The 458,219-nt window shown below is 61.2% G+C and carries 420 protein-coding genes, 3 tRNA genes, 2 pseudogenes and 2 riboswitches (2 of these 427 cut by a window edge); of the genes and pseudogenes, 209 read left to right on the top strand and 216 right to left on the bottom strand.

Features of this window, described 5'->3' with window-relative positions; all coding sequences use genetic code 11:
• Nucleotides 1-693: the 3' portion of a glycerophosphodiester phosphodiesterase family protein gene (locus ACP15P_RS02705; protein ID WP_424927294.1), read on the top strand. The gene continues 447 nt to the left of window position 1, outside the view; the window shows 693 of its 1,140 coding nt (coding positions 448-1,140); its start codon lies off the left edge, out of view; its stop codon occupies nt 691-693.
• 45 nt (nt 694-738) lie between these two features.
• Here ACP15P_RS02705 and ACP15P_RS02700 read toward each other — a convergent pair whose 3' ends face one another.
• The 8 genes from ACP15P_RS02700 to ACP15P_RS02665 all read right to left on the bottom strand — a co-directional run bounded on the left by ACP15P_RS02700 (nt 739) and on the right by ACP15P_RS02665 (nt 7,986).
• Nucleotides 739-1,485 (bottom strand): ATP-binding cassette domain-containing protein, encoded by a 747-nt coding sequence (locus tag ACP15P_RS02700; protein WP_424926950.1) that lies wholly within the window; start codon nt 1,483-1,485, stop codon nt 739-741.
• Nucleotides 1,482-2,504 (bottom strand): ABC transporter permease, encoded by a 1,023-nt coding sequence (locus ACP15P_RS02695; protein WP_424926949.1) that lies wholly within the window; start codon nt 2,502-2,504, stop codon nt 1,482-1,484. The genes ACP15P_RS02700 and ACP15P_RS02695 overlap by 4 nt, the downstream gene beginning before the upstream one ends.
• Before the next feature lie 67 nt (nt 2,505-2,571).
• A complete protein-coding gene (locus ACP15P_RS02690) occupies nt 2,572-3,513 on the bottom strand; it encodes a substrate-binding domain-containing protein (protein ID WP_424926948.1) in 942 nt (313 codons plus the stop codon).
• A gap of 162 nt (nt 3,514-3,675) precedes the next feature.
• Nucleotides 3,676-4,497: a sulfite exporter TauE/SafE family protein gene (locus ACP15P_RS02685; protein WP_424926947.1), complete on the bottom strand. Its 822-nt coding sequence runs from the start codon at nt 4,495-4,497 to the stop codon at nt 3,676-3,678.
• A 25-nt stretch (nt 4,498-4,522) separates the two neighbouring features.
• Nucleotides 4,523-5,233, bottom strand: coding sequence for a GntR family transcriptional regulator (locus ACP15P_RS02680; RefSeq protein WP_424926946.1), 711 nt, complete (start codon nt 5,231-5,233; stop codon nt 4,523-4,525).
• A 33-nt stretch (nt 5,234-5,266) separates the two neighbouring features.
• The gene (locus tag ACP15P_RS02675) at nt 5,267-6,160 is read right to left on the bottom strand and encodes an ABC transporter permease (protein WP_424926945.1); all 894 of its coding nucleotides are present in this window, start codon (nt 6,158-6,160) and stop codon (nt 5,267-5,269) included.
• Entirely contained in the window at nt 6,157-6,972 is an 816-nt protein-coding gene (locus ACP15P_RS02670) for an ABC transporter ATP-binding protein (protein ID WP_424926944.1), read from the bottom strand. The genes ACP15P_RS02675 and ACP15P_RS02670 overlap by 4 nt, the downstream gene beginning before the upstream one ends.
• Nucleotides 6,973-7,986, bottom strand: coding sequence for an ABC transporter substrate-binding protein (locus ACP15P_RS02665; protein ID WP_424926943.1), 1,014 nt, complete (start codon nt 7,984-7,986; stop codon nt 6,973-6,975).
• A 207-nt stretch (nt 7,987-8,193) separates the two neighbouring features.
• On the opposite strand from ACP15P_RS02665, the gene ACP15P_RS02660 reads away from it, so the two are divergent.
• Nucleotides 8,194-8,871: a fumarylacetoacetate hydrolase family protein gene (locus ACP15P_RS02660; protein ID WP_424926942.1), complete on the top strand. Its 678-nt coding sequence runs from the start codon at nt 8,194-8,196 to the stop codon at nt 8,869-8,871.
• 42 nt (nt 8,872-8,913) lie between these two features.
• On the opposite strand, the gene ACP15P_RS02655 is transcribed toward ACP15P_RS02660, so the two are convergent.
• From ACP15P_RS02655 to ACP15P_RS02540, 24 genes are all read right to left on the bottom strand, one after another.
• Nucleotides 8,914-9,663 carry an ABC transporter permease gene (locus ACP15P_RS02655; protein ID WP_424926941.1) on the bottom strand — a complete coding sequence of 250 codons (750 nt, stop codon included), beginning with the start codon at nt 9,661-9,663 and terminating at the stop codon, nt 8,914-8,916.
• Nucleotides 9,660-10,385 (bottom strand): ABC transporter ATP-binding protein, encoded by a 726-nt coding sequence (locus ACP15P_RS02650; protein ID WP_424926940.1) that lies wholly within the window; start codon nt 10,383-10,385, stop codon nt 9,660-9,662. The genes ACP15P_RS02655 and ACP15P_RS02650 overlap by 4 nt, the downstream gene beginning before the upstream one ends.
• Nucleotides 10,382-11,062, bottom strand: a complete 681-nt coding sequence (gene tenA, locus ACP15P_RS02645) for a thiaminase II (RefSeq protein ID WP_424926939.1) — start codon at nt 11,060-11,062, stop codon at nt 10,382-10,384. Before tenA ends, ACP15P_RS02650 begins: the two co-directional genes overlap by 4 nt.
• Complete coding sequence (locus ACP15P_RS02640; RefSeq protein ID WP_424926938.1) at nt 11,059-11,997, bottom strand: ABC transporter substrate-binding protein; 939 nt, start codon at nt 11,995-11,997, stop codon at nt 11,059-11,061. The genes tenA and ACP15P_RS02640 overlap by 4 nt, the downstream gene beginning before the upstream one ends.
• Before the next feature lie 43 nt (nt 11,998-12,040).
• Nucleotides 12,041-12,607, bottom strand: a complete 567-nt coding sequence (locus ACP15P_RS02635) for a thiamine phosphate synthase (protein ID WP_424927293.1) — start codon at nt 12,605-12,607, stop codon at nt 12,041-12,043.
• Nucleotides 12,608-12,749: 142 nt separating this feature from the next.
• Nucleotides 12,750-12,854, bottom strand: a riboswitch (TPP riboswitch).
• 51 nt (nt 12,855-12,905) lie between these two features.
• The gene (locus tag ACP15P_RS02630) at nt 12,906-13,658 is read right to left on the bottom strand and encodes a rhomboid family intramembrane serine protease (RefSeq protein ID WP_424926937.1); all 753 of its coding nucleotides are present in this window, start codon (nt 13,656-13,658) and stop codon (nt 12,906-12,908) included.
• 13 nt (nt 13,659-13,671) lie between these two features.
• The gene (gene metG / locus ACP15P_RS02625) at nt 13,672-15,387 is read right to left on the bottom strand and encodes a methionine--tRNA ligase (RefSeq protein ID WP_424926936.1); all 1,716 of its coding nucleotides are present in this window, start codon (nt 15,385-15,387) and stop codon (nt 13,672-13,674) included.
• A gap of 90 nt (nt 15,388-15,477) precedes the next feature.
• On the bottom strand, nt 15,478-16,209 hold the full coding sequence (locus ACP15P_RS02620) for a DsbA family protein (protein ID WP_424926935.1): 732 nt from the start codon (nt 16,207-16,209) through the stop codon (nt 15,478-15,480).
• A gap of 194 nt (nt 16,210-16,403) precedes the next feature.
• Entirely contained in the window at nt 16,404-20,636 is a 4,233-nt protein-coding gene (rpoC, locus tag ACP15P_RS02615) for a DNA-directed RNA polymerase subunit beta' (protein WP_424926934.1), read from the bottom strand.
• 51 nt (nt 20,637-20,687) lie between these two features.
• Complete coding sequence (gene rpoB / locus ACP15P_RS02610; protein ID WP_424926933.1) at nt 20,688-24,821, bottom strand: DNA-directed RNA polymerase subunit beta; 4,134 nt, start codon at nt 24,819-24,821, stop codon at nt 20,688-20,690.
• Between the two features lie 229 nt (nt 24,822-25,050).
• Nucleotides 25,051-25,431 (bottom strand): 50S ribosomal protein L7/L12, encoded by a 381-nt coding sequence (gene rplL / locus ACP15P_RS02605; RefSeq protein ID WP_424926932.1) that lies wholly within the window; start codon nt 25,429-25,431, stop codon nt 25,051-25,053.
• Nucleotides 25,432-25,513: 82 nt separating this feature from the next.
• Nucleotides 25,514-26,029, bottom strand: coding sequence for a 50S ribosomal protein L10 (gene rplJ / locus ACP15P_RS02600; RefSeq protein WP_424926931.1), 516 nt, complete (start codon nt 26,027-26,029; stop codon nt 25,514-25,516).
• Between the two features lie 253 nt (nt 26,030-26,282).
• Nucleotides 26,283-26,981, bottom strand: coding sequence for a 50S ribosomal protein L1 (gene rplA, locus ACP15P_RS02595; RefSeq protein WP_424926930.1), 699 nt, complete (start codon nt 26,979-26,981; stop codon nt 26,283-26,285).
• A gap of 5 nt (nt 26,982-26,986) precedes the next feature.
• Nucleotides 26,987-27,415 carry a 50S ribosomal protein L11 gene (gene rplK, locus ACP15P_RS02590; protein WP_424926929.1) on the bottom strand — a complete coding sequence of 143 codons (429 nt, stop codon included), beginning with the start codon at nt 27,413-27,415 and terminating at the stop codon, nt 26,987-26,989.
• Nucleotides 27,416-27,520: 105 nt separating this feature from the next.
• Complete coding sequence (gene nusG, locus ACP15P_RS02585; RefSeq protein WP_424927292.1) at nt 27,521-28,054, bottom strand: transcription termination/antitermination protein NusG; 534 nt, start codon at nt 28,052-28,054, stop codon at nt 27,521-27,523.
• A gap of 151 nt (nt 28,055-28,205) precedes the next feature.
• Nucleotides 28,206-28,403 (bottom strand): preprotein translocase subunit SecE, encoded by a 198-nt coding sequence (secE, locus tag ACP15P_RS02580; protein ID WP_424926928.1) that lies wholly within the window; start codon nt 28,401-28,403, stop codon nt 28,206-28,208.
• 105 nt (nt 28,404-28,508) lie between these two features.
• A tRNA-Trp gene (locus ACP15P_RS02575) sits at nt 28,509-28,584 on the bottom strand.
• A gap of 97 nt (nt 28,585-28,681) precedes the next feature.
• The gene (locus tag ACP15P_RS02570; protein WP_424926927.1) at nt 28,682-29,464 is read right to left on the bottom strand and encodes a metallophosphoesterase; all 783 of its coding nucleotides are present in this window, start codon (nt 29,462-29,464) and stop codon (nt 28,682-28,684) included.
• Between the two features lie 91 nt (nt 29,465-29,555).
• Nucleotides 29,556-30,512: a dipeptide ABC transporter ATP-binding protein gene (locus ACP15P_RS02565; RefSeq protein ID WP_424926926.1), complete on the bottom strand. Its 957-nt coding sequence runs from the start codon at nt 30,510-30,512 to the stop codon at nt 29,556-29,558.
• Nucleotides 30,509-31,489 carry an ABC transporter ATP-binding protein gene (locus ACP15P_RS02560; protein ID WP_424926925.1) on the bottom strand — a complete coding sequence of 327 codons (981 nt, stop codon included), beginning with the start codon at nt 31,487-31,489 and terminating at the stop codon, nt 30,509-30,511. The genes ACP15P_RS02565 and ACP15P_RS02560 overlap by 4 nt, the downstream gene beginning before the upstream one ends.
• A 4-nt stretch (nt 31,490-31,493) precedes the next feature.
• On the bottom strand, nt 31,494-32,375 hold the full coding sequence (locus ACP15P_RS02555) for an ABC transporter permease subunit (RefSeq protein WP_424926924.1): 882 nt from the start codon (nt 32,373-32,375) through the stop codon (nt 31,494-31,496).
• Nucleotides 32,375-33,382, bottom strand: a complete 1,008-nt coding sequence (locus tag ACP15P_RS02550) for an ABC transporter permease subunit (protein WP_424926923.1) — start codon at nt 33,380-33,382, stop codon at nt 32,375-32,377. The genes ACP15P_RS02555 and ACP15P_RS02550 overlap by 1 nt, the downstream gene beginning before the upstream one ends.
• Entirely contained in the window at nt 33,379-34,476 is a 1,098-nt protein-coding gene (locus tag ACP15P_RS02545) for a M24 family metallopeptidase (RefSeq protein ID WP_424926922.1), read from the bottom strand. The genes ACP15P_RS02550 and ACP15P_RS02545 overlap by 4 nt, the downstream gene beginning before the upstream one ends.
• A 56-nt stretch (nt 34,477-34,532) precedes the next feature.
• Nucleotides 34,533-36,122, bottom strand: a complete 1,590-nt coding sequence (locus tag ACP15P_RS02540) for an ABC transporter substrate-binding protein (RefSeq protein ID WP_424926921.1) — start codon at nt 36,120-36,122, stop codon at nt 34,533-34,535.
• Between the two features lie 309 nt (nt 36,123-36,431).
• On the opposite strand from ACP15P_RS02540, the gene ACP15P_RS02535 reads away from it, so the two are divergent.
• The 6 genes from ACP15P_RS02535 to ACP15P_RS02510 all read left to right on the top strand — a co-directional run bounded on the left by ACP15P_RS02535 (nt 36,432) and on the right by ACP15P_RS02510 (nt 47,457).
• Nucleotides 36,432-38,018 (top strand): peptide ABC transporter substrate-binding protein, encoded by a 1,587-nt coding sequence (locus ACP15P_RS02535; protein ID WP_424926920.1) that lies wholly within the window; start codon nt 36,432-36,434, stop codon nt 38,016-38,018.
• Nucleotides 38,019-38,071: 53 nt separating this feature from the next.
• Nucleotides 38,072-39,010 carry an ABC transporter permease subunit gene (locus ACP15P_RS02530; RefSeq protein WP_424926919.1) on the top strand — a complete coding sequence of 313 codons (939 nt, stop codon included), beginning with the start codon at nt 38,072-38,074 and terminating at the stop codon, nt 39,008-39,010.
• Nucleotides 39,003-40,139, top strand: coding sequence for an ABC transporter permease (locus tag ACP15P_RS02525; RefSeq protein WP_424926918.1), 1,137 nt, complete (start codon nt 39,003-39,005; stop codon nt 40,137-40,139). Before ACP15P_RS02530 ends, ACP15P_RS02525 begins: the two co-directional genes overlap by 8 nt.
• Nucleotide 40,140: 1 nt before the next feature.
• Entirely contained in the window at nt 40,141-41,757 is a 1,617-nt protein-coding gene (locus ACP15P_RS02520) for an ABC transporter ATP-binding protein (protein ID WP_424926917.1), read from the top strand.
• A 141-nt stretch (nt 41,758-41,898) separates the two neighbouring features.
• Nucleotides 41,899-43,851 (top strand): monovalent cation:proton antiporter-2 (CPA2) family protein, encoded by a 1,953-nt coding sequence (locus ACP15P_RS02515; RefSeq protein ID WP_424926916.1) that lies wholly within the window; start codon nt 41,899-41,901, stop codon nt 43,849-43,851.
• Between the two features lie 156 nt (nt 43,852-44,007).
• Entirely contained in the window at nt 44,008-47,457 is a 3,450-nt protein-coding gene (locus tag ACP15P_RS02510; protein ID WP_424926915.1) for a pyruvate carboxylase, read from the top strand.
• A gap of 37 nt (nt 47,458-47,494) precedes the next feature.
• Here the strand turns inward: ACP15P_RS02510 and ACP15P_RS02505 are convergent, their stop codons facing one another.
• Nucleotides 47,495-48,049: a cupin domain-containing protein gene (locus ACP15P_RS02505; protein ID WP_424926914.1), complete on the bottom strand. Its 555-nt coding sequence runs from the start codon at nt 48,047-48,049 to the stop codon at nt 47,495-47,497.
• Nucleotides 48,050-48,216: 167 nt separating this feature from the next.
• Between ACP15P_RS02505 and gabT the strand changes: the two genes are divergently transcribed.
• From gabT to ACP15P_RS02480, 5 genes are all read left to right on the top strand, one after another.
• Nucleotides 48,217-49,602 carry a 4-aminobutyrate--2-oxoglutarate transaminase gene (gene gabT, locus ACP15P_RS02500; RefSeq protein WP_424926913.1) on the top strand — a complete coding sequence of 462 codons (1,386 nt, stop codon included), beginning with the start codon at nt 48,217-48,219 and terminating at the stop codon, nt 49,600-49,602.
• 183 nt (nt 49,603-49,785) lie between these two features.
• Complete coding sequence (locus ACP15P_RS02495; protein WP_424926912.1) at nt 49,786-50,646, top strand: FAD binding domain-containing protein; 861 nt, start codon at nt 49,786-49,788, stop codon at nt 50,644-50,646.
• Nucleotides 50,643-51,122 (top strand): (2Fe-2S)-binding protein, encoded by a 480-nt coding sequence (locus ACP15P_RS02490; RefSeq protein ID WP_424926911.1) that lies wholly within the window; start codon nt 50,643-50,645, stop codon nt 51,120-51,122. The genes ACP15P_RS02495 and ACP15P_RS02490 overlap by 4 nt, the downstream gene beginning before the upstream one ends.
• Entirely contained in the window at nt 51,122-53,374 is a 2,253-nt protein-coding gene (locus tag ACP15P_RS02485; RefSeq protein ID WP_424926910.1) for a xanthine dehydrogenase family protein molybdopterin-binding subunit, read from the top strand. Before ACP15P_RS02490 ends, ACP15P_RS02485 begins: the two co-directional genes overlap by 1 nt.
• Nucleotides 53,364-53,612 (top strand): MoaD/ThiS family protein, encoded by a 249-nt coding sequence (locus tag ACP15P_RS02480; protein WP_424926909.1) that lies wholly within the window; start codon nt 53,364-53,366, stop codon nt 53,610-53,612. The genes ACP15P_RS02485 and ACP15P_RS02480 overlap by 11 nt, the downstream gene beginning before the upstream one ends.
• Before the next feature lie 33 nt (nt 53,613-53,645).
• Here the strand turns inward: ACP15P_RS02480 and ACP15P_RS02475 are convergent, their stop codons facing one another.
• The 5 genes from ACP15P_RS02475 to ACP15P_RS02455 all read right to left on the bottom strand — a co-directional run bounded on the left by ACP15P_RS02475 (nt 53,646) and on the right by ACP15P_RS02455 (nt 60,381).
• Complete coding sequence (locus ACP15P_RS02475; protein ID WP_424926908.1) at nt 53,646-54,158, bottom strand: hypothetical protein; 513 nt, start codon at nt 54,156-54,158, stop codon at nt 53,646-53,648.
• 21 nt (nt 54,159-54,179) lie between these two features.
• Nucleotides 54,180-55,409, bottom strand: a complete 1,230-nt coding sequence (locus tag ACP15P_RS02470; RefSeq protein WP_424926907.1) for a gluzincin family metallopeptidase — start codon at nt 55,407-55,409, stop codon at nt 54,180-54,182.
• Between the two features lie 88 nt (nt 55,410-55,497).
• Nucleotides 55,498-56,220 (bottom strand): TfuA-like protein, encoded by a 723-nt coding sequence (locus ACP15P_RS02465; RefSeq protein ID WP_424926906.1) that lies wholly within the window; start codon nt 56,218-56,220, stop codon nt 55,498-55,500.
• Nucleotides 56,217-57,332: a YcaO-like family protein gene (locus tag ACP15P_RS02460; protein ID WP_424926905.1), complete on the bottom strand. Its 1,116-nt coding sequence runs from the start codon at nt 57,330-57,332 to the stop codon at nt 56,217-56,219. Before ACP15P_RS02460 ends, ACP15P_RS02465 begins: the two co-directional genes overlap by 4 nt.
• On the bottom strand, nt 57,325-60,381 hold the full coding sequence (locus ACP15P_RS02455; protein WP_424926904.1) for an ATP-binding protein: 3,057 nt from the start codon (nt 60,379-60,381) through the stop codon (nt 57,325-57,327). Before ACP15P_RS02455 ends, ACP15P_RS02460 begins: the two co-directional genes overlap by 8 nt.
• 264 nt (nt 60,382-60,645) lie before the next feature.
• Here ACP15P_RS02455 and ACP15P_RS02450 point away from each other — a divergent pair, with 264 nt between their 5' ends.
• Together ACP15P_RS02450 and ACP15P_RS02445 are read left to right on the top strand one after the other, a co-directional pair.
• Entirely contained in the window at nt 60,646-62,214 is a 1,569-nt protein-coding gene (locus ACP15P_RS02450; RefSeq protein WP_424926903.1) for an AMP-binding protein, read from the top strand.
• A 204-nt stretch (nt 62,215-62,418) separates the two neighbouring features.
• Nucleotides 62,419-63,633: pseudogene (locus ACP15P_RS02445) on the top strand (GTP-binding protein).
• A gap of 14 nt (nt 63,634-63,647) precedes the next feature.
• Here ACP15P_RS02445 and ACP15P_RS02440 read toward each other — a convergent pair.
• Nucleotides 63,648-64,982 (bottom strand): ATP-binding protein, encoded by a 1,335-nt coding sequence (locus tag ACP15P_RS02440; RefSeq protein WP_424926902.1) that lies wholly within the window; start codon nt 64,980-64,982, stop codon nt 63,648-63,650.
• A gap of 42 nt (nt 64,983-65,024) precedes the next feature.
• On the opposite strand from ACP15P_RS02440, the gene ACP15P_RS02435 reads away from it, so the two are divergent.
• The 7 genes from ACP15P_RS02435 to ACP15P_RS02405 all read left to right on the top strand — a co-directional run bounded on the left by ACP15P_RS02435 (nt 65,025) and on the right by ACP15P_RS02405 (nt 73,548).
• Nucleotides 65,025-65,945, top strand: coding sequence for an MBL fold metallo-hydrolase (locus ACP15P_RS02435; protein WP_424926901.1), 921 nt, complete (start codon nt 65,025-65,027; stop codon nt 65,943-65,945).
• 139 nt (nt 65,946-66,084) lie between these two features.
• Entirely contained in the window at nt 66,085-67,308 is a 1,224-nt protein-coding gene (gene acmB, locus ACP15P_RS02430) for a methyl acetate hydrolase AcmB (protein WP_424926900.1), read from the top strand.
• A gap of 309 nt (nt 67,309-67,617) precedes the next feature.
• Complete coding sequence (locus ACP15P_RS02425) at nt 67,618-68,424, top strand: flagellar motor protein MotB (protein WP_424926899.1); 807 nt, start codon at nt 67,618-67,620, stop codon at nt 68,422-68,424.
• A 111-nt stretch (nt 68,425-68,535) separates the two neighbouring features.
• Nucleotides 68,536-69,885: a flagellar hook protein FlgE gene (locus ACP15P_RS02420; RefSeq protein WP_424926898.1), complete on the top strand. Its 1,350-nt coding sequence runs from the start codon at nt 68,536-68,538 to the stop codon at nt 69,883-69,885.
• A gap of 44 nt (nt 69,886-69,929) precedes the next feature.
• The gene (flgK, locus tag ACP15P_RS02415) at nt 69,930-71,399 is read left to right on the top strand and encodes a flagellar hook-associated protein FlgK (protein WP_424926897.1); all 1,470 of its coding nucleotides are present in this window, start codon (nt 69,930-69,932) and stop codon (nt 71,397-71,399) included.
• Between the two features lie 4 nt (nt 71,400-71,403).
• Entirely contained in the window at nt 71,404-72,414 is a 1,011-nt protein-coding gene (locus ACP15P_RS02410; RefSeq protein WP_424926896.1) for a hypothetical protein, read from the top strand.
• Nucleotides 72,415-72,423: 9 nt separating this feature from the next.
• Entirely contained in the window at nt 72,424-73,548 is a 1,125-nt protein-coding gene (locus ACP15P_RS02405) for a flagellar basal body P-ring protein FlgI (protein WP_424926895.1), read from the top strand.
• A 9-nt stretch (nt 73,549-73,557) separates the two neighbouring features.
• Here ACP15P_RS02405 and ACP15P_RS02400 read toward each other — a convergent pair whose 3' ends face one another.
• Both ACP15P_RS02400 and ACP15P_RS02395 read right to left on the bottom strand, forming a co-directional pair.
• Nucleotides 73,558-75,396, bottom strand: coding sequence for a glycerophosphodiester phosphodiesterase (locus ACP15P_RS02400; RefSeq protein WP_424926894.1), 1,839 nt, complete (start codon nt 75,394-75,396; stop codon nt 73,558-73,560).
• A gap of 54 nt (nt 75,397-75,450) precedes the next feature.
• On the bottom strand, nt 75,451-76,050 hold the full coding sequence (locus tag ACP15P_RS02395) for an ImuA family protein (RefSeq protein ID WP_424926893.1): 600 nt from the start codon (nt 76,048-76,050) through the stop codon (nt 75,451-75,453).
• Nucleotides 76,051-76,182: 132 nt separating this feature from the next.
• Between ACP15P_RS02395 and ACP15P_RS02390 the strand changes: the two genes are divergently transcribed.
• The 3 genes from ACP15P_RS02390 to ACP15P_RS02380 all read left to right on the top strand — a co-directional run bounded on the left by ACP15P_RS02390 (nt 76,183) and on the right by ACP15P_RS02380 (nt 80,215).
• Nucleotides 76,183-77,055: a DMT family transporter gene (locus ACP15P_RS02390; RefSeq protein WP_424926892.1), complete on the top strand. Its 873-nt coding sequence runs from the start codon at nt 76,183-76,185 to the stop codon at nt 77,053-77,055.
• A 250-nt stretch (nt 77,056-77,305) separates the two neighbouring features.
• Nucleotides 77,306-78,871: a calcium-binding protein gene (locus ACP15P_RS02385; RefSeq protein ID WP_424926891.1), complete on the top strand. Its 1,566-nt coding sequence runs from the start codon at nt 77,306-77,308 to the stop codon at nt 78,869-78,871.
• 132 nt (nt 78,872-79,003) lie between these two features.
• Entirely contained in the window at nt 79,004-80,215 is a 1,212-nt protein-coding gene (locus ACP15P_RS02380) for a cytochrome P450 (RefSeq protein ID WP_424926890.1), read from the top strand.
• A gap of 9 nt (nt 80,216-80,224) precedes the next feature.
• On the opposite strand, the gene ACP15P_RS02375 is transcribed toward ACP15P_RS02380, so the two are convergent.
• Both ACP15P_RS02375 and ACP15P_RS02370 read right to left on the bottom strand, forming a co-directional pair.
• Nucleotides 80,225-80,575 carry a DUF1801 domain-containing protein gene (locus ACP15P_RS02375; protein ID WP_424926889.1) on the bottom strand — a complete coding sequence of 117 codons (351 nt, stop codon included), beginning with the start codon at nt 80,573-80,575 and terminating at the stop codon, nt 80,225-80,227.
• Nucleotides 80,576-80,820: 245 nt separating this feature from the next.
• Nucleotides 80,821-81,900 carry an A/G-specific adenine glycosylase gene (locus ACP15P_RS02370; protein WP_424926888.1) on the bottom strand — a complete coding sequence of 360 codons (1,080 nt, stop codon included), beginning with the start codon at nt 81,898-81,900 and terminating at the stop codon, nt 80,821-80,823.
• A 72-nt stretch (nt 81,901-81,972) separates the two neighbouring features.
• Here ACP15P_RS02370 and ACP15P_RS02365 point away from each other — a divergent pair, with 72 nt between their 5' ends.
• On the top strand, nt 81,973-82,497 hold the full coding sequence (locus tag ACP15P_RS02365) for a DUF721 domain-containing protein (RefSeq protein WP_424926887.1): 525 nt from the start codon (nt 81,973-81,975) through the stop codon (nt 82,495-82,497).
• A gap of 32 nt (nt 82,498-82,529) precedes the next feature.
• Nucleotides 82,530-83,180, top strand: coding sequence for a DsbA family protein (locus ACP15P_RS02360; RefSeq protein ID WP_424926886.1), 651 nt, complete (start codon nt 82,530-82,532; stop codon nt 83,178-83,180).
• A 355-nt stretch (nt 83,181-83,535) separates the two neighbouring features.
• On the opposite strand, the gene lpxK is transcribed toward ACP15P_RS02360, so the two are convergent.
• The 5 genes from lpxK to ACP15P_RS02335 all read right to left on the bottom strand — a co-directional run bounded on the left by lpxK (nt 83,536) and on the right by ACP15P_RS02335 (nt 91,340).
• A complete protein-coding gene (gene lpxK / locus ACP15P_RS02355) occupies nt 83,536-84,537 on the bottom strand; it encodes a tetraacyldisaccharide 4'-kinase (RefSeq protein ID WP_424926885.1) in 1,002 nt (333 codons plus the stop codon).
• Nucleotides 84,537-85,835 carry a 3-deoxy-D-manno-octulosonic acid transferase gene (locus tag ACP15P_RS02350; protein WP_424926884.1) on the bottom strand — a complete coding sequence of 433 codons (1,299 nt, stop codon included), beginning with the start codon at nt 85,833-85,835 and terminating at the stop codon, nt 84,537-84,539. The genes lpxK and ACP15P_RS02350 overlap by 1 nt, the downstream gene beginning before the upstream one ends.
• A gap of 220 nt (nt 85,836-86,055) precedes the next feature.
• On the bottom strand, nt 86,056-86,925 hold the full coding sequence (locus ACP15P_RS02345) for an MBL fold metallo-hydrolase (RefSeq protein WP_424926883.1): 870 nt from the start codon (nt 86,923-86,925) through the stop codon (nt 86,056-86,058).
• A 348-nt stretch (nt 86,926-87,273) separates the two neighbouring features.
• Nucleotides 87,274-90,513: a carbamoyl-phosphate synthase large subunit gene (carB, locus tag ACP15P_RS02340; protein WP_424926882.1), complete on the bottom strand. Its 3,240-nt coding sequence runs from the start codon at nt 90,511-90,513 to the stop codon at nt 87,274-87,276.
• A gap of 164 nt (nt 90,514-90,677) precedes the next feature.
• Nucleotides 90,678-91,340, bottom strand: a complete 663-nt coding sequence (locus ACP15P_RS02335; protein WP_424926881.1) for a TetR/AcrR family transcriptional regulator — start codon at nt 91,338-91,340, stop codon at nt 90,678-90,680.
• Nucleotides 91,341-91,780: 440 nt separating this feature from the next.
• On the opposite strand from ACP15P_RS02335, the gene aspS reads away from it, so the two are divergent.
• The 4 genes from aspS (at nt 91,781) to ACP15P_RS02315 (ending at nt 97,348) form a co-directional block, all read left to right on the top strand.
• Nucleotides 91,781-93,559 (top strand): aspartate--tRNA ligase, encoded by a 1,779-nt coding sequence (gene aspS / locus ACP15P_RS02330; protein ID WP_424926880.1) that lies wholly within the window; start codon nt 91,781-91,783, stop codon nt 93,557-93,559.
• Nucleotides 93,560-93,770: 211 nt separating this feature from the next.
• On the top strand, nt 93,771-95,726 hold the full coding sequence (locus ACP15P_RS02325; RefSeq protein ID WP_424926879.1) for a putative bifunctional diguanylate cyclase/phosphodiesterase: 1,956 nt from the start codon (nt 93,771-93,773) through the stop codon (nt 95,724-95,726).
• Between the two features lie 106 nt (nt 95,727-95,832).
• A complete protein-coding gene (locus ACP15P_RS02320) occupies nt 95,833-96,423 on the top strand; it encodes a TetR/AcrR family transcriptional regulator (protein ID WP_424926878.1) in 591 nt (196 codons plus the stop codon).
• A gap of 1 nt (nt 96,424) precedes the next feature.
• Nucleotides 96,425-97,348 (top strand): DMT family transporter, encoded by a 924-nt coding sequence (locus ACP15P_RS02315; RefSeq protein WP_424926877.1) that lies wholly within the window; start codon nt 96,425-96,427, stop codon nt 97,346-97,348.
• A gap of 262 nt (nt 97,349-97,610) precedes the next feature.
• On the opposite strand, the gene ACP15P_RS02310 is transcribed toward ACP15P_RS02315, so the two are convergent.
• Entirely contained in the window at nt 97,611-98,780 is a 1,170-nt protein-coding gene (locus tag ACP15P_RS02310) for an acetyl-CoA acetyltransferase (protein WP_424926876.1), read from the bottom strand.
• 317 nt (nt 98,781-99,097) lie between these two features.
• Between ACP15P_RS02310 and ACP15P_RS02305 the strand changes: the two genes are divergently transcribed.
• The 8 genes from ACP15P_RS02305 to ACP15P_RS02270 all read left to right on the top strand — a co-directional run bounded on the left by ACP15P_RS02305 (nt 99,098) and on the right by ACP15P_RS02270 (nt 107,544).
• Nucleotides 99,098-99,424, top strand: a complete 327-nt coding sequence (locus ACP15P_RS02305; RefSeq protein WP_424926875.1) for a Flp family type IVb pilin — start codon at nt 99,098-99,100, stop codon at nt 99,422-99,424.
• A 193-nt stretch (nt 99,425-99,617) separates the two neighbouring features.
• Nucleotides 99,618-100,553, top strand: a complete 936-nt coding sequence (cpaB, locus tag ACP15P_RS02300; protein ID WP_424926874.1) for a Flp pilus assembly protein CpaB — start codon at nt 99,618-99,620, stop codon at nt 100,551-100,553.
• 120 nt (nt 100,554-100,673) lie between these two features.
• Nucleotides 100,674-102,029, top strand: a complete 1,356-nt coding sequence (locus ACP15P_RS02295; RefSeq protein WP_424926873.1) for a type II and III secretion system protein family protein — start codon at nt 100,674-100,676, stop codon at nt 102,027-102,029.
• A 14-nt stretch (nt 102,030-102,043) separates the two neighbouring features.
• Entirely contained in the window at nt 102,044-102,718 is a 675-nt protein-coding gene (locus ACP15P_RS02290; RefSeq protein ID WP_424926872.1) for a CpaD family pilus assembly lipoprotein, read from the top strand.
• Nucleotides 102,719-102,721: 3 nt separating this feature from the next.
• The gene (locus tag ACP15P_RS02285; protein WP_424926871.1) at nt 102,722-103,939 is read left to right on the top strand and encodes a CpaE/TadZ family protein; all 1,218 of its coding nucleotides are present in this window, start codon (nt 102,722-102,724) and stop codon (nt 103,937-103,939) included.
• A 6-nt stretch (nt 103,940-103,945) separates the two neighbouring features.
• Nucleotides 103,946-105,577 carry a TadA family conjugal transfer-associated ATPase gene (locus ACP15P_RS02280; protein WP_424926870.1) on the top strand — a complete coding sequence of 544 codons (1,632 nt, stop codon included), beginning with the start codon at nt 103,946-103,948 and terminating at the stop codon, nt 105,575-105,577.
• A complete protein-coding gene (locus ACP15P_RS02275) occupies nt 105,562-106,566 on the top strand; it encodes a type II secretion system F family protein (protein ID WP_424926869.1) in 1,005 nt (334 codons plus the stop codon). Before ACP15P_RS02280 ends, ACP15P_RS02275 begins: the two co-directional genes overlap by 16 nt.
• 15 nt (nt 106,567-106,581) lie before the next feature.
• Nucleotides 106,582-107,544: a type II secretion system F family protein gene (locus ACP15P_RS02270; RefSeq protein ID WP_424926868.1), complete on the top strand. Its 963-nt coding sequence runs from the start codon at nt 106,582-106,584 to the stop codon at nt 107,542-107,544.
• A 27-nt stretch (nt 107,545-107,571) separates the two neighbouring features.
• Here the strand turns inward: ACP15P_RS02270 and ACP15P_RS02265 are convergent, their stop codons facing one another.
• Nucleotides 107,572-108,339: a tetratricopeptide repeat protein gene (locus tag ACP15P_RS02265; RefSeq protein WP_424926867.1), complete on the bottom strand. Its 768-nt coding sequence runs from the start codon at nt 108,337-108,339 to the stop codon at nt 107,572-107,574.
• Between the two features lie 204 nt (nt 108,340-108,543).
• On the opposite strand from ACP15P_RS02265, the gene ACP15P_RS02260 reads away from it, so the two are divergent.
• The 7 genes from ACP15P_RS02260 (at nt 108,544) to ACP15P_RS02230 (ending at nt 114,492) form a co-directional block, all read left to right on the top strand.
• Nucleotides 108,544-109,020: an A24 family peptidase gene (locus tag ACP15P_RS02260; RefSeq protein WP_424926866.1), complete on the top strand. Its 477-nt coding sequence runs from the start codon at nt 108,544-108,546 to the stop codon at nt 109,018-109,020.
• 122 nt (nt 109,021-109,142) lie between these two features.
• Nucleotides 109,143-110,609, top strand: a complete 1,467-nt coding sequence (locus ACP15P_RS02255; protein WP_424926865.1) for a TadE/TadG family type IV pilus assembly protein — start codon at nt 109,143-109,145, stop codon at nt 110,607-110,609.
• Nucleotides 110,609-111,193 carry a TadE/TadG family type IV pilus assembly protein gene (locus ACP15P_RS02250; protein ID WP_424926864.1) on the top strand — a complete coding sequence of 195 codons (585 nt, stop codon included), beginning with the start codon at nt 110,609-110,611 and terminating at the stop codon, nt 111,191-111,193. Before ACP15P_RS02255 ends, ACP15P_RS02250 begins: the two co-directional genes overlap by 1 nt.
• Nucleotides 111,193-111,777, top strand: a complete 585-nt coding sequence (locus ACP15P_RS02245; RefSeq protein ID WP_424926863.1) for a TadE/TadG family type IV pilus assembly protein — start codon at nt 111,193-111,195, stop codon at nt 111,775-111,777. The genes ACP15P_RS02250 and ACP15P_RS02245 overlap by 1 nt, the downstream gene beginning before the upstream one ends.
• 114 nt (nt 111,778-111,891) lie before the next feature.
• The gene (locus ACP15P_RS02240; protein WP_424926862.1) at nt 111,892-112,545 is read left to right on the top strand and encodes a protein-L-isoaspartate O-methyltransferase family protein; all 654 of its coding nucleotides are present in this window, start codon (nt 111,892-111,894) and stop codon (nt 112,543-112,545) included.
• A 76-nt stretch (nt 112,546-112,621) separates the two neighbouring features.
• Nucleotides 112,622-114,022 (top strand): TolC family outer membrane protein, encoded by a 1,401-nt coding sequence (locus ACP15P_RS02235; RefSeq protein ID WP_424926861.1) that lies wholly within the window; start codon nt 112,622-112,624, stop codon nt 114,020-114,022.
• A gap of 8 nt (nt 114,023-114,030) precedes the next feature.
• Nucleotides 114,031-114,492: a hypothetical protein gene (locus ACP15P_RS02230; protein WP_424926860.1), complete on the top strand. Its 462-nt coding sequence runs from the start codon at nt 114,031-114,033 to the stop codon at nt 114,490-114,492.
• 73 nt (nt 114,493-114,565) lie between these two features.
• On the opposite strand, the gene ACP15P_RS02225 is transcribed toward ACP15P_RS02230, so the two are convergent.
• Nucleotides 114,566-116,869, bottom strand: coding sequence for a xanthine dehydrogenase family protein molybdopterin-binding subunit (locus ACP15P_RS02225; RefSeq protein ID WP_424926859.1), 2,304 nt, complete (start codon nt 116,867-116,869; stop codon nt 114,566-114,568).
• Between the two features lie 123 nt (nt 116,870-116,992).
• On the opposite strand from ACP15P_RS02225, the gene ACP15P_RS02220 reads away from it, so the two are divergent.
• Both ACP15P_RS02220 and ACP15P_RS02215 read left to right on the top strand, forming a co-directional pair.
• Nucleotides 116,993-119,728: a valine--tRNA ligase gene (locus tag ACP15P_RS02220; protein WP_424926858.1), complete on the top strand. Its 2,736-nt coding sequence runs from the start codon at nt 116,993-116,995 to the stop codon at nt 119,726-119,728.
• Nucleotides 119,729-119,746: 18 nt separating this feature from the next.
• Nucleotides 119,747-120,856, top strand: a complete 1,110-nt coding sequence (locus ACP15P_RS02215) for a pyridoxal phosphate-dependent aminotransferase (RefSeq protein ID WP_424926857.1) — start codon at nt 119,747-119,749, stop codon at nt 120,854-120,856.
• Nucleotides 120,857-120,914: 58 nt separating this feature from the next.
• On the opposite strand, the gene ACP15P_RS02210 is transcribed toward ACP15P_RS02215, so the two are convergent.
• The 3 genes from ACP15P_RS02210 to ACP15P_RS02200 form a co-directional block, all read right to left on the bottom strand.
• Nucleotides 120,915-121,133, bottom strand: a complete 219-nt coding sequence (locus tag ACP15P_RS02210; protein ID WP_424926856.1) for a glycine zipper 2TM domain-containing protein — start codon at nt 121,131-121,133, stop codon at nt 120,915-120,917.
• Nucleotides 121,134-121,276: 143 nt separating this feature from the next.
• Complete coding sequence (locus tag ACP15P_RS02205; RefSeq protein WP_424926855.1) at nt 121,277-121,495, bottom strand: glycine zipper 2TM domain-containing protein; 219 nt, start codon at nt 121,493-121,495, stop codon at nt 121,277-121,279.
• Between the two features lie 30 nt (nt 121,496-121,525).
• The gene (locus ACP15P_RS02200) at nt 121,526-122,713 is read right to left on the bottom strand and encodes a pyridoxal-phosphate-dependent aminotransferase family protein (RefSeq protein WP_424926854.1); all 1,188 of its coding nucleotides are present in this window, start codon (nt 122,711-122,713) and stop codon (nt 121,526-121,528) included.
• A gap of 136 nt (nt 122,714-122,849) precedes the next feature.
• On the opposite strand from ACP15P_RS02200, the gene ACP15P_RS02195 reads away from it, so the two are divergent.
• Complete coding sequence (locus ACP15P_RS02195) at nt 122,850-124,598, top strand: ABC transporter ATP-binding protein (RefSeq protein WP_424926853.1); 1,749 nt, start codon at nt 122,850-122,852, stop codon at nt 124,596-124,598.
• 53 nt (nt 124,599-124,651) lie between these two features.
• Entirely contained in the window at nt 124,652-125,437 is a 786-nt protein-coding gene (gene ygfZ / locus ACP15P_RS02190) for a CAF17-like 4Fe-4S cluster assembly/insertion protein YgfZ (protein WP_424926852.1), read from the top strand.
• A 22-nt stretch (nt 125,438-125,459) separates the two neighbouring features.
• Here the strand turns inward: ygfZ and ACP15P_RS02185 are convergent, their stop codons facing one another.
• From ACP15P_RS02185 to ACP15P_RS02175, 3 genes are all read right to left on the bottom strand, one after another.
• Nucleotides 125,460-126,242 (bottom strand): inositol monophosphatase family protein, encoded by a 783-nt coding sequence (locus tag ACP15P_RS02185; protein ID WP_424926851.1) that lies wholly within the window; start codon nt 126,240-126,242, stop codon nt 125,460-125,462.
• 81 nt (nt 126,243-126,323) lie between these two features.
• Complete coding sequence (locus ACP15P_RS02180; protein ID WP_424926850.1) at nt 126,324-126,575, bottom strand: EF-hand domain-containing protein; 252 nt, start codon at nt 126,573-126,575, stop codon at nt 126,324-126,326.
• A gap of 21 nt (nt 126,576-126,596) precedes the next feature.
• A complete protein-coding gene (locus ACP15P_RS02175; protein WP_424926849.1) occupies nt 126,597-126,857 on the bottom strand; it encodes an EF-hand domain-containing protein in 261 nt (86 codons plus the stop codon).
• Nucleotides 126,858-127,129: 272 nt separating this feature from the next.
• Here ACP15P_RS02175 and ACP15P_RS02170 point away from each other — a divergent pair, with 272 nt between their 5' ends.
• Entirely contained in the window at nt 127,130-127,675 is a 546-nt protein-coding gene (locus ACP15P_RS02170; RefSeq protein ID WP_424926848.1) for a YaeQ family protein, read from the top strand.
• A 31-nt stretch (nt 127,676-127,706) separates the two neighbouring features.
• Here ACP15P_RS02170 and htpX read toward each other — a convergent pair whose 3' ends face one another.
• The 3 genes from htpX to meaB form a co-directional block, all read right to left on the bottom strand.
• Complete coding sequence (gene htpX, locus ACP15P_RS02165; protein ID WP_424926847.1) at nt 127,707-128,630, bottom strand: zinc metalloprotease HtpX; 924 nt, start codon at nt 128,628-128,630, stop codon at nt 127,707-127,709.
• A 180-nt stretch (nt 128,631-128,810) separates the two neighbouring features.
• A complete protein-coding gene (gene rpmB / locus ACP15P_RS02160; RefSeq protein WP_424926846.1) occupies nt 128,811-129,098 on the bottom strand; it encodes a 50S ribosomal protein L28 in 288 nt (95 codons plus the stop codon).
• A 133-nt stretch (nt 129,099-129,231) separates the two neighbouring features.
• Nucleotides 129,232-130,215, bottom strand: a complete 984-nt coding sequence (gene meaB, locus ACP15P_RS02155; RefSeq protein ID WP_424926845.1) for a methylmalonyl Co-A mutase-associated GTPase MeaB — start codon at nt 130,213-130,215, stop codon at nt 129,232-129,234.
• Between the two features lie 121 nt (nt 130,216-130,336).
• Here meaB and ACP15P_RS02150 point away from each other — a divergent pair, with 121 nt between their 5' ends.
• The 4 genes from ACP15P_RS02150 to ACP15P_RS02135 all read left to right on the top strand — a co-directional run bounded on the left by ACP15P_RS02150 (nt 130,337) and on the right by ACP15P_RS02135 (nt 136,305).
• Nucleotides 130,337-131,044, top strand: a complete 708-nt coding sequence (locus ACP15P_RS02150) for a DUF3108 domain-containing protein (protein ID WP_424926844.1) — start codon at nt 130,337-130,339, stop codon at nt 131,042-131,044.
• 26 nt (nt 131,045-131,070) lie between these two features.
• Entirely contained in the window at nt 131,071-133,557 is a 2,487-nt protein-coding gene (gene hrpB / locus ACP15P_RS02145; RefSeq protein WP_424926843.1) for an ATP-dependent helicase HrpB, read from the top strand.
• 94 nt (nt 133,558-133,651) lie between these two features.
• Nucleotides 133,652-135,085 (top strand): Glu/Leu/Phe/Val family dehydrogenase, encoded by a 1,434-nt coding sequence (locus tag ACP15P_RS02140; RefSeq protein WP_424926842.1) that lies wholly within the window; start codon nt 133,652-133,654, stop codon nt 135,083-135,085.
• A 221-nt stretch (nt 135,086-135,306) separates the two neighbouring features.
• Nucleotides 135,307-136,305, top strand: a complete 999-nt coding sequence (locus ACP15P_RS02135; protein WP_424926841.1) for a PAS domain-containing protein — start codon at nt 135,307-135,309, stop codon at nt 136,303-136,305.
• 24 nt (nt 136,306-136,329) lie between these two features.
• Here ACP15P_RS02135 and ACP15P_RS02130 read toward each other — a convergent pair whose 3' ends face one another.
• Nucleotides 136,330-136,560: a sulfurtransferase TusA family protein gene (locus ACP15P_RS02130; RefSeq protein ID WP_424926840.1), complete on the bottom strand. Its 231-nt coding sequence runs from the start codon at nt 136,558-136,560 to the stop codon at nt 136,330-136,332.
• A 119-nt stretch (nt 136,561-136,679) separates the two neighbouring features.
• Here ACP15P_RS02130 and ACP15P_RS02125 point away from each other — a divergent pair, with 119 nt between their 5' ends.
• Nucleotides 136,680-137,432, top strand: coding sequence for a cytochrome c biogenesis CcdA family protein (locus ACP15P_RS02125; RefSeq protein WP_424926839.1), 753 nt, complete (start codon nt 136,680-136,682; stop codon nt 137,430-137,432).
• Nucleotide 137,433: 1 nt separating this feature from the next.
• On the top strand, nt 137,434-137,919 hold the full coding sequence (locus ACP15P_RS02120) for a dihydrofolate reductase (protein ID WP_424926838.1): 486 nt from the start codon (nt 137,434-137,436) through the stop codon (nt 137,917-137,919).
• A 62-nt stretch (nt 137,920-137,981) separates the two neighbouring features.
• Here ACP15P_RS02120 and ACP15P_RS02115 read toward each other — a convergent pair whose 3' ends face one another.
• Nucleotides 137,982-139,454, bottom strand: a complete 1,473-nt coding sequence (locus tag ACP15P_RS02115) for a hypothetical protein (RefSeq protein WP_424926837.1) — start codon at nt 139,452-139,454, stop codon at nt 137,982-137,984.
• 433 nt (nt 139,455-139,887) lie between these two features.
• Between ACP15P_RS02115 and ACP15P_RS02110 the strand changes: the two genes are divergently transcribed.
• Nucleotides 139,888-140,994, top strand: coding sequence for an OmpA family protein (locus tag ACP15P_RS02110; protein WP_424926836.1), 1,107 nt, complete (start codon nt 139,888-139,890; stop codon nt 140,992-140,994).
• Between the two features lie 130 nt (nt 140,995-141,124).
• Here the strand turns inward: ACP15P_RS02110 and ccoS are convergent, their stop codons facing one another.
• The 16 genes from ccoS to ACP15P_RS02030 form a co-directional block, all read right to left on the bottom strand.
• The gene (gene ccoS / locus ACP15P_RS02105) at nt 141,125-141,283 is read right to left on the bottom strand and encodes a cbb3-type cytochrome oxidase assembly protein CcoS (RefSeq protein ID WP_424926835.1); all 159 of its coding nucleotides are present in this window, start codon (nt 141,281-141,283) and stop codon (nt 141,125-141,127) included.
• Complete coding sequence (locus ACP15P_RS02100; RefSeq protein WP_424926834.1) at nt 141,280-143,442, bottom strand: heavy metal translocating P-type ATPase; 2,163 nt, start codon at nt 143,440-143,442, stop codon at nt 141,280-141,282. Before ACP15P_RS02100 ends, ccoS begins: the two co-directional genes overlap by 4 nt.
• 44 nt (nt 143,443-143,486) lie before the next feature.
• On the bottom strand, nt 143,487-143,957 hold the full coding sequence (locus tag ACP15P_RS02095) for a FixH family protein (protein WP_424926833.1): 471 nt from the start codon (nt 143,955-143,957) through the stop codon (nt 143,487-143,489).
• Complete coding sequence (gene ccoG / locus ACP15P_RS02090; protein ID WP_424926832.1) at nt 143,954-145,387, bottom strand: cytochrome c oxidase accessory protein CcoG; 1,434 nt, start codon at nt 145,385-145,387, stop codon at nt 143,954-143,956. Before ccoG ends, ACP15P_RS02095 begins: the two co-directional genes overlap by 4 nt.
• An 85-nt stretch (nt 145,388-145,472) precedes the next feature.
• A complete protein-coding gene (gene ccoP, locus ACP15P_RS02085; RefSeq protein ID WP_424926831.1) occupies nt 145,473-146,345 on the bottom strand; it encodes a cytochrome-c oxidase, cbb3-type subunit III in 873 nt (290 codons plus the stop codon).
• Nucleotides 146,335-146,538 (bottom strand): cbb3-type cytochrome c oxidase subunit 3, encoded by a 204-nt coding sequence (locus ACP15P_RS02080; RefSeq protein WP_424926830.1) that lies wholly within the window; start codon nt 146,536-146,538, stop codon nt 146,335-146,337. The genes ccoP and ACP15P_RS02080 overlap by 11 nt, the downstream gene beginning before the upstream one ends.
• A gap of 9 nt (nt 146,539-146,547) precedes the next feature.
• A complete protein-coding gene (gene ccoO, locus ACP15P_RS02075) occupies nt 146,548-147,279 on the bottom strand; it encodes a cytochrome-c oxidase, cbb3-type subunit II (RefSeq protein WP_424926829.1) in 732 nt (243 codons plus the stop codon).
• Nucleotides 147,280-147,291: 12 nt separating this feature from the next.
• Nucleotides 147,292-148,893 carry a cytochrome-c oxidase, cbb3-type subunit I gene (gene ccoN, locus ACP15P_RS02070; protein WP_424926828.1) on the bottom strand — a complete coding sequence of 534 codons (1,602 nt, stop codon included), beginning with the start codon at nt 148,891-148,893 and terminating at the stop codon, nt 147,292-147,294.
• A gap of 172 nt (nt 148,894-149,065) precedes the next feature.
• Complete coding sequence (gene fnrL / locus ACP15P_RS02065) at nt 149,066-149,851, bottom strand: transcriptional regulator FnrL (protein WP_424926827.1); 786 nt, start codon at nt 149,849-149,851, stop codon at nt 149,066-149,068.
• 113 nt (nt 149,852-149,964) lie between these two features.
• Nucleotides 149,965-151,023 (bottom strand): ribonuclease E/G, encoded by a 1,059-nt coding sequence (locus tag ACP15P_RS02060; protein WP_424926826.1) that lies wholly within the window; start codon nt 151,021-151,023, stop codon nt 149,965-149,967.
• Entirely contained in the window at nt 151,020-151,598 is a 579-nt protein-coding gene (locus ACP15P_RS02055) for a Maf family protein (RefSeq protein ID WP_424926825.1), read from the bottom strand. The genes ACP15P_RS02060 and ACP15P_RS02055 overlap by 4 nt, the downstream gene beginning before the upstream one ends.
• Nucleotides 151,599-151,613: 15 nt before the next feature.
• Nucleotides 151,614-151,832, bottom strand: coding sequence for a translation initiation factor IF-1 (gene infA, locus ACP15P_RS02050; protein ID WP_111428650.1), 219 nt, complete (start codon nt 151,830-151,832; stop codon nt 151,614-151,616).
• A 200-nt stretch (nt 151,833-152,032) separates the two neighbouring features.
• Nucleotides 152,033-152,521 (bottom strand): UPF0262 family protein, encoded by a 489-nt coding sequence (locus ACP15P_RS02045; protein WP_424926824.1) that lies wholly within the window; start codon nt 152,519-152,521, stop codon nt 152,033-152,035.
• Nucleotides 152,511-153,827: a histidinol dehydrogenase gene (hisD, locus tag ACP15P_RS02040; protein WP_424926823.1), complete on the bottom strand. Its 1,317-nt coding sequence runs from the start codon at nt 153,825-153,827 to the stop codon at nt 152,511-152,513. Before hisD ends, ACP15P_RS02045 begins: the two co-directional genes overlap by 11 nt.
• A 16-nt stretch (nt 153,828-153,843) precedes the next feature.
• Nucleotides 153,844-154,326 carry a DUF2948 family protein gene (locus tag ACP15P_RS02035; RefSeq protein ID WP_424926822.1) on the bottom strand — a complete coding sequence of 161 codons (483 nt, stop codon included), beginning with the start codon at nt 154,324-154,326 and terminating at the stop codon, nt 153,844-153,846.
• A gap of 93 nt (nt 154,327-154,419) precedes the next feature.
• The gene (locus ACP15P_RS02030) at nt 154,420-154,590 is read right to left on the bottom strand and encodes a hypothetical protein (RefSeq protein WP_424926821.1); all 171 of its coding nucleotides are present in this window, start codon (nt 154,588-154,590) and stop codon (nt 154,420-154,422) included.
• Between the two features lie 80 nt (nt 154,591-154,670).
• Here ACP15P_RS02030 and ACP15P_RS02025 point away from each other — a divergent pair.
• Nucleotides 154,671-154,745: transfer RNA gene (locus ACP15P_RS02025), tRNA-Thr, on the top strand.
• Nucleotides 154,746-154,943: 198 nt separating this feature from the next.
• Here ACP15P_RS02025 and ACP15P_RS02020 read toward each other — a convergent pair.
• Together ACP15P_RS02020 and ACP15P_RS02015 are read right to left on the bottom strand one after the other, a co-directional pair.
• Nucleotides 154,944-155,876, bottom strand: a complete 933-nt coding sequence (locus ACP15P_RS02020) for a formylglycine-generating enzyme family protein (RefSeq protein ID WP_424926820.1) — start codon at nt 155,874-155,876, stop codon at nt 154,944-154,946.
• A 9-nt stretch (nt 155,877-155,885) separates the two neighbouring features.
• The gene (locus ACP15P_RS02015) at nt 155,886-156,581 is read right to left on the bottom strand and encodes a GntR family transcriptional regulator (protein WP_424926819.1); all 696 of its coding nucleotides are present in this window, start codon (nt 156,579-156,581) and stop codon (nt 155,886-155,888) included.
• 190 nt (nt 156,582-156,771) lie between these two features.
• Here ACP15P_RS02015 and ACP15P_RS02010 point away from each other — a divergent pair, with 190 nt between their 5' ends.
• The 7 genes from ACP15P_RS02010 (at nt 156,772) to ACP15P_RS01980 (ending at nt 164,083) form a co-directional block, all read left to right on the top strand.
• A complete protein-coding gene (locus ACP15P_RS02010) occupies nt 156,772-158,298 on the top strand; it encodes a sulfatase-like hydrolase/transferase (RefSeq protein WP_424926818.1) in 1,527 nt (508 codons plus the stop codon).
• A gap of 4 nt (nt 158,299-158,302) precedes the next feature.
• Nucleotides 158,303-159,115 carry an aldose epimerase family protein gene (locus tag ACP15P_RS02005; protein WP_424926817.1) on the top strand — a complete coding sequence of 271 codons (813 nt, stop codon included), beginning with the start codon at nt 158,303-158,305 and terminating at the stop codon, nt 159,113-159,115.
• A gap of 96 nt (nt 159,116-159,211) precedes the next feature.
• Nucleotides 159,212-160,444 (top strand): ABC transporter substrate-binding protein, encoded by a 1,233-nt coding sequence (locus ACP15P_RS02000; RefSeq protein WP_424926816.1) that lies wholly within the window; start codon nt 159,212-159,214, stop codon nt 160,442-160,444.
• Between the two features lie 52 nt (nt 160,445-160,496).
• Nucleotides 160,497-161,363 (top strand): carbohydrate ABC transporter permease, encoded by an 867-nt coding sequence (locus ACP15P_RS01995; protein ID WP_424926815.1) that lies wholly within the window; start codon nt 160,497-160,499, stop codon nt 161,361-161,363.
• Nucleotides 161,363-162,241, top strand: coding sequence for a carbohydrate ABC transporter permease (locus ACP15P_RS01990; RefSeq protein WP_424926814.1), 879 nt, complete (start codon nt 161,363-161,365; stop codon nt 162,239-162,241). The genes ACP15P_RS01995 and ACP15P_RS01990 overlap by 1 nt, the downstream gene beginning before the upstream one ends.
• Nucleotides 162,238-162,996: an SDR family NAD(P)-dependent oxidoreductase gene (locus tag ACP15P_RS01985; RefSeq protein WP_424926813.1), complete on the top strand. Its 759-nt coding sequence runs from the start codon at nt 162,238-162,240 to the stop codon at nt 162,994-162,996. The genes ACP15P_RS01990 and ACP15P_RS01985 overlap by 4 nt, the downstream gene beginning before the upstream one ends.
• Before the next feature lies 1 nt (nt 162,997).
• Nucleotides 162,998-164,083: an ABC transporter ATP-binding protein gene (locus tag ACP15P_RS01980; protein WP_424926812.1), complete on the top strand. Its 1,086-nt coding sequence runs from the start codon at nt 162,998-163,000 to the stop codon at nt 164,081-164,083.
• A gap of 41 nt (nt 164,084-164,124) precedes the next feature.
• Here the strand turns inward: ACP15P_RS01980 and ACP15P_RS01975 are convergent, their stop codons facing one another.
• Together ACP15P_RS01975 and ACP15P_RS01970 are read right to left on the bottom strand one after the other, a co-directional pair.
• On the bottom strand, nt 164,125-165,000 hold the full coding sequence (locus ACP15P_RS01975) for an SMP-30/gluconolactonase/LRE family protein (RefSeq protein ID WP_424926811.1): 876 nt from the start codon (nt 164,998-165,000) through the stop codon (nt 164,125-164,127).
• Between the two features lie 57 nt (nt 165,001-165,057).
• Complete coding sequence (locus ACP15P_RS01970) at nt 165,058-165,819, bottom strand: FadR/GntR family transcriptional regulator (protein WP_424926810.1); 762 nt, start codon at nt 165,817-165,819, stop codon at nt 165,058-165,060.
• Nucleotides 165,820-166,141: 322 nt separating this feature from the next.
• Here ACP15P_RS01970 and ACP15P_RS01965 point away from each other — a divergent pair, with 322 nt between their 5' ends.
• The 5 genes from ACP15P_RS01965 to ACP15P_RS01945 all read left to right on the top strand — a co-directional run bounded on the left by ACP15P_RS01965 (nt 166,142) and on the right by ACP15P_RS01945 (nt 171,912).
• Nucleotides 166,142-167,569: a sulfatase-like hydrolase/transferase gene (locus ACP15P_RS01965; protein ID WP_424926809.1), complete on the top strand. Its 1,428-nt coding sequence runs from the start codon at nt 166,142-166,144 to the stop codon at nt 167,567-167,569.
• A 141-nt stretch (nt 167,570-167,710) separates the two neighbouring features.
• Nucleotides 167,711-169,144, top strand: coding sequence for an NAD-dependent succinate-semialdehyde dehydrogenase (locus ACP15P_RS01960; RefSeq protein ID WP_424926808.1), 1,434 nt, complete (start codon nt 167,711-167,713; stop codon nt 169,142-169,144).
• A gap of 38 nt (nt 169,145-169,182) precedes the next feature.
• Nucleotides 169,183-170,352, top strand: coding sequence for a mandelate racemase/muconate lactonizing enzyme family protein (locus tag ACP15P_RS01955; protein WP_424927291.1), 1,170 nt, complete (start codon nt 169,183-169,185; stop codon nt 170,350-170,352).
• A 16-nt stretch (nt 170,353-170,368) separates the two neighbouring features.
• On the top strand, nt 170,369-171,283 hold the full coding sequence (locus ACP15P_RS01950) for a 2-dehydro-3-deoxygalactonokinase (RefSeq protein ID WP_424926807.1): 915 nt from the start codon (nt 170,369-170,371) through the stop codon (nt 171,281-171,283).
• Nucleotides 171,280-171,912: a 2-dehydro-3-deoxy-6-phosphogalactonate aldolase gene (locus tag ACP15P_RS01945; RefSeq protein ID WP_424926806.1), complete on the top strand. Its 633-nt coding sequence runs from the start codon at nt 171,280-171,282 to the stop codon at nt 171,910-171,912. The genes ACP15P_RS01950 and ACP15P_RS01945 overlap by 4 nt, the downstream gene beginning before the upstream one ends.
• A 44-nt stretch (nt 171,913-171,956) precedes the next feature.
• Here the strand turns inward: ACP15P_RS01945 and nrdF are convergent, their stop codons facing one another.
• From nrdF to nrdH, 4 genes are all read right to left on the bottom strand, one after another.
• The gene (nrdF, locus tag ACP15P_RS01940; protein WP_424926805.1) at nt 171,957-172,934 is read right to left on the bottom strand and encodes a class 1b ribonucleoside-diphosphate reductase subunit beta; all 978 of its coding nucleotides are present in this window, start codon (nt 172,932-172,934) and stop codon (nt 171,957-171,959) included.
• Between the two features lie 52 nt (nt 172,935-172,986).
• Nucleotides 172,987-175,119: a class 1b ribonucleoside-diphosphate reductase subunit alpha gene (gene nrdE / locus ACP15P_RS01935; RefSeq protein ID WP_424926804.1), complete on the bottom strand. Its 2,133-nt coding sequence runs from the start codon at nt 175,117-175,119 to the stop codon at nt 172,987-172,989.
• A gap of 116 nt (nt 175,120-175,235) precedes the next feature.
• Nucleotides 175,236-175,646, bottom strand: coding sequence for a class Ib ribonucleoside-diphosphate reductase assembly flavoprotein NrdI (gene nrdI / locus ACP15P_RS01930; protein ID WP_424926803.1), 411 nt, complete (start codon nt 175,644-175,646; stop codon nt 175,236-175,238).
• Between the two features lie 4 nt (nt 175,647-175,650).
• Complete coding sequence (nrdH, locus tag ACP15P_RS01925; protein WP_424926802.1) at nt 175,651-175,872, bottom strand: glutaredoxin-like protein NrdH; 222 nt, start codon at nt 175,870-175,872, stop codon at nt 175,651-175,653.
• Between the two features lie 104 nt (nt 175,873-175,976).
• A riboswitch (cobalamin riboswitch) is annotated at nt 175,977-176,175 on the bottom strand.
• Between the two features lie 451 nt (nt 176,176-176,626).
• Between nrdH and ACP15P_RS01920 the strand changes: the two genes are divergently transcribed.
• From ACP15P_RS01920 to ACP15P_RS01860, 13 genes are read left to right on the top strand one after another with little or no spacing between them, the layout of a single operon-like run.
• Nucleotides 176,627-176,752 (top strand): hypothetical protein, encoded by a 126-nt coding sequence (locus ACP15P_RS01920; protein WP_424926801.1) that lies wholly within the window; start codon nt 176,627-176,629, stop codon nt 176,750-176,752.
• Nucleotides 176,749-177,363: a DUF1826 domain-containing protein gene (locus ACP15P_RS01915; RefSeq protein WP_424926800.1), complete on the top strand. Its 615-nt coding sequence runs from the start codon at nt 176,749-176,751 to the stop codon at nt 177,361-177,363. Before ACP15P_RS01920 ends, ACP15P_RS01915 begins: the two co-directional genes overlap by 4 nt.
• Nucleotides 177,363-177,644, top strand: a complete 282-nt coding sequence (locus ACP15P_RS01910) for a DUF6525 family protein (protein ID WP_424926799.1) — start codon at nt 177,363-177,365, stop codon at nt 177,642-177,644. The genes ACP15P_RS01915 and ACP15P_RS01910 overlap by 1 nt, the downstream gene beginning before the upstream one ends.
• Before the next feature lie 16 nt (nt 177,645-177,660).
• Nucleotides 177,661-179,166 carry an ABC transporter substrate-binding protein gene (locus ACP15P_RS01905; protein WP_424926798.1) on the top strand — a complete coding sequence of 502 codons (1,506 nt, stop codon included), beginning with the start codon at nt 177,661-177,663 and terminating at the stop codon, nt 179,164-179,166.
• Nucleotides 179,154-180,092 (top strand): ABC transporter permease, encoded by a 939-nt coding sequence (locus ACP15P_RS01900; RefSeq protein ID WP_424926797.1) that lies wholly within the window; start codon nt 179,154-179,156, stop codon nt 180,090-180,092. Before ACP15P_RS01905 ends, ACP15P_RS01900 begins: the two co-directional genes overlap by 13 nt.
• Nucleotides 180,089-180,565, top strand: a complete 477-nt coding sequence (locus tag ACP15P_RS01895) for a hypothetical protein (RefSeq protein WP_424926796.1) — start codon at nt 180,089-180,091, stop codon at nt 180,563-180,565. Before ACP15P_RS01900 ends, ACP15P_RS01895 begins: the two co-directional genes overlap by 4 nt.
• Nucleotides 180,544-180,906, top strand: a complete 363-nt coding sequence (locus tag ACP15P_RS01890) for an ABC transporter permease subunit (protein ID WP_424926795.1) — start codon at nt 180,544-180,546, stop codon at nt 180,904-180,906. Before ACP15P_RS01895 ends, ACP15P_RS01890 begins: the two co-directional genes overlap by 22 nt.
• Complete coding sequence (locus ACP15P_RS01885; protein WP_424926794.1) at nt 180,903-182,351, top strand: ABC transporter ATP-binding protein; 1,449 nt, start codon at nt 180,903-180,905, stop codon at nt 182,349-182,351. The genes ACP15P_RS01890 and ACP15P_RS01885 overlap by 4 nt, the downstream gene beginning before the upstream one ends.
• Nucleotides 182,352-182,391: 40 nt before the next feature.
• The gene (gene zrgA, locus ACP15P_RS01880) at nt 182,392-183,060 is read left to right on the top strand and encodes a zinc uptake protein ZrgA (RefSeq protein ID WP_424926793.1); all 669 of its coding nucleotides are present in this window, start codon (nt 182,392-182,394) and stop codon (nt 183,058-183,060) included.
• Nucleotides 183,061-183,062: 2 nt separating this feature from the next.
• Nucleotides 183,063-183,758, top strand: a complete 696-nt coding sequence (locus ACP15P_RS01875; RefSeq protein WP_424926792.1) for an ABC transporter ATP-binding protein — start codon at nt 183,063-183,065, stop codon at nt 183,756-183,758.
• A complete protein-coding gene (locus ACP15P_RS01870) occupies nt 183,755-185,005 on the top strand; it encodes an ABC transporter permease (protein WP_424926791.1) in 1,251 nt (416 codons plus the stop codon). Before ACP15P_RS01875 ends, ACP15P_RS01870 begins: the two co-directional genes overlap by 4 nt.
• The gene (locus tag ACP15P_RS01865) at nt 185,002-185,517 is read left to right on the top strand and encodes a DUF3299 domain-containing protein (RefSeq protein ID WP_424926790.1); all 516 of its coding nucleotides are present in this window, start codon (nt 185,002-185,004) and stop codon (nt 185,515-185,517) included. The genes ACP15P_RS01870 and ACP15P_RS01865 overlap by 4 nt, the downstream gene beginning before the upstream one ends.
• Complete coding sequence (locus ACP15P_RS01860; RefSeq protein ID WP_424926789.1) at nt 185,511-186,023, top strand: DUF3299 domain-containing protein; 513 nt, start codon at nt 185,511-185,513, stop codon at nt 186,021-186,023. Before ACP15P_RS01865 ends, ACP15P_RS01860 begins: the two co-directional genes overlap by 7 nt.
• Before the next feature lie 10 nt (nt 186,024-186,033).
• On the opposite strand, the gene ACP15P_RS01855 is transcribed toward ACP15P_RS01860, so the two are convergent.
• Nucleotides 186,034-186,348, bottom strand: a complete 315-nt coding sequence (locus tag ACP15P_RS01855; protein WP_424926788.1) for a DMT family transporter — start codon at nt 186,346-186,348, stop codon at nt 186,034-186,036.
• A 188-nt stretch (nt 186,349-186,536) separates the two neighbouring features.
• A complete protein-coding gene (locus ACP15P_RS01850) occupies nt 186,537-186,746 on the bottom strand; it encodes a cold-shock protein (RefSeq protein ID WP_424926787.1) in 210 nt (69 codons plus the stop codon).
• A gap of 895 nt (nt 186,747-187,641) precedes the next feature.
• Here ACP15P_RS01850 and ACP15P_RS01845 point away from each other — a divergent pair.
• Complete coding sequence (locus ACP15P_RS01845; RefSeq protein ID WP_424926786.1) at nt 187,642-187,884, top strand: DUF6868 family protein; 243 nt, start codon at nt 187,642-187,644, stop codon at nt 187,882-187,884.
• Nucleotides 187,885-187,887: 3 nt separating this feature from the next.
• On the opposite strand, the gene ACP15P_RS01840 is transcribed toward ACP15P_RS01845, so the two are convergent.
• Nucleotides 187,888-188,490 carry a lipocalin family protein gene (locus tag ACP15P_RS01840; protein ID WP_424926785.1) on the bottom strand — a complete coding sequence of 201 codons (603 nt, stop codon included), beginning with the start codon at nt 188,488-188,490 and terminating at the stop codon, nt 187,888-187,890.
• A 39-nt stretch (nt 188,491-188,529) separates the two neighbouring features.
• On the opposite strand from ACP15P_RS01840, the gene ACP15P_RS01835 reads away from it, so the two are divergent.
• Nucleotides 188,530-188,841 carry a hypothetical protein gene (locus ACP15P_RS01835; protein ID WP_424926784.1) on the top strand — a complete coding sequence of 104 codons (312 nt, stop codon included), beginning with the start codon at nt 188,530-188,532 and terminating at the stop codon, nt 188,839-188,841.
• A gap of 188 nt (nt 188,842-189,029) precedes the next feature.
• Here the strand turns inward: ACP15P_RS01835 and ACP15P_RS01830 are convergent, their stop codons facing one another.
• From ACP15P_RS01830 to ACP15P_RS01820, 3 genes are all read right to left on the bottom strand, one after another.
• Entirely contained in the window at nt 189,030-189,839 is an 810-nt protein-coding gene (locus ACP15P_RS01830; protein WP_424926783.1) for a hypothetical protein, read from the bottom strand.
• 4 nt (nt 189,840-189,843) lie between these two features.
• The gene (ettA, locus tag ACP15P_RS01825; RefSeq protein WP_424926782.1) at nt 189,844-191,511 is read right to left on the bottom strand and encodes an energy-dependent translational throttle protein EttA; all 1,668 of its coding nucleotides are present in this window, start codon (nt 191,509-191,511) and stop codon (nt 189,844-189,846) included.
• Between the two features lie 123 nt (nt 191,512-191,634).
• Entirely contained in the window at nt 191,635-192,837 is a 1,203-nt protein-coding gene (locus ACP15P_RS01820) for an OmpA family protein (RefSeq protein WP_424926781.1), read from the bottom strand.
• Nucleotides 192,838-193,163: 326 nt separating this feature from the next.
• On the opposite strand from ACP15P_RS01820, the gene ACP15P_RS01815 reads away from it, so the two are divergent.
• Nucleotides 193,164-193,958, top strand: coding sequence for a M48 family metalloprotease (locus tag ACP15P_RS01815; RefSeq protein WP_424926780.1), 795 nt, complete (start codon nt 193,164-193,166; stop codon nt 193,956-193,958).
• Nucleotides 193,959-193,963: 5 nt separating this feature from the next.
• On the opposite strand, the gene ACP15P_RS01810 is transcribed toward ACP15P_RS01815, so the two are convergent.
• The 3 genes from ACP15P_RS01810 to ACP15P_RS01800 form a co-directional block, all read right to left on the bottom strand.
• Nucleotides 193,964-195,127 carry a mandelate racemase/muconate lactonizing enzyme family protein gene (locus ACP15P_RS01810; protein ID WP_424926779.1) on the bottom strand — a complete coding sequence of 388 codons (1,164 nt, stop codon included), beginning with the start codon at nt 195,125-195,127 and terminating at the stop codon, nt 193,964-193,966.
• A 98-nt stretch (nt 195,128-195,225) separates the two neighbouring features.
• Nucleotides 195,226-196,134 carry a LysR family transcriptional regulator gene (locus ACP15P_RS01805; RefSeq protein ID WP_424926778.1) on the bottom strand — a complete coding sequence of 303 codons (909 nt, stop codon included), beginning with the start codon at nt 196,132-196,134 and terminating at the stop codon, nt 195,226-195,228.
• A gap of 50 nt (nt 196,135-196,184) precedes the next feature.
• The gene (locus tag ACP15P_RS01800; RefSeq protein ID WP_424926777.1) at nt 196,185-197,132 is read right to left on the bottom strand and encodes a LysR family transcriptional regulator; all 948 of its coding nucleotides are present in this window, start codon (nt 197,130-197,132) and stop codon (nt 196,185-196,187) included.
• A gap of 235 nt (nt 197,133-197,367) precedes the next feature.
• Between ACP15P_RS01800 and ACP15P_RS01795 the strand changes: the two genes are divergently transcribed.
• The 5 genes from ACP15P_RS01795 to ACP15P_RS01775 all read left to right on the top strand — a co-directional run bounded on the left by ACP15P_RS01795 (nt 197,368) and on the right by ACP15P_RS01775 (nt 203,716).
• Nucleotides 197,368-198,321, top strand: coding sequence for a tripartite tricarboxylate transporter substrate binding protein (locus tag ACP15P_RS01795; RefSeq protein ID WP_424926776.1), 954 nt, complete (start codon nt 197,368-197,370; stop codon nt 198,319-198,321).
• A 12-nt stretch (nt 198,322-198,333) separates the two neighbouring features.
• Nucleotides 198,334-200,337: a tripartite tricarboxylate transporter permease gene (locus ACP15P_RS01790; protein WP_424926775.1), complete on the top strand. Its 2,004-nt coding sequence runs from the start codon at nt 198,334-198,336 to the stop codon at nt 200,335-200,337.
• Between the two features lie 13 nt (nt 200,338-200,350).
• A complete protein-coding gene (locus ACP15P_RS01785; protein WP_424926774.1) occupies nt 200,351-201,433 on the top strand; it encodes a tartrate dehydrogenase in 1,083 nt (360 codons plus the stop codon).
• A 9-nt stretch (nt 201,434-201,442) separates the two neighbouring features.
• Entirely contained in the window at nt 201,443-202,513 is a 1,071-nt protein-coding gene (locus tag ACP15P_RS01780; RefSeq protein ID WP_424926773.1) for a tartrate dehydrogenase, read from the top strand.
• A gap of 78 nt (nt 202,514-202,591) precedes the next feature.
• Nucleotides 202,592-203,716 carry a DSD1 family PLP-dependent enzyme gene (locus ACP15P_RS01775; RefSeq protein WP_424926772.1) on the top strand — a complete coding sequence of 375 codons (1,125 nt, stop codon included), beginning with the start codon at nt 202,592-202,594 and terminating at the stop codon, nt 203,714-203,716.
• A gap of 12 nt (nt 203,717-203,728) precedes the next feature.
• Here ACP15P_RS01775 and ACP15P_RS01770 read toward each other — a convergent pair whose 3' ends face one another.
• Nucleotides 203,729-204,766 carry a LacI family DNA-binding transcriptional regulator gene (locus ACP15P_RS01770; RefSeq protein ID WP_424926771.1) on the bottom strand — a complete coding sequence of 346 codons (1,038 nt, stop codon included), beginning with the start codon at nt 204,764-204,766 and terminating at the stop codon, nt 203,729-203,731.
• Nucleotides 204,767-204,928: 162 nt separating this feature from the next.
• Here ACP15P_RS01770 and ACP15P_RS01765 point away from each other — a divergent pair, with 162 nt between their 5' ends.
• The 5 genes from ACP15P_RS01765 (at nt 204,929) to ACP15P_RS01745 (ending at nt 209,594) form a co-directional block, all read left to right on the top strand.
• Entirely contained in the window at nt 204,929-205,951 is a 1,023-nt protein-coding gene (locus ACP15P_RS01765; protein WP_424926770.1) for a TRAP transporter substrate-binding protein, read from the top strand.
• A gap of 84 nt (nt 205,952-206,035) precedes the next feature.
• Nucleotides 206,036-206,614, top strand: coding sequence for a TRAP transporter small permease subunit (locus tag ACP15P_RS01760; protein ID WP_424926769.1), 579 nt, complete (start codon nt 206,036-206,038; stop codon nt 206,612-206,614).
• Complete coding sequence (locus ACP15P_RS01755) at nt 206,607-207,929, top strand: TRAP transporter large permease (RefSeq protein WP_424926768.1); 1,323 nt, start codon at nt 206,607-206,609, stop codon at nt 207,927-207,929. The genes ACP15P_RS01760 and ACP15P_RS01755 overlap by 8 nt, the downstream gene beginning before the upstream one ends.
• A gap of 112 nt (nt 207,930-208,041) precedes the next feature.
• Complete coding sequence (locus tag ACP15P_RS01750; RefSeq protein WP_424926767.1) at nt 208,042-208,953, top strand: PfkB family carbohydrate kinase; 912 nt, start codon at nt 208,042-208,044, stop codon at nt 208,951-208,953.
• Nucleotides 208,950-209,594 carry a bifunctional 4-hydroxy-2-oxoglutarate aldolase/2-dehydro-3-deoxy-phosphogluconate aldolase gene (locus tag ACP15P_RS01745; protein ID WP_424926766.1) on the top strand — a complete coding sequence of 215 codons (645 nt, stop codon included), beginning with the start codon at nt 208,950-208,952 and terminating at the stop codon, nt 209,592-209,594. Before ACP15P_RS01750 ends, ACP15P_RS01745 begins: the two co-directional genes overlap by 4 nt.
• Before the next feature lie 13 nt (nt 209,595-209,607).
• Here ACP15P_RS01745 and rnk read toward each other — a convergent pair whose 3' ends face one another.
• The 3 genes from rnk to ACP15P_RS01730 all read right to left on the bottom strand — a co-directional run bounded on the left by rnk (nt 209,608) and on the right by ACP15P_RS01730 (nt 212,539).
• Entirely contained in the window at nt 209,608-210,048 is a 441-nt protein-coding gene (rnk, locus tag ACP15P_RS01740) for a nucleoside diphosphate kinase regulator (protein ID WP_424926765.1), read from the bottom strand.
• Nucleotides 210,049-210,438: 390 nt separating this feature from the next.
• Nucleotides 210,439-211,794, bottom strand: coding sequence for an oxygen-independent coproporphyrinogen III oxidase (gene hemN / locus ACP15P_RS01735; RefSeq protein WP_424927290.1), 1,356 nt, complete (start codon nt 211,792-211,794; stop codon nt 210,439-210,441).
• A gap of 52 nt (nt 211,795-211,846) precedes the next feature.
• The gene (locus ACP15P_RS01730) at nt 211,847-212,539 is read right to left on the bottom strand and encodes an NnrU family protein (RefSeq protein ID WP_424926764.1); all 693 of its coding nucleotides are present in this window, start codon (nt 212,537-212,539) and stop codon (nt 211,847-211,849) included.
• Nucleotides 212,540-212,743: 204 nt separating this feature from the next.
• Here ACP15P_RS01730 and ACP15P_RS01725 point away from each other — a divergent pair, with 204 nt between their 5' ends.
• The 4 genes from ACP15P_RS01725 to ACP15P_RS01710 all read left to right on the top strand — a co-directional run bounded on the left by ACP15P_RS01725 (nt 212,744) and on the right by ACP15P_RS01710 (nt 216,336).
• Nucleotides 212,744-213,649, top strand: a complete 906-nt coding sequence (locus tag ACP15P_RS01725) for a metal ABC transporter substrate-binding protein (RefSeq protein ID WP_424926763.1) — start codon at nt 212,744-212,746, stop codon at nt 213,647-213,649.
• 85 nt (nt 213,650-213,734) lie between these two features.
• Nucleotides 213,735-214,637 carry a manganese/iron ABC transporter ATP-binding protein gene (locus ACP15P_RS01720; protein WP_424926762.1) on the top strand — a complete coding sequence of 301 codons (903 nt, stop codon included), beginning with the start codon at nt 213,735-213,737 and terminating at the stop codon, nt 214,635-214,637.
• A complete protein-coding gene (locus ACP15P_RS01715) occupies nt 214,634-215,497 on the top strand; it encodes a metal ABC transporter permease (RefSeq protein WP_424926761.1) in 864 nt (287 codons plus the stop codon). Before ACP15P_RS01720 ends, ACP15P_RS01715 begins: the two co-directional genes overlap by 4 nt.
• Nucleotides 215,494-216,336 carry a metal ABC transporter permease gene (locus tag ACP15P_RS01710; protein WP_424926760.1) on the top strand — a complete coding sequence of 281 codons (843 nt, stop codon included), beginning with the start codon at nt 215,494-215,496 and terminating at the stop codon, nt 216,334-216,336. The genes ACP15P_RS01715 and ACP15P_RS01710 overlap by 4 nt, the downstream gene beginning before the upstream one ends.
• 309 nt (nt 216,337-216,645) lie before the next feature.
• Here ACP15P_RS01710 and ACP15P_RS01705 read toward each other — a convergent pair whose 3' ends face one another.
• The 6 genes from ACP15P_RS01705 to cyoA all read right to left on the bottom strand — a co-directional run bounded on the left by ACP15P_RS01705 (nt 216,646) and on the right by cyoA (nt 224,588).
• Nucleotides 216,646-219,435, bottom strand: coding sequence for a bifunctional aconitate hydratase 2/2-methylisocitrate dehydratase (locus ACP15P_RS01705; protein ID WP_424926759.1), 2,790 nt, complete (start codon nt 219,433-219,435; stop codon nt 216,646-216,648).
• A gap of 321 nt (nt 219,436-219,756) precedes the next feature.
• A complete protein-coding gene (locus ACP15P_RS01700; protein ID WP_424926758.1) occupies nt 219,757-220,479 on the bottom strand; it encodes an SURF1 family protein in 723 nt (240 codons plus the stop codon).
• The gene (gene cyoD, locus ACP15P_RS01695; RefSeq protein WP_424926757.1) at nt 220,476-220,823 is read right to left on the bottom strand and encodes a cytochrome o ubiquinol oxidase subunit IV; all 348 of its coding nucleotides are present in this window, start codon (nt 220,821-220,823) and stop codon (nt 220,476-220,478) included. The genes ACP15P_RS01700 and cyoD overlap by 4 nt, the downstream gene beginning before the upstream one ends.
• Nucleotides 220,820-221,461, bottom strand: a complete 642-nt coding sequence (gene cyoC / locus ACP15P_RS01690) for a cytochrome o ubiquinol oxidase subunit III (RefSeq protein WP_424926756.1) — start codon at nt 221,459-221,461, stop codon at nt 220,820-220,822. The genes cyoD and cyoC overlap by 4 nt, the downstream gene beginning before the upstream one ends.
• A gap of 6 nt (nt 221,462-221,467) precedes the next feature.
• Nucleotides 221,468-223,501, bottom strand: a complete 2,034-nt coding sequence (gene cyoB / locus ACP15P_RS01685; RefSeq protein ID WP_424926755.1) for a cytochrome o ubiquinol oxidase subunit I — start codon at nt 223,499-223,501, stop codon at nt 221,468-221,470.
• Between the two features lies 1 nt (nt 223,502).
• The gene (gene cyoA / locus ACP15P_RS01680; protein ID WP_424926754.1) at nt 223,503-224,588 is read right to left on the bottom strand and encodes a ubiquinol oxidase subunit II; all 1,086 of its coding nucleotides are present in this window, start codon (nt 224,586-224,588) and stop codon (nt 223,503-223,505) included.
• Between the two features lie 202 nt (nt 224,589-224,790).
• On the opposite strand from cyoA, the gene ACP15P_RS01675 reads away from it, so the two are divergent.
• Nucleotides 224,791-226,062 (top strand): MFS transporter, encoded by a 1,272-nt coding sequence (locus ACP15P_RS01675; protein ID WP_424926753.1) that lies wholly within the window; start codon nt 224,791-224,793, stop codon nt 226,060-226,062.
• Between the two features lie 57 nt (nt 226,063-226,119).
• Here ACP15P_RS01675 and ACP15P_RS01670 read toward each other — a convergent pair whose 3' ends face one another.
• The gene (locus ACP15P_RS01670; protein ID WP_424926752.1) at nt 226,120-226,545 is read right to left on the bottom strand and encodes an Lrp/AsnC family transcriptional regulator; all 426 of its coding nucleotides are present in this window, start codon (nt 226,543-226,545) and stop codon (nt 226,120-226,122) included.
• Between the two features lie 128 nt (nt 226,546-226,673).
• Here ACP15P_RS01670 and ctlX point away from each other — a divergent pair, with 128 nt between their 5' ends.
• On the top strand, nt 226,674-227,612 hold the full coding sequence (gene ctlX / locus ACP15P_RS01665) for a citrulline utilization hydrolase CtlX (RefSeq protein ID WP_424926751.1): 939 nt from the start codon (nt 226,674-226,676) through the stop codon (nt 227,610-227,612).
• A gap of 9 nt (nt 227,613-227,621) precedes the next feature.
• Nucleotides 227,622-228,680 (top strand): ornithine cyclodeaminase, encoded by a 1,059-nt coding sequence (locus tag ACP15P_RS01660; RefSeq protein WP_424926750.1) that lies wholly within the window; start codon nt 227,622-227,624, stop codon nt 228,678-228,680.
• A 78-nt stretch (nt 228,681-228,758) separates the two neighbouring features.
• Here the strand turns inward: ACP15P_RS01660 and ACP15P_RS01655 are convergent, their stop codons facing one another.
• The 4 genes from ACP15P_RS01655 to ACP15P_RS01640 all read right to left on the bottom strand — a co-directional run bounded on the left by ACP15P_RS01655 (nt 228,759) and on the right by ACP15P_RS01640 (nt 233,190).
• Nucleotides 228,759-229,505, bottom strand: coding sequence for a phosphoadenylyl-sulfate reductase (locus tag ACP15P_RS01655; RefSeq protein WP_424926749.1), 747 nt, complete (start codon nt 229,503-229,505; stop codon nt 228,759-228,761).
• Nucleotides 229,506-229,536: 31 nt separating this feature from the next.
• A complete protein-coding gene (locus tag ACP15P_RS01650) occupies nt 229,537-230,190 on the bottom strand; it encodes a peroxiredoxin (RefSeq protein WP_424926748.1) in 654 nt (217 codons plus the stop codon).
• Between the two features lie 438 nt (nt 230,191-230,628).
• Nucleotides 230,629-232,131: a BCCT family transporter gene (locus tag ACP15P_RS01645; RefSeq protein WP_424926747.1), complete on the bottom strand. Its 1,503-nt coding sequence runs from the start codon at nt 232,129-232,131 to the stop codon at nt 230,629-230,631.
• 582 nt (nt 232,132-232,713) lie between these two features.
• Complete coding sequence (locus ACP15P_RS01640; protein ID WP_424926746.1) at nt 232,714-233,190, bottom strand: Lrp/AsnC family transcriptional regulator; 477 nt, start codon at nt 233,188-233,190, stop codon at nt 232,714-232,716.
• 140 nt (nt 233,191-233,330) lie between these two features.
• Between ACP15P_RS01640 and ACP15P_RS01635 the strand changes: the two genes are divergently transcribed.
• Together ACP15P_RS01635 and proC are read left to right on the top strand one after the other, a co-directional pair.
• On the top strand, nt 233,331-234,365 hold the full coding sequence (locus ACP15P_RS01635; RefSeq protein WP_424926745.1) for a zinc-dependent alcohol dehydrogenase family protein: 1,035 nt from the start codon (nt 233,331-233,333) through the stop codon (nt 234,363-234,365).
• A gap of 3 nt (nt 234,366-234,368) precedes the next feature.
• A complete protein-coding gene (gene proC, locus ACP15P_RS01630; protein ID WP_424926744.1) occupies nt 234,369-235,163 on the top strand; it encodes a pyrroline-5-carboxylate reductase in 795 nt (264 codons plus the stop codon).
• Nucleotides 235,164-235,505: 342 nt separating this feature from the next.
• On the opposite strand, the gene nqrF is transcribed toward proC, so the two are convergent.
• The 6 genes from nqrF to ACP15P_RS01600 are packed head-to-tail and all read right to left on the bottom strand — an operon-like array spanning nt 235,506 to nt 241,470.
• On the bottom strand, nt 235,506-236,726 hold the full coding sequence (nqrF, locus tag ACP15P_RS01625) for an NADH:ubiquinone reductase (Na(+)-transporting) subunit F (protein WP_424926743.1): 1,221 nt from the start codon (nt 236,724-236,726) through the stop codon (nt 235,506-235,508).
• Between the two features lie 13 nt (nt 236,727-236,739).
• The gene (gene nqrE, locus ACP15P_RS01620; protein ID WP_424926742.1) at nt 236,740-237,348 is read right to left on the bottom strand and encodes an NADH:ubiquinone reductase (Na(+)-transporting) subunit E; all 609 of its coding nucleotides are present in this window, start codon (nt 237,346-237,348) and stop codon (nt 236,740-236,742) included.
• Nucleotides 237,348-238,001, bottom strand: coding sequence for an NADH:ubiquinone reductase (Na(+)-transporting) subunit D (locus ACP15P_RS01615; protein WP_424926741.1), 654 nt, complete (start codon nt 237,999-238,001; stop codon nt 237,348-237,350). Before ACP15P_RS01615 ends, nqrE begins: the two co-directional genes overlap by 1 nt.
• Nucleotides 238,001-238,867 carry a Na(+)-translocating NADH-quinone reductase subunit C gene (locus ACP15P_RS01610; RefSeq protein WP_424927289.1) on the bottom strand — a complete coding sequence of 289 codons (867 nt, stop codon included), beginning with the start codon at nt 238,865-238,867 and terminating at the stop codon, nt 238,001-238,003. The genes ACP15P_RS01615 and ACP15P_RS01610 overlap by 1 nt, the downstream gene beginning before the upstream one ends.
• A gap of 55 nt (nt 238,868-238,922) precedes the next feature.
• Nucleotides 238,923-240,122, bottom strand: coding sequence for an NADH:ubiquinone reductase (Na(+)-transporting) subunit B (locus ACP15P_RS01605; protein ID WP_424926740.1), 1,200 nt, complete (start codon nt 240,120-240,122; stop codon nt 238,923-238,925).
• Between the two features lie 4 nt (nt 240,123-240,126).
• Nucleotides 240,127-241,470, bottom strand: coding sequence for a Na(+)-translocating NADH-quinone reductase subunit A (locus ACP15P_RS01600; protein WP_424926739.1), 1,344 nt, complete (start codon nt 241,468-241,470; stop codon nt 240,127-240,129).
• A 161-nt stretch (nt 241,471-241,631) separates the two neighbouring features.
• Here ACP15P_RS01600 and ACP15P_RS01595 point away from each other — a divergent pair, with 161 nt between their 5' ends.
• The 3 genes from ACP15P_RS01595 to ACP15P_RS01585 are packed head-to-tail and all read left to right on the top strand — an operon-like array spanning nt 241,632 to nt 243,477.
• Nucleotides 241,632-242,678: an FAD:protein FMN transferase gene (locus ACP15P_RS01595; protein ID WP_424926738.1), complete on the top strand. Its 1,047-nt coding sequence runs from the start codon at nt 241,632-241,634 to the stop codon at nt 242,676-242,678.
• Nucleotides 242,679-242,698: 20 nt separating this feature from the next.
• Entirely contained in the window at nt 242,699-242,935 is a 237-nt protein-coding gene (nqrM, locus tag ACP15P_RS01590; protein ID WP_424926737.1) for a (Na+)-NQR maturation NqrM, read from the top strand.
• A 26-nt stretch (nt 242,936-242,961) separates the two neighbouring features.
• Entirely contained in the window at nt 242,962-243,477 is a 516-nt protein-coding gene (locus ACP15P_RS01585) for a CBS domain-containing protein (protein WP_424926736.1), read from the top strand.
• On the opposite strand, the gene ACP15P_RS01580 is transcribed toward ACP15P_RS01585, so the two are convergent.
• Complete coding sequence (locus ACP15P_RS01580) at nt 243,467-243,670, bottom strand: hypothetical protein (protein ID WP_424926735.1); 204 nt, start codon at nt 243,668-243,670, stop codon at nt 243,467-243,469. The genes ACP15P_RS01585 and ACP15P_RS01580 overlap by 11 nt on opposite strands.
• Before the next feature lie 267 nt (nt 243,671-243,937).
• Nucleotides 243,938-244,984, bottom strand: coding sequence for a 3-carboxy-cis,cis-muconate cycloisomerase (locus ACP15P_RS01575; RefSeq protein ID WP_424927288.1), 1,047 nt, complete (start codon nt 244,982-244,984; stop codon nt 243,938-243,940).
• A 414-nt stretch (nt 244,985-245,398) separates the two neighbouring features.
• On the opposite strand from ACP15P_RS01575, the gene ACP15P_RS01570 reads away from it, so the two are divergent.
• Nucleotides 245,399-246,547 carry an aspartate aminotransferase family protein gene (locus ACP15P_RS01570; protein WP_424926734.1) on the top strand — a complete coding sequence of 383 codons (1,149 nt, stop codon included), beginning with the start codon at nt 245,399-245,401 and terminating at the stop codon, nt 246,545-246,547.
• Between the two features lie 394 nt (nt 246,548-246,941).
• A complete protein-coding gene (gene dusA, locus ACP15P_RS01565) occupies nt 246,942-247,967 on the top strand; it encodes a tRNA dihydrouridine(20/20a) synthase DusA (protein WP_424926733.1) in 1,026 nt (341 codons plus the stop codon).
• 15 nt (nt 247,968-247,982) lie between these two features.
• Here dusA and ACP15P_RS01560 read toward each other — a convergent pair whose 3' ends face one another.
• From ACP15P_RS01560 to ccmI, 4 genes are all read right to left on the bottom strand, one after another.
• Complete coding sequence (locus ACP15P_RS01560) at nt 247,983-248,645, bottom strand: glutathione S-transferase family protein (RefSeq protein WP_424926732.1); 663 nt, start codon at nt 248,643-248,645, stop codon at nt 247,983-247,985.
• Between the two features lie 105 nt (nt 248,646-248,750).
• On the bottom strand, nt 248,751-248,993 hold the full coding sequence (locus ACP15P_RS01555) for a DUF1289 domain-containing protein (protein ID WP_424926731.1): 243 nt from the start codon (nt 248,991-248,993) through the stop codon (nt 248,751-248,753).
• Nucleotides 248,990-249,478: a Holliday junction resolvase RuvX gene (gene ruvX, locus ACP15P_RS01550; protein ID WP_424926730.1), complete on the bottom strand. Its 489-nt coding sequence runs from the start codon at nt 249,476-249,478 to the stop codon at nt 248,990-248,992. Before ruvX ends, ACP15P_RS01555 begins: the two co-directional genes overlap by 4 nt.
• Nucleotides 249,475-250,716, bottom strand: coding sequence for a c-type cytochrome biogenesis protein CcmI (gene ccmI, locus ACP15P_RS01545; protein WP_424926729.1), 1,242 nt, complete (start codon nt 250,714-250,716; stop codon nt 249,475-249,477). Before ccmI ends, ruvX begins: the two co-directional genes overlap by 4 nt.
• A 159-nt stretch (nt 250,717-250,875) precedes the next feature.
• On the opposite strand from ccmI, the gene ACP15P_RS01540 reads away from it, so the two are divergent.
• Nucleotides 250,876-251,436 (top strand): RSP_2648 family PIN domain-containing protein, encoded by a 561-nt coding sequence (locus ACP15P_RS01540; RefSeq protein ID WP_424926728.1) that lies wholly within the window; start codon nt 250,876-250,878, stop codon nt 251,434-251,436.
• Between the two features lie 12 nt (nt 251,437-251,448).
• On the opposite strand, the gene ACP15P_RS01535 is transcribed toward ACP15P_RS01540, so the two are convergent.
• Nucleotides 251,449-251,919 carry an Rrf2 family transcriptional regulator gene (locus ACP15P_RS01535; RefSeq protein WP_424926727.1) on the bottom strand — a complete coding sequence of 157 codons (471 nt, stop codon included), beginning with the start codon at nt 251,917-251,919 and terminating at the stop codon, nt 251,449-251,451.
• A 364-nt stretch (nt 251,920-252,283) separates the two neighbouring features.
• A complete protein-coding gene (locus ACP15P_RS01530) occupies nt 252,284-252,946 on the bottom strand; it encodes a calcium-binding protein (RefSeq protein WP_424926726.1) in 663 nt (220 codons plus the stop codon).
• Between the two features lie 207 nt (nt 252,947-253,153).
• Between ACP15P_RS01530 and ACP15P_RS01525 the strand changes: the two genes are divergently transcribed.
• From ACP15P_RS01525 to ACP15P_RS01510, 4 genes are all read left to right on the top strand, one after another.
• A complete protein-coding gene (locus tag ACP15P_RS01525; RefSeq protein WP_424926725.1) occupies nt 253,154-253,483 on the top strand; it encodes a PepSY domain-containing protein in 330 nt (109 codons plus the stop codon).
• Nucleotides 253,483-254,145, top strand: a complete 663-nt coding sequence (locus tag ACP15P_RS01520) for a response regulator transcription factor (RefSeq protein ID WP_424926724.1) — start codon at nt 253,483-253,485, stop codon at nt 254,143-254,145. Before ACP15P_RS01525 ends, ACP15P_RS01520 begins: the two co-directional genes overlap by 1 nt.
• Nucleotides 254,142-255,512 (top strand): sensor histidine kinase, encoded by a 1,371-nt coding sequence (locus tag ACP15P_RS01515; protein WP_424926723.1) that lies wholly within the window; start codon nt 254,142-254,144, stop codon nt 255,510-255,512. The genes ACP15P_RS01520 and ACP15P_RS01515 overlap by 4 nt, the downstream gene beginning before the upstream one ends.
• A gap of 72 nt (nt 255,513-255,584) precedes the next feature.
• Nucleotides 255,585-255,896, top strand: coding sequence for a cupin domain-containing protein (locus ACP15P_RS01510; RefSeq protein ID WP_424926722.1), 312 nt, complete (start codon nt 255,585-255,587; stop codon nt 255,894-255,896).
• Nucleotides 255,897-255,917: 21 nt separating this feature from the next.
• Here the strand turns inward: ACP15P_RS01510 and ACP15P_RS01505 are convergent, their stop codons facing one another.
• Nucleotides 255,918-256,967, bottom strand: coding sequence for a patatin-like phospholipase family protein (locus ACP15P_RS01505; protein WP_424926721.1), 1,050 nt, complete (start codon nt 256,965-256,967; stop codon nt 255,918-255,920).
• Nucleotides 256,964-257,749 carry a 3-hydroxybutyrate dehydrogenase gene (locus tag ACP15P_RS01500; RefSeq protein WP_424926720.1) on the bottom strand — a complete coding sequence of 262 codons (786 nt, stop codon included), beginning with the start codon at nt 257,747-257,749 and terminating at the stop codon, nt 256,964-256,966. Before ACP15P_RS01500 ends, ACP15P_RS01505 begins: the two co-directional genes overlap by 4 nt.
• A gap of 268 nt (nt 257,750-258,017) precedes the next feature.
• Between ACP15P_RS01500 and ACP15P_RS01495 the strand changes: the two genes are divergently transcribed.
• A complete protein-coding gene (locus ACP15P_RS01495; protein WP_424926719.1) occupies nt 258,018-259,838 on the top strand; it encodes an extracellular solute-binding protein in 1,821 nt (606 codons plus the stop codon).
• A gap of 6 nt (nt 259,839-259,844) precedes the next feature.
• Here the strand turns inward: ACP15P_RS01495 and ACP15P_RS01490 are convergent, their stop codons facing one another.
• The 3 genes from ACP15P_RS01490 to ACP15P_RS01480 form a co-directional block, all read right to left on the bottom strand.
• Nucleotides 259,845-260,573: a DUF502 domain-containing protein gene (locus tag ACP15P_RS01490; protein ID WP_424926718.1), complete on the bottom strand. Its 729-nt coding sequence runs from the start codon at nt 260,571-260,573 to the stop codon at nt 259,845-259,847.
• Between the two features lie 67 nt (nt 260,574-260,640).
• Entirely contained in the window at nt 260,641-261,558 is a 918-nt protein-coding gene (locus ACP15P_RS01485) for a pseudouridine-5'-phosphate glycosidase (protein WP_424926717.1), read from the bottom strand.
• Nucleotides 261,555-262,421 carry a PfkB family carbohydrate kinase gene (locus tag ACP15P_RS01480; RefSeq protein WP_424926716.1) on the bottom strand — a complete coding sequence of 289 codons (867 nt, stop codon included), beginning with the start codon at nt 262,419-262,421 and terminating at the stop codon, nt 261,555-261,557. The genes ACP15P_RS01485 and ACP15P_RS01480 overlap by 4 nt, the downstream gene beginning before the upstream one ends.
• Nucleotides 262,422-262,768: 347 nt before the next feature.
• On the opposite strand from ACP15P_RS01480, the gene rpsB reads away from it, so the two are divergent.
• The 14 genes from rpsB (at nt 262,769) to lpxB (ending at nt 276,449) form a co-directional block, all read left to right on the top strand.
• Nucleotides 262,769-263,584, top strand: coding sequence for a 30S ribosomal protein S2 (rpsB, locus tag ACP15P_RS01475; protein ID WP_424926715.1), 816 nt, complete (start codon nt 262,769-262,771; stop codon nt 263,582-263,584).
• A gap of 79 nt (nt 263,585-263,663) precedes the next feature.
• Entirely contained in the window at nt 263,664-264,539 is an 876-nt protein-coding gene (gene tsf, locus ACP15P_RS01470) for a translation elongation factor Ts (protein ID WP_424926714.1), read from the top strand.
• Between the two features lie 132 nt (nt 264,540-264,671).
• Complete coding sequence (gene pyrH / locus ACP15P_RS01465; protein ID WP_424926713.1) at nt 264,672-265,424, top strand: UMP kinase; 753 nt, start codon at nt 264,672-264,674, stop codon at nt 265,422-265,424.
• A gap of 24 nt (nt 265,425-265,448) precedes the next feature.
• The gene (frr, locus tag ACP15P_RS01460) at nt 265,449-266,009 is read left to right on the top strand and encodes a ribosome recycling factor (protein WP_424926712.1); all 561 of its coding nucleotides are present in this window, start codon (nt 265,449-265,451) and stop codon (nt 266,007-266,009) included.
• 47 nt (nt 266,010-266,056) lie between these two features.
• A complete protein-coding gene (gene uppS / locus ACP15P_RS01455) occupies nt 266,057-266,788 on the top strand; it encodes a polyprenyl diphosphate synthase (protein WP_424926711.1) in 732 nt (243 codons plus the stop codon).
• Complete coding sequence (locus tag ACP15P_RS01450) at nt 266,785-267,603, top strand: phosphatidate cytidylyltransferase (RefSeq protein ID WP_424926710.1); 819 nt, start codon at nt 266,785-266,787, stop codon at nt 267,601-267,603. Before uppS ends, ACP15P_RS01450 begins: the two co-directional genes overlap by 4 nt.
• Before the next feature lie 7 nt (nt 267,604-267,610).
• Nucleotides 267,611-268,795, top strand: a complete 1,185-nt coding sequence (gene dxr, locus ACP15P_RS01445; protein WP_424926709.1) for a 1-deoxy-D-xylulose-5-phosphate reductoisomerase — start codon at nt 267,611-267,613, stop codon at nt 268,793-268,795.
• Between the two features lie 3 nt (nt 268,796-268,798).
• Nucleotides 268,799-270,145, top strand: a complete 1,347-nt coding sequence (gene rseP / locus ACP15P_RS01440) for an RIP metalloprotease RseP (protein WP_424926708.1) — start codon at nt 268,799-268,801, stop codon at nt 270,143-270,145.
• 41 nt (nt 270,146-270,186) lie between these two features.
• Nucleotides 270,187-272,529 (top strand): outer membrane protein assembly factor BamA, encoded by a 2,343-nt coding sequence (gene bamA, locus ACP15P_RS01435; protein ID WP_424926707.1) that lies wholly within the window; start codon nt 270,187-270,189, stop codon nt 272,527-272,529.
• A gap of 8 nt (nt 272,530-272,537) precedes the next feature.
• Nucleotides 272,538-273,098 (top strand): OmpH/Skp family outer membrane protein, encoded by a 561-nt coding sequence (locus ACP15P_RS01430; protein ID WP_424926706.1) that lies wholly within the window; start codon nt 272,538-272,540, stop codon nt 273,096-273,098.
• A 16-nt stretch (nt 273,099-273,114) separates the two neighbouring features.
• Nucleotides 273,115-273,600, top strand: coding sequence for a 3-hydroxyacyl-ACP dehydratase FabZ (gene fabZ, locus ACP15P_RS01425; RefSeq protein ID WP_424926705.1), 486 nt, complete (start codon nt 273,115-273,117; stop codon nt 273,598-273,600).
• 2 nt (nt 273,601-273,602) lie between these two features.
• Nucleotides 273,603-274,406 carry an acyl-ACP--UDP-N-acetylglucosamine O-acyltransferase gene (gene lpxA / locus ACP15P_RS01420; protein ID WP_424926704.1) on the top strand — a complete coding sequence of 268 codons (804 nt, stop codon included), beginning with the start codon at nt 273,603-273,605 and terminating at the stop codon, nt 274,404-274,406.
• 3 nt (nt 274,407-274,409) lie between these two features.
• Complete coding sequence (locus ACP15P_RS01415; protein WP_424926703.1) at nt 274,410-275,246, top strand: LpxI family protein; 837 nt, start codon at nt 274,410-274,412, stop codon at nt 275,244-275,246.
• Nucleotides 275,247-276,449 carry a lipid-A-disaccharide synthase gene (gene lpxB / locus ACP15P_RS01410; RefSeq protein ID WP_424926702.1) on the top strand — a complete coding sequence of 401 codons (1,203 nt, stop codon included), beginning with the start codon at nt 275,247-275,249 and terminating at the stop codon, nt 276,447-276,449.
• A gap of 62 nt (nt 276,450-276,511) precedes the next feature.
• On the opposite strand, the gene ACP15P_RS01405 is transcribed toward lpxB, so the two are convergent.
• Nucleotides 276,512-277,810 (bottom strand): citrate synthase, encoded by a 1,299-nt coding sequence (locus tag ACP15P_RS01405; protein WP_424926701.1) that lies wholly within the window; start codon nt 277,808-277,810, stop codon nt 276,512-276,514.
• 94 nt (nt 277,811-277,904) lie between these two features.
• Nucleotides 277,905-279,329, bottom strand: coding sequence for a glutamate--tRNA ligase (gltX, locus tag ACP15P_RS01400; protein ID WP_424926700.1), 1,425 nt, complete (start codon nt 279,327-279,329; stop codon nt 277,905-277,907).
• A 74-nt stretch (nt 279,330-279,403) separates the two neighbouring features.
• Between gltX and ACP15P_RS01395 the strand changes: the two genes are divergently transcribed.
• Nucleotides 279,404-281,485 (top strand): ComEC/Rec2 family competence protein, encoded by a 2,082-nt coding sequence (locus ACP15P_RS01395; protein ID WP_424926699.1) that lies wholly within the window; start codon nt 279,404-279,406, stop codon nt 281,483-281,485.
• Between the two features lie 22 nt (nt 281,486-281,507).
• On the opposite strand, the gene lexA is transcribed toward ACP15P_RS01395, so the two are convergent.
• The 6 genes from lexA to ACP15P_RS01365 all read right to left on the bottom strand — a co-directional run bounded on the left by lexA (nt 281,508) and on the right by ACP15P_RS01365 (nt 286,372).
• On the bottom strand, nt 281,508-282,203 hold the full coding sequence (gene lexA, locus ACP15P_RS01390; protein ID WP_424926698.1) for a transcriptional repressor LexA: 696 nt from the start codon (nt 282,201-282,203) through the stop codon (nt 281,508-281,510).
• Nucleotides 282,204-282,290: 87 nt separating this feature from the next.
• Nucleotides 282,291-283,475: a molybdopterin molybdotransferase MoeA gene (locus ACP15P_RS01385; protein WP_424926697.1), complete on the bottom strand. Its 1,185-nt coding sequence runs from the start codon at nt 283,473-283,475 to the stop codon at nt 282,291-282,293.
• Nucleotides 283,476-283,477: 2 nt separating this feature from the next.
• Nucleotides 283,478-283,954 (bottom strand): cyclic pyranopterin monophosphate synthase MoaC, encoded by a 477-nt coding sequence (gene moaC / locus ACP15P_RS01380; RefSeq protein ID WP_424926696.1) that lies wholly within the window; start codon nt 283,952-283,954, stop codon nt 283,478-283,480.
• Entirely contained in the window at nt 283,954-284,763 is an 810-nt protein-coding gene (trpC, locus tag ACP15P_RS01375; protein WP_424926695.1) for an indole-3-glycerol phosphate synthase TrpC, read from the bottom strand. The genes moaC and trpC overlap by 1 nt, the downstream gene beginning before the upstream one ends.
• Complete coding sequence (trpD, locus tag ACP15P_RS01370) at nt 284,760-285,794, bottom strand: anthranilate phosphoribosyltransferase (RefSeq protein ID WP_424926694.1); 1,035 nt, start codon at nt 285,792-285,794, stop codon at nt 284,760-284,762. The genes trpC and trpD overlap by 4 nt, the downstream gene beginning before the upstream one ends.
• The gene (locus tag ACP15P_RS01365; RefSeq protein ID WP_424926693.1) at nt 285,791-286,372 is read right to left on the bottom strand and encodes an anthranilate synthase component II; all 582 of its coding nucleotides are present in this window, start codon (nt 286,370-286,372) and stop codon (nt 285,791-285,793) included. Before ACP15P_RS01365 ends, trpD begins: the two co-directional genes overlap by 4 nt.
• A 125-nt stretch (nt 286,373-286,497) precedes the next feature.
• Between ACP15P_RS01365 and ACP15P_RS01360 the strand changes: the two genes are divergently transcribed.
• Nucleotides 286,498-286,860, top strand: coding sequence for a hypothetical protein (locus ACP15P_RS01360; RefSeq protein WP_424926692.1), 363 nt, complete (start codon nt 286,498-286,500; stop codon nt 286,858-286,860).
• Nucleotides 286,861-286,929: 69 nt separating this feature from the next.
• Here the strand turns inward: ACP15P_RS01360 and ACP15P_RS01355 are convergent, their stop codons facing one another.
• On the bottom strand, nt 286,930-287,514 hold the full coding sequence (locus ACP15P_RS01355) for a hypothetical protein (RefSeq protein WP_424926691.1): 585 nt from the start codon (nt 287,512-287,514) through the stop codon (nt 286,930-286,932).
• A gap of 59 nt (nt 287,515-287,573) precedes the next feature.
• Between ACP15P_RS01355 and ACP15P_RS01350 the strand changes: the two genes are divergently transcribed.
• Nucleotides 287,574-288,781, top strand: a protein-coding gene (locus ACP15P_RS01350; protein ID WP_424926690.1) for an IS3 family transposase whose coding sequence is annotated in 2 segments (ribosomal slippage) — nt 287,574-287,898 and nt 287,898-288,781 — 1,209 coding nt in all. Because the reading frame shifts where the segments join, the coding sequence is not laid out codon by codon here.
• On the opposite strand, the gene ACP15P_RS01345 is transcribed toward ACP15P_RS01350, so the two are convergent.
• The 4 genes from ACP15P_RS01345 to ACP15P_RS01330 all read right to left on the bottom strand — a co-directional run bounded on the left by ACP15P_RS01345 (nt 288,778) and on the right by ACP15P_RS01330 (nt 293,894).
• Entirely contained in the window at nt 288,778-289,212 is a 435-nt protein-coding gene (locus tag ACP15P_RS01345; RefSeq protein ID WP_424926689.1) for a WD40/YVTN/BNR-like repeat-containing protein, read from the bottom strand. The two genes, ACP15P_RS01350 and ACP15P_RS01345, sit on opposite strands and share 4 nt — an antisense overlap.
• A gap of 33 nt (nt 289,213-289,245) precedes the next feature.
• On the bottom strand, nt 289,246-290,319 hold the full coding sequence (locus ACP15P_RS01340; protein ID WP_424926688.1) for a WD40/YVTN/BNR-like repeat-containing protein: 1,074 nt from the start codon (nt 290,317-290,319) through the stop codon (nt 289,246-289,248).
• A 183-nt stretch (nt 290,320-290,502) separates the two neighbouring features.
• Nucleotides 290,503-292,020, bottom strand: coding sequence for an anthranilate synthase component I (gene trpE / locus ACP15P_RS01335; RefSeq protein WP_424926687.1), 1,518 nt, complete (start codon nt 292,018-292,020; stop codon nt 290,503-290,505).
• An 11-nt stretch (nt 292,021-292,031) separates the two neighbouring features.
• Complete coding sequence (locus ACP15P_RS01330; protein ID WP_424926686.1) at nt 292,032-293,894, bottom strand: peptidylprolyl isomerase; 1,863 nt, start codon at nt 293,892-293,894, stop codon at nt 292,032-292,034.
• Nucleotides 293,895-294,019: 125 nt separating this feature from the next.
• Here ACP15P_RS01330 and ACP15P_RS01325 point away from each other — a divergent pair, with 125 nt between their 5' ends.
• A complete protein-coding gene (locus ACP15P_RS01325; RefSeq protein ID WP_424926685.1) occupies nt 294,020-295,849 on the top strand; it encodes an ABC-F family ATP-binding cassette domain-containing protein in 1,830 nt (609 codons plus the stop codon).
• A gap of 4 nt (nt 295,850-295,853) precedes the next feature.
• Here ACP15P_RS01325 and glgX read toward each other — a convergent pair whose 3' ends face one another.
• From glgX to ACP15P_RS01250, 15 genes are all read right to left on the bottom strand, one after another.
• Complete coding sequence (gene glgX / locus ACP15P_RS01320) at nt 295,854-297,806, bottom strand: glycogen debranching protein GlgX (protein WP_424926684.1); 1,953 nt, start codon at nt 297,804-297,806, stop codon at nt 295,854-295,856.
• A 2-nt stretch (nt 297,807-297,808) separates the two neighbouring features.
• Nucleotides 297,809-299,437, bottom strand: a complete 1,629-nt coding sequence (locus ACP15P_RS01315; RefSeq protein WP_424926683.1) for an alpha-D-glucose phosphate-specific phosphoglucomutase — start codon at nt 299,435-299,437, stop codon at nt 297,809-297,811.
• A gap of 20 nt (nt 299,438-299,457) precedes the next feature.
• Entirely contained in the window at nt 299,458-300,888 is a 1,431-nt protein-coding gene (gene glgA, locus ACP15P_RS01310; RefSeq protein ID WP_424926682.1) for a glycogen synthase GlgA, read from the bottom strand.
• 4 nt (nt 300,889-300,892) lie between these two features.
• Nucleotides 300,893-302,152 carry a glucose-1-phosphate adenylyltransferase gene (gene glgC, locus ACP15P_RS01305; protein WP_481736469.1) on the bottom strand — a complete coding sequence of 420 codons (1,260 nt, stop codon included), beginning with the start codon at nt 302,150-302,152 and terminating at the stop codon, nt 300,893-300,895.
• Between the two features lie 23 nt (nt 302,153-302,175).
• The gene (gene glgB / locus ACP15P_RS01300; RefSeq protein WP_424926681.1) at nt 302,176-304,386 is read right to left on the bottom strand and encodes a 1,4-alpha-glucan branching protein GlgB; all 2,211 of its coding nucleotides are present in this window, start codon (nt 304,384-304,386) and stop codon (nt 302,176-302,178) included.
• A gap of 33 nt (nt 304,387-304,419) precedes the next feature.
• Complete coding sequence (locus ACP15P_RS01295; RefSeq protein ID WP_424926680.1) at nt 304,420-306,876, bottom strand: glycogen/starch/alpha-glucan phosphorylase; 2,457 nt, start codon at nt 306,874-306,876, stop codon at nt 304,420-304,422.
• Nucleotides 306,877-307,055: 179 nt separating this feature from the next.
• Nucleotides 307,056-307,751, bottom strand: a complete 696-nt coding sequence (locus ACP15P_RS01290) for an orotate phosphoribosyltransferase (protein WP_424926679.1) — start codon at nt 307,749-307,751, stop codon at nt 307,056-307,058.
• Between the two features lie 12 nt (nt 307,752-307,763).
• Nucleotides 307,764-308,804 (bottom strand): dihydroorotase, encoded by a 1,041-nt coding sequence (gene pyrC, locus ACP15P_RS01285; RefSeq protein ID WP_424927286.1) that lies wholly within the window; start codon nt 308,802-308,804, stop codon nt 307,764-307,766.
• Between the two features lie 82 nt (nt 308,805-308,886).
• On the bottom strand, nt 308,887-309,597 hold the full coding sequence (locus tag ACP15P_RS01280; RefSeq protein WP_424926678.1) for a glutathione S-transferase N-terminal domain-containing protein: 711 nt from the start codon (nt 309,595-309,597) through the stop codon (nt 308,887-308,889).
• Between the two features lie 57 nt (nt 309,598-309,654).
• A complete protein-coding gene (locus ACP15P_RS01275) occupies nt 309,655-310,665 on the bottom strand; it encodes an alpha/beta hydrolase (protein WP_424926677.1) in 1,011 nt (336 codons plus the stop codon).
• A 183-nt stretch (nt 310,666-310,848) separates the two neighbouring features.
• Nucleotides 310,849-311,268, bottom strand: a complete 420-nt coding sequence (locus ACP15P_RS01270) for a VanZ family protein (RefSeq protein ID WP_424926676.1) — start codon at nt 311,266-311,268, stop codon at nt 310,849-310,851.
• An 8-nt stretch (nt 311,269-311,276) separates the two neighbouring features.
• Complete coding sequence (gene rlmJ, locus ACP15P_RS01265) at nt 311,277-312,062, bottom strand: 23S rRNA (adenine(2030)-N(6))-methyltransferase RlmJ (RefSeq protein WP_424926675.1); 786 nt, start codon at nt 312,060-312,062, stop codon at nt 311,277-311,279.
• A gap of 75 nt (nt 312,063-312,137) precedes the next feature.
• Nucleotides 312,138-312,446, bottom strand: coding sequence for a hypothetical protein (locus ACP15P_RS01260; RefSeq protein ID WP_424926674.1), 309 nt, complete (start codon nt 312,444-312,446; stop codon nt 312,138-312,140).
• A gap of 98 nt (nt 312,447-312,544) precedes the next feature.
• Complete coding sequence (locus ACP15P_RS01255) at nt 312,545-313,180, bottom strand: NrsF family protein (protein ID WP_424926673.1); 636 nt, start codon at nt 313,178-313,180, stop codon at nt 312,545-312,547.
• A complete protein-coding gene (locus ACP15P_RS01250) occupies nt 313,177-313,725 on the bottom strand; it encodes a sigma-70 family RNA polymerase sigma factor (protein WP_424926672.1) in 549 nt (182 codons plus the stop codon). The genes ACP15P_RS01255 and ACP15P_RS01250 overlap by 4 nt, the downstream gene beginning before the upstream one ends.
• Nucleotides 313,726-314,003: 278 nt before the next feature.
• Between ACP15P_RS01250 and ACP15P_RS01245 the strand changes: the two genes are divergently transcribed.
• Both ACP15P_RS01245 and ACP15P_RS01240 read left to right on the top strand, forming a co-directional pair.
• Nucleotides 314,004-314,831 carry a YiiX/YebB-like N1pC/P60 family cysteine hydrolase gene (locus ACP15P_RS01245; protein ID WP_424926671.1) on the top strand — a complete coding sequence of 276 codons (828 nt, stop codon included), beginning with the start codon at nt 314,004-314,006 and terminating at the stop codon, nt 314,829-314,831.
• A 157-nt stretch (nt 314,832-314,988) separates the two neighbouring features.
• Nucleotides 314,989-315,303 (top strand): DUF6280 family protein, encoded by a 315-nt coding sequence (locus tag ACP15P_RS01240; protein WP_424926670.1) that lies wholly within the window; start codon nt 314,989-314,991, stop codon nt 315,301-315,303.
• Between the two features lie 101 nt (nt 315,304-315,404).
• Here the strand turns inward: ACP15P_RS01240 and dnaE are convergent, their stop codons facing one another.
• Nucleotides 315,405-318,857 (bottom strand): DNA polymerase III subunit alpha, encoded by a 3,453-nt coding sequence (dnaE, locus tag ACP15P_RS01235; protein WP_424926669.1) that lies wholly within the window; start codon nt 318,855-318,857, stop codon nt 315,405-315,407.
• 287 nt (nt 318,858-319,144) lie between these two features.
• Here dnaE and ACP15P_RS01230 point away from each other — a divergent pair, with 287 nt between their 5' ends.
• From ACP15P_RS01230 to ACP15P_RS01205, 6 genes are all read left to right on the top strand, one after another.
• The gene (locus tag ACP15P_RS01230) at nt 319,145-320,677 is read left to right on the top strand and encodes an ABC transporter ATP-binding protein (RefSeq protein WP_424926668.1); all 1,533 of its coding nucleotides are present in this window, start codon (nt 319,145-319,147) and stop codon (nt 320,675-320,677) included.
• Complete coding sequence (locus ACP15P_RS01225) at nt 320,664-321,731, top strand: ABC transporter permease (protein ID WP_424927285.1); 1,068 nt, start codon at nt 320,664-320,666, stop codon at nt 321,729-321,731. Before ACP15P_RS01230 ends, ACP15P_RS01225 begins: the two co-directional genes overlap by 14 nt.
• A complete protein-coding gene (locus ACP15P_RS01220; RefSeq protein ID WP_424926667.1) occupies nt 321,731-322,690 on the top strand; it encodes an ABC transporter permease in 960 nt (319 codons plus the stop codon). The genes ACP15P_RS01225 and ACP15P_RS01220 overlap by 1 nt, the downstream gene beginning before the upstream one ends.
• 55 nt (nt 322,691-322,745) lie before the next feature.
• On the top strand, nt 322,746-323,816 hold the full coding sequence (locus tag ACP15P_RS01215; protein ID WP_424926666.1) for a BMP family ABC transporter substrate-binding protein: 1,071 nt from the start codon (nt 322,746-322,748) through the stop codon (nt 323,814-323,816).
• Nucleotides 323,817-323,945: 129 nt separating this feature from the next.
• The gene (locus tag ACP15P_RS01210) at nt 323,946-325,034 is read left to right on the top strand and encodes a zinc-binding dehydrogenase (RefSeq protein WP_424926665.1); all 1,089 of its coding nucleotides are present in this window, start codon (nt 323,946-323,948) and stop codon (nt 325,032-325,034) included.
• A complete protein-coding gene (locus tag ACP15P_RS01205) occupies nt 325,031-326,251 on the top strand; it encodes a mandelate racemase/muconate lactonizing enzyme family protein (protein WP_424926664.1) in 1,221 nt (406 codons plus the stop codon). The genes ACP15P_RS01210 and ACP15P_RS01205 overlap by 4 nt, the downstream gene beginning before the upstream one ends.
• A gap of 7 nt (nt 326,252-326,258) precedes the next feature.
• Here the strand turns inward: ACP15P_RS01205 and galE are convergent, their stop codons facing one another.
• On the bottom strand, nt 326,259-327,281 hold the full coding sequence (galE, locus tag ACP15P_RS01200; RefSeq protein WP_424926663.1) for a UDP-glucose 4-epimerase GalE: 1,023 nt from the start codon (nt 327,279-327,281) through the stop codon (nt 326,259-326,261).
• A gap of 345 nt (nt 327,282-327,626) precedes the next feature.
• Between galE and ACP15P_RS01195 the strand changes: the two genes are divergently transcribed.
• On the top strand, nt 327,627-328,628 hold the full coding sequence (locus ACP15P_RS01195) for a diguanylate cyclase domain-containing protein (RefSeq protein ID WP_424926662.1): 1,002 nt from the start codon (nt 327,627-327,629) through the stop codon (nt 328,626-328,628).
• Between the two features lie 82 nt (nt 328,629-328,710).
• Here ACP15P_RS01195 and ACP15P_RS01190 read toward each other — a convergent pair whose 3' ends face one another.
• From ACP15P_RS01190 to ACP15P_RS01175, 4 genes are read right to left on the bottom strand one after another with little or no spacing between them, the layout of a single operon-like run.
• Nucleotides 328,711-329,400: a TerB family tellurite resistance protein gene (locus tag ACP15P_RS01190; protein ID WP_424926661.1), complete on the bottom strand. Its 690-nt coding sequence runs from the start codon at nt 329,398-329,400 to the stop codon at nt 328,711-328,713.
• A gap of 50 nt (nt 329,401-329,450) precedes the next feature.
• Complete coding sequence (locus ACP15P_RS01185) at nt 329,451-329,924, bottom strand: GNAT family N-acetyltransferase (protein ID WP_424926660.1); 474 nt, start codon at nt 329,922-329,924, stop codon at nt 329,451-329,453.
• Between the two features lie 4 nt (nt 329,925-329,928).
• Entirely contained in the window at nt 329,929-334,431 is a 4,503-nt protein-coding gene (locus ACP15P_RS01180) for an nSTAND1 domain-containing NTPase (protein ID WP_424926659.1), read from the bottom strand.
• Nucleotides 334,432-334,440: 9 nt separating this feature from the next.
• Nucleotides 334,441-334,896, bottom strand: a complete 456-nt coding sequence (locus ACP15P_RS01175; protein ID WP_424926658.1) for a hypothetical protein — start codon at nt 334,894-334,896, stop codon at nt 334,441-334,443.
• 124 nt (nt 334,897-335,020) lie between these two features.
• Between ACP15P_RS01175 and ACP15P_RS01170 the strand changes: the two genes are divergently transcribed.
• From ACP15P_RS01170 to ACP15P_RS01155, 4 genes are all read left to right on the top strand, one after another.
• Nucleotides 335,021-335,932 carry an adenylate/guanylate cyclase domain-containing protein gene (locus ACP15P_RS01170; protein WP_424926657.1) on the top strand — a complete coding sequence of 304 codons (912 nt, stop codon included), beginning with the start codon at nt 335,021-335,023 and terminating at the stop codon, nt 335,930-335,932.
• Between the two features lie 195 nt (nt 335,933-336,127).
• Nucleotides 336,128-336,616, top strand: a complete 489-nt coding sequence (locus ACP15P_RS01165; protein WP_424926656.1) for a (2Fe-2S)-binding protein — start codon at nt 336,128-336,130, stop codon at nt 336,614-336,616.
• 58 nt (nt 336,617-336,674) lie between these two features.
• Nucleotides 336,675-339,050 (top strand): xanthine dehydrogenase family protein molybdopterin-binding subunit, encoded by a 2,376-nt coding sequence (locus ACP15P_RS01160; RefSeq protein ID WP_424926655.1) that lies wholly within the window; start codon nt 336,675-336,677, stop codon nt 339,048-339,050.
• An 18-nt stretch (nt 339,051-339,068) separates the two neighbouring features.
• A complete protein-coding gene (locus ACP15P_RS01155; protein WP_424926654.1) occupies nt 339,069-339,854 on the top strand; it encodes an FAD binding domain-containing protein in 786 nt (261 codons plus the stop codon).
• Between the two features lie 45 nt (nt 339,855-339,899).
• On the opposite strand, the gene ACP15P_RS01150 is transcribed toward ACP15P_RS01155, so the two are convergent.
• Complete coding sequence (locus ACP15P_RS01150) at nt 339,900-340,391, bottom strand: hypothetical protein (protein ID WP_424926653.1); 492 nt, start codon at nt 340,389-340,391, stop codon at nt 339,900-339,902.
• A 157-nt stretch (nt 340,392-340,548) separates the two neighbouring features.
• Here ACP15P_RS01150 and ACP15P_RS01145 point away from each other — a divergent pair, with 157 nt between their 5' ends.
• The 3 genes from ACP15P_RS01145 to preA all read left to right on the top strand — a co-directional run bounded on the left by ACP15P_RS01145 (nt 340,549) and on the right by preA (nt 344,997).
• The gene (locus ACP15P_RS01145; RefSeq protein WP_424926652.1) at nt 340,549-342,141 is read left to right on the top strand and encodes a sulfatase-like hydrolase/transferase; all 1,593 of its coding nucleotides are present in this window, start codon (nt 340,549-340,551) and stop codon (nt 342,139-342,141) included.
• Between the two features lie 213 nt (nt 342,142-342,354).
• Nucleotides 342,355-343,692, top strand: coding sequence for an NAD(P)-dependent oxidoreductase (locus ACP15P_RS01140; protein ID WP_424926651.1), 1,338 nt, complete (start codon nt 342,355-342,357; stop codon nt 343,690-343,692).
• Between the two features lie 3 nt (nt 343,693-343,695).
• A complete protein-coding gene (gene preA, locus ACP15P_RS01135; RefSeq protein WP_424926650.1) occupies nt 343,696-344,997 on the top strand; it encodes an NAD-dependent dihydropyrimidine dehydrogenase subunit PreA in 1,302 nt (433 codons plus the stop codon).
• A gap of 6 nt (nt 344,998-345,003) precedes the next feature.
• On the opposite strand, the gene ACP15P_RS01130 is transcribed toward preA, so the two are convergent.
• From ACP15P_RS01130 to ACP15P_RS01115, 4 genes are all read right to left on the bottom strand, one after another.
• On the bottom strand, nt 345,004-345,369 hold the full coding sequence (locus ACP15P_RS01130; RefSeq protein WP_424926649.1) for a VOC family protein: 366 nt from the start codon (nt 345,367-345,369) through the stop codon (nt 345,004-345,006).
• Between the two features lie 67 nt (nt 345,370-345,436).
• Nucleotides 345,437-345,676 carry a hypothetical protein gene (locus tag ACP15P_RS01125; protein ID WP_424926648.1) on the bottom strand — a complete coding sequence of 80 codons (240 nt, stop codon included), beginning with the start codon at nt 345,674-345,676 and terminating at the stop codon, nt 345,437-345,439.
• A gap of 86 nt (nt 345,677-345,762) precedes the next feature.
• Nucleotides 345,763-346,059 (bottom strand): hypothetical protein, encoded by a 297-nt coding sequence (locus ACP15P_RS01120; RefSeq protein WP_424926647.1) that lies wholly within the window; start codon nt 346,057-346,059, stop codon nt 345,763-345,765.
• 172 nt (nt 346,060-346,231) lie between these two features.
• A complete protein-coding gene (locus ACP15P_RS01115; protein ID WP_424926646.1) occupies nt 346,232-346,861 on the bottom strand; it encodes a TetR family transcriptional regulator C-terminal domain-containing protein in 630 nt (209 codons plus the stop codon).
• A 339-nt stretch (nt 346,862-347,200) separates the two neighbouring features.
• On the opposite strand from ACP15P_RS01115, the gene ACP15P_RS01110 reads away from it, so the two are divergent.
• The 12 genes from ACP15P_RS01110 to dxs all read left to right on the top strand — a co-directional run bounded on the left by ACP15P_RS01110 (nt 347,201) and on the right by dxs (nt 359,520).
• Nucleotides 347,201-348,451: a Zn-dependent hydrolase gene (locus ACP15P_RS01110; RefSeq protein WP_424926645.1), complete on the top strand. Its 1,251-nt coding sequence runs from the start codon at nt 347,201-347,203 to the stop codon at nt 348,449-348,451.
• Between the two features lie 165 nt (nt 348,452-348,616).
• Nucleotides 348,617-349,375, top strand: a complete 759-nt coding sequence (locus tag ACP15P_RS01105; protein WP_424926644.1) for a class II aldolase/adducin family protein — start codon at nt 348,617-348,619, stop codon at nt 349,373-349,375.
• Between the two features lie 13 nt (nt 349,376-349,388).
• Nucleotides 349,389-350,849, top strand: a complete 1,461-nt coding sequence (gene hydA, locus ACP15P_RS01100) for a dihydropyrimidinase (RefSeq protein WP_424926643.1) — start codon at nt 349,389-349,391, stop codon at nt 350,847-350,849.
• Nucleotides 350,850-350,886: 37 nt separating this feature from the next.
• A complete protein-coding gene (locus ACP15P_RS01095) occupies nt 350,887-351,672 on the top strand; it encodes an ABC transporter ATP-binding protein (protein ID WP_424926642.1) in 786 nt (261 codons plus the stop codon).
• A complete protein-coding gene (locus ACP15P_RS01090) occupies nt 351,665-352,564 on the top strand; it encodes an ABC transporter permease (RefSeq protein WP_424926641.1) in 900 nt (299 codons plus the stop codon). Before ACP15P_RS01095 ends, ACP15P_RS01090 begins: the two co-directional genes overlap by 8 nt.
• A gap of 4 nt (nt 352,565-352,568) precedes the next feature.
• Entirely contained in the window at nt 352,569-353,405 is an 837-nt protein-coding gene (locus tag ACP15P_RS01085; RefSeq protein WP_424926640.1) for an ABC transporter permease, read from the top strand.
• A 44-nt stretch (nt 353,406-353,449) separates the two neighbouring features.
• On the top strand, nt 353,450-354,424 hold the full coding sequence (locus tag ACP15P_RS01080) for an ABC transporter substrate-binding protein (protein WP_424927284.1): 975 nt from the start codon (nt 353,450-353,452) through the stop codon (nt 354,422-354,424).
• Between the two features lie 361 nt (nt 354,425-354,785).
• Nucleotides 354,786-355,361 carry a GNAT family N-acetyltransferase gene (locus ACP15P_RS01075; protein ID WP_424926639.1) on the top strand — a complete coding sequence of 192 codons (576 nt, stop codon included), beginning with the start codon at nt 354,786-354,788 and terminating at the stop codon, nt 355,359-355,361.
• A 106-nt stretch (nt 355,362-355,467) separates the two neighbouring features.
• The gene (locus tag ACP15P_RS01070) at nt 355,468-356,406 is read left to right on the top strand and encodes a histone deacetylase family protein (RefSeq protein ID WP_424926638.1); all 939 of its coding nucleotides are present in this window, start codon (nt 355,468-355,470) and stop codon (nt 356,404-356,406) included.
• Nucleotides 356,399-356,647, top strand: coding sequence for an exodeoxyribonuclease VII small subunit (locus tag ACP15P_RS01065; RefSeq protein ID WP_424926637.1), 249 nt, complete (start codon nt 356,399-356,401; stop codon nt 356,645-356,647). Before ACP15P_RS01070 ends, ACP15P_RS01065 begins: the two co-directional genes overlap by 8 nt.
• A 4-nt stretch (nt 356,648-356,651) precedes the next feature.
• The gene (locus ACP15P_RS01060; protein WP_424926636.1) at nt 356,652-357,539 is read left to right on the top strand and encodes a polyprenyl synthetase family protein; all 888 of its coding nucleotides are present in this window, start codon (nt 356,652-356,654) and stop codon (nt 357,537-357,539) included.
• Between the two features lie 34 nt (nt 357,540-357,573).
• Nucleotides 357,574-359,520: a 1-deoxy-D-xylulose-5-phosphate synthase gene (gene dxs / locus ACP15P_RS01055; RefSeq protein ID WP_424926635.1), complete on the top strand. Its 1,947-nt coding sequence runs from the start codon at nt 357,574-357,576 to the stop codon at nt 359,518-359,520.
• Between the two features lie 40 nt (nt 359,521-359,560).
• Here dxs and ACP15P_RS01050 read toward each other — a convergent pair whose 3' ends face one another.
• The 8 genes from ACP15P_RS01050 to ACP15P_RS01015 all read right to left on the bottom strand — a co-directional run bounded on the left by ACP15P_RS01050 (nt 359,561) and on the right by ACP15P_RS01015 (nt 367,296).
• Nucleotides 359,561-360,073, bottom strand: a complete 513-nt coding sequence (locus ACP15P_RS01050) for a pyridoxamine 5'-phosphate oxidase family protein (protein WP_424926634.1) — start codon at nt 360,071-360,073, stop codon at nt 359,561-359,563.
• 159 nt (nt 360,074-360,232) lie between these two features.
• Nucleotides 360,233-361,744, bottom strand: a complete 1,512-nt coding sequence (locus ACP15P_RS01045; protein WP_424926633.1) for an alkaline phosphatase — start codon at nt 361,742-361,744, stop codon at nt 360,233-360,235.
• Between the two features lie 66 nt (nt 361,745-361,810).
• A complete protein-coding gene (locus ACP15P_RS01040) occupies nt 361,811-361,999 on the bottom strand; it encodes a hypothetical protein (protein ID WP_424926632.1) in 189 nt (62 codons plus the stop codon).
• A 148-nt stretch (nt 362,000-362,147) separates the two neighbouring features.
• Nucleotides 362,148-362,573 (bottom strand): hypothetical protein, encoded by a 426-nt coding sequence (locus tag ACP15P_RS01035; protein WP_424926631.1) that lies wholly within the window; start codon nt 362,571-362,573, stop codon nt 362,148-362,150.
• 219 nt (nt 362,574-362,792) lie between these two features.
• Entirely contained in the window at nt 362,793-363,629 is an 837-nt protein-coding gene (gene pstB / locus ACP15P_RS01030; RefSeq protein WP_424926630.1) for a phosphate ABC transporter ATP-binding protein PstB, read from the bottom strand.
• Between the two features lie 20 nt (nt 363,630-363,649).
• On the bottom strand, nt 363,650-364,984 hold the full coding sequence (pstA, locus tag ACP15P_RS01025) for a phosphate ABC transporter permease PstA (RefSeq protein ID WP_424926629.1): 1,335 nt from the start codon (nt 364,982-364,984) through the stop codon (nt 363,650-363,652).
• A complete protein-coding gene (pstC, locus tag ACP15P_RS01020) occupies nt 364,981-366,183 on the bottom strand; it encodes a phosphate ABC transporter permease subunit PstC (RefSeq protein ID WP_424926628.1) in 1,203 nt (400 codons plus the stop codon). The genes pstA and pstC overlap by 4 nt, the downstream gene beginning before the upstream one ends.
• Nucleotides 366,184-366,258: 75 nt before the next feature.
• Complete coding sequence (locus ACP15P_RS01015; protein ID WP_424926627.1) at nt 366,259-367,296, bottom strand: substrate-binding domain-containing protein; 1,038 nt, start codon at nt 367,294-367,296, stop codon at nt 366,259-366,261.
• Nucleotides 367,297-367,768: 472 nt separating this feature from the next.
• On the opposite strand from ACP15P_RS01015, the gene ACP15P_RS01010 reads away from it, so the two are divergent.
• The 6 genes from ACP15P_RS01010 (at nt 367,769) to ACP15P_RS00985 (ending at nt 374,601) form a co-directional block, all read left to right on the top strand.
• A complete protein-coding gene (locus tag ACP15P_RS01010; RefSeq protein ID WP_424926626.1) occupies nt 367,769-368,521 on the top strand; it encodes a lysozyme family protein in 753 nt (250 codons plus the stop codon).
• Nucleotides 368,522-368,646: 125 nt separating this feature from the next.
• Nucleotides 368,647-369,216: a nicotinate-nucleotide adenylyltransferase gene (locus ACP15P_RS01005; protein WP_424927283.1), complete on the top strand. Its 570-nt coding sequence runs from the start codon at nt 368,647-368,649 to the stop codon at nt 369,214-369,216.
• Nucleotides 369,217-369,313: 97 nt separating this feature from the next.
• Nucleotides 369,314-370,783, top strand: a complete 1,470-nt coding sequence (dacB, locus tag ACP15P_RS01000; RefSeq protein ID WP_424926625.1) for a D-alanyl-D-alanine carboxypeptidase/D-alanyl-D-alanine endopeptidase — start codon at nt 369,314-369,316, stop codon at nt 370,781-370,783.
• Between the two features lie 152 nt (nt 370,784-370,935).
• Entirely contained in the window at nt 370,936-371,400 is a 465-nt protein-coding gene (locus ACP15P_RS00995; protein WP_424926624.1) for an SRPBCC family protein, read from the top strand.
• A 185-nt stretch (nt 371,401-371,585) separates the two neighbouring features.
• Nucleotides 371,586-372,617, top strand: a complete 1,032-nt coding sequence (locus tag ACP15P_RS00990; protein WP_424926623.1) for a fatty acid desaturase — start codon at nt 371,586-371,588, stop codon at nt 372,615-372,617.
• 112 nt (nt 372,618-372,729) lie between these two features.
• A complete protein-coding gene (locus tag ACP15P_RS00985; RefSeq protein ID WP_424926622.1) occupies nt 372,730-374,601 on the top strand; it encodes an NAD(P)/FAD-dependent oxidoreductase in 1,872 nt (623 codons plus the stop codon).
• A gap of 51 nt (nt 374,602-374,652) precedes the next feature.
• On the opposite strand, the gene ACP15P_RS00980 is transcribed toward ACP15P_RS00985, so the two are convergent.
• Nucleotides 374,653-375,093, bottom strand: coding sequence for a tellurite resistance TerB family protein (locus ACP15P_RS00980; protein WP_424926621.1), 441 nt, complete (start codon nt 375,091-375,093; stop codon nt 374,653-374,655).
• A gap of 118 nt (nt 375,094-375,211) precedes the next feature.
• Between ACP15P_RS00980 and ACP15P_RS00975 the strand changes: the two genes are divergently transcribed.
• A complete protein-coding gene (locus tag ACP15P_RS00975; protein WP_424926620.1) occupies nt 375,212-376,792 on the top strand; it encodes a lysine--tRNA ligase in 1,581 nt (526 codons plus the stop codon).
• A 280-nt stretch (nt 376,793-377,072) separates the two neighbouring features.
• Nucleotides 377,073-377,666 (top strand): hypothetical protein, encoded by a 594-nt coding sequence (locus ACP15P_RS00970; RefSeq protein ID WP_424926619.1) that lies wholly within the window; start codon nt 377,073-377,075, stop codon nt 377,664-377,666.
• Nucleotides 377,667-377,738: 72 nt separating this feature from the next.
• Here the strand turns inward: ACP15P_RS00970 and ssb are convergent, their stop codons facing one another.
• Entirely contained in the window at nt 377,739-378,236 is a 498-nt protein-coding gene (gene ssb, locus ACP15P_RS00965; protein WP_424926618.1) for a single-stranded DNA-binding protein, read from the bottom strand.
• A gap of 174 nt (nt 378,237-378,410) precedes the next feature.
• Here ssb and ACP15P_RS00960 point away from each other — a divergent pair, with 174 nt between their 5' ends.
• Nucleotides 378,411-379,031 (top strand): lytic transglycosylase domain-containing protein, encoded by a 621-nt coding sequence (locus ACP15P_RS00960; RefSeq protein WP_424926617.1) that lies wholly within the window; start codon nt 378,411-378,413, stop codon nt 379,029-379,031.
• 219 nt (nt 379,032-379,250) lie between these two features.
• Nucleotides 379,251-382,109 carry an excinuclease ABC subunit UvrA gene (gene uvrA / locus ACP15P_RS00955; RefSeq protein WP_424926616.1) on the top strand — a complete coding sequence of 953 codons (2,859 nt, stop codon included), beginning with the start codon at nt 379,251-379,253 and terminating at the stop codon, nt 382,107-382,109.
• A 17-nt stretch (nt 382,110-382,126) separates the two neighbouring features.
• Here the strand turns inward: uvrA and ACP15P_RS00950 are convergent, their stop codons facing one another.
• The 5 genes from ACP15P_RS00950 to ACP15P_RS00930 form a co-directional block, all read right to left on the bottom strand.
• Nucleotides 382,127-382,471 carry a DMT family transporter gene (locus ACP15P_RS00950; protein ID WP_424926615.1) on the bottom strand — a complete coding sequence of 115 codons (345 nt, stop codon included), beginning with the start codon at nt 382,469-382,471 and terminating at the stop codon, nt 382,127-382,129.
• Nucleotides 382,472-382,584: 113 nt separating this feature from the next.
• Entirely contained in the window at nt 382,585-383,445 is an 861-nt protein-coding gene (gene mmsB, locus ACP15P_RS00945; RefSeq protein WP_424926614.1) for a 3-hydroxyisobutyrate dehydrogenase, read from the bottom strand.
• 17 nt (nt 383,446-383,462) lie between these two features.
• On the bottom strand, nt 383,463-384,512 hold the full coding sequence (locus tag ACP15P_RS00940) for an enoyl-CoA hydratase/isomerase family protein (RefSeq protein ID WP_424926613.1): 1,050 nt from the start codon (nt 384,510-384,512) through the stop codon (nt 383,463-383,465).
• Nucleotides 384,509-385,654, bottom strand: a complete 1,146-nt coding sequence (locus ACP15P_RS00935; protein WP_424926612.1) for an acyl-CoA dehydrogenase family protein — start codon at nt 385,652-385,654, stop codon at nt 384,509-384,511. Before ACP15P_RS00935 ends, ACP15P_RS00940 begins: the two co-directional genes overlap by 4 nt.
• Nucleotides 385,655-385,689: 35 nt before the next feature.
• The gene (locus tag ACP15P_RS00930; RefSeq protein WP_424926611.1) at nt 385,690-387,189 is read right to left on the bottom strand and encodes a CoA-acylating methylmalonate-semialdehyde dehydrogenase; all 1,500 of its coding nucleotides are present in this window, start codon (nt 387,187-387,189) and stop codon (nt 385,690-385,692) included.
• A 146-nt stretch (nt 387,190-387,335) separates the two neighbouring features.
• On the opposite strand from ACP15P_RS00930, the gene ACP15P_RS00925 reads away from it, so the two are divergent.
• The 4 genes from ACP15P_RS00925 (at nt 387,336) to ACP15P_RS00910 (ending at nt 389,810) form a co-directional block, all read left to right on the top strand.
• Nucleotides 387,336-388,238, top strand: coding sequence for a LysR family transcriptional regulator (locus ACP15P_RS00925; RefSeq protein WP_424926610.1), 903 nt, complete (start codon nt 387,336-387,338; stop codon nt 388,236-388,238).
• Between the two features lie 67 nt (nt 388,239-388,305).
• Complete coding sequence (locus tag ACP15P_RS00920; RefSeq protein ID WP_424926609.1) at nt 388,306-388,743, top strand: CBS domain-containing protein; 438 nt, start codon at nt 388,306-388,308, stop codon at nt 388,741-388,743.
• Nucleotides 388,744-388,812: 69 nt separating this feature from the next.
• Nucleotides 388,813-389,313: a pantetheine-phosphate adenylyltransferase gene (coaD, locus tag ACP15P_RS00915; RefSeq protein WP_424926608.1), complete on the top strand. Its 501-nt coding sequence runs from the start codon at nt 388,813-388,815 to the stop codon at nt 389,311-389,313.
• Between the two features lie 32 nt (nt 389,314-389,345).
• Nucleotides 389,346-389,810, top strand: coding sequence for a GFA family protein (locus ACP15P_RS00910; RefSeq protein ID WP_424926607.1), 465 nt, complete (start codon nt 389,346-389,348; stop codon nt 389,808-389,810).
• Here ACP15P_RS00910 and ACP15P_RS00905 read toward each other — a convergent pair.
• Nucleotides 389,788-389,892, bottom strand: a complete 105-nt coding sequence (locus tag ACP15P_RS00905) for a hypothetical protein (protein ID WP_424926606.1) — start codon at nt 389,890-389,892, stop codon at nt 389,788-389,790. The genes ACP15P_RS00910 and ACP15P_RS00905 overlap by 23 nt on opposite strands.
• 52 nt (nt 389,893-389,944) lie before the next feature.
• Nucleotides 389,945-390,646: pseudogene (locus ACP15P_RS00900) on the bottom strand (DMT family transporter); the annotation flags it as partial.
• Nucleotides 390,647-390,920: 274 nt separating this feature from the next.
• Between ACP15P_RS00900 and ACP15P_RS00895 the strand changes: the two are divergent.
• On the top strand, nt 390,921-391,439 hold the full coding sequence (locus ACP15P_RS00895) for a peptidylprolyl isomerase (protein ID WP_424926605.1): 519 nt from the start codon (nt 390,921-390,923) through the stop codon (nt 391,437-391,439).
• Nucleotides 391,439-392,020 (top strand): peptidylprolyl isomerase, encoded by a 582-nt coding sequence (locus tag ACP15P_RS00890; RefSeq protein WP_424927282.1) that lies wholly within the window; start codon nt 391,439-391,441, stop codon nt 392,018-392,020. The genes ACP15P_RS00895 and ACP15P_RS00890 overlap by 1 nt, the downstream gene beginning before the upstream one ends.
• Before the next feature lie 59 nt (nt 392,021-392,079).
• On the opposite strand, the gene tyrS is transcribed toward ACP15P_RS00890, so the two are convergent.
• A complete protein-coding gene (gene tyrS, locus ACP15P_RS00885; protein WP_424926604.1) occupies nt 392,080-393,336 on the bottom strand; it encodes a tyrosine--tRNA ligase in 1,257 nt (418 codons plus the stop codon).
• Between the two features lie 84 nt (nt 393,337-393,420).
• On the opposite strand from tyrS, the gene ACP15P_RS00880 reads away from it, so the two are divergent.
• Nucleotides 393,421-394,503: an anhydro-N-acetylmuramic acid kinase gene (locus tag ACP15P_RS00880; RefSeq protein ID WP_424926603.1), complete on the top strand. Its 1,083-nt coding sequence runs from the start codon at nt 393,421-393,423 to the stop codon at nt 394,501-394,503.
• A 47-nt stretch (nt 394,504-394,550) separates the two neighbouring features.
• Here the strand turns inward: ACP15P_RS00880 and ACP15P_RS00875 are convergent, their stop codons facing one another.
• Complete coding sequence (locus ACP15P_RS00875) at nt 394,551-395,201, bottom strand: alpha/beta hydrolase (protein WP_424926602.1); 651 nt, start codon at nt 395,199-395,201, stop codon at nt 394,551-394,553.
• Between the two features lie 162 nt (nt 395,202-395,363).
• On the opposite strand from ACP15P_RS00875, the gene ACP15P_RS00870 reads away from it, so the two are divergent.
• Genes ACP15P_RS00870 through ACP15P_RS00830 form a run of 9 tightly spaced genes read left to right on the top strand, consistent with a single transcriptional unit; the run spans nt 395,364 to nt 403,298 of the window.
• Nucleotides 395,364-395,828 (top strand): Rrf2 family transcriptional regulator, encoded by a 465-nt coding sequence (locus tag ACP15P_RS00870; RefSeq protein ID WP_424926601.1) that lies wholly within the window; start codon nt 395,364-395,366, stop codon nt 395,826-395,828.
• Nucleotides 395,825-396,871, top strand: coding sequence for a cysteine desulfurase family protein (locus ACP15P_RS00865; RefSeq protein WP_424926600.1), 1,047 nt, complete (start codon nt 395,825-395,827; stop codon nt 396,869-396,871). The genes ACP15P_RS00870 and ACP15P_RS00865 overlap by 4 nt, the downstream gene beginning before the upstream one ends.
• 14 nt (nt 396,872-396,885) lie before the next feature.
• A complete protein-coding gene (sufB, locus tag ACP15P_RS00860; RefSeq protein ID WP_424926599.1) occupies nt 396,886-398,418 on the top strand; it encodes a Fe-S cluster assembly protein SufB in 1,533 nt (510 codons plus the stop codon).
• A gap of 39 nt (nt 398,419-398,457) precedes the next feature.
• Nucleotides 398,458-398,769: a heavy metal-binding domain-containing protein gene (locus tag ACP15P_RS00855; RefSeq protein ID WP_424926598.1), complete on the top strand. Its 312-nt coding sequence runs from the start codon at nt 398,458-398,460 to the stop codon at nt 398,767-398,769.
• Between the two features lie 51 nt (nt 398,770-398,820).
• Nucleotides 398,821-399,576 carry a Fe-S cluster assembly ATPase SufC gene (gene sufC / locus ACP15P_RS00850; protein ID WP_424926597.1) on the top strand — a complete coding sequence of 252 codons (756 nt, stop codon included), beginning with the start codon at nt 398,821-398,823 and terminating at the stop codon, nt 399,574-399,576.
• Nucleotides 399,577-400,866 carry a Fe-S cluster assembly protein SufD gene (gene sufD, locus ACP15P_RS00845; protein WP_424926596.1) on the top strand — a complete coding sequence of 430 codons (1,290 nt, stop codon included), beginning with the start codon at nt 399,577-399,579 and terminating at the stop codon, nt 400,864-400,866.
• A gap of 4 nt (nt 400,867-400,870) precedes the next feature.
• Nucleotides 400,871-401,455 carry a YIP1 family protein gene (locus ACP15P_RS00840; RefSeq protein WP_424926595.1) on the top strand — a complete coding sequence of 195 codons (585 nt, stop codon included), beginning with the start codon at nt 400,871-400,873 and terminating at the stop codon, nt 401,453-401,455.
• A 12-nt stretch (nt 401,456-401,467) separates the two neighbouring features.
• The gene (locus tag ACP15P_RS00835; RefSeq protein ID WP_424926594.1) at nt 401,468-402,085 is read left to right on the top strand and encodes a Yip1 family protein; all 618 of its coding nucleotides are present in this window, start codon (nt 401,468-401,470) and stop codon (nt 402,083-402,085) included.
• Nucleotides 402,078-403,298: a cysteine desulfurase gene (locus tag ACP15P_RS00830; protein WP_424926593.1), complete on the top strand. Its 1,221-nt coding sequence runs from the start codon at nt 402,078-402,080 to the stop codon at nt 403,296-403,298. Before ACP15P_RS00835 ends, ACP15P_RS00830 begins: the two co-directional genes overlap by 8 nt.
• 26 nt (nt 403,299-403,324) lie before the next feature.
• On the opposite strand, the gene ACP15P_RS00825 is transcribed toward ACP15P_RS00830, so the two are convergent.
• From ACP15P_RS00825 to ACP15P_RS00805, 5 genes are all read right to left on the bottom strand, one after another.
• A complete protein-coding gene (locus ACP15P_RS00825) occupies nt 403,325-404,176 on the bottom strand; it encodes a universal stress protein (protein ID WP_424926592.1) in 852 nt (283 codons plus the stop codon).
• Nucleotides 404,177-404,188: 12 nt separating this feature from the next.
• The gene (locus tag ACP15P_RS00820) at nt 404,189-405,670 is read right to left on the bottom strand and encodes a SulP family inorganic anion transporter (RefSeq protein ID WP_424926591.1); all 1,482 of its coding nucleotides are present in this window, start codon (nt 405,668-405,670) and stop codon (nt 404,189-404,191) included.
• A 230-nt stretch (nt 405,671-405,900) separates the two neighbouring features.
• The gene (locus ACP15P_RS00815) at nt 405,901-406,899 is read right to left on the bottom strand and encodes a diguanylate cyclase domain-containing protein (RefSeq protein WP_424926590.1); all 999 of its coding nucleotides are present in this window, start codon (nt 406,897-406,899) and stop codon (nt 405,901-405,903) included.
• Between the two features lie 333 nt (nt 406,900-407,232).
• Nucleotides 407,233-407,904: a ribulose-phosphate 3-epimerase gene (gene rpe, locus ACP15P_RS00810; protein ID WP_424926589.1), complete on the bottom strand. Its 672-nt coding sequence runs from the start codon at nt 407,902-407,904 to the stop codon at nt 407,233-407,235.
• A 5-nt stretch (nt 407,905-407,909) separates the two neighbouring features.
• Nucleotides 407,910-408,773 (bottom strand): NAD(P)-dependent oxidoreductase, encoded by an 864-nt coding sequence (locus ACP15P_RS00805; protein WP_424926588.1) that lies wholly within the window; start codon nt 408,771-408,773, stop codon nt 407,910-407,912.
• A 96-nt stretch (nt 408,774-408,869) separates the two neighbouring features.
• Between ACP15P_RS00805 and ACP15P_RS00800 the strand changes: the two genes are divergently transcribed.
• Nucleotides 408,870-411,374: a penicillin acylase family protein gene (locus ACP15P_RS00800; protein ID WP_424926587.1), complete on the top strand. Its 2,505-nt coding sequence runs from the start codon at nt 408,870-408,872 to the stop codon at nt 411,372-411,374.
• Here ACP15P_RS00800 and ACP15P_RS00795 read toward each other — a convergent pair.
• A complete protein-coding gene (locus tag ACP15P_RS00795; RefSeq protein WP_424926586.1) occupies nt 411,364-411,924 on the bottom strand; it encodes a lipid-binding SYLF domain-containing protein in 561 nt (186 codons plus the stop codon). The two genes, ACP15P_RS00800 and ACP15P_RS00795, sit on opposite strands and share 11 nt — an antisense overlap.
• Before the next feature lie 128 nt (nt 411,925-412,052).
• The gene (gene hemB, locus ACP15P_RS00790) at nt 412,053-413,060 is read right to left on the bottom strand and encodes a porphobilinogen synthase (RefSeq protein WP_424926585.1); all 1,008 of its coding nucleotides are present in this window, start codon (nt 413,058-413,060) and stop codon (nt 412,053-412,055) included.
• A 216-nt stretch (nt 413,061-413,276) separates the two neighbouring features.
• Here hemB and ACP15P_RS00785 point away from each other — a divergent pair, with 216 nt between their 5' ends.
• Together ACP15P_RS00785 and mfd are read left to right on the top strand one after the other, a co-directional pair.
• Nucleotides 413,277-413,765 carry a hypothetical protein gene (locus ACP15P_RS00785; RefSeq protein WP_424926584.1) on the top strand — a complete coding sequence of 163 codons (489 nt, stop codon included), beginning with the start codon at nt 413,277-413,279 and terminating at the stop codon, nt 413,763-413,765.
• Nucleotides 413,766-413,812: 47 nt separating this feature from the next.
• Nucleotides 413,813-417,301, top strand: coding sequence for a transcription-repair coupling factor (gene mfd / locus ACP15P_RS00780; protein ID WP_424926583.1), 3,489 nt, complete (start codon nt 413,813-413,815; stop codon nt 417,299-417,301).
• Between the two features lie 23 nt (nt 417,302-417,324).
• Here mfd and ACP15P_RS00775 read toward each other — a convergent pair whose 3' ends face one another.
• From ACP15P_RS00775 to ACP15P_RS00735, 9 genes are all read right to left on the bottom strand, one after another.
• Nucleotides 417,325-417,966 (bottom strand): DsbA family oxidoreductase, encoded by a 642-nt coding sequence (locus ACP15P_RS00775; RefSeq protein WP_424926582.1) that lies wholly within the window; start codon nt 417,964-417,966, stop codon nt 417,325-417,327.
• The gene (locus ACP15P_RS00770; protein ID WP_424926581.1) at nt 417,963-419,501 is read right to left on the bottom strand and encodes a class I adenylate-forming enzyme family protein; all 1,539 of its coding nucleotides are present in this window, start codon (nt 419,499-419,501) and stop codon (nt 417,963-417,965) included. The genes ACP15P_RS00775 and ACP15P_RS00770 overlap by 4 nt, the downstream gene beginning before the upstream one ends.
• Nucleotides 419,502-419,551: 50 nt before the next feature.
• The gene (locus tag ACP15P_RS00765) at nt 419,552-420,238 is read right to left on the bottom strand and encodes a M48 family metalloprotease (RefSeq protein WP_424926580.1); all 687 of its coding nucleotides are present in this window, start codon (nt 420,236-420,238) and stop codon (nt 419,552-419,554) included.
• A gap of 10 nt (nt 420,239-420,248) precedes the next feature.
• Nucleotides 420,249-420,758 carry a DUF6653 family protein gene (locus ACP15P_RS00760; protein ID WP_424926579.1) on the bottom strand — a complete coding sequence of 170 codons (510 nt, stop codon included), beginning with the start codon at nt 420,756-420,758 and terminating at the stop codon, nt 420,249-420,251.
• Nucleotides 420,755-421,942, bottom strand: a complete 1,188-nt coding sequence (locus ACP15P_RS00755; RefSeq protein ID WP_424926578.1) for a vWA domain-containing protein — start codon at nt 421,940-421,942, stop codon at nt 420,755-420,757. Before ACP15P_RS00755 ends, ACP15P_RS00760 begins: the two co-directional genes overlap by 4 nt.
• Before the next feature lie 6 nt (nt 421,943-421,948).
• The gene (locus tag ACP15P_RS00750) at nt 421,949-422,119 is read right to left on the bottom strand and encodes a hypothetical protein (RefSeq protein WP_424926577.1); all 171 of its coding nucleotides are present in this window, start codon (nt 422,117-422,119) and stop codon (nt 421,949-421,951) included.
• 7 nt (nt 422,120-422,126) lie between these two features.
• Nucleotides 422,127-423,470, bottom strand: a complete 1,344-nt coding sequence (locus ACP15P_RS00745; RefSeq protein ID WP_424926576.1) for a DUF2927 domain-containing protein — start codon at nt 423,468-423,470, stop codon at nt 422,127-422,129.
• An 82-nt stretch (nt 423,471-423,552) separates the two neighbouring features.
• A complete protein-coding gene (locus tag ACP15P_RS00740; RefSeq protein WP_424926575.1) occupies nt 423,553-423,855 on the bottom strand; it encodes a hypothetical protein in 303 nt (100 codons plus the stop codon).
• Nucleotides 423,856-423,936: 81 nt separating this feature from the next.
• Nucleotides 423,937-424,779, bottom strand: a complete 843-nt coding sequence (locus tag ACP15P_RS00735) for an AAA family ATPase (protein ID WP_424926574.1) — start codon at nt 424,777-424,779, stop codon at nt 423,937-423,939.
• Between the two features lie 197 nt (nt 424,780-424,976).
• On the opposite strand from ACP15P_RS00735, the gene dksA reads away from it, so the two are divergent.
• Both dksA and ACP15P_RS00725 read left to right on the top strand, forming a co-directional pair.
• Entirely contained in the window at nt 424,977-425,399 is a 423-nt protein-coding gene (dksA, locus tag ACP15P_RS00730; RefSeq protein WP_424926573.1) for an RNA polymerase-binding protein DksA, read from the top strand.
• Nucleotides 425,400-425,634: 235 nt separating this feature from the next.
• Nucleotides 425,635-427,005, top strand: coding sequence for an acetamidase/formamidase family protein (locus ACP15P_RS00725; RefSeq protein ID WP_424926572.1), 1,371 nt, complete (start codon nt 425,635-425,637; stop codon nt 427,003-427,005).
• 22 nt (nt 427,006-427,027) lie between these two features.
• Here the strand turns inward: ACP15P_RS00725 and ACP15P_RS00720 are convergent, their stop codons facing one another.
• On the bottom strand, nt 427,028-427,450 hold the full coding sequence (locus ACP15P_RS00720; protein ID WP_424926571.1) for a hypothetical protein: 423 nt from the start codon (nt 427,448-427,450) through the stop codon (nt 427,028-427,030).
• A 175-nt stretch (nt 427,451-427,625) separates the two neighbouring features.
• Here ACP15P_RS00720 and ACP15P_RS00715 point away from each other — a divergent pair, with 175 nt between their 5' ends.
• The gene (locus ACP15P_RS00715) at nt 427,626-428,309 is read left to right on the top strand and encodes a thermonuclease family protein (protein ID WP_424926570.1); all 684 of its coding nucleotides are present in this window, start codon (nt 427,626-427,628) and stop codon (nt 428,307-428,309) included.
• 110 nt (nt 428,310-428,419) lie between these two features.
• The gene (locus tag ACP15P_RS00710) at nt 428,420-430,582 is read left to right on the top strand and encodes a putative bifunctional diguanylate cyclase/phosphodiesterase (protein WP_424926569.1); all 2,163 of its coding nucleotides are present in this window, start codon (nt 428,420-428,422) and stop codon (nt 430,580-430,582) included.
• A gap of 36 nt (nt 430,583-430,618) precedes the next feature.
• Here the strand turns inward: ACP15P_RS00710 and parE are convergent, their stop codons facing one another.
• The 3 genes from parE to ACP15P_RS00695 form a co-directional block, all read right to left on the bottom strand.
• Nucleotides 430,619-432,604: a DNA topoisomerase IV subunit B gene (gene parE, locus ACP15P_RS00705; RefSeq protein WP_424926568.1), complete on the bottom strand. Its 1,986-nt coding sequence runs from the start codon at nt 432,602-432,604 to the stop codon at nt 430,619-430,621.
• A gap of 245 nt (nt 432,605-432,849) precedes the next feature.
• Nucleotides 432,850-434,259, bottom strand: coding sequence for a type I glutamate--ammonia ligase (gene glnA / locus ACP15P_RS00700; protein ID WP_424926567.1), 1,410 nt, complete (start codon nt 434,257-434,259; stop codon nt 432,850-432,852).
• A gap of 94 nt (nt 434,260-434,353) precedes the next feature.
• The gene (locus ACP15P_RS00695) at nt 434,354-434,692 is read right to left on the bottom strand and encodes a P-II family nitrogen regulator (protein WP_424926566.1); all 339 of its coding nucleotides are present in this window, start codon (nt 434,690-434,692) and stop codon (nt 434,354-434,356) included.
• Nucleotides 434,693-434,967: 275 nt separating this feature from the next.
• Between ACP15P_RS00695 and ACP15P_RS00690 the strand changes: the two genes are divergently transcribed.
• The 7 genes from ACP15P_RS00690 to ACP15P_RS00660 all read left to right on the top strand — a co-directional run bounded on the left by ACP15P_RS00690 (nt 434,968) and on the right by ACP15P_RS00660 (nt 440,044).
• A tRNA-Leu gene (locus tag ACP15P_RS00690) sits at nt 434,968-435,052 on the top strand.
• Between the two features lie 25 nt (nt 435,053-435,077).
• Entirely contained in the window at nt 435,078-436,436 is a 1,359-nt protein-coding gene (gene tig, locus ACP15P_RS00685; protein WP_424926565.1) for a trigger factor, read from the top strand.
• Nucleotides 436,437-436,724: 288 nt separating this feature from the next.
• The gene (locus tag ACP15P_RS00680; RefSeq protein ID WP_424926564.1) at nt 436,725-437,351 is read left to right on the top strand and encodes an ATP-dependent Clp protease proteolytic subunit; all 627 of its coding nucleotides are present in this window, start codon (nt 436,725-436,727) and stop codon (nt 437,349-437,351) included.
• Nucleotides 437,352-437,494: 143 nt separating this feature from the next.
• Nucleotides 437,495-438,760, top strand: a complete 1,266-nt coding sequence (gene clpX, locus ACP15P_RS00675) for an ATP-dependent Clp protease ATP-binding subunit ClpX (RefSeq protein ID WP_424926563.1) — start codon at nt 437,495-437,497, stop codon at nt 438,758-438,760.
• Between the two features lie 64 nt (nt 438,761-438,824).
• Nucleotides 438,825-439,202, top strand: a complete 378-nt coding sequence (locus ACP15P_RS00670; RefSeq protein WP_424926562.1) for an NADH:ubiquinone oxidoreductase subunit NDUFA12 — start codon at nt 438,825-438,827, stop codon at nt 439,200-439,202.
• A 12-nt stretch (nt 439,203-439,214) separates the two neighbouring features.
• A complete protein-coding gene (mlaD, locus tag ACP15P_RS00665) occupies nt 439,215-439,655 on the top strand; it encodes an outer membrane lipid asymmetry maintenance protein MlaD (RefSeq protein WP_424926561.1) in 441 nt (146 codons plus the stop codon).
• The gene (locus ACP15P_RS00660) at nt 439,652-440,044 is read left to right on the top strand and encodes a DUF2155 domain-containing protein (protein ID WP_424926560.1); all 393 of its coding nucleotides are present in this window, start codon (nt 439,652-439,654) and stop codon (nt 440,042-440,044) included. Before mlaD ends, ACP15P_RS00660 begins: the two co-directional genes overlap by 4 nt.
• Here ACP15P_RS00660 and aat read toward each other — a convergent pair.
• The 4 genes from aat to ACP15P_RS00640 form a co-directional block, all read right to left on the bottom strand.
• Nucleotides 440,008-440,637, bottom strand: coding sequence for a leucyl/phenylalanyl-tRNA--protein transferase (aat, locus tag ACP15P_RS00655; RefSeq protein ID WP_424927281.1), 630 nt, complete (start codon nt 440,635-440,637; stop codon nt 440,008-440,010). The genes ACP15P_RS00660 and aat overlap by 37 nt on opposite strands.
• 38 nt (nt 440,638-440,675) lie before the next feature.
• Nucleotides 440,676-442,019 (bottom strand): acetyl-CoA carboxylase biotin carboxylase subunit, encoded by a 1,344-nt coding sequence (gene accC / locus ACP15P_RS00650; RefSeq protein ID WP_424926559.1) that lies wholly within the window; start codon nt 442,017-442,019, stop codon nt 440,676-440,678.
• 23 nt (nt 442,020-442,042) lie between these two features.
• Nucleotides 442,043-442,546 carry an acetyl-CoA carboxylase biotin carboxyl carrier protein gene (accB, locus tag ACP15P_RS00645; RefSeq protein WP_424926558.1) on the bottom strand — a complete coding sequence of 168 codons (504 nt, stop codon included), beginning with the start codon at nt 442,544-442,546 and terminating at the stop codon, nt 442,043-442,045.
• Between the two features lie 164 nt (nt 442,547-442,710).
• The gene (locus ACP15P_RS00640; RefSeq protein ID WP_424926557.1) at nt 442,711-444,075 is read right to left on the bottom strand and encodes a M48 family metalloprotease; all 1,365 of its coding nucleotides are present in this window, start codon (nt 444,073-444,075) and stop codon (nt 442,711-442,713) included.
• Nucleotides 444,076-444,127: 52 nt separating this feature from the next.
• Here ACP15P_RS00640 and ACP15P_RS00635 point away from each other — a divergent pair, with 52 nt between their 5' ends.
• Nucleotides 444,128-445,264 (top strand): pyridoxal phosphate-dependent aminotransferase, encoded by a 1,137-nt coding sequence (locus tag ACP15P_RS00635; protein WP_424926556.1) that lies wholly within the window; start codon nt 444,128-444,130, stop codon nt 445,262-445,264.
• 32 nt (nt 445,265-445,296) lie between these two features.
• On the opposite strand, the gene ACP15P_RS00630 is transcribed toward ACP15P_RS00635, so the two are convergent.
• A complete protein-coding gene (locus ACP15P_RS00630; protein WP_424926555.1) occupies nt 445,297-448,251 on the bottom strand; it encodes an Rne/Rng family ribonuclease in 2,955 nt (984 codons plus the stop codon).
• A gap of 706 nt (nt 448,252-448,957) precedes the next feature.
• On the opposite strand from ACP15P_RS00630, the gene ACP15P_RS00625 reads away from it, so the two are divergent.
• The 3 genes from ACP15P_RS00625 (at nt 448,958) to ACP15P_RS00615 (ending at nt 453,615) form a co-directional block, all read left to right on the top strand.
• On the top strand, nt 448,958-451,504 hold the full coding sequence (locus ACP15P_RS00625) for a penicillin-binding protein 1A (protein ID WP_424926554.1): 2,547 nt from the start codon (nt 448,958-448,960) through the stop codon (nt 451,502-451,504).
• A 100-nt stretch (nt 451,505-451,604) separates the two neighbouring features.
• Entirely contained in the window at nt 451,605-452,732 is a 1,128-nt protein-coding gene (prfB, locus tag ACP15P_RS00620) for a peptide chain release factor 2 (protein WP_424926553.1), read from the top strand.
• A gap of 106 nt (nt 452,733-452,838) precedes the next feature.
• The gene (locus tag ACP15P_RS00615; RefSeq protein WP_424926552.1) at nt 452,839-453,615 is read left to right on the top strand and encodes a DUF2189 domain-containing protein; all 777 of its coding nucleotides are present in this window, start codon (nt 452,839-452,841) and stop codon (nt 453,613-453,615) included.
• A gap of 71 nt (nt 453,616-453,686) precedes the next feature.
• Here the strand turns inward: ACP15P_RS00615 and ACP15P_RS00610 are convergent, their stop codons facing one another.
• Both ACP15P_RS00610 and ACP15P_RS00605 read right to left on the bottom strand, forming a co-directional pair.
• Nucleotides 453,687-454,373: a flagellar hook capping FlgD N-terminal domain-containing protein gene (locus tag ACP15P_RS00610; protein ID WP_424926551.1), complete on the bottom strand. Its 687-nt coding sequence runs from the start codon at nt 454,371-454,373 to the stop codon at nt 453,687-453,689.
• Nucleotides 454,374-454,408: 35 nt separating this feature from the next.
• Entirely contained in the window at nt 454,409-456,043 is a 1,635-nt protein-coding gene (locus tag ACP15P_RS00605) for a flagellar hook-length control protein FliK (RefSeq protein WP_424926550.1), read from the bottom strand.
• Nucleotides 456,044-456,155: 112 nt separating this feature from the next.
• Between ACP15P_RS00605 and ACP15P_RS00600 the strand changes: the two genes are divergently transcribed.
• Both ACP15P_RS00600 and ACP15P_RS00595 read left to right on the top strand, forming a co-directional pair.
• Nucleotides 456,156-456,449, top strand: a complete 294-nt coding sequence (locus tag ACP15P_RS00600) for a rod-binding protein (protein WP_424926549.1) — start codon at nt 456,156-456,158, stop codon at nt 456,447-456,449.
• A complete protein-coding gene (locus tag ACP15P_RS00595; RefSeq protein WP_424926548.1) occupies nt 456,446-456,808 on the top strand; it encodes a hypothetical protein in 363 nt (120 codons plus the stop codon). The genes ACP15P_RS00600 and ACP15P_RS00595 overlap by 4 nt, the downstream gene beginning before the upstream one ends.
• A gap of 55 nt (nt 456,809-456,863) precedes the next feature.
• Here ACP15P_RS00595 and ACP15P_RS00590 read toward each other — a convergent pair whose 3' ends face one another.
• The gene (locus ACP15P_RS00590; protein WP_424926547.1) at nt 456,864-457,436 is read right to left on the bottom strand and encodes a DUF924 family protein; all 573 of its coding nucleotides are present in this window, start codon (nt 457,434-457,436) and stop codon (nt 456,864-456,866) included.
• 105 nt (nt 457,437-457,541) lie between these two features.
• Nucleotides 457,542-458,219: the 3' portion of an MFS transporter gene (locus ACP15P_RS00585; protein ID WP_424926546.1), read on the bottom strand. The gene runs 618 nt beyond the window's last position; the window shows 678 of its 1,296 coding nt (coding positions 619-1,296); its start codon lies off the right edge, out of view; its stop codon occupies nt 457,542-457,544.

The raw sequence follows: 458,219 nt of genomic DNA, 5'->3' as shown, positions 1-458,219 counted from the left end.
CAGGGCGGTGTCGCGCCGTGGCGCACGACGCTCTATGCCGATGGGGCGGAGTTGATGACACATGCGGAGTCAATCGCGCTGTTCGACAGTCTCGGCGCGGACTTCACGCCGGAGTTGAAGACACCCGAGGTGGAGATGCCCTTCGAGGGGTATTCGCGTGAGGATTACGCGCAGGCTTTGATTGATGAGTACCGGGCGGCGGGGATCGATCCGTCGCGTGTATGGGCGCAAAGTTTTGACCTCGATGACGTGCTCTACTGGATCGAAAACGAGCCCGGGTTCGGCAAGCAGGCGGTGTACCTGATGGATGAGTATGCCGACCCTCGCTACGATCCCAACGACCCGGGCACCTGGCCGCATTCAATGGAAGAGCTGAAAACTATGGGAGTGAACTACATCGCGCCGCCCATGTGGATGCTGGTCACGCTTGACGATGCGGGCGAGATGGTTCCGAACGCGCTGGCCATGGCGGCGCAGGAGGCCGGCATGAGTGTCATCACCTGGACGCTGGAACGCTCCGGACCGCTGGCGAATGGGGGCGGGTGGTATTTCCGCACGGTCGCGGACGCGATTGACAGTGACGGGGACTACTACGAACTGCTGCACGTTCTGGCGCAGGATGTGGGCGTTGTCGGAGTGTTTTCCGACTGGCCCGCGACGGTGACGTATTACGCGAACTGCATGGGGCTTTAGTCCCTGGGAGGTTTTGCCCGGCGGTGACGCCGGGCAAGGGCCTTTTTATGCGGTTTCGATGGCTCCCGTAATCAGGCCGGTGGCTTCTTCGGGGGACGAATCCACGATCTTCTTGTCCGCGACCTTGGTCCCGCGCCGCAGGACGACGAGACGGTCCGCGACGGTGAAGACGTCCGGCATGCGGTGGCTGATGAGGACGACGGTGATCCCCTGGTCCTTCAGTCGGCGGATGAGTTCGAGGACCTCCGCCACCTGGCGCACGGAAATGGCGGCGGTGGGCTCGTCCATCAGGACAATGCGCGACTCTGAAAGCCTTGTGCGGGCAATGGCGACAGCCTGGCGCTGACCGCCGGACATTTGCCGCACCTCGTCACGGGGGCGGGTCTCGGATTTCAGTTCTGCAAACAACTCGCCGGCGCGTTTGGCCATGGTGCCGTAGTCGAGCCACTGAAACGGCCAGATACCGCGTTTGATCTCGCGTCCGAGAAACACGTTGTCGGCAGCGGTCAGGTTGTCGCAAAGCGCGAGGTCCTGGTAGACAACTTCGATGCCCTGGTCACGGGCGTCGGTGCTGTGCGTGAAACTGACGTCCTTGCCATCGATCAACAACTGGCCGGTGGAGGGCTGAAAGTTGCCGGCGATAATGCGGACCATGGTGGACTTGCCCGCACCGTTGTCACCCATCAGGCCGATGGTTTCACCGGCATAAAGCGACAGGTCGATATGTTCCAGGGCGTGGATGCCGCCGAAGCGTTTGGACACGCCGCGCAGTTCGAGAAGTGGCGTGGTCATGAGGCGTTCCTCCGCCCGAGCGCGAACTGGTCGAGCGCGACGGCCGCCACCAGAATCAGGCCAATCAGGATCTGCTGAATGAAGGAGGAAACGTTCAGGAGGACCAGACCGTTGGTCAGCACGCCGATCAGGAGCGCGCCGATGACAGTGCCAAAGATCGAGCCTATACCGCCGAAGAGGGATGTGCCACCGATGACAACTGAGGCAATGACGGTGAGTTCAAGCCCCGATCCCGCCACGGCTTCCGCGGAGTTGAGGCGGGCGGAAAGCAGGAACGCGGCGAGACCGCAGAAAAATCCGCTGATCATGTAGACACTGACCATGATCCAGCCGGTGTTCACCCCGTTGAGCTGCGCAGCGCGGGCGTTGCCGCCGGTGGCGTAGACGTGTTTTCCGTAAGGTGTGTAGCGCAGGACCAGATGTGCGGCGATGGCCGCGATAAAGAAGATGATGACCGGTACGGGAACGGAACCGATGCGGCCCTGGCCCCACCATGTGAAATCGGGTTCAAACCCGGAGATCGGTCCGCCGCCGGAAAACAGCAAAGCGGCACCCCGAAATGCGGTCAGTCCGCCCAGTGTTACCACGAAGGGCGGCACCCTGAGCCTTGTAATGGCGAGGCCCTGAAGGGCGCCGCCGACGAGACCCACGGCAATGGCGGCAAGGGCCGCGACAAACACGGGCGAGCCCACGGTTTCGGCCGCCCCGAGCGCGAAGCGGTCGCCGGTTCCGCCCTTGGAGACATAGGCGCAGACAAGACCCGCAAGTGCCAGCAGGGATCCCACGGAGAGGTCAATACCCGCGGTCAGGATCACAAAGGTCATGCCGATGGCGATAAGGCCGGATATCGAGACTTGGCGCAGCACGTTGAGCACGTTAAGCGGATGAAGGAAGCGCGGCTCAAGCAGGGCAAAAACGAGAATAAGGAGCAGCAGAAACAGCGGTGCCGCGTATTTCGCGACGAACTGAAACATGTCGAACCGTGTGGCCGGATCGGGCGGACGGAGTGATGATGTCATGGGTTCTGGAATCCGGGTTCGGACGTTTCCGGGCCACGCGCATGGCGGCCCGGAAACCGGGGAATGATTACTGTACCTCGCCGATACGCTCGGACTGGTCGAGGTTCTCGGATGTAATCATGATCGGATTGAGCAGAATGAGTGGCTCAACGCTTTCGCCCTGCAGGTGGGCGAGCAGAACCTCAAGGGCCTTTTCGGTCTGGCCACCGGGGAACTGTTCGGTGGTCGCGGTCAGGCCGCCGTCGCGCACGGAGCCAAGCGCCTCGGGCAGGGCGTCAAAGCCGAGAATGGCGATGTCGAGACCCTGTTCCTGGACCACCTGAAGCGCACCAAGCGCCATGTCGTCATTGGCGGCAACAATCACGTCCGGGGGTGAGTCGAGACCGGCAAGAATGGCCTCGGTCACCGATGCGCCCTGTTCGCGCGCGAAGTTGGCGGTCTGTTCGGCCACGAACTCGTATTTGTCGGACATGCTGTCGAGGATGTTGTGAACCCCCTGGTTGCGGTCAATGGCCGGGCTGGCGCCGGGCTGTCCCTGCAGGTTCACAATGCGCGCGCCATCGGGGAACATGTCTATAATCAGGTTTGCCTGGGCCTCGCCGCCCTTGACGTTATCGGCGCCCACATGGCTGATGATGCCGTCCACGCCTTCCACGCGACGGTCGATGGTCACGACAGGAATGCCGGCTTCAACCGCCTGTTGCAGAGCCGGGGCCATTGCGACCGCGTCAATCGGGCTGATGATGATGCCGTCGACGCCCTGGATGATAGCGGCCTCCACGTCACCGGTCTGTTTGGTTGAGGAGTTCTGGCCGTCCGTTTCAATGAGGGCAATGCCGCCGGTCGCCTCGGCTGCAGCCGCGAGGGATTTTTGCATATGGACGAAGAACGGGAACTCGAGTGCGGGCATGGATGACGCGATGGTCAGGTCCTGTGCCTTGGCCACGCCGGTCAGCATGGATGCGGCCAGAATGCCGGACACGAGTGTTCGTTTTGTGAAGTGCTTCATTATTTCCTCCCTGGAAATCCTATGTACCGGTTCATTGGCCGGCGGATCGTCGCGTTAATTGCGACCTCAACAGATTACACGCATCAGTACGGGTTTTGGCAATGCTTTATTTTAGTTGGATGGCGTACCTCCGAAATTGCGGGCGCTGAGGTATGGACACGGTCAGAATCCAGCCAGTTCGAATGCAAAACGCAGGGACACGAGCAGGAGAAATCCGCCAAACAGCATTTCGAGCCTTCGTTTTGACAGGCTGTGGGCAAAGCGTACGCCGATGCGGGCGGTGAGCAGGGATGTTGGTACCAGAAAGATGAAACCGAGCAGTGATATGAACCCGAGTGCGTCGGGCGGAAGGCCAGGCTTGCCCCATCCGGCGATCATATAGCCGATGGTCCCGGGTATCGAAATCAGGACGCCGACGCCCGCGGAGGTGGCGATGGCGCGGTGAATGGGATAGCCGTGCAGGCTCAGGATAAGATTGGACAGGGCACCGCCCCCGATGCCCATGAGGGACGACAAAAAACCGACAATTGCGCCGTAGACGCTCAAAACCGATCTGGCGGGCAGGCTTTCCGCGACCCTCCAGTTTTTGCCGCCGAGAAGAAGTCTGGTCGCGGTGGTGGTGGCCACGAGCACGAAGGCCAGCTGGAACACCCAGGGGTTGGCGAATTTGGCAATGACCGCACCGATGAGTACACCGGCGAGAACGGGGAACGCCCAGGTGCGCAGGAGGTTCATGTCGACCGCACCGTGCAAAAAATGGCCGCGGGCGGATTGGATCGAGGTCGGAATGATGATGCAAAGCGACGTGCCCACCGCCATGGGCATGGCGATGTCCTCGGATACACCCATGATGCCAAATGTCTCGTAGAGGACGGGAACTGAAATTGCTCCGCCGCCAACACCAAAAAGCCCCGCAAGCACGCCAACAACGGCGCCGGCGGCGAGAAGGACAGCCGCAAGCGCAAGGATGACCTGTATTTCCAAGTTGAGATGCTCCTGAAATCGACCGTCAGTCGGTCTCGTCGATGGCCGTGACCTTCTCGAAAATTGCGAGGGTCAGTTTGTACTGATCGGTGAGACGTTTGACTGCGAGGTCAATGTCGCCGTCAAGTGTGGCGTCCACAATGCCCTGGTGTTCGTTTCCGCTTTGACGGCGGGGATAGCTGTTCGACATGGAAATAAAACGGTAGCGTTCGATCTGTGTCATCAGTTCATCGCAGAACCGAAGAAGCGAAGCTGATCCGCAGTTCGAAATCAGCGTGACGTGAAAGGCACGGTGCAGGTCTTCCCACTCACTGTTGTCCGGTGGATTGCTGCCCTCCGGCAGATCGTCAGCAAACACGAGACTGGTCCGTTTCAGACGGTGGTTGGCGAGGATTACGTTTTCCTCCCACTCGACGGTCCTGTTACGAATGGATTCTTCCAGCGCCTTTCCTTCCAGCCAGCAGCGGGTTTTCACCAGTTCGCGGAAATGCTCGCGCGAAATGGGAGGCACGAAAAAACCACGCAGATCCTCGCGGTCGACCATGCGTTCGGAGGAGAGCCGGTTCAGCGCCTCGCGCACCGGGTTGGTGCCCACCTGGTACCGTGCCGCGATCTGGTCGATCCTCAGCTTGTGCCCCGGCGAGAGCGTGCCACGGATGATGTCCGTCTTGATGGCATGATAGACGGAAGTGGCCGCAGTCAGTTTCTCGTCGCGCGTTTTAGCCGGGTTTTGCATTTATATGGTTCGCTGTCCTGTTATGGCAGTGGCCTAGCGGTCACCAATACCCGTGACGCTCGACTGGTGCCAGAAGACGAGGCGTCTTTCGACCCACACGACAGTCCAAAACAGGGCAAAACCGAGCAGACTTAGGTAAATTATGAGCGAAAAAACGCGCGGGGTCTGCAACTGTGAGGCCGCCACGCGGATAAGTTCGCCAAATCCCTTGCCACCGCCCAGAAACTCCGCCGTAATCGCACCGGCCATGACACCTACCGCACCAATTTTCAGACCGGTGAAGATGTGGGGCAAGCCGGCGGGGATCTTCATGCGAAAGAGCGTCTGCCAGCGACTGGCGCCGAGGGACCGGAACAGCATGCGCGCATTTTCATCCGCCGCGTAGAGACCGGCGGCAGTGCCGACCACAATCGGGAAGGTGGCGATGAAAGCGGCGAGAGCAACTTTTGAGGCGATGCCAAAACCGAGCCATGCAAGGAACAGCGGTGCGAAGGCTACCTTGGGCATCGTGTCGATGGCCACCAGATAGGGCAGGACAGCCCGTTCCCCGAAGGTGGTTTCCCCCACCAGGACGCCGAGGGAAAAACCAATGGCGATGGCGAAGAAAAAGCCGATCAGGACTTCTTTGGTAGTGATCCAAAAGGCATCCAGCATGTAACCGCCGCTCATAAGGTTCTTGCCAACCTTGACTATGTCAGCGCCCACTTCGTCGGGTGAGGGCAGGATGATGGGGGACACAATCGCGAACGCGTGGACCATCTGCCAGATGAAGAGAAAGATCGCGAAGAGCCCGATCATGGCAATGGATCGCGGGATGCGGTCGATGAATGTGACCTCCTCCGTCCAGACCGTTTCGTCAAAAGTCTCATCGGTAATCTCGACAGGTTGGCCGAGGCGTTGCGGTATTGATGAGGTGGCGTCGGTCATACCTGGGCTCCTTCGTCCAGTTTCGAACGGATGTAACGGACGTAGAGGGCGAATTCCGGCGAGGTCATCATGTCGAGGTTGCGTGGTCTCGGAAGGTCGATCCGAATTTCCTCGGTCAGCCGACCGGGACGGGGAGACATGATGTAGACCGTGTCGGACAGGAACACCGCTTCGGGGATGGAGTGGGTGATAAGCATCGCCGTGGCGTTGCGGGCGGTGCAGATACGCTGGAGCTCCATGTTCATAAAATCGCGCACGAGTTCATCAAGTGCGCTAAAAGGCTCATCGAGCAGCAATACCTCCGGCCGGGTGATCAGCATGCGACAGATCGCTGCGCGCTGGGCCATTCCGCCGGAAAGCTGCCGGGGGTAGACGTTCTCGAAGCCGCTCAGTCCCACAAGGTCCAGAAGTTCGCGCGCGTCGTCCTGTTGAGATTTTGCCGCGTGTTTTCCGTCCCGGATTGTGATGGGCAGCATGACGTTTTCAAGCGCCGTCAGCCACGGGAACAGGGTAGCCTGCTGAAACATCATGCCAATCTCGCGGCGTGGTCCCATGACCGGGTCGCCCTCGAGCACGACGCTGCCTGAAGTGGGAGGCGTGAGCCCGGCCATCACCTTCAGCAGGGTGGATTTTCCGCAGCCGGAAGGCCCGATTACGGATGAAAAGCTGCCTTCGCGAAGATCGACGCTAACCGGGTCAAGCGCCTTGATCTTGCCGAGGCCGTAGGATTTTGTGACGTTACGAAGCTGGTAGACAGGCCGCCCGCGTTGGGCGACCTGTTGACGTATTTCGGTTGCGGCGGTTCCGGTCAATTATTCAACCGCGTTCCAGGTGTCGACGAACTCGTTAGTGTAGGCGCTTTCGAGATCATCCATGGGGGCCTCAAGCTCTCCGCTTGAAACCAGCACGTCATGCCAGTCTTCCCACGCCTGTGGCGGTTGATAGCCATATGGATCGTCGAGGTCCACGGGAATCACCCGGCTCTGGATTGCGGCGAACAGGGCTTTGGCAAATTCCTGATCCTCGCCTTCCTGTGGGTTGGCCGTGGTTGTGTGGGCGAGCGTGGCTTCAAGGTTATCCGGGTTTAGACCGAAGATCGTGCCCTTGACCATTGCACGTCCAAAGCCCTCGATGGCTTCGCGGTTATTTTCGAGAAATTCGCGGGTCACGGCCCAGCCATTCCCAAAATAACCAAGATACTCCTCCGGGGTGATTTCGCGCAGTGGCACTCCACGTGAGGAGATGATCGCGGCATCCGACACTGCGGCTGAGTAGGCCTCCACCTCTTTATTGAGAAATGCGGCTACGGCGGTGCCGCCGTCGCCAATGGCGAGGAATTCGTAATCGTCGCCCTCTTTAAGACCCGCGTCGCCAAGGATGCCCCTTGCAAAGCCGACTTCGGCTCCGTCGGCGGTCCCCACACCTACGACGGTTCCGGCCAGATCGGCGGGAGCCTGGGCCTCCGACTCTTCGGGTACAACAAGGCCAAAGATCGAACGGGAGAAGTGGTTGTAAATGAATACCACATCCTCACCCCGCGCACGTGCGCCGAGTAGAGGTGCGGGCCCGGGCTGGCCGATGTCGGCCTGACCGGAGGCCATAAGTTGCAGCACTGAGGCCGAGCCGTTTACCGCCTCGACGTTGACGGAAAGACCTTCTTCGGCCAGGTAGCCCTCACCCTCCGCAACGTGTAGTGGAAAATTGTTGATCGCTGACGGATTTGGCAAAACGATCGTCAACTCTGTCGTCTGTGCCGAGGCTGCGCCGGTCCATGTGGCCGAAGCCATCAGCGCCGCCATCAGCGTAAATTTGGTTTTCCCTTTCATAGGTTCCCTCCCTTTTTGAGACGCTGTGCGCCCGATTTTTGGCCCGTGCCGTCGCGGGTGAACGACGCGGATGGGGGTACCCTTGTGTATGCACGATGGTTAGTCAAATACAAAATAATATATTATCTGTATTGAGGGAGCTATAATCTGTGATAAGGCTGTGCTCGCCCGCTTCAGGGCCAAATCATTCCAACAGGAGGATCGCCCGTGAGCGAGTATGTCATAAGTCCCCAAAAACAGGCGGAAATTCCGGTCAAAGGCTCGGACAAGGCATTTCCGGTCCGCAGGGTTTACTGCATCGGACGCAACTATGTGGCTCACGTGGAGGAAATGGGTGGGAGCGCGGACCGCGATCCGCCGTTGTTCTTCCAGAAGCCGGCGGATGCGGTGGTTTCGTCCGGTTCGATCATTCCCTATCCGGGAAAAACGAAGGATTTTCATTACGAGGTTGAACTGGTGATGGCGCTGGGCAGTGGCGGCAGCAATATTCCCGAATCTGAGGCTTTGGATCACGTTTGGGGATATGCCGTTGGTCTCGACATGACCCGTCGCGACATTCAGGGCGGGGGCTTCCCTTGGGAGATTGCCAAAGCGTTTGACCGCTCATTCCCGGTGGGGCCGATTACGCCGGTGTCCGAGACCGGTAAAATCGAGAAAGGCAAGATCAAGCTGAAGGTCAATGGTGAAACGCAGCAGGATTCGGATGTGTCCCTGCTGATATGGCGGATGCCGGAGATCATTTCGCGCCTGTCCGAGTATTTTGAGCTTTGCCCAGGCGATGTGATCCTGACCGGCACGCCGTCCGGCGTTGGACCTGTGGTACCCGGCGACAAGCTGGTCGCAACTTTTGAGGGTCTTGAGCCGCTGGAAGTTTCCATCAACTGAGGAATGCCAAACGGCGTGGGGTTTTTTGGTCCGCGCCGTTTTTTAATTTTGATCCGGGGCGTAGTGTCGGGTCAGGCGTTCGGCCATGCGGTCGACGGTCCAGTGCAGCAGGACCGTGAATCCCGCCAGCACGATCAGGGCCGCGAACATCACGTCCGTTTGGGCGCGGCCGTTTGACAGGAGCATCAGGTAGCCGAGACCTTTTGAGGCACCGACCCATTCGCCGATGACGGCGCCGATGGGCGCGTAGACGGCTGCGAGGCGGAGGCCGGATGCCAGCGACGGGAGCGCGTTTGGTATGCGGATGCGCAGCATGACCTGGGTCGGGGTGACCCGCATGACCTGGGCGAGGTCGAGGAACCCCTGGGGTGTACGGGTCAGACCGTCATAGAACGCGGATGTCACCGGGAAGAAAATGATAATGAGCGTCATCACCAGTTTCGACAGAATACCGTAACCGAGCCAGAGCGTCAGAATCGGTGCGAGCGCGAAGACGGGGACGGCCTGGAAAAACACGAGGATCGGGCGAACAAGGGTGCGGGCGAGTGGAAATGTCGCCAGCATGATGGCTGTCAGCGCGCCGAGCACCGCCCCGAGGACGAGACCGATCAGAACCTCTGCAATTGTGACGACCGCGTTTTCGGCGATTGTCACGCGGGAGGTCCAGAGAGCGGTGGCCACCCGCTCCGGTGATGGCAGAATGAATGGTGGCAGGCCGGTCAGGGCCACCAGCAGCCACCAGAGGAATATGGCCAGTGCGGTGGAAATGAGGCCGTTGCGCAGTGTGGTCATGGCCGGGCCATCAGAAGTTCATGGAGTTCAGATTGAAGCGACAGGGTCTCCGCACCGGTAATTGCACGGACGGGGTCGCTTTTGGGTCCAGAAGTCGATTGCAGGCCCGTTTCGTTCATCACGACTATTTTGTGGCCCAGACGTGCTGCCTCGCCCGGTTCGTGAGTAACGAGCAGAACGGTGCGACCGGCGAGAAGCCTAGCGGCAAGATCCTGCATTTCGGCGCGGGTACGCGCGTCCAGTGCCGAGAAAGGCTCGTCCAGCAGGGCGATGGGCCGGTCTTCTATCAGGGTGCGGGCAAGTGCCACGCGCTGTTTTTGACCGCCGGACAGCTGGGCGGGGCGTTTTGACGCGTGGTCGGACAGGCCCACCCGCTCAAGCATGTTCATCGCGCGGGCCGGATCCGGCGTCTCGCGGCGCAGTCGGGCGCCAAGCTGGGTATTTTCGAGGACCGTCAGCCAGGGGAAGAGCAGATCATCCTGGGCCATGTAGGAAATTCGGCCCTCAAGCGGTTCACCGTCATTGGCCGCGAGGGTGCCGACGAAATCAATTCCCGAGCCCAGGCCCGCAACGAGGCGGAGCAGGCTTGATTTGCCCACTCCGGAGGGGCCGAGCAGACAGGTCCACGATCCGGCGGCCATCTCAAGGCGCAGGGGGCCGAACAGAGGCTGCCCGGATATCCGCGCCGAACCTTCGACCGTGACTGCGGGTGCTTCCGTCACGGGGCGCGCAGGCCCATGTCCCAGAAACCCACCTCCAACCGGGTTGCACTGGCGAACGTGTCGGCAAGTGCGCTGGCGCAGGGAAGGCTGGGCCAGTCGGGTCCGAGGCGGTTGGCCAAAGCCGTGTCGATCAGCTGACCCGCCTCAACACAGACCGCCTGGTAGTCGTCTCCGGCATAGGTGTCGATCCATTCCGCATAGCGGTCGGAGGTCCTCGTGGATTTCAGGTGCAGGCCGATATCTCCGTATCCGTGAACACAGGGCGCAAGCGCGGCAAGCAGGTTGAGAAAATCACCCGAAAAACCGGCTTCCAGAACGAACCTCGTGTAGGCCATGTTCTCCGGAGCCTCGGTCGTCGCTTCCAGGTCGGCCTGCGATATGCCGGCGGCGGCGCAGATTTCCACGTGCAGGCGCATTTCCTCGTTGATTAGGGCATTGAGCGTCGCGGTGGCCGCGCGGATTTCCGCGATGGTGTCGGCCTTGACGGCTGCGAGCGCCCAGGCCCGGGAGAAATGTTTCAGGAATATCCAGTCCTGGCGCAGGTAATGCAAAAAGCACGTCTCCGGCATGGTGCCGTCGCCCAGTCCTGCCACAAAGGCGTGGCGGGTATAGTCGGTCCAGGCCTGCCCGGCGGCGTCGCGCCACCGGGAGACCGCAACGCCGTAATCGGGCGTCATTGTGCGGTGATGTCGACGCTGATGGCGTCTACCGGGTTGATGCCGGGGATGAGTTCGTATTCGTGCAGGAACGCCTCAAACGCCTCATACCGGCCTGCATCCATTGCAGCGGGTCGTGTGGCAAACCGGGGATAGGTGTCGACCCAGGCCTTTTCGTTCAGTTCGTTCTGAAGTTCGGCCGATGTGGCGGCGAAGGTCTCCCAGGAGTCTTTCGGGTGGTTCAGAATGTACTGTGTGGCACGTTCCGTGGCGGCGAGGAAACGGCCGATCATGTCGGCATCCATCGTGTCGGGATTAGCCACGTAGATCAGTTCCTCATAGGTCGGCAGACCCTCCTCCTCAACGAAGTGGCAGGTGCCGGGAACGCCTTCGATTTCCATCTGGTTCAGCTCGAAATTCCGGAAGGCGCCGATGACCGCATCGACCTGTCCGGACATGAGCGCAGGCGAAAGGGACCAGTTGACGTTGATCAGTTCAACATCATCCAGCGTCAGGCCATTATTGGCGAGCATGGCGCCCAGAAGAGCCTCCTCAACACCGGCGACGGAATAGCCGACCTTCCGGCCCTTGAGGTCCGCGAGGGTTTCGATCGGGCCGTCCTCCAGGGTCAGCAGGCAGTTCAGTGGCGTGCTGATCAGGGTGCCCACGCGTTTCAGGGGCAGGCCCTCGTGGATCTGCATGTGGAGCTGCGGCTGATAGGACACGGCCAGTTCGGCCTGGTTGGCGGCCGCCATTTTCGGCGGGTCGGCGGGGTCGGCCGGGGCGATTACCTCGACTTCAAGGCCGGCTTCCTCGAAATAGCCGTTCTCCTCCGCAATGATGATCGGCCCGTGATCGGGATTTACAAACCAGTCGAGGATGACGGTCATTTTGTCCTGGGCGGCGGCGGGCGTCGCAAGGCCAAGGGCCAGCAGTGTCACGAGGGTTTTGTTCATGTCTTAATCCTGGGATGTGAGGTGGGCCGCCGGGAGGACCCGGTTATTCGGTTTTTTCGAGCCATTCCTGGACCCGCAGTTCGGGGTCGTCATGGCCGGTGATGTCCGTTGTGACCGCGACCATGTCCGCACCCGCGTCGAACACGGCGGCGGCGCGTTTGAGGGTGATGCCGCCCACGGCGCAAAGAGGTACGTGGCCGATCAGTTCCTTCCACTCGGCAATCGGCTCGAGCCCAAGCGGGTAGCCGTGCCGGGTTTTGGACTGATGGATCGGTCCGAGCGTAATGTAGTCGGGTTCCAGCATCAGGGCCCGGTCGAGATCGAGATGGTCGCGGGTGCTGATCCCGAGGCGGATGCCGGCGGAGCGGATCGCGTGGATGTCGGCGTCGTCGAGATCCTCCTGTCCGAGATGCACGAAGGGGGCCTCCTCCTCAATGGCAAGCTCCCAGTGGTCATTGACGACGAGGGTGGCGTTGTAGCTGTCGCAGAGGTCTACGCTGCGACGGATTTCCTCGCGCATGTCCTCCTCGGGCATGTCCCTCAGACGCAGTTGCACCATTTTGATGCCCACGGGCAAAAGGTATTCCAGCCACTCGGAGGCGGGGAAGATGGGGTAGAAGCGCGCGGGAAAACCGCTTTCGCCGTCGTTATTTTCGGACGGTTCGTCGCTGTCTTCGGCTTCGTCAAACACGGGTCCCGGTGTCCTTCCTTTCGGATGTCCGGACAAAACCGTGTTGGGAGGGACTGCGGGCGTGAGCCCAACATCCGTTCCCTACGCCGGTATTGGCCGGATCAGGTTCGATGGGTCGGTGTCTGACACCTCTCAGCCTTCAGAAAAGGCCCCCCAACGGATTGGACCTTGGGTAGCACGGGCCGGAACCGCTCCGCAAGACAGCGCGGTATCAGTGTTATCTTTTCCGGCGCGGCACCTGGGGGATGGTGCTTTTCCGCCAGGGGTATTCGGCTTCGGGGTGTGGTGGGGTGCCGTGTGTGCAGCTCCAGTAAGCCGGGCCGCCCTGGCGAAGCCACCATGGAATGGTCAGAACCAGCCCCGCGACGAAACCGCCAATATGGGCAAGGTAAGCCACGCCGCCGCCCGCCGCACCAAAAGTGGACAGGCCCGAGAATGTCTGCATACCGATCCAGACGCCAAGAACGATCCAAGCGGGAAGTGTAAAGGTGCGGAAAAAAATGATCAGGATGATGATGATATCAACGCGTGCCTTGGGAAACAGCAGAAGGTATCCGCCCATGACCCCGGCGATCGCGCCGGAGGCCCCGACCATCGGGACCAAGGATGTCGGGTCGGGAAGGTACTGTGCCAGCGCAGCACCGATGCCCGACGCAATGTAGAAACCAAGGAACGGCAGGTGGCCGAACTGGTCCTCCATGTTATCCCCGAAGATCCACAGGAACAGCATGTTGCCCACCAGGTGCATTAGACCCCCATGCATGAACATCGAGGTCAGGAAGGTTGCCGGGCTGCCGCCCTCGCTAACGATGCCGGGCACGAGGGCCCAGTTGGCGAGGATCCGGGATATTTCCGGACCGTTCGAGTAGCTGGGCCACATGATCACGAAGACCAGAATGTTCACCGCGATCAGTCCCCAGGTCACGTAGGGGGTGCGGCCGGACGGGTTGTGGTCGCGGATCGGGAACATCGGGTCTGCGCGGTCAGGCCGTTCCGGCGAAGCGGGTGGAAAACTCCTCGCGGGCGTCGTCGGTGATTTTGGCGAAGAGCACTTCCGGAGTGGTAAACGCCGATCCCGGTGTCAGCGACGACAGCGCTGCACTCACGTCTTCCGGCCAGGCAAAGTCCTCGCCATCAAACGCGTCGAGCATCGCGCGGGAGGCGTCGGGGATGAAGGGCTGCGAGAGTACGGCGTAGAAGCGCACGAGGTTCAGCGAGAAGCGCACAATCGCGCCCGCCCGGTCCGGGTCGGTTTTGAACAGCGCCCAGGGAGCCGCTGCCTGAAGGTATTCGTTTCCTGCGGCCCAGATGCCGCGCAACTCCTGCGCGCCCTTGCGCAGGTCGATGGCTTCCATGTGGGTCTCATAGGCCTTGAGACGGCGGGTCAGGTCTTCGATCAGGGCCTGTTCGTCTGGTCCGTACTCGCCTGTGTCTGGGACTTTTTCCTCAAACCGAGAGCGTGCGAATTTGGTGACGCGGCTCACGAAATTGCCCAGCACGTCCGCCAGATCCTTGTTCACGCCCGCCTGGAAGGCTTCCCAGGTAAAGTTGCTGTCAGAGCTTTCCGGCACGTTGGCCATCAGCCACCAGCGCCAGTAGTCGGATGGCAGGATGTCGAGCGCCTGGTCCATAAAGACGCCACGACCCTCGGAGGTCGAGAATTTGCCGCCGTCATAGTTCAGGTAGTTGAACGACTTGATGTAATCGACAAGCTTCCAGTCCTCACCGGAGCCGAGGACGGTCGCCGGGAAGCTCAGCGTGTGGAAGGGGACGTTGTCCTTTCCCATGAACTGGACGTAACGCACGTCGTCCGCGCCTTTATCGGTACGCCACCAGCGTTCCCAGGCCGCGTCACCCTGGCCTGTTGCGTCGGCCCATTCGGCAGAGGCGGCGATGTACTCAATCGGCGCGTCGAACCAGACGTAGAAGACTTTGCCTTCCATGCCGGGCCAGTCGGCGTCGCCTTTTTTCACCGGGATGCCCCAGTCGAGGTCTCGGGTGATGCCTCGATCCTGGAGCCCATCGCCGTCATCGAGCCACTTCTTTGCAATGGAGGTGGTCAGGATGGGCCAGTCTGTTTTGCTGTCGATCCATTCCCGCAGGCGGTCGCGGAGCTGGGACTGGCGCAGATAAAGGTGGCCGGTCTCGCGTACTTCCAGATCGGTGGAGCCGGAGATGGCGGAGCGCGGATTGATCAGATCCGTGGGATCGAGCTGCTTGGTGCAGTTCTCGCACTGGTCGCCGCGGGCGCGCTCGTAACCGCAGTTGGGGCAGGTGCCCTCGATGTAGCGGTCGGGCAGGAAGCGGCCGTCGGCTTTGGAATAGACCTGCTTTTCGGAAACCTCCTCAATCAGCCCGGCATCCGCCAGGCGACCGGCGAAATGCTGCGTCAGGTGATGGTTGCGGGATGAGGACGAACGTCCAAAATGGTCGAAGGAAAGGCGAAATCCGTCCGCGATATCCTTCTGGACCTGCCACATGCGCGCGCAGTAGTCGGCGACGGCCTCACCGGCCTTTGCCGCGGCAAGCTCGGCCGGGGTGCCGTGCTCGTCCGTGGCACAGATGAACAGCACCTCGTGACCGCGTGCTCTGGCAAAACGGGCATAGACATCCGACGGCAGCTGGCTGCCCACCAGATTGCCCAGATGCTTGATGCCATTAATGTACGGCAGCGCCGACGTGATCAGTATGCGACCCATGAGTAATCCCGGAATTATTTTGTTCCGAATAGGCGATTCCGACGGCCATGGCCAGAGAGGTGTCGGCGCAAATGCCGAAGGCGTACCGGTTCAGCCGGAGGTTCGGGAGGCTTCGACCAGTTCCTCAAGCACGCCAAGCTCAACAAATCCGGGCACCAGTTCATCGCCGATGACGAAGGACGGCGTCCCCGAGAACCCAAGCGCGCGGGCCAGTGCGGCGGACTGGTTGAAATGTTCGTCTATTTCCGGCGCTTCCATGTCGGTGCGAAGCTGTTCCGTGTCGAGCCCGGCGCGTTCGGCGGCTTCCATGATGGTGGTCTCTGTGGCGCGACCATTGAGCGCCATAAGCTCGTTGTGCATTTCCTCATATTTGCCCTGTTCCCGGGCGGCGAGGGCGGCGCGGGAGGCCAAAACGGATTCCGCTCCCAGGATGGGCCATTCCCGCAGAACGAGGCGCACGTTGCTGTCATTGTTCAGCAGTTCCGTCACGGTCGGCACGGAGCGTTTGCAGTAGGGGCAGTTGTAATCGAAGAACTCCACTACGGTGACATCGCCCTCCGGGTTGCCAAGAACCGGGGCGTTTGGATCGTTTTCGAGCTCGTCGCGGCGGCTGGTCAGGACCTCTTCAGCCTCAAGTTGCTGCGCCTCGTTTTCGCGGCTTTGCAGGATTTCAACCGCCTGCATGATGATTTCCGGGTTTTCCAGAATGGCTTCCAGCGCCAGCTGTTTGACCTCTTCCGGCGTCAACTCCTGCGCCGTGGCGGGTGCGGCGGCAAGCCCGAGGGAGAACACAAGGCCAAGGGCGCTCAGGGTCTGTTTCATTGGCATATTCTCCTGAAATCGTGCTGCGGTCGGCGGCTGCCGCTAGAGTGTTTTGCCAGACCCTACAGGCCGGGCAGGGGTAATGCCAGTGTCAGTCCAGTCACGAGCGGTCACTTGCGAAATTGTGACGGCAAAGAAAAAGCCGCCCGAAGGTCAGGCGGCTTTTCCGTTTTCATTTGATCAGCGCGGATCGATCAGTCGTCGGAGAACCCAACCGGTTCCGAGACCTGATCGGCCGGAGCGTCAAACGCGGCATCGGGGTTGTGCTCGATGGCGGCAACAGCCTCCTCCTTGCGCTCCTCGATGATCTTGTTGTCACGCTCCGCCGCGATCCGCTTGACGGACTGGGTCGCGCCACCGGTACCCGCCGGGATAAGACGGCCCACGATTACGTTTTCCTTCAGACCAATCAGGCGGTCACGTTTGCCCTGGGTGGACGCCTCGGTGAGAACACGCGTGGTTTCCTGGAAGGAGGCCGCCGAGATGAAGCTCCGGGTCTGCAGCGACGCCTTGGTGATACCAAGAAGGATCGGGCCACCTTTGGCGGGCTGACGCCCGGCCGCAATGGCCTTTTCGTTCTCTTCCTCGAACTCAAGCTTGTCGACCTGTTCGCCCTTCAGCAGGGTGGTGCCACCAGACTCTGAGACCTCCCACTTCTGCAGCATCTGGCGCACGATCACCTCGATGTGCTTGTCGTTGATCTTCACGCCCTGCAGACGGTAGACCTCCTGCACCTCGTCGATCATGTAGTCGGCCAGAGCCTCCACACCCATAATTGCGAGAATGTCATGCGGGGCAGGGTTGCCGTCCATGATGTACTCGCCCTTCTGCACGAAGTCGCCTTCCTGCACGGGGATGTGTTTGCCCTTGGGAACCATGTACTCAATGGTTTCCAGACCTTCCTCGACCGGGTCGATCGCGATGCGGCGCTTGTTCTTGAAGTCCTTGCCGAAGCGCACATGACCATCGATTTCGGCGATGATCGCGTGATCTTTTGGACGGCGGGCCTCAAAGAGTTCGGCCACACGCGGCAGACCACCGGTGATGTCCTTGGTTTTGGCGCCTTCACGCGGGATACGTGCAACCACGTCACCCGGTTTCAGTTCCTGACCGTCCTCCACGGAGAGAATGGCGTCCACGGACATGGCGTGGGTTTCCGGGTTGCCGTTGTCGAGGCGTACCGGTTCACCCGTTGCCGGATCCATGACGATGATCGCGGGTTTGAGTTCGTTGCCCTTGGGCGCGGCACGCCAGTCAGACACGATCTTCTGGCTGATGCCGGTTGCGTCGTCGGTTTCCTCACGGACCGAGATGCCGGCCGTGAGGTCAACGAACTTCGCCACACCGGCTTTCTCCGCGATGATCGGCAGGGTGTAGGGGTCCCACTCGGCGAGTTTGTCACCGTGTTTGATCTCCTGACCCTCGGACGCCAGCAGCTTGGTACCGTAGCCCAGCTTGTGCACCGCGCGCTCAACGCCGTTCTCGTCGATGATGACGATCTCGGTGTTACGCGACATAACAATGCGCTCACCCACGTCGTTGGTGAGGATGTTCGCATTGCGGACGGTGAGTTTACCGGCCTGGGTTGCCTCAAGGAACGACTGGCTGCCGCCCTGCGCGATGCCGCCGATGTGGAAGGTCCGCATCGTCAGCTGCGTGCCGGGCTCACCGATGGACTGTGCCGCGATGATACCAACGGCCTCGCCTGGGTTTACACGGGTACCGCGGGCCAGGTCGCGACCGTAGCACTGCGCACAGATACCGTCATCGGCCTCACAGGTCAGCGGGGAGCGGATCTGCATTTCGATGACACCGGCATCCTCGATCATGTCGGCGGCGCGCTCGTCGATAAGGTCACCCTCACGGAAGATCGGCTCTTTCGTCTTCGGATCGAGAACGTCCTCGGCCGCAACACGGCCCAGGATGCGCTCGGAAAGCGACGAAACCACCTCACCATCGGCAATTGCCGCACGGGCGGTGATCGACTTGTCCGTACCACAGTCGTTGATCTTCACGATGCAGTCCTGAGCCACGTCGACCAGGCGACGCGTCAGGTACCCGGAGTTCGCCGTTTTCAGAGCCGTATCGGCCAGACCCTTACGGGCACCGTGGGTGGAGTTGAAGTACTCCAGAACGGTCAGGCCTTCCTTAAAGTTCGACACAATCGGCGTCTCGATGATCTCACCGGACGGTTTGGCCATGAGGCCGCGCATACCGCCAAGCTGTTTCATCTGTGCGGGCGAACCACGGGCACCGGAATGGGCCATCATGTAGACCGAGTTCGGTTCCTGCTCGACACCGGCATCGTCAACGCGCACGGCGCTGATTTCGCCCATCATGGCGTCAGCCACATTGTCCGAACATTTCGACCAGGCGTCGACAACCTTGTTGTACTTTTCGCCCTGGGTGATCAGGCCGTCCATGTACTGCTGTTCGAACTCTTTCACCTGTGCCCGGGTGCCATCCACGATCGGCCATTTGCTGTCGGGGATGACCATGTCATCCTTACCGAAGGAAATGCCGGCCTTGAACGCCTCGGTGAAGCCGAGCGTCATGATCTGGTCACAGAAGATCACGCTCTCCTTCTGGCCGCAGTGGCGGTACACCGTGTCGATGACCTCACCAACCTCTTTCTTGCGGAGGAGGCGGTTCACGATGTCGAACGGCGTCTTGTAGTTCATCGGCAGAAGGGAGCCGAGGCGCAGACGGCCCGGTGTGGTCTCGAACCGCCTGGAGACGATGTTGCCTTCCTCATCAACCTGCTGAACGCGGGCGTTGATTTTGGAGTGCAGGTTCACAAGACCGGTATGCAGGGCGTGATCGACCTCCTCGATTGAGGAAAAGGTCATGCCCTCACCAATCTGTCCCTCACGCATGATCGACAGGTAGTAGAGACCCAGAATCATGTCCTGCGACGGCACGATGATCGGTTTACCGTTTGCCGGCGACAGAACGTTGTTCGTCGACATCATCAGCACGCGGGCCTCAAGCTGGGCTTCCAGCGAAAGGGGAACGTGCACGGCCATCTGGTCGCCGTCGAAGTCAGCGTTAAAGGCCGAGCACACCAGCGGATGAAGCTGGATGGCTTTACCCTCAATCAGAACGGGCTCAAACGCCTGAATGCCGAGACGGTGCAGCGTCGGAGCGCGGTTCAGAAGAACCGGATGCTCGCGGATCACCTCGTCCAGGATGTCCCAGACCTCGGGGCGTTCCTTCTCAACCAGTTTCTTGGCCTGTTTCACGGTGGAGGACAGACCCTTCGCGTCGAGACGCGAATAGATGAACGGTTTGAACAGCTCGAGCGCCATTTTCTTCGGCAGGCCGCACTGATGCAGTTTCAGTTCAGGACCTGTCACGATCACCGAACGGCCGGAGAAGTCGACGCGCTTACCCAGAAGGTTCTGACGGAAACGGCCCTGCTTACCCTTGAGCATGTCGCTCAGGGATTTCAGCGGACGCTTGTTGGTGCCGGTGATGACACGGCCACGACGGCCGTTGTCGAACAGGGCGTCAACGGATTCCTGGAGCATACGCTTTTCGTTCCGGATAATGATGTCCGGAGCGCGCAGCTCAATCAGCCGTTTCAGACGGTTGTTCCGGTTAATCACACGACGGTATAGGTCGTTGAGGTCCGAGGTCGCGAAGCGACCACCGTCGAGCGGCACCAGCGGGCGCAGCTCGGGCGGGATGACCGGGATCACGGTCAGGATCATCCATTCCGGGCGGTTGCCGCTTTCGCGAAAGTTTTCAACCAGCTTCAGACGTTTGATGATCTTCTTCGGCTTCAGTTCACCGGTGGCCTCGGCCAGATCGGCGCGAAGCTGTTCGGCTTCGGCGTCAAGGTCGATGGCCTGGAGCATCTCGCGGATGGCCTCGGCACCAATACCGGCGCGGAAACTGTCCTCGCCGTACTGGTCCTGGGCATCGAGGAACTCCTCCTCTGTCAGAAGCTGACCGGCGGTGAGGTCCGTGAGGCCGGGCTCAATCACCGTGTACTGCTCAAAGTACAGGATGCGTTCCAGATCCCGAAGCGTCATGTCCAGCATCAGGCCGATGCGGGAGGGCAGGGACTTCAGGAACCAGATGTGTGCAACGGGCGACGCCAGCTCAATGTGGCCCATACGCTCGCGGCGCACTTTCTGGAGGGTAACCTCAACACCACATTTTTCGCAGACAACGCCGCGGTACTTCATCCGCTTGTATTTGCCGCACAGGCATTCGTAGTCCTTGATCGGTCCAAAAATGCGAGCGCAGAACAAGCCGTCACGCTCGGGTTTGAACGTGCGGTAGTTGATGGTTTCCGGCTTTTTGATCTCTCCGTACGACCACGACAGGATGCGCTCGGGCGAGGCCAGAGCGATTTTGATCTCGTCGAAGGAGCGGACGGGCTGGACCGGGTTAAACGGGTTCGTGATTTCCTGGTTCATTCTAACAACCTTAATCTCGTTTCAGGGAAGGGGGCGCGATTTCCAGCGCCCTCAGTCCACTTCCGAGTCCAACAACTCGATGTTGAGCCCAAGCGACCGGATTTCCTTGACCAGAACGTTGAACGATTCCGGCACACCGGCCTCGAAATTGTCCTCGCCCTTGACGATGCTCTCGTAGACCTTGGTACGGCCGGCCACGTCGTCCGATTTCACCGTCAGCATCTCCTGCAGGGTGAAGGCGGCACCATAGGCTTCCAGAGCCCAGACCTCCATCTCCCCGAAACGCTGGCCGCCAAACTGCGCCTTACCACCCAATGGCTGCTGGGTAACGAGGCTGTAGGGTCCGGTGGAACGCGCGTGGATCTTGTCGTCAACCAGGTGGTGCAGTTTCAGCAGGTATTTCACACCCACCGTCACCTTGCGGGAGAACTGCTCACCGGTCCGTCCATCATAGACGACCGACTGTCCGGAGGTGTCGAAACCGGCCCGTTCCAGAGCGTCGTTTACGTCCACTTCCTTCGCACCGTCGAAGACCGGGGTCGCGATGGGAACACCATTCGTTACGTTTTCCGCAGCTTCCAGGAAACTGTCCTGGCTCATCTCGGAAATGACATTGTTGTAGATGTCCTCACCGTACGCCACCTTCATGGCCTCGCGGAGCGGGGTCATGTCTCCAGAGCGACGGTATTCCTGGAGACTGGACTCGATGGTCCGGCCCAGACCGCGCGCAGCCCAGCCCATGTGCGTCTCGAGGATCTGACCGACGTTCATGCGCGAGGGCACACCCAGCGGGTTCAGAACGAAGTCGACCGGGGTTCCATCGGCCATGAACGGCATGTCCTCCTCCGGCACAACGCGGGAGATAACACCCTTGTTGCCGTGCCGACCGGCCATTTTGTCGCCGGACTGGAGTTTGCGTTTCACGGCGATGAAGACCTTGACCATCTTCATCACGCCCGGGGGAAGGTCGTCGCCACGGCGGACTTTTTCCACCTTGTCGTCGAACCGGCGGTCGAGAGCCTTCTTCTGAAGCTCGAACTGCGCCTGAAGCGCTTCCTGTGCGGCTGCATCCTGGTCGTCGCCGAGGGCAAGCTGCCACCACTGGCCACGGCTCATCGAGGACAGTAGTTCCTCGGTGATTTCCGTACCGGCGCTGACGCCTTTCGGACCCTTGATCGCGGTTTTGCCGAGGATCAGGCTCTTCAGACGGGCATAGATGTTGCGCTCAAGGATCGCGAACTCGTCGTCCCGGTCGCGGGAAAGCCGTTCGACTTCCTCACGCTCGATCTGAAGCGCACGCTCGTCCTTCTCAACACCGTGCCGGTTGAAGACACGAACCTCAACGACCGTACCGTAGTCACCCGGCGGCAGGCGCATGGAGGTGTCACGAACATCCGAGGCCTTCTCACCGAAAATCGCGCGGAGGAGTTTTTCCTCCGGCGTCATCGGGCTTTCGCCCTTCGGAGTGATCTTGCCCACCAGAATGTCCCCCGGTCCAACCTCGGCACCGATATAGACGATACCGGCCTCGTCGAGGTTGCGCAGGGCTTCCTCACCGACGTTCGGGATGTCGCGGGTGATTTCCTCAGGTCCAAGCTTCGTATCGCGGGCGGCGACCTCAAACTCCTCGATGTGGACCGACGTGAAGACGTCGTCCTTCACGATACGCTCTGAGATCAGGATCGAGTCCTCGTAGTTGTAGCCGTTCCAGGGCATGAACGCGACGAGCACGTTTTTTCCCAGAGCCAGTTCGCCCAGATCCGTGGACGGACCGTCGGCGATGAACTCGCCCTTGCCAACCTCGTCACCCACCTTCACCAGCGGGCGCTGGTTGATGCAGGTGTTCTGGTTCGACCGCTGGAACTTGCGCAGGCGGTAGATGTCAACGCCGGGATCGCCCGGTTCAACATCGTCCGTCGCACGTACAACGATACGCATGGCGTCAACCTGGTCGACGACACCCGCGCGACGCGCCGTGATTGCCGCACCGGAGTCGCGTGCCACGATGCTCTCGATACCGGTTCCCACGAAGGGTGCTTCGGCACGGAGCAGGGGCACGGCCTGCCGCTGCATGTTCGAGCCCATAAGGGCGCGGTTGGCGTCGTCGTTTTCGAGGAACGGAATGAGCGAAGCCGCAACGGACACCAGCTGTTTCGGGCTGACGTCGATCAGGTCAACGTTTTCGGGCGGATTGAGCTGGTAGTCGCCCGATTTACGGGTGGAAACCAGATCATTGATGAACCGTCCGTTCTCGTCGAGCTGCGCGTTGGCCTGTGCAACCGTGTGACGCATTTCCTCAGTGGCCGACATGTAGTGGACCTCGTCGGTCACCTGACGGTCCACAACCTTGCGGTAGGGCGTTTCAATGAATCCGTACTTGTTCACCCGGGCGAAAGAAGCCAGCGAGTTGATCAGACCAATGTTCGGACCTTCCGGCGTCTCAATCGGACACATGCGACCATAGTGGGTCGGGTGAACGTCGCGCACCTCAAAGCCCGCACGTTCGCGGGTCAGACCGCCCGGACCAAGTGCCGAGAGACGGCGTTTGTGGGTAACCTCGGAGAGGGGGTTGGTCTGGTCCATGAACTGCGACAGCTGCGAGGAGCCGAAGAACTCACGTACGGCGGCCGCCGCCGGTTTCGCGTTGATGAGATCCTGCGGCATGACCGTGTCGATCTCAACGGAGGACATGCGCTCGCGAATGGCGCGCTCCATGCGGAGAAGGCCAACGCGGTACTGGTTTTCCATGAGTTCGCCAACGGAGCGCACACGACGGTTTCCGAGGTGGTCGATATCGTCAACCTCACCGCGACCGTCGCGCAGATCCACCAGCGCCTTGATGACGGCGATGATGTCCTCATTGCGCAGGGTGCGCTGGGTGTCTTCCGCGTCGAGGGCGAGGCGCATGTTCATTTTCACGCGGCCAACTGCGGACAGGTCATACCGTTCCGAGTCGAAGAACAGCGACTGGAACATTGTATCCGCGGCCTCGACGGTGGGCGGCTCGCCAGGGCGCATGACGCGATAGATGTCCATGAGCGCGCTTTCGCGGTTCATGTTCTTGTCCACGGCCATGGTGTTGCGGATGTAGGCACCAACAGTCACGTTGTCGATGTCGAGCGTGGGGATCTCGGTGATGCCCTGGTCCAGAAGGGTTTTCAGCGTGCCGCCAACGGTGTCGCCGGTTTTCGCATCGATTTCCCAGGTCAGCTCGTCACCGGCCTCGATCCAGATTTCGCCGGTTTCCTCGTTGATGATGTCCTTCGCGGCGTAACGGCCGACGATGCTGTCGAAGGGCACGAGGATTTCGGAGACCTCACCGCTGTCGATCCATTTCTTGACCATGCGCGGCGTGATCTTTTTACCTGCGGGCGCGATAACCTCGCCGTCCGCCGCATTGACCAGGTCATATGCGGGTTTGGTGCCGCGAACGCGCTCGGGGAAGAATTTCGTCGCCCAGCCGCCGGTTTCCTTGCGGTAGTTCACGGTGTCGTAATACGCATCACAGATGCCTTCCTGGTCGAGACCAAGCGCGTAGAGCAGGGTCGTCACGGGAAGTTTGCGGCGACGGTCGATGCGGGCGTGCACGATGTCCTTGGCGTCAAACTCGAAGTCCAGCCAGGAACCGCGGTAGGGAATAACGCGGCTGGTGAACAGCAGTTTGCCGGAAGAGTGGGTTTTGCCACGGTCGTGGTCGTAGAACACACCTGGGGACCGGTGCATCTGGCTGACGATCACACGCTCGGTGCCGTTTACAACGAAGGTACCGTTGGGCGTCATCAGGGGCATGTCGCCCATGAACACGTCCTGCTCCTTGATGTCCTTCACGGACCGGGCACCGGTTTCCTCGTCGACCTCAAATACGATCAGGCGCAGTGTGACCTTCAGCGGTGCCGAATAGGTCATGTCGCGCTGCATGCACTCCTCAACGTCGTATTTCGGAGCCTCAAGCTCGTACTTTACGAATTCAAGGATCGCGGTCTCATTGAAGTCCTTGATCGGAAAAACCGACTGAAAGACGCCCTTGATCCCTTCACCATCCAGCGGCAGTTCCTGGTCACCGGAGCGCAAAAACAGGTCATAGCTTGATTTCTGAACCTCGATAAGGTTCGGCATTTCCGCAACCTCGCGGATTTTGCCATAGAACTTGCGGATACGCTTGTGACCTGAATGTGTCTGAGCCATGCTCAACCTCTTCCTTGCATGCGAACCTTCCGGTGGGGAATTCGGACGGATCGTCTTTGCTGCCGTAGCTGTCCAATGCTTGTGTGATTTCCCACATCACACACCCGGACCGATGCGGCTTTCAAAAGGTCCACGCGTGGGCCCTCCGAGAGACGCATCGAACTGGACCCACATTTCTGCGGATCCAGCCCAAATATTCGGTTCCGGCCCCGAAAAGGGCCGGAGGGTATTACTTCACTTCGGCTTCCGCGCCAGCGTCGGTAAGCTTTTTCAGGATTTCGTCAGCCTCTTCTTTGGTGACGCCTTCCTTAACGGGCTTGCCGCCTGCTTCCACGAGGTCCTTGGCTTCTTTCAGGCCAAGACCGGTGATTGCACGGACTTCCTTGATGACGTTGATTTTCTTGTCGCCAGCGGACTTCAGGATCACGTCAAATTCGGTTTTTTCCTCAGCAGCTTCGCCACCGGCGTCTGCGGGACCGGCAGCCATCATGACGGCGCCACCGGCAGCCGGCTCGATGCCGTACTCGTCCTTGAGGATGTTTTTCAGTTCAGCCGCTTCCAGCAGGGTCAGCCCTACGATTTCTTCGGCGAGTTTTTTAAGATCAGCCATTGTTCAGGTTCCAATCAGGTTTTCGTTGTGTAGTCCGGTATCGATGCGGTTTTGCACGGTCCGGCCAATTCGTTGCTTAGAGTTACGCCGCCTCACGCTCTTCGAGCGTCGAGAGAATGCCTGCGATATTCGAGGCAGGCGCGCCAATTGCCGAAGCGAGGTTTCCGGCCGGAGCCCCGATGCAGCCCACAACGGAAGCGATAAGCTCCTCGCGGGACGGCATTGCGGCAACGGCGTTAACGCCGGCTTCGTCGAGTGCTGTGCCACCCATGGCCCCGCCCAGAACAACAAGTTTCTTGTTGTCCTTGGCATAGTCCTTAACGACTTTCGCCGCTGCGACAGGGTCCTCGGAATAGGCAAGCACCGTCATACCCGTCAGCAGATCGCCGATGCTTTCGCTGGGCGTATCCTTCAGGGCAATTTTGGCGAGCTTGTTTTTGGCGACACGAACCGATCCACCGGCTTCGCTCATGCGAAGACGGAAATCGGTCATCTCTGCAACGGAAAGGCCTTCGTAGTGCGCGACCACGACGACACCAGAGTCCGTGAAGATTTGGCCGAGTTCAGCGACCACAGCTTCTTTTTGGGCTCTATCCACAGTGTTGCTCCAACTTTGGCAGTCCGGGTTTCCCCTTTCCGCCGGCTCATTTTCGCGAGGCGAATGCCCCACGTCTCGGGTCCTTAATTACGGGTCCCGCCAAAATCGCCCGGGACGGTAGTGTCCCACTTGATCCTGATCGTTCCCCATCTCAGGCAGGATTTATCAGACCTGCGTCTGACCCACCGTCTCGGACAGTCGGGCGGTTTTTGAGGCCGCCCGGAACACCCCGGCTTTGATGCCGGGGATCTCCTTACTCGCCTACGGCGCTGGCGATATCCAGCGTCACGCCCGGACCCATGGTCGAGGAGATGGCGATTTTCTTCAGATACGTACCTTTCGCACCGGACGGTTTGGCCCGGTTAACGGCGGATACGAATGCTTTTACGTTTTCAGCCAGTTTGTCGGCGTCGAAAGATGCCTTGCCGATACCAGCGTGAACCACACCGGCTTTCTCGGCCTTGAACTGAACCTCACCGCCCTTGGCGTTCTGAACGGCCTGGGCGACATCCATTGTCACCGTACCAACCTTCGGGTTCGGCATCAGGTTGCGCGGACCAAGGATCTTACCCAGACGGCCAACAATCGGCATCATGTCGGGGGTGGCGATGCAGCGGTCAAAGTCGAGCTTGCCGCCCTGAATGGATTCCATCAGGTCCTCGGCACCAACAACGTCCGCACCGGCGGCGGTTGCCTCCTCAGCCTTGGCACCACGGGCGAACACGGCAACACGTACCGATTTGCCTGTGCCGTTGGGCAGGGCGACAACACCACGGACCATCTGGTCGGCGTGACGGGGGTCAACACCGAGGCACATTGCGATCTCAAGGGTCTCGTCGAACTTGGCCGTTGCGTTGTCCTTGACCAGCTTAACGGCCTCATCCACGGGCAGGTTTACCTTGCCCTCGAATGCGGCACGTGCAGCCGATACGCGCTTTGCGAGTTTAGCCATCGTGATTACCCCTTGACCTCGAGGCCCATCGAACGGGCGGAGCCGGCAATGATCTGGATGGCGGCGTCAACGTCGTTCGCGTTGAGGTCCTTCATCTTGATCTCGGCAATTTCACGGAGCTGCTTCACGGAAACGCTACCAGCGGTGGATTTACCGGGTTCTTTGGAGCCGGATTTCAGCTTGGCAGCTTTTTTCAGCAGGTAGGACGCGGGCGGCGTCTTGGTTTCCATGCTGAAGGACTTGTCCGTGTAGTAGGTAATGATGACCGGGATCGGGCTTCCGGCTTCCATCTCCTGCGTACGGGCGTTGAACGCCTTACAGAATTCCATGATGTTGATGCCGCGCTGACCGAGAGCCGGTCCAACGGGGGGCGAGGGGTTAGCCTTGCCTGCGGGCACCTGCAGCTTGAGCTGCCCGGCGACTTTCTTGGCCATGGTGGCCTCCTTTACTCTCCAGCCCCGCGGACGCGTCCAGCGGGGATTTCATATGGATGTGGTCCGGCATTGACGGCGCGCCGCCCCTGCCTCCCACGGGGATACTCACGAGGCCTTGGCGACCTGAGTGAATTCGAGTTCGACCGGGGTTGCCCGGCCAAAAATGGATACGGTTACCTTCAGGCGGCTGTTGGCCTGATCGACATCCTCGACCATGCCGGAGAAGCCCTCGAAGGGTCCGTCTGTAACGTTGACAGTCTCGCCGGTCTCAAAGCTGATGACCGAGCGCGGGCTTTCCATGCCATCCTCGACCTGGCTCTGGATGCGGGCAACCTCCGCGTCGCGCATCGGCGTCGGACGGCCCTGCGGACCCAGGAAGCCGGACACGCGGTTGATGGAGTTAACCAGATGGTAGGCCTTGTCGGTCATTTCCATACGGACCAGAACATAGCCTGGCATGAAGCGCTTTTCGGTCTGGACCTTCTTGCCGCGACGGATCTCGATCACTTCCTCGGTCGGCACGAGAACCTCGGCGATCTGGTCCTGGAGTCCTTCCTGCTCAATCGCCTCGCGAATCGCTTCGGCAACCTTCTTCTCGAAGTTGGAAAGGACGCTCACTGAATACCAGCGCAATGCCATCTGATCGTTACCCCAGTAGAGTGCGGTCATGCCGCATGCATTATTGTAGTTAGTCCGTCACGCATCGCGCTAAACATAAACGGCGCGCAACCGAATCGATGCACGCCAAAAATATCGAGAGGCGCCCCTTTACTCCCGACGGACCGTGAATTCAAGAGGCCATCCCAAGAATTGCTTCGAGACCAAGGCGCACGATCATGTCCACGGTAAAAAAGAAAATCGCAAATACGGTCGCCATGAGCAGAACCATCACGGTGGTCAGTCCAACCTCACGCCGGGTGGGCCATACTACTTTGGCTACTTCCGAGCGTACCTGCTGGGCAAACTGAAACGGGTTTGTTCTGGCCATCTTACTTTCCAATTCCGGGGATTGGCAGCATGTAAGCCGTATGGGCATCCATTGCAAGGCGGGATTTCGCAGCCCGTCCAGGTGTTTTGGGAAGGATTTGCATGCTGGCAGGGGCGATAGGACTCGAACCTACGACATTCGGTTTTGGAGACCGACGCTCTACCAACTGAGCTACACCCCTGTGGCAGCATGCCCGCGTCAGATACGGCGGTTCCGGAACCGATGCAAGGGGTTCCGTTGGGATAAAGCTCCGGCAGGCCGTCTCCCGGGCACTTAAATCAGGAAAAGGCCCATTTTTTCGCGATGCCGAGCCCGGAGCCTTTCGGCCACGGCTTCAGGCTATCCTTATCGAGCAGGGAGACGTCCTCATCCTCAAGCACCACGCAGGACAGGCGCCCGGTTCGGAACGCACCGGTATCAATGCCGATTCGGTTGGAGTGGTGCTCCACGTTCTCCGAGATCGTATGGCCGTGAACGACCTTGAAACCATGATCCAGCGTGGAGTTGAGGAACGGATCCCGGATCATGATGAGATCGCGCAGGCTCTGTTTCTCCAGGGGCACCCCCGGACGAATGCCCGCATGTACGAACACGTAATCGCCAATCTTCAGGTACTGTTCGCAGTTGGCGATAAACAAACGGTGCCGTTCGGGGAAGGCGGCCTCAAACGCGGCGTGACTGTCGGCCGGGTAATCCTCGGTCGCGCCATGCACGCCATAGGAGGCCAGCGTCTTGTCGCCGCCAAGTCTAGGGTTCATCCAGTGCATGGCATGTTCAACCCAGATCGGATCATCAAGATAGGTCAGAATATAGCTGTCATGGTTGCCCAGCAGACAGGTGACCGGAAAACTGCTGTCCTGCAGCCCGATGAGAAACTCGTAAACGGCTCTCGAATTGGGACCGCGGTCATTGTAATCGCCAATGAACACCACCCTCGGATTGCGGTGGGGACGCCTCAGCATGTCATCCGTGATACGTGAGGTCATCTCCATGAGCAGGTCAATCTCACCGTGGATGTCACCTACCGCATAAATGCGCTGTCCATCAGTAGATACCGTCATAAACTTCCCTCACACACGCCAACTCAACCTAAACTGGACATGTCGGAAGGATTTAACAAGTCCTGGCAGGTTCCCGCTGCCACGGGGCGTGTCACCCCTCAGGATGATAACACGCCACCCGATGTCGTCCCTCATCGAGTACGGGCCGTTTGGCGCGGCATTCCTCCGTCGCCTTCCAGCAGCGCGGTGAAAAGGCGCAGCCTTTGGGGACGTTGATGGGGGAGGGCAGTTCGCCTTCCAGTTTGATGCGTTTTTTCTCAATTGTCGGGTCGGCGATTGGCGTCGCGGACAAAAGCGCCTTGGTATAGGGATGGCGCGGATTGGCGACCACATCCTCGATGGGACCGGTTTCCACCGGGCGGCCGAGATACATGACAACAATGTCGTCGGCCATATGTTTGACCACGGACAGATCGTGGGAAATGAACAGGTAGGCAAGCCCCAGCTTTTCCTGCAGTTCGACCAGCAGGTTCAGCACCTGGCTTTGAATGGACAGGTCCAGGGCCGAGACCGGCTCATCGAGGACCAAAACCCTTGGGTTCAGCATCAGCGCACGGGCCACTGCGATCCTCTGGCGCTGTCCGCCGGAGAACATGTGCGGATAGCGGTCGAAATGCTCGCGGCGCAGGCCCACCATGGCCAGCATGTCCCGCGCCTGGGCCTCGCGGTCCTTCGCCGACATGTCCTTGCGGTTGATGACAAGTGGCTCCATCAGAATGTCGCCAATCCGCTGGCGTGGGTTAAGGGAGCCGTAGGGGTCCTGGAACACGATCTGAACCGATGACCGCAGTGACGCCCATTTGTCCGGGGACACGGCCTCGTCATCGATCATCAGCGTGCCTGAGGTCGGTGGCTCGATCATCGTGACAACCCGGGCAAGGGTCGATTTCCCGCAGCCGGACTCCCCGACAACCGCCAGCGTTTTGCCAGGCTGAAGCGTGAACGACGCCCCGGACAGAGCCTCGACCGTTTGGGTGGATGAAAAGATGCCGCCGCCAACCTCATAGTGCCGGGTCAGGTCGTGGGCGACTACAACGGGTTTGTTCATTGCGCCATCTCCGGTTCATTCACGCCCAGGGGGTAGTGGCATTTCGCCCGGCCAAGCTCCTCCGGCTGGTTTTCGGGTTCAATTTCCCGGCAGCGGTCATCCGCCTTGGAACACCGTGGGCTGAAAAGACAGCCTTTCGGCCGGTCGAACTGCCCCGGTACCACGCCTGGAATACTTGGGAGGATTTTGCTTGTTGCCCGCTCCGGCAATGCCGCGAGCAGCGCCGCTGTGTAGGGGTGGTGCGGTGTCGAGAAGAGAGGGCGTACAGGCTGTTCCTCAACCTTCTGGCCCGCGTACTGAACGCTGACCCGCTGGGCCGTCTCGGCAACAACTCCCATGTCATGGGTGATCAGGATTAGGGCCATGCCCGTGTCCCGCTGCAGGCCCGTCAGCAGTTCAAGGATCTGCGCCTGAATGGTCACGTCGAGCGCGGTGGTCGGTTCATCCGCGATCAGAAGCCGTGGGCGGCAAGCAATGGCCATGGCGATCATGACGCGCTGGTTCATCCCTCCGGACATCTGATGCGGGAATACGCCTAGACGTTTTTCCGGTTCCGGAATGCCCACCTGTTCGAAAAGCTCAATCGCGCGCTGATGCCGTTCCCTCCGGCTCATGTTCATATGTTTGCGCAGGGATTCCCGTATCTGGAAGCCAACCGTGAAACATGGATTGAGCGAGGACATCGGTTCCTGAAAAATCATGGCCATGTCGCGGCCAATGATCTTGCGACGCTGGGCGGCTGTTACCGATCTGAGGTCGATACCATCAAAGCTCATCTCGTCAGCGGTGATGGTCGCGGTCCAGGGCAGCAGACCCATCATGGCCAGCATGGAGACGGATTTTCCCGAGCCACTTTCACCGACGATGGCGAGGATATCGCCGCGGTCGACGGTGACGTCCATTGAGTCCACGGCGCGAAACTTGCCGGACGCGGTGGCGAAATCGACGCTGAGGTTTCGGATGCGAAGCAGTGCCATGGCGCTAGCTCCTTTTCAGTTTCGGGTCGAGCGCGTCACGCAGTCCGTCGCCCATCAGGTTGATGGCCAAAACGGTGATCAGGATTGCGATGCCGGGGAAGGTCACCACCCACCAGGCGCGCAGGATGAACTCCCGTGCTTCCGCCAGCATTGTGCCCCATTCAGGCGTGGGCGGCTGCGCGCCCATGCCGAGGAAGCCAAGCGCTGCGGCATCGAGGATGGCGGTGGAAAAACTCAGCGCCCCCTGCACAATAATCGGAGCCAGACAGTTGGGCAGAACGGTTTTGAACATCAGCCGCCAGATACCGGCCCCGGCCACACGTGCCGAGGTCACGTAATCTCGCGTGCGCTCATTGATGACCGACGCCCGGGTCAGGCGCACGTAATGCGGCTGCTGGACAATGGCGATGGCGATCATGGCATTAGTGAGGCTCGGCCCCAAAATTGCCACCAGCACCAGCGCCAGAAGCAGTGACGGGAAGGCCAGGATAATGTCCATGATCCGCATTATGATCGTGTCACCCCAGCGCGGCGCGAAGCCTGAGAGCAGCCCGATCAGAATACCCACCGAGGCGGCCACGGTGACCACGACGACGCCCACAAATGCCGAATACCGCGCGCCATGTATCAGGCGCGACAGAAGATCGCGGCCCAGCGGATCGGTACCCAAAGGGAAGGACCAGTCGCCACCCTCCGACCATGCGGGTGGGCGAAGCAGGTGATCACGGTACTGCTGCGTCGGGTCGTGTGGCGCCAGTAGATCGGCAAAAATGGCGACAAGAACGAAGACAACGAAGACGGAAAGGCCGATCACGGCTCCACGGTTTTCGCGGAAGTAGTACCAGAATTCGCGCAGTCTGCCGGGACGTTCCATTGTGGTTTCCATCAGCGCTTCCTGATCTTGGGGTTGATGAAACCGTAGAGCACGTCAACGGTGAGGTTCACGATCATTACGAATACCGCAATGAGCAGCAGCCCGCCCTGAACCACCGGGTAGTCACGGCGGAAAATGGAATCCAACATCCATTTGCCGATGCCAGGCCAGCTGAAAATGGTCTCCGTCAGGATGGCACCACCCATCAATGTGCCGACTGACAGGCCAATGACCGTAATCACCGGTATGAGCGCGTTGCGCAGGGCGTGCAGGCCGTTGACCTCAACCGGGGCGAGCCCCTTGGCCCGCGCGGTGCGGATGTAGTCCTCGCTCAACACCTCCAGCATGGCCGAGCGCGTCTGGCGGGCAATGACCGCGAGAGGAATGGTGCCCAGAACGATGGCTGGAAGGACGAGGTGATTTACAGCCGACATAAAGGCACCGTCCTGCCCGGACAGCAGCGAGTCGATCAGCATGAACCCGGTTACCGTGTCGAAATAGTAGAGCAGGCTGATCCGCCCCGATACCGGCGTCCATCCCAGGTTGCCGGAGAACACGATGATCAGCAGCAGCGCCCACCAGAAGATGGGCATGGAGTATCCCACCAGCGCCGTTGACATAAGCGTCCGGTCAAACAGCTTGCCGCGGTTGACGGCAGCGATCACACCGGCGGGCAGCCCCAGCACAACCGCAAAAACCATGGCACAGAGCGCAAGCTCCAGGGTGGCGGGGAAGAGCGCGAAAAACTCGTCCCAAACCGGCTTTTTGGTCACAAAACTCTCGCCGAGATCCCCCTGCAAAACACCGGTCAGGTAATCCCAGTACTGGACGAGGATGGGCCGGTCGAAACCGTATTCCGCTGACAGTTCCGCGTAACGCTCGTCGGACAGGCCGCGTTCGCCTGCCATGACGATGATCGGGTCTCCAGGCAGCACACGGATGAATGCGAAGGAAATCAGGGTCACGCCAAAAAACGTCGGCACAAAGGTCAGCAGCTTGGACAGAAAGTACTTTATCATGTGCCAATCACCGTCAGTTCTTTGGGAAATTGGGTGAGCGAGCGGCACCCGGTATCCGTGACCAAAATATCATCCTCGATCCGGACGCCGAACTCACCGATCTGGTAGAGCCCAGGTTCATTCGTGAATACCATTCCCGCCTCGAGGACCTGGTGATTGCCGCGCATGATGTAAGGGGCTTCATGGACGTCGCGGCCGAGACCATGCCCGGTTTTGGTGCGGATACGGTCCGCGAAGGGCGAGGCCTCCAGGACGCCGATCACGGCGTCATCCACCTCGTGGCAGGTCACGCCGGCTTTCGTCACTTCATGGCCGCGCAGATTGGCGCGGTAGACCGCATCGTAGACCTCCGCCGAGGCGTCATCCACATGGCCCACGAAAAACGTCCTTGTGATGTCGGCACAAAACCCGTCTTTCCGCGCCCCAAAATCTAGAAGCAGCGCATCGCCCGCCTGCACCCGGTAGTCTGACCGGGCATGGGCATGGGGCATGGCCGAGTTGTCGCCGGCTGCCACAATGGGCCCAAACGCATGGGCATCCGCACCATTGGCGAACAGCGCCTGCGTCAACAGCCCCTGAATTTCGGTCTCGGTCATACCGACGCGGACTTTGGAAATCGTGTGGTCCAGCGCCCGTTCGGAAATATGGATCGCGTCAGAGAGCAGGGACACCTCCGACTCGCTTTTGATGATGCGCAGACCCGAAATCTGCTTTTCGGCATCGACGATCCTCAGACCGGGCCAGGCCGCGGCGATGGCGTGGTGGACAAACACCCGCATGATCTGCCCCTCAACGGCGAGGGAAGAATGCGGAAGCTGGGATGCCAGCGCCTTAAACGCGTGGTCATAACCGTCCTGGTCGCGCCAGTCGAACACCTCGCCCTCAAACCCGATCAGGTCAAAGGAGCGCAGCTCCAGATTGGGCACGATAGCCGCCGCGTCGCCTTCGGCGGGGATAAAAACGACCAGCGGGCGTTCATTGCTGTGAAATTCGGCGCCGAACAGTCTGGTGAAGTTCGGACCGGGCACAATTGCGACCGCATCGACGTTTAGGTCGCGCGCAACGGCGCGGTACTGGCTCAGGAGTTTACACATGGCTGGCGTTCCGTGCTGGCGTGACCGGGGCGCAAACGCCCCGATCGGTGGCGTGATTACTGAGCGAGTTCAACACCGTAGAAGATGTGACCACCCAGCGGATGAACCTTGTAGCCGGACACTTCGGGACGAACGGGCATGTAGACGACCGAATGCGCGATCGTGGCCCACGGTGCCTGCTCCTTGAAGACAACCTGGGCCTCCTCATAAAGCGCGGTCCGCTCCTCAACATCCGTGGTCACCTTGGCCTTCTGGATCAGTTCCTCGAACGGCTCGTGGCACCACTGCGCCCGGTTCGAGTTGCCGATACCGTCACAGCCAAGCAGAACGGCAAGGAAGTTGTCCGGATCACCGTTGTCGCCGGTCCAGCCGAGAAGGATCGCGCCGTCGCGGTCAAGCTCGCGCGAGCGGCTCAGGTACTCACCCCACTCATAGGAGACGATCTCAACATCAACGCCGATCTCTGAGAAATCCTCCTGGATCAGTTCCGCCATACGGCGGGCGTTGGGGTTGTAGGGACGCTGCACCGGCATCGCCCAGATCTTCATGGACAGGTCCGTTACACCTTCGGCCTCAAGCATGGATTTTGCGGCTTCCGGATCGTAGGGGTCATCCTCGATCGCGTCGTTATAGGACCACATGGTCGGCGGGATCGGGTTTTTCGCGATCTGACCGGAGCCCTGGAAGACAACGTCGATGATGGCCTGCTTGTCGATGGCCATGTTCAGCGCCTTGCGGACGTTGATGTTGTCAAACGGTTCCTGTTGCGTGTTGTAGCCAAGGTAGCCCACGTTCAGGCCTTCCTGCTCCAGCACGTTGATGTCGGGATCCGACTTCATCGCCTCGATATCCGCAGGGTTTGGATAGGGCATGACGTGGCACTCGCCAGCCTTCAGCTTCTGGTAGCGCACGGAGGCATCCGGCGTGATCGCAAAGATCAGGCCCTCAAGGGAGGACGCGCCTTCCCAGTAATCCGGGTTGGTGGCGTAACGGATCACCGCGTCTTTCTGATAGGCGACGAACGAGAACGGACCGGTGCCGATGGGTGCCTGGTTGAGCTGCTCGGGAGTGCCGGCTTCCATCATCGCGTCGGCGTATTCGGCGCTGAGGATGGAGGCAAAATCCATGGCCAGGTTGGCGATGAACGGCGCTTCCGGACGGTTCAGGACAAATTTGACGGTGTAGTCGTCGATTTTCTCAACCGAGGCGACCAGATCGGGCATCGACATGCCCTCAAAATATTCCCAGGTACCGCCGGACACTTCGTGATAGGGATGATCCTCCAGACGCTGGCGCTCAAAGCTGAAGATCACGTCATCGGCGTTGAAGTCCCGGGTCGGCGTGAACGCGTCGTTGGAGTGGAATTTTACACCCTGACGCAGGTTGAAAGTGTACTCAAGACCATCCTCGGATACTTCCCAGCTTTCGGCCAGTCCGGGGACCACTTCGGTCGTTCCGGTCACGAATTCGGTCAGGTGATTGTAGATCGGATGGGACGATGCATCAAAAGTGGTCCCTGACGTGAACAGGGCCGGGTCAAAGCCCTCCGGCGAGCCCTCAGAGCAGTACACTAGCGGTGCCGCAATAGCGCTTGACGCCAGAACCGACAGCACGGCGCCGGTTGCAAGTGTCTGTTTTAGTTTCATGATTTTCCCTTCCGTTGGACTCTTGGAATTGTTGCGGGAATGTGCCGTCGAAGGGTCGGTTCCATGCAGTGTCGCACAGTCGAATATCTCCCCTCCGGACTGTCGGCCGCCACCCGAGATCGCCTATTCTTGCAGCAGTATTTCAGGAAGGTCCATATGGGCGGCAAAAGTTTCTTTCCCTGCCGTTAGGTTGACGTCACGTCGCCCCGTATTCAGCCGGACCAGGTCACTCCATACGGCAGTTTACTTTGCGTGAAACGTGGCCTTACACTCATTGCGACAGTGTTTGACTGGAGGAGGATACAGGTCATGAAGACGCGAATGATGGCAGGCGCCGCCCTGGCACTCGCCCTGACGGTCACGGGCGCGGGGAGCCCATGGGCCGCAACCTACATGCGGGGCAACAACGGAAATCCCGAAACACTTGACCAGCACAAGACGTCGACGGTGGTGGAGGCGCATATTCTACGCGACCTCTATGAGGGGCTGGTTGTCTACGATGCCGCCGCCCAGGTCGTGCCGGGGGTGGCTGAAAGCTGGGAGGTGTCGGAGGACGGCACGGAGTATACTTTCACGCTGCGCAACAATGCCAAATGGTCGAACGGTGATCCCGTCACCGCCGGCGATTTCGTTTTCTCCCTTCGGCGTATCATGACCCCGGCCACCGGAGCCAAATACGCAAACATTCTTTATCCCATTAAAAACGCCGAGGCCGTCAACACCGGCGACATGGAGCCCGACAGCCTTGCGGTGGAGGCCGTTGACGACCACACGCTGAAAATTACCCTCGAAAATCCAACGCCGTTTTTCATTGAGTTGCTGACTCACCAGACCGGTCTGCCGATGCATCCGCCCACCGTGGAAGCCAATGGCGCCGATTTCGTTCAGCCGGGCATCATGGTCTCCAACGGTGCCTATGTTCTCGAAACCAACATTCTGAATGACAAGATCGTTTTGCAGAAGAACGAGAATTATCATGACGCTGACAACGTCGCCATCGAGACGGTCAACTTTATTCCGATCGAGGATCGCGCAACCTGCGTAAGAGCGTGGGAGGCGGGCGAAATCCATTCCTGCGCCGACCTTCCCGCCGAAGATCTTGAGCGGCTTCAGTCCGAACACGGCGACGCCACCCGCGTCACGCCATATCTCGGCACGTACTATTACGCGCTCAACCACGAGGATGAGTTCCTGTCCGACCCCGAGGTGCGCCGGGCGCTGTCAATGGTCATCGACCGGGAATTCCTGGCCGAGAATATCTTCCAGGGCATGATCCCCGCTACAAGCTTCATTCCGCCAGGGATCGGCAACTACGAGACCGGCTCTCCCGAGACGGATTACTTCAGCATGTCCATGCTCGATCGCGAGGACATGGCGATCGAAATTCTTGAGGCAAAGGGCGTCACGCCGGACACACCGCACAAACTGGAAATCATGTATAATTCCAGTGAGAACCACAAAAACGTTGCCACGGCGATTGCGGACATGTGGGCAAATGTGGGTGTGAACGTCACCTATAACGTGCGGGACATTTCGGCGCATTACGCCCACCTCCGCGACCGGGGTGATTTCGACGTCGCACGTGCGGGATGGATTGGCGACTACTCCGATCCGCAGAACTTTCTCTTCATGGTCGAATCCGACAATGACGGCTTCAACTATTCCCGGTACGAGAACCCGGAATATGACGCCCTGATGGATGCCGCGGCGGCGGAGACGGATCTGACGAAACGGTCGGAACTGCTGAGCCAGGCGGAGGCCATGTTCATGCGTGACCTGCCGTTCCTGCCGCTCCTGTACTACTCCTCGCTCGCGCTGGTATCGCCCAACCTTCAGGGGTGGGAGGACAACATCCAGCATGTGCATCTGAGCCGCTACATGAGTATCACCGAGTAACCTGTTGATACGGCTGGGCGGCCCCGGTCGCCCGGCCATTTTGCCGACCGAAGTTGCACCGGGAGGAGATCGACATTTTAAGATACGCCCTCAGACGGCTTCTGGGTGCCGTACCGACCCTGTTCCTGATCATCACCGCTGCCTTCTTCATGATGCGGATCGCCCCCGGGGGGCCATTCGATCAGGAACGCACGCTGGAAGCCACGGTGCTGGAAAACCTCAACCGGACATTCGGCCTTGATAAACCGCTCTGGCAGCAATACGCGATGTATCTCAACAACCTGCTGCACGGCGACATGGGGCCATCCTTCGTGTTCCGTGACAAACGGGTCCATGAGATCCTCGGTGAGGGGCTTCCGGTCTCGATGCAGCTTGGCTTCCTCGCGCTGCTGCTCGCACTTTTCATCGGGGTGTGCATGGGAACCGTCGCTGCCCTGCGGCAGAATTCCAAAGCGGACTATTTCGTCGTCGCTCTCGCCACTTTCGGCATAACGGTGCCGCCATTCGTGGTCGCACCCGTTCTCGCCCTTGTCTTCGCCGTGTTTCTTGGCTGGCTGCCCGCACAAGGTTGGGGACGAGCGGACCAGATGGTGCTGCCCGTAATTGCCCTCGCTCTGCCCCAGGTCGCGGTTATCGCGCGTCTGACGCGAGGCGCCATGATCGAGGCCCTGCGGTCGGACCATGTACGCACGGCGAAGGCCTACGGGCTTCCAGCGAGTATGGTTGTCATCAAACACGCCCTGCGCGCTGCGGTCTTGCCGGCCATAAGCTATCTTGGGCCCGCTGCCGCCGCTCTACTGACCGGTTCAATCGTGGTGGAGCAGGTATTCAATCTGCCCGGTATCGGCCGGTATTTTGTGCAGGGCGCTCTCAACCGGGACTATACGATGGTCATGGGAACCGTTGTGATCGTTGCAGTTTTTGTGATCCTTTTCAACTTGATGGTCGATCTTCTTTTCGCCGTGTTTGATCCAAGGGTGCGCTATGACTGACGCTGCCATCGCAGAGGAGACCCCACCCCAGGGCTCCGTGCAGAACCGCTCGCTCTGGGCCACGGCGCTGTTGCGGCTGAAACGAAACCGTGCGGCGGTGGCATCGTTCTTCGTGCTGATTTTCCTCATCATCGCAGGCGGGCTGGGCCCCATGGTTTCGCCGCACAGCTATTCCGAGGTCTATCCGGAGTTCGTCAAAACCAGGCCCAGTCTTTCCCCATACCCCCAGGCCGAGCAGATCATTCCCGCTGCTGAAAGCGCCCTGCGCCGCGCCCGGGTGGAGGTCGGAGAGATTGTGATCGAGGACGGCACCGTCCGGATTGCGGTCAGTTCGGAATCCGAAATTGACCCTCGCATTTCCCGTTACGTCGACCGGTCCGACGTGTTTTCCAACGCGGAGGTCGTGGACATTTCCGGCGATGGGCTCTCCGGCGCCATCACCGCCGACGTGCAGCAGCTATACTTTCTGATGGGAACCGATGCGAATGGTCGTGACCTGTTTTCCCGCACCCTGATCGCCCTGCGGATCTCCCTGATGATCGGTGCCCTTGCGACGGCGGTGGCACTGGTGATCGGCGTGATTTACGGCGCGACATCGGGTTTCGTGGGCGGACGTGTCGACAACCTCATGATGCGCTTCGTCGATATCATGGATTCACTCCCCTTCGTGTTCTTCGTGATCCTGTTGGTGGTCTTCTTCGGCAGCAACCTCGTGCTGATGTTCATCGCCATCGGCGCGACCCAGTGGCTCGACATGTCCCGCATTGTACGTGGCCAGACCTTAAGCCTGCGCAGACGGGAGTTCGTGCAGGCGGCGGAAAGCCTTGGCGTCTCGTCCTGGGACATCGTCAAACGCCATATCATCCCAAATACCCTTGGCAACGTCATGGTCTACATGACCCTCCTCATCCCGAAGGTGATCCTGCTGGAAAGCTTCCTGTCATTTCTCGGCCTAGGCGTGCAGGAGCCGCTCACGTCCCTGGGCGTGTTGATTGCGGAAGGGGCCAAAAACATGCGCAACGCGCCCTCCATGCTGTTTTATCCGGCCGCGACCATGACGGTCCTGCTCTTTGCGCTCAACTTCCTGGGCGATGGACTGCGCGACGCACTTGATCCGAAGGACCGCTGACATGACCGATACTCGGGAAATGGTGCTTGAGGTCGAGGACCTCCACGTCAGTTTCGAAACACCCGACGGTCCGGTGGATGCCGTCCGGGGCGTGTCGCTAAACGTCCGCGCCGGGGAAACCGTCGCAATTGTTGGCGAAAGTGGTTCCGGAAAAAGCCAGGTCATGATGTCTGCCATGGGGTTGCTGGCCTCCAATGGCAGGGCCAGCGGTCGCATCCGCTACCGGGGGCGCGACATCCTGAACATGCCACCCTCCGAACTGAACCGGTTGCGCGGTGCGAAGATCACCATGATCTTCCAGGAACCCATGACATCGCTCGATCCGCTTTTTACCATCGAGAGCCAAATGTCGGAGCCGCTGCGCGTCCATGGTGGTTTGAACCGAAAGCAGGCCTCACAACGGGTCCTCGAACTCCTGAAACTGGTGCAGATCCCAAACCCGGAGAAACGCCTGCGGGCCTATCCCCACGAACTGTCCGGGGGGCAGAGGCAGCGCGTGATGATCGCAATGGCGCTCGCCAATGACCCGGATCTGTTGATTGCTGACGAGCCGACCACCGCGCTCGACGTCACAATCCAGGCGGAAATCCTGCAACTGCTCTCCGATCTCCAGGCCCGGCTCGGCATGTCGATCCTGTTCATCACCCACGATCTCGGCATCGTGGAGGCCTTCGCCGACCGGACCTACGTCATGTGCAGGGGGCGGGTCGAAGAGCAGGGGCCGACCGCGGATGTCTTCCACGCCCCCAAAACCGACTACACGAAGATGCTGCTTGCGGCCGAACCCGAAGGCCACAAGAAACCACCCCGCGAAACCGCCCCCGTGCTGCTGGAGGGTGAGGACATACAGGTCACCTTCGGTCTGCCGGCCGGTTTTCTGCGGAAAAGCACCGAGCTTCACGCCGTGCGCGGCATCGACATCGCCCTGCGCGAGGGTCAGACCATTGGTGTGGTGGGCGAGAGCGGTTCTGGCAAATCCACCCTCGGCCGTGCCCTGCTTCAAATGATCCCCAGCACCGGCCGCGTGGTCTGCATGGGCTCTGAAATCGGAGGTCTCGACCGCAAGGCCATGCGCCCCCACCGCAAGGGCCTGCAAATGGTCTTCCAGGACCCTTACGGCTCGCTTTCGCCACGCATGACCGTTCGGGAAATCGTGACGGAAGGGCTTCTCGTTCACGAGCCGGGCCTCGGTGCCGCCGAGCGCGACCGGCGGGCGGAGGAAACCCTGCGCGATGTGGGGCTCGACCCGTCCGTGAAGAACCGATTCCCCCACGAGTTCTCCGGCGGTCAGCGCCAGCGCATCGCCATCGCCCGTGCGGTTATCCTGCGCCCAAGGATCATTATCCTGGATGAGCCCACATCCGCACTCGACCGCTCGGTTCAGAAACAGGTCATCGACCTTCTGCGTCGGTTGCAGATCGAAAACAGCCTGTCCTACATTTTCATCAGCCATGACCTCGCCGTGGTCCGTGCCCTCTCGGATTACGTGATGGTGATGAGGAACGGAGCCGTGGTGGAGCAGGGGCCGGTGGACCAGCTTTTCGATGCTCCAAAGACGGACTACACCCGCGAACTCATGCGCGCGGCATTCGACCTGCGATCGCTTCTGACCGGGTAATCCGACCGAATTTTCGGCTTTTGCCTGCGCGCGCCGCAAATCCCTCAATCAACGCGAATTTTTGTCGCGAATGTTTCTGGCGTTGATTGAATTTTATCAACAGCCATTTAGGATAAAACCGACGATGGAGGGCTCCCCCGAGTGCAGTTGGTTTTAATCGAGATACTCATTTACCTGATGGCCGCAGTGGTCGCGGTCCCGATCAGTCAAAAATTCGGCCTTGGCTCGGTTTTGGGGTATCTCGCCGCCGGAGTTTTGATCGGCCCGGTGATCGGCCTTGTGGGCTCGGAGACCGAAAACCTCCAGCACTATGCCGAGTTTGGCGTCGTCCTTATGCTGTTCCTGATCGGTCTGGAGATGGAACCCAAAACGCTCTGGCAGATGCGCAAACGCCTGCTCGGGCTTGGCGGACTACAGGTGGCGCTGACGCTGATCGCCGTTGCGGTGTTCTGTATCGCCATCGGCATCGACTGGAACGAGTCCGTGGCGATTGGCATCATCCTCTGCCTGTCCTCCACCGCCATCGTAATGCAAACCCTGAACGAAAAACACCTCAACCGCACCGACGGGGGCAGGGCGAGTTTTTCGGTGCTCCTGTTTCAGGATATTGCGGCCATTCCCTTCCTGGCGCTCATTCCGCTCCTGGCCATCAGCAGCGTCCAGACCGGCGTCCCCGAAACCGATGCCGGTGAGGTCAGCGGCTGGTTGCGGGCTGCCATGGTTGTGGGAGCCGTTGTCCTGGTGGTTCTGGCCGGAAAGTACCTGACCCGCCCGTTTTTCAAGTTTCTCAACATGTCGGGTCTGCACGAGATCCACATCGCGGCAACGCTCAGTTTCATCATCCTGATCGCGGTGGTCATGGAACTGCTGCACCTGCCGCCGGCGCTGGGCACGTTCCTGGCCGGCGTTGCCCTGGCCAACAGTGAATACCGCCATCAGATCAAGAGCGACATTTCACCCTTCAAGGGGCTGCTGCTCGGGCTGTTCTTCATTACCGTCGGCGCAAGCATCGACTTCGCGCTGCTGTTCTCCGAACCCGTCAAGACGTTCGGCTTGGTGCTTGCCCTGATGGTCGTAAAATACTTCATTCTACTCGGCCTGGCGGTCCTTTTCAAAATCGAGGGCAGGGACCGGGTGCTGTTTACGCTTTCCCTCGCCCAGGCCGGTGAGTTTGGATTTTTTCTATCAAGCTTCGCCCGCCAGAACTTTGTGATCCCGTCCGACCGGGCGGATCAGCTTCTTCTGATCATTACGCTGTCCATGTTCCTCACCCCCGCGCTCTTCATGATCCACGATCATGTCACCCGGCGTCTCGTGGCCGGACCGGCCAAGCCGGATGACGAGATTGACGAACATGGTACCGTGATTATTGCCGGAATGGGCCGCTTCGGTCAGGTCGTGAACCGGCTCCTGATGGGGCTCGGCCACAAAACCGTGGTCATCGACAGCCGCGCCTCCACCATTGAGCGCATGCGTCGCTTCGGCATCCAGGGCTATTACGGCGAGGTCGACCGGCCCGCGCTGCTCGAGGCTGCGGGCCTGTCGGAAGCCAAGGCGATTGTCATTGCGGTGGATGATCCCGGCGTGGCGGCGCGCACCGCATCCTATGTCAGCCGCAACCATCCCAAGGTTGAAATCATCGCCCGCGCCCATGACCGCCACCACGTCTATGCGCTCTACGCCGCCGGGGCCAAGGCCAGCGTACGCGAGGTGTTTGACAGTGGCGTTCGGGCCGGAAAATACGCCCTCTCCGCCCTTGGATATTCCGAGGATGAGGTCGAGCGTCTGGCCACCGCTTTCTTCGAACATGATCGGCAGATGCTTGCCGAACTGGCTGAACTCTGGCGTCCCGATGTCCCGACGGAGCAGAACGGACCCTACATGGAAAAGGCCCGTGAACAGCACCAAAAGATCGCCGCAGTCCTGAGAACCCAGCTTGATCAGAAGGAGAAAGCCCTTGAAAAAGCGCGGGAAAAGGAGCGTCGCTCCAAGGAGCGGGAGGAGGCCCGTCAACGGCGCCTGAAGCAGGAGGCCGGGGAAGCCGAGGGCGGCGGCAAAAACTCCGGCGGCAAAATTGAAACCGCCGCCGAATAGGCGCTTGCGTCCCGTCAAAAAACCGAATTAGGTTGCAGTGCAGCATCCCTGCGGCTTTGGGCAGTTCCCATCCATATCAATGGAATACGGAACCGGAGCCGCCAAAAGGCATCCCGGGTGCCCTGCTGCGGGCGACGGTGGGACGGAGTAACGACAATGAAAAAATTCAAAAAAATTCTGATTGCAAACCGGGGTGAGATCGCCATACGCGTCATGCGCGCCGCGAACGAACTCGGAAAAAGCACCGTTGCCGTTTATGCCGAGGAGGACAAACTTGGCCTGCACCGCTTCAAGGCGGATGAGGCCTACCGCATCGGTGAGGGGCTCGGTCCGGTCGCCGCCTATCTCAGCATCGAGGAGATCATCCGCGTCGCGAAAATGTCCGGAGCGGACGCGGTCCACCCGGGCTATGGCCTGCTGAGTGAAAACCCCGATCTGGTCGACGCCTGTACCGAGGCCGGTCTCACCTTCATCGGCCCGACCTCCGCAACCATGCGCATGCTCGGAGACAAGGCCAGCGCCCGTAAGGTCGCCATTTCCGCCGACGTTCCCGTTGTGCCCGCAACCGAGGTTCTGCCTGATGACATGGCCGAAGTTGCCCGCATGGCCGAGGAGGTGGGCTATCCGTTCATGCTCAAGGCCTCCTGGGGCGGCGGCGGTCGCGGCATGCGGCCCGTCATGTCCCCCGACGAGCTTGAGGAAAAGGTCCTTGAGGGCCGTCGCGAGGCGCTGAACGCATTTGGCAACAGCGAGGGTTACCTCGAAAAACTCATTCTCAATGCCCGGCACGTTGAGGTTCAGATCCTCGGCGACAAACATGGCGGCATGTACCACCTCTGGGAGCGCGATTGCTCGGTCCAGCGTCGTAACCAGAAGGTCGTTGAACGCGCGCCCGCGCCGTATCTGACGGAGGAGCAGCGCCAGGAGGTCTGCGAGCTCGGCCTGCGGATCTGTAAAGCGGCCAACTACGAATGCGCCGGTACCGTCGAATTCCTGATGGACCGCGACAGCGGCAAATTCTACTTCATCGAGGTCAACCCCCGCGTTCAGGTGGAACACACCGTGACCGAGGAGGTGACGGGCATCGACATCGTTCAGGCCCAGATCCGTATTGCCGAGGGCGAAACCATCGCCGAGGCCACCGGCACGCCCGACCAGGCCGGCGTGAAACTTAATGGTCACGCCCTTCAGTGCCGCATCACCACCGAGGACCCCCAGAACAACTTTATTCCCGACTACGGCCGTATCACCGCCTATCGCGGCGCGACGGGCATGGGCATCCGTCTTGACGGCGGCACGGCCTATTCCGGCGCCGTCATTACCCGGTACTACGACAGTCTTCTGGAAAAGGTCACCGCCTGGGCACCCACGCCTGAGGCCGCCATAGCCCGCATGGACCGCGCGCTCCGTGAATTCCGTATCCGTGGCGTGTCCACCAACATCGCCTTCGTGGAAAATCTGCTGAAACATCAGACATTTCTGGACAACAGTTACACCACAAAGTTCATTGACAACACACCTGAACTGTATGAGTTCGCAGCCCGTCGCGACCGCGCTACCAAGATCCTGACCTACATCGCGGACATCACCGTGAACGGTCACCCGGAAACCGCCGGACGCGCAGAGCCTTCGGAGGACCTGCGCCTTCCCAAAGCACCCAAAACCAGCAACGACGCGCCCGTGGATGGAACGCGCCAGCTGCTCGACCGGGACGGGCCGAAAGCCGTCGCGGACTGGATGCTGGAGCAGAAACGCGTCCTGATCACCGACACCACCATGCGCGACGGGCACCAGAGCCTTCTGGCCACTCGCATGCGGTCCTTTGACATGATCCAGGTCGCACCGGCCTATGCGGAAAAACTGCCGCAGCTGTTCAGTGTCGAATGCTGGGGTGGCGCGACCTTCGACGTGGCCTACCGCTTCCTCCAGGAATGTCCGTGGCAACGCCTCCGCGACCTGCGCCAGCGTATGCCCAACCTGATGACGCAGATGCTTCTGCGCGCATCGAACGGGGTGGGCTACACAAACTATCCCGACAATGTGGTTGAGGCATTTGTGGCTCAGGCCGCCGAGTCCGGTGTGGACGTATTCCGCGTCTTCGACAGCCTCAACTGGGTCGAAAACATGCGTGTCTCCATGGACGCGGTACAGGAAGCGAACAAGATCTGTGAAGGCACCATCTGTTACACCGGTGACCTGTTCGATCCGGACCGTACCAAATACGACCTGAAATACTACGTCAACATGGGTAAGGAACTGCGCGACGCCGGTGCGCATGTCCTGGGTCTCAAGGACATGGCCGGGCTGCTCAAGCCTGCCGCCGCCCGCGTTCTTGTCAAAACCCTCAAGGAGGAAATCGGCCTGCCGATCCACCTCCACACCCACGATACCAGCGGCATTGCCGGCGCCACGCTGCTCGCCGCCGCCGAGGCTGGCGTGGACGCAATGGATGCCGCGATGGACAGCCTCTCGGGCAACACCTCGCAGCCGACGCTCGGCTCCATCGTTGAGGCGCTGCGGTTCGACGAGCGCGACACCGGCCTCGACATCGCAGCCGTCCGCGAGATTTCCGATTACTGGGAAGCCGTCCGCGGACAGTACGCCGCGTTCGAGGCGGGCATGCAGGCTCCGGCCTCCGAGGTCTACCTTCACGAGATGCCCGGCGGTCAGTTCACCAACCTCAAGGCCCAGGCCCGTTCGCTCGGGTTGGAGGAACGTTGGCATGAGGTTGCGCGGACCTATTCCGACGTGAACCGCATGTTCGGGGACATCGTCAAGGTGACCCCATCCTCCAAAGTCGTGGGCGACATGGCCCTGATGATGGTAGCCCAGGGTCTGACCCGCGAGGATGTGGAAAGCCCCGACACCGATGTGGCCTTCCCCGACAGTGTCGTGGACATGATGAAGGGCAACCTTGGCCAGCCCCCAGGCGGATGGCCCAAAGCTCTTCAGAAAAAAGTCCTCAAGGGTGCCGAACCCATGGAGGTCCGTCCCGGCTCCGTCATGGAACCCGCCGATCTCGACGCCCTGCGCAAGGAACTGGAAGAGAAATTTCCATCGGTCGCCATCGATAACGAGGATTTCTGCGGCTACCTGATGTATCCCAAGGTCTTCTCCGACTACATGATCCGCCATGCGGAATACGGCCCCGTCCGCACCCTGCCGACGCCCGCGTTCTTCTACGGAATGCAGCCGGGGCAGCAGGTCTCCGTCGATATCGACCCGGGCAAGACCATCGAAATCCGGCTCTCCGCCGTTGGCGAAACCAATGAGGAGGGCGACGCCCGCGTCTTTTTCGAACTCAACGGTCAGCCCCGCACGGTCCGTGTGCCCGACCGCAGCGCTCAGGCCGCTTCACCGAAACGCACCAAGGCCGATCCGGGCAACCCCGGCCACGTCGCCGCACCAATGCCCGGTGTGATCGCAACCATTGCGGTCGAAGCGGGCCAGAAGGTCTCGTCCGGCGATCTCATCATGACCATCGAGGCGATGAAGATGGAAACCGGCCTCTATGCGGAGAAAGGCGGCACGGTCAAAACCATCAGCGTCCAGCCGGGCAGCCAGGTCGACGCCAAGGACCTGCTCGCGGAACTCGATATCGGCTGAACCAAATCCCGTTCGACCCGACAAGGGCCGGACGGGCTTAAAACGTTGGCGGTGTGCAGGCGCTTATTATTCTGCACACCGTATCGCCTGTGTTGCGAAACCGATGGGGCAGGCGACTCTCAAACAGATATCCCTCCCCAGGCCCCAGTTCCCTGATCTGATCCGAGACGGTAATCTCGATCCGGCCCTCCGTCACAATCCCGGCTTCCTCCCCCTCATGGGTCAACAGCTCAGGGCCGGTATCGGAGCCCGGCGGATAGGTCTCATCCAAAATCTGAAGGGTATGTGTGCTGGCATTGCCAAGCTGGCGCAGGGACACGGATGGACCGCCGGATTGTGGCGATATTTCAATGAATTCGTTGCGCCCGTAAAAGTATTTTGCAGGCTGAGCCTCTTCCAGTGTCGCGAAAAACTCCGCAATGCTGATCGGGATGGCGTCTAGAAGGCATTTTAAAGAGGCAACTGAAGGGCTTGTCTTGTTTTGTTCGATCAGGGAAACGGTACCGTTCGTCAGTCCCGCGCGATTCGCCAACTCCCTTTGCGACAGGCCGCGTTCCGTCCGGATTTCCTGCAAACGCCTACCAATATCCAACCGCCATACTCCGTGGTTTCAGGGCGGAACGGTAATCGGATCCACCCGCGTCGTCTCTGGTTATAACTTCAATGAAATTCTGTTGACAGAAAAATTAAACACCCTATGAGGATTTTAAACACCCGGCCTTTGTGGGTGTGGCATAGCTCCGAAGGGAAATCGTTGCCATGACAAATGTTGTAAAACGGAAACCGCGCCGCACAAGCGCAAAATCCAAACCCGCAATTGCCGTCGTACCGGATGCGGTTGAAACCCCGAAAACCAATGCCGACCTGCTCGCCCGTCGCGAGGCCGCCGTGCCGCGCGGGGTGGCATCCGCCGCGCCGGTCTTTGCCGACCGCGCCGAGAATGCCGAACTGTGGGACGTTGAAGGCAAACGCTACATCGACTTCGCAGGCGGTATCGCCGTGCTCAACACCGGCCACCGTCATCCGAAGGTCGTCGAGGCCGCCAAGGCTCAGGAAGACCGCTTCACCCATACCAGCTTCCAGGTCGTGCCCTACGAGCCCTATGTCGCTCTGGCTGAAAAACTGAATGCGCTGGCTCCGGGCGACGCGCCGAAGAAATCGCTGCTCGTGACGACGGGAGCCGAGGCGGTGGAAAACGCCGTGAAGATCGCCCGCGCCGCAACCGGCCGTTCCGGCATCATCGCCTTCACCGGCGGTTACCACGGCCGTACGCTCCTGACGCTCGGCATGACCGGGAAGGTCTCCCCCTACAAAAAAGACATCGGCCCGTTCCCGTCCGACGTGTACCGCGCGCCGTTCCCGAACGTGCGTGACGGCATCACCGTTGAGGATGCCCTCACCGGGCTGCGCAACCTCTTCCTGACGGACGCACAGCCCGAGCGCGTCGCGGCCATCATCATCGAGCCGGTACTGGGCGAGGGCGGCTACACGCCGGTTCCCTTCGAGATGATGCAGGAACTACGCCGCATCTGTGACGAGCACGGCATCCTTCTGATCGCCGATGAGATCCAGGCGGGCTTCGGCCGTACCGGCACCTGGTTTGCCGTGGAGCATTCCGGCGTCGTGCCCGACCTGATCACCGTCGCCAAATCCATGGCCGGTGGATACCCGATTGCCGGTGTCATCGGTCGCGCCGACATCATGGACGCCATGATCCCCGGTGGGCTCGGCGGAACCTATGGCGGTAACCCGGTGGCCTGCGCCGCGGCTCTCGCAGCGATTGAGGCTATTGAGAGCGAAGGTCTGCTGGCCCGCTCCACCGAGCTCGGCAACCGCTTCACCACGCGTTTTGCTGAAATCGGCGCCCGGGTTGCACCGTACCGGATGTGGGATATTCGTGGTCTTGGCGCCATGCTGGCCGTCGAGTTCGTCACCGATTTCGAGACCGCGACACCTGACGCGGCCCTGACCAAATCGGTGGTGGCCCATGCCCTGAAGCGTGGCCTGATCCTGCTGGCCTGTGGCATGCATGGCAACGTGCTGCGCATCATGGTGCCGCTCACGGCGTCGGATGAAATCATCGAAGAGGCAATGACCATCTTCGAAGCCGCTCTGGCTGACGCGGTGGCGGAACAGACAGCCTGATCCACCCAAACAAACGAATTCAAATGGCGGGGCAGGGCTCCGCCATTTTTCGTTTGAGTTGAAGCCTTCCCGGAATTTACCTCTTGAAGCCGGGGCCGCTTCGCAGCATTGATCCATCTCGGATGGTTCAGGCGCGGCCTGAACGGGCGGAGCATCCGCCATCAAACGTCAGGGGGACATTACATGCGGTATCACAGTCCGGAAAGTTTTGACGATGCGGTGGCGCTCGCGCGTGACGCGGACGGCATCACCCGGTTTTTGGCCGGCGGTACGGATGTCCTGGTCCAGCTGCGGACCGAGACCGTTATCCCCGATGTCATGATCGACATTAAACGTATAACCGGGGTCCACGACATCACACGCGAGGATGGCGGTTGGCGCATCGGTGTCGCCGTCACCGGCGCGGAAATGTCGGAACATGCCGAGTTGAAGAACGAATGGCCGGGTCTTGTCGAGGCAATGGACCTCATCGGCTCCACCCAGGTTCAGGGACGCGCCACGCTCGTTGGCAATCTCTGCAACGGCTCCCCGGCGGCGGACAGTGTCCCTGCAATGATTGCGGCCGGCATTGAGCTGAGCATCACCGGTCCCAAAGGCACGCGCCGGGAAAAAGCGGAAAACATCCCGACCGGCCCCGGAAGGACCAGCCTTGAAAAGGGCGAACTGGTGAGCGCGGTTCACGTCCCGGCGCGTGGCGACAATGCGGGCGACGCCTATCTGCGCTTCATTCCGCGGACTGAAATGGACATCGCCGTTGTCGGCTGTGCCGTCAGCCTGCGCCGTGAGGGCAACAAAATCACCGAGGCCCGCGTGTCCTTGGGCGCCGTGGCACCCACGGCTCTGTTGGTCGAGGACGCGGCCCAGGCCATCATCGGCACTGAGCTCGATGACGCGGCTCTCGACGCGCTTGGTGCAGCCGCATCCGCGGCCTGCAACCCCATTGATGACAAGCGTGGAACCATTAAATTCAGAACACATGTCGCAGCGGTGCTCGCCAAGCGCGCCGCGAAAATCGCATACGACCGCGCGGGGGCAGACAAATGAGCAGCATTCACGTATCCACCACCGTAAACGGCGATGAGGTCGAGTTTCTCTGCGACCCACGCGAAACCCTGCTGGACGTTCTGCGCGACCGGCTCGGCCTGACCGGCGCCAAGGAAGGCTGCGGCACGGGCGACTGCGGTGCCTGTTCCGTCACTGTTGATGACCGTCTGGTCTGCTCCTGCCTCATGCTGGGCGCCGAGGCCGAAGGCAAAACCATCAATACGGTTGAGGGCATCGCCGACGGCGAAAAGCTGCACCCGCTTCAGGAAAAATTCATTGAATACGCGGCGCTCCAGTGTGGTATCTGTACTCCAGGCATCCTGGTTGCGACGAAGTCCCTGCTGGAAAAGCACCCGGATCCGACCGAGTCCCAGGTGCGCTACTGGCTCGCAGGAAACCTGTGCCGTTGCACGGGCTATGACAAAATTATCCGCGCCGTGATGGACACGGCCGCCGACATGAGGAAGGCATCCTGATGGCGTTTGATGGACCGAAGAGAACCGACTTTAAATATGTGGGCACCCGCCCGAACCGTCCCGACGGTTTCGACAAGGTAACCGGCCGCGCCAAATTCGGGGCGGACGCAACGGCGCCCGGCATGCTGCACGCCGCAATCGTGCGCTCGCCCCATGCCCACGCCAAAATCCTGAGCATCGACACCTCGAAGGCCGAGGCGCTCAAGGGCGTGAAGGCTGTCGTCACCCGCGCGGATTTCTCCACCTCGCAGACCGGCGAGAACTGGAACATCCTTGAGAACATCATGGCCGGTGAGAAGGCGCTCTACGATGGCCACGCCATCTGCGCCATCGCCGCAACAACCGCTCTTGCCGCACGGGACGCCGTCCGTCTTGTTGAGGTTGAATACGAGGTGCTGCCTCACGTTACCGACGTCGACAAGGCCATGGCCGATGACGCGCCCGTCATTCGCGCCGGTGCCGCCGACGCCTCCGTCCCCGAGGGCCTGCACCCCAACGTCGTTCGCTACCACGAAAGCGGACATGGCGATGTTGAGAAAGGCTTTGCCGAGGCCGATCTGATCGTCGAGGACAGCTTCCTGACCGAAGCCACCCACCAGGGTTACATCGAGCCCCACGCCTGTCTGGCCCAGCTTGGCTCGGACGGGAAGGGCGAGGTCTGGTGCTGCACCCAGGGTCACTTCAACGTGCAGAAGGTCTGCGCCGCACTTCTCGACCTTGAAACCAGCCAGTTGCGCGTCACCGCATCCGAAATCGGTGGCGGTTTCGGCGGCAAAACCGCTGTATTCATTGAGCCGGTGGCACTGGCCCTGTCCCGCAAGGCCAACCGCCCGGTCAAACTCGTCATGAGCCGTGCCGAGGTTTTCCGGGCCACCGGCCCGACCTCATCGACCTCGATGAATGTCAAAATCGGTATGCGCCGGGACGGAAAAATCACTGCGGCCCAGGGCACCTTCCGCCTTCAGGGTGGTGCGTTTCCTGGCGCGCCTGCCGAGATGACCGCGATGTGCGCCTTCGCACCCTATGCGCTCGAAAACGTGCATCAGGTCGGTTACGACGTCATGTCCAACCGCCCCAAACAGGCGGCCTACCGCGCGCCAGGCTCACCCATGGCGGCTTTTGCCGTTGAGTCCGTGATCGACGAGCTGTGTAAGAAACTCGAGCTCGACCCGATCGACGTGCGCCTCATGAACGCCTCGAAGGAGGGCACCAAAGCCTCCTACGGTCCGAAATTCGACCGCATCGGTCTGGTGGAAACCCTTGAGGCCGCCAAGGCGCATCCCCACTATTCAGCACCTTTGAAAGAGGGTCAGGGCCGGGGCATCTCCTGTGGATTCTGGTTTAACCATGGCGGTGAAACCGCTGTATCCCTTGCACTTTCCGAGGACGGGACGGCGGCCATTTCCGTCGGCACCCCCGACATTGGCGGCTCCCGCGCCTCCATGGCTCTCATGGCGGCCGAGGAGCTTGGCATCCCGTATGAAAACATCCGCACCACCATCGCGGACACCGCAACGCTCGGTTACAACGAGATCAGCCACGGCTCCCGCGTGACCTACGCCAGCGGTCTTGCCACCATCAAGGCCGCCCGCGACGCGGTGGACAAGCTTTGCACCCGGGCCGCTGCCAAATGGGGCATCGACCGTGACGCGGTGGTTTGGGAAGACGGCTGTGCCAAGCCGTCCGGCCACAATGCGGGCGACTTCGATCCGCTTCCGCTGGCCGAAATCACCAAAGACATGGGGGCTACCGGTGGTCCCATCGTGGGTCATTTCGAGGCAACCCCGGAAGGTGCGGGCGTCAGCTTCGCAACACACATCGTGGACAGCGAGGTTGATCCCGAAACCGGTCAGACCAAGGTCATCCGCTACACTGTGGTTCAGGACGCCGGCAAGGCGATCCACCCGACCTATGTGGAAGGCCAGTACCAGGGCGGTGCCGCCCAGGGCATCGGATGGGCGCTGAACGAGGAATACATCTATGGCGAGGACGGCCGGCTTCAGAACCCGCTTTTCCTCGACTATCGTATCCCCGTGGCCTCCGACCTGCCGATGATCGACACGGTCATCGTCGAGGTGCCGAACCCCGGACACCCCCATGGCGTGCGCGGTGTTGGCGAGACGTCCATTTGTCCGCCGCTTGCCGCAATCGCCAACTCGGTGTCGAATGCCGCGGGTGTGCGTCTGCGGCAGCTGCCCATGTCGCCGCCGCGCATTCTTGAGGCTCTCGAACGTCAGGCCAATGGCGGTTGAGGTTCATCTCTGGTCCGGCCTTCGGCGTTTCGTCGATGGCCGGGAAAGCGTGGAGGTCGAGGCCTCCAACGTAGGTGAGCTCCTGCGCGGGCTCGCCAAAATCGACCCCGGCCTGGAGGCCGCCATCGACGCGGGCGTATCCGTGTCCATAGACGGACGCATCTACGGCTACACGCTCACCGAGCCCGTAAGCCCGGAAAACGAGATCTATCTGCTTCAGAGGATCAAGGGCGGGTAGGGCGCCCAGGCGGCGCCCATCCCGGCACCAAAATTACGACAGCCGCCCGCCGCGATGGGACAGCTGCATGTTCGACGCATAGCTTTTGGTCGACTGGTTGCCCGGCGTATTCGCATCCAGGATCAGCGATTCCACCGTTCCGGTTTCAATCTCGATCGCCACGGTCTTGGTATGCTTGCTCATGCGCCAAAGGTACAGCTTTGCGGTCCCGTCCGCCTCGCCAACGGCATTTGACGCCGTCGAATTGATGTAGGCCTCGCCGTCACCCTCTACGATAACGATGCGCGGCTTCGGCAAACGGTAGGTATGGCCCTCGTAGGCATAGGCGTAGACCACCGCGACGTTGGGCTCGCCCGCACCACCATCGGTTTTCGGCGTACAGGAAAGGGTGAGCTGCGTGACGAGGTCACTGTTGACCTTAATCGTGCCCTCTGTTGCCTCGTCATCGGGGCCAAGCTTGGCTCCGATCAGCACAACCTCGCTCGGATCAAATTCACGTCCCGCTGCCAAAATGGCTGCCAAATTATCCATGTTACAATCACTCATGTTATGGTTACCTCCTGTTAATCACACCCAGACCCTGTTCCGGCCCCGACCCTGACCGATCGTAAACGTATCGAAGGGATTGAGAATTTCGCGCCAGTGCAGGCACTCCATCACGGTCTCCGCGACCCGGCCCTCGTTCATCTCCTGCAACATGTCACACACGGCATACCCCGCCGTCACATAGTCGAGGTTCTGGTTGTCGAGCGTCGCCCAGGACCGGGCCAGCGCCGTCCCCATGATGTCCCGCGCATCAGACAGCGCCGCCTTGAACCGGAAATGGTTCAGGTCATAGCTCTCCGCAAAAGCCCGCCCGTAGCGGTCGGCCAGATCCACATTCAGGTCTCGCGCATCCGCAATTCCGTGCCGGGGCAAATCCACCAGCCCCTGGTCAACGACCATGTTGTGATAGGTCTCGACCACCGCATCAAAAAACGCCCCCGTAAACGGCCGCGACCGATCATGCGGTTCCTCGCCAACCTCACTCATTTTCCGCGCGTTGCCCGCGATCCGGACCTGCCGTTCGTCGGCCAGTTCCGCAAACGCGTTCAGCTCATTCATCGCGAGCAGATTCCCCGACCCGCGCCGCAGCAGCCGGTCCATCGCCGTATCGAAATGCAGCATCCCGATCAGCGAACAAAGGTCCGATATTCCCTCGTGATAGGCCACAAAATCCGGCCCCGGCGTAAACCCGTCCGGCGGCAGGCCAATCTCCGCAAACAGCAGCGAATGACCAATCTCATGGGCAATCACATCGAAGTTCAGCGCGTAGGGATGCGCCGAACCTGACTCCGACACGTCATAGCCAAACTCCAGGTAGCCAAACCCCGACTGCGCATTGTCCCACTCGATCAGAGGCAGAATCTCCAGGCGCTGGTAATGACCTGCAAAATGCCAGTCAATCCGGTGTCCGATATAGCTTTCCCAGATATCCAAAACCCGCGCCACGCAGCCAAACACATGTGCGCCCAGGAACTCCCGGCTGTCCGGGTCGAGGTGATCGAAATGCCCGTCCGGACCGGGCTCCGCCATCGGAAATGACGGACCGTTATATGGAGGCAGGAACGGGAACTCGTAAGGCGTTTTCTCAATGGCCGGATCGACCACATACATCCGGTCATTGGATGGGCCAGCCCCGACCGTTCCCAAAGGGTCGGAGATCCATACCAGTTCCGGTTTTTCGTAACCCCGCGTCGTCGGGGCCTGCGGGTAGAGCAAAAACCGTGTACCCGCGCCTGAATTGTTTTCCGCCAAAATAAATCCGCCTGGCTCACAACGTATTGGTAAATATACTACCTTTTTTGTCGCGTTTTCACCAGTTTTAATTGGCAGCGTACGGTGATCAGCCGAAATCCGCACCAAGCCCTGATGCGGCAAGGTCGTCGAGCCATGCATGAACCACCGCAGGTGGAGGGCGATCCACCACGGGCCACGTGCCGCTATGATCGTATTCCGACATTCTTTTCAGGAGCGTCGTGGCATCCGCAGCCTTCTGTGACCGGTGCCGAGACTTCACAAACCCGATCAACTTCGCATCTCCGGAGTCCACCACAAGTTGCATGAGCTTCCGTTTCGGAAACATCTGAGCCTCCGCTGTTTCGACCAGCTTCCTTTCGTGCTCACGGTCAATCACGCCCTGTCGTCGGGCTTTTCGCAGCGTTACCCGAATATCAAACAGCGCATCAGACACCGGCCGGGACCCCAGTTCATGGGGCGCATGGGTCACCGCCACCGCATCATCCGGCGTCATCGCATAGCGCCGGTACCAGCGGTAAATCACCCCCACACCTTCCATCCCGTAGTCATGCAGTTCGGCCGCCCGCAGCGCGCCCATGCTCGACGCGCCAAAGACCGGTATGCCCTTCGACAGGACCCACATGATCTCCCGGTGCCGCACGGTCGGCACCTCGGTGAACACCCCGTCGATAATTCCAATTGCTGGCGGTCGAAACGGCAGGACCCGCATGAGATCACCCTGCTGCACCGGCGGCAGGTATTCCGCACCCAGAATTCCCTCGGCCTCATTCCGGGGCAGGGAGGGTCCTAAAAACACCACCGGCTTCATGACGTTCCTTCCATGCGCATCGGGTCCGCCATCAACTCCGGCACCAACACCCTGACCACATGCAGCGGAATTTCCCCATCCGCCAGCAGCGGAACAGCAACCACCGGACCCGGCACCACATCCAACAACGCATTCAGTCCAACCCGCTCCGCCGGCCGCGCGTCATCTGAACCGCTCGCAGGCGACCCGAATTCAGGCGCATCCCAAAGCTCAACCAGGTCACTCATCTTCGCACCGTGCCGGTACAGCGCCCGGGTCATGTCCTCCCGCGCACCGGATATCACCGCCAGCCGCGCCTGCACCGCCTCAAGCAGCGCCGCCAGTAGAGCCGCTCCCTGGTCCTTCCGCGCCGCAAACCCTTCCGCCGGCAAAGCCAGCCCCGGATTGCCGTGCGGATCCTCCATCACCCGCACCATCACACAAACCGGCCCCGGCCGCTGCGTCATGTCCCACGCATGTATCCGCAATCCACAGGCTCTCACACGCCCGAAAGTCCTGGCCAAAGCCTCGGGATGCCGGGGACACTCAGTAATGCGTCGACTCTCATCCAGCGGCCAGGCCGCAAACAACCGTATCCGCGCATCATTCTCAACGCATTCCAGCAACCCGTGCCGGATTGCCGTCCCCTCATCCGCCCCGGCACCAAGCCCAATGGAACTGCGCAGAACCGGATCGTTTTCAAATGGTCCGCCTGACGAGAAATCCGTGGAACACAGCGCCATGGGCACCGGCATCGCCGCACCCGTCCGCAGGCACCGCCCCGTCGCCCACCGGGTCGCCGCGTTCGGCCAGCCCTCAAACCCCGGCGCCAGCGGGCGCCACGCGTCAGGCACATCCTCCGGAACCTCACCGGACCACGCGGGCACACCATCGAAGTTTTCACCGGACCTCATCTCGATGCATTCCACCGCGGCACTGATCGCCGCCGACGCCTTGCTCAAACCCTTGCCCTGGGTCACCGCATTCGACAGCGCCGAGGGCCGCACCGCCTGCACAACGGGAATGCCGAGCCGGTCAAGCCCCGTCACATCCGCGATGCGCGTGATGCCATATCGTTTCAGATGTGGACAAAGAGCCTGCCAGTACCGGACGTCACTCCCGGTTTCAGACATTGAGCCGTTTCAGAAATTTCAGGGCCTGGGCTTTCTTCGGACCATCGGACACCAGATCAATCCGGTCGAGTAGCGTGCTGCTCACCTCACCGGGGACATCCAGGCCAAGCTGCACCCGCATCGAGTGGTTGCGCAGAAGCAGCATGTTGGCGTTCTGGTGCTTCGCCATCTCAAAGCCCTCATCGAGGAACCCTGCGGCCCGCTCATCCTCGCCGATCATCGTGCTGAGCCACGCCCGCCGCCGCAGCAGCTCCGGCACCCAGAACACCAGGTTTGTCTGCCGGGCCTCCTCGATTTCCCGGTCAAGATCGGCCACCGCTTCCCGCGCCTTGCCACAGAGCGTCATGGTCTCCGCGACAATATCCGCATAGATCGGCGTGTCCTCCAGCGCCCCAAGATCCCGCAGCGACTGAAGCCCGTTGCGTACCCGGTCCGCATCATAGGCCAGGTTCGAACGCGCGGCGAACCAGCCCCCGAATATCTCCCGTTTGGCGGCAATCACCGGCAACTCCCGCGAGCCGGTCAGATCGGTAATTTTCCCAAGCGTGCGGCCAATCTCGTCAAAATCCCGACGGTAAAACGCCGCGAGTGTCGCCATGTCGAGAGCGTGCAGCGTGCTTGGCGTGTGGCCGGTCTCATCGGCCCAGTCCTCCGCCTTTTTGATGGCCGCCAGAGATCCCTCAACATCGCCTTTCATCCAGAGCGACTGCGCCCGTTCGCCGAGACCGCAGACCCGCGCGTCATGCCCGTAATGATGCCGCGAGGTCTCGGCCACACTCGTGTCGTAAAGCTCCAGCCCCTCATCAATGGCCGCCAGACACCGGTCATGGGCACCCGTGGCAAACTGCGTCGCCCAGCCGCAATGTAGCGCCTGAAGCCGCGCCTCCCGGCTCTCGCTCTCCGAGATGCCCTTGATGATCACGTCCGCCCGCCGAAGCTGTTCCTTCTGGTCCGAGGCCGTAAACCACCAGCCCCACAACACCGGAAACCACTCGCCGCGCTGTCCTTCTTCCAGATCAAAGACCAGTTCCTGTCCCGACCGGTAAATTCCGGCGGCCCCGCGGGGCCCAGCCACCTGGCTGATCAGCGGCCCCAGCAGCGTGATGATCCGTAGACGCGTCTCCCGCCGCCGTTCCGCGTCCCTGATCTTCGCGGTGAGTTTCAGCGCCCGCTGCAGCGACGCCTCCGGTGCCGTTACGGCCGAACGACGGATGGCGGTCTCCGCCGTCTCGATCAGCAGATCGACGCCCTTCTCAATCCGCCCCGACCCCAGACAGTGCTCCGCCAGCGCCTCGCGCGTGACCCGCGCCCGCACGGCCGGGTCGTTTTCCACGAGGTCGACGATCTTGCCGTGGAGCATTTTGCGTGTGGAGCGCAGCTGCGTCTGATAGGCCGCCTCGCGGATCAGGGCGTGCTTGAAAACATATGTCCCGCCATTGTCCGGCGTCTCCAGGATCGCCTGCCGCAGCAGTTGATGCAGATCGACCTCAAGTTCCGGCTCCGGGAACCGCGTCTGGGCCAGTTTACTCAGCACCAGGTAGTTCGCGTCCCGCCCGATGACACTGGTGATCCGCGCGGAGCGCTTTGCCCGCCCGGCATTCTCGATCCTAACCGCGAGCAGATCCTGAAGGCTCGACACCCCGGTCTCGTTCAGCAGATCGATCTCACTCTCACCGCTCTCCCGCGCCTGTTTGGCGAAGGCCGACAGCTCAATGAGAAACAGCGGATTGCCGTCACATTTCGACACGATCCAGTCCCGTGTCCGCGCCGACAGAGCGTCCTCCGTCACCGCCCGCACGAGCGCATGGGAGTCCCCCTCCGAAAGGGGGCCGAGCGTCATGTCCTCGAACACCGCACGCGTATCCGCCGTCACACCCTCGTTGCGAGACGTGACCAGGATGAACAGGGGATGCTGCCGCACCGTCCGCGCCAGTTCCTCGAGCAGCGCGAGCGTCACCTCGTCAACCCAGTGCAGGTCCTCCACCGCCAGCAGACAGGGCCGCTCCCAGGACAGCCTGCGGATCTCCTCCGCACAGCCCTGAACGATCCTCCGGCGCCGTTCCTCGCTGGAAATGTTCGGGTCCTTCTCCAGACCGCGCAGCAGATCCGCCGTCGCCACCGCCGCATTGGCGATGCCCTGGTCCTGTTCCCTGTTCTCCCAGGCCCGCTCATACATGGTGATCAGCGGGTAAAGCGCCGAACCGGTCGTGGAGGGCTGGTTCTGCAGCGTCAGAATACGTCCGCTCTTGCCGACCTCGTCCTTTAGCGCGACGGACAGCCGCGACTTCCCGATCCCGGCCTCACCCAGAACCATTATGGCCCGCCCGGACCCGTCCTGGGTTTTGTCCCAGGCATTTCGCAGCCGCGCCAGTTCCTCCGTACGAGAGGTCAAGGGCGTTCCGGAATCCCGCGCCATTTCAAACCGCGACTGCACGTCCTTCTGCCGTTTCAGCGAAAACGCCACGCTGACATCCGGAAAGCCCTTGAGCGACAGCCCCTCGACCTGGTCGAACTCAAAAGCCCGCCGGGTCAGTTCATGGGTCGCCCGGTCCACCAGAACCGTGTTCTGTTCGGCAACCGACTGCAGCCGCGCCGCCAGGTTGGGTGCAACACCAACCGCCCCGAGCGCCCCCTGGCGCACCGCCGCGGCATTGCCGGGCAGAATTACGATACTCGTGGAAATCCCGATCCGCACATCCGGCATCGACTGCCCGTTGCGTTCCAGCTTCGCCCGCGCGTCCAGAATACCGTGCGCGGCACGCACGGCCTGGAACACCGCGTCCTCCATGGGGTCGGGAAACCCGAAATAGGCCATCCCGCCATCGCCCAGCACCTGCTCCAGCGAACCGTGGTTCGCCTGAATGCCGGACCGTGCGATCGAGTGGACACGCAGAAGCGTCTCCCGGATTTCCTCGGGATCGAGCGATGCCAGCATGTCGGTTGACCCGACTATGTCGTAGAACAGAACCGTCAGCTGTCGGCGCTCATCCGGCTGTGCCGGTTCACCAAGGAAGCCGTCCGTCTGTTCGGAACCGAAGAGTGAGCCCATGTATTTTTATCTCCCAGGGGAAACTGACAGAAAACGGCCCCCTGCGCACCAGGAAAACGTACCGTTTGGACAATATTTCAGGTAATTATCCAATGCATTCAGCAACGATGCCCGCGGCCTGTTCATGTGCTATAGTGTCCGGACGGGCGGGCTGGCCGCATTCTGATTTCATGTGCGCCGAATCGTTACGGATGGGATCCGGTCATCGTTCCAGCCCGCAAAATAAACCGGCCAGGGTGCCGATAAACAAAAAGGGGAGGAGTGATGAGGGTCTACAAAAGCCACCATCCCGACGTGCATATCCCGGACACGACCGTGTCCCAACTGGTCATGGATGGAATTTCGACGCGCCTCTCCGAGCCGGTCCTCGTCGACGGTCACAGCGGGCGCAGCGTCACGGGTGCCGAACTCGCCGATGGCATACGCCGCTTCGCCGGCGGGCTCCTTTCGCGCGGCCTTGGCAGCGGTGCGGTCACGGCGATCCTTCTGCCCAACATTCCCGAATTCGCCACCGTTTTCCACGGCATTGCCTGGGCCGGCGGCACGGCCACGCCGATGAACGCGGCCTACACCGCGCCGGAAATCCGCCACCAGCTTCAGGCCTCCGGCGCGCGCCTCGCGGTCACAATCCCGCCTCTGCTCGAACAGCTGGAAGAAGCCATCCCCGGCACCGGCGTCGAGGAAATCGTCGTCATCGGCGACTCCGGCGACCATACCTCGCTTGAGGATTTTTTCGGTGAACCGGTCGAGGCGCAAATGCCGGTCGATCCCGCCACGCATCTTGTGTCCCTGCCGTATTCCTCCGGCACGACGGGTCTGCCCAAGGGCGTCATGCTCACCCATCGCAACCTCGTCTCCAACATCTGCCAGGCCGATGCGTTTCTGAAGGTGCAGCCCGGCGAGGTCACACTTGGGGTTCTGCCGTATTTCCACATTTACGGCAAAATGATCCTGAACCTTTACCTCGCCCGTGGCGGCGCGCACGTCACGATGATGCGGTTCGATCTCGAACAGGCGCTTCAGCTGATCCAGGACCACCGCATGAAAATGCTCTACGTGGTGCCCCCCATTGTGCTCGGCCTCGCCAAGCATCCCATGGTCGACAAATTCGACCTGTCGAGCGTCGAGGGCGTGCTGTCCGGTGCGGCTCCGCTCGGTGCCGATCTCGGCCGCGCCTGCGCCGGGCGCATCGGATGCCGCGCGTTGCAGGGCTACGGCATGACCGAGGCCAGCCCCGTGACCCATCTCATCCCGCGCGATGATGAACATCACGGGTCCGCCGGTCTGGTTGTCCCCAACGTGGAATGCCGCATCATCAGCGCCCAAACCGGTGCCGATGTCGAACCGGGAGAGGAGGGGGAACTGCTCGTGCGCGGCCCCAATGTGATGACCGGCTATCTCAACAATCCCGACGCCACCGCCAAAACCCTCGACGCCGACGGCTGGCTTCATACCGGCGACGTGGCCCGGGTGGATGACGAGGGGTATTTCTTCGTCGTCGACCGCGTGAAGGAGCTGATCAAGTACAAGGGCTTCCAGGTGGCCCCAGCCGAGATCGAAGCGCTGCTCGTGACCCATCCCGCCGTCGCCGACGTGGCCGTTATCGGCAGACCGGATGACGAGTCGGGCGAGGTGCCGATGGCCGTGATCCAGCCCACGCCCGACATGGACAAGGTCACGCTCGCCGAGCTGCAGGATTTTCTTTCCACCCGAACGGCGAAGTACAAGCAGATCCAGGATCTGCGCTATGTCGAGGCGATCCCCAAATCCGCCTCCGGAAAAATCCTGCGCCGCGTCCTGCGCGACGAACTGCTCGAACCGGAACCGGCCTGAGCCTGGGCTGGACCAAGCAAAAATTCCGTCACGGGTCACTGTCAGGTGCGCGCTCCAATAGGTGTGCCGCATCGCTTTGCGGCTGGGTAAGGGTGGGGTTGTTCTCATTAATGTAATGTTATAACATAGCAATTGTAGCGACAACCCCAACCTAAGCCAACGCCTCGGCTGCGCCACGCATCCGGGCTGGAAAGACCTGCGTCCATGACAACCGACAATCGACTCCCCGTAACCGTTCTCTCCGGCTTCCTCGGGGCCGGAAAAACCACCCTGCTGAACCGCGTTCTTAACAACCGTGAGGGCCGCCGCGTCGCGGTCATCGTCAATGACATGTCCGAGGTGAACATCGACGCCGACCTCGTGCGCGCCGATACGGAGCTGTCCCGCACCGATGAGACCCTCGTGGAAATGTCCAACGGCTGCATCTGCTGCACCCTGCGCGACGACCTGCTCCACGAGGTCCGCCGCCTCGCGGCCGAGAAACGCTTCGATTACCTGTTGATCGAATCCACCGGCATCTCCTAACCGCTGCCCGTTGCCGCCACCTTCGAGTTCCAGGATGAGTACGGCGCGAGCCTCTCCGACATCTCCCGGCTCGACACAATGGTCACCGTCGTCGATGCGGTGAACCTGCTGAACGACTTTGCCAGCCACGATTTCCTCAGCGACCGCGGCGAAACCCTTGGTGAGGAGGACGAACGCACGCTCGTTCACCTGCTCACCGACCAGATCGAATTTGCCGACGTGGTGATCCTCAACAAGGTTGCCGATGCCGGTCCCGAGCGTACCGACGCCGCCCGCAAAATCATCCGCAGCCTCAACGCCGATGCCAAAATCATCGAGGCCAATCACTCAAACGTTCCCGCCGATGCCATCCTCGACACCGGCCTTTTCGATTTCGAAAAAGCCCATGAGCACCCGATGTGGGCCAAGGAGCTTTATGGTTTCGCCAACCACGTGCCCGAAACCGAGGAATACGGCGTGACCAGCTACGTCTACCGCGTCCGCCGCCCGTTCATCCCCGAGAAGATCATGGAGGTCCTGAACGGCGACATGCCCGGTGTGATCCGCGCCAAGGGCCATTTCTGGATTGCCACGCGACCGAAATGGGTCGTCGAATTCTCCCTCGCCGGAGCCCTGTCCTCCGTCACGCCGCTCGGCACCTGGTGGGCCTCCGTTCCGGAAAGCAGTTGGCCCGACCATGACGGCCTGCAAAGCTACATGAAGCAGCACTGGCAGGAACCCTGGGGTGACCGCCGTCATGAGATCGTCTTCATCGGGAGCGGCATCGACTGGCCCGCACTGAAGTTCCGCCTCGACGCCCGCCTCCTGCCGGAGGTGATGGCCAGCGGCCCGGCCTCTCTGCCCGATCTTCCCGACCCGTTCCCGGAATGGCAGCAGCCCGGACAGGCGGCGTAAAACCCCGCAACGACCTATCGCGGAATGCGGAATTCAATCCGCAATCCGCCCAGATCGGCACTCTCGGACAGTTCCAGCGCGCCGCCATGGCTGCGCGCAATATCCGCCGCAATTGACAGCCCGAGGCCCACATTACTACCACTGTCGAGGTTCCGCGAGGGATCGAGCCGTGTGAAAGGCTGGATCGCCTCCGCCCGCTGCTCCTCCGGAATGCCCGGCCCGTTATCCTCCACCACAAACACCAGCGCATTGGCATTGAGCCGCACGGTCAGCCGAACGCGCGTCCCGAACCGCGCCGCATTGCCGGTCAGGTTCTGAAGCGCCCGCGACACCGCCACCGGCCGCAGTGACACCAGCTCGCTCTCCGTGCTCTCATTGCGCTTGACCAGATCAATCCGGACGCCACTGCGCATCTGCTTGCCCACAATATCGGAAGCCAGGCCAAACGGGTTGGTTGGCACCGTTTCCTCGGTGGCATCACCGCGTGCGAAGTCGAGAAACCCTTCCAGCATCAGGCTCATCTGATCCACATCGTCGCGCAGCGCGCGCGTGTCCTCGTCATCCTCCATCATCGCAAGCGTCAGCTTCATCCGCGTCAATGGTGTGCGCAGGTCATGGCTCACGCCCGAGAGCATCTGCGTCCGCTGCTCAATCTGCCGCTCAATGCGCGAACGCATGTTGATGAAGGCACCACCCGCCCGGCGCACCTCTTCCGCACCACTGGGCCGAAACTCGTGCGTCCGGCCCTTGCCGAAGGCCTCCGACGCCTCCGCCAGCCGCCGGATCGGCCGCACCTGATTGCGCAAAAACAAAACCGCCGTCGTGGCCAGCAGCAGCGACACCATGACCATCAGAACCAGCAATTGATGCGGGTTCGACACCGACAGCCGCCCGCGCGGCACCATCATGCGCAGAACCCCAAACTCGGTCCGGGTTTTGATCAGCGCAATGTCGTCATCCGCGCTCAGGTCAATCATCAGGTCATGGGGAATACGCTCGATCAGCGTGTTCACAACCGTCCGCCCGGTGATGTCGAGAACGTCCCGTTCCACGCCCGGCGAAATCTGCTCTCCGCCATCAAGCACCGCATCAATCGCCAGTGCCTGCGCAATCCCGTTGAGCCGGTCCGCCGCCTGCGAAGAATCCGCCGAGGAATTGACGTTGTCTATCGCGAAATTCAGCCCCTGCGCCACCGAGGCCGTCATCTGCTGGGTCACACGCTGGTAGTGGCGCTGGAAGAAAACAAAGCCAACAACCAGTTGCAGAACAATGATCGGAACAAGCAATATGGCCAGCGAGCGGCCAAACAGGCTGCGGGGAAGAAATGATTTGATACCGGATGCGGCCATGATCCCGAGGATTAAGCACCGGCAAGGCAGGGCGCAAGCACGATGACGGACGACCCCTTCAACCGCGACCACGCGCCAACGCCGGGCGAGGTCGAAACGCTTGCCCCCGGCATCCGTGTCGTCACCGCTCCCAATCCGGGCCCCATGACCTTCACCGGCACGCGCAGCTTCATCGTAGGGCAGGGCGAGGTTGCCCTGATCGACCCCGGTCCAAACGACCCCGCACATCTCACGGCCCTGCAAAACGCCACCGAGGGCGAACGCGTCACCGCCATCCTCATCACCCACGCCCATATCGATCACAGCGCCGCCGCCCGCGAGGCAGCGCGGATCTTCGACGCCCCTGTCATGGCCCATGGCGACCCCGTCGCCGCCCGCTCGCCGCTCATGTCCGACTTGGCCGAACGTTTCGACCTCGGGGGAGGTGAGGGCATCGACGCCACCTTCACCCCCGACCGCACCCTGCGCGACGGCGACACCATTGACGGCCCCGGCTGGTCCCTCCGCGCCATTCACACCCCTGGTCACCTGGCCGATCACCTCAGCTTCGCGCTGGGCGACACCATTTTCTCCGGCGACGTCGCCATGGGCTGGGCGCCCGCGCTGATCTCACCCCCCGACGGCGACCTCGCCTCCTGGCGGAACAGCATTCGCACACTGCTGGCCTTGAAGCCTACAACCCTCCACCCCGGTCACGGCGCCCCTGTCGACAGTCCGGCCCTGATCCTGGACCACCTGCTTTCACACCGCCAAAGCCGTGAGGCCCAGGTCCTCGACGCACTGTCCTCCGGCCCCACCACCATCCCGGCCATGGTCACGCGCATCTACGCCGACGTGGATCCACGCCTGCATCCCGCCGCCGCCCGCAACGTCGTTGCCCACCTCATCGACTTAGTCGAGAGGGGAGAGGTCACCTGCCTCGGGCAACTCGGCCCGGATGCGCAGTTTTCGCTTATTGGTTGAAAAGAGACCTGCCTCCAAACAACCCGACCGGAACTTCTCCGCCGATACCGAATGCGCACGACCGCCACCCTTGATCGTGAGGCGATCAACGCGCAACATGGGGCAACCGGTGACAAACCGGAACCTGGGAGGACGGAAAATGACGGAACAACTGAAACAGGCGTGCGACCGCGTCCTGACTGACATAACGACAGGCGACAGCCGCGTGCCAGGCGTTGTCGCAATGCTCACCGACCGCGACGCCAATATCTACGAGGGCGCGGCGGGCGCGCGAAACCTCGATACCGGCGCTGAAATGACCACCGACACGGTCTTCGCCATGTTCTCAACCACCAAGGCCATCGCCGCCACCGCCGCCATGCAGTGCGTGGAGGATGGCCTGCTCGATCTCGACGCACCAGCGCGGGAATACAGGCCGGAGATCGGAGAGCTTCAGGTTCTCGACGGCTTCCACGCCGATGGCAGCCCACGTCTGCGCGCACCAAATCGCGAGATCACAACCCGGATGCTCCTGCTGCACACGGCGGGCTTTGGATACGACTTCTTCAACGAAAACTACCGCCGGCTTGCGGACGAACACGGCCAGCCGTCCATCGTGTCGGCTACACGTGATGCGATCAACACACCGCTTCTCTTCGATCCCGGTGAGCGCTGGGAATACGGCTCCAACATCGACTGGGTCGGCCAGATCATCGAGGCGATCCGCGGCAGACCGCTGGGCGACGTCCTGGCAGAGCGGATTTACGCCCCGCTCAACATCACCGACATGGCCTTCACCCGCACCGACGACATGAAGGCCCGCAGCGCATCCATCCACGCCCGCAACCCCGACGGAAGCCTTAAGGCCACAGGCATGGCCCTCCCGGACAACCCGGAAATCCAAATGGCCGGGCACGGGCTCTACGGATCGGTTGGCGAGTACATGAAGTTCATCCGCATGTGGCTCAATGACGGCGAGGGGGAGGCGGGCCAGGTCCTCTATCCCGAAACCGTGCAGGCCGCGGTCCGCAACGGGCTTGAACCGCACCAGAGTGTCGTCAAGCTGCCCGGCGTCATCCCGTCCCTCTCCAACGACGCCGAGTTCTTCCCAGGCCTGCGCAAGGGCTGGTCCTGCGCCTTCATGCGCAACGAGGAACCCGCCCCAACCGGTCGGCCCGCTGGCGCGCTGGGCTGGGCCGGGCTTGCAAACCTGTTCTACTGGATCGACCGCGAAACCGGCATCGGTGGCTTTTGGGCCACGCAGATTCTGCCCTTCGCGGACGCGGTCTCGTTCACCGGTTACATGGATTTCGAGACCACAACCTATCAAACCCTCTCCGGATCCACCCCGCCGGTCCGTGAGGTCGAAGCGGCGGTAGGCTGACAAAAACCAACCCAGGCCCCGACCGGCCAAATCCGGACGGGGCCCGCACCCAAAGCAACAAAATCGCAGGATTTTGCAGCTACACATGCGTTCCCGTAAAATCTCAGGATTTTGCGGCTACACATGCGTCCCCGTGGCTACCGGGACGCCACGGACCGGAACAATTCATGGTTATCCGAACCTGAATTTCTTCCGGCCAATTGTCAGGAAAATCGCTTTAAAACAGCGTGTTCCGGCGCGTTCCTGGTAACCTTAACTTCAGACCTTCCAGGTTAACTGCCCCACGGGAAAGCTTTGGGGGCTGGGGATATGGCTAAAGACGCCGCAACGAATATTACTATTATCAGACGTAAGAAGGTCGTCGCTGGCGGCCATCACGGTGGTGCATGGAAAGTTGCCTATGCGGACTTCGTGACGGCCATGATGGCCTTCTTTCTGCTCATGTGGCTGCTGAACGTGTCGAACGAGGAAACCAAGGAAGGTCTCGCCGACTATTTCAGCCCAACCGTGAAAATCTTCGACACCAGCGGTGGCGGCGACGGCCCCTTTGAGGGCTCGAGCATGTATGCCCAGGAAGTACTGGCCAAGGACCTGACGGGGCAGGAGGGTGACCCGGAGGTTCTGACCGAACTTGGCAATCCGGACGACACCCAGTGGCAGAAGATCGAGGAGGAACTCCTCGGTGGCAGCGGCGATGCGATCGACGCGGATCCCATGATGGACCATGTCGCAACCCGTCTGACCGACGAGGGGCTGATTATTGAGATCTTCGATATCGAGGGTTCGCCACTTTTCGAGGGCACAACCGCCCGTCGCAACGAGATCCTTGACCGTCTTGTCGGGATGGTAGGTGGCGTTCTCTCCCACACATCCAATCCGGTCGCAATCTCAGGTCATCTGGCGGCGGGCGACGTGGCCGGGGCCGAACTCGACCCGTGGATGCTGTCCTCCGACCGCGCCCAGATCGCACGCCAGATCCTTGTTGGAAATGGTGTTGCCGACGCCCGGATCAGGCGCGTAACCGGCAAGGCCGACCGGGCTCCGGTGGACGCGGATGAGCGCAGCGACCGCAACCGCAGACTGGAAATCATCCTGCTTCGGAGCTTCGAAGAATGATTAAAAGTTTCCGGGAATTCCATCTGTTAGCGGGATATTAAGTACCCTGCCTCAGTGACTGTGTCCGTAAAGAGTCTCCAACGACCGCTCCACACGGACAAAGGACTGAGTATGAGTATCGGATCTTCAATGAACGCCGGCGTATCCGGCCTTCAGGCCAATGGCAACAAGCTGGCCACAATCGCTGACAACATCGCAAACTCCGAGACCTATGGATACAAACGGTCGGACGTTGAGTTCTCGTCGATGACAATCAGCCAGGATGGCGCTTCTGCTGCGGCCGGCGGTGGCAAACTTGTCTCCGCCGGTGGCGTGACCACCAACGCGATCTGGGATGTTGACGCAAAAGGGGCCCTCGAGAGCACCGCCAACTCCACGGATATCGCCATTTCCGGCCGTGGCATGCTTCCCGTGATGAACCTCACGGACGTGGATGATACGGATCCGGCAATCATGCTCACCACAACCGGTGGCTTTGCACTCAATGCGGATGGTTACCTCACAACATCCACCGGCCTCGTTCTGACCGGCTGGTCTGCCGACAAGGATGGCAACATCCCGCCCCAGGCCCGCTATTCCACTGAGGGTCTTGATCCCGTCTACGTCAACATTGCCGACGTATCCGCTGTTCCCACGGATGAGATCACCCTGGGTGTGAACCTGCCCGCAACGGAAACGGGATTTGGTGAGTCCGGCGATCCGCTTCCGGTGACGATGGAATACTTCGACAACATCGGCGCGTCGCAGAACCTGACCATCACCTACACTCCGGTTCTGCCTGCACTCGCCACCGACCCGGACACCAACCAGTGGACCATGGAAATCACCGATCAGGAATCGGGTCTGTCCGCAGGTATCTGGGACATTGAGTTCAGCGACGCCGCCGCAACGCCGGGACAGCTTTCGTCCGTGGTACTCAACACCCCAGGTGCCGCACCGCTGTCCACTGCATATGACGGCAACACCGGCATTATGACCCTGGACCTCGGCGACCAGACAATCGAGATGAACATGGGCTCCACACTGCCCGACGGTGTGCAGTACATGAGCCAGCTGTCGAGTTCCTTCTCTCCGCAGGGTGCAACGGCCAACGGTAACGCGGCCGGAACCTTTGCCGCACTCGAAGTTGACCAGGCCGGCATGCTCTCCGCCATCTACTCCAGCGGATTCACTCAGGTTCTCTACCAGATCCCGCTTGCCGACGTTCCCAACGTTGACGGCCTGAACGTCCTGTCAAACCAGACGTTCTCGGTTACCAACGCCAGTGGTGCCGTCTACCTTTGGGATGCGGGCGCAGGGCCCACCGGCACCGTTGAGGGCTATGCCCGTGAGCAGTCCACCACGGACATCGCAAACGAGCTGACCCAGATGATCCGGACCCAGCGCGCGTACTCCTCCAACGCGAAAATCATCCAGACCGTGGATGAGATGCTTCAGGAAACCACAAACCTGAAACGCTAATCCCCTCAACCCTTCCGTGACCCCCGGCGAAAGGACCAAAACCCATGAGTCTTAATACAGCGCTGTTGAACGCATCGTCCGGCCTTCGGGCCAATGCCCGTCTCGTGGACGGCATTTCGGACAATGTTGCCAATGCCCTGACTGAGGGTTTTGCCCGCCGGGAGGTGGACCTGACATCCACCGTGATCAACGGATACGGGGCAGGGGTCGGCATCAACGGCACCAACCGTGCCGAACATGTCCGCATGACAGCCGAGCGGCGCGCCGTAGAGGCGCCGCTCGGTGCAAGCCACACGATCTCGGAAGCCTGGGAACGGATGCTCAACGTGGTCGGCGAGCCCGGAGCCGAAGGCTCGCTCGGCGAAATGGTCAACGCTCTTGAGAGCAACCTCATCACGCTCGCCAGCACCCCCCAGTCCGCGACCGAACAGGCCGCCACCGTCCAGGCGGCCCAGAACCTCGTGAACAGCCTGAACGCCATTTCGGCAGAGAACGATTCGATCCGGACCGACGCGGAACTTGAGATCGCCCGCCAGGTCGACACGGTGAACGCCGCCCTCCATGACATCGACGATCTGAACAACCGGATCGTCCACATGACCAACACCGGGGGCGACTACAATGCCCTTATGGATGAGCGCGACCGTAAAATTGATGAAATCGCTACAATTATTCCGGTTAGCGTAGTAAGGCAGGACCGAAATCAGGTCGCCGTCTACTCCTCCAACGGCGGTGTTCTGCTAAACGGTAAAGTATATGAGCTCAATTTTGAGCCTAAAGCCGGTGGTGTCACCACGGAAATGCAGGTCGGGGTCGCCCTCAATTATCTGCAGCAGGACCGTGGCGCAAATATTGGTTTTGAGGACATCGCCGCCGGAACCGGCAGCGGCCTGCTTGATGGCGGCTCGCTCGGCGCACTGTTTGAGCTGCGCGATTCGGTTGTTCCCGAATACCAGGGCGAGATCGACGCCTATGCGGTCGACCTCATTGAGCGCTTCCGCGACCTCATGCCCGCCGGTTTCCTTGATGGAAGCGGCGAGGGCCTCTTCGTCGACAGCGCCGGCACCGGTGTCGCTGTTGGCATGTCCAACCGCATCGAAATCAACGCGGCCGTTGACCCCGCCCAGGGCGGAGAGGTCTGGCGCATCCGCGATGGCCTTGGCGCCGCCGTTGAGGGCGAGACCGGCTTCGGTGACTACATCGAGGCCATGTCCGACGCCCTTGCCGTGGCCCGCACGCCGACCGGCTTCGCGCTTCAGACCAACGCGGCCAGCTCCTCCGCCTTCGCCGGGGAAATCGCCTCATATTTCGCCGGTGAGGCCTACCGCGCGGATTCCGATCTCGCCTATCTCAACGGTCTTTCCGAGACCCTTGCCGAGAACGAGATCAACATCATTGGCGTCGATACCGACCATGAGTTGCAGAGACTAATGGTTGTTGAGGAAGCCTACGCGGCCAACGCCAAGGTTCTGTCGGTTCTCGACGAGTTAATGCAGCTTCTACTGGGAGTATAACGGGATGTTTATCAGCGGATCCACCGAACTGGCGCGCATGAACGCGATGCAGTCCCGCACCAACGCGATCCAGAATGACCTGGTCCGCGTCGGCAAGGAGCTCTCCAGCGGCCTGAAAACCGACCTCTACGAGGCATCCGGCGGCAACAAGGCAAAACTCTACGCGATCGAACGCGCGCTCGACCGCAACGACGCGTTTTCGCGCAACATCACCGTGTCCGAGCAGCGCCTGACCATCGCGCAGAACTCGCTCGAGGTCATCCAGCTCGCCGCCGAGGACCTCTCGGTCGACATGCTCGCCGCAGCGGGCAGCGCCCCGGTCGCGCAGCTTGAGCTTCACGCCGACGAGGCCCGTATCGACTTCGCCAATGCCGTCAGCATGCTGAACTCTCAGGCCAACGGCGCCACGATCTTCGGCGGCATGGCCGTGTCGAGTGTCGCGATGGAGAAGGGTGAGACTATCCTCGCCGAGCTTGACACGCTGGTTGCCGGCGCACCCGACGCCGCAACGGCCATCGGCCTCATCGAGACCTATTTCGACGCGGCAGGCCCGGGCGACTACTACACCAACGCCTATCTCGGCTCCGACCAGAACATGGCCGAGATCGAGCTTGCCGAAGGCGACCGCCTTGATTTTGGAATTCGCGGTGACACGCCAGAGGTCGTCGCAATGCTACAGGCCTATGCCATCTCCGCGGTGGTGGCCGGCGGCCTCTTCGCGGGTGATTCCGCCAACATCAAGGCGATGATGGGCGAATCCGGCGAACAGATGCTCTCCGCCAAGCAGGGGGTACTGAACCTCCGCGCCCAGGTCGGCACCCAGCAGGAGCAGATCGAGGACGCGAAATCCCGCAACACCGCCGAACGCACCACACTGGAACTGACCCGCCTGGGCCACATCGGCAAGGATGAAACCGAATCCGCTGCCGAGTTCAAGGCACTGGAAGCCCAGCTGGATGCGGCCTTCATCGTTACCGCGCGTCTCGCCTCAATCAGCTTCACCAACTACATGTAATGGACGGTCATGCGCCTTAATCCCCTTCCTGGACTGCTCGTACTGATCGCCGTGACCTTCCTGTCCGGCGTGACGACGCCTGCCGCCGCTTCGCCCGCCCGTATCAAGGACCTGGTCGAAATGGACGGGGTCAGGGGCAACGACCTGCTCGGTTACGGCCTTGTCGTCGGTCTGAACAACACCGGCGACAGCCTGCGCAACTCGCCCTTCACTGAAGACGCGATCATGAACCTGCTGGAACGGCTGGGCGTGAACGTGACAGGTGAACAGATCCGCGCCCAGAACGTGGCTGCGGTTCTCGTGACCGCTACCCTGCCGCCCTTTGCCCGCGCGGGCTCCCAGATCGACGTGACCGTGTCAGCCATCGGTGACGCGGAAAGCCTCATGGGCGGTACGCTCGTTATGACCCCGCTCAATGCGGCGGATGGCCAGATCTACGCCGTGGCCCAGGGGTCGATCATCGCCGGTGGCGTGACCGCGGGCGGTGAGGCCGAAACCGTGACCCAGGGTGTGCCCACCGCCGGTCTTATCCCGGCCGGGGCCCGCATTGAGCGTGAGGTGGAGTTCGACTTCACCCAGATGCGCAATATCCGTCTGGCCCTGCGCAACCCGGACTTCACCACCGCCGCCCGCATGGAGGCCGCGATCAACCAGGATCTCGGCGTCCGCATCGCCCGCATGCTCGACTCCGGCACGGTGGAACTGGATTTGGGCGCGGCCGGCGTGAACGAACCCGCACAGCTGATGGCCCAGATCGAAAACATCGAGGTCCTGACCTCCACCCGCGCCCGCGTCGTGGTGGATCAGCGCTCCGGCACCATCATTCTCGGCTCCGACGTCCGCATATCCCGCGTGGCCGTCACCCAGGGTTCCCTGACATTGAGGGTCGAGGAAGCACCGCTTGTGGTTCAGCCCAACCCGTTTGCCGACGGCGAAACCGTTGTGATCCCGCGCACCAATGCCGAGATCGAGGAGGATCCGGGCAACGGCCTCGCCATCGTCGAGGACAGCGTCTCACTGCCTGACGTGGTCGCGGGCCTCAACGCGCTCGGTGTCTCCGCCCGCGACATGATCGACATCCTGAAATCGATCAAGGCCGCCGGCGCGCTCCACGCGGAATTCATCGTACAGTAAAACCGGGCGTCAGTCCGTCACACCCAACCGGTCGCCCACAATCAGGGCGACCTTTTGCATGATGTCGAGCTGCTCCCGCTCCTCCAGCACCTGCCGCGCCAGCGCGGGCCGGTCGGTGATCAGCCCGTCCACCCCAAGCGACAGCATCCGCGACATGGCCGCCCGGTCATTGATCGTCCAGACGTAAACCGGCTTGCCCGCCGAATGCGCCCGGTTGATGAAGGACCGGTTCGCCATCCCCGCATTCACCGCCAGAAAATCCAGGTCCACCCGCGTCAGGTCGCCAATCGCCTGCGCGGTCAGAAGCCCCACCTGCCACTCCGGTCGCAGCTCCTTCATTTTCAGTGCGCCAGCCCGGTCCAGGGACATCGCGGCAACACTGTCCGTCATCCCCGTGGCTTCCACGATCTCTGCAACACTCTCCTCCAGCCGCACCGCATGACCGTAGTATTTCAGCTCGATGAGGACCTTCGCCCGGCCTTTGGCGGCAAGCAGGACATCCTCCAGCGTCCGCACCCGCTCGCCTGCGAATTCCGGCCCGAACCAGCTTCCGATATCGAACCCCTCAATATCCTCCGGCGTCGCCTGCCAGACCTCCACCGGCTCTCCGGCCTGGCGCATGAAATCCCGGTCGTGGATAACCACCACGGTCCCGTCCGCGAGTTCCTGCACGTCGATTTCCAGCCAGTCCGCCCCATCGGCAATCCCGCCCTCAATCGCCGCCATCGTGTTCTCCGGCGCGTTCGCCGCACCACCGCGATGGGCGATCACCTCAACACTGTCCGGCGTGGTAATCCGCTCCAGGAACAGCGGAAATCCCGCAATAGCCCCAAGCCCCGCCGATCCCGCCAGTACGGCAATCACGGCCCAGCTCAGCTTCGACTGCACACTTCCATGCGCGCTTTTCGGCGCCTCCGCCTCCGCCACCAGCTCCGGACTGCCCCGCGCCATCAGGACATTGAGGCTCAGCGCAAGCGTGGCGTTGTTAAACGCCTGCAACAGCGTATTGATCACAATCCAGATCAACGACCCGCAAATCAGCGCAAGCGCCTGATGATCCATTGAGCCGTCAATCTCGGGGATGATCAGTTTCGCCACAAAATAGAGCAGGGCGGAGGTCACCGACGCCATCAGAAACGACACCACCCCCCAGGCAATCATCGCCGGGGCCACCCCCGGTCTGCGCGTGGCAATGATGTACTCGCTGCGCCCAAATGCCGCCCGCGCGCCCATCCGCGCAAACAGCGTCAGCGGCAGGGCCAGCGCCCAGGTGATCAGCCTGCGAATGATAAATACCGCCGCCACAACCGCCGTGAGCCCAATAATCGCCCCCGCAACCCAAAACTCCGGAGGTTGCACGGTCAGGTAATAGTTGATGTCATGCCCGGTCAGCAGAAACCACCCGGCCGCCCCCATCACCAGGAGCGCGGGCAGACACATCAGCAAAACCCGCACCGACAGATAAATGCCAAATCGTAAAATCACCGGAATGCGCCGCAGGATAAACCGCACCGCCGGCATCGGCCCGGCCCGCTGCCCCTTCCGGTCGGCCATGTCGATGGCCATCATCGTCGCGGTCTCGAACACCGTCACCGTGATCAGTGCGGTTCCAATCGCCAGCATCACCGCAAGCCCCAGTGGCGAGACAAAAAATCGCGCGATCTGAAGATCGGTCAGCGTACTGCTCCCCGACAGGCGCACCAGATGCCCCGACACCATCGCAAAAACCGGCCAGAGCGCAAGGGCCGCCAGCGCCGTGGCCGCCACATGGGTGGTTAGATAGCGCAGCCACTGGTCCCAAACCCGTCGGGCGGCCTCAACATATATGGAAATGCCCGTCCGTATCATGCCCCGTCACCTTATCCCGCGCTCCTTTGTTGGATACGGGTTTTGACCTGGCAATCAAGTCCAGCCTTTTTCAAACCGCATCTGCCCGTCCTCCAGCCACATCTCACGCGACTGTTCGGGGGCCATGCGCGCCCGGGTGCGCGACAGCTTCCACCTCGGTTTGCCATCCCGCGCCCAGCCGGGCCGGGGAGCCATGTGCCAGCGCGTCTCGATCCCCGGCGCGCCACCCCAGCCAGGCGTCAGGAGCAGCATCATCGGCGCGTTCCCCCTGGCCTCATGCCCCGTCGCCGCCGCCAGATGCAGCCGCCGCACCGGCGTCAGCCCCGGCGGCCCGGGCAGATCCGCCACCACCAGCGGCATCAGCCCGCTGCGCAGCGCCTCCTCAGCGGCCCAGAGGATCTCCATCGGCGTCCTGGCCTCCCCAAACACCACCCGCCCAGGGTCGAGAAAGGGACGTATCCCGTCCCCCATCAGCCGGTCGACATTCCACATCATCCGCAGCCACAACACCGGCCCCGTCATCTTCCCCGCTGTCAGAACCGCAAACAGCCGCCGCGACGGACCACAGACCTCATGGGTCCGCGCCAAGGCAAGATCTACACCAGGAGCATGTGACAGGGCTTTGGCCTTCGGCGTGTGACGTGTGTGGAACATGGAGGATCAACCGGTTTTGTTCCTGTTATGTTCACATCTTTTTCACTCAATGGCAAGCGCGCCTCCGTCCTTTACGCCACCCGGCATATATGCGACCAACACTGATATATTAGATCGGAGTAACCTTCTCCCGTGTCGGACAATACCAGGGGCCTGCTCTGGGCGCTTCTGGCCGTGGCCCTTTTTGCCACGGCGGTGGCGCTCGCCAAGGTGGCGGCGGTCCACTATCACGTGCTGCAAATTCTGTTCTTTCGACAGGTCACCGTCCTGCTGTCCTCCCTTCCGGAGGTTGCGAAGTTCTACCCGCAGGGTCTGCGGACCAAACGCCCGGGCGCGCATTTTATCCGACTTGCCGGCGCGTTTGTGGCCATGTCCTGCGGCATCTGGGCGGTCACCGTTCTGCCGCTCACCACGGCCGTCACACTTGGTTTCACCCAGGTGTTCTTCACCACGCTGCTGGCTTTCCTGCTGCTCCGGGAACCGGTGGGGCCATACCGCCTTTCCGCCGTGATCGTAGGCTTTATTGGCGTGCTCGTCGTCATGCGCCCGGGCGTCAACGGTCTGCTCGACTGGCACGTTCTCATTCCGGTGGTGGGAGCAATGGGCGGCGGGGTCGCCGTCACGTCCGTACGCAGGCTTGCAGGCACCGAAACAACCGCCACGCTCCTGTTCTACCAGTCCCTGTTTGTGGGCCTGCTTTCCGGCGTTCCACTCCTGTGGTTGTGGACCACGCCGGACCTTGAGGGCTGGATACTCCTCCTGTCCATGGGCGTAATCGCCACGGCAGGCCAGTGGTTCGGCGTCCGCTCACTCCGTCTCGGCGAAGCCAGCGTCATCGGTAACATGGAATACACCCGTTTGATCCACGCAACCATTCTTGGCTATTTCCTGTTCGCGGAGGTGCCCGACATCTGGACCATTGCCGGTGCCACCCTGATCGTCGGTTCGTCCGCTTTCGTCTTCCACCGCGAAAACGCCGCCCGTAAACGGTCGCTCAAAACCTGAGCCGGCATACGCGATGCGCCGGGACCTGAAATCAGCATACGAACGTCAAATGAGTCACTCATGGCAGGTCGCGGACCTAAACAATCGTGTATTTCTATAAAATACCTCACATTGAAAAAACTCCTGGCCTGATAAAACAACGGCAGTAAACCTTATTCCGCACCGTGTATTCCGGTCGCGGGAAATTAAGAGTTACTGGAGTTCGGGTTTATTTTGAAATCCAATTTTATTACTGTGAAGGAGTAAATAAATGGGTGTTTATAACGGAGACAATTCCGGAAATACAATTGCACCAGGTTTTGTAACGGATGACGTAAGCAGCAACCCCCCGGGATCCACTCCCGGCAACGGATCGGACACCATCCGCGGCAACGGCGGCAACGACTATCTCGACGGAGCCGGCGGCAATGATACCGTCCTCGGCGGTTCCGGACATGACGAGGTCTTCGCAGGCTCGGGCCATGACCTCGCGCGCGGCGGTTCCGGCAATGATGACATCTGGACCGGCGGCGGCAACGACCGCGCCTATGGCGACAGCGGCAACGACTACATCACCAGCGCCGGTGGCAATGACACGCTCCGCGGCGGGGGCGGCAACGACACCATCGTCGGTCATAACGGCACCAAGGACGTCAACGGCGGCGGCGGACGCGACGAGATCCATTCCAGCGGCGCGGGCCTCTACCGCGGTGGCAGCGGTGACGACATCATGTTCGTCGGCAACGGCGTCAACGAGACGCTCGACGGCGGCGATGGTATCGACCTGATCGACATTGGTGTCGGCGGCTGGAACTACAGCCTCAACCTCTTCACCGGCCAGACCAACTGGGCGGGCGAGAGCTTCGTCAACTTCGAGAATGTCCACGGCGGCACCGGTAATGACACGGTGACCGGCAACAACGACGCCAACATCATCCTCGGCAAGGACGGCGAGGACGACATCTTCGGCGCCCAGGGGAATGACAAAATCTATGGCGGCGGGGACAACGACCTCGTGCGCGGCGGTGCCGGAAATGACCTTGTCGCCGGCGGCAGCGGTGATGACACCGTGAAGGGCGGCGACGGCAACGATCTGCTGCGCGGCAATACCGGTGACGACCTCATGTATGGCGGTGCCGACCATGACACCATGGAAGGCGGCGACGGCAATGACGTCATCTACGGCGATGATGGCGACGATGTCATCCTCGGTCAGGACGGCGACGACTGGATGTATGGCGGCGAAGGTTTCGACGACATTTCCGGCGGTGCGGGCAACGACACCGGCTGGGGCGGCACCGGCAGCGACGAGATTGACCTCGGCGACGGTGACAACCGGGCCTATGGCCAGGACGGCAGTGACATCATCAGGACCGGCGACGGTGACGACTACATCTCCGGCGGTTCCGGCAATGACACCATTTATGGCGGCTTCGGCGCCGATGACCTGCGCGGCGGCAGTGGCGCTGACGTGTTCGATTTCGACAGCGAACACGAATCCACCGGCCACTACTACAATTTCAGCTCCCCCGACACGATCCTCGATTTTGAGGGAGCGGGCTGGTGGGGCGGCGACGTCATCGACCTGTCCGGCATCGACGCAATTTACGGTGGCACCGATGACGAATTCACCTTCCGTGGCGACATGACCACGGCCCAGGGCGCCACCTACGGCGCGGGCACGCTCTTTGCCACCAACAACGTCTCCTATCCCGGTGACGACCGCACCGTGATCTGGGGCAACGTGGATGGGGACAACATCATGGAACTTGCCATCATCATCGACGACGGTGCCGTCGACGCCAGTGCCTACCAAAGCTGGGACTTCATCCTCTAGACCAGGCGACTGCCCCGCCCTGACAGGGGCGGGGACACACACGCCAGGGCGACCACAGGGCGACGCGCGGCCCAATCCGTGCTATGCTCACCGTGCTACCCAACATCTTCCGGGGCTTTGAGGACAGCGCACATGCCCACGACCGCACAGCCGCAGGCCGGAATATTGGATGCCGAGGTCGCGGATTTTCGCCCCGACCCCCATGCCGGTTTCGCCAAATACCGCGCCCGCACGGCCCTCATCAACCTTGGTGGAGACCTGCCGCTGGCAACGCGCCATGCCGATGTCTGCACCCTCATGACCGACGCCCGCACCCGTCAGATGGAGACCGAACCCCTGACCATGCGCGGCATCACAAATGGCGACCTCTACGGCTTCTTCGCGGCCTCCATGCTTCAGTCCAATCCGCCATTTCACAGCCGCAGACGACGCCCGGCGGCCAAATCCTTCTTCCCCAGCCTGATCGAGGCATGGCGCCCCCGCATTCGTGCACTTGTCACCGAAATCCTTCAGGGGCTCGACGACGAACCGCAATTCGACTTCCTGCAACAGGTCGCAGCACCGCTGCCCTCCCGCCTGATTGGTGAAATTCTCGGCGCCCCGCCGGACGACGCCCCTTGGTTTTCCGAACGGGTTCAGGTCATGTCCCGTGGGCTTACCGCCTTTCGTGAAGCGGACTTCCCAAATATCGAAGCAGCCGCCCACGATCTCACGCTCTACGTGCAAAACCTTCTGGAGGACCGCCGCGCCAGGCCCCGCGACGATTTCCTGACCGACTACATCGCGCGGGCAGGCGAGGACCCTGACCTGACCGATGCCGAAACCGTCATCCAGATCGTGACGCTCATCCTCGCTGGCAGCGACACCACCCGCTTCGGCGTCACTTCCACCCTGTCATTGCTCCTGCAGCACCCGTCCCAGTGGGATGCCCTTTGCGCCAACCCAGGTCTCGCAAAAGGTGCCGTGCTCGAATCCCTGCGGTTCGAACCTCCGGTGGGCTCCATCGGTCGCGTAGTTGTCGACCCAATGGAAATCGGCGGCATCCCCCTTCCATCCGGCACCTTCGTCGCGCTTTCCATCCTCTCCGCCCAGCGGGATCCGGCGGTCTATGACGCGCCCGACCGCTTCGACATCCAGCGCACCGACCAGCCAAAACTATCGCTGAATTTCGGCCTCGGTGCCCACCGCTGTCTCGGTGAGCACCTGGCCCGCGCGGAAATGGAGGAACTTCTGATCGCCGTGACCAGCCGCTGGCCCGGCCTGCGCTTCGCCGCGCCGCCGCCAAATACGCTCGGCTTCACCGGCATTCGCGGCATTGAACCGCTGATCCTCACCGCCGCCTGACCCGCGTGCTCAGTCCTGGTTGTCCAGTTCCAGGGCCCGGCTCACCAGCCGCCCCACCGCCACGCCGTTGGGGCGCTTGCCAAGAGGCACCTTGACATACCGCATCCGGCTCCCGTCACCCTCAAGCAGCCCCTCCGGATCGCCAAGCTCCGCACCCTTGCCAAACCCGAGCGCCACATGGCGTTTCGATTTCTGCAGACAGCAGACCATCGAATTTCCGTGGTAATAACAGGGCTGGTTCCACCTGAAATCCTCGCGCATGCCCTGACCCTTCGTCAGCACCAGGTGCCTCAGATCAGCGGCAATCTCACGCTGCTTGTTCGTCAGTCCGGAAAACCAACCCGCGACTTCATTCTTCATGTTTCGACCTCCCCCCTGGAAGCGGCCGCGACCTGTGCGGCCAAAATCACCGTACCATTTTTCAGGCTAATTTTGAAGCGTGAGCCCCGTCAATAATCCCGCCCCCGGAACGGGCCAATCCCGACCGCTCTGCAAAATCAATATGCAGCGGGCAAATTTTCAACGCTTTCCGCGCGTGAGAAACCGCATCCCATGCCCACAAATTTGGCACCGCGATCGGTATCCCGCCCCAGACCCGATTCTCGTCAGGCCCGTTCGACGAAGCCGTCCTCCACCGCCGACAACCCCAGCCGCAGCGCCTTGCGCATCACCGTCGGCAGCCGCTCCGGCAGGTCATCATCGCCGGGATAAAACCGCAGCCGGTCGCCGGGCAGGGCGTCCAACCGCCCGACCAAAACCTTCAGCCGCAAATGAAAATGCGTGAATGTGTGCCGCACCTCGCCCGGCACCTCCCGCCAATCCGCCTCCAACGGATGCACATCCTCCGGCACATCCTCGCGCCATTCCGTTCCCGGCAGGCCCAGCATCCCGCCCAAAAGCCCGCTCTCCGGCCGTGTCTCCAGCGCCACCGCACCCTCCGGCCCAATGCCCAGATACGCGACCCCGAACCGCACCGGCTTCACCGCCTTGGGCGATTTGCGGGGCAGGGTCTCCGCCACACCGGCCAGCCGCCCTTCGCAGCTCTCCATCCACGGGCAGATGCCACAGGCCGGACTGCGCGGCGTGCAGATCGTGGCCCCCAGATCCATCACCGCCTGCGCATAATCCCCCGCACGCTCAACCGGGGTCAGCCCCCGCGCCAGCCCGCGCAACTCCTCCTTCGAGCCGGGCAGGGGTGCCTCCACCCGGAAGACCCGCGCCATGACCCGCTCAATGTTGCCGTCGAGCACCACCGCCTGCCGCCCAAAGGCAATCGCCGCAATCGCCGCCGCCGTGTAGGGACCGATCCCCGGCAGCTTCAGAAGCTCCGCTTCCGTGTCCGGAAACCGCCCGTCCAGGTCCCGGCTGACAATCCTTGCGCATTTCAGCAGGTTCCGCGCCCGCGCATAATACCCCAGCCCCGCCCAGGCCCCCATCACGGCCTCATCCTCCGCAGCCGCCAGGTCCTGCACCCGCGGCCAGCGACCGGTGAAATCCAGGAAATACCGCGTCACCGCCGCCACGGTCGTCTGCTGCAGCATCACCTCCGACAGCCAGACGTGATACGGGTCCGGCAAAACGCCCGCGCGGCTGTCATGGGGCGGCACCCGCCACGGCAGATCGCGGGCGTTGCGGTCATACCATGTCAGGATCGCATCGGCGCTGGGGGAGGAAATATTTGCCATCTGGCTCCTGTTTGGCCCTGACATTTCGCCATCGAAAGTCTAGTCTGCGCGGCAGTTCCGGAGGCACCCTGCATGGCCAAACCCACAGGAAATTACAAGCGCAACAGCGGCTGGCGTCGTCAGTCCCGCGGCTTCCTCGCCGCCGGCGGCCTCATTGGGTCGCAAATGCGCACCAATGCCGCCAAACGCGCCTTTGTCACCGAAAAACTCCGCGTCAGCTGGCCTGAGATCGTGGGCGCCGAGATCGCGGCCATCTGTGTTCCCGTACAGCTTACGCTTACGCGCGGCCCCGCCGGCGGCATTTTGCGCCTCGCGGTCGTGGGCGCCATGGCCCCGCAGATCCAGATGATGGTGCCGACCATCCGCGAACGCGTGAACACCTCTCTGGGCTCCAACACCGTTGGCCGCATCCAGCTCGTCCACGCCACCGCCGCCGATCTGGCACACATGCCGAAGCCCGAAACCGACGGGCCAAAACCCGTCCCGGACGTGGAAATTCCCAATGATTTCGACGAAACCCTCTCAAGTATAAGTGATGGCGATCTGCGGGAGGCGCTGCTGACATTGACAAGGAATGTGTTATCCCGCAGCAACTGACCCGACGGAAAACAGACGGAATTTTACAAATCATGCCCATTGAACTGACCCGCCGCGAAACCCTTGCACTCACCGCGGCCGCGGCCGCGGCCCTTTTCCCGGGCGCAGCACTCGCCCAGTCCGATGACGCCCCGGTGCGCGAGGTGCGGGAAATGACCATGGGCGATCCCGACGCCCCCATCACCGTCGTTGAATACGCCTCCTTCACCTGTCCGCACTGCGCCACCTTCCACCGGGATGTCATGCCGCAGCTGCGCGAGAATTTCATCGACACGGGCAAGGTGCATTTCATCTTCCGCGAAGTGTATTTCGACCTCTATGGCCTCTGGGCCGGTGTTGTCGCCCGCTGCGCCCCCGAGGACCGGTATTTCGGTATCGTGGACCTCATTTTCAAAACCCAGTCCGACTGGACCAGATCCACGGCATCGGACGAGGAGGGCGCGAAAGCCGAGGTTACGCAGAACCTCTTCGGCATCGGCCGCCAGGCCGGTCTCACCGACGACCAGATGCGCGAATGCATGCAGGACCGCGAATTCATGGAAGCCCTCGTGGCCGAGTTCCAGAAAAACATGGAAGCCGACCAGGTCACCGGCACCCCGTCCTTCATCATCAACGGCGAAAAAGCCTCCAACATGAGCTACGCCGATTTCGAGGCACGGCTCAATGAGGAACTGGAGGGGTAAAAAAGGCTTCCGCTTTTTTCCAAGCCCGGCCGGGCCCTGGACAAAGGTCCCGCAACCCTTCCGGCGTGTCGGCACGACACGCCATGCCCGACTTTCCCCCCGGGAGGGCATCCACGACGTCGGCAACCGCTCAATGGTTTCGCCATTTTACGCGACCAGCGCTGAAATAACCGGGGCGAAGCCCTCCCAAAGTCGATCATGGCGCATCGTGCCTCGGGTCAGGCCAGTGGGTGGAGAAGTGTGAATCTCATAGCCCATGGGGGAGGTCGGCGCTGCCCGGCGTCTCCGCCGGGCGAAACAGTTGAACTGTCAGCGAAATTTCCCAGACTTTGGGGTTGGCTGAGGCCCAAACCTCTCAGCCCACATCCCCCAAAATCCGCCCCAGCGCCGCTTCCAAAACACCCTCATCCACAAACCCCAGCCGCACCGGCAGGGCCAGAACCTTCGGCCGGAACTCCTTCGGCAGACGCGCCGCGTCCTTCTCGGTGGTCACGAGTTGCGCCCCCAGCTGCTGCGCCTCCCGCTCCAGCCGCGCCAGAATACGCCCGTCATAGGGCGCGTGATCCGCAAAACCGTGGCGGCTCACGATATGCGCGCCAAGCCCGTCCAGCGTGGCGAAAAACTTCTCCGGCCGCCCGATCCCGGCAAAGGCCAGCACCCGCTGCCCCTCCCAGTCCATCCCGGTCTGCAAAGGCCGCAACTCGCCGCCCAGTACCGGCACCGTCACCCGCGACCCCCAGGCATGGGCAAAACCGGCCCGCGACGCCGCATCGCCAATCGCCAGCACCAGATCCGCCCGCGCCAGACCCACATCCACAGGTTCGCGCAGTGGCCCGGCCGGAATGACCCGCCCGTTGCCAAACCCGGTCGCCGCATCCACCACAACAATCGACAGATCCTTGGAAAGCGACGGGTTCTGATGCCCGTCATCCATCACGATCACCTGCGCGCCCGCGTCCCGCGCGGCCCGTCCCGCCGCCGCCCGGTCGCGTGCGATCCACACCGGCGCAAAGGGCGAGATCAGCAGCGGCTCATCCCCCACCTCCGCCGCCGTGTGCCGCATCTCATCGACCCGCACCGGCCCGGTCAGACTGCCGCCATGCCCGCGCGAGACCACATGCACCGCCACGCTCCGCGCCACCAGCCGCTCCACAAGCGCAATCACCGTGGGCGTCTTGCCCGTGCCACCGGCGGTCAGGTTCCCGACACAGATCACCGGGATGCCAAGGTCCAGCGGCTCCGCCCTCGCAATCCGCCGTGCCGTCAGCCAGCGGTAAATCCACGACAGTGGCGTCAACACCCACGCGGCAAGCCCAGGCCGCTCCGGCGGCCGCAACCAGAAACGCGGGGCTTGCATCACTCCGGACCGGCGTCGAGCCGGGACGTAATCGCGGCCATGACCGTCTCCGTCACCTCCGCCCCGTCGCTGCAGGTCTCCCAGGCCGCCGCCGCCATCTCCGCCGCCCGGTCGGGATGCAAGGTGTCCGCCAGAGCCGAGACCAGCTCCTCCTCATCGGTGACCTCCACCGCCGCACCCGCGTCCGTCAGCTTTTCATAGGCATCGACAAAATTCCGCACATGCGGCCCGTGGATCACCGCGCTGCCAAGCAGCGCCGGCTCAAACGGGTTGTGCCCACCAATATTAATGAGCGATCCGCCCACAAAGCTGACCGGCGCAATCCGGTACCAGATGCCCATCTCGCCCAGCGTATCGGCCAGATAGACATCCACATCGCCATCAATCGGCTCATCCCTTGAGCGCTGCGCCACCCGCAGCCCCTTGCTCCGCGCCAGCTCCGCCACCGCATCGCCCCGGTTCGGGTGGCGCGGCACGAGGATCAGGGCCAGCTTCGGGAAACTCCGGTGCACCGCCACATGCGCGGCCAGAACCACCTCCTCCTCGCCCTCATGGGTCGAGGCCGCCAGCCAGATCTGCCGCCCCACCAGATCCATGGAAATCTGCCGCCGCACATCCTCATTGCCGGGCAGGGGGGCGGCCCCCTCCTTCAGTGTGCCCGAGACCGAAATCCGCTCCGGATCGGCACCAAGCGAAATCAACTGTTCCCGCGCCAGCCGGTCCTGCGCCAGGATCTCGTCAAACCGCCGCAGCAGCGACCGCGCCATGCCCTTCATGCCCGACCAGCGCCGGTAGGTTTTCTCCGATATGCGCGCATTGATCAGCAGCATCGGAATGTCCCGGCGGTGAACCTCATAGAGCGTCCCGGGCCAGATCTCGCTTTCGGTCCATACCGCCAGGTCCGGCTTCCAGTGCTCCAAAAACCGCCGCATCCACGGCAGTACATCCAGGGGCACAAACTGATGGATGCAGTTCTTCGGCATCCGCTCCTCGAGCAGTTCCGCCGAGGTCACGGTGCCCGAGGTCACCAGACAGGTCACGTCCGGCCGCGACTCCCCAAGCCTGCGAAACAACTCCAGCAGCGACACGGATTCCCCCACACTCGCCGCATGAAACCAGATTATCGGTCCTTCGGGGCGCAGCATGCCCGGCTGGCCCATGCGTTCCAGGAACCGGTCCGGATCCTCCCGGCCTTCCTTCAGCCGCTTTCTGAGCAGATACCGTCCAAGGCTGCCCGCACGGTTGGAAAGCGTCAGATAAAAGCGCAGGCCAAATGATCCGATCCGTCCTGGTTCCACGTCCCTAACACCTTCCCACTCCATCCGGCTGTCAGACCGGCACATGGCGCAGGGACCCTATACAGCCCTTCAATTTGGCTGAATCATTCCCCCGCCGTCACCCGGCCATTCTGGGCAGCGGCGCGGTGCAACGCAATATCAGATCAGCACGTGCGGCAATCCACCGCCCATGGTGTTGTTCCGGTGCAATTTTTCGCGCCAGCCCGGCGGTGTTACCGGCTCAGCGCCCCTCCATCCCCAGAAACCGCGGTGGCAGAGCGACCACGGTGGGCGTGCGCGGCAAATCCCTCAGGGATACTTCAATGAACGGCTCATCACGCACATCAATCTCGAACTGATCCTGCATCCCCACCAAAAACCGGTCCAGCGACCCGGTTGAGAACCAGTGCATGGGGATCACCACCGCCGAGCGCACATGCTTCAGCAGCGCAATCATCTCCGGCAGGGGCAGTGTCAGCCCCCCGTCCACCGGCGCCATCACCACATCGAGCCGCCCGATCGCGGCATACTGTTCCGGCGTCGGCGTGTGATGCAGATGCCCCAGATGCCCGATGCACAGCCCCTCGGCCTCGAAGACGAAAATCGAGTTGCCATGGGCCTCAACCCCGCCATAGGCACTGCGGATATCCGTGGGCACGTTGCGGATCAGCATTTCGCCCAAATCAAGATGGTGATGCACCGCGTTCTCCCCGTCCTGGCTCCAGCCCGGCAGGACGTTCGGGATGCGCGTGTCAGGGCTGGCGGTCCAGTGCGAGCCGTGGGCGTGGTTCATGGTCACCACATCCGGCACCACGTCATCCGGCCCAATATAGCCGTTGTAATCCGTGACCACCGACAGCCCGCCGCGCGTCTGGATCAGGAACATGGAATGATCGATATAGTTCAGCCGCACATGCTCGTCCGGCACCTGACTTTTGTAATCGACCGTCTGCGGCTCCAGCGCCGCCGCCGCCCGGATCACCTGAAATCCCGGCACGTTCTCCACATAGGCCCGGCAATGCGAGGGTTTGCGCTCCACCACCTCCTGAGCCAGCGCCGGTCCCAGGGCCAGCGTCAAAACGGCAGTCAACGACCCAAGCAAACGTCCCATAGGCGACCCTCTTCATTGCGTCCGCCTGAAACGTTACCCCGAACCCCGCGCCTGTCAAAGTAACCTGATTGTCATCTGCCGCGTTTCGGTCCCCGACCGGGCAATTGCCGAAATACAGGGCAGATTTTTTTCCAAAACCCGAGGCAGGACGCGGAGGGAAATCCGCCACGCTAAGGCGCCAAACACGTCGACGGCACAGTCTGGCATCTACCAGTTCAACCGTCCCGCCCGGCGGTAACGCCGGGCAGCGCCGACTTCCCCCCAGGGAGGCGCTACAGCGCCACCCGAAGTCTGCGATGCCCTCCGGCATTCACCGGCCCGCAGGAAGCCGCTCAAACCGCCGAAAAATCAGAACCCCTGGATCGGAGCCACCTCAAGCGCGCCCTCAAGACGGTTGCGCATGGCGAGTGCCGCGGCCCGTGACCCGGCGGCGGTGGTGAAATAGGGGATCTTCATCGACAGGGCGAGCGACCGGATCTCCCGGCTGTCCGCCACCGACTGCGCCCCCTCGGTCGTGTTGAACACAACCTGAATGCCACCATCCTTGATCTGGTCCACAATATGCGGACGCCCCTCATAGACCTTGTTCACCTTCTTCGCATCAATGCCATTGGCCGACAGGTAATCCAGCGTGCCACCGGTCGCCACAATCTCGAAGCCCAACTCACTGACCACCCGCGCAGCCTCAAGCGTCAGGGCGTTCTTGTCGCTGTCCTTGACCGAGAGGAACACACGACCCTTGTCGGGCAGGGTGGTTCCGGCCCCGATCAGCGCTTTCAAAAACGCCCGGTCAAAGCTGCGGTCCACACCCATGACCTCACCGGTCGAGCGCATTTCCGGCCCAAGAATGGTGTCAACGCCCGGGAACCGGTTAAAGGGCAAAACCGCCTCCTTCACCGCCACATGCTTCGTCTTCGGACTCTTCAGCTCAAAATTCGACAGTTTCTCACCGGCCATCACACGTGACGCAATTCCGGCAATGGGCGAGCCCACGGCCTTCGCCACGAACGGCACGGTCCGCGAGGCACGCGGGTTGACCTCCAGAACGAAGATCTCCCCGTCCTTGATCGCAAACTGCACGTTCATCAGACCGACAACATTGAGCCCAATGGCCAGCGCCTTCGCCTGCGCCATCAACTCCTCAACCACCGCATCGTCGAGCGAGTAGGGCGGCAGGGCACAGGCACTGTCACCGGAATGCACGCCCGCTTCCTCAATATGCTCCATCACGCCCGCGATATGCACATCCGTGCCGTCGCTGATCGCATCCACATCGACCTCAACCGCACCGACCAGATAGCTGTCGAGCAGGATCGGATTGTCGCCAAACAGATCCACGGCCTCGCCCACATATCGGCGCAGACCCGCATCATCGCGCACGATCTCCATACCCCGGCCACCGAGCACGAAGGACGGACGCACAACCAGCGGAAATCCAATTTCGGAGGCCACGGCCTCGGCTTCCTCAACCGACCGCGCAAGACCGTTCGCGGGCTGCTTCAGCCCCAGCTTGTGCAAAAGCTGCTGGAACCGCTCCCGGTCCTCGGCCAGATCAATCGCATCGGGCGAGGTGCCCAGAATGGGAATGCCCGCCTCGTCCAGCGCATTGGCCAGCTTCAGCGGCGTCTGCCCGCCGAACTGCACGATCACGCCCTTCAGCGTTCCCTTCTGCCGTTCCACATCCAGGATGTTCAGCACGTTCTCAAGCGACAGCGGCTCGAAATACAGCCGGTCCGACGTGTCATAGTCCGTCGACACCGTCTCCGGGTTGCAGTTGACCATAATGGTCTCGTACCCGGCATCGGACAGCGCAAAACATGCGTGACAGCAGCAGTAGTCGAACTCGATGCCCTGACCGATCCGGTTCGGACCGCCGCCCAGAATGACAACCTTTTCCCGCTCCGAGGGCCGGGCCTCACACTCGCTCAGCGCCATCGCGTACTGCTCGTATGTCGAGTACATATACGGTGTCTGCGCCTCAAACTCGGCGGCACAGGTGTCAATCCGCTTGAACACCGGCGTCACACCCAGCCTCTGCCGCTCAGCACGCACGTTCATCTCATTGCGCGCCGTCAGCGTCGCCAGCCGCGCGTCGGAGAAGCCATACATCTTCAGACGGCGCATCGCTTCGGGATCATCGGGCAGGCCGTTTTTCCGAACGACCTCCTCCATATCCACGATCTCACGAATGCGCGCCAGGAACCACGGATCGAACTTCGTCACCGCATGGATTTCGTCATCGGTCAGTCCGTGGCGCATCGCCTGGGCGGTCAGCCGCATCCGGTCCGGCGTCTGATGCGACAGCGCATTGATGACGGCGGCCTTCACATCGTCGCCATCGGCGCCCTCAATCTCAATCTCGTCAAACCCGGTCAGCCCGGTCTCCAACGAGCACAGCGCCTTCTGCACGCTCTCATGGAACGACCGCCCGATGGCCATCGCCTCACCGACCGACTTCATCGCGGTGGTCAGCAGGGGCTCGGAACCCGGGAACTTCTCAAACGCAAAACGCGGAATTTTCGTCACGACATAGTCAATCGTCGGCTCAAAGCTCGCGGGCGTCACCTGGGTGATGTCATTGTCCAACTCATCGAGCGTATAGCCCACGGCCAGCTTCGCCGCGATCTTCGCAATCGGGAACCCTGTCGCCTTGGACGCCAGCGCCGAGGACCGTGACACACGCGGGTTCATCTCAATCACGATCAGACGGCCCGTTTCGGGATGCACCGCGAACTGCACGTTCGACCCGCCCGTTTCCACACCGATCTCGCGCAGCACCGCAATGGATGCGTTGCGCATCATCTGGTACTCCTTGTCGGTCAGCGTCAGGGCAGGGGCCACGGTAATACTGTCACCGGTGTGAACGCCCATCGGGTCCACGTTCTCGATGGAACAGATGATGATGCAGTTGTCCGCCCGGTCGCGAACCACCTCCATCTCATACTCTTTCCAGCCCAGCAGGCTCTCGTCGATCAGGATCTGGTTCACCGGCGAGGCATCGAGCCCCGTGGCGCAGATCCGCATGTAATCCTCGCGGTTATAGGCCACACCACCGCCCGTACCGCCAAGCGTAAACGCGGGACGAATAATTGCGGGCAGACCCACATGGTCAATCGCCGCAATCGCGTCCTCCATCGATTCCGCAATCGTAGCCCGCGGGTTTTCCAGCCCGATCCGGTCCATCGCATCCCTGAACAGCGCGCGGTCCTCGGCCATTTCAATGGCTTCCCGCTTCGCCCCGATCAGCTCGACATTGAATTTCTCCAGCACACCCATGTCCGCCAGCGCCAAAGCGGTGTTCAGACCCGTCTGTCCCCCCATGGTCGGCAGCAGCGCATCGGGCCGCTCCTTCTCAATGACCTTGGCCACCACCTCGGGCGTGATCGGCTCCACATAGGTCGCGTCCGCCATGCCCGGATCCGTCATGATCGTGGCCGGGTTGGAGTTAACCAGAATCACCCGGTATCCCTCCTCGCGCAGCGCCTTGCAGGCCTGGGCGCCGGAATAGTCAAACTCGCAGGCCTGTCCGATGACAATGGGCCCGGCTCCGATGATCAGGATCGAGTTGATGTCGGTTCTTTTTGGCATGTGGCCCCGCAGTGAACTGTCCGAAACCGAGAGATCCGGTCCGGGTTTAGGATGGAGTGCTGGTTAGCAAATTGCCGTGGTTATAGTCAGCGCACGACGCTGCGCAAGGGCTCAAACAGCCCCCGCGGCCAAACCACTCTCACCATGTTGCGAAGGGCCGGTTTTCAGGCGGCGTGCGCCGCCATGAACATGCGAATGCAGTAGGCCACATGTTTGCGGATTTCCTGCTCGGACATCGCGGGCATGTCCGGCCGGAACAGCCGCGCCCAAAGATGATTGGCCCGGACCGCTCCGATCAGCGCCGCTGCCGCCATGTCCGGATCACTGACCTTCAGAACCCCGCGTTTGTCAGCGCCCGCAAGGTATTTGGCGATCCGGGACTGGGACCGGCCGGGACCGTTTTCGAAGAAATCCATGCCCAGATTCGGAAAGGACGACTGTGACGAGGCACAAAGCACGTTGAACCTGCTGAATTCCGGCGTCGTCGTCGCCCGCAAAAGCCCTTCCAGAAACTCCGTCAGCGTCGCTTCCACGGAACCGCTGTCATCATCCATGCAGGTGATGTCCCGCAGGGCCTGCTCATTCTTCTCAAGCGCCAGTTCCGAAAACCGGGTCACGGCGGCCCGGTACAGGCCCTCCTTGTCCCCGAAGTAACTGTATATGGTGCTTTTCGATCCGCCCACGCGCTCCACAAGGGCGTCGATACTCATGCCCTGGTAGCCCATCTCGCAAAACAGTTCGATCGCCGCGTCGAGAATATCCCTGCGTTTGCCCTGTTGCCTCAGGGTCCAGCCGCGTTTGGCCGGTTTGGTCATTGGTTCGCTCATCAGTTTGTACTTTCTCTTCCTCTGCGGGGAAGGGTCAGCCAAACGGGAAGCGGATCCGTTGCATCTTTTCCATATGCCTCTATCGAATCACGATGCGTTTTCCTCCCGTCATCAATGCTTCACATATAGCATACCAAAGTACCGATAGTATTAAATTTCGTATTGTGATCAGTTATTTGATTGAGATCAATTGCATTAACGCTAATACACATGTCGGATGTAAACCTTTCAATTGTTTACATGATAAACATTGCGTGAATACGGCAGACAGTACTAAGAACGTTCCAATTTTAGTCCACGCCTGACCATCGTGACAGGTCATCCGTCTAACCTGCCGAAACCCCGATAATGCGCCTTTCCCCGCCGGTCTTGCGCCACCCCCATGCCTCGTTATAAGTCCCCACGCTAAAGTTGCGCTTTTTTCCAGGGATGATCCTTTCATGCACGCCTATCGCACGCACACATGCGCCGACCTGACCGCCGCCAATGTTGGCGAAAACATCCGCCTGTCCGGCTGGGTAAACCGGGTCCGCGACCATGGTGGCGTGCTCTTTATCGACCTGCGGGACCATTACGGTGTCACCCAGGTTCTCGCCGACGCCGACAGCCCGGCCTTCTCCGAGATCGAAAAAGTCCGCGCCGAATGGGTGATCCGCATCGACGGCACCGTAAAGGCCCGCGCCCCGGAACTGGTGAACCCCAAAATCCCCACCGGTGAGATCGAGGTGTTCATCCGCGACATGGAAGTGCTGGGCGCGGCCGAGGAACTGCCCCTGCCGGTGTTTGGCGACGTGGAATACCCCGAGGAAACCCGCCTCAAATACCGCTTCCTCGACCTGCGCCGCGAGAGCCTGCACGAGAACATCGTTCTGCGCTCGAAAGTCATCTCGACCCTGCGCGAGGAAATGGTGGGGCAGGGCTTCACCGAATACCAGACCCCGATCCTGACGGCCTCCTCGCCAGAGGGCGCCCGCGACTTCCTCGTGCCGTCGCGTCTGCACCCCGGCAAGTTCTACGCGCTGCCCCAGGCCCCGCAGCAGTTCAAACAGCTGATCATGGTCGCCGGTTTCGACCGCTACTTCCAGATCGCCCCCTGCTTCCGCGACGAGGACCCCCGCGCCGACCGCTCCCCCGGTGAGTTCTACCAGCTCGACATGGAAATGAGCTTTGCCACCCAGGAGGACGTCTTCCAGGTGATCGAACCGGTCATGCGTGGCGTCTTCGAGAAATACGGCAAGGGCCGCCCGGTGACGCAGGACTTCCCGCGCATCGCCTACCGTGATTCCATGCTCTGGTACGGCTCCGACAAGCCCGACCTGCGCAACCCGATCAAGATGCAGATCGTCTCCGAGCACTTCGCGGGCTCCGGCTTCAAGATCTTCGCAAGCCTTCTGGAGAAGGAAGGCACTGAAGTGCGCGCCATTCCCGCCCCCGGCGGCGGCTCCCGCAAATTCTGCGACCGCATGAATTCCTTCGCGCAGGGCGAAGGCCTGCCGGGCATGGGCTACATCTTCTGGCGCGAGGCCGATGGCGGCATGGAAGCCGCAGGCCCGCTGGCCAAAAACATCGGCCCCGAGCGCACCGAAGCGATCCGTCAGCAGCTTGGCCTTGGCGCAGGCGACGCCGCCTTCTTCCTCGCGGGCAAACCCCACGAGTTCGAGGCGGTGGCCGGCAAGGCCCGCGTCCATATCGGCCAGGAACTCGGCATCTCCAAAACCGACACCTTCGAGTTCTGCTGGATCGTCGACTTCCCCATGTACGAGAAGGACGAGGAAACCGGCGCGCTCGATTTCAGCCACAACCCGTTCTCCATGCCCCAGGGCGGCTTGGAAGCCCTCGAAACCCAGGACCCGCTGGATATTCTGGGCTACCAGTACGACATCGTCTGCAACGGCATCGAGCTGTCCTCCGGCGCCGTGCGAAATCACAAGCCTGAGATCATGTACAAGGCCTTCGAGGTGGTCGGCCACAGCCGCGAATTCGTCGATGAAAACTTCGGCGGCATGCTCTCCGCCTTCAAATTCGGCGCCCCCCCGCACGCCGGCATCGCGCCGGGCGTCGACCGCATGGTCATGCTGCTCGCGGACGCCGAAAACATCCGCGAGGTCATCATGTTCCCCATGAACCAGCGCGCCGAAGACCTCATGATGCAGGCCCCCTCCGAGGCCACCAACGAACAGCTCCGCGAGCTGGGCCTCCGCCTCATCCCAAAAGAGTAGGGGCCACCCCCAACCCTCCCGCCCGGCACCACCGCCGGGCGGGAAACAAATTGCCGCGTGGATCCAGCCACTCAACTGCGGGGACCCACGCACTTAAATAAACTTGTCCCCATAAAAGCCCCGCGCAATTACGTACCATTAATTCCGATCCGCTAGTCCTCCCCCGGTATTTTTCATCACTGTAGGTTTGCGGGCGGGGGGCCTGGGGTCAGTGTTTCTTGGTAGACTTGCATCGGTATTTTCCGTGCCGAAGGACAATCCCAGTCTGGTGATTGCCCAGGCCCGCACGTTCTCGCGCCAGATCCCGATGATGTACGCGATGGTCATCGTGAACTCGATCGCCCTCGCCTGGCTGCACCAGGACATCGCCCCCGACCATCTGAGCATCTACATACCCGCCGCACTCGTGGCCCTGTCCATTTACCGTACGATCAACCACTGGCGCTTCGGGCAACGGGAGATCAGCGGCGAAATCGCCCGCAAACAGCTTCGCGCGACAATGGTTCTCGCGGGCGTGCTCGGCGCTGTCTTTGCCGGCCGGGCGCTGTCTCTGTTCAAATACGGCGACGCCTATACCAAGGGGCAGGCGGTGTTTTTCATCGGCGTGACCTGCATGGGTATTCTGGTCTGTCTCATGCACCTGCGCGCGGCGGCCCTGCTTCTCACCGTGGCCGTCGTCGGCCTGACGGTGCCGTATCTGCTCATGACGGGCCAGACGACCTATATCGTTGTCGCCATCAACCTGCTGATCGTCACCGTGGCGGTTCTGTTTGTGCTCTCGCGCTATTCCAGTTCCTTCGTGGAGCTGATCGCCAACCAGGACGCGCTGAAGGCCGCGGCGGAGGCGTCGCGCGAACTCAGCGACCGCAACGAGCGGCTGGCCAATCTCGACGCCCTGACCGGGCTGCCAAACCGCCGCAGCTTCATGGCCGAACTCGACCGCCGCATCTCGGAAGGCGAGGCCGAAAACGTGGCCTTTGCGGTGGGGACCATTGACCTCGACGGCTTCAAACCGATCAACGACATCTACGGCCATGTCGCCGGTGACCGCCTGCTCCGGGCCGTGGGCGAACGCATCGCCCAGGTGGAACGGAGGGTGTTTGTCGCACGCCTCGGTGGTGACGAGTTCGGCCTTATCATCCCCGGAGATCACGGCAGCGGCGCGCTAAAAGCCCTCGGTGACCGGTACTGCAACACGCTGCGGGCACCGTTTGAGCTTGAGGATTTCACCGCCACGATTGGCGGTTCGATTGGTTTTGCGAAATACCCCGATGCGGCCTCCACGGCTGAACAGCTCTTTGAATACGCAGACTTCGCGCTTTACTCCGCCAAGGACACCGCCCGCGGCACCACAACCGTCTTCAGCCCCGAACACCGGTCCAGCATCGACCGCTCCAACCGCATCCGGCGCGAGCTTCAGGTCGCAGATCTGGAGGAGGAACTGGCCGTCCATTTCCAGTTCATTGTCGACGCCTGGAGCGGCGTGCCATGCGGGGCGGAGGCGCTCGCGCGCTGGAACAGCCCGGTGCTCGGTCGCGTCCCGCCCGGCGAGTTTATCTCCGCCGCCGAGCAGACCGGGCTCATCAACCGTCTGACCCGTATCATGCTCGCCAAAACCCTTGAGGCGGCAAAGGACTGGCCCGGCAATCTGACCGTGTCCTTCAACCTCTCGGCCAGGGATATCGGCTACCGCAACCACATCCTTCAGCTGATGGACATTGTGAAAGCCTCCGGTTTCCCGACCGAACGTCTGATGTTCGAGGTCACGGAATCCGCCGTGGTTCACGACCTGGAGCGCGCCAGCGAAACGCTTCTGCTGCTCAAAAGTCTCGGTGTCCGGATCGCGCTGGATGATTTCGGCGTCGGCTATTCCAGCCTCAGCTACGTCCAGGCCCTGCCGCTCGACCGGCTAAAAATTGACCGCAGCTTCGTGATGCAGATTGAGCAGAGCCGCAAATCCCACGCCGTGGTCCAGACCGTCGTGGATCTCTGCAACAACCTGCGTCTCGACTGCGTGGTGGAGGGCGTGGAAACCGAAGGCCAGCGCGACCTGCTGCGCCAGATCGGCTGCACCAAAATCCAGGGCTATCTCTATCACCGCCCTATGGCGTCGGAGGACGCCGTTAAATTCCTGCGCGACATTCCCGAACTCTCAAGGGTCGCCTGACCCCGTTTGAACGAGGCTGACGGCCCCAACGCGCGGGCGTGTCAAATGACCTCTTGCACGCCCAACAAAATAGGTATACCGGTCTGGCTACTTTTGGGGAACCGCCATGCCGACATCGGAAAAACCGCGCCGAAAATCCGCCCATGACCGTCTGATGCAGGCGGCCATGTCCCTGTTCTATGACCACGGCATCACCGGCACCGGTATTGATGCCATCGTTGAACGCGCCGGTGTGGCGAAAAAAAGCCTCTACAACAACTTCTCCTCCAAGGCCGATCTCGTGAACCAGTATCTCGAGGCCCGCCACGCGGAATGGCTCGGGCTCTACGACAAACGGGTTGCCACGGCGAACAACCCCAGGGAGCGCATCCTCGCGGTGTTCGACGCCTATCAGGATCACGCCGAATTCGCTTACGAGCGCGGCTTTCGCGGCTGCGGGCTTCTAAATGCCGCGGCCGAGCTTGAGGCCGGTGATAGCGGGCGCGTCGCCGTCCGCCGTCACAAGGAACAGGTTGAAAGCATCCTCGCGCAGCATCTCGGCGACCTGCTGCCCAATGATCCCGACCGCGCGAAATCCCTCGCGGAACACATCGCTTTTCTGCTGGAGGGCGCCATGGCCCGGGCCGGTCTGGAGGGCAACAGCAAACGGCTCCTCGCGGCCCGCGCCGTGGTCCGGAACATGCTGGAAGGTCTCTGACATGATGCAGGCACACGCGCTGGGCGTCATAGCCATCCTGTTTTCCGCCGTGGTCTGGGGCACCACCGGCACCGCCGCCACCTTCGCCCCGGATGTCAGCGCCGCCGCAATCGGGGCCGCCGCCATGGGAGTAGGCGGTCTTGCCCAGGCCCTGCTGGCCGCACGGGGCATCTACCGCTCCCGCGTCACCCTCTGGGACCAGCGCCGCCTCCTCGTGACCGGCGGCCTGGCGGTGGCGATTTATCCGCTCGCGTTCTACGGCTCGATGCGCCTGGCTGGAGTGACCGTGGGCACAGTCATCACCATCGGTTCCGCCCCGCTGCTCTCCGCCCTGATCGAATACCTTCTCGAGGGCCGCCGACTGACCCTGCGCTGGTCCATCGGCGCTTTGGTCGGTCTGATCGGCATGGCCCTCATCTGCGTGGCCGAGAACTCAGCCCATGCCGCCACCATCGGCGCCCAGTCCGTCCCGCTCGGCGTGGTCCTCGGCCTCATCGGCGGTCTGACCTATGCGCTCTATTCGTGGAGTGCTCGCAAAATGATGTTGCAGGGTGCGGCATCCTCTGTCGCGATGGGCGCAACATTCGGCCTCGGCGGTCTGATGCTGATGCCGGTTCTGTTTCTCACCGGCGGTCCGTTTCTGGCTTCCTGGACCAACGCGGCCGTCGGCCTCTACATGGCCGCCGTTCCCATGTTCCTGGGCTACATCGCTTTCGGCTATGGCCTCGCCCGGGTTCAGGCGAGCACGGCCACCGTCATCACCCTGTTTGAGCCGGTGGTGGCCGCGGTCCTCGCCGTCCTGATCGTGGGCGAACGGCTGCCCGCCATGGGCTGGCTCGGCGTTGTCATGGTGGTCGGGTGCCTCGCCATTATCACCCTGCCATCCTCAATCCGAAGACGGCCGGGACTCACCCCGGCGACCTGAACCAAAGGGCGCGGGATGCGTGCAAGTGTTGCCGGGTCCCGCCGCCCCGCGTCCGCACCGTCACGGGATCTCAACCGCGCGTCATGATGCGCGGGCAGGGGGCTGGTCGGCGATTCCCGGACGCGAAAACCGCTCCCGAAACTACAAACCCCGTGCAGAAACTACCACTTTTCGGGCAAACCCCGTGCAATCTGTGCCATTTGACTCACAATCTGTGCCACTTTCCTGCAGATCTGTGCCACTTCAGCACCCAAAAGAGCACTCAGCGGACCCGTTCGAGGATCGAAACATAGTTGGCAACCGACAGCCCACCCATGTTGAAAATCCCCGCCATCTCCGCATCCTTCACCTGCATCGCGCCCGCGTCCCCGGCCAGCTGCATCGCGGCCATCACATGCATGGAAACACCCGTGGCCCCAATGGGGTGCCCCTTGGATTTCAGCCCCCCCGACGGGTTGACCGGCAGCCTGCCGTCCATCTCCGTAAGTCCTTCATCCACAACGCGAAATCCCTGTCCCGGCTCGGCCAGACCCATGGCCTCATACTCGATCAGCTCCGCAATCGTGAAGCAGTCATGGGTCTCCACCAGCGACAGGTCATCGAGCGTCACCCCCGCATCCTCCAACGCCTTTCTCCAGGCCAGCGCCGCCCCGTCAAACGAGATCTTCGACCGCCTGCTGACCGGCAAAAAGTCATTGACCTGCGCGGTGGACCTGAACCCGATCACCGGCCGCCCCGTCTCCTCCGCAATCTCCGGCGTGGTCAGGACGAGAGCCGCAGAACCATCTGAAATCATTGAGCAATCCGTGCGCCTCAGCGGCCCGGCCACAATCGGATTTTTGTCCGACACCGTATTGCAGAACTCAAACCCAAAGTCCTTTTGCATATGCGCCAGCGGGTTGTTCACCCCGTTCCTGTGGTTCTTCGCCGCAATCCGCGCAAGGCTCGCGCTCCTGTCGCCCCAGGCCTGAAAATAGGCGTCCGTGACCTGCCCAAACACCCCGGCAAACCCGCCCTCAACATCCGCTTCCTCACGCACGTAGCACGCGCCCAGCAGCACCTCACCGGCGGCTTTGGTCGGAATTTCCGTCATCTTTTCAACGCCTACGACCAGAACCCGCTTCGCCTGACCGGCCCGGATCGCGTTGATGCCTGCATGGATCGCGGCTGATCCCGTAGCACACGCGTTTTCCAGCCGCGTCGCCGGCACATGCCGCAGCGCGGGTTCCGCCAGAGCCACCAGCGAGGCTTGAAAATCCTGCTTCTGAAACCCGTTGTTGAAGGCGCCCAGATAGATCGCATCGATCTCCTCAGCCCCACAGCCCGCATGGTCCAGAGCCGCCGGCACCACCTCCGCCACCAGCTCCTCCGCCCCCTCGGCCTCCGACCGCCCAAACCGCGAATGGGCCCAGCCCGCAATGCAAACGTCCATGTTGTCCTCCCGACCCGCGCACGGCTGAAACGCCGCTGCGGCAACGAATTCCCGTCGATTCAACAGTAGTATGCACGCCACGCCACGATCACAAAAGCGAATCCGGGCGGGATTCGCGCCGCGGACGGGCAGGGGAAGCGTGCGGAACGAAGGAGGAACTGCAAACCGGCCGGTACGGTGCGTCTTAACAAAGAATAATTTTCAGTAAACGCTAAATATAAATTTTGAGATAAAGGCTGCGGATCAGTCCAAAAAATCGGGGTTTTTTGCCGTTATTTCAGAAATTTAACCGCTTATAAACGCCTCAGGAAGTTAAATTGGAAAAATATATACAAAACAAAAGTACTGTTTTGTTGAAAAGTGAAAACGTCTGTGTAGACAGGCAGCGTGTCGAGGCACGCAGTAAATCGGAAGTATCAGGAGTGTTTCCAATGAGTAAACTGGCGAAATTTTCTTCGCGTTTCCTCCGTGACGAGGAAGGCGCAACAGCAATTGAATACGGTCTTTTGGCAGCCCTTATCGCTGTCGCAATCATCACGACTGCCGGATTCCTTGGCGATGAGATCGACCAGACTTTCAAAAACGTTGAAAGTGAACTGGCGGCCGCGAACAAGGACAACGGCGGCGAAGCCAAGAACGAGTAATCGGCTTACCCGTCGGGCAGGCCCTTTCCCAAGGTTCTTTCGATTTTCACGCCGGCCCCGCGCCGGCGGACCGGCCTGATCCGGCACAAAGCGTGCCGGGTCGAGCAGGCTGAATTTCCGAAACAATTCAGGGCAGGCAGCCACGACAGCGATCCGCACGGCGGATTCCGTCACACCAGAAGGTTTGAGGTATATGAGAGTACTCCTGTTCATTGTTGCGGCACTTATGGCGGCGGGTGGAACCGGGTTTTACCTCTTCCAACAGATGACCAGGCAGCCCGTTGAGGTGGCCCAGGTGCCGGAGCCGGTTACAACGACATCCGTTTATGTGCCGAGGTTCGACCTTCCGGCCGGTACCCTGATCGGCAGGGAAATGCTTGCCGAACTTGAGCTTGAAAACGAAACCGTCAGCCCGGAAATGATCGTTCCGGACGGCGACGGTGACGCGGAGATCCTTGGCAGTGTGGCCCGTCAGAGTCTCGCCAAAGGCGTCCCAATTGCCAGATCCACACTTGTGCAGCCGGGAGAGCGGGGCTTCCTCGCAGCGGTTCTGCCCAAGGGCAAACGGGCAATTTCCTTCGAGATATCAGAGACTGCGGGCCTTTTCGGCCTGATGCAGCCCGGGGACCGGGTCGACATGATCCTGACCTATTCCTTCCAGACCGAGGGTACATCCGGTCGCAGCGTCCACGCCAGCGAAACCGTGATGAAAAACCTGCGTGTTCTGGCACTGGACCAGAGGCTTCATTCCGGCGGTTCCTACCTTGATGAGGAGGGCAACCCGATTGAACGTCCCGTCGCGCGCATTGCCACGCTGGAGGTTACGCCGGCCCAGGCTGAAAAGGTGACGCTCGCCGCGTCCCTGGGAAGCCTGTCGCTGGTGCTGAACTCGGTCCAGGACGGCGGCGAGCCCGAGGTTGCGGAAGTCGACGGCGGCTTCGACGGGCTTCTGGGGCCGATCATGCGCCAGAACCCAGGCGACGGCGTGACCATGGACGCGCGCCTGTCCCAAAGCCAGCCCGGCCCACCCGAACGCAACGAGGCCGGACTGACCATGGACACGGATGTAACGACGCTTCTCCCCCGCGGCGGAGCGATCGAGGTCCAGATCGTCCGGGGCGCAAAATAGCGCCCACCTGGAGTGAATACCGATGGCAGAACCCGCCATGACCAAAACCAATGGGTGTCCCAAAACGGGCGCCGCCATTGCCGGAAACGAACCAGCACGGATCGTATGAGAGGCCAAGTGATGAAAAAACTTCTGGTTGGACTGACAGTTCTCGTGTCAGTGCTTGTAATGAACCCCCTCATGTTCCGCGCTCCGGCCACGGCCTTTGAGCTGGTAAAACCGGCCGTAGAGAGGGATGTCTCCATCGTGGTTGGCACGGGTCAGCTGATCCGGGTGGAGGAGGAGTTTTCCAGCCTTTTCGTCGCCAATCCGGAAGTGGCTGATATTGAGGTGAAATCCCCCCGGCTGCTTTACCTGACCGGCGTCGGCGTGGGCGAAACAACCCTGTTTGCCGTGGACGCGGACGACAATATCCTGATGTCCGCGGTCATTCGTGTGACCCATAACGTGGGCGCGCTTCAGCGGGGCATTGCCAGGATCGCACCCAACCGGAATATTTCGGCAACGACCGTGGATCAGTCCCTGGTGATCTCCGGCACTGTGGACTCGCCCGATCAGGCTGCTGATATCATCCAGGTCGCGAAACACTTCGTGGACAGCGACTTCCAGGTGGTCAACCATCTCGCGGTTGACTCGCCAACCCAGGTGAACCTCCAGGTGCGAATTGCCGAGGTGAACCGCAACGTGGACCGCCAGCTTGGCATCAACTGGAGTGCCGTGCATGTGAGCGCGGGTGGCTCGACCATTGGTTTCAGCGGTGGAACCGTGCCGCCCAACGGCTATTCCGGCGGTTTCAGCCGCACGACCAACAGCTTCAGCATCGACGTTCTGCTGCGCGCGCTGTCGGAGGAGGGGCTGGTGTCCATTCTGGCGGAACCCAACCTGACCGCGCGGTCTGGTGAAGCCGCGAGTTTTCTGGCCGGGGGTGAGTATCCCTATTCGGTCCGCACGGATGACGGCTATTCGATTGAGTTCAAGGATTATGGTATCGGCCTTGCCTTCACGCCCACGGTGCTGAGTGACAAACGGATCAGCCTGAAGGTGTCCACGGCGGTGAGTGACCTGAACTACGGTGACAACTCCTCGATCCCGACGCTGGATACGCGCCGCGCCGAGACCTCCGTTGATCTTGCCAGCGGGCAGAGTTTCGCGATTGCCGGACTGATCCAGAACGGCACGTCCCAGGACGAGTCCCGCGTGCCGGGGCTGGGCAGCCTGCCGATCCTTGGGGCGCTTTTCAAATCCTCCGGTTTCCAGCGTGAGCAGACCGAACTCGTGATCATCGTGACACCGGTCATCGTCGAGCCAACAGATCCGGGTGAGATCAGGACACCGGTCGACAACTACGTGCCGCCCAACGATTTCGAGCGCATTCTGCTCGGCCGTTTCCAGGGCAATGCGGCGGGGACGGATGCGGTTCGCAACCGGATGAACGACCGCCGCCTCTACGGATCTTCCGGGTTTGTGTTCGAGTAAGGATGGAGCCGAAAATGAGTAATGATATGAACGGCTTTCCCTCTTTGAAAAGCATGATCCTGCCCGCCCTTCTGGTCGCCGCCACGGGACTTTCGGGCTGCTCGGCACCCCTGCGCCCCGGTGGCAACTACAACAGTGCCGAATACAATATCGGCACCTCGCGGGCTCAGCAGGGGCTCTACTTTGAGCCGGGCAGTGCCGCGCTTGCCCGTGGCGAGAAAGCCCGCCTGGACGCGGTGATGCGCTCGCTCGAACTGCGGGCGGGGGATGACATTGTGGTCTATGTACCTGGTTCCGGTTCCGAGGTGCTGGATGAGCGTCGTGTCGAACAGGCCCGTGTGGCTGTTGAGGGACATGGCGCCCGGATCAGGGTGGTGCCAAACGCGGTGCCAGGTGATCTCAATCCCGGCCCGGATGCGGCGGTGGTACATGTCTTCCGCTACAACCGTTTCAACGTGGTCTGCCCGCGGCAGGGCGTGGATTTTGCCGATGACCGCAACGGCACACGCGAGATCCTGATCGGCTGCACCAACGCGGCCAACCGCGCCGCGATGGCCCACGAACGTGCTGATCTGATCGATCCCGGTGAGCTTGGCGGATCGTCGGTGACGACCGATCTCAAGGCCGTGGATGCCTATCGCGACTGGGCCGAGCGGGTCACAACCATCGAAATTGCCGGCGGAGAATAAGGCATGGCCAACGTTGCGAGAAAGCCCGGAGCCGGGATGGATTTCTCCGAGGACGACCTCGCGAGGGAGCCGTTTGGAGCCTATCTGCTCGATGACAGCTGTGTTGAGCCCATCCAGGAAACCATTGAGGTGCGCGGATGGTCGGCCACCCATATCCGCAAGGGTGGGCTTTCCGGGGCGCTGCGCCTGCTTGGGATCGCTCCGCCGCCCAAATTCATGATTGTCGATATCGAGGGCGAGTCCAAAGAGGACATCGAGAGCGGCATTCGCGAACTCGCCCGGCTTGGTTCGTCGGTCATTGCGCTGGGATCGGTCAATGACGTGGACTATTTCCGGACCATCATGCGGTCGGGTGCCAAGGATTACCTGATGAAGCCTGTCACGGCCGATGCGCTTGGTGAGGTGTTCGTACGTCTTGAGCAACCCAGTGACGGTGTTGCGCATCTGGGGCGTGTGATCGGCATTCTGGGCGCGCGCGGCGGCGTGGGTGTGACCACGCTCGCGATCAACACGGCCTGGACCATGGCGGAGAAGCTGAACCGCCGCACGTCGCTTGTCGATATGGACCTTTACGCGGGCAACATCGCCCTGTCGCTCGATATCGACCCGACGCGCGGTCTGCGTGAGGCTTTTGACGACCCCGAGCGTGTGGATGAGGTTTTTCTTCAGAACGCGATGGCGAAGCTCGGCAAGAGCCTGCACATCCTGGCGACCGAGGAGGCGTTCGACGACACCGTTCGCATGAACGATGCGACGGTTCTGTCCATCGCGGACACGATGCGCACGAACTTTGACATGACGGTTCTGGACCTGCCGCGGCACTTCGTCATGCGCGAGCCGCAGCTTTTCACCCGCTGCGACGATCTCGTGATCGTGGCGGAACTGACGCTGCAGTCGCTGCGCGATACGAACCGTCTGATCAAGCTGCTCAAGACCCGGAATCGCAATGCCAAGATGCATGTGGTTGTGAACCGGGTGACGTCGAAACCTGACGTGTCGAAAGCTGATTTCGAGGCGGGGATGGAGGGCAAGCTGCGCTGTTCCTTCCCGCTCGACACCAAGGCCACGACGCAGGCGACGCTGAAGGGCGAGCCGCTCGCGCAGGCGGAGCCGCGGCACAAGATGATTCAGGATCTGCAAAAACTCTGCGTGGAACTGGCCGGTGTGCCGGAGGAGTCCAAAAAGAAGGGCTTCCTGAGCCGCGCCTTCGGAAGGAAGTAACAAACCATGGATGACGGAGCCGATTTTCCGCTGGATCAGGGCGCGGGTGCGTCCGGAGGCATTTCCCTGCTTCAGTCCGCCGCTCTGACCCGTGTGCGCGAGGCTTTTGGCGAGGACGGCCTCAAAACCGTCAATCAGATGCAGATTGCGGAAAAAGCCAATGAGGTTCTGGAAGCGCTTGTGCTGAACGAGGCGGAAAAACCGGGCCTTGTTGAGCAGCGCACCATCCTCAAACACATCGTCGACGTCCTGATGGCCGAGAAGATCGCGATGGAGGTCAAAAGCGACGCCAAAAAGCAGAAGGGCTTTGACGACGGGCTGGACCCCCTGGCGGATGTCGCCGTTCAGGCGAAACCTGAGAACAAGAACGCGCGGTCCATTGAGGTTAAGACGAAGGTCATGCCGCTGCTGATGCAGCGCATTGACGTGTCGGTTGCCTCGGTTTTGACGCCTGACCAGCTGCGTGCCCAGATTTCCGGCATCGTCGAGGAGGTCATTCAGGAACTGCGCATCCAGCTCAACGCGACCGAGCTTCGGAATATCGTGCACCTGCTCGTTGACGACATGATCGGTCTCGGCCCGCTCGAGCCACTGCTCGCGGATCCGGCGGTGACGGATATTATGGTCAACGGGCCGAACCAGATCTACGTGGAGAAGGGCGGCAAGCTGGTCCTGACGGACACGACCTTCCGCGATGATGCCCATGTGATCCAGGTGGCAACACGTATCGTGACGGACGTGGGCCGGCGCGTGGACGAATCCACGCCGCTGGTGGACGCGCGTCTCAAGGATGGCAGCCGCGTCAACATCATCATTCCGCCCCTCGCGATTGACGGCCCCTCCATGTCCATTCGTAAGTTTTCGGACAAGGAGATCACGCTCGATACGATGGCCCGCCAGCGCAACATCTCCCACGAGATGGCCACGGTTCTGAAAATCGCGGCGCGGTGCCGTCTCAACATTCTGATCTCCGGCGGTACGGGTTCGGGTAAAACGACGCTTTTGAACGCCGCCTCGCGGATGATTGACAATGGCGAACGCACCCTGACCATTGAGGACGCGGCTGAGCTTCAGCTGCAGCAGCCCCATGTTGTCCGTCTGGAAACCCGCCCCGCGAACGTGGAGGGGGAGGGCGAGATCGGCATGCGCGACCTTGTCAAAAACGCCCTGCGTATGCGCCCGGACCGGATCATCCTCGGCGAGATCCGTGGCGAGGAAGCCATCGACATGCTTCAGGCCATGAATACCGGCCATGACGGATCCATGTGTACGATCCACTCCAACACGCCCCGCGACGCGCTGACGCGTCTGGAAAACATGGTTGCGATGTCGGGCTTCAAACTGCCCGCAGAAGCCGTGCGTGAGCAGATCCAGAGCGCCGTGGATCTGATCGTCCAGGTCAGCCGTATGCGCGACGGGATGCGCCGTGTGACGTACGTGACGGAAGTGACGGGCATGGAGGGCTCGGTGGTCACCACCCAGGACCTGTTCCGGTACGTCTATGACGGAGAGGATTCCGACGGGAACCTGCTGGGTGATTTCGAGTGTTCCAACCTGCGGCCGCATTTCATGCCGCGGGCGGATTATTTTGGCCTTGGCCCGAGACTTATGGAGGCGATGGGATGCAAGGCGAACTAGATCTTGCCTTCGTCGTCGGCATTTTTACCCTCTCCCTGGTGATGTTCATCTGCCTCGGGCTTTTCTTCATCACGGTCGCCATGAAGGCCCGCAAGAAGGAACGCAAACGCATTGCGCGTGTCAGCGGTCGCGGGTTCTCCGGCAAGCTGGCCTTTGAGGAGGCGCGGCTTAACCTCGCCAAGAAGCGCAGTGAAAACAATGGTGTCATCGACATTCTTGCCCGGGTCTTCCCGGTGCTCGACAGCGTTCAGCTGCAACAGAACATCGTGCGCGCCAACCTGAACCTCAACATGACCCGGTTCATTGCCTGGTGTCTTGGGGTTGCGGCGGTTTTGATGGTGCTCGGCCTTCTGTCGGGCGGAATCCAGCCGGTAATTCTCATTCCGGGGTCGCTGGTTCTGGGAATGCTGATCACCGATGGCGTGATCAAATACCTCGGCAAACGCATGACCGACCGGTTCATGCGCGAACTTCCCCTGGCGCTGGATACCATCATTCGCGGCGTGCGCTCCGGTATCCCGGTGGGGGAGTGTATTGCCACCATTGGCCGCGAGTATGACGAGCCGATTGGCGGTCATTTTCGCGCAATCAGTGAACGCGTTCAGTTGGGCGAGACGCTTGATTCCGCCATCTGGGGCGTTGCGTCCATCATCCGTCGTCCGGAGATGGATTTCATGGCGGTCTGCATCTCCATCCAGATGGAAACCGGCGGAAGCCTGGCGGAGGCGCTTGGCAACCTCGCGGACCTGCTGCGCAAGCGGCAGCAGATGAAGCTGAAGGTCAAGGCGATTTCGTCGGAAGCCAAGGCCAGCGCCATGATCATCGGGGCCTTGCCCTTTGTCATGCTCACGATGCTGTCTGTCACGGCACCGGATTATGTGGCGCCACTTTTTAACGACCCACGCGGCAACATGGCGTTGATGGGCGGTGGTTTCAGTATCGCCGTGGGCGCTTTTGTCATGTGGCGCATGACACAGTTCGAGATCTGACGGAGACGACCGACCATGGATTCCAACCTGTTCGTTGTATTTGCCCTCAGTGCCGGTCTGTCGGTTGTGTTCATCCTCTCCGGCGTTGTGATGTGGTATCTCAACTGGCGGGCGCGCCATCATCGCGTGATGGTTGCCGCGGGACTGGCCGTGCGCAACAGCGGCTCCGGCGGGAAAGCCGGCATGAGCCGTGACAAACGGATGATCAATGCCGGGCTGCTCGACTTCATGCGGCGCACGACCTCGGGTGTGACGATCCTGAAGGACAAGCAGATCAAGGACGTCAAAACAAAACTGGTTTCGGCCGGGTACCGGTCGAGTGACGCCCTTGTTGTGTACTCCTTCTTCAAGCTGGTCGCACCATTTGCGCTCACCGTCGGTGCGGCGATCTATGTTTACGGATTTGACGCCATTGGTCGTGGTCCGGCCATTGATGCGGGCGCAGTTTTGCTCGCGGCGCTTTTGGGGACCCGACTGCCGGACATGGTGCTCGACAATTCGCGCAAAAAACGTCTGGAGGAGGTCGAAAAATCTCTTCCCGATGCGCTCGACATGCTGGTGATCTGTGCCGAGGCGGGGCTTGGCTCCGACATGGCGCTCAAGCGCGTGGTGGCCGAAAGCGGACGCACGGCCACCGTACTGGGCGAGGAACTGGAGCTGACCGCGATGGAACTCGGCTTTTCTCCGGACCGGAAGAGGGCGATCGACAACCTCGCCGCGCGCGTGCCTCTGCCGTCCGTGCAGGCGTTTGCCAACTCGATGGTTCAGGCCGAAAAATACGGCACGCCTCTGGCACGGGCCTTCAAGGTTCTGTCCCAGGAGCAGCGGAATGAGCGCATGATGCGGGCCGAGGAAAAGGCCAGCAGGCTGCCCGCAACAATGACCGTGCCAATGATGGTGTTTATACTGCCGGCGCTCATGATCGTTCTGATCGGTCCGGCCGTCATCAGTGTGATGGATAATTTCGTAGGCCGCTGAACGGGCTTAAATGCGAAGGCCGCAGGCTTATTCCGCGCTTGCGACATTTTCGCCTTTTTGCAGCATCGCACGCATTTCGCGGTAATAGGCGATATTGCTGTCGATCTGACCTTCGCTGAGATCTTTCGCGAGGACCTGGCGGGCCTCCTTTTCGCGACCGGCCATACCGTAGGCGATTGCCAGGTTGCCCCGCGTGCGCGGCGAGGCCTCATGGTCATTGACCAGTTCCCGCAGTATGCGGATCGCCTCGTCGGTTTGCCCGGTAAGCGCGAGCGACAGGCCAAGGTTGCTCAGCAGGGCGAAATCCGTCGGGTCGCGGTCAAGTCCCTTTCGGTAAAGCGCCTGGGCCTCGGTGTGCCGACTGACCCGGTCGAGCGCGATGCCGCGGGCCGTGATAATCCGCAGATCTTTCGGTTTCTTCTTATAGGCCCGGTCCAGGTTGTTCAGGGCGTCGGTGTTTTTGCCCGCCGCGAGCTGCGTGCGTGCCAGTTCCAGCATGATGTCCGTGTCACGCGGTTTGCGTTCCTGGGCTGCAAGCAGAGCGCTTTCGGCGCGGTTGTACTGGCCGAGGCCGGTATAGCTGCGCCCCAGTCCAACGAGCGCCTCGACGGAGGAGGGGTTGGCCTCAAACGCCTGGCGGTACAGGGCCTCGGACGTCTCGTAGTCGCCCGAATCCGCCGCGGTTTCCGCGAGTTTCTGGGTGGATCCATCCGATCCCCCAAACGAAAGCGGATTGCCGGAGCAGGCCGAAAGGAGTGTGAGAGCTGTGAGGCAGGAAGCCATCCTGGTCTGCATGTTCCATTCCTCGTGCTGGATCGCATTTCGGCGACCGGGGTATCTGTTGACCTGCGGAAGCTGAAACAATGTAATTAAATTCCTGTTAAATTGCCTGCCAAATGCCGTCCGGTCCCGTCGGACCGGTGGTTACGGTTTGGAAAGGTTCGGTTGGGAAAATGCCGCCCACAGGTTTCGGGCAGCGACGGATCGGACACTCCACCAATGACAGTACTTCTACCGGTTTTGGCGGCCGCCTGCATGCTGGTCGCGGCCATCACGGATATACGCTCCCGCCGCATCCCCAATCTTATCTGCCTGGCCATTGCCATCCTCGCCTGCGCCCGCATGATTGTGGAGATCACCGGTCCGGGTGATCTGTCCTTTGCCGTGACGGGCATGGTTCTGGACCTTGCCGTTGGTTGTGGCGTTTTGATCGTCACGGCCGTTTTGTTTGGCCTGGGAGTGATCGGGGGCGGGGATGCGAAGCTCTTTACCGCGGGCACGCTGTTTGTCGGGGCGGCGCGCTCGGTGGATTTCTTTTTTGCCGTGGCGGTGTTCGGCCTGATCCTCGCGCTGCTGTTCATGGTCTCGAAAATGACCGTGCGCATGGAAGGGGAGGTTGTGGCGGCGTTTGAGAAACTGCCCTACGGCGTCGCGATTGCGGCCGGATGCGTCTATGTCCTTGCGGCCGGGGTTTGAGCCTCCAAGCCCCCTGAATACAACATTTTTTACGATTTGTTGAGACGGATTGCCTATGTCGAAGGCGGCCTTCGGCGCGTGGGCGGCGGCGGCCACATACGGGTAGAGGATTGGAACCGGCCATGTGGCGATCACCGTTGGCACTGCTGAAAAAACGCTTTCCACGTTCGTTGATCCGGGACGAGCGCGGCGCGATTGCCATCATGTTCGCCCTGATGTTGGTGCCGACCTTCGGGGCGGTTGGCCTGGCCGTTGATCTTACCAACGGCTATATCCTCAAAAGCCGTCTGTCGAAATCGATCGACTCCGCGGCCCTTGCGGCAGGGCGCGCCATGGCAAACGGCAATGCCGAAACCGTCGCCCGCCAGTTTTTTGAGGCCAATTTCGGACAGAGCATCGATTCCCTCGATCTGACCAGTTTTGAGTTCAAGGTCTCCGACGACGAAAAACTCATCACCATGGAGGTCTCCGCCAAGAAGGACACGTTCTTCATGCGTGTATTTAACCGCGATACGATGAATGTCAGCGCGCGAACGGTGGTGGAGCGTGAGGCAACCGGGCTCGAGTTGGCCATGGTGCTTGATGTTACCGGCTCGATGGCCTCGGGCAAGAAATTCAAAACGATGCAGTCGTCGGCCCTGAGTCTGATCGACACGCTTTTTGGTGACGATGAGGAACTGGAAAACGTCTGGGTCAGCATCGTTCCGTTCGTGGCATCGCTGAACATTGGCACGCACAACAGTGACTGGCTGAACCCGCTCGACCGGGCCATCGTCAGTGTCGAAGACTATCTGACCGAAGGGTGGCGCGGTTGTGTAGAGGCCCGGCCAAGTCCCTATGACGAGGACGACGCGCCGCCATCGGTTCAGGATTTCACGTCCTATTTCTATCCGTCGACCCGCGATACCCAGGAAGAGCCGTCGAGTGACAAGGACAATCCCTGGCCGCCCATCCGCTCCGAATGGACTTACGGGTCGACCGGTTATGGACCCAACCACGCCTGTGGCCCTGAGATCATTCCCCTGACCAAGTCCCGCACGACGCTGGAAACCGGTCTGAAAAACCTTGTGGCCTGGCACCGCGGTGGCACAACAGCCAACCTCGGATTGTCCTGGGGCTGGCGCACCCTTTCACCGCGCTGGAGAGGGGTGTGGAAGGGCGATGAGCGCAAGGACCTGCCGCTTGATTATGACACGCCGGGCATGGTGAAGTCGGTCATCATCCTGACTGACGGTGAAAACAACCTTCACGATCAGGACAGCAAGGGTAACACCCGTGTTTCCGACTACACCGCCTATGGTCGTCTCAATGAGGGACGTCTTTGGGACGCCGGGGCCTACAACCGAAGCCAGGGGCGCGCTTTGCTGGACAAGAAACTGGCTGCTACCTGCGAGGCGATGAAGGACGAGGGCATCAACATCTACACCATTACCTACGGTAGTGGCGCGAGTTCCGGCACCATCAAGAATCTGTTCCGCAACTGCGCCTCCGTCCCCGCGATGTACTACCACGCGCCCGCGAACCAGGATCTTGCCGGGATTTTTGACCAGATTGCGGGCGAGCTTGCCAGCCTGAGAATTGTTGAGTGATGGGTGCTTTTCTGAAAACGGCGGCGCGTCTGCGGCGTGCCCGTTTGCGGCGGGATGAGGAGGGTGCAACCCTTCTGGAGTTTGCCATTGTCCTGCCGGTGTTTCTGACCATGCTGTTTGGGCTGTTTGAGTTTGCTTTCATCATTTTCATCAGTTCAAGCGTGGACGCCGCCATCCTCAATGCATCCCGTCTTGGGGCAACAGGTCTGAAATACGAAGACGAAACCCGGTCCGAGATGGTCCTGAGAATTGTTCAGGAACAGACCTGGGGTCTGATCAAGCCCACCGCCTCCGATCTCGATATCCTGATCTATGACAGCTTCAGCGACATCGGTAAGCCGGAGCCCTTCGACGATGACAATGGCAATGGTGATTACGACGAGGGCGAAAGCTTCACGGACATCAACGGCAACGCCCAGTGGGACGATGACATGGGTAAGGCCGGTCTTGGCGGCTCTGATTCCATCGTGCTGTACCGGGTGCGCTATGCCTGGGGCTACGTGACCCCGTTCATCCGCAACCTGCTGGGCGATGAGTTTCAGTATTCCTCCAGCGTTGCCGTCAGAAACGAGCCGTTTAACTGATGCGCGTCCGGGTTCCCAAAATTCTCAGGCGCCTGCGTCGCAATACGGATGGTGCCTCAGCGATTGAGTTCGCGCTCATCCTGCCGGTTTTGTCCGGGCTGCTCTGCGGCTCAATGGATATGGGGCATCTGATGCTGCTGACGCAGCGGGTACAGAACGGGGCGTTCATCCTGGCGGACCTGTCGGGTCGCGATCAGACCCTGTGTGAGGACCAGATTACCGACATTTTTCACGCTATGGACGATCTGCTCAAGCCGTTCAGTTTCGATGAGGACGGCATGGCGATCATTACGAGCGTGAGTGGCATCACGCCGACGGCCGGTGGTGTCGAGTCCCAAATCAACTGGCAACGGACCGGCGGCAAGTCGCTGGCCGCGGAAAGTAATGTGGGCACCAAGGTTGGCGGGGAGGCGACCCTGCCGGCAAGTTTGCCGCTGGCCCCTGGTGATCCGCTGATGGTCGCGGAGATGTTCTACAGTTATGAGCCGTTGATCGGGATGTTCACTTCCCCAACCATCATTCACAAGATCGCCTATATCAAACCACGGCTTGGATCCCTGACAACACTTCCCCCATGCCCCTGACCAAGGTGGTCTTTTCACGTAAAAACCATGATGTGAGCGGTTGCAGCGCGTTGCCAGGGCCTGGGATATGTGCGAATAACCGGAGGTTCGCGAAAGCACTGTGAGGTTGCCAACATGAATGATTTCGCCTCGGCCCGTGAGGCCATGGTAGACTGTCAGGTGCGTCCGTCCGATGTGACGCGCTATCCGATCATTGATGCAATGCTGCGCGTGCCGCGTGAGGAATATGTTCCGTCCAACCTGCGATCCGTTGCCTATCTGGGCGATCACGTGCCGCTGGGTGGGAACCGTGTGGTTCTGGACCCGCGCGTGTTCGGCAAGATGCTCGACGCGATCAATGTGGGCCCCAAAGACCTGGTGCTGGATATCGGCTGTGGCTACGGATATTCCGCCGCGGTCCTCTCGCACATGGTCGAGGCGGTCATTGCGCTGGAGGAGGATCCCGAGCTGGCCGAGGCCGCCGAGGAAATTCTGGCCGCGCAGGGCGCTGACAACACCGTGGTCGAAAATGGCCCCCTGGTTGAGGGAAAGGCGCAGCACGGACCGTTCGACGCCATCATCATTGAGGGCGCCATTGAGGAACTCCCCGACGCGATTGCGGATCAGCTCAAGCTCGGCGGGCGCATCATTGCCATTTTTGTTTCGGGCAATGACGGTAAGGCCATGCTTGGTCTGAAGACGGAAAATGGTATAGCGTGGCGACGTAGCTTCGATGCCACAGCGCCGCTTCTGCCCGGCTTTGCCGCGACAAAACAGTTTGAGTTCTGAGACGTAAGGATCGATAGTGCCGGGCAAAGCCTGAATACAGGCGGCTTTGGTGTGAGCAGTACCCATAAGGATCGTCATGAAAACGGCACGCATACGAAATTTACTCCTGACGACAGGTGCGGTAGCCCTCCTGTCGCTGCAGCCGGTCGCGGGTTTTGCGGAATCGCTGACCGACGCGCTGATCAAGGCCTACCAGACCAGCCCGGTGCTCGCCTCCGGACGCGCGGGACTGCGCAGCCTCGATGAGAGCGTGCCGATTGCCCGCTCGACGAAACGTCCGCAGGTTGATGCCAATATCGGGGCGGGAACGTCCGCCGATTACGGTGATTTTGACGACAGCCGCAGCGATTATCTTCAGGCCACGCTCGATGCCAGCCTGATCGTTTTTGACAGCGGTCAGACCCAGGCGGCTATTGAATCGGCCCGGAATGATGTGGCCGCGGGCCGTGCCGACCTCAAGGGCATTGAACAGACGGTGCTTTATGATGCGGTGCAGGCCTATGTTGACGTGCGCCGCGATGAGGAATTCGTGAAGCTCGCCAGGGCCGATGTCGACCGGCTCGAGGAGACCCTGCGTGCGACCCGCAACCGCTTCGAGGTGGGTGAGGTGACACGCACGGACGTAAGTCAAAGTGAGGCCCGTCTGGCGGAATCGCGGGCAACGCTTGCGGTCACGAGCGGTCAGCTTCAGATTTCCCGCGAAGCCTATCGCGCCGCGATCGGCAACGCACCCAACAACCTCGAAAATCTGCCGCCCAAGCCCGATCTCCCGGCGACCTTATCAGAGGCCGAGGCCGTGGCGATGCAGAACAACCCGGACCTGATTTCGGCGCAGTTCAGTGAGCGTGTCGCGGTCTACGACTTCGACCGCGCCCTTGCCGCGAAACGACCGACCGTGCAGGTGGGGGCCTCGACCGGTCTGAGCCGCAGCACGAATTCCCTTGGCAGCTTCGGGGGTGATCCGTTTGCGGAGCTGTCGGTCTCGGGCAACATGCCGCTTTATACGGGCGGCCGGAATGACAGTCTGATCCGTCAGGCTCAGGCCCTGATCGACCAGCGCAGGTTCCAGGTTCAGGAAACCGGACGTCTGGTGCGTGAGAACGTGGCGGCCGCCTGGGCGCAGTATGAGGCGGCCGGTGTGACCATCATCGCGACCCGGGAACAGGCCGAAGCCAGCCGCATCGCGGCGGAAGGTGTAGCCGAGGAAGCCCGCCTGGGTGCGCGTTCGACCCTTGAGGTTCTCGATGCCGACCAGGACCGTCTGGAAGCCGAGGCACAGATCGTTGAGGCGATCCGCACCGAATACCTCGCGGCCTATGCGCTGTTGCAGGCGATGGGACTTCTGACGGTTGAGCATCTGAACCTTGGCATCGAAACCTACGATCCGGACATAAATTTCGCGCGGGTTCAGGACGGACCAATTGGGGGCTACGACACCTCGGTGGTTGACCGTATCCGGTCCCGCTGGGAGCAGTAGCGGCAGGCGTGACAGCGGACAATACCAGTAACGGCACGGAAGACGAACGGAGCGGCAAACACAACCCGAACGCTCTGGCTGAAGTGCTGTCCTCCATCCGGGAACTCGTAACTGCGGAAGCCGACGCGCGCATGGAAAGCGGCGGGTCGTCGTCCCGTTACGAGGGCGCCTCAACTGAAATGCAGGGGGTTTTGATCCTCACGCCGGAAATGCGTGTGGACACGGACCGCGACGATGCCCGCGATGGCGAAGTGCTGTCCGAGGGGATTGGCACGAACCCGCGGCACTCGACAGGGGCTCCGATCCTCGACGAGGAGGCTTTGCGCGGTGTGGTCAACTCCATCGTGCGGGAGGAACTTCAGGCGGAGCTTGGCGACCGTATCAGCCGCAACCTGCGCAAGCTGATCCGTCGCGAACTGGCCCAGATGCTCGACGAGCGCGAGGCCGCCAAAAAATCCGAAAACAACTGAGGCTTTTGGGCTGAGCCGCTGACACGCGCAAGGTCTGCGCGTGTTGGCTTTTGCAATGATTGCAGCCGACCGGTCAGGCGGACTTTTTCAAAGTGGCGTCAGCAGAATTGAGGATGTTCCACACACGGCTGGGCGTCAGCGGCATGTCCACGTGCCGGACACCACTGTCCCACAGCGCGTCGAGGACGGCATTGGTCACGGACGCCAGGGAACCAACCGTCCCGGCCTCGCCGCAGCCTTTCATGCCAATCTCGTTGGCGGTGGAGAGAACGGGCTGGGTGAAAAAATTGATCATGGGCATGTCGGCGGCGCGTGGCATTGCGTAATCCATGAAAGAGCCGCTCAGAAGCTGTCCATCCTCGGAATAGACCACTTCCTCGGTTACGGCCTGACCAACGCCCTGAACGACACCGCCATGCACCTGACCCTCGGCGAGCATCGGGTTCACGAGGTAGCCGAAATCATCCACCACGGTATATTTCTGCACGCTGACCTGGCCGGTGTCCGGATCGACCTCGACCTCCGCGAAGTGTGCGCCATTGGGGTAGGAGCGGGCGGGCAGGTCGTATTTGACCCGTGTGCTCAACAGGTCGGTGAGACCACGTTCCCGCGCCACTCCAGCCAGGTGCATCAGATCGACGCTGCGGTCGGTTCCGGCGACGCTGAACGAGCCGTCCTCCCAGACGAGATCCGCATCGGCGATTTCCAACTCTTCGGCTGCCAGTTCCCGGAATTTGCGGATGGCCTCGTCTGCGGTTTTGTTAATGGAGTTACCCTGGAGCGTGACCGAGCGCGACCCGCCGGTGCCGCCGCCCATCGCAATCCGGTCGGAATCGCCCTGGATGAACCGGATTTTGTCGAAGGGTATCCCGGCGCGTTCGGTCAGAAACTGCGCGAACACTGTCTCGTGTCCCTGGCCGTTGGACTGGGTGCCGACATAAAGATCCACGAAGCCATCCTCGGCAAAATCGATCTGGGTATGCTCAACCGGATCGCCCAGAATGGATTCGATGTAGTAGCAGAGACCAAGCCCTCGCAGTTTACCGGCCGCCGCACTTTTGGCCTTGCGGGTTTTGAACCCGGCGACGTTCGCTTCCTTCAGCGCCCTGTCGAGCACCATGTTGAAATCGCCGACATCATACAGCTCACCGGACACCGTCCGGTAGGGAAATTTCTCCTTGGGGATGAAGTTCTTACGTCGGAATTCGATGGGATCCTTGCCCAGTTCGCGGGCAGAGACGTCCATCAGACGCTCGATCACGTATATCGCCTCCGGACGTCCGGCGCCGCGATAGGCATCCACCGGCGTTGTGTTGGTGAACACGCCCTTCACATTGAAAAGCGCGGTCTGGAAATCATACACGCCCGGCAAAACCTTCAGCGCCAGTTCCGAGGCAATGTATTGCGCGAAGAACGAGTTATAGGCACCGAGGTTCGAGATGCAGTTGATCCGCACCGCCTTAAGCCGGAAATCCGCATCGAACGCGGCCTCCGCGGTTGTGACGTGGTCGCGACCGCCCACATCGGTCAGCATCGCCTCGCCGCGGCCACTCATCCAGCGCACGGGTGTATTCAGTTTCCGTGCGGCGAAGGCCACCGCGAAATATTCCGGATAGTTGAAGCCTTTGGTGCCAAACCCTCCACCAACATCTCCGGTGGTGACCTGAACCGCTTCCGGTTCCAGGCCGAGGTTTTCCGCGAGTTCGTTCTTGAGGTTCCAGACACCCTGGCCGGTAAACTCCATATGCAGACGGCTGCCATCCCAGACCGCGTGACAGCCGCGCCCCTCCATGGCGGAGTTGTGGATGCGGTTGTCGATCAGATCGAGGCTGGTCGTGTGCGCGGCAGTGGCAAAAGCCCGGTCGGTCGCCTCCGCATCGCCATAGGACCAGTCATAGGCGAGGTTGTCCGGAGCTTCCTTATGGATCGTCGGACCTCCGACCGCGGTTGCGACATGGACGGGAAGATCGTGATAATCGACCATAATCAGGTCCATGGCATCGAGCGCGGCTTCCTTCGTTTCCGCCACAACCAGGGCTACGGCCTCGCCCACATACCGCACGGTGCCGTCGGCCAGAACGGGGCGCACAGGGGCGGCGCCGTTCGATCCGTCGCGGTTTTTCACCGTATGAAATGCCACCTGATTTTTGAGTTCGCCCTCCAGGTCGGCGGCCGTGTAGATCGCGTGAACGCCCGCCACCGCGCGGGCCTCTTCCAGATCGGGTTGTTCGAACGTGGCGTGGGCCACCGGGCTGCGCAGGAACATGGCATGGAGCGCACCCTCGGCGGCCGTGTCGTCGCAGTATTTGCCCTGCCCGGTGAGCAGGCGGAGATCCTCCTTGCGGGTAACGCTTTGGCTGGTTCCAAACTTGATCATGGGTCTCTCCTCCTGAAGGTGGCCGGGGGCAGATTAACAACTGCTGCGTCAGCGTCCATAGGGCTTTCCCTCCTGGTGACCGGACGTTATGAAACGGGCCAGACCAGATTGGATTGCAGAACCATGCCGATGGAAAAGAACTTCGACGCCGCCACGGCGGAACCGGAAATCAGTGCAAAATGGGAAGCGGCCAACGCTTTTGCCATGGGTGCCAACGCGAAAGAGGGGGGTGAGCCGTTCTCCATCCTTTTGCCGCCGCCCAATGTGACCGGCAGCCTGCATATGGGCCACGCGTTCAACCATACGCTGATGGACATTTTGACCCGCTGGCACCGGATGAAAGGGGATTACGTTCTCTGGCAGCCGGGTCTCGACCATGCGGGTATTGCGACGCAGATGGTTGTTGAGCGCAAGCTGGCGGCTGATGGCAGCCCCGGGCGTCGCGAGCTGGGCCGTGAGAAATTCGTTGAGAAGGTCTGGGAGTGGAAGGAGGAGTCCGGCGGGACAATTCTGGAACAGTGCCGTCGCCTTGGTGACAGCTTCGATCTGGACCGCAACCGGTTCACGATGGATCCGGGCTTCCACGATGCGGTTCTGAAAACCTTCGTTGAGTTCTACAACAAGGGTCTGATTTTCCGCGGGAAACGCCTCGTGAACTGGGACCCGAAATTCGAGACCGCGATCTCGGATCTTGAGGTCGAGCAGGTCGAGACCAACGGGCACCTCTGGCGTTTGCGCTATCCGTTGGAAAATGGCGAGACCTATCAGCATCCAGTTGCATGGGATGACGAGGGCAAGCCGACCGAATTCGAGACGCGCGACTACCTGGTCGTTGCGACCACGCGGCCCGAAACCATGCTGGGCGATACGGGCGTCGCGGTACACCCCGATGATGAGCGCTACAAACATCTGGTTGGCAAAACCGTGCGTCTGCCGCTGGTTGGGCGGTCAATTCCGATTGTGGCGGATGATTACGCTGATCCGGAAAAAGGCACCGGTGCGGTGAAGATCACCCCGGCCCATGACTTCAACGACTGGGAGGTTGGCAAGCGCCAAAACCTGCGCGTTATCAATGTTATGGATCGGCAGGCGAATATTTCGCTGGAGATCGATCCGGGCTTCCTCAAAGGCGTTGAAGTTTCTGATGCCCTCAAGGCATTCGACGGTCTCGAACGCTATGAGGCCCGCAAAAAACTGATCGCTCTGTCCGAGGCTGAAGGCTGGCTTGATGGCATCGACAGCGAGGTCCATATGGTGCCCCACGGGGACCGGTCCAAGGTCGCCATTGAGCCCTACCTGACCGACCAGTGGTTTGTTGACGCGGCCAAACTGGCCGGTCCGGCCATGGACGTCGTCAAAACCGGAAAGACCCGTATCCTGCCGGAAAGTCAGGAGAATACCTATTACCGCTGGATGGAGGAGATCGAACCTTGGTGTATTTCCCGCCAGTTGTGGTGGGGTCATCAGATTCCGGTGTGGTATGATGAGGATGGCAATCCCTACTGTGCCATGACCGAGGATGAGGCCATTGTTCAGGCCGGCGGCAGGACGCTGACCCGCGACCCCGACGTACTCGACACGTGGTTCTCCTCAGGGATTTGGCCCCTTGGAACAATGGGTTGGCCGGATAAAACGCCAGAGGTGGAAAGGTTCATTCCGACAAGCGTGCTCGTGACCGGGTTCGACATCCTGTTTTTCTGGGTTGCGCGCATGATGATGATGCAGATCGAACTGTCCGGCGAGGTGCCGTTCCGCGACGTCTATATTCATGCCCTGGTTCGGGACGAGAAGGGCAAGAAGATGTCCAAGTCCCTGGGCAATATTCTCGATCCTATTGAGCTTATTGATGAATTTGGCGCGGACGCGGTGCGGTTTACCCTGTCGTCCATGGCGGCGATGGGGCGCGATGTGAAATTGAGCCGGGACCGGATTGCGGGGTACCGGAATTTCGGGACCAAGCTGTGGAATGCCGCGCGGTTTGCGGAAATGAATGGCTGCAAGCCCGATCCGGACTTTGATCCGACCTCCGTGAAGCTGACGGCGAACCGCTGGATCGTTGGTGAGACCGGTAAGGTCCGCGAGGAACTGGACGCCGCGCTGACCGCGTATCGGTTCAATGACGCCTCCAACGCGCTCTATTCCCATGTCTGGGGGCGGGTGTGTGATTGGTATGTGGAACTCGCCAAGCCGTTGTTCCAGGACGAAAATTCAGCGCCTGAGACCCGTGCTACGATGGCTTGGGTTCTTGATCAGTGTATTGTCATGATGCATCCGTTCATGCCGTTTATTACCGAAAGCCTGTGGGGTGGTATTGCCGAGCGGGCGGAAATACTGGCGCACCGGGAATGGCCGGACTACGGCACGGGACTGGTTGACGCGGATGCGGATGACCGGATGAACTGGATCATCGATCTGATCGAACAGATCCGGTCGCTGCGGGCGGAGATGCGGGTTCCGGCAGGGGCGAAAATCACGCTGCTGAAACTGGATCTCGATGCGGATCGCGCCGAGGTTCTTGCGGAAAATCAGGCGCTTGTGGCGCGGCTTGCCCGTATTGAGACCTTTGGTGAGGCGGAAGAGGCGCCGGTTGGGTCGATCACTTTCACCTGCCGTGGTGGCACGTTCTGCCTGCCTTTGGCGGATGTGATTGACATTTCGGCCGAGAAGGCGCGGCTGGAGAAGGCGGTTGGCAAACTTGAGAAGGATGTCAAAGGCTTGCGCGGTAATCTTGCCAATGAGAAGTTCCTGGCCAATGCCAAACCTGAGGTGATTGCGGACAAGCGCAGTAAGCTCGTGGAGGCGGAGGAGGAACTGGTGGTTCTGAATGCCGCGCGTGAGCGCCTCGCGACGCTGGGATAAATCCACACTATCCAGGGGGTGAGGATGCCAAAATATACGGATGTTGTGTCCTCACTTCCCGTGACCGTCCCGTTCGTGGGGCCGGAGGCGCAGGAACGGGCGTTGGGGCGGCCGTTTCGGGCGCGGATCGGTGCCAATGAGAACCTGTTTGGACCGTCGCCCAAAGCGGTTGAGGCGATGGGCAAGGCGGCGGCAGAATGCTGGAAATATGGCGACTCCACCAGCCATGAATTGCGGGAGGTACTTGCCGAACATCACGGTGTCGCTCCGGAAAATATTCTTGTAGGTGAAGGGGTTGACGGACTTTTAGGATACCTCGCCCGCCTCGTTGTGCAGCCGGGAACGCCGGTTGTGACGTCGCTGGGCGCGTATCCGACGCTGAATTATCACGTCAATGGATTTGGCGGGATTTTGCATACGGTTCCTTTCCGGAATGATGCTGAGGATCCGGAGGGCCTGGCGGCGAAGGCGCGGGAGGTTGGTGCCTCGCTCGTTTACCTGAGTAATCCGGATAACCCTATGGGAACATGGGTGAAATCCGAGCGGATTGCCGCGATGGCCGCTGCGATGCCGGAGGGGTGTCTGCTCTGTCTGGATGAAGCCTATGTGGAGTTTGCGCCGGCGGAGGCCGTTCCGGCGATTGATGTTTCGGATGAGCGCGTCATCAGAATGCGTACATTTTCCAAGGCTTATGGGATGGCTGGGGCCCGGATCGGTTATGCCATCGGGCATGTGGATCTGATTGCGATGTTTGACCGGGTGCGAAACCACTTTGGAGTGAACAAAATTGCGCAGGCCGGGGCGCTCGCGGCGTTACGGGATGGTGCGTATTTGGCACAGATTGTGAGTCAGGTGGCACAGATTGTGAGTCAAATGGCACAGATTGCTGAGGTTAATGGCCTTTCGAGCCTTCCGAGCGGTACAAATTTCGTCGCAATCGACTGTGGACGCGACGGGGCGTTCGCCCGCCGGGTTCTGGAGGCATTGGTGGCCGATGGGGTGTTCGTGCGGATGCCGTTCGTCGCGCCGCAGGACCGGTGCATCCGGGTGACGGCCGGACCGAAAGCGGAGATGGAGATTTTCGCGGAGGCGTTGCCCCGGGCGTTGAAGGTCGCGGAGCGGGGGTAGCTCACAAGTGTGCTACCCGGCGATTTCGCCGGGCAGTGTAGTTTGGGTCTGCCTAAAATCAGTTGCAGGTTTTGCGGCTGGCGTAGACGCCGCCGGCGGTGGCGCCTGCTGCGGTGGCGATTTTGTTGCCGGAGCCGCCGCCGATCTGGTCTCCGATGATGCCGCCGATTGCCGCGCCGCCCGCGGTGCCGATGGCGCAGTCGGCGTCCGGGTCGCCGGTGGAGCAGGCGGACAGGCCGATGGAGGCGATGGCCGCAATGCCGAGATACTTGATCATGTTGGGAGCCTTTCCCCTTCTGGTTTCATTCGTGCGTCTCCGGACCGTGCCGGGACGGGTGTAGCGGCTCAACTTTGAGGGGGAAAAAGGGGCGCGGCAAGTGCCATTTCGGCTGTGGCGGAATGCCGCGGCCCCGGGGTCTGTTAGCGGCAGGCGGCCTGGCTGCCCGCTACGGCACCGGCACCTGCGCCGATGGCCGTGGTGGCGCGGTTGCCGTCGCCGCCGCCGAATTGGTCACCGATCACGCCGCCAAGTGCGGCCCCACCGATGGTGCCCGCGGCACAGTCCACATCCGGGTTGCCGGTTGAGCAGGCGGACAGGCCGATGGAGGCCACCGCCGCGATGCTGAGAATGCGTATCATCAGGATTTTCCTTCCCTTACAGAGTGTCTTTCAGTCCGCCGCGCTACCGGCGAGAACGGCGGCCGCCGCGGAGACGCCGCCACTGTGATGTGGAATGTGTAGGGCCGCAAGGCCGGTTTCAATGGTCGCGAGTGCGCCGAGTACCATCGGCGGATCAAGGTGGCCCATATGTCCGATGCGGAACACGGAGTTCGGATCACCCTCGGGACCGACGATGCCGACACCGAGTGAGAGGCCCGCATTGGCCTCGCACCATTCGCGCAGGCGCTGACCGTCGCCTTGGCCGGTGTGGATGGCCGTGACGGCGGTGGAGCGGTCGGTGGGGTCGGTGATGTTCAGGCGCAGATCGCCGCCCCAGGCGTCTACTGCTGCCCAGATGGCCTCCGCGAAGCGGCGGTGGCGTTCCCAGGTGTTCTCAAGGCCGACCTCGTCCAAGATCATCGTCAGCGCCTCACGCAGGCCGTAGAGGTGATGGGTGGGCGGGGTGCCGCAGAAGCGCTGGTAGAAGATCTCCGGGTCGATGCGGGGTTTCCAGTCCCACCACGAGCTTTTGCACTCGATGGCCTCCTTCACCGCGCGGGGACCGGCCCAGGTGAAGGCAAGGCCCGGCGGGGTCATCAGGCCCTTCTGGCAGGCGGAGAGCATCACGTCGACGCCCCAGTCGTCCATCTCGAACGGCTCGCAGGCGAGCGAGGCCACGCAATCGACCATGAAAAGGGCCGGATGGCCGGATTCCTCAATGGCTTTGGCAATGTCTGGGATGTTGTTGCGCACGGAGGAGGCCGTGTCGGTCTGGGTGGTCAGCACGGCACGGATTGTGCCGGTGATGTCGCTGGCCAGACGCTCCTCGACCTGATTGGGATCGACGGCGGCGTGGAAGCCGAACTCCATGATCTCCACGTTGATGCCCATCTGCCGGGCCATGGCGGCCCACATGTGGACGAAACGGCCGGTGGAGAGCATCAGGACGTGGTCGCCGGGGTTGAACATGTTTGCCAGAACGGCCTCCCAGGCGGCGTGGCCGTTGCCAATATAGATCACGGCGGGCGCGCTGGTGCGGGCGACGCGGGAGAGGTCGGTATAGACCGTGTCGGTCATGTTGATGAGGTCTTCGCCGTAGATGTTGGGCGCGGGGCGGTGCATCGCGTTCAGGACCCGGTCGGGCATGATGGAGGGGCCGGGGATGGCGGTGAGGTCTTTGCCCTGGGCGAGTATCATGGCGGTCGGGTTCCCGTTCTGGCGGTTGTTTTTCGCGGCGGAGGAAACGGCAAATTGGCTTTGTTGTCGAGCGCAACAGTGCGTGTTAGTCGGTACTTTGCCGGGAATTTCCGGTGGATGGCGGGATCAGTGCGCAATGAGCAGAAAAAAAGCCCCGGAGACCCCGTTTTTTGGTCCGCTGCGGCGGCTCTGGGCTGACTGGCTGCGGCCGCACCGGCGGCTTCTCTATGCGTCCATTCTGTTCTCGCTGGTCACGGCGCTTGCGACCGGGGCCTATTCGAAATTCATCCAGTTTGTGATGTCAGCGCTGGAGCGGGCGGATGCCTCGGTGGCGTGGTGGGGGCCGTTGGGCGTGATTACTCTGACCATTAGCAATGGTCTGTCGCAGTATTTCAGCGAGACCCTGTCGAACCGGGCGGTGTTTCGGATGGAGCGGGACATGCGCAGTGCGATGTTTGGACAGCTTGTGGACACGGATCTGGCGCGGTTGCAGTCGGAGGCTCCGGCTTCGCTGGCGGCGCGGTTTTTCTCCGACATCACGCTTGCGGGCAAGACGGTGCGGTCGGCGCAGAGCGGCCTGACCGGGATAGCGACGCTGCTGGTGACGCTGGGATTTATGCTGACCATCGACTGGTCGCTGACGCTTGTGATGATTTTGATTTTTGGCCTCGCGCTCGTTCCGATCAATATTATCGGGCGGCGGATGCGCAAGCTGTCGAAATCCACGCAGGCGGAGATTGCCAACATGTCCTCGGAGATCAACGAGGACCTGGCGGGCATTCGCGTGGCGCGGACCTATCAGCTTGAGGAGCCGCTCCGGCGGAGCGCGGACGGGATTTTCGAGCGGCTGTTCCGGCTTTGGGTGAAGCAGAACCAGTGGCAGGCGCGGGTGACGCCGGTGCTGGAGATCCTGATGGGGCTGGCGATTGCGGTTCTGCTGCTCGTTGTTGGCTACCGGATCAGTGAGGGTACGATCTCGGTGGCGGATTTCACCGGTATTCTGACCGGTGTGGGTATTCTGGCCGGACCGGCGCGGAAGCTTGGCGGGACATTTGCCGCGATCATGCAGGGGCGCCCGGCGCTCGACCGGGTGTTCGAGGTGCTGGACGTGGAAAACACCGTGGTGGACGGCACGCAAAACATGGAGAAGGCCGAGGGCGCGATTGCGTTTGAGGATGTGAGTTTCGCCTATCCCGACGGGCATGTGGCCCTTTCCGGTGTCAGCCTCGATATTCCGCCGGGAACGAAGACGGCGTTCGTGGGGCGGTCGGGGGCCGGAAAGTCGACCATATTCAATTTGTTGCCGCGTCTTTATGATGTGACGGGTGGGATGATCCGGATTGACGGGCGGGATATCCGGGATCTGACCCTGGCGGATCTGCGGCGGCAGATTGCGGTGGTGAGCCAGGATTCGGTGCTGTTCACCGGAACGGTTGCGGACAACATCCGCTTCGGGCGGCGCGATGCCACGCAGGAGGAGATCGAGGCGGCGGCGCGGGATGCGGCGGCACACCGGTTTATCGAGGCTCTGCCCGGTGGTTATGAGACGCGGATCAATCCGGCGGAAAATTCCTTTTCCGGTGGGGAAAAGCAGCGGCTGTCGATTGCGCGGGCGATTTTGCGGAATGCGCCGATTTTGATGCTGGATGAGGCGACCTCGGCGCTTGATGCGGAATCGGAGGCGCTGATCCAGGAGGCGCTGGACCGGCTGTCGGAGGGCAAGACGACGCTGGTGATTGCTCACAGGCTGTCGACCATTCGCGGGGCGGACCGCATTGTGGTGATGGAAAACGGAGCCGTGGTGGAACAGGGCAGTCATGCGGATCTGATGGACCAGGCGGGGCTCTATGCCGAACTGCACGGATTGCAGTTTGCCGGGAGCTGACGGGTTTTTTCGCGGGCGGTGCCGCATTACATGCGGACAAAACGGAGTTTGGGATGACTGAGGCACTACACGCGACCGACCGCACGGTTCTGCTGGTTTCCGGTGAAGATACACGGGATTTTCTTCAGGGGCTCGTGTCGAACGATGTGCGCCGGCTGGAGACGGAGCCCGCGGTTTATGCGGCACTTCTCTCGCCGCAGGGGAAGTATTTGTTTGATTTCTTTCTGGTGGCGTCTCCGGAGGGCGTTCTGGTCGATGTGGCGACGGACCGGGCGCAGGCTCTGGCACAGCGGCTGAGCATGTACCGGTTGCGCGCTAAGGTGGCTGTCGGGTTGGCCGAGCGTCAGGTGGTTGTGGGTCTGGGCGATGTGCCCGGGGGTGCGTTTGCCGATCCGCGGGATGCCGGTCTTGGTTGGCGGGCCGTTGTGGAGGATGCGGGTGTGTTCATGGAGGGCATGGATACGCTGGATCCGGATGTGCTGCTGGCGCGGCGGGTGGAGCTGTGCGTGCCGGAGAGCGGTGCGGAGTTGAAGCCGGACGAGTCGTATATCCTGGAGCAGGGGTTTGAGCGCCTGCACGGCGTGGATTTCCGCAAGGGCTGTTATGTCGGGCAGGAGGTCACCGCCCGGATGAAGCACAAGACTGAGCTGCGCAAGGGATTGGCGCGGGTTGAGGTGGAGGGTGACGTGGCGCCTGGCACGCCGATCGAGGTAGACGGGAAGCCCGTGGGCACGCTCCATTCGGTGCAGGGCGGCCAGGGGCTGGCCTATCTGCGGTTTGACCGGGCGGAAAAGGGCGGCATGACGGCGGCCGGGGTTGGTCTCCGGCTCAGGGAATGAGGCCGGATCCCGTACCTGGAATTTAGGGAAGGACGTTTTTGAGCGGCTCGAAGACGTTTGCATTCGCCGCAATGACCGTGCGGCTCTCAAACACGCTGTCACCGACCAGGGGGCCTACGAAGCCGCCCGCTTCGCGTACGAGCAGGAGGCCTGCAGCTGCGTCCCAGGGTTTCACTCCGCGTTCCCAGTAGCCGTCGTAGCGGCCTGCGGCCACGTAGGCGAGGTCGAGGGCGGCGGCGCCAAAGCGGCGTATGCCGGCACAGCGGGGGGCTACAGCGGCCATGTCGTTGAGCGTGGCGGGGAGTTCGGGGCGTCCGGCAAAGGGTACGCCGGTGGCGAATATCATGTCGATCATGTCGCGACGGCCCGACACACGGATGCGGCGGTCGTTCATCCAGGCACCGGCGCCTTTTTCAGCCACGAACATCTCGTCTTTCGCGGGGTCGTAGATCACGCCCGCAACGATTTCCTTCCTGTGCTCCAGCGCAATCGAAATGGCCCAGTGCGGCAGGCCGTGAAGGAAGTTGGTGGTGCCGTCGAGCGGGTCGACGATCCAGCGGCGGGTGGGGTCCTTGCCAGGGACCTCCTCGCTTTCCTCGCCCAGCCAGCCGTAGTTGGGGCGGCCGGTGGTGAGTTCCTCGCGGATCGTGGCCTCGGCCTTCATGTCGGCGCGGCTGACGAAATCGCCTGGGCCCTTTGAGGACACCTGGAGGTTTTCCACCTCGTTGAAGTCACGCACGAGGGCGCGGGCCGCTTTGCGCGCGGCCTTGATCATCAGGTTTACGTTGGCGGAAGCTTGCGTCATTGGGTCGTCCGTAATGCAGGGAGCGTCGCCTTATGGAGGCTTTTGCGCCCTGCGGCAAGCCTGTTGACGCGTGAAATCGGGTTAACGGTCGCGATAAATCCGGTCGTAGATCATGCTGACGCAGCCGAATTCGCCTTTGTCGAGCACGCCATTGCGGTCCGCGTCGCATTTGTTGAAATGAACGTCCGACAGACCCTTGAGATTGGACTTCGCCTCCTGCGGCGTAATTGCGCCGTTTGCGTCCTCATCGACGCGGCTGAAGGAGGAGGCCCCGGCCACGAGCGGAGCCGGGGCGAGCAGAGCCAGTACGAGGATTGTGGTCCTTAGTTTCATCGGTGCGTTCCGAAACTGGTGTTACCGGTTATTCCTGTAAAGCATGTCGTACATGTTGTTCAGCAGCGGAAATTCGCGCTGGTCAACGACACCGTCGCCATTGGTATCGGCCTTGCGGTAGTGGACCTCGGACATTCCGTGGAACACGCGTTTGGCCTCCTGGTAGGTGACAACGCCATCGCCATTGGCGTCGGCGCGGCTGAAGGAGACCGCTCCGGCGGCGGAGGCGGTCAGGACAAATGCGGTTGCGGCGGCGGCTGTGTAGCGGAAACTTCTTTTCATGATCTGACCCCCCATGGGTTCACTGGTACTGAAACAAACGGTTTGAGCAAATACCGTGGCCATCCGTATTCGCGGTGGCATGGGGGCGTTGTAGGCGAGTGCCGCGCGATTTGAAAGGCCGTGCCGGACACTTTTGCGAGTGGATTGGGATGGTTTAAGGCAAAGGTCGGCTTCAGGGGACACGTCGGAGAGGACGTTTGCAAAGCTTGCGGTTTCGCTCGTCGCGGACCATACGCAGCGGGCATTCTGAAATCCGGTGATCGGGACCTGTCATGGCGCAAAATGCCACCATTCATAAAGTTGAGCTTTCGGTCTCCGACATGGACCGTCACTACTATGAGACCCACAAACTGACCGTCGCCAAACATCCCTCGGAGACGGATGAACGGATGATGGTGCGTATCCTCGCCTTTGCCCTGAATGCCCACGAGCATCTGGAAATGACGCGGGGGCTTTCGACGGAGGATGAACCTGACATCTGGCAGAAAAGCCTGAGCGGCGAGCTGGAGGTGTGGGTGGCCCTGGGGCTTCCCGGCTTGAAGGCGGTGCGGCAGTCCTGTGGAAAGGCGGGCAGGGTGGCTGTCTATGCTTACGGTGGCAGGACGGCTGAGCTGTGGTGGGAGAAGATCCAAAACAGCCTGACCCGTTTCGACAATCTCGAGGTGACAGGATTTTCCGCGAGGGACACGGGTGAACTGTCAAAACTCGCAGGCCGCGCGATGAAGCTTCAGGTTAATATTCAGGACGGTGAGGTGATGGTCAGCGAAGGCGACAGCATAGTGTATCTGACGCCACTGGCATGGAAGAGTGTCGCCTGAAGCGTTATGCAAGCAACCTGAACGCTGGTGCTTATCCCCAGGGTCCGGAGCGTCCCTGTTTGCCTGTTTTTGGAATGCTGCTGGCGGACATCCGTGGATTGGAAACACCCGCGGACTGTCCGCCCCGTGCCGCCATTGCGCGCAGTTCGGCCACCCGGTTTTCGGTCGCGGGGTGGGTCGCGAAGAGACTGTCGTGTTTATGCGCGTGCAGTGGGTTAATGATGAACATGTGTGCCGTGGCGGGGTTGCGCTCGGCCGCATGGTTGTCGATCCGGGCCGCGCCGGAGGCGATTTTTTCCAGTGCGGAGGCCAGCCAGAGGGGGTGACCACAGATCTCGGCGCCCGCCTTGTCCGCGGCATATTCCCGCGTCCGGCTGATCGCCATCTGCACAAGGCCCGCGGCCATGGGAGCGAGGAACATCATCAGGAGTGTGCCCACAAGCCCCATCCTTTCGCGGCTTCCGCCGAAAAAGAGCGCGAAGTTGGCCAGCATGGAGATCGCACCGGCGAACGTTGCGGTGACGGTCATGATTGCGGTGTCGTGGTTGCGGATATGCGCCAGTTCGTGCGCGATAACTCCGGCCAGCTCCTCCCGCGTCAGGCTTTGCATCAGGCCCGCGGTCACCGCCACGGCGGCGTTCGCGGGGTTGCGGCCGGTGGCAAAGGCGTTTGGCTGCGGCGTTTCGATCAGGTAGACCTTCGGCTCAGGCAGGCCCGCGTTGCGTGCAAGCTCCGCGGTAAGCGCGTGAAGGCCCAGCCGGTCGCCGGGCGGGACTCGACGGGCATTGTGCATGCGCAGGACCATGCGGTCCGAGTTCCACCAGGTGAAGACGTTCATTGCCGCGGCGACGACAAGTGCAATCACGGCGCCGCCCGATCCACCGATCAGGTAGCCCACGCCCATGAAGAGAGCGGTCATTGCTGCCATGAGCATCGCAGTCTTTACATAACCCATATCCGTTTTCCGAACTTCGTGGTGAGTGTTGGGAGAAATATGGGGAGGTTTGAGATGCGTGCAAGTCCGGGCGTGCGACCCTCGTCTTTGCAAAGAGGGACAGCGCGGCCAAGGCGACCAAAACAAAAACCCCGCCGGTGGGGCGGGGTTCGGAAACCTTGCGGCTATCAGTGTCGCGGATCAGGCGGCGGTGGCGGCCTTTGCGATGTCGCGCTTTACCTTCAGCGCGTTCGCGGACAGATCGTCGTCGTTGGCTTTTGCGAGGAAGGCGTCGAGGCCGCCCCGGTGGTCAACGGACCGCAGGGCCGATGCGGAGATTTTGAACTTGAACGAACGGCCGAGGGTCTCGCTCTGGAGCGTGACATCGTTCAGGTTCGGCAGAAAGCGCCGGCGTGTTTTGTTGTTGGCATGGCTGACATTGTTGCCAACCAGTACGCCCTTGCCTGTCAGTTCGCAGCGACGTGACATGGTTCTGTTCCTTGCTCTGGGCCTTGCCTGCGGCCTTGATTGCTTGTCATGGTGGATTGCCCGGCAACTCCGGGATCCTGAATCTCGAAGCGGCCAGATAGCCGAGCCCAGGTGGTTCGTCAAGTACGCGGGCTCAAGTTCGCGGAACAAACCGGTCCAGGAGCCGATCCGCCGCCGTTTCCGGTGTAATATCGCCGTTTTTGACCTCGGTGACCAGTGAATCCCGCAGGGTTTTGATGGCCTGATCCGATTCGAGTCGGGCCGTCAGACCCGCGGTGACGCAGTGGTTGAACCAGGCGAGCTGCTGGCTTGCGCGGTTATGGTCCCAGGCGCCGCTTTCGCGACGTTTTTCGGCAAGGGTGGTCATGGCGGACCACGCGTCATCCAGTCCGTCGCCGGTCATGGCGGACACGGTTGCGGCCATGGGGTAGCCTTTGGGGTCGCCGGGTCGGGCGCGCAGGAGGCGCAGGGCACCGGCATAGTCGGCACAGGTCCGCACGGCCTGGGCTTTCAGGTCGCCATCGGCCTTGTTCACCAGCAGGATGTCGGCCATTTCCATAATGCCGCGTTTGACGCCCTGAAGCTCATCACCCCCGGCGGGCGCGAGCAGAAGGACAAATATGTCGGTCATTTCCGCGACCATTGTCTCGGACTGGCCAACACCGACGGTTTCCACGAGAACCACATCAGCGCCCCAGGCCTCAACGAGGGCGATGGTTTCGCGGGTGCGGCGGCCGACGCCGCCGAGGGAGGACTGGCTCGGGGAGGGGCGGATGAAGGCCCGGGCGTCGCGGGAAAGGTGCTCCATGCGGGTTTTGTCGCCGAGAATCGATCCGCCGGAGCGGGCCGAGGACGGGTCTACGGCGAGGACGGCGAGTTTGTGGCCCTGTTCCGTTAACCGAAGTCCGAAATTCTCAATAAAGCTGGATTTTCCCACGCCGGGCGTGCCGGTCAGGCCGATGCGAATGCCGGGCTTTGCCGGGGCGGGGAGGCGTTCGAGAAGGGCCAGGGCACGCTTTCTGTCGTCTTTACGGGAGGATTCGACCAGAGTGATGGCACGGGCCAGGGCGCGGCGGTCGCCCTCCTGGAGCCTTTCAGACATGGTTTCGAGATCCATCAGTCGGCCCATCCTCACGCATGTTTCACCGGTCAACGGCCCGTTCGATCCTCGACATGAGAGCCGGTTTCGGCATAGATCAACCCGTGTAACCCGATGTCAACCGGCCAGGGGGCCCAGAATGTTGAATGCGCGAATTTCCGGTACCGTACTGGCCGTGGCCCTGATGGGTGGCGGGCCGGCGCTGGCGGAGAAATATGAGCAGAATTTCGATTTTCGCATAGCGGGGATCAAGGCGGGCGAGGTCAGCATCAAAGGTGAGACCGGGGCCAATGGTTATGTGGCTGATGCGCGGGTCACCTCCACCGGACTGATCGGGCGGATTGCGGATTTCTACTATGTTGGCACGTCGCGCGGGGCGATTACCGGCGGTGGTCGGCCGGTGCCGAAACTCTTTGAGGTGACATCGCGCTCGCCGCGGGCCGAGCGCGAGACAAGGATTGAGTTTGAGGGCGGCACGCCGGTGTCGGTTTCCGTGGAGCCGCCGCGCAGCACCTCGCCCGATCCGGCCTCGCAGGCCGGGACGCTTGATCCGATCTCAGCCGGATTTGCCGTTCTGAAGGACGGGCCGGTCGAGGGGATCTGCAACAAGCAGGTGGATATTTTCGACGGTTCACGCCGGTCGCGGATTGCGCTGGCTCCGGCACGGGAATCCGGTGGCGATCTGGTCTGTGACGGGCGTTATACCCGGCTTGAGGGCGAGGAAAACACGTTCTCGTCGAGCGATTACGGGTTTCAGATCGTCTATTCCGAGGATGGCGGCTACGCGCGTCTGCAACGGATCGAGACCAAAACCAAGTTCGGAGCCGCGACCGTCGAGCGTCGCTGATCCATTTGGGCGTGCCGGACTCTGATATGGCCGGTGCGCCTGATACCCTTCCCATAGATGCGGTTTTGCCGGAGCTTCGTGAGGTTCTGGCGCGGGAAGGCCGTGCGGTTTTGCAGGCGCCGCCGGGCGCGGGCAAGACGACGCGGGTGCCGCTTGATCTGATGGCGCATGGCGCCGTTGAGGGGCGGATTGTCATGCTTGAGCCGCGCCGGGTGGCGGCACGGGCGGCGGCGGACCGTCTGGCGGCGTCGCTGGGCGAGGAGCCGGGCGGCCGGGTTGGCTACCGGATGCGTGGCGCGACCGTGAAGGGCAGTCATATTGAGGTTGTGACCCAGGGGGTTCTGACCCGGATGATCCAGAACGATCCCGAGCTTGCCGGGATCGGCTGCGTTATTTTCGATGAGTTTCACGAGCGGGCTCTGACGGCGGATCTGGGGCTTGCGCTGGTTCTGGAACTGCGCGGGGCGTTTCGGCCGTATCTGAAGGTTCTGGTGATGTCGGCGACGCTGGACGCGGAGCCGGTGGCGGAGTTGATGGATGGGGCGCCAGTGGTGACGTCGCAGGGGCGGGCCTGGCCGGTGGAGACACGCTGGATGGAGCGGCCCTGGCGACAGGTCGGGCGGGGTCGTGCGGGGCTGGAGCTGGCCGTGCGGGACCAGGTGCTGACGGCGCTGGGCGAAACGGAGGGCGGTATTCTGGTTTTTCTGCCCGGCCAGGGGGAGATTGCGCGGGCGGCGCAGGCGCTGTCCGGGAGTTTGCCGAAGGGCGTGGAATTGCAGCAGTTGCACGGGAGCATGCCGCTGAAAGCGCAGAGGGCGGCTTTGTCGCCTTTGGCGTCCGGGCGCAAGCTGGTGCTGGCCACGTCTATTGCCGAGACCTCACTGACCATTCCGGATGTGCGGGTGGTGGTGGATGCCGGGTTCGCGCGCCGGTCGCGGTTTGATCCGGGCTCGGGCATGTCGCGGCTGGTCACGGAGCGGTTGACGCGGGCCGAGGCGGAACAGAGGCGCGGGCGTGCCGGGCGCGTGGCGGAGGGCTGGTGCTACCGGTTGTGGACGAAGGGCGAGGAAGGAGCGCTGGGCGCGTTTCCACCGCCGGAGATTGCCTCAGCTGATCTGGGGCCGCTTGCGCTTGAACTGGCGGTTTGGGGCGCGGCGCCTGGGGATCTGGCGTTTTTGACGCCGCCACCGGATGCGGCGTTTGAGGAGGCGGTGGCGCTGTTGCAGCAGCTTGGAGCGCTCGATGCGGAGGGGCGTGTGACGTCCCATGGCGGGCGGCTGGCGAAGATGCCGGTGCATCCGCGGCTGGGGCACATGCTGGTCCGGGCGGCGGAGGCCGGGAATGCGCGTCTCGGCGCGGATCTGGCGGCGCTGCTTGAGGAACGCAATCCGGTGCTCGATGGCGGGCAGTCCGATCTGATGCAGGGCCTCCAGGCCATTGCGGGACGGAAGGGCTCGGCGCGGGTCGATGCCGGGGCCGTGGCGCGCATACGGCAGGAGGCGAAACGGTTGCGGGCGCTGGTCCCGGATGGCGATGGTCCGGGTGAGCTGTCGCCCGGTGGTGCGTTATCGCTGGCCTATCCGGACCGGATCGGGTTGCGGCGCAAAGGGGACAAGCCGCGATATCTGCTCTCGGGGGGCAAGGGCGCGAAGTTTCGGGATGACGACGGGCTGGCGGCACAGACAATGGTCGTGGCGGCGGACACCGATGGCGACCCGCGGGAGGCCACGATCCGGCGGGCGTTGCCGGTGCGGATGGCTGAAATCCGGGAGATACACGCGGAGCGGATTGAGCGGGTTCAGCTTTGCGAGTGGTCGAAGCGGGAACGGGCGGTGCTGGCGCTGGAGCGGACCATGCTGGGGGCACTGGTGCTGGATGAAAACGCCTGGCGGGACGCGCCGGATGACGCGGTGGCGGCGGCGATGGTCGACGGGGTGCGGGAACTCGGGCTTGCAGCACTGCCGTGGAACGGCGCTGCACGGCGGTTTGTGGCGCGGGTGAACTGGGTCAACGGGCAGGGCGCGGGGTTGCCGGATTTTACGGAAGAGGGGCTGGAGCGGGACCTGGAGACGTGGCTGGTGCCGTACCTGCAGGGCGTGCGCCGGGCGGGCGATCTGGAGAAGGTCAATCTGCTGGCGGCGCTTGAGGCGCGGCTCGACTGGAACGCGCGGCAGGACCTGGACCGGTTGGCTCCGCCGAAGATCACGGCGCCCACGGGGACGGGGCTGCCGGTGGATTACGGCGATACGGCGCCATCGGTCTCGGTTCGGTTGCAGGAGATGTACGGGGTGACGCGGCATCCGGTGGTGGGGCCGGATGCGATTCCGCTGCTGGTGCATCTTCTGTCGCCGGGGCACAGGCCGGTTCAGACGACGAATGACCTGCCTGGATTTTGGCAAAACACCTATCTGGACGTGCGGCGGGATTTGCGGGGGAGATACCCGAAACACTTCTGGCCTGACGATCCCGCGACGGCGCAGCCCATGCGTGGGACAAAAAAACAAAATTCCTGAAAAAACGCTGTTTGGCTTGAGTAGTTGCTTAACGAGTGTTCTACAATCTCTGCCAGGTGATGAAATTACAGTCACGTGACCAGGGAGAAGTTGCATGAACGCCCCACTGAGAGAGCCGAGTTTTCGCGAATCCGTCGACCTTATGTTCAACCGCGCCATTGCGCTCACGAACATCCCCGAAGGTCTGAAGGAAAAGATCAGGGTTTGTAACTCCACCTACACCGTCCGGTTTGGCGTGCGACTGCGGAACCACATTTACACGTTCACCGGGTATCGCTCTGTGCATTCGGAGCATATGGAGCCGGTCAAGGGCGGCATCCGCTTTGCCATGAGCGTGAACCAGAACGAGGTTGAGGCGCTCGCGGCTCTGATGACCTTTAAATGTGCGCTGGTGGAGGTGCCGTTTGGAGGCTCCAAGGGCGGGCTCTGCATCAATCCGCGTGACTGGGAGGAGCATGAGCTGGAACTGATCACGCGGCGGTTTGCCTATGAGCTGGCCAAGCGCGACATGATCAACCCTGCGCAGAACGTGCCGGCCCCGGACATGGGCACGGGCGAGCGGGAGATGGCCTGGATTGTGGACCAGTACCGCCGCATGAACACCACCGACATCAATGCGGCCGCCTGCGTGACCGGCAAGCCGTTGAATGCGGGTGGTATTGCGGGACGTGTCGAGGCGACGGGCCGTGGCGTGCAGTATGCGTTGCAGGAGATGTTCCGCCACCCGGAAGACGTTACCAAGGCGGGGCTTTCCGGCGGGCTCGAAGGCAAGCGTATTGTCATGCAGGGCCTTGGTAACGTGGGCTATCACGCGGCGAAGTTCCTGTCGGAGGAGGATGGGGCGCTGATCACCGGTGTCGCCGAGTTCGACGGCGGTATCGTCAATCCGGATGGTATTTCGATTGAGGATCTCAAGCAGCACATCGTTGAGACCGGCAGCGTCAAGGGCTTTGCCGGTGGAACCTATGTGGAGAACAGCGCCAGTGTGCTCGAGGAGGAGTGTGACATTCTGATCCCGGCCGCGATGGAAGGCTCCATCAATATGGGCAACGTGGACCGGATCAGGGCGCCGCTGATCGTGGAGGCCGCGAACGGCCCGGTTACGGCCGGGGCGGATGAGGCGCTGCGCGGGCGTGGCGTAGTGATCATGCCGGACCTCTATGTGAACGCGGGCGGTGTGACCGTGAGTTACTTCGAGTGGGTCAAGAACCTCAGCCATATCCGCTTTGGCCGGATGCAGCGCCGGCAGGAGGAGGCCCAGAATGCGATGCTGGTCACCGAGATCGACGGGCTGTTGAAAAAGGCCGGGATGTCCGAGGGGCTGTCCGAGAAGTTCAAGCAGGACTACGTGCGCGGTGCCGGGGAGCTGGAGCTTGTGCGCTCCGGTCTCGATGACACGATGCGGACGGCCTATCAGTCCATGCGGGAGATCTGGAACAGCCGCGAGGATGTGCCGGACCTGCGCGTTGCGGCGTATCTGGTGTCCATCGACCGTATTGCGGCGGGGTACAAATCCAAGGGGCTTTGAGCCGGGTTTCGACCGCCAGACCGTTTCGGTTTTCAACCACCCGTGGGGCGCCTGCGGGTGGTTTTGTTTGGGCGGGCGTCGCATTAACGGTTGGTTAACGAGAGATATTGACGGGTTGGTAACAGCCAGGTTTATTGGAGTACTGTTCCGGTTGCGTGTCCGCATTGGCGATCGTGCGAGAGCGGAATGCAGGTTTGAACTACACGACGCCGGAGACTCCGTTGGATATAACTGCTGATCATGTGCGATGGAACCTTCGCAACGACAGGGCCATGGGCGAGGCCGTGCGCCATGCGCGCATCCCGTTGTGCATTTCGGATCCCAATGCGGCCGACAATCCGATAGTATTCGTCAATGACGCCTTTCTCGATCTGACCGGATATGAGGAGGCGGAGGTAATTGGCCGCAACTGCCGCTTTTTGCAGGGGCCGGAGACGACGTCGCAAAGTGTGGATGCCGTGCGCCGCGCCATCGAGGAACGCCGGGTCGATACGGTTGAGATCAACAATTACCGCAAGGACGGGTCCAGTTTCGTCAACGCGCTCCAGATCGGGCCGATCCTCGATGATGACGGGACGCTGGTCTATTTTTTTGGCTCGCAACTCGATGTGACGGAGCGGCGGGAGGAACAGCGCCGGGTGCGCAGGCTGGCCGAACAGGAACTGGTCCATCGGCTGCGCAACATCGTCAATGTCATGAGTGTCGTCATCCGAATGACCGCGCGCGAGGAGGAGGATACCGGGGCCTATGCCACTTTGATCTCCGAGCGGTTGAAGGCGTTGAGCGAGGCGCATTTCCAGACCATCAACCTGCCCGAGGATGGAAACCTGACTCTGGAGGAACTCTCGGATTCGATCCTGAGAGCCTATGCGCCCAGGGGCGAGCGGCAGTTTGGGCTGGACGGGTTTCACTTGGTTCTGCCGACGCAGCTTTTGTCCTGCATGGCGCTGACGCTCCATGAACTGGCGACCAACTCGGTGAAATACGGGGCGCTGGGCGCGGAAACGGGGCGGGTCGCGGTTGACTGGGTCGCGGTGCCTGGTGAGGGCGACGGGCGGTTTCGGGTGCGTTGGACGGAGAGCGGCGGGCCGCCGGTGAAGGCGCCGGAGCGTCATGGCGGCTCACGGCTGATCAGTGATCTGATTATGGCAACCGGTGGCTCAATGGAGCTGCACTGGGAGCCGTCGGGACTGATCGCGGAGATGGAGTTTCCGCTTTAGCCGGGTTGCCGTCCGGCGACGGGGTTATTTCCGACGGATCAGGTATTCGTGGCGGGGATGGCCGAGGCTGGTTTGACTGACAAGCTCGTGGCCCTGTTCGTTGCAGAAATGCGGGAAGTCGATCAGCGCGGCCGGGTCGTCGGCGACAACACGCAGAACCTCGCCGGATTTCAGGGCCAGCAGGCGTTTACGGGCCTTGAGTACGGGCAGGGGGCAGAGCAGCCCCTGGGCGTCGAGTTCGTCATTCCAGGTCATGGAGCTGGAATATCCAGACGTTTGGCTTCTGTAAATCGGTCAATGACATTCTGTTGACGTGACGCGGGGGCTTCCCGCAGATAGGTTGCGCGAAACTTTATCCGGGGCGTGTTGGCGGTATGTTTGGAATTGATATTTGGGATGCGTCCCTTCTCCCTGCGCTGTTTGTTGCCTTGACGGCAGGGGTTTTGAGTTTTCTCTCACCCTGTGTATTGCCAATCGTGCCGCCGTATCTGGCCTTTGTGGCCGGGTCGAGCATGGAGGACATGACCTCAAAGAAACGCGCGGGCGGACGTGTGATCATGACCGCCGGGTTTTTCGTGCTGGGGCTGTCGACGGTGTTTTTGCTGCTGGGGCTGGCGGCGTCGGCGTTTGGGCGGCTTCTGCTCGCGTATCAGCGGGAAATGGCTATGGTTGCCGGGGTGGTGATCCTGGTGTTTGGCCTGCATTTCCTGGGCGTCTTTCGCATTGGACTGCTGGCGCGGGAAGCGCGCATTGAGTCCGGGGCGAAGGGTGGCACCGTGCTGGGCGCGTATGTGCTGGGCCTCGCGTTTGCCTTTGGCTGGACACCGTGCATTGGCCCCGTGCTGGGCGCGATCCTGTCGCTGGCGGCGCAGGAGGGCTCGGTTGAGCGCGGCATGCTGCTGATGGGGTTTTACGCGATTGGGCTGGGTGTGCCCTTCCTGCTGACCGCGCTGTTTTTGGGCCAGGCGGTGGGGCTGATGAACGGACTTAAGAAGCATATGGGCCGGATCGAAAAGGTCATGGGTGTGTTGCTGGTTATCGTTGGCGTCATGATGCTGACCGGGGCGTTCAGCAGTCTGTCATTCTGGCTTTTAGAGACATTTCCGGCACTTGGACTGATTGGCTGAGATGATTTCTCTTGTTGTTGCCCGTGCCCGTGGTGGTGCGATTGGACGCGATGGTGAGATGCCCTGGCATCTGCCGGAAGATCTGCGGCTGTTTCAGCGCGAGACCCGGGGCGGTGCGGTGATTATGGGACGCCGGACCTGGGAGAGCCTGCCGGAGCCGCCACTGCCGGATCGGTTCAACTGCGTAGTGACGCGCACTGACGCGTCCGGCGCGGATGCGGTTGTGAGCGGTTTGAAGGAGGCGGTCGCGGCGTGCAGGGAGGCTGGGCATTCGCGGATCTACGGTATCGGCGGCGCGCGGATTTATTCTGGGCTGATGCCGATGGCTCACCGGCTGCTTGTTACGGAAGTGGATCTGGACGTACCGGATGCGGATACGTTTTTCCCGGAGTTTGACGCTCAGGACTGGCGGGAACTGGACAGCCTGGTGCTGAGGGAAGAGGCGCCGCGCTGTGTGCTGCGGGAGTTTTTGCGGCGGGCGGCCTGACGAGGGAAACCCTGCGACCGGAGCGTGTCCAGTCACAGGGTTGATACGGTGACAGCTCCGTTTTAGCTGCAGCCGGCGCCGGCCCAGTCGCGGATCAGCTGTTTGAAACCGTCAAGCGGGTGGTTGCGGTTCAGGGCGGGCGCGCCGACCGGGGTCAGGTAGTGTTTGCCCTGCTGGCAGAGGTCGGCTTTTGTCCAGGTGTGGCAGTCCTTGCACTGGCGGGTTTTCCAAACATCTTCCGGAAGGCCCTCGATGGGCGCGTATTGCGGGGTTGAGGTCGTGATGATCTCCGCAATGGTTTTGCCGTTAAGGTGCGGGTATTCGCTCACAACCGGCTCGTCAAAGCCAATGATCCGGGCAGCGACGGTGATGTTGCCATTATCGGCCGGAGCGGTCGAGGGCTGCTCGGTCATGGATTTGAGGGCTGCCGCAACGATATCGGGGTCTGCCGCGTTGCCGGTCGCAAGCGGGACGAGGCGGGTGTCATCTGAACCGGTGGAGTCGGAAAGGCCGGCAAGCTTCTGATCTTGTGCGGTTTCTTCCGATGCCGATCTCAGTGCCACCTCGGTTGCGGTGATCAGGTCGCGCCACTCGTTGTTTGGTCGTGCGAGGGTCGTGACAAGAACGGGTTTAAGCGGGCGCAGGGTGCCGTCATTGTTCGGACCCGGGACACGGATGGCGGGACCGGCATCTGGAGCGGCGGCGGTCTGCACGGTCTGAACCGGCGCGACGGGTTCAAAGACGGGGTCAGCCCCGGCTGATTTGGTCGCGAAGGGAGAGACGGTCGTTGTGTCAGACAGTTCCCTGGTGAAGGTTAGCTTCGTCTGGAAGGGCGAAACCGTGGTGGTGTCCGAAATCTCTTTCGTGAAGGCCAGTCTGGTCTGGAACGGGGTGACGGTCGTGGTATCGGACAGGTCCTTCGTGAAGGTCAGGACGGTGGCATCGGCGGTATTCCCACCGGAGGGCATGAAATCGTCGATTGAGATCATGCCACCGCTCAGGGCCACGAGGCCACCGGCGACGATGGCCGCGGCGGCGGCAACCCCGATCAGACCGGCGGCGCGGTTGGACCGGGGTGCGGGCGCCATTGCGGCCGGAGGGGCGTGAGGTTCCGGGCGGGGTGGCGGTGCGCTGAGGCGTGATGCTTCGGTGCGGGCTTTCTCGTACCATGCGTCATCGTCGGACGCGGGAGCGGCGCCGGAAGCCGGGCTCTGGCGTTCGGCAATACGGTCGGCGCGGGCCTGGCGGGCGGCTGCGAGTTTCTCGGGCGACATGCGGGATGCGAGATCGGACGGGTCGCCCACCCTGTGGGGCTTCGGTACGCCGGTCTCTTCGGCGTCGGACTGGGCGCGGGCGGAGGGGCCTCCCTGTTTGCGGCCCGGCACGCCGAGTGCGCGGCGGATGGATTCCAGTTCCTGTTTGTCCATTGTCCGCGGATCCTTCAGGAACAGCTCGCGGCGCAGGTCGTCGACTGAGGCGTCATCCGTTTTTTTGTACCGGGTGGAAGATCCGGTTGGGGCGCGATCATCTTCCATTGTGTTCTTCCTCGATCTGTTGAAACGCCCTTTTTTCGACCATTCTGGCAACCTGGTGGCGTACCGCCATGTCCCAATTCAAAAAAACTGCGTTTCCCGTGTCAATTCGTTTATGCTTTTCCCTGCCGGTTTGTTGGTCCGGTCTGTAGTGTCTGGTTTGAGATTAGGGGGGAGGGTCATGGGGCTCAGTGACGTTTGTCACAGACGTTCGTTACAATTTGAACTTTCCTGGACGCATCTTTCGCCGGGCACCGCAAACCCGGTTTGGACCCGGCTTTCAGGCCGGGCACCGACGCGGGCGGTGAGCCAGGACCGGCGGGGGATGTGCCGTGAGCGGGCGATGGGCCCGCCTTTGGACATGGCGGTGGGTGACCACCGTGGAAGCCGGATCAATGGCGGAAGAAGGACGCTGATGTTCAGTATGGAGGTAAAATTGGAAACCGAGAAATTTCGTGGGTGCCGCTGGACCGCTCTGATGGCGGCGGTGCTGGGCCTGGTGCTTTTGTGTTCCATGAACACGGCGCAGGCGCAGGGTGATCCCTTCGCGCCGGGCTGGGATCTGAACCTGGAGAGATCGAGCCTGGCCTATCAGTCGATCAAAAAAACCTCGGACGGGCAGCTGAAGGTGGAGTCCAATTCTTTCGCCTCTTTTGACGCCGGTATCGAGCCCGGCGGCGAGGTGAACATGACGGTGCAGCTGGACTCGGTGGACACCAAGGTGGACCTCCGGAACGTGCGGATGCGCTTTCTGTTCTTTGAGACCTTCCGCTTCCCGGAAGCAACCATTTCGATGCGGCTGACGCCGGCCATGGTGGCGGATTTGCCGGAAAAACGACGTAAAGCCATGACGTTACCGTTTGTTTTCGAGTTCCATGGTGTGCAGGCTGACATGGTGGCGGAGGTTGCGGTGACGCTGCTGGACGAGAAGCGGGTTTCGGTGGCGTCGATCACGCCGGTGTCCATCGGGGTCGCGGATTTCGGTATGCTGGAGAACCTCACCAAACTGGAGCAGGCCGTGGGTGGTGTGGAGATCGTGCCGTCGGCTACTGTAACATTTGATCTGCATTTCACGCGTCGCGAGATGGCGGTGGAACCGGAGGCGCCGGAAGCCGTGGAAGAGGCGCCGGTGGCGACCTCGTTTGCGCTGGAGCCGGAGGGGGATTTCTCGGCCGAGGCCTGTGCCGGCCGGTTCGAGGTTCTGTCGCGCACCGGAAACATCTACTTCCGCCGGGCCAGTTCCCGTCTGCAGGAGGACAGCTTCCCACTGCTGCGGTCCGTGGTGGATATTGTGGCGCGGTGCCCCGAGCTGAGGGTGGTGATCGCGGGGCACACGGACTCGGATGGATCGGATGATGCCAACATGTGGCTGTCCCAGGCGCGAGCGCAGTCCGTGGTGGACTACCTGGTGCAGAACGGCATCCAGCGGGATCAGCTTCGCGCCGTTGGATATGGTGAGACCGCGCCGGTGGTTCCGAACACCAGCGAGTACAACAAAAGCCTGAACCGAAGGATCGAGTTTTACGGGGTGTCTTCGACCTGAGCGGGTAGTCTTGCCCGCCAACTCTCCGTACGGCTGCGAATCAATTCTGGCCAGACCTGGGCGCCCGGCGGTTTCGTCGGGCGTTCCTGACTGAAATGGCGAGTGTCAGCCCGCGGGTACAGGCGTGCCGTCAGCGTTTTGGGTGGTCGTCGAAACGGTCGGAGAGGATACGGTTGGCGTCGCCCTCCGGGTCCTCGTACTGGTTGTTGCGCAGGCTCCAGAGGAAGGCGCAGAGGCCGGCTCCCCCGAGGATCAGGGTCACTGGTACGAGAATGGCGAGAACATTCATTTGGTATCTCCCAGACGCATGGCGTTGAGCGAGACTGCAATGGAGCTGGCCGACATGGCAAGGGCCGCGATCAGAGGCGTGACGAAGCCCATGAACGCGATGGGTACGGTGATGATGTTGTAGCCGAATGCGAGGGCAAAGTTTTCCACGATGCGTCGGCGCGAGGCGCGGGCGAGTTCAATGACCTCGACGATGTGATCGAGGTTGCCGCCGAGCAGGATCATGTCCGAGGCTGACCGGCTGGCCGTTACGGCGGTGGCCGGTGAGATCGAGACATGGGCGGAGGCGAGCGCGGCGGCGTCGTTGAGGCCGTCGCCGACCATCAGGGTTTTGTGGCCTTTGTCCTCAAGCCCGTTCAGAATGTCGACTTTTTCAGGCGGTGTTGCTCCGGAGGTCCAGGTGTCGATGCCGAGTTCGCGGGCGACGGCGGCGACCGGTGCCTCGGTGTCTCCGGAAACAAGCATGACGGTGAGGCCAAGATTTTTCAGGTCGCTGACCGCCTGGGCCGCTTCGGGGCGGGGGACGTCGCGAAAGAGCAGTGGCACGGGGGCATCGTCGCCGATGCGCAGCCAGGTGGCGGTGCGGTCGCTGTGGTGGTCCGCCCCAACACAGTCGGCCCGTCCGAGGCGAATGCGGTGGCCGTCGTGGGTCCCCTCAAGGCCGAAACCTGGATGCTCTTCGATGGCGTCCACCTGGGCCGGAGATATACCGGTGCGGGCGGTGGCATCGAGGATGGAGACGCAGAGCGGATGGCTGCTGCCGCCTGCGATACCGGCTGCGAGGGCGAGAGTGCCGGGATCAATGCTTTCGGGGTCGATGAGCTGCGGACGGCCATTTGTGAGTGTGCCGGTTTTATCGAAAACCACCGTGTCGACGCCCGCGAGGCGTTCGAGCGCATCACCGTCGGTGAGCAGGACGCCCTTGCGAAACAGTTTACCGGAGGCGGAGGCCAGCACGGCGGGCACTGCGAGGCCAAGGGCGCAGGGGCAGGTGATGATCAGAACGGCGGCCGCGATTGTGACGGCGAGGTACCAGTCCTGGCCGAGGATGCCCCAGCCGAGGAACGCGGCGGCGGCGAGGATGTTGACCGTGTGACCGTAAAAGCCGGAGGCGCGTTCAGCGATGGTGGAGTAGCGGCTGCGGCTCTGCTCGGCGCTGGCAACAAGCTCGGAGATTTCGTGCAGCAGGGTGTCCTCGCCGAGCGCGTTCACGGTGATCCGCAAGGTGCCTGAAAGGTTGAGCATTCCCGCGCTGACGCGTGCGCCGGGAGCGGCCTGCTCGGGCAGGGTTTCTCCGGTGAGCATGGAGCGGTCGATTTCGGAACTGCCCGAGAGCACGGTGCCGTCAACGGGAATGCGTGCGTTGGCGGCGACCTCGACCACGTCACCGGGGTTCAGCGTGTCCACGGTGACGGCCTCGACAGTTCCGTTGGGGCTCACCCGCCAGGCGCGCTGGACCTCAAGCGCGGCCAGCTCGGCGGCGGCGGAGCGGGCGGATCGGCGGGTCAGGTGGGCGAGATAACGGCCCACGAGCAGAAAGAAGGTGAGCATCAGGGCCGCGTCGAAGAAGGCGTGCTCGCCGGAATTTGCGGTCTCCCAGAGACTGACGCCAACAGCCAGCAGGATGGCGGTGGAGATGGGCAGGTCCATGTCCATACGGCCGCCGCGCAGGCCGAGGATGGCGTTGCGGAAAAAGGGCTGGGCGGAGAAGGCGACTGCGGGAATGCTGATCAGGGCTGACATCCAGTGCATGATGTCGCGGGTGGAGCCGTCGGCGCCGAACCAGACGGAAAACGAAAAAAGCATCACCGCCATGAGTGCGAAGCCCGCGACGCCGATCCGGGCGAGCAGGGCGCGTCCGACATCGTCGCGGCGGGTGGCGTCGAGTGCGGTGGAATCGAGACGGTTGGCTGTGAACCCGGCGGATTTGAGGCTTTCGAGCAGATGGTCCTCGACATCCGGCCGGTCGGCTGCGGTGACGGTCACGCGTTTGAGGCCCAGGTTAACGCGGCAGGTCTCAACCTCGGGCAGGGCAGCAAGGCAGTCCTCCACCCCGTTGATGCAGTTGACGCAGTGAATGTCGGGCAGGGAAAGTTCAATGCGCCGCAGGGGGACGCCGTCCAGTGACCGGAACGGCGCGGTGCCGCGACTGGCGGGCATAGCGGCACAGCCTGGGCAGGCCGCTCCGGTAAAGCTGGCGTCGGTCATTTTAGTGCGGGGACGTAGAGGTTCAGCCGCTGCCGAAAAGTTTCGCCCTCAAAATCCGTTGCCTCAATCTCGGCCCGCCAGATGCCGGGCGCAAGAGTCGCGGTCGCAGTGTACCCGTCCGGTCCGGCGATGAGTTGCGGCTGAATGTCGTCGCGCTCTGTGGTTGGACGGCCGATGGTCAGGTCGAGCGATGCGGGGCGCACCAGACGCCCCTCACTGTCACGCATGGCGAGCGCCACGCTGCCGTCCGCGTAGTCGAGGTTCAGGCTCCAGCCAAGGGCCTCCTGCGCCTCGCGGTTGCGGTCGAAGGACTGGCTGGCGACGTAGCTGTTGGGGACGACGAGGCCCGAAAACGTGCTGACGGCATTGAAGAGCAGCGTGAGGTTGGCCGCGAGGATAACGCCGAAAAACAGCGCGAAGATCAAGGCCACATCCCGTCCGGTGAGGGGTCTTCCGCGGATGTTCATCGTCCCGTTCCCTGGAATATGGTCGGCTCGCTGGCCGTGGTTTCGGAGTTTTCGTCGCTTACCGTCATCACGATTTCCGTTGCCCCGGCGGTTGCCGCACCGCTGTTGGCGGGCGCGGTCAGGTACACCCTTTGACGCAGGGTTTCATCGGCCGGTACGGTGACGGAGCGCGTGTCCTGTCCCTGGAGGTCGAGGACCATGTTGCCGCCGCCCTCCAGAGCAATTTCAAGGTCGCGGTCGAAACCCGTCATGTTGCGAAGCCTCAGTTCATAGGCGTTGCGGACGGAGCCGTCCGACAGCACCACGTTCACCGGATTACGGACCGGTTCGATGGAAAAGGCAAGATCGGTGCGCATCACAAGAGCGGCAATGAGACCTAGGCCGATTGCGCCCCACAGGGCCGTGTAGACGATGATGCGCGGACGCAGGATGCGCCGGATAACGGAGACGGAGGTGCCGCCCCTGGTCTCGGTTTCCTGGTCCTCGACGGTCACGTAGTCGATCAGACCGCGGGGTTTGCCGATTTTGTCCATGACATCGTCGCAGGCGTCGATGCAGAGGGCGCAGGTGATGCAGGCCAATTGCTGGCCGTCGCGGATGTCGATGCCGGTGGGGCAGACATTCACACAGGCGGAACAGTCGATGCAGTCGCCGAGATCGGCGGCTTCCGCGGATTTGCGGTGTTTGCCGCGTGGTTCGCCGCGCCAGGCCCGGTAGCCTACGGTGATGGTCTGCTCGTCCATCATGGCGCCCTGGATGCGGGGCCAGGGGCACATGTAGATGCAGACCTGCTCCCGCATGAAACCGCCGAAGATGAAGGTCGTCGCTGTCAGAATGAAAACGGACGCATAGGCGGTCAGCGGGGCCTGAAGGGTGAAAAGATCAACGAGCAGGGTGGGTGCGTCCGCAAAGTAAAATACCCATGCTCCGCCGGTCGCAACGGCGATCAGAAGCCATACGGTCCATTTAAACAGGCGCAGGCGGATTTTACGGGCGTCCCATTTGGCGTTGAAGAGACGCACGCGGGCGTTTCGGTCGCCCTCGATCCAGCGTTCCACAAGGATAAAGAGGTCCGTCCAGACGGTCTGGGGGCAAGTGTAGCCGCACCAGACGCGGCCGAGCGCGGCGGTAAACAGGAAGAGCCCGAGGCCCGCCATAATGAGCAGGCCCGCCACGAAGTAAAACTCCTGGGGCCAGATCTCGATGAAGAAGAAATAGAAGCGGCGGTTGGCCATGTCGACCAGAACCGCCTGGTCGGGCAGGGCCGGGCCACGGTCCCAGCGCAGCCAGGGCGTGATGTAGTAGATCGCGAGCGTGATCCCCATGATCCACCACTTGAGTGTTCGGAATTTACCCGAGACGCGACGCGGAAATACCGGTTCGCGGGCCGCGTAAAGGCTGGGTGGTTTGGATTGCGAAACGTCCGTCACGGAACTGTCCTTACCCGGTTACACCCGAACCCAGTCGGTTCGGGCGTGTTTGTCGATCCGGGCGGTGGCTCCCTCCAGGGAGGGATTACTGGCCGCCGCCCAGTGTATGTACGTAGATCGCGGCTTTGCGGATGTCCTCATCCGACAGGCGGCCACCGAACGCGGGCATGATGCCGAAACGCGAGTCGTGGATGGTGGTCGCGATGGACTCGGGGTCACCGCCATAGAGCCAGATGCTGTCCGTAAGGTTCGGCGCACCCTGGTCCTGCATGCCTTTCCCGTCCTCGCCGTGACAGGCGCTGCAGTTGTCCATGAACAGTTCGGTTCCGGCGCCGGCCGCTTCGGCGTCATGCTCCTGGTTGGAGAGGGACAGCACGTACTGAACGAGGCTGTTGATCTCCTCCTCCTCCAGAATGTCGCCGAAGGCGGGCATCTGGCTGTAGCGGGTGTCCGGGTCCTCCTCATAGCGGATGCCATGGGTCAGGGTCTGCTGGATGTCGGCAAGCGTGCCGCCCCAGAGCCAGTCATCGTCCAGAAGGTTGGGATAACCGCCAACCGCACCGGCCGCACCGGCGCCGTGACACTGGGAGCAGTAGTTGCGGAAGATCGCGCCACCACCGGCGGTGGCAAAGCGCAGCAACTCCGGATCCTCAACGACGGATGTGATTTCCATGTTCGCAAGGCGTTCGTCGAGCGGGGCGTTGACCTCGTTCGCAGTGGCCAGTTCCTGTGCGACCTCCTCGCGGCTGGAATAGCCGAGAATGCCGGGAGTGGCGCTGTTGATCATGGGCCAGGCCGGCATAAAGATGGTGTAGATGATCGCCCAGACGATGGTGATGTAGAAGGTGATCAGCCACCAGCGCGGCATCGGCGTGTCGAGTTCGCGGATGCCGTCCCACTCATGCCCGGTGGTTTCGGTGTTTGTTGCGGTATCGATTTCTCTTTTGTTATCGGCCATTACCGTCACCCCTTGGCATGTCCTCGTCACCCTTTGGCATGTCCTCGTTCCGGAAAATCATGTTTGCACTGTCGTCGTGGACCTTTTTGGACCCGGGTCGGAACACCCAGAGGACCACGGCCAGGAAAAACAGGAACAGTCCGGCCATTGCCCAGCTGTCGGCGAAAGCCCGAAGGCTTGTGTAGGTTTCCATATCAGCCCCCTAACGTGACTGGTCCGGCTCGAAGGTCGAGAAATCGACCAGCGTGCCAAGCATCTGGAGGTAGGCGATGACCGCGTCGAGCTCGGTAATGCGGCCTGTATCGCCATCGAAGTAGCGGGCCTGTGCACCGGGATACCGCTCAAGCAGGCCGTCGACGTCACCGTTGTCCGGGTCGGCCTGGGCGCGGAAGTCGGCTTTGGCCGCCTCGATCATTTCATCCGTATAGGGAACGCCCGTGAACTGGTGCGTTTCCATGACCTGACCGATGTACTCGCTGCTGACGGTTGTCCGCTCGAGATGCGGGTAGGCGGGCATGATCGATTCCGGGACAAGGTCGCGGGGATTGTACATGTGACCCACGTGCCATTCGTCGGAATAGCGGCCACCCACGCGCGCAAGGTCCGGACCGGTGCGTTTCGATCCCCACTGGAAGGGCCGGTCGTACTGGGATTCGGCCGCCAGGGAGTAGTGGCCGTAGCGCTCGACCTCCGCTCGCATCGGGCGGATCATCTGGCTGTGGCAAACGTAGCAGCCCTCACGGACGTAGATGTCGCGACCCGCAAGTTCCAGCGGCGCGTAGGGGCGCACCCCTTCCACATCTTCGATCGTGTTCTCGAGGTAGAAGAGAGGCACGATCTGAACGATGCCGCCGATGGTGACCACAAGGAAGCTGAGCACGAGAAGCAGAAACGCGTTGCGCTCAATGATGCCGTGTTTTGAAAGTAGTGACATGTCCGAGCCTCCCTATTCCGCCGGAACCGCTTGCGCGGGTCTGGATGTGGATGTGGCCCCGGTGGCCGTCTTCCAAAGGTTGTAACACATGATCACTCCTCCAGCGAGGTAGAGCACCCCACCGAGGCCGCGGACCACATACATCGGGAATTTCGCCGCGACGGTGTCCGCAAAGCTGTTGATCAGGAAGCCCTGGTCGTCGACCTCACGCCACATCAGACCTTCCATAATGCCGGTGACCCACATGGAGGCGGCGTAGAGGACGATGCCGATGGTGGCGAGCCAGAAGTGCCAGCTGACGAGTGACAGGCTGTAGAGACCGTCACGTTTCCAAAGACGTGGCACGAGGAAATAGAGTGCGCCGAAGGTGATCATTCCGTTCCAGCCAAGAGCGCCGGAATGCACGTGACCAATGGTCCAGTCGGTGTAGTGGCTGAGGCTGTTGACCGCCTTGATGGACATCATCGGACCTTCAAAGGTGGACATGCCGTAGAAGCCCACGGAAATCACGAGGATACGCAGAACCGGGTCCGTGCGCAGCTTGTCCCAGGCGCCCTGGAGGGTCATCAGACCGTTGATCATGCCACCCCAAGACGGCATCCAGAGCACGACGGACATCACCATGCCGAGCGTCTGTGCCCAGTCGGGCAGGGCGGTGTAGTGCAGGTGGTGCGGACCGGCCCAGATGTAGAGGAAGATCAGGGCCCAGAAGTGGATGATCGAGAGTTTGTAGCTGTAGACCGGGCGGTCCGCCTGTTTCGGGATGAAGTAGTACATCATCCCGAGGAAACCCGCGGTCAGGAAGAAGCCCACGGCGTTATGGCCGTACCACCACTGAACCATCGCGCCCTGTACGCCCGGGAAGAGCGTCACGGACTGTGAGGACCAGATCGAGACGGGAACCGCGAGGTTGTTCACGACGTGCAGCATGGCCACGGTCACGATGAAGCTGAGGAAGAACCAGTTGGCCACGTAGATGTGGGGTTCCTTGCGCTTCACGATGGTGCCGAGGAACACGGCCAGATAGGCCACCCAGACAATGGTCAGCCACAGGTCAACATACCATTCGGGTTCGGCATATTCCTTGCTCTGCGTGCCGCCGAGGATGTAGCCGGTGGCCGCCAGAACGATGAAGAGCTGGTAGCCCCAGAACACGAACCAGGCGAGATTGCCGCCCCAAAGACGGGCGGCGGTAGTGCGCTGAACCACGTAAAAAGACGTACAGATCAGGGCGTTACCACCAAATGCGAAGATGACCGCGCTGGTGTGAAGCGGACGGAGACGGCCGAAGGTGGTCCAGGGAAGATCGAAGTTGAGGCTCGGGAAGGCGAGCTGGAAGGCGATGAACGTGCCGGCGGCAAATCCAACCACACCCCAGAAGGCGGTTGCGATCACGCCATACCGGATGACGTCGTCCATGTACTCGTGTTCGAGGGCCGCTTTGGGGGTTGCCGGGGCATCCGCGGTGCGGATGGCATGGAGAAACGCCCATGCCGATACCGCCATTAACAGAAATGCATGGAAGCGGTAGACTTCCTCATGCCCCCAGTTTGCTGCAATGGCGAAGAGAAGCGTTAACGCCCCCATCGCCCCAATTTTTACTCCAGCCAGCATTTTTTTATACGCTCCTCACTTCCACACCGAATCCGTCGGCCCACCGGTGCCGATGATCCGTCAGGGTTTCCTGGTGCATGGCGCGACCTGGAGCATTGACCTGGATCAATTCGACATTCGATCGTGACGAAGGAGCCGGTTTTTTTTGGTTTGGGCTCCGATTTTAGTTTGATTACGCCCGTTTGGCGGTTGTTTCAGGTAGCGCGTGGTGGGCGTCCTCAAAACCGCTGGAGGCGGCGGACTGCTCCACAAGGCGATTGAAATCGGGGACCCGAATGGTTCGGGTATCCATCAGCTGAATGACATTGTCGCGTTTCATCGCGGAAATCTGGCGGCTGACGGTTTCGACGGTCAGGCCCAGGTAGTCGGCCATGGCCTCACGGGTGATGTGAAGCGGAAAAACCAGTCCGTCGCCCGGTTCGTTGCGGTGCAGCGCACCGTCGCGCCGGGCCATCATGACCAGAAGGCTGGCAATTTTTTCGCGCGCGGTTTTCCGGCCCAGCAGCAGCATCCATTCACGCGCCGAATCGAGGTCGTCGAGCGTTTTCTCGAGAAGTTCCTTGGCGATGCTTGGTGATTTGCTCAGGAAATGCTCGAACTGCTCCCTTTGGAAGAGGCAAAAGGTGGTTTCGGTTGCGGCTACCACATCGTAGGACACCTCACCCCGGCCAGGGCGTCCGAGAAAGTCGGACGGCAGCAGAAGTCCAACCATCTGTCGGCGTCCGTCAACCAGAGTGCTTGAGAGGGTGGCGACACCGGTTACGACCGAGCCCACGAACGACATTTTTTCGCCCGCCCAGGCAATGGTCTCGCCAGCTTTCCACGTGCGGTACTGGCGAATCCGGTTGAGTTCCTCAAGTTCCGACGAGGTACAGCTTGCGCATACGGCACGGTGACGGATTGGACAGTCGAGGCAGTTTGCGTCTGTCTTGGCGAGTGTAATTCTTGCTACCAACATCCATCCCCATATCAATTGACTTTGAAATTAGACGCGAAATTGACATGGATCAAGGAAGTTCCCGTGAAACGTGAATTCGCTTAGCCACTCAAAGGGGCGGACGATTTGCAGGTCTAGACGCGGTTAATGCGGTCCGCATGCAGGGCCAGCGGCCTTTTTGCGCGTTTTCGCTGCAGTTCGAGATTTCCCGTTGGCGTCCAGCCCGCCACGGTTGTTTCGGTGCCATCGCTGCGAAATGACTTGGACAGGGCGGACAGGACCCGGTTTCGGTCCTTTTTGGCCAGCGGAGCGAAGTCCACGAGAATCAGTCCGCCCAAGCCGCGCATTCTCAGCTGCCGGGGGAGGTCTGCCGCCGCTGCGAGGTTCGCCTTAAGCGCGGCGGCGGGGGAGAAGTCGTTACCGGTGTTGATGTCCACCGCGACACAGGCCCGTGTCGGCTCAATGGCCATTGAGCCAGTATCGAGTTGAATGACGGGATCGAGCAGTGCCGCGATCATCTCCCACGTTCCGGTTTCCTTGAGTGCCGTGTCGGATTCCAGAATGTCCGTGCCCGGCAGGTGCCAGTCGCGCCAAGCCTGATCGGCAGCGCCTGGGGCGGGGCGGATCAGGGATCCGCCGGCATCTTTTCTGTCGAGTGCCTGCTGCCAGTCCTGCAGGAGCGCGTCGAGTTCGCCCGCAACCTCCGCGTCGTCGGTGGTTTCCGCGACCGATCGCAGGATTACACCGGGTTTGGGATGATGATCCGCGAGCATCTCCTCAACGAGTGATTTGAGATCGGCCCCGCGCTCGGTCTGGCGCATGGATTTGGCAACATTGATGCCGGGGGCAAACGGGGTGAGGATGACGGTACGGCCCTTGAGCATGATACGGTCCGTGACCGGTGGAGCCTTGCCCTCGCCGGGCCAGGTCGACACCTGAACAATCATCCCTGTTCCCGGTGCGGGCGGATTTTGACCGCGCAGGTAGCCGCGCTGACCCTTTCCGAGTTCAATCATCGTGCCGCCCATGCCCTTCATGGGGCGGGCGACAGTTCCATTGTAGATGGCTTCCGGTAACGGTGTGCCGTCCAGGGTCGGGTCAATCAGAACGTCCTCAAGCCTGCCATCGACCTTAAGCGCTGTGGCGTGGCCGCCCTCGGGCAGCGGTTCGATGAGGATCTGACGGCCCTTCACGGTGCGGACTTCTCCGGACGGAAGCCCGCGCCACGCAGCATGTTGACGGTTTCGGTCAGGGGCAGGCCCACCACATTACTGTAGGATCCACGTATCCAAGGGATGAACACGCCACCATAGCCCTGGATGGCGTAGCCACCGGCTTTACCCCGCCATTCACCCATAGCGATGTAGTCTGCAATGTCCTCGTCCGAGAGCGGTTTGAACCGAACGACGGTTTCCACCGTGCGAACCTGGGTCAGGATTTCCGTGCGTACGCACACGCCTGAAATCACCCGGTGGCGACGGCCTGACAGCTTGCGCAGGTATGTCTCCGCCTCCGCGTCGTTTTCAGGTTTTCCGAGCGACTGCGTGCCACAGGCCACAACGGTATCGGCGGCGAGAATGATCTCGCTGTCCGAGAGGTCCGAGGCGAGGGCCTTTTGTTCAGCCAGGCGTCCGGCAAGGACGCGGGGCTTTTCACCTTTGACAGGGGTTTCATCAATATCCGCAGGCCGGACCGCATCCGGGCGGATGTTGGCCTGTGCCAGTATTTCCTGCCGGCGCGGGCTTGCGGATGCCAGAATCAGGCGCATGGCCCTGTTCCGGAATTATTTGAAACGATAGTTGATACGTCCCTTGGTGAGATCATAGGGGGTCATCTCGACCTGAACCTTGTCTCCCGCCAGCACGCGGATGCGGTTTTTGCGCATTTTACCCGCGGTATGGGCAATAATCGTATGGCCGTTCTCGAGCTCCACCCGGAAAGTCGCGTTGGGCAGAAGCTCGGTCACGACACCGGGGAATTCGAGAAGCTCTTCCTTGGCCATGTTTACTCCGATGCAGTTGAAATCAGGCGACGGCACCTGCCCGCCACGGCGCGGTATATGGCCCCAATACGTTAATGAATCAAGTTAAATGGCCCATTTGTTCACTGAATGTGCCATTTTGTTGCGTTTTTATGATTGGAAACCGGCAGTCAGCACTGATTTAAGTTAACATTCAGCCTGAAAAAACACTTGAATTGCTGCTATCTGTCTCCGGGTGTTAATGCGCAGACTATGGTAAAAAGCCGGCGTGCCGTCGCCATGTCGGTGTCCACTTTCTTCTCGAGATGTCCAAGAAGGATGCGCGATCCCTCATCATGGATCGTGCGGCGCCCCTCGTCGATTGCCTCGATGCGGGAGGGGGGCAGGTGCCTGACGGCGTCGAAGTAGCTTTCGCAGATTTGGGCGTAGTCGCGGACCACCTGCTGCAAACCGGCAAGTGGCACGGGTATGTCGACCAGGTCAGGTCTGTCACCGGTGCCGGCGGAGAAAACAAGCTGATGGCCCTGCTGTGAGATTTTCAGCTGCCAGGGGCCCGATGCACCGGTGGGGTTTTCTTTCAGACCGAAGGTATTGCCCTCGAGCAGGTCAAACACGGCGACGCGTCGTTCCTGCTCAAGTTCCGGCGTCCGTGGCGCCGCAATCGAGCCATCGAAGCTGACGTCTTCCAGTCTGTCGGTTTCAGCCGTCATCGCCGCCTTCATTGATGCGGCTCAGGCGGCTCAGGATCGAGAGCGCGTGAGCCTCGAGGTCTTCGGAATAGGCCAGATGCGCCGCCGACGGACCGATTTTGGCCAACGCGCCCGGTGTCATGCGGCTTAGTGTGGTGCGCTTCATGAAGTCGAGCACGGAGAGGCCAGATGAAAAACGCGCGGACCGGCTGGTGGGCAGCACATGATTGGGGCCGCCGACATAGTCGCCAATGGCCTCCGGCGTGTGTGCCCCGATAAAGACCGCGCCCGCGTGCCGGACCCTGTCCGCCAACTGGTCCGCGTTTTCCGTGCAGATCTGTAGGTGTTCAGGGGCCAGTCGATCGGACACCGTGATGGCCTCGTCCCAGTTTTGGACGGTGATCACCGCACCGAAATCGGCCCAGCTGGTCCCGGCGATGTCGGCGCGTTGCAGTGTTTTCAGCCGCTCCTTCACCGCTTCATCCACCTTGCGGCCGAATTCGGCATCGTCTGTCACGAGTATGGACTGGGCTGAGGCATCGTGTTCGGCCTGCGCCATCAGATCCAGCGCAATCCAGTCAGGGTCATTGTGCCGGTCCGCGATGATCAGAACCTCGGAGGGGCCGGCGATCATATCGATGCCAACCGTGCCGAAGACCTGACGCTTCGCCGACGCGACAAAGGCGTTGCCGGGGCCGGTGATTTTGTCGACCTTGCTGACCGTTTCCGTCCCATAGGCCAAAGCGGCCACGGCCTGGGCACCCCCGATCCGGTAGACTGTTTCCACCCCACAGATCCGGGCGGCCAACAGAACCAGAGGATTGACCTGGCCATCCGGCGTGGGGGCACAGATCACCAAATTCTCCACGCCAGCAACCTTTGCCGGAATGGCGTTCATCAGAACGGACGAGGGATAAGAGGCAAGTCCACCCGGCACGTAGAGCCCGGCTGATGCCACCGCCGTCCATCGCCATCCGAGTTCCGCGCCGCTCTCATCCGTCCACCGCGCGTCATCGGGAAGCTGGCGTTCGTGATAGGCCCGGATACGCTCCGCTGCCAGTTCAAGTGCCGCGCGGTCGGCTTCCGGGACGGTGGCGCAGGCGGCGTCGATTTCGTCTTTGGTGAACGCAAAACCGCCGGATTTCAGTTCCAGCCGGTCCCATTTTTTGGTGTAGCGGATGACCGCCTCGTCGCCGTTGGTCCGGACATCGGCGATGATTGCCGCGACGTCCTGGTTCACGTCCACGTCGTCCTCGCGCTTTGTCGTCAGCAGACGCTCAAAACGCTCCTCAAAATCCCGGTCCGTCGTGGACAGAAACTGTGCCATGGTAATGTGTGTCCAATCAGGTTTCGGGGTGCTTCGGCCTGGAGCCGGAAACCGCCTGGTAGGGTTGGGTGGCGTCGGTCATCTCAATATCCAGACATTCGACATCCAGTTCAAAGCCGCCGTCGCCCGAGACGGTAACCGACAGCTTTCCTGAACACTCCTCGCCGGGCACAAATGCCAGCGAAAGGACCGAAATGACCATGTCCCCGTCCTTGGGATTGAGGCCGCTTGCGCGCACCTTCAGGACGTCATTGACTGTCAGAACCGTGCGAACGCGCTCGTAATTGCCGCCACCGGTATCGCTTCCGTCCATGATCTCCCAGCGGAAACGGTTCAGGAGCATGGAAAACCGCCGTTTTTTCGGGGACCAGGAAATGTCACTTACTGTCGCCACCGCATCCTGAAGCAACGCGGAGATCACGACCAGATCCTCTTCGCTCCTCGCGATCAGCCTCAGAGGTTTTTCCGACACATCCTCGAAGCGGGCGTCCTCGGTCACGTGATGTCTCTCCGGTTCGTCTGCGGTTTGCGCAGGTCAGGCTTCCAAACCCTCATTTGGACCGTGTCGGGGCCAAAGACAACACCGCGGGCACTATTTTGCGACTTCCGTTTCAGTTGCGTCGGCATCATCCGCGGCGTCGCGCACACGTTTTTGCGCCTTGCGGCGCTTCAGGTTGGCCTTGAGCATGGCCGCACGGCGTTCGGCCCGGTCCATCGCGGGCGTGGCGGCTTTCGCGGATTTTGGTGCGGTTTCCTTCGTCATGGCGGCTGTTTAAATGAACATGCCGTTCCGGTCCATATTATGCTTGCGCCACCCGACAAAATCGGTAAAAGGCCCGCATCGCTGCCGTAGCTCAGGGGTAGAGCACTCCCTTGGTAAGGGAGAGGCCGGGAGTTCAAATCTCCCCGGCAGCACCACTTCCACTAAATCGTCGGTTTTGTACCCCGTGTATGCGGTCAATTGCGCTGTGGGCGAGGCATTTTTGCCGTAAGACCAGGCGTGGTTTGATATTTACGCCAGTGCGGTCAGGCCTCCGCGCGGCAATATTTCGTGCAACCGGGAATTGCAGGCTGTTTGCGGGAATTACTGTATCAGGGTGCCCGTCGCGCCGAATGTCAGCCTGGGTATACCACGCGAAGCCCGGTGTGGGACGACGAAGAATCCGGGGTGTTGCCGGTGCGGGCGGCGATTCTGTAGCGGTAGCAGTAGCTTGCGTGGCACAGGAAGGAGCCGCCTTTGAGCAGGCGTTGGGCGGCACCCGGTGACGCCTGGCGGGCGGTTTTTTTCAGGGTGCGGACGCGGAACGGGTCGGCGGTCCATTCCCAGACGTTGCCGACCATGTTGTAGAGACCGTATCCGTTTGGATCGAAGCTGATGGCCGGGGCGGTGGCCGCGTAGCCATCGGCACAGGTGTTTTTGTGCGGGAAATTGCCCTGCCAGATGTTGCAGGGCTGGAACGTGTCGTCGTCGGGTGCCTCATCGCCCCAGGGGAAGGTTACGTCGCCAAGCCCGCCCCGTGCGGCATGTTCCCACTCGTGTTCCTTAGGCAGTCTGCCACCGGCCCAGCGGGCATAGGCCGAGGCGTCATGCCATGAGACATGCACGACCGGGTGATCGTCTCTGCCTGGCTCCCCGTTGGGGCCGGCGGGCATCGCCCAGGACGCGCCATCGACCCTGCGCCACCATTCCAGACCGTCTATGCCAAGCGTGGCGACTTCAGTCTCGGGCACATGGAGGAAAAAGACAAAGGACCAGCCGAAGCGCTCTGCTTCGGTGCGGTAGCCCGTGGCTTCCACGAACCGGCGGAAGGCGGAGACCGTCACCGTGCCGCGTTCCCACTCGAGAGGCTTTACACGGCGTTCGCGGAGAGGTGACTCGCCGTCGCCGTCAATGACCGGATGCATCGTGCCCACCAAAGCCTTGCCGCCGGGCACATGAACGGTGTCGCGCATCGCCACAGGCATTTCGCCATTCGGCACCGCGACCGCCGGGGAAGATTCCCCGGAGGTGTCCCGGCTGGCGCAGCAAGTTTTCGGTGATCCATCCATTCCCGCGACCTATCCTGCAGTGTTGCGTTGCGCGATGCTCAGGCGGTCGACCAGGTGGCGACCGGCATCGCGCACATGTCGGTACAGGGTTTCGGCTGTGGCGTCGACGTCCTGACGCTTGATGCAGGCGATAATCTCGCGGTGTTCGCGCAGAATGGCCTCACGTCGGCCAACCGCAACCGGCACCCGCGTAGAAATGGCCCAGAGAATTTCGCGGTGCTGCTGCCAGAGTTTGATGGCCACCCGGTTGTAATGATCACCGTAGAGAGTGGCGTGGAACTCCCGATCGAGGTCGGCGTGTCTGAGTTTGTCGGCAAAGTTCAATTCGTTCATCCCGTCCTGTATCACTTCCAGCCGGTCGATATCTTCCTGGCTCGCGGTCTCAACAAAGACGCGGACGAGGTAGGGTTCTAGCTGTTGCCCCACCTCGCTGACGTCGCCGACGAAATCGGTGTCGATGGCCCGGACCCGCGCGCCCTGGTTGGCTACGAAATAAACAAGACCCTCGCCGCGCAACTGCTGCAGGGCTTCGCGGACCGGATTGGTGGACACGCCGTAGCGGTGGGACAGTTCGCTGACCTTCAGACGCTCGTCGTCGGCGAGGTTTCCGGCGAGAATTTCGTGGCGGATCTGATGAAAGATGGCGTTTTCGGCCCCGTCAACGGCCGCAACACTGATCGACAGGGGAAGTTGTGAAGCCGTCATTCTATCGCCTGTTCCAGGTCGCGGTGCCGTGACGGTGTGTGCAACCGTGATTTGGTTCGGATCGTGTATCATTTTCGTGCGATTTGATCAAATCAACGGTAGACCGCTTGCCATTTCACTGTCAAACATATTATGTTTATTTTTAGTGTGGTGTGACGCACGGATTTCAAAAAACACTGGAGGAACGGTTTTGACCCGCAAGCCGAATGTCATTCTGATTTCGACCGATCAGCAACGCGGCGACTGCATTGGTCCGGAGGGGCGCGGTGTGAAGACACCGGGCATTGACCGGATCGGCGCGCGGGGGGTGCGTTTTTCCAAATGCATCACGCCGCATCCCATGTGTCAGGCCGCGCGGGCGTCGATCCTGACCGGTAAGCTGCCCTACAGTCATGGCGTGCGCGACAACGGTCGTGATCTAGACTACCGGTTTGGGGAGCAGGGCCTCGCGGGGATTTTCAGTGCGGCCGGGTATGATACGCATTTCATCGGGAAGGCCCATCTGTCGAGCCAGCAGACGTTCGAGCCGACAGGCCGCCCGGAATGCTATTCCAGTGCGAAGGATTTTCCGCCGGACTGGAGTGGTGAGTATTTTGGTTTTGAGAACGTGCAGATGATGCTGCGGCCGCACCACCATACCAAATGGTATCCGGCGCCGGAAACGCTACACTATGAGAATTGGCTTGATGCTGATGGTCGTGGAAAGGAGCGCTGGGATCTGGCCAAGGAGCACCTGCCTCCGAGAACCCGCAATTTTCAGGCCTGGCGCTCGGCGTTGGACGCGGAGTGGCATTCAACGCCCTGGATCGGAGACCGGACCATCGAGATGATCGAGGAGCAGGGTGAAAAGCCGCTGTTCGCCTGGGTGTCCTTCCCCGATCCGCATCCGCCGTTCCTGGCCCCACGGCCCTGGTGCGACATGTATCATCCCGACGAGGTCATTGTGCCGGAGCATATTGAGCTCGATCTCGACAAGCGGCCGTGGTGGCACCGCGAGTTTCTTGCCGGGCGTGACCGCATCAAACAGGGGGCGGAGCATAATGCGGGCGGCACCGACTGGGGGCAGCGGGGCGACATGTCGGAAGCGGCGATCCGCGAGATCACGGCCATCTATTTCGGTATGATCACCGCGGTTGATCAGCAGGTGGGCCGCATTCTCGACACGCTGGAAGCTCGGGGCGACCTCGACAATACAATCATCATCTTCATCTCTGATCACGGCGAATGGATGGGCGACCATGGCCTGCTGCTCAAGGGGCCGATGCTGTATGATGGACTGCTCCGGGTGCCCTGCCTGATTTGCGGCCCTGGAATTGCCGAGGGCAGGGTCATCGACGCGCCGGTAAACACGCTGGATACTCGCAAAACCCTCGCGGAACTGGTTGGGATTCAAGCCGAGGAGGATAATGGCACGTCCTGGGTAGGCCTGATCGAGGGGCGGCAAACCCGCGATTACGCGCTGAGTGAATTCGAGGTGGATGCAAAGCGCAGCGCGATTGATCTTGACCTGCGCACCGTGCGGAGTGACCGCTACCGGATGTCGGTGGACCTCAATACCGACATTGGCGAGCTTTACGACATGCAGGACGATCCAGATGAGATGGTCAATCTGTTCGACGACCCTGGCGCGGCGAGGATCCGACGGGAACATATGGACATGATACGGGCCCGCGCAAATGACGAAATTCCGCGCGCACCGAGGGTTGGCTGGCACTAGGTCCATGGAGGTTTCGAACGGCGTCCTGCGTTTGCGCACGGCGCCGGAATTCGGGGCGCGCATAACTGAGCTCACCGACCTGCGGAGCGGGCGCAACTGGATTGTGCCGGGGGACCTGAAAGGATCAGCAGCTGAGGGCGCGTCCTATATTGAGGAGCGGCCCAGCGGGTGGGACGAGTGTTTTCCAACTGTGGCAGCCTGCGAGATGCATGCCTGGGGTGGCGGGCTGCGCGATCATGGCGCGCTTTGGGGGCGGGCGTGGACCTGCAATGCCAAATCTTCCGGCATCGTCGCCACGTATGAAGATCCGCGGTTTGTGTTCCGCCGGTCGCTCCGGTTGGCAGGGGAGTATGTGATACTGCGCTATTCCCTGACAGAGCGACAGTCTTCGCCGCTGCCGTGGCTGTGGAGCCAGCACTGTCTGCTGGCCTGTCGCCCAGGGGAGCGCATTGTGGCGTCCGGCATTGGTCCTTGGCACGATTCCGCGGGGAAAGAGGTCAGCCCAGGTCCAGTTTTGCCCGCTTCGGCCGGGGGCGCGGGGAAGTTCTTTGCTCCGGTTGAAGGGCGGGCGAGCGTTGCATTCGCCGGGGACGGAGGACTGATTGAATTTACGTGGGATGCCGCTTCGGCACCGTGGGTGGGGCTGTGGTTTTCCTATGGCGGCTGGCCATTGGATAACCCGCTTTACCAGATCGGGATTGAGCCCACATCGGCCCCATTCAATCCGTTGTCGGAGGCGGTTAAGCGGGGCGGAGCAGACTGGCTGGAAACTGGTGAGACGCGTCACTGGCAGTGCAGAATTCGCATAATAATCTGATTTTTTTGATATATTTTGGAATCGTACATGATTTCATAAAATTGTGTACGGCACATAAATTTAATGATAATATGTTTTATGAGGAGGATTCTTGCCATGGAAAAACCAATGACTTCCATTCTGGGGTTGGCGCTCGCTGCGGGCCTGTCACCGGCTGCAGCGGGGGCCCAGACAGTGCTCGATGTGGTGGCCTGGAAAGGTAACGAGGCCGAGCCTGCGGGTATGCCCGAGCTGATCGCCAAATTTGAGGCCGAAAACCCGGATATCGACGTCGACCTGACCTTCGTCGCCCGCAAGGACGTCGACAAGGTGATCCCGCCGCGTCTTCAGGGCGGCAACCCGCCGGATGTCACGATGGTGGATTCCTCTCTGGTTGATCTCTGGGGCGGGGCGGGTTTCCTGACGGATCTGGGTACCGACAGCGACTGGTACGGGCAGATGATCCCGGCGGTGCGCGACGTGATGACAAGCGACGGGGAAATCCTCGTGTATCCGCTTGAGGTCATCGGCATGGGCAATTTCGTCAACATGGACCTCCTTGCTCAGGCCGGAATTGACAATGCACCGGTGACGATCGACGAACTGAAGTCCGCCTGTCAGGCGCTGGCCGCTGAAGGCATTGCGCCGATGATCTTTGCGGGTGGGTTCCCCGCAATGCTCTATGTTGGCGCGAATGGTCTCGACCCCAACGGCGTTTCCGCTGCGGAATATGGCAGCGGCGAGCGGACCTTTGTGGACGATGAAAACTTCAACACCTCGCTCGACAGCGTGCGGGACCTGGTCGAGGCGGAGTGTTTCGATCCAAAACTGCAGGCCGGTCTGGACCCCTGGGCCACGGCGCCGCAGGAATTCCGCTCCGGCAATGTTGCCATCCTGCCGCAGGGTGCCTGGAACATTGGGAATTTCTCTTCCGTTGAGGGGCTGAACTTCCAGTTTGCCCCGATGCCGTCCCGCTTCACGGAGCATGGTCTGGCCCTTGATCTCGTCGGTCCCGGTTGGGCGATCCCGCGTGATGCGGCAAATGCCGAGGCCGCCCGCAAATGGATCGACTTCTTTACCGAGGAGGAAAACCTCAACGTCTTCCTCGAGGCGGAGGGTGCCTACAGCCCCTTTACCGGCGGCGTGTCGACCATGCCCGATCTGGCTGAACCATACACGGCAGCCCGCGATGCCGGAAGTCTGATCCTGTGGCCGTTCTCGACGCTGGAATTCCCCAAAATCCTGCAGTCGGAATGGGAGGACAGCATCACCGGTTTCCTGCTGAACATTGACGCCGACAATGAGGAAACGCTCGAGCGCTGGGACTACGCGGTCGAGGACAGCATGTAGGAAAAATGGCCTGGCACGTTAACTGCCGGGCCTCTCACGGACGGAGGACACCATGCGCGCACGATATTCACTCTACCTGTTCACGGTGCCGGCACTGCTGGTGATTGGACTGTTCTTCGTACACCCGATCATCCTGACCTTCGACATGAGCCTGACCAATTTCGCGGGTATCGGAGAGGCGAAGGACGTTGGCTGGCGCAACTACGAGCGCATCTTTGGCCGCGACCGGTATTTGCGGGAAATCTGGCTGACACTCTGGTACACGGTGATCGTGGTATCGGCACTCACGGTGACGGGGCTGTTTTTCGCGGCCATGCTGCACCGGCTGCCACTGATCCGAAATTTCAGCCGGGCCGCACTCTATACGCCCGCCATGATGTCCTTCGTTGTCGTCGGATATGTCTGGCAGTTCCTCTACTCGCCCCTGAATGGCGGCATCAACGTGGCCCTGCGGGATCTCGGCCTCGGTGCCTGGGAGCAGAACTGGCTCGGTGATCCGGCGATTGCGCTCTATTCCGTGGCTTTCACCCAGATTTGGATGTTCACCGGGTTTACCTGCGCCATCTTTTTGGCCGGGTTCGCGGGCATCCCCGAAGAGATTGGCGAGGCCGGCCGGCTTGAGGGCGCAACATCCTGGCAACGTTTCCGCTACCTGGAACTGCCGCTGTTGGGGCCGTCAATTACCGTATCGGTCATGCTGACCACCATCGGCACGCTTAAGACTTTTGAACTTCCCTTCATCCTGACCAAGGGCGGGCCGGACGGGGCCACGCGGCTTCTGTCCATCGACATCATCGACAACCTTTTTGGCCAGTACAGGTTCGGTTTCGCCAGCGCGCTTTCCATCGTCATGCTGGTCATCGTCCTGATCGTGGCCTTCATTCAGAACAAGGTCCTTCGTGACCGGGAGCAAGCGTGATGAGCCTCTCCGAAACCGCCACCGCGCACAGCGCGACCAGCCTCGACTGGGATCTGATCCGGCGCCGCGGCAAATCCGTTTTCGCACACGGCATTGTACTTGGGCTTGTGGGCGTCATGCTTTTGCCGCTGATTTACATGGTAATGATGTCCTTCAAAACATCGACCGAGATCGCACAGGATCCGCTGGGCCTGCCCAACAGCCTCTACTGGGGCAACTACATGGAGGCGCTGGCCTCCATGGGATATGTCCGCTCGGTGATCAACTCCATGGGCATTACGGTATCCGTGATCCTTGTTGTGGTTTTCGCGGGCGCCATGGCGGCCTATCCGCTGGCGCGGCTGGAAAACCGGATCAGCCGGGTCATCGTCATGGTTATGGCGCTGGGCCTGGCCACTCCGAATTTTGTCACCATCACGCCGATTTATGTGATCTTCCGCGATCTCGGTTTGCTGGACAGCTATCTGGGTATCGTTCTGGCCTTCGCCGCGCTTAAACTGCCGTTGGCCGTGTTCTTCTACACCAGCTTCATCGCGGCCATTCCCATTGAATTGGAAGAAGCCGCGCGGCTCGACAACTGTAACAACTGGCAGGTCTTTTGGCATGTCATCAGGCCTCTGCTTGCGCCCGTTACCGCCACGCTGTCCCTGTTTGTGATGATCATGGTCTGGAACGACTTCATCTATCCGCTGCTGCTCCTGACCGACAAGGACAAGCTTACGGTCATGATCGCGGTATACAAGTTCGTGGGCAACACCGGTATCGAACCGACCAAACTGTTCCCGGCGGCGGTTCTGGGATCAATTCCACTGCTCATCATGTTCGCGGTGTTTCAGCGCAAGATCATGGCGGGTGCGACTGCGGGAGCGGTCAAATGAACCTCGAAGGTAAACATGTTATCGTCACCGGAGCCGGGGCAGGAATCGGTCTTGGCATCGCCAAAGCCTGCCGCAATGCTGGGGCAGACGTCACCGGCTTTGACTGGAAGACCGAGGGCCGCGAAAGGCTGGAGGCGACCGGCGCGCGCTTTGAGCAGGTGGATGTGACCGACCTCGACGGGTTTGAGGCGGCGATTGCCGGGGCGCATGACCGGGCCGGGCGGCTTGATGGCATGGTCAATAATGCGGGCGTCACCATCAAGGTGCCGTTCCTCGAAATGACACGCGAGCAGATGGAAACCCTCTGGACCGTCAACCAGCGTTCGGTGCTAGTGGGGTGTCAGGCGGCGGGCCGGATCATGGCCAAAGCCGGGCAGGGCTCCATCGTCAACCTTTCGTCGGTGCATGCGCGTTCGACCAATCCCGGCCACGAAGGCTACGCGGGCACAAAGGCCGCGATTGCGGCGATGACCCGTGCGATGGCCTGGTCGCTTGGGCCCGAGGGGGTTCGCGTCAACTCGATCTGCCCGGCTTTGACCCGAACCGAGATCGTCGACAAAGCGATGGAAGATCCGGACAACACGGCGCGCTTCCAGTCGTGGACGGCCGATGGCGAAGTGACGACCGTGGACGAGATTGGCGCACTGGCCGTCTTTCTGCTGTCGGACGCGGCATCCGCGCTCAACGGGTCGGAGGTTACCGCCGACCGCGGCATGTCCGCACTTCTGGACGTATTTGATCTGAGGAGGAACTGAGATGGCTGAACTGGCGCTCAAAAATGCGATCAAGCGCTACGGTGCGACACAGGTCGTTCACGGCGTCGACCTTCAGGTCGATGATGGCGATTTTTGCGTTTTCGTTGGCCCGTCGGGATGCGGAAAATCAACCCTGCTCAGGATGATCGCGGGTCTCGAGGAAACCAGTGATGGGCGCATGACAATCGGCGGGAGGGACGTCACCCACGCGGACCCGGCCAAGCGGGGCGTGGCGATGGTGTTCCAGACATATGCGCTTTATCCGCATATGACGGTGCGTGAGAACATGAGCTTCGGGCTGAAAATTGGCGGAACCGAGAAATCCGAGATCAAGCGGAAGGTGGACGCGGCCGCGCAGATTCTGAAGCTGGATGACTATATGGACCGCAAACCCAAGGCCCTGTCCGGCGGCCAGCGTCAGCGTGTGGCAATCGGTCGTGCAATTGTTCGGCAGCCGGATGTGTTTCTGTTTGATGAGCCGCTCTCGAACCTTGATGCGGAACTGCGCGTCGAGATGCGGGTGGAAATTGCCAAGCTGCACAAGCAACTGGGTGCGACGATGATCTATGTCACCCATGACCAGGTCGAAGCCATGACCATGGCCGACAAAATCGTGGTTCTGCGGGACGGCCGTATCGAACAGGCCGGGGCACCGGTCAAACTCTATGAGGACCCCGACAACCTGTTTGTTGCGGGTTTCATCGGCTCGCCTCGAATGAATTTCTTCGCGGGCACGGTTGCCCGGGTCGAGGCTGGTATTGCTCACGTGACACTGCCGCGGCTTGGCGGTGTTGAGGTGCCGGTCAGGGTCTCCAATCTGCCCGCTGCTGGTCAGGCGGTAAAACTCGGTCTGCGGCCGGAGCATTTCGAGCCCGGTGGCGCAATCCAGGCTGAACTTGCCATTGATGTGATCGAGAATCTTGGTGGCGTTTCCTACGCATATTCTTCAGCAGAAGGCGATGAGCATCCGGTGATTGTTGAACTTCGAGGCAAGACGCGGCCCGGCGAAAGCGGTGCTTTGAAGGTCGCTTTCGATCCTTCCTCAGTTCTTCTTTTCGACTCCGAGACGGGCCAACGCATCCGCTAGAAGCCCAAAAACCAGGTTGTTTTTGGCCGGGCCTTTCGTTGTCAGGCCTGCCAGCGCACCGCGGTCGCGGTCAGGCCGGGGGTCTCCACATCAATGGCAAAAAGACCGCCGTCGAGGTCCGGTGTGTCGACGCCGATCGCGGCGCTGGTGATGTAGAGCCGTTTGAGGTCATCGCCGCCGAAGCAGCAGCTCGTCGGCCGTTGTGCCCGCAGTTTGATTTGCCGCAGGATCTTGCCCTCGGGCGACAGGCATTCGACCCGTCCGCCATCCCAAAGCGCCACCCAGATGTTTCCGTCCCGATCGACGCAAAGCCCGTCCGGCTTCCCTTTTTCCGGAGTGCGTGATGCCAGTACCGTGCGATTACTCAGTGCGCCGCTCTCCGGGTGATGGTCAAAGGCGTAGATCTTGCCTGCCGCACTGTCCACCAGGTAGAAACGGCGGGCGTCCGGGCTCCAGCCGAGGCCATTGGACACGGTCAGGCCGTCGACCAGCTTCCGCGGGTCGTTTCCCTGATAGCGCCAGAGGGAACCCGTTGGCCCTTTGGCGCCCTCACTCATCGTGCCGGCAAAGAGATTGCCCTGGGGGTCGGCCTTGCAGTCATTAAGCCTGTTCCCCGTCAGGTCCGGCTCGGGATCATGCAGGATGTCCAACTGTTCGGTTTTTAAATTGAGGAGGGCCAGACCCCTGGCTGTCGCCACGACCAGATCGTCGGACCCTACAAGCAGCAGCACGGCGCTGACGAGGAATGGCAGTTTAAAAGTTGTATTGATGCTGGTTGCCGGATCAAAGGCGTGTACCTGATGGTTCGCAATATCCACCCACCGCAACACGCGATGTCGAGCATCCCAGACAGGGCTTTCCCCACAGAGCGCCGCGGTTTCGGCGACGCAGGCAGCTTCGGTGAACGAGGTGGTCATGGGGTGCATCCAAGTTGAAAACTCACGTCGGCACACAAACATAATATGTTTATATCATCAAGGTCGTGGTGGCGATTTGCCCGCATCCTTCACCACTTTGGATAGGCGACGCGCCGCATCCGCGAGATGTTCCTTCATGCGCTCGTAAGCCGCTTCCGGGTTCTGCGCCTTAATTGCTTCCGCTATGGCCAAATGCAGGGGAATGGACTTTCGGTTGCGCTTCTCGTCCGGGTTAGTGATCCGGATCGACAGCATGAGCCCCGCGAAGATCGCGTTCTCCAGCGCATCCAGATAGGGGTTGTTCGCGGCACGCAGGACCGCAATGTGGAACCGCGCATCGCTTAGCACATATTCGCTGTTTTCACCCGCATGCTGTTCCATTTGTTCGCAGGCATCGAGAATTGCGGCAAGCTGTTCATCGCTGCGGCGGGCGGCCGCGTAGAAGGCGGCGTCAGGCTCAATCGACTGGCGCAGTTCCATAAGACTGATCAGCCGCGCGTTGTCGACGGTAATGGACTGGTGCCACATCAGCACGTCCCGATCGAGCATCTGCCAGTACCGCACGTCGAGAACCCGGGTGCCAATCCGCTGCCGCACCTCAAGGAAGCCCTTGGCGACCAGCATCTTCACCGCTTCGCGTACCGCGGTGCGGCTGACACCAAACTCATCGCAGAGCGCGTTTTCATCAGGCAGAAGCTCGCCGGGCATCAGTCGCCCTTCGAGGATACGCTCGCCCAGTTTGCGGGAAATTTGTCCCGAGAGAGAGCGGGACAGGGTATTCGACTGCGGTATCAGGACATCGGTTTCATGAAGTGTCACGGGCGGTTACTCCTTGCATTCCCGTAATCATAATACCTTTACCTGTAATAACAATCATAAGTTCCGGGTTGTCTTACCAGTTTGTCACCGCGCCATCGGTCCATGTCAGATGCAGACATTCCACCTGGCGTGGGTTTTCAACGTTCCATCAGAAAAATACATTGATAATATGTTTAAACAAGGTTAAGGTCGCAGTGTAAGTTTGAAGTGATGCCGAAATCCCCGATTCCTCAGTGGCTTATCGCCGCGCTGTGCGGGGTCGTTCTGATAGCGCGGCTTGCAGAGCCTCAAACGTGACTGAAGACATGCTGAGAGATACGGGATGCCAGCCAGGAACATTGTCCTTTTCATTACCGACCAATGGCGCTGGGACACGCTGAACCAGCCTGGCCATCCCTGTAAGCTGCCCAACCTTGAGGCTTTCCGGCGGGAAAGCACAAATCACGTCAATGCCTTCACCTGCGTACCACTTTGCACACCCGCACGGGGAAGTCTGTTCACCGGGAAATGGCCTCACCAGACCGGCACGATGGACAACGTCCAGGGGTCGTCGTTTTATCCCCATGGCAAACTGCATCCCAGCCACCGGACCTATATGGAGCGGCTGCAGGATGCAGGCTACAACGTCAGTTTCGTAGGCAAGTGGCATCTTGGTGACGGTACGCTGCATGAGCGCGGAATCGACGCGCCGCTTTCTGACGGCGGTGATGATCCGCTGATGCCACCGGCGGACATGGAATTCGCAAACCCGCGCAAAACGCCCTTCTACGGCACCATCATCAAAGGCATCCACATGGATGAGAAGCGGGTGATGAAAGGCATCGACAAACTCGAAAGCCTTTCAAATTCCGCCAAGCCGTTTTGCCTTATCGTTTCGCTCCCGGGGCCGCATTTTCCTCACCACGTGCCCGGGGAATGGGTGCGTCTATATGATGACATTCCCGACGACTACATGCCGGACAATTTCATCCCGCAGTTTACGGAGGAGGGTAAACCCGCGGCTCAGGGAGCGCCATACTGGCCGTGCCAGGACACGCGGAACCTCGATCAGCAGGACTGGCGCCGCACCGCACAGCACTACTGGGGCTTCTGTTCCTTCATCGATGACCTCTTTGGCCGGTTTCGCCGGCGGATGACCGAGCTTGGCCTCGACGATACGACGCGTCTGGCTTTCACGGCGGACCATGGCGAGATGCTGGGTGCCCATGGCTGGTTCGACAAGGGACCGTTTTTCTATGAGGAAGTGATGCGCATCCCGATGATTATCCGCGACCCGGGTCAGACGGATGCAAGAACCAGCGAGGGGTTCGTCAGTTTCCGCGATCTATTCCCAACGCTTTTGTCCGACAGCGGTGCTGCGGAGATTTTGACGCCGGAGGAAAGGGCCCGCAGCTACGACGTAACCAACGCGGATCATGCCGTCTATTGCTACGACGCCTACCAGGGACGGCAGTTCAAATTCAGAGGTATTCGCGAAACGCGTTACAAATACGCCTGGAGTCCGCATGATCACGAGGAGCTCTACGACCTCGAGACGGACCCGCAGGAACGGGTGAACCGGGCCTCCGACCCCGCCCTGGCCGCAGAAAGAGACCGGCTGAAATCGCGGCTGTTTGACTGGATGAACGCCGAACAAGACACGCTAGCTTTTGGTGGCTATCAGTTGCCGGTTGGCAGCTACATTGACGGCCGCCCCGCGCACGAACAGCACGATCACAAACAGCATCTCAATCCGGCGTTGAAGCAGTGATGCCGACGCCTCCTACCATCGATTGCGCTGCGACACTGATCGCCAAATTCCAGGCTCGAGGCGTATGAGCAACAGATCCGCCTCGGCCGCAAAAACACCAAGACCGGTTTTCAATTCAAAACCGGCCAGGAGACACACCGCATGAATTTTCCCAACAGGATGTATATCGACGGCGCGCTGACGGCCGGGCAGGGCACGGTTGAGGTGATCAATCCCGCATCCAACGAATGTATTGTCACCGTAACGGCGGCCGGAATGGATGACGTGGGAAGGGCGCTCCGGGCTGCGAAGGCCGCCGCGCCAGGTTGGGCCGCGACCCCGGTGGCGGAGCGACAGAACTGGATGCTCAAACTGCGCGATGCCGTGATCGAACACGAGGACTGGCTGCGCACCTGCATCCACTACGAAATGGGGAAACCCTGGGGCGGCACGCAGGAGGATTTCGATCTTCTGGAGCGGTCGCTTAAATTCTACGCGGAAGAAATTCAGCGCGTCCATGACGAGACCCTGCGTGATCCTGACGGGACGCATGAACATCGCCTGGTTTATGAGCCGGTTGGCGTGGTGGTGGCCTATCTCGCGTGGAATTTTCCACTGCTGAACCTGGCCTACAAGATTGCGCCCGCCATGGCTGCCGGTTGCCCGGTCATTATCCGACCCTCGGCAGCAACACCAGTCTCGGCCTATGCGGTTGGAGAACTCTGCCAACGGATTGGACTGCCTGCGGGAGTGGTCAACATCCTGACGACCGACGGCTACGGCCCGTCCGACGCGCTTGCGGCGTCGACCGTTCCCAACCTGATTACCCTGATCGGCTCCACGAGTACCGGCAAACACCTCATGAAGGTTGGAGCGACCTCGATCAAGAAATACTCCATGGAACTGGGCGGCAATGCACCGGTGCTGGTCTACCGCGACGCGGATCTCGACATGGCGGCGGATATTGTGACCACTGTGAAATTTAACAACGCAGGCCAGATCTGCGTGACCCCCAACCGTGTTTTCGTCGAGCGTGACGTCTACGACGACTTTCGGGAAAAGGTGGTGCAGCGGGCCCGCGACGCGAAGGTGGGTTTTGACCGCGATGCGGACACCCTCACGGGACCGATGATTGACGGTCGAGCCTGGACGCGGGTCAAGGGGCTGATCGACGATGCCGTTCAGAAAGGCGCCAGACTCCTGATCGGTGGTGACCGGCCGGAAGGTCTCGAACACGGTCACTTCATGGCCCCAACCGTGCTGGATGGTGTAACACCGGATATGCGGATCTACCAGGATGAGATCTTCGGCCCGGTCGTCAGCCTGATCCCGTTCGATGACCGCGACGCGGTCCTTGATCGCGCGAATGACGGTGAGGAGGGAGGCCTGGCCTCCTATGTGTTCACGACTGATCTGGCCCTGGCCGAAAGGGTCGCGAGACGCCTGCGCTATGGTGAGGTGCAGATCAACGGCGTGAAGTACGATATCTACCTGCCACATGGCGGTATCGGGCAATCGGGTATCGGGCATGACTGTTCGCGTCTTGCCCTGAATGATTACCTGGTCGTGAAGCGCATCAGCCGGGGGCTGAACTGATGGAGGGCAATATGAAACTTGACGTTGTCACTGGCGATCTGAAAATCACAAAGATCACCAGCCACGTTCTGCAATGCGATATGCCCGAGGAACTGGGCTATTCGCAGCAGTATTACGCGAAACGGACTGCCCACCTCGTCGAGGTCCAGACCGATCAGGGGATCACCGGCTGGGGCGAGTGTTTCGGGCCCGGCAACGTGGCGATTGCCAACAAAACGATAGTGGAAAAGGTCATCCAGCCGCTGGTGCTCGGCATGGATCCCATGGACCGTGACGTGATCTGGCACAGGGTTTACAATCTGCTGCGCGATCACGGCCAGAAGGGTATGCCGCTGCAGTCACTCTCGGGCGTTGACATTGCTCTGTGGGACATTGCCGGGAAGGTGGCGGGGCAGCCGATCCACAAGCTGATTGGCGGCGCGCATCGCAGCCAGGTGAAAGCCTATGGCTATGGGATGATGCTCAAGCGCGAGAGCGTCGGGGACCACGTGGCGCGTTTTGCCGATGAGGCCGCGGCGATCCGCGACATGGGCTTTGCCGCGACCAAGATGAAACTAGGGCTCGGCCCGAAGGATGACGTGAAACTCGCGGAGGCCGTGCGCCGTGGGATCGGAGACGATTTTGACTTCATGGCCGATGCCAATCACGCCTACAACACCGCGGACGCGTTTTACGTGGGCCGTGCGCTGGATGAACTGGGAGCGTTCTGGTTCGAGGAGCCGGTCGCTCCCGAGGATCTCGATGGCTACCGCGAATTGCGTGCCGGGCTGAAGGTGAACATCTCGGGTGGCGAGGCGGAGTTCAATCGCTGGGGCTGGCGCGGTCTGCTGGAAAACCGGGGCCTCGATATCGCGCAGCCGGAAGTGTGCGCGCTTGGAGGGATATCTGAATACCTTCGGGTGCTTGCCCTGTGTCACGCGCATTTCACGCCGGTGGTGAACCACGTGTGGGGATCCGCTATCGCTGTAGCCACGAATTTGCAGCTTCTGGCTGCTATGCCGCCGATGCCAGGTGGTCTGTTCCCGCGTGAGCCGTGGCTTGAGTTCGACACGACCGAGAACCGTTTCCGCGACAACCTGCTGGCGGAGCCGCTCGACATCCAGGGGCAGGTTGCCCGCAATGACGGTCTGATCGCCATTCCCACCGGGCCCGGACTTGGGGTCGAACCGGATCGGGACTTTATCAAAGCTTACGAGATGGAACTCTAGGACCTTGCCGGGTGACATGATTCGCTTCGTCGCCGTGGACTGGGGCACCTCGAGCTTGCGTGTCTGGGCCATGGCTGCTGATGGCTCGGTTCTGGCGGAGCGCAAAAGCGGGCAGGGCATGTCGACGCTCGATCCCTCTGGTTTTGCCCCGGTATTGGACGGACATCTGCATGCCCTGTCGATACCTGCTGAGGTGCCCGTGCTCATCTGCGGAATGGCCAGTGCACGTACCGGCTGGCGTGAGGTCGCCTACCTGGATTTGCCCCTGCGTCTCGACACAGTACCGGAGGCCGCAGTTCAGGTGGATGAGGAGCGCGACATCCGCATTCTTCCCGGTGCCGCCCAGCGTGTGCCGGATGCGCCGGATGTCATGCGCGGCGAGGAAACCATGCTCCTCGGCGCGGTCCGTCAGCACGGTGCCAGTGGTGTCGTCTGTATGCCCGGCACACACTCGAAATGGGCGACGCTTCAGGATGGCGTGCTGACCCGTTTTGAGACGTACATGACCGGCGAGGTCTTCAATCTGTTTCGTCAGCACTCGACTCTCGCGGATTTTTTGAGCGGCACTGACTTCGATGAAACCGCCTTCGCGGCTGGTCTCGAGGCTGGCCTGCGCCAGCCTGAGGCCGTGATGTGCAAGGTCTTCGACCTGCGCGCTGGGCCGCTGCTGGGGCTTGTTTCTGAAAACACCATCCCATCGCGTCTGTCGGGTCTGCTGATCGGTCTTGAGATCGCCGGAGCCAGGGCTTCGGCAGGGACGGACGTCACACTCATCGCCTCAGGACCTCTCGCGGACAGATATCACCGGGCGCTGACGCTTGCCGTGCTAAACCCGCGGCTGATCGACGCTGATGACGCGGTCCGGGCCGGGCTGGCCCATTCCGCCGCCGCCATCTGGAAGACGCCTTATGCCATGGAGACTGCAACATGACCGGTCCTGAAATTTGGGAACAGATCGACGTCAAACTCATCGCCATCCTGCGCGGTATCACTCCTGACGAGACGCCTGGGATCGTCACCGAACTGCTCGAGAGCGGGTTCCGTGCGATTGAAATCCCCCTGAATTCGCCCGATCCATTTAACTCGATCGCGCGGGCGGTAGAGATTGCCAAGGGCTACGGGGCCTGCCTCGTCGGTGCCGGAACGGTTCTAACCAGCGAAGATGTGGCAAGGGTCAGGGGTGCCGGCGGCAACCTGATCGTCTCGCCGGACATCAATCCGGAGGTCGTCTCAGCCACTGTGGCAGCAAAGATGGCGAGTTTCCCAGGGGTCTTCACCGCAACCGAAGCGCACCATGCCATCCGGCTCGGCGCGACAGGCCTGAAGTTTTTCCCGGCATCGCGGATTGGTCCGGAGGGGATCAATGCCATTCGTGCGACACTGCCTGTCTCCACGCGCATCTGCGCGGTTGGCGGTGTCGGGCCGGCACAGTTTGGCGCTTACCGCGCTGCGGGCGTTACGGGCTTCGGGCTGGGCGGCAACCTGTACAAACCTGGCGCGTCTGCCGCCGAAGTCGGTGAAGCGGCGCGGAGTGCGGTCAAAGCCTTCCGGGAAGGATAGTACAATGCCATCCGTCCCGGATTTTCATGTCATTGGCGTTTGCCTCAGAAATCCCAGTCCTCGTCTTCTGTGGCGACGGTTTTGCCGATCACGTAGGAGGAACCGGAGCCTGAGAAGAAGTCGTGGTTCTCGCTGTCCGGGCTGAGCGCAGCCATGATGGCCGGGTTCACCTCGCAGGCCGCCGGCGGGAACAGGGCCTCATAGCCGAGGTTCTGCAGGGCCTTGTTGGCGTTGTAGTGCAGAAACGCTTTCACGTCGCCGGTCAGGCCGATGCCGTCATAAAGCTCACCCGTGTAGCGGGTCTCAATGCCATAGAGATCGAACATGAGGTTGAAGGCAAAATCCTTCAGGTTCTGACGCTCGGCCTCGGAGAGGCGCTCGGCGGCACGCTGAAACTTGTAGCCGATGTAGTAGCCGTGGATGGCCTCGTCCCGAATGATGAGACGGATCAGGTCGGCGGTGTTGGTAAGCTTGCCGCGGCTTGACCAGTACATCGGCAGATAGAAACCGGAATAGAACAGAAAACTTTCCAGAAACACGCTGGCGATCCGACGGCGCAGGGGATCGGCACCGGCATCGTATTCGTCGAGGATGAGACGCGCCTTTTCCTGCAGGTGCGGATTGTCCTCGGACCAGCGGAACGCCTCGTCGACCTCGCGGGTCAGGCAGAGGGTCGAGAAGATCGAGGAATAGCTGCGCGCGTGAACCGCCTCCATGAAAGCGATGTTGGTCAGCACGGCCTCCTCATGCTGCGTCTGGGCATCGGCCAGCATCGCCGGGGCGCCGAGGCTGTTCTGAATTGTGTCGAGCAGGGTCAGGCCGGTGAAGACACGAATGGTCAGTTCGCGCTCCTCCGGACGCAGCGTGGCCCAGCTTTGTACATCATTGGACAGAGGCACCTTTTCCGGGAGCCAGAAGTTGACGGTCAGACGGTTCCAGACTTCCAGGTCCTTCTCGTCCTGAAGGCGGTTCCAGTTGATGGCGCGGGGGACTGCGCGGGGCTGTTCAATGGTGTCTTTCACGGCGCGTACTTTCTGGCGGATCGGAGTGCGGGGTGGAGCGGGGGCGACGGTATCAGAGGGTACAGGAAACGCAGCCCTCAACCTCCGTGCCCTCAAGGGCCGTCTGGCGGAGCCGCACATAGTAGATGGTTTTGATGCCCTTCTTCCAGGCGCGGATTTGTGCGCGGTTGATGTCCCGCGTCGTGGCTTCTGCCGGGAAGAACAGGGTCAGGGAGAGACCCTGGTCCACATGCTCGGTCGCGGCGGCATAGGTGTCGATGATGGCGTCCGGTCCGATCTCATAGGCGTCCCGGTAATAGTCGAGATTGTCGTTGTTCATGAACGGCGCGGGATAGTAGACGCGCCCGATCTTGCCCTCCTTGCGGATCTCGATTTTCGACACGATCGGGTGGATGGAGGAGGTCGAGTTGTTGATGTAGCTGATCGACCCGGTCGGCGGCACGGCCTGAAGGTTGCGGTTGTAAAGCCCATCCCTCATCACCGCCTGCTTAAGTTCGGACCATTCCTCCCGCGTCGGAAGCGTCACGTTCAAGCGCTCAAACAAAGCGCGGATGGCATCGGTTTCGGGCAGCCAGTCGCGAGTTGTATATTTGTCGAAGAATGAGCCGTCCGCATATTTGGACTTCTCAAATCCCTTGAAACTATGCCCGTGTTCCCGCGCCAGAGCGTTGGAGGCGCGGATGGCGTGGTATGTAATGGCGGCGAAATAGCAGCTGGTGAAGTCGATGCCCTCTTCGCTGCCGTAATGGATGCTCTCGCGGGCCAGGAAACCGTGCAGGTTCATCTGACCGAGGCCAACGGCATGCGCCTCATCATTGCCGCGCCGGATGGACGGTACGCTGTCGATGGCGGACATTTCCGACACGGCAGTGAGGGCGCGGATGGCCGTTTCAACGGTCGCACCGAAATCCGGGCTGTCCATGGTTGCCGCAATGTTGAGCGAGCCGAGGTTGCAGGAAATGTCCGTGCCGAGATGGTCGTAGCTCAGGTCGTCATTGAAGCGCGAGGCTTCGTTGACCTGAAGGATTTCCGAGCAGAGGTTGGACATGGAGATGCGCCCGTCGATGGGGTTCGCGCGGTTCACCGTGTCCTCAAACATGATGTAGGGGTAGCCGGATTCGAACTGGATTTCCGCCAGCGTCTGGAAGAAGGCACGAGCGTTGATCTTCCGCTTGCGGATGCGACGGTCGTCAACCATCTCCTCGTATTTTTCGGTCACGGAGATTTCCGAGAACGGCTTGCCATAGACCCGCTCAACGTCGTGGGGCGAGAACAGGTACATGTCTTCGTTGCGCTTCGCCAGCTCAAAGGTCACGTCCGGGATCACCACGCCAAGCGACAGGGTCTTGATGCGGATCTTCTCGTCGGCATTTTCGCGTTTGGTGTCGAGAAAACGCAGGATGTCGGGATGGTGGGCGTTGAGGTACACTGCGCCCGCACCCTGGCGCGCACCAAGCTGGTTGGCGTATGAAAAGCTGTCTTCCAGCAGCTTCATCACCGGGATGACACCGGAGGATTGGTTCTCGATGCCCTTGATAGGTGCGCCGTGCTCCCGGATGTTGGTCAGCATCAGGGCCACGCCGCCGCCGCGTTTGGACAGCTGGAGTGACGAGTTGATGGCCCGGCCGATGGATTCCATGTTGTCTTCCATACGGAGAAGGAAACAGGAAATCAGTTCACCGCGGCTCTTCTTGCCCGCGTTCAGGAAGGTTGGCGTGGCGGGCTGGAAGCGGCCCGAGATGATTTCCTCCATCAGACGCATCGCCAGCGCCTCGTCGCCGCGCGCCAGGGACAAGGCCACCATCACGACCCGGTCCTCGTAGCGTTCGAGGTAGCGCTGACCGTCGCGGGTCTTCAGGGTATAGGAGGTGTAGTACTTGTACGCGCCGAGGAACGCCGGGAAGCGGAATTTTTTCGCGTAGGCCGCGTCCCAGATCTTGCGCTGGAAGTTGCGGGAATACTGGTCGAGCACCTCGACCTCGTAATAGCCCTCATCAACCAGGTATCCGAGTTTTTCGTCGAGCGAGTGAAAGAATACCGTGTTCTGGTTCACATGCTGCAGAAAATACTGCCGTGCCGCAAGGCGGTCTGCGTCGAAGCGGATGTGTCCATCGCCATCATAGAGGTTCAGCATCGCGTTGAGCGCGTGAAAATCGGGTGTCGGGGTCAGTTCCGCATCAAGCATTGTTTCGGGGTTCCTCTGTCAGGTGAACGACCCCGGCAGAATGGCGGTGCCGGTCGTCAGTGGTGGAGCTTTGTCTGGTGTGAGCGAGGGAAGGCGCTGTCATCATCGTGTTGGTGTCAGGCGGCGGTTTGAAACGGGGCGAAGGCTTTCAGTCCGGACCGGACGACGGCCACGTCGTTTCCGGTGCCCGCAAGCTCAAACCGGTGAAGCAGGGGCACCGAACATTTTTGGGAGATGACCCGCCCGGCCAGGGCAAACGTCGCGCCAAAATTGCGGTTGCCGCCTGCAATCACCCCGCGCAGCAGACCGCGGCGCAGGGGATCGTTGAGAAAGCGGATCACCTGTTTTGGTACCGCGCCGCGCCCCTCGCCATCGGCATAGGTCGGACATACCAGGACATAGGGCGCGTCGGGTTCGGGCATCGTGTCCTTCGGGCTGACGGGAATGCGGGCCGCAGACATGTCGAGGGCAGAGACGAAACGCGCCGTATTGCCCGAGCCGGAGGAGAAGAACACGAGACGCGCCATTGTGTCAGGCCAGGCCGGCGATCAGGTCGGGACGGAAACCGGCCCAGTGCGATTCTCCGGCGATGACAACCGGAGCCTGGCGGTAGCCCAGTTCGGTGACGCGCGTCATGGCATCGGCATCGCCCGTGAGGTCCACTACCTCAAAGCTCAGGCCGCTTGCCTCAAGGGCGCGGGTGGTCGCCGTGCACTGTACGCAGGCCGGTTTGGAATAAACTGTGATTGTCATTGCTCTGTGCCTTTTCCTGTCCTTCGGACCAGGGACACCGCGTCGCCGGATGATCCATCCATCCGTCCCGCGTGTGCGCGCCCCAGGGCCCTCCGCCGTCGGTCGTCATCATTTGCGCCCTGGCAGGTTTCCTGGCTCACGGCTCGCCGCCTGGCTGGCCTTCCCGGGGTGGAACCGGTGGCGTTTCAGCCCTGCTTGCCGTCTACAGTTGCGGGGGCAGCACCGGATTTGACCCAAAGACCGCACCGGTTTCCCTCTTAGCCCCCGACGCGAGTCGTGAGCACCAAAGCATCTGCATATTGGGGTTTGGGGTGGGTGTGTGTCAATATATGGATTTGAGTTTCTTCAAAATTGAACGCATTTTAATTGCACACGTATAGCGTGCATAGCCGAAACTCATGATTTGGAGGAGTTGCCTCTCTGAAGGGATTCCCGGAACAGGTCAATTGAATATTGCCCCCGAACCTCCCCCGAATTGTCGGGGAGGGTTGCGGCCAAAACTTGATATGATATAACATTACATCAGTTTGGAGCCGCTGGCCGGGAAGGTCTGCTGAACCCCTCGCGCCGTCGGCTCCTCCAACGCTGCCGGACCGCGTGAACTGCGTTACGTGGGCCATTTGCTGAGGGAAAAAAGGATAGTTGTGAGGCGCTGACGTAACGGCTGATCAGGTCCCTTTGCCTGACGCATCCCCTGAAACCGAAACCCCATTGACCCGGTCGCCTCCGCTTCCGGGAACGAAGGAATTTTTCCATGTTCATCCACAACGGACGGCTTGTGCAGGCGGGAAGCCGTCGCCGGGCGGCACCCGTCGAAAACCTGATTTTGGCGCAGGGCCAGGCATTCAACGGCGCGCCAACCCAAAAGGTGCGTCCATGACCACCGTTCCGCCCGCGATAGCGACCGCGATGAACAGCAGTGACGATCCGAAAGTCCTGCGAACCCTGGGCATGAAAGGTGTCTCACTGGCGTTGTGGGACCGTGCCCTCCCGGATCATCTCGCAAATGCGCTGGACAGCCTGCCGCCCGACAATTTGCCGGTGATGCGTCGCAGGCTGGCGGTGTCACAGGTCCGTCGCGCCGTGCTTGAGGCATGCGAGGATGCGGGCGCGGACGAAATTGCCACTGATCTCGCTACTGAGATCCGTGAACTTGCCTCCCATGCCATGGCCGTTTTTGCGTCCCCCATGCTGGAGATCCGCATTCAGGTCGCCGAGGGCCAACCCTGTCCGAAATGGCATGTGGACGCCGTACAGGGTCGGCTGCTTTGCACTTTGCGCGGACCAGGAACCGAATACGGGCCGCTTCAGCCCTCCGGCGAGCCCGAAACGGTTCATCGTATGAGACGCGGGCGGGTCGGGGTTTTCCGCGGGGCGCTGTGGCCCGGTCGTGAACTGGCGGCGATCGTTCACCGCTCGCCTCCGAAAGACGCCGGCGGCACCCGGCTGGCCGTCGTGATTGATCCGGTGGACCACGCGGGGACGGCCTGATGGCGCGCAAATCCAACCTTGGCGAAACACGTGCGCCGCGTCGCAGGCGGTCAGGGGATCCCATGCGGACCTACGACGCCCTGCCGCCACCACTTCGCGGCTGGCTCGCCCAGGCCGCTCTTCCCTGGTCGCCGGCAAGCTGCCGCAGGATCTGGCAACGGGAACGTGCCAGAGGGGAGAGCGTCGAGGCTATTTTGGCCAAGCTCGACCACGCACAGGCAACCACACTCGCCCGCGAGACCGCGAAACGCTCCGGGAACCGCCCGGATCACGACTCTTGAAAACAGGATGATCACGATGATCGGAAAATTCCTCGCCATGACCGCCGCACTGGCGCTGTCGACGGTGTCCGTACAGGCCCAGTCGGATGACAGGCTCGACGTCGCCGCGCAGTTCGAGATCCAGGGGCCGGAACCCTCAACCTCCGGATACATCTTCACCAGGATGGGTGTGACTGAGACCCTGGTCAACGCGGGTACGGACGGGCAACTGACCCCCGGTCTTGCCACCGTCTGGTCGGTTTCCAATGACGGCCTGACATGGACCTTCGATCTGCGTGACGATGTGGTTTTCCATAACGGCACCCCAATGACGGCGGATACCGCCGTCAATGCCCTTGAAATCGCCAGGAACAAACCTGGCCCGTTCGGCACACTGCCGGTGACCGGCATCACCGCTGGCGACGGAAAAGTTGAGATCACGCTTTCCGAGCCCTTTGCCGCCTTGCCCGCCTACCTCGCGGAGTTCCGGTCCCAGATCCTCGCACCGGCATCCTACGGACCCGATGGTGCCGGGATCGAGATAATTGGCACGGGGCCTTACCGGATCACGGCCATGGAACCGCCCCTGAGCCTCGATGCCACGGCTTTTGCGGACTACTGGGGTGAGGCCCCAAAGATCTCCGATGTCAGCTATTCCGGTGTCAGCCGCGTGGAGACCCGTGCGTTGATGGCGGAATCGGGCGATGCCGACTTCGTGTTCGGGCTCGATCCGGCCAGCGTATCGCGCCTCGGCATGCTGGATGACGTCGAGGTTCTGTCCGTTGCCATTCCCCGCACGCTCCTGATCAAGGTCAATGCGGGCCATCCCTACCTTGCCGATCCGCAGGCGCGTCAGGCCCTCAGCCTCGCCATCGACCGTGAGGGCATTGCGAAAGCCGTGCTGCGTTACCCTGAAGGCGCGGACCAGTTGTTCCCGCCCTCTGTCGCCGGCTGGCACAGCGATGAGCTGGAGCCGCTTGCTTATGACGTGGCCGCGGCACAGGAAATCCTCGACAGGCTTGGCTGGGTCGTCGGTTCCGATGGCATCCGCACGCGGGACGGGGAACGGTTTACGGTGACCCTGACGACCTATCCCGACCGTCCGGAGCTTCCGCTGGTGGCTGCGGTTCTTGAGCAGCAGTTCCGGGCTATCGGGGTCGAGATGATCATCAACGTAACCAATTCCTCGGAAATTCCCTCGGGTCATCAGGACGGCTCGCTCGATCTCGGCCTGATTGCGCGCAACTTCTCACTGATCCCTGATCCCATCGGGACGGTTCTTTCCGATTTTGTCGGTAATGGCGACTGGGGTGCCATGAACTGGCAGGACGACAAATTCGCCGGCCTCGTCCGGGGCATTGCACGGGGAGAGGGCGATAACCTCGACCGGGAAAAGGCGAGTGCCATCCTTCAGAACGATCTGCCCGTTATCCCGATCGCCTGGTACCAGCAGACCCTCGCGGTGTCCGACAGCGTGACCGGCGCGAAGATCGATCCCTTCGAGCGCAGCTTTGGCCTCCAGGAGATGAGATGGGCGGAATGAATGCACTGGCCTCCCGGCTGGTTCAGGCGGTCATGGTTGCGGTTCTGATCGGGACAGCAACATTTGCCATGATGCGCAGCCTGCCGGGGGACGCGGCCTGGCGGATCGCTGCCGGCCGGTACGGATACGACAACGTCGATGCCGCTGCCGCCGATGCGGTGCGTGTGGAACTGGGTCTTGGCGGTCCGGCGTTGCCCGCGTTGATGCAGTGGCTGGGTGATCTGATGCGCCTCGATTTCGGAAACTCGCTCGTCACCGGCCAGCCGGTGATTGAGGAGATCGCGCACCAGCTTGGGGCTTCAGCCGCTCTCGCCCTCTCGGCGGTGGTTTTGTCCCTCCTGATCGGACCTCCCCTTGGCATACTTGCGGGCCTTCGGGCCGGTGGCGCGCTGGACCGGACGCTTCTGGTGGTGTCGACGGGACTGAAGGCCGTACCACAGTTTCTTATGGCCCTTGTGCTGATCGTCGTCCTCGCCGTGCAACTTCGCTGGCTGCCCGCTGCGGGGCATGGCGAGCTGAGGCATTTCATTTTGCCGAGCCTGACGCTCGCGCTGGGCCTCGCGGCGGTCAACGCCCGTATCGCACGGGACGCGATGGCCCGCATCGCCGATATGCCATTTTGGCGCTTTGCCCAGTGGAAAGGACTGACGGAGCGGGAGACGCTGATGCGGCACGGGCTGCGCAACGTCTCCGTTCCTCTGATCACCTATCTTGGGCTCCAGTTCGTCACCCTGGTGGAGGGCGTGATTGTCGTCGAATCCGTGTTCGGCTGGCCAGGAATTGGGCATGCCCTTGTCCACGCGATCTTCTCACGGGATGTTCCGATGGTGCAGGGCACCGCTCTGGTTCTTGGGCTTGGCTTCGTACTGGTGAATGCAGTGATCGACCTTGCCGTTCGCCGCATCGACCCGAGGGTGGCGGCATGAGCATGATGGAGCTTTCCACCGCACGTGGGTCGTCCCGGTCGCCATCGCGCATGGTCGGCGTTGCTCTCGTGTTTCTGGTCGCCTGCTTTGCCGTTTTTGGCCCCGTTGTCGTGCCTGGTGATCCCTTTGCGCAGTCGCTGATCAACGCGCTTGGCGGGCCCGAGCCCGCTGCACCGCTGGGCTACGATCACCTGGGGCGGTCCGTCTACCACCGACTTGCCCACGCGCTACGGCTTTCGCCCCTGATCGCGCTGGCAGCTGTCGTGACGGCCGGAGCGGCCGGTTTGACCCTTGGCACTTTGGCCGCCACGCGGGGAGGCTGGATTGACCGCATTCTGGTGATGCTGGCGGACGCGCTGCTGGCCCTGCCTGGTCTTTTGCTGGTGCTGATCGTTTTGGCCATGGTGCCGGGCACCGCGACCGGGTTCTGGATTGGCCTGTCTCTTGTTCTGTGGGTGGAGTTCTACGTCTGACCCGCGCCGCCTCCCGCGAAACCCTTGCCTTACCGGCCGTGCAGGCCTCCAGGCTGCTGGGGTTTCGGGCGCCCTACATTTTCCGTGTCCATGTCTGGCCGGAAATCGCTCCCATGATGCTGACCGCCGCCGCCTTTGGGGCCGCAACCGCGATTATGGCCATTGCCGCTCTTGGTTTTGTCCATGTGGGCATGCGCGCGCCAACGCCGGAACTTGGGCTGATGATGGTCGAGTTGTTGCCGTACTGGCGAGAGGCACCGCTGGCGCTTCTTTCGCCGGTCCTTGCGACATTTGCCCTGCTGCTGGGCCTTACACTTCTGGCCGGGAGCCGAGAGACATGAGCCTTTTGAAAGCGAAGGACATTTCCGTCGCGGATGGTGATGAGCGTCTGCTGTCACCCCTGTCGATTGACCTTGTGCCGGGCGAACCCCTGATCATTCTGGGGGAAACCGGGTCCGGGAAGAGCCTGATGGCGCAGGCTCTGATGGGCACGTTGCCTGCCGGTTTAAAGGCATCCGGCCGGGTTGCCGTCAGTGGGCGCGTGTTGAATGCGTCGGATCCCGCAGGTTTCCGTGGCCTCTGGGGGCGCGAGATCGGTGTCCTTCCGCAGGAACCGTGGCTGTCACTGGATCCGCTCATGCGGGCCAGTGAGCAGATCGCGGAGAGCCATGTTCTGGTCCGTGGCCTGAACCGACGGGGTGCCACGGAGAGAGCCACATCGGACCTCGCCGCCTTCGACCTCGCGGACGCGGGACGGCGCTATCCGCACGATCTGTCCGGAGGCATGGCCCAGCGTGTAGCGATTGCTGCGGCCAGGGCCGGTGGCGCCAAAATCATCATTGCCGATGAGCCCACAAAGGGGTTGGACGCCGCCCGGCGCGACAGCGTCGCCAATCTGCTTCTTTCGGAAATGGGGGAGAGCGGTGGCCTGTTGGTCATCACCCATGACCTGGCCCTCGCGCGTCGCATCGGTGGACAGGTGATCGTGCTGCGGTCCGGTGAGATTGTCGAAAGCGGCGCAACGGAACAGGTTTTCGCCGCACCGGCACAGGCCTATACGCGCGAACTGATCGCGGCCGACCCCGAACACTGGACCCCACGCGACAAGGGCAATGCCGGTGGTGATCCGGTGGTCTCTGGCAGCGGGCTGAGCCTGGCGCGGGGCGGAAAGATGCTGTTCCGCGATCTCAGCATTTCAGTGCGGCAGGGTAGCGTCTTCGGCGTGACCGGTCCGTCCGGCTGCGGCAAATCGTCGTTCGGTGACGTTTTGCTCGGTCTCGCCAAACCGATGCAGGGAAGCGTGCGTCGCAGAGCCGGCGACGCGCCCACCGCATTTCAGAAACTCTACCAGGACCCGGTCTCGGCCTTTCCACGCCGCCGCACCCTGCGCCAGTCGATTGAGGATGTGGCGCGCCTGTCGGGCCGCGCGACCGACGTGATTGACGCCCTGATGGACCGGCTTGGGCTGGCCCCGAAGCTGCTTGACCGTCGCCCGGACGCGGTATCGGGTGGAGAACTGCAGCGCCTTTCGCTGCTGCGGGTTTTGCTTATGCGCCCCAGCTTCATTTTTGCCGATGAGCCGACCTCAAGGCTCGACCCGATCACGCAGGCCAGGGTCATCTCGCTTTTGACAGGGGTTGCCGACCAGGACGGCGTCGCCGTGATGCTGGTCAGCCATGATCGCGCCCTGATCCGGAATACCGCCGATGACGCGCTGCAAATGGGGGAGGTGGATGAAAATTCCCTGCAATTCCCGGAAGCGTGTGCGGCATCGGTGTTGCAGTGAAATGTTTCAGCCAGTTCAAATACGCAGGAAAGGAATCACCATGAAAACCATCAGCCTCGCGCTGCTCGCTTCCACGGTTGCGCTGCCGCTTTCGGCCCAGGAAACCCGCGAAATGGACGCGCATGTTCACGGCGTCAGCAAATTGGAGCTGGCCGTTGACCACGGTGAGCTTCAGATCGTTCTGCTGTCGCCAGGTGCGGACATTGTCGGTTTCGAGCATGAAGCGGTGTCGGTTGAGGACCGCGAAACCCTGGCGGCCGCGATCCGTACCCTCGTGGTGCCCGAAAATGTCATCACTCTGCCCGAGGCCTCTGAATGCCGCCTGACCGGGGTTCTGGCCCATCTCCATTCCGGCGCGCATGATCACGGCGATGAGCATGAGGAACATGACCATGGCCATGACGACCACGATCACGATGATCATGACCATGAGGAACACGCCCACGAGGGGGATGATCACGACCATGAGGATGAGCATGATCATGACGAGCACGATCATGAACATGAACACGAGGAAGGCGCGGTCCACAGCGAATTCCACATGACCTACGGCTTCGTTTGCGAGCATCCCGAGGAACTGACCACCATTGAACTGCCGTTCTTTGGCACCTTCGAAAACGCTCAGGAAATTGAGGCGCAGTTCGTGACCGAAACCGGTGCTGGTGCGGCGGAAATCGGGCGGGATGCCGCGGTTTTGAACCTCAACTGACGATGACCGGGTGCGCCGTTTCCTTGAGCAACGTGAGCTTTGCCTGGCCGGGTAGGGGTGGCTTTGCCCTCCGCTGCCCATCCTTTGAGGTGGCCAGAGGGGAAAGCGTACTGTTGCTGGGGGCGAGCGGCTCAGGAAAATCCACGCTACTTTCCCTGATTTGTGGCATTGTTGCTGCGGATCAGGGCAAGGTTCACCACGGGGATGTGGATATCGGCGCCATGCGGGCCGGAGCCCGCGACCGGTTCCGGGCGGAGCGGATCGGTGTCATTTTCCAGCAGTTCAATCTGCTCCCCTACGCCCGCGTAATCGACAACATTCTCCTTCCCCTGCGCTTTGCCCCGGAAAGACGGACGCGAGCCGGCAACGGGACGACGGAGGCCAAACGGCTCTGCGCCGCGCTTGGCCTGCCAGACGGGGTTTCCAACACCCCCGCCGGGCAACTCAGCGTGGGCCAGCAGCAGCGCGTGGCGGTGGCCCGCGCCCTGATCGGCTCGCCGCCTCTGATCGTTGCGGATGAACCGACATCCGCCCTCGATGCCGCGACGCAGGACACCTTCCTCGCGCTTCTCTTTGAACAGGTCACCGAGGCAAACTCATCGCTCCTGATGGTCAGCCATGACGAGCGCCTCGGCGACAGGTTCGACCGGGTGATCCGGCTTGAGGACGTGGTCTCCACCATGCGGGAGGCCGCATGATCCTGCGCCTCGCCGTTGGCTCACTTATGGCGCGGGCGCTGACCGTGGGCATGACCGTGCTCGCCATTGCTCTCTCCGTCGCGCTGTTCCTCGGCGTGGAGAAGGTCCGCACCGGCGCCCGTGCGAGTTTCGCTGACACGATTTCCGGCACTGACCTCATCGTTGGCGCAAGGTCCGGGTCGGTGCAGCTGTTGCTTTACTCCGTCTTCCGCATCGGCAACGCCACCAACAACGTGACATGGGAGAGCTATCAGGACATCGCCTCCCGCCCTGAAGTCGACTGGATCGTGCCGATCTCCCTTGGCGACAGTCACAGGCAGTTTCGCGTCATGGGGACAACCCAGGGCTTTTTCGATCACTACCGCTACCGTGGCGACCGCGCGCTTGAAATCGGAACGGGTCATGGGCTGGACGACCTCTACGACGCCGTGATCGGGGCCGAGGTGGCTGATGCCCTTGGCTATACGGTGGGCGATCCCATCGTGGTCTCGCACGGCCTCGCATCATTCTCGGACCATGACGATCAACCGTTCCGCGTGGCTGGCATTGTTGAGCGAACCGGAACGCCGGTGGACCGGACGGTCATCGTGAGTCTGGAGGCCATCGAGGCCATCCATGTGGACTGGAAATCCGGCGCCAAAATCCCCGGTCGCACCACCCCGGTTGAACGGATCCGGCAAATGGATCTGACGCCCACGGGCATTACAGCCGCCATGGTTGGCGTGGAAAACCTGCTTCAAATCTTCGGTCTTCAACGCTGGATCAACGAGTACCCGGAGGAGCCGCTTCTCGCCATCCTGCCGGGCGTCGCGCTCCAGGAACTGTGGCAGATCGTCGGCGTCGCTGAAACCGCGCTGGTGGGTGTATCGGCCATGGTGGTGGTGACTGCGCTGCTCGGAATGATGGCGATGATCTTCTCCAGCCTCAACGAGCGTCGCCGGGAAATGGCCATCTGGCGCGCGATGGGCGCACGGCCCGCCGTGATCCTCGGGCTGTTGGTTCTGGAGGCCATGCTGATAGCGGCCGCCGGAGCGGTGCTGGGCTTTGTCCTGCTCTATTTGGGTCTGGTGGCGGCGCGGCCCTGGGTTGATGCGGCATTTGGCCTTTGGCTGCCTATTGAAGCGCCCACCGTGCGGGAACTCTGGACCCTGCTGGCGGTTGTCGGCGTGGCTGCGTTGGCCGGGCTTTTACCGGCGCTCAGGGCCTACCGACTCTCGCTTGCGGATGGTATGATGGTAAGGACATGACCCACTTTTTGCACATGCCGCGCAGGCGGTTCATCGGGCTGACGGGTGCGGCCGCATTCGCGCCCGCTAACGCATGGCCCAACACTTACCGTGAAATCACCTGGGAGGATCTCATTCCTCCCGGTGTTCCCTATTCCGAGATCATCGGAGAGGGAGAGATTGATCAGGTCAATGACACCTGGGCCCCGATATTCGACGCAAATGCGACGAAGCTGAACCCGGAGCTCGACGGGGCGGATGTCAAGCTGCCCGGCTATATCGTTCCGCTGGACATGGGCTCGGACGGGGTGACCAGTTTTATCCTCGTGCCCTATGTCGGTGCCTGTATTCATGTGCCTCCCCCGCCGCCAAACCAGCTCGTGTTTGTCACGACAGAGGACCCGTGGCCATCGGACAGCCTTTGGGATGCGGTCTGGGTGCTTGGCCGGATGAGCGCGCAGCTCAATTCCACGGAACTGGCGGAAACCGGTTACGAGATCAGCGCCAATGAGATCGAGATCTACGAGTGGTGAAAACTGGCCTCTCCCGACGGGCCATGTGTGCGGGTCTCGCGGGATTTGCCGGTCTGGGGCCGGGCAGGGTGGTTGCGTCGGACGTCATCGATCTGGAGTGGAGTGACCTGATCCCGGAGGGCGAAACGTGGATCCCGCCCGAGATCCAAGGGCTGCTGCCCCATGACGAAAACGCAATGGCGTCGCGTCAGCCTCCCTCGAGCGGCGTCCGCACGGACTGGAATGGCAAAACGGTGCGCATATCCGGGTTTATCGTGCCGCTGGATTTCGACGGGACCGGGCTTAAGGCCTTCATGCTCGCGCCATTTGTCGGCGCCTGCATTCACGTGCCACCACCGCCCGCCAATCAGCTCGTTCTCGTCACCACCGAGGAGCCCTATGAGGCGGATACCATGTTCGACCCGGCGACCGTCACCGGGTTGTTCGGGACCGTCTCGACTGCAACGGAACTGGCGAATGTCGGATATGCCCTCGCGGCGGAAACCGTCGTACCGTATCGCCGGTAACCGCCGGTTCTCAGTGCGAAAACTTCATCAGCAGCATGCCCGCGACAATCAGAAGTGCGGCAACTACCCTCTGCACCGTCAGGGCCTCACCCAGAAACCAGACACCCGCAGCAAACGCTCCTACCGACCCAATACCGGTCCAAATCATGTAGGCCGTCCCCAGGGGCAGGCTGCGCATGGCGACGGCCAAAAGGCCAAACGATCCGATCATGCCGACAATCATAATGACGGTGGGTTGAAGCCGCGTCATGCCCTGCGATTCCTTCATCGCAAAGGCCCAGACAATTTCCAGAAGACCGGCAAAAAACAGTATGACCCAGGACATGTTTCACTCCATGTTCGGGTCGTCCCGGTATGAATTCAGCGAAACGGGGTCGTCCCCGTTCGGGAATGAAATGGGACAATGCCGCGCCCATGGCAAGGCCAGGGGTCGACAACCGCCCAAATAAAAATGCGCCCCCGGGGAGGCGCATCCATCAGCATCGTGGTGGCGCGAAAGCGCCCCAGTCAGGTTCAGTCGACCAGCGACAGGTTGGTCGCGGACTCGCGGCCGTCACGGCCTGCTTCGAGTTCGTACTCAACTTTCTGGTTGTCGGCGAGGCCGGTCAGACCAGCGCGCTCAACAGCCGAAATGTGGACGAATACGTCCTTCGAGCCGCCCTCGGGCTGAATGAAGCCGAAGCCTTTGGTGGAATTGAACCATTTCACGGTGCCTTTGGCCATCGTGAGATCTCCTAACAGTATAGTTTCTGCTGCCCGCATCGTGCGACAGCCCGGCTTGTCAGAGCAAAATCAGTCGCTGAAGCCGTATAGGAGACAGTGTAGATTTGGTAACGTAGCAGTGCGAGATATGGGGCGTGTGCGGTTGAATTGCAAGAAAAACCGTGAGTTGTGTTTATGAAATTTTTATTCCTTATCCTGTGGAAAATCCGGAATCGTTGCAGGCTGACAGGCATTGCAAAAACCCGTTAAATAGAAGGCTCGGCGGTATTTTGCCGGCCATAATCGAGCCTGTCAGTTTTGTGCGATAAGTATTTCAAGCGCCTGAAATGCAGAAATAAAAAGTGACCGGGGCCACTCCTGACCATTTGCCAGTTCTATCAACTCCGCGCCGCCGAAGGCCGGAGGTCTGTCACTATGCTGCCCCGTCACGGATTTGACCACCACGGAAACCTCGATAATCCAACCCTTATCACCCCGCCACGGCGAAAATGGGACGGGCGGAAACCAATGCCTCAACACATTTTGGCGTATTGCGAGCGACCCCACCCGTGAAGACTCCGCGAATCGCTCCTTCGATCCCGATCAGCATGGAACCATGCGCCCGTGCCTGCGTTCATCCACATGGCGGTTGGCAAGCCCCGCGGAGGACCCGCGACGGCATCCCCGCCGGGTAAAATGGAGAGGACACATGCCACGCAGGTCGAAAGAGGCCAAACCCAAACGCCCGAAACCCGGACCGTATTTCCCGCCCACCTGGCGGTTCACGGATTGGGCGTCGTTATGAGAGCTCTTCGACCCCGCATGTAACACTTCTCTCGTCCCGCTTCCCGGACCCGGGCGGACCCTGTAGACTGGCGTGAGGCATATCGCCGATCCGGTAACAGGGGGGGAAGGGATGGACGTTCAAAATTTGACCGCGGTCTTTGGGTGGATGACGGTCATCAACCTCGCCATTTACCTCTGGGCCGCGCTTTTCATTATCATTGGCCGGGACCGGATCTACCGGTTGCAGGCATGGATGACCGGCGTACCGGCAGAGGACTGGCCACGGTACGACATGGACTACCTGAGCCGGTACAAGCTTGGCATCATGATCTTCAACATCGCACCGTGGCTGGCGCTGAAGATCGTCTTCTGATCCCTATTCCGCGTGCGGCACATCGTAGAGCTGCGACGGGTCGTAGCCATTCCCCGCCAGCACATCCTCCGCCTTTGCCCGCCGCGCCGCGTCAATGGACGGCGACCGTGCCAGGATCCAGCCCGCATTGCCCGACGGTACACCGACCACGGCGGTCTCATAGGCCTCATCCACCCACAGCACCCAGTAATCCCCGGCCGCAAACGGTATGCCGTCAAACTTCACCTTCAGCTGCCCCGGCGCCACGATGTCGGCCGTACCCGAGATCTGCTCGACCGGGCCATCCGGCGTCTCATCGCGGCAGGTGTTGAGCACGCTGATCGTGTCCTCATCCACCGGCCCGTATTCGGCGGTGGTGGCGGTACAGTCCTCCTCGAAAAACACCGGGAACCGCGCGACCTCATACCACAGCCCCAGATAGCGTTCCGCGTCAAAATCCTGCTGCGCCACAATCGGCTGGTCCGTATCGCGATAGGATGTGGAACAGGCGGCAAGTGTCCCGCAAAGCAGCATCAGGGCCGTGGTGCGCATCATCTGGTCTCCCTCTCCGTTTGGTGCGCCGCGATCATAGCGCAGCCGCGCCGCGAGGGCGATATTTCTCTGCATCTGTGCTATGATACCGGTCAGCGGAAGGGAGGAAACGCTATGAGCTACATGACGATTACCACCAGGGAACTGTCCGACGGGTCCGACTGGGACACCAACCTGCGCAACGTGCGCGAACACCGCATGCCTGCCCTGATTGAGATGGGCGCCACACGGGTCACGGTGATCCGCACCAGCGACCGGACGAGCGCCGCCATCAGCGAGTGGCCGGACCAGCGCACGCGCGACAACGCCATGCACCTGATCGAACAGGTCCGTGGCAAAATTCAGGCCAATGACGGGTTCAGGCTGACAGGCGAAATGCGCGGCGCCGTGGTGGCGGAAGTGAGAAATGCGGTCGAACTGATCTGACCCAAACGCCTCCACTCATCCCCGAGGGCAGCGCCTGACCCTGGTGGGTGCGAAAGCGCCCTCCTGGGGGAGGGTCGGGCGCTGCCCGGCGTTGACGCCGGGCGGAGGGTTGAAGTTCAATATTATGCAAAAAATGGTGTCGGCCGATTAATGTGTCGATGCCTGAGTTAACTGCAATGCCAGCTGTTTTAGGATTGGAAACTTGCTATCGCTGCCGCCGCCTTCGAACGTAGTTCCAATTCCTCTTGTTTCTTTTTATCTTCTTCTAAAACAATTTTTATTGATAGTTTGATAGGTTCAAAGGCCTGCAGGCAAAGTTCGTCTGAAAGCTCATGGATCCCTTTGCTCAAAACAGAGTATAGACGTCTATTGTCATAAAGAAAGGGAGGGATATGTTCCCTCAGGAGTTCAACCTTTTGGTCCATACGGAGTGATCGAAATTCTTGGTAATCCCAATTTTCGGATTCTTTAAACTCGTTAAATCGTCCATTTACGAGTCTTTCGAAAATGCGCCGCAGGTAGACGAAGGAACCTATGCCGACGCCATGTGCGGCCAATCCGATTGCTTTGTGAAGTTCGGATGAATCTTCTTTAGACAAAATTTCGCGGTAGCTTCGAGCCTCATCGTTCGCTACGTCTGCCAACGACGGAAACTGACCCGTTTTTGTCAAAAAATACTCGTCACCATCTGAGTGATGAATTCTGAACCAATACCTAATTTGGTGATCAGGATCGCGCGCGCAAATCATTTCCCGAAAGTGAAATTTTACTACCGCATTGTATTCTAATTTTTCATCCCAAGTACCACCATAACTATCGTACTTGCTAATTTTTTTTTGTACAAAAAATGTGCTGGTTTGCCCGCAGTACGGGCAATGGCCGTCAACACGACAGCCGACACAACCTAGTAGAATCGCGGCTAAGTTGAAATCGCTTGGCAGTGGCAAATCGGAGTATAGAGGCGTTTCAAAAGCAAACTTTTTAAATTCTTCTGACATTTTCTCACCGCGCAAACTTCTTATACTTGATCCGCTTCGGCTCCACCGCATCCGGGCCCAAACGTTTAATCTTGTCCGCCTCGTAATCCTCGAAGTTGCCCTCAAACCACTCCACGTGTGCATCCCCCTCAAAGGCGAGGATATGCGTGCACAGGCGGTCGAGGAAAAACCGGTCATGCGAAATGATAACCGCACAACCCGCGAAATCCGTAATGGCGTCTTCCAGAGCCCGCAGGGTTTCCACGTCCAGATCGTTGGTCGGCTCGTCGAGCAGCAGAACGTTGCCGCCTTCCTTCAGCAGCTTTGCCATGTGCACCCGGTTGCGCTCTCCGCCCGAGAGCAGGTTCATGGTCTTCTGCTGGTCACCACCCTTGAAGTTGAACGCTCCGCAATAGGCGCGTGAGTTCACCTCCGCATCGCCCAGCTTGATGATGTCGTTCCCGTCCGAAATCTCCTCCCAGACGGTCTTTTTGTCGTCCAGCTTATCGCGGCTCTGATCTACATAGGACAGCTTCACGGTGTCGCCATAGCTGACCTCACCCGCATCGGGCTGTTCCTGGCCGGTCAGCATCCGAAACAGCGTCGTTTTACCCGCACCGTTCGGCCCGATCACACCGACAATACCACCCGGGGGCAGGGAGAAGCTGAGATCATCAATCAGCTGCCGGTCCCCGAAATGCTTCGAGATGCCCTCAACCTCAATGACCTTCGACCCAAGCCGCGGCCCGTTTGGAATGACGATCTGGGCACGGGTGATTTTCTCCCGCTCGCTCTGTGCGGCCAGGTCGTTATAGGCGTTGATACGCGCCTTCTGCTTCGCCTGCCGTGCCTTAGCGCCCTGGCGGATCCACTCAAGCTCGCGCTCCAGGGTTTTCTGTTTCGATTTGTCCTCGCGGGCTTCCTGCTCCAGGCGTTTCGCCTTCTGTTCCAGCCACGAGGAATAGTTGCCCTCATAGGGAATGCCCCGGCCACGGTCGAGTTCCAGGATCCAGCCCGTGATGTCATCGAGGAAGTAGCGGTCATGGGTGACGATCAGGATCGTACCCTTGTACTCGATCAGGTGCTTCTGCAGCCAGGCAATGGTTTCTGCATCCAGGTGGTTGGTCGGCTCGTCGAGCAGCAGAATATCCGGCGCTTCAAGCAGCAGTTTACACAGCGCCACACGCCGCCGCTCACCACCCGACAGTTTCGACGTGTCCGCGTCATCCTCGGGGCAGCGCAGCGCCTCCATGGCAATATCCACCTGCGCATCCAGATCCCACAGGTTCTGCGCGTCGATCTGGTCCTGGAGGGTGGTCATCTCCTCCATCAGCTCGTCGGAATACTCCTCGGCCACCTTCATGGCGACTTCGTTGAAGCGGGTGATCAGGCCCTGCTTCTCCGCCACGCCCTGCATGACGTTTTCCCGCACGGTCAGGCTGTCATCCAGCACCGGCTCCTGGCTGAGATATCCCAGCCGCACGCCCTTCGCCGCCCAGGCTTCACCTTGAAAATCCTTGTCCACGCCCGCCATAATGCGCAGCAGCGTCGATTTACCGGCACCGTTGACGCCGACCACGCCGATTTTCACGCCCGGCAGGAATGACAGGCGTATGTTCTCAAAGCATTTTTTGCCGCCTGGATAGGTTTTCGAAAGCCCGTCCATGTGGAAAACGTATTGAGGGGTGGCCATGACCATGCTCCGCGTGCGTGTGAATTCAGCGCGTATCTAACGTTTGCGCGCGGAGGCCGCAATCGGGAATGAGAGATCAGGCGATGAGGGGCGGTCAGGCCACGTCAAATACCGCCGCGCGGATCAGCCCGCGGACGCCGGGTAAATCCCGACGCACCGGTTGAGCGGTTCCGACACGCCATCGCTCGTGGAAATCGGCAGAACGTCCGGGGTTTCCCCCAGTCCCGCAACCTCAATCGTCTCCGGCGCAACACCGGCCTCAATCAGCGCGTCACGAACGGATTCCGCACGGGCCTTCGACAGGCGGGCATTGTATTCCGCGCTGCCCACCGTGTCCGTGTGACCGAAGACCTTCACCTTCTCCAAATCCATGTCGAGAATGGCCTGCGCCGCCGCCATCGTGCGGGCCTGTCCACCGGTGGTCAGTTTCGAGCTGTTGGTCTCAAAATGGATCTCGGAAATCGGCGGGGTAGGGGCGCCCTCATCCGGAGCCGTCGTGGCCTTGATCGCGGCCAGTGCATTTTCAAAACGCGAAATCTGCGACTGCAGCGCCTCAACAGTCTTTTCCGGCGCCGCGCTGGAGAAGTTCACAATCGATGCGGAGGCGGGCATGTCGCCGTTCAGTTTCTCGCCCGTTGCGTCAATTGCGGCGATGTTCATCTGCACCGCACCGGATTTGAGATCATCAAGCTCGGTCTGCATCCCGGTCAGTTCGAGCGTCAGTTCCTCGATCTTCGCATCACGCTCAATGATGGCGACATCCTGGAAATCGGTCGACGCGTCCTTGAGCGTTTCGATTTCCCGCTCCAGGTCCGTCATTGCGGTGCGAAGCTCTGAAATCTCCCGATCCCGCTCCGCAAGCGTCGCCTCCAGGTCGACCGTTTCGCCGTCAGCGGTTTCCGTCTCGCCCAGTGCGAGGTTTAGTTCCTCGATGGTTTTGTCCCGCTCCGCAACCACCGCGCGAAGGCTTTCGATCTCATTGGAAAACTCGGAAAGCATTTCCGGATCCGCCGCTGCCGGGTCTCCGTCCGCGGACGAACCTGAGAGTTGAGCAATTTCCTCCTCACGGGCCGCAAGGCTTTCGGTGAGTTCGGTGATCCGGTCGTTCAGCCCTGCAATCTCGGCCTGCAGGCTTTCGATTTCGGTTTCCTGGCCCTGAATGGTTTCGTCGATCTGGCCGGCTCCACCGATACCCGCGGTCTCAACCGCCTCCGGCTCGGCCCAGGGGGCAAGTCCCGCTTTGGTTGATAGACCGATGGCTCCGGCTCCCGCTACAAAACCGGCGACCGCTGCATAGGACAGTTTTTTTCGTGTTTCGTTGTTCATGGCTGCCCCGCTCGTTTTTCTGGCGCTCGAATGTCTATTGTTTTAATATTTTCTTAATACTTCCGCGGAATCTCAGGCAAGAAAGAACGCGCCGGGGTGGCGTCCGGGGGAAAACTGCCGGAATTCTGTGCTCTATGTGCCACAATTACAGTAGTAATCGGGTCGCGGTCGCCTCAAATCCGGAACCAATCGGTACGGTTGCGGTTTCAGCGACCGGAACCGTGAGGCCCGCGACGGGATGTAAAACGCATCTGGCGAAGTTGTGAACTGGACATTTTCCGGTCCGTTCCGGCAGTCTCACACAGTAAAAACAGGATGCGACACACATGAAAACAGTCATTCCGGCCCTGGGATTTGTGGTGGCACTTGCCGGCTGCGGCACAACCTATGACGTCCCCGGAACCGGCCCCGCAGGTACCGCGGCCAATGCACCGGTCGAGGCGGGGTCCAGCCGCAACCGTTCACATTACGCGCAGGTGCGCCAACGGATCAAACCGGCGGCCGAGGCCCTCTGCCGTGAGGAGGCGCCAAACGCGTCGCGGACCTACTGCAACTTCCGGTTCGAATACATCACCGACCCCGACGCGCCACCCAACGCTTTCCAGACCCTCAGTGACGACGGGCGGCCGCTCGTGATCATGACCGATACGCTGCTTCAGCAGATGCGCTCGGACGACGAAATCGCGATGGTTCTGGCGCATGAGGCCGCGCACCACATCGCCACGCACATTCCCAAGCAGCAGCAAAACCAGGTTCTGGGAGCCATTCTCCTTGGTGGGATCACTGCGGTGGCCGGTGGTGGTTATGCCACGCAGGAAAACATCGAACAGGCCATGAATATCGGCGCCAGTGTCGCAGGCCGCGCCTACAGTCAGACCTATGAGCTGGAGGCCGACTGGCTGGGCGCGTTCATAGCTGCCCGGGCAGGCTACGACCCGGAACGTGGCGCGCAGATCTTCGGACGCCCCGCGCTTGCCTCATCCGCGGGTGGCACGCTCCTGTCCACGCACCCGGCCTCACCGCAGCGCAGACAGCTTGTCGCCCGCGCCACGGATGAAATCAGGCGGCAGCAGGCCGCGGGTCTCGTACCCAAACCGGCCTATGCGGACGGGATCTTCTGAACGGTTTATTCGGCCAGATCCCGCATCACGCTGATCAGGTCGGATTTCCCTTCGAAACCGATACCGGGAAGGTCGGGCATTGTGATATGCCCGTCCTCGACCTTCACCCCGTCGGGGAAGCCGCCATAGGGCTGAAACAGGTCCGGATAGCTCTCATTCCCGCCAAGCCTCAGACCCGCGGCAATATTCAGTGACATCTGGTGGCCGCCATGGGGAACGCATCGTTTCGGTGACCATCCGGCCTCATCGAGCACATCCAGCGTGCGCAGGTATTCCACCAGCCCATAGGACAGCGCGCAGTCGAACTGCAGCCAGTCCCGGTCCGGCCGCATCCCACCATAGCGCAGCAGATTTCGTGCGTCCTGATGGGAAAACAGGTTCTCCCCCGTGGCCATCGGCCCCGGATAATACCCCGCCATCACCGCCTGAAGCTGATAGTCGAGCGGATCCCCGATTTCCTCGTACCAAAACAGGGGATACTGCCGCAGCATTTTGGCGTAGGCGATGGCCGTATCCAGATCAAACCGCCCGTTTGCATCGACGGCAAGCTGCGCGGTGTCACCAATCTCGTCCAGCACCGCCTCGATCCGCCGCCGGTCCTCATCAATCGGCGCACCCCCGATTTTCATTTTGACCACGGTGTAACCCCGGTCGAGATAGCTGCGCATTTCCGCCCGCAGCGCGCTGTCATCCTTGCCAGGGTAGTAGTAGCCACCAGCCGCATAGACGAAGACACGCGGATTGGCCTCAACGCCCTTTCGCTCCGCCAGAAGCCGAAACAGCGGCTTCTCCTCAATCTTCGCCGCCGCATCCCAAACCGCCATGTCAATCGTGCCAACGGCCACCGACCGCTCACCATGTCCGCCAGGCTTTTCGTTCCGCATCATGGCCGCCCAGATTTTTTGGGGATCAAGATTGGTGCCGTCATCGCTGACGAGGCTTTCCGGGTTGGCTTCGAGGATGCGGTCGCGAAACCGCTCCCGGATCAGCCCGCCCTGGCCATAGCGTCCGTTGGAATTGAACCCGTAACCTACAACACGTCTGCCGTTGCGTGTCTGGTCCGTCACCACCGCCACGAGACTCGCGGTCATTTTGCTGAAGTCGATGTAGGCGTTGCGGATGGGTGAGGAGATCGGTTTTGTGATCTCGCAGATATCAATGATACGCATAGGCACGCTTCCTGTGTCGGAACCTGGTTCGTTGGTTTGCGCTCAACCTACCAGGCCCGCTTCATCACTTCCAATGCCAATGCGTCCTCAATTCATGCCTACGTTGCATCAATCGTGCTGTGTGTCTCGACCTGCTCCCAAAACGCCTCGCAATGCTGCGACAGCCTTGCGCGGGGCCTAAAGATCATCACGCGTACCGGGACCTCGTCCGACTGTTTCCCGGCACGGACCAGCGTCCCGTTCCCGATGTCGCTGTCCGCCAAAGAGCGGGGTAGGTAAGCTACTCCCTGTCCCGCCTTTGCCATTTCCAGATTGGTCGAGGCCAGCACCGAACTCATGACAGCCGAGGTGTTTGGACGCCCGTTCTTACGCCAGTACCGCTCCAAAATCTCCCTCAGCCCCGACGCCTCAGCATACGCGATCAACGGCACCGTCTCCGGACCGTGCAGCCGCCAGAGTGGCGCGCCAGAGTCATCGGGCGCACAAAGCGGGACAAGACTGTCGCTCCCGATCTGACGGCCTAAAAACTGCCTTTCCGGCAGTTCTTCGGGCGGCATGGCCCCTGCATGGCAAATGAAAAAGCTGACCTCACCGGCCCGAATCAGGTTCAGACATTGCCGCATCGTGTCCGACACCATGTTCAGTGTCCCGATCTCCGACGGCCCCGCCACCTGCATCAGCCAGCGCGGCACGAACGTATAGGACAGCGCGTGCGTCGCTGCCAGGTTCAGGCTGCGCTGTTCCCGCCCGGCAGCTTCCAGCACCTCCTGCCGCGTCTGTGCCATCAGGCCCACTAGTGTCTCCGCCCGGTTGCGAAGAACCAGTCCGGCCGGCGTCAAAGCAACATTCCGCGTGGTGCGCGTAATCAACTGTGCCTGCATCGAGACCTCAAGTGCGGCAATACGACGGCTGAAGGCGGGTTGTGTCACATTGCGACGCGCCGCAGCCCGCGAGAAATTCAACTCCCTCGCCAGCTCCAGGAAATCTTCCAGCTGCTCGATATTCATCATAGCATCCCGCAAACTTATACGGTTTGTGCATCACGCACCCGCCGCCATCAAGTCCCGGGCGGGGCCCCTGAAAGCTCCTCATCTCCGATCTGAAACGCCGCCTGGGCATTCCGCTGGCGCAGCCTTTCCGTCAGAAACTCGACAAACACCCGGACCTTCGCGGTCAGATGATGCCGCTCCGGATAGACCGCCAGCACGTTCGCGGTCTGATGAAACTCCGGCAAAACCACCCGCAGCCGCCCCTCGCGCACGTGATGCGACACGTCCCATTCGGAGCGCAGCATGATGCCATGCCCCTCCAGCATCCATTCCCGTGCCATTTCCCCGTCATTGGTGCTCAGGCTGCCCTTGACCCTTGCCGACGGGCTCTCGCCACCGCGCTCGTCAAACCGCCAGATATCATAGATGTCCGTCTCCTGGCGCAGCACAATGCAGTTGTGGCGCGTCAGATCATGCAGCGTTGCCGGAACCCCATACCGCTCCAGGTACGATGGCGCCGCACACATGAAGCGCCGGTTTCGCATCAGCATCCGCTGGATGTTGTTGCTCGTCGGCGGATTGCCAAACCGGATATTCAGATCAAATCCCTCTTCCACCAAATTCATCGGCGCATCCGTAACCACCAACTGCACCTCCACCTCCGGGCAGGCCTCCTGGAAGGCGGTGACAGTCGGCGCAATATGCGCCCGGCTAAACCCAAAGGTCGCATTAACCCTTAGCAGCCCGGATGGCTTTTCCCTCCCGGCCCGCAGCGAGTTCTCCAGCTCATCAATCTCCGCCAGCAGCCGCGCGGCATTCTCAAAATACGCCTCACCCTCGCCGGTCAGGCTCACCCGCCGGGTCGTGCGGTTCATCAGCCGCACCCCAAGCCGGTCCTCAAGCCGTGCCAGACGACGGCTGACCGCAGATGCCGTAATCCCGATATCCCGGGCCGTGTCCACGAAGCTTTCGCGACGGGCCAGCAGCACAAAAAAACGCAGGTCGCTCTCGCTCATTGATGATCTCACCGCAATAATGATGTTCCAATTTGGAAATTAATTAATTTCAGGTACCAGTCTATAGTTCTTTTTGGTAGTCCGGTGTTGAGCCGGCGGACCCCCGTATCACGCGCGGTCGTTGCGGAACGGGAAAGGGGAGGAAACCGAAAAAAGACCAGCAATGGTCCCTGTAAGGGTCTCCGCCCCTGCACCTGTCCGTGGCGAGGTCACGGCAGTTCATGTGGAGGAACAAATGAAATTCAATTTTGCAACCATTCTGGCCGGAGTACTGGCCGCGACCCCGTTGGCGGCGCAGTCGGTTGATGATTTCCCGACCAAGGCGATGACCTACATTATTCCGTTCAACGCCGGTGGCGAATCCGACGTGTCAGCCCGTTTCCAGCAGTCCGAGTGGGAAGCCGTGACGGGCCAGCAGGTCGTGATCCAGTACCAGCCCGGTGCCGGTGGTGCGCAGGCCTGGTCGCAGCTGAACTCCCTGCCGGGTGACGGCTACACCATCATGGGTATCAACATGCCCCACACGGTACTGCAGCCGCTGGCCGGGTCGGTGGGCTATGCCACCGAGGATCTCACGCCCGTCCACTATTTCCACTACACGCCGAACGCCGTTATCGTGCGTAAGGACAGCGAGTTTGAAACGCTTGAGCAGCTGATCGAATACGCCAAAGCCAACCCGGGCATGGCCACATTCGCGGGCTCAGGCTCCAACTCCGCGAACCACCTGGCCAGCGTACAGCTCAATGACGCCGCAGACATCGTTACCACCTACGTTCCCTTCACCGGAACCGGCCCGTCCATTACGGCAATTCTCGGCGGCCAGACAACGGCCGGGTTTAACTACGCAACCTCCGGCGTCGCCCAGGGTGACGAGATCCGCATCCTCGCTGTGGCCTCGGAGGAGCGCATGCCCGCATTCCCTGACGTGCCGACCTTTAAGGAACTTGGCTATGACATCGTCGGTGGAGCCTATCGCGGTGTAGCCGTACCCGCATCCGCGTCCGAGGAACTGCGCCAGAAAATCTCCGACATTGTCTCCGAGATCAATTCCCAGCCCGGCTTTGTCGAGAAGATGGAAAGCGGCGGCTTTGTTCTGACCGATGTTGGCTATGCTGACATGGACGCTTTTGTTGCCGAGCGTACCGAAGAGTACACCGAAGGCGCCAAAGCCCTCGGCATCATCGAGTAACGGATCACAGGAATGGACGTTTTCGGCTATCTGCTGAACGCTCTGACGCCGTTCAACCTGGTGCTTGCGCTTGTGGGCGTGGCACTGGGTACGGTAATTGGCGCGTTGCCTGGACTATCGGCAACCATGGCGGTGGCCGTTCTCGTCCCCTTTACTTTCACCATGGATCCCGCCGCGGGCCTCATTGCCCTCGGCGCGATCTACACAGGTGCGATCTATGGCGGCGCCTATGCCGCCATCCTGGTCAACACGCCCGGCACGCCCTCGGCCATCGCCACGACCTTTGATGGTTTCCCAATGGCCAAACGCGGGGACGGGGGGCTTGCCGTATCCCTCGCCACCCTCGCGTCCGTCTCCGGCGGCATAGTCGGGGCCATTGCCCTTCTGGTGATGGCACCCCCTCTTGCGGCGGTTGCCCTCGCGTTCGGCCCCACGGAGTATTTCTGGCTCGCGATCTTCGGCCTGACCCTGATTTCGGCCCTGTCAGTTGGCAACACGATGAAGGGCCTGATCGGAGCCTGCATCGGTCTCTTCCTGTCCATGGTTGGCGTGGCCGTGGTGGGCGGCGATGTCCGCTACACGATGGACATGCAGCGCTTCCTAGCGGGCGTGGACCTGACCTCCGCCATCATCGGGCTTTACTGCATCCCGGTTATCCTCGACCTCGTTGCCACCCGCGATCCGCACCTCAAACCGTCCGAGACCGGTGGCCTCCGGCTTGCGGAAGGCTTCGCGCTCGCCATGAAGCGCAAGTTCAACATCATCCGCTCTTCGATTATCGGCACGGTCATAGGCATCCTTCCAGGTGCCGGCGGCTCCATCGCCGGCCTGGTGTCCTATTCCGAGGCCCGCCGCGCCTCCGACGATCCCGGAAGCTTCGGCAAAGGCAACCCGGACGGCGTGGTCGCTACCGAGGCCGCCAACAACGCCACCGTTGGCGGCGGGTTCATCCCCACACTCGTGCTTGGCATCCCTGGCACACCTCCCGACGCCATCATCCTTGGGGCCCTGCTGGTTCAGGGCATCAAGATCGGACCGACCCTGTTCACCACGGATGCACCGGTGGTCTACACCTTCATCTGGGGGCTTCTGATCGCCACGGTCCTTATGCTGCCCGTAGGTCTCCTGATCGGCCGCTACGCCTACAACTCGATCATCAAGGTGCCGAAAACACTGCTCGCGCCCACCGTGGCTCTCATGACCATCATCGGCTCCTTCGCCATTCATTCGAATGTTGACGACGCGCAGTTGATGGTCGGCCTCGGTGTCATCGCCTGGATCCTGAACCGTTACGGCTTCCAGCCGTCACCCATCGTTCTGGGCCTCGTACTCGGTTCCATCGCCGAGCAGGGCTTCGTGCAGACCTGGCTGATCGGCAATGCCACGCAACAGTTGCCGGGCATGTTCTTCAATCGTCCGATCAGCATCGGCATCATCCTCGCCGCCGTCCTGACCCTGGCGTTCCCGCTCTGGTCCGAATGGAAATCCCGCCGCCGTGCGCAGCTGGAGGGCGCGCGGTCCCCTCTGACCGACGCGGGCATCAACATCCCGCCACAGGTCAAAACCCGCGACGTTCCCTCCATGGTCATCGCGACCCTGTTCATCCTGCTCGGCATCTGGATCTTCACGCTGGCGGGTGGCATGTCGGCGCTCGGATCGGTCTTCCCCAAAACCATCGCGGTCGCCCTGATCGGCTTTTCCGTTGCCCTCATCATTCTGCACCTGCGCCGCCCTGCCGGCGAGCCGGGGGAGGGGATGCACTTCGACACCGGGGCAAAACGACGCCTGGCGCTTGCGGCCGTGATGATGGGCTGGGTCATTTTGATGCCCGTCCTAGGCTTTCTGGTCAGCAGCTTTGGGGCCTTTGTCCTGATCATGCTGACCGCAAATTTCGAACCCAGACCGGCCAAAACATGGGCGGTCTGGATCCTGGCCGGGGCCGTTATCTGCACCGGCTTCTGGTGGCTGATGGCGAATGTGCTGCTTCTGCGCATGCCAATCGGACTGTTTTTCTAAACTGGAGACCTGAATGAGCAAGAGACTGCACAAAATCGCCGCCATCGGCGGTGACGGGATAGGTGTGGAAGTTGTCGATGCCTGCCTCGAGGTTCTGGACGTGCTGGCTGAACGTGACGGCGGCTTTGGGTTTGAGGTTGAGGGGTTTGACTGGTCCACCGACCGCTACAAGCGCACCGGTGAGTTCATGCCAAAGGACGGCGCGGACCAGCTGCGCAAATTCGACGCCATACTGTTCGGGGCCGTCGGTGCGCCGGACGTGCCCGACCACCTCACTCTCTGGGGCCTCCGCCTCGCGATCTGTCAGCCGCTCGACCAGTACGCCAACGTGCGCCCCACGCGCGTTCTGCCCGGCATCCAGTCGCCACTGCGAAACGTAAATGACGGCGAACTTGACTGGGTGATCGTACGTGAAAACTCCGAAGGCGAATACGCCGGGCAGGGTGGCCGCTCCCATCCCGGCCTGCCGCTCGAAATTGCCACGGACGTGTCGATCTTCACCCGCGCAGGAGTGGAGCGCATCATCCGCTTCGCTTTTGAGCTGGCGCAAAGCCGTCCCCGCAAACTCCTGACCGTCGTTACCAAATCCAACGCCCAGCGGCACGGCATGGTTCTCTGGGACCAGATTGCGGGTGAGGTCGCCCAGGACTTCCCCGATGTGACCTGGGACAAAATGTTGGTGGACGCCATGACGGTCCGTATGGTCATGGACCCCGGCAGCCTCGACACGATCGTCGCCACCAACCTTCACGCGGATATCCTCTCCGACCTCGCGGCCGCTCTCTCCGGCTCCATCGGAGTAGCCCCAACCGCCAACCTCAACCCCGAACGTGAAACCCCCTCCATGTTCGAGCCAATCCACGGCAGCGCCTTCGACATCACCGGCAAGGGCACGGCCAACCCGGTCGCGACCTTCTGGACCGCAGCCATGATGCTGGAACACCTCGGCGAAAAACCTGCCGCCGACCGGCTGATGCACGCGGTCGAAACCGTCACCGCGAACCCCGACCTGCACACGCCCGATCTTGGCGGCAAAGCCACAACGCGCATGGTCACGGATGCGGTGATTGACGCCCTTCGCGGCCGGAATGAGTGAGATAAAACGATGAGCAATCACTTGAAAATAGCTGTCATCGCCGGCGACGGCATCGGCAAGGAAGTCGTACCCGAAGGCCTGCGGGTTCTTGAGGCTGCAGCCAAGCGCCACGACATCGGTCTCGAGTTCGACGAGTTCCGTTTCGCCTCCTGCGACTACTACGCCAAACACGGCCAGATGATGCCCGACGACTGGAAGGCGCAAATCGAAAACCACGACGCCATTTTCTTCGGCGCGGTCGGCTGGCCGGAAACCGTACCGGACCACATCTCGCTCTGGGGATCGCTAATCCAGTTCCGCCGCCAGTTCGACCAGTATATCAGCCTGCGCCCCGCGCGTCTGATGCCTGGCGTCCCCTGTCCCCTGGCTGGCCGCAAGCCCGGCGACATCGACATGTGGATCGTGCGCGAGAACACCGAGGGCGAGTATTCCTCCATCGGTGGCCGCATGTTCGAGGGCACACCGCGCGAAGTGGTGATGCAGGAAACCGTCATGTCCCGCCACGGCGTGAACCGCGTTCTGAAATACGCCTTTGACCTCGCGCAAAGCCGTCCGCGCAAGCGCCTGACCTCGGCCACCAAATCGAACGGCATCTCCATCACCATGCCCTGGTGGGACGAGCGTGTGGAGGAGGCGGCGGCCTCATACCCGGAGGTGAGCGTCGACAAATACCACATCGACATCCTGACCGCCCATTTCGTCCTGAACCCCGACCGTTTCGACGTGGTCGTGGCCTCAAACCTGTTCGGCGACATCCTCTCCGATCTTGGCCCCGCCTGCACCGGCACCATCGGCATCGCGCCCTCCGGCAACATCAACCCGGAATGCGACTTCCCGTCCCTGTTCGAACCCGTCCACGGCTCGGCCCCTGACATCGCGGGGCAGGGCATCGCCAACCCGGTCGGCCAGATCTGGGCCGGTGCCATGATGCTCGACCACCTCGGCCACGGCGAGGCGGCGGCGGATATCGTATCCGCCATTGAAACCGTTCTGGCTCAGGAAAAACTCCGCACCCCCGATCTCGGCGGCGGTGCGGATACCGTTGCCTGTGGTAAAGCCATTGCCGACGCCCTGACCTGACGCGGAACAGGGTTGAATGAATGCGGCCGGTTCGGTGAAAAGGTCATGCCGCATCCCCAAACCGGACAGGAGCCACCCGTGCCAAATTTCGACACTCTGCCCACACCCTGCCTGCTGCTCGATGAGGCACGCATGACGCGCAACGTCGACCGCCTGTCCGACCGGGCACGGGAGCTGGGCGTGACCCTGCGCCCACATCTCAAGACCTGCAAAAACGTTGAGGTCGCGCACCGCCTGACCGAAAGCTCGAATGCGCCGGTCACGGTCTCCACTCTGGCCGAGGCCGAGGTCTTCGCCGACGCGGGCTTCACCGACATTCTCTACGCCGTCGGTATCGCGCCGCAGAAGCTTGCCCAGGTTCTCGACATTCGCAGCCGTGGCTGCGACCTCATGGTGATCCTCGACAGCACCGCCCAGGCGGAAGCCGTGGTTGCGGCGGGCGGCGGCATCCCGGTCCTCATCGAGATCGACAGCGACGGTCATCGCGGCGGTCTCGTTCCCGACGATCCCGCTCTCGTGCCAATCGCCCGCATCCTCCATGACGGCGGCATTCCCCTGCGCGGCGTCATGACCCATGCGGGCGAAAGCTACGGCGCCAGTGGCCGCGACGCCCAGGCTGAATTCGCCGAAACCGAACGCGCTGCAGTCGTACAGGCCGCTGAACGCCTGCGCGCAGCCGGTCTGCCCTGTCCCATTGTCAGCGTTGGCTCCACTCCAACGACCCATGCCGCCCGTGATCTGACCGGCGTCACGGAAATGCGGGCCGGGGTTTACGTGTTCTTCGATCTTGTCATGGCCGGAATTGGCGTCTGTGATCCCGACGACATCGCCATCTCCGTTCTGACCACGGTCATCGGCCAGAAACCGGAGCGCGGCTGGACCATCGTGGATGCGGGCTGGATGGCCATGTCCCGCGACCGTGGCACCGCCGCCCAGGCCGTGGACCAGGGCTACGGCCTGGTCTGCAATGAGGCTGGCGAAATTCTTCCCGATCTCATCCTGTCATCCGCGAACCAGGAACACGGCATCATCTCCGTACGCGAGGGCTCCGGCGCGGCAATGCCCGACCTGCCGCCTGGAACACGCCTGCGCATCCTGCCAAACCACGCCTGCGCGACGGCCGCCCAGCACGACCGCTATCACGTGATCCCGGCCGATGGTGGTCCCGAAATGCCGGTCTGGAAACGCTTCAGCGGCTGGTAGGGCAGGGCGGGCTCAACCGGCAACCGGTCGTGTGGTCTCCCGGTGCATCAGTTCAAAGCCGAGATCGCAGTGCCGCTCCCGAACCGAATTCGGCTCCCTGATCTCCGCCAGCACCATCTCAATGGCCCGTTTTCCGATCTCCTTCCGGGGCGTGGCAATTGCCGTAATCGGCGGGATCATGTGACGCGCAAACTCATTGTCATGGAAACTGCAAATGCCGAGGGCATTCGGCACATCGAACTTCCGCCGCCGCGCTTCCATCAACGCCCCAACCGCCAGATCGTCATTGTTGCAGAAAACCGCATCCGTATCCGGCGCCCGCGCCAGAAGCTGCTCCAGCAGCTGACGCCCCAGCCCCACCGAGGAGTCAGCAGGCGACGTGGCAATGCGCCGGTCGTCCACCGGCGCGTCCCCGGCCGCCGCCGCAATAAACCCCTGCATCCGCTGCTGCGACCGCACGTCGAGCCGCGCGCCAATATATCCCAGCCTCCGGTAGTCGCAGTCGAGAAAATGCCGCGCCACCGCCGCCCCGGCCGCCACATGGTCAAACCCGACTGACATGTCGACTGTCTCCCGTCCCACATCCATGATCTGAACCACCGGACAGCGAGCGTTTTTCAGCATCCGGTGCGACTGCTCGGTCTGCCCAAATCCCGTGACGATAAAGGCCGCGGGCTTTTGGCGAATGAACTGACGGATCAGCTCCTCCTCCTTCAGCGCGCTGTAATGGGAATTGCCGATCTGCAAAAAATAGGGCGCATCCCCAAGCCCCTCGTACAGTCCATGCAGGACATCATCGAACACCGTGTTCGTCAGGGATGGCAGAATCAGCGCAATCGTGGTGCTCACGGTCGAGGCCAGAGCCGACGCCGCCGGGTTGGGCACATAACCCAGTTTGGCGACGGACGCCTCCACCCTGTCGCGCAGGTGCTTTGAGACCTTTTCCGGGGTTCGCAGCGCCCGGGACACCGTGATAGCGCTGACACCGGCATGCTCCGCAACATCGGCGAGCGATGGCGTGCCCAGGGATGATGACCTTTTTCCAGACATGATTTCAGATACTTGCGCCTCAACTCCTCACGGGCCTGACCCGCAGCATAAATTGATTGCGTAACCATTGTCACCCCAACTATACACCTGCAAAGCCTTTTTGAACCGCGTTGATTCCCGCGTGGCAAAGGGCTTTAACACGGTACCCAGGAGGAGAGTCCGATGAAAAAATTTAGCCTGAGCCTGCCTCTGGCGGCAGGCGTGATGGCCGCCGTTCTGGCATCCGCAGCCACCGCACAGGAATACTCGCTGCGATTCCAGTCATCCGATCCCGCCGGCAACGCGAACTTCATCTACGCCCAGGAATGGACGAAACTGGTTGAGGAAAAAACCGACGGCCGCGTGGTTGTCGAACTGCTGCCGGTTGAGACCATCGTTGCCCATAACGAAACCCAGGACGCGGTTGCCGCCGGCATCATTGACGGCCACCTGACCGACACGTCCTATTTCTCCGGTCGCGAGCCCGCCTTCGGCCTGATCGCAAACCCGGTTGGCGCATGGTCCGCGCCCGAGCAGATGCTGGACTTCGTCCGCAATGGCGGTGGCAAGGAACTGATGAATGAAATGCTCGAGCCCTATGGCCTGCACTTCATCGGCGCCACCACACCCGGTCTTGAGGCATTCGTCTCCAAGGTGCCCCTCGACGGTGTTGACGACCTCGCCGGCCTGAAAATGCGCGCCCCCGAAGGCATGGTGCAGAAGGTGTTTGCCGCAGCAGGCGCCGCTCCGGTGAACCTGCCGGGCTCCGAAGTCTTCACCTCGCTCGACAAGGGCGTGATCGACGCGGCCGACTACAGCACCTTTGCGACCAACCAGTCCCAGGGTCTGCATGACATCGCCAAGCACCCGGTACAGCCTGGCTTCCACTCCCTGCCGCTGATCGAGATCAGCATCAACAAGGGCATCTGGGACAGCATGCCGGAAGACATCCAGGCCGGTCTTGAGGAAAGCGTCGACGCATACGCCGAATACCAGGTTGCACAGATCCGCGCGAGCGACGAGGAGGCTCTGGCCAATCTCGACGAGGGCATCACCGTGCATGACTGGTCCGACGAGGAGCGTGCGAAGTTCCGCACCATCGCCCGCAGCCAGTGGGAAGAGGCCGCAGCCGCATCGCCCGCATCCCAGAAGGTCTACGATACCCTCGTAGCCTACCTTGAGGAGAAGGGCCTGATGTCCGAATAATCGGGACATAAACACCAATGCCGGCCCCGCCGTTGCAATACGGCGGGGCCTTTTGCCACAGCCCAGGGCATCCGGGGGGAAGCCATGTCAACCAACGATCATCAAACCGGACCGGACGTCGCCGAGGCGCCCCGCGAACTGGCCAATGCCGTTCCCGAAGCCGGCCTGCTGGGCCGCGTCATTCAGGCCCTCGGGATCATATTTGCCATCGGCATTCTGTGTTCCGCCGGGATCCTCTTTTTTGAGGTCATCATGCGCTACGTGTTCAACCGCCCCACGACCTGGGCGCATGAAACGGTGATCATGCTCAACGCCGCGGCCTTCGCCTTCGGCGGGCTTTTCGTGGCGGCCCAGGACAAGCACATCCGCGTTGTTCTTCTCTACAATACCCTGTCATCGCGGGCGCGGCGCGTCGTCGATGTCTGTATCTCCCTGGTCTGCGCCGCCTCCTGCGGCATGTTTGCCTGGGCGTCTTGGCAGGGCGTCAAACGCTCTCTTTGGACTCCCCAGGGTGAGTTCCGGCTAGAGACCAGCGGCTCCGCGTGGAACCCGCCTTTCCCCGGTCTTATCAAGGCCTTCCTGTTTTTTGTTCTTGTCGCGCTGACGGTGCAGTTTCTGATTCTCGCGTACAACCACGCGCGAAAGGCCCCGACCAATGATTGAGCTTATCCCCGACCTGAAAGTCCTCGGCATCGAGGGCGCGAGCGTGGCCATGCTGGTCATGCTGATCGTGCTTCTGCTCACGGGTATGCCGCTCGCCTTCGTGACGCTGCTCGTCGCCCTGATCTTCGCCCTTGGCTGGATGGGCCCAATGGCCGTGCCGCTGATCTCCAGCCGTATTTTCAGCTTCATCAACTCCTTCGTATTCGTCTCGGTGCCCATGTTCGTGCTGATGGCGGCCATCCTCGACCGCTCTGGCATCGCCCGCGATTTGTTCGACGCCATGAAAATGGTCGGCGGCCGCCTGCGCGGCGGTGTCGCCATCCAGACGCTTGTGGTGGCCGTGATCCTCGCGGCCATGTCCGGCATCATCGGTGGCGAGGTCATCCTGCTCGGCATGCTGGCCCTGCCACAGATGCTGCGCCTCGGCTATGACCGCAAACTGGCCATCGGTGTCTGCTGTGCCGGTGGAGCGCTCGGCACGATGGTTCCGCCCTCTATCGTGCTGATCATCTACGGCTTGACCGCCAACGTTTCGATCGGTGAACTGTTCACCGCATCCTTCCTGCCGGGCCTGATGCTCGCGGGCTTCTACGCGGCCTACATCCTCATTCGCGCCTACATGAACCCGGCCATGGCCCCAATTGCCGAACCCGATGAAATGAGCCGCGCCGAAAAACTCCGCCTGTTAAAGGCGCTGTTCCTGCCGGTTCTCGTTGTGATCTTCGTGCTCGGCTCGATCTATGGCGGCATCGCCTCCGTGACCGAGGCATCGGCCATTGGCGTGATCGGGGTGCTGCTCTCCACCGTAATCCGTGGCGAGTTCACCATCGAACTGGTTCGCGGCGCCATCAAACAGACACTGGCAACTGTCGGCATGATCGTATGGATCGGCATTGGCGCAACGGCCCTGGTGGGCGTCTTTAACCTCATGGGCGGCACGCGCTTTGTCTCCGAACTGATCCGCGGCGTGTCGGAGGAACCGGTGGTCATTATCCTCCTGATGATGGGCATTCTGTTTTTCCTGGGCATGTTCCTCGACTGGGTTGGCATCGCGCTGCTCTGCATGCCGATCTTCGTGCCCGTCGTCGTTGACCTCGGCTACGACCCGGTCTGGTTTGGTGTGCTCTTCGCCATGAACATGCAGGTCAGCTTCCTCTCGCCCCCCTTCGGGCCCGCGGCCTTTTATCTAAAATCGGTAACGCCACCGGACATCTCGCTGGGCGAGATCTTCCAGGCGCTGCTGCCCTTCATCGGGCTTCAGATCATTGCCGTCATGATGCTGATCCTCTTCCCCGGCATCACCGGCCACGGCTGACTTGGTCCGGCCCCTTCCGGTCCGCCTTTCCTTCGGATGGGGCGGACCGCTCCCGCGATGCTTGCAAAACCCCGGACCCCGCACAAACCCACTGACCACTGGAACCCGTCCCATGACACTGCCCGTCCTGTTTGTCGGAGCCTTCTCGCTGGACACGCTTTACACCGTGCGCGGGTTCTCCGCGGGATCGGGCAAATACCTGTCGGACAGCCGCGTCTGCACCGCTTCCGGTATGGCCACCACCGCCGCCACCGCAGCCGTACGTCTCGGGGGGAGGGCGTCGCTTTGGGCCAGTGTCGGTGACGATGCGGTAGGTGACGCCATCATCGCCGAAATCGCGGAGGAGGGCGTCGACTGCTCCCATATCCGCCGCGTCGCCAACGGGCGCACGGCGAACGCCACCATCCTGGTCGACGAGCATGGCGAACGCTGGGTGGTGGTCGATTACGACCCGCTCACCCAAGCGCCGCCATCGCCGTCCGACCTGCCACCCATGTCCGAATACTCCGCCGTCATGGCCGATGTGCGCTGGCCGGGCGCGGCCCAGGCCGCACTGACCGCCGCCCGCGACGCCGGTCGGATTGCCGTTTTCGACGCCGACGTGGCCGAGAGCGCAACCCTCTCCCGGCTTGCCGCCTGTGCCACCCATGTCGTGGCCTCCGAAAAAGGCGCCTCAATTTTGGCCGATACAACGGACATGCACGCCGCCGCCCGCTGGATCAGCGCCGAATACGGTTGTTTCACCTGTATCACCTGCGGGGCAAACGGCTCCCTCTGGACCGGCTCCGATGCCGGCATGGTCCACGCCGTCCCCACACCGCAGGTCCAGGCCGTGGACACCAACGCCGCCGGCGACGTTTTCCACGGCGCTTTCACGCAGGCACTGGCCGAGGGTCAGACGGAGGAACAGGCCATCCGCTTCGCCAGCGCAGCCGCCGCGCTGAAATGCACCGTGGTCGGCGGCCGTCTCGGCGCACCAAACCGTGCGGACACCCTCGAACTGATGAATGGAACCTACCGATGAAGGCACCGGAGCTGATCGCCGCCCTGAAATCCGTTCGTGTCGTTCCCGTGCTGGATCCCAAATCCCATGACGAATGCCTTGCAGCGGTCGACGCGCTTATCGAGGGCGGGGGCCGCGCCATTGAAATCACCCTGCGGACTGATCCCGCCCATGACGTGTTCCGCTCCGTGCGGGCTGCCCATCCGGAGATCGTGCTCGGTGCGGGCAGCGTCATGGACCGGGATACCTTCGACCAGGCCGTGGAGATGGGCGCCGATTTCACCATCAGCCCCGGCCGCTGCATCGAACTCGAGGACCATACGCGCGACGCGGATGTGGCCCACATCCCCGGCGTCATCACGCCGGGCGAGATCATCAGCGCCCGCCGGGCCGGTCAGAAACTGCTGAAATTCTACCCCGCCGAGGGCTTCGGCGGAGCTGCAACCCTAAAGGATTTCTGCCGCATCTTCCCCGACGTCCAGTTCATGCCGTCCGGTGGCATCAAGGAGCCCAAGCTGCCCGGTTATGCCGAACTTCCCGGCGTGCTCTCGGTTGGCGGATCGTGGATGTACGCAAAATCCGGCGTCTACCGGCCGCTGCCGGAAATGACGACGGTCATGGCGCAGTCCATCGCAACCATGACCGCGGCATCGCTGGCCTGACCGCTCACCCGCCTCAGTTCAGCGGATCGCCGGCCGCCTCATGCTCGCCAACCGCGAGAACCTTCAGACGCCGGGTCTCGCCACCGCGCGTCTGCCAGGCGAGCGACGCGCCCTCCGCCAGCCCGATCAGAGCCACACCAATCGGCGTCAGAATGGACACCCGCCCGCTGGAAATGTCCGCATCCTCCGGCCGGGACAGGGTCACGGTCGTCTCCGTGCCGGTCGTCTGGTCAAGATAGGTCACCCTGCGGCCAATCGTGACGACGTTCTTCGGCAGTTTCGCCGCCGGCACGATCCGCGCCCGACCCAGTTCCTCCATGAACCGGTCAGCCAGATCCGGATTGCGCTTGTACGCACCCTCCGCCAGAGCTTCCAGATGCTCCAGATGCGCCTCGCTGATAACAACCCTGGGACGACGGCCTCCGGCCTGCGTCCCTCTCACTGTTTTATTCATTGTTTCCTCCATTTGCCCGCTTGAGCGGGGCTTTGCAGATGGTTTTCCGTTAAAAGCGACTGGCTTCCCTGACCTGCCGCCCTGTACGACTGCCGCAATGCCTGACCCCGTACGGGGCCGTCGCTGTGGCACTGGTGATTTGGAAATTTTCCCGGCACGGGGCGGCGACACTGCCGCTCTTCAGGTCATAAACCCCGGGTGGTCAGGAGCACGCACAACCGCGAACCGCCCGGGGATCGGGGCGGTTCAGAAGCGGAAACCGAATCTCACTGTTGCGCGTGCTCATGAAGGGAAACGTAGCCTCACCTGTGCCAATTTCAATCCCGGGGCCGCGCTTGCCGCTCCGAAAATTCGGCGGCCCCGGGTATCCCCACCCTGCCACATGTGCCGTCAGGACGCCTGACTGTACCGTGCGCCATTCGGCACATGCGCGTCAAACCGGCTGGCGATAATCCGCGTCAGCGCACGCCCCTCCGGCCTGATCTCAAACCCGTCGGGTGTGGCCGCGACCAGGTTCCCAAATATCCGCAAAACCATCGCCACATCCGGTTGCAGCGTCTCCGCAATCTCCCCGTGGTCCCGCCGAAGGGCCCCAAGGTCGAGCCGGAAATCACACATGATCATCTCGATCGCCCGCGCCCGCAGCCGGTCACCCGCGGTCATCAGATGCCCCCGCGCCCCGGCCAGATGCCCATCCCCGATGCTGCGCGTATAGGCCGGCGTCGCCGCCGCGTTCTGAATGTACCCTGTCGGCAGTTTCGATATGGACGAGGCCCCGATCCCGATCAGCGTGGGGCAGGTGTCGTCCGTATATCCCTGAAAATTCCGCCGCAGATGCCCTGTCTCCGCTGCGATGGCGAGCGTGTCCGCGGGCTTCGCGAAATGGTCGATCCCGATCGCCCGCAGCCCCGCATCCCCAAACCGCCGCGCTGCATGTTCGGCCAGCTTAAACCGCTCAACCTCCTTCGGCAGGGTTTCGTCCCTTATAAGCTGCTGCCGTTTCGACACCCACGGCACATGGGCATAGCCAAACAGAGCAATCCGGTCCGGATCCAGGTCCAGCACTTTCGACACAGTGTCATCAAGCCGCGCCATGTCCTGATAGGGCAGGCCATACACCAGATCCGCATTGAGAGAATGAACGCCAGCGTCGCGCAAATCCTCAACACAGTTCAGCGTCACGTAAAACGGCTGAATACGCCCAATCGCGTCCTGCACCTTCGGGTCGAAATCCTGAATGCCTATGCTGGCCCGGTTCATCCCCTCCGCAGCCAGCGCCGCGATTTTGGCCCGATCAACCATCGTCGGGTCAATCTCAACCGAGAACTCCCAGCCCTCCGCCGGTGCAATCACCGCCTTAACCGCATTCGCCAGCCGATGGATCAGGTCGGGTGGCAGGATCGTCGGCGTCCCACCGCCCCAGTGCATCCGCCCCATGCGCAGACCCTTCGGCAAAATCCCGGCCAGCAGCTCCAGTTCCCGCTCCAGCGTGCCAATGTAGGCCTCCACCGGGGTCAGCGAAGCCGTGCCCTGCGTCCGGCAGGCACAGAACCAGCACAGCCGCTCACAAAACGGAATGTGCAGATAAACCGACACCGGCTCATCCGGGTTCAGCTTCGCAAGGGCGCAGGCCTGTTCCCGTGCGCCCACATTGGGCGAGAAGGCCGGTGCGGTCGGATAGGAGGTGTAGCGGGGCACTCTGGCATCAAAAAGGCCGAGGCTTCGAAGGCGTTCAATCTGGGTCATGGCGGCGGTATGGACCGTTTTCACGGTCCAAACATTGCGCAGGATCAAAAAATCACAGTGGAAGCGCGGAAATCCCGATCACCGCCACATGAAACTCCAGTACCCCGACCCAAACGATCAGCCCCACAAAACCCCGCCGCAGCAGGGCAGGGCCATTCGCCTTCAACCACGTCCTCTGGCACAGCGGCGCAAACGACAGAACCGCGGTCCGGTCAAGGAACCGCCCCGCATCCGGCCCCAGCTCCCGGCGGGCCTTCCCGTCAAAAACCGGGATCGCCACGACCGCCATGGCGAGGAAAATCCCGAACAGGATGACATGGGCCAGGTCCCCATTGACCACCAGATGCGACCCCGCCCACAGCGCCAGAGCCACAAACAGCGGATGCCGTGATACCGCCGCAAAACCCGGCTTCTCCCGATCAAACACGGCATTCCGCCGACTGCCCAGCGTGAACGGGTTCGGCAGGCCAACACCACAGGTCACCAGCAAAATCGCTACCGGCAGAGCCACATTCGGTACCCACCGCATCCACGGCATCTGCGGCCACAGCTCGACATATGGCGTACGCCCCGCCGCACCGATCAGCCAGCCCAGCAGGATGACCGACACCACACCGTAAACCAGGAAATACGGTCGACGTCCAAACCGCCCGATCAGCCGGTCCCGAAGACCGCCAAGCCTTGGCAGAAAATGACTGCCAACGAACACCGCAAGGGCCAGACCGAATTCCGCCCATCCACCCATTGGGGTACCTCCAATTCTGTCGTCGCGATTGTAATCGAGACGCGTTGGCTTGTCCCGACCCTGCGGCACATTCAAAATCAGCTTATTGAGAATGAATTGCAGTTGCAAAAAAGAAATTTGCCGCTACCTTACCTGCAACCCAATCGAGTGTAGCGCGTTGGTCCTGTGGCATCGCCCCAGTCAACCACCCGGAAAGGACAGTTTATGACGGACATCACCATGCGTCTCCTGGCAGGGGCGGCGGCCCTCGGTCTTGTGACCGGTCCCGCATTCGCGGACGAGGACCGGATGAAGGTCGTGACCACCTTTACCGTTCTGGCCGACATGGCGGAAAACGTCGCGGGCGACGCGGCGGGGGTGGTGTCGATCACCAAACCGGGCGCTGAAATTCACGGCTACGAGCCCACACCGCGCGACATCGTGGGGGCCCAGGACGCCGACCTCATTCTGTGGAATGGCATGAACCTCGAACTCTGGTTCGAACAGTTCCTGCGCAACCTTCGCGATGTGCCCTCCGTTACCCTGACCGAAGGCATCGACCCGATCCCCATCGCCGCCGGCGCCTATGAGGGCAAACCCAACCCCCACGCCTGGATGGGCCTCGACAACGCCTTGACCTATATCGAAAACATCCGCGCGGCCTTCGCTGAACACGATCCCGACAACGCGGAAATCTATGGCGAAAATGCCGAAGCTTATGCCGAGCAGCTTCGCGCGACACTCGAACCGCTGCGCGAGGAGATTGCCGCAATTCCTGAAGAGCAGCGCTGGCTCGTCACCTGCGAGGGCGCGTTCAGCTATCTCGCCCGCGACTTTGGTATGAAGGAGCTTTACCTCTGGCCCATGAATGCCGACCAGATGGGCACGCCACAGCAGGTCCGCGCCGTAATCGACGGCGTGCGCGACAACAACATCCCGGTGGTCTTCTGCGAAAGCACGGTCAGTTCCGCACCCGCCGAGCAGGTGGCGCGGGAAACCGGATCAACCTATGGCGGCGTTCTCTATGTCGACAGCCTGTCTGAGCCCGACGGGCCGGTTCCGACCTACCTTGACCTCCTCAGGGTCACCTCCCAAACTGTGGTGGATGGGTTAACCGCAAACATGAACTGAGTATCTCCTTGGGGCCCAAAACCGGGGCATTTTTCCGGGCGGGGTGGCCTCGCTGCGCCCCGGCCTTTTGGTCAGAAAGTACCGCATGACACCTGAAGACCTCACCGGTGGAGCAGCAGACACGCAGGCCGAAGACATCACCGGCGGCATCGAGGCCCGTGACGTCACGGTAACCTACCGCAACGGCCACACCGCTCTGCGCCACGCGAGTTTTGCGATTCCGCGCGGCACGGTCACGGCGCTGGTTGGCGTCAACGGTTCGGGAAAATCCACTCTTTTCAAAGCGATCATGGGCTTTGTTCCCGCCGCACAAGGAGAGATCAGACTCCTCGGCATGACGGTAAAACAGGCCCTGAAGAAAAACCTCGTGGCCTACGTTCCACAGTCGGAGGAGGTCGACTGGTCCTTCCCGGTACTGGTCGAGGACGTAGTGATGATGGGCCGCTACGGCCATATGGGCTTCCTGCGCCGCCCGTCGCAGGTCGATCACGAGGCCGTCGAAACCGCACTTGGCCGCGTCAACATGCAGGACTACCGCCACCGCCAGATCGGCGAACTGTCAGGCGGCCAGAAAAAACGCGTCTTCCTCGCCCGCGCCCTGGCCCAGGAAGGCCAGGTGATCCTTCTCGATGAGCCCTTCACCGGCGTGGATGTCCAGACCGAGGAACAGATCATCGCGCTCCTGCGTGAGTTGCGCGACGAGGGCAGGGTGATCCTCGTCTCCACCCACAACCTCGGCACCGTCCCGGAATTCTGCGATCGCACCGTGCTGGTCAAGGGCACCGTGCTCGCCTACGGCCCCACCGAGACCACATTCACCCGGGACAACCTCCAGACCGCATTTGGCGGGGTGCTGCGTCACTTCACGCTCGGCGGCGCGGACCTCCATGACGATGACGACGCCCGTAAACTTTCCATCTTCACTGATGATGAGCGGCCCTTCGTGCAGTATGGCGACGAAACCCGCGTTCAGGAAGAACGCAAATGAGCGTCCTATTTGAGCCCTTCTCCTACGGTTACATGACCAACGCCATGTGGGTCTCCGCCCTCGTGGGCGGCGTCTGTGCCTTCCTGTCGGCCTATCTCATGCTCAAGGGCTGGTCCCTCATCGGTGACGCGCTCTCCCATTCCGTGGTGCCCGGTGTCGCTGGGGCCTACATCCTTGGACTGCCCTTTGCGATCGGCGCGTTCCTCTCCGGTGGCCTCGCCGCCGCCGCGATGCTGTTTCTCTCGGACCGCTCGGGCCTCAAGGTCGACGTCATCATCGGCATCATCTTCACCTCTTTCTTCGGCCTCGGCCTGTTCATGGCCTCGGTTAATCCCATGGCCGTCTCCATCCAGACCATCACCATGGGCAACATCCTCGCCATCACGCCGGAGGACACCCTCCAACTGGCCCTGATCGGCTTCGTCTCGCTTTTCGTCCTGCTCCTGAAATGGAAGGACCTGATGGTGGTGTTCTTTGATGAAAGCCACGCCCGCTCCATCGGCCTGCGCCCCGGTCTTCTGAAGGCGATCTTCTTCGTTCTGCTCTCCGCCTGTGTCGTCGCCGCCATGCAGACGGTCGGGGCCTTCCTCGTTATCGCCATGGTCGTCACACCTGGGGCCACGGCCTATCTGCTCTGCGACCGCTTCCCGCGCCTCATCCTGACTTCCGTTCTGATCGGTGCCGGGACCGCCTTCGCCGGCGCCTATTTCAGCTATTTCCTCGACGGTGCCACTGGCGGCATCATCGTGGTCCTGCAGACCCTGATCTTCCTTGCCACCTTCATCCTCGCACCAAAACACGGGCTGCTGGCGGCTAAACGCAAAGCCGCCGCGGCACTCGAGGAGGGGGCTACGCCATGATCGAAACCCTGCTGATGCCCTTCCAGTTCGCCTTCATGCAGAACGCCTTCTGGATTTCACTCATCGTCTCTGTCCCCACCGCGATGCTCTCATGCTTTCTGGTGCTCAAGGGCTGGGCGCTGATGGGCGATGCCGTCAGCCATGCCGTTCTGCCAGGCATCGTACTCGCCTACATTCTGGGCTTTCCCCTGATCCTCGGGGCATTCGCCGCGGGTATGCTGACCGCCATCGCCACCGGCTACCTCGCGGAAAACAGCCGCGTGAAGCAGGACACCGTCATGGGCGTCGTCTTCTCCGGCATGTTCGGCCTCGGCATCGTCATCTACGTTTCGATCCAGACCAACGTGCATCTGGACCACATTCTTTTCGGCAACATGCTCGGCGTCGGGCCGCAGGACCTCTGGACCGCGGGTCTGATCGCAGTGTTTGTCGTCGCGGCCCTGTTGCTGAAGTGGAAGGACCTGATGCTGCACGCCTTCGACCCCGCCCAGGCCAAAGCCTCGGGCCTGCCGGTCGATCTGCTGCACTACGGTCTTCTGACAATCCTGTCGCTGGTAGTCGTGGCAACCCTGTCCGCCACCGGCCTGATCCTCGCCGTTGGGCTTCTGATCGCGCCTGGCGCCATAGCCTTCCTGCTCGTGCGCAGTTTCGGCTGGATGCTGGTGATCTCGGTCGTGGTCTGTTCCGTGTCGATGGTGCTGGGAACGTATCTCAGCTTCTTCCTCGACAGCGCCCCGGCACCGACCATCATTTTGATCCTGACCGCTATCTTCGTGCTGGCCTTCATCCGACGCATGGTCCAGACCCGCCGCGTCTCGGCCAGCGTATCCCCGAACTGACGGTCCTCTAAAACGGCGCAACTTCAACGACTCATGTGATGTTGCACACATCCCCATCGTCTTCCCCGGCGTGTCGGCACGACACGCCATGCCCGACTTTCCCCCCGGGAGGGCATCCCCGAGGTTGGCCTCTGCTCAATGGTTTCGGGCTCTTACGCGACCCGCGCCGTGCAACTGGGTTGGAGCTCTCCCAAAGTCAGGTATAGCGCGTCGTGCCTCGTGTCCGGAAGCTGAAAGAAACGCCTCCGCCACGGATAAGGGGGCAGGGCATGGCGGCCGGAACCGCCACGCTCCAAATCTCTGAACCGATCAGAAGTGAACCGATTTCGTGTCGATCGGCGTCTGGTTCGGCGGCGCAAATTTCGTCAGGTCGATCCCCTTCACCGCCGTTTTGTACTCGTCCACCGTCGGTGTCCGGCCCAGAACTGCCGAGAGCACAACCACCGGCGTCGAGGCCAGCAGCGATTCACCCTTCTTGGTGTCGGAATCCGCCACAACACGGCCCTGGAACAGACGGGTCGAGGTTGCGAGAACCGTGTCACCCTTGGCCGCCTTTTCCTGGTTGCCCATGCAGAGGTTACATCCGGGACGCTCAAGATAGAGGATGTTCTCGTACTCGGTACGGGCTTCCTTCTTCGGCGCGAAATCATCGAACTCAAAGCCCGAATACTTCTGCAGAACCTCCCAGTCGCCTTCCTCCTTCAACTCATCAATGATGTTGTAGGTCGGCGCGGCCAGGACCAGCGGCGCCTTGAACTCGACATTTCCGGTGGCTTCCTCAAGATTGCGCAGCATTTGGGCGACGATCTTCACGTCTCCCTTATGCACCATGCACGATCCGACAAAGCCCAAATCGACGTGCTTTTCCGCACGGTAGTAGGAAATCGGCCGGATCGTGTCGTGGGTATAACGCTTGGACACGTCCGCGTTGTTCACGTCCGGATCCGCAATCATCGGTTCAACGATCTGATCGAGATCGACAACCACTTCCGCGAAGTATTTCGCATTCGCATCCGGCTTCAGCGCGGGTTTCTCGCCCGACCGGATCTGCTTGATACGTTTGTCGGCAATCGCGATCAGTTTGGCGAGCATGCCGTTTTCATGCTCCATGCCCTTGTCGATCATGATCTGAATGCGGCTCTTCGCGATCTCCAGCGACTCGATCAGCGTCTCGTCCTCGGAAATACAGATCGACGCCTTGGCCTTCATCTCGGCCGTCCAGTCCGTGAAGGTGAACGCCTGGTCCGCCAGAAGCGTCCCGATATGCACCTCGATAACACGGCCCTGGAAGACGTTGTCGCCGAACTGCTGAAGCATCTGCGCCTGGGTTGCGTGGACCACGTCGCGGAAGTCCATGTAATCCGCCATCTGGCCCTTGAAGGTCACCTTGACCGATTCCGGGATCGGCATCGAGGCCTCACCGGTCGCCAGTGCCAGTGCCACGGTGCCACTGTCCGCTCCGAAGGCCACGCCCTTGGACATGCGCGTATGGCTGTCGCCGCCGATAATGATGGCCCAGTCATCCACGGTGATGTCATTCAGCACCTTGTGGATCACGTCGGTCATTGCGTGATACTGACCCTTCGGATCGCGACCCGTGACCAGACCAAACTTGTTCATGAACGCCATCAGCTTCGGCGTGTTGGCCTGCGCCTTCGCATCCCAAACCGACGCCGTGTGACAGCCCGACTGATAGGCCCCGTCCACGGCGGGGGACAGAACCGTCGCCGCCATGGCTTCCAGTTCCTGCGCGGTCATCGGACCGGTGGTGTCCTGCGAGCCCACAATATTGACCTTCACGCGCACGTCCGACCCGGCATGCAGCGTTTTGCCCGGTGTGGCACCAACGGCATTGGCGTTGAAGATTTTCTCAACGGCGGTCAGACCCTGACCCTCGTGGCTGATTTCCTTGGACGGCGCGAAGACCGGCTTCGGCTCAACGCCCAGGATTTCGGCGGCAGTCGTCTGAAGCTTCTTGCCGAACACGATGGCATAGGAGCCACCGGCTTTCATGAACTCAAGCTTCTGCGGCGTGAACGACGACGACATGTCGGTCAATTCCTCACCATCCTCGCTCAGGAGTTTCTTCTTCTTCGTATTGATCTTCAGAACCGTACCGGTCTCAACGGAATATTTCTGCTCCAGAACCGGGTTGCCGTCATTGTTCAGGATCGGCTTGCCGTCGCTGTCCAGTTTCTTGACCCAGTTCTTCAGGTCCACACCCACACCGCCGGTCACGCCAACGGTGGTCAGGAAGATCGGGGAAATACCATTCGTACCGGCCACAACCGGCGCGTAGTTGACAAACGGCACGTAGGGCGAGGCCGGTTTGCCGGTCCAGAGCGCCACGTTGTTCACACCCGACATGCGCGACGAGCCCACACCCATCGTGCCTTTTTCCGCGATCAGCATCACACGCTTGCCCGGGTGCTGAAGCTTCAGCTCCTCGATGTGCTTCTGCGCGGCCTCATCAATCATGCACTTGCCGTGCAACTCGCGGTCGGCGCGGGAATGGGCCTGGTTGCCCGGCGACAGAAGGTCGGTGGAAATGTCGCCCTCAGCCGCGATGAAGGTGACAACCTCGATCTCCTCGTCCACATCTGGAAGCGTGGTGAAAAACTCCGCATCGGCATAGCTTTTGAGGATGTCCGCCGCGACGGTGTTGCCGGCCTTGTACGCCTCTTCCAGACGGTCGGTATCCGCCTCGTAGAGGAACACCTGCGTCTTCAGTACCTCTGCGGCCTGTTCCGCAATCGCCTTGTCATCACCCAGCGCCAGGTCGAGCAGAACCTCAACCGAAGGCCCGCCTTTCATGTGCGACAGCAGCTCAAACGCGAAGTCCGGCGTGATCTCCTCGACCTTCGCCTCGCCCAGGATGATCTCCTTGAGGAACTTTGCCTTCACACCCGCCGCGCTCGTGGTGCCGGGCACGGTGTTGTAGATGAAGTGATGCAGCGAATCCGCACGATGCTCGTGACCTGTGTCGCGGATCTGTTCAATGATCTCCGCAAGCAGTGCGCCATCATCAATCGGCTTGGGGCTCAGCCCCTGGATCTTGCGCGTGTCAATTTCGTCAAGGTAGCTGGCATACAGGCTCATTGGCTTTTCCGCTCACGGTTTTGATGATTTTTGGCGTTTGGTTTGGTCCGGTCAGTCAACCACCGTCCGAATTGTGTGCAATAGTATACAAAGCGGCCGGCAATTGCAAGCCACGCATTCCTACAATTTAAGCTAGCATGTCCGCATGAGGCGGCAACGTCTCATTATTGCGCACCCGTTACGTCACATCCAGGATGCTCAACAATTGGACAGTTCCGGTAAGAAACCGTGAAGATTGATTTACGGAACGCCGAATGAAGACCGAAAACCGCGAGAGTATAGTGCGCCACTACACCGCACGCCGTGGCTTGACCACGTCCTCTACTGTTCCTCTACAACCCCGGATTTGCGCACCCTCTGCCGGATCACATAGGCCATCGCCCCGAGAAACAGAGCGGCCATCGCATACCAGGTCAGGGCGTAGCTCAGATGCGTGTTGCGGAATTCCAGTTTCGTCAGCCCCCCACGCGGCCACGCCGCCGGCTCCCCCTGGTGGTCCGCATCAATGAAATACCGCGCCGCATTAATCCCGGCGGTGCGGGACATCTCCGGAATATCCGCTGACACCCAGCGCCCGGCCTCCGGATCATTGCTCTCAAGCAGGGTACCCCCGGGGCGGCTTTCCCGGACCAGACCCGTCACCTCAACCGGCCCCTCCGGCCGCGTCCATTCAGTTGGGTCGAGACCACTCGGCACAAACCCGCGATTGACCCAGACGGTCCGGTCCGCACCCTCAAGCGGCGTCATCACCCAGGACCCGGCGCCAAGCTCCGTCACCGCCTTGACGCGCAGAGCCAGATCGTGCCGCCACGTACCATCCGCGACAACCCGCAGGTATTCCGGAGGCTGCACCAGGCCCTCAACACTCACCGGATCGCCATAGGCCCGCGTTTCCACCGCCTCAGTGAGATCGAGCTTCCACTCAAGACGCCGCATCTGCCAGTTGCCCAGCAGAAGCAGGGTCACAAACACCACGAAGGCTAGGGCAATAATGACCAAGTCTACCCAAAGCGGGCGGCCCGCATGCCCGCCATCGCCGGTCATGGCAGGTTGCGAACCCTTTCGATCTGCTCATGGGCGGGCATCATGTTCTCATCCAGATGCGTCATCACCCAGATCGACCCCGCCAGAACAATCACCAGCAGAACGGCCGTAAACACCATCGACATCACCTGCCAGCCCTGTTCGGCTTTCACCGTCACATGCAGGAAGTAGTGCACATGCACCATGATCTGGATCGCGCCGAGACCAAAGATGATCGCAATCGCCCAGGCCAGGCTGATATCCACTCCGGACATCACCACCCAGAAGGGGATTGCCGTCAGTATCACCGACAGGACGAAACCGATGATGTAGGAGCGGTAGGAACCGTGACTCTCGGAACTCATAGAAGCACCCCGGTCAGATAAACAAAGGAAAAGACGCCAATCCAGATCAGGTCAAGGAAGTGCCAGAACAGGCTCAGGCACAACACCCGCCGCACATTGGCCTCGGTCAGACCGTGCATCGACACCTGAACCATCAGCACCACCAGCCAGATCGATCCGGCCGTCACGTGCAGACCGTGCGTGCCCACCAAGATCCAGAAGGACGACAGAAACGCACTGGCGCCCGGTCCGGCCCCGATATGCCACAGATGCGAGAACTCCAGCAGTTCCAGCCCCAGGAAGCCCAGACCAAACAGCCCCGTCACCGCCAGCCACTTCATCATGGCCGACTGGTTCTTCTGCTGCATGTTGATCACGGCAAACCCGTAGGTGATCGACGACAGCAGCAGAAACGCCGTCGCCAGCAGGATCTTGTCGATCTCAAACAGATCGGCGGGCGAGGGGCCTGCGGCATAGTTCGTGCCCACCACGGCATGGATCGCGAAGAGGATGCCAAAAATCAGGCAGTCGCTCATCAGATAGATCCAGAAGCCCAGCATGGTGCCGGTTTCGTGGTGATGCTCTCCGTCGTGATGCCCGTCCTCGACGACGTAGAACTCGTAATCGCCGTCCGGCGCGTTCGCGGTATGTGTTGCCATGTCCCCTTACTCCGCCGGTCTCACCACGCCCGTGCCGGTCTCGATCGCTCGAACCTCGTCGGCGGGCACGTAGTAGTCGCGTTTGTAGTTGAACGTGTGCCCGATACCCCAGGCCAGCGACGCCACGAAGGTAATCAGCGCCAGCCACCACACATGCCAGACCAGGGCAAACCCCATGACCGTCATGAAGCCGGAAATGATGATCCCGCTCGCAGTGTAACGCGGCATGTGAATGGGCTGGAACCCGTCCTGCGGCGGTTTCGCGCCATTGGCCTTCATGTGATGCCACGCGTCGATCTCATAGACATTCATGTTGAAGGCAAAGTTGTAGTAGGGCGGCGGGGAGGTCGTCGACCATTCCAGCGTCCGCGCATCCCACGGATCACCATCAACGGCCAGCTGCTCGCGCTTCATGATCGACACCACGATCTGAACGATGAAGGCCAACAGACCCAAGGCCACCAGCAGCGCCCCGATAAGGGCGGTGAAGAAGTAGCCCGCATAGATCGTGTCCTCAAACTGGCTCAGCCGGCGCGTCACGCCCATCAGCCCCAGCAGGTAAAGCGGCATGAACGCCAGCCAGAACCCGACAACCCAGCCCCAAAAGCTCACCAGCCCCCAGAACCGGTCCAGATGAAACCCGAACGCCTTGGGCCACCAGTAGTTGATCCCGGCAAAAATACCGAACACCACGCCACCAATGATCACGTTGTGGAAATGCGCCACCAGGAACAGCGAGTTGTGCAGCACGTAATCCGCCGGCGGAACCGCGAGCAGAACACCCGTCATGCCCCCAATTACAAACGTCAGCATGAAGGCCACGGTCCACATCATCGGCAGCTCGTAATGAATGCGGCCCTTGTACATGGTGAACAGCCAGTTGAACAGCTTCGCCCCCGTGGGGATCGAAATGATCATCGTGGTGATGCCAAAGAACGCGTTCACGTTCGCCCCCGCACCCATGGTAAAGAAGTGGTGCAGCCAAACTATGTAACTCAGGATCGTGATCACGCAGGTCGCGTAAACCATCGACGTATAGCCAAACAGCCGCTTTCGGCAGAACGTCGCCACGACCTCGGAGAAAATCCCAAAGACGGGCAGCGTGAGGATATAGACCTCCGGATGCCCCCAAATCCAGATGAGGTTCACATACATCATCGGATTGCCGCCCATCTCATTGGTAAAGAAATGGGTGCCCAGATACCGGTCCGCCGTCAGCAGAGCGAGCGTCGCGGTCAGAACCGGGAAGGTCGCCACGATCAGAATGTTGGTACACAGCGTCGTCCAGCAGAAGATCGGCATCTTCATCCAGGTCATCCCCGGCGCGCGCATTTTTACCAGCGTGACCACGAGGTTGATCCCCGAAAGCGTCGTCCCGATCCCCGCGATGTTCAGTGACCAGAGGTAGTAATCCATCCCCACGCCTGGACTGAACTTCAGCCCCGACAGGGGCGGATAAGCGAGCCATCCTGTTGCGGCAAAATCACCCACAAAGAGCGAAATCATGATCAAAATTGCCCCCGACACCGTCAGCCAGAAGCTGAGATTGTTCAGGAACGGAAACGCCACGTCCCGGGCGCCAATCTGCAACGGCATCACATAGTTCATGAACCCGGTCACAAACGGCATCGCCACGAAGAAAATCATGATCACGCCATGGGCCGTGAAAACCTGATCGTAGTGATAGGCCGGCAGATACCCCACATACCCGGCCGAGGCCAAAGCCTGGTGCCCACGCATAAGAAGCGCATCGGCAAATCCACGCACCAGCATCACCGTGGCAAGTATCATGTACATGATACCGATCTTCTTGTGATCGATCGACGTAAACCACTCGTTCCATAGATACGGGAGAAGCCGGTAGTAGAGCACAATTCCCACAATCGCCGCACCCAAAAGACAGGTGCCGATAAACGTCCCGAAAATGATCGGGTCATAGAACGGGAAGATCTCCCAGGTCAGCTTGCCCCAGAAAGGGTCCACCTGCGCCAGGGTATTCGCGGCCTGTTCAGCCGTCTCGGTCACGGGGGATGTCGCCATGTCAGTTCGCCTGCAAGGATTGGGGAAGGGGCGGAAGCTTGTTGGTATCCAGGACCATGGACTGCAAAATCTCCTCTCCACGATCCATCAGGTCCGGGCGCAGCACCGCAAAAATGGCCTGGGGGTCATCCGCAGTGCACAGCCCGCGATACATCTCGCGGTTCCACAGACCATCAATGCCACCGCCGCCCAGGGCATCAACCATCATCATGTCATTCAGACACAAATCGTTCGGTCCGGTGCACATGTTCAAAATCCGCTCCCAGACACCGTCCTCAACGTCGCCGAAATACTCGATGTCATTGTCGATGCTCGGCTGTTCAAGCTGATGAACCGCATCGGTATCCAGCACCGGTGATCCGTCACGAACGCTTGCGACCCAATCGTCAAATCCGGCCTCGTCCACGGAGATGAGGTCGAACCGCATTTGCGAAAATCCGTTGCCGCTGTAATTGGCGGAAAACCCCTCAAACGTGCCCGGCGCATTCATCACCGCGTTCAACTCGGTCTCCATCCCCGCCATGGCGTAGATCATCCCCGCCATTTCCGGCACGTAGAAGGCGTTCATCACGGAACTGGAGGTAATTTTCCACTCAACCGGACGGTCCACTACAACCGCGGCCTCATTGACCGTGGCAATGCCCTCCTCGGGATAGATGAACAGCCATTTCCAGTCGAGCGCGACCACCTGAACCTGCAGGGGCGCAACATTAGGATCGATCGCTTTCTCTGCCGAAATCCGGGGCAGGTCGCTGTACGGATCCAGCCGGTGGGTCGCGACCCATGTCAGACCCGCAAGGCAGATGATGATCGCAAGCGGAACCGACCAGACCACAATCTCCAGGCTGACGGAGTGATTCCATTCCGGCTCATACGTCGCCTCCTCATTGTCCTTGCGGTACTTGATCGCGAAAAAGACCGTCAGCGCCATGACGGGCAGGATCACGATCATCATGAGAACGGTCGCATAAATGATCAGATCGCCCTGCTGGGCAGCCACGTCGCCTGACGGGTTGAACAGCACCAGGTCACAGCCCGAAAGCAGCACACCACAGATCGCCAGAAGTCCAAAGCGGGCTAAACGCATATTCTCTGCCCCTCTCAGCTTGTTTTATCGCCGGGTCAGCGCAATGTCGCGCAACCGTGTTGCAGCGCTTGACAGACATAGCCGTGCTGGACTTTGCGGGCAATATGCTGCAGTGCAATTGTTACCGGGGAAAACGCCAGAGGTTGACACAAGACCGTGAGCCGTTTTCCTCTATGCTGAGGGTCTAACACGGAGCCTGAACATGTCTTACGGCAATGCATCGACACATCAGGAAGTGACACTGGATGACGTGGTAATCACGGTCGTCATGGCACGCGTCACCGACTTTTTTGGCTTTTTTGTCTATGCGATAGCGTCCGCTCTTGTCTTTCCGGTCATCTTCTTCCCGCACCTCGATCCGGTCGTGGGGACGCTGTGGTCATTCGCGATTTTCTCGCTCGCATTCTTCGCCCGGCCGGTCGCCAGTTTCCTCGGTCGTGAGATTCAGCGCAAAATCGGACGGGCGGGAAAAATCACCCTCGCACTCATGCTATTGGGCACCTCCACGGTCACAATCGGGTTACTTCCGACCTATGAGAAAATCGGAATCATGGCCCCCGTTCTGCTCGCCGTCTTTCGCTTTATCCAGGGCCTTGGCATCGGTGGCGCCTGGGACGGCATCACGCTCCAGCTCAAGGCCGTCGCCCCGAAAGAACGGGAGGGCCTCTACGGCATGGTCCCACAGCTTGGCGGCCCGATCGGCTTCTGTGTTGCCGCCGCGCTCTTCTACGTCCTCACCGGCTTCCTGACCGAGGAGGAGTTCTACTCATACGGGTGGCGTTTCGCCTTCTTCGCGGTCATGGCCGTCAACGTTGTGTCGCTCTTCGCCCGCCTGCGCCTGCTGACCACCGATTTCGTGCGCGATGATGAAACCCTTCTGCGGTCCGCTCCGCTGCGCACGCTGATCCCGAACGAATGGCGGACCATTCTGCTCTCCGCGCTTCTGCCGCTGTCGAGCTATGCCCTGTTCCACATGGTCACGGTCTTCCCGCTCAGCTACTCGCTGCTCTTCACCGAGCGGCCCATCTCGGACATCCTGATGCTGCAGCTTGTGGGCGGCACCCTCGCCATTGGCGCGGTCATCGTCTCCGGCATCCTCGCCGACCGCTTCACCAAGCGCACGGTTCTGTTCCTCAGCTGCGGTCTCATCACCGCCCTGTGCCTGACGATCACAACCGTCGAATCCGCACCGGCCATCTACATCATCTTCGGCTTCATCGTTCTGGGCCTCTCCTACGGCCAGTCCAGTTCCATCGTGCCGAACCGCTTCCGGCCCGAATACCGCTATTCCGGCTCGGCCCTCGCGACGAACCTCTCATGGCTCTTCGGCGCAGCCTTTGCGCCGCTGGTCGGGCTCTTCCTCGCCTGGCAGTTCGGCCTCTGGGCCACTACGATCTACCTGATGTCCGGCGTCGTCATGACCCTCCTGGCCCTCGTGATGCTCCAGAAACGCAAGGCCCAGGGCGAGGGATAAGCACACTCAACGCGGCGGCCATTCCACCGAATGGCCGCACGCCCTTAACCGGTGGCGCTACACCGAACTCAGCAAAATCGACGTCTCGCTGTTCGTGATGCCGGGAATACCCCGCACCTCCCGCAGAACCCGGTCAAAATCCGCCAGGCTCTCGGCGCTCAGTTGCGCCACCAGATCCCAGTTCCCGTTGGTTGAATGCAGCTGATGCAGGGCAGGGATACCGCGGAGGCTTCGGATCACCTTCGTCGTCGACTGGCCCGACACCTCGATCATCATGATCGCCCGCACCCCGTGCGGCCCGCTGTCCTCCCGCGCGCGAATGGTGAACCCCAGCACCGCGCCCGTGTCCAGCAACCGGTCGATTCGCGTCTGAACCGTTGCCCGCGAAACCCCCAGAGCCGTCGCCAGCCGCGACACCGGCGCCCGCCCGTCCTCGCGCAGAAGCGCGATCAGCCTGCGATCAAGATCGTCATAAACATGCATGGCAAATCTTATACACGAACCTGGCAAAATGTCCAAATACACTTCGCAACTTTTCCATCATGGCTATGCAATCCGTCGGGATCCGCGCGTATCTTCAGAACATGTTCTCAAAAAGGAAACCAGGTTCCATGCCCCGTACATCGCTCCAGGCACCCGCATCGGTCGTCATGATCCGCCCGCACCACTTCACGCCCAACACCCTGACTGCCCAGGACAACCACTTCCAAACCAGCGCCGCCATCGACGCGGCCGCCGTGGCCGAAGCGGCCAGAGCGGAAGTCACACGCGCCGCCGACGCCCTGCGCGCCGCCGGTGTCCAGGTCCACCTGTTCGAGGACGACGGCACCGCCACGCCGGACTCAGTCTTCCCCAACAACTGGTTCTCCACCCATTCCGGCGGCCATGTCGCCGTCTACCCGATGTACTCGCCCAACCGCCGGCCCGAGCGGCGCCAGGACGTTCTCGAAATGCTCAAGCGCGATTACCGGGTGCAGGACGTCATCGACTATTCCGGCCTCGAGCAGGACAGCCTGTTCCTGGAGGGCACCGGCGCCATGGTCATCGACCACCTCGAGCGCGTGGCCTACGCCGCCCGCTCCAAACGCACCAGCGAGATCCTGCTGGAACGCTTCTGCACCCATTTCAACTACGAACCCGTCGTCTTCGACGCCGTCGATGCACGGGGCGAGCCGATCTACCACACCAATGTTCTGATGTGCATCGGCACCGATTTTGCCATGATAGGTCTCAGCTCGATCCCTGACGCACCACGCCGCCGGGAGGTCGCCGAGCGCCTGCGCCGTGGGGAGCGTGACATCATCGAACTGACCCACGACCAGATCGCAAACTTCGCGGGCAACGCCATCGAACTCCAGGGCCGCGACGGACTTGTGCTTGCGCTCTCGTCCCGAGCCCTGCGCTCCCTCGATGTTGGTCAGCGCGCCACACTCGAACGCCACGTGACGCTGCTCCCGCTCGACATTCCGACCATCGAACACGCCGGCGGCTCCGTCCGCTGCATGATCGCCGGGCTGCACCTGTCCGCCCGTACCCCCATTGCCGCCTGAGAGGTTCCCATGACGCCGCTTCCCTCAAAACTTGCCTACGTGCCCTTCGTCTCGGTCGAGAACATGATGCGCCTCGTCCATCATATCGGCATTGAAAAGGTGCTGACCGATCTGGCAGACCAGATCGAAGCCGATTTCCGCCGCTGGCCGCTGTTCGACAAGACGCCCCGCGTCGCCTCCCATTCCGATGTCGGCGTGATCGAACTCATGCCCACCTCGGACGGAGAGACCTACGGCTTCAAATACGTCAATGGTCACCCCAAAAACATGGCCGAGGGGCTCCAGACCGTCACCGCCTTTGGTCTGCTGGCCGAGGTGGAATCGGGCTATCCCAAACTCCTGAGCGAAATGACCCTGCTGACCGCCCTGCGCACCGCCGCGACCAGCGCAATGGCGGCCAGACACCTCGCCCCCCGCGGCGCACGCACCATGGCCATGATCGGCAACGGCGCCCAGTCCGAGTTCCAGTGTCTCGCCTTCAAGGCCGTCTGCGGCATCGACACCGTGCGCCTCTACGACATCGACCTCACTGCAACCGAACGCTGCGCCAAAAACCTCGCGCAAAGCGGCCTGACCGTCGTAAAATGCCGCTCGGGTGAGGAGGCGATTGAAGGCGCCGAAATCATCACCACCTGCACCGCCGACAAACAGTACGCGACAATCCTGACCGACAACATGGTCGGCGCGGGAGTCCACATCAACGCCATCGGCGGCGATTGCCCGGGCAAGACCGAACTCCACCGCGACATTCTGCTGCGCTCGTCCATCTTCGTGGAATACCCGCCCCAGACCCGCATCGAGGGCGAAATCCAGCAGCTCGACCCCGACCACGCGGTCACCGAACTCTGGCAGGTCATCGGGGGCGAGGCCGCCGGACGCACCAGTGAGCGGCAGATCACCCTCTTCGACAGCGTGGGTTTCGCCATCGAGGATTTCAGCGTCCTGCGCTACATTGCCCGCGCGATTCAAGGCACCCGCTTCTTCGACCGGCTCGACATGATCGCCGACCCCGACGACCCGCGCGACCTCTTCGGCATGTTCAACCGCGCCCAGCCACAGGCCGCGTAGGTACCGCCCAGGCACAACAAAAAAAGTCCGGCCAAACCAGGCCGGACTTGCTCATTCCAATAACAAACCGAACTGCCGTCAGCCCGTGCGCGTCTCCACGTGAAGACCGCATTCCCGGTTCATCCCGAAAAACCGCGTGTCCTCCTCGCGCATTCCGTCCTCAAGCTTCATCGTCGTATGCGTGTCGCCCACGCTCACATAACCCTGCTCCCACAGCGGGTGATAGGGCAGGTCATGCCGCTTGAGATAGAAATGCACGTCCCGGTTGGTCCAGTCCACAATGGGGTGGAACTTCACCCGGCCATGCTGGAACTCGAGGATTTTGCGCTCGCTGCGGCTGTCCGACTGCACGCGCCTCAGCCCGCTGTACCAGGTTCCGGCGCCCACATCGGTCATGGCCCGCTGCATCGGCTCAACTTTGTTGATGGTGTTGTACCGCTTCAGCCCTTCCTCTCCCTGTTCCCAGAGCTGCCCAAAACGGGCCTCCTGCCAGGCCGGTGTCATTTCCGCCCGGAAGACCTTGAGATTGAGGTTCAGCCGCTCGGTCAGCTCGTCAATAAACCGGTAGGTCTCCGGAAACAGATAGCCCGTATCGAACAGCAGCACCGGAATGTCCGGCATCGCCTGCGTCATCAGATGAAGCATCACCGCCGACTGAATGCCAAAACTCGACGACAGCACATGATCACGCGGCAGGTTCTTCTGCGCCCACGCAATCCGCACCTCCGCCGGTTGATCCTCCAGCCATTTGTTGGCTGCGGTAAAAACCGTCGGGCCTTCGTCGGCCGCATCTGTCACGGCATGAATTCGGGCGGCTTCGTTCATGGAGCTGTCCTTTCCGGAGTCCGGTACTCGTTTACGCGGGGTCTTTGGTCGTGCGCAGATAGGGCAGGACCGTTTTGAACTCACCGAACTTCTTCGATGCGTCCTCGTCGCTGACCGACGCGGGAATGATCACGTCACCACCCGGCGTCCAGTTCGCGGGCGTCGCCACCCCCTTGCCGGTCGATGTCTGCAACCCGTCAAGCGCGCGCAGGATCTCGGCAAAGTTCCGGCCCACCGTCATCGGATAGGTCATCGACAGTTTCAGCTGCTTGTCCGGCCCAATGATGAACACCGCCCGCACCGTCGCACTGTCCGCAGGCGTCCTTCCATCGGGCAGATACGCTTCCGCCGGCAGCATGTCGAACGCCTTGGAAACTTCCAGCCCGTCATCGGCAATGATCGGGAAGCCGGCTTTGGCACCGCCAAAGGTTTCGATGTCGTTCTTCCACTTTTTGTGGTCCTCAACACCGTCCACGGACACGCCGATTACTTTGGTGCCTCGTTTCTCCCATTCATCGGCCAGCTGTGCCACGGCCGAAAACTCGGTCGTGCACACGGGCGTGAAATCCTTCGGGTGACTAAACAAAATCGCCCAGCTGTCGCCAACAAAATCGTGCAGTTTGAACTCACCCTGATCGGTCGTCACGGTCAGGTTCGGGATCGTGTCGTTAATTCGAAGGCTCATATCGCATTCGCTCCTTTGTCCGTACTCCGCCGGTCGGAGAATTGTGCAAGTCCCCCCGGCACGGAACCGAAGTACCGGTCAATCGCCTGTTGTTAAAGTGAAATTAGAGCCCGCCGCCGTGGCGTTCAACAGGTCCAAACCCAATTAGGGAAGCCGTCGCGACCTTGGCCGCGGCACACGCACACCCGTTCCACCCGCGCACGCTTTCCTGGAACACTGTTCGCCCCCGTTGCGCGCCACGCCCAGCTCCGCACGCCGCAAACACCCCAGAATCGCTTCGAAAAACGCGAAAACGGCCGGCATTGCCGCGTGGGTTGCGTCCCCGCGCACCGAAATGCCGGGCCGAAACTCACGGATCCGGTTTGAGCGCCAGCCAGATCAGAATGCCAATATAGGCAAATACGATAAGGTTCAGCACGGTATCCGGTGTTTCCCCCATCACGAACGGGTCTCCCTGCGAAGCGAGCGGAACAGGCAAATCACGAGAACCGGAACGATAAAGACGAAAGCGATGGCGGACAGGGCTATGATCGAACGGACCACACCGATATCCCCTACGAAGATCATGGCCAGTCCCAACGCGCCCAGCACACCGCCCCAGATCGTGCGGAGGCGCGGTGAGGGGTTTTCCTCCCCACCCGCACCGATCATCGCGAGCGTAAATCCGGCACTGACGACGCTCGTTACCACGAAGAGGAACGCGGCGATTACCGTGGCCGTGCGTGTCAGCATGTCGAGCGGAAATTTCTCAAGAAGCGCAAAGGTCGTTGCGTCGAGATTCTGCTGGTTGATCGCCGACAGGGCAGCATCCTCGCGCAATCCATCGAAAAAGCCGAGCCCGCCAAATCCGCCGAACCACAGAACCGAAAAGAGGGTCGGCACGACGATGACACCGGCAAGGAACTCCCGGATCGTGCGCCCGCGCGAGATGCGGGCGATGAAGATCCCGACGAAAGGCGACCACGCCAGCCACCAGATCATGTAGTTCAGCGTCCAGTCCTGGAACCAGTTCTCGATCTCGGGACCGAAAAACTCAACGGTCGAAAAGCCGGCGGGCAGGGCGTGAAACAGATACCGTCCGAAGCCCGAGACAATACCATTCATGATGTAGGAGGTCGGCCCGAGAATCACGAGATAGGCGAGGAGCCCAATCGCGATCAGCATGGCGGCATTGGAGAGCCTCGCCATGCCGTCTCCGAGGTCCCGGCGCAGCGGAACCGTGAAGGCCACGCACATCGCGACGAAGATCGGCAGTGTCAGGTTTGCAGGATTCCCCACACCAAGCAGGCCGGCAAGCCCGGTCTGGATCTGGAAGACCCCCATCGCCAGTGATCCGGCAAGGCCGACGGCAATGGCGACAATGGAGAGCAGGTCGAACAGCCAGGCCAGCCCGCGCACCCAGGCTGCGGTTCCAAACGCATCCAGCAAAGGCGCACTTAACAGCAGCCTGCCGCCGCGACGGAAGGCGAAATAGGCAATGATCAATGCGACGACGCCGTAGATCGCCCAGGCGTGGAAACCCCAGTTGAGATAGGTCACGAACAGTGCTTCACCGGCTGCTTTTGCGTCCGGGGAGAACTGGCGCAGCGTTTCAAAATGAGTGAGCGGCTCGGCAGCGCCATAGAACAGGAGGCCCACGCCCATCCCCGCAGCGAAAAGCATCGCGATCCATGCCGGGGTCGAAAAATCCGGCTTGGCATCATCTGGACCCAGTCGGATATCGCCAAAGCGGGAGAGGGCAAGAAAAATGGCCACAAACAGAATGCCACTCGCCTCCAGCATGATGAACCACCCGCGGCTGGCAAACTGCGCCGACACGGCCGTCGACGCCACGTGACCCAGCCCGGATGGATCGAGGATCCCCCAAAGGGCTATTGAGGCGCTGATGGCCAGGGCGAGAACAGGAAGGCTGCCTGGCCCTTTCCCGGATGGCTGTGACACGTGTAGTTCCCCATTTTGCCGGCTTCTGCCGCAAACACAGATGACCGCTCCTCCTCGGACAGGCGACCCGCAGCGTTTGGCGCCGTTCCGTCCGCACTATGGGTTCACCGGAATGGAAGATCAATCGCCCGGCACACTCTGTCGACATGCTACAGGCCTGATCGGGAACACAACCGGTGACGGAAGGGCCGGGTGGACACTCCTGCCGCTGCAAGGAAAGCCGTGCCTGCGCCGGGCCGGGGGGGGGCACGGAACGGTTGGATGACGCGGTTTTATGGTGAAGTGTGCCTCTTCCGATTGATCGTGGGGCCAACGTCAGCGGGCGCCGGCCCATGCGGTCCGGTCCGGCGCAGGCCCGGCAGGGCTGAAGCCCCTTTGCTCCGTGCCCGGGGTCGCGCAGTTGTGGGGGGGTGAGGCTCAGTGCCGCCATTGCAATGGCGGCGTTCAGGCCGGATCCGGAACACTCTAATACGGGGCTGGCGGACTGCACCGGGTCTTTTGGGGTTCGAACGTCGGTTGAGCGGGACAGAGCTGCCGGTCGATGCGTTTGCACGAATGTCTGTTATTAGAGCCGCGACCTGATCATCGCCCCTGACCTCGCACGGGCAGTTTGCTCGATGCTTTCATCTCCTTGAGTGAAAGGTTCGAGCGAATGCTGGTCACACCGGGCAGACGCCGCAACGTGCTGTCCACAAAGGCGCTGTAGTCGTCCAGATCGCGCGCGACCACGATCAGCAGGAAATCGTCCTCGCCGGTGGTGTTATGGCAGGCAAGGATATTGGGCGTGACCTCAATAATGCGTTGGAACTCGGCAGTGGCGGCCTGATCGTGCTCCGAGCAGCTGAGCTGTACGAATGCCATCACGCCGAGTCCGAGCTTTCTGCGACTGAGGTGGGCCTGGTAGCCCTCGATGATGCCCGTCTCTTCCAGTTTCCTGAGCCGTCGCCAGCAGGGCGTTTCGCTCATGTTCAGATGCTCAGCCAGTTTGGCGTTGGTCATGCGCCCGTCGCTTTGTAGCAGTTCGAGAATCCGTGCGTTGACGGTGTCGATTTCGCGCAAGGGAAGAATTTCCTCAATAACCCCTCAGGTTGAGGGCTTTCCGCCCAAAATAATCACAATAAGGGGTAGAATAGCAAGGTAATTTCGCCGCCATATGATAGCTTCCACTCAATGAGTCGACATAACTGAAAGATCCTGTCATGAAGGCTGTTCTGTTCGAAAAATTCCAGGAAACCCCCAAGGTCGTGAACGTGGCGGATCCTGCGCCGGACACGCATGGGGTCGTGCTGAAGGTCGAAGCCACCGGGGTGTGTCGCAGCGACTGGCACGGATGGATGGGTCACGACAGTGATATCGAGCTTCCCCACATCCCTGGCCACGAACTGGCCGGCGTGGTCGAAGCGGTCGGCAAGGACGTGAAGCACTGGAAGGTGGGCGACCGGGTCACTGTCCCGTTCATCTGCGGCTGTGGATCATGCAGCGAATGCCATGCCGGTCATCAGCAGGTGTGCCTGCATCAGGAGCAGCCCGGCTTCACCCATTGGGGCAGCTTTGCGGAATATGTGCCGATCCATCAGGCTGATCTGAACGTGGTGGCGTTGCCGGAGACAATGGATTTCGCCACTGCCGCCAGCCTGGGCTGCCGGTTCGCTACCTCGTTTCGGGCCGTGATCGACCAGGGCAAGGTCAGTGCGGGCCAATGGGTCGCCGTGCATGGCTGCGGCGGTGTTGGCCTGTCCGCGGTGATGATTGCCAGCGCGGCGGGGGCGAATGTGATCGGGGTGGACCTTGATCCGGCAAAGCTCGCGCTGGCCAGGGAGCTTGGCGCGGTTGCGGCCATTGATGGCAAGGGTGACGTGGTCGAAGCGATCAGGGAGATCACCAGGGGGCGCGCGCATGTCTCGCTCGATGCGCTTGGGCATTCGGCAACGATGACGAATTCGATCCTCTGCCTGCGTCCCCGGGGCAAGCATATTCAGGTGGGTCTGATGCTTGGCGATCACGCTGCCCCCGCGGTGCCCATGCCAAAGATCGTGGGCCAGGAGATCGAGCTTCTTGGCTCCCACGGCATGCAGGCGCACCGCTACGGTGCGATGCTCGATATGGTCGAAAGCAGCAAGCTGAACCCGGCCCGGCTGGTCGGTGACAGGATTAGCATCGACGCCGCCCCCGAGGCCCTGATGAACATGAACAAGTTCCAGTCCGTCGGCGCGACCGTGATTACGAGCTTCTGAGCCATGGAAAAGATTGCATTCATAGGCGGTGGCAACATGGCGTCGGCCATCATTGGCGGCATGATCGCCAGTGGGTGGACGCCCTCGCGGATCACGGTTGTCGACCCGAACGCGGATCAGCGGAACCGGCTGACCGCACAGCACGGCGTCACGACGGCAGACGAAGTGGCCAGCGCGGCTGCCGCTGACATCATTGTGCTGGCTGTCAAACCTCAGGTCATTGCGGCTGTGGCCAAACAGATGGATGCCGACCTGTCTGGCAAGCTGATCCTCAGCATTGCGGCCGGGGTCACGATTGAATCGCTTGAAGACCTTTTTGGTCCGGTAGCCATCGCCCGCACGATGCCCAACACGCCAGCCCTTCTCGGACTGGGAGCGACGGGGCTTTACGTCAACGACCACACGACCGACGCGCAGCGCATGGCTGCCAGGGAGATCATCGAAGCCTTTGGTATTTGCGTCATCGTAGAGCGTGAACACCTTCTGGATGCTGTCACGGCAGTGTCGGGCAGCGGCCCGGCTTATTATTTCCTGATGATCGAGGAGATGATCCGGGCGGGAATTATCCTGGGTCTGCCCCCGGAGGATGCCAGGGCGCTGACCCTGCAAACGGCACTTGGCGCTGCCGCCATGGCCGCCCAGGGCGACTCACCGGAAGACCTTCGTGCCCGTGTCACCTCACCAAACGGGACGACCCATGCTGCCATTGTCTCGTTGCAGAAGAACGGCTTTGGAGAAGTCATTGCAAAGGCCATGACCGTCTGCCGTGACCGCGCAATGGAATTGGGAAGGGGATAAGGCAGCCACCCGAACGAAGCGCAACATTTGGGCACTTTGGGCTCGAAGTTTCCATTGCCGCGGCACCGTGCAGACTTGATCCGAAACGCAACTGATGACGGCGCAGCCACGGCGGGACTTTTGCCCCTTTGTCCAGTGCCCTGGCCGCGTGCCAGTGTAAGCTGTTTGGGGTCAGATCGGCGGGCAAAACTTATCGGACCAGCCTACGGTCTCCTGATACCCAACCCCAAAAACCAAACGGCCGCCGCAGGATCCCGCGGCGGCCGTTGTTCCTGGTTTCCAACCCCTGGAATACGCCAGGTACCGCTGCTCCCGCCGCACGTACCGCAGGCGGGGGCGACGTCAGCCGCCGAAATCGTCCAGCATGATGTCTTCCCGGTCCACGCCCAGTTCAAGCAGCATGTTGATACAGGACGAGTTCATGATGGGGGGGCCACACATGTAGTACTCGCAGTCTTCCGGAGCAGGGTGGTCCTTCAGGTACTCGTCATGGAGCACGTTGTGGATGAACCCGGTATATCCCGTCCACTCATCCTCCGGCAGAGCATCCGACAGGGCCACATGCCAGGTAAAGTTCGGGAACTCCGCGGCCAGCTCGTCAAAGTCCTCAACGAAGAACATCTCCTTCTTCGAGCGCGCCCCGTACCAGAACGTGATCTTGCGGTCCCGGTTCTTCAGGCGTTTCAGCTGGTCGAAGATGTGGCTGCGCATCGGCGCCATACCGGCACCACCACCGATGAAGACCATTTCCTTCTGCGTGTCGCGGGCGAAGAACTCACCGAACGGCCCCGAAATCGTTACCTTGTCCCCAGGCTTGAGGTTGAAGATGAAGGACGACATCTGACCCGGCGGGAAATCCGTGCCCGGCGGCGGTGAGGCCACACGCACGTTGAGCATGATCAGCCCCTTCTCGTCAGGGTAGTTGGCCATGGAATAGGCCCGCTCGATCGGCTCGGCCACCGTGGACTTGTACTGCCAGAGATTGAACTTGTCCCAGTCCTCCCGGTACTCCTCCTGGACATCGAAATCGGTGTAGCTCAGCTGGTGCGCCGGCGCCTCGATCTGGATGTAGCCACCCGCCCGGAAGTTTACGTCCTCGCCCTCGGGCAGTTCCAGAACCAGGTTTTTGATGAATGTCGCCACGTTCTCGTTCGACCGGACGGTGCATTCCCACTTCTTGACCCCGAAGACCTCCTCGGGAACCTCAACCTGCATGTCCTGTTTGACCGCAACCTGACAGGACAGACGGTCGCCACAGGCCGCCTCACGCTTGGTGATGTGGCTCTCCTCGGTCGGCAGGATCGACCCGCCGCCCTCATGAATGCGCACCCGGCACTGCGCGCAGGTCCCGCCGCCACCACAGGCCGACGGCACAAAGAGCTTCTCCGCCGCCAGTGTCTGCAACAGCTTGCCGCCAGCGGGGACCGAAATGGTTTTCTCGCCGTTGATCGTAATGTTCACGTTGCCGCTCGAAACCAGGCGCGAGCGGGCCAGCATGATGATGGTGACCAGCGCCAGAACGATCAGCGAAAACAGTAGAACGCCGAGGGTGAAAGTCTGCATCGTCGCCTCTCCCTCAGAGATTCACGCCGGAGAAGGACATGAAGGCCATGGCCATCAGTCCGGCGCTGATGAAGGTGATCCCAAGGCCCTGAAGACCCTCGGGAATGTCGGAATATTTCAGCTTCTCGCGCACGCCCGCCATCGCGGTGATGGCCAGCGCCCAGCCAAAGCCGGAGGAAATGCCGTACACCGTGGACTGCGTCAGATCGTAATCGCGCTCCACCATGAACAGCGAGCCGCCCAGGATGGCGCAGTTCACCGTAATCAGCGGCAGAAACACGCCAAGCGCGTTGTAGAGCGGCGGGAAGTACTTATCGAGGATCATCTCCAGGATCTGCACCATCGCAGCAATCACCCCGATATAGGAGATCAGACCGAGAAAGGTCAGGTCCACATTCGGAAACCCGGCCCAGGCCAGCGCACCAGGGGCCAGCAGATAGGTCAGGATCAGGTTGTTGGCCGGAACCGTAATGGTCTGCACAAGCGTCACCGAGATGCCCAGACCAATGGCCGTGGAGATCTTTTTGGACACGGCCAGGAAGGTACACATGCCGAGAAAGAAGGCCAAAGCCATGTTCTCGACGAAAATGGCCTTAACGGCGAGGGAGATCAGCTCTTCCATCAGTGCGCCTCCACTGTCTGAATGCGGTATTCACGTTCCTCAACCTGCTCCGGCTTCCACGAACGAAACGCCCAGATGATCAGGCCGATGATGAAGAACGCCGAGGGCGGCAGGAGCAGCAGACCGTTCGGGTTGTACCACCCGCCATTGTTGACGGTTTCAAAAATGGTCAGGCCAAACACGCTGCCCGCACCGAACAGCTCACGCACAAACGCCACGAGCATCAGAATCAAGCCATATCCCAGACCATTGCCCACACCATCCACGAAGGAAGCAAGCGGCGGGTTCTTCATGGCGAACGCCTCTGCGCGGCCCATCACGATACAGTTGGTGATGATCAGACCCACGAAGACCGAGAGTGTCTTCGAGATCTCATAGGCATATGCCTTGAGCACCTGGTCCACCACAATCACCAGCGACGCGATGATGATCATCTGCACGATAATGCGGATGGAGGAGGGGATCTGGCTGCGCAGAACCGAGATGAACATGGACGCGAAACCCGTCACCAGGGTCACCGCAATGGTCATCACCAGCGCCACGCTCATGGACGAGGTCACCGCGAGGGCCGAACAGATTCCCAAAACCTGCAGGGTGATCGGGTTGTTGTCGACCATCGGGTCGACCAGCATGGTCCGATAGGTCTGTGCCATCAGATCTCTCCCTCTCTGACACGTTCAAGGAAAGGTTCAAATCCGCGCTCGCTGAGCCAGAACCGGATGAGGTTGTCCACCCCGCGCGAGGTCAGTGTCGCCCCGGACAGGGCGTCCACATGGTATTCCGGACCGGCGGGGGGTGCGGTTTTCGCAACCGTAATCGCCAGTTCGCCATCGCCACCATCCGTGCGCAGAAGCTTCTCGTTCCACAGCGCCTTCCAGCGGGGGTTGTCCACCTCGGCGCCCAGGCCCGGTGTTTCCGCGTGCTCATAGAACTGGAGGCCATAGATCGTGTTGCCGTCCTCCTCGATGGCGATGAAGCCGTAGAGCGTGGACCACAGGCCATAGCCGTAGACCGGCAGAATCACCTTGTCGAGCGACCCGTCCTCATTGCGCAGCAGGTAAACCGTCACGTAGTTCGCCTGTCGTCCAATGCTGGCCGGATCGTCGTCGAGCGGCGCGGACAGGGTCAGGTCCTCCGCCGCGGCACGGTCGTCAAAGGTCAGGGGATCAAGCACCTGTCCCTCAATATCCGCCCCGTCGGCAAACTCGCCCGTGGCCAGTTCCAGGACATGCGGCTCAAACGCGTCGAACGCCTCGGCCACGTCGATGCCGTCCTCATAGAGACCGGCCACCTGAACAATGTTCACCTGCTTGTCGAGCGCGGCGTTGCGCTCCTGCAACGGGCGCAGCGACACGGCTGCGGCCGACACGAACATGGATGCCACCAGGCAGAGACCTAGCGCCACAGCCACCGTTTTTGCGGTGTTATCGGCGGGCATGTCGAGGAAACGGCGCAGGAACCCGCCGGTTTTGACGACCTCGCCTTCCGGGGCCGGAAGGTCCCGGTCGGGCGGGTTCATCTCAGGCGTGAACTGTGCCTCCGCATCCTGCCCGGATTTGTTTTCGCGGTCGTTGTCAGACATTCCGACGCGCCCTCCTGCGAATATTGGCCTGAACGACGAAATAGTCGATCAGCGGTGCAAAGACGTTCCCGAAGAGGATGGCGAGCATCATGCCCTCGGGGAAGGCGGGGTTCACGACACGGATCATGACGACCATGAATCCGATCAGAGCCCCGTAAATGTAACGGCCCAGGTTGGTATGCGAGCCTGAAACCGGCTCCGTGACCATGAAGACGAGGCCAAAGGCGTAACCACCGACGACCAGGTGCCAGTACCAGGGCATGGCGAACATCGGATTGGACTCTGATCCGATCAGGTTCAGGAGCAGCGAGAACACGATCATGCCCCCCAGACATCCCACCACCATGCGGTAATTCGCGATCTTGGTCACCAGCAGGAACGCAAGCCCCAGCAGCGCCGCCAGCGTCGAGGTCTCACCAAGCGAGCCCGGGATCACCCCGATGAAGCTGTCCCACCAGGTCATGCCGCGTGCGGCCAGTTCCTGGAACCCGTCCGAGGCCGATACGGCCAGAGCGGTCGCGCCCGTGAAACCGTCCACCGGAACCCACACGCTGTCGCCCGAAAGCTGCGCGGGATAGGCGAAGTAAAGGAACGCACGTCCCGTCAGGGCCGGGTTGAGGAAGTTTTTGCCCGTACCGCCAAACACTTCCTTGCCGATTACGACACCGAAAATGATGCCGAGCGCCACCTGCCACAAAGGCGTGGTCGCAGGCAGGATCAGCGTGTAAAGCATTGATGTCACGAGGAAACCCTCGTTCACCTCATGCTTGCGCACCGTAGCGAAAATTACCTCAAAAATACCGCCCGCCACCAGCGTGGTGATATAGATCGGGAGGAAATACAGCAGCCCGTGCAGCATGTTGGCAATCGGGTTGGACGGATTGAAGCCAATGCCAATTCCGCCAATGATCGCCGCCCGCCAGCCGGAAGGGCCGTATTCCGCAATCGCGAGGTTTGTCTGAAGGCCGGTATTGTAAAGCGCCATCAGAATGCAGGGGATCGTCGCGATGACCACGTAGGTCATGATCCGTTTCATGTCGATATAGGACCGCGCATGGGGCGCCGCCGTCGTCACCGTCTTGGGCGTATAGAGAAAGCTCTCAACCATCTCATAGACGGGGAACCAGCGTTCCCATTTCGCGCCCTTGTGGAAATTCGGCTCGATCCTGTCGAAGAAGTCGCGCAGGGCCATAAACCTACCCCTCCCTTTCGATCTTGGTTAGGCAGTCGCGCAGGGCCATGCCGTATTCATATTTCGCCGGACAGGCAAATCCCACGAGACCCAGGTCCTCCTCATCGAGTTCCAGAGCCCCCAGGGCCTGTGCCTGGTCCGTATCCATCACCAGAAGCGCGCGCAGAAGCTGCGTCGGCAGGAAATCCTGCGGCATCAGCTCCTCAAACGTGCCAATCGGCACCATCGCACGCCGTCCACCATTGAGATTGGAGGTCAGCGCATAGGCCTGCTTGGCAAAGGCCGAGCCCAGCACCGGCTGCACCGCGAATTTCGAGGCCATCGGCCGGATCCATCCCATCGGGATCTGCTTCCGGTCCTCCTCGATCACCGTCACCTGGCGCGCGTAACGGCCCAGATAGGCGCTGACGCCCTCACCGGCACGCCCACTCAGAACCGAGCCGGAAATAATCCGCACCGGCATGTCGGAGGGCAGGTCCGAAGCCACCAGGTCCGCCATCGACGCACCCGCAACCGTCTTTACCAGACGCGGATCCTTACAGGCCGGACCGGCCACCGAAATGATGCGTGAAGCGTCATATTTCCCGGTCAGAATCAGCCGCCCAATCGTCAGAACGTCCTGATATCCAATGGTCCAGACCTCCGTTTCGGCACTCGGCACGTCCAGGAAATGGATATGCGTCCCGGCCAGACCGGCGGGATGCGGCCCGGTAAACTGCGCCGCCGACACACCCGGCAGGTCATGACCGGGCAGGGGCGTCTCCGCCTCCTGGCACAGATGCGTGGTCCCGTCCGTCAGAAGCTTTACCGCCGCCAGGCCCTTCGCAAACGCCTCCTCCTCGGCCCGGATGGCCGGTTCCGGATCGGGCGCCAGCGGCTCGGTATCCATAGCCGTGACAAAAATCGCCTTCGGCGCCGTCCCCGGCTGCGGCACCTTGGAGTATGGCCGCGTCCGGAATGACGTCCAAAGCCCTGCCGCACAAAGCTTTTTCGTCACACCCTCACGGCTGTTCGCGTCGCCCATCTGGGAAAAATCCACCGGCTCCGCGTCGCTGTCCGTGATATCGATCTCAATGCTCACGAGCTTCCGCCGCGCGCCACGGTTAATGGCCCGCACCCGCCCCGCAACCGGTGAGACAATCATCGCATCGGGCATGTTCTTGTCGAACATCAGCGGCGTCCCCGGCGCAACGGACGTGCCTTCCTCCACCTGAACCCGCGGCTTCAGACCGATGTAGTCATCTCCCAGAATGCCGACCGTCCTGACGTCGGCCGACGAATCTATCTCCTGCCGGGGGGATCCCGTGATGGGTAGATCCAGACCCTTGCGCAGCTTGAAGTGCTTCACCGTCCCGTACCCTCAATCCTGTTCTTTTCGATCCATTCGACACCTGCGTTAATGTTCGTTAACATGCGCGGATGTGTTCGTTAATCTGCTAGTGGTTTTTTTCGCAAATGGCCATATAGAGGTTGAAGAAACTGCGAACGTTCGAATATGTCGACGCAAAAATGGCGAAAGGTGCACTCGTGAGCCCCCTTAATTCCTTCACCCGTCGTTCCTTCCTGGTCATGCCGGTCGCTTTGGCTGCGTGTTACAAGCGCCAGCAGATCATAGAATTTGCCGGGCGCTCCATGGGGACCACGTACCGCGTTGTTGCCGTGGACCATTCCAACCGTGTTGAGGAGGCCGAGGTGCGCTCGGCCGTTTCGACCGCGCTGGCCGAGGTGAATGCGACCATGTCGAACTGGGACGGATCGTCGGAAATTTCGCGGTTGAATGCGGTTCCGGCGGGCGTTGTGAGCGGCACCTCGCCGCAGCTTTCGCGCGTCATGCAGGCTGCGGCGGACGTAAATACCGCAAGTGCCGGGCGTTTTGACACGACCGTAGGCCCGCTCATCGAGCTCTGGGGCTTTGGCGCGCCGGGTTCGCGCCCCATGCCGTCCGATGCGGCCATCGAGCAGGCCCGCGCCATGTCAGGGCACGAAAACTCGCTTGAGGTTGGCAACGGAACCGTTCGGAAAACCCATGCGGATGCACAGGTTTACCTGGCCGGGATCGGCAAGGGCTATGGCGCGGACCATGCCGGACAGGCGATTGAGGCTTTGGGCATTTCCGACTACATGGTTGAAATCGGTGGCGATCTTTATGCCTCCGGCCGTAACCCGGATGGTCTGCCGTGGCAGATCGGCATCGAATCCCCCAATGTGGCCGCAAGCGGCGTTCTGGGTGTGGTTGGTGTTTCCGGCCTTGGGCTCGCGTCCTCGGGCGATTACCGCAACTATTTCGAGGTCGACGGTAAGCGCTATTCCCACCTGATCGACCCGGCAACGGGCCGTCCGGTGGATCACACGACCGCTTCCGCGACCGTTGTGGCGGACAATGCCATGCTGGCCGATGCCTGGTCCACCGCGATGCTGATTCTCGGCCGCGAACGTGGTCTGGAAATCGCGGATCAGCACAATGTGGCGGTTCAGTTCGTCGAGCGTGACCCGGATGCGGCGCAGCTTTCGTTCCGGACATCGGCCAACGCGACCTTCAAAAACCTGACCGCCTGAGCGCGGCAGGGGAGCATCTGATGGCTACCTTTGCACTCACGTTTATGGTCCTGGCGATGGTCATGCTTGGCATGTCCGTCGGCGTGATCTTCATGAACAAGAGGATCAAGGGAAGCTGTGGCGGCCTGAATGCAATTGGTGATGCGGATCAATGCCTTGTTTGCAACAAGGAGATTGATCCCAACAGCCCGCTGCGGGAACGGATGAAGTGTCCACGGGCCAAAAAAATGCTTGAGCAGATGGAGAGGGAGGCATAGCCTGAACCTCAAAAGGGGGTACAGCCATGCCAACGTCTTACCAGGCTCCAATGCGCCAGGACCGGGAGCAGCCGGGATCCAAAAGCCAGACCGTGACCGTGGGTGACCATCACGCCAACGTTTCGGAAATTCTCGACTCCAAGGGGCGGGAGGTGTTCTCAATCCGCCCGGATGAGACCCTTGGCCAGGCCGTAAAGGAACTGCGCGACCGTCGGATTGGCGCGCTGACCGTCACGGATGGGGAGGGCGGCCTCGTCGGCATCCTGTCCGAGCGCGACATTGTCCGCAAACTCGCCGAAACCCCGGGTCAGACCCTGCCGCAGCAGGTGGGCGACGTGATGACCACCTCCGTTGAAACCTGTGCGCCGGAAGAGGCGCTGGTGACTGTTCTCAAACGCATGACCAATGGCCGTTTCCGCCACATGCCGGTGATGGACAATGAAAAACTGGTGGGAATGGTGACCATCGGTGACGTGATCAACCACCGCCTGACCGAGGTTGAGCACGAGGCTCTGCACCTCAAGCAGCTGATTACCGGCTGACACCGGCCAGTCCCGTCAGATCGAGCGGGACAAACGCCAGAATTGCGAGACCCAAAGCCGCGGGGACGCCATAGAGCCAGTACTGGTATCTTGGCCCCTCGGCCTTCCAGACCCTGCGATACTGAAACCCGCACAGGCAGGTCAGGACGAAGAGCAGCGTTGCGAGTGTCGGGGTGAGTGTGAGATCTGTCATTTGGTGCGCAGATTAATCAGCCTTTGGCGCGGATGTCCATGAGCGGGTGATTTTCACGTGAAAAATGAGGTTTTCGGCTTAACTGCCTGTAAACAGGTATGAATCGCGGGCGATTCGAAAGTTAATCCGGTTTGGTCAATTGGTAAATATATCCGCGGATATATTGCGCGTGTTTTGGGCTCCATTTGGACCGATGTGGCCTAAATCACGGTCGCGAGCGGCTGTCTTTGGCGGATTTTCCGACATTATATCCGGGGCAATCCCCCATTATTCCCCCATTATATCCACGGAATTCAGCAGTGTTTTGAGGTGGCGCAGGGCCGCTCCGGTGGCCTCGCACATGGCGGGCAGGGTCAGCCATTCCAGGGACCAGGCCGCGCCGGAGCGTTCCTGTTCGTGGATCATGGCCTGGGCCAGGGCGGCCTGCTGGGTGGCGATGAACCGGGCAAGGGCGACCAGCGATTCGGCCAGGATGGGGTTCTGTTTGTGGGGCATGGCGGAGGACCCGCCGGTGCCCGACAGGCGCAGTTCGTCCACACCCTGCTGCGCCATCAGGGCCATGTCCTGACCGATTTTGCCCGCGGTACCGGTGACCAGGGTGAGCCAGTGACCCATGGCGACAGGGCCACTGCGGTCGGTGTGCCAGACCGGGGCGGGTGTCAGGCCGAGGAGGCGCGCGACCTCGGCCGCCACGGCATCGCTCTGGCCCTCGGGGCGGTCGCGCAGGCCGATGGGGCCGCCGATCTGGGCTTTGCTGATCTCAATTGACACCGTGTCAAGTCGCGCGAGGTGGTCGGCCAGCGGACGTTGCCAGGCTGTGAGGCGTAGTGACACCGTCGCAGGCAGGGCCACCTGCATCCTGGTGCGGGCCTGCATGGGGGCGTCACCGAAACGGTCCCTCAGATCGTCGAGCGCCGAGATGGCGGAGCGCAGACCCGTGGCGAGTTTGGCGGTGACGGCCAAAAGGGTCAGGGCCATGGCGCTGTCGATGACGTCCTGGCTGGTGGCGCCGCTGTGGATGGCATGGGCCGGGCCGTCCGCGAGACCCTGGCGCAGGGCTTTGACGAGGGCGGGAACGGGCAGGCCGTCGCGGTTGCTGCCCTCTGCCAGGGTGACGGTTTGGGAGGGGTCGAATGCCTCAATGGACTGAAGCGCCGCGGTCGCATCGTCCTGGGTGACGCTCCCTGTCGAGAGGAGCGCGCGGGTCCAGGCCGCCTCGAATGCGAGCATGCGCCGCGTGAAGGCGGGGGCGGAAAACTCGGCGGCGATGGCGTCGTCGCGGAACAGGTCGCCGAAGAGGCCGGACGTGGTCAGGGCGTTGGTCAGGGTATGCTCCCGGCGGTTGCGGTTGGATCGGTCGTGGACGGAGATTGCCGTTTCACGACCGCTTTGCCAACCGTGCCGTCAGGTTTCCTCCAGCACCTTTTTGGCGACGCGGAAGCATTCGAGGTCTGAGGAAACGCATTGCCCCCGATGCGCCGGTGCGGAAGAATGGCCGCATCGCTCCACCCGATGGCCCGGGCCTTGGCATCACCGTTGACGCCGGGGCGCTGGGCTCTCCTGATCTCATACTGGATTGACACCATGCACAGAACCCACACCCAGGCCGAATGGATCGACCGCGCCCGCGAGGTCTTGCCGGCGGCAGGCTTTGGCAATTTCGACAGCGGTATTGTTATCGCGCGCGGCGAGGGGTCGCGCGTCTGGGATGAGGACGGGCGCGAATATGTGGACTATCTGATCGGGTCGGGGCCGATGCTGCTCGGGCACGGGCATCCGGAGGTCATGGAGGCGGTGCTGGAGCAGCTGCCGCAGGGCATGACGTTTTTTGCCAACAACGCCCGCGGTATCGAACTGGCCGAGGCCATTGTCGATGCCGTACCCTGCTGCGGGCAGGTGCGGTTTGTCACCTCGGGCGGTGAGGCGGACATGTATGCGATGCGCCTGGCGCGGGCCTGTACGGGCAGGCCGAAGATCCTGAAATTCGAGGGCGGCTATCACGGCATGTCGGCGGAGGCGCAGATGAGCCTCGCGCCCGCGAAACGCGTCAACTTCCCCACGCCGGTGCCGGACAGTGCCGGGATCCCGCAGGGCGTGGCCGATGACATGCTGGTTGCGCCGTTCAATGACCTGGAGGCCGTCGCGTCGCTGCTCGATGAGCATAAGGACGTGGCCGCGATTATCGTGGAGCCGTTGCAGCGGATCATTCCGCCGAAGGAGGGATACCTTCAGGGGCTGCGGGATCTGTGTGACAGGCATGGGGTGCTGCTGATCTTCGATGAGATTGTCACGGGCTTCCGGCTGGCCTATGGCGGGGCGCAGGAGCGCTATGGCGTGACGCCGGACATCTGTACGCTCGGCAAGATCATCGGGGGTGGGTTCCCGCTGGCGGCGCTGGGTGCGAGCGCGGAAATCATGTCGCATTTCGACAGGGATGCAGTGGGTGCGGAGAAATGGCTGATGCAGCTTGGCACGCTCTCGGGCAATCCGGTGGCCTCGGCCGCGGGGCTGAAGACCATGGAGGTGCTGAGGCGTCCGGGCCAGTATGACCGGCTGCGCGAGCTGGGGCAGAGCCTGATCGACATGCAGTCCGCGGCGCTGTCGGCCCAGGGCATCAGCCACCGCATCTGTGGCGATCCGACGCTGTTCGACATCTGGTTCACGGATGGCGACCCGATCGACTACCGCAGCGCGAAACATGACGATCCGACGGTCAACACGCTCTGGAACGCCACGCTGCGCGCGGATGGTCTGTTCAAGTCCCCGGGCAAACTCTATCCCTGCCTGGCGCTTGGGGCGGAGGACCTGGAACTGTCGGACGCCGCGTTCCGGCACGCCGCCGGTGTGGTGGCGGAGCAGTGCTCGCAGGTGGCCTGAGTGGGGGGGCTTGTGTAGGTACGCGGGGCTTCTGGCTGTTGACGAGGCCGTGGAAGCCCATCTTGTGGCGCGCGCACGGGCACGGCTCTCTTTCAACGGCTGAAATGTCTGCATGGCGGGTACTGATAGGGTACGCGCTTGGCTCCTGGGGCCTGGAGTGAGAGGGATGCCGGGGTTGGAGATCGGGGGAGAGGTTCCCGGTTGGTCGGTCGTGGAGGTGGCCCGTTAGGGTCAGGCAACAGAAGATGACCCCTGGTGGCTCACGCGATATTGCCTTTGGGCGGGCCGCGGGTTCCATTTTGGCCTGGGCTGGTGTAGTCACGCCGGTCTTCTGAACGCTTCCGGTGCCGGTGGGTGCCGGAAGGGGCGGCAGGCTGAGTTACGGGAGCTGAAGTTGGACAATTGCGGTAAAACCGGAGCCCAGGCGGCGGCGCGGCTGAGTGTCGCGCCCATGATGGACTGGACGGACAGGCATTGCCGGTTCTTTCACAGGCGGTTTTCGAAGCGGGCGCTGCTTTATACGGAGATGGTGACGTCCGGGGCGGTGCTGAACGGGGACCGGGACAGGCTATTGGGATTTGATCGGCAGGAGCATCCGGTGGCGTTGCAGCTGGGCGGGTCGGAGCCGGGGGAGCTGGCGCAGGCCGTGCGGGTTGCGATGGAATACGGCTATGACGAGATCAACCTCAATGTGGGCTGTCCGTCGGACCGGGTGCAGTCGGGGTGCTTTGGGGCGGCGCTGATGCGCACGCCCGCGCTGGTGGCGGAATGTGTTCAGGCGATGATGGCGGAGGCCGGTGCCGTGCCGGTGACGGTCAAGTGCCGGATCGGTGTGGATGACCAGGACCCGGAGGAGGTTCTGCCGGATTTTCTGCAGCGCATGTCCGATGCCGGGGTCAAAACCGTTGCGATCCATGCCCGCAAGGCGTGGCTGCAGGGGCTCAGTCCGAAGGAGAACCGTGATATTCCGCCGCTGGATTACGATCTGGTGGTGCGCATGAAGGAGCGGTTCGGGCATCTGACCATCGCCATCAATGGCGGTATTCCGGACCTCACGAGCGCGCAGGCGCTGATTGCGCGGGGACTTGACGGGGCCATGATCGGGCGGGCGGCGTATCACTCCCCGGCAATTTTGGGCGCGGTTGACCGGGACATTTTTGGTGATGACGTTGCGGTGGTGACGGGCGCGGAGGCGGTTACGGCCATGCTGCCCTATATCGAGCGCGAACTGGGCCGCGGTGCGCGGCTGAACCAGATCACGCGGCACATGCTTGGCGCGTTCCAGGGGATGCCGGGCGCGCGGCAATGGCGGCGTGTGCTCTCGGAAGGCGCGCATCTGCCGGGGGCCGGGCCGGAGCTGGTGGAGCGGGCCATGGCGGGTGTGTCCCCCCGGCAGGAGGAGGCGCGGAAGTCGGCCTAGACCGTGGGCGTCAGGTCAGGTGACGTTGTCGTAGAGGGCTATACGCTGCGGATCGGCCAGGGCGGCGGCGGTCCATTTCCGGACGGCGGGATGCGCCATCACCTGGGTCGCGTAAGCTTCGGTTTCCGGTGTGAGCAGACCGTAGCTGACCAGCCGCGATGCCAGCGGCGCGTGGAACACGTCCGCTGCGGAGAACTCAGGTCCGGCGAGCCAGGGGCCGCCGGTGGTTGTGAGCGCCCAGGACCACAGATCGCCCGCGCGTGCCACGTCGGCGCGCACGGCGGCAGGGGTGTCCTCCAGCGGCTGGTTGGTTCGGTGCAGGTTCATCGGGCAGGCGCCGCGCAGGGCGGAGAACCCGGCATGCATTTCGGCCACGAGAATTCGGGCGATGCTGCGGTGGCCGGGGTCGGATGGCAGGACGCCGGCGGCGGGATTGTGTTCGGCCAGCGTCTCCGCGATGGCGACGCTTTCCCAGACGCGTTTGATTTCCTGCGCCTCGGTCCATTCGAGGATCGGCACGGTGCGGGCGGGGGCCTTGAGCTTTTTCATCTCATCGAAGGCCGGGTCGTAGAGCGGCACGAACTGCTCGGTATAGTCGAAGCCGAAGGCCTCCAGCAGGAGCCAGCCGCGCAGGGACCAGCTTGAATAGGCTTTCTGTGAGATGACGATGGTGTACATGGATGCGGCCCTGTCGACTGTTGTTCAGGGCAGCTTTCCGGATTGGGGGGCGTGGGTCAAATGAATGATCCTGCGGCACCGCATCACGGGGTGTGATGGGTTGGGTCAGCCGTCGCGGGATTTCAGGCGGGCCCGGCGGCCGCCGCGTCGGGCGGGTTTGGCCGCGTCGGCACGTTGGGGGAGCAGGTCGAGGACGTCGTGGCGCTCGTCCGCGGTCATGCGGGACCAGTCGGAGATTTCACGGATGGTGCGGTGACAGCCGAGACAGAACCCGGAAGTCGGCTCAATGACGCAGATTTTGACGCAGGGGCTTTCGGGCTCCGGGCGTTTCCAGACCTCATCGGTCATTGTGCGGCCCGTTTGATGTGGTCGAGGCGGTCGAGCAGACCCTGGAGGATGTAGCCCGCAGCCACGTGGTCGATGACCTCGCCGCGACGTTTGCGGGAGGTGTCCGCCTCGAGGAGTGCGCGTTCGGCGGCGACGGTGGACAGGCGCTCGTCCCAGAAGGTGATCGGGACATCCGTCAGGCGGCTGAAATTACGGGCGAAGGCCCTAGTGGACTGGCAGCGCGGACCTTCAGAGCCGTCCATGTTGCGGGGCAGGCCCAGCACGATGCCGCCAATATTGCGGTGGCGCATGATGGCGAGAAGTGCTTCGGCATCGAGACCGAACTTGCGGCGTTTTACGGTCTCGATGGGCGTTGCAATGCTGCGCAGCGTGTCGGAGACGGCAACGCCGATGGTTTTGGTACCGAGATCAAGACCCATTAGGGCCTGGCCGAACTGGATTTGTGCGGCGAAATCCTCGGTGGATTCGAAAATTCCGTTGCTCATTGGCCCAGTCCGGCATTGGAGGCGGCGTCATTGATGACAGCAAGGGCGGCGTCGTCACCGGCGAAGGTGCGTCTGGCTTCCTCAAGGATCTCGGAGGCGTGGTCGGTGTTGCCGAGGATCGCGTGGGACGAAATGAGACGCGCCCACTCCTCCGGCGTGCCGCCCTCGTCGGCAAGGCGGGATTCAAGCTGGGCCACCATGCCGGCGATCATGGCCTCGCGGTCCTCCTGATCCATGGCTTCGGCGGCCTGCATGTCCTCGGCTGACGGGCCGGGCAGGTTCATGGAAGGAACGTCCGGGGGGGGCAGACCGGCGAGGCGGGCCACCTCGGCGATATCGGCGCGAATGGCCGGGATCCAGGGGGCGTCTGGTGGACCCTCGCGCAGAAGGCCCTCCCAGATGGGATAGGCGAGATCGGCGCGGTCGGCCTGAAGCAGGGTCAGACCGGCGTAGTAGCGGCCGATCGGGTTGGTGGGATCGAGCCGGAGGCCCGCGTCGAGCGCGTCCTCGGCCTGGGGCGAGACGTAGCCGTTGGCGGCAAGAATGCTGAGTTCGGCGAGGTTGATCAGGTCGCGGGCGCTCGCGTCCCCGCCCATGATGTCGACGACCTTTTGCTGTGCCGCGCGCGCCTCGAACGGACGGCCGATGCGCGAGAGGCTTCCGGCCAGCAGGCGGTGCCCGTCGGCATCATCGGGGCGGTCCGCGAGGACGGTTTCAAGCCTGTCGATGAGTGCAAGCGTCTCGGCGGCGGCGGCCGGGGGCTCAAAGCCCCGTTCGTCGAGATGGGCGCGGAACCTCTCCTCCATCTCGGTCTGGGAGGGGCGGTTGGCGCGGGCCTCGGCGCGCAGCCTTTCGCGGTCGGCAAGCGGCTGGTCCGGCATGCCGGGCATTCCCAGCACGGCATAGATCCCTACGGTTGACACGACCGCCAGCGCCAGAACGCCAAGGGAAATGCCGACGGTCAGGCCGCGCGGGGCCGTTTCGCCTGGTTTCTCGCGTTCGGCCTCGTCGGCGGCGGCAAGAAGGCGGCGGGAAATCTCGGTACGGCTTGCCTCGGCCTCGGACGCGGTCAGAACGCCGCGGGCCAGTTCGGTTTCCACCTCCCTCAACTGGTCATGGTAGACCTGCATGTCATAGCCCGCGCGGGTGCCTCCATCCTGACGGGCCCGGAGCATCGGCAGGAATATGGTCAGCAGGCAGGCCAGGATGATGAGGGCTGCAATTCCCCAGTAGATCATGGGCGGCGGTTTCCCGTTTCATTCGACGGCCGGACCCTAGACAAAGCGCAGGCGGCACACAATGCGACTTTGGACAAATGCCGATTGCTTGAACAGGGGGCGGTCCGGCTGTAGCAGGGGTGTCATGCGGTATGTATTTTCTCCCATGACGGTTGTTTCGTGAGCGCGCGCCCGCGGGTGGTGCTCGATGCCTGTGTGCTGTTTCCCACGGTCATGCGGGAGATGCTGCTGGGGACGGCGGAGCTGGGGCTTTATGTGCCGCTCTGGTCGGGGCGTATTCTGGAGGAATGGGCCAGGGCCACGCGGCGGCTGGGCGACGGGGCCGAGAATATCGCCAGAGGGGAAATTGCGCTGATGCGGGCGCAGTTTGCCGGCGCGGAGGTCGCGGAGGATGAGGCGCTGGCGGAAACGCTGTTTTTGCCGGATGAAAATGACCGTCACGTTCTGGCCACGGCAATTTCCGGGGAGGCGGAATTGCTGATCACCAAGAACCTGAGGGATTTTCCGGGGCGTGTTCTGGCGGGGCATGGGGTGTTGCCGCTTGATCCGGACAGGTTTCTGTTCGACCTGCACCAGGAGGATGCCGATCTGGCCGGGGTGGCGCGAAAGGTGCGGGACCGGGCGGAGGCGGCGTCGGGGCGGCCGCAGCCGGTCAGGGCGCTGCTGAAACGGGCGGGGTTGCCTCGGCTGGGGCGGGCGCTGGAGCTGGAGCGGGAGTGATGCGGGCGCCGGTCAGCTGCCGGAATTGAGTTTGATCAGGTTGTCCGCAGTGTCGCGGTGCGTGTCGTCAATGGCGTGACGGTCGTGGACCAGCGATGCGACCGTGCGCGCATGCAGGGCCCGGATGAATTCCGCATGGGCGAGCGCCAGCACCTCGGTAACGGCGGCGTTCGCGACGCCTTCGAAGTTGCAGGACGGGTCGTTTTCATCGTTGCCGATGGCGAACAGGGGCGGCGAGCCGAGGGCGTCGTAGACATCATAAAAGGTCGTGTCGGCGAGGGATTTGGCCAGTGACCAGCCGCCGCCGTGGCCCTTTACGGAGATCAGGATACCCGCGTCGCGCAGACCGGCGAGCGTGCGCCTGACCACCGCCGGGTTGGTGCCAAGCCTGTGCGCGATGTCATCGGACGTGACCGGCCCCTCCATGTTTTCGAGATGCAGGAGGGCGTGGAGCACCCTGGAGAAACGGCTGTCCTGTCGCAAATTCTTTTGTCCTCAAAATACGAAAAAATCGAACATGGAAAAAGATCAGCTGCGACCTTTTCATGAGACTTAAGGAGTTTCATGAGTAGAGGCTTTGTTCCGGGCGTGGATTTATGGTCTGAATGTGCCCGGTTTCTTTGGATCAAAATGTATTCCAAAAGGTCAAAGTAACGGTTTCGGCCAACACCGATGATTTTTTTCAGTATGTTCAGTGACAAGCATTACCCAAGTTTCACAAATTGCACAAACAAAAGACACGTGCGGGGTTTTCGGCTTTGGGAGGTTTGAGACCCACGGGCCGCATTCGGAGCGGCCCGTGGGGTTTGGCGGTGTGGACCCCTTGTGTCCGGTATCCGGGGAAGGTTTAGATCAGGAACAGGTCGGTGCTGAGGTCCGAGACATCCATGTCCTGGATCTCGATGGTGGTGTTCGAATCGAGCGCCAGAATAACGTTGTCTCCCGACTGTTCGGCGTCGTCGATCAGGTCCTCGATCTGTGACCGGCTGAAATCGTCAATTTCGAGGAGGTCCTTGTTGGTGTTGAAATCGGTGATGATGTCGTTGCCGTCGCCACGCTCGAACTCGAACACGTCCGCACCGTTGCCGCCGGTCAGCAGGTCGTCGCCGCGGCCGCCTTCCAGCGTGTCGCGGCCGGAACCTCCGCCCAGTTTGTCATCGCCGTCGCCGCCCTCGATCTCGTCATTGCCGGCGTGGCCGTAAAGCCTGTCGTCGCCGTCATCGCCGTCGATCTCGTCATTGCCTTCACCGCCCTTGATGGTGTCGTTGCCATTGCCGCCCTCGACCTCATCGTTGCCGCTGCCGGCATAGACCCTGTCATTTCCTCCGCCGGCTTCGATCTCATCATTGCCGGCACCGCCTTTGAGGGTGTCCCTGCCACTGTTGCCGATCAGATCGTCGTTGCCCTTGAAACCGACAATAAGGTCGTCGCCTTTGTAGCCCTTGATTTTGTCGCTGGAATCCGTGCCCTCGAGGATGTTTGGTTCGTTGTCGCCCATAATGTTGGCCATGTTTTCTTTTCTCCGTTCAATGCTTTCGGCGGTCTGCCGGGACAGGTAAAGTCAATCGGAGTGGGGTGCGGGCCGTTGCGCCGCGCGAGGGTGATGTCCCAAACCCACTCCCGAAAGATGTGGGCGCTGACTAACACGGGGATCCTGACAGGTACCGGGCGTTACATGTCAGGGAACTGTCAGGTACGCGGGCGTAAGAGGCGGGGGATGAGAAGAGTTTTTACCGTCGTTGCGGCGAGTTGCGTTTTTTCCCTTGCCGCATCAGGCGAAGACGGACCCGTGCCCATACCGGATTTTGAAATCGCGGAGGATGCGGTGGCGCGTGGGGAGATCATTCCACTGCGGGAGGTTTTTCTGATTCTCAATGAGGCGCATCCGGGTCAGGTGGTTGAGGTTGAACTGGAGTACAGCCACGGCATTCGCATATACGAGGTCGAGGTGATCACGACGGATGGGCGGCTGATCGAGGTCGAGCTTGACGCCGCCGACGGGACCATCCTTGAGGTGGAGCTTGAAGAAGAGGACGATGACGACTGATGCGCGCGCTGGTGGTCGAGGATGATGGGCGGATCGCGGCGGATCTGAAACGGGCGCTGGAATCGACCGGGTTTGTCACGGATCTGGCCTCTGATGGCGAGGACGCCTGGTTTACGGGCGGAACGGAAACCTATGACATCATCGTGCTTGATCTTGGATTGCCGCGTCTGGATGGGCTGACGGTTCTCAAGCGCTGGCGCGAGGAGGGGGTGGATGTTCCGGTTCTGGTGCTGACGGCGCGCGGGTCCTGGACGGAGCGGGTTGAGGGCATTGATGCCGGTGCCGATGACTACCTGCCGAAACCGTTTCACATGGAGGAACTGATAGCGCGGGTGCGGGCGCTGGTGCGGCGGTCCGGGGGGCGCGGTGCGGCGACGCAGAGGATTGGACGGCTAACGGTTGATCTGAACCGGATGACCGCGTCCGTGGAGGGGGTGCCGGTGGCGACGACCCCGCTGGAGTTTCGTCTGCTGACCTATCTGGCGCTGCATTCGGAGCGGGTGGTGCCGCCCACGGATCTGCTTGAGCATCTTTACGGGGACGATGACGCGCGGGAGACCAATGCGGTGGAGGCGGTGGTCGCAAGGCTGCGGCGCAAGCTGGGGAATGATGTCATCCGGACGAAACGCGGGTTTGGCTACTACCTCGACAGTTCGCCATGATGGGGCGGTCGCTGCGCTGGCGGTTTCTGCTGACCAGTGCCGTTGCGATTTTGGGGGTTCTGGGCGCGTCGGCGGTTGGGCTGTCGCTGCTGTTTGAGCGTCATGTGGAGCGGGTGGCGGTTGCGGAACTGCGGGCGCGGGCGCGGTCGCTGGTGGCGATGGTGGAACCCCGGGACGGGGCGGAGCCGGCGTTTCAGTATGCGACGGTTGGGCCACTCTATGAGTTGCCGTTTTCGGGGCAGTACTGGCAGATCGAACTGCTGGGTGAGGTTTACCGGTCCCGCTCGCTTTGGGATTACAGCCTGCCCGGGACGGGTGAGGAATTTGAGCCGGGCGGGTTCCGGGTGATGACCCTGGCCGGTCCGCAGGATGAGCCGCTGCTGGTCGTGGCGTTTGACCTTTTCGTGGGCTATGGCGCGGATGCGGCGCCGATGCGGGTTCTGGTGGCGTCGGATCGCGGGGAACTCGATGCGGCCAAACGCGGCTTCATCGGGGATCTGATGCCCTATCTGGTTTTGCTGGGTGTGCTGCTGCTTTTGTCATCTTGGGCGCAGGTGTCCATCGGGTTGCGGCCGCTGGCCAGTATACGGGACCGGGTTGCGGCGCTGACCTCCGGCACGCGGAAGCACCGGATCGGGACGGGGCTGCCGACCGAGGTGGGACCGCTGGCTCAGGAGATTGATCTGCTGCTGGATGCGCGCGAGGCGGAGCTGACGCGGGCGCGGCACCGGGCGGCGGACCTGGCGCATGGGTTGAAAACGCCGCTTCAGGCTTTGCTGGGGGATGCGGCGGAACTGCGCGACCGGGGGCAGGCGGGCATTGCGGACAGTATCGAGACGGTGGCGCGCGCGATGCGGCGGCTGGTGGACCGGGAACTGACCCGGGCGCGTATTCAGTCGGATCTGGGGGATGCTCGTGCGGAGCCGGGCGTGGTGGTGCGGCAGGTTGTTGAGGTGCTGCGGCGGACGCCCATCGGGGCGGAGCTGGACTGGCGGGTGGAGGCCGCGCCGGGCGTGGTGGCGCGGATCGATCAGGATGATCTGACCGAGGCGGTTGGTGCGGTTCTGGAAAATGCGACGCGGTTTGCGGTGAATTTGGTCCGTGTTGATGTTCGCAGCGAAGGGGATTTTGCGGTCATCGTGGTGCGGGATGACGGGCCGGGGGTGGCGGAGGAGGATCCATCGGTACTCATTCGGCGCGGAGTGCGGATGGATGAGGGCGGGGACCGGCAGGGTATTGGGCTGGCGATTGTCGCGGATATCGTGGAGGCGGCGCAGGGGGAGCTGCATCTGCGCAATGCGGATCCGGGGTTTGAGGTAACGATCAGGCTCAAACGGATTGCGGGGCCGGAGGGCGCGGCGGATTAACGGGGCGGGTGATGGACATTGCCGGTCAGGTGTGCTTCATCTTGTATGCAAGTTATTTTGGGGAGGTGAAGCATGAGTGCGTTTCCAGTGGTCGAGGCTGGTGAGGGCGTGTCGCGTCAGGTTTTGGCGGATCACCCGGACATGATGGTGGTGGCGTTCACCTTTGGCGGTGAGGGCGCGGAGGGTGCGCCGCACAGCCATCCGCATGTGCAGTCGACATATGTCAAAAGTGGGCGGTTTCGGTTCACAATCGGGGATGACGTGCGCGAGGTTGGGCCGGGGGACAGCTTCGTCATTCCCTCGGGCGTGACTCACGGGTGCGTCTGTCTGGAGCCGGGGGTTCTGGTGGACGGGTTTACGCCGCGCCGGGAGGATTTCCTCTAAACCCGGCGCAGGGGGGCGGTGTTACGAGAACATCGCCCGCAGGTCGACGGAATTGCGTTGACCGAGGTCTTTCCAGTGTTCGCGCAGGAATGTGTCCATGGCCATGTGGCCGGCATCGTGAAGCTGGAGCAGGAGCGCCTTGTTGGGGGTGATCTTGGTGGCGATCCCGAGCTGGCTCATGAAGGCGTCATCCCGGACGGAGTGGATGAAGTGATGCTTCATGCGGCCCTTCTCAATGATGCCCTGTTCGGTCAGGCGGTTTACCAGATCAATGGCGCGGAGTTCCCGGAGCAGCGAGGCGTTGAAGCTGATCTCGTTGATGCGGTTCAGGATCTCCGTGGAGGTGTGGGGCAGATCGTCGCGCTCCAGCGGGTTGATGTGGACGATCAGGATGTCGGGTGATTCCGTGTTGTAGAACAGGGGAAAGAGCGCCGGGTTCCCCATGTAGCCGCCGTCCCAGTAGGATTCCATTTCGCCGGTTTTGGGGTCCTCAATCTGGATGGCCTGGTAGAGCGTGGGGAGGCAGGCGGAGGCGAGGATGGCGTCGGTGGTGATGCCGTCGCCGGAAAACACCCTCGGCTTGCCGGATTTGACGTGGGTGGCGGTGACGAAAAGTTTCGGCCCCTCGACGGCGCAGACATTTTCAAAATCCAGCAGATCATCCACGATTGAGCGCAGCGGATGATAGTTGACCGGGTTGAACTGATAGGGCGACAGAACGCGCGTCATGGCGTCGCTGGCGATGACCGCGGGGTTGAATTCCAGGGCGCGGGCGATGACGTCAGGAGCCGGGGAAACCACCCGCAGCCAGTCCATCACGGGGTCGGGAATCGAGGCGTCGAGACCCGCGAGGCGGAGCCAGAAATCGGCGAGGGATTTCTTGGCGCCGTCGCTGCCGCCGGTCATCCAGCCGTGTTTCAGCGCGGCGGCATTCATTGCGCCGGCGGAGGTGGCAGAGATGCCCTCGATGTCGACCTGGTCCTCATCGAGCAGCCGGTCGAGCGCACCCCAGGTGAAGGCGCCATGAGCACCTCCACCCTGCAACGCAAGGTTGATTTTACGGCGGGTCAAAGCGCCGTCCATCCTCCGTCGACGGAAATGGTGGTGCCGGTGACCTGATCGGCGGCAGGCGAGCACAGGTAGGCCACGGTTCCGCCGATTTGTTCCACGGTGGCGAACTGTTTCGAGGGCTGACGGGCCAGAAGAACGTCGCGGATCACGGTTTCGCGGTCCTTGCCATACTGTTTCATTGTGTCGGGAATCTGTGCCTCGACGAGCGGGGTCAGAACGTAGCCCGGACAGATGGCGTTACAGGTGATCGGGTCTTCCGCCGTTTCGAGAGCGACTGTCTTGCTCATGCCAACAACGCCGTGTTTTGCGGTGACATAGGCCGATTTGTAGGGCGATGCGGTCAATCCATGGGCGGAGGCGATGTTTACGACCCGGCCCCAGCCCTGTTCGCGCATGATGGGCAGGGCGGCCGCCGTGGTGTGAAAGGCGGAGGTCATGTTGATCGCGATGATGCGGTCCCAGGTCTCGGCCGGGAAATCCTCGATCGGCGCGACGTGCTGGATGCCCGCGTTGTTGATGAGAATGTCGACGCGGCCCATCTGCTCCTTCGCTTTGTTGACCAGAGCGCGGCACTCGTCGCCGGCGGACATGTCGGCCTTGATGTAGATCGCCTTTACGTTGTGCTCACCGGCAATTTTTTTGGCCAGATCGTGATCTTCGGGGTTGTCGGAAAACGAGTTGAGGACTATGTCAGCGCCCTGTTTCGCGAGTTCTTCGGCTACCCCCAGACCAATTCCTGAATTGGACCCGGTGATGACGGCTGTTTTTCCTGAAATAGACATGTTTCCCCACTCGCTGGTTTTCATGGGGAACATATATGCCGCATGTGCGAACAGGCAAGCGGTCGCGGCGGAGCGGCAAAAAAAAGACGCCCTTACGAGAAGGGCGTCAAGTTATTGAGGCAGGTTTCATACAGGCAAGAAACCTATCGAGCAGTGAAGGTGTTATACGAAATCAAAGGCCTACCGCCAAGACAAAAATCGTGATGCGCCTGGCGCTGGACCCCGTTAGAGTGGTTATGGTTAATCAATCTGACGGAATGTGACGGAAATGACACGATTGAAACAGTGGGTTGTGGCAGCTTTGCTGTGCTCTCCCATGACAGCGTTTTCGGCGTCTGCGGCCTCTGAACATGGTATTGCCATGTATGGAAAGCCGGCTTTGCCCCCTGATTTCGCGGCACTTCCCTATGCGAACCCGGACGCGCCCAAGGGCGGTCGCATGGTGTTTGGTGAGGTGGGCGGGTTCGATTCCCTTAATCCATACATTTTGAAGGGTCGGGCCCCCTGGGGAATTAGGACACATGTTTTCGAAAGCCTGATGGGCCGAAACTGGGACGAGCCGTTTGCCTTGTACGGGCTTTTGGCCGAATCGGTGGAGACCGGCGAATCGCGGGAATGGGTCGAATTTGTCCTCCGCGAGGAGGCGCGATTCTCGGATGGCACACCGGTCACGGTCGAGGATGTGCTGTGGTCGATGGAGACTGTCGCGGAGGAGGGCAACCCGCGATACCGCACTGCGTGGATGAAAGTGGCCTCCGCCGAACAGACCGGTCCACGCTCCGTGCGCTTCACCTTCAATGAGCCTGACAATGAGTTGCCGCTGCTCATGGGGCTGCGGCCGATCCTTAAAAAGGCGGACTGGGAAGGCGTTGATTTTGCCGAGAGTTCCCTGCGTGTGCCGGTGGGGTCGGGGCCATATGTGATCGGTGCGTTCGAGCCGGACCGGTTCATCAGCTTTGAGCGCAATCCCGAATACTGGGGCAAGGATCTGAATTTCAACCAGGGGCAGAACAACTTCGATACGATCCGGTATGACTACTTCGTGGATGCCGGGGTCAGGTTCCAGGCGTTTCGTGCCGGGGAACTGTCGGTGTATCGCGAGGGCAGTCCGGCGCTTTGGCAGAGTGAGTATGATTTCCCGGCCGTGCGGTCGGGCGAGATGCTGAAGGCGGAAATTCCGCATGAGCGGCCATCGGGCATGTCCGGGTTCGTGTTCAATACGCGACGTGAGATCTTCCAGGACTGGCGGGTGCGGGATGCTTTGATTCACGCGTTCAACTACGAGTTCATCAACGCCTCGCTGAACGGTGACATTCTGCCGCGGAGGACGAGTTTCTTCTCGAACTCGGAACTGGGCATGCGCGATGGTCCGGCGGAGGGCCGGGTGCGTGAACTGCTGGAGCCGTTTGCGGATGAACTCGTTCCGGATGCGTTCGAGGCGTATGAGTTGCCGAGCTCCGACGGGGAGCCGCGCAACCGCCGGAACATGCGGCGGGCTACTCAACTTCTGGAAGAGGCCGGGTGGACGGTTCAGGACGGGGTTCTGCGCAATGAGGCGGGGGAGCCCTTTAGCTTTGAGATGCTGCTGACCACCGGGTCCAATGAAAGTGCGAACATTTCCTACGAGGCGCTGGCCAATGTGTACGGCGATGCGCTGCGCAGGCTTGGTATCGACATGCGGATCACCCAGGTCGACAGCGCGCAGTTCAATGAGCGGATCACGGAATATGACTACGACATGGTGTCGCGGTCCTGGAACCTGTCGCTCAGCCCGGGCAATGAGCAGACGCTTTACTGGGGACGGGAGGGTGTGACCTCACCCGGGACGCGGAACTACATGGGAGTGGATTCAGCGGCGATTGAGGCCATGATCGACCACATGCTTCAGACCCGCGACCGGGAGGAGTTCGTGGCGGCCATTCGTGCGATGGACCGGGTTTTGACGACCGGGCGCTATGTCATTCCGTTCTGGTTCAACGACAAAAGCTACGTCGCCCACGATGCCGACCTGACCTATCCGGAGACGCTGCCGGTTTATGGGGACTGGATTGGCTGGATGCCGGAAGTGTGGTGGGAGATCCCGGAGTAACCGGGATCAGGAAGCGAGGCGCGGTTTGCGTGTGCGACGGTTTCCGGTGGGGACGGTCGCGGCGCCATTGCTGCCCTGTTTGTCCTCGGGTTCCACGAGACCGGCGGAGATGATCATTTTCGCCGCCTCCTCGACCGTCATGTCGAGCGGTTTGACCTCGTCCTTCGGCAGGAAGAGCAGGAAGCCCGAGGTTGGGTTCGGCGTGGTCGGGACAAAGACGGAGACGAGTTTGTCGGCTCCGGACCGGCGCAGCACCTCGCCATTGGTGTCGGTGGACACGAAGGCGAGGGCGAAGACGCCCTTGCGGGGGTATTCGATGAGGCAGGCGGTCTGGAAGGAATTGTTGGACTGGCTGAAGATGGTTTCGGCGATCTGCTTCAGGCCGTTGTAGATTGACCGCACGACCGGCATGCGCTCGACGAGGCGTTCGCCGAAGCCAAGGATCTGGCGGCCCATGATGCCCTTGGTCAACGCGCCGATGGTGGTGGTGAAGGCAAGGAAGACGATCACGCCGAGGCCGAAGATGTTTCGGCCAAAGATGTTCTCGGGATTGTAGCGGCCCGGAATCAGCGGAACGACCTTCGCGTCGATAAAGCCGATGGTGGTCCAGACCAGATAAACGGTCAGGAACATGGGCAGTACGACGACAAGTCCGGTCAGAAAATCACGACGGAGTCTTTGAAACAGTGTGGGCTGCGGAACTTTCCTGCGTCGCCGCACGGGTCTTTGGGCCATATTGAAATTCCTTGGTTGAGGCAGACTTAGTGCGCCCCGACAGTCAGTACAAGCAGCGGTATTTTTTCTAATATTTCAATAACGCCAGTTTGCCCGCAATTTGTGCAGCCATGCGCGCATTGTTGCGGACGAGTCCAATATTGGCCTTTAGGGCGCGTCCCTCTGTCAGTTCTCCGATGCGCGACAGGAGGTAGGGTGTGACGTCTTTGGCGAGGATGCCCGCGGCATCCGCGTCGGCGAGGGCGCGTTCGATATGGGGTGTCATTTCCTCGGCCGGGATTTCCTCCTCCGCCGGGATCGGGTTGGTCACCAGCTGGCCGCCCGCGAGGCCGAGCTGCCGGCGCATCCGGTGGGCTTCGGCGATTTTGGCCGGGTCGTCCTGGCGCAGGGGGCTTTTGAGGCCGGAGCGGCGGGACCAGAAGGCGGGAATTTCGTCCTGGCCAACGCTGAAGACCGGAACGCCGAGGGTTTCAAGGACCTCCAGCGTTTTGGGAATGTCGAGAATGGCCTTTGCCCCGCTCGCCACGACCGTCACCGGAGTTTGCGCGAGTTCCTGGAGGTCGGCCGAGATGTCGAAACTCAGTTCCGCGCCGCGATGGACGCCGCCGATGCCGCCGGTGGCGAAGACCTCGATGCCCGCAAGGTGTGCGGCGATCATTGTGGCCGCGACCGTGGTGGAGCCGGTTGCGCCCTCGACCAGTGCCACGGCAAGGTCGGCGCGGGAGAGTTTGCGCACGTCCTTCTGGTCCGCGAGCCATTTCAGCCGCTCGCCGTCGAGGCCCACATGGATGTGTCCGTCGAAAATGGCGATGGTTGCCGGGACCGCACCCTTTGCCCGCACTTCCGCCTCGACCGCTTCGGCGGTCTGGATGTTTTCGGGATGGGGCATGCCGTGGGTGATGATGGTCGATTCCAGAGCCACGACCGGTTCTCCGTTGCGGAGGGATCCGGCGACTTCGGGTGATACTGTGAGGGGAAGTGTCATGTTGGGATTCCGGTGATGTGTCGCGCCGCGGTTTCCAGCGCCAGGTTGATGGCGGCTTCGGGCGACAGGCCATTGTTGCGCGCATTTATATGCGTGGCTGCGAAGATGTCACCCGCTCCGGTCACTGTTTGTGTTGTTAGCCGGGCCGGGGAGGCGGTGACGTGGGTGCTTTCGTCCCGGTAGGTTGCCGGGTTTGGACCGTCGGTGACGAGGGCTGCTCCGGCCCCGGCATCGACAAGCGACGCGGCGGCTTCCCCCGAGGTGGCGAAGGTGGTGCGCTGGATGGCCTCAGCCTCCAGCCGGTTGACATAAAGCGTGATGGACGGGTTGAGGGCGGCGGCCCCGTGCGTGTGCATTTTTGTGGGGCTGGCGCCGAGGAGGGTGATGGTGCGGTCGTTTGCCACATTCACGAGCTCCGCGAGTACGGCCGGGGACAGGTTGCCGTCGGCTATGATGCGGGCGTCGCGGAATGTGTCGGGATGGCTGGTGAGGGGGGAGAGTATGGTGCTGCCGGATGCCTCCAGCCCCTGACAGTCGGCGACGGAGGCGTGGAGGGAGCCGTCCATCCCCTCGATCGCGAGATAGGTTCCGGTTGGGGTGTCGTTTTTCGTCACGTGGCTGCAGTCGATGCCGCGTGAGGTAAGTTGCTGGCACAGGGTGTCGCCGCGTGCGTCCGCGCCGATGGCCGAAAGGAGCATGGTGGGGGCGCCGGTGGCCGCAAGGTGGAGGGCGACATTGGTCGCGACGCCGCCGGGGCGCCAAAGGACGCGGCCGGGAACGTCGGCGCCGGGTGGGAGCGGTTCGCCGGTTTTTGCGATCACGTCCCAGTGGGCCGCGCCGATGCAGACGAAGGCGGGGGTCAAGGCGCTGGGCTTCCCTGTGCCAGGGTGGACGGTGTCATGTCTGGTGAGTCTCTGCCATCAAAGTCAGCGCGATAGTGCATTCAATTGCGATGGCCGCAAGGGCGTCCTGCCGGCTGATTTGAGTGTTGAGTGGCGGGCGCGATGTCATAAAAACTGCATCACTCTGTGGGATGACGGGGTCAGACCACGAATGGGGTTGCCAAACCGGTCCGTAGCGACTAGTAGCGCGGCACGAAATCCACAGGCGGGGTTGCGGCATCGCGGGGGAGAAATCCCCGGGGCGTCCACCGGTTGGGCCAAACGGCTCTTCTCCCTGCTGAGGCGAAACCGGAAAAGGAAAACGGATTATGGCTCTTCCCGAGTTCACAATGCGTCAGCTGCTGGAAGCTGGCGTTCACTTTGGCCACCAGACCCACCGCTGGAACCCGCGCATGGGTCAGTACATCTACGGTGACCGCAACGGCATTCACATTCTTGACCTGACCCAGACCGTTCCGCTGCTTGACGCGGCGCTGAACGCGGTACAGCAGACCGTCGCCAAAGGCGGCCGCATTTTGTTCGTTGGTACCAAGCGTCAGGCATCCAAGGCGATTGCCGAAGCTGCCGAGCGCAGTGCACAGTATTACATGAACCACCGCTGGTTGGGCGGCACGCTGACGAACTGGAAAACCGTTTCCAATTCGATCTCGCGTCTGAAATCCATCGACGAGAAGCTTGAGGCCGGCGCCGAGGGTCTGACCAAGAAAGAGCGTCTTGGCATGGAACGTGACCAGGCCAAGCTGCAGATGTCGCTCGGCGGCATCCGCGAAATGGGCGGCACGCCGGACCTGATCTTCGTGGTCGACACCAACAAGGAAGAACTCGCCATCCAGGAAGCCAAGAAGCTTGGCATCCCGGTGATCGCGGTTCTCGACACCAACTCCTCGCCCGACGGCATCGACTTCCCGATCCCGGGTAACGACGATGCGGCCCGTGCGATTGCGCTTTACTGCGACCTGATCGCCCGCGCGGCGCTGGACGGCATGGCCGCACAGCTTGGCTCCGCCGGTGTCGACATCGGTGAGTTCGAGGATGGCCCGGTTGAGGAACTGGCCGCCGAGGAAACCGCACCGGCTGCCGAAGCCGCCCCCGCCGAGGCTGGTGGCGAGCAGGCTTCCGCCTGATCCAGTAACGAACCGCTGCCGGGAAACGGGTCCCCGGCAGCGGATATCCGTCCCGATTGATAATTTGAGGAGAGCGTTGATGGCTATCACCGCTGCAATGGTAAAAGAACTTCGCGAAGTGTCCGGCGCCGGAATGATGGACGCCAAAAAGGCACTGGTGGAGAACGACGGCAATCTTGAGTCCGCCATGGACTGGCTCCGGACCAAGGGTCTGGCCAAGGCTGCCAAGAAATCCGGCCGTACGGCTGCTGAGGGCCTGGTTGGCGTCGCGGTTTCCGGTGGCGTGGGTGTTGCCGTTGAGGTGAACTCCGAAACCGACTTCGTTGCCCGTAACGCGGACTTCCAGTCGATGGTTTCCGGCATTGCCAACGTCGCGACCGGCGTTGAAGATGTTGACGCGCTGCTGGCTGCGGACCTGGGTGGCAAATCCGTTGGCGACACCGTAACCGACAAGATCGCAACCATCGGTGAGAACATGTCGGTTCGCCGCATGGCGAAAATCGAAGGCGACAGCGTGGCGGCCTATGTGCACAACGCCGTTGCGGACGGTCTTGGCAAAATCGGTGTTCTGGTTGCCCTGAAAGGCACCGACAACGGTATCGGCAAACAGATCGCAATGCATGTTGCGGCGACCAACCCTGCGTCCCTCTCCGAGGCGGACCTGGACGAGGCCGTTGTTGCCCGCGAAAAGACCATCCTGACCGATCAGGCCCGCGAATCCGGCAAGCCGGAGCAGGTCATCGAGAAGATGATCGTTGGACGCATGAAGAAGTTCTTCGAGGAAGTGACGCTTCTGAACCAGAAGTTTGTCATCGACCCGGACGTGAGCGTTGGCAAGGCTGCCGCTGATGCGGGTGTTGAGGTTGTCGGCTTCGTTCGTCTTGCCGTTGGTGAGGGCATCGAGAAGGAAGAAGAGGACTTCGCAGCCGAGGTTGCAAAGACCGCTGGTCTCTGAGGATCCCGCCGCCTTTTTCGGCAACAGACTGAACAAAAGGAAACCGGGCGGCCTGGCCGTCCGGTTTTCGCATTGAATCCCCCGGCGTTTTCCGACATTTTACCGGCGTAGTTTTCAGCGAAAGAGTACTCCATGACGGACAGCCAGACGGACCAGCCGAAATCGGTTGAAGCCCCATCCTACAAGAGGGTGCTGATCAAGATTTCAGGTGAGGCCCTGATGGGGACGCAGCAGTTTGGTCTGCATCCGCCCACGGTGGCGGGGATCGCCGAGCAGGTGGTCGCGCTTCATGATCTTGGTCTGGAGATCTGTCTGGTCATTGGTGGCGGCAATATTTTCCGCGGTCTTCAGGGCAGCGCCCAGGGGATGGAGCGCACAACCGCTGATTACATGGGCATGCTTGCGACCGTGATGAACGCGCTCGGAATGCAGTCCGCCATCGAATCCCGTGGCGTTGATACAAGGGTAATTTCCGCCATTCCGATGGACCAGGTCTGTGAGCCCTATATCCGCCGCCGTGCGGTGCGTCACCTGGAAAAAGGGCGGGTCTGTATCTTTGCGGCCGGTACGGGCAATCCGTATTTCACCACGGATACCGCCGCGACACTGAGGGCGTCGGAGATGTCCTGTGAGGCGCTGTTCAAGGGAACGCAGGTCGATGGCGTTTATGACAGCGATCCGAAGACCAACCCGGACGCGAAACGCTACGACCAGGTGAGTTATGATGTCGTGCTGAGGGACAACCTCAAAGTCATGGACGCCGCCGCAATTGCGCTTGCGCGGGACAACAGGCTGCCAATTATTGTATTTTCGCTCGGTGAACCCGGTGGACTGCCCGCGATCCTTCGCGGCGAGGGCAGGTTTACACTCGTGGAACCGAGTTGACCGGACCGGATACTGGAGGCTGACATGTCCGTTGACGAAATCGATATCGACGCGATCGACAAACGCATGAAGGGGGCGCTCAACGCGCTTCATGGCGAGTTTGCGTCCCTGCGAACCGGCCGGGCTTCGGCGTCCATGCTGGACCCGGTGATGGTGGAGGCCTATGGCTCGCCGACGCCGATCAACCAGGTGGGCACGATCAACGTACCCGAGCCGCGGATGGTCGTGGTCAATGTCTGGGACAAGAGTCTGGTGAATGCCGTAGACAAGGCCATTCGCCAGTCCGGTCTGGGCATCAACCCGCAGATGGACGGCACCATTTTGCGTATTCCAATCCCGGAGCTGAACGAGGAACGACGCCGTGAGCTTGCCAAGGTGGCCGGTCAGTATGCGGAAAACGCCCGTATCTCCATCCGGAACGTGCGGCGCGATGGCATGGACCAGATCAAGAAGGCAAAGGCGGACGGCATGGCGGAGGATGACCAGAAAATCTGGTCGGACGAGATTCAGGAGCTGACCGATGCGGCTATTGGACGTGTTGACGCGGCGCTTGCGGCCAAGCAGGAAGAGATCATGCAGGTCTGAGGGCCTGCGGACGCGCGTATTGCGTTGAAGTAACGAGGTAGCGGCGAATGCAGACACTCCCGGAAGACGGTAAACCGGCGCTTCAGAAGCACGTGGCCATCATTATGGATGGCAACGGTCGCTGGGCCGAGAGCCGGGGGCTGCCGCGTCTTGAGGGGCATCGCCGTGGCGCGGACCGGGTGCGGGAGGCTGTCGAGGCCTGTCCGAAGTTCGACATCACGCATCTGACGCTGTTCGCGTTTTCCACGGAAAACTGGAAACGGCCGCATGCCGAGGTTTCGGGACTGATGCGGCTGTTCCGCCGGTTCATCAAGAAAGAGGGCGCGCGCCTTGTCTCCGAAGGGGTGAAGGTGCGTTTTATCGGGGGGCGCGAGCGTCTCGATGCGGATCTGCAGGCTCTGATGGGCGGGTTGGAGACGACCACGGTTGAGAACGAAAAACTTCATCTGACCATTGCCATCAACTATGGCGGGCGGGACGAGATCCTGCGGGCCACGCGGCGGATGGCTGCGGATGTGGAGTCGGGTCGGGTCTCGCCGGCTAACATAACGGCGGAGACGATGGCGGAATACCTCGATACGGCCGGTCTGCCGGATCCGGATCTGATCATCCGGACCTCGGGTGAGCACCGGGTTTCGGGTTTCCTGCCGTGGCAGTCGGCCTATTCCGAATTTGCGTTTGTGGATGCGCTCTGGCCCGATTTTACCGAGGAACTGTTCGGGCAGCAGATGCGCGTTCTGGGGCAGCGTCAGAGACGATTTGGAGCCATCGCCGGATGAAACCTTTGAGCGGGCAGGGATCGCGGTTTTCGGATCTCGGTCTGCGTTTGGGATCTGCGGTGGTGTTGGCACTGGGTGGTGCCTTCGTCATCTGGCTTGGCGGGCCGGTCTTTGTTTTGGCGACCGCCGTGGTTCTGGCGCTGATGCTCTGGGAATACGTTCGTATGATTTCCGGTGACAGGTCCATTTTCAATTTACCGCTTCTGCTGTCGGGTTTGGGGGGCATTGCCTGGGTTCTTTTGGCCGGGAGCGGCTGGACCTATGTCGGGCTGATGTGCCTTGTCGCCGGGGCGCTGGCGGCCGGGCTGGTGGCTGGTCGCAGGTTTGAGTGGCTGGCGGGCGGTGTGCTCTATCTCGGGATTGCCGCCGGGACGGCCGTGATCCTGCTCAACCTGCCGACACAGGGGATGGAGACGGTCATTCTCCTGATCCTTGTGGTGATCTCAGCGGATGTTGGGGCGTATTTCACCGGTCGGTCGGTTGGCGGAAAGAAACTCTGGCCGGCGGTGAGCCCGGGGAAGACCTGGTCGGGTGCCTTTGGCGGTCTCGCCGCGGCAGCGGTTGTAGGTGCGGTGTTTGCGGCGGCGGTGGGCTGGTCGGTGCCCTGGGCCATTGTGGTCAGTCTTTTGGTGGCGGTGGGCTCGCAGTGCGGGGACCTGCTGGAATCCGCGGTGAAGCGGCAAAGCGGCGTGAAGGACTCGAGCAATGTCATCCCTGGCCATGGCGGGGTTTTGGACCGCTTTGACGGAATTCTGGGGGGGCTGCTGGTCTATGCCGTACTGCATGCGCTCGGGCTCGGCCTGGTCGGTCAGTAGGTAGTCCATGCGCAGGAAGGTCAGTATTTTCGGCTCCACCGGGTCGATCGGGTGCAACACGGTTTCCCTTATTGAGGCGCAGGGCGGTGCGGAGGCCTATGAGGTGGTCGCTGTGACGGGGGCCACGAACCTGTCCCTGCTGGCGGAACAGGCGGTTCGGCTGAAAGCGAAATACGCGGTCACGTCCATTCCGTCGAAACTGACCGATCTGCAATCGCTGCTCTATGGCAGCGGAATTACCTCTTTGGCCGGGCCGGAGGGACTGCTGGAGGCGGCGCGGGTTCCGGTTGACTGGACCATGTCGGCGATTGTTGGGTTTGCGGGACTGGCTCCCGGGCTGGAATCGGCGCGGCATGGGGGTGTAATTGCGCTTGCCAACAAGGAGAGCCTCGTTTGTGCGGGCGATCTGTTCATGCGGACCTGTCGGGAGCATGGCACGGAACTGTTGCCGGTGGACAGTGAGCACAGCGCGATATACCAGGCGCTGTGTGGCGAGAAGATGTCCGAGGTGGAGCGGATTATCCTGACGGCGTCCGGTGGGCCATTTCGGGAGAAGCCACTGGCGGATCTGACGGATGTGACGCCGGAGCAGGCCTGTAAGCATCCGAACTGGGACATGGGCCAGAAGATATCCATCGACAGCGCGTCGATGTTTAACAAGGCCATGGAAGTCATTGAGACCAAATATCTTTTTGGCATTGATGGCGACCGGATTGAGGTTGTCGTCCATCCGCAGTCCGCGGTGCATTCCATGGTCGGCTTTTGTGATGGCGCGGTGATGGCGCATCTGGGGCCGACGGATATGCGCGGGTCCATTGGATACGCCCTGAACTGGCCGGAGCGGCGGCCGCTGCCGCTGGAGCCGTTTGATCTCGTGGCTCTGGGGCGGCTGGATTTTGCGGCAGTGGACCATGAGAAGTTTCCTTCCGTGAACCTGGCCTATCGGGCGTTGCGCGAGGGCGGGTTGGCTGGTGCGGTGTTTAACGCCGCCAAGGAGGCCGCACTCGAAGGATTTATCGCCGGTTTTATCGGTTTCCTTGACATGAGCAGGCTTGTTGAACATGTGATGGATGAAATCGCGGGAGAAGCGGCGCAGTTTGGATCGGAATACGATCTTTCCGATGTTCAACGGATCGACGGCGTCTCGAGGGTGGCCGCCCGCAGCTGGATTTCCCGGCACAACAGAAAGTAAAGCATGGAACTGATCTCACAAATTCCCCTGATTGGCGGGTTCCTGTCCACGGTTCTGCCATTTGTTGTCGTTCTGGGGATTGTGGTTTTTGTTCACGAATACGGCCACTACATTGTTGCCCGCTGGTGCGGCATTCATTCCGAGGTTTTCTCGATTGGATTTGGGCCGGTTCTGTGGTCCCGGCGGGACAGTCGAAACACGCTCTGGCAGGTCGCGGCGATCCCGCTTGGTGGATATGTGAAGTTTCTTGGAGATGCGGACGGGTCAAGCCGGGCCGATCCCGATGCCTATCACGAGTTGAGTGCCGAGGATCGCGGGCGCAGTTTTCACTATGCGAGTGTCTGGCGGCGCATGGCGACGGTTGTGGCCGGGCCGGTTTTCAACTTCATCCTGACGATTGCCATATTCTTCGGTGTGATCACCTGGAACGGTGTTTCCGTGACGGAGCCGGTGATCGGTGAGGTCAGCAGTGTGGGAGAGGGCAGATTTTCGACGTTGCAGGTCGGCGACCGGGTGCTGACGGCAAATAGTGCGGAAATCACCACCTTTGAGGGCATTCTTCAGGCCGCGCTGGATATGGAAGAGCCCGGTCCGATGGTGTTTGAGATTGAGCGCGACGGGCAGCAAATGGAAGTGGAGACGCCGTTCGCGTTTCCGCCGCTGGTTGGCGGTGTGTCGCCACTGTCGCCGGCGAGCCGGGCCGGGCTTGAGCCGGGTGACCTTATTCTGACCGCGGATGGCCAGGACCTGGTGGCGTTTGAGGACCTGCGCCAGGTTGTGATGGCGTCGGGTGACGAGACGATTCCGATGACCGTTGAGCGGGATGGCGAGGAGCTGACGCTGTCGATCACGCCTCTGGAGCAGGACATCGAGAACGGCGAGGGCGGGTTTGAACGGCGCGTCATGATCGGTGTGGCCGGTGCCACGCTCTATATGCCGGCCTTTGAGCGGCCGAACCCGATTGAGGCTTTGGGCCTGGCGGTGTCGAGCATGGTCAATATTATCACGCAGTCCCTGAATGGTCTGAAACACATGATCGTCGGTGATCTGGGTGTCGACAATCTGCAGGGACCGTTGGGTATTGCCCAGATCTCCGGTGAGACCGCGCAGCACGGGTTGATGAGTTTTATCCGGCTGATTGCGGTGATCTCGACCGCGATTGGGATGCTGAACCTGTTTCCGATCCCGGTGCTCGATGGAGGGCATCTGGTAGCGTTCGCCTATGAGGCGATCCGTGGAAAACCACCCGGGCAGGCCGTGATGCGAATTGCCATGTCGATAGGACTTGGCTTGATACTGCTAATGATGGTATTTGCCACGTACAACGACATCATGCGGATGGTGAGTTAAAAAAGGGCGGAAAAATCGCCCACGAGCAGAGGGGCGACAGAATGTTACGGCAGGTCCAGTGGATTCCGGCGGCGGTCCGGGTAATTTTAACAGCCCTTCTAATGGTTTCGGCGCAGCCGGTATCGACGGCTCTGGCGCAGGGGACCGCGGTCTTCAGCAGGATCGACGTCGCGGGCAACCAGCGCATTGAGGCCGACACGGTCCGGGCGTTTTCGGGGCTTGAAGCCGGTGAGCCGGTCACGCCGGAACAGGTCAATCTGGCGGTTCGCGAGCTTTACGAATCCGGTCTTTTTGAGAGTGTTGACGTGCAGCCGCAGGGCGGGCGCCTGCTCATCACGGTTCAGGAAAATCCCACGATCAACCAGATTGCGTTTGAGGGCAATGAGTCGCTCGAGGATGATGCGCTTTCGATGGTGGTGCAGCTTCGCCCGCGTCTGGCCTATTCGGTTCCGGCGGCGGAGGCGGATGCGCAGCGGATTGTTGAGGCGTATCGCCAGTCGGGCAGATATTCGGCTCAGGTCAATCCGGTTATTGTGCGGCGTCCCGACAACCGCGTCGACCTGGTTTTTGAAGTGTTCGAGGGTCAGAACACTCAGGTTCAGCGGGTCAGTTTCAACGGCAACCAGGTGTATTCCGACAGCCGTTTGCAGCGGGTAATCCAGACGAACCAGGCGAACTGGCTGAGTTTCCTGTTCGGTGGCACGAACTACGATGCGGACCGGCTGGAGCTCGACAAGGAACTGCTGCGCCAGTTTTATCTGGAGCGTGGCTATGTGGATGCGCAGGTACTGTCGGCCACGTCGGAAATCTCGCGGGAGCGCAGCGGGTTTTTCCTCTCTTTCACCCTGTCGGAAGGCGAGCAGTACAATTTCGGCGAGATTGGCCTGTCCTCCTCGATCCCGGGGCTTGATGCGGCGCAGTTTGAGCCTCTGCTCGATCCGGTTCTGGGCGGTGGTGTTTACAACATCCGCCTTGTGGAGCGTGTGATTGAGCGGATCACCTTCGAGGCCGGGCAGCTTGGCTACGCTTTCGCCGACGTTCAGCCGCAGGTCGACAAGGACGAGGCCAACCGGCTGATGAACATCACCTTTGAGCTGGCACAGGGCGAGCGGGTTTTTGTCGAGCGGATTGACATTACCGGCAACAACCGGACGCTTGACCGGGTTATTCGCCGCCAGTTCCGGCTTGTCGAAGGCGACGCGTTCAACACGCGGGAAATTCGCGACGCGGAAGACCGTATCCGTGGACTTGGGTACTTCTCGAATGTGAATGTGGCGGTCCGTGACGGGTCCGGTCCGGGGCGCGCTCTGGTGGGCGTGAATGTTGAGGAACAGGGCACAGGCAGCCTCTCCCTTGGTGGTGCGTTTTCGACGGGTGAAGGCGTGACCGCGCAGGTCGGTATTACCGAGCGCAACTTCCTTGGTCGCGGACAGACGATTTCGGCTACGGTCTCGGCCAACTCGGAATTCGGAAACTTCGAGTTCGGTTTTGCCGAGCCTGAACTGTTTGACCGTGACCTTCTGGCCGGGTTCAACATCTACTACCGCGAACGCGATCTGTCGGAACAGTCGTTTGAGACCAAGAACGTGGGTTTCGAGCCGCGTGTCGGGTTTCCGCTCAGTGAGAACGGGCGTCTGATTGTTCGCTACCGGCTCTCGGAAGATGAGATCGACAATGTCGAGGACACGGTGTCGCGTGTGATCTTCAATGAGGAGGGGAGCCTTACGACGTCGGCGCTCGGGTTTACCTACTCCTACGACAAACGTAACTCGGTGGTGGATCCAACGGCGGGCTTCATCCTGACACTTAACCAGGAGTTTGCGGGTCTCGGCGGCGATGTGCGCCATTCCAAGACCTATGGTTCGGCCAAAACCTATACGAGCTTCTTTGAGGAGGATCTGATCCTGTCCGCGACGCTCGAGGGTGGTGCTATTTTCTCCGACGATGGAACGCGAATCCTCGACCGGTTTAACGCCGGTGGCGACTCCTTCCGTGGCTTTGAGCGGAACGGTGTGGGACCCCGTGACATGTGTGATGTCGGCGAGTGTCTTGATCCGCAGGAGGATGTTGAGGTCGATGAATCCCTCGGCGGCAACTACTACGGCGTGCTGCGCATGGATGCGAGTTTCCCGCTTGGACTTCCGCAGGAATACGGCATCTATGGCGGTGTTTTCATGGATGTGGGTTCGCTTTGGGGCCTCGACGACACCGCAGGCAGCATGGGTGAGGTGGACGACGATTTCAAACTGCGTGCGGCCGCAGGAGTCAGCCTGTTTGTGGATACGCCGTTTGCGCCGCTGCGGTTCAACTACGCCTATCCGATCAAAAAGGTCGATGGCGACAAGGAGGAGCGGTTCCGGTTCAGCGTGGCGGCCCGGTTCTGATGAGGCACATGCGGAAAATTCTGGCGGTTTTTCTGGTCGGGGTTTTCTGCGCGGTCGGTGTCTCGCCGCAGTCGGTGGCGCAGCCCTATGAGAAGCCGCCACCGTTTCTGTTCATCAATCAGGAGCGCATTCTGCCAGGTTCCCGTCGCGGGCAGGCGCTGCTGGCGGAGGAGGACGAGGCGCGCGAGGCTCTGGTGGCGGAGGCGCGTGCGATTGATGCCGCGTTCGAGCAGGAGGAACTGGCCCTCAATGAACGGCGGGATCAGTTGTCTCCGGAGGAGTTTCGCGAACTGGCCGCCGATTTTGACCGGCGGGTGATCCAGGCGCGGCAGGACCAGGACGACAAATCGGCTGAACTGGCCCGGACGGTCGACCTCGAACGGCGGCAGTTTTACGCCTCTGTGGCGCCAATTCTGGTGGATTTGATGGACCGCTATGGCGCAAATGCCATTCTGGACGAAAAAAGTGTGTTACTGGCGGCGCAAAAGCTTAACATTACCAATGAGGTGATCGCGGAGATTGACGCGCGGTGGGACGAAAGTAAAACGTCCGCCGAAACGCTGGAGTAGGACAGGGGAGAAACCAATGCCGCTCGACATAAATGCGGACCTGAAGCAGTACGATGTCCTGGAAATAAAACGGATGATCCCGCACCGGTATCCGTTCCTGATGATTGACCGGGTACTGAATGTTGAGCCGTGGAAGACCGCGGTGGGCATTAAGAACGTCACATCCAACGAGCCCCATTTCGAGGGCCATTTCCCGGTACGTCCGGTGATGCCGGGTGTTCTGATCGTCGAGGCGATGGCCCAGACCGCGGCGGTGCTGGTGGTCGATACGCTCGATCTGATCGACACCAATCGGCTCGTGTATTTCATGAACATTGACCAGGCCAAGTTCCGCAAGCCGGTGGTGCCTGGTGATCAGGTCGAGCTTCATGTTGAGGTGGTGCGCGGCAAGACCAAGATCTGGAAGTTCAACGGCACGGCTATCGTGGATGGCACCGTCTGTGCGGAGGCCTGCTTCACCGCGATGATCATGTCGCCCGACGAAGCCGACGGGAAGGACTGATCATGGGGGTTGATCCCACTGCCAGTGTTCACCCGACAGCCGTGATTGAGGACGGTGCGGTTGTTGGACCCAACTGTTCCATCGGTCCCTACTGCGTCATTGGTCCGCAGGTTCAGCTTGCCGAAGGCGTGGTGCTGCACAGCCATGTGGTGGTGGCGGGTATCACCTCGGTCGGGGCAAAGACGACGATCTGGCCCTTTGCCTCCATCGGTCATGCGCCGCAGGACCTGAAATATGCCGGGGAGCCGACGCGCCTGGAAATCGGGTCCGGCAACCGTATTCGTGAGCATGCCACCATGAACCCAGGCACGGTGACCGGAACGGGCGTGACGCGGGTGGGGGACAACAACCTGTTTATGATGGGCACCCATGTGGCCCATGACTGTGATCTGGGCAGCAATATCGTCATGTCCAACAATGCGGGGCTTGCCGGTCACTGCATTGTGGAGGACCGGGTGATCCTTGGCGCGATGTCGGGGGTTCACCAGTTCGTCCGTCTGGGGCGTGGTTCCATGCTGGGTGGCATGGCGGCTGTTGTGGCTGATGTGGTTCCCTACAGCATTGTGGCCGGTGACAGGGCGCATCTGGCCGGGCTCAACCTCGTGGGTCTGAAACGGGCCGGAGCGGAGCGTGAGCATATCAAGGGGCTGCGCCTGGCCTTTGACGGGTTGTTTGGCCGTGAGGGGACGTTGCAGGACCGCGTGACGGCGGCGGCGGATGCCCATACGGACAATCCGCTGGTGCAGGAACTTGTTCGCTTCATGAGTACGTCCTCGCAGCGGTCCTACACCCAGCCCGCGGATTGAGCGATGGCCGCCGCAGACGGCCTTGCAATCGTGGCTGGACGGGGCGAGCTGCCCCGGCTCCTGGCTGAGAAAGAGGCCGCACGGGGCGGCAGTTACCGCATCGTTCAGTTTGAGGGTGTGGAACTGGACTGGAGTGACGGTCACCCGGTCATTCACGCCCTGTTTGAGAAGCCCGGACGTCTTTTTGCCCGGTTGCGGGAGGCCGGATGTCGGCGGGTCGTCTTTGCCGGGGGCATGGTGCGGCCGGAACTGAAGCCATTTCGGTTTGACCTCAAGATGCTCAAACTCGCGCCCATGGTCATGTCCACCCTTCGCTCCGGTGACAGCACGACGCTGCAGACCGTTGTGCGGATATTTGAGGCGGAGGGAATGACGGTGGTTGCGGCCCATGACCTGCTGCCGGACCTTTTGGTGCATGAGGGCAGTGCCGGTCGGGTTCATCCGGGCGAAAACGATCTTAAGGACATGGAGCGGGCGCGCGGGATCGTGGACGCCATGGGAGTTGCGGATGTGGGCCAGGCGACCGTGGTGGCGCGGGGAATATGCCTTGGCGTGGAAAGCATCCAGGGCACGGATGCGATGCTGAAGTTTGTTGCGGATACGAGGACCGACAACAGCGACGGGACGCGTGTGGGCGTGCTCTACAAGGCGCCAAAGCCGGGGCAGGACTGGCGTATGGACCTGCCGGTGATCGGTCGCGCAACGGTTGAGAATGCGGCGCGCGCCGGTTTGGCGGGTATCGCGGTACAGGCGGGTGGCGTGATGATGCTCGGGCGGGAGGAGACCGTTTCCACGGCCGACCGGCATGGGGTGTTCGTCTACGGGCTTGGGGGACGGTAAATGACGGAGCAAAAGCCGCGGCTGTTTATGATCGCGGGCGAGGCGTCGGGCGATCTGCTGGGAGCGGCGCTGATCAGGGGCTTTCGAGAACTGAATGGCGTTGCACCGGAGCTTGAGGGCATTGGTGGCATCAACATGGCCGAGCAGGGGCTGGCGTCGCTGTTTCCCATGGAAGAGCTGTCAGTGATGGGGATTGTCGAGGTCCTGCCCCGCGCGGGGCATCTGCTGCGCCGGGTGCGGGAGGCCGCGGATGCGGTGGTGGCGATGAAACCCGATGCCCTTGTGACGATCGACAGTCCGGATTTTTGCCTCCGTGTCGCGGCGCGGGCGCGCAGGGAGCTGCCCGATCTGAGGGTTGTCCATTACGTGGCGCCCTCGGTCTGGGCGTGGCGTCCGGGGCGGGCCAAAAAGATGGCGAAGGTCGTGGATCATGTGCTTGCGCTCCTGCCGTTTGAGCCGCCCTACATGACGGCGGCGGGGATGAGCTGTGACTTTGTCGGGCATCCCATCACGACGGTTCCGGCCGCCGGTGAGGAGGAAATTCGCAAGCTGCGGGCGGAGTTTGGTATCGCGCCCGAGCGACGGGTGGTTGTGGTTCTGCCCGGATCGCGGGCCAGTGAGATTACGCGTCTGGCGCCGGTTTTTGCGGGCGTCGTGTCCGATCTGTCGCGCGAGCATCCGGATGTGGATGTGATCATTCCGGCCGCACCCGCTGTGGCGCATTTGCTGCAGGACTACTTTCCGCCGCTCGAGACCGGTGGTCCGCATATCCTGACCGGGGAGGGACGCACGGCAAGCGAGGTGGAACTGCGCAAGCGGGCGGCGTTTGAGACGGCTGATCTGGCGCTGGCCGCGTCCGGGACCGTCAGCCTGGAACTGGCGGCGGCGGGCACGCCGATGGTTGTGGCCTATAAGGCCAATGCACTGACGGCGATGCTGCTGCGGCGGTTTTTGCTGATTGATACGGTGACGCTCGTCAATCTGGTGTCGGAAACCAAAGCGGTGCCGGAGTTTTTGCAGGAGGACTGCGTGCTCACCAAAATCGAGCCGGAGGTCGAAAGACTGCTGTCCGACCCTGACCATGCCCGGGAACAGATTGAGGCGGCGGAGAAGGTTATGAAGCTGCTTGGACGCGGCGGGGAGACACCGGGTCTGCGCGCGGCGAAATCGGTTCAGGCGTTTCTGGAACGCACCGCTGGCTGAAAACACAAAAAAGCCGGCACGGGGTGGTTCCGTGCCGGCTTTCCGTTTTGGTTTGGGGCGCCTTAGCGGTTTTCGACCTCGACATAGTCGCGGTGGGTTGCGCCGGTGTAAAGCTGGCGCGGGCGACCGATGCGGGCCTTGGGATCCTCAAGCATTTCCTTCCACTGGGAAATCCAGCCCACGGTGCGGGCCAGCGCGAAGATCGGTGTGAACATCGATGTCGGGAAGCCCATCGCGTCGAGGATGATGCCGGAGTAGAAATCGACGTTCGGGTAGAGTTTCTTCTCGACGAAGTACTCGTCCTCAAGCGCGATTTTCTCGAGTTCCTTGGCAACCTGAAGCGTCGGGTTGTTTTCGATTCCCAGGAGGCCGAGAACCTCGTCGGCGCTTTCCTTCATCACTTTGGCGCGCGGGTCGAAGTTTTTGTAAACCCGGTGACCGAAGCCCATCAGGCGGAACGGATCATCCTTGTCCTTGGCGCGGGCGATGAATTCCGGAATGCGGTCGGCCGTGCCGATCTGACGCAGCATGGAGAGGCAAGCCTCGTTGGCGCCGCCATGGGCCGGACCCCAGAGACAGGCCACGCCTGCCGCGATACAGGCGAACGGGTTCGCGCCGGAGGAGGAGGCAAGACGCACGGTCGAGGTGGAGGCGTTCTGCTCGTGATCCGCGTGCAGCGTGAAGATGCGGTCCATCGCACGGCTGAGGATCGGGTCGATCGGATAATCCGTGGTTGGCACCGAGAAGCACATGTTCAGGAAGTTCGACGCGTAATCCAGGCTGTTGTTCGGATACACGAAGGGCTGACCGATGGAGTATTTGTAGGCCCAGGCCACAATGGTCGGCATCTTGGCGATCATGCGGATCGTTGCGACCTCGCGCTGCCAGGCGTCGGAGATGTCGGTGGAATCGTGGTAGAAGGCCGACATCGCGCCCATTGCGCCACAGACGATGGCCATCGGATGCGCGTCGCGACGGAAGCCGCGGAAGAAGTAGCTCATCTGGTCATGAAGCATCGTGTGGTTGGTCACACGGGCCTCAAAGTCATCAAGCTGCTCGGCTGTGGGAAGCTCACCATAAAGCAGGAGATAGGCTACTTCCAGGAAGTGGGATTTGGATGCCAGCTGATCAATCGGGAAACCGCGATAGAGCAGTTCGCCCTTTTCTCCGTCGATATAGGTAATCGAGCTTTCGCAGGAACCGGTCGACGTGTAGCCGGGGTCGTAGGTGAAGAGGCCGGTCTTACCGTAAAGCTTACCAATATCAACGACATCCGGTCCAATGGTACCCGAATAGATTGGAAACTCGTAATCCTCGCCACGAATACTCAGCTTTGCGGTGTCTTGAGACTGGTCAGTCATGCATCATTCCCTCTGTTTCAACCGCGCTGGTGCGCAATCTGTTTGTTATGCGCGGTGGAAAAATCGCCGCGCCAAGGTTTCCGGTGCTCCGGGCTCAGACTTCTGTACCTAGAGAATTTGCACAATCGTTAATTCGGGCCAGTGACTCTTCGCGCCCGAGAATACTCATCATGTCAAACACGCTTGGAGAAACAGTCCGGCCCGTCAACGCAACGCGCAGTGGCTGGGCGATTTTCCCAAGGCCTGTCTGGTTTTCCTCCGCAAATTCCCGAACACTGGCCTCGATATCACTTGGCGTCCAAGTAGCATGTTGCAGTCGCGTGGTCAAATCCTTCAGCATACCTTGGGATACATTGCGCAGGACTTTTTGGGCCGGCGCGTCGGTTTCAAACGGACGTTCCTCAAGGATAAATCTACCCATATCAATGAGTTGCGGCAGGGTCTTTGCACGCTCCTTCATTCCGTCCATGGCCTGGAGCAGAAGTTCGCGCCGGGTTTCATCGAGGGGCGGCTTATTGTGCGCCGCAAAATACTCCTCAATTTCTTTCAAGAGCTGCTCGTTGGACGCCATGCGGATGTGCTGACCGCTCAGGTTTTCGAGTTTTTTGAAGTCAAACCGGGCCGGGGATTTGCCGACCTTGTCGAGATCAAACCATTCGACGGCCTGGGCGGTGGTGAAAAACTCGTCATCACCGTGGCTCCAGCCGAGACGCGCGAGATAGTTGCGCATGGCCTCGGCCATGTAGCCCATCTCGCGGTAGGCTTCGACGCCGAGCGCGCCGTGGCGTTTCGAGAGCTTGGCGCCGTCCGGTCCGTGGATCAGCGGAATATGGGCGAAAACTGGCACGGGCCAGCCCATCGCCTTGTAGATCAGGGTCTGACGTGCGGAATTGGTCAGATGGTCATCACCACGGATAACATGGGTCACGCCCATGTCATGGTCGTCAACAACAACGGCCAGCATGTAGGTTGGCGTACCGTCGGACCGCAGCAGGATCAGATCGTCAAGAGTATCGTTCTTCCAGGTGACCTCGCCCTGCACGACATCAGTGATCGTGGTTTCGCCTTCGCGTGGTGCCCTCAGCCGCACAACGAAAGGCAGGTCCGGGGCGTCGGCCGGGTCTGCATCGCGCCAGGGGGAGCGGAACAGCGGCGGGCGCGTGGCGGCTTTTTCGGCCTCGCGGAATGCGGCAATTTCCTCCTGGGTTGAGTAGCAGCGGTAGGCGTTTCCACTGGCCAGAAGCTCGTTGGCAACCTCGGCATGGCGGTCGGCGCGGGAAAACTGGCTGACGGCCTCGCCGTCCCAGTCGAGCCCCAGCCAGCGCAGGCCCTCGAAAATCGCGTCCGTGGCTTCGGGAGAGGAGCGGGAACGGTCGGTGTCCTCGATGCGAAGCAGAAACTTTCCGCCTTTTGCGCGGGCATAAAGCCAGTTGAACAGGGCCGTTCTTGCGCCTCCAATATGGAGGAAACCGGTTGGTGACGGCGCAAAACGGGTAATGACGGGTGTGCTGGGAGGCATATTGGTTAATCTCTCGGAAACCACGTGGGAGTTAAGCTGCTATAAAGCGAATTCCGGCCAGGAGAACAAGAGACGTGGGCGAGCGCTCACCATTGGCGATCCTGTCGTCCCAGCAAAACCACCTTCCCCTATGGATTCCCGTGGCCTTTGCCATCGGAATTGGTGGCTATTTCTCGATGCCGACCGAGCCGAATGTCATCGTGCTTTCAGCCTTGATGTTTCTGGGTTTGGTTTGTGTCGTTGCCGGAGTTTTTGCAAGGGGCGCGGCACGGATTTTGGTGCTCGCGGTTCTGATTGCTTTAATGGGGTTTGGTGCGGCGGTTTTCCGGAGCAACATGGTCGCGGCGCCGGTACTGGCCTGGCCGCAGACGGTAAACGTGGAGGGGCGGATTGTTGGGCTCGACCGGTCGTCCAGTGGTCGGCCGCGGATCACGTTGGATCGGGTCATTCTCTACGGCACCGATCCGTCCCGAACGCCGGAACGGGTGCGGGTTTCGCTGGAGCCCGATACGGATGAGAGCGTCTTGATACCGGGCGCGCGGGTTCTGGGGCAGGCGCGGCTGTCCCCGCCTTCGGCGCCGGCCGAGCCGGGTGGTTTTGATTTCCGTCGTCACGCCTGGTTTGACCGTCTGGGTGCGGTGGGGTACTCGCGCACGCCCTTCGTGGAGCGCCCAGGTAAGTCCGGGTTTGGGCTGTCGCAGGCGCTGTTCAAGCTGCGCCTGCATTTGTCGCGTCAAATTCAGGAGTTGATACCCGGACGGGATGGCGGATTTGCGGCGGCGATCCTGACCGGTGACAGGTCGGGCGTCGATCCGGAGGCGTTGCAGGATTTGCGGCGGACGAACCTGGCGCATCTTCTGGCGATTTCGGGGCTGCATATGGGGCTTCTGACCGGGTTCACGTTTGCAATGGTCCGCATTGGTCTGGCGTTTGTTCCGCGGATTGCGCTGAATGTGTCGTCGAAGAAAATCGCTGCCGTGGTCGCGCTGGTCGCGGGGGCGGTGTATCTGGGGCTGTCGGGCGCCAATGTGGCCACCCAGAGAGCCTTCATCATGACATCGGTCGTTCTGTTTGCCGTGCTGCTGGACCGACCGGCATTTTCGCTGAGGTCGGTGGCCCTCGCGGCGTTCGTGATCCTGGCGATACGGCCGGAATCCCTGACCGGGGCGGGGTTTCAGATGTCATTCGCGGCCTCCATTGCTTTGATTGTGACCTTTGACCGGCTTGGCAAACAGGAGTGGTGGCGTGATTCCGGATCGCTTGCCTGGCGGGCGTCGCGGCCGGTGATTGCGGTGGCGATCACGTCATTTGTGGCGGGAGCGGCAACCGCGCCGTTTTCGGCGTTTCATTTCAATACGCTTTCGCAGTACGGCCTGGTTGCCAATGTGCTGGCGGTTCCGGCCATGGGCCTTCTGGTGATGCCGGCGGCGGTAGTTGCGGGGATTTTGTCGATCATTGGGCTTGGTGCGCCGGCGTTTTGGGTGATGGGTCAGGGGATTGCTTACATCCTCAATGTCGCCGGCTTCATGTCGTCGCTGGAGGGTGGCGTGCGTACGATTCATGCCGGGCCGTCTCTGGCGCTGGTGCTGATTGCGCTCGGGGCGCTTTTTGTCATCCTGTGGATTGGACGGCTGCGCTATGCCGGGGTGCTTCCGGTGTTTGCCGGGCTGTTTTTGTGGATGTCGGCGGAAAGGCCGGACATTTTGGTCTCCGAGAACGGTCGCCTCTTTGGCGTCGAGACGGGCGCGGGGCGCGTGGTGAACTCCGAGAAGGGCAACAGTTTTGCGGCCAGTATCTGGCTGCGCAATGATGGCGATGGTGCCAGTCAGAGGGAAGCGTTTCGCAGGCCGGGAATGGAGCGCACCCGCGGGCGGGCGTTTATCTCAGTCCCGGGACTGGGCGGGTTTCGCTATGTCGGATCGAAAAAGCCGGGCGAGGAGTTCCAGACCGCATGCAAGACGGATGCGATCCTGTTGGCCCCGGACTGGAAATCGGAGCCGGACGGGGATTGCGTATTTATTGGGCGCAATCTGCTGCGGCGGGAGGGGGCCATTGCCATCAGCATTGTGGATGGCCGGCCCGTGCTGGATGGCGCCAAATCAAGAAACAGTTCGCGACCCTGGACGCGCGATCATTATCGATCGGCTGGCAACTGACGCGACCCGTAGGGTTGCGTGATTAGTAGGAGCGGATGAGACCCACGAGTTTGCCCTGAACCTTGACCTGGTGGTCCTGGTAGAGGCGGGTCTCGTAGGCGGGGTTGGCGGCCTCGAGCGCAATGGTGGTGCCGCGACGGCGGAAGGTTTTCAGGGTCGCTTCCTGATCCTCGACGAGCGCCACCACGATGTCGCCATTGCTGGCCGTGGACTGTTCCTGGATGACGACCACGTCGCCATTGTTGATGCCGGCCTCGATCATCGAGTCGCCCTTCACGTGGAGGGCGTAATGACGACCGGTGTTCGACAGCATGGAGGCCGGGACGGAGACGTTGTGGGACACCTCCTGAATTGCCGCAATCGGCGTACCGGCGGCGATCCGGCCCATGACGGGCAGGTCCACCGCACCGGTCGTAACCGAAGGCTTCGCGCGGGCGGCGCTTTCGCGCTCGCGGCGTTTGTCGGCAAGGCTGGCCGTTGTGGACAGAGTGCCACCATCGATGCTGTCGGGCAGTTTGACAATCTCTATGGCGCGGGCGCGGTGGGCAAGCTTTCGCACGAAGCCCCGTTCCTCCAGAGCGGTGATCAGGCGGTGAATTCCCGATTTCGACCGAAGATCAAGGGCATCCTTCATCTCATCGAATGAGGGGGGAATACCGTCCTTCTGCATTCTGGTGTGGATAAACTGGAGCAAATCGTGTTGCTTGCGCGTCAGCATCTGTGGATCCTTGTCTGTCCCTGACCTGTTCTAAGAATGTTCCTGTTTTGTGTCAAGTTGTGTTCGCGTTATTCAACCCACAATAGATTAGAACCACAGAAACTCAATCAGATCTCCCGCCTGTCGCGCAGGATCTTCGGGCGCACGCACCATTAAAGCGTTGGATTTTGCGAGGACCGAGAGGAGCGAGCTGTCCTGCTTCTGCCACGGGGCGCAGATGAAACGCCGGTTTTCCCAGCTTACCGTGGCTCTCATGTAGTGCTCGCGAATGCCGTTTTTGCCAATGTCCGTCGCCAGTTCGGCGGCGTGGCGCTCGGGCATTCCGTCCGGAAGGCCAAGCATGCGATGGACCACCGGCACGAGGAACAGCCGCGCGCAGACCATGGCGGAGACAGGGTTGCCCGGCAGACCAATCATTGGCGTGCCCTTCAGGGTGCCGGCCATAAGGGGTTTGCCTGGGCGCATGGCGATTTTGTGGAATTCGAGTTGCAGGCCCCGCTCCACGGCGGTGGACTGAACGAGATCAAAATCGCCCACAGATGCGCCGCCGATGGTGACGATCAGGTCCGCGTCACTGGCGAGGTCGAGGACTGCGGTGAGGCTTTCCGGGGTATCCTCGGCAATTGGCATCAGGCGTGCCTCGGCGCCGTGATCCTGAAGCATCGCCTGGATGCCGTAGGTGTTCGAGGCCGGGATCTGGTCGCGTCCAACGGGGGAGCCCGGGGTTACAAGCTCGTTGCCGGTGGCGATGATGGCGACCACGGGCTTCCGGGAAACCTGAACCGTTCCGTGGTTCATTGCGGCGATCAGCGCGATCCGGCTGGGGTCGAGGCGCTGGCCTGCCTGGAGCCGCGCGCCTTCCTCAAAATCGGTACCTGCGGGCCGGATGTAGACCTGGCTGTCGAGGTTGGTACCGAGTGTTATTCTGTCGCCATCGCGGGTGACGTCTTCCTGAATGACAATGCGGTCCGCGCCGTCGGGGACGGGCGCGCCGGTGAATATCCTGACGGCGGTGCCTAGAGATATGCTGAGGTCGGTGCGTTCGCCAGCGGTTGAGGTGCCGATGACGGTCAGTGTCGTGCCTGGGGCGACATCGTCGTTGCGGACCGCGTAGCCGTCCATTGCGGAGGCTGAAAATGGCGGTTGGGACCGTGCGGCAACCACATCGGCGGCAAGGGCGCGACCGTTTGCCCGTTCAAGAGGGACGGTTTCCTGGTCAAGCCGGCTGAACAGGGCCAGCAGCCGCGAATGGGCCTCCGCCACGCTAATCACGGTCAGGTTGCCTCGTACCGGCCCGACTTGCCGCCGTCCTTCAGCGTTACCCTGACATCGCCGATCACCATTTCCCGGTCCACGGCCTTGAGCATGTCATAGACGGTGAGACCGGCGACGGAGACCGCCGTGAGCGCTTCCATTTCCACGCCGGTGCGGCCGGTGGTGCGAACGGTGGCGGCAATGTTGACCCGGTTTTGCGCGTCATCAATTTCAAACTCGACGGACACCTTGCTGAGCGGCAGCGGGTGGCACAGCGGAATCAGGTCGGGGGTGCGCTTGGCGGCCATTATGCCTGCGAGGCAGGCCACGCCAAGGACGTCGCCCTTTTTGGCGGTGCCCTGACGGACCATTTCCAGTGTTTCCGGTTTCATGCCGACCCAGCCGGTCGCGGTGGCGATGCGACTGGTTACGTCCTTGTCGGTGACGTCGACCATCTGGGCGGCGCCGGACTCGTCGAAATGGGTCAGGCCGGACATTACTCGCCTTCCGGACGCCATGGGCTGCGAAGCAGTTCGCGGGTCGCGAGTTCGACATTATCCTGACGCATGAGGGTTTCACCGATCAGGAAGCAGCGCACGCCCATGCGGGCAATGCGGGCGAGGTCGTGACGGTCTCCAAGGCCGGATTCCGAGACGATCATCCGGTCGAATGGAACACTGCGTGCAAGGGAGCGCGTCGTGCCGAGATCGGTCTCGAACGTGTTCAGGTCGCGGTTGTTGATGCCCATCAGGATCGACCTGAGTTTCTTCGCGCGGTCGAGTTCTTCCTGGGTATGAATTTCGAGCAGCACATCCATGCCCCAGGCTGTTGCCGCGTCCTCGAGCTCGGCGGCTTGCGTGTCGGAGACGCTGGCCATGATGATGAGGATGCAGTCGGCGCCGAGCGCGCGGCTTTCCACCACCTGCCACGGGTCGTAGATGAAGTCCTTGCGCAGAACGGGCAGGGAGACGGCCGCACGGGCGCTGGTCAGAAAGCTGTCATGGCCCTGAAAGCTGGGCTCGTCCGTCAGAACGCTGAGACAGGTTGCCCCACCGGCCTCGTAGGCTTTGGCAATGCTCACCGGGTCGAAATCCTCGCGGATCAGGCCCTTGGAGGGGCTGGCCTTTTTGACCTCGGCGATCAGGCCGTAGCCACCGGCGGCGGAGGCGTCACGCAGGGCGTTGGCGAAGCCGCGGGTGGGGGAGGCGTTGAGCGCGGCGGCCTCCAGGTCGGCCAGCGACTGCTGTTCCTTGCGCCGGGCGACGTCCTCGAGTTTGTAAGCCTTGATGTCGTCGAGAATGGTCACGTGCGGTCTCCGGTCGTGGGTATGGGGCTGGCGGCGGCAAGTTGCGCGACTTTCCCGCGGGCCGCGCCCGAGTCAATGCTTTGACGGGCGAGCTCCGCGCCCTCGGTGAGGCTGTCGACGCGCCCTACCACCACCAGTGCGGCGGCGGCGTTCATGAGCACGGCGTCGCGATAGGCGGAGTGTTCGCCGTTGAGCAGGGCCTTCAGGGCGGTGGCGTTCTCCGCCGGGGTGCCGCCAAGGATCTGCTCGAAATCGTGTGTCGGCAGACCTGCCTGTTCGGGATGGATTTCGAACTCGTTGATGGCGCCGTCGCGCAGTTCCGCAACCCAGCTGGATCCGGAAATGGCGATCTCATCCGTGCCGTCCGATCCGTGCACGAGCCAGGCGCGGGTGGTTCCCAGAGCCTGCAGTGTCTCGGCCATGGGTCGGATGACGTCTTTGGAATAGGCGCCGGTCAGTTGGAATTTTACCGAGGCCGGGTTCGTCAGGGGGCCGAGCATGTTGAAGATCGTACGGGTGCCAAGTTCCTGGCGCGCGGGCATGACGTGCCGGGTGGCGGGGTGATGCATCGGGGCCATCATAAAGCCGATGCCGACCTCATTGATGGCTTTTTCCACCACGTCCGGGCCTACCATGACATTGATGCCAAGCTCGGTAAGCGCATCCGCCGCGCCGGATTTTGAGGAAAGGTTGCGGTTGCCATGTTTGGCCACAACAACGCCCGTACCGGCCACGACGAAGGCCGTGGCGGTTGAGATGTTGAGGGTGCCCTTGCCGTCGCCGCCGGTGCCGACGATGTCCATGGCACCTTCCGGTGCCCTGACGGCGTGGCAGCGGCTGCGCATTGCTGCTGCTGCGGCGGCGAATTCATCCACGCTCTCGCCGCGGGTGCGGAGGGTCATGAGAAAGCCGCCGATCTGGGCGGGTGTGGCGTCGCCTTCCATGATGGCACCGAAGGCGGCTTCGGCCTCTCCACGGGTCAGGGCGCGGTCAACGGCGGTGGCGATCAGGGGTTTGAGATCACTGCTCATGCCGGCACCGCGACCATGTCGAGGAAGTTTCGCAGGATCTGATGACCATGCTGCGATGCGATGGATTCGGGATGGAACTGAACGCCGTGAATGGGCAGCGTGCGGTGCTGAAGCCCCATGATGGTGCCGTCCTCCACATCCGCGGTGATCTCCAGACAGTCGGGCAGGGAGGCGCGCTCCACGGTCAGGCTGTGATACCGCGTGGCCTCAAAGGGCGAGGGCAGGCCGGCGAAAACGCCCTGACCGGTATGGCGTATGTGTCCCATCTTGCCGTGCATGATGGCGTCGGCCGAGACGACCTTACCGCCGAAGGCCTGTCCAATGGACTGATGCCCAAGACAGACCCCAAAGAGCGGTGTTCCGGTGGTTTTGACGGCCTCGATCAGGTCCAAACATATCCCGGCGCGGTCCGGGTCACAGGGGCCGGGCGAGAGGATGATGGCCGTGGGCTGCATGTCCAGGGCCTGCTGCACCGTGATGCTGTCGTTGCGCTTCACCACGGTTTCCGCTCCCAACTCGCCAATGTAGTGGTACAGATTCCAGGTGAAGCTGTCGTAATTATCGATCAACAGCAACATGGCATTCCCCTTCCGGAGCAGTCTGAATTGTGCAATATCGCTCCGGCGCCATACATGGCCCCGTTACTCGGGCAGGGTCAAGGGGAAGCTTGCGGACAGGACATCGTCGGGAAGGATTTGGTTCAGTGGTTTTTGGGTGGCTCAGAAACAGTTTTTGGCTTGGTGTGCTGACCGGCTGCGTTCTGGTGATTGCGGCCATTTTCCTGCTGTCCATGCGGTTTCCGCTGTTTGTCTACACGGTGCCTGATCCGGAGCTGGAGGTCGCCGGCCCCACGGTACCTGTCACGCAGCCTGAGGAGATCGAGCATCCCGTGGCGCCGACGGTGACCGAGCTCTTGCCGGATGTGAAATCGCCGCAGCCTCTGGTGGATATCGACCGTCAGTCAACGCCCGTTGAGGGATTGCGGGACCACAGCCTCGCGCCCACAACCGTTGAGATCCCGGAGGGCAGTACCAACTCGCCCTCGCTGTTCCGTCCGGATTTTTGACGCTGCTTTTGGCGGAGCTCTATCGAAATGCGATGGAAAGTGTCTGTCTGCATGTCGCAAAACCCCCGCTCACTTCCCCCTCGCCAGGGCGGCATGGACGATCTCCACCGCCTGGTCCGTTGGCGTGTTGACATTTCGGAAATCCACGCCGTCCGCTGCCAGAATCTGCGTCAGCACCGGAAGCCGGTCCATCTGGAGTCCGCGCTCCGACATCAGCTCAAGAACATCCGCCCGTGCGTGATGAAACCCGGCCATGCGGGTATTGTAGCGGTAAAGGCCCGACAGGGTCGCCAACAAAAACAGCAGCAGAATACCCTGGGGCACCGTTTCAGAAAGGATAAGGGGCACGGACCGCGCGGCCGTACCATTGGCCTCTCGATACATCTCGACGCATGTGGCGGTTACCTCCGTACCGTCCGCAGCCCGGCGGCAGGCGGCCATGAACCCCTCAAAGGATCCCCGCTCTGCATCAATATCCGCCTGCCCGCTTTGCACCTTGGCAAGACTTTCCAGGTCCTCGGCGAGGGCCGCCTCCGCATTGACCAAAAAATCCCGGTTGCGCCTGATTTCCTCTGGATATGCTGCGAGGAGCGGTTGGGCGCGGGTCACTGAATCGACATTGTCCTGATACCAAGTCAGTGAACTGGCCCCCATTTCGACCGGACACCTTGGCTTGACCAAGGAGGCTTAAGGATAGCCTTAAGCACATTCTGATGTCTGAGATTGAAATAATTACCGATGGCGGCCGCCGTCGGCGCTGGTCTGCGGCAGAGAAGCTGCGGATCGTGGAAGAGACAATGTTTGAGGGGGAGAGCATTTCAGCCGTTGCGCGTCGCAATGGCGTGGCTCCCAATCTGCTGTATCGTTGGCGCAAGCTCATGCTCGAAGGAGGAAGCATCGCCGTGGCCGCAGATGATAGCGTCACCGGGAACAGGACGGTCCGTGATATGGAAGCTCGTATCCGGGAACTTGAACGCCAGCTCGGGCGCAAGACGCTCGAGAACGAAATCCTGAAGGAAGCGCTGGAAAAGAGCCGCTCAAAAAAACCGACCTTGCTTGCGCAATCGCTCAGACGGGACGGTTCCCCATGAAGGCGGTGGCAACGACATTGGGGGTGTCCCGTTCCAACCTGCATGTCCGGGTGAACGGGAACGCAAAGCCGCGTCGGGGCTACCATAAAGCCCAGGACGCGGTGGTCCTGCCGCGCATCCAGGCGTTGGTGGCGAGGCGCCCGACCTATGGATACCGCCGAATTACCGCCATTCTGAACCGGCAGCTGCGTTCTGAAGGCCTTCCTGCGGTCAATCACAAGCGGGTTTACCGGATCATGGAGCGCAACAACCTGCTGCTACAGCGATCCGGCTATGATCGACCCGAGCGCACCCACGATGGCAAAGTCATCATGATGCGGTCGAACCTGCGTTGGTGTAGCGATGGCCTGGAGTTCGCTTGCTGGAACGGCGATATCATCCGCCTGGCTTTCCTCATTGATGCCCACGACCGCGAGATCATCTCGTGGCGGGCTGTGGCGAATGCCGGGATCAGCGGGTCGGATGTGCGCGACATGCTGCTCGAAGCTGTCGAACGGAGGTTCAGCACACACCGCACCCCGGAACAGGTAGAGGTGCTGTCCGACAACGGCAGCGCCTACACTGCCAAAGAAACCCGCATCTTTGCGCAACAACTCGGCCTGAAATCCTGCTTCACGCCGGTCAAAAGCCCGCAATCCAACGGTATGTCAGAGGCTTTTGTGAAGACGCTAAAGCGCGACTACGTCCGCGTGAATCCATTGCCCAACGCCAAAACCGTGCTGCCATTGATAGGAGACTGGATCGAAGACTATAACGAGAACCACCCACACAGCGGCCTAAAATGGAAATCGCCTCGCGAGTTCATCAGAGCCAAAACCGAAACCGCTTAGGTGTCCGCTGAAACGGGGGCAGCTTCAGTCAGTAATTCACTATTTCCTGACGATCCGGGCAATAATTCAAGCGTGGTCAATGTTTCTGCCTGTGGTGGAGGCAACATAACAATACCTCCACTTTCTCCTCTGGCCAGAACAGTTTTTCCGTCGGACAGCGCCCCTAAATGCGGTACCATCCAATTGAATCCGACCTTGATCCGAACCGACTCCCAGTCTTCACCGTTATTCAATGAGCTTAATATGCCTCCAGTAAAGCCCGTAGCAAAAACCGTTTCTCCGCCTGAAAGGGCCAGAAACTGGTGAATACCCACAAAATCTTCCTTCCAAACCGGTTTCCAATCCAAACCGGCGTTAGACGAACGCAAAATGCTGCCATTTCCAGCACCTGCAAGGATCGTCTCTCCGTCAGGCAACACGAGAAGACGCAAGACCGTGGCTTCTTCGCCGCCTTCTCGCACTAGTCACCAGTCCAAACCTCCATTCGAAGAACGCAAGATGCCGCCATACCCGTCGTCGGCGAGAACCGTCGTTCCGCCTAACAGGGCCAAATGCCGCGTCGTGGTGGACCCTGTGACCTCATAAACCGTTTCCCAATCCAGGCCGCCATTTGACGATCGTAATATATTGCCACCTTTTTCGGCCGCCAAAACTGTCGCCACGTCCGACAATGCCACGATCCGCACTTCACAACAGAATCTTTGCTCGTTGTCCTCCCAAACCTTTTCCCACTTCAATCCGCTATTCACGGATCGGAAAATGTTGCCATTGTCGTCGCTTGCAAAAACCGTCACGCCATCGGAGAGGGCCTGAAGCATTTCGATGCTAATCCCGTTGCCTTCCCTAACCAAATTCCAATCTAAGCCGCGATTGGAAGATCGCAGAATGTTACCAAATAGGTCTCCCGCCAGAACCGTGCCCCCATCGGACAGGGCCAGAAGCTGCCAGACGACAGGCCCGTTGCCCTCCAAAACTAACTGCCAGTCCGCACCCGAATTGATGGAGCGCAGCATACTGCCGTCACTTGCGCTTGCAATTATTGTTACTCCGTTGGTTAGAGCTAGCATCTGCGAAATGGCGAGCCTATCGTTCTCGAACACTGGCTCCCAACCAGTGCCTCCATCCAACGAGCGCAATATGACACCATCAATTGTGCTTGCAATGATCGTTGCTCCATCTGGTAGAGTCACAATTGGCCCAATGTGGTCTCCTGCTGAATCCAGAATCTTTGCCCCGGTGCGTTCTAGTGCCGTCGCTAGCCTATCTCTAATCCCCTCCCGTTCCTCTTCCAGCCGTTCGATTGTGGCTTCCCCGGTTTCTATGCTGGAATCCAGAAACTGCACGCGCCCGTCGATCACAAACCGGTAAATCGGCGCGCCCAAATAGAAAGACAACGCCAGCAACACGATCAGTATCAGCGCGACCATCGTGAGGGACGCAATCCGGCCCGCGTTTTGCCCGCGTTTGCGCAACCGCGCGACGGCATCGGCAATCACCTGGCCGTCCTGTGCGCCCTCGTCCTCTGCTTCCGAAATCATTTTTGCCCCCGGCGATCAATCCGTCGAGGGTACCACGTCATGCGTGTCAAACAAGAAATGATCTCATTCGATCAAGGTAATCGAAAGAATGGGCTATATACCGTGGAGACGTGATCCAAGGCGCGTCTCCACCTGACCTGTCTTCCCGAATTAAAGGCAGTGTTGCAGACTTAAATCGGGCTCTCAGTTCCCGCCGCCGCGTCCGCTGGTGAAGAGATGCGCGTCTTTGGCCGCCTGCATCAGCGCCTTCGATTTGTTGACGGTTTCCATGTACTCGGCGTCCGGTTCGCTGTCATGCACAACACCGCCGCCCGCCTGAACGTAGAGCGTTCCGTCGCGCAGAACGGCGGTGCGCAGTGCGATGCAGATGTCCATGTCGCCCTGTGAGCCGAAATAGCCGACGCCGCCGCCATAGACGCCACGCTTTTCGCTTTCCAGCTCGTCGATGATCTCCATGGCCCGCACCTTTGGCGCGCCCGACACCGTACCCGCCGGGAGGCCGGCCAGGAGGGCGGACAGGGCGTCTTGTTCTTCCGCCAGCTCGCCGTTGACGTTGGAGACGATGTGCATGACGTGGCTGTAGCGTTCAATGATGAACTGCTCATCGGGGTCTACCGTGCCGATTTTCGCCACACGACCCACGTCGTTGCGCCCGAGATCGAGCAGCATGAGATGCTCGGAAAGTTCTTTCTGGTCGGCGAGCAGGTCCTTCTCCAGTTCCAGGTCCTCCGCCGCCGTGGCGCCGCGGGGGCGGGTGCCGGCGATGGGGCGGATAGTGACCTTCCGGTCCTTGACCCTCACGAGGATTTCGGGGCTGGCGCCCACGACCTGGAAATCCCCGAAGTTGAAATAGAACATGTAGGGCGACGGATTGGTCCGCCGCAGAGCGCGATAGAGGGAGAAGGGCGGGAGCGGGAATTCCTGGGCCCATCGCTGACTGGGGACCACCTGGAATATGTCTCCGGCGCGAATGTAGTCCTGGGCCGTCTCGACCATTTCGCAGTAGCGCTCGTAGGTGGTGTTGGACACCGGCTCGGGCAGGGCCTTCGTGTCGGATGCGTCGTTGCTAAGGTAACCGGGTCTGCGGTCGAGATCGCGCACGGCATCCATGACACGCTCGGCGGCCTGTGCGTAGGCGGCCCTGGCGCTCAGGCCGGAGGAGGCCCAGGCGGGGCTGACAACGATCACGTCGCCCTTCACACCATCGACGATCAGCACCACGGAGGGACGGATCATGATGGCGTCGGGGACGCCAATCGGGTCGGGATTGACGTCGGGCAGGTCCTCCACAAGGCGGACCATGTCGTAGCCCAGATAGCCATAGAGCCCTGCATGTTTGTCCGGAAGCTGGCCGGAGGACGGGATGGCGCATTCCGCGATCAGGGAACGCAGGCTCTCAAGCGGCGGTGCGGTTTCCTCTTCCCAGGCGTCCGGGTCGAACCGGGCGGAGCGGTTGAGGCGCGCCCTGTTGCCGCGGCATTCCCAGATCAGGTCCGGTTTCATGCCGACGAAGGAGTAGCGGCCCCGCGTGTCGCCGCCGGTGATGGATTCAAGCAGGAAGCTGTTCTGTCCGGCCTCGGTCAGTTTCAGGATCAGCGACACCGGTGTGTCCAGATCGGCCACAAGCCGTGTCCAGACCACCTGGTTTTCCCCCGCGTCAAAACCTTCGGAAAACGTGTTGAGATCAGGGGTAAGCTGCATTGTCTCTGCCGTTAGAACTGGGAAAGGGTGGAGTCGATCAGACCCTGGTTGACGGTCACGCCGATACTGTCGCGGACCGCCGCGTTGTAAAGCGTCAGCAGGTCTACGGCGGCCATGTCGGAAATCTGCTGCGTGATGGACTCCTCAATGCCCGCGGTGGTTTCGTCCTCCGGATCCGCGGCCTCGATGGAGGTCAGCTGAACCAGAATGACACCGTCACCATCGGGAATGATCGCGGTATCGCCGTCTTCCAGAGTGAAGACATCGGCCAGCAGACGCGGTGGCAGGCCGGGAACGACATCGTTGCGGGTGACGGGCTCGGAGATTTCCACTGTGAGACCTGGGCCTTCGGCTACGCTCTCGAGGCTTTCACCGGATGCGATGGCTTCGGCATACTGCTCAGCCTGGGCGGTCAGGGCTTTGCGGGTTGCGTCGGCTTTCCAGTCGGCCTCAACCTGGTCGCGGACCTCCGCCAGCGGAATGAGGGAGGCCGGAACCGTTTCCTCAAGCCGAACCGTTACGAGGCCACCGCCCTCAAGCTCAGCCAGGTCGGTTTCTTCGCCCTTGCGGGCGTTGGCTGCCAGATCGCGGAAGGCGGGGTCATCGGAGAGGCCGCCGGTGGTGTTTGCGTTCAGCGCGATGCTGCCGGCCCGCATGATCGTCTCTTCGGTGATTTCCTCAAGGCGGGCGCCGCCGGCGATCAGGTCGTCGATCAGGCGGATTTCCTCGAGAATCTGCGAGCGGGCCAGTTCGGTGGCAAGTTCCTGACGGATGTCCTCTTTGGCTTCCTCGAAGCTCACGGTCTGCTCCGCGATGACGGCGTTGACCCGGTAGATCGCGGGGCCGAGATCGGTTTCGACCGGGCCGATAATGCCTGGACCATCTGCGCTGAATACGGCTTCGCGGGCGCGCTGGTCGATCTCGAGCGCCGTGACCAGACCCAGTTCGGTGTCGGATATGGAGAGCCCGCGTTCGGTCGCGACCTCATCAAACCCGGCGTCGCCACTGTCGAGACGGGATTTGGCCTCCGTTGCCTCCTCCATCGTTCCAAAGCCGATGCGGTCGAGGAAGCGCTGTTCCGGTGTGCCGAGCGTGTCCTTGCGGGCCTCGTATTCCGCCTGAAGTTCCTCCTCGGAGATTTCGGTATCGGCGGCAACCTCCTCCGGAATGGCGGCGGCATAGCTGAGTTTTTGCGTGACCGGGCTGGTGTAAAGCCCGGGGTGTTCCTCATGCCAGGTGGCGAGCGCGGCGTCGTCAGGCTCCGCTACCGGTTCTTCAAGCAGGCCGGAGTTGAGGCGAACCCAGGAAAACCCGCGTTTTTCGCCCGCATACTCCAGGAGGGTCCGGGCGGCGGTGTCGGGTACGACCGTGCCCGCGCTCAAACCGGTGACGAGAAGGGTGCGTGTCGCCTCTTCACGGAGGCTGCTCTCAAACTCGGAGGCGCTCAGGCCGCTGCGGTCGAGGAAAAACGCATAGGCGTCGCGGTCAAAGCCTTCGCTGCCCTGAAAGCCGGGGATGCCCTCGAGCCGTTCGCGGACCAGATCGTCGCCGGTGGACAGGCCCAGGCGGTCGGCCTCCCCGGAGAGGGCGCGTTCGTTAACGAGCCGTGTCAGGGTGTTGCGGTCGAGACCCAGTGCGCGGGCCTCCTCAACCGTCAGGGTGCGGCCGAACTGCTGGGAAATGGCGCGAAGCTCGCTGTCAAAGGCCCGGGCGTACTCCTGGGCCGAGATGTCGCGGTCGCCAACTTTGGCTACGGAACTGCTCGACAGGCCGCCGCCCGCGCCAATTCCGAAACCCGCCAGACCGATGATGAGCAGGACCATCAGAGCCCAGGCAAGCACGTTCGATTTTTTCGTGCGGAAGGAATTCAGCATGGGAGAAACCTGACCGGTAAATTTCAACGTAGAGGGCGTTCTATGCGTTGCCCGGCAGGGTGGCAAGTGGTCCGTGAGCCGCGCGCCTGTTGACGGCACCGGTCCGCGGGCTTAGGGCGTTGCAAATGGCCGAACCTCCCATTCTGACACTGTCCGACATTCACCTGACCTTTGGTGGCAACCCCCTGCTGAAGGACGCGTCGCTTGCGATTCACGTGGGCGAACGGATCGCCCTTGTGGGGCGTAACGGCTCGGGTAAATCCACGCTCATGCGCATCCTGGCGGGGCTCGTGCAGCCCGATGATGGCGAGCGGTTTCTGCGTCCGGGCATGAGCGTTGGACTGATGTCCCAGGAGCCTGATTTTGCGGGCTTCGACACGCTGATGGATTTCGCCACGGCCGATCTCGATCACGGGGATCAGTGGCGGGCGGAAATGGCGCTGGAAGGGCTGAAACTCGCGGGCGATCAGGACCCCAGGGCCGCCTCCGGTGGTGAACGGCGCCGGGCGGCGCTGGCGCGGGTACTGGCACAGGCCCCGGATCTGCTGCTGCTCGATGAGCCGACCAACCATATGGATATCGAGGCGATATTCTGGCTGGAAAAACACCTGGCGGAGACCGCGACGGCGTTTGTCTGCATCAGCCATGACCGCGCGTTTCTGCGCAACCTGACCGACCGGACGCTCTGGGTGGACCGGGGTGAGGTGCGCAGGCTCGAAAAAGGCTTCGCCCATTTCGAGGAATGGCGCGACCAGGTGTTTGAGGAGGAGGAACTACAACGGCACAAGCTCAATCGCCTGATCAAGGCCGAGGCCCGCTGGGCCGTGGAAGGCATATCCGCACGGCGCAAACGCAACCAGGGCCGGGTGCGGCGTCTGGGCGAGTTGCGCGCGGAACGGGCCTCGCAGATCGCGCGGACCGGCACGGCCAAAATGGAGTTCGAGAGCACGACCCGCTCGGGTAAGCTGGTGGTTGAGGCGGTGGAAGTTGCCAAATCCTTTGGCGACCGGAAGATCGTCAGCGACTTCACTCTCAAGGTGAACCGGGGTGAACGCCTGGCGATAGTTGGGCCAAACGGTGTGGGTAAAACCACGCTTTTGAACATTCTGACCGGTGATCTGGAGCCGGATCAGGGCAGGGTGCGGCTGGGCACGAACCTGTTGCCAGCGGTGTTTGACCAGAACCGCTCGGCGCTCGATCCCGATGCCAGCCTTTGGGAGACGCTGAACGGTGATTCCGAGATTGGTGTTTCCGGCAGCAGCGACCAGGTTCTGGTTCGGGGGACGCCGCGTCATGTGGTGGGCTACCTCAAGGATTTTCTGTTCGACGAGGGGCAGGTGCGCGGGCCGGTTTCCGCCCTGTCCGGTGGGGAAAAGGCCCGGGTTTTGCTGGCCCGGCTCATGGCGCGGGAGAGCAACCTGCTGATCCTCGACGAGCCGACGAATGATCTGGATATCGAGACGCTCGATCTGCTTCAGGAGCTGATTTCGGATTACGAAGGCACGGTCATTCTGATCAGCCATGACCGTGATTTTGTAGACCGGATCGCAACCACCACCATTGCCATGGAAGGCGACGGGCGGGCGACGGTCTACGCCGGGGGATGGAGCGATTACCGCTCGCAGCGGAAGGCAACAGCCGCCGCGGCGGCTCCGGCCAAATCGTCGAAATCATCGAAACCGGAACCGCGCAGGAAGGAAAAGAAACCGGCATCGGGCCTGAGCTTTACCCAGAGCCATCGGCTTAAGGAACTGCCTGACGAGATGGAGCGCCTGTCGCAGGAAATTGCCAAACTCGAAGGGCTTTTGGCCGATCCGGACCTGTTTTCAAGCCAGCCGGAGAAATTCGCCAAGGCCAGCAAGGCTCTGGTCCAGCGTCAGGAGGCTCTGGCGGCTGCGGAAGAGGAATGGCTGGAGCTTGAGGAACTGCGCGAGGCGGCCGAGGGGGCCGGGTAAGCCCTCAGTCCCCAGGCCTTTCCACGTGGAACGCGACGGACCGCGCGGCGAGTTCAGTCGGGTTTTCGTCCCAGTTCCAACCCTCACGGTCCGGCAGCGTCACCTCAACCGCGTCATGGGAGCGGTTGAATGCGACGGCGATCCGCGAGCCATCGCCGCGGGCCAGAACCATCACCACGATCTGTCCCTGCCAGTCATCCCAGTGCGGGGTCTCCTTCGGTCCGCCGTCGATGCGATGCCATGACACGTCCGGCGTGCCGGTAATATCCGTCTCGCCCGTTAGAAACCTTGCGTCGGACAGCGCGGGGTTCCCAGCACGCAGTCGCGAGAGGGACGCGGTGTGGTCCAGCAGGTCGGGATCAAGTCCGTCCCAGTTGATCCAGGTGATCTCATTGTCCTGGGCATAGGCGTTGTTGTTGCCCTGCTGCGTCCGCCCCATTTCGTCGCCGGCGGTGAGCATGATGGTGCCGCGCGAGGCAAACAGCGTCGAGAGCAGCGCCATGATGTCACGTTTTCGGGCCGCAATGACCCCCGCGTCGCGCGTCTCGCCCTCCACGCCATTGTTCCACGAATGGTTTTCACCATGTCCGTCACGGTTTTCCTCACCGTTCGCGTCGTTGTGTTTGCGTTGATAGGCGGTGAGATCGGCCAGTGAAAAGCCGTCATGGGCGGCGATGAAGTTGACAGTGCGGGTTTCCCGGCCGGTGAAGCAGTCGTGTGAGCCGGCAATTCCGGTCACGAATTCGCCCGGGGTTATCGGGTCGCCCTTCCAGAAACGCCTGACGCTGTCGCGGTAGCTGTCATTCCATTCGAGGAAATTGTCGGGGAAGTTGCCCAGCTGGTAGCCGCCCGGCCCAATGTCCCACGGCTCCGCGATCATGACACGGTCGGACAGAACCGGATCGGCGGATATCTCGCGGAAAATTTCCGCATTTGGGTCAAACCCCGTGGCGCTGCGGCCGATGATGGGGGCGAGATCAAAGCGGAAACCGTCAACGCCCGCCTGGGTTACAAAGTGGCGCAGGGAATCGAGGATCAGCCGCCGCATCATCGGGTGGTCGCAGGCCAGGGTGTTGCCGGTGCCGGTGTCGTTGATCTGGTTGCCGTCCGCGTCGTGGCGATAATAGGCCGCGGCATCGAGACCACGCAGGGAGAGGGTGGGGCCGAAGCGGTCGCTCTCGCCCGTATGGTTGAAAACCACGTCGAGGATCGTGCCAATGCCCGCCGCGCGGAGTTTGGCGACCGTGTCGCGCAGCTCCGCTATACCGCCGGGGCAGAGACCGGGTTCGAGGGCCATAAAGGCCACCGGGTTGTAGCCCCAGGCATTGGTCAGGCCGAGCGGCGCCAGATGGCGTTCGTCGATCCAGGCCGTTACCGGCATCAACTCCACGGCACTCACACCGATCTTCCGCAGATGGTCGATCACCGAAGGATGGGCCAGCGCCGCGACCGTTCCGCGTTGGTCCTCCGGAATTTCCGGGTGCAGCATTGTGACGCCGCGCACGTGGAGTTCATAGATCAGGCCGCCTGGCTCAAACACCGGAGGCTGCTGCGTGACCGGGGGGTGGGCCTCCCCGACCACGGATTTTGGGACCAGCCCTGCCGTATCCACCGCCTGGTCCCGCCCGAGAGCAAGGCGCGGATCCCAGGCGTAGCGCCGGTCGAGGCCGGTGGCATAGGGGTCGGTCAGCAGTTTTGCCGGATCAAACAGTTGAGCGCGGTCAGGCTCCCAGGGGCCATCCGCCCGAAACCCGTAGCGCGCGCCGGACCGAAGACCGGCGACATGGGTGGAGAATATGCCATTGCCGTCGCGTTCAAGCTCAACGCGGCTCTCCCTGTCGTCCGCGTCAAACAGGCACACCCACATACGTTCAGCCGTGCCCGACCAAACGGCGAACCGCACGCCATCTGCATCGGCCACCGCGCCGAGCGGCACCGTCTCGGGAGGAAAACCCACGCTCAGGTGATCACGTCAGGCGCATCGCGCCCGGTGCGGGATTTGATCCCGGCCAGTTCGTCGGCAGCCGCAATAACATCGGCAAGTGCGGCCTGGGTCTCGCGTTCGGCGCTGCCTGGACCGGTGTCGAGCTTTTCAAGATAAACCCGCAGCGTCGCGCCCGACGTGCCGGTTCCTGATAGGCGGAAGACCACCCGGCTGCCATCCTCAAAGCCGATGCGGACGCCCTGGTTTTTGCTGACCGAGCCGTCAACGGGGTCGTGATAGGAAAAATCATCCGCCGTTGCGACGGTGAGGTCCGCAACCGTGGTGCCGGGCAGGTCGGCGAGGCGACCGCGCAGCGCATCCATCAGGCCATTCGCGGCATCCGTCTCGACCGCCTCGTAGTCATGGCGGGTGTACTGGTTGCGACCGTATTTGGCCCAGTGCGCGGTGACGATGTCCTTCACCGGTTCCTTCCGGACCGCGAGGATGTTGAGCCAGAGCAGCACGGCCCACAGACCGTCTTTCTCCCGGACGTGGTCGGAGCCCGTGCCGGCACTTTCCTCGCCACAGATCGTGGCCTTGCCCGCGTCGAGCAGGTTGCCGAAGAATTTCCAGCCCGTCGGGGTCTCGTAAATCTCGATGCAAAGCGCCTCCGCCACACGGTCGGCCGCGCCGCTGGTCGGCATGGAGCGTGCGATCCCGGCGAGACCTTTTGCGTAGCCCGGCGCCAGATGCGCGTTTGCCGCGAGAAGTGCGAGTGAATCGGAGGGTGTCACGAAGATGCCCCGGCCAATGATCAGGTTGCGGTCGCCATCCCCGTCCGAGGCCGCGCCGAAATCCGGAGCGTCGTCGGCCATCATACGGTCATAGAGTTCCTTGGCATGGACAAGGTTCGGGTCCGGATGGTGCCCGCCAAAATCCTCGAGCGGTGTTCCATTGACGACCGTGCCCTTCGGAGCGCCGAGGCGGTTTTCGAGAATTTCGGTTGCGTAGGGGCCGGTCACGGCGCTCATCGCGTCGAACGACATGGTGAAGCCACCCTCAAACATCGCGCGGATGGCCGGGAAGTCGAACAGGCTTTCCATCAGTTCGGCATAATCCGCGACCGGGTCGATCACCTCCACCGTCATGTCGCCGAGCGTCTGTGTGCCCTGCGCGTCCAGATCGAGATCGGGCGCGTCGAGAATTGTGTACTCGGTGATGGATTTCGTGTTGGCGTGGATTTTGTCGGTGATGCCCTCCGGGGCCGGACCGCCGTTGCCAATATTGTACTTGATGCCAAAATCCTCGTCCGGTCCGCCGGGATTGTGGCTGGCGGAGAGGATGATGCCGCCAAACGCGGCGTATTTGCGGATCACGTTCGAGGCGGCGGGCGTGGACAGAATACCTCCCTTGCCCACCAGCACGCGACCGAACCCGGCGACCGCGGCCATCTTGATGGCGGTCTGGATGACCTCACGGTTGAAGTAGCGGCCGTCGCCGCCGATCACCAGGGTCTTGCCCTCAAAACCCTCCAGACTGTCGAAGATCGACTGGATGAAGTTCTGGACATAGTTGGTCTGCTGAAAATGCCGGACTTTCTTGCGCAGGCCGGACGTGCCGGGTTTCTGGTCGTCGAAAGCTGTCGTGCTGACCGTCTTGATCATCTTCGGTGATTCCGTTCAGTTCAGTTGAGCAGGGAGGCGTAGAGTTCGGCATAGGCAGCCGCGCTTCGCTGCCAGGAAACATCGGCCTTCATGCCCTGGCGCTGCATGTTGGCCCAGCATTTGGCATCGCCGTAGAGGCTGACGGCCTCAAGCACGGCCTGGCGCAGGGCGTTGGCGCTGTCCGGTGCGTGGACGATACCTGTGGCAACACCAGCGTTGAGCGCGGCCGTATTGGCATGAACCACCGTATCGGCAAGCCCGCCGGTGCGGGCAACGACCGGTACACAGCCGTAATGCAGGCCATAGAGCTGCGTGAGCCCGCAGGGTTCGAAACGCGAGGGGATCAGAATGGCATCGCCGCCGCCCTGCAGAAGGTGGGCCAGGTTTTCGTCATAACCGATAATGGCGCCGACCCGTCCGGGAAAGGCCGCGGAGAGTTCGAGGAAACGTCCCTCGAGCATGGCATCGCCGGTTCCCAGAACCGCGAGCCTTGCGCCCGCCGCGACCAGATCCGGTGTGACCTCGGCCAAAAGGTCGATGCCCTTCTGCCAGGTCAGGCGGCTGATCACCACGAAGAGCGGGCTGTTGTCATCCTCAAGGCCAAAGCGTTTGGCAGTTGCCTGGCGGTTGATGGCGCGGCCCTTCAGGGTGCGGGAGGTGTATGTCTTTTCAAGGCGGCCGTCGCTGGCGGGATCCCAGGTCTCGGTTTCGATGCCGTTGACGATCCCGTGCAGATCGGCGGAGCGGGAATTGATCAGCCCGTCCAGACCCATGCCGAAGCCGGGCGTGGTTATCTCACGTGCGTAGGTCGGGCTTACGGTCGTTACGGCGCTGGCGTTCTGGATGCCGGCTTTCAGGAAGCCAACGCCGCCGTAATACTCAACGCCGTCGATTGAAAAGGCTTCGGGCGGAAGCTGTAGTCCGGAGAAAATCCGGGCCGGAAACTGACCCTGGAAGGCCATGTTGTGGATGGTAATGACCGAGGGTTTGTCAATTTTCGCGAACCGCAGATAAGCCGGAGCCATCGCGGCCTGCCAGTCATGGGCATGGACGAGGTCCGGTGTGAAGTCGTCCAGCGCGCCGCCGGCGACAAGCGCCGCCGTCATGGACAGCACCGCGAAGCGATGCCAGTTGTCAGGATGATCCTTGCCATCCGGGCCATTATACGGCCCGCCCGGCCGGTCAAACAGCGCGGGGGCATCGAGCACGATGAGTTTCAGGCCCTCAACGGTCGCCTGTACCAGCCTGCAGTCCACGCCGAGCACGTTGAGTGCCTTCGCCGCCGGCGTTGTCCCGTCCAAACGCGACATGACCGATGGATAGCCAGGCACCAGCGTACGCACCTCAACACCGAGGCCCGCAAGAGCGGAGGGCAGGGCGCCCGCCACATCCGCAAGGCCGCCGGTTTTGACAAGCGGATAGATCTCGGATGTGACGGCCAGTACTTTCATGTGCTTACAGGTCCAGTTTGTTGATCATGGGCTGGGTTATGAGGCAGACCCCGCTGTCCGTGCGCCGGAAACGCTTGGCATCCAGTTCCGGATCCTCACCGACGACCAGACCCTCAGGGATGACCACGCCGCGATCCACGACCACCTTGGTCAGTTTCACGTTCCGCGAGATTACCGTGTCTGGTAGAAGCACGGCCTCATGCAGCTGCGAAAACGAATTCGCCCTGACGCCGGTGAACAGAAGGCTGCGCGAGAGCGAGGCCCCGGAGATGATGCAGTCACCTGCCACAAGGGACGACACGGCCGCGCCGCGGCGCCCTTCCTCGTCATGGACGAACTTGGCCGGCGGGGTGATTTCGGAGTAGGTCCAGATGGGCCAGTCCCGGTCATAGAGGTCGAGTTCCGGCGTCACGTCCGTGAGGTCGATATTAGCTTCCCAATAGGCATCGACGGTCCCCACATCGCGCCAGTAGGCCTCAGCCTCCTTGCTGGACCGGACACAGGACTGGCTGAAGCGATGCGCGACGGCTTTGCCGTTTTGCACGATATACGGGATCAGATCCTTGCCGAAGTCGCGGCTGGAATTCGGATCGTCGGCATCCCGGCGCAGCAGGTCCATGAGGAATTTGGTGTGGAAGACGTAGATACCCATGGAGGCCAGCGCCATGTCGGGATCGCCGGGAATACCAGGCGGATCGGCCGGTTTTTCAACGAAATCCGTGATCCGGTCCTCCTCATCCACATGCATGACGCCGAACGCGGCGGCTTCCATGCGCGGGACCTCGAGACAGCCCACGGTCACATCAGCACCGCTGTCCACATGCTGCCGGAGCATCAGCTCGTAATCCATCTTGTAGATGTGGTCACCGGCCAGGATCACCATGTATTCGGGCGCGTAGCCCTCAATAATGTCGGTATTCTGGTAGACCGCGTCGGCCGTGCCCTCGTACCACTGCGTCTCGGATACCCGCTGGGAGGCGGGCAGAATGTCGAAACCCTCGTTGCGTTCCTGACGGAAGAAGTTCCAGCCGCGCTGCAGGTGGCGGATCAGGGAGTGGGCCTTGTACTGGGATGCGACGCCGATACGCCGGATGCCGGAATTGAGCGCGTTTGACAGTGCGAAATCGATGATCCGTGTCTTTCCCCCAAAATACACGGCCGGTTTTGCACGTATGTCGGTGAGTTCCTTGAGTCGGCTCCCGCGGCCTCCCGCCAGAACATATGCCATGGCGTCACGGGCTAGTGGTTGGTTTGGTCGCTGCAAAACGTTTCCCCCTGTTTACTCTTTTATTCTGTGTTCGTCGCTCCGGTGAATTCAAGCCAGATTGTCGAAAGTGGTGGCAGCGTCACCGCGGCTGCGGTTGCGCCGTTTTCCGTTTTTGCGGTGACCGCACCCATATTTCCGCGTCCGCCGCCCTCATAGGTAGAGGCGTCCGTGTTCAGGATCTCCCGCCATTCACCCTCATGGGGAAGCGGGACGCCGTATCCTGAGCGTTCCACCGGCGTGAAGTTCGAGATGACCGCGACCGGCGGCCGGCCGGGCGATTTGCGCAGCCAGGCATAGACCGAATTGCGGTTGTCGTCGGCGATCAGCCACTCGAAGCCCTCACCCTCGCAGTCGCGCTCATGCAGCGCCGGAGTATCCCGGTAGAGGCGGTTGAGATCGCGAACGAGGTTTTGGACACCGCGATGCGGTGGGATGTCGGTCTGGTGCCAGTCGAGAGAGCGTTCTTCGGACCATTCCCGGCCCTGGGCGAATTCCTGACCCATGAAGAGCAGCTTCTTGCCCGGATAGCCCCACATGAAGGCGTAATAGGCCCGCAGGTTGGCAAACTTGTCCGCCCCTTCGCCGGACATTTTGGTCAGCAGCGATCCCTTGCCGTGTACGACCTCATCATGGCTGAGCGGAAGTACGAAGTTTTCGGAGAACGCATATAGCAGGCCAAACGTCAGCTCATTGTGGTGATACTGGCGGTGGATCGGATCGAGGGACATGTATTTCAGCGTGTCGTGCATGAAACCCATGTTCCATTTGTAGCCAAAGCCCAGACCGCCCTCATGGACCGGATGGCTGACCTTGGGCCAGGAGGTGCTTTCCTCCGCAATGGTCATGAAGCCCGGCGTGCTGGCATAGACCGCCTTGTTCATGTTGCGCAGAAACTCAACGGCCTCGAGGTTTTCCCGTCCGCCCTCGCGGTTCGGGATCCACTCACCTTCCTTGCGGGAGTAATCGAGATAGAGCATCGAGGCGACCGCATCCACGCGCAGCCCGTCCACATGGTAGTATTCGGCCCAGAACAGGGCGTTGTTGATCAGAAAGCTGATCACCTCCCGCCGACCGAAATTGTAGATCGCGGTGTTCCAGTCCGGGTGAAACCCCTGGCGCGGATCAGCGTGCTCATAGAGTGCCGTACCGTCAAACCACGCAAGCCCGTGAGAATCCGTGGGGAAATGCGCAGGGACCCAATCGAGCAGGACGCCGACACCGGCGCGATGTGCCCCGTCGACAAACCGGGCGAAGCCTTCGGGCGGACCGAAACGGGCGGTCGGTGCATAGAGCCCTGTGGTCTGGTAGCCCCAGGAGGGGTCGTAGGGATGCTCGCTGATGGGCAGAAACTCGATATGGGTGAAGCCCATGTCGACCACATACGGGATCAGCTGATCGGCCAACTCGTCCCAGGACAGGAACCCCTCGCCATCGGGCTTCCGCCATGAACCTGGATGGACCTCATAGATCGAGATGGGCTGCCGGCGTCCGTCGGCATTGGCCCAAAACTCCCGGTGCCCGGCATCGCCCCATTCATGGTCAATCCGGTCGTTCACGATGGATGCGGTCGCGGGCCGCAGTTCGGACCGGGCCGCAAACGGGTCGGCCTTTTGCGGCATGAGATTGCCGTGATGATCCAGTATCTCGAATTTGTACGGCTCACCGACCGGGATGTCGGGCAGGAAAATCTCCCATATGCCGGTATCGGACCGCAGGCGCATGACGTGCCGCGTTCCATTCCACTGATTGAAATTCCCGACAACGGACACCCGTTTGGCATTTGGAGCCCACACGGCGAAATGCACGCCGGTCACTCCCTCATGCATCATCGGGTGGGCGCCCAGTTTGTCGAAGAGGCGCAGATGGCTGCCTTCGCCGATGAAGTAGTCATCCATCGGGCCGAGCACGGGACCGAAACTGTAGGGATCGACCACCCACCATTCACCGGTGTCGTTTTTGGCGTGGTATTTGACCGGCTCGCGGTCTTTCAGATCAACCGGACCCTCAAAAAAATCCGGGTGATGTGGATTTGTCAGAGTGCCGATGGAGCGGTCGTCCATCGTGAACGCCTCGACCGTTTTCGCATCCGGAATAACGGTTCTGGCGTGGAAGACGCCGACGACCTGCTGTAGCCCCAGAACGGAGAAGGGGTTGGACCACGTTCCCGCCAGAGTTTCGCCAATCCACGCGGGCTCGCCGGTCTTTCCTGCTTCGGTTGACCTGTTGTTCAACGTCTTCCCCCCTCTTTGTTCTTTTAACTCATGCTACAGCGGGACGTTCCAAATGTCTCTGGAATATTCGCGAATTGTGCGGTCGGAGGAGAACCAGCCCATGCGTGCCGTGTTCAGAATGGTCTTGTTTCGCCATACCGACGGGTCGTTCCAAAGGGCATCCACCTCGCGCTGGGCTTCCGAGAAACTGTCGAAATCGGCGGCAACCATGAACCAGTCGTGGGAATAGAGACCCTCAACCAGATCCCGGTAGCGGTGCGGATCGTCCGGTGAGAACACACCCGATGCAATGGCGCGCAGGGCCTGGCTCAACTCCGGCGAGCCGGCAATCAGTTCGCGAGGATCGTAACCATTGGCACGCTTCTCCGCGACCTCCTCGGCGGTCAGGCCGAAGATCACGATGTTGTCCTCTCCCACCTGCTCGCGAATCTCGACGTTGGCCCCGTCGAGTGTACCGATGGTCAGCGCACCGTTGAGGGCAAACTTCATGTTACCCGTTCCGGACGCCTCCATGCCGGCGGTCGAAATCTGCTCGGACAGGTCGGCTGCGGGAACCAGCATTTCCGCGAGGCTCACGTTGTAGTTCGGAATGAACACAACCTTGAGAATGTCGCGCACGGTTGGATCGGCATTGATGACCCGGGCGACGTCGTTGGCAAGTTTGATGATCAGCTTGGCGTTGTGATAGGTCGGCGCCGCCTTGCCCGCGAAGATTTTGACACGTGGCACCCAGTCCTTTTCGGGGTGGGAGCGGATCTGATCGAAGAGGGACACGGCCTCAATGATGTTCAGAAGCTGGCGCTTGTATTCGTGGATGCGTTTGATCTGGATGTCGAACATGGTGTCGGGACTGATCGACAGACCCATGCGTTCGCGCACCAGATTGGACAGGGCGACCTTGTTTTCGCGCTTTGCCGCGGCAAACTTTTCCTGGAACGCCGCGTCGTCGGCATACGGCTCCAGTTCCTTTAACAGGGTAATGTCGTCCTGAAACTCCCGACCGATCGTATCGCTGATCAGCGACGTTAGTCCGGGGTTGCACTGGGTCAGCCAGCGCCGGGGCGTGATGCCGTTGGTTTTGGCATTGATGCGGTCCGGGAACATTTCGTGCAGGTTGCGGAACACGGTCTGCTTCATCAGATCGGTGTGCAGCTCGGACACGCCGTTGATGGAATGTGCGCCAACGAAGGCGAGATTGCCCATGCGCACCCGCCGCTCGCCACTCTCGTCGATGAGGCTGATCTCGCGGATGGCATCGTCCGATGCGCCATGCTCGTTGCGTGCGGATTTCAGGAGGCGCGCATTGATCTCGTAAATGATCTGCATGTTCCGCGGCAGCATGCCCTCGAAGAGCGGCACAGGCCAGCTTTCCAGAGCCTCGGGCAGAAGCGTATGGTTGGTGTACGCAATGGTGCCGGTCGTCAGCTCCCATGCCTTGCCAAACTCAAGGCCGTAAATGTCCACCAGCAGACGCATCAGTTCGGCTACGCAAACCGCCGGATGGGTGTCGTTCAGCTGTACCGCGACCTTTTCGGGCAGGTTGTCGAAGGTTTCGTACTGCTGATGATGGCGGCGCAGAATGTCCTGAAGCGATGCGGAGGAGAAGAAATACTCCTGACGCAGGCGCAGGGCCTGACCGGCCTCGGACGTGTCGGCGGGGTAGAGGACGCGGGTCAGCGCGTCGGCCCGGTTGCTCTGATGCAGACTGCCGATATGGTCGCCGCGGTTAAAGGCGTCGAGGCGGATCGGATCAACCGGCTCCGCGTTCCACAGGCGCAGCGTATTGATGCGTTCGGCTTTCCAGCCGACGATGGGCGTGTCGTAGGCGGTGGCAATCACGCGCTCAGCCGGATGCCAGGTGTATTTGCCCTCGCCATTTTCCTCGAAACTGACGCTGCCGCCGAAGCCGACCTCATATGCCGATTCGCGGCGGTCGAACTCCCAGCGGTTGCCATGCTCGAGCCAGGTTTCCGGATATTCCTGCTGCCAGCCGTCCTTGATGCGCTGGCTGAAAAGACCGTGGCGGTAGCGGATGCCGTAGCCGAATGCGGGCACGCCCACGGTTGCCATGCTCTCCATGAAACAGGCGGCAAGCCGCCCGAGACCACCGTTGCCAAGGGCTGCGTCGGCCTCCATTTCAGCAATGACGTCGAACTCCACGCCCAGGCTTTTAAGAGCCTCGCGCATCGGGTCCATCAGGCCAAGATTGGTTACGGCGTCGCGCATCAGGCGACCGATGAGGAACTCAAGGCTCAGATAGTAAACCCGTTTTCCCTCGGTACGGTAGGTTTCGCGGGTGGATTCCATCCACTGGTCGATGGTGCGGTCGCGGGTGACCAGAATGGTTGCCTGCAACCAGTCATTGTTGTTCGCGACGCTGCGGTCCTTGCCGACGCTGTAGGTCAGCCGGTCGATAATCTCCGCCGCGAGAACGTCGGGTTCGGTGGACTGGAGATTTGGTTTATGCGCCGTCTCAGAAATGTTGATCATGACATTTTTTCCGTTGGCCTGGCCAAGTGTTGTCGATTGTCCTGGTCGCCGATTGTTCCGTTTCCACCTTTACGGAGCCCGTGATCGGGTCTTGGGCTCCATAAATCCTATTTCGAATAATAAATCAAGTGGCGTGATTTATTATCTCGCGCGGCTTCTTTGTCCGCGCGGGGCAGGCGCTATTCGGCGACGCGGTCCACGCCGCCATGGGCTTTCGACCATTCCAGCGGTGCTTCGAGGAAGGACCGGACGGAGGAGAGGCTTTCCGTGCTGAAATGCCCGTCGGCCTCCGCCGCGTCGAGGACGCTGTGCCAGGTTGCGAGGTGGTGCAGTTTCAGACCGTTCTTCGCCAGCACGTCCTCCGCGCCCTTGAAGATGCCATAGTAGAATACGACCTGGGTGTGGTCGCAGATACCACCGGCCTTGCGGATGGCTTCGGCAAACCGGATTTTTGAGCCACCATCGGTGGTGAGATCCTCAACAAGCAGAACCCGCTGACCCTCGACGATGTTGCCCTCAATCTGCGCGTCCCGACCGAAGCCCTTTGGCTTCTTGCGCACGTAGAGCATCGGCAGGCCGAGGCGTTCCGCGATCCAGGCCGCGAAGGGAATGCCGGCGGTTTCGCCCCCCGCAATCGCGTCGAACTGCTCGAACCCGGCATCGCGCATCAGTTTTGCGCAGGCAAAATCCATCAGGGCGGAGCGTATGCGCGGATAGGAGATGAGTTTGCGGCAGTCGATGTAAACCGGAGAGGCCAGCCCGGAGGTGAGGATGTAGGGCTCCTCGGGGCGGAAATGTACGGCCTTTATTTCCAGAAGCATTCTGGCGGTCAGACGCGCCATCTCCGCGTCATCAGGGAAGGTGTTGGCAAACACGTTTTGCTCCAGTCAGTCGTTGATTTTCCAATATAGCGGCAGGCCAGGGTCAAACACCGTCACCGGCCCCGCTCCGGTTTCCACCGCAGCGGGAAACGGCACGGGCTTGTCGGACCGCGACAGTGTGATCCGGTCCTCATTGACGGGCATACCGTAGTGTTTTGGGCCGTTGAGCGAGAGAAACCCTTCCAGCCTGTCCAGCGCGTTTTCCTCCTCGAACACCTGGGCGATCCAGGCGACGGCGACCGGTGCGGAGAACACTCCGGCACAGCCACAGGCGTTTTCCTTGGTGTGCGTCGCGTGCGGTGCGCTGTCGGTGCCGTTGAAGAACCTGGGATCGCCACTGGTGGCCGCAGCCCGCAAGGCTTTCTGATGATCCATGCGCTTGAGAATGGGCAGGCAGTAGAAATGCGGCCGTATGCCGCCCACCAGCATGTCATTCCGGTTCAGGACCAGATGCTGAACCGTGAAGGTCCCGGCGATGTTCTCCGCGCCGTCCTTGATGAAATCCACGCCATCCGATGTCGTGACATGCTCCATCGTGATTTTCAGTTCCGGCAGGTTCCGCCGCAGTGGGGCAAGGACCCGGTCGATGTACACGGCTTCACGGTCGAAAATGTCCACATCCGCGTCCGTGACCTCGCCATGCACACAGAGCGACAGGCCAATCTCGGCCATGCGCTCCAGGACCGGCATGACAGCCGATATGTTCTTTACACCGCTGGCGGAGTTGGTCGTCGCACCGGCGGGGTAGAGTTTCACCGCCTTCACCAGTCCGGACGCATGCGCCGCGGCCACATCATCGGGTGACGTGTCTTCGGTCAGGTAGAGCGTCATCAACGGCGTGAAATCCTGACCCTCGGGCAGGGCGGCTAGAATACGGTCCCGGTAGGCTGCCGCCTGTTCCCCGGTTACCACGGGCGGCACAAGGTTTGGCATGATGATGGCCCGGGCCACGTCGCGGGATGCCGGCAGAACCCCCTCCATCATCGCCCCGTCGCGCAGGTGAAGATGCCAGTCGTCCGGTCTTCGGATCGTCAGTTGCTGAGAAATTTTATGCCCCTCCAGCGGTCGTTTGCCGACTGATAGCATGGCAAACCGCGACTTGCGATGCGATTTGCCATGGCTGGTGGCATTAATCGTCGGCTTTTTGACCGAAGAGGATCTTCTGAGCGTTTTTGTCTTTCTGCGGCGCGTTGCGCAGTTCACTGGCCACCGCACGGCCTACCTGAACGGCGGGGCGGTTGCCGACACGCTCGATCCAGACCTTCATGTTTGGGAATTTGTCGATGTCCTGCTGCTGGCCTTCCCACAGGCTCGCCCAGGGCCAGATCGCCATGTCGGCAATTGAGTATTCGCCAGCGACAAAATCACGGTCCGCCAGCCGGTTGTTCAGAACACGGTAGAGCCGTCCGGTCTCGTTGCGGTAACGGTCCTTGGCGTAGGGGAGGTCGTTGGGCGGATTCATCGCCGGGGCGTATTTGAGGAAGTGATGCGCCTGGCCGGCCATCGGACCGAGGCCACCCATCTGCCACATGAGCCACTGTTCGATCTCAACTTTTTCCCGCTCCGTCGAGCCGTAGAACTTGCCGGTTTTGCGGCCCAGATACTGAAGGATCGCACCGGACTCGAAAATTGAAATGGGTTCGCCACCCGGACCATCCGGATCGACAATGGCGGGCATGCGGTTGTTTGGCGCGATCTGCAGGAAGGACGGTTCAAACTGGTCACCCGCGCCGATGTTCACGAGATTCAGGTTGTAGTCGAGACCCATCTCCGCGAGGGCAATGGTGATTTTCCAACCATTGGGAGTGGGCCAGTAGTGAAGTTCGATTGGATCGGGCATACGTGAACCATGTTGTTTGGACTGCCTCCCAAGCAAATGGTCATTTTCGGATGGGGGTCAAGCGATCTCTGGAAAGCTGCCGTCCGTCGCGCCCCAGAAGCGTCGCAGTATCCGGGGGCGGAACGCCGTACGGACCCGGCTCCAGCGCGGGTCCTGTTCCGTCAGCCCGGGTACCCGGCGCAGATCTTCCAGATCCCAGCCCGGTTTGCGGTCCAGGATCGCCCGATAAATGCCAAACGCTCCGTGCCGGGTGTAGAAGCTCCAGTGGCAGAAATGCCTGTGAACCGGCCGCAGGGGGATGCCCTGCGCGTTGATCCAGTCGGACACCTGTGCCCGGTCGATCTGAATGTTGACCCAGTTCGGATGGTCCACCACACCGCCGGACCCGATGGGCATCGCCGTTGGTGCCGTGCGTGGTGCAAACATCCCGAAGGCCGCGTCGTAGATGTCGTTTGAGCGCGCCGTGAAGCTGTAGACATGTGCCGTGCGGTCCGCGGGCTTATCGCCGAGGAAACGCCGTGCCTCGCTGTCGAATTCCGCGCCACCCAGCAGGATGATCCGTTCGGGGTGGCGGTCCAGATGCGGCAGGGAAGAAAGTGCCACGCGTGCGCCGAGGGAATGGGCAACCAGATCGACCTTGCGCTCCGGGTCGATCGTTCGGATCATGTCGAGAAGTTCCGCAAGCTGCCGTCCGAAATCCGTCGCTTTAACGTAGATCCCGTGGAACGGGGATTTGCCGGTGGTCAGGTAGGATTTTGCGATGCTTCCGGTCGCGGGCCAGGCAAAACCGATGCAGAGCCCGTTCGCGTCGGCGCGGCGTGTGAAACCCAGGCCGTTGCTCCAGCTTCGGATTTTCCAGCAGGATACGGCCGGTTTAAATGCAAACAGCAGCCGGTGGGGATCGTCCGACTTGGTGTCGGGGTGGTACTGGTAACCGTGGATCAGGACTGTGACTTTTGCCCCCCGCGGGAGCCGTTCAAGGTGGCGTGCGAGCACCGAAGCGACCGGCCGTCCGGTCCGTGCGGATCGGAGACCTTCATTCGTCGCCGTAACGCCATAATAAGACATCACATATCCATGATCATTGCGTCTATGGGACATCTGGACGATTTCGATTTACCGAAGGTGACGGTTGTTTGAACATTTCCTGACATGCGGCAAAACTACACCGGCACACAGGGGTGTTGCGTCACACGCCACCCGGGCGTTCGGTGTCAGGATTTCCGTTTTGTGGAGTTGGTTCGGTTGGGGCTATTCGCCGGCTGGCTGAACATGCGCGGCCTGAACCGCAGCCGCGTTCCGGCGTTCCCAGCGATGGGCTATTGCGCGCAAAATGTGAGCTGAAACAAGGCCGGAGCCCAGACCGATCGTATTGGCGACGAGATCCAGCAGATCGCGATGGCGGTGCGCGTAGGGCTGAATGAGTTCCATGACACCGCTCCACATTACAAACACGACGGCCAGCGCCCACGCGAGCCGGGGCCGCGCCAGGGCGACCGGCAGGGCCAGCGCGGCGTAGGCCATCATGTGCTTGACCTTGTCCGCATGACGGAACCAACGGCCATCAAGTTCTGGAAGCGGGAAAAGGCTTGCGTAAGTTACAAAGCACAGCAGCAGGAAGGTCGTATACGGCCAGGTCTTGGCGTTCAGGCGCCGGATCAGGTCAATCATTACTCAAATTACTTCCCGGACTGGGGGACCAGAACGGCTGCCGCCATCCGGTGCGTCTTTGAAAATACGGACCCGGCCCCGTAAGGCGCGTTGACGAGTGCCAGACCCGATCCGAACATGCCCCTCTCTGGTGGCTGGCGAAAGGTCACCTCGTCAACCATAACCGGCAGGCGCGCACGGACTTTTGACAGCATCTCGCCGTGCCTTGCCGCTTTGAGCAGCGGATACCAGATCATAATTGCGGTTTCCGGCCATTTTCTGATCAGTTTGAGGGTGAACTCCGCAATCGCGGCGTATTCGGTTTTGACCTCGTAGGACGGGTCCACCAGCACCAGTCCCCGACGTGGCTGGAAGGGCGCGAGCGCCAGAACGCCCTCCAGGCCGTCCCGGCGATGGACGGCGGCCGCATGACCGGACATGGCACGTTTCAGGTGCTGATGCTCGCCCGGATGCAGTTCCATGAACGTAATACGGTCCACATCGCGCAGCAGATTTGCCGCCACAAGCGGCGAGCCAGGATAGGCGTCTGGACCATAATTTGCGCGGGTCTGCTCAAGGGCGAACCCAAATGCACCGTCGTGCGCGTCACCGAACCGCCCCAGGCCAGTTTCGGCCTCACCGGTTTTGGCGGATTCCGCTCCCGCCAGGTCATACAGCCCGCGCCCCGCGTGGGTTTCCACGTAGCTGATTCCACGCTTCTTCGCGGTCAGCAGCGTCAGCATCTCCGCAAGTGCGATGTGTTTGTGCAGGTCCGCGGGGCCGGCCGCATGATAGGCGTGCTGATAGGAAAGCATGATGCGCGCAATAACCGCTACGGTCGCGGTTGACCATAGAGTTGCGGGGCGGGGGAATTATCCGCTCACCGGGATTTAAGGCAGTGGAGCCTCCGCAACGCCCGAGAGAAACCCGTCATTGCAGTCACCGGCGGGGTGGAAACTCTCCTCGACGACAGTGGGGGTGAAGATTCCGGATGCTGCGGTCCAGCGTCCGGTGTCACGGGATCGGCGGCTGCCGCGGTGGATCGTGATGGTTCCGCTGTCCGAGTTCTCGAAGGCGGCCGGGTTGACATCGATCACCTGCGGAGACCGTCGTACGGAGCTGCCAGTGGTTTCCGCGCTGGCCATTTGAATCGGCAGGGCGGCAGAGAAAACTAAGACGGTCAGGCTCATGCGGAACATGTGATGTCCTTCCGGTTGGGTGGACGGACTCAGACCACATCAAGGTTAGCCCCGCATTAACGTGGGGCCGCAGCAGTTTCCGCGGCCCGTGCGCTTTTCTACCATTTCAGGAATTTTGTGCCCGCAACCGCTCCGGCAAGCGTCACGATGCCAATGCCGGCCACGTACCAGATTCCGAAAAACATCGGGCTGTCATCGGTGCAGAAGAAGGCATACATCGCCGCCGCCGCGCCGCCCGACATCAGCCCCGCAAACGCGCCGCACAGAGTGGGCCGGGTCGCCGCGCCGTCACGCAGTACCCAAAAGCACACCGCCGCAATCGGCAGGGCGAGCAGGGGGATGGTAGACAGACAGATCATGGCGCTGTGACCCATTGCGGTTCTCGCCCACAAATCGGGTGAGATCAGCATCATCTCCTGTCCAATGGCCAGCAATATGGCCACGGGCACAGCCAGAAGCGGCCAGATCCACGCTCCCGCCTTCGCGCCGGGGCGGCTCAGTCGAACGACGATCCCGAGACCGGCCAAAGCGACCACCCACGGAAACACCTGTTTCAGTAGCACATCGGGGCGTGTGATGGCCGTCCCGATGTCCGGCCGAATGCCGAAGAGCGCAAGAAACAGACCTCCGGTGATGAGGCCACTGACGACCAGCGCAATTACCAGACTGCGGTCAACGCGCTGTTCCATCTGGCTGTCGGCGGACAGCGTCTGAATAAACTGTTCGGTGTTCATTCAATCATCCTTTCCCGCAGACCGCTGAGCTTCTTCAGCCCACGGTGCAGCGCAACGCGCACTGCGGTCTCCGTCATTCCAAGTTTGCCGGACACGTCCGCGATACTGTCGCCGTCGATTCCGATCGAACGCACGATCCTCGCGGAGCGGTCATCGAGCTGTGATATAACCCTGTCCATGTCGCTCCTTACCGTCAGATCCTCATCGGGCTCGGCTGCGATGGTCTCGGCAAAGTCGTCGATCTGCATGTGAACGCGGCGTCCACGCGACCGGAAGGCGTCCACCACCTTGTAGCGGACAATGGCATAGAGCCACGGCCGGACCGGCAGATCCTCACGCCATGTATGGCGCTTCTGGTGTATGGCAAGAAGTGTTTCCTGCACGATATCCTCACATACCTCGTTACCAAGGCCCGATCCCCGCGACCGGGCAATACCTCTCAACAGCGGCGTCACCGCCGTCAAAAAGCCCGTATAGGCACGCTGATCGCCACGGTTGGCTGCCTTCAGAAGTTCTTCCAGGCTCGCGTCGCCAGCTGTTCCCATGCATCGTCCTTTCGGTAACGGTTGCGGGTTTGTTACATGTCCCGCCGACCTCTCCCATACGAAGTTCTTTTTTTACGGAATTCATTACAAAAAGTGAAAGTGATGAAAAGCACACAGTGGAAAAACCCTTTGTGATACGCTTGTTGTCTCAAAATAATGCGGCCTTACGGGTAAGCAGGTTGTTCACAAACTTGTGGTTGGGTGGGAAGCGTGAAAACCGAACCGGCCTCATGGTAAGGTGGGCTGGCAAGTAAACGGTTGAGGGATACGGAAACGCAATGAGCCGTTTTTACGACATGATTGCCCAGAGACTGGGGCGCTTTCTCGCCAGACGGCTGGAGGAGACGCCATCGGGGTTCGTGCCGTATACCCACGCCAATGTGGTGGCGCTTCGCCAGGTGCTCCAGCCAGGGGATGTTCTGCTGGTCGAGGGGCATGCCCGCATCTCCCAGGGGATCAAGTACCTGACCCAGTCGACCTGGTCCCATGCTGCGCTTTACGTAGGCAACGCGGTGGGTCGTGTCTCACCGACAGGGGAGCCGCTGAGCTTGATCGAGGTGGATCTGGCCAAGGGCTGCATCGCCGTTCCTCTGTCGAAATACGAGTATTTCAACACACGGATCTGCCGGGCGAGCCACCTCACCGTGCAGGACAAGGCCGAGGTTGTGGACTTCATGATCCGCAGTCTGGGCAAAAAATATGACCTGAAGAACATCGCCGACATGCTCCGATTCTTAATTCCGACCCCTCCGATTCCGGTTCGATGGCGTCGGCGGATGCTGTCGTTCGGCTCCGGCGATCCGACGCGGGCGATCTGTTCGTCGCTAATCGCGGAGGCGTTTCAGAAGATTAAATACCCGGTTCTGCCGAAGATCACGAAGGAGTTTCGCGCGGATTCCATGGCCCGGAACCAGCGCCGCGAGATCCTGCACATCCGGCACCACTCGCTTTATGCGCCGAGGGATTTTGACCTATCCCCTTATTTTCACATCATAAAACCGACGCTTGAGGCCGGCTTTAATTACCGCAACCTTGTCTGGAGCAGCAAGACCATTGGGGCGGACGGGGAAGACGCGACGGAGGGATTGAAAAAGCGACAAATGTGACCCGGGTTGAAAAAATTTGTTGCGTGACCAATATAAAGCAAACGATAAGGGTTTCGCAGGGTGCATGGCAGCCATGCGGAATTTGCAGAACACATTGGTCATGAAATGGTCATATTGCCCGAGCACCATTCAAACCGGTAAAAAAGAGGAAAACGTAGTGTTAGATTACGTGGATGAGGTCGCTTACACCAATGATCAGGGTGCCCGCGCGCAGAAGTTGTTTGCTGCGGTGGTACTGGCTGCGCTGGATGATGCGATTGCAGACGACAAGAAATACGGTAACGGCCCCGAAGTGATCGCCCGCTGGGCACGCTCCCGGGATGGCCGTGAGGTATTGATGTGCGCCGGTATCGACCCGAACGAGCGTACCGTCAAAGGCATGATGGAATTCGTTGGTCGCGGTGTGCGGACCTCCGTTGCCCTGAGCCGCGAGGAAAGTGAACGCCAGGCACAGCGCGCCGAAGCTGCTTGATACTGCCTGACGACCCGAGAAACGCGCGTACCCGAAACCCGGGTAGCGCGTTTTTTCATGGGCGGTCGCCGGATTTAAACGTAGCCGGGATCCGGTCCCAGCTAAAATTCCTCAACATGCACAATGCCTTCGACCGACCGCAGCGCCCGCACAATTCCGGGGTTGAGCGCGTAGGGTTTTTCGAGAGCGATTTCCACCTCCGCCGGCAGGGTTGGGTGGATCAGCACAAGATTAACCGGCCCGGGCCGGACGCCACGGCCCACGGAGGTGATGCTCTCAATATGGCCGGGCAGGCTGCTGGCCAGTTCCGGATCGCTGATGAAGATGCGCGCTCCCATGGAGGCGACGCCCTCAACGGCTTTGTCGATGGGAACGACGGCGGTGGCAAGCATGCTCAGGCTGTCGCCCTCCACATCGACCTTCACCGTCATCACCACATTCGAGCCCGGTTCCAGGTGTTCCCGTGACGCTTCAAGGACTTCCGAGAACACGCGTACCTCAAAAAGGCCGGTTGGGTCGGACAGCCGGACAAAAGCGAAGCGTGATCCACGTGCGGATTTGCGTTCGTCCCGGGCGGAAACCGTGCCGGCGACCCTCGCGATCATCTGGGTCTTTCCAGCCGATTTCCGAACAAGGTCCACGTAGGTCTCAACTTTTTTGCGCTTAAGTGCGCCTTCATAGTCATCCAGCGGGTGGCCGGAGAGGTAAAACCCGACCGCCTGATGCTCGTGGTTGAGCCGCTCTGAAACGTTCCACTGTTCAGGCTGCGGCAGTTTCGGTTCGGGCAGGCTGCCGGTCGCCTCGCCAAACAGGCTTTCCTGGGCGGATTCCTTTTCGCGGTGCACGGCGGCGGAATAGGCGATGAGCGTTTCGATACTGGTCAGAACCTTGCGCCGGTTGGAATCGAGAGAGTCCAGGGCGCCGGCTTTTGCCAGCATTTCCAGCGCCTTCTTCCCGATCCGCCGCAGGTCGACACGCGCCGCGAAGTCGAACAGACCCGAGAAACGGCCATTGGTGCGCACCTCTGCCGCGATCAGTTCCATGGCCTCCGCACCGACATTTTTCAGGGCGCCGAGCGCGTAGATGATCTTGCCGTCCTGGACCGAAAATTTCGGCTGTGAATGGTTCACGCAGGGCGGCACCATCTCGATATTGAGCCGGTCAATCTCCTGTTTGTAGGTCCCGAGCTTGTCGGTCAGGTGGAGATCGGAGTTCATGACGGCGGCCATGAACTCAACAGGGTGGTTCGCTTTTAGCCAGGCGGTCTGGTAGCTGACCACGGCGTAGGCCGCCGCGTGAGATTTGTTGAAGCCGTAATTGGCGAATTTGTCGAGAAGGTTCCAGACCTCCTCAGCCTTCGATTTGGAGACCCCGTTTTCCGCCGCACCCTTGAGAAATTTGGGTTTTTCGGCGTCCATGGCCTCTTGGATCTTCTTACCCATCGCGCGGCGCAGAAGGTCGGCGCCGCCGAGTGAGTACCCGGCCATTTTCCGGGCGATCTCCATCACCTGCTCCTGGTAGACGATGATGCCCTGGGTCTCGTCGAGGATCGAGTCGATGGTCTCATGCAGGTTTTCGCGTTTCTGCTGCCCGTTTTTCACCGCACAGAATGTCGGGATGTTCTCCATTGGGCCGGGCCGGTAGAGGGCAACGAGCGCGATGATGTCCTCAATGCAGTTAGGTTTCAGCTGGCGCAGGGCGCTGCGCATGCCTGGGCTTTCCACCTGGAACACGGCAACGGTCGCGGCATTGGCATAGAGCTGATAGGTCTTCTCGTCGTCGAGGGGGATTGCGCCGATATCAATGTTTTCGTTACGGTTTTTCAGAAGGTCGATCGCGTTCTGAATGACCGTCAGCGTCTTCAGACCGAGGAAATCGAACTTCACGAGACCCGCTTCCTCGACCCATTTCATGTTGTATTGGGTCGCAGGCATGTCCGAACGCGGGTCGCGGTAGAGCGGCACCAATTCGTTCAGGGGCCGGTCGCCGATCACCACACCGGCGGCGTGGGTGGAGGCGTTGCGGAAGAGGCCCTCGATCGATTTGGCGATGTCCAGAAGCCGCTGTACCTGTTCCTCGGCCCTGGCCTCCTCGCGCAGGCGCGGTTCATCCGCGAGAGCCTTTTCGATGCTGACCGGTTTTACGCCATCGACCGGGATCAGTTTCGACAGCCGGTCAACCTGACCGTAGGGCATTTGCAGCACGCGGCCAACGTCGCGCACGGCGGCTTTGGACAGAAGCGCACCGAAGGTGATGATTTGGGCCACACGGTCGCGGCCATATTTTTCCTGTACGTATTGAATGACTTCCTCGCGGCGGTCCATGCAGAAGTCGATATCGAAGTCCGGCATGGAGACACGTTCGGGGTTCAGGAACCGCTCGAACAGGAGGCTGTAGCGCAGGGGGTCGAGGTCGGTGATCGTGAGGGCGTAGGCCACCAGTGAACCCGCACCGGAGCCGCGGCCAGGGCCTACGGGGATGTCGTGGTCCTTGGCCCATTTAATGAAGTCGGCAACGATCAGAAAGTAGCCGGGGAACCCCATGCGCTCGATGACGGAAAGCTCGTAATCGAGGCGGGCGAAATAGTCCTCGCGGCTTGCGGCAAGGTCGATTGCTTCCAGCCTTGCCTCAAGCCCGGCCTTGGCCTGAAGGCGCAGCTCCTCCACCTCGTCATCGGCAAACCGGGGCAGGATCGGCGCGCGTTTTTTGGGTCGATAGGCACAGCGTCGAGCGATTTCGACCGTGTTTTCAATTGCTTCCGGAATGTCGGAGAAGAGCTCCACCATCTCGGCCTGGGATTTGAAGTAATGCTCGGCCGTCAGCCTGCGGCGGTCTTCCTGCTGGTCGACATAGGTGCCGTCCGCGATGCACAACAGCGCGTCATGGGCCTCGTACATGTCACGTTTCGGGAAGTGCACGTTGTTGGTGGCGACGAGGGGGAGTTCAAGCTCGTAGGCGAGGTCGATGAGGCCCGGCTCGCTGGCGGCCTGGGCGTCGGTGCGTGGGGTGCCATTGCTCGGATGACGCTGAAGCTCAATATACAGGCGGTTTGGGAAGGCTTTGGCCAGATTTTGTGCCAAAACCCGCGCGCGGTTGTTGAGGCCGTTGGCGATGAGCTGGCCGAGGGGGCCTTCGGCGGCGCCGGTGAGGCAGATCAACCCATCGGAGTGGGCATTGAGCGTATCGAGTGTGATATGTGGCTGCGCCGAGCCGGGGTCGAGGAAGTTTGCTGTTGAAATTTTGAGCAGGTTCTCAAACCCGGTTTCGCTCTGCGCGAGCAGAACGATGCGGTGGGGTTCGGGCGGCTGCTCGCCCGGATGTGCAGGCTTTTCATGGGCCAGACGGAACTCGCAACCGAAGATGGGCTGAATACCCGCTCCGGAGAGCTTGGCCGATAACTCCATGGCACCAAAGAGATTTCCCGTGTCGGTGATGCCAACCGCGGGCATGTCATCGGCCCTGCACAGGTCGGCCAGATCCTTGGCGGGGATGGCTCCCTCAAGCAGGGAATAGGCGGAGTGAAGGCGGAGGTGAATGAAGCGCGGATGTTCCATCCGGAGGTTGTACCAGCCCGGTAATCAGCCGCAACGGGTTTTAACCGTCTTGCGTTTCAAAAAAAAAAATTGCCTGATGGTGACGGTTTTGTGAAGCCGGTGGGGGGATTCCGTTGGCGCAAATGGAGTTCCTGGTGGCACAAAACCGGTGTGAGTTGGCGCAGATTGTATGTGAGTTGGCACAGATTGTTCCTGGTTTGGCACAGATTGCTCATGAAATGGCACAGATTGCACGGCATTTGGCGCAATCGGCAGGGTTTTGACGTGCGTTTTTCGGGGTCCGCCCGTTGACCGAACCGCTGCTCGACCTCGACGGGGTTTCCAAATCCTACCCAGGTGTGAAGGCGAATGACGACGTCCGGTTCTCGGTCGACCGGGGGGAGATTCACGCGCTGCTGGGGGAGAACGGTGCCGGCAAGTCGACGCTTGTGAAAATGATCTACGGGCTGGTGCGGCCTGACACCGGAGCGATGCGTTTCGCCGGGGCCGCCTATGAGCCGGCCGGGCCGGTGGCGGCGCGGGCGTCCGGCGTGGCGATGGTGTTTCAGCACTTCTCGCTGTTCGAGGCGTTGACCGTTGCGGAGAATATCGAACTGGGCATGGAGAACCCGCCTCCGCGGGGTGAGTTGGCCGCCCGGATTGTGAAGGTCTCGAAAGAATACGGTCTGCCGCTGGAGCCGGACCGGCTGGTCGGGGATCTTTCGGTGGGAATCCGCCAGAGGGTCGAGATCGTTCGCTGTCTTTTACAGGATCCGCGGCTTCTGATCATGGATGAGCCGACCTCCGTGTTGACGCCGCAGGAGGTGGAGATCCTGTTTGGCACTCTGCGCAAGCTGAAGAGCGAAGGCGTGGCGATCCTCTATATTTCCCACAAGCTCGATGAGATCCGGCAGCTCTGTGACCGGGCGACGATTTTGCGGCATGGTAAGGTTGTTGGCACCTGCATTCCGGCGGAGGAGACCGCGCGGAGCATGGCGGGCATGATGATCGGCCAGGAACTGGCGCATCCGGTGGCGGGCAATTTCAGTCCGGGTGAGAGACTTCTGTCGATTGAGGGGTTGAGCCTTCCAGCTTTGGGGCAGTTTGGCGTGCCGCTGTCGGATATTTCCGTGTCACTGCGCGCGGGCGAGGTGCTGGGCATTGCCGGGGTGGCCGGGAATGGTCAGGACGAGTTTATGCTGGCGCTCTCCGGAGAGCGGACATGTGCGGCGAACAGCATTCGGTTGAAGGACAGGGATGTGAGCCGGATGGGGCCGACAGCGCGGCGGCGGGTCGGGTTGCAGGCAGCGCCGGAGGAACGGTTGGGCCATGCGGCGGCCCCGGCGATGACGCTGTCGGAAAATGCGTTTCTGACCGGGCGGGTGCGCAAGGGGCTGGCGTCGAACGGGTTCTCCAAACCGTCAGCGATTGAGGCCTTCGCCAAGGACATTATCAAGGGCTTTGACGTGCGCACGCCCGGTACGGCGACGCTGGCCGGGGCGCTGTCAGGCGGGAACCTTCAGAAATTTGTGGTCGGGCGCGAGGTGTTGCAGGAGCCGGTGGTTCTGGCGGTCAATCAGCCAACATGGGGCGTGGATGCCCATGCCGCGTCGCAGATCCGGCGGGCGCTGCGGGAGCTTGCCGAACGCGGGGCCGGGGTTCTGGTGATCAGTCAGGACCTGGATGAATTGATGGAGATTTCCGACACGTTTGCGGTGCTGGCCAATGGGCGGCTGTCACCGGTGCGCCCGGCCGCGGGCATGAGCATCGAGGCGATTGGCCGGATGATGGGCGGCGATTTCAGCGTGGCGGAGAGCGGGGGTGAGCATGCTGCGCCTTGAGCCGAGAACCGAGACGACGACGCTGATCCAGGCGCTGGCTCCGGCGGCTGCGGTTCTGATCACCATGGTTGTCGGCGGGCTGTTGTTTGCCGCTCTTGGCAAGAACCCGTTTGAGGCGATCCACACTATATTTATAGAGCCGCTGTTCGACCCGTATTCGCGCACGGAACTGCTCATCAAGGCCTCGCCGCTAATTCTCATTGCGCTTGGGCTGTCCTTCGGGTTTCGGGCGGGGATCTGGAATATCGGTGCGGAAGGCCAGTATGTGATGGGTGGCCTTGCCGGGAGTGCGGTGGCACTGGCGTTCTGGAACGTGGAGGGGGCCTGGCTCCTGCCGCTGATGGCAGTGGCCGGGATTGCCGGTGGCGCGGCCTGGGCGATGATCCCGGCGTTTTTGAAGATCCGGTTCAACGCCAATGAGATCCTTGTCAGCCTGATGCTTGTGTATGTGGCCACGCTGTTTTTGTCGGCGATGGTGTCGGGGCCTCTGCGTGACCCGGACGGGTTCAATTTCCCGCAGAGCCGTCTGTTCCATGACAGTGCGCGGCTGCCCATCCTGATGGAGGGGACGCGGGTGCATGTGGGGATTATCGTGACCATGGTCGCGGTACTGGCGGCGCAGATTTTCCTGACCCGGCATCTGTTTGGATTTAACGTGCGGCTCCTGGGGCAGGCGCCGCGGGCGGCGGCGTTTTCGGGCGTGAATGCGAAGCGGCTGACCGTGATCTGCCTCGGCCTTTCCGGCGCGATGGCGGGTCTGGCGGGTCTCTTTGAGGTGGCGGGGCCGATTGGGCAGCTGCAGCCGAGCCTGCCGGTGGGATACGGGTTTACCGCCATCATTGTGGCGTTTCTGGGGCGCTTGAGCCCGGTTGGTATTCTGTTTGCCGGGATGGTGATGGCGCTGACCTATATTGGTGGCGAGACGGCGCAGTTTGCGCTGGGGATCCCGTCGGCGGCAATTTCAGTGTTCCAGGGGCTGCTTCTGTTTATCCTGCTGGCCGTTGACCTTTTGACCCGCTACCGGGTCCGGATTGTGCGGCGGGGGGAGGTCTGATGGATCTGTCGGTTGTTGATCCGGTCGCGCTGTTTGTCGGTCTGGTGGCTGCGGCGACGCCGCTTTTGTTTGCGGCGATTGGCGAGCTGGTGGTGGAGAAATCCGGTGTTCTTAACCTCGGGGTTGAGGGCATGATGATCGTCGGCGCGATCTGTGGTTTTGCCACGGCGGTCAAGACCGGTTCGCCCGCGCTGGGGTTTGTGGCCGGGGCCGCGGGTGGCTGTGTTCTGTCGCTGATATTTGGCGTGATGACGCAGTACCTGTTGTCGAACCAGGTGGCGACCGGGCTGGCGTTGACGCTGTTTGGGCTGGGGATTTCGGCTCTGATTGGCCAGCCCTTTACCGGGGTGAAATCGCCTACGGTGGCGCGGCTGGAGATCCCGGTGCTCTCGGAGATACCGCTGCTTGGGCGGCTTTTTTTCAGTTATGACATCGTGATTTACCTCGGGATTGCCCTGGTGGTCGCGGTCTGGTGGTTTTTGAAATTCACCCGGCGGGGGCTGGTATTGCGCGCTGTCGGTGAAAACCATGATGCGGCGCATTCGCTGGGCTATTCGGTGGTCGCGATCCGCCTGGCGGCGATTGCCTTTGGCGGGGCCTGCGCCGGGCTTGGCGGGGCGTATCTGTCGCTGGCGCGCGTGCCGCAATGGACCGAGGGCATGACGGCTGGCGCGGGCTGGATCGCGCTGGCGATTGTGGTGTTTTCGGCCTGGCGGCCTTGGCGGGTTCTGCTCGGTGCTTGGCTCTTCGGCGGAGTGACGATTTTGCAGCTGAACCTGCAGGCGTCGGGGTTTCTGTCCTGGCTGCAGTCGGTGGGCATACCGGCCCAGGCGCAGTATCTTTCAATGACGCCGTATCTGATCACGATTGCCGTTCTGGTGGTTATTTCCGCCGACGGCTCCAAAGCACGTTCAAATGCTCCGGCAAGTCTGGGGCGGACCTTCACCGGATCGGGCTAGATGTTCGACCAAAACATGGCATGATGCCGGATGTAACCCACAGGAGATGTATGGGATGAGACTAGTAAACACGTTTGCGGCAGCGGCTCTGGCAACGGGGCTTGCCTCCGCGGCGTTCGCACAGGATCCGACCAAGGTCGGGTTTATTTACGTGGGCCCGGTTGGCGATTTCGGCTGGACCTATGAGCATGACCAGGGACGCCTCGCGGTGATCGAGGAGTTCGGCGACGCGGTTGAGACCACGTTTGTGGAGAGCGTTCCGGAAGGCGCCGACGCCGAGCGCGTGCTGCGTCAGATGGCGCAGTCGGGTCATGACCTGATCTTCACCACCTCGTTTGGCTACATGAACCAGACGATCAATGTGGCGAAACAGTTCCCGGACGTGAAGTTCGAGCACGCCACTGGCTACCAGCGGGCGGACAACGTCTCGACCTATTCCGCGCGGTTCTATGAGGGCCGGCACGTGATCGGTCTGATCGCCGGTGGCATGACCGAGAGCAACATCGTGGGCTATATCGGGTCGTTCCCGATCCCCGAGGTAATCCGGGGCATCAACGCGGCCTACCTGGCGGCGAAATCCGTGAACCCGGACGTGCAGTTCAAGGTGGTCTGGAGCAACACCTGGTTTGATCCCGCGCTGGAGGCCGATGCCGCCAAGACGCTGATCGAGCAGGGTGCGGACGTGCTGATGCAGCATACGGATTCGACCGCGCCGATGACCATTGCCGAGGAGGAGGGCATCATCGCCTTCGGTCAGGCCTCCGACCAGTCCTCGTTTGGACCGAATGCGCAGATGACGGCTATCATGGATGACTGGGCGCCGTATTATGTCAGCCGCGTTCAGGCCGTGATGGATGGCACCTGGGAGTCCACCGACACCTGGGGTGGTATCGACAGCGGCATGGTGGCATTCGCTGATTTCTCTGACAAAATCCCGGCGGATCTGGCCGAGCAGGCCAAGGCGGCTGCGGATGCGATTGCCGCAGGCGAACTGCACCCGTTTACCGGCCCGATCAACAAGCAGGACGGATCGCCCTGGCTGGCTGAGGGTGAGACCGCCGATGATGGCACGCTGCTTGGCATGAACTTCTATATTGAGGGCATTGAGGGTGTGATCCCCAACTGATCCCCGCATTTCGCGCGTCGTGACGATTTGACCCCGCTCCGGAAAAAAGCCGGAGCGGGGTTGTTTTTTGGCTTTTGCGTGGAATCCGGCGGCGTAAGGTGCGGGCGACACAACGTGGAAGGGTCAGCCATGAAAGCAGCCGTCTGTCGCGGATTTGGAGAGCCTCTGGTCATTGAGGACGTGTTCCTCGATCCCCCCGGGAAGGGACAGATTCAGGTGCGGCTGGCGGCCTGTGCGATCTGTCATTCCGACATTTCCGCCGCTGCCGGAGCCTGGGGTGGTACCCTGCCGGCGGTCTATGGGCACGAGGCGTCGGGCGTGGTTGAGGCGGTTGGTGAGGGCGTCGAGGGCTTTGCCGAGGGCGAGAAGGTCCTGGTCACGCTGATTCGGTCCTGCGGCCATTGTCCCGCCTGTGATGCGGGGGCGCTGACCTCCTGCGATGACGCCTGGCATGTTCCGCCGTCGCCGCTGCGCAGTGCGGTGGGCGAGCCGGTGGTACAGGGGATCAACTGCGGAGCGTTTGCCGAGAACGTGGTGGTGGACCAGAGCCAGTGCATCGGTCTGCCGGATGATATTCCGCTCGATGTGGCGTCGCTTTTGGCCTGTGGCGTGATCACCGGCTATGGGGCGGTGATGAACACCGCGAAGATCCAGCCGGGGCAAAGCGTGGCGGTTGTCGGGGCGGGCGGCGTTGGCCTCAACTGCATTCAGGGTGCCGTGATTGCCGGGGCCCGGAGCGTGATTGCCGTGGATCTGACACCTGAGAAACTGGACACGGCCGCGTCCTATGGTGCGACCGCCGGAGTTCTGGCCGGTGAGGAGGCCCACAAGGCGGTGAAGGAGGCGAATGGCGGGCGCGGCGTGGATGCGGTGTTTGTCTCCGTGGGGTCGGCCGCGGCGATTGGGGCTGCGGTGCGGTTTCTGGCGCCGGGCGGATCGGTGATCGTGGTGGGTATGCCGCCAACCGGCAGTGACGTGGCGTTTGATGCGGGGATTTTGGCGGCGCTCAACCATAAGATTGTCGGCGCGCGCATGGGTGAGACCGTGCTGAAGCGGGATATTCCCATTCTGCTGGAGCACTACCGGTCCGGGGCGCTGAAGCTTGATGAACTGATTTCGGGGCGGTTTCCGCTGGAGGCGATCAACACGGCCATTGCCTCGACCCGGTCCGGCATCGCCGGGCGCAACGTGATTGTGTTCGATGATGTGAGCCCATGAAGCTGCGGGATGTGGATGTCATAGTCGTTGGCAACCCGCCGCCGGGCTTTGGCGGGCGGTATTTCATATTCGTGAAGGTCACGACCGCCTGCGGGATTGTGGGCTGGGGCGAGTGCTATGCCGCGACAGTCGGGCCGGAGGCGATGCGGGCTGTTATCACGGACGTGTTTGCGCGGCACATGGAAGGTGAGAACCCGGAGAGTATCGAGCTGATGTTCCGGCGGTGTTATTCCGCCGGTTTCACGCAACGGCCCGATCCGACCGTGATGGGGGCGTTTTCGGGGCTCGAGATTGCCTGCTGGGACATCCTTGGCAAGGCGCGGGACCGGCCGGTGCATGCGCTTTGGGGCGGGCGCATGTGGGACCGTTTGCGGAGTTATTCCTACCTCTATCCGGGACCGGACGAGCAGGCGGCGGATTTCTACAACAATCCGGAGGCCTCGGCGGCCGAGGCCACCCGGATGGTGGAGCGCGGGTTTACGGCGATCAAGTTCGATCCGGCCGGAGCCTACACAATGCGTGGCGGGCATCAGCCGACCATGCCGGATATCGAGCGGTCCGCGGCGTTTTGTCGTGAGATCCGCGCGGCGGTGGGTGACCGCGCCGATCTGCTCTTCGGCACGCATGGGCAGTTCACGCCGTCCGGTGCGGTGCGGCTTGCGCAGGCGATCGAGCCATACTATCCGCTGTGGTTCGAGGAGCCGGTGCCGCCGGATGCCCCGCTCGATTTTGCGACCGTGGCAGACAGCACGCGCATTCCCATTGCGACCGGTGAGCGTCTGAGCACCAAGGCGGATTTCGCGGTGCTGTTGCGCTCGGGGGGCGTGGGCATGGTGCAGCCCAATGTCGGCCGGGTTGGCGGGCTTCTGGAAGCGCGCAAAGTGGCCATCCTGGCGGAGGCGTTTTCCGCGCAACTGGCCCCGCATATTTATTGTGGACCGGTGGCCTGGGCCGCGAGTGTGCAGCTTGGCCTCTCGGTGCCGAATTTTCTGGTGCTTGAGACGATCGGGACCTGCGACGGGTTCTACGGCGCGCTGATCGGGAATACCATCCAATGGGAGGACGGCTATGTGGTTCCGCCGACGGGCCCGGGTCTTGGAATTGAGGTCGACGAGGACCTTGCCCGGGCTCACCCCTGGCGGGGCGACAGGCTGCACCTGGAAATGAGTGAGCAGCCGCCCGATCCGCGGGGTGAACGCCGCTTCGCGGGCGGTTGAGTTCGGGTCAGCTGCCGGTGGAGCGGAAGCTCTCCCCCTGTGCGGAGAGGGCGTAGTTCCAGGCATCCCGGACTATTTGATCGATGCCGCTGTGCTTGGCCTTCCAGCCAAGATCCCGGTTCGCGCCACTGGCGTCGGCCACAAGAATTGCCGGGTCGCCCGCGCGGCGCCCTTCCTCGAGCACGGCGAAGTCGCGCCCGGAGATGCGGCGTACCATGTCGATGACTTCGCGGACGCTGTGACCGGTGCCGGTGCCCAGGTTGTAGGCCCTTATTCCGGGCAGGTCGGTCTCAAAAAGGTTGTTGAGCGCGGCCACGTGACCGGTGGCGAGATCGTTGACGTGGATGTAGTCACGAATACAGGTGCCGTCGGGTGTCTGATAGTCCGTGCCGAAGATTTTGATGGCCGCCCGCGTTCCCAGCGCCGCCTCAATGATCAAAGGGATCAGGTGGGTTTCCGGCGTATGGCGTTCACCGGTTCTGCACTGCGGATCGGCACCGGAGGCGTTGAAATAACGCAGAGCGATGGCCTGAAGACCGTGAGCCGACGCGGTGGCCTCCAGCATGGTTTCCACCATGGATTTGGTGTGTCCGTACGGATTGACCGGATTGCGCGGAAGCCCCTCATTCAGGGGTTTTCCGTCCGGGAGGTTACCGTACACTGCCGCCGTCGAGGAAAAGACCAGCCTGCGGATGCCGGTTTCCTGCATCGCCTCCAGCAGTGACAGAGTGGAGGCCACATTGTTTCGAAAGAACGGGAGCGGTCCAACCACGGACTGTCCAGCCTCGATCAGGGCGGCAAAGTGGATCACGCCATCAATGTCATGGTCGCGCAGCGTCGAGACAAGGCGGTCCCTGTCGGAAAGTTCCCCTTCCACCAAAGTGGTTCCGAAACAGGCATCGCGGTGTCCGGTGGAGAAATTGTCGTAAACAACCGGATTAAATCCGGCTTCCCGTAAAGCGAGTGTTGTATGTGATCCGATATAGCCGGCACCGCCGACGACAAGTACGTTTTTATTTGCCCGGTTCATAATATCCTCGTTACGCACAAAACAAACACGGCATGTTGGGCAGCAGAATGCCGTCGATTATCTTTTGTAAGCTGAGGCCGGGTGTGAATTAGGCCCAACCGTCCCTCTACTGTCCCTTAACGATGTTTAGACCTTTTTAAGTCTGCTGTGTAGCGGAAATTGAGGTTACACTTTGTGCTCATGGGACAGGCCGGTGCCGTTCGTCTTAATCAAACGTTATCCAGTGGCCGGCTTTTCATGATTTGGCAGTATTCTTTTAGGTTTGTTTAAACAAACTCACGTATCCCTGAAGTTGTGGAAAGCGAAGTTGGCGGCGGCTTCGTGCGTTCTGGTCGGGATCTTGTCATGTTTATTCAAAATCGAAGCACTTTTTATCACGATAATACGGTTGAATACGACGAGAGCGACTGGACCAATGAAATCAACCGGTTGCGGGATCGGGTTGAGCTGCTTGAGAAGGTGGTGAGCAACTTCCCCGGCGGGCTTTCTCTGTTTGATGAGAACCTTCAGATGGTTCTGTGCAACTACCGCCAGTTTGAGATGCTGGAATATACGGATGATCTGCTTCAGAACGGCCTGCCGACGATGGAGGAGCTGTTCCGTTACAATGCGGAGCGGGGCGAGTACGGCCCGGGTGACGTGGAGATGCATGTGCGGCGGCGCATGGCGTTGGCGAAAAAGCAGTTGCAGCACTGTTACGAGCGGGAACGGCCCAATGGCGACGTACTGGAGATCCGGGGTGCGCCGCTTGAGGGTGGCGGGTTTGTGACGACCTATACGGATGTGACCGAGCGGCGGCGGGATCAGGATCTCATCGAGCATCTGACGCGGCATGATGCGCTGACCTGTCTGACGAACCGGATGCTGTTCAATGACCGGCTGGAACTGGCGACGGCGCAGGTGCGGCGCGGGGCCACGATTGCGGTGCACATGGTCAACCTGGACAACTTCCGCCAGGTCAACGAGGAGTTTGGCCGCAGGACCGGGGATGAGGTTCTGAAGCTCTTTGCCCAGCGGTTGCGGGCGACGGTGCGGGACACGGACACGGTGGCGCGGCTGGATGGGGACGAGTTTGGCGTCATCCAGACGGGTGTGCCGGAGCCGGAGAACGCGATGCGGCTGGCCGACCGGATTTTGGATGTGCTGGACCGGCCCTTGGAGGTGGATGGCAACCAGATCCGCTTGACCTGCAGCTGCGGCATCGTACTGGCGCCGGAGCAGGGCACGGATCCGGATGAGTTGATGACCAAGGTCGATCTGGCGGTCTACAAGAGCCGCAGCTGTGGTGGGCGGCAGTTCAACTTCTATACCGAGGACATTGTTCGGAAACCGGCGGTGAACGGGTAGGGTCGCTTCGTGGCCTGAAAGCTCCGGCTCTCGCTGGGCTCAAGCGCGAATTCTTCTGTCCCTGAGTGAAAGCGCCGTTGCGCTACGCGGCTTCGTTGCGTGCCTTGATCTCATCCCAGGCGCGGTTGATGGCGGTGATCCGGGCCGTGGCAAGGGTGATGGACTCGGACGGGAGGCCTCGGGCGATCATGACATCGGGGTGGTTTTCGCGGATCAGGTCGCGCCAGTGTTTGCGTATTTCGGGCAATTTGGCGTCGCGTGAGACGCCGAGCACCTGCCAGGGGTCGCTGTCGGGTCCGGTCAGCTGGCGGGCCTCGATGGCGCTGAAGGCGGCCTCGGATATGCCGAAGATTTCCGCGACGCGGCGCAGGAAGCCTTCCTCGTTTTCGTGGTAGTGGCCGTCTGCCATGGCGATGTGGAAAAGCCCCTCAAGGATGTCCTCGAGGATGCGGGGGCGGTCGCGAAACATTGACGCGATGCGGCCCGCATAGACGTCGAAACCGGCAATATCCTGACGGGCGAGGTTAAAGACGCGGGCGGCGGCGGCCTCCTCGGAGGCGCTGATGCGAAAGACGCGGCGGAAGGCGGCGACCTCGGAGGTTTTCACCTGACCGTCGGCCTTGGCCATTTTGGCGCCGAGCCCGACCACGGCAATGGTGAAGGCGACCGAGCGTTCGGGCGGAGTTTTGGGTCCGAGGAAAAAGGAGGACAGCTGCTCACCGCGGGCGATGAGCGAGGTTATGGCTTCTCCAATTCGGCTCCAGATTGACATGGGCCGAACCTATTGAATTTCCGGCATGTTGCGCCAGCGAAAAGTGATCGTCATGGGACTGTCACCTCCATGACGTAATTGGCCAGGCCCGCGCCGCCGCGGGTGATGGTCTGCTGTTTCACGATGGTCCAGCCGTGGCGTTCGAAGAAGGGTCGCGCGGCGAGGCTCGCGTGGGTTTTGAGGCGGTGCATCCCACGGCGGGAGGCCTCCGTGGTGATGGCGTTGAGCAGGGCGGAGCCGATGCCCTGGCCCGTATGGGCGGGGTCGACGAAGGCGAGGTCGATATAGCCGTTTTCGTCGAGGGTCATGAAGCCTGCGAGGTCGGGACCGGTCTCGGCGATGACTGCGTATTGGGAATTGAGACGCTCGCGCCAGCAGGTGGTTTCGGGGCGTTGTGGTGCCCACGCCCGGCGCTGCTCGGTCGTGTAGTGGTCGCGCGTGCCCTCGTGGATGGCGCGGTAGAACAGGTCGGCTGTGGCCGCGGCGTCCGGGTCGGTGAAGAGGCGGAGGGTGATTTCGGGCATCGGGTCAGGGGGCGCCGGTGGCGCAGGCGGAGCCGGGGTCCTGCTCGCCCAGGTACTGGATGCGGCGTGCGGTGTCGAAGGTGGCGAGGCTGATGTCGCAGGCGGTGTCGCGGCTGAGGATGTTCCAGAGTTTGACGTGGCCGTCGTCGCCCGCGGAGGCAAAACGCATGTCGCCGGGGATGGAGGTGAGGCGCCAGGCGGTGCTGCCATGGGCGCCCTCAATGGTGGTGATTTTGCGTCCAGAATGAAAATCCCAGAGGTGGATGTTTCCGCGGCGGTCGGAGGCCGCGATGGTCGAGCCGTCACCGAGAATGGCGACATCTGTCACGCCGCCGGTGTGGCCGGTGAAATCGGCCAGGCGCTCGCCGGTTTCGCGATCCCAGACGGAAACGACTTCGTCGCTGGAGCCGGTGGCGACGAGGCGGTTGTCGGGGCTGAAATCCATGGTCCAGACCACGTCGATGCCAACGTCGAGTTGCAGAGCCTGGTCGCGGTTGCCGTGGGGCCAGTACCACGCTTTGCCCGCGCCGGTGGTGTAGCCCATGTAGCTGCCGTCGTCGGAGACGGCGGCGCGGGTGACGTTGCCCTCATTGGAGGGTACCGCGTGGGAGAGGGTTCCATCGGCGAGGTTCCACAGGCGCAGGGCGTTGTCGCTGGCCGTGAGCAGCGTGGTGTCGTCGAGATACTGCACCGACCAGACGGCCTGGCCGCCGGTGGAGAGGCGCGTGGCGGGGCCGGGGCCTGTGACGTCACTGACCAGGATCACCCCGGCGCGGTCGGCGCTGGCGATGCCGGTGCCATCGGGGGAAACGGCAACGGCCCAGACGCCGTGTTCGTGGCCCGTGATGTCGGGGCCGCGTTCTCCTGTGGCGGGATACCAGACATGCACCTCGCCGCTGTCGTCGCCAAAGGCCACGAAATCGGGGCCGAGCGCGATGCCCTTGGCCTTGCGGTCGGGCAGGGTCAGGTCCTGGGCCAGGGGGCGGCCGGGTGCGATGGACCAGAAGCGGACGAGCTGGTCCGCACCGAGAGTGACGGCGGTGGTGCCATCGCGGGAGATGTCCATGCCGATGATACGGCCGTCGTGGCCGGGGCCGGAGGAGAAGGTCTCGCCGCCCTGGCTTTCGGACCAGACGTAGATGCGGCCCTCGGCTCCGGCGCCCAGCAGTGTGTCGCCGTCGGGCAGCCAGGCCACCGCGCCCATGCCGTGATGGGCCTCAAAGGCCGGGCCGAGTACGTCACCGGAGGGAAAGGCCACAATGGATGAGGTGCCGTCGCTGCTGACCGTAGCGATGCGGGTGCCCTGGGGGTTGAAGCGAAGCTGCCAGACGTCGCTGGTGTGCGCGTCGGTGATGGGCGGGAAGAGATCCCCGCCGTCCGGAAAGCTCCAGCCGAAAATCCGGCCCACGCCGTCGCCTGCGAGCACCGCGTCTCCGGCGGGGCTAAAGGTGACGCTGATATAGCCCGACGGCCGATTGCTGAAGGGGGTGCCAGTTTGACTGTCGCCGTGGACGTCCCAGAGGCGGATGATCTGGTCCTCTCCGGCGGAGGCGGCGACCTCGCCATCGGGGCTCCAGGCCGACTGCCACATGATGTCGGAGATTACGCCCACGGTTTCGCTGGTACCGAGAAATCCGTCATCGACGGCCCAGGATTTGATCTGGCCGGAATTGCCCGTGGCGAGGAAATGCGTACCGGAGGCATCGAAGGTCAGATCCTCGATCCCTCCGATGCCTGCATCCACGGGGGTTCCGATAATGCTGCGGGTTCTGGCGTCGATCAGGCGGATGAGCCCGTCGCGCCCGCCGGTGACGGCAAGGGTGCCGTCCGGGGACATGGCGACGGAGAGGGCGTCACCTACGGCAAGCGGGCTGCCGAGCAGCATGGGGCCGCCGGCCGCGATGTTTTTGCGGGCGGTGGCCATGGCGGTGCGGGCGTCCCAGGTGTTGGCCGGTGAGGGTGAGCGGGCGATGGATTCGGCGGCGAGATGAAGCGCGAGCAGGGGGTCATCCTGGACCAGGCCGTTTGCCACGGCGCCAAGGGAACCGGCGAAACGGGCATTGGCCTCCTGCGTGGCAAGTTCGGCGCGGGCCTCGTTCTGGCGGGCGCGATCGGACTCGTTGACGGCCACGAAGGAGGCGATGGTGGCACCGATGGCGAGGGTGGCGAGCGCGCCCACGGCGATGGCGCGTCGGCGCCGGGTGCGCTGTTCGAGGGCGGCCTCGGCTGCCTCCGCTTCCTCGCGGGCTTTCTCGGAAGCCTCGATGAAGGAGGTTTCCAGCGGACCGGCGCTGGGTCGGTTTTTGTCGTACCAGTCACGGGCGACGATCAGCATGGCCCCGCGCAGCAGCAGGTCGCTGTCGTGGTTGTTGGACTGCCAGTCATCGGCAAGCTGAATGATGCGCTGGCGGGTGCGCAGGTCGGCACGGGATTCCTCGATCCAGTTGCGCAGGCGCGGCCAGGAGCGGAGCAGGGCCTCGTGGGTGATCTGAACCGTGCGGTCGTCGACGGTCAGCAGGCGCGCGTCGGTGAGAAGCTCCACAATGCGTTTGAGCCGGTCGCTGTCGGCGGAGCGTTCGAGTTCCGAGCGGCTGATGATGCGTCGGGAATCGGATGTGCCCTCGCCCGGGGTGACGAGGCTCAGAAGCAGGTGTCGGGCCGCCTCGTGTTCGCCGCTGACGAGGCGGTCGTCGAAGATCTCGTCGGCGGTCTGGCGGATGGCGCCGGCCACGCCACCGGCGGCGCGGTAGCCCTCCAGCGTCAGGGTCGCGCCCTTGCGGCGGGCCCAGGTTTCCACGAGCGCGTGGGAGACGAGGGGCAGGGAGCCGGAGGAGTCGCCCGCGTCGTCGATGATGGCGTCGACCAGATCGCGTTCGAGGTAGTAGCCGGAGACCCGCGCCGGTTCGGTGATGGAGCGACGCAGTTCGGCGGAACTCATCGGGCCGACCAGCACCTGGTTGTGGGTGATGGCGTCCACCAGCCATTTGTTCGAGGCGCAGGCGGAGTAAAAATCGGCGCGGATGGCCAGCACAATGCGGCAGCGGTTGTCTGCCTGGTCGGTGATTGAAGCGAGCGCGTCGAGGAATTTCTGGCGTTCGGTTTCCGCGTTGAGGGTGAACAGCTCCTCGAACTGGTCAATTACCAGAACCCGGGGGCCGTTGTATTCCCCGGCGGAGGCCAACTGGCGCGCCAGCGTGGGCCGGGCGATGAAGTCCTCCAGCGATATGCCGGTTTCCTGGTTGCGTCCGCGCAGGCGGTAGTAAAGCTCGGCGAGCGCGTCGCGGCCTGGGGTGAAGATGTCGACGGGCCAGCTGGAGCTGCCGGCCAGTTCGCCCTTGGCGAGAGCGGCGATGAGGCCCGCGCGGATCAGGGAGGATTTGCCGCTGCCCGAGGGGCCGCCGACCACAAGGATGGATTCGGAGCGCAGGCGGCGGAGCAGCTCGTCGATCAGGGCCTCGCGGCCGAAATAGCGGTCGCTGTCCTCCGGCTGAAAGGAGCGCAGGCCGAGATAGGGACATTCCTCGCTCTGGCCCGCTCCGGCCTGGCCGGTGACGATGGTGCGGGTTGGCCCCATCGCGGCCATGCGGGCCATGGCGTCCTGGACGGCGGCGAGCCAGGATTCGGCCCGGTCAAAGCGGTCCTTCGCCTTTTCGGCCATGCCCTGGCGCATGACGGGCCAGAAGGGTTCGGGGAAGCGGACAAGTTCGCCCTGCATGTGTTTGGGCTGGGGCGGCGGGGTGCCGCACATGGCGTACCACAGAACGGCGGTGGCACCGAAAATGTCAGCCGTGGGGCGGATCTCGGCGTCCGGGTTCATCTGCTCGGGGGCGCGGAAGGCGGGGGTGCCGCCGATCATGGTCATCATCTGGTCGCGTTTTTCGAGATCCTTGGCGATGCCAAGGTCGGCGATCATGATGCGCTCGGTGAGCGGGTTGCCGGGATCGGCGGGTTTGGCCTGCATTTCGGTGATGTCGAAGATCTCGGTTTCGGCGTCGGCTGAGACGGGCTGCTGCGCGGCCTCGGATTGCAGGTCCAAAAGGCCGCCCGCGCTTTGGAAAAGGATGTTGTCGGGTTTGATGTCGCGGTGGATGACGCCGGCGCGGTGGATGGCGGAGAGACCATCGGCCATGGACTGTGCCAGGTGCATGGCGAATTCGGGTGTCAGGCCGGAATCGAGTTCGCTGCCGTTTTCACTGTTGCGCCGGACCCGGTCGGTAAGTGAGCCTTGGTCGGCGTAGTCCATGACGATATAGGGGCGGCCGTCCGGCAGCCGCCCGATATCATGCACCCCGACCACGCAGTGTGACCGGATGCGGCGGAGGAGGCGGGCCTCCTCGATAAAACGCGTGCGCGGGTCGGCGACGCCGGAATGGCGGCTGTCATCAAGGATTTTGATGGCAACGAGGGATTCAAGCTCCTCGTCCCAGGCAAGGGCGACCGTGGCGAAGGCACCCTGGCCTATGGGGCGGCGGACTACGTATCGACCAACATACTCCGGAAGCTGCACGCCTGGCGCTTAGTCGAGGATCTCGGCCAGATCCACGCAGTGAACCTGGTTGAAATCCAGAATGTCGTGGTTTCGGTCAGCGGGTGAGATGCAGAGCGTGGTGGCGCCATTGCGCACGGTGGTGGATGCGGCACTGGCCGTTGTGTAATTGGGATATTCCGAGGTCGGGTGCCAGTCACCCTGGGTCACGTTGCTGACGGTTTCGGCATTGGCGCTGACCTGCTGCACCGTGAAGTTTTCGCCCCACCAGATGTGGAAATGGTTTTTCGACATGTCGGGCAGGAAATTCGACTCGACCGTCAGGGTGACCTCCTCGCCGTTATTGCTGGCGGTGGTAAAGTAGGCGGTACATCCATCAACGGGACAGGCATTGTTTTCCTGTGCCACGGCCGGTGTCATGGTTGCGGTTGCCTGAAGCAGCATTGTTGCACAGGCCGCCAGACATGCGGTTTTGGTGGTATTCATTTAATTCGTCCTCACTGTTGGCACACGGATTTTGGAATTATTGGAACGGGCGCGCCATGTAATTAATACTACCGGATTTTTCCCTGAACTGATACAGTTTTTCGTGGATTTTTGGGGGTGAGCCTTGGCTGAGAGCTGTGCGTGTGTCCTGATTGCGGACATCACCGGGTCGACCGGTCTCTACGAGAGGCTGGGCAACGAGCGGGCCGTGGAGGTCATCGACCGTCTGCTCGCGCGGATGCAGGAGATCGTGCGCGCCCGGGAGGGGCACTGCGTTTCGACCAAGGGCGATGACGTTCTGAGTTTCTTCCCCCATGCCGGCCATGCTCTGGAGGCGGCGCTGGGCATGATCGAGGCCGCCGGGGATGGTGAACTGGGCATACATGCGGGGATGTATCACGGCGAGTTTGTGCATCTCGACGGGGATATTTACGGCAATGCCGTGAACACCGCCGCGCGACTGGCGGCGATGGCGAAACCTGGGGAGATACTGCTCGGGGACCGGTGTTTCGCGGATCTCTGTGAGGTTGCGCGGGGTCGGGTGACGCCACTGGGGAGGTTGCAGTTGCGTGGTAAGGAGGGCCGTACCGAGGTCTGGTCGCATTTTTCCACCGGGCCGGGCGATCAGACCGAGATCGAGCCAGGTGCTGCGGCGCTGGTGGCCGGGGCGTCGCGCCACGTGGTCATCACCCATGGCAGTGCGGAGTTCCGGGTGGGCGACGGCGAGATCCTGACCATAGGCCGGTCGGAGGAATGCATGCTCGTGGTGGGCAATGCCGGGGTTTCGCGCAGGCATGGGGTCGTTTCCGTGACCGGCGGGCTGGTCGAGTATACCGATCACAGTTCCACCGGCAGTCTGATGCGGACCCATGACGGGCAGGAGATCGCCATCCACCGGCGGACCACGATGCTGAACGGTCGTGGCATCCTTCAGATCGGCAAGGCGCCGGGCGGCCCGGCGGGGCTGTTGTACCGCGTGGTGGGCCTGTCGGACACGGAGGCGGGGGACACCACGCCGGCCCGCGTGGATGTTTAGGGTGGTCCATCGAAACCTGAGGTGCGAAGCGCGCACCACTACTTCCGGATAAGTTCACATAATTTCTCTTGTGAATCCCGGAACGGCGGGCAACCATGCCCCCGGGAAGCGGACCGGGTTGCCGGATCGCGTCATCGTGCGGGCAATTGCGGCCCGCGCGGCGGATAAAAAAGACTGAGAACACGGGAGGAATGAATGCCAGACATCAATCTAACGCTGAACGGTCAAGCCGTTTCCGGTACTGTGGAGAACCGGACTCTGCTTGTCGATTTTCTGCGTGAGGGGCTGGGGAAAACCGGAACCCATGTGGGCTGTGACACGGGCCAGTGCGGGGCATGCGTGGTGCATGTGGACGGCGTCTCGGTCAAATCCTGCAACGTTTTCGCCGTGGAACTGGACGGGTCCAAAGTCACCACCATCGAGGGTATGGCGAATGCCGACGGCTCGCTTGGTGTGATCCAGCAGGCTTTCCAGGACCATCACGGTCTGCAGTGCGGGTTCTGTACCCCGGGCATGGTGATGACCGCCGCGGCGCTTCTTAAGGAAAACTCCGATCCCTCAGAGGCTGAAATCCGCGAGTATCTGGACGGCAACATCTGCCGCTGTACCGGATACCACAACATCGTGAAATCGATCCAGGCGGCGGCTGCGGAAATGAACGCCTCGCCGGTGGCTGCCGAATAAAACCGTTCGGGCCCCACGCGGGTCGTGAAAACGGGTGCGGATTTTCAGGGAGAGAGACATGCCCAAAGACAGTGGGATTGGCGCCAGCTCCAAGCGGCGTGAGGATGTCCGGTTTCTGACCGGAAAAGGGAAATACACCGCCGATATTTCGGTGAAGGACCAGACATTTGCGGCCTTCGCCCGCTCATCGGTCGCGCATGGTCGCATCAACTCGATAGACATCGCTGCCGCGGAGGCGATGCCGGGCGTTCTGGCGGTGCTGACCGGAGAGGATTTTGCGGAGGTGGGTGGCAACCCGGCGGGCTGGCTAATTACCAGCCGCGACGGTGAGCCGATGAAGGAGCCCAAACGCTCGCCGCTTGCGATCGGCAAGGTGCGCCATGTGGGGGACGCCTATGCGGCCGTGATTGCCGAGACCGCCGCCCAGGCACGTGACGCGGTTGAGGCACTTGATGCGGATATTGAGGAACTCGACGCAATTGTTGACATGAGCGAGGCCATCGCGAACAGCGACAACCTGGTCCATGACGAGATCGGCACGAACCTCTGCTACGACTGGGGCTGGATCGAGGACAACAAGGCGGCAGTCGATGCCGCCTTTGAGAGTGCCCCGCATGTGACGAGTCTTGAACTGGTCAACAATCGTCTGTCGCCCAATGCTATGGAACCAAGGGTCTCCATCGGGGACTATGACGCCTCGACCGGGGATTACACGCTGCACACAACCTCGCAAAACCCGCATGTGACGCGGCTTTTGATCGGGGCGTTTGTGATGGGCATTCCGGAGAACAAGCTGACGGTGATCGCGCCGGATGTGGGTGGTGGTTTTGGGTCGAAGATCTATCACTACGGTGAGGAGGCGGTGGTTCTGGCCGCGTCCAAGAAGATCAACCGCCCGGTGAAGTGGGTCTGTGACCGCTCCGAGGCGTTTGTGACGGATGCCCACGGACGTGACCATGTGACGAAGATCGAACTGGCGACCGACAAGGAGGGTAACTTCCTCGCGGTCCGTACGGAGACGCAGGCCAATATGGGAGCGTATCTGTCGAACTTCGCCACCGTGACGCCCACTTTCCTGCATGGGACACTGATGGCGGGGCCGTATAAGACGCCGCATGTTTATGTGAACGTGAAGGCCGTCTTCACCAACACGGTGCCGGTGGACGCCTATCGCGGGGCCGGTCGGCCGGAAGCGACCTATTCGCTGGAGCGGGTAATCGACAAATGCGCCCGTGAGCTGGGCATCGATCAGCTGGAAATCCGCCGGAAGAACTTTATCCAGCCCGACCAGTTCCCGTACACGACGCCGGTGGCGCTGGTGTATGATACGGGCGACTACGATGCGACGCTCGACAAGGTGGCCGAGATTGGCGACCTGGCCGGGTTTGCCGCACGGCGGGAGGCCAGTGAGGCGAAGGGTAAGCTGCGCGGTCTGGGGATTTCGACCTGGATCGAGGCATGTGGCATCGCGCCGTCCGCTCTGGTCGGTCAGCTTGGTGCGCGTGTGGGCCTGTTCGATGCGGCAACCGTGCGTGTGAACGCAACTGGATCGCTCGCCGTCATGACAGGCGCGCACAGCCACGGACAGGGGCACGAGACCGTGTTCGCCCAGGTGGTGGCCGAGAAGCTTGGCATCGCCGAGGAGCAGATCGAGATCGTCCACGGGGATACCTCGAAGATCCCCTTCGGTATGGGCAGCTACGGCTCACGCTCGCTGGCTGTGTGTGGCTCTGCCATTGTGCGGGCGACGGAGAAAATCATCGCCAAGGCCACGAAGATCGCCGCACACATGATGGAGGCTGACGCAGCCGATGTGGTGTTCGAGAACGGCAACTTCACCGTGGCCGGAACGGACAAATCCAAGTCGTTCGGTGATGTGGCGCTTTGTGCCTATGTTCCGCACAACTTCCCCCATGAAGAACTGGAACCCGGTCTGGAGGAAAGCGCGTTCTACGACCCCGCGAACTTCACCTATCCGGCGGGCGCCTATGCCTGTGAGGTGGAGGTCGATCCCGACACGGGTGAGGTCGATGTGGTTGGCTTTGCCGCCGCGGATGACTTTGGCAACGTGATCAACCCGATGGTCGTGAACGGTCAGGTTCATGGCGGCGTGGGCCAGGGCATTGGTCAGGCGCTGATGGAATGCGTGGTGCATGATGGAAACGGTCAGCCGCTGACCGGGTCGTATATGGACTATGCGATGCCAAGGGCGAATGACGTGCCAAGTTATGTGGTGGATCATTCCTGCCAGACGCCGTGTACCCACAACCCGCTGGGTGTGAAGGGCTGCGGCGAGGCGGGGGCAATCGGCTCGCCGCCGGCTGTGGTTAACGCGGTGATCGATGCGTTGCAGTCCGGTGGCATCAACGTGACCCATGTGGACATGCCGGTATCGCCCTCACGGGTCTGGAACGCCATTCAGGCCGCCAAATAAACGGATTGGAGAACAGCAATGTACAACTTTGACTTTGTAAAACCGTCCACCGTTGATGAGGCGGTTGCGGCGCTGGCCGATGAGGACGCACAGGCGCTGGGCGGGGGGCAGACGCTCATCCCCACGCTGAAGCAGCGGCTTGCGATGCCGTCGAAGCTGGTGAGCCTCAAGGGTATCGACGGCCTCGACAAAATCTTCGTCGATCGCGGCGGCAACCTGGTGATTGGTGCGGCGGCAACGCATGCGCAGGTCGCGGCCACCACGGACTATCCCGCTCTCGCGTCGCTCGCGGCGCGGATCGGTGATCCGGCGGTGCGCAACCGTGGCACCATTGGCGGCAGCCTGGCCAATAACGACCCCTCCGCCTGTTATCCGGCGGGCGCGCTGGGCTCGGGGGCCACGATTGTGACCAACAGCCGCAGCATCGAGGCGGATGACTTCTTCGAGGGGCTGTTCGAGACGGCTCTGGAAGAGGGCGAGATCATCACCGAGGTGCGCTTCCCGATCCCGGAGAAGGCCTGCTACATGAAGTTCATCCAGCCGGCCTCGCGCTTCCCGCTGACAGCGGTGTTTGTGGCTAAATTCGCGGATGGCGTGCGGGTGGCCGTGACGGGCGCCTCAAATGATGGCGTGTTCCGCTGGAGCGATGCGGAGGCCGCGCTGAACACGACCTTCGAGGCGGGTTCCATCTCGGAGCTGTCCGTCGATGCCGATGACATGATCTCCGACATCCACGGCTCCTCCGAGTACCGCGCCCACCTTGTCAAGGTCATGACCGCCCGCGCGGTGAAGGCCGCTCTGTAGGGCGCACATGACCATTGCCCGGGGCCGCGTGGTTGGCCCCGGCGCTTACTGCGTCGCGCGGGTGGCGGTGATTTCCCAGTCGAATTTGGGGATGCCGGTGGCTGCGGCGATGTGGTCGAAGAGGAAGGCGGCGCGGAAGCTTCTGGCCTGTCCGGCGGGGATGTCGGGGCGGATCAGGGCGGTGGCCTCGCCGGTGATGAGGCAGTCGGCCGTGGTGCTCTCTTCCGTCGGGCAGTCAAGGGCGCGCATCAGGACCGTGACCTCCCGCAGGCGCCAGGTGTCGGAGCCGTTGACCGCGCGACCGTTGAGGATGATGCGGTTTCCGACGACCTCGAGGTCCGTCAGATCGATGGTGACCTCGTCCGGCGCAATGCGCTCGTACGCAAGGTCGGTTTCGGCCTCGCTGGCCCAAAAATACCAGGTCAGCAGCGCCACGACAGGAGCTGCGATCAGGAGCGCCATGACCCTGAATTCCGGCTTGAGGATCAGGAAGACCAGAAATCCGAAAACGGCTGCGAGAATGACAAAAATCGGCATGATGGGGATGTGGTAGCACGGGCGGGCATCAACGGTAAGGCCACGAAATCAAATTGTTCGTTTCATGACGCGGTTTGGCCGCAAATGCCCGTGATGGTTGATTTAACCGATGCGTGAACGGCAGAATACCGCAGGGTCAGTTTAAGGGAATCGGGACATGCGAATTTTGCTTTCGGCTTTGTTGGTGGCGGTGGGGATATCACCTGCCTCGGCACAGGGGGACATACCGGCGCCCGCGTCAAAACTCAGCCGGGCCGAGGCGGTGAATGGCTATATGCAGCCCGCGATCCCGCGTCCGGAACAGGAGGCGGCCGCTGCGCAGAAGCTGGCGGCGTTTGAGGAACGGACGGGCCGGAAGCCGAATATCCTTTTGTTCATCATTGATGACATGGGCTGGGGCGACCCTGGCGTTTATGGCGGTGGCGGGATGATCGGCGCGGCGACGCCCGAGATTGACCGGCTGGCGCAGGAGGGGCTTATGCTGACCTCCACCTATGCCCAGTACACCTGCACGCCGACACGGGCGGCGGTTTATACGGGGCGACTGCCTGCGCGCACGGGCCTGATCCGGCCAATTTTGGCCGGGGACGACGTGAAGACGAACCCCTGGGAAGGCGAGTTGAGCGTGGCGGGGCTCCTGTCCGATGCCGGATACCACACGATGCTGGTGGGCAAGTGGCATGTGGGCGAGGGTGAGGGCATGCGGCCTCACGATGTGGGGTTTGACGAGTTCTACGGGTTTTATCGGGCGCAGAAAGAATACACCCAGGAAGTTTATCCGCAGCGGTATCCGGACCTGGTGCTGGATGAGGACAAACTGGAACGGTATCGCGGCATTGGGGCTGACCGGGATCTGGTCTACGGGCTGAAGGACGGAACCACCGAGGTGGTCGAGGTCATCGACAGCATGGAGAAGATGGCTGAAGGCGACGTCATGCTCCGTGACTATACGATTGAGCGTCTGGGCGAACTGGCGGGGGGCGACAAGCCGTTTTTCCTCAGTCATTCCTTTATGAAGGTTCATGCCGACAATTTCCCGGCGGAGGCGTTCGTTGGGGCCAGCGCATCAAAATATCCCTTTCGGGACAGTGTCGTTGAGGTGGACGCACATATTGGGGCGATTGTGGCGCGCCTCGAGGAGGTGGGCGAGCTTGAGAACACGTTTATCTTCGTGACTTCAGACAACGGCCCGCAAATGGACAGCTGGCCGGACAGTGGCTACACGCCGTTTCGCGGCGCAAAAGGCACGACCTGGGAGGGTGGCGTGCGTGTGCCGGGGATCGCCTACTGGAAGGGTATGATTGAGCCGGGGCGGCGGTCGGACGGGCTGTTTGATCTGATGGACCTGTTCAACACGTCGCTGACGCTGGGTGGCGTGTCGACGGATGTGCTGCCCGATGACCGGTACTATGACGGGATCGATCAGACATCTTTCCTGTTGCTTGAGGATGGGGAGAGCCGCCGGGAGCATGTCTACAACTGGCTGGGCGATCAGCTCACGGCAATGCGGATGCGGGAGTACAAGGCGCATCTGCTGGTGTCACTGGCGCAGGAGAAGTTCCTGTGGATAGACATGGCTACCGTGGTCCCGACCGGTCTCGCGCCGTGGCTGTTCAACCTCTACGTGGACCCCAAGGAGGAATACCCGGTTGGCCACCGCATGAATGCCTGGACTGCGTCACTTGGCGCGGAGCTGAAGGCGCATGGCGCGACATTTGTGAAGTTTCCGCCCAAGGATCTGGGGCTCTGAAATTTCGCCGCGACTGTTCGGGTCGCGGCACGTTCATCTTTAAATTTGTCATGGATGGAGGCTGCCGATTGGCTGCCCCAAAGCGTGCAGGCATGCGCGCCTGGCCCTGTTTTTGTGCAGGTTATTGCGGCGATTTTTGGTAAAGTTTTACCAGTTGATAAAAAAATGGAACCGTGCAAACCTTTCTGTATTGGATCAGCCAGGAGAGCAGTCATGCCAGCCAGTCCACGCAGTCCAGGTATAGTCGCAGGAAGGCTCGATGCCGGGGCACTTGCCGAACGGTTTTCCGACATATCGCCCCGGCTTGACCCCCATGAGGCCCTAGTGGCGGCCGATCGCTGTTACTTTTGCCATGATGCGCCGTGCATGGAGGCGTGTCCGACATCAATCGACATTCCGCTGTTCATTCGTCAGATCGCGACCGGCACGCCGGAGGCGGCGGCGCGGACCATTCTGGACCAGAACATTCTGGGCGGAATGTGCGCGCGGGTCTGTCCGACCGAAACGCTCTGTGAGGAGGTCTGCGTTCGCGAGACGGCCGAGGGAAAACCGGTGGAGATCGGGCGTCTACAGCGCTATGCGACCGACACGCTGATGGATGCCGGTGTGCATCCCTTTTCCCGGGCGGAAGTGACGGGCAAACGGGTGGCGGTTGTGGGGGCAGGGCCGGCGGGTTTGTCCTGCGCGCACCGTTTGGCAATGCATGGGCATGATGTGGTGGTGTTTGACGCGCGTGAGAAACCGGGCGGTCTGAACGAGTTTGGGATTGCCAGCTACAAAAGTGTGGATGGCTTTGCGCAGCGCGAGATTGACTGGCTTCTGCAGATCGGCGGTATTGAAATCCACGACGGGCAGACGCTGGGTGACGCGATCACGCTCGACGGGCTGGTGGCGGAATACGACGCGGTGTTCCTTGGCATGGGACTTGCCGGTGTGAATTCCCTGGGCGTTGAGGGCGACGACCGCGGGAATGTGACGGATGCGGTCGATTTCATTGCCGATCTGCGACAGGCGGAGGATCTGACCGGTTTGCCGGTTGGGCGCCATGTGGTGGTGATCGGTGGCGGCATGACGGCGATTGATGCCGCGGTTCAGTCGCGGCTTCTGGGGGCGGAGATCGTCACGCTGGTCTATCGCCGCAGTCAGGAGCGCATGGCGGCTTCGGTGTGGGAGCAGGACTTGGCGACTTCGAAGGGCGTTACCATCATCCACAATGCCATGCCGCTGCGGGTCATCGGGAATGGAGCGGTGCGCGAGATGGAGTTTGAGTACACCCGCGACGGCGCGGGTGGTCTGGAGCCTGCGGGCGAGACCTTCCGCCTGCCCGCCGATCAGGTGTTCCGGGCAATTGGCCAGAAGCTGGAGGGCGCGCCCGACGGGTTGACGCTTGAGCGCGGCAAGATTGCGGTGACGGGCGCGGGCCGGACCAGCCTCGCTATGGTCTGGGCCGGGGGCGACTGCGCCTCGGGCGGTGACGACCTGACCGTGACGGCGGTGGCTGAGGGCCGTGACGCCGCCGAGGACATTCACGCAAAACTCATGGAGGCCTGAGCGATGGCTGATCTGCGGACCGAATTCGTGGGTGTGAAAAGCCCGAACCCGTTCTGGCTCGCCTCCGCGCCGCCAACCGACAAGGAATACAACGTGCGCCGGGCCTTCGAGGCCGGATGGGGCGGTGTTGTGTGGAAAACCCTGGGCCTCGACCCGCATGTGGTGAACGTGAACGGGCCGCGCTATGGCGCGGTCTGGGGCGCGGACCGGCGGCTTTTGGGGCTCAACAACATTGAGCTGATCACCGACCGGCCGCTTGAAACCAACCTGCGTGAGATCAAGGCGGTCAAGCAGGATTGGCCGGACCGGGCGATGATCGTAAGCCTGATGGTGCCCTGTGACGAGGAAAGCTGGAAATATATCCTGCCGCTTGTGGAGGAGACCGGTGCGGATGCGGTGGAGCTGAATTTCGGCTGTCCGCACGGCATGAGCGAGCGGGGAATGGGTTCGGCCGTGGGTCAGGTGCCGGAATATATTGAGATGGTCACGCGCTGGTGCAAGGCGAACACCCGGATGCCGGTTTTCGTGAAGCTGACGCCGAACATCACCGATATCCGTCATCCGGCGCGTGCGGCAAAGGCCGGGGGCGCGGATGCGGTTTCCCTGATCAACACGATCAATTCGATCACCTCGGTCAATCTCGATCTGTTCGCGCCGGAGCCGACGATTGATGGCAAGGGCAGTCACGGTGGCTATTGCGGGCCGGCGGTGAAGCCGATTGCGCTCAACATGGTTGGTGAGATTGCCCGCGATCCGGAGACGGCGGGTCTGCCGATCAGCGGGATCGGCGGCATCACCACCTGGAGGGATGCGGCGGAGTTTATCGCGCTCGGCGCGGGATCGGTGCAGGTCTGTACCGCGGCCATGACCTACGGGTTCAAGGTGGTCCAGGAGATGATTTCCGGCCTGAACCAATGGATGGACGAAAGCGGCCACGCCGACATCGACGCCATTTGCGGGCGGGCGGTGCCGAACATTTCGGACTGGCAGTACCTGAACCTCAATTACGTGGCGAAGGCAAAGATCAACCAGGATCTCTGCATCAGCTGTGGCCGGTGTTTCGCGGCCTGTGAGGATACCAGCCACCAGGCGATTGCGATGAACCCAGGGCGTGTGTTTGAGGTGAAGGACGATGAATGCGTGGCCTGTAACCTCTGCGTCAATGTCTGCCCGGTCGAGGGTTGCATTACCATGGAGCCGATGACACCCGGCGAGACCGATCCGCGGACCGGCAAGGTGGTTGAGAAGGACTACGCCAACTGGACGACGCATCCGAACAACCCGATGGCGAAGGCGGCGGAGTAGGCCGGTTCAGGCGGGCTGCCACAGCTCGATTGGATTGCCTTCGGGATCGTTGAGCCAGGCGAAGCTGCCGTTGGGATATGGACTGTCGGGGTCGCGGCGGACTTCGATGCCGGCCGCCTCAAGCTGAAAAATCATGGCGTTCACGTCTCGGACGCGGAAATTCAGCATGAAGGATTTTTTGCGGTTTCCGAAATAACTGGTGTCCTGCCTGCAGGGCGCGAATACGGTCGGGCCTTCGGTCTGCTGCCAGCAGGGGGTTTCGTAGTCGCCGGGGACCTCGTCTATGCCGAGGTGATCGGCGTACCATTTTGCGAGTGCTTCGGGATTTTTTGCGCGGAAGAAGAACCCGCCAAAGCCCAGTATCTTTTCCATGACCCGCTCCCCGCACCGGTTCCGATGGCCGGATGGTAGCAGATTACGGGCGGCGGACCAAAACCTGTCAGCCGAGGATGCGGTTCAGGTTTGAAAATGCGGTGTTCAACCCGGTCAGGCGCGGGTGGCCGGGCCAGGGCAGCCAGATGCTGGAGCACCAGGCAACGGCCCAGGTCAGATGCGGGTTTGCACAAAGAATGAGGATCTGACCGAAGAGGAAGCGGAGCAGGAGTGTGGCCCGTGACGTTCGCTCACCGACGGTGCTGGAGGAAAACCGATTGGTCCATGTCGGGATACTGCGGGGCATTCCGGTGACTCCGTGCCAGTTGCGAACGAAGTCTTTTTATCCCGGTTTCGTGCCCGTTGCCTGAATCGCCAGGGCAGCGAACGGTCTTAAGCGGAGGCGTCGAGAAGCTGCCCGGAAAAGAAGCTGTTGCCCTGGGAGAAAGCCTGGGCCGCGGAGAGAACACGTGTGGCGATCGGGGCGCGGGTGTGCTGCACCATCATGCCCGGCGCGTGGGTGTCATCAGCGATACGGCGCGGTGCGGGGCGTTTGGCACCAACGGTCACGGCGTCGGTTGCGTCCTCACGGATACGGCGCGTTTTTGCTTTTGTGGGCGTGACCGGACGGGGTGCCATCCGCATCTGGAGTTCAGAGCCGTTTATGTGAATTGCCGCGTTGATATACATGATCCGACTTCGCCTAAAATTTCTCTACAGTTTTAACAGAATAGGCGTAAAAGTCGCAAAAAACACTTCGAAAATATGCTGAAGGTTAATCGAAAACGCGTTCGATCAGACCGCGCGGAGCGGGTTTAATTTAGTTAAGTATCTGAAACTGTTTGGGATATGTCGGGTGTGTTTAGCCTTCCGGCAGCAACCCACGGGTGTAGAATGAGACGAGGAAGGCGGTTGCATCCTCGAAGCGGTTCTCCGCATCCGGCCCCAAAACGGCCCTGACCTGGGTGTCGAAATCGGCGTAATGCTGCGTGGCGGCCCAGATTGAAAAGATCAGGTGACGGGCGTCGACCGGGGCAATTTTGCCGGTTTCCGCCCAGCCGGTGATGATCGCCGTCTTTTCGTCTACAAGCGCGCGGAGCTGTCCGGCCAGGGTTTCGCTGACATGGGGGGCGCCGCGCAGAATTTCGTTGGCGAAGAGCCGGCTTTCCTGCGGGTAGTCGCGGGACATTTCCAGTTTGCGACGGATGTAGCCCGTAATCTCCTCTACCGGTTCGCCATCGGCATTGAGCTGGCGCAGGGGTTCCAGCCAGGTGTCCAGAAGCCGTTCGAGCAGGCGGCGGTGGATGTCGTCCTTCGAGGCGAAATAGTAGAGCAGGTTTGGTTTCGAGACCCCGGCCTCATCCGCGATCTGGTCGAGTGTGGCGCCGCGAAAACCGTAATCGGAGAAAACCTTGAGTGCCGCCTCCATGATCAGCGCGGTTTTTTCCGCCTGTATGCGGGTTGGTTTGCTGCTCAAGGTCGCACGGGCCATCCTGTCCCCTCCCAAATCTGCTTGACGCGTCAGATTGCGATGATAGCCTGAATTTTGACCAAGTGGTCATAAACACGCACCAACCCGCCCGGAATTCCTTGTACTGATGCAGGCAAACCTCGGAAACTCTGAAATGACCAGGTCCGTCAGGAATTTGCCGCCGGTTGTGGAAGTACGCAGCGACCCTTCGGGACAGCCCGTATGATCCGGTCCGGTGCTTTCAGTTCCCGCAAATGGCGCGGTGGACCGTGGTGCGTGGATGTGGGGCAGGCCAGGACCGGTGGAGGGCAAAAGGCGCCCTTTGTGACCGGCGGGCCAATCGGAATTTAGGAGCGGGGCATGGCGGCACCTGGTGCAAATCTTCAGATCGACGGGGCGCGTCTTTGGGACAGCCTGATGGAAATGGCGAAGATCGGTCCGGGGGTCGCCGGTGGCAACAACCGCCAGACCGTGACCGATGAGGACGGCGAGGGTCGTGATCTCTTCAGGTCGTGGTGCGAGGCCGCGGGCATGACCATGGGCGTCGACACGATGGGCACGATGTTCGCCCGGCGTGAAGGTACGGACCCTGACGCGCTGCCGGTTTATGTGGGATCGCACCTCGATACCCAGCCGACGGGCGGGAAATACGACGGTATTCTGGGCGTGCTTGGCGGTTTGGAGATCATCCGCACGCTCAATGATCTGGGGATCAAAACGAAACATCCGATTGTCGTGACCAACTGGACCAATGAGGAGGGCACCCGGTTTGCGCCGGCGATGCTGGCTTCCGGTGTGTTTGCGGGTATCCACGACGAGGACTGGGCCTATGCCCGTGAGGATGCGGAGGGCAAAACCTTCGGTGCGGAACTGGAACGGATCGGCTGGAAGGGCGATGAGCCGGTCGGGGCGCGCAAAATGCATGCGTTCTTCGAGCTGCATATTGAACAGGGACCAATCCTCGAGGCCGAGGGCAAGGACATTGGGGTGGTCACCCATGGTCAGGGGCTGTCCTGGACGCAGGTGACCGTGACCGGCAAGGAAAGCCACACCGGGTCCACACCGATGCCCATGCGCAAAAACGCGGGCCTCGGCATGGCGAAAATCCTGCAGCTGGTCGATGAAGTCGCCTGGAGCCACAAGCCCGACGCGGTTGGTGCCGCGGGGCATATCGATGTCTATCCCAACAGCCGCAATGTGATCCCGGGCAAGGTCGTGTTCACGGTCGATTTCCGCTCGCCCGACCTGTCGGTCATTCAGGACATGGAACGGCGCCTGAAAGAGGGGGGACAGGCGATCTGCGACGAAATGGGTCTGTCGGTGGAGTTTGAGAAGGTGGGTGGGTTTGATCCTGTGACCTTCGATGAGGGGTGCGTGACGGCGGTGCGCAACGCGGCGGAACGGCTGGGCTATTCCCACAGGAACATCATTTCGGGCGCCGGGCATGATGCCTGCTGGATCAACCGGGTTGCGCCGACCTCGATGGTGATGTGCCCCTGTGTCGATGGCCTGAGCCACAATGAGGCCGAGGAAATCAGTCCTGAATGGGCTGAGAAGGGTGCGAATGTGCTGTTCCATGCGGTGGTGGAAACGGCGCAGATCGTTGAGTGATACGGGCGGTCGGACGCGGCCATTGCCGCGGATATGGGCGCGCGGCGCGCGCACGGTTTTTTTTGTTGGATGCACCCGTGTTCGGGCGCATCCGACTGCTCTCCAGGTTGGCAAACCTGTATGAAATGAGATGTTTGGCCCCTATGACGGGTGCGGGAGGTGGAGATGAATGTTGCGGTTGACGTGAAGCCGGGAGATGCCGACGAGGCGCAGTTACGTGTGGATCTGGCCGCGGCGTTTCGCCTTGCGGCACGCGCGGACTGGCATGAGGGGGTCGCGAACCATTTTTCGGCTGCCGTTTCGGCGGACGGGCGGCGGTTCCTGGTCAATCCGCGCTGGCGGCATTTTTCGATGATTAAGGCGTCGGACCTTTTGCTGGTGGATGCGGACGATCCCTCAACCATGGAGCGCGAGGATGCGCCGGACCCGTCGGCCTGGTCCATTCATTCGGCCATCCATCGCAAGGTGCCGCACGCGCGGGTGGCGCTGCACCTGCATCCGCCCTATGCGACGACGCTGGCGACGCTGAAGGATCCGACGATCCATCCGATTGATCAGGTCACGGCGCGGTTTTTCAACCGGATCGGCATGGACATGGCCTTTGGCGGGATTGCCAGTGAGGAGGCCGAAGGCGAGCGGATTGCGGCCACAATCGGAAATCACTCCGCACTTATGATGCAAAATCATGGTGTTACGACGGTGGCTGAAACCGTCGCGGAAGCCTTTGACGCCATGTACCACCTCGAACGCGCCGCGCGGCAGATGGTGTTTGCCTACAATACCGGTCAGCCCTTCGCCGTGATAGACAGTGAGATGGCCGATGCGGTGGCTCAGGAGTGGCAGGTCTACAAGGGCGCGGAATTTGCCCATTTTGCCGAAATGAAACGGATACTTGACCGGGAATGCCCGGATTACGCGGATTAAGGAGAGGTCAGTCATGAGCAGGGTCATCAAGGGCGGTACGGTTGTCACGGCGGACCGGACGTTTGAGGCGGATATTCTGATCGAGGATGAGGTGATCAAGGAGATCGGTCCGGACCTCAAAGGCGATGAATATGTCGATGCGGAAGGGGCTTACGTGATCCCCGGCGGTATCGATCCGCATACGCATCTTGAGATGCCGTTCATGGGAACCACTGCGGCCGAGACGTTTGAAAGCGGGACCTGGGCCGCGGCGGCTGGCGGTACGACCATGCTGATTGATTTCTGTCTGCCTGGCGAGGATGGATCGATCAAAAACGCCATCAATGAATGGCACCGCAAATCCGCCCCGCAGATCTGCTCCGATATTGGCTATCACATGGCCGTTACGGGTTGGAATGAAAGCATTTTCAATGAGATGAAGGACGCGGTTGAGATGGGGGTCAACTCGTTCAAGCATTTCATGGCCTACAAGGGTGCGCTGATGGTGGAGGATGACGAGATGTTCGCCTCCTTCAACCGCTGCAAGGAACTGGGGGCGTTGCCCATGGTCCACGCGGAAAACGGCGATATCGTTGATCTTCTTCAGAAAAAGATGCTGGCCGAGGGCATTACCGGGCCGGAGGGTCATGCCTATTCGCGCCCGCCGGAGGTTGAGGGAGAGGCCGCGAACCGGGCGATCATGATTGCCGATGCGGCGGGTGTACCGCTTTACATCGTGCATGTGTCCTGTGAGCAGGCGCATGAAGCGATCCGGCGGGCGCGGCAGAAGGGGATGCGGGTTTATGGTGAGCCTCTGGCGCAGTTCCTGACGCTGGATGAGAGCGAATATTTCAACAAGGACTGGGATCACGCCGCGCGGCGGGTGATGTCGCCGCCGTTCCGGGGCAAGGAGCATCAGGCGTCGCTCTGGGCGGGGCTGTCCTCCGGATCTCTGCAGGTTGTGGCCACGGACCACGCGGCTTTCACCACGGAACAGAAACGCATGGGGCGGGACAATTTCTGTCTGATTCCCAACGGTTCCAACGGGTTGGAGGAGCGTCTCGCGGTTTTGTGGACTGAAGGCGTCGAGAAGGGGCGTCTGACCATAAATGAGTTTGTCGCGGTCACTTCGTCGAATATTGCCAAAATTTTGAACATCTACCCGAAAAAAGGCGCGCTGGTGCCGGGGGCGGATGCGGATATTGTTGTCTGGGACCCGAAGATTTCGAAAACTCTGAGTGCGTCAAATCATCATTCGGTGCTCGATTACAACGTGTTCGAAGGTTTCAAGGTGAGTGCCCAGGCCCGGTATACTCTCAGCCGGGGCGAGGTGATCTGGGCCTGGGGTCAGAACTCCCAACCCCAGCCAGGGCGTGGCCGCTTCGTGCCACGCCCGCCGTTCCCATCCGCGCATGCGGCGGTGAGCAAATGGAAAGAGCTGAACTCCCCACGCATGGTTGAGCGTGACCCGATGAATATCCCGGCCGGTATCTGAGGGTTTAAGCTGAACATGAGTTTTGTGGGATAAGCCTTTGACGCCCAAGCCAGTTATCGAAGCCAGGGATCTGAGCCTGACGTTTCAGACCAACGATGGTCCCGTGCATGCACTGAGCCATGTGGACCTGACCATCAACCAGGGCGATTTCGTTTCGTTCATCGGCCCGTCGGGATGTGGCAAAACCACGTTCCTGCGGGTGATGGCGGATCTGGAACAGCCGACCGACGGCAGTATCACCGTGAATGGCATGAGCCCGGCGGAGGCCCGGAAGGCGCGGGCCTATGGCTATGTGTTTCAGGCGGCGGGGCTTTTTCAATGGCGCACGATTGATAAGAATATCCGATTACCTCTTGAAATCATGGGGTATTCGAAATCCGAGCAGGACGCGCGCGTGGCGCGGGTTCTTGAGATGGTCGAACTGGCGGGGTTTGAGAACAAATACCCGTGGCAACTGTCCGGCGGGATGCAGCAGAGGGCGTCCATCGCGCGGGCACTGGGGTTTGACGCGGATATTCTGCTGATGGATGAGCCGTTTGGTGCGCTTGATGAGATTGTGCGTGACAAGCTCAATGAGCAGTTGCTGGAGTTGTGGAGTAGAACCGGGAAAACCATTGGCTTTGTTACACATTCCATCCCGGAGGCGGTCTATCTAAGTACCCGTATCGTGGTCATGAGCCCGCGGCCAGGGCGTGTCACCGATGTGATTGAGAGCACGCTGCCGAAGGAACGGCCGCTGCATATTCGCGAGAGCGCGGATTTTCTGGAGATTGCCGCCCGGGTGCGCGTCGGGCTTCGGGCGGGAACGCTTGAGGATGTCTGACGCGGCGGTTCCGCTAAGGTCCCGCATCTGGGCGGGACAGGTCATTCCGGTTGTGGTGGTCGTCGCGGCGATTATCGCGATCTGGTACGCCGGGGCCGTCTGGCTGAATGCGCCCTGGGCCCTGGATCAGGCGGGGCGGGATGAGGTGGAACTGTCCGCGACGGAACTGGTAGCGGATACCTGGAGCCAGGAGAGGCCGGTTTTGCCGGCACCGCATCAGGTGGTTCAGGATCTCTGGAAATCCACCATCGGCACGCGAATTACCTCAAAACGCTCGCTTTTTCGCCATGCCTGGATCACGCTCTCAGCCACTCTCGCCGGGTTTGCGCTGGGGTCGGGGCTGGGCATTCTGCTGGCGGTGGGGATCGTGCATGACCGCACCATGAACGCGAGCGTCATGCCGTGGGTGATCGCGAGCCAGACGATCCCCATTCTGGCGATTGCGCCGATGATTATTGTGGTGCTGAATTCGATCGGCATTTCAGGGCTTTTGCCCAAGGCCATCATCTCCATGTATCTGTCGTTTTTCCCGGTGGTCGTCGGCATGGTGAAGGGGCTGCGGAGTCCCAATAAAATGCTTTTGGATCAGATGCATACATGGAACGCGAGCCGGTCGCAGACGTTCTGGCGGCTGCGTCTGCCCTCGGCGGTGCCGTATCTGTTTACCTCGCTGAAGATCGGCGTGGCAGCTAGCCTGGTGGGGGCCATCATCGGTGAGTTGCCGACCGGGGCAGTGGCCGGTCTTGGGGCGCGGATGCTGTCGGGGAGTTACTACGGACAGACGGTGCAGATCTGGTCGGCGCTCGTCATGGCGGCGATCCTGGCAGCGGTGCTGGTGGCCCTCGTTGGTGTTGCCGAGCGTGCAACCCTTCGCATGATGGGAGGGCGCTGACGTGGTGCAACTAATTGGAATCGCGGCGGTTTGGCTGGTGGCTTGGCGGGTGAACGCTTGGGTCTCGGCCTCCGGTAACAGCCGGATTTCGGGGTGGCTGCCGCCGGTTCTGTTCGGTGTGACCGTGCTGTTGGTATGGGAACTGGTGGTGCGGGTCTATGACATTAGCCCGGTTCTGCTGCCGGCACCCTCGGCCATTCGTGTGGCACTCGTTGAGAACACCGCCGTGCTCTGGGAGGACGTGGTGCAGACGTTCTTCCGGGGGGCGCTCTCGGGCTATGCCATTGGATGTGGGTCAGCATTTCTGGTCGGGATTTTGGTCGACAGGGTGCCGTTTTTGAAGTGGGGGCTGTTGCCGGTGGGGAATTTTGTCGCGGCACTGCCGATTATTGGCATGGCGCCGATCATGGTGATGTGGTTCGGGTTTGACTGGCAGTCTAAGGCCGCGATCGTCGTTTTGATGTGTTTTTTCCCGATGCTGGTGAACACGGTTCAGGGGCTGGCGGCGACGGATCACATGCAGCGGGATCTGATGCGGACCTATGCTTCCGGCTACTGGCAGACGTTGTTCAAACTGCGGCTTCCTGCGGCAATGCCGTTTGTTTTCAATGGTTTGAAGATTTGTACGACACTCGCTCTGATCGGGGCGATTGTGGCGGAGTTCTTCGGTTCGCCCACGAAGGGCATGGGGTTTCGGATTTCGACCGAGGTGGGACGGCTGGCTCTGGACATGGTCTGGGCGGAAATCACGGTCGCGGCGCTGGTCGGATCGGGCTTTTACGGGCTCGTGGCGCTGCTGGAGAAGCGGGTGACGTTCTGGCATCCGTCACACCGGCACTGACAAACAAAAAAAGAAGTTCAACAAGGAGACTGATAATGAAAACAATGATTTGGGGCGCATCCGCCGCGGCGATGGTGCTCGGATCCGCCGCCTTCGGGCAGGAAGTGACGATCCAGCTGAAATGGGTGACCCAGGCACAGTTTGCTGGCTATTACGTGGCCCAGGATGAGGGGTTTTACGAGGAGGAAGGGCTTGACGTGACCATCAAGGCCGGTGGTCCGGACATCGCTCCGGCGCAGGTTCTCGCCGGTGGTGGCGCGGATGTCATCGTGGACTGGATGCCGTCGGCCCTGGCGGCGCGTGAGGCGGGCTTACCCCTTGTAAACATTGCACAACCTTTCAAATCCTCGGGCATGATGCTGACATGCCGGAACGACAGTGGCGTGACGACAATCGAGGATTTCCCGGGTCAGACGCTGGGTGTCTGGTTCTTCGGGAATGAGTATCCGTTCCTGAGCTGGATGAGTACGCTGGGCATGCCGACGGATGGAGGAGATGACGGAGTTACCGTTTTAAAACAGGGCTTTAACGTTGATCCGCTGTTGCAGAAGCAGGCGGCGTGTATCTCGACCATGACCTACAACGAATACTGGCAGGTGATTGATGCGGGTTTGTCCGAGGATGATCTGACTGTATTTAAATATGAAGATCAAGGGGTTAGTACTCTTGAGGACGGTCTTTACGTGCTTGAGGAGCGGCTTGAGGATCCGGAATTCGTTGAGACCATGGCGAAGTTTGTGCGGGCGTCCATGAAGGGCTGGAAGTGGGCCGAGGAGAACCCGGACGATGCCGCGATGATCGTTCTGGACAATGACGAAACCGGTGCGCAGACCGAAAAACATCAGAAGCGGATGATGGGTGAGGTCGCGAAATTGACAGCAGGATCAAATGGTTCGCTGGATCCGGCGGATTATGAGCGTACCGTCAGCACCCTGCTGAGTGCGGGATCCGATCCGGTGATCACGAAGGAACCGGAAGGTGCCTGGACTCATGTTGTGACGGACAAGGCGCTGAACTGACGCGCCATTACTACTGCTTCGATCCGGTTTTTGGCTGGGTCGAAGGCTCCTGAACGGGGCCGGAATAGTCCAGATTGTGCCGAAAGTGGCGCAGATTGACATCGGATTGGCACAGATTGCTTCTGAAGTGGCACAGATTGTGAATCAAATGGCACAGATTGCACGGTAAATGGCGGGATTTGCATAACTGCCATGCGGTTTCGGGGCGTTGGCGGCCCGGTGCGACGGCATTATTTACCTTAATGTGATTTTGGTTGATGCCGCACTGCAGTTAACATTGTTGCAATGCAGCGTGCGTATTATCTGAGGCACGGTTTAGCCGACCATCTGTACCGGTCGGTAAGTTCAGGAGTACCGGGTTATGAATCGAGAAGTGCCGGAGTTTCATCCGGTGATCAGGCGGCTGTGGAGAATTGATCAGTCGCGGGTGCGTGGTCACTTTTTGCGGCTTGATTACGACTCGCGTCATTTGCGTTTTGGTGGGCCGGTGAACGATGCCGGCATCAATAAATATGTCGACGGTTTCTTCGCCCCCGGCGTGGTGGCGTATGGAGCGTTTGTCGATGGCGAGCTGCGGGCCTTGGCCGAATTGCGCCGGGACATCATCCGGCGGCAGGCGCCGGCGGAGATGGCGTTTTCGGTTGAGGCGGAATGCCAGAACCACGGGATTGGCGATGCGCTGTTCCGGCAGATGGTGGCGGTTGCAAGGAACCGGGGTATCAAGAAGCTGCTGCTTCATTGCCTGAGCAACAATATCCGGATGCGTCATCTGGCGCTGAAGCACGAGGCGGATCTGGAATTTGGCTTTGGTGAGGTTGAGGGGACGCTCTCGGCGCCCTGGCCGTCTTTCGTGTCGGTGTTCCAGGAAATGGTTGCGGAAAACCGGGCGCTGCTCGATGCGGTTCTGCACTGGCCTGCGCGGGTCGCGAAGCCCTGACGGGCCAGGCGGGTGCCACTCCATTTTGAAATCACGTGCGTGACGCATTGAGGCCGGTCCCGTGCTGTGCCAGATTGCGGCAAATGATTTCTGGGGAGGCGCACCGATGGGCACACTTTTACTCGGGCATTCCGACTGTCTGCTGCACCGGAACCCGCCGGGCCATCCGGAGCGGGTGGAGCGGCTGGTTGCGGTGAATGCCGAGCTTGAGGGTGACGCCTTTTCCGGACTTGTCCGGGAGGAGGCGCCGCTGGTGACGGATGAGGCGATTTTGCGCGTTCATCCCGAGGATTATCTTCGCAAACTGGAGAGGGACACGCCCCAGGAGGGGCTGTTGCCGCTCGACGCGGATACGGTTCTTGGGCCGCATACGCTTGTGGCGGCGCGACGGGCCGCGGGCGCGATTGTGCGGGCGGTGGATCAGGTCATGGATGGCGCGGTGAAAAACGGCTTTTGCGCCGTGCGTCCGCCGGGGCATCATGCGGAGACCTCAACGCCCATGGGGTTTTGCTATCTTGGGACAGTGGTGATCGGCGCGCGGCACGCGCTTGACGTTTACAACCTGGAGCGGGTGGCGATCATTGATTTTGACGTGCATCACGGCAACGGCACCCAGGACCTGGTGTGGGATGATGAGCGTATTCTGTTTGCCTCGACCCATCAAATGCCGCTCTATCCCGGTTCCGGTGCGCAAAACGAGCGGGGCAGGCATGGCCAGATCGTGAATGCGCCGCTGTCGGCCGGGGCCGGTGGCGCGCAGTTCCGGCAGGTCATGGAGGATGTGGTTCTGCCCGCCGTGGACCGGCACAGGCCGGAAATGATCTTCATTTCGGCCGGGTTCGACGCGCATAAGGACGATCCGCTGGCCAATCTGGAACTGGTGGAGGATGATTTCGCCTGGGCCACCGGACGGCTTTGTGATCTGGCGGACAGGCACTGTTTTGGCCGTGTGGTCTCGACACTTGAGGGCGGATATGATTTGCCCGCGCTGGCGTCGTCCGTGGGCGCGCATGTGAAGGTTCTGATGGAGCGTGGAGATGGCTGAGGCAAAGGCGAAGCCCGTCAACAACATGGGGTTCGAGGAGGCGCTGGCTGAACTGGAAACGGTTGTTGGACGGCTGGAATCCGGTGACGTGCCGTTGGAACAGTCCATTGAGCTTTACGCCCGTGGTGCCGAACTTCGCGGACATTGCGAGGAAAAGCTGAAAGAGGCCGAGGCCCGCGTCAGTCAGATCGCCAAAACGGCGGATGGCCGCGTGACCGCCAAAGACGTGAACATTTCCTGAGCCGATGGATAGCGAGGGTCTTCAGTTTCATGCGGTTCTGAGCCAGGCCGCGACGCGGGTGGAGGACGCGCTTGAGCGCCTGCTCCCCGGTGAGGATGCAATGCTGAGCGCGCCGATGCGCCATGCGGTTCTGTCCGGTGGCAAGCGGATGCGCGGGTTTCTGGCGCTGGAATCTGCTGCTCTGTTCCGGGTGCCGCCGGCGCAGTCGATCCGCACGGCGGCGGCGGTGGAATGCCTGCACGCCTATTCGCTGGTGCATGACGATCTGCCCAGCATGGATGACGATGACATGCGCCGGGGTAAACCCACGGTGCATGTGAAATGGGATGAGGCCACGGCGGTTCTGGTGGGTGATGCGCTTCAGACGCTGGCCTTTGAAATCCTGTCGGCGCCGCAGGGCGGGATTGATCCGCGTATTCAGGTGCGGTTGATCCACCGGCTGGCCGAAGCTGCGGGCGCGTTTGGCATGGTGGCCGGACAGGCGTTTGACGTGGCGGCCGAGAAGACCGATGCTTCGCTGAACCTCGATGAGGTCAGCATGTTGCAGAGCCTCAAGACGGGTGAGCTGATCGTGTGGGCGGTGGAGAGCGGCGCCATTCTGGCGCGGCAGGATCCGGGGCCGTTGCGGGGCTATGCCACCGATCTGGGGCTTGCGTTCCAGGTGGCCGATGACATCCTTGATGTTGAGGGTGACGCGGATGCGGTTGGGAAGAAGCTGCGCAAGGATGAGGCCGCCGGGAAGGCGACATTTGTGTCGCTGATGGGAATTGCCGGGGCGCGGCAGAAGGCCCGGGATCTGGTGGACAGCGCCTGTTCCCATCTGGCGCCCTATGGGTCGAGTGCGGAAAACCTGCGTCTTGCGGCCCGTTTTGCGATAAAGAGGACAAGCTAGGGGCCTGGTGCCCCCAGCCGTCAGGAGTTGAGAGATGAGCGTTGACCGCCCCGAAACCCCGCTTTTGGACCGGATCGAGTCACCCGATGACCTCAAGGGTCTGGGCAGCCGTGAGTTGCGCCAGGTGGCCGATGAGCTGCGTTCCGAGACCATCTCGGCGGTGTCGGAGACCGGCGGGCATCTGGGCGCGGGGCTTGGCGTGGTGGAGATCACCGTGGCCGTGCATTCGGTGTTCAATGCGCCGAAGGACAAGCTCATTTGGGACGTGGGGCATCAGTGCTATCCACACAAGATCCTGACCGGACGGCGGGACCGTATTCGCACGCTGCGCTCGGGTGGCGGTCTGTCGGGCTTCACCAAGCGGGCGGAGAGCCCCTATGACCCGTTTGGCGCGGCGCATTCCTCCACCTCGATCTCGGCGGGTCTCGGTTTTGCCGTGGCGCGGGAGACGGGCTGTGACGATGTGGGCGATGTGATTGCCGTGATCGGGGACGGCGCGATGTCGGCGGGCATGGCCTATGAGGCAATGAACAACGCGGGTCATCTGGGCAGGCGCCTGATCATCATTCTCAACGATAACGAGATGTCGATTGCGCCGCCGGTGGGGGCGATGTCGAGCTACCTGTCGCGGCTTTATGCCGGGGAGCCGTTCCAGGACCTGAAGGCGGCGGCAAAGGGCGCCGTGGGTCTGTTGCCGCGGCCGTTCCAGGAAGGGGCGAAGCGCGCGCGGGATGCGGTGAAGGCGGCAACGGCCGGTGGTGGCACGCTGTTCGATGCGCTGGGGCTGTCGTATATCGGGCCGATTGATGGCCATGACGTGAACCAGCTGGTCGAGATCCTGCGGGCGGTGAAGATGCGCTCGACGGGACCGGTTCTGATCCATGCGCTGACCAAAAAGGGCAAGGGGTATGCGCCCGCGGAGAACTCGGACGACCGCTATCATGGTGTCGCGAAGTTCGACGTGCCCAGCGGGGCGCAGCGCAAGGCGCCGTCGAACGCGCCGAGCTATACCAAGGTGTTTGCGACCTCGCTTATCGATGAGGCGGAACGGGACGACAAAATCGTGGCTGTCACGGCGGCGATGCCGGATGGCACGGGGCTGAACCTGTTTGCGGAGCGGTTTCCGGAGCGGTGCCATGATGTGGGCATTGCCGAGCAGCATGGCGTGACCTTTGCGGCCGGAATGGCGGCCGGGGGGCTGAAGCCGTTCTGTGCGATTTATTCGACCTTCCTGCAGCGCGGTTATGACCAGGTTGTGCATGACGTCGCCATTCAGCGGCTGCCGGTTCGGTTTGCGATTGACCGCGCGGGGCTGGTGGGGGCCGACGGGCCGACCCATGCGGGCAGTTTCGACGTGGCGTTTCTCGCGAACCTGCCGGGGTTTGTGGTGATGGCCGCTGCGGACGAAGCGGAACTGCGGCACATGGTTGCGACGGCGGTGGCGATTGACGACCGGCCGAGCGCGTTCCGGTTCCCCCGTGGCGAGGGCCAGGGGGTTGAGATGCCGGAGCGGGGTGAGCCGCTGGAGATCGGCAAGGGGCGCGTGGTGCGGGAGGGCGGCCAGGTGGCGGTTCTGTCGTTCGGGGCGCGACTGTCGGAATGCATGAAGGCGGCGGAAAACCTGGCGGCGCGGGGCATTTCGCCAACGATTGCCGATGCACGCTTTGCCAAGCCGCTGGACCGGGATCTGATCCTGGATCTGGTCGCGAACCACGAGGCTTTGATTACGATTGAGGAGGGCGCGATTGGTGGATTTGGCAGCCATGTGGCGCAGCTTCTGGCGGAAGAGGGCGTGTTTGACCGGGGGCTGAAGTTTCGGTCGATGGTCTTCCCCGACACGTTCATTGATCAGGATTCACCGGCGAAGATGTATGAGGTCGCGGCGATGAATGCCGGGCAGATCGAGGCGAAGGTTCTTGATGTGCTGGGTGTTGCGCGGCTCGATGCGCGGGCGGTGCGGCAGGGGATGCCGGCACTCTAGGCGTTGGGCGGCCCCATGGGAGCCGCCCGGATGGTTTGAATTAGCTCGCTTCGCGGAATTTGACGATGGTGTGCTCGCCAATGTCGGGCGTGTGGGCTTCGTTGACGTTGGAGCGCACGATCTCGAAACCAAAGCGCAGGGCGTTGCGGGTGGAGGCCCAGACGGAGGCTTCGTTCAGGGACATTTTCAGCATGGTGATGTTGGGGTTGTCCTGACCGCCCTCGAACCATGCGGCCATCATCGGCGACCAGAGTTCCTCAAGCTTTTCGCGGTCGTTGAAGATGCTGATCTCACCGGACATGCAGGCATGGTAGTCGTGATCGTTGGACACAAGGCAGTAATGCGCCGTGGCGGAATGTACGATTGATTTTGCGAGGTCGGTCTCGCGGGAGGTGATGAAGTAGAGGCATCCCTCGCGGCGGTCGACGAAATGGGTCATCGGCTGCATGTGCTGATCGGTGCCCTGAATGCCGAGCATTCCGGCGCGGACGTCCTCAAGTTCGTCGAGAACCTGGCCTGCGGGGTCGGTGCGGGTTTTGTCGAGATTGGCCATGTGAATTCCTTCCTTCCGTTTGGGTGCAATGGCATTGGCGGTTCAACGCGTGACGGACGGGGATGTTCCCACGGGGTGGTGCGGTTGTTTTGGGGCGCGGCGCCATAAAAAAGCCCGGCCTCCGATGGGAGGCCGGGCGGGTTTTGAGGTCGGGCGGATTTATTCGCCCTCAAACGCCTTGCGCATGACGTGGTAGATGTAGTTCTGCTCGACCGTACCGTCGAAGAGATGCGCCCAGGGTCCGCTGGCGTAGATGGCCACATCAACGGGTGAGTGGGATTCCGCGCTTTGCGGCAGCATGGCCTGCTGGATGTAGTCGGGGTCGGTGGCCTCCTCCTGGGTCAGCATTGGGCGGGTTCCGAAGTAGGTGCCGTCGACCTGTTCGGTGACGATGGAGCCGGTCCCGTTGAGGTATCCAATTGCGGTGTAGGGTTTGCCATCCGCCGCGATTTCCGGGTCGTCGAGATGCTTTTCACCGTTATTGTCAATGGAAAGGCAGAGACCCTCGATTGGGGAGCCGCGTCCGCAGTAGCCGTTAAAGGCCATGGCGTGACCATGGTCGGCGGTCACCACGATCAGGGTGTCTTCCTGGTTGGTCATTTCCACGGCTTTTGCCACCGCCTCGTCGAAGGCGACACCGTCGGTCATGGAGCGGTAGGCGTTGCCGTCGTGGTTGGCGTGGTCAACGCGGCCACCCTCAACCAGAAGGAAATAGCCTTCCTCGTTGTTGGCCAGGTAGGTGATCGCGGCTTCGGTCATTTCCTGGATCGAGGGCTCATTGTCGCGGTCATGCTCGTAGGCCATGTGACTGCTCTCAAAGAGGCCGAGAACCGGTGCGGAATGGTCGAGGGCGAGAGCCGCAAAGGTCTCGTTGTCCCAGGCCATCTGGTAGCCCGCATCGGTGGCTTCCTGCCACATGTTGTGGCCATCGCCACGGCGGCCGGAGGCGCCTTCGGGATCCTCAACCTCGGCAGGGACGAAGTTCCGGCGTCCACCACCGAGCACAAGATCGACGGTACCGGATTCCATGTTTTCCATGAGTTGCGCGGCGATGTCGGGAACGGCGCAGTCCTCCGGCTGGTCCACATCCGTCTCATAGTCGCGGTCAGCCGCGTTGGCATAAACGGCACTTGGCGTCGCATGGGTAACGCGCGCGGTGCTGACGATGCCCACGGAACGGCCGGATTCGGCGGCGAAGTCCCCGATGGACGGGATGGTTGCGGCCTCGACATCGGCGCATTCGCCACGGCGCAGGGTCTCGTCCACGCCGATCACGCCGGACTTGGTTTTGATCCCGGACATGAAGGCCACGGCCGTTCCGGCGGAATCCGGGGTCTGGGCGTTGGTGTTGTAGGTCTTGGAGAGGGCGAGATAGGGCAGGGATTCCTTATGCATGACGTTGTCGTCGCCATAGCCGCCCTTCTGCTGCCCCTGGAAGATACGGGCCGCATAGTTGGTGGCCACGCCGTTGCCGTCAGCAAGGAAGATGATAACATTTTTCGCGGTGCCCGTGATCGGCTGACGCGCAAGCTTCGCTTCGATTTCGGCCTGTCCGGCCTGAAACCAGGCGTTCTCCTCCGACTGTGCCAGGGCGGCCTGCCCGGTGGCAAGCCCCGCCGTCATGGCCAGCACGGATGCGGCTCCCGCCGCAAAACGGTTATTTACTTTCATTGGAATTTTCCCCCTTTTCGGAATTCTTTTCAGGCCGGTATCCGGCCGTTATCTGGAGTCACTTTCTCAGTCGCCTGTTTTTGTATGGTCCCCCTGTGCCTGGTCCAGGCCGAGCAGATCGCGGTCGGGACGGTGAGTGACGCGTTTGTCGAGGATTTTGCCGAGCTTTGCGCGGAATGTCGGATCGGATTTCGCTTCCGCGAGAACGGCTTCGCCGACGGCCGCGTTTTTCCTGTCATCCTGACCTGCTGCCATGAGACGTGTTCCCCCACTCTGGTGATTTGAACCTCCGGTTGTGGTGGTTCAGGGGGAGCTTAGTCCCGGGAGGGAGCCGGGAGCAATGATTTTATGACATTTTTGTGAAGGATATGTGACAGGGCGGGATGTCTGCGGCAGCGGCGGGTCAGACCGACTGTTCGAGTTCCGAGTTGTCCTCTTCATCCTCATCGGGATTGACGGCCCATTCACGGGCGGCCTCGAGGCTGTCGAAGATGCGCACGTCAAAAAAGTCGCTGGTCCCGGCCAGATTTTCGAACATGCGCGACATGCCGAAAACGGTGTCGTTGGGGGCGTAGATCGAGACGCGCATCTTGATGCCGGCACCTTCATGGACGCGGACATACATGTTGAAAAGCGAGAAGATTTTCTGGAAATCCAGCACGGAGAAGTCCGCGGTGGTCAGGTCGACAAGGTGGGCGAGGTCGAGGCGGAATTCAGGGTTTTGCTGGGCTTCGGCAAAGGAGTCGGCGATTTCGCTGTTCGTCACGCGGCCATCATACCGCACGAACATGTGGTTTTCCTCGGGGATGATCTCATAAATAACCGGCATGCGAACAACCTCCTGCGCAGTGCGATTATTTTTGCAGTAAATTGAGCGGCTGTCCATTCGTGGAATGGCCTGAACTTACGGTTAATGAATAATTATTTCATCGAATTGTCGCTATCGGCGCGGGTTTCGGCTGCATGAAAAAAAGGCCGCTCAACTAATGGTTGAGCGGCCCTGAAGTTGGAGATGGTTTCGGTCCCGGAGGTCTAACGCGGTTCGTCGTCAGCCGATTTTACCGGTGATGTAGTTTTCGGTCTGCTGTTCTTTGGGGTTGGAGAAGATGTCCTCGGTTGCGCCTTCCTCGATCAGGTTTCCGAGGTGGAAGAACGCGGTGCGCTGGCTGACGCGGGCGGCCTGCTGCATGGAGTGGGTCACGATAATGATCGTGTATTTGTTGCGCAGCTCGTCGATCAGTTCCTCAACAATCGCGGTGGCGATGGGGTCGAGGGCGGAGCAGGGCTCGTCCATCAGCACGACTTCGGGCCGCGTGGCGATGGCGCGTGCGATGCAGAGACGCTGCTGCTGACCACCGGAGAGACCGGTGCCGGGCTCGTTCAGGCGGTCCTTGACCTCGTTCCACAAACCGGCGCGGCGCAGGGAGCTTTCAACGATTTCGGAAAGCTCGGTTTTGTTTTTGGTCAGGCCGTGGATTTTGGGGCCGTAGGCCACGTTCTCGAAGATGGATTTCGGGAACGGGTTGGGCTTCTGAAACACCATGCCGACGCGGGCGCGCAGTTCCACGACGTCGATTTTCGGGTCGTAGATGTCCGTGCCCTCAACCTCGATGTTACCGGTCACCTTACAGATCGGGATCGTGTCGTTCATGCGGTTGATGCAACGCAGGAAGGTCGATTTACCGCAGCCGGACGGACCGATGAAGGAGGTCACCTGGTTACGCGGAATGTCAATCGAGACGTCGTGGATGGCCTGTTTCTCGCCATAGAACACGTCGACATTGCGGGCGGTCAGTTTTGGCGGTTTTGCGTTTTCGCGTACCGGCGGACGGACCGCGGCGGAAGCGGTTTTCGTCTCGGGTCTGTGCTCTTGTACCATGGTCATAATATTCTCCTATACCCGGCTTACCACTTACGCTCCAGGCGCTGGCGCAGGAAGATTGCGATGGCGTTCATGATTACCAGGAAAGCCAGAAGCACGATGATGGCACCGGATGCCCGTTCCACAAAAGCCGGATCAGCGCGCTGTGTAAAGTTGTATACCTGAACCGGCAGGCCGGTGGCCGGCTCGAAAAGACCGTCAGGCAGGGAGCCCGGGTGGTCACGGACGAAGGCCACCATGCCGATCAGAAGGAGCGGTGCGGTTTCACCCAGAGCCTGTGCAAGGCCAATGATGGTGCCCGTCAGGATGCCCGGTGCCGCGAGCGGCAGGACATGGTGGAAGATCGCCTGCATCTTGGAGGCGCCCACGCCGATTGCGGCTTCCTTGATCGATGGCGGTACCGATTTCAGGGAGGCGCGGGTGGAAATGATGATCGTGGGCAGGGTCATCAGCGTCAGCACCAGACCACCTACGATGGGGGCTGAGTTGGGCAGGTGCATGTAATTGATGAAGATTGCTAGGCCCAGGATACCGAACACGATTGACGGCACGGCAGCGAGGTTCGAGATGTTTACTTCAATGATATCGGTGATCCAGTTCTTCGGCGCGAATTCCTCAAGATAGATCGAGGCGGCCACACCGATGGGCAGGGCGAGGCAGAGCACGATCAGCATCATATAGGCCGAGCCCATGAGCGCCACGCCGATACCGGCGGCTTCGGGGCGGTTCTCGGAGGCGTCCGGGCCGGTGATGAAGTCCAGGTTGAAGCGTTTCTCCATCGCGCCGCTTTCCTGGAGCGCATCGGCGATATCGAGCTGGATCGGGTCGACTCGGCTGTCTGCGGCAGCGCTTTCGCGGTCAACGTTGCCCTTCAGGTACTGGTCGATCCGCGCGTTGGCGAGGAACTCGAACTCCACCGTCTCACCGATTTGCCCGGGGTTGCGGATAACATAGTCGCGCAGGGTGGCGGTTGCCGCGTCGGAGACCATGCCGGCGATGAGGTCCGGTGTGGCTTCCGGGACGGGGCCGGAGGCAAGCCGCTCGGCAAGGCCCGTCAGCGAGTCGTTGATCAGCGGCTTGTAGGCAAAGGTCAGAACCTTGCTGATGTCTTCCGGGTCGCGGTTGCCGTTCGGGTCAAGGGCTGCGGCATCCAGGGTAATGTCGGCCTTGATGAAGGTCTGGTTGAAGGCGGGGAGACCGCGCGACAGGATTGAGCCCAGAAGCATGATCAGGGCGAGGACACCAATGCCAACGGCAAGTTTGCCATAGAACTGGAAGCGTTTCTCGGCGGCGTTCCGGCGCTGGGTGCGGGACGGATCGCTGGTTGCGGGTGCGGCGGTAGCGGTTGCGTCGGTCATTCGTATTGCTCCCGGTACCGGCGCACGATGTAGAGGGCCAGCACATTCAGGCAGAGTGTGAGGAAGAAGAGTGTGATGCCGAGGGCGAAAGCCACGAGCGTCTCCGGCGAGGCGAAGTCCGTGTCACCGGTGAGCTGGCTCACGATTTTCACTGTCACCGTGGTCATGGCCTCAAACGGGTTGAGCGACATTCGCGCGGCGGCACCGGCGCCAAGAACCACAATCATGGTCTCACCGATGGCGCGGGAGGCGGCGAGCAGTATTGCACCGACGATGCCGGGGAGAGCGGCCGGGATGACAACGCGGCGGATGGTCTCGGATTGGGTCGCACCGAGGCCGAGCGAGCCGTCACGCATGGCGCGGGGCACGGCGTTGATGATGTCGTCGGAGAGGGATGAGACGAAGGGGATGAGCATGATGCCCATGACGAGGCCCGCGGTCATGACCGAGGCGCTGCTGTTGCCGAGGCCCATGGGCTGGGCGAACCAGTCGCGCAGGAGCGGACCCACGGTGATCAGGGCGAAGAGGCCGTAGACGATGGTCGGGATGCCGGCCAGAACCTCGATGGCGGGTTTCGCGAAGGAGCGGACGCGGGGAGACGCGTATTCCACGAGATAGATGGCGGAAAAGAGGCCGATGGGCACGGCGACGGCGAGGGCGATCAGGCTGACATAGATCGTACCCCAGAGCAGGGGGAGCATGCCCAGGTCGCTGTCACCGCGAAAATTCGGGGCCCAGTTCAGGCCGAAGAAAAATTCGGTCCAGCTGTACTGGCTGAAGAAGCGCCCGGTCTCAAACAGCATCGAGAACACAATCATGACCGTGGTCAGAATGGCGATGAGGGAGGCCGTGAACAGCAGGCCCTTGACCATCGCCTCGACGTAGTTGCGCGCGCGAAAGTCCTTGTCGATGCGCACGACGGTCAGCGCGAAGGCGGCGAGCGCGGCGGCGAGGGCTGCGATGGTAAGGAGTGCCGGGTTCGAGAAGACCTCGGCAAAGCTGCCGGCAAATTTAAGCAGAACGATGACGCAGACACCGGCGAGGAATGACGCGAGTGCCACGGACCAGCCATAATACCCGACAAGCGAGTGAAGCCCCAGCTGATTGCCATCAGCCGAGACGAGCGCTTTCTTTCTTCCGACAATGTATCCTGCGGCGCCGAGTGCGATCAGGATCCAAATTAGTAGTGAAACGGACATGTTCTCCCAACCACCGATCTAAATACAAAAAGACCGAAGCGCCCCGGTTGGGGGGCGCTTCGGGTGAATGGGCTATCAGGAGCCGAGGTCGGCGATTTTCGCCTGGGTTTCGGCAAGTTCCGGATCGGACACGAGGCCATAGGCCGCGAGCGGGCCGCTCGGTCCAGCAACAGCGTCGGATACGAAGAACTCGGCATACTCTTTAAGACCAGGGATCACGCCAACATGTGCCTGCTTCAGGTAGAAGTAGAGCGGACGGGATACCGGGTATTCGCCGGTCGAGATCGACTCGGTGGAGGGTACGACATCGTTAATGGTCGCGACCTTCAGCTTGTCGGTGTTGTTCTCGTAGAATGCGAGACCAAAGACGCCGATGCCGTTCGGGTTGGATTCGATGCGGGCGAGCGTTTCGGTGTAGTCGCCGTCGATGTCTACGGAGAGACCGTCGGTGCGGACCGCCATGCAGGCGCTCTCGGCCGCGTCCTCGTCACCACCGTTGATCTCAAGGATCTGTTCCATGGCGCCGGAGTCCTCGCAGCCCTGGAGGATCACTTTTTCCTCGAAGACTTCGCGGGTACCGTGCTTGGTGCCGGGGATGAAGGCCAGGATTTCGGAGTCCGGCAGGGATTCGTCAACGCTGGTCCAGTTGGTGTTCGGGTTGGCGACCATTGCGCCATCCTGGGGCAGTTCGGCTGCGAGAGCGTTGTACCACTGGGCCGGGGTGAAGGCGGTGAAATCGGGGCCGTCGGATTTGGAGGCGAAGACGATGCCGTCGTATCCAATGCGGACTTCCATGATGTCGGTTACGCCGGCTTCGGCGCAGGCGGCAACCTCGGCTTCACGGATGGCGCGGGAGGAGTTTGCGATGTCGATGGTGTTCTCACCAACGCCTTCGCAGAATTTTTTGAGGCCGGCGGAGGAGCCACCGGATTCAACGACGGGCGACGGGTAGTCAAAGTTTTCACCGAACGCCTCTGCAACGATGGACGCGTAGGGCAGAACAGTCGACGAACCGGCGACCTGGATCTGGTCACGGGACTGTGCAAAGGCGGAGGTTGCGGAGATTGCCATCACGGTCGCAACCGCGGTGCCTGCAAAAAGGCCGGATTTCATAGTATTTCCTCTCTGACGATGGTTAGTCAGTTTTCGTTCAAACGTAAGCGCATCAAGCACCCGTTCCATGCCGGAACCTAGGGTTTCCGGGTGTCGGTAATATTGCGAAATGATGTTGGTTTTATGACAGTTTATGTGGCTGTAATTATTGAATAAAGATTTTTTGGTTAATAAGGTGTTACCAAATGTGACCCGAAAACGCGGGTTTTTTGAACCATTGGGTCCACGAATCCCCGAAAGTGGCGTTCACGTGAACATGGCCACCCCAAGCGCTTTGAAACAGGCCTGCATCCCGTCGAAAAGCCATCGTTAGGGACTGATAATGTGGGGGTTTCCGGATCGGTGATGGCGGGCAATTGCGATAAATTGAGGGTATTCGGTGCTCAAATCCCTGTGGGCTGGCGTGATTTTCTAACCGTGGACTAACGATTGCGCGGCAGATTGGGGCCTTCTGTCCGCACGGAGAATCCGAATGGTCACGCCGGGGCCCGGTCACATTGTCATATTCACGGCGGCTTGGCTGCTGGGGCTTGGCTTTGGCCAGGTGCGGGCCGAGCCGGACGGGGCCGCGATCTGTGAGCGTGCCATTGCGCGTGGTGCCGGTGTGGCGGGCGTGCCGGGTGAGGTGCTGCATTCGATTTCGCTGACGGAAACGGGGCGGATGCGCGACGGTCGCTTGCGACCGTGGCCCTGGGCGATCAACCGGGAGGGCGAAAGCTTCTGGTTTGACAGCCGGGAGGAGGCGCTGGCCTTCGCGCGGAAAAGCGTGGCCGCCGGGCGCAACAGTTTCGATGTGGGCTGTTTTCAGATCAACTATCACTGGCACGGGGAGAACTTCTCGACACTCGAGGAGATGTTCGACCCGGATGTCGGTGCGCGCTATGCGGCGGAGTTTCTGAGCGCGCTGCATATGGAAAAAGGCGACTGGTCCCTTGCGGCCGGGGCGTATCATTCCCGCACGCCGGAACACGCGACGCGGTACAGGACGCGGTTTGACAGGATCCTGTCCCGTCTGGATGGCAGCGAACTTCGCATGGCGCAGGTGGTAGAGTCGCGGAAGAAGACGCGCAAACGGCTGGGGTCCAAACCGCTTATCATTCGTGTTGAACCGGCTGCGACGGATGATGACGCGACTGGGACCGGGCGGGTTCGGATCGCCGTCATTCGCAATGGAGAGGAGCGGATTGAGGAGCTGATGCGGGTCGCGGTGCCACAACAGCCGTGAAATACCGGATATTGGTCGGTAATTTCGAAAGCACTGATTGACAGCCGTTGCGGCGTGCCGTTTTGCTCGTGCTCCGTTCTGGGAAGGGGCTGCACGTGTTTGGATTTCCTCCGGCTTACGCGGGGATGACTGTTGGTCTGCTGGGTGGGTCATTCGATCCGGCCCATGCGGGTCATGTGCACATTACCCGCTGGGCGTTGAAATCCTTTGGTCTGAGCCAGGTCTGGTGGCTGGTCAGTCCGGGCAATCCGCTGAAAGCCAATGCTCCGGCGGCGTCCGGGCGCAGGCTGCGCCGGGCGCGGGAGATCATGCAGCATCCGCGGGTGGTGGTGACGGATCTGGAGAGCCGGATGGGGACGCGCTACACGGCGGCGACGCTGTCGGGGCTGCGCCAGCGCTATCCGGGTGTGCGGTTTGTCTGGCTGATGGGCGCGGACAACATGCAGGGCTTTCACCGCTGGGACCGCTGGGACTGGATTATGGAGAACTTCCCGGTGGGGGTACTGGGCCGGCCCGGCGATCAGATTGCCGCCGGTCTGTCGCCCGCGGCGCGGCGCTTTGCCACGCGCAGGCTGGGCCGGGAACAGGCGGAGGCGCTGCCGCATATGGCGGCGCCGTGCTGGACGCTGCTGACGGGGCGGATGCTGGACCTGTCATCGAGCGAGTTGCGCCGCAGCGGAGCGTGGCGGAAGTAGCGCACCGGACGGGTGATTGCGGCCAGGACCAGGTTTCCTGGACATTTCGCTCGAAATGATTTTTAATAGTAAACCCAAACAGATGGACGCGTGTTCTATGACAGGGTCATTGCCGAATATCCTGGGTTTCTTTCGTCCTGCCGCGGTCGGGCTGGGCTGCGCCCTGTTCTGCGCGCCGGTACCGGGCGTTACGCAGGTGCGGGACGGTCTGCCGGAGGTTCTGGCCGGGTCAGCCGTTGGCGACGTGACGGGTTATGCGCTGGCGGATACGCGGGACGGGCGGTGGATCGACGCGTATGGCGAGACCGGGGCGCGGGTTCCGGCGTCGGTTTTGAAGATTGTCACGGCGCTATACGGGCTGGATGTGCTGGGGCCGAACTACCGGTTTTCGACCAGCGTTCTGGCGACCGGGCCGGTGGAGGACGGGGTTCTGTCCGGTGATCTGGTTCTGGTGGGCGGCGGTGATCCGGCGCTGGATGCGAATGACCTCAAGGAGATTGTTGCGGACCTGGCCGAGGCGCGGCTGTCCAAAGTTGAGGGGCGGTTCGTTGTGGTGACGGGAGCCTTGCCGGAACTTGCGGTGATCGAGCCGGATCAGCCGCTGCATGTTGGATACAACCCTGCGATTTCGGGGCTGAACCTGAATTTCAACCGGGTGCGGCTGACTTGGATTGCCGGGGAGGACGGGCCGGTCTTTGGCTTCGGGGCGCCTGGGACCGGGTTTGAGGTTCTGGTTGAGGGCGTGGCCGGGGAACTGGGCGAGGAGAGTCCGCCGCGGCACCGGGTTGAGGACGGCCGCGAGGTCTGGACGCTCGATGCCGGTAAGATGCGGCGTGACGGGGCGGTCTGGCTGCCGGTGCGCGATGCGGCGAAATACGCGGCGGAGGTTTTTGCGAGTCTGGCCGGAGAGCAGGGGATTGAGCTGCCGGAACCGGAGTTTGTGGCGGAGGCGCCGGAGGGTGAGGTTCTGGTGGAGCATTTGGGCGCACCTCTCATTGATGTGTTGCGCGGGATGCTGCGCTATTCCACCAATCTGACGGCGGAGGTTGTGGGGCTTCAGGCTGCGAAGGAAAACGGTGAGGCGCCTTTGAGGTTGGAGGAGTCGGCGCTGGCGATGACTGCCTGGGCGCGGGAGAGGTATGGGCTGGAGGACGCGGTTTTTATTGACCATTCCGGCCTGTCGGACCGGTCGCGGTGGAGCGCGGAGGAAACGGTTGAGGTGTTGCTGGCGGAATCGGGGCGTTTGCCTCTGATCCTGCCGCTGCGTCCCATGCCTGGCGGGATTGAGGATGCGCCGGATGGGGCGTTTGTGGCTGCAAAGACCGGCACGATCTATTTCAGCAGCGGTCTGGCCGGGTATCTGGGCGATGCGGAGCGGAGCCTTGCCTTTGCGGTCTATTCCTCGGAGCCGGAGCGGCGGGAGGGGATCGACACGTTCTCCGGCGAGCCGCCGGCGGGGGCGCGGGTCTGGGGCAACCGGGCGCGGGAACTGCAGAAGAATCTGCTGACCGCGTGGTTTGCGGCGGAGATGCCGCCATTGCCCCTGCGGCCAATGCCGCGGCCCTGATTTTTCCTTCACGACGCGCATGTTGCGGGCGGGCTTTCCGTAACGTCAGGTGAGGACCCGGGGAACCCGTGGGGGGACCCGGCGTTGGTTAACGCGAAGTTGGGGAGGGATGGCCCCTGCTTTGTCGCGGAAACTGACGAGGACATGTTGCCATGGAGCTTGACCCGAAGACCGATCTGACTTTCACAAGAACCCTGCCGGTGCCACGGGATGTGGTTTGGGACTGCTGGACCAGTCCGGAGCACATACCCCATTTTTTCGTTCCCAGACCGCACCGGGTGACCGGGTGCGAGATTGATTTGCAGGTGGGTGGTCGGTTCAACACGGTCTTCGAGGTGGATGGCAGGGAAATGCGCAATACCGGTGTTTATCTCGACATTATTGAGGGACGTCGGCTGGTGTTTACGGATGCCTTCATGGAGGGCTGGAAGCCCGCGCCGGAGCCGTTCATGACCGTGATGCTGGACCTGTCGGACGCACCGGAAGGCGGGACGGTGTATACTGTGACCGCGCGGCACAGGTCCGAGGAGGCCCGAGCGACCCATGAGGATATGGGGTTTTTTGCGGGCTGGGGGACGGTGGCGGACCAGCTGGTGGAATACGCCCATACACGTTGACCCGTTGGACGGTCCGGTATGATTTGGGTTGGGAGGCGGTCTTTCGGCGCGGGCTTCAGAAATTTTAAATGTCGTTGATGCTCCAGTTGTTCTCGCCTTGGGCGGAAGCTTCGGGTAAGGACGGTTACCCGGTCGGGCCCAGAGGAGGGTTTGGCCTGAACTGAAAAGCTGGAGCCGCTTTCGTAATGAATGACATGAGACAGCGGTTTGCTGCTGATACTGCCGTAGTTGTTGAACCCCGTGACTGGTTGCGCGTTCTGGCGCAGTACCGTGATCCAAGTACCAAACGTAGTGTGTTTGAACTGACGGTGACGTTCGTGCCGTTTGTCATTCTCTTTGCTGTGGCCTGGTGGGCGGCGACGGTCAGCCCGTGGCTGGCTCTGGCGATTTCCGCCATGAACTCGGGGTTTCTGCTGCGGCTCTTCACCATTCAGCATGACTGCGGGCACGGGTCGTTTTTTCGCGAGCGGCAGGTCAATGACTGGATCGGGCGGATCATCGGGGTTCTGACCCTGACGCCTTATGACGTGTGGCGGCGGGGGCATTCGATCCACCATTCGGGGTCGGGCAACCTCGATAAGCGCGGGATCGGTGACATCTTTACCATGACGGCGCGGGAGTTTCGGGAGGCGTCTGGCTGGGACCGGCTGGTGTACCGGGCGTACCGGCATCCGCTGACGCTGTTCCTGATCGGGCCGGTGTATATTTTCGGGATTCAGAACCGGCTGCCCGTGGGGTTCTTCACCGCCGGTCGCAAGTACTGGATCAGCGCTATGGGGACCAATGCAGCGATTGTCGCGCTGTCGGCCGTGGCGATTTACTTCATGGGCTGGCAGACGTTCCTGCTGGTCTGCGTTCCCACAACGCTTCTGGCCGCGGCGGCGGGCATGTGGCTTTTCTACGTGCAGCATCAGTTTGAGGAAACGGTCTGGGACGAGGATGGTGAGTGGGACATGCATGAGGCGGCGCTGCACGGCAGTTCGTACTATGTCATGCCCCGGTTTTTGCAGTGGATGACCGGTAATATCGGCGTGCATCATGTGCATCATCTCTACAGCCGTATTCCGTTCTACCGGCTGACCGAGGTGCTGCGCGATCATCCGCAACTGGCGCAGATGCGACGCATGACCATTCGGGACAGCCTGAAATGCGTGCGTCTCAACCTGTGGTGCGAGACGTCGCGGAAGCTGATTTCCTTTCGGGAGCTTTCGAAATAGGGGCTGAATCGGCTTCTGATGAAGTCTTTGCGGTTGAACTCGAAAAACGGCTTCCCCTGCCGGGTTAAATTTGCACACTCATACCAATAATAAAATTTTGGGAGGGATTGGCATGCTCGAAACGGCAGGTGACGTTCAGGTCACTGAGTTTCTGGACACGTTCGGTGTGGCGCTTGAGGCCGGTGACGTGGAGGCCGCCGTGGCGCTGTTTCAGCCTGACGGTTACTGGCGCGACCTGGTCAGTTTCACCTGGAACATCAAAACCATGGAAGGGGCCGATCAGGTCCGTGACATGCTGGTCAACCAGTTGCCGTGGATCCGCCCGACGAACTGGCGTCTGGCCGAGGGCGAGGAGGTGACCGTCGAGGATGAAGGCACGATCTGTGCCTGGGTGTCGTTTGAGACGGCCGTGGGCCGGGGCTACGGGCATCTGCGGCTTCGGGATGGGCAGATCTGGACGCTTCTGACGACGATGGCGGAACTCAAAGGGTTTGAGGAGCCGGTGGACGGGAACCGGCCGCTCGGTGCGAAACATGGCGTGGACCGGCACCAGCTGACCTGGAAGGAGGGGCTGGAAAAGGAGCAGGCCGAGCTTGGTTACGGGGTGCAGCCCTATACGGTTATTATTGGCGGTGGTCAGGGCGGTATCGCGCTGGGGGCGCGGCTGCGGCAGTTGGGCGTGCCGACGATCATTGTGGAGAAGAACGACCGGCCGGGCGACAGCTGGCGCAAGCGGTACAAGTCGCTCTGTCTTCATGATCCGGTCTGGTATGACCATCTGCCCTATGTGCAGTTTCCGCGGAACTGGCCGGTTTATGCGCCGAAGGACAAAATCGGCGACTGGCTGGAAATGTATACCCGCATCATGGAGCTGAATTACTGGACCCGCTCGACCGTGGAACGCGCCGAGTTTGACGGGGCCGCGAAGGAATGGACGGTCACCGTTGACCGGGATGGCGAGCTGGCTGTTCTGCGTCCCAAACAGCTCGTGTTCGCGACCGGTATGGCCGGAAAACCCAATATCCCCGATTTCCCGGGCATGGAAACGTTTAAGGGCGATCAGCATCATTCCAGCCAGCATCCGGGGCCGGATGCGTTTGTCGGGAAGAAGGTCGCGGTGATCGGGTCGAACAATTCCGCCCATGACATCTGCGCGGCCCTTTGGGAGCATGATGTGGACGTCACCATGGTGCAGCGGTCCTCGACGCATGTGGTTCGGTCGGAACCTTTGTTCGATTTCGGAATGCGGGATCTCTATTCCGAGGAGGCGATGGCCGGGGGGATCACGACGGAGAAGGCGGACCTTATATTTGCTTCCGTGCCCTATGCGATTGCCCATGAGGCACAGATCCCGATGTACGAGAAAATCCGTGCGGAGGACGCGGAGTTTTATGCGGGACTGGAAAAGGCCGGGTTCCAGCTGGATTTCGGAGCGGACGAGTCCGGGCTGATGATGAAGTATCTGCGGCGCGGGTCGGGCTATTATATAGACGTGGGGGCGAGCCAGCTTGTCATCGACGGGAAGATCAAGCTGAAATCCGGTCAGGTGACGGAAATCGTTGAGGACGGTCTGTTGATGGATGACGGGACAAAGCTGGAGGCGGATGTGATTGTTTATGCCACCGGTTATGGCTCGATGAACGGCTGGGTGGCTGACCTGATCGACCGGGAGACCGCGGATAGGGTCGGCAAGGTCTGGGGGCTCGGGTCGGACACGCCGAAGGATCCGGGACCGTGGGAAGGTGAGTTGCGCAACATGTGGAAGCCGACGCAGCAGGAGGCGCTGTGGTTTCAGGGCGGCAACCTGCACCAGTCGCGGCACTACTCACAGTTCCTTGCGTTGCAGCTGAAAGCCCGCATGGAGGGGATCGAGACGCCGGTTTATGGTTTGCAGGAAAGCCATCACACCGGGCGTCCGGCGGAAGATGAGGTGCCGAAACCGGCGCGGCTTGAGCAGGACGCGGATCTGCTGGCGCAGAGCTGATCCGGGGGATCGGAAAGGGCGGCGCGACATGCCGCCTTTTGTCGTTTTGGATCAGTCGGCGGCCGGGAGCCTGCGGTGGCGGGCGGCGCTGCCACGCTCTATGGCGGCGGCGTGAAGGCGGTCGAGGTTGAGTTCGAACCGCAGTTCCTCAAGAAAGCGCAGTTCGGCCTGGAAGGCGTGCCCATCGGCGGCGGCCACGTCACAGGCGAGCGCGTAGGCCGTTTCCTGGAGCGGTGCGGGCAGGGCCTCGCGCACGAGGCCGAAGAGGGCGTCGAGGCCGTCCTCCTCGGAGAAGAGATCGAATACGGTGCGGGCGATGGTGCCGATGCGGTCGCGGTCGAAATCATCGAACACGGGCAGGGTTTCGATCATGCGGCTGATCGAGAGCAGTTCCCTGTTCGACATGGCCTCGTCAGAGGCGGAGACGGCCACCATGATGGCGACGAGGGCGTCCTGGGTGGACAGTGCGGGCGGGTTGAGATCCGAGACCATGGGGTGTTCCGTTTGCTGATCCGGTTGGATGACCTGCTTGTATTGACCGCATTGCCGCTCGGCAATAGGAAGCGTGCGAACCGATGGACGGTTCGTGATTACCGGGACACCTGATAAAATGGACAATCTTCGCGCTGCTGCTGAAACTTCAAAGGCCTGGCCCTTTCAGGAGGCGCGCGCCCTTGCCAAACGGTACGCCAAGGCACCGCCCGAAAAGGGGTATGTCCTGTTTGAGACGGGGTATGGTCCGTCCGGTCTTCCCCATATCGGGACCTTCGGTGAGGTGGCCCGCACCACAATGATCCGACGTGCCTTCGAGGCGCTGACGGATATTCCGACGCGGCTGATCTGCTTTTCCGATGACCTGGACGGCATGCGTAAAGTGCCCGACAATGTGCCGAATACGGAGATGCTGCGGGAGCATTTGCAGAAGCCGCTGACCTCCGTGCCGGATCCGTTTGGGGAGTTTGAGAGCTTCGGGCATCACAACAACGCGATGCTGCGCCGGTTCCTCGATACCTTTGGGTTTGAGTACGAGTTCATTTCGGCCACGGATTTCTATAAAACCGGTCAGTTCGATGACGTGCTTCGCCGGGCCGCGGAGCGGTATGACGACATCATGAAGGTGATGCTGAAATCCCTGCGGGAGGAGCGGCAGCAGACCTATTCCTGTTTCCTGCCGATCCATCCGGAGACCGGCCGGGTGCTCTATGTGCCGATGAAGCATGTGGACGGTGCTGCGGGGACGGTGACGTTTGATGACGAGACCGGGCGCGAATGGACGCTGCCGGTGACGGGTGGCAATGTTAAGCTGCAGTGGAAGCCGGATTTCGGGGCCCGCTGGGCCGCGCTTGACGTTGATTTTGAGATGTACGGCAAGGACCACAGCTCCAACACCGTGATCTATGACAGCATTTGCCGCATCCTTGGGGGGAAGGCGCCGGAGCACTTCGTCTATGAGCTGTTTCTGGACGAGAATGGTCAGAAGATTTCGAAATCGACCGGCAACGGCATTTCGATTGATGAGTGGCTGACCTATGCCAGCGCGGAGTCGCTGTCGTATTTTATGTTCCAGAAGCCGAAGACGGCCAAGCGGATGTATTTTGACGTGATCCCGAAGGCGGTGGATGAATACCACCAGCAGCTTCGCGCGTATCCAGGGCAGGAGACCGATCAGGCGGTGGCCAATCCGGTCTGGCACATTCATGGCGGAACGCCGCCGGCATCGGATATGGTCGTGCCGTTCTCGATGCTGCTGAACCTTGCGTCGGCTGCAAATGCGGAGGACCGGGAGGTTCTGTGGGGCTTCATTCGGAAATATGCGCCGGACGCGAACCCGGAGAGCCATCCGGGTCTCGATGCGGCCGCGGGTCATGCGGTGCGGTATTTCCATGACTTCGTGAAACCCGCGAAGGAGTATCGTGAGCCCACCCAAATGGAGCGGGCGGCGCTGGGTGATCTGCGCGACCGTTTGGCGGGTCTGAGCGGGGAGCAGGACGCCGAATCGCTTCAGAGCCTGGTCTTTGCTGTGGGCAAGGAGCATGGATTTGAGCCGCTGCGCGCCTGGTTTGGCGCAATTTACGAGGTCCTTTTGGGGGCGAAACAGGGGCCGAGATTCGGTGGGTTCATCTCCCTTTACGGAATTTCGGAAACCGTTGCCCTGATCGACAGCGCACTCGCTGGCGGGTTCGTCAACTAGGAGTAGAAGGGCGTATTCGCCCGGGGTATATACCAGCAAGGCCGCCGGTGGAGTTTGCGGGCGGCCTGTCCTTTTCACTGAAATTCGACGTATCATCCCAGGGTTGAAAGATCGGCGATGCCCGGATGGTTAACGGTATGTTAACCAAAAGTTTCGAATTTATTACAAAATAGCCGAAGCCAATCCGTCCAGTTCCAGCCAGAGACAGCCGGGGTTGACCCAGGGGTGTGTGATGTTGTCCAAATATTCAAATGTAGTGCCTTTTCGCAGGGTTGTCCCTATGGCTGTCGCCAGTTCCATGGAACTTGACCTGATGCCACCACGGTTTTCCGAGGGTCTTTATGACTGGTCCCCGGGAAATGGTTTGCCGGATGATGGCTGCTATGCGGAACGCGGCGGTGCTCGTATTGCGCAGGGTGATCCGGAGTTTGGGAGCTGTCTTGAACTGCGGAAATCCGAAAAAATTCAGCGTTTGAGATACATGGGCGAGATGCCTTACCGCGAGGGCAGCTACCTCCGCGTGTATACCCGTATCCGTCCGGTTTCCGGGTCCGGTTTTGACGCGCGTATTGGTGCCTGGCCCGGTGGCATGGGCGCGGTGCGGGTCGACGGGCTGCGGGAGAGCGGTCCGGTGGTCGCCGTGGATGATGATGAGGTCGTCGAGGTCAGTGCGGTGATCGGGCCGGAGAAGCTGCCCGGTGTCGATATGGTCTGGGACGGCCGCGTGATGTTTGGTCACGTAGGCGTCGACTTTATCGGGGATGGTGGCTCGGTCCTGCGGGTCGAGGATCTGTCAGTGACGGACGTGACCGAGGAAATTACGGGCGAACTGCGCACAATGCCTGGATTTACCGCGATGGATTATTCCAGATAAATTTGGTTTCCGCGACGGACCGGATGGCCCGCCGCAGGTAGTCCGCTATCGGGGCGGGTGCCCCGGTGTTCCCTAGAACGGAATTTCGTCGTCGAGGTCACCGGCCGGGTTGCCGCCGCCGCCCTGGCTTCCGCCGCCGTAGCCGCCACCACCCTGGCTGCCGCCGCTGTAACCGCCGCCGCCGTCCTGGCTGTAGCCGCCACCGCCACCGCCTTCGCCGCGACCGTCAAGCAGGGTCAGTTCGCTACGGAAGGGACGCAGGGCGACCTCGGTGCTGTAGCGGTCCTGACCGCTCTGATCCTGCCATTTGCGGGTCTCAAGCTGGCCTTCGAGATAGACCTTCGAGCCCTTGCGCAGATACTGTTCGGCAATGCGGCCCAGTGGCTCGTTATAGATGGCGACCGAGTGCCATTCGGTGCGCTCGCGGTTTTCGCCGGTGTTGCGGTCACGCCAGCGTTCCGAGGTGGCGATGCGCAGGTTCACGACCTTGCCGCCACTGGGAAATGTGCGTGATTCCGGGTCACGGCCGAGATTGCCGACCAAAATCACCTTGTTTACACTACCCGCCATTCGTGAGCCTCCTTGCTGGGCATATCCGTATTATCAAGCGTTTTTCTCAACCATTGGTTGTCTCCAATCGTCGAGGCTGCGCCGTTTTAGGGTTTATGTGCGCCAATGAAAAGTCAAAGGCTGACAACGGAACCGTTTTTTGGCATAAATCGCGCGGAGCCGGGACACACCGGCGTGACGACGGAACCTGGGCAGGGATTGGGACAGTTGAGTTACTGGCGGTTATCTGTGTTTGCGGCGGCATTTGTGTCGCTGGCGGGTGGTGCATATGCGCAGGCGGAACTGAGCCGGTTGCTGTCTAACCGGTCGGGACTTTCATCCGAGTATCGTGATCTGATTCGCGCACCCGTTCCCGGGGCGCTCAAGGGACAGCCGAGGGCGCCATCGTCGATCTCTGAAGGTGACTGGACCATTCCGACCTATACCGGTGCGCGGGGCGTGTATCAGGACATGGCCCGCATCGCCGCGCGGCGGAACAATGTGCCGGAGGATCTGTTCCTGCGCCTCGTCAAGCAGGAATCGAATTTCCGGCCAGCCGCGCGGTCGCACAAGGGCGCGATCGGGCTGGCGCAGCTGATGCCACAAACCGCGCGTTCGCTTGGGGTTAACCCCCATGACCCGCGCCAGAACCTGGAAGGCGGGGCGCGGTATCTCAGCCAGCAGTACCGCAAGTTTGGCACGTGGCGTCTGGCTCTTGCCGCGTATAACGCGGGGCCGGGGGCTGTGGAGCGTTACCGCGGTGTGCCGCCCTACAAGGAAACCCAGAACTACGTGCGACGGATTCTCGGCCGCTGATTTGGCAATGTACTGCTGGTGGCCTTGAAACCACTTGCGGATGATCACGTTTTGTTCTCATATGGGCGCGACAGCCGGAACGGGGCTGTTTTTCCGGAACCAATGGCTTTGGCGGGCCGTTGAGACGTCATGTTATCCGGGTTTCCGGATCGCGAAACGCGTTGGGACTCGCATCCCCGGCCAAATGTACTAAGTAAGGCCGGTTATCAGGAGCAGGATATGGCTGAACAGAAGTTCATCGAAATTCGCGGCGCGCGGGAACACAACCTTAAGTCGATCGATGTGGATATTCCGCGCGACCAGCTCGTGGTAATTACGGGCCTGTCCGGGTCGGGAAAATCGAGCCTTGCCTTTGATACGATTTATGCCGAGGGCCAGCGGCGTTATGTGGAGAGCCTGTCGGCCTATGCGCGGCAGTTTCTCGACATGATGAAGAAGCCGGATCTCGACCATATTTCCGGTCTGAGCCCCGCAATTTCCATTGAGCAGAAGACGACGTCAAAGAACCCGCGTTCGACCGTGGGGACGGTGACGGAGATTTACGATTACCTGCGGCTTTTGTTCGCGCGGGTTGGCACGCCCTACAGCCCCGCCACGGGCGAACCGATCCTCGCGCAGCAGGTCAGCCAGATGGTGGACATCACCATGGGCCTGCCGGAAGGGACGCGGGCCTATCTGCTGGCGCCGGTCATTCGCGACCGGAAGGGTGAATATCGCAAGGAGTTCATGGAGTTCCGCAAGCAGGGATTCCAGCGCGTCAAGGTGGACGGGCAGTTTTACGAGCTTGAGGAGCCTCCGACGCTCGACAAGAAATTTCGCCATAACATCGACGTTGTGGTGGACCGGATCGTCGTGCGTGAGGGTCTGGAAACGCGGCTGGCGGACAGTTTGCGCACGGCCCTGAACCTGGCGGATGGTATTGCGGTTCTGGAACTGGCTGACGGGTCGGACGAGCCGGAGCGGATTACCTTCTCGGAAAATTTTGCCTGTCCGGTCTCCGGGTTCACCATTCCGGAGATTGAGCCGCGGCTGTTTTCGTTCAACGCTCCGTTTGGCGCCTGTCCGGCCTGTGATGGGCTGGGAGTGGAGCTGTTTTTCGATCCGCGTTTGGTGGTGCCGGATGAGAGCCTGCCGATTTTGAAAGGGGCGATTGCGCCGTGGTCAAAAGGCTCGTCGCCGTACTATCGTCAGACGATTGAGGCGCTGGCGAAGCACTACGGGTTCAACCGCTCCGCGCGGTGGCGCGACCTGCCGAAAGAGGCGCAGGATCTGATGCTCTATGGCTCGAAGGGCGAGAAAATCAAGTTCCGCTACGATGAGGGCGGGCGCGTCTATGAGATCGAGCGGCCGTTTGAGGGCGTGATCCCCAATATGGAGCGGCGCTATCGCGAGACGGATTCCAACTGGGTCCGGGAGGAGTTCGAGCGGTATCAGAACAACCGGCCCTGTGGCGTGTGTCACGGGTTCCGGCTGAAGCCGGAGGCGCTGGCGGTTAAGATTGACGGCAAGCACGCGGGTGAGGTGGTGCAGCTGTCCATCAGGGAGGCTCTGGACTGGATCGAAAAGGTGCCACAGGCCCTGACGCCGCAGTATCAGGAGATTGCGCGGGCGATTTTGAAGGAGATCCGGGAACGGCTTGGGTTTCTTGTGAATGTGGGGCTGGACTATCTGACGCTGGCGCGGAGTTCCGGGACGCTTTCGGGTGGCGAGAGCCAGCGCATCCGGCTGGCCAGCCAGATCGGTTCCGGGCTGACCGGGGTTCTGTATGTGCTGGATGAGCCGTCGATTGGTCTGCATCAGCGGGATAACGGACGGCTTCTGACCACGCTCAAAAACCTGCGGGATCAGGGCAATACGGTGATCGTTGTCGAGCATGACGAGGAGGCGATCCGAACGGCGGACCACGTGATCGATATCGGCCCTGGCGCGGGTGTGCATGGTGGCGCGGTGATCGTGTCGGGTACCCCGGCGCAGGTGGCGAAGGACAAGCATTCGATCACGGGTCAGTACCTGACCGGTCAGCGGGAGATTACCATTCCGGGTGAGCGTCGGCCCGGCAACGGCAAGTTTTTGAAGGTTGTCAATGCGACCGGCAACAACCTTCAGGGCGTCACTGCGGAGTTTCCACTCGGCACGCTGACTTGTGTGACCGGGGTTTCCGGTGGCGGGAAATCGACGCTGACGATTGAGACGCTGTTCAAGACGGCCTCGATGCGGCTCAACGGCGCACGGCAGACGCCCGCGCCGTGTGATACGATTGAGGGGTTGGAGCACCTGGACAAGGTGATTGACATCAACCAGTCGCCTATCGGCCGCACGCCGCGCTCGAACCCGGCCACCTATACCGGTGCGTTTGGGCCGATCCGGGAGTGGTATGCCGGGATGCCGGAGGCGAAATCGCGTGGGTACAAGCCGGGGCGGTTCAGCTTCAACGTGAAGGGCGGGCGCTGTGAGGCGTGTAAGGGTGACGGCGTCATCAAGATTGAGATGCACTTCCTGCCCGATGTCTACGTGACCTGCGAGACCTGTGAGGGGAAACGTTACAACCGCGAGACGCTGGAAATCCTGTTTAAGGGCAAAAGCATAGCGGATGTTCTTGACATGACGGTTGAGGATGCCGAGGAGTTTTTCTCCGCAGTCCCGTCCATCCGTGAAAAGATGTCCACGCTGATGCGCGTGGGGCTTGGCTACATCAAGGTGGGCCAGCAGGCGACGACCCTGTCAGGCGGCGAAGCGCAGCGGGTGAAGCTGTCGAAGGAACTTGCGCGGCGATCCACCGGTCGGACGCTCTATATTCTCGATGAGCCGACGACGGGTCTGCATTTCGAGGATACGCGGCGGTTGCTTGCAGTGCTGCACGAACTGGTGGACCAGGGGAACACGGTAGTGGTGATTGAACACAACCTGGACGTCATCAAGACGGCCGACCATATCATCGATATCGGCCCTGAGGGTGGTGACGGCGGCGGCCAGATCGTGGCCACGGGCACGCCGGAAGCGGTGGCGCGCGCACCAGGAAGTCATACGGGGCAGTACCTGGGTGAAATTCTGGTGAGCCAGAGCGTGGCGGCGGAGTGATCCGCCGCGCGGTAGTGTCAGTGTGTCACCGAGTTTGAGAACAGGTTGATGACCACAACCCCACCAACGATCATGGTGATGCCGATGACGGCGGGGAAATCAGGGATCTGTTTGAACGCGGCCACGCCGATCAGGGCAGTCAGGACAATGCCCAGCCCGGCCCAGATGGCGTAGGCGATACCCAGCGGCAGGGATTTCAGCGCCTGGGACAGGAAAAAGAACGACCCGGCATAGAGTGCCGCCATCAAAATGGTGGGAATGAGGCGGGAAAACTGTTCCGATTTCATCAGGAAGGTTGTGCCCGCCACCTCCATAACGATGGCAAGGGACAGGAAGCTGTAGGCGATCATGGTGGGTGACATGGCGGGCGACTCCCTCTGGCCGTTGCGGACCCACCCAGAACCATAAATATCGGCCGCCGACAATCTCGGAACGGGTGTTCGGATGACCGGGCGTTTTGCGCGCCAGCGGTGTCTTACTGGTCGCGTAGCCAGCGGATGATGGCCGAGAAATCCTGGCCTTTACCGCCCTCGGCGTTGAATTTTTCGTAGAGTTCGGTGGCGTGCCGGCCCAGCGGAGTGTTGGCGGCGACGGATTTGGCCGCGTCCTGTGAAAGGCCAAGATCCTTGAGCATGAGTTCCGCCGCGAAGCCAGGTTTGTATCCGTTGTCCGCGGGGCTTTCCGGGCCGACGCCGGGGACCGGGCAGTAGTTGTTTATTGACCAGCAAAAGCCGGAGGAAGTGGAGACCACGTCAAACATGGCCTGCGGATCAAGGCCGAGTTTTTCCGCAAGGTTGAAGCTCTCGCAGACGCCGATCATGGAGATTGCGAGGATCATGTTGTTGCAGATTTTCACGGCCTGGCCGGAGCCGGAGGGGCCGCAGAGCACGGATTTTTGGCCCATGATCTCGAATAGCGGCTCGGCCAGGGCGTAGGCCTTGGGGGATCCGCCGGCCATGAAGGTCAGGGTGCCCGCAACCGCGCCGCCCATTCCGCCGGAAACCGGGGCATCCACGGGCAGAAAGCCCGCGGCGGCGGCCTTTTCGGCGGCGGCTCTGGCGCTGTCCACATCGACGGTGGAGCAGTCGATATAGGCGGCGCCGGGTTTTCCCGCCGGTACGATTTCCGCATAGACCGAGGTCAAAATCGATCCGTTGGGGAGCATGGTGATGACCGCGTCGCGGTTTTGGGCGGCTTCCGCAGCGGTCGCGGCCATTTTGACGCCATCGACGGTCACGTGGGTCACATCAAAGCCCGTGACGGTGTGGCCTGCGGCGGCGAGGTTTTTCGCCATTGGAGCGCCCATGTTGCCAAGTCCGATAAATCCGATGTCCATTGGGTGCTCCTTCGTAATCAGGCGGGTTGCGGCGCGGGATCGACCGGCAGGTCGAGGTCGTCGGCGCCGAGAGGTTCGAGCATGGCTGTGACGCGGTCGCGGTGGACGCCGGTGGGTTTGTCGAGCCAGACGGGTTTACGGTCGCGGTCGACCACCGCGGCGCGGATGCCTTCCAGCAGGTCGCCCTCGCTGATGCAGTGCCAGGTGCAGCGCAGTTCCCGGATCAGAGCGGCATTCAGGCCTGGTTCGCGGCGGGCGCGACGGACGAGTTCAAGGGTGCAGGCCATTGAGAGCGGCGACTGGGCGCGGATGGTTTTGACCGTGGTGTGGCCCACATCGGAAACCTCGAGCCGTGCGATAAGGGTGGCGATGTCGGGTGCGGAAAAGGCATCGTCGATGGCGTCGAGTGGCATTCCGAAATCGGGCTCTGGTGGCGTGGCCTGGAATTCGGTGATGACCTCGGGATCAGCCGTTTCGATGAGTTTTGCCTTGAGCGCGTCAAGGCGGTCCTCCGGGACGTAGTGGTCCGCGAACCCGGAAAAGATCGCCTGGGACGCGCCCATGCGGAAGCCGGTGAGGCCAAGAAACTCGCCGAGGCGGCCGCGGGCGCGGGCCAGCAGATGCGTGCCGCCCACGTCGGGGATGAGGCCGATATTGCATTCGGGCATGGAGATGCGGCTAGAATCCGTGACGACCCGGTGCGATCCGTGACCGGACAGGCCAACGCCGCCGCCCATGACATAGCCGTGCATGATGGCGACCCAGGGTTTGGGGTAGTGCGCGATGCGCGAATTCATCAGGTATTCCTGCCGCCAGAAGTCGCGGCCAACGGAAAAATCGCCCTGTTTCCCGGCCTCGTAGATTTCGCGGATGTCACCGCCGGCGCAGAACGCGCGTTCGCCTTCGGCATCGATCAGGACCATTTCGACTGACGGATCGTCGGCCCAGGCGATTATGGCGGCGTCGATTTCCTCCGACATGGCGCGCGAGAGCGCGTTCAGGGCTTTGGGCCGGGTCAGGGTGATGTGGCCGGTGACGTTTTCGATGCGGATACTGACGTCGCTCATTTGGTCTCCGCGAGCAGGGCGCGGGAAATGATCACGCGCATGATTTCATTTGTGCCCTCAAGGATCTGGTGAACCCGAAGGTCGCGAACGATTTTTTCGATACCGTAGTCGGTGAGGTAGCCGTAACCGCCTAAAAGCTGCAATGCGTCATTGGCGACGCGGAAGGCGGTGTCGGTAACGAGGCGTTTGGCCATGGCGCAGTGTTTGGTGCGGTCGGGCGCCCCGGTGTCGTATTTCCACGCGGCCTGGCGCAGGAAGACCCGCGCGGCCTGCAGTTCGGTTTCCATATCCGCGAGGCGGAACTGCAGCGCCTGGAAGTCGTTGAGTGCGCGGCCAAATGCCTTGCGTTCAGTAGTGTACGCGAGGGCGCGGTCGAGGGCGGTTTGAGCGCCGCCCAAAGCTGCGGCGGCGATGTTGAGGCGGCCACCGTCAAGACCTTCCATGGCATAGCGGAAGCCGGAGCCTTCCTCGCCAAGCAGGTTTTGGGCCGGTACGGCGCAGTTGTCGAAATTCACCTGGGCGGTGGGTTGGGCGCGCCAGCCCATTTTGCGCTCCTGCGCGCCGAAGGAGAGACCGGGGGAGTCGTTTTCTACGATCAGGGCGGAGATGCCTTTGGGGCCGTCGCCGCCGGTGCGGACCATCGTGAGGTAGAGGTCGGAATAGCCGCCGCCGGAGATGAACGCTTTTGAGCCGTTGAGGGACCAGCCGGTATCGGTTGGTTCGGCCTTTGTGCGCAGGGCGGCGGCGTCGGAGCCGGAACCGGGTTCGGTGAGGCAGTAGGAACAGATGCGTTTCATGGTGATCAGGTCGGGAAGGTAGCGTTCGCGCAGGGCGTCGCTGCCGTGTTTCGAGATCATCCAGGCGCACATGTTGTGGATGGAGAGAAAGCTGGAAACGGCCGGGCAGGCCATGGCCAGCGCTTCAATCACCAGGGTGGCGTCCAGCCGTGTCAGCCCGGAGCCGCCCATGCCCTCGGGGACGTACATGGCGGCGAGGCCGAGTGACCCGGCCTCCTCCAGCACGACGCGGGGGATGGTGCCGGCCTGTTCCCAGGCGTCGGCATTCGGGGCGATGCGGTCCGCCCCGAAGTCGCGGGCCATGTCGAATATGGCCTGGCTGTCGCTGGACACGGAAAAATCCATGCCGTGCTCCCCCCCTTTTTTCCCGCGCCTGGCGCCTATTCCATGATGGGGATGGAGAAGCTTGCGCCTTCCTTCGTGCCGGAGGGCCAGCGGGACGTGACGGTTTTGGTGCGCGTGTAGAACTTGAAGGCGTCCGGTCCGTGCTGGTTCAGGTCACCAAAGGCCGAGAGCTTCCAGCCGCCAAAGGTGTGGTAGGCGAGCGGCACCGGGATGGGCACGTTGACGCCGACCATGCCGACATTGATGCGGCTGGAGAAGTCACGGGCCGTGTCGCCGTCGCGGGTGAAGATGGCGGTGCCGTTACCATAGGGGTTGTTCATGGTCAGGTCGATGGCGTCGTCGTAGCTGTTCATGCGCACAACCGAGAGGACCGGGCCGAAGATTTCCTCCTTATAGATGTCCATTTCCGGCGTGACATTGTCGAAGAGGCTGGCGCCGACGAAGAAGCCGTTCTCATAGCCCTGCATGGAGAAATTGCGGCCATCGACGGCGAGGGTCGCGCCCTGTTCGACGCCGCTGTCGACGAGGCCGTTGATGCGCTGCTGGGCGGCTTTGGTCACCACGGGGCCGAAATCGACGTCGTCGCCGGCTGTATAGGGTCCGATCTTGAGGGATTCGACGCGGGGGATCAGGCGCTCAATGAGGGCGTCTGCGGTTGCCTTGCCGACGGGAACGGCGGCGGAAACGGCCATGCAGCGTTCACCGGCGGCACCGTATCCGGCCCCGATCAGGGCGTCCACCGCCTGGTCCAGATCGGCGTCGGGCATGATGATCATGTGATTCTTCGCGCCGCCGAAACACTGGACCCGTTTGCCGTTGGAGCAGCCGCGGCCGTAGATGTATTGCGCGATGGGTGTGGAGCCTACGAAGCCGATAGCGCCGATATCCGGGTGGTCGAGGATGGCGTCGACGGCTTCCTTGTCGCCGTTGACGACCTGGAGCAGTCCTTCGGGAAGGCCGGCCTCCTGCATGAGTTCGGCGAGCATCATCGGAACGGACGGATCGCGTTCGGATGGTTTGAGGATGAAGGCATTGCCGCAGACGAGGGCCGGGCACATCTTCCACATGGGAATCATGGCCGGGAAGTTGAAAGGCGTAATGCCCGCGCAGACGCCGATGGGCTGGCGCATGGAATACATGTCGATGCCGGGGCCCGCGCCGTCGGTGAATTCGCCTTTCAGCATGTGGGGTGCGGAGATGCAGAACTCGGCGACCTCGAGGCCGCGGATCACGTCGCCCTTCGCGTCCGGGATGGTTTTGCCGTGTTCACTGGAGAGCGCCTCGGCGAGTTTTTCCATGTCGCGGTGGAGGAGATCGACGAATTTCATCATCACGCGCGCACGGCGCTGGGGGTTTGTTGCGGCCCACATGGGCTGAACTTTTTTGGCAACCTGAACGGCGTGGTCGAGTTCCTCACTGCTGGCCAGGGCAACTTCGGCCTGAACCTCGCCGGTGGCGGGGTTGTAGACCTCGGCCGTGCGCCCGGATTTGCCCGCGACGGCGGCGCCGTCGATGAAGTGACCAATTTGCCGCATGTGTTCCTCCCGGTTGAACGTCTGATCCGGCCCCAAAAGGCCGGAGTTTCCCTCTTTGTACGGTCAGGAAATCAAAAACACAGCCCCAATTTTTCAAAGACATAATGCAAAATTGCAGTATAACGCGGGCAGACTTGGGGAGGATCATGCAAAAACAGGTAATGAAATGGGACGACATGCGGGTGTTTCTGGCCGTGGCCCGGCACAACCGCCTGTTGGCCGCGGGGAGGAAACTCGGGCTCGATCCGGCGACCGTGGGAAGGAGAATCACCGCACTGGAGGATGCGATCGGGACCAAACTGTTTGACCGCTCACCCCAGGGATATTCGCTGACCGATTCCGGTAACTCCCTGATTTCACACGCGCAGGCCATGGAAAACCAGGCGGCGGCGGCCGCAGAGGAAATCGGCGGGCAGTCCGACCGTCTATTGGGCAGCGTGCGGATTGGGGCACCGGATGGAGTTTCCAACTACCTTTTGACGGATGCCTGTGATGCCCTCTCGCGGGACAATCCCGAGTTGCAGGTTCAGGTGGTGGCGTTGTCGCGGATGTTTTCGCTCTCAAAGCGTGAGGCCGATCTGGCCGTGACACTGTCGCCACCGACCGCGGGGCGGCTGACGGTGCGGAAAATTTCCGACTACCGGTTGAGGCTTTATGCGCACCGGAACATCGTTTCGCGAGTCGGTGAAATCACGTCGATGGAGGATCTGCGCGACGTGCGGGGGATCGGCTATATCTCCGATATGATTTTTGACCGGGAGCTGGATTACTATTCGCTTCTGAGCCGGGAAGCGGACCCGTCGCTGACTTCGAACAGTCTGATCGTGCAGCTGCGCTGGTGCCTGAAGGGGGCCGGATTCTGTATTCTCCCTGATTTTGTGGCGCGGGAGCATGCGGAACTGGTTCCGATTCTGACCGAGGACGTGAACCTGACCCGGGCGTTTTTCCTTGTGCGGCACCAGGACGACGCGCGGGTTGCGCGGATAAACCGTATGGCGGACGTGATTGTGGACTGGATGCGGGAGACGCTTGCGTCCGCATCCGCTTGACTTGCGACCTGACTGCGGAAACACTCAAACATTCCATGGCTGTGCAGGAATACGGAGGAGGAGATACATGATTGTTCGCAACATCATCCAATCCAAGAAGATTACCGATATCATCTCGGTCAAACCGACCGATACGGTGATGAGCGCGGCTCAGGTGCTGTCGCGGCACCGGATCGGCGCGGTGGTGGTCAGCAGCGACGGAAAAACCGTGGACGGTATCCTCTCCGAGCGTGACATCGTGAAGAATATCGGCTCCGGCGGTGTGGACTGCATGGACAAAAACGTGTCCGAGCTGATGACATCCCAGGTGATCCAGTGCAGCCCGGACGACACGGCGCTCTCCGCCATGGAGACCATGAGCAACGGCCGGTTCCGGCACATGCCGGTGACCGAGGACGGGGTCATGGTGGGGCTGATTTCCATCGGTGACGTGGTCAACGCGCGCATCAGCGAGATGCAGGAGGAAAACTCCGCACTCACGGGCATGATCTCCAACAGCTGGTAAGCGGGCCAGACATCTCATCGTTCCGGGGGCACCGGGACCGGAATTTCCCTGGAACTCGGGAGGGGCTACATGCGGATTGGGCTGTACCCAGGAACGTTTGATCCACTGACTGTGGGTCACATGGACATTATTCGACGCGCCTGCAGGCTGGTGGACCGGCTGGTGATTGGAGTTGCGATCAATCACGGCAAGGGGCCGCTTTTCTCGCTCGAGGAACGGGTGGAGATGGTCGAGAACGAATGCGGCCCGATCACTGAGGCGACGGGCGTGGAGATCATTGCGCACCCGTTCGACAACCTGCTGATCGACTGCGCCAAAGATGTGGGGGCGAGTGTGATCGTGCGGGGTCTGCGGGCCGTGGCGGATTTTGAGTATGAGTTTCAGATGGTTGGCATGAACCGGGCGCTGTCCGATGATGTTGAGACGGTGTTTCTGATGGCCGATGCAAATCACCAGGCGATTGCGTCCAAGCTGGTGAAGGAGATCGCGCGGCTGGGCGGGGACGTCTCCAAGTTTGTGCCGCCTGCGATTGTGCCAAAACTGGCTGAAAAAGTCGGAAACGGGACGTGATGCGGCCGGTCGCGCAGGTTGGGTTTTGAGGGATGGGCCGGGTGCCGGACCTCCCGCTTGATGGAACCTGCCGCTGTGGTGCGGTCAAAATTCGCATTATCGGGCCGCCGATGATGACATCGGTCTGCCACTGCACGGGTTGTCAGAAAATGTCCGGCAGTGCCTATTCCCTGACCGCGATGGTGCCGGTTGACGGGTTTGAGGTGATGGCGGGCGAGCCTGTGGTTGGCGGGTTGCGCGGTGCGGATCTAGACCACATGTTCTGTCCCGAGTGCATGTCTTGGATGTTCACGCGGATTAAGGGTGTGGACCAGTTTTTGAACGTGCGCCCCACGTTGTTTGAGGACATTTCGTGGTTTTCGCCGTTTATCGAGACGATGACGCGGGAAAAACTGCCCTGGGTGGAAACGCCGGCGGTGCATTCGTTTGAGGGATTTCCGCCGATGGATCGGTATCAGGAACTCGTTGCGGAGTTTATGGCCGCGTCTGCCGGTTGACCAGTACGAGGCCGGTGACGATGAATGCTGCCCCGATCATGTGAGCGATTGTCAGCCGCTCTCCGAGGAACACAACGGCCATGACGCTTCCAAAAAACGGGCATGAGGTGAACGAACTGGCCACCACGTTCCGGGCCTATCACCGCGATTCCATGGGACCAGAAAAGAAACCCTAAGAGGGAGGCAAAAACGGCGATGTGGATAATTGCCAGCATGTTGGCCGGCGTGAGTTCCACATGGGCCGGGCCTTTAAGGAGAAGAACGTCCAGCATGAGGCAAAGACCTGTAATGACTGACGCCGCGAGAAGTACATCTGATGGCAGATCGACTGGTTTTTCGCGCAACAGCAGTGTGTACCACGCCCAGACCAGAATGGCTCCGATCATCCAGAGCTTGCCCATATCAATTCCATGATCATGACCATCTCCAGCATTGATGGCCAAATATACGGCGCCGGTTACGGACAGCAGCAGGCCAGCCAACTGAAAAACAGTGGGGCGGAAACCGCTCAGCAGCGCGCCTCCAATCACGGTGACTACCGGTGCCATGGCCAGGATCAGCAGGCAGTTTACGGCGGTTGTCAGGGTCAGAGCCTGGTAGACCATGGTATGAAATGCGCCGATGCCGGTGACGCCCAGAAGTAATACCAGACGCCATGACGCGAGCAGACTTGAGCGATGCCGAAACAGTTTGCGGGATGTGAAGGTCAGGAGAATTGCAAGGCAGATCGCCCAGCGGATGATGTTCAGCTCGAGCGGTGGAATGCTGCCCGCAATCGCACGCCCTGCGATGAAATTTCCTGACCAGAACAGGACCGCGAGCACAAGTGCCGCGATTGCGGAGGTTTCTCCAGGGGCTGTGGCAGGTCCGGCGGTAATGGAAGAGTCCAGTCGTCAATTGAGGCGGAACAGGCGCTCCGCCCGCAGGGAAACCTGAAAGTGCGCCGGGTGCAAGGAGTCTGGGGTACCCGGCGCTGGACCTGGGCAGGGTCCGAGGAAAATTCCGGCGGTGTTTTGCCTGTCCGGGATTTAGCCAAAAAATGAGCAATTTCGGCCTTTCCCCAAAGGGTTCCAACCCTTAGGGTCCGCCGCAAATTCAACGGAGGACCACATGGTTGATATCGCAGATCCCGAAAACGCCCTGTCCATTAAACTCAAGAGCGGTGACGTGATCATTCAGCTTTTGCCGGATGTGGCACCGAAGCATGTTGAGCGCATCAAGGACCTGGCGCGTCGGGGTGAGTACGACAACGTCGCCTTCCACCGGGTGATCGAGGGCTTCATGGCCCAGACCGGCGACGTGGCAAATGGCGACATGGAAGACGGGTTTAACCTGCGCCGGGCGGGCACCGGCGGGTCGTCCCAGCCGGACCTTCCGGCCGAGTTCTCCAAGCTGCCGTTTGACCGTGGCGTTGCCGGTATGGCGCGGTCCCAGAACCCGAACTCCGCAAACAGCCAGTTCTTCATCATGTTTGAGGACGGTCATTTCCTGAACGGTCAGTACACTGTCTGGGGCCGTGTGATTTCCGGTATGGAGCATGTGGATGCCATCACCCGTGGTGAGCCGCCCGCAAACCCCGACCGCATGATCTCGGTTCAGGTCGTGGCCGACCAGGAGGCGAAAGCGTGATGCGGGGTCTGATTGCAGCCGCGCTCGTCGCGTTTGGTCTGGCCGGTCCCGCCATCGCGCAGGATGATGTCGATCCGTCGAACGTGCTGGTCATAGAGATTGATGGCAAGGCGCAGGGAACGGTTGAGATCGAACTGCTGCCCGAGCTTGCCCCGCAGCATGTGGAGCGGATCAAGACGCTGGCCGAAGCCGGGGCCTATGACAACGTGGTGTTCCATCGCGTGATCGAGGGCTTCATGGCGCAGACCGGTGACGTGCAGTTCGGCACGGTCGAAGCGTTCCCGCAGGGACGGGCCGGAACGGGTGGATCCGACATGGGCGATGTGCCCGCCGAATTCGGCGACACGCCGTTTGACCGTGGCGTCGTCGGCATGGCGCGGGCCCAGAACCCGGACAGTGCCAACAGCCAGTTTTTCATCATGTTTGAGGATGGCCACTTCCTGAATGGTCAGTACACCGTTTTTGGCCGGGTCATTTCGGGCATGGACGTGATCGACCAGATCCAGCGTGGCTCCGGTCAGAGTGGTTCGGTGGCGGAGCCGGATGTGATGACGTCGGTTCGTCTGAAGTCTGCTGAATAAGCGACTGGACTTTAGAGACTTTTAGGACGGCCCGGGGTGTTTCCCGGGCCGTTTTTCGTTCAGGCGCCGGTTCTGACCAGAGCGTGACGTTTCTTACCCGCCGAGAGCTTTTGCGGCTCGGTGAACATGTCGGCGGTGACCATCTGGCCCGCGTTGGTGACTGGTTCGTCGTTCAGTTTGGCTCCGCCCTCGGCGATAAGGCGTTTGGCTTCCTTGCCCGAGGCGACGAGGCCGGATTTCACGAAGATCTGGACCATGGACATCCCCGCGTCGGAGAAATCACCGGGCGCGAGGGTCAGGGTTGGCAGGTCGTCGCCGGTGCCGCCTTTCTCAAAGACCTCACGGGCGGTTTTTTCGGCACTCGCGGCGGCCTCGGCCCCGTGGCAGAGTTTGGTGACCTCGTTTGCCAAAGTGATTTTGGCGTCGTTGATTTCGGAGCCTTCCAGCGCGCCGAGCCGTTCGCATTCCTCAAGGGGCAGTTCCGTGTAGAGTTTCAGGAAGCGGCCCACATCGGCATCGGTGGAGTTGCGCCAGAACTGCCAGAAGTCATAGGGCGAGAGCAGGTCCGCGTTGAGCCAGACGGCACCGCCCGCGGATTTGCCCATTTTCTTTCCGTCTGAAGTGGTCAGGAGCGGTGTCGTGAAGGCGTGGACCGTGTCGCCAAGTACGCGGCGGGTCAGGTCGACGCCGTTCAGGATGTTGCCCCACTGGTCCGAGCCACCCATCTGCAGGCCGCAGTTGTAGCGCCGGTGTAGTTCGAGGAAGTCATAGGCCTGGAGGATCATGTAGTTGAATTCCAGGAAGCTCAGTGACTGTTCGCGGTCGAGACGGGATTTCACGCTGTCGAAGGAGAGCATCCGGTTGACCGAGAAATGCCGCCCAATGTCGCGCAGGAAATCGAGGTAGTTCAGGTCGTCGAGCCATTCGGCATTGTTGAGCATCAGCGCGTCGGTCGGACCGTCACCATAGGTCAGGTACTTTGCGAAGACATCCTTCATGCCCGCGATGTTGGCGTCAATCTGTGCCGCGTCGAGCAGGGGGCGTTCGTCGGAACGGAAGGAGGGATCGCCCACCTTGGTCGTGCCGCCACCCATGAGGGTGATCGGCTGGTGGCCGGTATTCTGGAGCCAGCGCAGCATCATGATGTTCAGAAGATGGCCAACATGCAGGGACTGCGCCGTGGCGTCATAGCCAATATAGGTGGGAACGACGCCCGCCATCATCATTTCATCGAGCCCCTCAAGGTCCGAGCAGTCGTTGTAATAGCCGCGGGACACCATGACATGCAGAAATTCGCTTTTGGGTTTGTATGTCATTGGACCGTCCTTTTATCGTGGCCTTACAGGTGGTGAATGCGTTCTATAGCGGCTGCGCCGCCAAATTAAAGGGCTGAGATGAAAATGATGCGCCGTGCGCTGGGACTGATGTCGGGAACCTCGATGGACGGGGTCGATGCGGCCATGGTTGTGACCGATGGCGAGGAGATTTCTGAGTTCGGGCCGGGGTCGTTCACGTCCTTTTTGCCCAGTGAGCGTGAAGTGTTGCGCGCGGGTTTGGGTAAATGGCCGGGTGGTGACGGGCTGGAGGAGATTGAGCAGCTGGTGCGTGGCAAACATGCCGTGGCCGTGGCGGGGTTTGAGAGCATCGATCTGGTTGGCTTTCATGGACAGACGCTTTCCCATGATCCGCATGGGCGGGGCACGTTCCAGATCGGGCGCGGAGATGAGCTGGCGCGGGACTGCGGCGTGCAGGTGGTTTGGGATTTTCGCACGGCGGATGTGGCCTCGGGGGGTGAGGGCGCGCCGTTGGCTCCGTTTTTTCATTTTGCCTGTGCAAAGTGGAGCGGGGCGACGGCGCCTGTGGCCTATCTTAATCTTGGCGGTGTGGGGAATGTCACCTGGGTTGATCCGACGGCGGAGGCTCCGGAATTGCCGGGTGCGTTGCTGGCCTTTGATACCGGGCCGGGCAATGCGCTGATTGACGATTTTGTGCTTTCGCGCACGGGACGTGAGTATGACGCGGATGGAGAACTGGCCCGGAGCGGCCGGGTGCATCACGACCGGATCACGCGGATGCTGGAGCATCCTTATTTCGGACGGGTGCCGCCCAAGTCATTGGACCGGCAGGATTTTGCGGATTTCCTTGAACAGGTATCGGATTTGTCGGACGCGGATGGGGCCGCAACCCTGACCGCGTTTACCGCGGCCTGTGTGGCGGAAGCGGCGCGACATTTTCCGCAGCCGGTCGGTCGATGGCTGGTCTGTGGCGGGGGGCGGAAGAACCTCGCGCTGCTCGACATGATGGCCGCACGGACGAATGTGCCGGTTAAGCCCGTGGAAAGTGTGGGACTTGATGGTGACATGCTGGAGGCCCAGGCGTTTGCATGGCTGGCGGTGCGGGTCGAGCGCGGGCTGCCGACGTCGGCACCGGGAACGACCGGCGCGCGGCTGCCGGTATCGGGCGGGCGGATCAGTCGGCCATGATACTGTCGTTTTGTGACCGGCCGTGATGGCCGGTCGACCGTGCTGGTTTAGCGGGTGTTTTCGGTGATCCGGCGGCGGACATAGGTGTCGACGCTGTCGATCATTTCATCCATGCCAGGATCGAAGAAGTGGCTGGCGCCCTCCACGATCTGCTGGGTGATTGTGATGCCCTTCTGCTGCTTGAGCTTGTCCGCAAGGCTGGTGACATCGGCGGTCGGCACGACGCGGTCGGCGCTGCCGGAGATGATCAGGCCGGAGGACGGGCAGGGCGCCAGGAAGCTGAAGTCGTACTGGTTCGCCGGCGGTGCCACGGAGATGAAGCCCGCGATTTCGGGACGGCGCATGAGAAGCTGCATGCCGATCCAAGCCCCAAAGGAGAAACCGGCAACCCAGCAGAACTTGGCGTTCGGGTTCAGGGACTGGAGGTAGTCCAGTGCCGCCGCCGCATCGGACAGTTCGCCCACTCCCTCATCATATTCGCCCTGGCTGCGCCCAACGCCGCGGAAGTTGAACCGCAGGCAGGTGAAACCGATTTTGTGGAATGCGTAATGAAGGTTGTAGACAACCTTGTTGTTCATCGTGCCGCCATACATGGGATGGGGGTGCAGGATGATCGCTATCGGAGCATCTTTGTTTTTCTGTGGGTGGTAGCGGCCTTCGAGTCGTCCATCTGGACCGGGGAAAATGACCTCGGGCATAAATTGCCAGCTCCTTGGATGGGCATTCGTACAGTTACTTGACGGAATCGCTCGGTCAATCTAGAAACATTCTAAGTTGACCGAATGGACCCCCATTTGGTGTTGCTGTTAAGCGGTACGGCGCAAGCCGTCAACACCGTCATGGTTTGGGGAGGCCCCGGAATGAAGCTGAGCACCAAAGGACGTTACGCGATGATCGCCCTGACCGATCTTGCGACGAATGGGTCTGACCGGCTGGTTTCCCTCTCGGAGATCTCGGAGCGGCAGGACATTTCGCTGGCCTATCTTGAGCAGCTATTCGTGAAACTCCGCCGAGCGGGGCTCGTTGAATCCGTGCGCGGTCCTGGTGGTGGCTACCGGCTGTCCCGGTCCGTGGACAATATCCGGGTGTCTGAGATACTCGCTGCGGTTGATGAGACGATGGACGCACTGGCCCGTGGGGCCGGGGCCTCCGGAGCGGATGCCAATACCGGTGAGCAGCTTCTGGCGGACAAGCTCTGGGAGCAGCTGTCAGCCAACGTATATGTGTTTTTGCACCAGACCCGGCTTGGGGACGTGGTGGGCAACAATCTCGCGCCATGCCCGGCGGTGCCGGCGTTTGTAAACGTGGTGGATGAGGCCGTATGAGCGGACGGGTTTACCTCGACTGGAATGCCTCGGCTCCACTGAGGCCGGAGGCGCGGGACGCGATGATCCGCGCAATGGACGCGGTCGGCAACGCCTCATCCGTGCATGGGGAGGGCCGTAAGGTCAAAGCCATCATGGAGCATGCCCGCACCCAGGTTGCCGAGGCGACAGGCGCGCTGGCCGGTGATGTGGTTTTTACCTCCGGTGCCACGGAAGGGGCAGCTCTGGCTCTGGCCGATCAGGGCTATGTCGGTGCTACGATTGAGCACGACTGCGTTGCGGCCTGGATTGATCCGAAGCTGGCAGTGGACACGTATGGACAGGTGACGGTTGAGGAGCCGGAGGGCACGGCGTTGCAGGCGGCAAATTCCGAGACCGGAATCATTCAGACCCTGCCCGAGGGGCTTGGGTTTGTGGATGCGGTTCAGGCGGTCGGTAAAGTGCCGTTCGCGTTTGACTGGTCCCAGGCGGAGCGGGGTCTGGTGTCCGCGCACAAGCTGGGTGGACCGAAGGGAATTGGGGCGCTGCTGCTGAAATCGGGAGTGGACGTGTGCGCCCGTATTCGCGGGGGCGGCCAGGAATCCGGTCGCAGGGCCGGAACGGAGAACATCATCGGGATTGCCGGGTTTGGTGCGGCCTGTGAAGCGGCCATTCGGGACGTGAACGACGGTGTGTGGGAGGCGGTCGCGGAAATCCGTGACCTTTTTGAGGACGCCGTGACTTCGGTCGCGGATGACGCTGTAATCGTTGGACGGGAAGGGCCCCGGTTGCCCAATACGTCCTGCGTTATTATGTCGGGCTGGAAGGGTGAAACCCAGGTCATGCAGATGGATTTGGCAGGATTTGCCGTTTCCGCCGGTTCGGCCTGTTCCAGCGGCAAGGTGCGGACCAGCCGGGTTTTGGAGACACTGGGATACTCCGCCACGGAGGCCTCCAGCGCCATCCGGGTATCCATTGGTCCGGATACGTCCCGCGAGGACGTTTTGAAATTTTCCGATGCCTGGACAAGGCATTATCTGCGGCGCCGTCAGCGGGCCGCATAAGGGCAGGATGTGACATGAGTGAATTACTGGCAGCAGGCGACAACGCCACGGCACGCGAAGGTGTCGATCAGGAGACGGTCGATACCGTTCGTTCGGTAGGCGAGCGTTACAAATATGGGTTTTCGTCCGACATCGAGACGGAATACGCCCCCAAGGGTCTGAACGAGGAAATCGTGCGGATGATCTCCGCCAAGAACGATGAGCCGGAATGGCTCACGGAATGGCGGGTCGCGGCTTTTAAACGCTGGCAGAACCTTGAGGAACCCTCCTGGGCAATGGTGGACTACCCGGAAATAGATTTTCAGGACCAGTATTACTACGCGCGTCCCAAGAGCATGGAAAACAGGCCGAAATCGCTCGATGAGGTCGATCCGGAGCTTCTGCGGACCTATGAGAAACTGGGTATCCCGCTGAAGGAACAGATGGTTCTGGCCGGAGTTGAGGGCGCGGAAGACGTGTCCGACGACCGCAAGGTTGCCGTGGACGCTGTATTTGACAGTGTGTCTGTTGGCACGACCTTCAAGGAGGAACTGGCCAAGGCTGGTGTGATTTTCTGTTCGTTCTCCGAGGCTGTGCGGGACCATCCGGAACTGGTGAAGAAGTATCTTGGCTCGGTGGTTCCGGCGAGTGACAATTTCTATGCGACCCTGAACTCGGCTGTGTTCTCGGACGGATCGTTCGTGTACGTGCCCGAGGGCGTGCGATGCCCGATGGAACTGAGCACCTATTTCCGGATCAACGCGGAGAACACGGGCCAGTTTGAACGGACGCTGATCGTCGCTGAAAAAGGCTCATATGTGAGCTATCTTGAGGGCTGTACTGCACCGAAGCGGGACGAGAACCAGCTTCACGCCGCCGTGGTTGAGATCGTGGTTCAGGAGGACGCGGAGGTCAAATACTCCACGGTCCAGAACTGGTATCCGGGCGACGAAAACGGCAAGGGCGGCATCTACAACTTCGTGACGAAGCGCGCTGACTGCCGTGGTGACCGGGCGAAGGTGATGTGGACACAGGTTGAGACCGGCTCTGCCGTGACCTGGAAATACCCGTCCTGCATCCTGCGCGGCAATGAGAGCCAGGGCGAGTTTTATTCTATCGCGATTGCGAACAACCACCAGCAGGCCGATACCGGCACGAAAATGGTGCATCTGGGTAAAAACACCCGGTCGCGCATCGTGTCCAAGGGTATCTCGGCCGGTGTGGCTCAGAACACCTATCGTGGGCTCGTGTCGATGCATCCAAAGGCACAGAACAGCCGTAACTACACCCAGTGCGACAGTCTGCTGATCGGCGACAAATGCGGGGCGCACACGGTGCCGTATATCGAATGCCGCAACAACTCGTCGCGGGTCGAGCATGAGGCGACTACCTCGAAAGTGGATGATGACCAGCTGTTCTATTGCCGGTCGCGGGGCATGGACGAGGAGGAGGCCGTGGCTCTTGTCGTCAACGGGTTCTGTCGTGAGGTGCTTCAGGCCCTGCCGATGGAATTTGCCATGGAAGCCCAGCAGCTTGTGGCGATTTCGCTCGAAGGCTCGGTGGGCTGACGAATCGAATTCATGGCACCCTGGGGAAGGAAAAAGCAGATGATCTCGACCACGACACCCACGGTCGAGGGGCATTCGATTACCCAGTATCACGGCATTGTCGTGGGTGAGGCGATCCTCGGTGCCAATGTCTTTCGGGACATTTTCGCGGGTATCACCGACATCATCGGGGGCCGCTCCGGTGCCCATGAGGAAAGTCTGGCAAAGGCGCGGGCGACCGCGCTTGCGGAAATGGAACAGCACGCTGCGGATCTCGGTGGGAATGCCGTGGTCGGCGTCGATCTCGACTACGAGGTCATCAACAACATGCTGATGGTGTCGGCCTCCGGAACGGCCGTGACCATCGACTGAACTGAAATTTGGCCCAGGGAGACTGCCCGGGCGGGAAGAACGGATACGAAAATGTTGGAAATCAAAAACCTGCATGTGAAACTTGAGGAAGAGGACAAGCAGATCCTGAAAGGCGTCGATCTGAAGGTCGAGCCGGGAACGGTTCACGCGATCATGGGTCCGAACGGATCGGGCAAATCCACCCTGTCCTATGTTCTCTCTGGCCGCGAGGGCTATGAGGTCACCGATGGCGAGGCGTCGCTTGAGGGTGAGGATCTTCTCGATCTGGAGCCGGAAGAGCGTGCCGCGGCCGGTCTGTTCCTCGCGTTCCAGTATCCGGTTGAGATCCCCGGCGTTGGCAACATGACCTTTCTGCGTACTGCGGCTAACGCGCAGCGCAAGGCACGGGGCGAGGCGGAACTCAGCGCGGCCGAGTTCCTGCGTCTGATCCGTGAGCGGGCAAAGGAGCTCGACATCGACGCGGAAATGCTCAAGCGTCCTGTCAACGTGGGCTTCTCCGGCGGTGAGAAGAAGCGTAACGAGATTTTGCAGATGGCCGTTCTTGAGCCGAAAATGTGCATTCTCGATGAGACGGATTCGGGGCTCGACGTGGACGCAATGAAGCTTGTGGCCCAGGGTGTGAACGCCCTGCGGGCTGAGGACCGGTCCTTCCTTGTGATTACCCACTACCAGCGTCTGCTCGACCACATCAAACCCGATGTTGTGCACATCATGGCAAACGGTCGCATCGTGCAGTCCGGTGGCCCGGAACTGGCGCTGGAAGTTGAAAACAACGGCTATGCCGACATTCTTAAATCGGTGGCGTAAATGGCGGCTCCAGCAATGAAAACGGATGGGGCGGAAGCATTCCTTTCCGCATTCCCCGAACCTGCCGGTGAGGCGTCCTGGGCTCGGGAAGCCCGGAGCAGGGCTGTCGAGCGGTTCCGCCAGCAGGGCGTGCCCGTACGTCGCGACGAGTACTGGAAATACACCGATCCTACCGGTCTCACGGTTCTGCCGGCCCGCGAGGCTGCGGTTCTGGACACCGATGAGGCGCCGGTCTTTGACGTGCTGGACAGCCTGAAGATCGTGTTTGTGGATGGTGAGTTCTCTGCCGAGCTCTCTGATGATTTCTCCCTGGAGAATGTTGAGATTGAGCGTCTTGAGGATGTTCTGAAGCTCGACATCCATTGGGCGCGTGATCTGTTTGGCGTGCTTGAGGGCAATGGACAGACCCCGGTCGCAAGGCCGCTCGCAGTGCTGAATACGGCCCGCGCGACTGAGGGCGTGGTGATCCGCGTGACGGGCAAGGTCGCGAAACCGATCTCGCTGCGCTACCTGCACCGTTCGCCGACCTCCGATGCGCATATTCGCCATCTGGTGAAGGTTGAGGCTGGTGCCGAGGCCACGATCCTGGAGGCCGGTCCGGCTGCCGCGCGGTTCAACAATGTGATGGAGATTGAGGTGGCACCGACCGCCAGCCTGCATCACGTGCGGGCGCAGGGTCGGGACCATGAGCGTCAGGCCGTAACCGGGCTGTTTGCGCGTCTTGGTGAGGAAAGCACTTTCAAGTCCTTCACTCTGACCGTGAATGGTCGGATGACCCGTAACGAGTGCGTGCTGGAGTTCACCGGTGACAACGCCGTGGCCCATGTGGCTGGTGCCTGTGCCGGGGATGATGACTTCCACCATGATGACACTGTGTTCATCACCCATGACGGACTGAACTGCGAAAGCCGTCAGGTTTTCAAGAAGGTGCTGCGCAGCGGTGCCACAGGCGTGTTCCAGGGCAAAATTCTTGTGAAGGAAGGCGCGCAGAAAACCGATGGCTACCAGATCAGTCAGGGGTTGCTGCTCGATGACGACAGCAACTTCCTTGCTAAGCCTGAGCTTGAGATCTACGCGGATGACGTTGTCTGCTCCCACGGGTCGACCTGCGGTGCGGTGGATGAGACGTCGCTGTTCTATCTGAGGTCGCGCGGGATTTCGCGGGCGGCTGCGGAGGAACTGCTGGTTCTGGCCTTCCTCGATGAGGCGATTGTCGAGATCGAGGATGACGTTCTGGCTGACGAGATCCGCGACCGCCTGGCCGGCTGGCTGGCCCGCAGACGGGCCTGATCCCATGTCCCCCAGCCTGTTTGGGACCATTGCGACCTCCTGGCGCAAACCAAAGGTCGTGATGACCCGGCTGGTGGAAGGCGGGCTCTCGGAAGCGAGGGCCCTGATCTACCTGATGCTGGCCTGTCTGTTGTTTTTTGTGGCCAGCACGCCGAATGCTCTCCGGGTGTCCCCGGCGATTGATGATCCGGACGCCAATACGATCTCCGTGACGGCGTTTTTCTTTGGCATGATGTTCGTGGCGCCGTTGATCTTCTATGCGGTGGCGCCGGTTCTGCACCTGGTGGCCAGGGCTGTGGGCGGCACGGGGTCGTGGCTGGGGGCGCGGACGGCGCTCTTCTGGTCGCTGTTGCAGGTTGCGGTTTTGACGATCCCGGTGTCGCTGATTGGTGTTGCGCTGGACTACGGTGCTCCGGCAGCGGCGGGTGCGGTGCGTGATGTGCTGGGGATTGCGGCCGTTTTGTTTTGGGTCTGGTGGCTGTCGGTGAACTTTGCGGTGGTGGAAAGCCTGCGGAGTGCGGTTGGGATGCTGTTGCCGCTAGGGGTTTTGCTGTTTGTCCTGCCGGTTTCGCTGCGTTGGATGTTGTGATCGGGTGGCGTGATGGCTTCAGAACATAAAGACGGTGGTGACGATATGGACTGGGTCGGGCTGTTTCGGCTGAGCATTTTCCGTCCGCGTGACGCGGCGCGGCAGGTGGTCACCTGGGATCTGCCGCTCTCAATTCTGCTTGAGGCGGCGGTCGCGGTTTCCTGTCTCGGGGCGGTGATTACCTGGATCGGCGCGCTGCTGATGCCCGGGGCGGGTGACCCGCTGATCCTGTTTTTTGGCGGGATGCCGGTACTGATTGTTGTTACGCAGCTGATTAACCTGGTGGTGATTGCGGCGTTGATCACCGGGGTTGGGCGGCTCTGTGGTGGGCACGGGACCCTGAAAGGCGCATTCACGACGATTGTCTGGATCAATACGGTGATGATCCTGTTGCAGTTGGTGCAGTCGGTCGTGGTCTGGCTGCTGCCGCCGCTGGCGCTGCTGGTGTCTTTCCTGCTGTTCAACTGGGTGATCTGGGCGATGACGGTGTTCATCGCTGAACTGCACGGGTTCAAGAATTTTTTTGCGGTCGCCGTACTGGTGTTTCTGACGGCGATGGTTATGACATTCGGCCTGATTTCGGTTCTGAGCGGACTGGGAATGGTGCCGCAGGGAGTAGGCGATGTATGATGTAGAGGCCATCCGGAAGGACTTTCCGATCCTGTCGCGGGAGGTGCATGGCAAGCCGCTGGTGTATCTCGACAACGGTGCGTCGGCGCAGAAGCCGCAGGCGGTGATCGACGCGGTGACGGAGGCCTATTCGAATGAGTACGCCAATGTGCATCGCGGACTGCATCACCTCTCCAACCTCGCGACGGAAAAGTATGAGGCCGTGCGGGGCAACATCCAGAAGTTCATCGGGGCGGCCCATGAGGAGGAGATCGTCCTGAACACCGGCTCGACCGCGGGTATCAACATGGTGGCGCAGTCCTGGGCCGCGCCGCGGCTTGAGGCAGGAGATGAGATTCTGCTGTCAGTGATGGAGCATCACGCGAATATTGTGCCGTGGAACTTCCTGCGGGAACGTCAGGGCGTGATTCTGAACTGGGTTGAGACTGCGGCGGATGGCTCGCTTGATCCACAGGTGGTGATTGATGCGATCACACCACGCACCAAACTGATTGCGATTACGCACATGTCCAACGTTCTGGGAACGGTCGTGGACATCAAAACGATCTGTGATGCGGCCAGCGAAAAAGGTGTGGCGGTACTGGTAGACGGGTCGCAGGCCGTGGTCCATATGCCGGTCAACGTGGCCGATCTGGGTTGTGATTTCTATGCCATTACCGGCCACAAGCTCTATGGCCCCACCGCGTCGGGTGCCATCTACGTGCGGCGTGAACGTTATCAGGAAATGCGGCCGTTCATGGGCGGCGGCGACATGATCCGTGACGTGGGGCGTGATGCCATCACCTACAATGATCCGCCGATGATGTTTGAGGCGGGCACCCCCGGTATTGTTCAGGCCATTGGTCTGGGCGCGGCGCTCGATTACATGAGCGGGCTGGGTATGGAGAACATTGCGGCCCATGAGCAGGACATTCGCCAGTATGCCGAGAGCCGTCTCAGCGGGCTGAACTGGCTGAACGTCCAGGGAACGGCGCCGGACAAGGGCGCGATTTTCTCGTTCACGCTTCAGGGGCCGGCTCATGCCCATGACATTTCAACCGTCGTGGACCGCAAGGGTGTTGCGGTGCGGGCCGGGCATCACTGCGCACAGCCTTTGATGGAGCATCTCGGTGTGCCTGCGACCTGCCGGGCATCGTTCGGTCTCTACAATACCCGTGCGGAGGTGGATACGCTCGTGGCGGCGCTTGAGACCTGCCACGAGCTGTTTTCCTGAGGCGTTAGCCTTCGATCTTCCGTGCTCTAGCGGAAGATCATCACCGGCACCTTACACATATGCGCCATGGTGGCCGAGGTGGAGCCGAGGAACAGGCGGCGCAGACGGCGGTGGCCGTAGGCGCCAATTACCAGAAGGTCCGCACCACCGCCCTCTACGGCCTCCGCGATGGTTTTTTCGGGTTCGCCCTGACGGAACTCGATGGTGACATCGGAAGCGTTTTTCAGGAGCAGCGCCCGGGCGCCCTCCATCTTCTCCCGCATCGCCGGGGTTTCCGATCCGACATGCAGCAGGCGGCAGTGGAGGCCCTTGAGCAGGGTGCCCGTGGAGATGCGCTCAACCGAGTTCATCACACTGCGGCTGCCGTCGAAGGCGATGAGATAGCGCTCAATCGGCTGAAAGGCGCGGTTGGCGATCAGCACGGGGCGGGTTGCGACGCGCAGAATGCGCTCCAGGTTGGAGCCAATATGGTCGTGCGCCTGTGATGAGGCCTCGCCGCGTTTGCCGACCACAATCGCGCGGCTTTCCTCCTCGAACCGGGTGATGGTCTGGACGATGTCCTCATTGCGGAGACGTTCATCGATCCGCTCGATGCCGGCGGCGCGCATGCGTTCGCTGGCGGTTTCAAGGATCAGACGGCCGCGCGCGTGAGTGAGCTTGGCCCGCTCCGCATCGGAGGCGGCGAGTTTTTCGAGCAGATCACTGCGCGCGCCAAGATTGAGGCTGCCGCTGAGGTCCGCAGGGATGCTTGACGGTTCGCGGCGGCCGATCACGTGGTAGATCTCCACCGGGAGCTCCATGCGTTTCGCGGCCCAGATGGTGTGGTCGCAGACGCTCGCCGAATAGGAGGAGCCGTCGACAAATGTCATGATTTTCATTGGTTTTTCCCCCTAGTGACCGAGCAAGTCTTCCATGGCGCCGGGTTTGTCGTGGACGCCGAGTTTGTCCACTATTGTCTCGGACGCCTCGTTCATGCCCACGAGTTCCACCTCCGTGCCTTCCCGGCGGAATTTGAGCACAACCATGTCCACGGCCGCAACCGATGAAATATCCCAGATATGGGCCTGGCTGACGTCAATTTTCACGCGGTCAAGCACCTCCTTGAAGTCAAAGGAACTCGAGAACGCGTCCGCGCTTGCGAAGAAGAGCTGGCCCGTGACCCTGTAGTGCCGTTCGCGTCCGTCCGCGGAGGCCTGGGACGTGACCTTGAATATCTGTGCGATCTTGCCGGCAAAGAAAATGCCCGAGAGCAAAACACCCGCCAGAACGCCAATGGCGAGGTTGTGGGTGAAGACCACCAGAACCACGGTCGTCAGCATCACGATGGAGGACGACCGCGGATGGTCACGCAGGTTTTTGATCGAGGACCAGCTGAAGGTACCGATGCTGACCATGATCATGATGGCAACGAGAGCAGCCATGGGAATTTTGCTGACCCAGTCGTTGAGCACGAGGATCATGAACAGAAGGCCCACACCCGCGGTGAAGGTGGACAGACGCCCGCGACCGCCGGATTTCACGTTGATGATGGACTGACCGATCATGGCACAGCCCGCCATTCCGCCCAGGAACCCGGTGACGGTATTGGAGACGCCCTGGCCCAGGCATTCGCGGTTTTTGTCGGAGGTGGTGTCGGTCAGTTCGTCCACGATCTGCGCGGTCATGAGGCTTTCCAGCAGACCCACGGCGGCCACACCGATCGAATAGGGGAAGATGATCTGAAGCGTCTCAAACGTGAGCGGGATGTCGGGGATCAGGAAAATCGGCAGGGTGTCCGGAAGTTCCCCAAGATCCTCCACGGTTCGGACGTCGAACCCGAAAACCAGGCTGACGATCGTAAGGATGATGATGCAGAGCAGCGGCGAGGGCACCGCTTTGGTCACGTAAGGCGCGCCGTAAATGATGCCCAGACCAACGGCGACCAGCACATAGGTCAGCATCGGCACGTTTGTCAGCTCGGGCAGCTGCGCCATAAAAATGAGAATTGCCAGCGCGTTAACGAATCCGGTCATCACGGAGCGTGAGACAAACCGCATGACCTGAGCCAGCCCGATGAATCCGGCAACGATCTGCAAAAGCCCGGCCAGCACGGTTGCGGCGAGCAGGTATTGCAGGCCATGATCCCGGACGAGGGTGGTCATAAGAACGGCCGTGGCGGCCGTGGCGGCTGACACCATGCCGGGGCGACCGCCGGTAAAAGCGATCAGAACGGCGATGGAGAATGACGCATAGAGCGCGACTTTCGGGTCCACGCCGGCGATGATGGCAAATGCGATGGCCTCAGGGATAAGAGCCAGGGCGACCACGATCCCGGCCAGTATGTCGGCACGCACGTTGCCGAACCATTGGTGTTTAAGATCGTGTAGGTTCATGATGCCTGCCTCTCGTCGGATGGATGTCGCCGGTATTGGGGGGTGCCGGCGGTTCGGCCGGACATGCGCGGGCCTAGGCCCGCTTCAGGCGGACCTTCTGTGCAGGATTGCCAGGGGTGTCAACCTTGGGGGACGTTCCGTCGTTAATTTGCGCGGGAACCGTGATTTTGATGCAGATTAAACGGCAGGTTTTGTCCGCACGGCCATTTACGGCGTCAGATTTTCACAGGTCAGGAGGCCGCATCCCAGGTTTCATCCTCGTTATGGAAGAAGGTGAAACGGTTTCGCCCGCCATCCTTGGAGCGGTAGAGGGCCGTATCCGCCCGTGAAATCAGCTTGTCCGGTTTGGTGCCGTGTTGGGGGGCAATCGCGATGCCGATGCTGCATCCGATCGTCACGACATCATCGCCAATGTGGTAGGGTTCGGAAATCCGGTCGAGTATCCGCCTTGCGAGGACCTCCGCATCCTCCTGGGATTTGACCTGCGTCTGCACGATGGCGAATTCATCCCCGCCGATGCGGGCAACAGTGTCGCAGTCGCGGACCGCCGTCTGCAGCCGCTCAGCCGCGAGTTTCAGTAAATGATCACCGGCCTGATGCCCTAGGCCGTCATTTATGAGCTTGAACCTGTCCAGATCGAGAAAATGTGCGGCCATTCCAACCCCGCGGGCCGCAAGCGCTACAGCGGCCTCCAGCCGGTCGCTGAATTTGGTCCGGTTCGGAAGGCCGGTCAGGGGATCATGAAGCGCCATATGCGCGACCATGTCCTGATTTCTGCGGATGTCTGTGACATCGAAATAGGCCGTCAGAAAGCCACCGCCCCGCAGCGGTTCGCCCTGAATTTCCAGCACCGTTCCATTGGGGCGCTGACGGTCGTACCGGTGCGAGATCTGTTTCTCGACAAGCTCCATGCGTTCCTTCACAATGGTCTCAACGTCGCCGGGTCCGTATTCGCCGCGGCTGGCGTTGAACCGAAACAGTTGTTCCATTTTGGGCAGGCCGCCGGTTACAAGCGCTTCGGGATAGTCGAGCATGTCGACCTGCTGCGCATTGCACAGAACCATCTGAAGACTGCTGTCGAAGACCGAGATGCCGCCTGGAAAATTTTCGACCACGGATTCCAGGATCTCTATGCGCTCCTTGAGACGGCGGACTTCCTCGTCGCTGTCGAGCGGCGCGGGATCGTGGATTTCAGTGTTGTAGAGGGTTTTTCGTCCGGCGGCCTTCATACGTCCATTCCGCTCCCGATCCGGAGTGTCAGTTGCCGGACGGAGCGGAAGCGCCGCCGACGGAAATCAGGAGACCTGAACCGGGAAAGACCGTCGCGGTTTTACATGCCTGACGGTGATATCGCGTGCGGACCGCACGGAGGCTCACCTGCCGGAAGCGATGCTGTAACCTCGATTTGCCTTTTCACGAAGGGGTGTCCTGTTGCGCATAAGAGGTATGTGGCGAAGCTTAGGGAAAGGTTAAAGCGTACCGTTTCAGTTCGGAATGGTGGCTTCGTGGAAACCGGGGGGGGGGGCCGGTTCACCCGAGAGGCATGAACCGGTCTCAGGTTTCTAACGACACGCCTCGCGGATCGCTTTCATGTTTTTGCCGTAATCGGCGGGTGTGCCACCCTTGAAGACCGCCGATCCGGCAACCAGCGCGTCGGCTCCGGCTTCGATGCAAAGCGGTGCGGTCTGGGGTGTTACGCCACCGTCGATTTCCAACCAGATGTCCCGGTCTCCAATCATCTCCCGCAGTTTGCGTATTTTTGGGAGTTGGGAGTGCAGAAATGACTGGCCGCCAAAGCCCGGGTTGACGGTCATCACAAGGATGAGGTCACAGCGGTCGATGACATATTCGATCGCTTCGGGTGGGGTGGATGGTGTCAGGGAGACACCGGCCTTGCACCCAAGGTCGCGAATGCTTGACAGCGACCGGTCCAGATGCGGCCCGGCCTCGGCATGAATGGTGATAATGTCGGAGCCGGCCTTGGCGAAGGCCTCCAGATACGGATCGGCGGGCTCGATCATCAGATGCACGTCCATGACCGTTTTGACATGGGACCGGATCGCGGCGACCACATTGGGGCCGATGGTGAGGTTGGGCACGAAATGCCCGTCCATGACGTCCACATGCACCCAGTCGCAGCCCTGATCCTCGATGTCGTGAATTTCCTCGCCCAAACGGGCGAAATCGGCAGACAGGATCGAGGGTGCGATTTTCAGGTCGCGGGAAAAGGTCATACCGCTCATTTCAGACGGCGCAGCAGGCTGGAGGTGTCCCAGCGACCGCCGCCCATTTTCTGAACGTCGTTGTAGAACTGGTCCACCAGTGCCGTGACGGGCAGGGAGGCTCCGTTGTTGTTGGCCTCCGAGAGGCAGATGCCGAGGTCCTTGCGCATCCAGTCGACGGCGAAGCCAAATTCAAACTTGTCCGCGAGCATGGTTTTGCCCCGGTTTTCCATCTGCCAGGAGCCTGCGGCGCCTTTTGAGATCACATCGACAACCGCCTCACCGTCGAGACCGGCTTTCTGGGCGAAGTGGAGCCCTTCGGACAGGCCCTGTACGAGGCCCGCGATGCAGATCTGGTTGACCATTTTCGTCAGCTGACCGGCGCCGGTCTCGCCCATCAGGCGGCAGGAGCGGGCGTAGCAGTTGATGACGTCCTCAACTTTGCCATAGGTCTCGGCATCGCCGCCGCACATCACGGTCAGAACGCCATTTTCCGCACCGGCCTGACCGCCGGAAACGGGTGCGTCGATGAAACCTGCACCTTTTTCAGTCGCGGCGGCGGCCAGTTCCCGGGCAACCTCGGCCGAGGCCGTGGTGTGGTCCACGAAGGTGATACCCGGGCCAAGCACCTCGAAGGCACCGTTGGTACCGGTCGTGACCGAGCGCAGGTCGTCATCATTGCCGACGCAGCAGAACACGATCTCCGCGCCTTCAGCGGCCTCTTTTGGGGTTTTGCCGAAAGATCCGCCATGTTCGGCGACCCAGGCTTCGGCTTTTGCGGTGGTTCGGTTGTACACCCGGACCTCGTGACCTTTCGCGGCCAGGTGTCCCGCCATTGGATATCCCATGACCCCAAGTCCGATGAAAGCAACACGCGCCATTTTATTCCCCATTTACCACTTCGTGTTTCGTTGTACCGGTTCACATGGCCTGCTATCGGTGCAGCGTCAAGTCGCCAGAGAAGGGGCTGCGGGTAGATGGCGTTTCTGTTTCGGTTGGTCATGTGGATATTCGCCGTGTTGGCGATGGTACTTCTGGCTGCGGCGATCCTGATCCATTATCTGCTTTCCCAGTCGCTTCCCGATTACAACCGCGATCTGGTCCTGTCCGGGCCGCAGGAGGATTTTGAGATCGTCCGTGACCGGCATGCGATCCCGCATATCCTGGCCAAAAATGACCATGACGCGTTTTTTGGCCTTGGTCTGGCCCATGCCCAGGACCGACTGTGGCAGATGGTGGTGATGCGGCGCACGGCGCAGGGGCGTCTGTCGGAGGTGTTTGGACGCGACACCTTTGAAATTGATGTGCTCATGCGGTCGCTTGACCTGTATGGCCATTCCCGAAATGCCGTGCGTTTTCAGGATGAGGAAACGGTGGCGGCCCTGGAGGCCTATGCCGACGGCGTAAATGCCTGGCTTCGCATCATCCAAAAGGAGGCACTGGGTCGTGGCGCCCCGGAGCTTTTCTGGTTCGACGCCTCCATTGCCCCCTGGATCCCGGCGGATTCGCTTGCATTGCAAAAGCTGATGGCTCTGCAGCTGACGGATCATGCGTCGCGTGAGATCCTGCGCGGGCGGCTGTCGCTGCAACTTAAGGAAGAACGCGTCGATGATATCCTGCCGGAGGCCACAAACGCGCCGGTGATGGGACTGCCGCAGCTTGCAGCCCTGTTTGAAGGTACGGAATATGCATCCCTTGATGTGAACGACCCCCATCCGCTCAGCCCCATTCGTAGCGTGGGAATGGCCGGTGCATCCAACGCGTTTGCGGCCTCGAAAGCCCGGACCGCGGGGCAGGGAACCCTGCTCGCCACCGACCCTCATCTGATGCTGACAGCTCCGTCGATCTGGTATCTGGCGCGCATGGATCTGCAGGAGGGGCCGGTCATGGGCGGGACCATTCCGGGCATTCCGTCCATCCTGATCGGTCGTAATAAAAGCCTCGGTTGGGGGCTGACATCCAGCTATCTGGATGACCAGGACGTCTATATCGAGAAACTGAACCCGGATAATCCCGACCAGTATCTGACCCCCTCCGGCTACCGCGATTTTGCGGTGCGCAGTGCCATCGTCAAAATCGGCAGCCCCGGCAGTGACGGCGAGCAGGAACAGGAAACCGTGCTGCTCAAATACACCCGCAACGGACGGCCGGTTCTGACGGGCGATCATTTCAATGAATCCCACATCACCCCGCCGGGCCACGTGGCGAGCCTGGCCTGGACTGCCCTGACCGGCGAGGACCGCTCCGTTGCGGCCTCCATCAACCTGATGCGGGCGCGTTCCATCCGCGAGGGTCGCGAGGCGGCGGAGGATCTTCTGGCGCCGTCGCAGATGGTCACGATGGCGGACCAGAACTCTGTGGCGCTGCAAATGGCCGGAGCGGCGCCCAAGCGAAACGCCGCCAGCACAAGCAAGGGGCGCATCCCGTCGCTGGGCTGGCTTTCCGTGAATAACTGGGAGGGCATGCGGCCCTTCGCGCGTAATCCCTGGGTGGTCGATCCGCCGAGTGGCATTGTGGTCAACACGAACAACCGCATCACCGACGCGGTGTTTCCCGATCATCTGAGCTTTGACTGGGGAGATACGGTTCGTATCGCGCGTGCCGGTGGCCTGCTTGCCGCGCGCGAGATTCACACGCTTGAAAGCTTCATTGAGATACAGACGGATACCGTGTCGGAGGCGGCCCGAACGCTTTTGCCCCTGATCGCGCGGGATCTTTGGTATTCCGGCGACGCCGCGCCGCCGGACAGTGTGGCGGCTCAGAGGAGCCTGGCGCTTGAACGCCTGGCGAACTGGAGCGGTGACATGTCGGAACATGATCCCGAGCCGCTGATTTACTCCGCCTGGATCCGGGCGCTGCAGCGGCGCCTGACGGTCGATGAGCTTGGCTCAAGTGTGGAGCTTGTGGCGCAACCGGACCCCGCCTTCATTGAGCGGGTGTTCCGTAACGTGAATGGTGCCGCCGTGTGGTGCGATGTCATCCAGACCTCGGCCAGGGAGACCTGCTCGGAGATCGCCCGCAGGTCGCTCGATGACGCGCTTGTGGAAATTTCGAGCCGGTTTGGACCGCGGCTTGAGAGCTGGCGCTGGGGGGACGCGCATCAGGCCGTCCACGCGAACCAGACCCTCGGTCGCAACAAGCTGCTGAGTTACCTCGTGAACATCCGGCAGAGCACGCCGGGTGGCAACCACACGATGCTTCGTGGTCAGTCCACCGGGCGGGGAGAGGAGCCGTATCTGAACATTCACGGCTCCGGCCTGCGCGCCGTCTATGATTTCTCGGATCCGGATTCGAGTGTGTTCATTATCTCGACCGGCCAGAGCGGTCATCTGATGTCACGACACTATGACGACCTCGCCGCGCTGTGGCGGCGGTCGGAGTATATTCCAATGTCTCTGGATGCCGACCTTGCCCGGGCCGGTGCGGATGGGATCACCCGTATCACCGTTGGCCCGAGAGAGGTGGAGGGGATCAGCGAATGATCCGGCTGTATTTTCCGCCCGCGAAGCTCGCGTCGGCCAGGAGTCCCTTCTGGCTGAAGACGACCTCCTGAATGGGGCGGTTGATCTGCGTGGAGGATACCCCCGCGGCAGCGCCTCCGTTCCGGGGCACGGCATAGGCGGCATCGACGCCGAGTTTCCAGCCGTCCGCGACGCGGAAATCCTCGAGGGACTGTTTGGTCAGGAAGAACAGCGCCTGGCTGTATTCCGATGCGCCAAATGTGAAGCCGAGACCGGCGGCACTCAGCGAGTAGTAGTCCACTTTCGCCGGTCCGATCAGCAACGCGCCCTCGCCATAGGCTCCGCTGGCAAAGAAACCGGCTTTTTTGACCGACGGAATGACCAGAATACCTTCCGCGCGCGAGGCCAGTTCGGACGCGCCGGGGACGGTCTGATACAGTTCAGAGAGGGCGGCATCGACCTTGCGGTCGAGTTCGGCCCGGGGGTTGGATGGTACTTTCGGGTCTGACGTGCACGCGGCCAGGCCGGCGCCCGCTGCAACGATAAACCCGCGACGTGTCCAGTTCGTCATGGGACTGCTCCTTGGAAATCACTGTTTTCAGCCTCAGTCGCCGGTCATAACGCCGGCCTGCGGCAATGTTAATACAGTTTGCATGTCCGGGCCAACGGGTTTGAGGCCTTTTGGGCGCGTCCTGCGACCTATAACGGCTCGCGCGCGATCATTTCGGCGATTTTTGGCGCGAAATAGGTCAGGATGCCGTCGCAACCGGCCCGTTTGAAGGCGATCAGGCTTTCGAGAGCGGCCCGGTCCCCGTCAATCCAGCCATTGTTCGCCGCCGCCTGGATCATGGCGTACTCGCCCGAGACCTGGTAGGCGAAGGTCGGCACGCCAAACGAGGTTTTAACGCGGGTGCAGATGTCGAGATAGGGCATACCCGGCTTGACCATGATCATGTCGGCGCCCTCGGCCAGGTCGGCCGCAACCTCTCGCATGGCTTCATCGCCATTTGCCGGATCAAGCTGGTAGGTCTTTTTGTCGCCTTTTAGCGCTCCGGATGCGCCCACCGCGTCGCGGAACGGGCCATAAAAGGAGGAGGCGTATTTTGCGGCGTAACTCATGATGGTCACGTCCTGGAAGTCGTTTCGTTCCAGCGCCCGTCGTATGACACCGATGCGGCCGTCCATCATGTCGGACGGCCCCAGAATATCGGCACCGGATTCCGCCAGAACCAGAGACATCCGCTCCAGCGCCATCAGGCTTTCATCATTGGCGATGACACCATCGCGGACGATGCCGTCATGGCCGTCGGAACTGTAGGGATCGAGTGCCACGTCGACCATGACACCAATGTCGGGGATGTGGTGCTTGATGGCCCGGGTGGCGCGGCAGACGAGGTTATCGGGGTTCCAGGCCTCGGTGGCCTCGGCGTTCTTGTCGGAGGGTTCCGTATAGGGAAACAGCGAGACGCAGGGTATGCCGAAGTTCGCGGCTTCGTTGATCGCCTCAAGCGCGCTGTCGATGGAATGTCGCACAACGCCGGGCAGGGACGGGATCGGCTCGCGTTCACCCTCACCCTCTCGGATGAATACCGGCCAGATCAGGTCTTCCGGCGTCAGGCGGGTTTCGGCCACCAGGTCCCGGATCCAGAGGGTGCGGCGCAGCCTGCGCGGACGGCTGGCGGGAAAGGGAGCTGGTGTGGGTATCATCTGGCCTCCGGATCTGTCGCATCGGTTTGGCATGGCGGGACGTCCCTGCTCAAGATGATATTTCGCGTGACCCATGTGCCACGACCCCAGGGCGCCTTAAATTGGGGCGGATAATTAACACTGTTTGCGTATTGACCTGAGCGTCCCCCCGTGGCCAACAGTACGCGCACTTCGACCCGCCCGCCATACCCGTAAATCAGGAGTTGTTTTCAGAAGGTGTTTGGTTCTTCCGGATTCATCAACCTGTGGTACTGGGTTTTGACCGTGCTGATCTGGACCGTGGTGACACACCGCACCATCGGTGTGCCCTATGACATGATTTTGCGGGCCAAGCGCTCCCCTGAAGTGAGCAAACAGGTGGATTTCCTCGCCCATGTTCACAGCCGCCGTATCACGGCGCTTCATCGGTCAGCCGGGACGTTGTTTGCACTGTTTGTGGGGTTCATGCTTTCGGGCATGTTCGTGCTCGGCTTCATGTGGCGGGTTGAGGTCGCAACGGCCGCGTTTCTGTTGCTCTTTCCGCTGACTGGGATTGGTTATTCGACCATCCAGACGTCCCTGAGCATTCAGGAGCGCGATTTCAGGGGGGCCACCCTGATCAAAATACTGGCGCGGCGACGGTTCTGGCATCAGGTGGTTGCCGTTGTGTCCATGCTGTTCGCTCTGGTCTTTGCCGCCGCGACGCATTCCTCCTTTCCCGGGTAGGAACCGTTGAGGTTGTGCGCGGCGCGGAGTTGGTTTAACCCGCGCGCATGAATTCTCCACGGCCCCTGAAACCTGGACGTGTCGCCGCGGGCGGCTGTCCCGAAGGATTTGACGCACATTACATGGCGGACCTCGTCGCGCGGGCGGATGGGCCGGTCATTCATGTGGCGCGCGACGATGCCCGCCTGGCCGCGTTTCGGGCCTCGCTGCGGTTTTTTGCGCCGCAACTGCCCGTCTTTGAGTTTCCGGCCTGGGACTGTCTGCCTTACGACCGTATTTCGCCGAACGCCAATATCACGGCCGCCCGCATGTCGACGCTCGCCGCGCTGGCAGATGGTTTTGACAGACCGGCGGTGTTGCTGACCACGATCAATGCCGCGACCCAGCGCGTGCCCGCGCGGGAGGTCCTGCGCGGGTCGAGTTTTGTGGCCGAGGCTAACCGTCAGATCGATACGGATGCCCTGCGCGCCTATCTGGTCCGGATGGGCTATGCCCAGGTCCCCACGGTTGCGGAACCAGGCGAGTTTGCCGTGCGCGGTGGTATTATCGACCTGTTCCCGCCCGGATCGGACTATCCGGTGCGCCTCGATCTGTTTGGTGATGTGCTGGAAAGCGTGCGAAGTTTCGACCCGGAAACCCAGCGCACGCGGGAAACCCTCGGCAGAATCGAACTGGCGCCGGTCTCCGAGGTCGTGCTCGACGACGCTGCGGTGGAGCGATTTCGAACGGAATACCGGTCGCGGTTCGGTGCGGCGGGCAAGGACGATCCGCTATACGAGGCAATCAGTTCCGGCCGGAAACATCAGGGCTATGAGCACTGGTTGCCGTTCTTCCATGAAAATCTGGAAACCCTGCCGGACTACCTTCCGGGTGCTCCGGTCCTTCTCGACGATCAGTTGCCAGCGGCTCACGACGCCAGGTGGGCGGCGCTGACGGATCAGTATCAGGCGCGAATGGAGGCGCTGAACGCGAAATCGCGCCTCGACAGTGTGTACAAGCCGTCGCCGCCGGAACTGCTCTACCTCGACAGTGACGCCTGGCAGGCCGCGATCGCCGATCGTCCGGTCTATGAGCTTTCGCCGTTGCCGAAGCATTCCGGTCCGGGAATGATTGACCTCGGCGCGCGGATCGGCCGGGATTTCGCGCCCGAGCGGCAGCAGGAAAGCATAAGTCTCTTCGGTGCGCTTGCCGATCACGTCAAAGCAAAGCGCAAATCCGGAAACGTGGTCATCGCGAGCTACTCCAAAGGCGCGCGGGAACGTCTGGCCGGTCTTTTGGCGGACAGCGATGTTACGGACGCCAGAAATATCCGCGGATATAATGACATCGAAATGGAGTCCGGCGGGCTCTATCTTTCGGTCTGGTCTCTTGAACACGGGTTCGAGGCGAAGGGGCTGACGGTCATTTCCGAGCAGGATGTGCTGGGTGACCGATTAATTCGCGCCCCGAAACGGCGCAGGCGGGCGGAGAACTTCCTGACCGAGGCGGCGGGCTTGTCGCCGGGCGATCTGATCGTCCATGTGGACCATGGCGTCGGTCGCTACCGTGGGCTGGAAACCGTCACGGCCATGGGTGCACCGCATGAGTGCATTGCGCTGGAATATGCGGGCGGCGACAGACTGTTCCTGCCGGTTGAGAACATTGAGCTTCTGAGCCGCTATGGCCATGAGGAAGGGCTGCTGGACCGGTTGGGTGGCGGCGCGTGGCAGGCGAAGAAAGCCAAACTGCGCCAGCGCATCCGGGACATGGCTGAAAAGCTCATCCGGATTGCTGCTGAGAGGCAGCTGCGCAAGGGGCCAGTGATGGTGCCCGAGGACAACCACTCCTGGGAGGAGTTCTGTTCGCGCTTCCCGTATTCGGAAACCGATGACCAGCTTAATGCCATTGAGGACGTTTTGGAGGATATGGCGTCCGGGCGTCCGATGGACCGGCTGGTCTGCGGCGATGTGGGTTTTGGCAAGACGGAGGTGGCGCTGCGGGCCGCCTACGTGGCGGCGATGTCCGGCTCCCAGGTGGCCGTGATTGCGCCCACGACGCTGCTGGCGCGGCAGCATTTCAAGGGGTTCGCGGAACGGTTCCGCGGGTTGCCGGTTACCGTACGGCAGCTAAGCCGGTTTGTATCCGCCAAAGAGGCTGCGGCGACGCGCAAGGGCTTGGCCGACGGGTCGGTTGATATCGTGGTCGGCACACACGCGCTTCTGGCAAAGACCATTAAATTCCACAACCTTGGCCTGCTTGTCATTGACGAGGAGCAGCATTTCGGCGTGCAGCACAAGGAGCGACTGAAGACGCTGCGCTCGGATGTGCATGTGTTGACCCTGACCGCGACACCGATCCCGAGAACGCTTCAGATGGCGCTGTCCGGGGTCCGAGAGTTGAGCCTGATCGCGACGCCGCCCGTCGACCGTTTGGCGGTGCGGACTTATGTGAGCGAGTTCGACGGGCTGACGGTGCGCGAGGCGCTTCTGCGGGAGCATTACCGCGGCGGACAGTCATTCTATGTTGTGCCGCGTATTTCCGACCTCGCGGGCGTGGAGCAGTTCCTCAAGGAACACGTGCCGGAGGTGAAATACGTGGTCGCCAACGGGCAGATGGCGTCCGGGGAACTCGATGAGCGTATTAATGCGTTCTATGACGGCAAATTCGATGTTCTGCTGGCCACAACGATCATCGAGTCCGGACTGGACATTCCGGCGGCGAACACTCTGATCGTGGAGCGGGCCGACATGTTTGGTTTGGCGCAGCTCTACCAGATCCGTGGACGTGTTGGGCGCAGCAAGATGCGGGCCTATGCGTTCCTGATGACTGAGCCACGTAAAAAGCTGACGGATCAGGCGGACAAACGTCTTCGGGTGATGGGAAGCCTGGACAGTCTTGGCGCGGGTTTCAACCTTGCGAGCCAGGATCTGGACATCCGTGGTGCGGGCAACATTCTCGGCGAGGAGCAGTCGGGACAGGTCCGCGAGGTCGGGTTCGAACTATACCAGGAGATGCTGCACGAGGCGATTGCCAAGCTGCAGGCCGGCGAGATTGAAATGACGGATTCCGATGACTGGTCGCCGCAGATCAATCTGGGCGTACCGGTCCTCATTCCCGATACTTACGTGCCGGATCTCGACGTGCGGCTGGGGCTCTACCGCAGGCTTTCGAACCTTGAGAAGAAGGTCGAGATGGAGGGCTTTGCCGCCGAGTTGATCGACCGGTTTGGCAAGCTGCCGTCAGAGGTCGAAACACTGATGCAGGTGGTCCGGATCAAGGCCATGTGCAAGCGCGCGGGCATTGCCAAACTCGATGGCGGGCCGAAAGGCGCGACGGTTCAGTTTCACAACGACAAATTCGCAAGGCCCGAGGGTCTGGTGAAATTCATGAATGACCAAAAGGGGTTGGCCAAGGTCAAGGACAACAAGATCGTCATCCGGCGTAACTGGAGTGACGAACGCGCCCGGCTTCAGGGGGCTTTTGCAATTGCGCGCGACCTGGCCGTGGAGGCCAAGGGCGGTCGCGAAGCGGTGCAGAAGAAGTCGAAAGCGTCCTGAGTTAGAGTTTTCGCCCCGCCAGGTCAGCTTGCCGCGATGGCGGCGGTCAGTTCGTCGATGAGTTTGGTCCAGGTATCGACCGGCTGCGCGCCGGAGAGCGCGTATTTGCCACCGAGGATAAAGGTGGGGACACCGGTAACGCCCATGTCGCGCGCCGCCAAAGAATCGTTGTGAACCTCATGGGCGTCCGCATCACCATCGAGCAGTTTTCGGATCACGGCACGGTCCATTCCGCAGGAGTCGGCGATATCCGCAAGGGTATCGCTGTCGCCAATGTCGCGACCTTCATGGAAATAGGCGCGGAAGAGGGACATGGCCACGGGGGTCTGCACCCTCTCGGCTGCGGCCCAGTGAATGAGGCGCAATGCGTTGAGCGTGTTGGGCGTGCGTTTGATGCTGCCAAAGTCGATATTGAGTCCGGTATCCTTTGCGGCCTGCTCGATCTGGGAATAGACCCGGACCGCGCCTTCCTGGCCGCCGAACTTGTCAATCAGGTATTTTTTGCGGTCCATGCCCTCAAACGGCATGCCGGGATTGAGCTGGTACGGACGCCAGTTGAGGGCGAACTCGTAATGTGGACGGGCCTCGATTGCCTTCATCAGCCGCGTTACGCCAATATAGCACCAGGGGCAGATGGGGTCGGAAATAATCTCGAGTCGCGTCATGTTGTCCCGTAGTCTTCCTTCAGTTTCCTGCGCAATATCTTTCCGTTGGCCGAACGTGGCAGCGTCGGCAAAACGTGAAATGCTCTCGGACACTTGTAGCGCGCGAGGCGGGCGGCGCACAGGTCTGATATTTCCTTTTCGTTAACGCTTCCGTGTTTCGGGCTGACGAAAGCGGCGATGATGGATTTCCCTGGGCCGATCGTGATCTCGGCAGCTGCTGCTTCCGCGATATTCGGGTGTTGCAGTAGGACCGCCTCGATCTCGGCGGGATTTACGCGAAAGCCGCCCGCGTTCATCAGATCGTCGGCGCGGCCCAAATAGGTGATGGCACCGTCCGCATCCATGCGGGCGCGGTCGCCCGTGAGAAACCACTCTCCGCGGAACGCGTCTTTGGTGTCTTCGGGTCTGCGCCAGTATTCCAGCATGAGGCCGGGATCGCGTGAGGACACGGCGAGCAGTCCATCTTCACCGGTTGGCACGGGGTCGGTACCGGTATCCGCCAGGATCGCGATGCGGCGGCCGGGTTGCGGATAGCCGGCGCGGCCTGGAACCGGGGGCCGGCTGGGTGAGAAGGAGATGTAGGTTGAGACTTCCGACATGCCCAGGGCCTCGTAGATGGGTTTGCCGGTGGCTGCCGACCAGGCCTCCGCGACGGCCGCTGGCATGGCCTCTCCGGCGCTGAGACCGTGTCGGAGGGAGGCGAAGCCGGTTGTGAGATTGCCACCGAGCATTTGGCGGTAGACGCCCGGGACGGCGGCAAAAATGGTAGGGTGGTGATTGCGGGCCAGTTCTGGCCAGATGTGGCGGTCGGGTTTGCCCGTATAGATCAGGGCTGTCGCGCCGATGGCCCAGGGGTCGGTCAGGCCCGCCCCGAGCGTGTAGGTCCAATTGAAAGCGCCTGCGTGCAGGACCCGGTCGGATGGTGTGAGCCCATACCAGCCTTCCCACATCATGCGTCGCGCCCATGCGGCCCGCTGGGCATGGACGACGCCTTTGGGGCTGCCGCCGGAGCCGGACGTGTAGACCATATAGGCCGGGTCGTCGGCTGCCGTGTCGGCGTATGTAGAGGGCGGATTCTTGCGGAGATCGGTGAGTTCAGTGAGTGATATGACGGGAAACGGTATGGTTCCCGGGAAGGAAAGATCCTGGTCGCGGCAGATCAGGGCTGGCTCGAGGTCCGCTGCCAAACCCGTGATTTCGGTCTCCGTCAGTTGTGACGACACCGGTACGGGGATTGCTCCAAGCGTTATGGCGGCAAAGAAAGCTATGGGGAAAGCGGATGAGTTGCCCAGGCGCAGCAGAACGCGGTCACCTTTTACGATTCCCAGTTTCGAAAGGCCCGCGGCGGTGCCGCGAACGGCAGTTTCGATCTCACCGATGGTCCAGGTTTCCGCGACCACACCCGGCGCATTCAGGATCTCCAGAGCAGGTCGGTCGGGGTCGGTTGCTGCGCGGGCGAGCGTGTGGGCCGCCAAGTTGAAACGGGGCGGACAGGGGGCGAAAGGGCCCGTGTCGAAAAGGGATGTTCCTGACATGCAGCCGGTTTAGCCCTGCAACCACGCGGAGAAAAGGCGCGATTGGAGGGTCAGCGGTTTCCGTGCCATTTGGCCTCAAGGGCCTCGATAGCCTGAATGCGGTCGGGCGTGTGCGGGTGGCTCGCGGTCCAGAGGGGCGGGCGACCAGCCATGCCTGTCAGTTTGTCCATCTTTTGCAAAAGGCTGATCTGTGGGGCTGTGCCAAAGCCTGCCTTGCTCATGAGCGCCGCGGCGTAGGCGTCGGCCTCATATTCGTCCTGCCGGGACAGGCGGGCCATCAGGAGACCGGAGAGGAAATTGGCGATCAGAATGCCGACGCCGGGAATGAAACGCCCCAGGATCGAGGCGAGCACGACGCGTACCGCGTTCTGACCGCCAAAGTCGATCATGCGACGGCGGCTGTGGCCCAGGGCCACGTGGCCCAGTTCGTGCGCGATAACGCCGGCCATTTCCTCGGCGGTAATCTCGCCCGCGCGGTAGCGGTTGTAAAAGCCGCGGGTCAGGTAGATCTGGCCGTCCGGGGCGGCCATGCCGTTGACCGGGTCGATTTCGTAGATGTTGACCGGCAGCTGCGCGATGTCGAGTGCTTCGGCCAGCCGGTCGAAGGTGTGGGTCAGGCCGGGATCGACCAAACGGGTGGAGCGCGCGCCCAGTTCGCGGGTCGTGCGCCACACCGAGATGCGGTACATCACAAGGGCCGAAGCGACCGCGATGAGGATCGGGGTCAGCTGCAGCATGGGTTTCGTGTCAGTAGAGCCATTCCCTGTATATGGGGTGCGTGTGGCTCATGTCATCATAGAGCCACACCATACGGTCCAAAAACCAGAATTTGGCGAGCATGCAGAGGCTGAGCCCAAACATGGTCGGCCAGAAAAACTGGAGCCAGAGGCCGACACCCCAAAGTGGCAGACCGGCCGCGGCAATTCCCAGGATAACCGGGATGGCGCGGGAATAATGCTGCGGTACAGGGACCTTGCCGCGGTTGAGCCAGATCCGTTCGCCCATCACGGCGCGGGACATCCAGTTGTCGGTGGTCTTGGGCTTTGGGAATGCCCGTGGGTTGACCCAGGTCCAGATGACGAGCGCGCCAAACAGGACCCATGTCGCGTCGCCGAGGACGTCACGGTAGAAAAAAACGAGGCTGACCAGTGGCAGGATCAGCGCACGGGTCCAGCCGCTGAGCGGGTTGGTGTGCTTTTCCCAGGTTTCGGTGCTCATCCCCTGGATGCGGGCCATGGCGGCGAGGATTGGGCTCATCTGGCCAGTTCCTTTATGCCGGACTCAAGACCGGTCAGGGTCAGAGGATACATCCGTCCCTCGAAAATCCGGCTGATCATGTCGATGGACTGCGTCCAGCCCCAGCTGTTTTCGGGAAGCGGATTGATCCAGATCGAGGCGGGCCATGTGTCGCGAAGGCGGCGCAGCCAGGTTTCGCCGGATTCCGGGTTCCAGTGCTCGTTAGCGCCGCCGGGGTAGGCGATTTCGTATGGCGACATCGAAGCGTCCCCCACCATGATGACGCGGTAGTCACCGCCATAGGTGCGCATGATTTCCTCGGTGGGGATCTGCTCGTTCCAGCGACGGCGGTTGTCTTTCCAGACCCCCTCATAGAGGCAGTTGTGAAAGTAGAAATACTCAAGCTGGCTGAATTCGGTGCGGGCGGCGGAGAAGAGTTCCTCAACCACGCGCACATGTGGGTCCATCGAGCCACCCACGTCGAAGAACAGCAGGACCTTAACCGCGTTGCGGCGTTCGGGGCGAGTGATCACGTCGAGCCAGCCCTGTTCGGCGGTGTGGCGAATGGTGGCCTTCAGGTCCAGTTCGTCAGCCGCGCCATCCCTGGCCCAGCGGCGCAGCCGGCGCAGGGCGACCTTTATGTTTCGTGTGCCGATTTCGACGCTGTCGTCGAGATTACGAAACTCCCGTTTGTCCCAGACCTTCACGGCGCGGCGGTGGCGGGATTCCTTCTGGCCAATGCGCACGCCCTCCGGGTTGTAACCGTAGGCACCGAAGGGCGATGTCCCGGCGGTGCCGATCCATTTGTTGCCGCCCTGGTGGCGTCCCTCCTGTTCGGCGAGGCGTTCGGCCAGGGTCTCCATGAGTTTTTCGAAACCACCCAGGGCTTCAATCTCGGCGCGTTCCTCGGGAGTGAGATGCTTTTCCGCGAGTTTTCTCAGCCATTCCTCAGGGATTTCCACCGGCACCGGGCCGTTCCCGTCGTCGGTATCGTCAAACAGGCCTTTAAAGACGTGGGAGAAAACCCGGTCGAACCGGTCGAGAAACTTCTCGTTCTTCACCATGGTCACGCGGGCAAGGTAGTAGAATCCTTCAGGATCATGGATGACCAGGTTGCGGTCCAGCGCCTCCAGAAAGGTCAGGTATTCGCGCAGGGATACGGGTATCCCGGCCGACCGCATACCATCGAAGAAGCGCATGAACATTTTGGCTCAGCCGGTGGTCAGGTTCAGGTAGAGGGTGCCGATCACAAGGGTCGCGAGTACGAAGGCTATGCCGAAGCCCGTCGCGTACTGAAGTTTGTCGAGCCGGTCCCCGCCGCGTTGGTTGGCATATCGCCATCCGAGCAAGGCACCCAATATTGCGGCAGCAAGAACTAACACCTGAACCTCATCCGTTTTCGGCCGACAGGAACGCGGTCAGCGCGGCCTGTTCCCTCGCGAGCGCACCGTCATTGTCGCCAAACCCGTACCTTGCCCAGCGCAGACTGTCGAGACGGGTCTCCTGTGCCTCGGTTGTGTTTCCCTGCAAAAGAAGGGCCTCGGCCTTGATGGAGAGCAGGCCCGCGACCAAAATCGCGTTCTGCTGCTCGAGGGCCGTCGGGATGTGGCGGTCCGCAAGTTTTATGGCGAGGTCGTATTGTTCGTTGCCGAGGGCCAGGGCGGCCACATGCACGGCCGCCTGTGCGGTGCGGATGTTATCGAGGCCGAACTGGCTTTTGAAGAGAACGTAGGCGTCGGAGAAATCCCGTGCGGCTTCGGTCAGGTCGACACGGAGCCCCAGCCGACCGGAGGTGAGTTTAGAGACGCCAAGGCGGTGGTCGACCGGGTTCATGTTGGCGGCGATGTTGACCGCCCGCGCGGCGCCGGTGCGGCGCTCAGAACGTGTCGCGGTCTGGGAAAGGGCGCTTTCGATCTGGTCGGCCCATTCGTTGGATTCGGGGGCGCGGCGCTTGCGCGCGACGTTCCGGCCTTTCGGATTGATGCGGTTCAGGATCGGGCCAAGCTGTGCCGCGACCTGTTGCTTTGTCATGCCGCTTTGGAGCTCGGGCTGGTAGAGCGCACGCAGGATCAGCATGTCGAACGGGGTGGGCGCTCCATAGAAATTGTCGTCATTCCAGATGGAATCCGGCAGACGGTAGAGGTCATTGGCCGGGCCGAGAGCCTGGGTGATCTCCTCGTTGATGCAGTCGCGCACGTCCTGGGGGGTGGTGTCGAGCGGAAGGAAGACCACTGCGCTTTCGAGTGTTTCCTGTTCAGACCAGCGCATGACCGAACCTGACTTACTCCGTCGGAACTGTCGCCAGGTGATGTCGCCGGGCAGAATAAAGCAGGCGGCATCCGGGAAAAAGCGGTTGATCTGTCCCGTCGGGACGGCCTCAATGAAAATCTGTGCCTCGTCCGGGTCGTTGGTCTCGGCTATGTCGAGTTCCGCTTCCTGCCTCAGACGGGAAATCAGGGCCTCCACATCGGGCCGGTAGGCGGCAAGCCCGGTACCCCGAAGGTAGATGCGAATCGGCTTTTCGTAGCGGAGAAGGGCGTCCAGTTCCACGCCGCTTTCGAGACCGAAAGTAAGTTCCAGAAAATCCTCGGCCAGATCGCGATTGGAGCGCGCCACGCCCTGCGGCTTTGCGCCGTTGGCAAAGCGGACGCTGGAAATCTGGGTGCTCAGGTTCGGCCCTGTACAGGCGGCAAGGGCGAGCAGGCCAACGAGTGCAACCAGTGGTTTCAGCATGTCTCACAGCCCCCTGTTGGCAACCCCAAGCGGGTTAAACCACGGATACAGCGGGCACGTAAATATTTGGTGCGGACCGAAATCAGCCCCGCAGGCGCTTCGCGTTGGACCGGGTGGCGGCGCGCAGCGGGCCGATGGCTGCCGTTGCGATTTCCACGGGCGAACTGCCCTTGACGGCCGCCATGGCGGCTTTTTCGCTGGCCAGCGCCATTGAACTGCCCTTTTCCATGACCATCTGCATTGCCTCGGATGCGGACATCGTGCCCTGGCTCATGCGCATAACGCGGTGTGCGATCACTTCCGCAGCGGCCATGTTCATCTGTGTGTAGTGCAGTCCGAGACGCATCCAGGAATTGGTCGCCTCCATCGCCTTGAAGTAGTCCATGCGTTAGCACTCCGATCTTTTGCTGCACCGCACAATAATGATGTGATGTAAACTTGTCACGTTGAAAATGGTTCCCGCGCATCAGGATCTTTTTCCGCGTGCCATAAATGCGAGACGTTCAAAAAGATGCACGTCCTGTTCATTTTTGAGAAGCGCGCCATGCAGCCGGGGCAGGGCGCCTGTCGGGTCCGACCTGAGGTCCTCGGGGGCGAGATCCTCCGCCACCAGCAGTTTGATCCAGTCGAGCGCCTCCGAGGTGGAGGGTTTCTTTTTAAGGCCCGGTGTCTCGCGGATCTCGAAGAAACTGGTGAGCGCGGCATTGACGAGACGGGGTTTGAGGCCTGGGAAATGTACCTCGACGATTTTCGCGAGGGTCTCAGGTTCGGGAAAGCGGATGTAGTGGAAGAAACAGCGGCGCAGAAAGGCGTCGGGCAACTCCTTTTCGTTGTTGGATGTGATGATCACGATGGGGCGGTTTTCGGCGCGGATGGTCTCGTCGGTCTCGTGGACGTGGAACTCCATCCGGTCGAGTTCCTGGAGCAGGTCGTTGGGAAACTCGATATCGGCCTTGTCGATCTCGTCGATCAGCAGGACGGTTTTGCCCTCGGACGTGAACGCCCGCCAGACCGGTCCCTTTCGGATGTAGTTGCGCACGTCCGCGACTTTCGGATCACCCAACTGGCTGTCGCGCAGACGGCTGACGGCGTCGTACTCATAGAGACCCTGAACGGCGCGGGTGGTGGATTTGATGTTCCATTCGAGGATGGGCAGGTCGAGGGCCCCGGCGATCTGGCGGGCCAGTTCGGTCTTGCCCGTTCCGGGCTCGCCCTTCACCAAAAGGGGGCGTTCCAGGGCAATTGCCGCGTTGACCGCCACCTTGAGGTCGTCAGAGGCCACATAGCCCGCACTGCCATCGAATTTCATGCCGTCTCCCGGTGTCTCTGCGATTCAGACGGCACACAGTACCTGGACGGGAAAGTTAAGCAAGTTGCATCAAGTTGTTGGTGACAAGTGCCACGAATCCTTATATTCACCGCAGCAATTCAGCCATTGGGGAGACGGCGGATTTTTAACCTCCGATTCACCGATTGCCGGGTACCAAGTAATTCGAGGTAGACTGAATGAACGTGGAACTGAAGGTAGAAGTGGACTACACACCATCAGAAGATGAGCCCTTCATGAACCCTCGCCAACAGGAGTATTTTCGTCAAAAGCTTCTGGCCTGGAAGGCTTCAATTGTGGATGCCAACAAAGGCACCATCACAGACATGCAGGACGGCACCCGGAACATTCCCGACGTTGCGGACCGTGCCAGCGAGGAAACGGACCGGGCTCTTGAGCTTCGTACCCGTGACCGTCAGCGCAAGGTCGTATCGAAGATTGACGCGGCTCTGCGGCGCCTGGACGAGGGCAGCTACGGGTACTGTGAGGATACCGGGGAACCCATCTCGCTCAAGCGTCTGGATGCGCGTCCCATCGCGACCCTGAGCCTCGAGGCTCAGGAGCGTCACGAGCGTAAGGAACGGGTTCACCGCGACGACTGATCTCCTGAGAGGATCTGCAGAACACAAATGGCGCTGGCCTCTCTCGGCCGGTGCCTTTTTTTGTGCTGATTGCATTAACAGAGTTCTGTGTATTTCGGCGGCATTGACGCTGTTTAATTGGTCAAACCGGTCGTTTGCGACTGTTTTGTAACCCGGTACGGCACGTGACGCGTGACTTGTAAGTCCGCCGGTTCACACTTTTCCCTGCAGAAAAACGGACAGGGAAAACTACCAGATGAACGAATTGGGAAAACACGCCACCGCGGTTGGTAAATGCGTGACCGCGCTGGCGGGGACGGTGTCACTGATGGCGGGTGCGGCGACGGCTCAGGAGGCCTGTGAGACCGCTCCTGATACGCCGGTACACCATTACATTCCGGCAAACGCGGATACGGTTCACTGGGGATACTTTTCCAAGGACCGTGAGCCGCAGGTTTACGCGCATTCCGGTGACTATGTGACCCTGGAGACTCTGACCCACCATGCGAATGACGATGCCGCGCGAATGGTGCAGGGCGATCCGGGAGCGGAAAGCGTGTTTGCCTGGGATGCCGAGTCGAAGGGCGTGGACCGCCGAGGTGCCGGGCCAATGGATGCATCGATCCACGGCCGCGGGGCCGGCGAGGGCTTTGGCGTGCATATCCTGACCGGGCCCGTCTACGTTTGTGGGGCTGAGCCTGGTGACGTACTAGAGGTTCGCATTTTGGACATGGACCCGAGGCCGTCGGGTAACCCGGAATATGCGGGCAAGACCTTTGGCTCAAATGCCGCTGCCTGGTGGGGTTTTCATTACAACGATCAGGTTGAGGAACCGAAAGGGCGCGAGGTTATAACGATTTATGAGATCGATCCGAGTGGCGAGCGTAACTGGGCAAGTGCCGTACACAAGTATCAGTGGACGCCGCAGACCGACCCCTATGGTGTGGTTCACGAGATGATTGATTACCCTGGGGTTCCGGTGGATTCGGCCAGTGTTGAGCCAAGGCCGGCACTGCCCGGCGTGCGTATTCCGATCCGGATGCATTTTGGCACGATGGGTCTGGCGCCGCTGGAGGCGGATTACGTGGACTCGGTGCCGCCTTCGTATTTCGGTGGGAACATCGACAACTGGCGGATTGGGAAGGGTGGTACGATGTATTATCCGGTCGCGGTTCCTGGTGCCCTGCTGAGTGCAGGCGATCCTCACGCGGCACAGGGGGACTCGGAACTGGCAGGTACAGCGATCGAGACGTCACTGACCGGTCTGGTTCAGGTCATACTGCACAAAGCCGAGGATCACGAGGGAACGATTGTCGAGGGTCTCGACTATCCGCTGCTGGAAACGGACAGCGAGTGGGTGGTTCACGGGTTCAGCTATGCCAATTACCTGTCGGAACTCGGTGAGAGCGCCCAGAGTGACATTTACGGGAAATCCTCGATCGACAATGCCATGCGCGATGCGTTCCGCAAGATGCGCAGTTTCCTGATGACGGTTAAGGGCCTGGATGAGGATGAGGCGGTGTCGCTGATGTCCGTCGCTGCGGATTTCGGGGTAACGCAGGTGGTGGACGGCAACTGGGGCGTTCACGGGGTGATCGACAAGGCAATTTTCCCGGCGGCAAACTGACCGTACACCAGCCGTTTAAGGCTCAACTTGTCGATGGCGGCGTGCAGTTTAGCGGCACGTTGCTGATCCCCGTCATGTGCTGAATGCTGGGGTTCGTCCCCGGCTCAGCCATAGGCTCTATGATGATTTCTCCCTGTTCCGTCATGGCGTGGCGGAAACAGGAGGTTCCGATCACTTCCCAGTGAAAACAATACCACGGCTCCTGATATTCCCAGGTTCCCTCAACGCACTCTCCCGAGCGTAATTCCAGAGACACACGGTTCGTGCCCTCGTGATAATGCTCCAGCGCCCAGAATTCCCCGTTCAACCGATAGGTCAGGGTTCGTCCTGCCGCCATCGCCAGCCATTCAGCAGGCGGAATGTCCACGCCCTGTCCCGTTGACTGGGCCGCGAGCGGCGTGGTCATAACGGTCAGAATGATGGCGAAAAGGTAACGGGTTTTCATGGGCGGCGTCCGGATGTTTGGCATTACCGTGACCTTAGCTACCGAAAAGGGTTGCGGCCAGATGTCATGTCGCACGCTCCCGTGAGGACCTGTGAAAGCGCTGGAAATCTTCGGATTTTGTTAGTTTATGGCAGCGAGACTGTTGCGCAGAACGCGTTCGGAGACGGTGAAATCCGTGAAATCATATTCGCTTGGCGTCCTTGCGGGGGCGGTTTTTTTATCGCTTGTGCAAGGGGTTGCGCCCGTAAGGGCCGAGATTTCGGGCAGTATCGATATCTCGGATGGTGATACGTTTGACATCGGAATGGTGCGCATCCGGCTTCACGGCATTGACGCGCCTGAGGTTGGGCAGAGCTGTGAAACCCCTGCGGGCGAAACCTGGCCCTGTGGCGCGCGCGCGGCGGAGCGGCTGGCCGATCTGACCCGTGGGCGCGACGTGTCCTGTAAGGGGCAAAGCCGCGACGCCTATGGCCGCGTCATTGCCATCTGCGTTGTGGATGGGATCGATATTGGTGAGATTCTTGTGCGTGAGGGTCTGGCATGGGCCTATCTGGAATACAGTGCCGACTACATTGACCAGGAGGCGCGGGCGCGCTCCGACGGGCAGGGTATCTGGCAGGCCGAGACGCAGGCGGCGTGGGATTTCCGCGCTGATAAATGGCAGCGGGCAGCGGCGGTTGCACCACGCGAAAACTGCCCGATCAAGGGTAATATCAGTTCAAAGGGTGACCGGATTTACCATACGCCCTGGTCCAAATACTACAGTCGAACCCGGATCAACACCGAGGCCGGGGAGATGTGGTTCTGTGATGAAAACGAGGCCCGCGAGGCCGGTTGGCGGCCGGTCGGAGACAGGTGATTTCTCGCGATCTGCGGTGCCGTTCATCGACATTTGTATTAAAAATCCTAACCTGAAATTAATCTTTCTGCCGCAATTTCCCTGGCGGGTGAAATTGGGGAGTATACGGGGTGACAGGTTCCCTCAGAGTTTGGATCACTGCCGGGTGTCTTGGCATCGTGTGCCTTGGGCTTGCGGGTGTGTCCGGCTATTTCGGCCTCAATGTTGCGCTCAGGCGCGAAGCGGACGCCATCGGTCTGGGCTGGGCCCGACACATTGAATACCAGTTGCCCAAAGTCGCCGGTGTGGTATCTGAGGACGGATCCTTTGAACCCGGCAGCCTTCCCGACCCCGATGGATTTCGCGAACTGCTCACGGATGTGTTTGCTGTCGGGAGCATTTACCAGTTTGATTACATCAACCGAGATTGTCTCTGTCACCTGACGCTGACCTCCTCGGCGGGAATTGACGTTTCACATGGTCATACGGTCGGTGATCCAGCAGATTTGTTCGGCGAACACAGTCATGACCACGGCTTCACCCGTGCTGGACATGAGATGGTCACAGCGGTGGGTGGCCTTCCCATGGGAGCCCTGAAGCACGTTTTACACAGTGAGGTGGTGCACGAAAACCCTGGCTCAAACCCCAGTGACGCATATCGTCATCCGGTAGACCGAAAACTTGTGCGCGACATTGTCGCCAATGGCGGCGGTCTGACGCGAATTCTGAGGGGCTCGGAACCTGATCAGCCCAGCACGTTCGCCGAGGTCTATCACCCGGTTTTCCGGGATGGGGATGTCGCGTACCTGCTGCGTGTGCTCGTGAATGTTGAGGCCCAAGCCGCCCGCTACGCAAAATTTCTGGCCGGTGCGGGCGGGGCGAGCCTTGCTTTTTTGCTCGTTGCGGTTGGCTATCCGACCCGTCGCTACGTTCAGACCGCGCGGCAGCATAGTGAGCTTGATCAACAGGCGCGTTTCCTGGCCAACCATGACGTGCTGACGCAGTTGTTCAATCGAAACAACTTCACCGAAACCGTGCACGACATCCTCTGGAGATGTCTGGAGCGAAAAAAATCAGCACTTCTGTTCGTCTTCGATCTCAATGATTTCAAGGAGGTCAATGACTATTACGGACATCAGATCGGCGATGAACTGCTGTGCGCGTTTGCCGAACTGTTGCGGAACCGGGTGCCGGAGAATGCCTACGTGGCGCGGCTTGGCGGTGATGAGTTTGTGGTTGTCATTCCGGATATTGACGAGGCCAATCCGGACCATCGTGAGTATCTCACCATGCCCCAGGCACTCCGGATGCAGGTTTGTGACGGGCGGCAGACGGTGAAAGCGGGTATTGCGGGCGGTGTGGCCGTGTATCCGCGTGACGCCGGTGATCTGTCTGAACTGATCCAGAATGCGGACCTGGCGTTATATGCGGCCAAACCAAACCGGGCGGGTGAGGTGCGGGCTTACGACGCGCGCATGAAGTCGGACCTGCATGACCGGCTGGACCTTCGCACCGAATTTCGCAAGGCGCTCGACGACGGGCGTATCGAGCCGTGGTATCAGCCAATCGTGGATTTCCAGACCGGCGTCACGGTTGGATTTGAGGCGTTGGCGCGTTGGCGTGATCCGGAGCGGGGGCTTCTCACGCCCGCGGCATTCAGGAGCGTATTTGAGGATCCCGAACTCTGTGGCCGTCTGGGGCAGGTCATGTTTGAGCGTGTGACCAGTGACATGGCCGCGTGGCAGGAGGCCGGTGTTCCTTTTGGTACCGTCAGCATGAATGTGGTGGACGGTGATCTCAAGCGGCCAGGTTTTGTTTCTGACATTCTCGCCGGGTTGCGAGACCGTGGCATTGCTCCGGAGCGTTTTGTGATTGAGGTCACGGAGAACTGCCTCTTTGGCGCGAACAAGACGAAATTTGTCGGACGGCTGACGGAGTTGCGCGATGCCGGTTGCATGATTGCGCTTGATGACTTCGGTACCGGATATTCCTCAATCACGCAACTCAAGGAACTGCCCATCAATGTCATCAAGATCGACCGGTCGTTCATTCGCAACATTCTCGACAGTTCGGACGATCAGGTAATTGTTGCGGCCCTGAGGGAAATCGCAAAATCTATGAAACTCCGCATAGTGCTTGAGGGCATTGAGACGAAGGCGCAGGAGGAACTTCTGCAGAAAATGGATTTCGAACTGGGGCAGGGCTTTCTGTTCAGCCGCCCGGTCGCGGCCTGTGATGTGCCCGGCATGTTTGTCGATGGCGCAGTCGGCCGTCGGTCCGGATCGCTTCACTGAGGTTGTACCCGGAGTATATCCGGGTACGAAAAAGCCTTATACGTCCAAATCCTCGGCGAATCGTGCGTTTTCCTGAATGTACTGAAACCGCATCTCCGGTTTTTTACCCATGAGCCGTTCCACGAGGTTGGCCGTGTCGCCTTCCTCCTCATTGATGCGGACACGGATCAGCATCCGCGTGTCCGGATTCATGGTGGTTTCCTTGAGCTGTGCGGGCATCATCTCACCCAGACCCTTAAAGCGGGAAACGTCGATTTTGCCCCGGCCTCCGAGGCCTTTCTCCATCAGTTCGACCTTTTCCTCATCTGTCTGGACATAGACGGATTTCGCACCCTGAGTGAGGCGGTAGAGCGGGGGGGCCGCGAGATAAAGATGACCACTGTCAATAAGTTCGCGCATTTGGGTAAAGAAGAAGGTCATCAGCAGGGCCGCAATATGGGCGCCATCCACATCCGCGTCGGTCATGATGATGATTTTTTCGTAGCGCAAATCATCGACGTTGAACCGTGATCCCGGCTGTACGCCCATGGCCTGGCAAAGGTCCGCAAGTTCCTGGTTTTGCATCATTTTGGATGATGCGGCGCCGAGAACATTCAGGATTTTCCCGCGCAGGGGCAGGACCGCCTGGGTTTTCCGGTTGCGGGCCTGTTTGGCCGAGCCGCCCGCGCTGTCACCCTCGACGAGGAACAGTTCGGATCCGTCGCGGCTGGCACCGGAACAGTCGGCAAGTTTGCCCGGCAGGCGCAGCTTTTTGACCGCCGTCTTGCGCTGGGTTTCCTTCTCCGCACGACGTTTGAGGCGTTCGTCGGATTTCAGCACCAGGTAGTCGAGTATTGCGCCGGCTGTTTTGGTGTCGTTGGCAAGCCAGTTGTCGAAGCGGTCGCGGACCGCACCCTCAACGAATTTAGCGGCCTCCTGGGTGGCGAGTCGGTCCTTTGTCTGGCCCACGAATTCCGGTTCGCGGATGAACACCGAGATCATGGCGCAACCGGCCGACGTCAGGTCTTCACGGGTGATCTGGCTGGCCTTGCGGATGTTCGACAACTCGCCGTAGGCCTTGATGCCTTTGAGTAGTGCCGACCAGAAGCCCGTCTCGTGCGTTCCTCCTTCCGGCGTAGGTACGGTGTTACAGTAGGATGAGACAAAAGGATCTCTTTGCGGCGTCCAGTTTATGGCCCATTCAACCGACCCAACCGTGTCCGCACCAAAGCGGTCAGCGAACGAGATTTTGCCCGAGAACGGTGCGTCGGAATAGGTCTGTGCGCCCTGGAGCCGTTCAGCGAGATAATCGGCAAGGCCATTCGGGAAATGGAATACAGCGTTTTCCGGTGTGTCGTCTTTCTCGGTCAGGCAGGCCGCAGCACATTTCCAGCGGATTTCGACCCCAGAGAAAAGATAGGCTTTCGACCGTACCATTTTCAGTAGACGCTTGGGTTTGAAGCGGGCCGAGGCGCCAAAGATTTCGGCGTCGGGATGGAACGTGACCGTCGTGCCTCGGCGGTTTGGCGCGGCACCTGCTGGCTCTACCGGGCCAAGGCGGATGCCACGGGAAAATTCCTGACGGTAAAGTTGACGGTCCCGCGCCACCTCGACGCTGACATGGTCGGAGAGCGCGTTGACCACAGAGATACCAACGCCGTGGAGACCGCCCGATGTCTGGTAGGCTTTGCCGGAGAATTTGCCGCCCGCATGCAGAGTACACATGATGACCTCGAGCGCGGAGCGGTCAGGGAATTTTGGATGGGGGTCTATGGGGATGCCGCGACCGTTGTCACGAATGGTTACGGAGTAGTCGGCGTGAAGTTCGACTTCAATGCGGTTGGCATGTCCGGCAACGGCCTCGTCCATCGAGTTGTCGAGAACCTCGGCAACCAGGTGGTGGAGCGCGCGTTCATCCGTGCCGCCGATATACATGCCCGGGCGTTTTCGAACCGGTTCCAGTCCTTCCAGCACCTCAATGGCGGAGGCGTCATAGGCTTTGGATGCCGCGTCGCCGCTGAAAAGATCGGATGCCTGTGCCATTCTGGCCTCATTGCTTGTTGTTGGTGGGGAGGCTTTACGCTGGACTATATCTTGTAATATTGCCGTCGCAAAGGGGCATATCGGGTGGCATTTTAACTATTTTCAACCACAGATTGTGTTTTGGGTCTCATGCGTGCCAGCGTGGACGCCAAAAATTTCGAAAACGCCTTCTGCTTCCTCCCCCCAAAAAGGAAAACGGACGCGGATTTCTCCGCGCCCGTTCCCCAGGTTTCGACTTTGATCGCTTAAAGCGAGTAGTACATCAGATACTCGACCGGATGCGGAGTGTGCTCGAACTGGTGCACTTCTTCCATTTTCAGGGTAATGTAGCCCTCAATCTGTTCCTTGGTGAACACGTCACCGGCCAGAAGGAAGTCGTGGTCTTCAGCCAGAGCGTCCAGAGCTTCGCGCAGCGAGCCACAGACTGTCGGGATTTCGGCCAGTTCCTCGGGCGGAAGATCGTAGAGGTCCTTGTCGGATGCCTCGCCCGGGTCGATCTTGTTCTTGATGCCGTCAAGTCCGGCCATCAGCAGCGCCGCGAAGCAGAGGTAGGGGTTCGCGGTCGGGTCCGGGAAGCGGGCCTCAACGCGTTTTGCTTTGGGGCTTTCGGTCCACGGAATACGGACACAGCCGGAGCGGTTGGACGCGGAATAGGCACGCAGAACGGGAGCCTCAAAGCCCGGGATCAGACGCTTGTAGCTGTTGGTCGTTGGGTTGGTGAAGGCGTTAAGCGTTTTTGCGTGCTTCAGAATGCCGCCGATGAAGTAGAGGGCTTCCTGGGAGAGGTCGGCATATTTGTCGCCAGCAAAGAGCGGCTTGCCGTCTTTCCAGATCGACATGTTGACGTGCATGCCCGAGCCGTTGTCGCCCGCGTAGGGCTTCGGCATGAAGGTTGCGGACTTGCCGTAGGCATGCGCAACGTTCTGAACCACGTACTTGTATTTCAGTACATTGTCGGCCTGAGCGGTCAGGGTTCCGAAAATCAGACCCAGCTCGTGCTGCGCGGACGCAACCTCGTGGTGGTGCTTGTCTACCTTGAGGCCCATGCGTTTCATGGTGGAGAGCATTTCGGAGCGGATGTCCTGGGAGCTGTCCACGGGCGGTACGGGGAAGTAACCGCCCTTGACGCCGGGACGGTGACCCATGTTGCCCATCTCGTAGGAGGTGTCGGTGCTCCAGGAGGCGTCGACCGCGTCGATTTCGTAGGCGACCTTGTTCATGGAGTTGGAGACGCGCACGTCGTCGAACAGGAAGAACTCGGCTTCCGGGCCGAAGTAGCTGACGTCACCGATGCCGCTGGACACGAGGTAGGCTTCGGCTTTTTCGGCCGTGCCGCGCGGGTCGCGGGAGTAGGGCTCGCCGGTGTCGGGCTCAACCACGGAGCAGTGAATGCACATGGTTTTTTCGGCATAGAACGGGTCGATGTAGACGGACGACGCGTCTGGCATCAGTTTCATGTCGGACTGGTCGATGGATTTCCATCCGGCGATGGAGGAACCGTCGAACATGAAACCTTCCTCAAGGAAGTCCTCGTCCACGAGGTCGGACATGATTGTCACGTGCTGAAGCTTACCGCGCGGGTCGGTAAACCGCAGGTCGACGTAATCAATATCGTCTTCCTTTATCGCCTTGAGGACGGAGTCTGTATCGCTCATCGTTTTTCCCTAACTTGACTTGCTATCTGTTGTTTCGATTTTTTTCGCCGTTGGCCGACGCGGGACATTTATGCTGTCCGAAGGTGACGCCCGGTCAGAGCGCCTCTTCGCCGTCCTCGCCCGTACGGATCCGGATGGCCTGTTCGATGGGGGAGACAAAGATTTTTCCGTCTCCGATTTTGCCGGTTTTGGCAGCGGAGACGATGGCCTCCACGGCGCCCTCAACCAGATCGTCGGGCAGAACCACCTCGATTTTTACTTTTGGAAGAAAATCCACCACGTATTCGGCACCACGATACAGTTCCGTGTGGCCCTTCTGGCGTCCGAACCCCTTGGCCTCGACAACGCTCAGGCCCTGGATGCCGACATCCTGGAGTGCTTCCTTCACCTCATCAAGTTTGAACGGCTTGATTATGGCTTCGATTTTTTTCACGCCCCGAGTCCCCTGTTTGTGAATCAGCGACAGTCCGCTTTGAATTCCGGCTCACCAAACAATTATATTAGGCAGGTTCAATGAAACCGGCTCCCAAATTGGCCAGATACGTGGCGGAATCACCGCGTACTGCCTAAAAATTGCACATTATGCGCAAAAAATGTGCGAAATTTCAGGCCTGGCGGGGCTTCGCTTAACAATTTTTCGCTCGCACGGGTCAGAGGTCTCTGTTAGAGAGCGCACCGATCAGGCCTGCGGTGTTTGCCGCAGGTTTAGCGGGCGTGGCGGAATTGGTAGACGCACCAGATTTAGGTTCTGGCGCCGAGAGGCGTGGGGGTTCAAGTCCCTCCGCCCGCACCAGAGAAAAAAGCAAGGAAGTAATCAGATGCAGGTCACCGAGACCCTGAATGAAGGTTTGAAACGGGGTTACAGCATTACCGTTCCCGCGACCGACCTGGAAGCCAAGGTTGATGCGAAACTGGAAGAGGCTCGCAAGGATTTTCAGATGAAGGGTTTTCGCAAGGGGAAAACCCCTCCGGCCCTGATGAAGAAAATGTTCGGCAAGTCGGTGCTCGGTGAGGCCATGCAGGAAGCCATCGACGATGCGATGAAATCGCACTTCGACAGCTCCGGCGACCGTCCGGCAATGCAGCCTGAAGTTAAAATGACCAATGATGACTGGCAGGAAGGCCAGGACATTGAGGTGTCCATGTCCTACGAGGCTCTGCCCGAGATCCCCGAGGTCGACCTTGCGTCCATCCAGCTCGAGCGGCTGGTGGTTGAGCCCGACGATGCCGCCGTGACCGAGGCGCTGGAAAACCTCGCGTCCTCCGCGACCAATTACGAGGCCCGCGACAAGGGCGCCGCTGCCGAGGATGGCGACCAGATCGTCATGGACTTCAAGGGCTCCATCGACGGTGAGGAGTTCGAGGGTGGATCCGCTGAGGACTTCCCGCTGGTCCTGGGGTCAGGCAACTTCATTCCCGGTTTCGAGGAGCAGCTTGTCGGCGCGAAAGCCGGTGACGAGAAAAACGTCGAGGTTTCCTTCCCGGAGAATTACGGCGCCGCGCACCTGGCCGGTAAGGCCGCCGTGTTTGCCTGCACCGTCAAGGAAGTCAAAGCTCCGGTTCCGGCTGAGGTGAATGACGATCTCGCCAAGAAATACGGCGCTGACGATCTTGAGGCCCTGAAAGGTCAGATCCGCGAGCGCCTGGTCGCGGAATACGCTCAGGCCGGTCGTGCGGTGCTCAAGCGCCGTCTGATGGATGCTTTGGATGAGGTTGTGAACTTCGACCTGCCGCCGACCCTCGTGGATGTCGAAGCCAAACAGGTTGCGCATCAGCTGTGGCACGACGAGAACCCCGATGTTCAGGGACATGACCACCCGGAAATCGAGCCAACCGACGAGCACAAAACCCTCGCCAGCCGTCGTGTGCGCCTGGGTCTTCTTCTGGCCGAACTTGGCTCCAAGAGCAACATCGAGGTCTCCGAGCAGGAAATGCAGCAGGCCATGTTCGCGCAGGCCCGCCAGTACCCGGGTCAGGAGCGTGAGTTCTTCGAATTCATGCAGAAAAACCCGCAGGCGCAGCAGCAGCTTCGCGCTCCGATCTTCGAGGACAAGGTTGTTGACTACGTTGTCGAACTGGCGACCGTTACCGACCGCTCCGTCACCAAGGATGAGCTTCAGAAGGAAATTGAGGCTCTGGACGATGACGGCAAGCCGGTGGAGGCCGCGGCCGACTGATCACGGCTGAACCGTACAGGTTTTTCAGGGGTGCCCCGCTTTCATGGCCGGGCACCCCTTTTTTTGTGCGGTGACAGGGATTAGGTGCCCATTCCGGAGGTTGGCTTCATACAATTTTAATTAATTGTGGTTCAATCTTTCACAATCAAAACACCGGTGGGAGGGACGGATATCCAACATTGAAGCTGTTACCGGTCCGGATGGACTTGCGCAGCTTCCCTGTGATCTTTATCCCTCGATCAACCGCAAAGCGAAATCAGATACCGCCATCGAAAGGCAGATTTTTCCATGATAGACCCCGTCGAAACCTACATGAACCTTGTGCCGATGGTTGTTGAACAGACCGCTCGCGGGGAACGGTCCTACGACATTTTCTCGCGGCTTTTGAAAGAGCGGATCATTTTCGTATCGGGCCCCGTGCAGGACAGCATGTCGACGCTGATCGTGGCGCAGCTTCTGTTCCTTGAGGCCGAGAACCCGAAGAAGGAAATCTCGATGTACATCAACAGCCCTGGTGGCGTGGTGACGTCGGGTCTGTCGATCTACGATACGATGCAATACATCCGCCCGGCGGTGTCCACGCTTTGCGTGGGGCAGGCGGCGTCCATGGGATCGCTGCTTCTCACGGCCGGTCACAAGGATATGCGTTTCTCGCTGCCCAATTCGCGGATCATGGTCCACCAGCCCTCTGGTGGCTACCAGGGTCAGGCGACGGACATCATGATCCACGCACGCGAGACACAGGCTCTGAAGGACCGTCTGAACCAGATTTATGTGGAGCACACGGGACAGAAATTTGAGGATGTCGAGGCCGCGCTGGAGCGTGACCGTTTCATGACCGCCGACGATGCGAAGGACTGGGGCCTGATTGACGAAATCGTGAATCGTCGCGAGGAGACGGAAACCAAGGAATAAAATGTGCTTGTGGCATTTACCTACTGGTATGGTTAGGCCTTGTAATTGGTGTGTTGGGCTGTTCCAATGTGACGACTATGTTGCAACAGTCCCGACACGAGGGACCCTGCTAATGAATGATTGGCGCAAGCCGGAGAACGGACATGAGTAAAAACAGCGGCGGTGATGCCAAAAATACCCTTTACTGTTCCTTCTGTGGTAAGAGCCAGCATGAGGTTCGCAAACTGATTGCTGGTCCAACGGTTTTCATCTGCGACGAGTGTGTTGAGCTTTGCATGGACATCATCCGGGAGGAGACCAAGAGCAATCTGGTCAAATCCACCGATGGCGTGCCGTCACCGCTCGAGATCTGTAAGGTGCTGGACGATTATGTGATTGGTCAGGAGGTCGCGAAACGCGTTCTGTCCGTGGCCGTGCACAATCACTACAAGCGTCTCAACCACGCCGGCAAGAACGGCGACGTCGAGCTGCAGAAATCCAACATCATGCTGATCGGACCCACGGGGTGTGGTAAGACGCTTCTCGCGCAGACATTGGCCCGTATCCTGGACGTACCGTTCACCATGGCGGATGCCACCACACTGACCGAGGCGGGGTATGTGGGTGAGGATGTCGAGAACATCATCCTCAAACTGCTTCAGTCGGCCGAATACAATGTTGAGCGTGCACAGCGCGGCATCGTCTATATCGACGAGGTCGACAAGATCAGCCGCAAATCCGACAATCCGTCCATCACGCGGGACGTGTCGGGTGAGGGCGTTCAGCAGGCGCTTCTGAAGATCATGGAAGGCACAGTCGCGTCCGTACCACCCCAGGGTGGCCGCAAGCATCCGCAGCAGGAGTTCCTGCAGGTGGACACCACCAACATTCTGTTTGTCTGTGGTGGGGCTTTTGCCGGACTGGACAAGATTATCGCGCAGCGTGGTCGCGGATCGGCCATGGGCTTTGGCGCGGATGTTCAGGACACGGACGAGCGCCGGGTTGGTGACCTGTTCGCGGAACTTGAGCCTGAGGATCTTCTGAAATTCGGTCTGATCCCGGAGTTTGTCGGTCGTCTGCCGGTTCTCGCAACGCTGAACGATCTGGATGAGGATGCACTCGTCACGATCCTGAGTGAGCCGAAAAACGCTCTGGTGAAGCAGTACCAGCGCCTCTTCGAGATGGAGGACGTGCAGCTGACCTTCACTGAGGATGCGCTCCGGGCCATCGCGCGCCGAGCCATTGAGCGTAAAACCGGTGCCCGTGGTCTGCGGTCGATCCTCGAGGAAGTGCTGCTCGATACCATGTTTGACCTCCCGTCGATGCAGGGTGTTGAGGAGGTCGTCGTCAATGACGAGACCATTACGCGCAAGGGTGATCCGCTTCTGATCTATGCTGACCGTAAGGAAGATTCCGCCTCCGCATCCTGATTTTTCTGGTTGCGGCCGGTGGAATGGTCCATAAGCCTGTGAGGAATTGCCGGGAGTTTCAGCGATGAGTTTACTGTCACAAATCTTCACCTGGTGGAACGGTCAGACCCTTGGCACACGGTTCTTCACGTGGCGTCGCGGCGAAAAGGTTGGCGAGGATGCCGAGGGTAACGTCTACTACCAGAGCAGCGATGGCGCGAAGCGCTGGGTAATTTACAACGGTTATTGTGAAGCAAGCCGGGTGTCGCCCGAGTGGCACGGCTGGCTTCACCACACCTGGCAGGAACCACCCACGGAACGTCCACTCACCCGGAAGCCGTGGGAAAAACCGCATAAGGAAAACCATACCGGCAGTGCCGAGGCTTATCGGCCCGCAGGCAGTATCCTGTCACCGGCCCCTGCGGTGGTCCGTAACGATTACGAGGCCTGGTCTCCCGAATAGGACGGGTAAGAAATGCCCAACAATGTGACGGAAACAATTCTTGGGGCCGTGGTTCTGGCAGCCGCAGCCGGTTTTGTTGTTTATGCAGGTAAGGTCACCGGCAACGAGGTGGGCACTGGTACCTATTCTCTGTCAGCCGAGTTTCGCAGCGTTCAGGGTGTGTCGGTCGGCACGGATGTACGCATGGCCGGGATCAAGGTGGGCTCGGTTGCCGGGCTGGAACTCGACTTTGACAGTTACTTCGCCGTTGCCGATCTGAATATCCGATCGGAACTGCTGGTGCCCGAAGACTCGGACGTTAAAATTGCTTCCGAGGGACTGTTGGGTGGATCGTTTGTTGAGATTACGCCGGGTGCTTCGGAGTTCATGCTTGATGATGGTGATGAAATCCTCAACACGCAGAGCTCGGTCGATCTTATCAACCTCCTGATGCGGTTTGGTACGGGCGAATGAAACGGGCGATCCTCGCAGCATTGGTCTTAGGCATGCTGGGGGTTCCCGCCATGTCGGTGTCCAAAGTGATCGAAGTTTCGCCAAACCGGGATGTCGCGGAAACCGACGGGGTGCATTTGCGCGGTTTGGATACGCTGAATGGGACGGCGATGGATCTGTATGCTCCGGTTGGCGAGACCATCCGATACGGACATCTGATCATCACGGCGGACAGTTGCCGGATCAAATCGGCCACTGCGGTCGGGGATGACCATGCTTTCCTTCGGATCGGTGATGTGCGTGAAGAGGGGTTGCGGTTTTCCGGCTGGATGTTCGCGTCCTCACCGGCGCTCTCGGCCCTCGATCATCCGCGCTATGACGTCTGGGTTGTCAACTGTAACAGAACCTGACGGGGCGTATCGGCCGGAAGACGGTCAAACTCGGCAGGGGTCTGCAGTGCATTGGCCAGTTTTCGGTGATAGTCTTCCCGTGAGATTTCTATCGCACCCATGGTGATGAGATGGGGCGTAACGAACTGGGTGTCGAGCAACCGGTATCCACCGGCTCGTAATCGCGCAACCAGAGCTACAAGAGCATATTTTGAGGCGCTGGGGATCCGGCTAAACATGCTTTCCCCGAAGAACGCACCGGCGATTGACACTCCATAAACCCCACCGACCAACTGGCCATCCTGAAAAATTTCGACGGAATGGGCGTATCCGAGTTTGTGCAACTCACCGTAGAGATCGTAAATCTCCGCGTTGATCCAGGTTTCCGGACGGTCCGCGCAACCGGCGACCACGTCTGAAAAGCAGGTATCTGTCCGCACCCCGAACTCACGTTTGATGAAGTCGCGGGCAAGACTGCGTGATACGTGCAAACCGTCGAGGGGAATGATGCCGCGCTCGGTCGGATTGATCCAGAATATCTCGTCGGAGTTCCGGTCGTCGGCCATGGGAAATATCCCCATGGCGTAGGCGCGCAGAAGATCCAGCGGTCTCAGGCGCGCCTCTTTGTTGCTGTCAGGTCCTGACAAACCGTTCAGGTGTTCTTATCAAGCCATTTTTCCAGCCAGTGGATATTGTAGTCACCACGCTGGATATCCGGCTCTTCCAGAAGCGCATGGAACAGCGGCGTTGTCGTTTCAATCCCGTCCACGATCAGTTCCGACAGAGCCCGGTCCAGCCGTGCAATCGCCATGTTTCGGTCCTTGCCATGGACGATCAGCTTACCAATCAGACTGTCGTAATGCGGCGGAATCGAATAGCCGTCATAAAGTGCGCTGTCCATTCGCACACCCAGACCCCCGGGAGCATAGTAGGTGTTTACCTTACCCGGAGACGGTTGGAAATTCGGCAGCTTCTCTGCGTTGATCCGGCATTCGATCGCGTGACCGTTGGGAACCAGGTCCTCCTGGGTAACGGTCATTGGAAGCCCCGCGGCGACACGAAGCTGCTCCATAACCAGGTCGACGCCATAGACCGCCTCGGTGACGGGATGCTCAACCTGCAGACGGGTGTTCATTTCGATGAAATAGAACTCACCGTCCTCATAGAGGAACTCGATCGTGCCCGCTCCGGAATAGCCTATCCGGGCCACGGCATCGGCACAGATCTGACCGATGCGGGCGCGGGTCTCATGGTCCATCGCGGGTGAGGGGGCCTCTTCCAGAACCTTCTGGTGGCGGCGCTGCAGCGAGCAGTCGCGCTCACCGAAATGCACGGCGTTGCCCTTGCCATCACCGAACACCTGAATCTCGATATGGCGTGGCTTTTGCAGATACCGCTCGAGATAGACCTCGTCGTTGCCGAATGCAGCCTTCGATTCTGAACGTGCCGTCTGAAAAGCGGTCTCCAGATCCTCGCGGGTTTTGGCGAGTTTCATGCCGCGACCGCCACCACCGGCGGTGGCCTTTACGATCAGTGGGAAACCGATCTCGTCACCGATGCGAATGGCGTCCTCAAGCGTCGGCACGCCGCCATCGGACCCGGGCACGCAGGGCACACCAAGGTTTTTCATGGTGTCCTTGGCCGTGATCTTGTCACCCATCAACTGGATATGTTCGGCGCTCGGACCGATGAAGGTGATGTCGTGATCCTCGACAACCTGCACGAAACGCGCGTTCTCAGAGAGAAAGCCGTAGCCGGGATGGATCGCTTCCGCCCCTGAAATTTCGCAGGCCGAGATTATGTTGGGGATCGAGAGATAGCTGTTGGTGGCCGATGCCGGACCAACACAGATGCTCTCATCGGCCATGCGCACATGCATCGCGTCCACATCCGCGGTGGAATGGATTGCCACCGTTTTGATGCCCATTTCCCGGCAGGCCCGGTGAATCCTGAGTGCGATCTCACCCCGGTTGGCAATTAGAACCTTGTTGAACATTGGAGACTCCTGCCGCCCGGGCGTCATTCAAGGATGATCAGGGGAGCACCAAACTCGACCGGCGATCCGTCATCCACAAGGATGCGCTTGACTCGTCCGGAGCGCGGCGCCGGAACCTGGTTCATTGTTTTCATGGCCTCGATGATCAGGATGGTTTGACCCTCGGACACCGTGTCGCCGGTTTTGATGAAGGGTGCGGCGCCTGGCTCTGCCTGGAAATACACCGTTCCCACCATGGGTGAGGCCACGACACCTGGATCCTCGGACGGATCGGCGGCTGCCTCTTCTTCTGCGGGTTTTGCCGGAGCAGGAGATGAAGCTGCGGGAGCGCTGGAGCGGACCTCCACAGGCGCGGAATAGGTGGCCTGTGCGGCGGGAGCCGGAATTTTGCGTGCCACGGTGACAGAGAGCGAGTCGTCTTCCCCATACTCGCGGTTGACCTTGATTTCAGTAAGGTCGCTGCCGTTCAGTATTTCTGCCAGCGATCTGATGAACTCGACATCCGACTCCTGCGGTCTCTTGCTCATGACGTGCCCTGTCCCTCTTTTTCGGTACGGTGTTTGACCGTTTCCGCAATGTGTTCGATGCCCTTGTAACGCGTTAGGAAGGGCAACAAAATGCTAAAATGCGCATGCCCGCCGCGTAGGTCGCGGTTCGGCGGGGCTGGTTTAAAGGCCGCACGTGACCCGGTTTACCTGTTGCGGGCAGGCCGTCTGCGCAGCATGTCCATCAAATCCTCGGCCCTGCGCCAGCCAGGCGATCCCATGGGCAGAAGGTCCGACGCCCGTGCGGCATTGCGGATCGCATCGGGGTATTTTCCGGCCAGCAGGAACCTCTCTGCGGTTGCCAGTGCCGCCGCGCCGTCATTGCCCAGGCGGCCCTCTGCCATTGCCAGATCACGAAGCGCCCCGGCATTGGCCCTGTCGTACCGGACCGACTGGGCCAGCACCTCCCGGGCCTCGCGCGTCGCTTCCGGTGTGTTCTGATTGAGCAGGGCACGGCCGAGCCCCGCGAGCACCAGCGGCTCGCGCGGCGCAAAATCCAGTGCCACGTGGTAGGCTTCAGCAGCTGCGGTAGCCTGGCCGGTCTCGAGAAGGAACTGGCCCTTCATCTCGTTGTAGTAGGGGTCGTTCGGCCGGATCTCGAGAAGCGCCTCAAGCGTCGTCCGGGTCTGCTCCACGTTCGGGAAACGGTGCCAGGCAACTGCACGGGCGAGCAGATTGGTTTCCTCGCCATTGTCGGGATATTGGTCAAGCGTGCGTCGCGGGGTCTGAAGGAAGCCCTTCAGTTTCACGACCATACGCCCGTGCCAGTATGCCAGTTGGGGATCGAGCGGCTTGCCTTTTGGCAGCTGTTCAATGCGCTCCTTCATCAGGGCAAGCCGTTCGGTGGAAAGCGGATGTGTCTGGGCATAGGGGTCCAGGCCCAGGGTGCGCTGGAAATTCTGGCCGCGAAAAATGTCGAGAACCTCAAGAAAAGCGCTGGGGTCGCCACCTGCTATTGCCAGATAACGCAGCCCGGCCTGATCGGCGCTGGCTTCCTCCGCGCGGCTGTGCGCGAGGGCGGTGCGTTGCGCCACATTATTGGTGCCTGCGGCAATGGCCATGCCGGCTTCCGGGTTTCCGGACAAAATGGCCGCCATGGACCCGGCCATGCCGATGGCCGCCACACCCCGCAGACCGCCGAGTGCGCTGTCGCGTCGTGTCAGGTGTCCTCCGGCGATATGGCCGACCTCGTGAGCCACGACCGCGCGCAACTGGTCGACGGTCCTGACCCGCATCAGCAGACCGGTATGGAGAAATATGTTTTGCCCCCCGGCGACGAAGGCATTCATGCTGTCGTCCTGGATTATATATATTTTGACCGTTAGCGGAGACAGGCCCGCCGCACGAATGACGGGCGCGGTAATCTTCTCCAGCGTGCTTTCAATCTCGGCGTCACGGATCAGCGTCAGCGCGTCGGCCCTCGCCACAGTCAACGCGAGCGTCACAAGGATCAAAATCAGTGTGGCGAAGCGGCGGATTTTGCTGATCTCCGGGCTTGTGGTCAGGATCAAAACCGTGCCCAAAAGGAGCCGGTAAACTGCGGGCAACGTTAGGAGATGAGTGGTGCGGGTTTCAAGACGGGGAGACGTTGATCCCTTCATCGTGATGGATTTCATGGAGGCCGCCCGCAGGGAGGAGGCCCAGGGCAAAAAGATCATTCATATGGAGGTGGGACAGCCCGGCACGCCGGCGCCGAGGCGCGCAATCGACACGCTTGCGCGGCAGATGTCGTCCGGTCCACTCGGCTATACGGTGGCCCTCGGTCTTCCGGAACTGCGCAAACGGATCGCGGGCCTTTATCAGGCCTGGTACGGACTATCCCTCGACCCCGCGCGGGTTGTGGTGACGTCCGGGTCATCGGCCGGGTTCATTCTTGCCTTTACGAGCCTTTTCGATGCCGGGGACCGTGTGGCTATCGGGGAACCCGGCTATCCAAGTTACCGCAATATTCTGCATGCGCTGGACCTTCAGCCGGTCGGTATTCAGACCTCCGTCGAAAACCGGTTCCAACCGGTCGCCGGGGAACTGACGGATGACATGCAGGGCATTCTGGTGGCGAGCCCGGCCAATCCAACGGGAACGATGCTCGACCGTACGGCGCTGGCTGGCTTGATTGAGGCCTCCAAGGCGCGTGGCATGGCCTTCATTTCGGACGAGATTTATCACGGGATTCAGTACGGGAAACGGGCCGTGAGTGCGCTGGAAATCCAGGATGATGTCTACGTCATCAACTCTTTTTCCAAGTACTTTTCCATGACCGGCTGGCGTATTGGCTGGATGGTTGTGCCTGAGGACCATGTGCGCCGGATCGAGCGCATTGCCCAAAACATGTTCATCTGTCCGCCCCATGCCAGCCAGGTGGCCGCGCTTGCCGCTTTGGATGCGACGGACGAGCTTGAGCAAAATGTGGAGGTGTATGCCCGCAACCGCGAAACCCTGCTAGCTGAACTGCCGGGAGCGGGTTTTGACCGTCTGGCACCGCCCGATGGGGCATTTTACCTTTACGCGGACGTGTCGGATCACACCGACAACGCGGAGGTGTTTGCGCGGGCGATGCTGCGGGAGGCTGGTGTGGCCGTGGCACCAGGCGTGGATTTCGATCCGCACCGCGGGCATCAGACCATCCGGCTGTCCTATGCCGGCAGTCACGCCGACATGATTGAAGCCGTTAAGAGAATTGGTAACTGGTTGAAAGGTTGAGGGGCGATACCCCTCAACCCATTCATATCGGTTCAGCCGTGAAAGGCGCGCGACCACCAGCCGCGCTTTTTCGGCGCTTCCGCTTCGCTGGAAGCGGCTTCATCAGACACGACGTTTTCAGAGGCCGCCTTGGCGGTCTCGTCGGCATCGGCCAGCAGGGTCTCAACCGTCCCTGATCCGGACTGCGCCGGTAATTCCTCCGCTGGCTGTACATCCTGCACCACGTCCGCACCGGCTTCGACCGTGTTGTCTACTGTCGCGGCGGGCTCTTCAACTGTTGCGGGCTCTTCCGGCACGGCCGGTTCCGCCGATGCGTCCTCCGCCTTCTGTTGCGCAGGGTTGGGGGACGGCACATAGCTGTCATCGAGCAGGGCGGCGGCCGGCTGGCTTACCCGTTTACGCCGCTTCGGCGGTTCGGTGTTACCGGATTCCGGCACGGCGACGATTTCCGGAGACGAGGCCTCATCCGCCGTGTCCGCTTCACCCGCATCGGTCTGGATAACATCCATTCCGCCGTTCTCCGCCGGTTTTTCATCCGACTGCGTGGAAGATCTGCTGCGGGACCGACGACGCTGGCGGGATTTCCGCTCGGGAGCCGGTGCATCCGTGGTCTCGGCATCGGCCGCTAAAGGCGTCTCCTCCTGCGTTTCCGCCGGTTTTTCGCCACTGTCGGTTTCGGCCGGTTTTTCGCTTGCCGCGTCTCCGTTGTTGTCTTCGGACTGGTTGTTGTTCTCCTCGGAGTTTTTCGAACCACCGCGACGACGACGACGACGCTTCTTCTTCGGAGGCTGGCTTTCCTGCTTCTCCGCTTCCGGTGTTTCCGTCTCAGGGGTGTCCTCAACCTCTTCGGCGTCCTCGACATAGGTGCCGTTCCACGCGGAGACGTGGGTGGTATCACCGGCCAGGGGTTCAACGGCCGCGATAGTCCGGGTCGCGGTTTTAAAGCGCTCAATCCGGTAGTCCGGGTTGATCAGGGTGACGTCACCCTCGACCCGCACCGAAAGACCAAACCGGCTCTCGATCATGGCGATGTGCTCGCGCTTCTGGTTGAGCAGGTAGTTGGCTACCTCCACGGGGGCGGCAATAAGCACCTCCTTGGAGCGCTGGCGCACGCCTTCCTCCTCGACCTCACGCAACAGGGCAAGCGCGATGGAATCGTCGGACCGAACCCGGCCGGTGCCGTGACAGTGCGGACAGCCTTTGGTCGTGGCCTCGATCATGCCGGGGCGCAGGCGCTGACGGCTGAGTTCCATCAGGCCAAAGCTGGAGATCTTGCCGACTTGAATGCGCGCTCGGTCGTTTTTGAGACAGTCCTTGATCTTCTTCTCGACGGCTGCGTTGTTCTTGCGCTGCTCCATGTCGATGAAGTCGATCACGATAAGCCCGGCCAGGTCACGCAGGCGCATCTGGCGGGCGGCTTCCTCCGCCGCTTCCAGATTGGTGCGCAGAGCGGTGTCCTCAATAGAGAACTCACGCGTCGCCCGACCGGAGTTGACGTCAATCGCCACCAGCGCCTCGGTCACGTCAATGACAATGTAGCCCCCGGATTTGAGCTGCACCACCGGGTTGAACATGCCCGCAAGGTAGCTCTCGATCTGGAACCGCGAATAAAGGGGCAGGGGATCGGTGTAGTGCTTCACATTCTTGGCGTGGGACGGCATGAGCATTTTCATGTAGTCCTTGGCCTCGCGATAACCGCGCTCACCATCCACCAGAACCTCGCCGATGTCCCGGGCATAGAGGTCACGGATCACGCGTTTGATCAGGCTGCCTTCCTCATAAATCAGGCAGGGCGCGATTGAGTTCATTGTCAGGTCGCGGATCTGCTCCCACTGGCGCAGGAGGTATTCATAGTCGCGTTTGATTTCCGTTTTGGTCCGGTTCGAGCCGGCTGTGCGGATGATCAGGCCCGCACCTTCCGGCACGACGATTGAGTTCGAGATTTCCTTGAGCTTCTTGCGATCCGAGACGTTTGTGATCTTGCGGCTGATACCGCCACCGCGCGCGGTGTTTGGCATCAGGACGCAGTAACGACCGGCAAGCGACAGATACGTCGTAATGGCGGCACCCTTGTTGCCGCGTTCCTCCTTGACGACCTGCACGAGCAGGATCTGGCGAACCTTGATGACTTCCTGGATTTTGTAGCGTTTCGGCGTCGGTTTGCGAACGCGACGCTCTTCCGGCTCATCAGCACCGCCGACGTTTTCGTAATCGGCGTCATCCTCGGGCGTTTCCACGAGGTTGTCTTCGCCATCTTCCTCGACATCGATCACGTCATCGCTGGACGCTTTCGATTCCTCGCTGTTTTCGGAATCGTCGGCGGCTTCATTCGCCGCGTCCACGATCGGTTCACCCTGCGCCTCTTCGGCCTCCGCTTCGTCGGAGGCGGTTTCCGATGCCTTGGCCTCTGCCGGAGTGTTTTCTTCAGGCTGCTGTTGATCGGCTGAAATCGCCTCGGTGGCCTCCACGCCAGCTTCGCCATGCGGCTCAGGCGTTGCTGCTTCAGCCGTTACCTGGGGCTGATCCGTATCGGGCGTGTTCTCGGCATCGGTTGCCTCGACATTTTCCGACACGAGAACCGCGTCTTCCTGCGACGCGGACCCCTCATTTGTCGCGCGGGACCGGCGACGGCTGCGGGAGCGTCCGCGGGTTTTGGCTTTTTCCTTCTCGCGGGCGGCGTCCTCCTCGAGCTGTCGCGCGTACTCCGCCTCCTCCGCGAGCAGTTTGTCGCGGTCGGCTTTCGGGATCTGGTAATAGTCGGGATGGATTTCGGAAAAAGCAAGAAATCCGTGGCGGTTTCCGCCGTAGTCAACAAATGCGGCCTGGAGCGAAGGTTCAACCCGCGTGACCTTGGCCAGGTAAATGTTGCCGGCGAGCTGCCGTTTGTTCAGTGATTCAAAGTCGAATTCATCTACTTTGTTTCCGTCGAGAACCACGACGCGGGTTTCTTCCGCGTGCGTGGCGTCTATCAGCATTTTCTTTGTCATGTTTACTTTCGGAAACAGCGGCCCATCCCTGCCCGGGGGGCATGGGGGAGGTCATTGTTTCATTGGCGGAAGCGACACGGAAGCAAACGGGAATCAGACGGCCATCCCGTGGCCTCGTTCCTGTTCCGGTTTTTAACTCAGCGCGTGTCACCGCAAGTTTCCCCGGCATGACCTGTTGGATCACGCCTTCAATAGTGCCAGGTACGAAACCTGGCGGTTGTCAGTCCGGCGCAAGCGCCTGTCGCAAATCTGCAGGGATCATCCCAGGCCTGGTGTCTGGTCCGGCAATGCCGCTTGCATACGACGAATACGATTGTGTGCAGTCGTTTGGTATTTTGCTGCCACAAATTAGATATACGCATGACAACCCCGGATTGACAATTCTTTTTTGTCACATTTTTGAGGAAATAAAACAGGCACTTGGAGAGCTGTTTTGGCCCATGCCGCTGTTTTTTATAAGGTAATTCCGTCACATTGGAGCTGATGGGTTTTTCGGCGGCGAACAACTTCCTGACAAATTACCAAAAATTTCGCCCTGAACGGGTTTTTGGAAGCGTGGTGCATATCGCGCGATAGTGTCGTCACTACCGCTGTGGTTGATGGCAGGAGCATCAACTGCTTACGGTCGCGTTACCGTGACCCAATACGGTTTTGACGTTTCGACGTCCGGCAGGTATCCTCCGGGCTCTGTATCAGGTGTGGGATCGTGATCCGTTTTTTTCTGAATATTTTTGGCTTTCTGTTCAGTTGGCTGGCCATTGGTTCGCTGATGGGCATTGGCGCGCTGATTGTAATTTTCTATTACTACGGCCGCGACCTTCCGGACCATGAGCAGTTGGCCCGATATGAGCCACCGACGCTCAGCCGGATTTATTCCGGCGAGGGGCTGCTCATGGACGAGTTTGCCCGCGAACGGCGCATCTTCACGCCCATTGACGAGATCCCGGACCTGGTGAAACAGGCGTTTATCAGCGCTGAAGACAAGAATTTTTACGACCACCTGGGCTTTGACCCGCGCGGTATAGCATCCGCCGTTGTTGAGGCGTCCCGTGGTGGTCGGCTGCGTGGTGCGTCCACGATCACTCAGCAGGTGATGAAGAACTTCCTTCTCTCCGGTGACCGGTCGGGCGAGCGGAAAATCAAGGAGATCATTCTCGCCACCCGCCTCGAAGCCACGCTTGAGAAAGATCAGATTCTCGAACTGTACCTCAACGAGATTTTCCTCGGCCAAAATTCCTACGGTGTCACCGCCGCCGCGCAGGAGTACTTCGCCAAGTCGCTGGAGGAGCTGACCCTGTCGGAGGTGGCCTATCTGGCCGCACTGCCGAAAGCGCCGAGTTCGCTGCATCCCGTGCGCGAGAAAGAGGATGCGATTGCCCGTCGCAACTACGTGATTTCCGAGATGCGCCAGAACGGCTACGTGACGGCCGAACAGGCGGAGCAGGCGCGGAACGACGATCTACTAACCGTGCAGAGCGGGGCTTTCCCGTCCGCGCGCAGCAAAATGCCGCCCCGGGATTACTTCACGGATGAGATTCGCCGTCAGCTTTCTGCCGACTTCGGTGACGACATGCTCTTCACTGGCGGCCTGAGTGTGAGAGCCACGGTCGATCCCACGCTGCAGGACGCGGCGGCACGGGCGTTGCGGGAAGGTCTGGAGAAATATGATCGCGGAACCCGTATCTATCGCGGACCTTTCACGACCATAGATGCGGAGCAGTTGGATGCGGAGGACGAAATCGGCTGGCGGCGCGCTCTGTCCGCCAAACGTGTGCCCCGCGACATCGACGGCTGGCACGCGGCAGTGGTTTTGGAGATAGGCGAATCCTCCGTGCGGATCGGCATTGAGGATGTGGTTGAGGACGAGGACGGCCACTACCTGCCGTTCAGCGACGTGAACTGGGCCCGGCTGCGCGGAGACAATGGCAGGCTGCGCGAGGCCAGCAGCCCGGATGACATGTTTGACATCGGCGACGTGATTTTTGTCCGAGCGATCACCGAAGATGGTGAGTTCAGCCGCTGGTCCTACCGGCAGATCCCGGGCATCCAGGGCGGATTCGTCGCCATGGACACGCAAACCGGCCGGGTTCTCGCCATGCAGGGCGGGTTCTCCTACCAGTCGAGCGTTTTCAACCGAGCGACCCAGGCCCAGCGTCAGCCAGGTTCTTCCTTCAAGCCGTTCGTCTATGCGGCGGCGCTGGACAACGGGTACAGCCCTTCGACCATTGTTGTTGACGCACCGATTGAGGTCGCAACGGCCCAGGGCGTGTGGCGGCCGCAAAACGCGTCCGAGCGGTTTTACGGCCCGGCACCGATCCGGACCGGTCTTGAACAGTCCCGAAACCTCATGACCATCCGTATCGCGCAGGATGTGGGCATGGATACCGTGGCCGAATACGCGGAGCGGTTCGGTGTCTACGAGAACATGCCGGACCTGATTTCCTATTCCCTCGGAGCTGGTGAAACCACACTCTACAAGATGGTCTCCGCCTACGCGATGTTCGCGAATGGCGGGCTTCGGGTGGAGCCGACCCTCGTGGATCGGGTTCAGGACCGCTTTGGCCGCACGATATTCCGTCACGACCACCGCGAATGCATCGACTGTCAGGCGCCTTATCTCAGTGCTGCGGTTGATCCCGAGGTGCGACCGAATGCCGAGCGCATCATGGACGAGATCACGGCCTACCAGATCACATCCATGCTGCGCGGCGCCGTCTCGCGCGGCACCAGTGCCAGCACGGTCGGACCGCTTCAGTTGAACCTCGCAGGCAAAACCGGCACCACGAACGACTCGAAGGACGTTTGGTTTGTCGGATACAGTCCACGGATCGCGGCCGGCTGCTTCATGGGCTACGACAATCCGACACCTCTCGGAGCGTCGGCCTTTGGCGGCACACTTTGTGCACCGGTGTTTGCGGATTTCATCAAAACCGCGATGGCTGATGAGGGACCCGCCGACTGGCCGACGCCTCCGGGCGGATATTTTATCAAGATCAGCCGGGCCACAGGCCAGAGGCTGCCTGATTCCGCCACCGGACCGGACGTGCAGAGCGAGTACATCAAGGACGGCCAGCACACGGTTGTCGGCGGATACGGCCAGACCGTTGACGGTGGCTGGCGCATGGGGGCTGACATCCCGCTCTATGACGGCGTGAGCAACGCCGCAGTCGAGCGTGTTCAGGTTGAAGGCGAGACGCGGGTGCTGCCGAGCAATCCCTCTCTCGGTTCCATTTCCAGCGGCGGTCTTTACTGACCGCCCGGTCTTTACGCTCCACTCCGGTCCGGGTACACAGGCCTGCCATCGGGTGCGTATGCCGCATCCCGACCTTACAAGCTTGAATTCAGGGCCATCCATGCGCGCGGACACCGAACAGAAAGTAGCGGAAATCGAAAAGTCACTGGAACTGCTGCGGCAGCGTTTGGGATGGGAAACCGCCGATCACCGCCTGGAAGAACTGAACGCCATGTCCGAGGATCCGGATCTGTGGAATGATCCGGCCAGGGCACAGAAACTCATGCGCGACCGTCAGGTTCTATCGGACGCGATTGATTCCTACAAGGGCCTCGCCCAAGAGCTGCAGGATCAGTGCGACCTGATCGAACTTGGCGAGATGGAGGAGGACCAGGAGGTCATTTCCGAAGCCGAGGACGCGATCACCAGGCTGCGGGACCGGGCGGCTAAAAAGGAAATCGAGGCGCTGCTCGACGGTGAGGCCGACGGCAACGACACCTTTCTTGAGATCAACGCGGGCGCCGGCGGCACCGAAAGCTGTGACTGGGCCTCCATGCTGGCGCGCATGTATGTCCGCTGGGCGGAATCCCACGGCTACAAGGTGGAACTGCTCTCTGAAAGCGCGGGCGAGGAAGCCGGCATCAAGTCTGTTACCTACCAGATCAAGGGCATGAACGCCTATGGCTGGCTGAAAACCGAAAGCGGAGTGCACCGTCTGGTGCGGATCTCGCCGTTCGACTCCGCCGCCAAACGCCACACGTCATTTTCCTCCGTCTGGGTCTACCCGGTGGTGGATGACAATGTTGAGATCGAGGTCAACCCGGCGGATATTCGCGTCGACACCTACCGCTCCTCCGGGGCCGGTGGTCAGCACGTGAACACCACCGACTCCGCCGTGCGTATCACGCATATCCCAACGGGTATCGTCGTGACCTCGTCCGAGAAATCCCAGCACCAGAACCGTGCCAACGCCATGGCCGCCCTGAAATCGCGTCTCTATGAGATGGAAATGCGCAAGCGTAACGAGGCGATCACGGCGGCACACGAAGCAAAAGGCGACGCGGGCTGGGGCAACCAGATCCGGTCCTACGTGCTGCAGCCCTACCAGATGGTCAAGGATCTCCGCACAAACGAGGAAACCTCCGACACCAAGGGTGTGCTGGACGGTGACCTCGACGACTTTATGGCGGCGGCCCTTGCGCTTCAGGTGACAGGAAAAAGCCGTGCCGAGGCTCAGGCAGAAGATTGATCCAGATCATTGCCGGATGTAGCATCCCTGAGTGAGTACATTTCAGGGGACCCGGCCGTGACGGGAGCGGTCCCTGTGATCCTCAACAGGGAGAGAAACAGCCGCGATGGACACGACCCAGTCACCGACCGATGCACCGAAGCCGACCATTCAACAGATCGGCACCGATGACGTTTACGACGCACTGAAACTGGGTTGGCGTGATTTCCGGGCCGAGCCGAAATTCGGTCTGTTTTTTGGTGGCGTCTACGCGGTGGCCGGTCTTTTCATTTTTCTCCAGCTCTTTGTCCTGGGCCAGTCACTGTGGATTTTCCCATTGGCCTTCGCGTTTCCCCTGATCGGCCCGTTCGCGGCCATTGGCCTCTATGAGGTCAGCCGCCGCCGGGAGCAGGGTCTGCCGCAGAACTGGTCCGAAATTCTTGAGGTCGTGCGCAACCAGCGCCATGGGCAGCTTCCCTCAATGGCATTCGTCGTACTGTTTGTCTTCATGGCATGGATCTGGCTCGCGCATCTGATCTTCGCACTGTTCATGGGACGGTTCGGTACAGCCATTTATTCGGATATCGGCTCGGTCCTCACCTCCGTGAACGGAATTTCCATGCTGATCTTCGGTACGGTGATCGGTGGTGCGATTGCCCTTGTGCTCTTCAGCATTACCGCCGTGTCCCTGCCACTGCTCCTCGAGCGGGAGGTCGATTTCGTCACGGCAATGATCACCAGCGTTTCCGTTGTTCGGGAAAATACGGTGCCGATGCTCCACTGGGCCTGGATCGTGGTGGCGGTTCTGGTGGTCGGGATGATCCCGCTGTTTCTGGGACTTGTGGTCGCACTGCCGGTTCTGGGCCACGGCACGTGGCACCTTTACCGCAAGACCATCAAATAAATTTCGGCAAAAAAAAGACGCGGGCCGCACCATTTCAGGCCGGCCCGCGGTATTTTGGAACAGGACAGGCGTCAGCGTATTGCCGTGACCTCGTCCGCCATGACCTTCTGGCCACTCGTCAGCACCAGTTCGGTGCCATCCCCGGTCAGGCGTACTTCTGACACCGGGGCAAATACTTTGCCGACCGTATGGCCGGAAACTTCGCCGTCAACGTAGTTTTCGATCGTGAAGGAGTAGTAGCCGGGGTCCACCGTATTACCGTTCCCGTAGGTGCCGTCCCAGGTATACTCCGAGGCTCCGGTCGGGATGGAAACGCGGCCTACGATGGCGCCGGCTTCATCGCGGACAATCAGGTTGCTTTGCTCGGCATCGGCGGTGGGTTCAAACTCAATGTCGACCGGCTCGCCCTGGAAATTGGCCATTCCGCCATCCACAAGCACCTGTTTGTCGATCCAGGAGCCCAGGCCCTCGGCCGTTTCAATGCCGAGCACATCCTTGATGTCGGTCAGCTTTTCATTGGCCTCGATCTGCTGCTCAACGGAGGAGAAGCTCGCAAGCTGCGCGACCCACTCGGTGTTGTTGGTGGGTTCCAGCGGGTCCTGGTTTTGCATCTGGGCAGTCAGAAGCTGCAAAAACGTGTCGAAATCCGCGGAGAGGGCATTGGTGGATTCCTGCTCTTCCGTGGTCTCGGTCTTCGCTGTGGCAGTGGTCGAACTTGTCCCGGTCGACGGGGACGTAGAGGAGGATACGGGATCCATGGAACAGTACTCCTGAAACTGGGACTGGTTATGCTCTAAAGACGGATGTCGAGACCGGACTGAAGTGCGGTGCGCAGGATTTGGGCCGGTGTCTGCTGGATCGGCTCGCCATCCTGACCGGATGCCGTGTCGCCCATGGCCATCAGTTCCTCGCCGGCTTCCTGTCCGGTCATCCCCGAGCTGTCGGCAAATTCGAGTTCAATGCCCTCGAATCCCGACTCGCGAAGGTCCCGGGACAGCAGTTCCGCATGACGGCGCAGCAGATCCTGGGTCTCGGTTTTTTCCGCCATGATCACGGCGCGCACGCCATCTTCGGAGGTGTTGAGCTGGATCTGAACCTTGCCGAGATCGGGCGGGTCCAGTCGCATCTCGATCCGACCGGCGTCTTTTGCCTGACCCACCGCAACCGTGATCTGTTCAGGTACGGGAACGGGCCGCAGAATTTGACCCGTCTGGGTGTCGGTGCGGTTCATCGAGGTCTGCACATCAACCTGAAGCGGTTGCGGAGCGGGCTTCGACAGCGTGATCGCTTCCTGACCGTCCGCCATCAGATTGAGACCTGCCTGTGCGGTCACGGCTGCGGCAGTTGCCGGTTTCGCCATGACGGCGTCCACGTCCACATCCGGCGGAGGCACATCCATAGTCGGAACCTCCCCTTCGCCCACCTGAACTGTTGGCGCGGCGGAAATGGACGATTCGGATCTGCCGCTCTGCGTCGTGGCCTGGCTCTGGGCCATGAACTGGATCTGCGCCGGAGTGGTCTCCCGCATGATGGCGGGAGCTGTCTGGTCGGTCCGGACCGCCGTTTTATCCGCTGTGGGCAGGGGCGCTTCCTCATCCGAGGTCGTACCCCTCGAATTCGGCGCCGCAACCTGCGCCGCCGCCAGTTCGGCCGCGCGGTTGATGGCCGGCGCGTCCGTGGTTTTTACCTCATTGACGCCGGTCTGGTCCAGCCGACCATTGCCGGGCTGGAGCGTCGCGATTTCATCCGAGACGGATGTTCGGAGCTGGCCTTGCGCGGTGTCAGCGTTGGTGCCTGCTTCGCGGGCAGCAGTGCCGGATGGCTCTTGCTTACCGTCCACGAGCCGGGAGGGGTCGATATCTGCGCTTTTGGCGTCTGCGCGCTTCGGATCGGTGGCGAGGTTCTGTTGGGGTTCAGGCTTTGCCGCAGCGACGGCGTCCGCGTTTTTGCTCTGGACGGCAGGGATGGCTGTTTGCTCATGACTGTTCTCCTCGACTGTTATGATTTTGTTTGTCGTTTCGCCGGCATTCTCTGACGGCGTCAGGTCGACCGCCGTCATATCCACGGTGTCGGCAACCGCGGTTTCATCGGAGACGAACCCGGGTGCCGCTTCTCCGGTGGAAAATTCAGCGGGGACTGTTTTCTCCCCGGCAGCGTCACTGTTTGAAACCGAGGTTTTTTCCGGCTTGCCAGTATCACCACGCGCATCGACGGTATCGGGGGAATGTCCGGTTTTACCCCGATCGTCGGATGCCCGGTTGGCTTCGGGTTTCGACCGGTCTTTCTGCGGATCGCTCCGCCGCATTTCGGTCTCGAAACCGCCAGAATTGTCACCGGTCTGTTTTCCCTGACCATCCTTGGCGCGGATTTCCCGGTCTTTGGCGGAAAGGGCCGCTCCACCGGTGGAGATGAGTTCAGTCGGTGTCATTGTCGCTCCATTCTGTATGCGCACACCCAATCAATTCATGGAAAGCGTTACGATTTATTTACCAGGTTGGCGGAAAGTGATTTGCAACGAACCCCAGCAGTCAGGCCGTGTTTTGGATTTTTCCGCAGTCAATTCCCGCGTTTTACCGCTCAATCCGCAACCTGAGGTGCGCGATGAGGCCGCTCTCAAACAGGTGGCTCAGGAATTCGAGGCGGTTTTTCTGTCGGAAATGCTGAAATACTCCGGGCTGAATGCCACACCGGAGGGATTTGGCGGTGGCGCGGGTGAGGATGCCTATTCAGGTCTGCTGACGCAGGAATATGCCCGGGCCATCGTCGAAAAGGGCGGGATCGGAGTCGCAGAGCAGGTTTTTGAAATACTCAAACAAAGGAACTCCGAACAATGATGTCTCAAATGTTCAATGCGCAGAGGTACTCACAGGTTCTTGAACTTCTGGATGCCGAGCGGAAAATCATTCTCAATGGCCCCCTGACCGATCTGGGTGCGGTCGTTGAGAAGCGTGAGGAAATCATGACGGCTCTGTTGAAGGAAAAAGGCACCCTTCCGCAGGCTTTCATCACGGCCCTCAAGGCCCGCGCCGAGCGCAACAGCCGCCTGATCAAGGCAAGCATCGACGGCATCAAATACGGCCGCGTTCAGGTTAAGCGCATCGAGGAAACCGCAGGCCGCCTGCACACCTATGATGCTGCCGGCACCAAGACCGAAGTGACCGCGGATCCCACCACCCGCGACAAAAAGGCCTGATTGGGTCGCCTTCCGGCTTCGATCCCCTGTGGATCTTCAAACAGCGGTGATCAGCCTATCCGGCTGATCTGACCTGACGGAGCGCCTCGGCGTATCCGCCGGCGTCGAGAAATTCCTGTTCCGGTTTCGTCGTCGAGCGACCCAGAGCCTCGTTGCGATAGGGGAACCGGCCAAACTTCCTGATAACCCAACGGTGCGCCCGGGCGTGTTCGAGATTGTCGGCCGCGTCTCCGTTTTGAAGGAACAGGCGTACACCACGGTCCTGCTCGCTGGAGATTTCCGCGTGCATGTAGGGCAGGTAGAAGAACTGTTTTTCCGGGTAGTCGAACTTCTTATCATGCTCCCGCAGGATCGCGGATTTCGCAAGCTTCAGAGCCAGTGAATCCGTCGCGAAGGACCGCGCATCGCCCCGGAACATGTTGCGCGGAAACTGGTCGAGCAGAATGATCAGCGCGAGGGCCGACGACGGTCGTCCGATCCAGCCGGAGAGTTTGCCACTGGCGGCCGTTTCCCAGAGCTCTCCAAATTTTTCACGAATGGTGTCGTCGAGTTTCGGGTCGACCCTGTACCAGTCTTTCGGCTCACACTCCTTCAGCCAAAAATCCAGAATTTCCTGCGATGCGTCCATGCGTATTTCTCCCGTCATCATGGGCAAACCCGCCTCGTGATGTTTGGGGGGCAGGTTACCCATATTCGCGCCGATTGGAAGGGAGGACGCGCCGCCGCACGGGCGTCAGGAGCCGGTGTCCTTCCGTTCCTCGGCCTCTTCGGCGGCTTCCTCCTCCTCGCGTTCGGCTTCCTCGATCGCGTATTCCTGCGAGACCTCTACCGCCACGGCGGAGGCTGAAGGTGTAAGGACGGTATAGGGCGTGATGTCCTCCTGATCCGGCGAGGACCGGCGCGTGCTGCGGTACATGCCGTAGAGCCCGATCACCGCGAAAAGGATCGCGATATAGACAAAGAACATGTCGGGGCCAAAGCTGTTCATCAAGAAACCAATGGTCGGCGGCCCGGCGATGGAGCCGAGTCCATTGATGAAAAGAAGACCCCCGGATGCTGCCGCCATATCGGAGGTATCCAGATAGTCAGCCGTATAGGCAATCAGGAGCGAATAAAGCGGATTGGCCACGCCGCCGACCATGAAACCGGTCGCGAGCAGCACGGGGAAGGAATCCCCTGGGATTGCCATGCCGATAAAGATCGATGCGGCGCCAATAAATGTCAGGATGACGATGATCAGACGACGGTCCATCTTGTCGGACAGGTTTCCAACCGGGAACTGCAACACCAGTCCACCGGTGTAAATCGCCGCCACAAAGGCGGAAATCTGGGCAACCGAATAGCCCTTTTCACTGCCGTAAACGGCTGACATGCCGAACATTGCCGCGAAAATTCCACCCGCCAGCAGCAT

This window comes from Amaricoccus tamworthensis, from assembly GCF_049800875.1.
Taxonomy (GTDB): Bacteria; Pseudomonadota; Alphaproteobacteria; order Rhodobacterales; family Rhodobacteraceae; genus Amaricoccus; species Amaricoccus tamworthensis.
Note: the sequence above shows the minus strand (reverse complement) of the source record. Positions and strands in the feature narration are given on the sequence as shown.

Bases quoted from the DNA above. Each gene is read 5' to 3' on its own strand.
- ACP15P_RS01245 (WP_424926671.1), top strand. From the start codon at position 314,004: ATGAGCCGTTTTTACGACATGATTGCCCAGAGACTGGGGCGCTTTCTC.
- ACP15P_RS01595 (WP_424926738.1), top strand. From the start codon at position 241,632: ATGGCGAAAGGTGCACTCGTGAGCCCCCTTAATTCCTTCACCCGTCGT.
- accC (WP_424926559.1), bottom strand. From the start codon at position 442,019: ATGTTCAACAAGGTTCTAATTGCCAACCGGGGTGAGATCGCACTCAGG.
- ACP15P_RS01755 (WP_424926768.1), top strand. From the start codon at position 206,607: ATGATTGAGCTTATCCCCGACCTGAAAGTCCTCGGCATCGAGGGCGCG.
- tenA (WP_424926939.1), bottom strand. From the start codon at position 11,062: ATGACGCCCGATTACGGCGTTGCGGTCTCCCGGTGGCGCGACGCCGCC.
- ACP15P_RS02675 (WP_424926945.1), bottom strand. From the start codon at position 6,160: ATGACCGACGCCACCTCATCAATACCGCAACGCCTCGGCCAACCTGTC.
- ACP15P_RS02510 (WP_424926915.1), top strand. From the start codon at position 44,008: ATGAAAAAATTCAAAAAAATTCTGATTGCAAACCGGGGTGAGATCGCC.
- ACP15P_RS01635 (WP_424926745.1), top strand. From the start codon at position 233,331: ATGAAGGCTGTTCTGTTCGAAAAATTCCAGGAAACCCCCAAGGTCGTG.
- ACP15P_RS01120 (WP_424926647.1), bottom strand. From the start codon at position 346,059: ATGTATATCAACGCGGCAATTCACATAAACGGCTCTGAACTCCAGATG.
- ACP15P_RS01850 (WP_424926787.1), bottom strand. From the start codon at position 186,746: ATGGCCAAAGGCACCGTGAAATGGTTCAATTCCACCAAAGGCTTCGGC.
- metG (WP_424926936.1), bottom strand. From the start codon at position 15,387: ATGGGTCGCATACTGATCACGTCGGCGCTGCCGTACATTAATGGCATC.
- ccoP (WP_424926831.1), bottom strand. From the start codon at position 146,345: ATGGCCGATAACAAAAGAGAAATCGATACCGCAACAAACACCGAAACC.
- ACP15P_RS02370 (WP_424926888.1), bottom strand. From the start codon at position 81,900: ATGGCAAATATTTCCTCCCCCAGCGCCGATGCGATCCTGACATGGTAT.
- ACP15P_RS01785 (WP_424926774.1), top strand. From the start codon at position 200,351: ATGAGCAAGAGACTGCACAAAATCGCCGCCATCGGCGGTGACGGGATA.
- ACP15P_RS01355 (WP_424926691.1), bottom strand. From the start codon at position 287,514: ATGGGGGCCAGTTCACTGACTTGGTATCAGGACAATGTCGATTCAGTG.
- ACP15P_RS02425 (WP_424926899.1), top strand. From the start codon at position 67,618: ATGGCTAAAGACGCCGCAACGAATATTACTATTATCAGACGTAAGAAG.
- ACP15P_RS00905 (WP_424926606.1), bottom strand. From the start codon at position 389,892: ATGGCCGTTGTGTTCCTCGGAGAGCGGCTGACAATCGCTCACATGATC.
- ACP15P_RS01950 (WP_424926807.1), top strand. From the start codon at position 170,369: ATGATTCGCTTCGTCGCCGTGGACTGGGGCACCTCGAGCTTGCGTGTC.
- uppS (WP_424926711.1), top strand. From the start codon at position 266,057: ATGCAGACACTCCCGGAAGACGGTAAACCGGCGCTTCAGAAGCACGTG.
- ACP15P_RS00825 (WP_424926592.1), bottom strand. From the start codon at position 404,176: ATGAAAATCATGACATTTGTCGACGGCTCCTCCTATTCGGCGAGCGTC.
- ACP15P_RS02265 (WP_424926867.1), bottom strand. From the start codon at position 108,339: ATGCAGACCAGGATGGCTTCCTGCCTCACAGCTCTCACACTCCTTTCG.
- ACP15P_RS00800 (WP_424926587.1), top strand. From the start codon at position 408,870: ATGGCGTTTCTGTTTCGGTTGGTCATGTGGATATTCGCCGTGTTGGCG.
- ccoO (WP_424926829.1), bottom strand. From the start codon at position 147,279: ATGTCACTACTTTCAAAACACGGCATCATTGAGCGCAACGCGTTTCTG.
- ACP15P_RS02290 (WP_424926872.1), top strand. From the start codon at position 102,044: ATGAGTAATGATATGAACGGCTTTCCCTCTTTGAAAAGCATGATCCTG.
- tig (WP_424926565.1), top strand. From the start codon at position 435,078: ATGCAGGTCACCGAGACCCTGAATGAAGGTTTGAAACGGGGTTACAGC.
- ACP15P_RS01185 (WP_424926660.1), bottom strand. From the start codon at position 329,924: ATGCCCGAAATCACCCTCCGCCTCTTCACCGACCCGGACGCCGCGGCC.
- nqrE (WP_424926742.1), bottom strand. From the start codon at position 237,348: ATGGAAGAGCTGATCTCCCTCGCCGTTAAGGCCATTTTCGTCGAGAAC.
- ACP15P_RS00835 (WP_424926594.1), top strand. From the start codon at position 401,468: ATGGCTTCAGAACATAAAGACGGTGGTGACGATATGGACTGGGTCGGG.
- ACP15P_RS01995 (WP_424926815.1), top strand. From the start codon at position 160,497: ATGCGCGCACGATATTCACTCTACCTGTTCACGGTGCCGGCACTGCTG.
- rpe (WP_424926589.1), bottom strand. From the start codon at position 407,904: ATGACCTTTTCCCGCGACCTGAAAATCGCACCCTCGATCCTGTCTGCC.
- ACP15P_RS02170 (WP_424926848.1), top strand. From the start codon at position 127,130: ATGGCGCAAAATGCCACCATTCATAAAGTTGAGCTTTCGGTCTCCGAC.
- hisD (WP_424926823.1), bottom strand. From the start codon at position 153,827: ATGGCACAGTTTCTGTCCACGACGGACCGGGATTTTGAGGAGCGTTTT.
- ACP15P_RS01405 (WP_424926701.1), bottom strand. From the start codon at position 277,810: ATGACTGACCAGTCTCAAGACACCGCAAAGCTGAGTATTCGTGGCGAG.
- ACP15P_RS00680 (WP_424926564.1), top strand. From the start codon at position 436,725: ATGATAGACCCCGTCGAAACCTACATGAACCTTGTGCCGATGGTTGTT.
- sufC (WP_424926597.1), top strand. From the start codon at position 398,821: ATGTTGGAAATCAAAAACCTGCATGTGAAACTTGAGGAAGAGGACAAG.
- ACP15P_RS01915 (WP_424926800.1), top strand. From the start codon at position 176,749: ATGACCACCGTTCCGCCCGCGATAGCGACCGCGATGAACAGCAGTGAC.
- nrdI (WP_424926803.1), bottom strand. From the start codon at position 175,646: ATGGCGCGTCTCGTGTTCTTCTCCTCCGGCTCGGGCAATACGGCGCGT.
- dxs (WP_424926635.1), top strand. From the start codon at position 357,574: ATGAGCGTTGACCGCCCCGAAACCCCGCTTTTGGACCGGATCGAGTCA.
- hydA (WP_424926643.1), top strand. From the start codon at position 349,389: ATGAGCAGGGTCATCAAGGGCGGTACGGTTGTCACGGCGGACCGGACG.
- htpX (WP_424926847.1), bottom strand. From the start codon at position 128,630: ATGGGTTATGTAAAGACTGCGATGCTCATGGCAGCAATGACCGCTCTC.
- bamA (WP_424926707.1), top strand. From the start codon at position 270,187: ATGTTACGGCAGGTCCAGTGGATTCCGGCGGCGGTCCGGGTAATTTTA.
- ACP15P_RS02335 (WP_424926881.1), bottom strand. From the start codon at position 91,340: ATGAGCGAACCAATGACCAAACCGGCCAAACGCGGCTGGACCCTGAGG.
- uvrA (WP_424926616.1), top strand. From the start codon at position 379,251: ATGGCTGAACAGAAGTTCATCGAAATTCGCGGCGCGCGGGAACACAAC.
- dnaE (WP_424926669.1), bottom strand. From the start codon at position 318,857: ATGGAACATCCGCGCTTCATTCACCTCCGCCTTCACTCCGCCTATTCC.
- preA (WP_424926650.1), top strand. From the start codon at position 343,696: ATGGCTGATCTGCGGACCGAATTCGTGGGTGTGAAAAGCCCGAACCCG.
- ACP15P_RS01330 (WP_424926686.1), bottom strand. From the start codon at position 293,894: ATGCTGAATTCCTTCCGCACGAAAAAATCGAACGTGCTTGCCTGGGCT.
- ACP15P_RS01980 (WP_424926812.1), top strand. From the start codon at position 162,998: ATGGCTGAACTGGCGCTCAAAAATGCGATCAAGCGCTACGGTGCGACA.
- ACP15P_RS02490 (WP_424926911.1), top strand. From the start codon at position 50,643: ATGAGCAGCATTCACGTATCCACCACCGTAAACGGCGATGAGGTCGAG.
- ACP15P_RS01650 (WP_424926748.1), bottom strand. From the start codon at position 230,190: ATGAGCCTTCGAATTAACGACACGATCCCGAACCTGACCGTGACGACC.
- ACP15P_RS02465 (WP_424926906.1), bottom strand. From the start codon at position 56,220: ATGAAGCCGGTGGTGTTTTTAGGACCCTCCCTGCCCCGGAATGAGGCC.
- ACP15P_RS01430 (WP_424926706.1), top strand. From the start codon at position 272,538: ATGCGGAAAATTCTGGCGGTTTTTCTGGTCGGGGTTTTCTGCGCGGTC.
- ACP15P_RS01075 (WP_424926639.1), top strand. From the start codon at position 354,786: ATGAATCGAGAAGTGCCGGAGTTTCATCCGGTGATCAGGCGGCTGTGG.
- ACP15P_RS01520 (WP_424926724.1), top strand. From the start codon at position 253,483: ATGCGCGCGCTGGTGGTCGAGGATGATGGGCGGATCGCGGCGGATCTG.
- rplL (WP_424926932.1), bottom strand. From the start codon at position 25,431: ATGGCTGATCTTAAAAAACTCGCCGAAGAAATCGTAGGGCTGACCCTG.
- aspS (WP_424926880.1), top strand. From the start codon at position 91,781: ATGCACGCCTATCGCACGCACACATGCGCCGACCTGACCGCCGCCAAT.
- rlmJ (WP_424926675.1), bottom strand. From the start codon at position 312,062: ATGCTTTCCTATCAGCACGCCTATCATGCGGCCGGCCCCGCGGACCTG.
- ACP15P_RS02435 (WP_424926901.1), top strand. From the start codon at position 65,025: ATGACGGACGACCCCTTCAACCGCGACCACGCGCCAACGCCGGGCGAG.
- ACP15P_RS02180 (WP_424926850.1), bottom strand. From the start codon at position 126,575: ATGAAACTAAGGACCACAATCCTCGTACTGGCTCTGCTCGCCCCGGCT.
- ACP15P_RS01990 (WP_424926814.1), top strand. From the start codon at position 161,363: ATGAGCCTCTCCGAAACCGCCACCGCGCACAGCGCGACCAGCCTCGAC.
- sufB (WP_424926599.1), top strand. From the start codon at position 396,886: ATGAGTGAATTACTGGCAGCAGGCGACAACGCCACGGCACGCGAAGGT.
- ACP15P_RS00925 (WP_424926610.1), top strand. From the start codon at position 387,336: ATGCAAAAACAGGTAATGAAATGGGACGACATGCGGGTGTTTCTGGCC.
- ACP15P_RS02140 (WP_424926842.1), top strand. From the start codon at position 133,652: ATGAACGCCCCACTGAGAGAGCCGAGTTTTCGCGAATCCGTCGACCTT.
- ACP15P_RS01060 (WP_424926636.1), top strand. From the start codon at position 356,652: ATGGATAGCGAGGGTCTTCAGTTTCATGCGGTTCTGAGCCAGGCCGCG.
- ACP15P_RS02320 (WP_424926878.1), top strand. From the start codon at position 95,833: ATGCCGACATCGGAAAAACCGCGCCGAAAATCCGCCCATGACCGTCTG.
- ACP15P_RS02690 (WP_424926948.1), bottom strand. From the start codon at position 3,513: ATGAAGCACTTCACAAAACGAACACTCGTGTCCGGCATTCTGGCCGCA.
- ACP15P_RS02100 (WP_424926834.1), bottom strand. From the start codon at position 143,442: ATGCCCGCCAGTCGCGGCACCGCGCCGTTCCGGTCACTGGACGGCGTC.
- glnA (WP_424926567.1), bottom strand. From the start codon at position 434,259: ATGAGCGATACAGACTCCGTCCTCAAGGCGATAAAGGAAGACGATATT.
- ACP15P_RS00970 (WP_424926619.1), top strand. From the start codon at position 377,073: ATGGCTGTCGCCAGTTCCATGGAACTTGACCTGATGCCACCACGGTTT.
- ACP15P_RS01750 (WP_424926767.1), top strand. From the start codon at position 208,042: ATGACACTGCCCGTCCTGTTTGTCGGAGCCTTCTCGCTGGACACGCTT.
- ACP15P_RS01195 (WP_424926662.1), top strand. From the start codon at position 327,627: ATGTTTATTCAAAATCGAAGCACTTTTTATCACGATAATACGGTTGAA.
- ACP15P_RS00980 (WP_424926621.1), bottom strand. From the start codon at position 375,093: ATGGTCTCGGATCTCAACCCGCCCGCACTGTCCACCCAGGACGCCCTC.
- ACP15P_RS01525 (WP_424926725.1), top strand. From the start codon at position 253,154: ATGAGAAGAGTTTTTACCGTCGTTGCGGCGAGTTGCGTTTTTTCCCTT.
- ACP15P_RS01080 (WP_424927284.1), top strand. From the start codon at position 353,450: ATGATTTGGGGCGCATCCGCCGCGGCGATGGTGCTCGGATCCGCCGCC.
- ACP15P_RS02120 (WP_424926838.1), top strand. From the start codon at position 137,434: ATGATTTCTCTTGTTGTTGCCCGTGCCCGTGGTGGTGCGATTGGACGC.
- ACP15P_RS01790 (WP_424926775.1), top strand. From the start codon at position 198,334: ATGGACGTTTTCGGCTATCTGCTGAACGCTCTGACGCCGTTCAACCTG.
- ACP15P_RS02195 (WP_424926853.1), top strand. From the start codon at position 122,850: ATGAGCAGAAAAAAAGCCCCGGAGACCCCGTTTTTTGGTCCGCTGCGG.
- ACP15P_RS02395 (WP_424926893.1), bottom strand. From the start codon at position 76,050: ATGTTCCACACACGTCACACGCCGAAGGCCAAAGCCCTGTCACATGCT.
- ACP15P_RS01845 (WP_424926786.1), top strand. From the start codon at position 187,642: ATGGACGTTCAAAATTTGACCGCGGTCTTTGGGTGGATGACGGTCATC.
- ACP15P_RS02405 (WP_424926895.1), top strand. From the start codon at position 72,424: ATGCGCCTTAATCCCCTTCCTGGACTGCTCGTACTGATCGCCGTGACC.
- ACP15P_RS02185 (WP_424926851.1), bottom strand. From the start codon at position 126,242: ATGACGCAAGCTTCCGCCAACGTAAACCTGATGATCAAGGCCGCGCGC.
- gltX (WP_424926700.1), bottom strand. From the start codon at position 279,329: ATGCCTCCCAGCACACCCGTCATTACCCGTTTTGCGCCGTCACCAACC.
- ACP15P_RS00660 (WP_424926560.1), top strand. From the start codon at position 439,652: ATGAAACGGGCGATCCTCGCAGCATTGGTCTTAGGCATGCTGGGGGTT.
- ACP15P_RS01670 (WP_424926752.1), bottom strand. From the start codon at position 226,545: ATGCATGTTTATGACGATCTTGATCGCAGGCTGATCGCGCTTCTGCGC.
- ACP15P_RS02080 (WP_424926830.1), bottom strand. From the start codon at position 146,538: ATGGAAACCTACACAAGCCTTCGGGCTTTCGCCGACAGCTGGGCAATG.
- ACP15P_RS00720 (WP_424926571.1), bottom strand. From the start codon at position 427,450: ATGAAAACCCGTTACCTTTTCGCCATCATTCTGACCGTTATGACCACG.
- ACP15P_RS02455 (WP_424926904.1), bottom strand. From the start codon at position 60,381: ATGGGCTCACTCTTCGGTTCCGAACAGACGGACGGCTTCCTTGGTGAA.
- ACP15P_RS01895 (WP_424926796.1), top strand. From the start codon at position 180,089: ATGAGCATGATGGAGCTTTCCACCGCACGTGGGTCGTCCCGGTCGCCA.
- ACP15P_RS01805 (WP_424926778.1), bottom strand. From the start codon at position 196,134: ATGAATATCGAGCAGCTGGAAGATTTCCTGGAGCTGGCGAGGGAGTTG.
- ACP15P_RS02250 (WP_424926864.1), top strand. From the start codon at position 110,609: ATGGGTGCTTTTCTGAAAACGGCGGCGCGTCTGCGGCGTGCCCGTTTG.
- ACP15P_RS00605 (WP_424926550.1), bottom strand. From the start codon at position 456,043: ATGACACCGACTGAACTCATCTCCACCGGTGGAGCGGCCCTTTCCGCC.
- ACP15P_RS01165 (WP_424926656.1), top strand. From the start codon at position 336,128: ATGCCAGACATCAATCTAACGCTGAACGGTCAAGCCGTTTCCGGTACT.
- ACP15P_RS01675 (WP_424926753.1), top strand. From the start codon at position 224,791: ATGTCTTACGGCAATGCATCGACACATCAGGAAGTGACACTGGATGAC.
- ACP15P_RS00840 (WP_424926595.1), top strand. From the start codon at position 400,871: ATGTCCCCCAGCCTGTTTGGGACCATTGCGACCTCCTGGCGCAAACCA.
- ACP15P_RS02400 (WP_424926894.1), bottom strand. From the start codon at position 75,396: ATGATACGGACGGGCATTTCCATATATGTTGAGGCCGCCCGACGGGTT.
- ACP15P_RS01610 (WP_424927289.1), bottom strand. From the start codon at position 238,867: ATGAACCCGCCCGACCGGGACCTTCCGGCCCCGGAAGGCGAGGTCGTC.
- lpxA (WP_424926704.1), top strand. From the start codon at position 273,603: ATGGGGGTTGATCCCACTGCCAGTGTTCACCCGACAGCCGTGATTGAG.
- cpaB (WP_424926874.1), top strand. From the start codon at position 99,618: ATGAGAGTACTCCTGTTCATTGTTGCGGCACTTATGGCGGCGGGTGGA.
- ACP15P_RS01140 (WP_424926651.1), top strand. From the start codon at position 342,355: ATGCCAGCCAGTCCACGCAGTCCAGGTATAGTCGCAGGAAGGCTCGAT.
- ACP15P_RS02235 (WP_424926861.1), top strand. From the start codon at position 112,622: ATGAAAACGGCACGCATACGAAATTTACTCCTGACGACAGGTGCGGTA.
- rpoC (WP_424926934.1), bottom strand. From the start codon at position 20,636: ATGAACCAGGAAATCACGAACCCGTTTAACCCGGTCCAGCCCGTCCGC.
- ACP15P_RS01920 (WP_424926801.1), top strand. From the start codon at position 176,627: ATGTTCATCCACAACGGACGGCTTGTGCAGGCGGGAAGCCGTCGCCGG.
- ACP15P_RS01105 (WP_424926644.1), top strand. From the start codon at position 348,617: ATGAATGTTGCGGTTGACGTGAAGCCGGGAGATGCCGACGAGGCGCAG.
- ACP15P_RS00975 (WP_424926620.1), top strand. From the start codon at position 375,212: ATGGACAATCTTCGCGCTGCTGCTGAAACTTCAAAGGCCTGGCCCTTT.
- ACP15P_RS00920 (WP_424926609.1), top strand. From the start codon at position 388,306: ATGATTGTTCGCAACATCATCCAATCCAAGAAGATTACCGATATCATC.
- ACP15P_RS01070 (WP_424926638.1), top strand. From the start codon at position 355,468: ATGGGCACACTTTTACTCGGGCATTCCGACTGTCTGCTGCACCGGAAC.
- ACP15P_RS01065 (WP_424926637.1), top strand. From the start codon at position 356,399: ATGGCTGAGGCAAAGGCGAAGCCCGTCAACAACATGGGGTTCGAGGAG.
- accB (WP_424926558.1), bottom strand. From the start codon at position 442,546: ATGAGCAAGAGACCGCAGGAGTCGGATGTCGAGTTCATCAGATCGCTG.
- ACP15P_RS00995 (WP_424926624.1), top strand. From the start codon at position 370,936: ATGGAGCTTGACCCGAAGACCGATCTGACTTTCACAAGAACCCTGCCG.
- ACP15P_RS01975 (WP_424926811.1), bottom strand. From the start codon at position 165,000: ATGACCACCTCGTTCACCGAAGCTGCCTGCGTCGCCGAAACCGCGGCG.
- ACP15P_RS02245 (WP_424926863.1), top strand. From the start codon at position 111,193: ATGCGCGTCCGGGTTCCCAAAATTCTCAGGCGCCTGCGTCGCAATACG.
- mmsB (WP_424926614.1), bottom strand. From the start codon at position 383,445: ATGGACATCGGATTTATCGGACTTGGCAACATGGGCGCTCCAATGGCG.
- ygfZ (WP_424926852.1), top strand. From the start codon at position 124,652: ATGACTGAGGCACTACACGCGACCGACCGCACGGTTCTGCTGGTTTCC.
- ACP15P_RS01580 (WP_424926735.1), bottom strand. From the start codon at position 243,670: ATGACAGATCTCACACTCACCCCGACACTCGCAACGCTGCTCTTCGTC.
- ACP15P_RS01160 (WP_424926655.1), top strand. From the start codon at position 336,675: ATGCCCAAAGACAGTGGGATTGGCGCCAGCTCCAAGCGGCGTGAGGAT.
- ACP15P_RS02450 (WP_424926903.1), top strand. From the start codon at position 60,646: ATGAGGGTCTACAAAAGCCACCATCCCGACGTGCATATCCCGGACACG.
- ACP15P_RS01040 (WP_424926632.1), bottom strand. From the start codon at position 361,999: ATGGCAGCAGGTCAGGATGACAGGAAAAACGCGGCCGTCGGCGAAGCC.
- ACP15P_RS00875 (WP_424926602.1), bottom strand. From the start codon at position 395,201: ATGCCCGAGGTCATTTTCCCCGGTCCAGATGGACGACTCGAAGGCCGC.
- ACP15P_RS02385 (WP_424926891.1), top strand. From the start codon at position 77,306: ATGGGTGTTTATAACGGAGACAATTCCGGAAATACAATTGCACCAGGT.
- ACP15P_RS01035 (WP_424926631.1), bottom strand. From the start codon at position 362,573: ATGCCGGTTATTTATGAGATCATCCCCGAGGAAAACCACATGTTCGTG.
- infA (WP_111428650.1), bottom strand. From the start codon at position 151,832: ATGGCCAAGGAAGAGCTTCTCGAATTCCCCGGTGTCGTGACCGAGCTT.
- ACP15P_RS02315 (WP_424926877.1), top strand. From the start codon at position 96,425: ATGATGCAGGCACACGCGCTGGGCGTCATAGCCATCCTGTTTTCCGCC.
- ACP15P_RS01210 (WP_424926665.1), top strand. From the start codon at position 323,946: ATGAAAGCAGCCGTCTGTCGCGGATTTGGAGAGCCTCTGGTCATTGAG.
- ACP15P_RS01130 (WP_424926649.1), bottom strand. From the start codon at position 345,369: ATGGAAAAGATACTGGGCTTTGGCGGGTTCTTCTTCCGCGCAAAAAAT.
- ACP15P_RS02555 (WP_424926924.1), bottom strand. From the start codon at position 32,375: ATGGAAACCACAATGGAACGTCCCGGCAGACTGCGCGAATTCTGGTAC.
- ACP15P_RS01870 (WP_424926791.1), top strand. From the start codon at position 183,755: ATGATCCTGCGCCTCGCCGTTGGCTCACTTATGGCGCGGGCGCTGACC.
- tsf (WP_424926714.1), top strand. From the start codon at position 263,664: ATGGCTATCACCGCTGCAATGGTAAAAGAACTTCGCGAAGTGTCCGGC.
- ACP15P_RS02485 (WP_424926910.1), top strand. From the start codon at position 51,122: ATGGCGTTTGATGGACCGAAGAGAACCGACTTTAAATATGTGGGCACC.
- ACP15P_RS01965 (WP_424926809.1), top strand. From the start codon at position 166,142: ATGCCAGCCAGGAACATTGTCCTTTTCATTACCGACCAATGGCGCTGG.
- ACP15P_RS00820 (WP_424926591.1), bottom strand. From the start codon at position 405,670: ATGAACCTACACGATCTTAAACACCAATGGTTCGGCAACGTGCGTGCC.
- proC (WP_424926744.1), top strand. From the start codon at position 234,369: ATGGAAAAGATTGCATTCATAGGCGGTGGCAACATGGCGTCGGCCATC.
- ACP15P_RS00985 (WP_424926622.1), top strand. From the start codon at position 372,730: ATGCTCGAAACGGCAGGTGACGTTCAGGTCACTGAGTTTCTGGACACG.
- rpoB (WP_424926933.1), bottom strand. From the start codon at position 24,821: ATGGCTCAGACACATTCAGGTCACAAGCGTATCCGCAAGTTCTATGGC.
- ACP15P_RS02620 (WP_424926935.1), bottom strand. From the start codon at position 16,209: ATGAAACAGACCCTGAGCGCCCTTGGCCTTGTGTTCTCCCTCGGGCTT.
- ACP15P_RS00590 (WP_424926547.1), bottom strand. From the start codon at position 457,436: ATGGACGCATCGCAGGAAATTCTGGATTTTTGGCTGAAGGAGTGTGAG.
- ACP15P_RS02565 (WP_424926926.1), bottom strand. From the start codon at position 30,512: ATGAACAAACCCGTTGTAGTCGCCCACGACCTGACCCGGCACTATGAG.
- ACP15P_RS01220 (WP_424926667.1), top strand. From the start codon at position 321,731: ATGGATCTGTCGGTTGTTGATCCGGTCGCGCTGTTTGTCGGTCTGGTG.
- ACP15P_RS01500 (WP_424926720.1), bottom strand. From the start codon at position 257,749: ATGTCTATTTCAGGAAAAACAGCCGTCATCACCGGGTCCAATTCAGGA.
- ACP15P_RS00830 (WP_424926593.1), top strand. From the start codon at position 402,078: ATGTATGATGTAGAGGCCATCCGGAAGGACTTTCCGATCCTGTCGCGG.
- rpsB (WP_424926715.1), top strand. From the start codon at position 262,769: ATGGCTCTTCCCGAGTTCACAATGCGTCAGCTGCTGGAAGCTGGCGTT.
- ACP15P_RS02255 (WP_424926865.1), top strand. From the start codon at position 109,143: ATGTGGCGATCACCGTTGGCACTGCTGAAAAAACGCTTTCCACGTTCG.
- ACP15P_RS00760 (WP_424926579.1), bottom strand. From the start codon at position 420,758: ATGAGCCCAATCCTCGCCGCCATGGCCCGCATCCAGGGGATGAGCACC.
- ACP15P_RS02640 (WP_424926938.1), bottom strand. From the start codon at position 11,997: ATGAACAAAACCCTCGTGACACTGCTGGCCCTTGGCCTTGCGACGCCC.
- ACP15P_RS01830 (WP_424926783.1), bottom strand. From the start codon at position 189,839: ATGTCAGAAGAATTTAAAAAGTTTGCTTTTGAAACGCCTCTATACTCC.
- ACP15P_RS00910 (WP_424926607.1), top strand. From the start codon at position 389,346: ATGGGCCGGGTGCCGGACCTCCCGCTTGATGGAACCTGCCGCTGTGGT.
- trpE (WP_424926687.1), bottom strand. From the start codon at position 292,020: ATGCAGCTTACCCCTGATCTCAACACGTTTTCCGAAGGTTTTGACGCG.
- ACP15P_RS02005 (WP_424926817.1), top strand. From the start codon at position 158,303: ATGGAGGTTTCGAACGGCGTCCTGCGTTTGCGCACGGCGCCGGAATTC.
- ACP15P_RS02150 (WP_424926844.1), top strand. From the start codon at position 130,337: ATGTTGAATGCGCGAATTTCCGGTACCGTACTGGCCGTGGCCCTGATG.
- ACP15P_RS01605 (WP_424926740.1), bottom strand. From the start codon at position 240,122: ATGGCCCTGCGCGACTTCTTCGACAGGATCGAGCCGAATTTCCACAAG.
- ACP15P_RS01900 (WP_424926797.1), top strand. From the start codon at position 179,154: ATGGGCGGAATGAATGCACTGGCCTCCCGGCTGGTTCAGGCGGTCATG.
- ACP15P_RS01190 (WP_424926661.1), bottom strand. From the start codon at position 329,400: ATGTCAATCTGGAGCCGAATTGGAGAAGCCATAACCTCGCTCATCGCC.
- ACP15P_RS00630 (WP_424926555.1), bottom strand. From the start codon at position 448,251: ATGACAAAGAAAATGCTGATAGACGCCACGCACGCGGAAGAAACCCGC.
- ACP15P_RS01510 (WP_424926722.1), top strand. From the start codon at position 255,585: ATGAGTGCGTTTCCAGTGGTCGAGGCTGGTGAGGGCGTGTCGCGTCAG.
- carB (WP_424926882.1), bottom strand. From the start codon at position 90,513: ATGCCAAAAAGAACCGACATCAACTCGATCCTGATCATCGGAGCCGGG.
- ACP15P_RS01765 (WP_424926770.1), top strand. From the start codon at position 204,929: ATGAAAAAATTTAGCCTGAGCCTGCCTCTGGCGGCAGGCGTGATGGCC.
- ACP15P_RS01490 (WP_424926718.1), bottom strand. From the start codon at position 260,573: ATGGCCCAAAGACCCGTGCGGCGACGCAGGAAAGTTCCGCAGCCCACA.
- ACP15P_RS02000 (WP_424926816.1), top strand. From the start codon at position 159,212: ATGGAAAAACCAATGACTTCCATTCTGGGGTTGGCGCTCGCTGCGGGC.
- ACP15P_RS02535 (WP_424926920.1), top strand. From the start codon at position 36,432: ATGAAGACGCGAATGATGGCAGGCGCCGCCCTGGCACTCGCCCTGACG.
- ACP15P_RS02095 (WP_424926833.1), bottom strand. From the start codon at position 143,957: ATGAACATCCGCGGAAGACCCCTCACCGGACGGGATGTGGCCTTGATC.
- ccoS (WP_424926835.1), bottom strand. From the start codon at position 141,283: ATGAATGTTCTCGCCATTCTCGTACCAGTGACCCTGATCCTCGGGGGA.
- ACP15P_RS02295 (WP_424926873.1), top strand. From the start codon at position 100,674: ATGAAAAAACTTCTGGTTGGACTGACAGTTCTCGTGTCAGTGCTTGTA.
- ACP15P_RS01225 (WP_424927285.1), top strand. From the start codon at position 320,664: ATGCTGCGCCTTGAGCCGAGAACCGAGACGACGACGCTGATCCAGGCG.
- cyoD (WP_424926757.1), bottom strand. From the start codon at position 220,823: ATGAGTTCCGAGAGTCACGGTTCCTACCGCTCCTACATCATCGGTTTC.
- coaD (WP_424926608.1), top strand. From the start codon at position 388,813: ATGCGGATTGGGCTGTACCCAGGAACGTTTGATCCACTGACTGTGGGT.
- ACP15P_RS00805 (WP_424926588.1), bottom strand. From the start codon at position 408,773: ATGGCGCGTGTTGCTTTCATCGGACTTGGGGTCATGGGATATCCAATG.
- flgK (WP_424926897.1), top strand. From the start codon at position 69,930: ATGAGTCTTAATACAGCGCTGTTGAACGCATCGTCCGGCCTTCGGGCC.
- ACP15P_RS01720 (WP_424926762.1), top strand. From the start codon at position 213,735: ATGACACCTGAAGACCTCACCGGTGGAGCAGCAGACACGCAGGCCGAA.
- ACP15P_RS01280 (WP_424926678.1), bottom strand. From the start codon at position 309,597: ATGCCCGATCCAATCGAACTTCACTACTGGCCCACTCCCAATGGTTGG.
- ACP15P_RS01615 (WP_424926741.1), bottom strand. From the start codon at position 238,001: ATGGCACAGACCTATCGGACCATGCTGGTCGACCCGATGGTCGACAAC.
- ACP15P_RS01905 (WP_424926798.1), top strand. From the start codon at position 177,661: ATGATCGGAAAATTCCTCGCCATGACCGCCGCACTGGCGCTGTCGACG.
- zrgA (WP_424926793.1), top strand. From the start codon at position 182,392: ATGAAAACCATCAGCCTCGCGCTGCTCGCTTCCACGGTTGCGCTGCCG.
- moaC (WP_424926696.1), bottom strand. From the start codon at position 283,954: ATGTCCGGCCTGACCCATTTCGACGAGTCCGGCGCCGCCCAGATGGTC.
- ACP15P_RS01855 (WP_424926788.1), bottom strand. From the start codon at position 186,348: ATGTCCTGGGTCATACTGTTTTTTGCCGGTCTTCTGGAAATTGTCTGG.
- ACP15P_RS00770 (WP_424926581.1), bottom strand. From the start codon at position 419,501: ATGTCAGGAACATCCCTTTTCGACACGGGCCCTTTCGCCCCCTGTCCG.
- ACP15P_RS00670 (WP_424926562.1), top strand. From the start codon at position 438,825: ATGAGTTTACTGTCACAAATCTTCACCTGGTGGAACGGTCAGACCCTT.
- nqrM (WP_424926737.1), top strand. From the start codon at position 242,699: ATGGCTACCTTTGCACTCACGTTTATGGTCCTGGCGATGGTCATGCTT.
- ACP15P_RS02260 (WP_424926866.1), top strand. From the start codon at position 108,544: ATGACAGTACTTCTACCGGTTTTGGCGGCCGCCTGCATGCTGGTCGCG.
- ACP15P_RS01050 (WP_424926634.1), bottom strand. From the start codon at position 360,073: ATGGCCAATCTCGACAAAACCCGCACCGACCCCGCAGGCCAGGTTCTC.
- ACP15P_RS00775 (WP_424926582.1), bottom strand. From the start codon at position 417,966: ATGACGCGACTCGAGATTATTTCCGACCCCATCTGCCCCTGGTGCTAT.
- ACP15P_RS00855 (WP_424926598.1), top strand. From the start codon at position 398,458: ATGATCTCGACCACGACACCCACGGTCGAGGGGCATTCGATTACCCAG.
- ACP15P_RS00765 (WP_424926580.1), bottom strand. From the start codon at position 420,238: ATGCTGCAGCTGACCCCGATCCTCATCGCGGTCGCTTCGGCCCTTGTG.
- prfB (WP_424926553.1), top strand. From the start codon at position 451,605: ATGCGCGCGGACACCGAACAGAAAGTAGCGGAAATCGAAAAGTCACTG.
- ACP15P_RS01150 (WP_424926653.1), bottom strand. From the start codon at position 340,391: ATGCCGATTTTTGTCATTCTCGCAGCCGTTTTCGGATTTCTGGTCTTC.
- gabT (WP_424926913.1), top strand. From the start codon at position 48,217: ATGACAAATGTTGTAAAACGGAAACCGCGCCGCACAAGCGCAAAATCC.
- ACP15P_RS01450 (WP_424926710.1), top strand. From the start codon at position 266,785: ATGAAACCTTTGAGCGGGCAGGGATCGCGGTTTTCGGATCTCGGTCTG.
- ACP15P_RS01270 (WP_424926676.1), bottom strand. From the start codon at position 311,268: ATGATTGACCTGATCCGGCGCCTGAACGCCAAGACCTGGCCGTATACG.
- ACP15P_RS02210 (WP_424926856.1), bottom strand. From the start codon at position 121,133: ATGATCAAGTATCTCGGCATTGCGGCCATCGCCTCCATCGGCCTGTCC.
- ACP15P_RS01215 (WP_424926666.1), top strand. From the start codon at position 322,746: ATGAGACTAGTAAACACGTTTGCGGCAGCGGCTCTGGCAACGGGGCTT.
- ACP15P_RS01745 (WP_424926766.1), top strand. From the start codon at position 208,950: ATGAAGGCACCGGAGCTGATCGCCGCCCTGAAATCCGTTCGTGTCGTT.
- ruvX (WP_424926730.1), bottom strand. From the start codon at position 249,478: ATGAGCAACGGAATTTTCGAATCCACCGAGGATTTCGCCGCACAAATC.
- ACP15P_RS01945 (WP_424926806.1), top strand. From the start codon at position 171,280: ATGACCGGTCCTGAAATTTGGGAACAGATCGACGTCAAACTCATCGCC.
- acmB (WP_424926900.1), top strand. From the start codon at position 66,085: ATGACGGAACAACTGAAACAGGCGTGCGACCGCGTCCTGACTGACATA.
- ACP15P_RS02475 (WP_424926908.1), bottom strand. From the start codon at position 54,158: ATGAGTGATTGTAACATGGATAATTTGGCAGCCATTTTGGCAGCGGGA.
- ACP15P_RS02550 (WP_424926923.1), bottom strand. From the start codon at position 33,382: ATGATAAAGTACTTTCTGTCCAAGCTGCTGACCTTTGTGCCGACGTTT.
- ACP15P_RS02115 (WP_424926837.1), bottom strand. From the start codon at position 139,454: ATGGAAGATGATCGCGCCCCAACCGGATCTTCCACCCGGTACAAAAAA.
- ACP15P_RS01715 (WP_424926761.1), top strand. From the start codon at position 214,634: ATGAGCGTCCTATTTGAGCCCTTCTCCTACGGTTACATGACCAACGCC.
- ACP15P_RS01415 (WP_424926703.1), top strand. From the start codon at position 274,410: ATGGCCGCCGCAGACGGCCTTGCAATCGTGGCTGGACGGGGCGAGCTG.
- ACP15P_RS01325 (WP_424926685.1), top strand. From the start codon at position 294,020: ATGGCCGAACCTCCCATTCTGACACTGTCCGACATTCACCTGACCTTT.
- cyoC (WP_424926756.1), bottom strand. From the start codon at position 221,461: ATGGCAACACATACCGCGAACGCGCCGGACGGCGATTACGAGTTCTAC.
- ACP15P_RS01660 (WP_424926750.1), top strand. From the start codon at position 227,622: ATGACGCCGCTTCCCTCAAAACTTGCCTACGTGCCCTTCGTCTCGGTC.
- ACP15P_RS01700 (WP_424926758.1), bottom strand. From the start codon at position 220,479: ATGACCGGCGATGGCGGGCATGCGGGCCGCCCGCTTTGGGTAGACTTG.
- rplA (WP_424926930.1), bottom strand. From the start codon at position 26,981: ATGGCTAAACTCGCAAAGCGCGTATCGGCTGCACGTGCCGCATTCGAG.
- ACP15P_RS00795 (WP_424926586.1), bottom strand. From the start codon at position 411,924: ATGACGAACTGGACACGTCGCGGGTTTATCGTTGCAGCGGGCGCCGGC.
- ACP15P_RS01175 (WP_424926658.1), bottom strand. From the start codon at position 334,896: ATGAATACCACCAAAACCGCATGTCTGGCGGCCTGTGCAACAATGCTG.
- ACP15P_RS02285 (WP_424926871.1), top strand. From the start codon at position 102,722: ATGGCCAACGTTGCGAGAAAGCCCGGAGCCGGGATGGATTTCTCCGAG.
- ACP15P_RS02365 (WP_424926887.1), top strand. From the start codon at position 81,973: ATGGCCAAACCCACAGGAAATTACAAGCGCAACAGCGGCTGGCGTCGT.
- ACP15P_RS02205 (WP_424926855.1), bottom strand. From the start codon at position 121,495: ATGATACGCATTCTCAGCATCGCGGCGGTGGCCTCCATCGGCCTGTCC.
- fabZ (WP_424926705.1), top strand. From the start codon at position 273,115: ATGCCGCTCGACATAAATGCGGACCTGAAGCAGTACGATGTCCTGGAA.
- ACP15P_RS02280 (WP_424926870.1), top strand. From the start codon at position 103,946: ATGGATGACGGAGCCGATTTTCCGCTGGATCAGGGCGCGGGTGCGTCC.
- sufD (WP_424926596.1), top strand. From the start codon at position 399,577: ATGGCGGCTCCAGCAATGAAAACGGATGGGGCGGAAGCATTCCTTTCC.
- lpxK (WP_424926885.1), bottom strand. From the start codon at position 84,537: ATGCAAGCCCCGCGTTTCTGGTTGCGGCCGCCGGAGCGGCCTGGGCTT.
- ACP15P_RS01875 (WP_424926792.1), top strand. From the start codon at position 183,063: ATGACCGGGTGCGCCGTTTCCTTGAGCAACGTGAGCTTTGCCTGGCCG.
- ACP15P_RS02695 (WP_424926949.1), bottom strand. From the start codon at position 2,504: ATGACATCATCACTCCGTCCGCCCGATCCGGCCACACGGTTCGACATG.
- ACP15P_RS02665 (WP_424926943.1), bottom strand. From the start codon at position 7,986: ATGAAAGGGAAAACCAAATTTACGCTGATGGCGGCGCTGATGGCTTCG.
- fnrL (WP_424926827.1), bottom strand. From the start codon at position 149,851: ATGTTGGTAGCAAGAATTACACTCGCCAAGACAGACGCAAACTGCCTC.
- ACP15P_RS02270 (WP_424926868.1), top strand. From the start codon at position 106,582: ATGGATTCCAACCTGTTCGTTGTATTTGCCCTCAGTGCCGGTCTGTCG.
- ACP15P_RS01760 (WP_424926769.1), top strand. From the start codon at position 206,036: ATGTCAACCAACGATCATCAAACCGGACCGGACGTCGCCGAGGCGCCC.
- ACP15P_RS01725 (WP_424926763.1), top strand. From the start codon at position 212,744: ATGACGGACATCACCATGCGTCTCCTGGCAGGGGCGGCGGCCCTCGGT.
- ACP15P_RS01530 (WP_424926726.1), bottom strand. From the start codon at position 252,946: ATGGCCAACATTATGGGCGACAACGAACCAAACATCCTCGAGGGCACG.
- dksA (WP_424926573.1), top strand. From the start codon at position 424,977: ATGAACGTGGAACTGAAGGTAGAAGTGGACTACACACCATCAGAAGAT.
- dacB (WP_424926625.1), top strand. From the start codon at position 369,314: ATGACAGGGTCATTGCCGAATATCCTGGGTTTCTTTCGTCCTGCCGCG.
- mfd (WP_424926583.1), top strand. From the start codon at position 413,813: ATGAATTCTCCACGGCCCCTGAAACCTGGACGTGTCGCCGCGGGCGGC.
- ACP15P_RS00735 (WP_424926574.1), bottom strand. From the start codon at position 424,779: ATGAAATTCGATGGCAGTGCGGGCTATGTGGCCTCTGACGACCTCAAG.
- rseP (WP_424926708.1), top strand. From the start codon at position 268,799: ATGGAACTGATCTCACAAATTCCCCTGATTGGCGGGTTCCTGTCCACG.
- ACP15P_RS01125 (WP_424926648.1), bottom strand. From the start codon at position 345,676: ATGCCCCGCAGTATCCCGACATGGACCAATCGGTTTTCCTCCAGCACC.
- ACP15P_RS01110 (WP_424926645.1), top strand. From the start codon at position 347,201: ATGGCGGCACCTGGTGCAAATCTTCAGATCGACGGGGCGCGTCTTTGG.
- hemN (WP_424927290.1), bottom strand. From the start codon at position 211,794: ATGACCCAGATTGAACGCCTTCGAAGCCTCGGCCTTTTTGATGCCAGA.
- ACP15P_RS02560 (WP_424926925.1), bottom strand. From the start codon at position 31,489: ATGGCACTGCTTCGCATCCGAAACCTCAGCGTCGATTTCGCCACCGCG.
- rnk (WP_424926765.1), bottom strand. From the start codon at position 210,048: ATGAATAAAACAGTGAGAGGGACGCAGGCCGGAGGCCGTCGTCCCAGG.
- ACP15P_RS02440 (WP_424926902.1), bottom strand. From the start codon at position 64,982: ATGGCCGCATCCGGTATCAAATCATTTCTTCCCCGCAGCCTGTTTGGC.
- ACP15P_RS00725 (WP_424926572.1), top strand. From the start codon at position 425,635: ATGAACGAATTGGGAAAACACGCCACCGCGGTTGGTAAATGCGTGACC.
- ACP15P_RS02570 (WP_424926927.1), bottom strand. From the start codon at position 29,464: ATGACGGTATCTACTGATGGACAGCGCATTTATGCGGTAGGTGACATC.
- ACP15P_RS02045 (WP_424926824.1), bottom strand. From the start codon at position 152,521: ATGACGGCTGAAACCGACAGACTGGAAGACGTCAGCTTCGATGGCTCG.
- dxr (WP_424926709.1), top strand. From the start codon at position 267,611: ATGCGCAGGAAGGTCAGTATTTTCGGCTCCACCGGGTCGATCGGGTGC.
- clpX (WP_424926563.1), top strand. From the start codon at position 437,495: ATGAGTAAAAACAGCGGCGGTGATGCCAAAAATACCCTTTACTGTTCC.
- nqrF (WP_424926743.1), bottom strand. From the start codon at position 236,726: ATGCAGACTTTCACCCTCGGCGTTCTACTGTTTTCGCTGATCGTTCTG.
- hrpB (WP_424926843.1), top strand. From the start codon at position 131,071: ATGGCCGGTGCGCCTGATACCCTTCCCATAGATGCGGTTTTGCCGGAG.
- ACP15P_RS00815 (WP_424926590.1), bottom strand. From the start codon at position 406,899: ATGAAGGCCGCCGGACGAAAAACCCTCTACAACACTGAAATCCACGAT.
- ACP15P_RS02680 (WP_424926946.1), bottom strand. From the start codon at position 5,233: ATGCAAAACCCGGCTAAAACGCGCGACGAGAAACTGACTGCGGCCACT.
- ACP15P_RS02520 (WP_424926917.1), top strand. From the start codon at position 40,141: ATGACCGATACTCGGGAAATGGTGCTTGAGGTCGAGGACCTCCACGTC.
- ACP15P_RS02480 (WP_424926909.1), top strand. From the start codon at position 53,364: ATGGCGGTTGAGGTTCATCTCTGGTCCGGCCTTCGGCGTTTCGTCGAT.
- ACP15P_RS01960 (WP_424926808.1), top strand. From the start codon at position 167,711: ATGAATTTTCCCAACAGGATGTATATCGACGGCGCGCTGACGGCCGGG.
- cyoB (WP_424926755.1), bottom strand. From the start codon at position 223,501: ATGGCGACATCCCCCGTGACCGAGACGGCTGAACAGGCCGCGAATACC.
- tyrS (WP_424926604.1), bottom strand. From the start codon at position 393,336: ATGACATACAAACCCAAAAGCGAATTTCTGCATGTCATGGTGTCCCGC.
- trpD (WP_424926694.1), bottom strand. From the start codon at position 285,794: ATGAGCAGTGATCTCAAACCCCTGATCGCCACCGCCGTTGACCGCGCC.
- nusG (WP_424927292.1), bottom strand. From the start codon at position 28,054: ATGGCATTGCGCTGGTATTCAGTGAGCGTCCTTTCCAACTTCGAGAAG.
- ACP15P_RS00755 (WP_424926578.1), bottom strand. From the start codon at position 421,942: ATGTTCATGCGCTTCTTCGATGGTATGCGGTCGGCCGGGATACCCGTA.
- ACP15P_RS01090 (WP_424926641.1), top strand. From the start codon at position 351,665: ATGTCTGACGCGGCGGTTCCGCTAAGGTCCCGCATCTGGGCGGGACAG.
- ACP15P_RS02630 (WP_424926937.1), bottom strand. From the start codon at position 13,658: ATGTTCCCGATCCGCGACCACAACCCGTCCGGCCGCACCCCCTACGTG.
- ACP15P_RS01910 (WP_424926799.1), top strand. From the start codon at position 177,363: ATGGCGCGCAAATCCAACCTTGGCGAAACACGTGCGCCGCGTCGCAGG.
- pstA (WP_424926629.1), bottom strand. From the start codon at position 364,984: ATGACCGACGCAACCGCTACCGCCGCACCCGCAACCAGCGATCCGTCC.
- ACP15P_RS02125 (WP_424926839.1), top strand. From the start codon at position 136,680: ATGTTTGGAATTGATATTTGGGATGCGTCCCTTCTCCCTGCGCTGTTT.
- ACP15P_RS02655 (WP_424926941.1), bottom strand. From the start codon at position 9,663: ATGACCACACTGCGCAACGGCCTCATTTCCACCGCACTGGCCATATTC.
- ACP15P_RS01250 (WP_424926672.1), bottom strand. From the start codon at position 313,725: ATGGGAACAGCTGGCGACGCGAGCCTGGAAGAACTTCTGAAGGCAGCC.
- ettA (WP_424926782.1), bottom strand. From the start codon at position 191,511: ATGGCCACCCCTCAATACGTTTTCCACATGGACGGGCTTTCGAAAACC.
- ACP15P_RS00880 (WP_424926603.1), top strand. From the start codon at position 393,421: ATGATGCGCCGTGCGCTGGGACTGATGTCGGGAACCTCGATGGACGGG.
- ACP15P_RS00990 (WP_424926623.1), top strand. From the start codon at position 371,586: ATGAATGACATGAGACAGCGGTTTGCTGCTGATACTGCCGTAGTTGTT.
- ACP15P_RS01655 (WP_424926749.1), bottom strand. From the start codon at position 229,505: ATGAACGAAGCCGCCCGAATTCATGCCGTGACAGATGCGGCCGACGAA.
- ACP15P_RS00610 (WP_424926551.1), bottom strand. From the start codon at position 454,373: ATGGATCCCGTATCCTCCTCTACGTCCCCGTCGACCGGGACAAGTTCG.
- ACP15P_RS01800 (WP_424926777.1), bottom strand. From the start codon at position 197,132: ATGAGCGAGAGCGACCTGCGTTTTTTTGTGCTGCTGGCCCGTCGCGAA.
- ACP15P_RS02345 (WP_424926883.1), bottom strand. From the start codon at position 86,925: ATGGGACGTTTGCTTGGGTCGTTGACTGCCGTTTTGACGCTGGCCCTG.
- cyoA (WP_424926754.1), bottom strand. From the start codon at position 224,588: ATGCGTTTAGCCCGCTTTGGACTTCTGGCGATCTGTGGTGTGCTGCTT.
- lpxB (WP_424926702.1), top strand. From the start codon at position 275,247: ATGACGGAGCAAAAGCCGCGGCTGTTTATGATCGCGGGCGAGGCGTCG.
- ACP15P_RS01815 (WP_424926780.1), top strand. From the start codon at position 193,164: ATGAAAACAGTCATTCCGGCCCTGGGATTTGTGGTGGCACTTGCCGGC.
- ACP15P_RS01705 (WP_424926759.1), bottom strand. From the start codon at position 219,435: ATGAGCCTGTATGCCAGCTACCTTGACGAAATTGACACGCGCAAGATC.
- glgA (WP_424926682.1), bottom strand. From the start codon at position 300,888: ATGAAAGTACTGGCCGTCACATCCGAGATCTATCCGCTTGTCAAAACC.
- ACP15P_RS00740 (WP_424926575.1), bottom strand. From the start codon at position 423,855: ATGGACTACTTCAAGGCGATGGAGGCGACCAATTCCTGGATGCGTCTC.
- ACP15P_RS01365 (WP_424926693.1), bottom strand. From the start codon at position 286,372: ATGTTGCTGTTGATCGATAATTACGACAGCTTCACCTGGAATCTGTAC.
- frr (WP_424926712.1), top strand. From the start codon at position 265,449: ATGTCCGTTGACGAAATCGATATCGACGCGATCGACAAACGCATGAAG.
- ACP15P_RS02175 (WP_424926849.1), bottom strand. From the start codon at position 126,857: ATGAAAAGAAGTTTCCGCTACACAGCCGCCGCCGCAACCGCATTTGTC.
- pstC (WP_424926628.1), bottom strand. From the start codon at position 366,183: ATGTCCGTTTCACTACTAATTTGGATCCTGATCGCACTCGGCGCCGCA.
- ACP15P_RS01730 (WP_424926764.1), bottom strand. From the start codon at position 212,539: ATGGGTGGATGGGCGGAATTCGGTCTGGCCCTTGCGGTGTTCGTTGGC.
- ACP15P_RS01145 (WP_424926652.1), top strand. From the start codon at position 340,549: ATGCGAATTTTGCTTTCGGCTTTGTTGGTGGCGGTGGGGATATCACCT.
- galE (WP_424926663.1), bottom strand. From the start codon at position 327,281: ATGAACCGGGCAAATAAAAACGTACTTGTCGTCGGCGGTGCCGGCTAT.
- ACP15P_RS02015 (WP_424926819.1), bottom strand. From the start codon at position 156,581: ATGACGGCTTCACAACTTCCCCTGTCGATCAGTGTTGCGGCCGTTGAC.
- parE (WP_424926568.1), bottom strand. From the start codon at position 432,604: ATGGCACAGGCATCCGATCTTTTCAGCGGCGACGCGGCATCCAAAGCC.
- nrdH (WP_424926802.1), bottom strand. From the start codon at position 175,872: ATGACAATCACAGTTTATTCCAAACCGGCCTGCGTACAGTGCACGGCG.
- ACP15P_RS00870 (WP_424926601.1), top strand. From the start codon at position 395,364: ATGAAGCTGAGCACCAAAGGACGTTACGCGATGATCGCCCTGACCGAT.
- ACP15P_RS01835 (WP_424926784.1), top strand. From the start codon at position 188,530: ATGAGCTACATGACGATTACCACCAGGGAACTGTCCGACGGGTCCGAC.
- ACP15P_RS01045 (WP_424926633.1), bottom strand. From the start codon at position 361,744: ATGAAAGTAAATAACCGTTTTGCGGCGGGAGCCGCATCCGTGCTGGCC.
- mlaD (WP_424926561.1), top strand. From the start codon at position 439,215: ATGCCCAACAATGTGACGGAAACAATTCTTGGGGCCGTGGTTCTGGCA.
- rpmB (WP_424926846.1), bottom strand. From the start codon at position 129,098: ATGTCACGTCGCTGCGAACTGACAGGCAAGGGCGTACTGGTTGGCAAC.
- ACP15P_RS01555 (WP_424926731.1), bottom strand. From the start codon at position 248,993: ATGACCGATGAGGTCTGGAAACGCCCGGAGCCCGAAAGCCCCTGCGTC.
- ACP15P_RS00595 (WP_424926548.1), top strand. From the start codon at position 456,446: ATGATGTCTCAAATGTTCAATGCGCAGAGGTACTCACAGGTTCTTGAA.
- ACP15P_RS02225 (WP_424926859.1), bottom strand. From the start codon at position 116,869: ATGATCAAGTTTGGAACCAGCCAAAGCGTTACCCGCAAGGAGGATCTC.
- ACP15P_RS01780 (WP_424926773.1), top strand. From the start codon at position 201,443: ATGAGCAATCACTTGAAAATAGCTGTCATCGCCGGCGACGGCATCGGC.
- ACP15P_RS01560 (WP_424926732.1), bottom strand. From the start codon at position 248,645: ATGTACACCATCGTCATCTCACAGAAAGCCTATTCAAGCTGGTCCCTG.
- ACP15P_RS00935 (WP_424926612.1), bottom strand. From the start codon at position 385,654: ATGGATTTTTCCGTGTCCAGCGACAGCCAGGCCATATTCGACATGGCC.
- ACP15P_RS02275 (WP_424926869.1), top strand. From the start codon at position 105,562: ATGCAAGGCGAACTAGATCTTGCCTTCGTCGTCGGCATTTTTACCCTC.
- ctlX (WP_424926751.1), top strand. From the start codon at position 226,674: ATGCCCCGTACATCGCTCCAGGCACCCGCATCGGTCGTCATGATCCGC.
- ACP15P_RS01865 (WP_424926790.1), top strand. From the start codon at position 185,002: ATGACCCACTTTTTGCACATGCCGCGCAGGCGGTTCATCGGGCTGACG.
- ACP15P_RS01840 (WP_424926785.1), bottom strand. From the start codon at position 188,490: ATGCAGAGAAATATCGCCCTCGCGGCGCGGCTGCGCTATGATCGCGGC.
- ccmI (WP_424926729.1), bottom strand. From the start codon at position 250,716: ATGATCTACTGGGGAATTGCAGCCCTCATCATCCTGGCCTGCCTGCTG.
- ACP15P_RS00745 (WP_424926576.1), bottom strand. From the start codon at position 423,470: ATGCTGAAACCACTGGTTGCACTCGTTGGCCTGCTCGCCCTTGCCGCC.
- ACP15P_RS02375 (WP_424926889.1), bottom strand. From the start codon at position 80,575: ATGAAGAATGAAGTCGCGGGTTGGTTTTCCGGACTGACGAACAAGCAG.
- ACP15P_RS00930 (WP_424926611.1), bottom strand. From the start codon at position 387,189: ATGCGGCAAATTGGTCACTTCATCGACGGCGCCGCCGTCGCGGGCAAA.
- ACP15P_RS02020 (WP_424926820.1), bottom strand. From the start codon at position 155,876: ATGGATGGATCACCGAAAACTTGCTGCGCCAGCCGGGACACCTCCGGG.
- ACP15P_RS02240 (WP_424926862.1), top strand. From the start codon at position 111,892: ATGAATGATTTCGCCTCGGCCCGTGAGGCCATGGTAGACTGTCAGGTG.
- ACP15P_RS01770 (WP_424926771.1), bottom strand. From the start codon at position 204,766: ATGTCTGGAAAAAGGTCATCATCCCTGGGCACGCCATCGCTCGCCGAT.
- ACP15P_RS01885 (WP_424926794.1), top strand. From the start codon at position 180,903: ATGAGCCTTTTGAAAGCGAAGGACATTTCCGTCGCGGATGGTGATGAG.
- ACP15P_RS01275 (WP_424926677.1), bottom strand. From the start codon at position 310,665: ATGTCTTATTATGGCGTTACGGCGACGAATGAAGGTCTCCGATCCGCA.
- ACP15P_RS02055 (WP_424926825.1), bottom strand. From the start codon at position 151,598: ATGCGCCTGATTCTGGCATCCGCAAGCCCGCGCCGGCAGGAAATACTG.
- ACP15P_RS02545 (WP_424926922.1), bottom strand. From the start codon at position 34,476: ATGTGTAAACTCCTGAGCCAGTACCGCGCCGTTGCGCGCGACCTAAAC.
- ACP15P_RS01295 (WP_424926680.1), bottom strand. From the start codon at position 306,876: ATGATCAACATTTCTGAGACGGCGCATAAACCAAATCTCCAGTCCACC.
- ACP15P_RS01495 (WP_424926719.1), top strand. From the start codon at position 258,018: ATGACACGATTGAAACAGTGGGTTGTGGCAGCTTTGCTGTGCTCTCCC.
- secE (WP_424926928.1), bottom strand. From the start codon at position 28,403: ATGGCCAGAACAAACCCGTTTCAGTTTGCCCAGCAGGTACGCTCGGAA.
- ACP15P_RS00940 (WP_424926613.1), bottom strand. From the start codon at position 384,512: ATGAGCGACGTCAGTATCCGCATCGAAAACGTCACCGGCCACATCACC.
- ACP15P_RS01585 (WP_424926736.1), top strand. From the start codon at position 242,962: ATGCCAACGTCTTACCAGGCTCCAATGCGCCAGGACCGGGAGCAGCCG.
- ACP15P_RS01985 (WP_424926813.1), top strand. From the start codon at position 162,238: ATGAACCTCGAAGGTAAACATGTTATCGTCACCGGAGCCGGGGCAGGA.
- ACP15P_RS02495 (WP_424926912.1), top strand. From the start codon at position 49,786: ATGCGGTATCACAGTCCGGAAAGTTTTGACGATGCGGTGGCGCTCGCG.
- rplK (WP_424926929.1), bottom strand. From the start codon at position 27,415: ATGGCCAAGAAAGTCGCCGGGCAGCTCAAGCTGCAGGTGCCCGCAGGC.
- ACP15P_RS01810 (WP_424926779.1), bottom strand. From the start codon at position 195,127: ATGCGTATCATTGATATCTGCGAGATCACAAAACCGATCTCCTCACCC.
- ACP15P_RS01820 (WP_424926781.1), bottom strand. From the start codon at position 192,837: ATGAACAACGAAACACGAAAAAAACTGTCCTATGCAGCGGTCGCCGGT.
- ACP15P_RS02460 (WP_424926905.1), bottom strand. From the start codon at position 57,332: ATGTCTGAAACCGGGAGTGACGTCCGGTACTGGCAGGCTCTTTGTCCA.
- nrdE (WP_424926804.1), bottom strand. From the start codon at position 175,119: ATGCTTGATGCGGAACTGACCCCGACACCCGATTTTCACGCGCTCAAC.
- ACP15P_RS01260 (WP_424926674.1), bottom strand. From the start codon at position 312,446: ATGTTCCGCATGAGCCTGACCGTCTTAGTTTTCTCTGCCGCCCTGCCG.
- ACP15P_RS02310 (WP_424926876.1), bottom strand. From the start codon at position 98,780: ATGGACGTTTGCATTGCGGGCTGGGCCCATTCGCGGTTTGGGCGGTCG.
- ACP15P_RS01115 (WP_424926646.1), bottom strand. From the start codon at position 346,861: ATGGCCCGTGCGACCTTGAGCAGCAAACCAACCCGCATACAGGCGGAA.
- ACP15P_RS01710 (WP_424926760.1), top strand. From the start codon at position 215,494: ATGATCGAAACCCTGCTGATGCCCTTCCAGTTCGCCTTCATGCAGAAC.
- ACP15P_RS01315 (WP_424926683.1), bottom strand. From the start codon at position 299,437: ATGATCAAGACGGTCAGCACGACAGCTTTCGACGACCAGAAACCCGGC.
- ACP15P_RS02360 (WP_424926886.1), top strand. From the start codon at position 82,530: ATGCCCATTGAACTGACCCGCCGCGAAACCCTTGCACTCACCGCGGCC.
- ACP15P_RS02420 (WP_424926898.1), top strand. From the start codon at position 68,536: ATGAGTATCGGATCTTCAATGAACGCCGGCGTATCCGGCCTTCAGGCC.
- ACP15P_RS01205 (WP_424926664.1), top strand. From the start codon at position 325,031: ATGAAGCTGCGGGATGTGGATGTCATAGTCGTTGGCAACCCGCCGCCG.
- ACP15P_RS00950 (WP_424926615.1), bottom strand. From the start codon at position 382,471: ATGTCACCCACCATGATCGCCTACAGCTTCCTGTCCCTTGCCATCGTT.
- ACP15P_RS01255 (WP_424926673.1), bottom strand. From the start codon at position 313,180: ATGAACACCGAACAGTTTATTCAGACGCTGTCCGCCGACAGCCAGATG.
- ACP15P_RS01155 (WP_424926654.1), top strand. From the start codon at position 339,069: ATGTACAACTTTGACTTTGTAAAACCGTCCACCGTTGATGAGGCGGTT.
- ACP15P_RS01485 (WP_424926717.1), bottom strand. From the start codon at position 261,558: ATGACACTTCCCCTCACAGTATCACCCGAAGTCGCCGGATCCCTCCGC.
- ACP15P_RS01010 (WP_424926626.1), top strand. From the start codon at position 367,769: ATGGTCACGCCGGGGCCCGGTCACATTGTCATATTCACGGCGGCTTGG.
- ACP15P_RS01015 (WP_424926627.1), bottom strand. From the start codon at position 367,296: ATGAAATCCGGCCTTTTTGCAGGCACCGCGGTTGCGACCGTGATGGCA.
- ACP15P_RS02540 (WP_424926921.1), bottom strand. From the start codon at position 36,122: ATGAAACTAAAACAGACACTTGCAACCGGCGCCGTGCTGTCGGTTCTG.
- ACP15P_RS00865 (WP_424926600.1), top strand. From the start codon at position 395,825: ATGAGCGGACGGGTTTACCTCGACTGGAATGCCTCGGCTCCACTGAGG.
- ACP15P_RS01005 (WP_424927283.1), top strand. From the start codon at position 368,647: ATGACTGTTGGTCTGCTGGGTGGGTCATTCGATCCGGCCCATGCGGGT.
- lexA (WP_424926698.1), bottom strand. From the start codon at position 282,203: ATGCTGACGCGCAAGCAACACGATTTGCTCCAGTTTATCCACACCAGA.
- hemB (WP_424926585.1), bottom strand. From the start codon at position 413,060: ATGATACCCACACCAGCTCCCTTTCCCGCCAGCCGTCCGCGCAGGCTG.
- ACP15P_RS02525 (WP_424926918.1), top strand. From the start codon at position 39,003: ATGACTGACGCTGCCATCGCAGAGGAGACCCCACCCCAGGGCTCCGTG.
- pstB (WP_424926630.1), bottom strand. From the start codon at position 363,629: ATGACCATGGTACAAGAGCACAGACCCGAGACGAAAACCGCTTCCGCC.
- ACP15P_RS01340 (WP_424926688.1), bottom strand. From the start codon at position 290,319: ATGATTTCGGAAGCAGAGGACGAGGGCGCACAGGACGGCCAGGTGATT.
- ACP15P_RS01515 (WP_424926723.1), top strand. From the start codon at position 254,142: ATGATGGGGCGGTCGCTGCGCTGGCGGTTTCTGCTGACCAGTGCCGTT.
- ssb (WP_424926618.1), bottom strand. From the start codon at position 378,236: ATGGCGGGTAGTGTAAACAAGGTGATTTTGGTCGGCAATCTCGGCCGT.
- ACP15P_RS02200 (WP_424926854.1), bottom strand. From the start codon at position 122,713: ATGATACTCGCCCAGGGCAAAGACCTCACCGCCATCCCCGGCCCCTCC.
- ACP15P_RS01795 (WP_424926776.1), top strand. From the start codon at position 197,368: ATGAAATTCAATTTTGCAACCATTCTGGCCGGAGTACTGGCCGCGACC.
- ACP15P_RS02030 (WP_424926821.1), bottom strand. From the start codon at position 154,590: ATGACGAAGGAAACCGCACCAAAATCCGCGAAAGCCGCCACGCCCGCG.
- ACP15P_RS02700 (WP_424926950.1), bottom strand. From the start codon at position 1,485: ATGACCACGCCACTTCTCGAACTGCGCGGCGTGTCCAAACGCTTCGGC.
- ACP15P_RS00890 (WP_424927282.1), top strand. From the start codon at position 391,439: ATGCGGGGTCTGATTGCAGCCGCGCTCGTCGCGTTTGGTCTGGCCGGT.
- ACP15P_RS00895 (WP_424926605.1), top strand. From the start codon at position 390,921: ATGGTTGATATCGCAGATCCCGAAAACGCCCTGTCCATTAAACTCAAG.
- meaB (WP_424926845.1), bottom strand. From the start codon at position 130,215: ATGGATCTCGAAACCATGTCTGAAAGGCTCCAGGAGGGCGACCGCCGC.
- ACP15P_RS02130 (WP_424926840.1), bottom strand. From the start codon at position 136,560: ATGACCTGGAATGACGAACTCGACGCCCAGGGGCTGCTCTGCCCCCTG.
- ACP15P_RS00615 (WP_424926552.1), top strand. From the start codon at position 452,839: ATGGACACGACCCAGTCACCGACCGATGCACCGAAGCCGACCATTCAA.
- ACP15P_RS02220 (WP_424926858.1), top strand. From the start codon at position 116,993: ATGCCGATGGAAAAGAACTTCGACGCCGCCACGGCGGAACCGGAAATC.
- ACP15P_RS02380 (WP_424926890.1), top strand. From the start codon at position 79,004: ATGCCCACGACCGCACAGCCGCAGGCCGGAATATTGGATGCCGAGGTC.
- pyrH (WP_424926713.1), top strand. From the start codon at position 264,672: ATGACGGACAGCCAGACGGACCAGCCGAAATCGGTTGAAGCCCCATCC.
- ccoN (WP_424926828.1), bottom strand. From the start codon at position 148,893: ATGCTGGCTGGAGTAAAAATTGGGGCGATGGGGGCGTTAACGCTTCTC.
- ACP15P_RS02410 (WP_424926896.1), top strand. From the start codon at position 71,404: ATGTTTATCAGCGGATCCACCGAACTGGCGCGCATGAACGCGATGCAG.